Raw genomic sequence first — 461373 nt, 5'->3', positions numbered from 1 at the left:
ACAGGCTCTGATAACTTCAGAGCGTCAGCGATACAAGGCATCATGAAGCGCATTAAGGCCAAAGGCATAGAAGTGGTTGTTTATGAACCTGTGCTTGAAGAAGATACTTTTTACAACTCAAGAGTCATAAAAGACTTTGAAACGTTTAAAAGCGAAAGTGACGTGATTGTTGCCAATAGAATGGTTGCAGATTTAATGGATGTCAGTGAAAAAGTGTACACCAGAGATTTATTTGGTAGTGACTAATTAACGCTAAGAATTCGGATTAAAAGAATGACAAAAGTATTTATAACAGGCGGTGCTGGTTATATTGGCTCTCATACAATTTTAGACTTATTAGAGTCAAACCATGCGGTTGTTGTTTTAGACAACCTTTCTAATTCATCTATCGAAAGCTTAACGCGAGTAGAAAAATTAACAGGTAAATCTGTCACTTTTTATGAAGGTGACATAAGAGACAGGTCTGCACTACAGAAGATATTTAAAGAACAGCCTGATATTGAGGCCGTGATCCATTTTGCGGCCTTAAAGGCAGTGGGTGAGTCTAATGAAATCCCGCTAGCCTATTATCAAAACAATGTTGCAGGTACTGTAACCTTGTTAGAAGAGCTAGCAACGGCAAATATTAAGAAGTTTGTATTCAGCTCATCAGCAACCGTATATGGCGACCCAGCTTCGGTACCAATTACTGAGTCTTTTCCAACTTCAGCAACAAATCCTTATGGTCAGACTAAACTGATGGTCGAGCATATTTTAACTGACCTTGTTGCGTCTGATCCTGAATGGTCTGTTTCAATACTAAGATACTTCAACCCAGTTGGTGCGCACGAAAGTGGATTAATTGGTGAAGATCCAAATGGTATTCCAAACAACTTAATGCCATTCATTCAGCAAGTGGCGATTGGAAAAAGAGACCAACTATCGGTATTTGGCAATGACTACGATACTCATGACGGTACTGGAATTCGAGACTACATACACGTTGTAGATTTAGCCAATGGTCACCTTAAAGCGTTAAATAAAATTATGACTAATAAAGGTCTGCATATCCATAATTTAGGAACAGGCCAAGGTTATAGCGTATTAGAGATGGTTACAGCGTTTGAAAAAGTAACGGGTAAATCTATCCCTTACCAAGTTGTTGCTCGCCGCCAGGGGGATATAGCAGAGTGCTGGGCCCAAACAAACAAGTCTGAGAAAGAGCTTGGTTGGAAGGCTAATTTAGGTCTAACGGACATGGTTGAATCAGCTTGGAATTGGCAAGAGAATAATCCAAACGGGTTAAAAAGTAATATTGGAGTTAATCTCGCCTGCAAGCTATTAAAAGCAAGGGAAATTAGTTAAAATTACGTTGTTTATATAATTGGAAATCTAAAACTAAATATGTCGGTGTTTTTGTACGCGCCTTTGTTAACGGCGCTTTCTATTATTTTACTAAGACCAATTGCAAATGCTCTTGATTTAATAGATGTCCCTAATCAACGGAAGCAGCACTATGGCGATGTACCTTTGACCGGTGGCATATCTGTCTTTATTGCTTTTACATTCGTATTAATTAGTCAAGGCTTTTTTGAGCCCGCAACGACTCAAAACCAAGTGTTTTACATGTGTTTCATGTTTATCATTTTCATTGGTGTATTGGATGACATGTATGAGTTGAGTGTTATAACTAGGTTAATCGGGCAGTTGCTTGTTTCAACCTTATTCGTCTTTGGAACAGACAGTTATATTTTAAATCTAGGTGTTTTGTGGGGGACTGATGTAATAAATATATCTTCAACGCTAGGTTTAATTTTAACGGTTTTAGCAATAATGGCCGCGATGAATATTTTTAATATGATAGATGGCATGGACAGTGTTTTAGGTACTGTGTCTATTGTTTCTTTGACTGTGCTAGCATCACTATTTTATGTTGCTGGCAATGATTTTCATTTTACGGTTAGTGCTAGTTTGGTACTAATTCTTTTATCTTTCTTAGCGTTTAATATCTTCCCTATTGCCAGGTTCCAGTATAAAACATTTATGGGCGATGCAGGCTCAATGTTGATTGGCTTGCTAATGATTTGGCTACTTATTGAAGGCTCTCAGGGACAGGAAAGTAGCGTGGCATTTTCACCAATAATGGCTCTCTACATAATAGGTTTACCACTTATGGATATGGTCGCAATCATAATTAGAAGGATATTTAGAAATGCATCTCCTTTTAAAGCCGATCATGAACATATTCACCATCTGTTGGTCAGAAGTGGAAAATCAACAAAGTCAGCGAAAGTAATAATACCCATTTTATCTGCACTAATCATAGGCTGTGGATTGGCTATTAATTCATTAGCACCTGTTTATATGTTTACTGGATTCTTAATTTTATTCACTTCATATATGGTTTTTACTAATACACTAATTAAAAAGATTAAATCAAAATAATGATAAGTTCTAAACTAAAATCCTTCGCTTTATTGTTCGGTGCGATCATCTTGGCAGGTTGTGCTAATAACCAGCCTAACGTTTCAGCCAATATAGATCTTGTCCAAAAGTCGGAGCTAGTAAGTAGTGTTGTTACCGCTGGAGATCAAGATACGTTGCAAACCATTAAACTAAATAGTGTGGTAGAGCTAGCTATTGGTGAAGTTGAGTTAAAGTCAATGTATCGCTCAGCTTTAGGCCATAAATGTTTTATTTTTAGAAAATTAGATGATGATACAAACCCCGTTTTTTGTAAAAGCGAGTCGGAAAGTTGGTTTAAAGTAAATCGAATCACTAATGCAACTGGTTTTAATAAGGGGTTATAGATGAGAGTTGTATCGTTTTTATTATTTATTAGCGTAATTGCCTTTTCTGCCCAGAGTGCTGTTGATACCACGACTCTGCTTAATCAAGCACAAGCTCAAACAAAACAAAAAGACATATTTGGACAACAGAAAAATACCAATAACCAGCAACAAAATAAGCAACAAGCGGGACAACTAAACGAAAGTTTCGCAAAGCTTCGCGATGGTTTGCTATTGCCTGGTGAAGCGGATATCAGAGATTTACTGCCATCTATAGAATTAGATTCACCACCACCATATGGCGCAAACCTATTTGCTGGCGGTTATGAAAGTGAACGTGTAGAAGGCGTTAACAAAAACTATTTGATCGGTAGCGGTGACAAAGTATCAATTTGGCTTTGGGGCGCGGTTAATATGAATCAAGTATTAACAGTGGATAACCAAGGTAATGTATTTTTACCAAATATTGGCCCAATAAAATTATCAAACGTACCTGCCGGAAATGTTAGCCAAGTGGTTAATGCAAAAGTAAAAAGTACTTATAAAAATAACGTTGAAGTATATGTAAACTTACTTTCTGCAACGCCTATTACTGTATTTATTGCAGGCTCCGTAGTTCGTCCTGGCCAATATGCTGGCATGGCATCAGACACTATTCTTTATTATTTAAAAAGAGCAGGTGGTATAGACTCAGAGCGCGGTAGCTACCGTAAAGTTAGCGTAATACGAGACGGCGAAATCGTGAAAGATATCGATCTTTACTCTTTTATACAGTCAGGTACTTTGCCGCTATTCACTTTCAAAAATAACGACACCATACTTGTGAGTGACCAAGGTCCAACGATTGATGTAGTGGGCGCCGTAAAAAAACCATTTAGGTTTGAATTAGAAGAAAATTTAATTAGTGGTGCTGATGTTATGAAATTGGCAACACCCTTATCCAATGCTAGCCACGTACTGGTTCAGGGTACAAGAAAAAGTGGACCTTTTTCTGTATATTTAACATTAGAAAGCGCTATGGATTACAAACTACAAAGTGGCGACAAGCTGCAAGTTAAAAATGATCTTCGAGCGCAAGTATATGATATTGAAATACAAGGCAGTTATTTAGGACCATCTTTTATACAGTTGGTGCGGCCACAAAGCTTCATGACCTTCTAAGCTATGTGCCTATCGATGAAAGGTTAGCTGATAATAACTCTATTTACATTTTAAGAAAAAGTGTTGCCGAGCAACAAAAAGAAATATTAGATCAATCTCTTGAACGTCTGGAGCGCACAGTCTTCTTTTCGCCGTCGTCATCAACGGGCGAAGCAAGCATAAAGTCTTCGGAAGCAAAGTTGATCACTGACTTCATCGAACGAGCTCGAACTATTGAACCTCTCGGTAAAGTTATTGTTTCAGACAACGGCAATGTTGCAAATATCGCTTTGGAGCAAGGCGATACAATTGTAATACCAAATAAATCTGACCTCATTCAAATTGGTGGCGAGGTAATGATACCGCAAGCTGTGGTATACAATGAAAATGCTCAAATTGAAGATTACATTGCTTGGGCTGGTGGTTTCAGTAACAGAGCCGATACCAGTAATTTTGTAATCGTACATGCAAACGGGCTTACTGAAATCCTAGAGTCAGATGAACGTGCTGATTTAGTCGCTGGTGATAAAATAATCATTATGCCAAAAGTTGAAACTAAAGTAATGCAAGCAGTAAAAGACATTACCCAGATCATGTTCCAACTAGCGGTTACTGCTAATGCAGTTACCTCAAATTAGTAAACAAAATGGCAAAAGTTCAAAAGCGCGGCCTTCTAACCGTATGGTCAAATGTAATATTTGCATTACTGTTACGACAGCTACAAAGTAAATTTAGTGATAAATTTGGTGTAGCTTGGTTAGTTGCACAGCCGGTGTTATTTATAGTTGTTCTTGGTACGTTAAGAGGAAGAATAGACGGCGGGGATGTTCATGGTCTGCCACCATTTGTATTTATGTTACTTGGTTTTGTTACCGTGCTTCAATTCATTCAAGGTTGGAGTGGCGTTTCAAGTAGCATGAAGAAAGACAAGCCACTATATGCGTTCAGGCAAGTACAGCCTTTTGCTAGTGTCTTATCCGCTGCGTTATTAGAATTTGTTACCTTTGTAATAATAATGTTAACCCTGAGCTATATTGCTATTTTAATGGGCGATGAAACATCAATTCACGACCCGCTTAGTCTTATATTATTCATGGTTGAATTACAGGTACTAAGTTATGCCTTAGGGTTAATTTTTGGCATTGGTAAATTCTTTATTATTGAGCTTTCAAAAGTAGAAAGTATGCTCAATAGGCCTATTATTTTTGTATCTGGAACATTTTTCTCTCTAAACGATATGCCAGTAGAAAGTTGGCCTTATTTATCATGGAACCCAATACTTCACGCAATTGAATTAAGCCGACATGCGGTAAATGACAAGTTCCCATTAGCGGATCCGATTAGTGCAACTTATTTGCATATGTGTGTCATTGTTACATTGTTTTTTGCGTTAGCGCTTTATTTTAATTTCTGGAAAAAAGCGATTAGCCGATGATTAAACTTAACAACCTAACTAAGTTTTATCGTTCAGACTTAGGCAATCAATATATTTTTAAAGACATTAACTTTGAGTTTCCTGCTGAGCATAATATTGCAATTTTAGGTGTTAATGGTGCGGGTAAATCTACACTGTTCAGACTATTAGCAGGAAGTGAGTACCCTAATACTGGAAAGGTATTAACAGATATGTCCATATCATGGCCTGTTGCTTTGAGGACGGGCGTTCATCCAATGATGACGGGCGCTGAAAATACTCGCTTTATAGGGCGAGTCAATGGCGTAAAAGACTTAGCGTTATACGAAAAAAAAGTGAAAGCATTTTCGGGTTTAGGCCAAAAGTTTTATTTACCGGTGCGTTCCTATTCAAGTGGTATGCGTTCCAAGTTATCATTCTCATTATGTATAATGATAGATTTTGATATTTACCTAATTGATGAAGCAACATCTGTTGCAGATCCAAAGTTCAGGAAAAAAGCCAAAGAAGCTCTCCACAAAAAAGTAAAACAGCCAACGTAATTATGGTTTCCCATGAATTGGAAGAGATTCGTCACTTTTGTGATAGCGCCGTAGTCATAGATGACGGCGAGCTAACTTTTTATTCTGACTTAGAAGAAGGCATAAAAGCCTACGAAGGACTTTAAGCGTGAAAACAGATATTGAAAAATTAGAACAAGAATATCAAGCTTTGCAAAAAGATCACAGCGAAGCAGAGTGGTCATCAATTAAATTTTTGATGTCAAAAAGCGCGGAGCTAGAGAGTGAAAACCTCTTTTTGTCTTTTAGATTGCTTCAGCGTGCAAAAAATTTAGAACCTGAAAATAAGAAGTTAAAAGAGGCGTATGAGCGGGTAAGGGCAGCGGTTAAAACTAAAACCCAGGCGTACTACAAATGCGTTCTATCAAAGAAAAAGCTCAAGAAAAACTGGTTACCGCAGAGAAAAAAATTACACCAATTTATAAATTTTTAAAAAGGAAACCGGCGGTAGCATTTGTTTTGATCCCTTGGTTTTTGTTTGCTTTTTATCAACTTTTTATTGCCTCAGAGCGTTACGAAAGTATTTCTAGGATCATTGTTAAACAACCTTCAACTATTGCAGCTCCACTGCCAGAAATGGCACTATTAGGTAGTTTGGGTATGTCCAGTGGCGGTAATGACAGTTCATTAGTGCACGCCTATATTTACTCTACCGATTTGTTAAAGTACCTCAATGCAGAACTGGACGTATATGGCCATTATACAAGTAGAAATATTGATATATTTAGTCGCCTAGCCAGTGACGCAGAACAGGAAGACTTTTATGCTTTTTATAAAGAGCATGTGACTGTTTTGTTAGATCCTGCTTCTCAAATTATTGATATTTCGGTTCAAGGCTTTGAGCCTGTATTCGCACAAAAGTTAAACTTACTAATCGTTGAGCGCACAGAATGGTATATCAATACTATTAGCCAACGCTTAGCGCAGAACCAATTAGAGTTTATAAACTCAGAACATGAAAGAGTTGAAACAAAATTTGCTAAAGCTCGAACCGAGTTATTGGAGTTTCAAGAAAAGCATGAACTGCTAAATCCAGAAGCGGAAGGTGCGGCAATGCAAAACATTACTTATGGATTAGAGAGCCAAATAGTTAACAAACAAGCTGAGCTTATTGCCTTGTCCCAATATATGAGTAATGAGTCAAGTGAAGTAAAAACTGCAAAAAATCAATTAACAGCATTAACAAAACAACTGGAATCTGAAAGGCAACGTTTATCAGCGGTAACAGGCAAAAATATATCAGTTAGTCAGTTGTTAGGGAAATTTCAAGAGCTAAAGGTTAATGTAGAGTTAGCCATGCAATCATTTGCGTCTTCTTTGGTTTCAATGGAGAAATCTAGAGTAGAAGCGTACCAACAAGTTAAATATTTGGTTACCGTGCAAAACCCGCCATTGCCACAAAGCGCGGCTTATCCAACGGTTTGGTATAACATTATACTATTTGGCGTCATTGCATTTTTGTTATTCGGTATCGTCAGAATTGTTGTTGCCACCATCTTAGAATTATCATAAGGACTTAAAATGAAAAAAGGTATTATATTAGCCGGTGGAAGCGGCACACGACTTTACCCTTTAACCAAAGTGGTTAGTAAACAGCTCATGCCTGTTTACGACAAACCTATGATCTTTTATCCAATTTCCACATTAATGATGGCTGGAATAACAGAAATTTTAATAATTTCCACGGATAATGAGCTTCCTCGGTTCCAGGAACTATTAGGTGATGGCAGCGACTGGGGCATAAAGTTTGAGTATGTTGCACAACCAAGCCCTGATGGTCTAGCACAAGCCTTTATATTGGCAGAAGACTTTTTAGATGGCGAAGGCGCCGCTTTGGTATTGGGCGATAACTTATTTTATGGCCATGACTTGCCTAAATCATTGAAAAATGCCCGTGATATGGAGACTGGTGGAACTGTTTTTGGATATCATGTTGCTAACCCAACTGCCTATGGTGTGGTTGAATTTGACCAAGATGGCAAAGCGATTTCAATTGAAGAAAAACCAACGCTGCCTAAGTCCAATTATGCTGTACCTGGTTTATACTTCTTTGATAATCGAGTGGTTCAGTTTGCTAAAGATGTGAATCCTTCAGCTCGCGGCGAATTAGAAATCACCGACGTGATTGAGCGTTATTTAGACCTTGGTGAACTAAATGTTGAAATTATGGGGCGTGGCACGGCTTGGTTAGATACAGGTACGCATGATTCATTACTGCAAGCTGCAGAGTTCATCGAAACCATTGAGAAAAGGCAGGGCCTTAAAGTGTGTTGCCCAGAAGAAGTTGCTTATCGTCAAGGCTATATCGACGCAGATAAAATTCGGGAAATTGCAAAGCCGTTAGTTAAAAGTGGCTACGGAAAGTATTTATTATCACTATTAGAACATAAAGTATTTTAAAATGAAGTTTATAGAAACAGCGATTCCAGACGTAAAAATTATAGAGCCAACTGTATTTGGTGACGAACGCGGCTTTTTTATGGAAACATTCCGTGTTGCTTTATTCAATGAACACTGTGGTCAAGACGAACGCGGTGAAAGAGTGTTTGTTCAAGATAACCATAGTAAATCAGCGCAAGGTATTTTAAGAGGCTTACATTATCAAACTGAAAATACACAAGGCAAACTTGTTCGTGTAACTCAGGGTGAAGTATTTGATGTGGCAGTTGATATGCGCAAAGACTCTGCAACGTTTGGAAAATGGGTAGGCGTATTGCTATCAGCAGAAAATAAAAAGCAACTTTGGGTTCCAGAAGGCTTTGCACACGGTTTTTATGTAACCACTGAATCTGCGGAGTTTGTGTATAAGTGTACTGACTTGTACAACCCAAATGCAGAAGTTTCTTTAAAATGGGACGACCCAAGTGTTGGTATTGAGTGGCCTCTAGTAGAAGGGAAAGCAGCATTGTTATCTGCAAAAGACGAAGTTGGCTTAAGCTTTGAAGATGCACCAAAATTTTAGAGAGAAAAAATGAGTAAAGTAATTTTAGTAACAGGTGGTGCAGGTTTTATAGGATCAGCACTTGTACGGTTTTTAATTAATGAAACCGACAATACGGTAATTAATTATGACAAGCTAACTTATGCCGGTAATTTAGAATCCTTAAAGAGCGTTGAAGACTCATCCCGGTATCACTTTGTTAAAGGTGATATCTGTGACTTTGGTGCGGTAACAGAAACACTCGAACGCTACCAACCAGATTACATCATGCACTTGGCTGCAGAAAGTCACGTAGACCGTTCAATAGATGGACCTGGTGAGTTTATCGAAACCAATATAGTAGGCACTTATGCGTTGCTTGAATGTGCAAAAGAGTATTATCAAGGCCTGGGAGAAGATAAAAAATCAACTTTCAGATTCCACCACATCTCAACAGATGAAGTATATGGCGACTTAGGTGAAACAGGCCTGTTTACGGAAGAAACGCCTTATGAGCCAAGTTCACCGTATTCAGCAAGTAAAGCCGCCTCAGACCACTTGGTTCGTGCTTGGTATCGTACATTTGGACTGCCAGTTGTAGTGACAAACTGTTCAAATAATTATGGCCCATTTCACTTCCCAGAGAAGCTTATACCTCTTGTTATTTTAAATGCACTTGAAGGCAAGAGCTTACCTATTTATGGCGATGGTAAACAAGTACGAGACTGGTTATTTGTAGAAGACCATGCGCGTGCGCTATACAAAGTGGTTTCAGAGGGTAAGCTAGGCGAAACATACAATATTGGCGGCTTTAACGAGAAGCAGAATATTGAAGTAGTAAATACCATATGTGAAATTTTAAATGACCTAGTGTCGGATAAACCAAACAGTATTGGTGATTTTAAAGAGCTAATAACCTTTGTAAAAGACAGACCAGGGCATGATGTACGTTATGCAATTGACGCCGGTAAAATAAACAAAGAATTAGGCTGGCACCCAGAAGAGACTTTTGAAAGTGGTATTAAGAAAACCGTTCAATGGTATTTAGATAATCAAGAATGGTGCAAAAACGTGCAAGACGGCTCTTATCAAAGAGAGCGCTTAGGTAGTTAGGCACAAAATTAATCTCTTATTAGAAGCGCTGTTTATCAGCGCTTTTCAAGTTTTAGTTAAAGTTAAAATAACACTCGCTCGGAAGAATCAAATGGAAAACGACGTAATAGTAGTCATTGGTAAGTCAGGTCAGCTGGCATGGGAATTACAACAACTTGATACCCAGCAAAAGCTGGTGTTTTTTGGTCGCAACGATATAGACATCACTTCTCCAGAGAGTATCAAAGAAGTGCTTAGTAGCTTGAGTGTTAAAAGTATTATCAATGCCTCAGCTTACACAGCAGTAGATAAAGCGGAGTCAGAGCCAGAGCAAGCCTATTTAATTAACCGAGATGCGGTTAGAAACCTAGCCGAGTACTGCCAATCTAAGCACATCCACCTTACCCATGTTTCAACCGACTATGTATTTGGTGGTGACAAGGGCTCTCCTTATTTACCTGATGATGAATACAACCCTCAAAGTGTTTATGGCAAAAGTAAGATGGAAGGGGAGATCGCTATTAAAGAGGTATTACTGGATAACAGCGCGATTATTAGAACCTCTTGGGTTTATTCATCTCATGGTAATAACTTTGTAAAAACAATGCTGCGTTTAATGGGTGAGCGAGATCAATTATCTGTTGTAGATGACCAAATAGGTTCGCCGACTTCAGCGGCAGGTCTAGCTAAGTTTTGCTTACAACTCTCGAGTGAAGATATACCTGGTGTTTTCCACTATACGGATAAAGGCATATGTAGCTGGTACGATTTTGCAAAATTAATTCAAGACTTTGCACTTGAATCGAATAAGTTGTCTAAAAGGATTTCAATTACCCCTATATTTTCGGAACAATTTCCGACGCCTGCAAAACGACCTAGTTATAGTGTCTTAAAAGATTCAAAGGTTGATAAACTGAACAGGACTGAGCGAGAGCATTGGTCAGATAATGTTAAAGCCATAATTAGTAATATGTAATTTCCCCTTTAATTAAAATCGGTACTGGCTTTTTATGAGTGACATAGCGAACAAAAATATTCTAACTGTACTTGGTATGCATCGTTCCGGTACATCCGCCTTCACTAGGTTTATCAATTTATTAGGTATACCTTTGTCAAATAATTTATTAGGAGCCTCAGCTAATAATAAGACAGGTCATTGGGAGTCAAAAGCCCTTTATGAATTTAATAATCAAATGCTTAGCTCTAAAGGAAGGTTTTGGTTTTCTTGGGGGGATTTAGAGAATGATTGCAAGATTCTAAAGGAAGATTCAAAGCTTAGAAGTTCTGCGATAAATTTAATAGCAGCAGAAAAAGAAGACAAAAGTTACTTTGCCGTTAAAGATCCAAGAATGTGTATTTTGTTTCCTTTTTGGCGAGATGTGTTGGAAAACGATAACTATCAGGTAAACGTGCTTTTGCCAATTAGGAGCCCTTTTGAAGTTTCAGAGTCTTTATTTAACAGAAATAAAATAACTCCAACAGATGGATTGTTCTTGTGGTTGCGTTATGTTTTGGATTCGGAGCAAGCTTCAAGAGGGCTAAAAAGAAGCTTTGTTAACTATGACTCACTATTAACAGATTGGCGCAATGTTTACGACAAGTTATCCAAAAAGTTTGAATTATTACCTTTAGATAGCAATATTGAATCGGAAATAGATAGCTTTTTAAACCCCTCCTACCGACATCATAAAATTGAAGCTCATATCCCAGAAACATTTGTTGAATCAGTTGCTTTAAAGACATTTAAAATTTTATCTTCTTGGGCAGAGTATGGTGAAGTTGAAAGTGATTTTAAGAAATTGGATGAAATAAAAAATCAATTTGATTTAGTGGTGAGTTATGTTGACCCTTTATCAAATGAATTAAGAGCATCTTTGAGTGAGATACAAGTCAATAAAGACTTGATGAAGCGTAAGATCAAATTAAGAGATCTTGATATCAAAGAAATGAAGGCTCGGATGCAAGAAAATATAGAGTCTAAAGAAAAGCAGATAACTGTTTTGTCAGAGTCTATGAATATACTCAATAAGGAAATGAGTGAGAAAAATAAAATTGAGTCTATTCTTATCGAACAGCTTGAAACTTTTAAAGCCCATTTTAACGAACAGAAACAAAGAAATAGGGTTTTAGATAAAGAACTCGATGGAGTATTGAAGTTAAATAAACAGTTTCAAAAAAACAATTGCCTTCTAAGTAAAGAAAACGCTCGGTTTACGACAGAAATAAAAAAAGTAAAGAAAGCGAACGGGTTATTAAAGTCGGAAGTTTCTATATTAATTGATAAGTTTGAAGATGAAGCTAAGCAGCTAGAAAAATTTAAGCATGTAAACAATTATTTATCAATGAGTAATCAAACTTTAAAAAATAGTATTGAGTGGAAGCTATATAAGTCGATTTTCAAAAAAACATTTTCCTTGCTGAGAGTCTTAGTGGGTAAAAAGGCCAAACAAAGAAATCTAAATAGGCTGTTAGAAGTTTACGGTGTGATTGCAGAAAGCGGCTTGTTTGCAGCCAACTGGTATTTGACTAAGAACCCAGACGTACAAGAGCAAGGGTGTGACCCACTAACTCACTTTATCGAAACAGGAGCAAGGGAAAATAGAGACCCTAACCCAGACTTCTCGATAAAAAAATATAACAGTCACAGGCCAGATGTCTACAAAAGCGGAATTAATCCACTTTATCATTATATTGTATGCGGACAAAAAGAAGAATTCGAGTCGAAATATAAAGACTTTAAACAAGTAGTAGAACGTTCAAATTTATTTGATTCGAACTGGTACCTAGCTGAATACCCTGATGTTAAAGCTGAAGGCTTAGATCCACTGAGGCACTATTTGGAGTTTGGTTGGAAGGAAAATAGACTGCCCTTTAAAGGCTTTAAAGGCTTTAAAGGCAACGGTTATCATAGAAAAAATAACATCAGCAAAAATCAAATTCCTCTGATTCATTTTATAAAGAACCTAGATGTACCTAAAAGTAGAACGGATAACTTTGATAAACAAATTGAGTTGGTCAAAGGCTCTGCTCTATTTAATGCTACTTGGTATGAAAAACAATACCCAGATGTAAAAACAGTAGACATGTCTGCTGCAGAACATTATGTAAAACATGGCGGGTTTGAGTTTAGAGACCCAGGTCCTGGATTTTCAAGTCAAAGGTACTTAATACGATATCAAGATGTAGCGAAAGCGAAGCTAAATCCACTTTGTCATTATATTCTTACAGGTAAGAGTGAAGGAAGAAAGATAGAAGCTTCGGAATTTAAAAGTAGTTCAAATGGTACCAATACATTCTCGTTTGAAGAGCCCGCTTTTAAGATAACAAAAGACCCAGAAGTGGATTATCTATATAGGAAGAGTGTTGATAAAGAGCATAAGCTAGCTCAAGCAAAGTGCAACAAAAAACGAGGAGATGCAATAAAGGAGCTTGCTACCTTCACGAGCAACTTTTGTAAGCCTGATATCCAGACAAAGACTGATCCTGGAAACACTTTGCTAAAGTTGGTTACTCAACAGTGCCTTTCAGCAGATGAGAGATTAGCTTGTCAAAGTGAAGGGTTTTGGGAAAGTGCTGAGTACAGCGTAGCGTCATCTCGAAGATATATAGCTTTTAAAGATATTTGGTGTGCAGGTTCGAATACTATCAAATTTTCCAGTGAAGGTTTGGCGAATGATGAATTAAATGAAGTTTATATTGAGTTTTATCAGTACACGGGAGAAAACGTAACAGAGCTAGCAACCTTTAAACTAGGTATCTACCCGAAAATATTCTCAATAAATTTAATCAATAACTTATTGCCTATCTTTATTTTAATTAAAAATAGAGATGAACAAAATATTGAAAATTTGGTTGTACCATTTCCATCGCTATACCGTGGGGGTATGCATTTTTCAGAGTCCAAGGTATTCTGCAAGTCAAACTCATATTTTAAGTCAATCAGCCACTACTCATTGAGGCTTCTAAAAGAACTATTGAGTAGTAATAGTGGAACTATTTTAGTGGACGATGAGCTCTCTATAGGCCACGAGGTAATGTTGAGAGCAGATTGGCACCAGTGGTTAAAGCTAGTTTTTAATCGAAATGTTTTATTGAGTACAGTAGCAAGCAGTAGTCAAAATGAAAGTAAATCTCAAGGTGAGGACATGATCTCAGCTTCACAATTTCCGACTATTAACAGCCTTTGTAACCCAACTCAGAGCTCTTTGAATAAAATTATTAATTACAATATTTTGGATAACAAACTTAGGGTATTTAACTCATTCTTAGATTCAACTAACTTCTCTTCAGTCGTCAACTTTATCGACTCAAAAGAAGATGAAGCACGTTTGCTAATTGGTGAGCTAGGAGACAGAAACTTAGAAGAAAAGGCCTCTATAGGAATATCAGTTGTAATAAATGCCTCTAGTGGTGATGTTTCCAGAGTGCGTCAAACAATAACAATGTTAAATCGGCAGTTAAAGATCCATCTTGAGCAAATAATAATTGTTATGCCGAACACCTATTTTTCAATAGATTCGTTGTCTCATGAATTTCCAAAATCAACATTTATATGTTTACGAGAGTTCTCTAATATTGAGTCCCTAGAGTTTTCTAATGATGTTCTTTTTATCGATGAGTTTATTGAGGTTTATGAGCCAACAACACTCGCTAAAATGCTTGAGCAACTAGAAAAACCAAATGTTAGAACTATTGGTGGTGTTATTTTAGAAGAGGTACGTACTGACCTAGGCTCAACTGTTAAGGTAGATTCTATGGGTTATTGTTGCATACAAGAAGAAGCATCAAAAGCTATGTCCGTAGGGGCCGTAAAAGAAAACTCTTTATTAGCTGTTGGCGAATCTGTCGCTGTTGAGTTCATAGACCCTCGATTTTATTTTGTAAGGAGAGATACATTAGTTGAAAATCGTGATTTATTTTATTCTGGTGACCTACTCTCCTTTGTGAGTGCTTCTGTGAAACAGGCCCCTGACTCAACATATAATTTCGTTTTAACTCGAATTAGAGTAGGAAAGTATCAGTCAAATGTATCTTTAGATATCCATTCAGTGAGTGAAGAGTTAACTAACGTGATTAAACTTGAAAAAGGAAATAAAGTAATTTCACTAACAGAGGGCAAACTATGAACCTTTATATAGTCGTGCCCTCATTAGAGTATTTAAATCAAGCAGGTACAAGAATTCGTTATAGGCGAATTCAAGAGTCATTACAATCTTTAGGGGCTCGGCTCGAAATGGTAGATATTGATACAGTATCATTACAAGAAAACTATGAAGGAGATCTTTATATTTTTAGTAAATGTTATGATGCAAGAGCAATAATATTAGCCAAACACCTAAGAGCTAAAGGTAAAGTTATTGCTACTGACATTTTTGATGATTACTTCAGCCAGGTAAATGACCCAAGGTTCGTAAGATTAAGGAGTTGGTTCAACCAGTTGGTTGAAAATTGTAATTTTGTTCTATGCTCAACGATAAAAATGCAGAACGTAATTCATCATTTTTATCCAGATAAAAAGGTACATGTTTTAAATGATCCATATTTATGTTTTGAACATGATGCTCTAGCTGAAACTCTTGAAAGAAAACTCGCTGCAGCTCAAAACACAATGTGTATAAAGATTGCTTGGTTTGGAATGGGGGATAACCCAAACTTTAAAGTAGGGCTACAAGACTTAGTAGCATTCTCACATTACCTAGAGCCAATCGTTAACTCTGAATTCAAAGTGGAACTGTCTATTTTAACAAACAAGAGAGCGATGACTACTGAGAACCTAGAACTATTAAAGTCATTACCGATCAATTTTTATTTGGATGAATGGACCGAGCGAAAAGAAAGTATACTGCTAGAAGAAAGTTTAGTGTCTTTTCTACCGGTTAATTTTCAAAATTTTAGCATTGTAAAATCGATGAATCGTGCAATAACTGCACTTACTGCCGGGACTCAAGTTTTATCGGTTGGTGATGATCTATATCAGGCATTAGGAGAGTTTGTTTATCGAAGCCCTAATGATTTGTTAAATAATTTACGCTCTGGGAAACTGTTACTTTCTAGTAAAACATTAACAAAGCTAGATAAGCTTTTGGATACACTTGCCAACCCAATGATTGAAGCACAAAAACTATCTGATTTTATAAGTCAATTTCAGAATGTGGAGCAAAAGCATACACAACAAGGAAAGTTTGTGCTTTGTGTTATAAATGGCAAAGAAAGCTCAAATAGCGTTAACCAATTGACGAAAAAGTTAAATGGATTATCTGTAAAGACACCGTTCACAAAAAGTAACAATCAATTTGATGTGATTGTAGAGGTTATTAATAATAAGTTAGTTTTTTATGTCAAAGAGGAAGTGACGAAACTATTGGGTAAAAGGGTTCAAGGCTATATAAGTCAGAGGCTATCTATTAATAAAAGTCTATATTTTAAGGTGAACTTAGCTCTTATTGAAGAGTTAAACTGCCCTATAGAGTTTATTAACTTTGGTTCTAGTATCTTTTCTGACACATCGGATTACCCTGTTATTGTAAAGTCTATATTTTCAATTTTAGAAGCCGTATTTCCAAATTCAGAGTTAGTTTTTTCTGAACAGTCAAAATCAGGCTGGTGGTTAAGTTAAGCCAAACAAATTAGAGTGATCATGAACAATAATTATGCAATATTTATTATAAACCTTTTACAGGATATTAATATTCTAAGGCCCCTTATTTTTATGGCTAATAGCCATAAGCTTTATACTGAAATACTTGTGACTAGGCAGTTTTCAGCAAGAGATAAAGGTGGAAGCTGGCTCAAAGAGATTGAGGAAATAGCTTCCAAAAACAATTCTATTATTTACCCTGTTAAAGATGACTCCGATGCACTAAGAGTATTAAACAGAAAAGGGGGAGTGATTTATGCAGCGAGTGAATCGAACTTGGGCGCACATTCACCAACTCACAATATTCTAAAAATAGCTCCATCAAGTTTTACTACTACTACGTTACAACATGGTTTTGAATGTGTTGGCTTTTTACAAAGTAAGCAACATGATATAGCGCACGGAACAAACGTTGAATTTGCTGCGGATACAGTCTGTGGTTGGTTTCCGGAAGAAAAGATGAAATCTATGCTTGACTCTCAGAAAGACAAGCTCATCGTTACAGGACCTACATTGGCGTTACAAAATACGGCGACAGAAATTGACAATGAGATTCCTAAAGACATTGGTTTAATATGTGAAAACTTGCACTCCGTTAGGCTTTCATCGTCTGGAGATTTAAAAGCAGACTTTATGGATATGTTTGAAGGCTTCTGTAATCGAATTTCTGAACAAAAAGTTGTTTTAAGGCCACATCCTGGTGGGCAATATGTATTAAAAAATAAAGTGAAGCTGCCTAGCAATGTAACATTAGTGAATTCACCGACTTATAAAGTTGGTATGTCTCGCTTTGCATACGGAGTTTCAGCGCCGTCGTCAGTAATAATTGATATGCTGTTAGCCAAAATCCCCGTCGCAGTTTGGAGAGATAGTGAAGCGGTAATGGATGCTGATAATTTTGCGGGTTTGACTGAGGTAAGAAGTATTGATGACTGGGTTAAGTTTCTCTGAAGATGCGGTTAAAAACCCAGCCAAATATTTAGCCATTCAAGACACCTTCTTAAACAAAATTGGAATGCCAACGGACCCAGAAGATGTTTATAAAAGGTACACGAATCATATGCTTTCATGTTGTGAGGCTGGCGACTATGAAAATGAGATAAGTAACAATACACCTGAAAGAATAATGTTTGTTTCAAATGACTTTGTTCCTACATTGCAACTGAGCTTTATTAAACCATTGGCTAACCAAGTAGATGAAGGCAAGGTGACATTTGAATTTATCAGTGAACGTTATTTAAAAGCTAAATATAAGAATCAAATGTCTGCAATAACCGTTAGAGCGGATTTGGAAAAACAGCTGAATGAATTTAAGCCAACTCTAATTGTTTTTTGCCGATATAGCGGACATCACTCGGAGTATATGAGGGTCTGGGCTAAGCAAAGATCAATTCCAACTATTTATCACATAGACGATGATTTATTAACTATTCCAGAAAATATAGGTAAGGAAAAGCATAAAATTCATAATTCTCCTTATCGTTTGGAGTCTGTTCAGTACTTATTAAATAATGTCGATTTGGTTTACTGTTCTACAGAAAAGTTGAGAAACCGACTAGAAGAGCTGAAAGTAAACAACAAAATTTACGTTGGAAAAATTTATTGTTCAGGGCAAATATTAGAGCGCGCAGAGAATAGAGACGTGATAAAGATAGGCTACATGGCAAGTGCAGATCATGCCCATAATTTAACGATGGTTATCCCTGCAATTGAACATATTCTAGCTAAATATACTAACGTTCAATTCGAGTTATTTGGTTCTATTCCCGTACCCGAGCGACTAGAAAAGTTTGGTGAGCAAATATCAAGAGCCGAACCAATCAGCAATTATAATGAATTTTTACAAGAGTTTTCAAAATATAAATGGGATATTGGTATTTGTCCATTAGTGCCAATACCATTTAATTTAATGAAAGCTAACACCAAATGGGTTGAATATACAAGCGTGGGAGCAGCAGTAGTTGCAAACAAAGGGACAGTTTACGATGAAGTAATAGATGGAGATTGTGGCTTGCTAGCGGAATCAACCGCGGATTGGATAGAAGCGTTCGAAAAACTTATTGAATCTCCGAGGAATCGTTTTGAACTTGTAAAAAATGCTCAACACAAGATTGAAAGCGAGTACTCCTTGGAGAACCTAAGAGCTCAAGTCTTTGAAGTAATTAATCAAGCAAAACAAATTACATTTAAGTCTGAGTTAAAAGAAAAGATACTTTTTATTTCTAATGGGCTGATTCCTACCTTACAACTTAGTTTTATTAAACCCTTGAAGTCTATGAGTGACAAAGGTGAAATAGACTACATGACAATCACTGAGCAGGACATGGTTGCAGAGTTTGGCGAAATGCATACTGCAAATGTTGTTGAGGACTGGTTACACTATCAACTGTCAAGTTACTTACCAACGGTTATTATTTTGTGTCGTTATAGCGGACCCCACAGCCCGTATATTAGACACTGGGCTAAGGTCAATAATACTCCTGTCATTTATCATATTGATGATGATTTATTAAATATACCTAAGGAACTCGGCTTAAATAAGCACAAATCTCATAGTACTCCAATGAGGCTTGGGTCCGTTAGATATTTACTTGATCATTCTGATTTAATTTACTGCTCGACTGCGAAACTCAAACAAAGATTAAAAGAGTTAGAAGCAGACAGTCCGATATACGCTGGTGATATATATTGCTCAGGTCAAGTTATGGTGGAAGCGGAAGAGCGACCAATAAAAACGATAGGTTATATGGGGTTTGATCATGCTCATGACTTTGAGTTAGTCATAGAGCCATTAGTAAAGTTTATGAGATTGAACACTGAGGTTAATTTTGAGTTGTTTGGATCTATACCTAAACCTGTGGAATTAGAGGAGTTTGGGGACAGGGTTATTTTGGTTCCACCCGTGCGGAACTATCGGGAGTTTCTGAAAGAGTTTGCCAAAAGAAAGTGGGATATTGGTCTCTGTCCATTACAAGATACTGAGTTTAATCAAGTTAAAGCGAATACAAAGTGGGTTGAATATAGTTCAGTTGGGATTGCCGTTATTGCAAGCTTTAATACTGTTTATGACGATTGTTGTGAAGATAATTGTGGCATATTAGCCCGCGACAAAAATGGTTGGTTTGATGCTTTGGATTTATTAAGTGGAAACCCTAATCATCGCTATAACATGGTCAAGAAAGCTCAACAAAAATTAATCGACACCTATTCTGAAATAGCTCTAAAAGAGCAAGTTTTAAATGTGATTAATCAAGCAAAAAAATAGCAAATTAGAAGGTAAGACTTCATACACTAAAATGGTTGGTAAAGTTATTACCAACATACAAAAATAAAAAACCTCAAAGGTTAGTGCAGTAGAAAAGGAAAAAATATGAAGAATTTACTAATTACTGGTGGCGCTGGTTTTATCGGTAGTCACCTATGCCGAGTTTTACAAGGTTTGAATCTAAACATTACGGTATTAGACAACCTTTCTCCTCAAATACATGGGCACAGCGCAACTGAACCTAAATGGTTGAAAGAATATGGAATAAACTTTATAAAAGGTTCGGTAACCTCTAGAGATGAATTGGAAAATGCATTAAAAGGTACTGATGCGATTGTTCACTTAGCCGCAGAGACTGGCACAGGCCAATCGATGTACGAAATTGAAAAGTATAACAACGTAAATAGCCAGGCAACTGCACTGATGTTGGACATAATAGCCAACAAAAAGCACCATAATGTTAAACGTATTTTATTGGCGTCTAGCCGCTCTGTATATGGGGAGGGCGCATATAGTTGCAACAATTGTGATGATGTACAACGTATAACGCCAGCACCTAGAACACCTCAACAACTAGAGGCCAATGCCTGGACAGCCTCATGCCCAAGTTGTGGCTCTATACTAGAGTCACAACCGACCAAAGAAACAGATCTAATTAGACCAGCTTCAATATATGCTTCAACAAAGTATGCTCAAGAAGATTTGATTGCAATAGCTTGTGAGTCCTTGGGCATTGGCTATGGCATTTTACGTCTTCAAAATGTTTACGGAGAGGGCCAGTCGTTAAATAATCCGTATACTGGAATTTTATCTATTTTTTCGACTAGAATTCGAAGAGGATTAGAGTTACCAATATTTGAAGACGGTTTAGAGACTAGAGACTTTGTTCATGTGGAGGATGTTGTTCATTCGTTCAAAGCTGCGTTATTAAAAGAACAATCACCCAATTCAATTGTTAATGTTGGTACCGGTGAGCTGACTACCGTGATCGATATAGCAACAAAATTATCGTTAGCATTTGGCAAAGAGCCAAAGATTAAGGTTACAGGTCAATACCGTTTGGGTGATATTCGTCACAACCGAGCTGATATTAATAAATTGAAGGAAGTTCTAGATTATACACCGTCTATAAGTTTAGAAAACGGGTTGAGTAGATTTGTAAACTGGGTTCTTGAACAGCCACTACCTGAAGATCAGTTAGAAAAGGCAAACAAAGAGCTTAAAGACAGAAATTTAATGGGTTAGGTTATGAGTATTAAAATTTATATTTTTGGTGACAGTCATACTCATTGTCTTAAACGAGCATGGAAGCACAATGAAAATAAATCGTTAAAGGAAGACGTTAAAATAGTTACGTTTTCCAAAATAAAAAATGGCACAACAATTGGTGATATTACAGTTGAAGAGTTAATATCTGAGTTACATACTTTAGATGAAAGTACATATGTAGTGTCTTGCACTGGTGGTAATCAGCATAATGTTCTTTCATTAATTCAGCACCCAATAAAGTTTACTCAAGCTTCATTAATTGACAATTTAGGCTCAGAAGTTGTAATTCCCGAGCAAGCTTTTAGGGAACTTTTTCTTAAAGGTATGGCAAACGATATGAAAAGGCTGTCAACAATTAAAGATGCAGTGAAACAGCGAATAAATCATGTTGTAGCTCCTCCACCTAAAAAAGACGAGGCACACATATTAAAAAGACATGAAACAGACTTTACTAAAAAAAATATTATAGGTAATGGTGTAACAGAGCCCTATTTAAGACTGGAGATATATAAACATCAAGTGTTTGCCACAAAGACTTTATGTGAGCATGAAGAGATAAACATAATAGACTTTCCCGCTGAGGCGAAAGATAAAGATGGTTTTTTGAAAGAGTCTTATTATGCACCAGATGCAACTCATGCAAATGAACTTTTCGGTAAGTTGCTACTTGATAAAATATATGCACAGATAACAGCAGGAGCTTAAGTTATGACTCATCCCTATAAAAATTTACCGACAAAAGCGTTTTGGAGAAAGGCAGTACAAAAAACCGAAATGCTTAACGTTGACCCGGTTGGTGAGTTTAATTTAAAAATATCGAAAGATACAAAAGTCGCCACCGCTGGTAGTTGTTTTGCTCAGCACATAGCAAGGCACTTGAAAAACTCAGGTTTTAATTATTATGTAGAAGAGAAAGGACATCCAATTTTGCCTTCGCATGTTTTAAAAGAGTTTAACTATGGTACATTTTCTGCGCGGTATGGCAATTTATATACAGCTCGTCAATTATTGCAATTAGCAAAAGAGCCATAGGTGAATTCCAGCCCCTTGAGTCTGTTTGGGAGCACGAAGATGGCAGTTTTAGAGACCCATTCAGGCCTAATATACAAGCAAATGGCTTTGTATCTGAACATGAAGTTAATTTAGATAGACAGCAACACCTCAATTCAGTAAAGAAAATGTTTGAAAGTCTTGATGTTTTTGTTTTTACTCTTGGGCTGACAGAGTGTTGGAGAGCAAAAGCCGATGGAGCTGTTTTTCCACTGTGTCCAGGTGTTGAAGGTGGTGATTTTGATGAGAATAAATACGAGTTCTATAATCAAACTGTAAGTGATGTAATCGCAGATATGACAGAGTTTAACTCTATCTTACAAAGATTAAATCCGACTTCACAGGTTATTTTAACGGTTTCACCGGTGCCTCTAATGGCAACCGCTAGTGAGAATCAACATGTTTTGTCTGCGACTACTTATTCTAAATCTGTTTTAAGGGTAGCTGCTGAGGAGCTCAGTAAAATGGATAATATCCATTACTTCCCATCCTATGAAGTTATAACAGGTAATTACAATAGGGGGAGTTATTATGCTGATGATCTGCGTAATGTTCTAGAGGATGGAGTTAGTCATGTAATGGGGCTATTCTTCAAGCATGCTACAGAAGGCGGATTTAGCGGGGTTCCACTAGAAGAAAAAGTTGAAGAAGTTGCTGAGGATAAGTCGATAAAAGCTGCTCGTGAACTTGTAGAAGTTGAATGTGATGAAGAGTTACTGGGGCGTTAAATGGCAGATACATTAAAACCTCTTGAAAATACTGATCAAGATAATGAAATAAATATACATTCGAAAATAAAATTAAAGGTTGGATTTCAGGAAAGAATAATAAAGTTATTATTGAAGAGCCCAGTCGAGAGACAGACTTATATATCCACATTCATGGAAATAATAATATTATTACCATCGGGAAACAGTCGTTACTAAATGGATTAAGGATAGAGGTAGGCAGTAAAAAGTACAGCTCATCTAAAGTCTCCCTGAATATAGGCGCTGGTTTTTCTATTGCGAGTAAAGGACGTTTTTTGCTACCGAATGATGGGAATCAGTTATTAATTGGCGAAAACTGCATGTTTTCAAATAATGTAATAATCCGAGGTGGTGAATATCCTCACTTAATTTTCGACCTGGAGTCTGGAGAGTACCTTGATAAATCAGATGGAATTGAAATCGGCAACCGTGTCTGGGTTGGAGAGGGTGCTTACATAAACAAATCTGTAAGACTTGAGAATGGATCTATTGTAGGAGCAAGAAGCGTCGTAACTAAAAGGTTCAATGAGGAAAACTGTGTAGTTGCTGGTAATCCAGCCAAAATAGTAAAAAGTGGTGTTCAGTGGGTTAACAATAAAAAGTCTCTTAGCAAAGACTCGGTCATGTACCAGTCATTAATGAATGAAAAAGCAAAGCGATTGAATTAAAACTGAGCCGTTTAATACAGACTTAAGCGGCTTTAATTAACTACTAATAGAGAGTTCCTAAATTTTGACTTACTCTCGCTAAACTAGGATATCACCTAATTTTGTCACGCTATGTTTTAAAAGCTGAATGTGTATTGAAAAGGCTCTTGATAACTATTACCCTTACAGCCTTTAATGACTAAGGGACAATAATGAGAAAAGTATTTATTGGCTATACATCCTATCAAGATGTTGTTTATCAGGTTGCAAAACACTCTATCGAGCGCCAATCAGAAGACGTAAAGTGTTACCCAATTATCCAACAAGCGTTACGCGATTTAGGGATTTATTATCGGCCCGTAGATACAAATGGCAGTACCGAATTTTCAATCACTCGCTTTTTGACTCCTTGGCTAGCTGGCTATAAAGGCTGGGTGATGTTTTGCGACAATGATGTCCTAGCATTAGGTGACATAAATGAGCTTTTTGACTTAGCTGATGATAAGTATGCGATTATGTGCGTCAAGCATTCACACAAACCTACTGAAACAGTTAAGCTTGATGGTCAAAAACAAACTCAATATCCACGGAAAAACTGGTCTTCTGTTGTACTGTGGAACTTAGAACATCCAAAAAACAAACAAATTACGCCGGAACTGGTGAATGAAGTATCCCCTCTCTATCTGCATCGCTTTATGTGGCTAGAAGACCATGAAATTGGTGAAATAACTCGAGATTGGAACTTCTTAGTAGATTGGTATGACTCTAAAACGAACTCAAAGCCAAAGCTTTTACATTATACGGATGGTGGACCTTACTTCAAAAATTACCAAAACTGCGACTTTTCAGAGAATTGGAAAGCTGAGTTTAAATTAATGACAGGAAAAGAGTTTACTGACTCGGATTTAATAGATTAATTATCTAAGTGACTCTCTTAAGAATAGTTAGGATAGAATTTCAATGGAAAGATATAAGCAAATTGGTGAACAGGTTCTAAAAACGGAAGCTGAAGCGCTATTAAATTTAGCGAACTCAATAGATTGAGCAGTTTACACAATCAATAATTGAAATTCTAAACTGCGAAGGTCGGGTAATCGTTTGTGGAATGGGTAAGTCTGGTCTAATAGGCAATAAAATTGCTGCAACGTTAGCTAGTACAGGTACTCCTAGTTTTTCAATGCACCCAGGTGAAGCCTTCCATGGTGATTTAGGAATGGTAACTCCGGATGGCGTCTTTCTAGCCATTTCTAATACAGGTGAAACAGAAGAGATAGTTAAATTACTAGGTTTTTTGAAGAGTAATGGCAACACTTTAATTTCAATGACTGGGAACCCTGAATCTACATTAGCTCAAAATAGTTCGTGCCATATTTATGTCGGAGTAGAGAAAGAGGCGTGTCCATTACAGCTAGCTCCCACAGCGTCCACAACAGCAGCATTGGCAATGGGAGATGCGCTAGCCGTTGCTTTAATGGAGGCAACGGATTTTAAGCCAGAAAGCTTTGCTCGCTTCCACCCAGGAGGAAGTCTAGGGAAGAAATTACTAGAGCGAGTATCTGATGTCATGATTACTGAAGAGTTACCATTTGCATCTCAAGACTGCAATTTAGCAGAGCTAATTAGCACAATTACTAGAGGAAGTTTAGGTATCGCTATTATCCTGAAAAACGAGCAGCTAATCGGTATTATAACAGATGGCGATCTTCGTAGGGCTTTGGATAATTACCAAGAAAGATCCTTTTCGTTAAAAGCGATGGACATAATGTCAGTCAACCCCAAAACTGTTTTAAAGGGTGGCCTGGTTTATGATGCATATGAATATATGGATAGACTTGAAGTAGACAAACTTCTGGTTGTTGAAAATGAAAAAGTGGTGGGGGTTTTACGGAAATAGCGAGAGTTATTTACTCACTTATATTGGAAAAAGGCGCAAACAGATTCTTTGCGCCTTCTTCTTTAGCCAAACTTATTAGCCAAACTTATTAGCCAAAATATCTAGTCTGAACTTTCAAATTGCTCTAACTCAAAGTTTAAAATCCAAGCCTCAATATCACCTTCTTCACTATCTAGTTTAAAAGTGATTTGTTGCTGTCCTGCTTTAGTTCTTATTTTAAATTCTTTCGCTTCTGTATTCCCAATGCTTAGCACTTTTTCACCGTCAATATATACGTTTAGCATATCGCTAGATTCAGTCACTACTCTAGCTTCTAAAGTTAAAAAGCCATATCCTAGCTCGCGAGTAAAAGTGATTTCTGAACACCAATCTTTGCGTATAAACGAGTTAATCGAGCCATTTGCAGGTTCACCTTCGTTAGCTGCTGCTACTTCTTCGAAGTTCCAAGCTCCACATTCTCTATATATACTATGACCTGAGTACACACCGTCATCAGGATCATACGCAGGCCATTGACCATCAAGTTCTTCACTGTCAAAGTTTTGAGAATATACTAGCGACATTGCAGGGACCGACTCGGCATTATTTGGATCCGTATTAAATACAGAAACTTCTTCAAAGTCGGTAAACTGGTCAGTGTCTGAATCAGAACTTATTAAGCTGGTTTTATGCGTTGTTGCCTCGTCAATGTCGCTTAAATTGTCGCTGTCAGAGTCTGTTTTAAATGGGCTTGATTGATATAAGTCATGCTCGTCGGTATCGGATAAACCGTCATTATCACTGTCAGCACTATTAGGGTTTGATAAAAAGACAAACTCTTGAGCTTGACTTAATCCGTCATTATCAAGGTCTGTATCGGCGTCTGACGCATCGTTTGAGTCAAGGCTATAAAAGTCTTCCCACCAATTAGGAATACCATCTTCGTCGTTATCAGCTAGTGAAGCTTCTGTTATGTCCAAAACGTTTAAACCAGTGTCATTTAAGGCAATGCTCCAAGCACCCGATTCAGATGAAGACACCCCAAGGATATTTCCATAGTATACGCGGTTGTCACTGGTTGTGACGTCAACAGCCTTAAAATCAGAAATGTTTACGGTGTGTATATTAAAAAAGTCTTTAGCGTTGTTGTTGTTGTTGTTGTTGTTGTTGTCATTGTTATGCAATGTCACCAAGCCAAATTCAGGGTGGTAACTAACCGACTTAACTTCCGCAATGGTTGATTCGATTTTATAAATCGATTCACTAGAGAGACTACCTTTCACTTCACCAGAAGTTTTACTAATAGAAACTGAATAACTGGGTAAAAGTAAGAAACTATCACCATTATTGCCTTCACCAGATTGAGCACTTAAATTTGCATCAGAAAAATCGTCATTAATATTGATCGAAATTGAAGTTGCCGTCTCATTATCAAACTCAACCAAAGAGTAGCGAAGCTGTTTATTAACCTTGTCCCATCCTAATATTTCGGGTGCAAATTCAACATCAAATTCATCTAAGGACACTGTAAAAGCAGACTCTAGATTTGGGTCAAAAAACTCTATATCATTTTCACCAGCAATAGAGACAAAACTATCAGTCAGAAAAACGTCGACAATGGATTTACCAAAACTCTTAGTTTTTATTACTTCACCTGTTTCTAAACTAAGTGAAGTAACCGTTGATTTGCTAACCCCTTGTTCCGGATCAGCTCGTGTGTAGGCAAGAGCAATCTGAGCGACATCGTTTATTTGCAACTGCGTATTATAGGCTACAAATTCATAATCAAGTGGAAGGTTAAACTGACCTGAAGCAGCATTTAATGCAAGAATTCCATTATGCTCTTTAGCTTTTAAATAAAACACGCCATTAGACTCTGCGGCAATTAAAACAGACTTTCCAGCAAAACTAGTTAGTTCGGGACCTACATACTCGGCCTCTTCCTCTACTTCTTTCTCTTCCTCTATTTGCACTTCTTCCTTTTCAACAGGAAGCGTCTCTGACTCACTACTACAGCCAGCTAAAAAAAGGCTTAAAATTAAAAAAGAGGGGACTTTGGGAATGATACTCATTATTCAACTCCATTTGATAGATTAATTTTTAATATGTACAACAAATAAAATTATCATATATGAGTATATGAGTATATGAGTAACTAAATGTTAACAAGGTGTTACAAATGGTTTTAAGGACGCATTGAAAGGGAGATGACTCTTGGTGGTTTTGCCTTGTATTACTAAATTGTTACTCGTAAAAAAGTGAATAATTTGTTATAAATGCACCCAGAATTCTCAATATCTTATGCGCAAAAGACTCAATGTTAAATACAAAAATAAAAAAGCTTGTTAAAAAGCTTATCCGTTACGACTCAGTGAAAAACCAGATACTAACCTTAGATTTTAGTTACGCTGCAGATAATAAAGTGGTTGTTGTTGGTTGGTGCGCAAATAAAGAAAGCGCAATTACAACAGGGCTTGCCGCAGATTTAGGTAAATCTTCTTGTGATATTCAAGTTATGGAATTTCCGCGTCCAGATGTTAAAAAGTCTCTTGCGTTAGCATCAAACGACCATTGTTTTGGCTTTTTAGCGATTGTGGATTGCCCAAAAAGTCAATTTGATAAAGTGATATTTAGCCATTCAGGTATTAACTTCCCAACTAAGAATATGCGACTAACGAATGTTGAGTCGGTTAAGTCGCTGGTCGCTCATGCAGGACCAAACCCAGAAAATGCCTCAGACTTTTTAGCGCAAAACGGCATTAAAATATCGAAAAAAGATAAAGCAGGCCCAGCTGTAATTAATAGGCCTAAAGATCCAGATATTGAAAGAATTAAAAAAGAGCTCGAAGATTTAAAAGTAAACAGTGATGACTTTAGTACGAAGTTAGTTAGTTCAACATTACCAGCCATACACAAAATTTGGAAAACACGTCAAGCGCAAAAAAACGATGTTAAATTACTTAGTTTTGGTGACGTAAATGAAAACGCAAAGCTATCAATTGTTGTGCCTCTTTATGGGCGTTATGACTTTATGCAGCTGCAAATCTCACAATTCTCTAAATATCCTGATTTTGATTCAGTAGAGCTAGTTTACGTGCTTGACGATCCAATGCTTGCCCATGAAGTGAGGATCACTGCAAAAGGGATTTATGAAACCTTTGGTATGCCATTTAAAGTGGTTTTTTCTGAACGTAACCTTGGCTTTGCCGGCGCAAACAATTTAGGTGTTGAGTACGCTACCTCTGAAAACCTATTGCTATTGAACTCAGACATTATGCCTAAGCACAAAGGTTGGGTCACTGAGTATTTGAAACAATTTGAAAACACTGAAAACTGCGGCATCTTAGGCGCTACTTTAGTATACGAAGATGAAACCATTCAGCATGCAGGCATGGAGTTTAGAAAAGATGAACATTTTCCAGGTATTTGGATGAATCATCACCCATTCAAGGGTTTTCCTGTTGAACTAGTAAACTTGCCTGATGTATTTGAATCACCGCTAACTACTGGTGCTTGTATGTTAATGAAAACAAGTCTTTATCGAGAGCTTGGCGGGTTTGAACCTTTGTTTGTGCTAGGTGATTTTGAAGACTCAGACTTATGTTTAAAAGTGCATAATAAAGGGCTGAAAGTAGCAGTATCATCAACAGTTGTTCTTTATCATTTAGAAAGGCTTTCTCAAGACTTAGTAGACTCAGGCGACTGGAAGTTTAAATTAACTCTGTTAAATGGAGTGTATCAAGTGTCTCGTTGGGAAAAGTTAATTAAGGAGTTGGCAAAGTGATAAGCAGTGAAGACAGAGTTTTAATTATTTCTCATGGGCACCCAGATTTAAATAAAGGTGGTGCAGAGATCGCAGCTTATAACATGTTTCAAGAATACCGCCGACGTGACATCGATGCATTCTTTTTGGCTCGAACAGGACAAACGCCTCATGGTGGTGCTTCATTTTCTACTAGAAATAACAGCCATCGCGAAATTATGTTCCATACCACCATGGACGACGGATTTTTATATTCAAACATTAAAACTCGTCAGTTGTGGCAAGAGTTTAGAGAAATGTTGTTAGCGATAAAGCCAACTATCGTGCATGTTCATCATTATGTATTAATGGGTGTTGAGATCCTTGAGGAAATCAAAAATACGTTACCAGACTGTAAGTTGGTGTTCACCATACATGAGTTTTTAGCAATCTGTCATAGAAACGGTTTGATGTTAAAAACAGATGGTAAGCTTTGTTACAAATCATCTCCAAGAGACTGCCACTCTTGTTTTCCGGATAAGCAACCGGGCGACTTCTTCTTAAGAGAAAAGTACTTTAAATCAATATTTGAAAATGTAGATGATTTTGTTTCACCATCTCACTTTTTAAAACAAAGGTACGTAGATTGGGGATTAAACGAAGAAAAAATTAAAGTTGTTGAAAACGGCCAGCCAGTGCCGGTAGAAATAACAAAAATTGAAGCTAATAATAAAAAGGTTAGCTTTGCATTTTTTGGCCAAGTAAATCCGTTTAAAGGAATTAGAGTTCTTTTAGATGCGATAAAGTATTTAGACAAAAAAACTCAAAACCTTATTTCGCTGGACATTCACGGTGCGAATATTGAGAACCAGTCAGCCAAATTCAAAAAGTATGTGTCAGAGGCAATTAAAAACTCAAAAGTAGCTATTAATTTCCACGGGAGTTACGAGCCACATGAAATGCCAACGTTACTTGCAGAAGCTGATTGGGCAATAGTGCCATCAATCTGGTGGGAAAACTCACCTATGGTTATTCAAGAAGCGTTTAATTACGATGTGCCTTTAATTGTTAGTGACATAGGTGGTATGGCAGAAAAGGTTAAACATGGCGTAACGGGTATTCACTTCCGCGCAGGTAAGCCGTTAGCACTAGCGAATGCCATAGAGCAAGTGGTTTCAAATCCTGAGCTCAGAACAAACTGTATTAAAAATATTGAAAAACCACTATCAATCTCTAAATGTGCAGATGTTCATTTAGAGCTGTATAAAGGTTAATTGAATTTGAGTAAAAGTTTAGCTGCATTAAGCTTTTACTCAAAAACTGAAAGCAATAGTCCACATCTTCATTAATATGTAATAAAATAGACACAAATATTTAATGTTATCTGTTTTATGGGTGGAAATTTGGTTTGTTAAAACGACTATACAAGGGCGTAAAGTCTCAGAGTGAAATTAAGTTAAGGAGCTTGCTGGGCAAGTCGCCTAATCAAGCTTTTGTAGAAATGTACCTAAAGCTTCTCACTCCCCAAAAAGCCACTACTATTGCAAGCCAATTCCCTGGTTTTGTATTCGGTCCTATTCGCAATTTGAGCTCATGGTTTTTTGAAATCAATAAATCAGTTTCAACCATTAAAGTAGAGCTTGGGATAAGTAAGCCCATTAGCTTGAACTTCAACCATATAATTATTTGGGTACGAGACTCCAACGGTAATCTAGTAAAATACAATGGCGAATACCAGGTAGAGGCTAGTTCTTTTGCAAAAGGTTTTGAAGACATAGACCGCCCGCTTAAAGGCAACACTGGAAACACTGTTTCTTTTCACTCTAAAAGGCAACTCAATCCTTGGTGGCAGGTTAAATTAGATGGTGAATATCAAGTTGAGTATGTTGAATACTTTAACCGTAAAGATAACTTCGGTTTTCGTGGCACCTCTTTAGTCTGTACTGCATTCAGAAAAGACGGTAAAAAAGTCATAAGAGCATCTCGCTTTGATGAAAATAAAAATCACAAAGTGTTTTTAAAAGAGTTGAACTTTAAATTAGCTGCGATAAATGCTCACTTTGTCAGTAGCTCTAATTGGCAAGCGCTAGACAATTTTTACGGCACTTTATTAAAATTATTAAAGTTGGCTTCTAAAAGTGATTTAACTCCAGCCAATAAAAACCACATGAAAAGTCACCTTATAACCTTACTGGAGCTTTTTAACTGGGATAGCCCTGATATTGGGTTAAAGTCTTCTGAGGGTGAAGCAATAAATGTAGGGAACGCTAAGTTTCTGAGAGTAGTTGCATTTAAACGCCCATTAGCAAGGCCTATGCAGTTAACCTATCAAACAGGAGAATCAAAAGAAAATACTTTGATGCCGACAGAAAGTCATAACTTTGATAGAGAGCTATTAGAGTTAAGAAAGAATTGTTTTTTACTACCTCAACCCCATGTTTTTGATATTGACCTTGCAGATAATAAAAACACTGAAACGGTAAACATTTGGGCACCAGATTTACACTCAGCCATGGGATTGGTACTAAGGGAAGCGTACACAAGTAATGATGGTATTTCTTGGACTAAGGTTTCCTCTACACTAGCTAACTTCAATTCAGCAGTGAGTCTAATAGGTTTATACGAATGGGTTGCTGGAAAACAACAGTCCTTAGCCTTTACTGAGCGAATGGGCTTCTTTTTTGGCGTTTACAGGCTGCACCGAGCAAGAGCGTATAAAAAGTTTTTTGTTGGCAATAAGGAAAATCTTTCGGTTTACATGGAAGCAATTGAAAAGGGTGGGGAAGTAGCAAATTACTTACCTAAAGTTATCTTTACTCGACATGGCCTTAACATTCCTTTCAGCGAGATTGACCCTGCATTTTTAGCAAAAAGAATGCACGAGTTTTGCCAGTTAATTAAAACTGAGTTGGGTCAAGAGCCGTTTCCTTGTTTTGGCACATTATTAGGTATTTACAGAGACAATAGTTTCCTGCCACATGACGATGATATTGACGTTGCTATTCTTGTTGACCCTATCGATGGTTTAACAAATAGACAAATTGCCGAGCTTTGGCGCGATAAAATTGAAAAACTAGGCATAGCAACTCGCTTTCCTACCCCATATTCATTAAACTTCCACTGCTATTTTAGTGACTGTGATATGGACATCTTTATAAAAATTAGAGATAGAAAGACTGATTATGTCCACACTCATATGGAAAGGTATCAAGTAAGAAAAGTCGAAAGAAACTTATTTGAACCACTAGGTGCAATCGAATTTTTGGGATTGCCTTTTAAAGCACCTCACAATATAGAAGGCTTTTTACAGTCTCGTTATGGACCAGGTTGGATAAAACCTGATCCAACTTTTGAATTATAAATTGGTTTAATATGTTAAGAAGAATAATAAGGAAATTTGCGACTAAAAAAGTTGCAGAGCCTAAGGACAGCTTTGATGAAAAGGCATTTATAGACGAATTGCCGCTAGCTATTGCTAAAGTAAAACAGCACATAGAACACAATCCTATTACAAATATAGGTGGCAAAGCGAATAACGATCCCTTGACAGTAAACACCAACAGGAAAGGTCGCTTTGTTAGGTTAAGCCTGCAAACGCAAAAGTCTTTTCATTTAGATACCATTGAAATTTACAACAAAGATGGCCGCAACATCGCCAAAAATAAGAAAACCATTATTAGCTCATGTTACAACGACGAGACTAAATATAATGGAGAGGGCGCATTAACCGGCAAGAAGAATGGCGGTGCTAATTTCCACACTAAGCGTGATAATGCCCCTTGGTTGATTATAGATTTAACAACGATTAGAAAGTTGGATAAAGTTGTTATTTATAATCGTGGTGGCGAATGTGCGTCAAGGGCCTTTAGTTTAATGATCGAAGTATCAACAGACTTAAAAAAATGGCATACAATTTTTGATAACTGGCAGGCCATAAAAACCTATAATAAAGGCGATATTAATCCCACTGAAAAAGCTCTGTTGTACGGTGCTATTTTGGAAGGGGCGCCAGCCAACAAGTTATTAAAAGAGCTGAAAGGTGGCCAACACATGAATGCTGCAACAAAGTTGCATGGAGCCATTAATGAGCTTGTTGCGCCTCGTGGTGTTGCTTTAGGGCCTCATGGGTTTATGAAAACATTTGCGCTCAGTTCGGATGCCCGAATTAACAATATATTAAAATCACTATCAAAAGTGCTTATGTTATTGACCAACGAATTTGGTGTTAAGGCATTTATATCCTCTGGCACACTACTTGGTGTAGTAAGAGATGGAAAGTTAATTCCACACGATGATGATGTTGATATTTGTTATATTAGTCAATTTTCTACAGAGGCTGAAATACTCAAAGAACGCGAAGACATGGTGCAGTTTTTAGTTAGCAAAGGTTATCACTTAAAACCATCAGGAATTGCACATTATTGGTGTACCACCCCAGAAGGTGTCAATTTAGATATATTCTCTGGCTTCATTGAAAATGAACGTGCATGCATGAACCCTCTTGCTAGAGGTGGTGTTGGTAAAGACGACGTATTACCGCTACAAACCAAACAAGTAAATGGTTATGACTTGCTTCTCCCAGCAAACCCTGAGTCGTTGCTACAATTGAATTATGGTGACTCATGGAAAGTGCCTGATCCACTTTGGACGTTTAACTGGTCTAAGTCTAAAGCCGAATACAAATTTTTATATTTTTAGGAAGAAAATGAAAACAGTAATTACTTTTGGAACATTCGACGTGTTTCATGTAGGACACGTAAATGTGCTGCAGAGAGCGGCTACTTATGGCGATGCTCTAATAGTTGGTATATCAACTGATGCGTTAAACTATAGCAAAAAACAACGCTATCCGGTTTACAATGAGAATGATCGCATGAAAATTGTAAACGGCTTACGTTATGTGAATTTATGTTTTTTTGAAGAGTCACTAGAGAAAAAGCGTGAATATATTGAGTACTATAAAGCCGATGTACTAGTGATGGGTGATGATTGGGCCGGTAAATTTGATGACTTAAGTGACATCTGTGAAGTTGTTTACTTACCAAGAACACCGTCGGTTTCTACTACGCAACTCATTGAGGTTATTAGTGGCGACTAGTCGTAACCGGAAAACCGTTTACATACATATTGGACATTTAAAAACAGGCAGTACCGCTATCCAAACAAGCCTCTATGAAAACCGTGGATTTTTAAAAGAGCATGGTATTGTCTATCCCAATAGTGGTTTAGTCAAAGATTCAGTGATAGGCAACCGCCACTATGCGCTCTCCAAAATATAAGCCAAACGTCCGAAGAGTGGCTTAAGCTAATTAAAGAAATTGAGCACTCTGGTCAAAATAAAATCGTAATAAGCTACGAAGGTTTTATTCGACTGTCTCGTGCTGAGGTAGAAGTAATTGGTGAACTTTTTAAAGGTTATAACGTAAAAATAATCTGTTATCTGCGAGGTCAGGTAGACTTTATTCAATCACTTTATGCAGAGTACGTTCAGAACCATTCGACCAAACAGTCTTTTAGGCAATTTGAGGGTGTTTTTAATTATCAGTGTTACTACCATGCTTTATTAAATAATTGGGCCTCAGTATTTGGTAAAGATAATATTGTTGTTAAGAACTTTCCTGCTTTAGTCGCGGAGAAAAAAGATCTTATTGCCGATTTTATGTCTGTAATAGGACTAGATACAAAACTTCCAGTTCCACCTCAACGAAAAAACGCAACGCTAAACCCCTACGCAGTAACAATATTGCAGGAATGGAATAAGTGTTCCGGGCCGCTTTCATTTAAGCGAGCGTTTGCGCTTAAACTAAATGAAGTTTTAGAAAATAATAAACTACTTAGATTCTTCCATAATGACAAAAAGCCCAGTTTTATATCTAACAATATGAAGATCGTCATAGCTGCACAGTATCACGCAGAAAACAGGATGTTAGCTAGGGATTATGGTGTGGCATTATTTGAAAATGAGAATAAACCGTCGCAAGCGATTATAACTCAAAGTTCAAAGTTTAGAACTCGGTTGGTTAACTGGTTAATAGGTAGTGACTTAGGGGCGAATGTAAATAGCAATACAAGTAGAATCGCAGGCAAAGCACCTACTAACAAAAAGCTAATACTGGTTTCACTTCTGTTAGCTGTTAAAGAGCGCCTACAAAGCTACTTTTTTAATAGTATTAGAAAGCAGACTTTGCTTGATGGTGTGTTTGTTCCTAACTCTCAATTCGTTTATGCAAAAAAGGTTTTGTCAAACACCTCTGAGTTGGCTCAAGTGCATGAACATAATTTAGACTGTCATTACTTTATCGTTTTGGATACGACACAAGTACCTAAAAAGTTTGTAAAACGATCATTGGCAAATATTGAATCTGTATTCGGTAGTGGCGTAACTATTGTGCAAATTGATGAGTCAGTTGAAACTTCGAATAACACAATTGATGTATCTTGCTATCAAGGTGTTATTTATCATTCAGCTTGGGATTTATTCTTACCAGAAATGCTAATGTCGCTTAACCAATTCCTTAAATCAAAACATGATGTTTTTGCTGTGCAAACGGAAAACATTGACTGGCACCACGCCATTTACAGTCAAAACGAAGAGCACTTAACCAATATTGCTTGTAAGTTTACGGAACATCAGAAAAAGACCGGCTTAAAGTCCCTCTCCGAGATAGTAAAGACTTTCAAATTATTAGATAATAATCGGTCTTGCTTACAAATGCGTGAACCTCTACTCCAAGTTAGGTTAAATAAACCGAACGCTTTGTAACTTTGCATACTCATTGGATGGTTTAAGTTTACATATATGTTAAAAATCTATATTCATGTTGGACCAGGAAAATCTGGTTCATCAGCGATTCAAAATTGGTTATCAGAAAACTATAAGCAGTTATTAGCCCAAGGCATATTTTATCCTGTCCATAGCTGCGATGAAAATGGCGTTAGCTCAGGCAACGTCCGCGCTCTGTGTACAAGAGATGCAAATAATAAATACCAGGTTGATGAACGAAAGCTCGAAAAGCTTATCAAACAAGCCAATAAATCTAATTGTTCAAAGTTAGTATTGTCCTCAGAGGCTTTTTTTGCGCAAATTGAAGAGTTAGCGCAACGTTTCCCACAAGCTGAGTTCTTATTTTACATACGTAATCCGTTAGAAATAATTGAGTCTTTGTATAACCAAGGCATAAAAAGGCATTATGCGACCTGCGAATTTTGGTTAAATAAAAAAATTACATTTGGCTACACATCGGCCATGCGCCATTTAATGGAAGCACACCCGAGCTTAAACATAAACTATCGGTTTTATGGCCGCGAATTTTTTGAAGCTGGTGACATAGTAGTGGACTTTTTGTCACAAATTGGTGCCAATTTAGATGTTACATCAGTGTCTAAATCCATTAACCTTTCTTACTCTTTTGAGGCACTTGAGTTTAAACGTCAGTTAAATAGGCTACCAAATGATTCCTTACATCATAGATTAGATCAATTTTTACAATCCTTTGATGGTGAAACCAAACGGTTCTCTTTGATGACTTCTGGCGAGTTTAATCGATATAAAAAAGCCACAAAAATAGAAATGAAAAGCTTTTTAGAATTTGCCGGTATTGAAGGCACAGCGTTCCTAGAATATATCGAAAACTACCAACAGAAAACTCCAGTGCAACAAGGATATTACCAAGAATCAGTGAAAAAAGTGATAGAAGAGCTCATCGAAAAGCAACCAGGCTTATTTTCACAGTTAGTATCAGTCATTGAGAACGATGTTTATTTAGGTGTAGCTGAGAGCCCATTTGGTCAACAAATACTGAGTTATAAACGTCCTTTAGATAAATTTAAATCCAAGCTTAAGCAAGTCATATTTGGCAAAAAGCGTTCGTCAATCACAGCTTCTGCACTAACAAAAGAAGAAGCTCGACCAATTCGAGCATCGCTAGGTACACCTAAAAATGTAGGTCATGCAGGCTTTTTAGTGAAGCTGGCTGAATTGGAGCTATCAAAAGGTAATTACAAACAAGCTTATTCATATTTATTGGCCGCGCAGAAGATGAGTAAACACCGACAAAAAGTAGACAAGCTACTGTTGGTTACAAGTAAAAAACTGATGGTTGAAAATTAGTAATGAAGTTTTTCTATTATATAGGCATTGGGTTTGTAAAGTTGATAAAAGCCATACTGCCAAAACAGTTATTTTTGATTTTCAAAAATAATAGCCGTTTTTTAACGCTATATAAAATGATGACTAGAACCGTGGGCCTATCTGGCAGCCTAATACCGTGGCGCAAGCAAAAAAGTACTTATGCATCACAGTTGAAAAAGCAATCTAAAGAGCTGACGTCATTAGATCAAACCTCTTCGGAGCTGGGCATATTGGTGTTCCCAGGCATTAATAGCAAATTAACGAAAACGCTTGTTTCTTTAAGTAAGCAAAGTGTGAAGCCGACAAAGGTTATTCTTGTAGATATTGAGTTACCTAAAAAACTGGCAGAGCTTAACCTTAGTTATGCATTATTAAAAACTTCAAGTAGGACTGAACTAAAACAAGCGCTTGAAAATATGCCGTATTTACTAATCAATGCTGGCGATACGCTAACGCAGGGCCACGAACTCAACAAGTTCATGATGGCGGTTAAAAGTGATGCTCAGTTTGTGTATTCAGATACCGATTACTACAACAACAGTGGTGAAAGGTTAGAGCCGCAATATAAACCTAACTGGAGTCCAGATTATCAATTGTCAGCAGGGTACATAAACACAGGTGTTATGGTTTCTTCGGGCAAGCAAGCAAAAATGCTAATCAACCTAAACAAAGAAAGTTATAACATTACGTCAATGATCAGAGCCTTTTATTTAAGTAAGCTCAATCAAACAAATTTAGATTATAAAGTTGATCATGTTCCGTCTGTATTAATATCGCAGCCACAAAAGCAAAGAGGCGTGCTGCATAATATTAAGAATGAATCCAAGCTCTTTGATGTTAAACAAAGCAGTAATGGTGCACATTTGTTATGGGATAGCAGTTCGTTGCCACTAGTTTCATTAATAATACCGACAAAAAACGGCAAAGATTTAGTAAGAATGTGCGTGGAGAGTATTGTTGAAAAGACGACTTACACTAATTACGAGATATTATTAGTTGATAACAACTCTGATGACGTAGAAGCAATTGAATACTTTAAAGATCTAGACAAAAATGGCGTCGTTAAACTACTGTCCTACCCTCATGAATTTAACTACTCTGCAATCAATAACTTCGCGGCTAAACAGGCTAAGGGAGAAATTATTGGTCTAGTAAACAACGATATAGAAGTTATTCAAGGAATGTGGCTAGAATACATGGTGGGCCATGCGTTACGTACGGATGTTGGTGTAGTGGGAGCCAAATTATTATATCCAAATAATACGTTGCAACATGCAGGAGTAGTAATGGGTTATGGGGGGGGGCAGGTCATGCCCACAAATACTTTGATAAATCCGACCCTGGTTATATGAAACGCATTGCGTTAACTAATAATTACTCGGCAGTAACGGCAGCTTGTATTTTAGTAAAAGCAGACGACTTTTGGGCAGTAAATGGACTAAATGAACAAGATTTGACAGTTGCTTTTAATGATGTAGATTTTTGTTTAAAAATAAAAGAGCTAGGTCGAAATAACGTTTACTGTGCCGAGGCAGAGCTGTATCATCACGAGTCGATTTCGCGAGGTGAAGATACAACGCCAGAAAAACAAGCGCGATTTGCAAAAGAATTAAATTATCTTCAAACAACGTGGGCAACCTTTATTCATGATGACCCATGTTACAACAAGAATTTAACACTTAAACATGAGAACTTCTCGTTGCGACCGTAAATCGCATATGAGGTTCATTTTAAGGTAAAAAAATTGAGTGAAAAAGTAAACTCTGTCGAATCTGTTGTTGCCATGTCTGTATTTCAAGGTGACCGACTAGAGTGGGTAAAAGAAGCTGTAGAGAGTATTCTTAGCCAATCATATACAAACTACCTATTGATGATCCATCAAGACGGCCCCGTACCTGAAGCAATGGAAACTTACCTTAAAAGCTTATGTGAAAATAACAAGCAAGTTAAACTCATCGTCTCAGTTCAAAATATTGGACTAGGTGCGGCTTTAAATAAAATCATTTCGTTAGCTGAGCAATTTAATCCTAAGTATATTATCCGCATGGACAGTGATGACGTTTGTTTTCCTGACCGCTTTATAAAACAAGTTCATTTTTTAGATAACAATGCAGATATTGATATTTTAGGGTCCAGTTTGTTAGAAATTGATGAGAAACGGAAAAAATGTTGGGCGTCGTGTTATGCCAGAACATCACAGCTTATTAATGAAAGTGCTAGCAAGGCGTTGTCCGTTAAACCATCCTACCGTTGTTATTAGATATTCGGCGTTACAAAAGTATGGTAGTTACGATCCGGCGCATAAGAATACACAAGACTATTATTTATGGATAAAAATGGTATCTCAAGGCGCAAAATTGGCCAACTTACGAGAGCCGTTATTAAAGTTTCGCAGGGTTGGTGGTTTTTATAAACGCCGAGGTATTGAAAAGTCCGTAAGCGAATTAAAAGCTCGCGTATTAGCGATGAAAGAACTGAACTTATGGACACCTTTTAATATCTTTTATACCTTAATGGTATTTACGCTAAGAATGATGCCTCCGCAAATGGTTAAATTGGCGTACTTAATTGACCGAAAATTGATTCACGGAAAAGGGCACAAGTGAAAGGCGCGCTAATAGTAACTTACAATCCAAGTCAAACGCAGACTTTGCTTCTTCTTGAACAGCTAGCAAACCAAACTGACGTGCTTGTTGTAATAGATAACTCAAAACGTTCACCTCAATGGTTGCAAGAGGCCTGCTTTAACAGTGATATTGAGCTTAAGCATTACTCTACAAATGTCGGCTTGGCGAACGCACATAATACTGGTCTTCAATATCTCAATGAACGCGGCTGCGAAGTTGGTTTTATCTTTGATCAAGACAGTGAAATAGACGATAGCTTTGTTACGCAAATGGTAAGTGAATATAAAAAAGCCAAACAAAGTGAGAATATTGCTGCAGTAGGACCTCAGGTTGTTTGCAAGTTTATAAACGAAGACGTGAAACCCCGAGTGCAAAAACGTGCACCTATTACCAGTGGTGTAGACCGTGCTAGTCAGATCATCTCGTCGGGCATGATGGTAAATTTGAAACTATTTTCTCGAATAGGAAGTAAAGACGAGCGACTTTTCATTGATGGCGTTGACCATGAGTGGTGTTGGCGAGCAAACTCGTTAGGGTACTCTGTTGGTATTGTTAATAGCGTCAAAATGATCCATGAACTTGGTGACTCACGCAGTCGTTTTCTTGGCTTTACTTATAAGGTTGGGAGTCCAATAAGGCTGTACTACCAGTTTAGAAACAACTTACTGCTGAGTCGAAGGGGATATGTGCCTCTTTATTGGAAATGTCGCAATCTATCTCTTATGATGATAAAGCTCGTTTCTATGGTAATAAACCACACAGATAGAAAACAAAGATTAAAGTACATGTTACTTGGGATCAGGGATGGTGTAACAGGCCGTTCTGGAAAGTTAAAATTAAAGTCAAAATAAAGCCAAAGGTATTCTTCATACATGGACAAATATAACCTCACCCACTTAAAAGCGCTCGAAGCTGAAAGTATACAGATCATTCGTGAAGTCGCTGCTGAGTTTGATAACCCAGTTATGCTTTACTCTGTGGGTAAAGACTCTGCAGTTATGCTTCATTTAGCACGCAAAGCTTTTTTCCCAGCAAAAATACCTTTTCCTTTACTGCACGTTGACACAACATGGAAATTCAAAGAGATGATTGCGTTCCGCGATAAAATGGCGGAAAAGTATGGGTTTGAGCTAAAAGTGCACACTAATCCTGAAGGTGTAGAGCAGGGCATTGGTCCATTTACACACGGTAGTTCAAAACATACCGACGTAATGAAAACTCAAGGTTTAAAACAAGCCTTAAATGAAGGTGGTTATGACGCCGCATTTGGTGGCGCACGTCGAGATGAAGAAAAGTCGCGCGCTAAAGAACGTGTTTATTCCTTCAGAGACAAAAACCATGCCTGGGATCCAAAAAAGCAACGCCCTGAGTTGTGGAATATTTATAACAGTAAAGTAGACAAAGGCGAAAGCATTCGTGTGTTCCCTCTATCTAATTGGACCGAGCTGGATATTTGGCAATACATCTATTTAGAGAATATTGAGATTGTTCCACTTTACCTAGCTAAAGAACGCCCAGTGCTGGAACGTGATGGCACACTCATTATGGTTGATGATGAAAGAATGCCAATTAATGAAGGTGAAAAGCCGGAAATGAAAATGGTTAGATTCCGCACATTAGGCTGTTATCCATTAACAGGGGCGGTTGAATCTGAGGCTGCCACGTTACCGGAAATTATTCAAGAGATGTTGTTGACGAAAACGTCAGAGCGCCAAGGGCGCATGATCGATCATGACCAAGCTGGGTCAATGGAAAAGAAAAAGATGGAAGGGTACTTCTAATGGCGCATCAATCAGATTTAATTGAACAAAATATAGAAGAATACCTAAAGCAGCATGAAAACAAAGAGTTACTTAGGTTCATTACCTGCGGTTCAGTAGATGACGGAAAAAGTACCTTAATCGGACGTCTTTTGCACGACTCTAAAATGATCTTTGAAGACCAAATGGCGGCCATCAAAAATGATTCTAAACGCTTTAATACCACCGACGAAGAGTTTGACTTAGCGTTATTAGTAGATGGCCTTCAGTCGGAGCGAGAACAAGGCATTACGATTGATGTAGCCTACCGTTATTTCTCTACAGACAAACGAAAGTTTATCATTGCCGATACACCAGGACACGAGCAATACACTCGTAACATGGCAACGGGGGCATCTACCGCTGACTTAGCCATTATTCTTATTGATGCTCGATATGGTGTGCAAACTCAAACAAGGCGTCATAGCTTTATTGCTTCCTTGTTAGGGCTAAAAAATGTCATCGTAGCGATTAACAAAATGGACTTATTAGAGTTTTCTGAAAAAGTCTTTGAAGATATTAAAGCTGAGTACGCTCAATTAGCGAGCAAGCTTGAGTTAAATAACGTTCAGTTTGTGCCTATCTCAGCCTTAAAAGGTGACAATGTCGTTAGCCGTTCATTAAGTTCCCCTTGGTATAAGGGCGAAACACTAATGGAAATGTTAGAAAGTACGCCAGTTACCAATTCATATAACTTTGATGTGTTCCGTTTACCTATTCAATATGTAAATCGACCAAACCTAGATTTCCGTGGTTTTGCAGGCACAATAGCCTCCGGTGTTGTAAAGGTTGGCGATGAAGTTATGGTTCAACCGTCGGGCAAAGTAAGTAAAATTAAAGAAATTGTTACCTTTGATGGAAACTTAGAACAAGCTTATGCACCAATGGCTATTACTGTTACTTTAGAAGATGAAATTGATATTTCTCGTGGTGACATATTAGTTCACCCAGAAAATGCAGCCGCCGTTACCAATGATATTGAAGCCAACCTTATCTGGATGGCAGAGCAGCCTTTAGTCGCTAATAAGCAATATGACTTTAAGTTTGCTTCAAAACAAACGGCAGGTTCAGTTCGTGACATCGACTTCAAAGTTGACGTAAACACAATGCAGCAACATGATGCCGTTAGATTAGAACTAAATGAAATTGCACAATGTCAGATTTCCTTAAATCATCAAGTGGCCTTTGATGAGTACAATGAGGTCAAAGGGACTGGCGCATTTATCATAATCGACAGATTGACTAACGTAACCGTTGGTGCTGGAATGATTAAAGGTAAAGGGCGAAGTTCCAATACACAATCAAAAACGGATATATCGGCGTTTGAAGTAGAACTGAACGCGCTTATTCGTAAGCACTTCCCTCATTGGGGCGCGCAAGATATATCAGAGCTATTTAACAAATAGGTGAATCCTAAGTGCAAATGGATGTGGTGATATGGATGTAATAATAATGGTACTCGTTTTTGTGAGTACCATTTTAGCTTTAGTAAAGTTTAATCAACACGCCGCCGCTGTATTCAGTGCGGCCTTTTCTGTTACTTTCCTATTTGGCTTTATTTCAGAGCAAGACGTAGTCGCCAGCTTTACCAATAGCGGTTTACTGGTTCTGATTATGCTGCTGCTCGCATCCGTTGCAATTGAAAAAACCTCATTAATTATTTGGCTTACTGGTAAAATATCAAGTAAAACCTACCCATTGAGCTGGCTTAAGCTTATGGTAACCACTATTTTAGGCTCTGCATTTTTAAATAACACGGCAGTAGTTTCTACATTAATTAGACCCATCAGAAATAACCCTAAAATTGCCGCCAGTCGACTTTTAATACCGCTTTCTTATGCTGCTATTCTTGGCGGAACACTCACTTTAATAGGGACGTCAACTAACCTTATTGTTAATAGTATGTTGATTGATGAAACGGGCGAGGGTTTTCGTTTTTTTGAATTTACAAAAGTAGGTCTTGTAGTTATCGCAATAACGTCAGTAGTGATTTTTATTGTGTCTTATAAACTGCCCGATATAAAAAATGCCAGTCACAAAATACAAGATTATATGATCGATACTAAACTTTTAGCGGAATCATCGTTAATTGGGAAAACAGTAGAAGAGGCTGGTCTTAGACACTTACAATCGCTGTTTTTAGTAGAGATCATACGTAACAATCGAACAATCTCTCCTGTTACCCCAAAAGAAGTGCTTGAACCCACAGACCGACTGCTATTTAGCGGCGACATTAATCAAGTCTCTCAACTTGACCACTTTGATGGTTTGAGTATTGTTGTGGATGCCACAGAGGTAGAGTTTGAAAATTTAACGGAAGTTGTTATCAGGCCTGGTAGCCACATAGTAGGACAAACGCTAAAAAAAGTAGAGTTTCGATCTAAATTTGATGCAGCTGCAATAGCTATTAAACGCGACGGTGAGTCTTTACGAGGGAAGTTAGGGGAGTTGACCTTAAAAGCGGGCGACTTTTTAGTTTTAGTGACAGGTAAAGACTTTAACAAACGGCACAATGTTAAGAAAAACTTTATTACTTTAAGTGGGCTTCAGCCGGAACAAAAGCTAAGTGGTTGGCGCGAATTCCTTGCTATTGGAGGGTTTGTTGGGACTATTTTAGGCGCCGCAATTGGTGCTTTTAGCCTGTTTAAAGGGTTAGCCATTTTACTTGTGTTGTTAATGGCTACTGGCTGTTTAACAAGCAATGATATAAAACAGCGATTGGCATATAACATTTGGTTGATTGTTGGTTCAGCAATTGCGTTATCCCATGGTTTACAAAACACGGGTACGCTGGATATTTTAATAGGTTGGTTGAACTTAAGCTTAAATTCAGAAAACGGTTTATACGTGCTCATTTCAATTTATATATTAACGGTGTTACTTACCGAGTTAGTGACCAATAATGCAGCCGCAGCTCTTATGTTCCCTTTAGCGTATTCTATTGCTACTGCTGGCGGATATGAGCCAATGACCTTTATTTTAGCAGTTACATTTGCCGCGAATACTAGTTTTATTAGCCCTTATAGTTATCAAACCAACCTGATGGTCTTTAACGCTGGGCAATATCGGCTGTTAAACTTTATAAAAGCAGGGCTTCCAGTTTCATTAACATTTTCAATATCGGCATTGGCGGCTATTATTTACTTTTACCCGCTAACTGTACTTTAAAATCAAGGATCTTTAATGAGTGAACAATCAACGACATCAGATAATGTAGTTTGGCAAAACCACACGGTAACCCGAGAACAAAGACAAGTAGCCAACGGGCATAAGCCAGTTGTGTTGTGGTATACGGGCCTAAGTGGGTCAGGAAAGTCAACCATTGCTAATGCGGTAGATATCATGTTGTTTGAGCGTAACTGCCACACTTATTTACTTGATGGCGACAATGTTCGTCATGGCCTAAATGGCGATCTTACCTTTACCGACAAAGACAGAGTAGAAAATATTCGTCGTATTGGCGAAGTGAGCAAGTTGTTTGTTGATGCCGGATTGATTGTATCAACGGCTTTTATCTCACCTTTCTCATCAGATAGAAAGATGGTGCGCACTCAACTAACCGAAGAACAGTTTGTTGAAATATTTGTTGATACTCCTTTAGATATTTGCGAAAAAAGAGACCCAAAAGGGCTATATAAAAAAGCGCGCAATGGTGAAATTAAAAACTTTACCGGCATTGACTCAGCTTACGACGTTCCTGTTAATCCAGAGTTACATTTAAAAACGGACGGTTTGAGTGTTGAAGAGTGTGCGCAAGTAGTAATCAACAAGCTTCTAGAGCTTGGCATAATCGATTAGTCGATCATGGTTATCGATAACGTTTATCGGTAACAAAAGTTAAAACAGGAACAACCGTAAATGAATTTTGACGTGTTTAATGGTGATGCAGACGGCATCATTAGTCTTTTGCAGTTAAGGTTCCATGAGCCTAAAGAAACACAATTAGTAACGGGCATAAAACGCGACATCTCTTTGGTAAAGCAGATCCCGTTAGATTTATTGAACGACAAAAGTGAAATCACCGTGCTGGATGTTTCTATGGAAAAAAACATAGACGCATTGAATAAAGTGTTAGAAACAAAAGCTAGCGTTTTATACGCTGATCACCATCGCGCTGGAATTATACCAACGTCCAACAACCTATCAGCCCATATCGATTTATCAGCAGATACCTGCACCGGACTCATCGTTGATACTATACTCAACAAGCAATATCACAACTGGGCTATTACCGCAGCTTATGGCGATAATCTAATATCAACCGCCGATAATTTAGCAAATCAAGCGGGCATAAATAGTGAAGAAGCTCAGCAACTTCGTGAGCTTGGTACATTAATCAATTACAACGGTTATGGCGCCCATACCGACGATTTGGCATACCATCCAGCTGAATTGTTTAAGTCTTTATTAAAATACCCATGTCCTTTTGACTGTATTGCAGATACAAGTTCTGCATTTTATAAGTTAAAAGAGGCGTTTGACTCAGACTTTTCATTGGCTGAACAAGCAAATGTTGTTTTTGAATCTGACCAGCTTATGGCTTGTATTATGCCTGATGAAGCCTGGAGTAGACGCATCAGCGGAACCTACGGTAACCATTTAGCGAACCAATTTCCAAACCGTGCTCACCTCGTTTTCACAATAATCGATAATGAACATTATTTAGTGAGTTTACGAGCCCCATTAAATAACAAAAAAGCCGCTGGAGAATTGTGTGCAAAATATCCAACTGGTGGTGGCAGAGAAGGCGCCGCTGGGATAAACTGCTTACCAAAAGCAGAGATAAATACCTTAATTCAGCAGGTTTGTTTGTTTTATACCCCAAAAGGGGAGTAATGCAAAAAATTAATACATATACATGGGTGCAACTTTTAGCCTAATAATGTATTATTCCGCCTCGATTTTGGTTAGGGATGCCGCAATTAAATCCCTGCCTGCGTTACTTCAGTTTTTAAGGATTTAATTATGAATGGGGCCCTTTCCAAAGGACTAGCTTGTTTTTTAGCCATAGTGGTATTTAGCAGCATCACACCTGCTAAGGCACAAGTTTCTACGACGCCATCTCAAGCGCAAATCGAACAATTTAAAAAACTCCCAAAGTCCCAGCAAGAAGCCCTAGCTAAGCAGTTTGGAATCGATATTAGCGAGCTAAGTACTTCCCCTTCAGGTACAGGAACTAAAAAAGAAGCTCCTGAGCTTCAATATCTTAACAATGCTCGTTCTGAAAAGTCTGCCGAAGCAGAAAAAAAAGAAACCGAAGCAAAACAAGATAACGTTAATAAATTGCAACCATTTGGTTATGACATATTTGAGGGCATGCAAACGGCCTTTATGCCTAGTGATAGCTTGTCTGTACCAGCGAATTATATTGTAGGACCTGGTGATAGCTTTAATATTGTTATGTTTGGTAAAGCATCATCTTCAGAAAGTGTAACGGTAGATAACGAAGGCAAAATCAGCTTTGCGGATTTAGCACCTATATCAGTGGCTGGTTTGACCTATCAAGAGGTAAAAACAAGAATTGCCGATGTAGCAAGTGTTAGCATGATTGGTATCAAAACGTCCGTATCTATTTCAGGTTTACGCTCTATTCAAGTGTATGTGGTTGGTGATGTTAAAAAGCCAGGTGCTTACCAATTATCAAGCTTATCAACCATGACCAATGCCATCTTCATAAGTGGTGGACCTACTAATGTTGGCTCATTAAGAAATATTAAGCTAAACAGAGCCAATAAAACCATTACGCAGCTTGACCTTTATAAAATGTTTACGCAAGGTGACGCATCAGCAGATCGTCGCTTGCAAAACGGTGATGTGGTTTTCATTAGTTCTATTGAGTCACAAGTAAAGGTGTACGGTGAAGTGCGTCGCCCAGCCATTTATGAGGTAAAAGCAGGTGAAACGCTTGATGAAATTATAAAGCTAGCAGGTGGTTTAACGTCTTTGGCTTATCCTAAAAATATATTAATTACTACGCTAGACAATAACTATCAGCGTTTGGTTAAAAAGGTAGACTTAACAAACAAAACTGAAGCAACTCAACTAAAGATAAAAGCTGGTGATGTGGTGCGTATTTTACCAATATCACAACAGTTTAGCCAAGTGGTTCATGTTGCGGGCGCAGTATCAAGACCAAGTGGATATGCTTACTTTGATGGCATGACATTAACTGATTTAATTTCAAGTTCTGATGACTTAAGTTTGTCTACAGACATGAATTACGCATTAATCGTGTCGGAAATAGCTGACGGCTCCATTCAAATACGTCACTTTGCACCTAAAAAGGTATTGGCCGGTTCGGACATCGCGCTTAACTCTAAAGATCTAGTGCTTTTCTTTAATCGTTATGACGACAGTGATTTTCATTCTGAAAATACCACTATAGAAACGAATATTGACGGTTATAACTATCTATATGCATTAAGAAACCGGTGATATTCAAACCCAACAAGTTGCCTTAGTTAAAACTCAAAAACTTACTCGCCAGGAATTGATTTTACCTCTAATAAAAATGTTAGAAGCTAACGTAACGCCGGGCAGTTTAGTGGCTACAGCGGAAATTACCGGCAAAGTTCACTTCCCCGGAATATATCCAATATCTAATGAGGCTAGCATACTAGAGCTTGTCTCTGCTGCGGGGGGCTTGCAAGAGTCTGCAAATTTGGAGATCGGTGAGGTGTCTCGAATCAACCAACGCGCGTCAGGCTCAGAGAGAGAACATATCCGTTTTTCTTTACAAAAAGCGTTATCGGGTAGTGAAAGTCAAAATGTAGCTATTCAACCAAAAGACGTGGTTAATGTATTCCAGCAGTCAAATTGGCAAAAAGAGTCACGTATTACCCTTGGCGGTGAAGTGGTTTATCCTGGCACCTATACAATAAAAGACGGCGAAGGTTTAGCAGCAGTAATAGCGAGAGCCGGCGGTTTAACAAAATTTGCAGCTCCAGAAGGTGCATTTTTCGCCCGAGAGTCCTTAAGAGAACTAGAGCAAAAGCAAGCTCGAGATTTAGCACAGAATCTAAGTAAAGAATTGGCCTTCAAATCTATTTCAAATTCATTTGGTAGTGTAGCTGTTACAGAAGTACAAGATCTTGTTAGCAAGCTGACGGTAGTAGAAGGGGTAGGGCGTTTAATTATTGACTTAGATAGAATCTTAAGTGACGAGAACTACGATGTTCAAGTTGAAGATGGCGACCAACTTTTAGTCCCAACCTTACGAGGTGAAGTAAGCGTTGTTGGTGAAGTGCAAGTGGCTACATCACATATTTATAATGAAGGTTGGCTATTAGAGGATTACTTAAAGTCAAGTGGTGGGCTGCGAGCTCAGGCAGACTCTGATCGTGTTTACGTTATACGTGCAAACGGCTTAGTGGATATTCCAGACAGTTCATGGTTAGGTGGTGAGGATACGTTAATTGCGCCAGGCGATACTATTGTGGTTCCAATTGATGCCAGCTACACAGACCGTTTAACCTTATGGGAAAAATCAACATCAATATTTTATCAGCTAACAGTAGGTTTAGCTGCGTTGGCGAGTTTTTAATATGACTGAAGAAAATAAAGTTAACGCATTAGAAAAAAAAATAGCGCTTTTAGAAGCGAATCAAGAAGCGCAAATTAACGTAACCAGACAAATGTTCCATGGCGTAAACCAAAACAGCGACGAAGATGAAATAGACTTAAGGCAACTTTTTTCAGTTATTTGGAAAGGTAAGTTTAAAATTATGGGTATTGCTCTAATCTTTGTAGTTGTTAGCGTGTTTTATGCATTGTCGCTCCCAAATATCTATACTTCGACATTAAAGCTAGTACCTGCTCAACAGGAAAGTGAAGGAGGCTTGTCTTCGCTTGCCTCTAAGTATGGTGGACTGGCATCGATGGCGGGTATAAACCTAGGTGGAGGTTCAGGTAATAACATTGAGCACGCAATAGAGTTGATGAATAGTTGGCCTTATATTGAAGGGTTTGTTGAAAAACATGGTTTAAAAACCACCTTCATGGCTGCTAACGGTTGGGATGCATCTACTAATCAATTGAAGTTTGATATTGATAAGTTTGATAAAGGTAAAAATCAATGGAAGCAGGTCTCAGGATTGTTCTCTTCTAACTTAAAGTCGTTGGAACCAACGAGTTTTGAAACTTACAAAGCGATAAAAAAAGACTTTTTTCTATTAGTTTTGATGATGAACTTGGTATTTTTAATATATCAGTAAATCACTTTTCTCCATATGTTGCATATGAAATGGCAAATAAACTAAAAAACGATATTAATGAATACTTTAGAGCGCAAGATAAAAAACAAGCGCTGGATAGTATTAATTTTATTGAACGTAAGATTGAGTCAACGGCAAACTCTCAAATGCGTGAAGTGTTTTACAACATGATTGAGTCGCACACGCAAAAAATCATGATGACTGAAATAAACGATGAATATTTGCTCAAAACACTAATACCGGCAAAAGTCTCAGAACCTACGGAAAAGTCCAAACCAAAGAGATCGATTATCGTAATAATTAGTTTTATTCTTGGCGGTATTCTAGGAACGGTTTTAGTTTTAATCTCTGCATTTAGAAATCCAAAAGAAGTATAAAATGAAAAAAGTACTAACGGTTTTTGGCACTCGACCTGAAGCGATAAAAATGGCGCCCTTAGTAAAAGCATTAGAGTCGGATACTCGAATAGAAGCGAAGGTTTGTGTTACTGCACAACATAGAGAAATGTTAGACCAGGTATTAGCGTTGTTTGATATTGTGCCTGATTACGACTTGAATTTAATGAAAGCGGGTCAAACGTTACCGGAAGTAACAAGTAGAATCTTACTAGAATTAACTCCGGTGCTTCAAGAGTTTAAGCCTGATGTTGTATTGGTGCATGGAGATACGGCTACTACGTTTGCATCGAGTTTAGCGTCTTATTATGAGCAAATACCAGTGGGGCACGTTGAGGCTGGCTTGCGCACTGGAAACATTTACTCTCCTTGGCCTGAAGAAGCGAATAGAAAGCTAACTGGCGCGATTACAAAATATCACTTTGCTCCAACAGAAACATCCAGGCAAAATCTACTTTCAGAAAATACAACAGAATCAAATGTTTTTGTAACGGGCAATACCGTCATTGATGCTTTGTTAATGGTTAAAAATAAAGTTGAAAATGATGAACAGTTAAAATCTGATATGAATAGCCGTTTTTCATTTTTAAACAATGATAAAAAGTTGGTATTAATTACTGGGCATAGACGTGAAAGCTTTGGTGGAGGCTTTGAGCGTATTTGCGAAGCCATCAATAAGCTAGCCACTCAAAACCCTGGCGTATTATTTTGTTATCCGGTTCATTTAAATCCAAATGTACAGGAACCTGTAAACCGTCTACTTGCAAAGTTAGAAAATGTTTTCCTAATAGAGCCGCAACAATACTTACCGTTTGTGTATTTGATGAATCGCTCAAGCATAATCCTGACCGATTCAGGTGGTATTCAAGAAGAGGCGCCAAGCTTAGGTAAGCCTGTACTCGTTATGCGAGATACTACAGAGCGACCAGAAGCGGTTGATGCTGGTACAGTTAAGCTAGTGGGTACAGACGTAGAAAAAATCGTAGATCAAGTGACTAAGTTACTTAAAGAGCCTCAATATTATCAAGAAATGAGTTTTGCCCACAACCCTTATGGTGACGGCCAAGCTTGTCAAAGAATTTGTGACATATTAGCTAAATAATTTCATCACAAAGTTAATAAATAGATTTATAAAGGAAATGCCAGTGTCTTTTGAAACGGTATCAGTTATCGGTTTAGGTTATATCGGTTTGCCAACCGCAGCCATGTTTGCATCACGTAAGAAAAAAGTGGTAGGCGTTGATGTTAATTCACACGCGGTAGATACCATTAACCGTGGTGAGATTCATATTGTTGAACCTGAATTAGACATGATTGTTCATGCTGCCGTTACGGAAGGGTATTTAAAGGCAACATTAACACCAGAGCCTGCGGATGCGTTTTTAATCGCTGTCCCTACACCTTTTAAAGCAAATAACAGTGAAATCCCAGAGCCAGACCTTTGTTATATTGAGTCTGCAGCTAAATCTATTGCGCCTGTTCTTAAAAAGGGCAATTTGGTAATTTTAGAGTCGACTTCTCCGGTAGGCGCAACGGAAAAAATGGCTGCTTGGTTAAAAGAAGCAAGACCAGAGTTATCATTCCCTCAAGACGATAATATAAACCCAGACGTAAATGTTGCTCATTGTCCAGAACGAGTATTGCCTGGGCATGTTGTTCGTGAATTGGTAGAGAATGATCGTGTTATTGGTGGAATGACACCTAAGTGCTCAGAGCGTTCTATAGAGTTGTACAAAACCTTTGTAGAGGGTGAGTGTGTTGCCACTAATGCAAGAACCGCTGAAATGGCTAAGCTGACAGAGAACTCATGCAGAGATGTACAAATTGCCTTTGCCAATGAGTTGTCCATTATTTGCGACAAGTTAAACATCGACGTATGGGAATTGATATCACTTGCGAATCGTCATCCACGTATAAATATCCTACAGCCTGGCCCAGGTGTAGGTGGGCATTGTATTGCTGTTGATCCTTGGTTTATTGTTAGTGAAACTCCTGAGGAAGCTCAGTTGATCCATACGGCTCGTAAAGTTAATGATATGAAGCCTGAATGGGTAATTAGTAAAGTTAAACTAGCTATTGCAAATTTCTTGTTGTCAAACCCTGAAAAATCGGTTCAGCAAGTAACAGTTGCATGTTATGGACTGGCTTTTAAACCAAATATAGATGATTTGAGGGAGAGTCCAGCATTAAAAATTATGCAGTCACTCGAAAAACAAATTGCTTGTAGGCTGATAGCCGTTGAGCCAAACATAAAAAAGATAGGGAAATACTTGGATCGTACTTTATTATTAGACATGGGCGAGGCAGACGCACAGGCAGACATAAAGGTTTTATTAGTAAGTCACAAAGAGTTTCAGACTATGAGTATTACGGATAAACACATACTAGCGTTTTCTGGGATATAAAATGAATAAACTAAAAAACAATTTTTCTAAAGACGGTTTTAAAATAGTCAAAGGCGTTTTATCCAGTTCTGAAATAGATGAAATTAGGGAAGTAGTGGGGGCTCAAGAGCCTGGAACTAGATTAATGCAGCCTCCAAAGTTGAATAAACTTCCACATGTTTTAAACGTTTTTGTGAATAAAAGAGTAGATAGCCATCTGCAGGAAATTTTGGGAGACTTTTATCGTTTTTCGTCTCACCAATTACAAATAAACTCGTTTACACAGGCTACGCTTCAAAAGGCTAGCTCTGGTGCACACATTGATGGAATAAAAGAACTAGAATTGAACCTTTCTTATATGAGTGAATCTATACCAGCCTGGGTTAATATAGGAATCTATTTACAGGATTATGATAATGATGGGTTTGGTGGCGGTATCGCTGTTTTAGAAAATAGCCACAAAGTTGTTCGATTATTAGCTCGTTTACCTTGCTCAAGCGTTTTTATTAAATCTTTTATAAAAGTTACCAAGTTCTTACCGTTTAAATATTTTAAAGAAGTAAAAACTGAACCTGGCGACGCTATTATATTTGATAATAGGTTAATTCACACATCTATTCCAACAAAGTCAACATTAAAAAATGAAAATGCGTCGCATCAACAGTTTGTGTCGTCAATACCGAACAAAAATAGAAAGTTAGCCTTTTATTGGTTTGCAGGTAAAACTGAACTCAATGCTGAAATATTATCTAATAATTTTTATAGTAGGGTAAATCGAGCAGCAGATAAAACTAAGACAGGGGGGTTTGATTACAAATTGGCCTGTGAACTTGACAATGAATTTAAAGGCGATATTAGAAAGATGTTGGGCGCAAAATGAAAATCTTGTTCATAATAAATCAGCTATCTCCCGCTGGAGCGGAAAAGCTAGTAGCATTGCTATCCAAAAGTATAAGTGCTGAGCGCATCGTTATTTATGCTATTAGAAAAAATAAAAACATAGAGCAAAAGAATGCTTTTCGAAACTTAGTATTATCAGGTGTAACTATTGTTGAAAGTAGTTACGAATCTTGCAGGGGGTTCAAAGCACTTAACAACAATTTTATTAACTTAAAAAAAATAGTAGAGGTAAATGAGATTGACATTATTCATTCTCATTGCGAATTGCCAGATATATTCGCGTTACTATTGAAGAATAGGGTTAAAAAAATTGTTAGAACTGCACACAATGAAAAATTCAGCTTAGATCATAAGTTTGGTGTTAGGCTCCCAATTCAAAGTTTTCTGTCTCAATTTTTTGATCAAAACATCTGTATATCAAAAAAAATATATGAGCAGCACCCGCCTAAAAAAAGAACGTTTATCACTAATGCAATTGACCTGTCCTTTATAAATAATGTGAGAACTATCAGTCAAAATAATAGAATGAATATTTCTATTGTCGGTAGATTTACAACGCAAAAAAACCAAGTTGATTGGGCTAACCAATTAGTTGAAAGTGGCTACTTAGCTTCATTTAAGGATATTAAATTCAACTTTTACGGGGATGGTGAATCTAGAGTTAATTTAGAAGAGATTGCAGGTAAACACCCTCAAATATTTGAAGTTAAGGGTTTTTGTTCAAATATAGAAGAGATATATCAGAATTCTGATGTTGTTTTAATTACAAGTCTCTGGGAAGGAATTTCAACCGTTATGTTAGAGTCGTTGTGTAGAGGAATTCCTACACTAACTTCAAATGTCTCAGGTGCAGAAGATGTCAATTCAATTTTATCTAATAATATTATTATTGATGTTAATAACTTTAAAGAGCTGGCGCTAAAAATAAAAACTGCGCCTTCTATTTCAAAAAAAGAACAAGAATCTTTAATAACAACGTTTAGTTTAAATAAATTTATCAAATTACATAAAACGTTATATAGGTGTTTATTGAATGAATAAGTATTTGAAATATTTTGATAATATCATTCATCATGATATTGGTATAGATGTTAGTAAGCCTACTTTTATAAATCTATCGTTAAGTAATAAATGTAATTCACGTTGTGTAATGTGCGATATTTGGAAGCACCCAAGCAATGATCTTTATGGAACTGAGTTATTTCAAGCATTAGATAGTGAATACTTAGATCAAATCCGAACATTAGGAATTACAGGTGGTGAACCGTTCCTTAGGGCTGATTTACCGGAAATTATTGAATATGCTTTAGGTCGCTTTACTCACTTAAAGCACATAGGTATTACTACTAATGGTTTCAACACCAGTAGGATTTTGAAGCTTTTAGAGAGGTTTTTCGCGAATAACCCTAACGTGAAGTTAAGTATTTGTATTTCTATCGACGGGTATGGCTCAACTCATAATTTAATGCGTAAGGTCAAAAGAGCATGGGATAACGTCAACAACACTATCATAGCTTTGAGTCCACATAGTCAAAATATTATATTGTCGATTGCTTGCACTGTGACACGATTGAATTCTAATTATGAAAATCTTTTAAAATTACAAAAATTTGCTCTCAATCAAAACATTCCGATAATATTTAGGATGGCAGTAAAAGTTGATCGTATCTTTAACGAAGAATTGATCGACAATGTCGGGTTGATTCCTGGTTCTAGGGAGTCATTAGAAGTTTCACGATTTTTAAAAGACAACGTTTTACTTAACCTGAATGCTAGGACGATGTATTATCATATGATGGTCGACTTTCTTGAAGGGCATACGTCCAAACGGACAATAAAGTGTAAAGAGATGAGAGATGGCGCAATGTTAGATAGCAATGGAGATATCTATGTTTGTTCCGTTTCAGGAAAAAAGTTTGGTAATTTATTGCATGATGACGAAGTAAAATTAAAAGAGCAGGCAAAACTAAGTCGTGCAATAGTTAGAGAGAATAACTGCAGCTCCTGCTTCCACGATCATTTGAGCCATAAATCGCCATTAAAATTATTAGAATCATTTTATAGACTTCATGTATAAAATATTTTATTTACTATCCATATTTGTTGCTCTAGGTAGAGATTACATCTTTGTTTCAGACTCTCTTGCAACATTTATATTTACCATTATGTTGGTTGACGCGATTGTTGAAATAATACTCAAACCTTTTTCACTTCGAAGCTTGAACTTTAACTTGAGACTCAATTATTTTTATTCTCCAAACGGATTAATTGAATTAGGTTGTATTATCACTTTAGCCACTATATTAATAATGGTCTTTGGAGTTCTAGTAGGCTTTGAAAATACAGTATTATTTGGGTTTCTATTGCTTGCCAAATCAGGATATAAAGTGGTTAGTAACAAAGCTCTTTATTCAAAAAACTTCAATAGTTTTTATCTTTTTGAATTCGTAAGGAATGTAAGTATTGCACTGTCATTTTACTTGGAGTCTTTGTCATTTTACCTAGTTTGTTTAATATTAATTACACTAGTATGTTTCTTAAAGTATAGTTTAATAAAGATTAAAACACGATGCCAAACTAAATTGATATATAAAGTGTATAGATCAGATTGGCTAATGGTTTTACAAGCTTTCTTAAGTGCGTCTTATGTAGTTTTTGATAAAACGCTAGAGTCTATTAAATCGGATTCGACGTTTTTAGAATACCTACTTGTGACTAAGTTCATAATGTTTTCTTTAAACTTATTTTCTGGTTTTTCTTTGCAAATATTTCAAATACAAAACAGAAATCATAGAAAAAGTATAACTTCTTTTTTGCTAATAAAACGCAACCTTCCATTTATCTCAATAATTGTTTTAGGATTTATTTTTTTCTTTACATGTCTAATTGGATATTTGCCGGTAGGTGAACGTTTAACTTTTGAGCCAGTATTCTTGGCATTGGCAGTAGGCTGGTTGCTTTCGATGTTAATTAGAGAGGCATGTATTAAAGCTAATCAAATGAGAGGTGATTTTAAAATAGTTTCTGCTCTAGTCTTAGTTATCTTACCAATACATATTATTACAGTTACGGCGCTGTCATTGAGTGTTAATTCATTGTTGTTGTTAAATACAATAACCTCTCTTTTAATTATAAAAGGTCTGTTAATAAGTGAATATTATAAAAAAGCTCGTTCGTAAAGCTCCACAAATAAGAATCGCTTTAAAATCTATGGAGTTTTATTTTAAATCTCTTAGCCGTGGTTTAAAGTTCGTTGCAAAGATGAATTCAAAAGTTTGTGACACTAGGGATTTAATGATATTCGGTTGGTACGGCACGGAAACTGTTGGCGATAAGTTTATTTTACTGGGTGTAATTTATTCAATTTTTAAATCACATGAAAATGATTTTGATACTTTAAATATAATTTCTTTGGATGTAAATGTAACGAGAAAAACTCTCATAGAACTAGATGACTTTGTCAAAACATACAGTTCGAACAGTGAATTTAAATCTTTTCTTTCAAAATTTAATGTTGTTGATTATGAGTCAATTTATTCTCTAAGAACGAATACTACCTATGTGTTGGGTGGTGGTCCGATAATGGATGATCCTATACTTGTTGATTGGTGGTTACTTTCTGAAAAAGTTGCGAAAATAGAAAGTAGCAAGTTTTATATTTTAGGGTCAGGTGTCGGCCCTTTATCTCGAAAAATATGCTGTCTTTTATCAAAAAGCTTAATAAAAAATTCAAATGCAAAGTTAATACGAAACAAAAGCTCGTTATTGGATTTTGACTATAAAGAGGTTATTGATCCTGCTTTCTTAGTTTATTTCATCGCTGATAAACTCCATGAAGGAAAATTCCGACCTGATGGGAGGTTGAGTATAAATATTAGAAGTATCCCATTCCAATACTTAAAATCAAGTGCAGCTCAAGATAGCAATGTTGTGACAGAATTCGGTAAGTATGTCAGAGCATTTCTGGTTGATACTCCATGTGTGGATTCGATTAGTTATTTTACGACTCATCAATTAGATTCAACACCCGACTCAGTCTTATGCAATAGTGTAATTATTAAAACATTAGAGTCGAATAATAGTAATTTGGCTAGTGTAGTGGAATCTGCACAGCAAGAGGATACTGTTTCTTCTGTGGTCGAAGAGCTATTGCAATCTGAATATGTTATTGCCTCTAGGTTTCATGGTGTTGTGTTAGCGTTAATTTGTGGGTGCAAGGTTTCAGGTTTAGACTACGGGGTAAAAAGTAAAGTTTGTGGTCTTTACGAATCTCTTGGTAGAAACTATCCAGACTCTAGAACTTTTGAATTTAATGGCTACTCAAATAAGGACTTTTTATCACTTTCTGACTCAGACATACTATCGATGGTTAAGCAAAAAACAGGGCCTTTTTTAGATTTGGTTAACAGTAAATGACAATAAAATTTTTGTTTTTTTGTTTATTGTTCATTTGCTAATAGGATTGGAGAGAGTTGCTCTCTTTAATGAAGTACTAGCCTTGATTGGAGTATTGGTATTTACGCATTTACTAGTAATAAAGCAAAGAATTGAAAAAGCTCATTTGCCAATTATTGGTTTTGCTGTTTGGGGTATTTTTAGTTTTTCCATTGGGTATATTGAAAATTCGGAAGGAACAATTTACCAGAAACTGAGGACTACTCCGTTCTTGTACAGCATATTTTGCTATTTTGTTGGCTATTACTATCTTTACCGTTATTCGTTTCATGGCTTAAAAAACATGAGCTGGTTATTGGTGATAGGCTGTTTATTTGGAGGTAAGTTAGCTCCTGCTTTGGGGGTTTTGTTAACGTCAGATTCAAACAGTACATATAAAAAAAACATTAATATTCTTCTAATTTTTATTTTTATGTTAGAGATGGTAAATCTGATGTTAGGAAATCATCATGGTTCATCAACTCTTATTTTGATATTTTTCTTGGTTTTGATATTTAGGGTTAGCGGAGACTTACCCTACAAGGTTATAGCTAGTAACTTCTTTACTTTTGGTATTTTAACTATATTTATTGTTTTCTTTGTTTCCTTGCATCTAGTTTTTGAAGAGTTTCAGCAGTTTTACAATGTAGGCTTTTCGTTTTTTAGCGGAGGTGATTCCAACCTTTTATGGCGCTTAATGTTTTGGGCTAAACTTGTAGGAGAAATGTCTTTTTATGAAACCCTTACTGGAATTAAACTTGCAACACCTTTGTTTAATCCGCTTGAATCTAGTAGTGCATTTATTGTCGCGTCGGAGCCTAATGCACTTGATCGACCCTATACTTTAGGGCCGCACAATTCTTTTGTATATTTGTTTGTTAGAATGGGGGGGATTTTCTTTTTCTGTTTTTTATATTTTCTTCTTTCACTGATGAAATCTCTAAGCGTTTTAGGGGACTTAAAATCAAAGTTATTAATTATAACTTTGTGTGTAGCGACAATATCGCTTTCGTTTAATGTCTTTTTAGAGACACCTCTTTATGCAGGAATATTTTGGTCGTTAATAGGTCTTTGTCAAAGACACTTGAAATTTGAGAGATATAAATGAAAATACTTGCTCTGTTACAACTGCCCCCTCCCGTTCATGGCGCCTCAAGAATGAATAGACTTTCACTTGATGTTTTAAAAGAGGAATACCCGCATACTAAAGCAATAAATATTGGGCTTGCCAATGACGCATCTGACGTGAACTCACTATCTATTAGTAAACTGCTAAAGTTTATTAAACTTTTAGGTTCAGTATGGCTATATTCTTTTAAAGTTAGACCAGATCAAATTTATGCATCGATCTCCCCAACTGGCGGTGCCTTTATAAAAGACTTTATGTTTTTATTTGTCGCTAAGTTAATGAAAATACCAATTAAATTTCATATACACGGGAATGGTATTTCCAACTTTTATAATAAAAAAGTTTATAGAAAACTATATAATTTCCTTTTAGAAGGAGAGACTTTGATTGTTTTATCGCCAGAACTAAAAAAGAATATTCTTGTTTAAACATAACGTGTAAATATCACATTTTACCAAACTTCAATTTTTTTGAATTTGATACTTCAGTCTTAAATCGTAATTTGGACGCAGATCGGTCCGATATAGTTAAACCTCTGAATGTATTGTTTTTTTCAAACCTCCGAAAAGGCAAAGGTATATTTGATTTTTATATTGCAATCAGAAATATAATAAAAAACCGAGAGGACGTTTCCGTAACTATAGCAGGTCCTTGGTCATCTGAACGCGATGAAAAAGAGCTCATGACTCAAATTAAGAACGATAGTATCGAGCTTGGTCTAGATCTAATGCAAAAAATCAACTTTTTAGGTCCGATTAAAGGTGATGTATCAAAGCTTAATTTGTATAAAAATTCGGATGTTTTTGTATTTCCTTCCTACATAGATACATTTCCTTTGGTTGTTCTAGAGGCAATGGAACTGGGAGTACCTGTAATTGCTTATGAACAGGGCGCTATTGTAGATATGTTGTCTCAGGGAAGTGGCGTTGTAGTAGAAAAAGGAAATATCAATATGCTCGAAGCTTCTATTGAATCGCTGTTGGAAAGTGATTCTACTCGAGTAGCTACAGCTAAAAGCGCAGCTGGCAGAGTCAAAAACTTATATTCAAGAGATAATTACAAATTGAACTTTTTAAAAATGTTTAAGGGATGTAAATGAAACAAATAACACAAACACTTAGAACTGGAACAATTGAAGTTAATGAAGTGCCTATTCCGGCTCTTACTGACAAGTTTGTGCTAGTAAAAAACAGTAGCTCTGTAATTAGTGCGGGTACTGAAAAAACAAAAATAGATATGGGTAAAAAGAACTTGCTACAAAAGGCAAAGGCGAGACCTGATCTAGTAAAACAAGTTTTAAAAAAGGTTCAAACTGAAGGTCTAAAAAAGACACTACAAACGGTTAATACAAGATTAGATGCACCATCACCACTCGGCTACAGCTGCGCCGGTGAGGTAGTGGCAGCAGGTGGATTGGTTGAAGGAATTCAACCTGGTGACAGAGTTGCATGTGGTGGGGCTGATTATGCTAATCATGCTGAGTTTGTTGCTATCCCTAAAAATCTTGTTGTTAAAATACCTGATAATGTATCGAATGCGGAAGGTGCCTTTACAACAGTTGGAAGTATTGCACTGCAAGGTGTGCGCTTAGCACAGCCACAGATGGGTGAAACATTCGTTGTTTTGGGTTTAGGCTTGTTAGGTCAGATTGCCGTTCAACTTTTACGAGCAAACGGCTGTAAGGTCATTGCAACGGACTTGGATCCTGCGTTAGTCGAGAGGGCGACTAAGTATGGAGCAATCGATGCAGGACCGGGTGTTAATATCCAAAACTTAGTAGAAAGTGAAACGAATGGACATGGTGTTGATGGTGTTCTGGTATGCGCCGGCACATCGAGTAACCAGCCGATTGAATTATGCGGAGAAATTACAAGAGAAAAGGGGCGTGTAGTTGTTGTTGGTGCAGTAAGAATGGATATACCTCGAGAAGATTATTTCAAAAAGGAAATTAGTGTTGTTATCTCTCGATCTTATGGTCCAGGTCGTTATGATCCCTTTTATGAAGAAAACGGCAACGATTACCCATTAGGGTATGTTCGTTTTACAGAGCAGCGCAATATGGAAACATTTTTGCAATTAATATCTGACGGCAAAGTTGAAGTTAAGTCTTTAATAACACATGAGTTTGGAGTTGATGAGGCGGAAGCCGCGTATCAGTTAATTGAAGGTGATAAAACAGAGCCTTATTTAGGCATTTTGATGAACTACTCACCAGCAGTCCAGAACTCTTCAAGTACAAAAATTGCAATAAATTCCTCCCCACTGAACAAAGATAAAGTTGTTCTTTCATTATATGGTGCAGGTAATTATGCGACTTCTAACTTGCTTCCTCAATTATCTAAATCAAAAGACATAGAGTTAAATGGACTAGTAACCGCCAGTGGCAGGACTGCCCAAGGCGTAGCCAAACAATTTAATATGCGTTTTTGCGCAGGTGATCTTGATGAAGTTCTTGACGAGTCAACAGATGCGTTAATGGTAACTACGCGCCACGATACCCATGCGTCGGCAGTGCTTAAAGGTTTAGGTGCTAATAAACACGTATACGTTGAAAAGCCATTAGCATTAAATGTTGAAGAGTTGTCATCGATAAACAATGCATTAAACGGCTCTAAAAGTCAGGTGATGGTAGGTTTTAACAGACGGTTTCTCACCTTGTACGGCTATGGTTTTACAACACTTCTCTAAAGTGAATACCCCTAAAGTCGTAAATATAAGAGTCAATGCTGGCATGATCCCATCTGATCATTGGATACAAGACCCAGAAGTAGGCGGCGGCAGAATGATAGGTGAAGGTTGTCACTTTGTTGATTTGGCATCAGCATTAGTTGCTAGCAATCCAACAAAAGTGATGGCGATGGGTACTCGTAAGGGTAATGGTTCAGCACTTTTGAATGATAACTTAACGATAATATTGTCTTTTGCTGATGGTAGTATCGCTAATATAACTTATACGGCTGATGGTTCTAAAGCTCAAGAGAAAGAGTTTGTAGAGATGTTCGGTGGTGGTTTATCAGCTTCAATTAACGACTTTAAAGATGTTACTTTATTTTCAGGTGACTTTGATAAGAAAGTTAAAAAGCTGCCAGCACAGAATAAAGGCCAAAAAGAGATGTTGGATGCTTGGATTGAAGGATTAAAAACTGGTAAACCAGCAATTTCAATAGATACGATTTTGTTAAATAGCCTAGCAACTATTCAAACTATAGAGTCATTGACGTTGGGCGCAGCGTTAGATGTCAATCTCGCTATATTAAAGTAAAAATAATTAAAGTGGAGAAGGGGCTCTGCCCCTTTTTTTAATGGAATTAATAAAATTTAACAAAAACCTTTTAGATGAGGTTAAGAAAGATAAGTATGCCGGCAATGACCCTTTTGATGGGTTAAACTCGAAATTTATTGATTGGAGTCCGACATTAAAAAAATCTATTTTAGGTTTGGCTTGGACTCAATTTTTTAAGCGTTCACCAATCAACTTTAGACCTCTTTTTTTAGTACCAAAAAAAAGAAACCCTAAAGGGGTTGGCTTGTTTATTTTAGGCTTATTACAAGACTTTAGCCGAACCAAAGATACTAACTATTTAGATGAAGCAGAGTCTTTAGGTCGTTGGTTGTTAACGCAACAATGTGATAAGTCGGTATGGGACCATAGTTGTTGGGGCTATCATTTTGATTGGAAGGCAAAGGCGTTTTATGTCCCTAAAGGGAAACCTAACGTTATTACTACCATATATGTCGCGCAGGCATTATATGAGCTTTCAAAGGCTATACCGAATGGAAAAGAATTTGAGTCGGTTGCTTTTGACTCGGCACTATTTATTCAAAAATATCTGTATAGCAATTCAACTAGCGAAGGTGAGTATATTGCTTATATTCCGGGTGAAAATGCGTTTGTTCACAATGCTAGTTTGTGGGGAGCCGCATGGTTAGCGGTTGTTGGAAAAGCGACGAATAATACAACCCTTAAAGACATAGCGAAGAGGGTAGCGAAGAAGTCGGTAAACCAGCAAGCAGACGATGGCTCCTGGGTTTATGGCGCTATGCCACATCATCAATTTATAGATGGTTTTCATACTGGTTACAATTTGGAAGCTTTGGATATTATCCGAAAGTCATTAGAAATAGATGACTTTAATAATAGTATTGAAAAAGGTTTAGACTATTATGAAAGCGCGTTTTTCACAGAGGACGGCATAGCCAAGTATTATCATAACAACACCTACCCATTAGATATGCACTCCGTTAGCCAAGCTATAATTACGCTGATAAAAATAGAACCAACTGCTACGAGAGTTGAGTTAGCCAAACGAGTAATAGATAAGTCTTTTTCGACTTTGTATTTGCAGAAAGAGAATCGATTTGCTTATCAAAAAACTAAACAGCAATTAAATAAGGTAAACTACACGCGGTGGACTCAAGCTTGGGTTTATTACTCTTTTGCCTATTATTTAAACTTTAAAACGGACAGTAACAGTTAAATGAAAGAAATATCGTTTCTAAACAGTAGAATGAATGCAGTATCGATGAAAGAAACGGTGGCATTAATAAAGGCAAGTATTGAAAAGGGTGTTTTTTTTCAACATGTTGTGGTTAATGTAGCTAAATTAGTTAATATGCAATCAGATAAAGTTTTGCATGAGTCTGTGCAAGCTTGTGATTTAATTAACATAGATGGTCAAGGCGTTGTTCTAGGCGCTAAATTTTGCGGTCATGATATTCCAGAAAGAGTTGCTGGCGTTGATTTATTCCATGAGTTGATTGCTATGAGTGAAAAAGAAGGTTTTCCTATTTTTCTGCTCGGTGCAACTCAGGAAGTGGTAGAAAAAACACAAGAAAAGGTTAGGCAACTTTATCCCACTGTAATAATTGCCGGCTATAATGATGGTTACTTTTGGAATGATGAAGAAGCGGTTGTTGATAAAATTAGAAAATCTGGTGCTAAGCTTCTATTTGTTGCCATTACTTCTCCTAAAAAAGAAAACTTTATAAACAAGTGGCAAGACAAATTAGGTGTAAACTTTGTGATGGGCGTAGGTGGTACTTTTGATGTTGTTGCAGGTAAGGTAAAGCGTGCGCCGGTATGGATGCAAAAATATGGACTTGAGTGGCTATATAGAGTGTTACAGGAACCAAGCCGAATGTTTATGCGTTATTTAGTGACAAACTCTAAATTTGCCGTTCTTTTATTAAAAGAAAAGTTAGTAAAAAAGGCTAAGCCAAAGCCAAAGGATTAATAATGAAGTTTAGTCAAAGCGGTATTCTACACAATAATCAAACCTTTGTTTCTTTGATGCAAAGAGTTATCGATATTATTGTTATTGTTGGTTCATTACTAGCCGCTGTTCTTTATTTGGGACTTACCTGGAAATTACAGCATACAACTGCGGCGGTTGTTGCTGTATTTTTGTTCCACTTTACAAGCGAGTTAGATAACCTTTATATATCGTGGCGCGGTTTGTCGGTATTTAAAGAACTCAAAAAAGCGTTTGTGCACTGGTTTATAGCTAGTAGCGCAATATTTTTATCTGTAGGTTTTGTATTTACGGATTATTTGAAATCTCAGCAAATGCAGCTAATTTGGTTCTTTTTAGCAGGGGTATTATTGGTCTCCTACCGACTTGTATTGAGGTTGTTATTGCGGAAGCTCAGACAGAGTGGGCATAATACACGTACCGTTGTCATAGCTGGAGCTGGTGATTTGGGTCATAAATTAGCCTTTAAGATGCAAGAATCACCATCATTAGGTCTTATTTTTAAGGGCTTTTATGATGACTCTTCAAAACCTAAACACCCAGAACAAGTCAAGGGAAACTTAATTCAGCTGGTTGCAGATTGTAAAGCAGGAGGGATAGATAGAGTATACCTCGCGCTGCCCATGAGAGCAGAAGAACGCTTAAAATGGCTCATGAAAGAGTTAGCAGACACAACAGCGTCGGTTTACTTGGTGCCAGATATTTTTACTTTTAATCTTTTACATAGTAGAAGTGATGTTATTAGTGGTATTCCTACTATTAGTATCTATGACTCTCCGATAGATGGTAGCAATGGGATTATTAAGCGTATTGAGGATATTGTATTTGCATCAATTATTCTTGTAATGATATCCCCATTTTTGTTGGCAATAGGCCTCGCCGTTAAGTTTACTTCTAAAGGACCTATACTATTTAAGCAAAATAGGTACGGTATTGATGGTAAACCGATTAAAGTTTGGAAATTCCGCTCAATGAAGGTGATGGAAGACGGTGCTAAAGTTACTCAAGCCACAAAAAATGACTCGCGACTTACACCAATAGGAAGCTTTATTAGACGAACATCTTTGGATGAGCTACCACAGTTTTTTAATGTTATTACCGGCCAAATGTCGATAGTAGGCCCAAGGCCCCATGCTGTAGCGCACAATGAGGAGTATCGTAAGCTTATAGAAGGCTATATGTTACGTCATAAAGTAAAACCGGGTATAACTGGTTGGGCACAAATAAATGGTTGGCGTGGAGAAACTGATACTTTAGAGAAAATGGAAAAACGTATTGAGTATGACCTAGAGTATATTCGCAATTGGTCCCTTTGGTTCGATGTGAAAATTATAATTGGAACCGTGTTTAAAGGTTTCATCAATAAAAATGCCTATTAAACAGATAGAATAAAAAACAAAAGCTAAACTTCGGTTTAGCTTTTTTGTGTCTAGCCCTGTATATTAAACATCGCTAACAATAATTATAATAATAAGCACGGCAAACAAGCCCAAATGACCCGACGTAACTTTCTTGTTTTACTACTAATCGCAAAAGTCATCTTTTGCTTTATATCTTGGTATATCATTGGCGGCATCACTAAACTAGGTGATACTCAAGACTACCTCAGAGGTTATTTCTTATTTAGAGAAAGTTGGACCTCCACTGCTTTTATAATGTCTATAACCGGTAAACTGTTTTCCAGTCTGGTAGGTTATAACGTTATTGCAAATTTTCCGTTAATGTTACTGGGCTTTTACGGTATCTATTTGGGTACCAAACAGCTAGTTCTTACTAACTCGCAGTGGTTTGGTTTATTGGTCTGTTTGTGCTTTCCTTCCACGTTAATGTGGACCTCTATTCATTCTAAAGAAGCGGTATTAAACTTATTTTTTGGCGTGTTGGCGTTTTTACTTATCAAACGTTTAAATGGAGAGACTTGGAACGTTAAAGAAAAGGTAATGTTGTTGATTACATTCGCGCTCATTAGCTTTTTTAAACCTCTGTATGCCCCTGCTGTGTTTTGGTTTGCCTTTTATTCATCAACTTATAATCTTCGCGTAAAAAAATTACTTATAACCTTAACTATTAGTTTATTGGGTATAGCGTCCTTTATTGCGCTGTTGTATATATTTGAACAAGAGTTAGCTAGCTACCTTCAAACCTTCCACCGAAACTTTTCTGCAACAGGAGAGTTAACTCGAGTAGGCCGAGTATGGCAAACAGTGGACGACTTTTTACTCGATGCTTTAAATGGAATGCTCATCGCCTTTGTTGGCCCCACTTTTAACGAGGCTGCTGATAAAATAACCTTGTTGCCGTTTTTCTTTGAGGGTATAGCAACGTTATTTATATTTGCGGTATTGTTGCTCAAGTCTGTTGCTGCACCTCAAGGTATGTACGTACACACCTTTTTCATGTTGTTTGGCGGCGTTGTGTTGTTTTTCTTTGCGCAATATCCACTAGGCTTTTTTAATCCAGGTAGTGCCCTGCGTTATAAACAGGCCTTCCAACCCTTCTTGTTTATCATGTTTTTTTATTTTGCATTTAGCAGTCGCAACGGGCAAGTGAATGCCCAAAAGAGTGGTCAGAAGTATGTTTCCTAAAATTTTTATTCAATCTATTTCTTTGGTATTGATTCAGTGGTTAGTCATCAAGTTTGTTTTGAACAATGAAGGCGTGGAGGGAATAGGGCTTTATTTTCTTTATATAAGTATTTTGTCGCCTGTTTTTATGTTTTTTACAGGGCACTTTAAAAACTACGGGACGCAAAACTTATACGGTGATTGGTCAACGCTGGTTAACATTAGACTAATGCAGGTTGTCGCCACCTCTATTTTTGTTGCTATTGCGTTTGTCTATTTCCCCTCTGCTATTTTTCTACTTGTTGTGGCACTCAAGTTGTTTGAAGTTGGGGTAGATACCAAACTTGCCCAAGAAACACGAAGAGGCCGTATTCACGTTACTTTTTTATGTATAGTTTTAAGCCTTGTATTAATGGCTTTTGCTACGTTTTATATAAGTGACGTAGAAATTTTAGTTATATGGTTTTTAATCATTTTCACTGTATTTATTCTAAGTGTAGCAGTGCCACAAAAAAACGAGTTGAGCCTCAAGTCTGTGCCAGCACGACAATCATTTTTAACCATATTAAAAAGCGTAGGTTTGCAGTCTGCCGTTGTTGCGTTAGTGGGTACTGTGCCAAGGTTATCTTTAGAACACTTTGTAGGGCTAGAAGCGCTCGCAGTGTTTGGCACCATGAGTTATTTTGTATTACTGGCTCATGTCATCACTATGTCTGTATTTCAAAGTAGTATTAGTAATGAGAATGAAACGCTCAGTTTATTAAAAGTTAAAAAGAAACTGTCATTGTTGTTGTTAGTAGGACTGTTGGGTTTAGTAATCTCTTATTTTATTCACCAGCCTCTTATAGAGATTATTTTTGATGAGTCTATATCTCAGCATTCTCATTGGTTACCTTGGTTTGTGGGTTATATTGCAATTTGGGCCTTGGTTTCATTTTTAGAACAAACGGCTATACAACAGGGCGGTTCTAACTATTTGGTAAAACTTAATTTATCGATATTGGGCGTTGCAACCGTGATTTGTCCAGCGCTCATTTACTTTTTCGATTTTAATGGCGTTGTAGTATATATGTATGCATTGAATACTGGTAAGTTAGTGTTGTTGTGGTTGTTCTTGAAAAAGGTAAACAAACGTGGTCAGTTGGCAGTATAGATTTTTCTCAAAGTGGTTATCAGTTTTACCACTTAAGTTAAAGCTACGAATTTTGTATTTTAGGCGCTTTTATCGTCTACCAAACTTAGTAAAACCGGAAAGTTTTAATGAAAAACTGAACTGGCGAAAATTGCATGATTTCGATCCTTTATTAACGATAGCTGCAGACAAAATTGAGTCGAAGAAGTTTGTTGAATTAGTTTGCCCGGAAATTGAAATACCTAAAACATTGTGGGTAAGCGATAGGTTTGATGATTTGCCCATTGATAGCTTACCGAGTAAATACGTTCTAAAAGCCAATCATGGCAGCCGTATGAATTTGTTTATTGATGACTCAAACCGCCTTCAAATAGAACAATTAAAAGCATTGCTCCCTAGGTGGATGAATCACGACCAATTCATTACGTTAGGCGAGCGCGCCTATAAAAATATTGTAAAGCGTGTGTTTGCAGAGGAATTTCTTGAGTTTGCCGGTACGGTTCCAGATGACTATAAATTTTTTGTGTACCATGGTGAAGTTAAGTTTATTCAATTAGACACGGGTCGATTTGGGCAACATCATCGTAATATGTATAACGTGAATTGGGATGATTTAAATATAAATTTTTCTCACCAACAAAAACTCCCGTCACCAGAAAAACCATTACTATTTAGTAAGATGAAAGCAGCCGCAGAGAAGCTCGGCCAGTACTTTACGTTTATTCGAGTGGATTTTTATCAGCATAATAATAAGGTGTATTTTGGCGAGTTAACGGTTTACCCCGGCGCGGGTTATGAAGTGTTTCCAAGTTCTGACATTGACAAAATGTTTGGAGAACCTTGGGATATTAGTCGAAAGCCACAGAAGCAATATCAAATATGAAAACATTATTACTCGTAGTTAATGTAGATTGGTTTTTCAAATCTCACCGTCTTCCTATCGCTGTAGAGGCAATAAAGCAGGGTTATGATGTGCATCTTGCCTGTTTAGATACTGGCTTATTTGCAGAGCTTACCAAGCTGGGTATTACCTGCCATAACGTTCCATTTTCGCGTTCAGGTGTGAATCCTTTAAATGAATTTAAGTGTATGTGGGTGTTGGCACGTTTGATTAAACGACTGAAACCAAGCTTGGTTCACACCGTCACCATCAAGCCAGGTTTGTATACTGGTTTAGTCTCAAAATTTGTAAAGATACCGGCTATCGTATTTGCTATTTCAGGTTTAGGTTTGGTTTTTTCTTCTAAATCGCAACAAGTTAAACGTCGTTTAGTTGAGTTGTTATATCGTGCTGCTTTTAGCCATAAGAATAAAAAAATAATTTTCCAAAATCCAGTAGATAGAGAAACCTTATTGAGGGTATTAAAGACGCCATTGGATGTAGCAGAAATGATTAAAGGCTCCGGCGTTGATTTAAACGAGTTTAACTATGTTGAGCCACCAACTGGTGCTGTAAAAGTAGTTATGGCCGCTCGTTTACTTAAAGATAAGGGCGTTTATGACTTTGTGGACGCCGCACGTTCATACTCCGATTCGCACGCCAAAATGGAAGTGGGATTTGAGACTAAAGTAGAGTTTGTACTAGTAGGTGGTCCTGATTTAGAAAATCCGACCAGCGTCACACTGGCAGAATTTGAAAGCTGGCAACAGTCCAATTTTATTACCGTATTGGGTTCGCGTTCAGATGTGTCTGAAATTTTTCAAAATAGCCATGTGGTGGTATTGCCTTCTTATTATGGTGAAGGTTTACCTAAGGTTCTAATTGAAGCCGCTGCTTGCGGAAGAGCAGTGATCACGACGAATAACCCTGGTTGCATTGAAGCTGTGATCCCTAATGAAACGGCGTTGATTATTGAGCCTAAAGATTCATCGGCACTGCTTGGTGCTATTTGTGACTTAGCTTTGGATGAAAGTAAACGTCAACAAATGGGTATTAAGGGCAGAGAGTTTGCCTTGAATACTTTTGATGTTAAAGCGGTTGTACAACGTCATTTGACGATTTATAAGATGTTGGAAGTAGAACAGTGAAACGAATATTAATTACCGGAGCGAGCGGCTTTGTGGGTAGCCACGTTGTCAATTATTTTGCTGATCTTGTTGACGATTATGAGGTAAGCGCGGCGGTAAGAACCTTACCCTTGAATACTGAATCTCCCTTGTTATCACCTAAGTTAACGCTCATTGCCGTGGGGAATTTAACCGATCAAACTCAGTGGCAACAAGCCCTGCAAGATGTTGACGTAGTTATTCATTGTGCGGCTATTGCTACGGCACTGAACTCTGATTCATTGGCAGAGCAAAACAATGATTTTACTATGGTGAATACCTTGGCCACATTACATTTGGCTCGCCAAGCTGCCGAAGCTAAGGTAAGTCAGTTTGTGTTTATGAGTAGTATAAAAGCTGAAACTGCCGATGATGCTTATGGAAAATCAAAACAGGCTGCTGAAAAAGGGTTGCAAGCTCTTAATACTGATATGGTGGTGGGTATTTTAAGGCCGTCTATTGTTTATGGTAGCGGAGTAAAAGGGAATATTGCCAGTTTAACTAAAGTCTTAAAAAAGCACATACCTCTACCATTTGGCTTAATTAAGAATAAACGCAGCTTTTTATCGGTACAAAACTTAGTTGGGCTTATTCAATACCTTATTGAGCAGAATAGAGCCGGCGTTTACAACGTATCTGATGGTCAAACAATTTCCACTACTGATTTGCTCAAGGCGATGAGGGCGGGAACGAACAGTAAAAGTATTTTATTACCGGTGCCTACCAGCGTATTTAACCTTGCCGGCAGATTGCTGAACAAACAAGATGTTATCAGCCGACTGGTAGGTGACGCTGAAGTGGATATTTCACATACCTTACAAAACACAGATTGGAAGCCAACTGGAAACACGGCCGAATTAATCACGCAGTATTTAAAAAGTGAGCGATAACATGTTACGAATTCTTGATATTTTGTTTTCTTTAATGGGTCTGGTTGTAGGTTTTCCTATATTGCTGATTATTTATTTGGTGGGGTTGTTTGATACTGGCTCACCGTTGTTTTTTCAACAGCGAGTTGGCCGAAATAAAAAGCCGTTTACGTTAGTTAAATTCAGAACTATGTCGGTGAATACTAAGTCTGTTGCCAGTCATTTAGCCAGTGCGTCAGCAATTACGCCGTTAGGCGGTTTCCTTCGTAAAACCAAATTAGATGAACTTCCTCAACTTTGGAACGTACTAAAAGGTGAAATGAGTTTAGTTGGGCCGCGTCCAGGTTTGGACAACCAACTTGAGCTTACCAATGCCCGGGATAAACATGACGTTTACAGTGTAAGACCTGGCATTACAGGAAAAGGCCAAGTTAATGATATTGATATGTCGACGCCAGAACGTTTGGCCAAAGTTGATGCTGAGATGATAAATGAGTTATCCCTCAAGTCGTATTTTGTGTATATCATTCAAACAGTAACGGGAAGTGGTCAGGGCGACCGAGTCGGCTAGCAATAATGTTTGTCTAATGAGATAGCGCAAAAGACTTTAATAGCTCAAAGAATTATTAAAAATAATAATAACAATAAGAAAAACAATGAATAAAAACTTTAGTTTATTTGATATACCGCGTGCATCTAAAACCATTATTGCGGTTGTTGTTGATAGTATGTTAATCGGTATTGCTTTTTTTGCCGCGCTTGCCGCTCGTTGGGACGACGTTTCAGTTATTTATGATCCCGCACATTGGTATATTTTTTCACTCGTGTTATCGGTTTCATTACTTGTTTTGATTCGTCTAGGGCTTTATCGCTCCATGCTTCGTTACCTCAACAATCAAGTGTTTTGGTCTATAACCTTAGCGGCGATGGTTGCCTTGTTTGCAACAATTAGCTTTTCTTTCTATTTAAAAATAATGATCCCTAGAACGGTGCCGTTTATTTTTGCTGGCTTTTTTATCTTGCTAGTGGGCGGCATAAGAATGATTGCACGTGCTTTCTTGGCAGAAAAATCACTACGTGAAAAACAAACAGTAATTATATACGGCGCTGGCGCTGCCGGGCGACAACTGGCAACAGCATTAACTCACGGATTAGAAAACTCCGTAGCTGGCTTTATAGATGATGATGAAAATAAACGAGATACCATCATTCAAGGCATTAAGGTATACAGTAGAGAAGAGTTACCTCAACTCATTGAAAAAAGAGATGTTCATCATGTTTTACTCGCCTTGCCTAGCATCTCTAATGATGAGAGAAGAAACGTGCTTAATTTTCTTGAGCCTTTGCCAATAAAGGTACTGACAATCCCTGCTATATCTGACCTAGTAAATGGCAATGCGGCATTAGAGCAGTTTAAGGAAGTTGAAATTGATGATCTGTTAGGGCGAAATCCTGTTTTACCGAAACCAGAATTAATGGCCAAGAATATTAAAGATAAGGTTGTTTTGGTATCTGGTGCTGGTGGCTCTATTGGCTCAGAGTTGTGTCGTCAAATTATTAAACAACAACCAGCCCAATTATTACTTTTTGAACTAAACGAGTTTTCCTTATACGCCATTGATACTGAGTTAAAAAGCTTAGGTTTAGACAATGTAGAAGTAATTTCCTTAATTGGCAGTGTGCAGGATAAAAGGCGTGTTGAGTCTATTCTATCCACTTTTAGTATTGATACTATTTACCACGCGGCGGCTTATAAACACGTGCCTATTGTTGAGCATAATGTTACTCAGGGTGTGCGTAATAATGTGTTTGGTACTCTCGCAATGGCGACATCGGCGGTTAAGCATAAGGTTGCTACTTTTGTGCTGATTTCTACCGATAAAGCAGTGCGCCCAACTAATGTGATGGGAGCAACAAAGAGAATGGCTGAGTTGACACTACAAGCGCTCGCTAAGCAAAAAAGCGATACTACCTTCTGCATGGTTCGTTTTGGCAATGTACTTGGCTCATCAGGCTCTGTAGTTCCCTTATTTAGAAAGCAAATTCGAAGTGGTGGACCTGTGACCATTACTCATATGGATATCACTCGGTACTTTATGACGATCCCGGAGGCATCTCAGTTGGTTATTCAAGCTGGCGCAATGGCAAAGGGCGGTGATGTTTTTGTTTTAGATATGGGTGAATCCGTTAAGATTGTGGACTTAGCTAAAAAGATGATCCGTTTTAGTGGTTTAGAAGTGAAAGACCATAACAATATAAATGGTGACATTGAAATTAAGTGCACAGGCTTGCGACCTGGCGAGAAACTGTATGAAGAGTTATTGATAGGGGACAATGTAGCGGGAACGTCTCACGAGCGCATTATGACCGCGCAGGAAGTCATGTTGCCTTGGCCTGTATTAGAAGAGTTGCTTGATAGGTTAAATGAAGCATGTCGTGATAGCGACCAAATTATGATACGCCACTTGTTATTAGAAGCGCCAACAGCCTTTAAACCTACAGACGAAATATGCGACCTAGTTTGGGGACAAAAGAACCGAGAATTGGAAAGAGAATTGGCCTTGTCATTGGAAGCATCTAAGGCCTTTGATGAAAAACCCAAGGGCTTTCACTCAGAGCAAGCAGGTTAATTATTAGCCTCTTATGTATAGCAAGAGGCTAATTAACATAACCAATTTAAATGGACTAAATATTAGTCTTTTAAGTATTCGTTAAATGCATCACCAAGTAGCGGATGACGCTTACTATACTCAACAAATGCTTTCATATAACCAAGTTTGTCACCGCAGTCGTGGTAGCTACCTTTCATGACATAGGCATTTACTTTTTCCCAGTCCATTAAGGTGGCTATGGCATCGGTTAATTGAATTTCATCACCTGCGCCTACTGGCGTTTTCTCTAAGATATCCCAAATTTCCGCAGACAGGACATAACGGCCTACTACCGCTAAGTTTGATGGTGCATCGTCTACGTCTGGTTTTTCTACCATACCAACCATTGATTTTGAATCACCAGCTTTTACTTTAACGCCATCAATATCGGCAATGCCATACTTATTAACGTCTTCGTTAGGTACAGCATCAACCATAATTTGACTGGCACGAGACTCATCAAATAAGTTGATCATTTCAGCAAGGTTATCTTTCTTCAGGTTTGAGTCGTAGTCGTTAATCATCACATCAGGCAGTACAACGGCAAATGGATTATTGCCTACTAGCGGTCTTGCACAGGCAACAGCATGCCCTAATCCTTTGGCTTCACCTTGACGAACATGCATAATAGTTACGTCTCGCGGGCAAATAGCTTGAACTTCATCGAGTAACTGACGCTTAACGCGTTTTTCTAGGATTGACTCTAATTCAAAACTCTTATCAAAGTGGTTTTCGATGCTATTTTTTGAAGAGTGGGTAACAAGAATAATTTCTTTTATTCCAGCTGCAATAATTTCGTTTACAACGTACTGAATTATTGGTTTGTCAGCAATAGGTAGCATTTCTTTTGGAATGGCTTTAGAAGCCGGTAACATGCGTGTACCTAAACCCGCTACAGGTATGATGGCTTTTTTGACTCTTGAAGTTGAGCTCATTGAAGTCTCCTTTATGTCCTAGTTTCAATGATTATAAGAAGCCGCTGAGGGCATTTCCTCACTACGGCAAGCTGGATAATAGCAAAAAGGAGAGTTAAGGCCTACTAAATACAAGATTTAATAAGCCCTACTATATAACTAAATCCAGAAGCAGAACTAAAACTAAAAGTGGTATGACATTGTGACTGCTAAACCCACCATGTGAGTAAAAGTGTCAGGCCCTGTAGACTGTGTATATGGAGCATCATCTGGGTGGATTTTGTCTCTCGCCAGTTTGTCCATTAACTGTAGCTCAGCACCAAAAGACCAGCGCTTCCACGACTGAGGTTTATAGAAGGTGCCAAAGCCTAAGTTATATCCATAGGCTGGAGTACGAAAGTCATACCTTGAGGCGCCAATAAACGCTCCAACTTGCCAACTTTCATCAATAATGTATCGATAATCTAACGCTCTAAATGAGGTCAGCAAATTACCATCAATCTTCTGTATTTCTATTTTGGCACCAACCAGAGAATGATCACTAACTCGTTTGTTTAAAGCAAACCCGATAAGTGGAGACACTTCTGCGTCATCAAAATCCACAGAAGGACCACTATGGTCTACAAGAACTTTTTTTTGGAAAAGCCCTAGTCCAATGTCAAATCGGCCATTTAAACGGTCATATTCCACCGCTAGCGTCGGAGCAGTTGTAACTATTAAGCAACAGGTGATTAACTTTATTTTTGAAGAGGTTTTATTTTTCATTTTGTTCTTACCAACCTAACGTTACTGAAATGCCAGTGTTCTTTTCCGACAATGTATTTTTGCTACTGTATAAAGTCAATTGAGCGTCATAGTGTTTCATCGACTTAAACCAGTTGATTTCTAATTGTCTACCAGTAACGTAATTTACGGTAGATACGCTGTCATTTTAGTTTGGTTGTAATTAACTTCAACTCTATTTCTGGGATTTAACTGCCAGCCTAACGTGGCATTATGATGTGTAGCTCCAATACCATGACCAGCAATATTGCTCGTGCGTTTGCGCAGCTCTGCAGCAAAATGGCCAAGTAGGCTTCCATCGTTTTGAATTCCGTCGGTATATACGTGGTGCACATACCAACCATTTTGCCATTGGCTATATTCATAATTAAACGATAACTTTTTTAAAATGACTGGTAAATCAATGCCCGCTGAAAGGGAACTGTTTCCAAGTCGATAGTTGGTACCTCGACTGGTATCTTCACCTGCGTATTCCATATAGACAGAAAAAGGCACGTTGCCAATAAAGTCGAAACGAGAAACGATGGACGCTGCTTGATTGCCGAAACTCTTGGTCTGCTGTTAATCCTTCTTTTGTATTGTCAGCACCACTTGGGTCAAAAAACGCTTTAATTAAGTCGCCCAAGTCATTATTACGCTCGCCACCGCCAGATTGTAATATTCTGTTTACCGCTAGCGTAAAGCCATTAAACGGAGACATTGAAACATGTAAACCGGTTAACATTGGTTTTCCGGCAATAAATTCACCTTGGTAACGAATTCTATTGCTTGTTGATAGCTCTCCGGAAAATATTTCATAGTTGATGTTCCAACTTGTCATTGGTGTGTTATTTGACACTGATATGTTGGCAAAGGTTGGAGCTTGAGTACTTAATAGCATGGCGGATTGTTTAAATGGGGACAACCAATGAGGTTTATAACCAATGTCTACCTGGGCTTGGGGAATACCAAAGGAAACGTAGGTGTCTTCAAGATTTGATTCGCCTTGCCATGCTTTACCGCCAACACTTAAGAGAGCAAAGTTATTGATATTATAAATACCTTGGCCTTGTACTGACCAGCTCGTGTCTGTATGTTCACCGCGTTGGTTATTTAAAGTAGTAGGGGCTTGATTTACAACTTGTACTTTTTCGTTGTTATACCTAAGAGTTGCTGAGGCATGATTAATATAAAATGTGTTGGCAGTCTTGTTGAGATACTTGTTAACCTCTATACATCCCTTTCTAACGGCTGGGTTTTTAACTTGTGAGCTAACACAGATTTTACGGTAAGCCTTTTTTAACTGGTTTTTAGAAATTGGGCGCTTAACAACGCCTAGCTCTGCTGCAATCATTACTCTATTAATATGGGATTCTAATATTGGCGACTGTTTTAGAGGGACGTACCCAGATACGCTGGAATCTGTCGATGCCTCTGTACTCACGGCCACTATGCTAGCGAATGCCGCTATGGAGGGTAATAATCTGATATTCTGTAATTGTTTTGTAACCAATTCAAACTTCATGTTTGCAATCGTCCTCTAAAAGGATATAACAACATAGGATGCGAACATAATTGTATACAAGCATCACTATTGGGAGTTTTCCTATTCTAACTGAGCTAGGTAACTGAAAAAAGGCCTATTTCCAACTATCTGGAAACTCCCCCCTTAGTACATAACTAAATGCAATAAGCTCTGCTATTACAACGTATAAATTAGGAGGAATTGATTGACCTTGTTCAAGGTGCTCTAAGCGCTTAAATAGCTCTGGATCTTGATGCACCAGAAGATCGTTTTGTTTAGCATGGTCTAATATTTCTTGCGCAAGTACATGATAACCTTTAATAGCAACATTTGGTGCGTTTTTACCATCGTACAGCAACGATAAAGCACCAAACTCAAAGTTTGTATCGGTTGATTTGTTATCGCTATTGTTCACGAGGTATGCCTTTTTATTTTGCTAGGTTCAAGGTTCAAGGTTCAAGGTTCAAGGTTCAAAGTTCAAAGTTCAAGGTTCAAGGTTCAAAGTTCAAGGTTCAAAGTTCAAGGTTCAAAGTTCAAAGTTCAAGGTTCAAAGTTCAAGGTTCAAAGTTCAAGGTTCAAAATTAATAGTTGAGACTTCAGATTTTAAACTTTAATGTCGATCAAGCGTGTTCCTTTGTGCTCAGGCGCTAACGCTAAATTTTCATCCACCATACTTTCGTTCTTTACGCTAAATCCAAACTTGGAAAGCCGTTCTTGTAACATGGGCCAATACCTCTCTACTTTTTGAAGCAAAGGCGTATTGCTGCAAGTGCATTTTGATTGTAAGTTTAGCGCGTTAAGATTGATGTCGATAAAAAGCAACCCAGTACCATCCAAATCAAAAGTCAGGCTGAAAGACAGTGCTTGGTTATTACCTGGAGTATCGGACTGCCCTGTACTTGATGAGCTTCGTTGGTTAACTCTATTTTGTTGGTTTTGTTCTTGTGCTGCGTTCAACTGAGCTTGCTCATTGGTTTGTTTAGCCTGAACTGCTTGCTGCGATTGTTGCAGCGCTTGCGATTGTTCGCGAATAATTAAGCTGGCTTTGTCTTGCATTGATATTGGTATAAGCAATTTGAGCAACCCGCCGACCATAGCTTGGTTTGCTTGACTAACAGAGCCGCTTTTACTGGCCAAGCTTGATGAACCAATTAACCATGATATCCGTAAAAGGGTAGAGCTATTTGCAAGCGCTGCTGTTTGTGCAAGCGATGCGGCTGTTTGTGCATTAGGCGCTGAATTCAGCAGCTGCATTTTGGTAATAAGTGGCAACCATTGCGACAGCGTTAAAGAACTAAGACCTTGCTGACTTTGCAGTTGATTTAACGCAGGGACTAGCCAATTCTTTATAGCAGCTGGCATGCTTTCAATCGTGGGCGCTGGTTTACTCGTTAACCAAAGTGATAACTCGGCTTTTAATTTGTCAGGCACAACGAGTGATTGTTGCTGGAGTTGGTGACTTACGTGACCTGGTTTATCTGCAAGGTGTTGCGAAAGCTGTTTAAAAAGCACAGACGCCTGCTGACTCGTACTTGTGTCAGATTTTGTGTTCGCTTGTGTTGACGTAATAGGGAAAGTTTTTGATTCCATAATAAAATCCATGCTAGAGCCGCGATAGCAAATAGGCAAGCTGTTTTCGCTATGATACAATTTTGCCGCTGATATTTAGGCAAACTCATTTAATGTTTAGTATAAGAAAAGACGAAGTATGATCCCAGAACTTGGTAATTTTGCGCTATTTATAGCGTTCGCTTTCAGCCTATTGTTGTCTATTTTTCCGTTAATTGGTTTACGAACTAATAACCTTAAACTTATGCAACTTGCTCCAAACCTCACGGTAGGTTTGTTTAGCTTCACCTTATTTTCCTTTGCTTGTTTAGTTTATTCGTTTTTAACGGATGACTTTACGGTTTTAAACGTAGCGGAAAACTCGAACTCACTATTGCCTATTCAGTATAAATTCGCTGCTAGTTTTGGTAGCCACGAAGGCTCATTCTTGCTTTGGCTTGTGATGCAGTCTGGTTGGGCTTTTGCCGTTGTTTTAAAGTCTAAGTCTTTACCACCAGAAATGCGCACTCGTGTGCTTATGGTTATTGGTTGGATTTGTGTTGGTTTTTACGCGTACATCATTACTGCGTCTAATCCGTTCGACCGAACTTTACCTTATTTTCCAGTAGATGGGCGCGATTTAAACCCATTGCTGCAAGACGTGGGGATGATCATTCACCCGCCACTTTTATATATGGGTTATGTTGGTTTATCTATTAGCTTTGCCTTTGCGATTGCCGCGCTTTTAAGTGGCAAGTTAGATTCAACTTGGGCTAAATGGTCAAGACCTTGGACCGCAGCGGCGTGGGCCTTTTTAACATTAGGCATCACAATTGGTAGCTGGTGGGCATATTCCGAGCTCGGCTGGGGAGGCTGGTGGTTCTGGGATCCCGTTGAAAATGCGTCGTTTATGCCTTGGTTAGTGGCCACTGCATTGCTGCACAGTTTAGCCGTATCGGAAAAGCGAAATGCCTTTAAAAGCTGGACGGTATTTTTAGCAATCGCTGGTTTTTCTCTGAGCTTATTGGGCACGTTTTTAGTACGTTCGGGCGTTATTGTATCGGTTCACGCTTTTGCTACCGACCCTTCGCGCGGTGTGTTTATTCTTATTCTGTTGGCCTTGGTGATTGGCGGAAGCCTGACTTTGTACGCTTTGCGTTCAGGCGCCATTAAAAGTGTTGGTAAGTTCTCTACTTTTTCAAGAGAAACCATGCTTTGGGCCAATAACGTATTGTTGGTAGCCGCAACTATCATTGTATTGTTAGGCACCTTGTTACCGCTGGTTCATAAAGAAATTGGCTTAGGTTCTATCTCTATTGGCGCGCCATTTTTTAATCAAATGTTTACTTATTTAACGGTACCTTTTGCCTTGCTATTAGGTATTGCTCCATTTGTAAGATGGAAACAAGACAAGCTGAATAAATTTTTAACCATGCCTGCCGTGGTTGGCGTAATTTCTATCTTGTTGTCAGTAGTTTGGCTTAAATTAGAATTTGGCGAAGTTAAGTTTTACGCTGCACTTGGCGCAACACTTGGACTATGGGTGACATTGTTTACGGCTTTAGAATATCGCAAAACAGCGAGTAAGCTAGGCGTTTCAAAGGTTCCTTTAAGTCATTATGCGATGGCGCTAGGGCATATTGGTATTGCGTTTGTGATTGCTGGTGCGGGCTTAACCTCGCAATATACGCAAGAAAAAGACGTAAAGCTGTGGCCAGGTGATTCAGCGGAGTTAATGGGATATACCTACCAGTTTAATGCAATTAAAGATGTAAACGGCTCAAATTATAATGGTTGGGCTGCCGACATTTCAGTATACAAAGGTAACTATTTAGAAGCAGAGTTACTGGCGGAAAAACGTTATTACCCAGTGCAGCGCAATACCATGACAGAAGCCGCTATTGATGACGGATTTACTCGAGATTTATATGTGTCGTTAGGAGAGCTATTGCCAGATGATTCATGGGCTATTCGTATTTACGTTAAGCCTTACGTTCGTTGGTTATGGTTAGGCGGTATATTAGTGGCACTTGGCGGTTTCTTAACACTGTTCGATAGACGTTATCGCGGCGTTAAATTAGCTAAACAAGCTGGAGCAAATGTATGAGCGCAAATAAGTCTTCAAAAAGATTAGCTTTTTTGCCTCTGGCGATATTTGCTGTGCTGTGTGTCTTTTTGTTAAAAGGGTTATTCAGTAACCCAAATGAACGCGAGTCAGCTTTAATCAACAAACCTGTGCCAGAGTTTTCCCTACCTGATTTATACAATGAATCTCAAATTCATAACAAACAAACATTAATAGGAAAGCCCGTCATTCTTAATGTTTGGGGAACTTGGTGTACAACCTGTAAGTATGAACTCCCTTATCTTACAAAGCTTCGTAACGAATACGGTGTAAAAATTGTTGGCGTTTACTACGACCAAAATCATGCGCCTGCATTTGGTGAGTTCGCAGATGTTAAAGAAATAAGAGTAGATGTTCGTAACATGTTGGGACAATTAGGCAACCCTTACGAGTACAATATTCTGGACTTAGACCGAACTTTGTCACTTAATTTGGGCATTAGTGGCGCGCCGGAATCCTTTGTTGTTGATGCAAGCGGCGTTATTCGTTTTCATCACATGGGAGATATTAACGAGCGTATTTGGCGAGATAAAATTGCGCCAATATGGAATGAGGTATCACAATGATTGCTAAGTTTAAGACCTCAAAAAAGTTGTCAACATCAACTAACGATTCAAACTCACTTTCAAGTTCAGATTCACTTTTTAGTTCAGCAAAGTGGCTAATGTTATTAGCTGCAAGCTTTGTTTTAGTAATTGCTTTAACCACACTAACTTCGACTCAGGCATGGGCATTTTCCACCTCAGGTGAAATCATCAAGTTTAAAGATGACGCACAAAAATCTGCTTACCAAGAATTGGTTATGGAATTGCGTTGTCCTAAATGTCAAAACCAAAACATTGCCGATAGCAATGCGGTGATTGCACGGGACATGCGAGTTAAAACCAAAGCCTTATTAGATGAAGGTTACTCTAGACAGCAAGTTATTGATTATATGGTGGACCGTTATGGTCAGTTTGCTCATTATCAACCGCCAATGACTATTGCGACCAGTATGTTGTGGATTTTACCTGGCGCATTTGTTTTGTTTGGCATTATTGTGCTTATAAGACGTTCGCAAAATGTTAACCGAGTTCAGGAAGATGCTGATCAAGAATATGCAGTTCATGCTGAACAAGAGCAAAACAAAATTAGTGACGATGAAATGGAAAAGCTCGATGCCGAGCTTAATGCACTATTAGAATCTGGTGAAGAGAAGAAATAAAACATGACTTTAAGTATTTCTACATTTTGGGCTTTATCTGTATTAATGATCGCAATTGCTTGCGTATTTGTGGTGGTGCCATTCTTTAAGTTTTCACAAGCCAATACTTATAAAGGGCTAAAATCTAACTGGTACCGAACTCGCTTGCAGGAATTAAATGCAGAGTTAGAAAAAGGCCAATTTAGCCAGCAGCAATACAATGATGCGCTAAAAGAGCTAAAACTAACGGCCACCGATGAACTTCGAGAAGAACAGAATCAAGAACAGAATCAAGAACAGAATCAAGAACAGAATCAAGAACAGAATCAACAGCAAAGCCAAGAGCTAGGCCAGCAGTCAAGTCAACAACTGAGTCTTCAAAACGCTGAGAATCAAGAACCAGCAAGGCTGTCAGAAGACTCTACTAAAGCGACCAACATTCAGCGTTATACGTTTACGGCACTTGTTTTATTAGTAATAACGACATTCACAGGCTATTGGTTTTACGGACAACAAGAAAAGCTTGTGCACTGGGAAGACGCATTAGAACGCTTTCCAGCTTTATCAAAAAAGGTAGTAGAGGACAGAACTAGCACACCTACAAGCGAAGAACTGCGCGATCTATCATTAGGATTGCGTACCAAACTGCAAACGGATCCAAAAGCAATAGGCTGGATGTTACTTGGCCGAAATTTGCATATTTTAGGTGATGTTAAAGGCGCAATTGATGCATTTGAAAAGTCATATAACTTAGATCCTAAGTCAATCGGCAATATGATTAGTTATGCAGGTGCCTTACAGCAAAATGGTCAGCCGGGAGACTATTCGCGCTCTATTAGAATATTAAAAAACGCGTTAACTCTGCAGCCTCAAAACTTGACTGCGCTAATTTTAACGGCAGAAGGGTACATGTTAGACGAGCAGTTTGAACGAGCGTACACTGGCTTTGAATTGGTTTCCCGCGTAATAGACCCTCAAGACCCTCGCGCGTTACCTATACAGGACAGGTTACAGTTTTTGAGCAAGGAACTTGAAGTTGCAGACAGCCAACAAGCCTCTAATGCAAGTCAAAGCACTGATCATAACACTAGCCAAGATAGAATTGATAACAATAGCGAAAACGCCAGTCAGGAAAAGGGTTCGCCGGCTGACTCAGCTGAATTGTCAGGGCCGGAGTTAGAAATTGTTTTAAACGTGAAGGTTGGCGATAATGTTGATTTAAGCCAGTTTAAAACACTGTTTTTATTCGCGAAAAAGCCGGGAATGGCGATGCCACTAGCTGTTAAGAAGCTAGACGTAGAGAAATTAAACTTTAGCAGAGCTAGAGCACCAGAAACTGATGCCACTGACGGAAATTATTCTGAAGGTAGTTCTTCTGAGAGCATTGCCACTGACAGCAATACCGCTGAAGTGAGAACTTTTGTTGTCTCGCTAACAGATAAAAACGTAATGGTGCCAGGAATGTCATTGTTAGGTGAGCCTCAAGTAGATATATTTGCAAGGTTGTCGAAAGATACATCAGCACCAAAAGAGCTTGGAGATTTAGAAGCGTCAGTGACAAACTTATCATTGCCTGCAACTAAACCGGTTGAGCTATTAATTAAGAAATAAAACAAGGTAATTTAATGAACGCATTTTTGAAGGCGTCGCTAATAACGGCGATATTAGTATTGACGGCAGCTTGTGCTCAGCAGCCAGATACAACGTCAGTTGCTGCTACGACTAACACAAGCCAACAGCAACAGGACGCTGACTCAACAGTCAATGAATCACCAAAAATAGCGTCAGTGCCTGTTGATGAACAAGTTGAAGATGCGCCATTAACGGCTCAAATTCCTGTTTATGTAGATGAACGAGACCCATTTGAAGATTTTAACCGTTCAATGTGGGACTTTAACTGGGAAGTACTCGATGAGTATCTTTTACGTCCATTAGCGGTAGGCTACACGTCATTACCGCAAGGTGCGCAAACCAGCGTAAGAAGTTTTGTTACTAACCTAGAAGAGCCGGGTTACGCTTTAAATAGCTTGTTACAAGGCAAGTTTAAAAAGACAGGTGTGGCAACTGGGCGCTTTTTAATTAACTCAACCATTGGCTTGTTAGGTTTATTTGATGTAGCCAATCACATGGGTTTAGTGCGTCATAAAGAAGATTTTGGTCAAACCCTCGCAGTTACAGCAAACGTTGGCAATGGCCCATTTTTAATGTTACCGGGATACGGACCGACTACCGTTCGTGATGGCGTAGGTGACTTTGTTGATGGTCAAATTTTTCCATTATATTTAATAGACTGGCCGTGGAATTTAGTTAAAACAGGCATCAAAGCCGTTTATAGCCGTGCAGACTTATTGCAACAAGAACAGCTAATTAACGACTCTACGGACCCATATATATTTGTTAAAGAAGCCTATTATCAAAATCAAAACTACCAAATTTATGACGGTAATCCACCAATTAAAGAAGAGTTTGAACTAGACGAAGCTTTACTTGATGAAATTGACTAATAGCTTTTGAAATATGGCTTTTAAGCAGAAATGTTTAAAAGCCTTTTTTGTAGAAAAGGCTCATCAGGTTTTCATGGAAGTGTCAGTAGGGGAGTCAATTTTATCCTTTGGGCCGTTTTAGTATAAGGACTCAAAGTAGCTTTCTAAGATAACAACAGCGGATTGTGCGTCGATATTACCTTTCTTTAAATTACGGTATCCACCACTTTCAAACAAGCTCGCCTTAGCATCTGTTGTACTAAGGCGTTCATCATGCATGTGAACTTGCACACCAAAACGGCCATGAACTCGATTAGCAAACTTCTTCGCTTTTTGCGTTACAAGCTGCTCAGTGCCATCCATATTAAGCGGCAAACCCACTACCACTAAGTCAGGTTGCCACTCGGTTAATAACCTACCCACGTCGTCCCAGTTAGGAATGCCTTCCTTTGCCTTAAGCGCTTTGATAGGCGATGCAGTGCCAGTAAGAGATTGGCCGATAGCAAACCCGATGCTACCAGTTCCAAAGTCTATGCCCATGACGGTTTTTGGTGATGTAGATTCTGTCATTATGAATGGCCCGCAATATGTGAAAGTTGAGAACTAGAAATACCTAACTTTTTAAGTGCCAACTCCCAACGTTCTTTTGGTGGTGCGCCAAAAATAATCTCTGGGTCTGCATCAACCGTTAACCAAGCATTGTTGGCAATCTCATCTTCCAACTGCCCTGCGCCCCAGCCTGCATAACCTAGCGTAACAACAAAGTCTTCTGGACCATCTGTTGTGCCTAAGTTTTCTAGAATATCTTTGGAGGTAGTGACCATGAAGTTTTGCTCTAGTTGTAAACTCGATGACCAAACTCGACTGCCAGTATGTAAAACAAAACCGCGATCTTCCTGCACTGGGCCACCTGACATTACCTTTTTATCGTCAAGTGGAGAGTACTCAGGCACGGCGATGTCGATTTCTGAGAGTAAGTTTTTCACTGACATATCTGTTGTTTTGTTAACAACTAGGCCCATTGCGCCATGTTCGTCATGTTCACAAATGTAAGTTAGCGAGCGACCAAAATAACTTTCGTCCATCGACGGCATAGCAATTAGAAATTGGTTCGCCAGACTTAAGTGGCTTGATATTTTTAAAGTCATCGTTTTGTTGTTCGCTTCTATTTTGCTTCTAAACGCTTTTCAATGGCATCAAATAAGTGGCCGGTAATGCTGATGTCGTAAGCCGCTTCTATTTCTTTAATACACGTTGGGCTGGTTACGTTAATTTCCGTAACACAATCGCCAATCACATCTAAACCAACAAAATTAAGCCTTTTTCTTTTAACGTTGGACCAATCGCCTTGGCAATTTTCCAGTCAGTATCGCTTAATGGTCTTGCTTCTCCGCGACCGCCTGCTGCTAGGTTTCCGCGTGTTTCACCTTTTGCTGGAATTCTTGCTAACGTGTATGGCATTGGTTCGCCATCAACAATAAGGATGCGCTTGTCACCATTTGTGATATCAGGAATAAAGGCCTGGATCATTGCATAATGCTGGGCATGAGCCGTTAACGTTTCAATGATCACCGATAAGTTTGGATCGCCTTCTTTTACTCTAAAGATAGACGCGCCGCCCATACCATCAAGCGGTTTTAAGATGATGTCGCCATGCTCATTGTAAAAGTCTTTTATAAGACCAGCATCACGAGTCACAAGTGTCGGCGGTGTAAATTCTGAAAACCAACTGGTATAAAGTTTTTCATTAGCATCACGCAAGCTCTGCGGTTTGTTAACTATTAGTGTGCCTTCATCTTCAGCGCGCTCAAGCATGTAAGTTGCGTATACAAACTCGGTATCAAAAGGAGGATCTTTGCGCATCAAAATAACGTCTAAATCGCCCAGTGGCATAGTTTGAACATCACCAAGTGAATAAAAATCGTTAGCGTCATTTTTAACACTTAACGGTTTACAACGACCAAAAGCTCGACCATCACGCAAGTATAAGTCATTCATTTCTAAATAAAATAACTCATAGCCTCGAGACTGAGCTTCTAATAACATCGCAAAACTAGAGTCTTTTTGATGTTGATGTCTTTGATGGGATCCATCACGATGCCGAGTTTAATAGTCATAGTTGTTCCGTTCTTAATAGGTTTTCGTCGTTTCTAAACAGGTTTTCTAACGCCCAACTTAGCAGGCTAATTCGCAAAACGTAGCAGGCCAATTAACCAAGTCTAACAAGCTAAATCGCCAAACTTCACTTGAAGAGCTGTTAATAAAGTTAACGCAGCGGTTTCTGTTCGCAGTACTCGAGGCCCCAAAAGTATGTCTTGGTAACCCGCATTGTTCGCCGCTTCAATTTCTTGATCGTTCAAACCGCCCTCAGGACCGATTACAAATCTTACACCCGTTTCAGGCATTTTTAGCGACGAAACAGATATGGAGGCACGTGGGTGTAAATTCAACTTTAGCTGTTCAGTTTGCTGTTCGATAAAGGCTTTAAACTCAATAGGGCGATGGATAGTTGGTACAATTGCGCGGCCTGACTGTTCACAAGCAGCAATGGCTATTTTTTGCCACTGTTGATGTTTTTTGTCGAGGCGTTCGCCTTTAAGTTTTACGCCACAGCGCTCAGTAAAAATTGGGGTGATGTCCGTTATGCCCAACTCAACCGACTTTTGTATGGTGAAGTCCATTTTATCGCCACGAGAAATACCTTGTGCCAAATGAATTGCTAGAGGACTTTCGTTTTCTACTTTGACACTACTGTTAGCAACAACTTGAACTGTCTTTTTAGACACGCCAACAATACTTGCTTGATAGTCAAAGCCATCACCGCAAAAAAGGGCTAATTCATTACCTTCGCTCATTCGTAATACGCGGCCAACATGGTTCGCAGCGTCAGCGTCTAGGTCAAATGGTGTGTCTAATTCAATCTGAGTTGAGTGATATATTCTTGGGATCCGCATACTTTGGCAAATAGTTGAGTTTTAATGGCTTTATTCTAGCAATCAAACCCCTAGATAGAAATGAAGAATTGGTGTCTAATTGTGTTAATGATGTTAATGATGTTAATGATGTTAATGATGTTAATGATGTTAATGATGTTAATGATGTTAATGATGTTAATGATGTTAATGATGTTAATTGCGCGATTTCGAGGAAACAAAAATGTCAGCTGTAGTTGAAGTCAAAAATCTTCGCAAAATATATGACGATGTAGAGGCCGTAAAAGGTGTGTCATTTAGAGTTGAGCAAGGCCGTTGCTTTGGCTTACTAGGACCAAATGGAGCCGGAAAAACAACAACCATTGAAATGATGGAAGGTCTAATTGAGCCATCAGGAGGCGAGATTTCGTTTTTTGGTTCGCCTTTAAACAAAGAGTCGCTAAAGGAAATTGGCATTCAGTTTCAACACACGGCATTGCAAGACTTTTTAACCGTTGGTGAAACCTTAGATTTATTTGGTGCGTTTTATCCCAATTCCGCCAGCAAACAGTCTGTGATGGAAATGTGTAACCTAATTGAGATTGAAAATCGTCGACATCAAAAACTATCGGGCGGTCAGAAACAACGACTTTTGTTAGCACTCGCGTTAATTAATGATCCTAAAATCCTCTTCCTTGACGAACCAACAACAGGCTTAGATCCTCATGCAAGACGAAACTTTTGGGACCTAATTACAAAAATAAAACAGCAAGGTAAAACCGTTATCTTAACCACGCATTATATGGATGAAGCAGAGTATTTATGCGATGACATTGTGATCATGGATCAAGGTGCCATTATTGCTCAAGACACGCCATCTCGTTTACTCAATCAACACTTCTCCGGTGCTATTATTCGCCTGCCAATAGAAAATTTAGGTAGCTTGGATATTAGTGAGTTTGGGCGTCCATTTGGTCATCATCATGTAGATATTGATGCTAAAGATGTGGAAGTTTCTATCTCTAATTTGCTCGAAAAAGGCGTTAAATTAGACGGACTGCAGGTAAAATCAGCAAACCTTGATGATTTATTCATTAAGTTGACCGGACACCAATTAACGGAGGCTAAAAAGTCATGAAGGTATTTTTTACGCGATTTTATGCCATCTTAAAGGCTCGCAACTTAGAGTTTTTTAGAGACCGTTCCTCTTTGGCTTGGAGCGTTATATTTCCAGTATTGTTGCTCGTTGGTTTTGCAGTGGTTTTTTCTGGCGATGGCAAAGATGTATATAAAGTAGGAGTGTTAACCTCAGAGTCTTCAGCACCTTCTGTTCAGCCTCATCCATTTTTGCAGACTAAATATATTGAGTTTGTTGATTATAAGGATCCTAAAAAGGCGTTATCAAAGCTACACCAGCACAGACTTGATCTTTTGGTCGATTTTGAAAAGCAGCAATACTGGCTAAATGAATCATCGCCGAATGGTTATTTTGTTGAAAAGTTACTTTTGGCATCGTCGCTAAGCGTTGAAAAAGGTGACTCGAATACTTCTGTTGATGGCGAACTAGATTCAAACGACAAGACTTCTAATGGTCTTACAACCGGAAACTGGCAGCAACAAACGGTGGATGGCCGTCAAATTAGATATCTAGATTGGGTCTTACCTGGAATTTTAGGTATGAATATGATGTTCAGTTGTCTATTTGGTGTAGGTTATGTGATTGTTCGATATAGAAAGAATATGGTATTAAAACGACTTAATGCCACACCGGTTACAGCGTTAGAGTTTTTAACCGCGCAAATTGTATCTCGACTTATGATTGTGATGTTTTTGTCATCAATGGTTTTTATTGGTTGCGATTTATTATTTGATTTTTATATGTTGGGAAGTTATTTAGATCTACTCGTTATTGCGATATTAGGTGCGTTTGCGCTTATCTCATTAGGCTTAATGATTGCTTCTCGTTCGAGAAGTGAAGAGCTAACGGGTGGTTTATTAAATTTAGCAACGTGGCCAATGATGATTTTATCTGGCGTTTGGTTTTCTTTAGAGGGCAGCCCGGAATTTATTCAAACTATTTCTATGGCGTTACCTCTTACACACTTGGTTGAAGGCGCGCGCGCTATTATGACGGAAGGCGCGAGCTTGATGGATATCAAACATCATGTGTTTACTCTTTTGGGCATGATAGTTGTGTTTTTAACGGCGGGAACGCTTTTGTTTAGATGGGAAGGGGATGGTCGATAACTACCACTTGTCATGACTGCGAGGCTAGCTTTGATAGCGAGCTTAGCTGTGATTGTTATGCAACGAGGGCGGCATAAATACGTCCTTGTAGCCTCAACGATTCATCCCTGAATCGAACGCCTCGTTGATAAGCAATCATCAGCGCGCCTTGCTTGCGCTTATCTCAAAGCACACACAGCTCACACCCAAAACCCAGCTCAATTACTTTCCTAATGAGGTTTCCAAGGCATGGATGCCTTGGCGAAGCGCTTCATGGATGAACTTGAGCATCCGAAGTGGAAAGTAATTGAGCTGGCTTCACCACAATAATATTGTTACAAATTAACGACTAAAAACTCTACAAAGATAGTTTTTTTATTAGCCATATCATGCCATTCTAGGAAAAGCCCAAATAACTAAACGGAATTCAAATGTTATCTATTTCAAACTTATCAAAAACTTATAACAACGGTGTGAAAGCACTGAACAACGTGAACCTAACTGTTCCAAAGGGAATGTACGGATTGCTTGGACCAAATGGTGCAGGTAAATCATCGTTAATGAGAACCATTTCAACATTGCAAATGCCAGATTCAGGCAGCATTACTTTTGATGGTATCGATGTATTAAACAACCCAAACGAACTTCGCAATCGTTTAGGTTATTTACCGCAAGATTTTGGTGTTTATCCTCGCGTGAGTGCTTATGACTTACTAGATCATTTAGCGATTTTGAAAGGTCTTGAAAATAAAGCTGAACGTAAAGAGGCGGTAGAAGGCTTATTAGCTCACACCAACTTATTCCAGCATAAAGATAACGCTGTAAGTGGTTTTTCGGGCGGCATGCGCCAACGTTTTGGTATCGCGCAAGCTTTATTAGGCGACCCAGATTTGTTAATTGTTGATGAGCCAACTGCTGGATTAGATCCAGAAGAACGTAACCGTTTTCATAACTTATTGGTAAGTTTAGGTGAAGAGAAAGCCATCATTCTTTCTACACATATTGTAGATGACGTCACTGAATTGTGTCCAAACATGGCGGTATTAGGTGCGGGTCAAATTCTGTTAGAAGGAAATCCTATTGAGCTGACTAACCAGCTAGGCCAACAAATCTGGAGAAAAACGGTTTCACAGCAAGAGTTTGCTGAGATTGAAGCTAATCTGCCAGTGATTTCGCAGCGTTTGTTTGCCGGTAAAACAATTGTGCATGTATATGCCGATACTCAACCTGAAGGTTTTGAAGCGGCACCAGCTAATTTAGAAGATGTCTATTTCTCGACACTTTATAATTCTCGTCAATCAGCTCCATCTAACAACACAGCAGCTTAGGGGCGTCGTATGTTTTTAAATATGCTTAAATTTGAGTGGCGATACTACGTTCGTCAACCGTCGTTTTATGTAACGTGTTTAACGTTCTTTTTACTGCCTTTTTTAGCCATGGTCAGCGACTCCGTCATAATTGGTGGGGCAAACACTACCTTTAATGGTTCTTTTGCTGTTTCACAAACTATATTAGTGCTTGGTGTTTTCTCCATGTTTTTAGTTGTGAACTTTATGGCCACAACAGCGACTAAAAATGATTCATCTCACATGACAGAGCTACTATATACCAAGCCGATGAACCCGCTAAAATATCAATTGGGTCGCTTCTTTGGTACATACCTAGTGATATTAGTTGTGTTTGCCATGGTGCCATTGGGCATTTTAATAGGCTCCTGGATGCCTTGGTTAGACACTGACAGACTGGGGCCAACTAACCTTAGTTTCTACTTGTCTACGTACTTCTATTTTTCTGTACCTACGTTATTTGTTTTCTCGGCTATATTTTATTCGGTAGGGCAAAAGTTCAAATCGATGATGTCTGTTTATCTAGCCGCGGTAGCGCTTTTTATCTTGTACGTAGTCAGCGGAAACTTTATTAGCGAACCTGAGTATCGTTATATAGCTGCGTTGACGGATCCATTTGGTCTGAGAACGTTCTCGGATATTACTCGTTACTGGACGCCGGTAGAGCGTGACAATCAAGTCATTAATTTAGAGGGAGTGCTGTTATATAACCGCTTAATTTGGTTGGGTATCAGTGTTGTTATATTAGCTCTGTTTGGCAAGTTAGCGTCACCGTTAACATTAGCGCCAAAGCCAGCACCTAAAAAGAAAAAGTCTAAACAAGCAGAAGTAGCACCGGTAAACGCAAAAATTAATTACAAAAGCGTAACCTCTGGTACTTGGACTAAGTTCAAAACCAGAACTTTGTTTGAAATCAAACAAATTATGTTCAGCCCACCGTTTTATATCTTATTGATATTTTCAGGGTTTACTATTATCTCTTCGTTTTTCGGAAACGGCCCTTTTTATGGTACATCCGAGTGGGCATTAACTAAATCCATGGTCACTCAAATATTTGGTAGTTTTAGTTTGATGATGATTGTCATCATAACCTATTACAGTGGTGAAGTTGTTTGGCGTGAACGCAGCTCAGGAATGGGTGATATTGTCGATAGTATGCCGGTGTTTAATATGACGTTCTGGTTATCTAAACTCATCGCAGTTTGCTTAACGTTATTGTCATTATTTGTCATTGGTATGTGTGTCACTATTACTTATCAGCTAATTGTTGGAGTAAATGACCTTGAATTAGGCCAGTACTTTATTAGTCTATTCTTTTTCCATGCGCCAAGCATGTTGATGATGGTGGTATTAGCGTTTTTCCTTCAAGTTTTAAGCCCAAACAAGTTTGTCGGTATGCTTTTGTTCTTAGGCTATTTCTTAGCAAGCTTGAGCTTTTATCAATTAGGCTTAGAACACAACTTACTTAATTTTGCCGCAAGTCCAATGATGCAATACTCAGACTTAAATGGGTACGGTTGGTACTTGGAAACACAAGCTTGGTATCTAATTTATTGGGGCGCAATGTGTGTCATTTTAAGTACAATTAGTTACGCGCTGTGGCAACGAGGCCCTCAGGTAGCATTAAAGCATCGCTTTAAACAAATGGGTTACCAGATGCAAACCGGTGGTAAAATTACACTTGCTTCAGCTGCTATCGTCTTTTTACTTTCTGGCAGTTATATTTACTACAACACAACGGTCGTTAATGAGTATTACTCTAGTGACGAGATGATGGAGTTCCGCACTGATTATGAAAAGCAGTTTGATCAGTATGTAAACGATCCGGTTCCCGTTATTACCCGCGTTAATGCAAAAGTAGATATCACGCCAAGTGAAAGAACTATAGTTGCGGCCGCTGAAATAACGGTTAAAAATAAGTTTGATAAGCCAATTACTCGTTTCTTGGTGAACGCACCTCGTTTCGCAGAGACTTGGGATGTGCAGCTCCCTAATGGTTCAATGCAGGAAGTTAATTCACGTTTGGGTTCAGCTTGGTTTATATTTGAAAAGCCTTTACAGCCTGGCGAGACTTTGGAAGGTGAAATTACCGTAACCCGAACTGTTAAAGGCTTTAAAGATAAAGGCTTTGATGTACAGCTAGTTAAAAACGGTACCTTCATTAATAACTTTGAGTTATTCCCAATTTTTGGTGTAAACACACAAGGTTATTTATCCGATAGACATGAGCGAAGAAAGCGAGATTTATCACCGCCTAAAAGAGCGAATAAGTTAGAAGATGAAGAGTTTCATAATCAAAGTTTCTTTGGAAAAGGAAACGACTTCATAGACTTTGAAACGACAATATCTACTGAGTTAGACCAAGTGGCGATAGCGCCTGGTTATTTGCAGAAAGAGTGGGTGGAAGGTGATAAACGTTATTTCCATTATAAAATGGACTCGCCGATGATTAACTTCTACTCCATCTTGTCGGCTCGACTGGATGTGAAAAAAGAGGTTCACAAAGGCATTAATATTGAGGTTTATTATCACCCTCAACACTTTATGAATGTGGATGTCATGATTGAGTCTACCAAAGACTCTATCGATTACTTCACTGAAGCATTTGGCCCTTATCAGCACAAACAAATGCGCATCATTGAGTTTCCAGGATATCGAAGCTTTGCTCAAAGTTTTGCTAATACGGTGCCTTATTCTGAAAACATAGGTTTCACTACAGATTTACGCGACCCTGAAAATATTGACCCTGTTTACTATGTTACTGCACACGAACTGGCACACCAATGGTGGGCTCATCAGGTTGGCAGTGCAGACGTACAGGGTAGCGCAATCTTATCTGAGTCGTTGTCACAGTACAGTGCGATTATGGTGATGGCGAATAAGTATGGTGACAGCAAATTACGTAAGTTCTTAAAGTATGAACTCGACAGTTATTTGCGTGGACGAACTCAAGAGTCGCTTGAAGAGATGCCATTAATGCGAGCTGAAAACCAGTCGTATATTCATTATCGCAAAGGGTCAGTGGTAATGATGGCGATTAAAGATAGGTTAGGCGAAGAACGTTTAAATCAAGCGTTAAGAAGTTTATTGCAAGAGTTTAAGTTCAAGAGTGAGCCGTATCCAACGACTTTGGACCTTCTTGCTAGCTTAAATGCAGTCAGTAATAGCGAAGAGCAGTCGTTTATAAAAGACTTGTTTGAAGAAATTACGCTTTATGACTTACAAGCTAAAACAGCAGACATTGTTGAACTAGATAACGGTAAGTATGAAGTAGTATTTACCGTAGAAGGTAAGCGTTATAATGCTGATGGAAAGGGTGCTGAAACACCGGCTGATCTTAAAGAGTACGTTGATATTGTGCTATTTAGTGAAGATCCAGAAGACTTAAATGCGGGTGATATTGTTTTGTATGAAAAGAAACACTTAGTCATAGAAGGTGAAAATACCTTTAAGCTTATCGTGGATTCAAAACCTAAATTTGCCGGTATTGACCCATTCGTTAAGTTGATTGACCGAGACAGCTCTGACAATGTCATTAAGCTTTAATACCTAAACTTGACGATTCAAGTTTTAAGTATTAAACCAGACTAGCTTGAACATCGCCTAGAGGCGACATTATTAAAAGGACCTTCGGGTCCTTTTTTGTTTTATATACGCTATTGCTTCTAATCAATCGCAGCACGCTAGCTCGACACTGGAAGCGCTTAGCTGTGATTGTTATGCAACGAGGACGGCATAAATACTTCCCTGTAGCCTCGACGATTCACCCCTGAATCGAAACGCCTGCGTTGATAATCAATCATCAGCACACTCGCGGTGGAGAGGCAACACGTAGCTTTGATTGTTATACAACGAGGACGGCATAAATACTTCCCTGTAGCCTCGACGATTCATCCCTGAATCGAAACGCCTGCGTTGATAATCAATCGCAGCACGCTCGCGGTGGAGAGGCAGCGCTTAGCTGTGATTGTTATGCAACGAGGACGGCATAAATACTTCCCTGTAGCCTCGACGATTCATCCCTGAGTCGCAACGCCTGCGTTGATAATCAATCATCAGCACACTCGCGGTGGAGAGGCAACACGTAGCTTTGATTGTTATACAACGAGGACGGCATAAATACTTCCCTGTAGCCTCGACGATTCATCCCTGAATCGCAACGCCTGCGTTGATAACCAATCATCAGCACGCCGTTGCCCCTTACACTCAAACTGGCAACTACATGCCGAACACACAGCGCACTCCAAATCAAAACCCAGCCCAATTACTTTCCAAATGAGGTTTCCAAGGCAAGGATGCCTTGGCGAAGCGCTTCATGGATGAACTTGAGCGTCCGAAGTGGAAAGTAGTTGGGCTGGGTTAACCAGCGCTTCATGGATGAACTTGAGCGTCCGAAGTGGAAACTAGTTGGACTGGGTTAACCAGCACTTCATGGATGAACTTGAGCGTCCGAAGTGGAAAGTAGTTGGACTGGGTTAACTAGCGCTTCATGGATGAACTTGAGCGTCCGAAGTGGAAAGTAGTTGGACTGGGTTAACCAGCGCTTCATGGATGAACTTGAGCGTCCGAAGTGGAAAGTAATTGAGCTGGGTTAAAGCTCAGTATGGAAAGTAATTAAGCTGTAGTAGTTAAATTGAAGGCACAAAAAAGGACCCGAAGGTCCTTTTTTAAAGCAGCACCTGTCTCAACTCATTTGCTGCAAAAACTTTATTATAAGCCAGCGTCAGCGCGCAAGGCTTCAACTTTGTCAGTGCGTTCCCACGGGAACTCTTCACGACCAAAGTGGCCGTACGCAGCTGTTCCTTTATAAATAGGACGCTCTAGGTCTAGCATTTGTGTAAGGCCATATGGACGTAGGTCGAAGTGACGACGCACTAATTCGATTAGTTTGTCTTCTTCAAGCTTGCCTGTACCAAATGTTTCAACACTGATAGACGTTGGTTCAGCAACACCAATTGCATAAGAAACTTGAAGCTCTGCTTTGTCAGCAAGACCAGCTGCAACCAGGTTTTTAGCAACGTATCGAGCTGCATATGCGCCTGAACGGTCAACTTTTGATGGATCTTTACCAGAGAATGCTCCGCCACCGTGACGTGCCATGCCGCCGTATGTATCAACGATAATCTTACGACCTGTTAATCCACAGTCACCCATTGGCCCACCAATTACAAAGCGGCCTGTTGGATTGATGAAGTATTTAGTATTAGCCGTTAACCATTCTGCAGGAAGGGTAGGCTTTACGATTGTTTCCATTACCGCTTCAACTAGATCTTTTTGGCTGATGTCTTCGCTGTGCTGAGTAGAAAGTACTACCGCATCGATGCCAACTGGTTTGCCATCTTCATAAACAAACGTAACCTGTGATTTTGCGTCTGGACGTAACCACGGAAGCGTACCGTCTTTACGTACTTGCGCTTGACGTTTAACTAAACGGTGAGAGTACTCAATTGGAGCAGGCATTAACACTTCAGTTTCGTTACATGCATAGCCAAACATTAAACCTTGGTCGCCAGCACCTTGTTCGCTAGGGTCTTTGCGGTCAACACCTTGGTTGATGTCTGGAGACTGTTTACCAATTGTGTTTAAAATTGCACAAGAATCAGCATCAAAGCCCATGTCTGAGTGTGTGTAACCAATTTCACGTACTGTGCTACGAGTTAACTCTTCAATATCAACCCATGCAGACGTTGTTACTTCACCGCCAACCATAACCATGCCGGTCTTAACGTATGTTTCACACGCAACACGTGCCTTAGGGTCTTGCTCTAAAATAGCGTCTAATACCGCGTCAGAAATTTGGTCTGCGATTTTATCCGGATGACCTTCAGATACGGATTCCGATGTGAACAAATGTTTTGCCATTTAAACTGTCTCTTGTATTACCTAAATTCGGCGTAATTTTAGCTAACTTTTGTAGATTTGCCTAATACTTTTTTACGCCTAGACGTCTAAACATTCAAATGGTTGGTAAATCGTAACAAACTGTTACAAGTTTGAAGTTAGAAACCGTGCCTAATTTTGGTATAAAACAGGTATTACAATAAGTGATATAACAATAACTCCAGGGAGCTTCATTTAATGAAGATTTTCACTAGTAAAAACAAATCAAAATTTACTAAAACTTTATTGGCATCAGCTGTATTTGTAGCATTAGCGGGTTGTTCGGCAACTCAACAAAGCGCGGCTCCAGAAGTAGTGGTAAAAAATGCAACAATGGATTTTGTTCGTAATGTTGAAGGCATCAATGAGTACACTTTGTCTAACGGCATGAAAGTATTAATGTACCCAGATGAAGCTCAACCAAAAACGCTGGTTAACATAACTTATAAAGTAGGTTCTGTTCATGAGAAATATGGCGAAACCGGCATGGCTCATTTATTAGAGCATATGTTGTTTAAAGGCTCTGACAGCTATAAAGCTATTGATACAGAATTTAACAAACGTGGTATGCGCGTAAATGCAACAACCTGGTTAGACCGCACAAACTATTTTGAATTGTTTGAATATGATGAAGCAAACCTAGAGTGGGCTTTAGGAATGGAAGCAGACCGTATGGTTAATGCAACATTCACAAAAGAGCAATTAGACTCAGAAATGACAGTGGTTCGCAACGAAATGGAACGTGGTGAAAATAGCCCATTCCGTATGTTGTCATCTCGGTTAGCGTCAACGGCGTTCTTATGGCACAACTACGCAAACTCTACAATTGGTGCGCGTTCTGATGTTGAAAACTTCCCATTCCAAGTATTAAGAGATTTCTACAAACGTCATTACCGTCCAGATAATGCCGTACTTACTGTTGCGGGTCGTTTTGATAAAGAAAAGACTATCGCAATGATCGAAAAAACGTTTGGTAAGCTTCAGCAACCTGAAACGCCAATCGAAAAGCTATACACAGTAGAGCCAACTCAAGACGGTGAGCGCGAAATTAACTTACGTCGTACTGGTGATGTGCCAATGATTGCTGCGGTTTATCATGTACCTTCAGCGTTACATGAAGATACGCCTGCTATTCAAGTTCTATCTCAAATCTTATCTGATAGCGCTCGTGGACGTATGCAGAAGAAGATGGTTGAGCCTGGATTAGCAACAGGAGCTTATGCCTATTCTTATCTATTAAAAGACCCTTCAACGTTCACTATTATGGCGCAAGGCTCTAAAGGCAAAGAAACGTCTGCTATGGAGAAAACGTTAATCTCTATGGTTGAAGGCATTAAAGAGAACACAATTTCAGAAGCAGAAGTAGCAGTGGCTAAAGCTGCACTACTGAAAGAAACAGAAGAAGCGTTACGTAACGTAACTTCTGTAGGCATGGAGCTATCTGAGTACATTGCGATGGGTGACTATCGTTATATTTTCTACTTCCGTGACTTAGTAGAGAAAGTAACAGCAGCAGATGTACAACGTGTAGCAGAGCAATACTTTGTAGAAAGTAACCGTACGCTAGGGCGCTTTATCCCAACCAAAGAGCCAGTGCGTGCGGAAATTTCTGAAGCAAAAGATATTTCTGAATTATTAGCTGACTATAAAGGTCGTAAAGCAGTAGCAAACGGCGAAGTTTATGACAACAACGTTGAAAATGTATTGGCTCGATTAAAAGAGTTTACATGGGCAACGGGCACGCAAGTGAGTGTTTATCCTAAAAAGCTTCGTGCAGGCGAAGTTAACATGGCAATGACATTCCCAGTTGGCTCAGCTAAATCTTTAAAAGGTTATGAGTCAGACTTTAAAATGTTAGGTGGATTGATAATGAGCGGTACTGAAAAGTACAGCAAAGAACAAATCGCCTCTAAAATGGATGAGCTTAAAGCGAGCATCAGTATTTCTACTCGTACTTTAGGAGAAATTAACGTTTCTGTTAAAGCGGTAAAAGAAAACTTAGATGCAACGTTAGACTTTGTTCAAGAGTTATTAGCTAACCCAACGTTTAAAGCATCTGAAGTTGAAATTGACCGTAAAGCCATGATCACAGGTTTAGAAATGAATCGCAGTGAGCCAAGCTCTGTAGCGGTATCAATTTTAAGTAAAACGTTTAATGGTCACGAAGCGGGCCACCCATCAGCGTTTAAAACGATTGATGAGCAAATTGATGGCTTGAAAAAAGTAACAAGCAAACGCCTTCAAAATTTACATTCTTCACACTTTAATGTAAGCAATGGTTTTGTGGCGATTGTAGGTGACGTTGATCCTAAAATTATTTCTACCCAGTTAGAAATGCGTTTAAGTGAATTAAATGGCAAAGCAACCTTTGCGAAGCTAGAAGATGAAGTTAATGAAGTAACTGGCCAAGAAAACTGGGTTGAAACACCAGACAAAGCTAATGCTCAGTTATACATTGCTCATGTTGTTGACTTAAACCCTCAAGAAGATGATTACTATGCGGCGTACATCGCGAACCAAATTTTTGGTGGCAGTGGTTTTGCTTCTCGTTTAATGCAACGTATACGTGTTAAAGAAGGTTACAGTTACGGTACTGGTTCTTGGTTACAAATGGAGTTTGATGAAGAGAAGGGTATGTACATCATGTCTGCTATCGCCGCTCCAGAGAATATGAAAAAAGTAGTTGAAGCATACAAAGAAGAAGTTCAAAAAGTATTAGACGAAGGTTTCTCTGACAAAGAAGTAACCGACGCTATTAACGGTGCTTTAAAGTCACTTCGTGTAACTTGGTCTAGTGAAGCTTACATTGCTCGTATGCTTAACGGCAACAAGCAAATGGATCGTGATATGAAGTGGTTCTCTGATTATCAAGAAACGCTTCCAACGGTAACAGTTGAGCAAGTAAACGCAGCGTTTGCAAAATACATTGCACAGCAAGAACTAAACATCTTTGCTGCAGGTGATTGGGCAAAGTTAGAAAAATAAGGCTCAGCCTTTTTCTAATGCTATTCGTTAGATATGATTCATTAAAAACGTGATTTGTTAATACGACTAGCAAAAAATGTGAAAGCGCGGCAGTTAAGATTGTCGCGTTTTTTTGTGCCTGATGTTTATTAAAATGTGAATGTTGGCATTCTATCGTAGGTTGTTTGTTTTTTATTCATAAATAAGAGTACAATCTTTATCAACTCATTAAGAAATAAAGGATTTGAGATGAAACGCTATACTTGGTTATTACCTCTAGTTCTGCTCTCTATGCAGAGTGTCGCTAACGAACAATTGGAACCAGAAAACTCTTCAAAATTGTTCCAAGCTGAAGATATTTTTGAGCTGGAATACGCGTCGTCACCACAAGTCTCACCAGATGGAAAGTGGGTGATCTATACACGCAGAAGTCACGATGTTATGACGGATGGCACGCGTTCTAACTTATGGATGGCCCGCACTGATGGTTCTTTACATCGCCCATTATTGTCAGGCAAAAAAGCTTTTTATGGCGCTAAATGGTCTCCAAGTGGTGACCGCGTCGCTTATTTATCAAATGAAGAAGGCCGAAGCCAGCTTTACGTACGATGGGTGGATACTGGCCAAACAGGTGTTATCACTAATGTACAATCAGGTATTGGTAATGTGACTTGGTCGCCTGATGGCACTCAAATAGCCTTTACAATGTCGGTTGCAGATACAGACCGACCGCTTTCAGTAAAAATGCCAAAACGCCCGAAGGGCGCGAAATGGTCAGAGCCAGTTCAATACGTCACAAAAGCTCGTTATCAGGCTGATGGTGCTGGTATTTTAGAGCCAAAATTTAGCCACATTTTTGTTGTGCCAGCAGAAGGCGGTACACCTAGGCAATTGAGTCATGGTAATTATAATCATGGTGGTACGCTGGCTTGGTCGGCTAATGCTGAACATATTTATTTTTCGGCATATCGCAACGATGATTGGGAATACCAAACACGTGAATCCGATATTTATAGCGTTAAGGTCAAAGGTGACAATGCGGGACAAATGACGCAAGTCACAAACAAGCCAGGTGGAGAATACGGTCCGGTAATTTCACCTGATGGTAAAAAACTAGCGTACGTTAGTATTGATAATAAAAAACTCGCTTATCGAAATCGAATATTAGAAGTGTTGGATTTAGGCACGAAGAAAAACAAACAAATTACTGCCGACATAGACAACTCCGTGAGTGGTCTAAAGTGGAGTGAAAACAACTCGAGTTTGTATTATCAAATGACGGAAAGAGGGCTGATCACTGTTGGTTACTCAACGTTGTCAGGTCGTCATATGAAAATTGTTGAAGGGTTAGGCGGCACTACCATAGGAAGACCATACGCGTTTGCCAACTTTGACGTAGACGCTGATGTAGTGGCTTATACAAAAGGCAGCGCTCAACGCCCAGCAGATATATTTGTTCGAAGAAAGGGCAAAGACTTTCAAATCTCTTCTTTAAATGAAGATCTGCTAGGTCATAAAACGTTAGCCCAAGTGGATGAAGTAATTTATCAATCGTCAATTGATGGTGAAGAGATACAAGGTTGGTATTTGTTACCACCAAATTTTGATAAAACAAAAAAGTACCCTTTAATTCTAGAGATTCATGGTGGACCACACCTAGCTTACGGCCCTCATTTTTCTGCAGAAATGCAACGTTTTGCTGCTGAAGGATACGTTGTCTTTTATGACAATCACAGAGGCTCTACAGGATACGGTGAGCGTTTTGCACTGCTATTACAGAACAAATACTCCAGTAAGTGGGATTTTGCCGACCATATGTCGGGTGTTGACGCCATGATAGCTAAAGGCTTTGTAGATCCTGACAAGCTTTATATTACAGGCGGCTCAGCTGGTGGCATAGCCTCCGCTTACGCTATTGGTTTAACCGACCGATTCAAAGCCGCTGTGGTAGCGAAACCAGTTATAAACTGGATTTCAAAAGTATTAACGGCAGACAGCTATTTAGGACAAATACCATTTCAATTCCCTGGGATGCCATGGGACAACTTTGAACATTACTGGGAACGTTCGCCTTTATCACTGGTTGGCAATGTTACAACGCCTACTATGTTGATTACCGGTGAAAATGACCGTCGCACACCTATCTCAGAAACAGAGCAATTTTATCAAGCTTTGAAACTTCGCAAAGTGGATACAATCATGGTTAGAGTACCAGGTTCTCCGCACGGAATTGCAGGTAAGCCTTCAAGAATGGTCGCAAAAATCGAAAATATTCTAGCCTGGTTTAAGAAGTACCAGTAAAACGAGTTAATAATGGACAAAAAATTGTTGGCTAAAGTGTTGAGTCAAACACCTGTGAAACCCAGCTATTTTTTGTCCAGCTTTAATGACTTGTTATACTTTTTAGACTAAACTGTACGACATTACCGTACATAAGGTTTTTGTTATGAATAGCATAAGTGTGAACCAATTTCGAGACAACTTAAAAACATACGTTGAACAAACAGTTAGTGAACATGAGCCGATAAAAGTGACAAGACGAGCCGGTGAGGCTTTTATTGTAATGAGCGCAGACGACTGGGAAAGAGAGCAGGAAACATTACACGTTTTACAAAGTAGTAGCTTAATGCAACAAATTGCTGAGTCTATGAAAACGCATACGAATAAGAAAGGTTATAAACCAACAAAAGAGCAGTTAGATGAGATCACTAATCTTTGAAGGTGAGACTTGGCTCGCATATGAAAAATTAAGAGAAAAAGATAAAAAGTTACACAAAGCGTTGTGCAAAATATTAAAGGAAATGCTTCGCTCAGATCCTAGTTCAGGCTTGGGTAAGCCTGAAGCGCTAAAGCACAACTTGTCGGGTTTATGGTCAAAAAGAATATCCCAGAAAGATCGACTGATTTACAAATTCGATGAAAATTACGTCTATATATTCGCCATTGGTGGGCACTACGCCGATCATATAAAAATATAGTACCTTAAAAAAGAACGGTTAAATGCACTTCGCCGGTTTAGGCAATCCAGCAATTCTAGTGGCTTGTTTAGCAGGCCCTTTTGGAAATAACTTGTATAGATAAATACTATTTCCTTTGTCGGCGCCTAATTGTTTAGCCATCGCTTTTACCAACATTCTAATTGCAGGTGAAGTTTTATATTCTTTGTAAAAGTCACGCACAAAATTAACCACTTCCCAGTGATTATCTGTCATGGTAATTTTCTCTAATCCTGCGATATGCTCTGCTAGTTCCACACTCCAATCATCCAAGTGCAGCAAGTACTCGTGCTTATCTGTTTCATATTCTTTATTATTAAATTCAATCATTTATTGTTTTTACCAACTAATTATATTCTGTGCTTGTGCTGTTAATTTAACCCAAAGCTCATCGTCAATAGCCTCAACTAATACAGTGCCAGTCACAGCAGAGCCACTTGCACTATTTTCAGTTAGGCTACTTCCTAGCAGTTTTATTTTTCTAGCTGAAACGTCTAACGCTCTTGCATATAGCAACTCACTTGGGCTTTGCAGGTCGCTTTGTAGCAGGTACACAGCGTCTTGCAGAAATAGAATACGATCGTTTGATTCAATGGTATCTTTTGCTAATGCCCAGCTATCAGGGCTAAAGATTAAATGGAGAGTATAACGATGAGAAGAAAAAGGCATGTTTGACTCCGATTAAATTACAAAAACGTGATCAACGTTATTTTTAAAGCGAGAAAGTCTGTATGTTCTATAGGTAATACATTACTTAAACGCTCATTGTTTTCTAGCCCATATTTAACAAGGCTGTTTGTATGCACATACACTTTTTCAATGTCATAAATGTCTAACGCTTTGATTGTGCTTGTATAATCTTTCTGGGAAAAAGACTCAGGATCTTGATGGGCTAAGGTTTGAAAAACACCTTGTTTATAAAAAACGACAGACACGTCCTGTTCGTATGACCCCAATATCAAGCTTAAATCTAACGCCTCTTTACCCTGTAAGTCATTAAATGCAGGTTGCGTATGAATGATTAGAATGGATTTTATATTCATTACTTTCCTACTTAAATTGGATTACTTTATCAACGATGGAGCAACGCTCCGCAAATTCGGCTAAACCTGCGATTTTAAAACCATGCTCAACATGAGTTTCGTGAATGCCGCGTTTTACACCAGCCGTCACGCAAAGCCATAACGGTACACCAAAAGCTTTATGTAGTTTGAGCAACTCTGACTGGCCGTTTAATTCATCGCTACTTATTTCAAGATTAGGAAGGGCATTTGTTACGCCGTCTTGATATAAAAAGATAGCATCAATAATGTGGCCTTGTGCAATGGCCGCTTCGCTAAACTGACAAGCTGATAGTACGGATTGTTCCGACCAAGCTTTACCATGAAGCATTATTAAATAGCGCATGAAAGTCTCTTTGGTAAATGTGAATAGGTATAGTTTAAATCATATTGAAGGGTTAACCCATCTCTGCCTTGAAAAACAGGCAAAAAAAAGCGCCACACGAAGCAGCGCTTTTAATGGTTTTGGCGATTAGTCGTCGTTGCCGCCGAATGCCATTAAGATATTAATTAAGCTGATGAAGATATTGTATATAGATACAAATAACGTCACCGTTGCAAGAATATAGTTAGTCTCGCCGCCTTTAACAATCGCTTGCGTTTGCATTAGGATTGCGCCAGAAGAGAATAAGATAAACATTGCACTAATAGCTAAAGATAACGCTGGAAGTTGTAAGAAGATGTTTGCTACAACTGCTGCGATTAGTACCCAAAAACCAGCAACCATCATTCCGCCTAGGAAAGACAAGTCACGCTTTGTAGTTAATGCATAAGCAGAAACACCAAAGAAGGTAAGGGCTGTGCCACCTAGTGCCATCATTACGATTTCACCGCCGCCAGCACCAATAACCATATTAAGGATTGGGCCTAACGTGTAACCAAGGAAACCAGTGAATGCGAATACAGCGACTAAACCCATTGAAGAGTTAGCTGCTTTATGGACAAAGAATAATAAGCCATAAAAACCAACCAACGTCACAATTAACCCCGGGTGAGGTAAGTTTAATGCCATTGCACCGCCAGCAACCATAGCAGCGAACGCTAAAGTCATAGCCAATAATGAATAAGTGTTTCTTAGTACCTTGTTCTGCTCTAATACAGAGGTTTTAGTACCTTGATACGCCATTCTGCTGTCCATTTTGAACTCCTGTTGTTTCATAATATAAAACGTTGTTTAAAAACTAATGGTAGTTTTCATTAAATTGCATTCCTGGTCAATATATATAGGTAAACAATTTAGTTTCAAGATATTTATACGAAATAAAGTCACGATTGAATCACTATTTCACACTAATTTCGACTACATATCGTTTAATAGGTTCCCCAAATATAAAAATTGTTGATTTTCTGAAGTGTATGTATGTAGTTTTGCCTTGGTAATGAAGTAATGAAGTAATGAAGTAATGAAGTAATGAAGTAATGAAGTAATGAAGTAATGAAGTAATGAAGTAATGAAGTAATGAAGTAATGAAGTAACTGGCTGATTTCGATCGAGAACCAACAAACTCAGCTAAAAAAGCCTCACTTTGATTTAAAATTAGCCGAACAAACCAGAAAACCTAACTTTTTTTAAACTTTGACTTTACAAGAGTTAGTTAGGTCTCTAATATGCGCTTCATCAAGTGGAGAGGTGGCAGAGTTCGGTCGAATGCACCTGACTTGAAATCAGGCGAAGGGTTAAACCTTCCGGGGGTTCGAATCCCTCCCTCTCCGCCACTTATACAAACTATGAGTTTTTAATTAAACTTGTGGCAAACGACTTAGGAAAGCTGGCAGAGCTCGGTCGAATGCACCTGACTTGAAATCAGGCGAAGGGTCAAACCTTCCGGGGGTTCGAATCCCTCGCTTTCCGCCAAATCAACCAAGCCCGATCATTTGATCGGGCTTTTTTGTATCTAAAATTCACTTTTCATTTAGTGCATCAGTCGCTTCGTGACTAGTAACGCTTAGCTGTGATTGTTATCCAACAAGGACGGCATGAATACTTCCATGTAGCCTCGACGATTCATCCCTGAATCGAACGCCTCGTTAATAATCAATCAGCAGCACGTTAGTTCGATACTGGCAATGCTCAGCTGTGATTGTTATACAGCGAGGACGGCATAAATACATCCATGTAGCCTCGACGATTCATCCTTGAATCGAACGCCTCGTTGATAATCAATCATCAGCACGTTAGGCACTCTCGCCTAAACTGGCCATGAATTCACTGCACACGTTAAACCAAAACTCTGCTCAATTACTTCGATACTGGTAATGCTCAGTTGTGATTGTTATCCAACAAGGACGGCATGAATACTTCCATGTAGCCTCGACGATTCATCCCTGAATCGAACGCCTCGTTGATAATCAATCATCAGCACGCTAGGCACTCTCGCCTAAACTGGCCATGAATTCTCTGCACACGCTAAACCCAAACACTGCTCAATTACTTTCCAAACGAGGTTTCCAAGGCAGGGATGCCTTGGCGAAGCGCTTCATGGATGAACTTGAGCGCCCGAAGTGGGAAGTAATTGAGTTGGGTTCAAGCTTAAGAGTGGATAAACTTGAGCGCCCGAAGTGGAAAGTAACTGAGTTGGGTTCAAGCTTAAGAGTAGATAAACTTGAGCGTCCGAAGTGGGAAGTAATTGAGTTGGGTTCAAGCTCAAGAGTAGACGAACTTGAGCGTCCGAAGTGGAAAGTAACTGAGTTGGGTTCAAGCTCAAGAGTGGATGAATTTGAGCAGGGCTCAATCTAAGTTGTGCATCTTCTCGGCGCACTCAATGGCACTCAAATATGCACCTTCAACACGACCACCTTTTGCCCAATCACCAATGATCGCAAATTGCTCTTTATCATTAAAAATCACATTGCTGTTATCTGCTTTATACTTTTCAAGATAACTTTCCGTTGGTCGAGCGTATCGCCAATAGTGCACATAACTATCAATCAATGTAACGGGCTCACCTAGATTGTTATTTGCGATAAGTTCGTTCAACCAATTTAATGCTTCCTGCGTTATTACATTGGCATTTTCTCCAATGTGTTGCTTTGTAAATTCGGCAGAAAAATGGATGTTCCAAATGTCTTCGATTTGCTGTGACTTCTGATTCGCTGTTATTTCACGAGCTGGTTTGTGGCTTTGTTTTGCTAACCAAGACACTTTTTCTTTACTAAACACGCCTTGTAATACGGGGTCAACGCTGCCTTTTGTTGCTAAAGTTACGGCCCAGCAAGGATCATGCACGTCAGTTGGGATTTGTTTACTAATATCAGGAAGGTCATTAAATAGCTCTCGCGCTTGTTCAGCTGGAATAGTTGAGATGAGCCAGTCAAAAACACCAACTAATTCCATATTATCTCGCCATAAGAGCCACTTTCCGTCATCAAATGTAATGTGGTTAATCTTGGTGTTTAGTTCGACTTTTTTGTCCTTTAAAAGCTGTTTGGCAATGCTGTTCATTTCAGGTGTTGCAACATAACGTAATTCTGCATCGGGCGAAGTAGCGAGCGTCTTTTCTCTTAAAAGCTGAGGCTCAAGGGTCCAAGGCGAAACTAAGCCTTTCATTTCCCACTTTTCAACAGCACTGACGAAGCGAGGATCCCGGGCGGTAAAGTATTGAGCACCCATATCACAGTTGCCCCAAGACAAACGCTTAGTGTTCATTCGTCCGCCTCGACCTCGAGACTTTTCAATCACGGTAATGTCGTATCCTTTCGAAGACAATTCGTCAGCTATGACTGCGCCAGTTAATCCAGCTCCAACAATTGCTAGTTTCATTTAAACCTCATTGTTTTCATTATTAAAATGTCATTACCCAAAATAAATGGAACACTTCTACAAATTACAAATTACAAATTACAAATTACAAATTACAAATTACAAATTACAAATTACAAATTACAAATTACAAATTACAAATTACAAATTACAAATTACCAACTGATGGTTTTACCTTGCCAATCAACATAACTTAACTCTTGGTCAAACCTTTGGTTTTCAACCACAGTTAAAAAATACTTTGCTGATTGCTCTGAGGAAAAAAGTTGTTCCGACGGCACATTGGCTTGGAATGGCTTTGATAGTGGGCTGTCGGTTGTGCCTGGGTGGTAACTTATAAATTTAAGACCTTTATAACTTCGCGCGCATTCAATGGTGATGTTTTTGAGCAACATGTTAAGTGCAGCTTTACTAGCGCGGTAACTATGCCATCCACCAAGTCCGTTATCAGTGAGACTACCTATGCGAGCAGACAAAGCCGCTACTTTAAAAGACTGATCTTTAGTAATAGCTTTTAAAATAGATTGAATGATTAGTATTGGAGTCGTGGTATTTGCTTTGATTACCTTTTCGAATATGAGCGGGTCAAGTTGGCTCAAGGCTTTTTCAGGGCGAAATTGTTGGCTGTGTAAAATCCCATTAAAAATATACAAGCCCGTTAAGTTTATTTGGTTAATGTCTAGAGATTGAATAACTGAATCAAGTGTCGCCTGCTCATAATTACTTACTGAGTTATGTGTGATATTCGGCTTATTCCAGTCTAATTGAGTACGACTAAAGGTAATAACCTGATGATTTGGATTAACGCTTAGTTGTTCAACAACGGCCTTGGCGATAGCGCTAGAGGCGCCAAAGATTAAAAATGTTTTGGTATTGTCTGACATGTAAACTAGTCCTTGAGGCGACCTACTTGGCATGACTCACACCGAGCCTTTCCGGTAAAGAATGCAGAAATTGAGTATCTATTTTTTGCAAACCACAAGTAAACAGGGTCAGCGAAAAATCGAACCCAAGACCAAGTTAAAGGTTTAAACAACCAGCCTTTGCCAACTGTGTCCCAAGCTTTGTAGGTAACATCAAGGCCAAGAAGTAATGTCCCGTTGTTATCGATAGCGTGTAGGATTCGGTTTGCATAGTCAGGATCAACATTAGGGTATTCACTCATATCAACGCTGTTCTGAATATTAATAAATTCAATAGCATCGTTAGTATCGGCGTTGGCCAACTTTTTCATTTCAGCAACACATAATGGGCAACAGCCATCGTAAAACAAAATAAGATCATGAGATGTTTGAGTCATAACAAACTGCCTTTATATTTTCCAAAAACTAAAAACTAAAAACTAAAAACTAAAAACTAAAAACTAAAAACTAAAAACTAAAAACTAAAAACTAAAAACTAAAAACTAAAAACTAAAAACTAAAAACTAAAAACTAAAAACTAAAAACTAAAAACTAAAAACTAAAAACTAAAAACTAAAAACTAAAAAACTAAAAAACTAAAAACTAAAAAACTAAAAACTAAAAACTAAAAACTAAAAACTAAAAACTAAAAAACTAAAAAACTAAAAAACTAGCGCGTTAACCTTTTATAACGTCATGTAACGCAGGCGACAATGTCTCAAATTTGAAGGTATAGCCGGAGTCTAATAATTCTTGTGGTACTGCTTTTTGACCATATAAAACCAAATCAGCCATTTCACCCATAGCGAGTCTTAAAACAAACTCAGGAACTGGAAACAGGCAAGGGCGACCAAGCTCAGAAGCCAATGTTTTACTAAACTCTGCGTTTGTTACGGGGTTAGGTGCCGTAAAGTTAAAAGGTCCAGTAAGTACAGGATGTTCAACTAAATATTCTATAGCACTCACCATATCGTCAATATGAATCCAAGGCATAAATTGACGTCCAGTGGCAATTCGTCCACCAAGCCCTAATTTAAATGGCAATAGCATTTTATCTAATGCGCCACCTTTATTACTCAATACTATGCCAGTTCTGATCACGGCAACATTTGCATGTTTGGCGTGAAGTGCAATATCTTCCCATTGATGGCAAAGTTTATGGCTAAATTCTGGGAAATGGTTTGTGAATTGCTCAATTATTACCGTTGAACCTTGTCGTCCGTAAATGCCAACAGCACTGCCACTAATTAATCGGATAGGGCGATCGTCAGAGCATTCTTTGCTAATTTTGTTAACGACTTGATCCGTCAACGTCCACCTACTTTTGCATAAACGCTCTTTTTGTTTGTCAGACCAGCGTTTTGATACAATAGGCTCACCAGCCAAATTCAATACAACGTCAAAGTCTTTAAAATTAACTTCTGATAAATCACTAACAATTAGTACATAAGACGGGAGCTTTTTTTGAGCTTGGGCTTTATCTCGAGTTAGTACCGTAAACTGAGCATTCGCATTAGTTATGTGATGTTGCTCAATAAATGCTCGACCAATCAAGCCGGTACCGCCTGTTATAAAATAATTCATAATAAAAAGCCGTTTAAGTGGGATTTAACTTGTTAATTAATCATAGTTCTTTTACGGTATTTAGCTGAAAAACGGTCACAAATTACGAAAAAGAATTTAAGGATGAGTGATGCCCAAGCTAGAAGTCAATTTTGCTACCAAGTTTTTGTTTATTATGGCGTGTCTTGTCATTTTATTAGCGGGTATAAAAGCCTCTAGCACAATTTTGGTACCTTTTTTACTGTCCATTTTTATCGCAATTATTACAAATCCACTGGTCGCCAAATTAGTCTCTCTAAGAGTCCCTAGAGTTGTGGCTGTGCTCATCGTACTGTCGTTATTACTCATCGTTGGTATGAGCTTAGCGGGTGTTGTAGGACAATCATTTAATGACTTTTCAAAGTCCTTACCAGAATACCAAGAAAAACTAGCTGGCGAATTACATTGGTTAGTAAGCCAGTTGGCTTTGTTTAATATTGAAGTAGATAAGTCTCAGTTAACGGAATACTTTAACCCTGGCGTTGCCATGCAAATGGTTGGAAATTTGTTAAGTGGTTTTGGTGGCGTAATGGCCAACTTATTCTTAATTGTTTTAACGGTTGTGTTTATGTTGTTTGAAGCGCCAGACGTGAACAAAAAAATCCATATTGCTTTGCACGATCCAAAAATGAAGCTTCACCATATTGATAGATTTTTAGAGTCTGTAAACAGCTACTTAGCGATTAAATCCTTAGTGAGTTTAGGCACCGCTGCACTGGTTGCAATTTTGTTGTGGGTACTCGATGTAGACTACGTTTCTACTTTGGGCTGTGTTGGCTTTTCTATTTAACTTTATTCCTAACATTGGTTCTATCATCGCTGCTGTGCCAGCCGTATTATTGGCGATAGTAGTACAAAGCCCAGCAGTTGCAGGTTTGGTAGCGCTTGGGTATGTAGGCATAAATACGATAATGGGAAATATTGTAGAGCCTAAGTTTATGGGCAGAGGATTAGGCTTATCAACGTTAGTTGTATTCTTGTCGTTAATATTTTGGGGATGGTTATTAGGCACGGTTGGGATGTTATTGTCGGTACCTTTAACTATGATTGTTAAAATAGCCTTAGAAGCGAATGAAGATAGTAAGTGGCTTGGCTTGTTGCTTGGCAATGTTGATGAGCAAAAATTAAAATCTGAATTTGAAGAGTTGTCAGAATAAACAAGGAGTTGATGTGATTAGTCTATTAGCAAAATTATTAAGTGTTCTTAATTCCGATACGAAACCGAGTCAAATAGCGCTGGCAATTGCGTTAGCATTGCTTGTTGGTTTTAACGGCGTTGTAAGTAGCATTGGTTTATTAGTGATTTTATTATTGTTTGTGGTGCGTTGTAATTTAACAATATTCTTAGCTTTTACTGCGGTATTTGCCGTTTTTGGGAAATTGTTTTCTTTCCTAACTCATTTAATAGGTGAGGCTGTTCTAACCACGGAAGGTTTACAAAGCTTGTTAACAGATTTGTACCAGACATACTGGTTTAGGCTAGATGAATTAAACAACACGGTTGAAATGGGAGATTTGATATTTTCTGTTGCTGCCTTTGTGCCTGTTTATTTTATAAGCATAATTATTGTGAATAAATACCGCATCTCATTAATGGGATTTGCGAACAAGTTTAAAGTAGTACAAACGCTTAAAGCATCTAAGTTTTATCGTATTTACGCTGCAACACAAAGCTAAGAAGGACTACTGAATATGGAAACTGAAAACAAGAAACAGCCAGGGCCAATTCGTGTTGGTGGTATAGCAACATTAGCAATCTCAGTCGGAGTGATTACCGCAGCTGGATATTTTTTAGCAGCACCATTTGCTAAGAGCCTTATTTCTACTGGCATGGAGCAAGCTTTTGGAGCAGAAACGAATATTGATTCCGTTGATATTAATTGGCAGCCATTTGGCCTTGCGATTAACGGCTTAAAGCAAACAAACCCTGATAAGTTAAGCGAAAATTTATTTGAATTTAATCAAGCCGCGGCGAGTGTTAACTTGTGGGAATTGCTAATAGGCAACGTGCTCATTGAACAGTTGACCGTTGATAACTTAATGTTCAATACACAGCGCGCGGAAAAAGGCGAAGCAATAGAGTCAGACGACGAAAATGAAGTAGGACTGGAAACGGGTGACTCTGAGTTAGGTGGCGGGATCGAAGTTCCTAGTGCCGAAGAGTTGCTAGCTAAAGCAGATTTAATCACTGAGAAAAAAGCAAAAGCGCTAAAACAAACATGGAATACTGAAAACGAGCAGTTAAAAGCAAAAGTTGATGCATTGCCTAGTAAAGATGCGCTTAAAAAATATGAGGCGCAGTGGAAAGAGATAGAGAATACAAAAGTAAAATCGCTTGAAGACTTAGAAACATTAAAGAAAAAAATCAACGTTTTAAAAGCGGATCTTAAAAAAGACAAAGCCGCGATTTCAGAGTTAAAGTCTCAATACAAAGAGAGTAAAGAAAAGGTTGATACTGCTTATAAAGAATTAAAGGCCGCGCCAGATCAAGATTGGCAAAATATTAAGTCTAAATTGCCTATTGATGATCCGAATGCTGTTGCCATTTCAAAACTAATATTTGGCGATGAAGTAACAGGTTATATCGTCAAGGCGGAAGAGTTATATCAAACAGTAAAACCATTCATTGATGCCAACAAAGAAGTTAAAGCACAAGACAAGCTGTCAGCCGATAAGCTTGAAACTGGCAGAGACATTGAGTTTGAACTGGAAGATAAATGGCCAACGTGGGTTATTAAACAGTTGCTGATAAATGTTGTTGCACCTAACCAACAAAAATTTAAAGTTACTGGCGAAGAAATAAATGTAGAAAACTATGTTCGCAACAAACCAAGTCAATACAGTGTAAATTTAGACTCTGAAATTAAAGGTGAGAGCTTAACGTTATCAGGTAAGTACTTTGTTGATACGGTTGGTGATATCTCCACTGACGGCGACTGGTCTGCAAGTGGAATTAATGTTGATAGCAAATCTCTAACGGATAGCAGTGATCTAATAGTAACAATGCAAAACGCCATTCTGTCGGGTAATGGTCGTTATCAAGTTAACCAGCAGCTAGAAAGTCAGAACACCGTTTCATTTAAAAACGTTAACTTAGTGGGCGAAGCATCAACAAAGCTTGCTCAACTGACTTTAGATACTTTAACCAAAGTATCTGAGTTTAATCTTAATGTGAATCTAGACGGTGAAGTTACATCGCCAAATATATCAATTAAATCAGATTTAGATAACCAATTGAATACAGCATTTAAAGAGCAAGTTTCAGATCGATGGAGTGACTTACAAGATGAAACAAAAGGCAAACTAAAGGATAAGTTACAGGCAGAGTTGAACTTAAACGCAAAAGATCTCCAAAAGTTTAACGAAGTCAAAGCACAGTACGAAGCTGCTGAGTCTGATTTACAGAAGTATGGACAAGAGCAACTGGATAAGTTTTTAGACGAGAAAAAGTCTGAGTTGAAAAACAAAGCTAAAGATAAACTAAAAGACAAGCTGAAGGATAAGTTGAAAGGTTTTGGGTTTTAAATAACCTTTGACGCAGGCTGGCAGTCACTTGGGTAGGCAGGTAGCTACTTGGATAGGCAGGTAGCTACTTGCATAGCTTAATAATTATTTAGAACTGGTCATTCAACAGAAACAAAAAAAGCGCTCATTGAGCGCTTTTTATTTGAATAAAATTAGTCTAATAAGTTACTAGACGAATTCTAACTACTATTTTGACTTATAACGTCTTGCAGTAAATGCCAAACCAGCAGCCATTAACAACCAAGTAGAAGGCTCAGGTACATTATTAGAACCGCCTGATGGTGGTATTGGTTGACCTAAATTGCCGTTTCTCATCGCCATTGAATACTCTCTATCCATACCTTCAATCAAAATTAGATTATCTAGGTCGGTAAGCAAAAAGCGACCACCACCGTCTAGATCAAGAGTTGGTTCGTGAAATATGTTTGTATCAAACGAAACGCCAAGCGCTGGCATAGCTGGAGCATTTAGATTAGTGCTTTCTATAGCGAACGAGCTCTCACCAGAGCCACCATTACCCCAAAATACGGTATTGAGATCGTTGGCAATAAACAAACTAAAGTTGTACATACTTGGAGTGAAAACGTTTGTCACTATAGATATTAAGTCTATTTTGTCATCACCTGGATTAGTTTGATTTATGAAGTTAAAACTTGCCTGGTAAGACAAATTTGAAAAATCTGTAGATGTTATCGCATTTACACCGAAATCTAGCTCACCGAATAAGCTAAATAAACCAGTGCCTTGCACTTCATATTCATCAGCTCCGATAACGGTCGTACCTGAATAATCAATATCGAATTCATATGTAATTGGAGATGCGACAGCAACACTTGATAAAAGCATCGACGCGGCAATCACGCCATTTTTGATAAGTTGTTTCACTATTAACCCCTTAGACTTCTAACAGTGTTTTGTTCATTCTGGCCGAATATTAATCAAATAGCAATAAACTTTTGTTTTCAAGATATAAATAATTGGCTAGACTGGATAAATACTTTGTTGAAGTCCGACCAGTCGCTGTTTTGTCTTGAGCAATTAACAAAAGGATAAGTAACATGGATATCGAATCGATATTTGAAAATTTTAGTGAGAAGCAAGAAAGTTATAAACTGACTATCCCAGATAACTGGTCTCAAGGGCGCACAGTATTCGGTGGCCTTTCTGCAGCATTAGCCTATCAAGCCGCTGAAAATTTAATCTCAGATGGACGAGAGCTAAGAGCGTTCCATTGTAATTTTGTTGGCCCATTAAACGTTGATGAAGAAGTTGAAGTTAGCGCTGAAGTGTTGAGAACCGGAAGGAACGTAACTCAAATATTGGCTAAAGTGATTCAAAACGGTCAAGTGGGTGTAATGGCACAAGTATGTTTTGGTGTTTCTCGAGAATCAAAACTTAATCACATAGACCATCCTAAACATGACATGCCAATCCCTAAAAAAGCTAAGTTCATCCCACAGATACCTAAAATCGTGCCTAAGTTTATTCGACATTTTGATCTTGCGTTAGAAAAAGGAAGCTTTTCAGTTGGCACTAAAAAAGATCCTGAAATGCACGGTTGGTGCCGACTATCTAAAGCCCCAAGTCAAATGAAAATGGCTTACCTAATTGCATTAATGGACGCGTGGCCGCCGACTATGTTCCAAATGATGAAGTTACCCGCTCCAGCAAGCACAATGAGTTGGGACATAGAGTTTATTCACCCAATAAGTGAAATATCACCAACAGACTGGTTAGCTTGTGTAGTAAAAGCATCGCATGTAAACCAAGGGTATGGTCATGAAGAGGCAGACTTTTGGGATCAGAACGGTAGACTTGTCGCTTTATCAAGGCAGGTCGTAGCGGTATTTGGTTAAAAGTAAAAAATTGCTGACGCATATCAGTTAAATACTCGTATACTATTGCTAAGTCATTGTTTAAGAGGACATGCTGGTGGAATTATCTAATCTCCGTCGCGAGTATTGCCAAGGCAATTTAAGTGAATCGGATGTAAATCCGAATCCGTTTTTACAGTTTGAGTCTTGGTTGCAACAAGTTATTGAGGCAAAACTTCCCGATCCAACGGCGATGGTTGTTGCTACAGTTGATGCAACCGGCCAGCCATCTCAACGAATAGTGTTGTTGAAAAACTGTGATGAAAACGGGTTTGTCTTTTTTACTAATTTAGGCAGCCGAAAAGCTCAAGAGTTAAAAAATAATCCAAAAATATCGCTACATTTCCCATGGCATATTTTAGAGCGACAAGTCATTGTTTATGGTGAAGTCGAGCCTCTAAGTACCAAAGAAAATATGGCCTACTTTTTATCTCGGCCTAAAGAGAGCCAGTTGGCTGCTTACGCTTCTCACCAGTCTCAGCCAATTAAATCAAGAGAGCTTTTAATGCAAGGTTTTGCGCGCATGAAAGATAAGTTCTTAAAAGGTGAAATACCAGCACCTGATTTTTGGGGTGGCTTTAGAGTTAAACCAATTAAAATTGAGTTTTGGCAAGGTGGTGAGCATAGACTTCATGATCGCATGCTTTACACAAAAACACCGCAGGGTTGGTCAATTGAGCGTTTGGCTCCTTAAGCCTTAATGCTAAGTCATGAGCTTTATTAAATATAATGTTAGTTGATAGCCATTGCCATTTAGATTTTGAGGTGTTTGCCAAAGATCTTGATCAAGTTTTGTCAGATGCCCATCAAAACCATGTGGAGAGGTTTTTTGTACCCGGTATTAAATCTCAACAATGGCCATCTTTAAAACAGCTTTCTCAAGTAAATACGTCGATTAAGTCGGGCATTGGTTTACACCCATATTTTTTAAACGAATTTAATACCAGCGACTTAGACCTGCTTGCTCGTTGCTCAACAGAGAGTTGGGTTAGTGCGATAGGTGAATGTGGTATTGATGGTTTTCTTGCAGAAAATAGGCAAGAAGAGTGCTTCAGTGCAGCGCATCAGCAAGCTGTTTTTGAGACGCACATAGACATCGCTAATCAATGTAACAAACCGCTCGTTATTCATCATCGCAAATCACATCATTTGATTCATCAAAGCTTTAAACGAATACAGCCTCTTAGCGGTGGTGTAATTCATGCTTTTACTGGCAGTTTGGAAGACGCGCAACGATATATTAATTTAGGCTTTAAGTTAGGCTGTGGCGGCACCATTACTTACGAGAGAAGTAAAAAAACTCAGAGCACTTTTAAAAACCTAGATTTGTCACATATCGTGTTAGAAACTGATTCACCAGACATGCCATTAAATGGCAAACAAGGGCATAGAAATGAACCTGCTAACATTTTAGAAATTGCATTATGTTTGGCAAGCTTGAAGGAATTAACACTTGAAGAAGTGGCTTTAAAGACTAGCGAAAATTGCAAAGAGTTATTTGGATTTAGTCTTTAACCATATAAGCATTAGCTGAAAATGGTTTGAGTCCATTCGTAAACAAATAGCCAATTAACCCGGACAATAACATGATCAATATCACCTGTTTTGTCATCGTATAGACGTAATTAATGCCAGATGTTTGTAGATTTCTAATTAATACGGTTACACGAATAAAACCGAGCAAACGTCCGTCTTCACTATAAATGTCGGTAACATAGGGTGTTGGCAGGAAACCATTTAGTTCTTTGTCTATATTCACAAAGCGTTCCTTCGCAGGAACTGCGTTACTACTTTTACTCAGTAATTCCCCATATTTATTATAAATTAGCATTTCGTAAATGTTTTCTGAAACTAAAGCCGACGATGTTAATATTTCTAAAGATTCAATGTCATTTTCTGAAATATAATAGGCAGCGCTGTGACTGCTTTGTTGTAATAAATTATCGGCAAGTACGATGGCATTTTCTTCTAACAACTGATTACCTTTTGTTTTTATATCCACCCATAAACTCAAGGTAAAAATAACTAAAACTACACCTGCCAATAACTGCAGTAGCTTTTTATTTACCGATGAAGTTTTAATATAGGTAACTTTGGTGGCCATATTGGTCCATTTAGCTTGTTAGAAACAAAAAGTAGATTAATAAATAGTGCGCATTTATTCCAAAAAAAGCAATGTAGTTTGGTATATTCTAAGAAATTGTATTTTAGAGTCTTAAATAGAATGACATCAACCGCTCCATTTTCTTATAGCCATGTTTTTAATCTTAGTGACTGCTCACTAGTTGAAGTAATGGCCGAGTTGCAAACAACTCAGTATTTTACACTTAAGTTTTTAACGGATAATGCAGAGGATGCAAATAAGGCTGAAAGTGCGGTGTACGTTAAACTTGAGAAATTCAGTACAAAAGAAGACTCGCAAGTTAGGAAGTTAGTCGTTTTTAAAAACAACATATCAGCTATTACAGGTAATAACGCAGGGGATTCATTTTCTAGTTCTGACTTTGAATGGCAAGCCTTGTTTCATATTCATTCGGTTATTAAAGGTCTTGGCGTTGAAGCAGTTACGCGTATCGTTAAACCGTTAGCGTCGCTGCCTGGTGCGGTTGAGTTTTTGATCCCAAATCATTCTAATGTTGAAAGCTTTAATAATGAAAGCTTTAATACTGAAAACACTGATAATGAAAATCCTAATATTAAAAGCGCTAATATTAAAAGCTCAAATATGGAAAACTCAATTAATTCTATCGCTGATGAGCATGGTCTTGAGGTTGCATTCATTAATAGTGAATCCAAAGTACCGGGCCTAAAAATTCCAGCACTTAATAAACCTGGGTTATTGGTCATGGACATGGATAGTACCGCTATTCAAATTGAATGCATTGATGAAATTGCCAAATTAGCAGGCGTTGGAGAACAAGTGGCGGCGGTTACTGCCTCGGCAATGCGCGGTGAGTTAGACTTCGCAGAAAGCTTACATGCAAGAGTAGCAACGTTAAAAGGGGCACCTCAATCGGTAATAACAGATGTTGCGAGTAAATTGCCCTTAATGCCAGGCTTAGAATTGTTAGTATCGTGTTTAAAACAACACCATTGGAAAATTGCCATCGTGTCAGGTGGTTTTACAGCAATGACAGAAGCGTTAAAAGAACAACTCGGGCTCGATATAACGTTAGCTAATAACTTAGACATTAAAGACGCTAAGCTCTCGGGCACCGTTAGTGGTAAAGTAATAGATGCACAAGCTAAAGCTGACGCCGTTTTAAACTTATCAAAACAATTTAACATTCCAATGTCGCAAACTATTGCCATGGGCGATGGTGCAAACGACTTAAAAATGATGGCAGTTGCCAGTTTAGGCGTCGCGTTTCATGCTAAACCTCTAGTGTGTGAGCAGGCCGATGTATCAGTTAGGCAAGGTGGGCTTGATCAGCTATTGTACTTAATTGGTTAAAATTAAAGTGTAAAACGTGGTTGGTTTGTTAAAATGCCGCCATTAAGGAATTAGTGTGTCAGCAAGGCTACACTAATTAAGCAACTCAACAAAAACTAAACAGAATCAGGAAAACACATGTTACGCATTTACAATACTTTGTCCCGTCAAAAAGAGACGTTTAAACCTTTAGTAGCAGGCAAGGTAGGCATGTATGTGTGCGGTATCACTGTATATGATTTATTGCATATGGGTCATGGTCGTACTTATGTCGCGTTTGACGTAATGCAGCGCTATTTTAGACATACAGGATATGACGTAACGTTTGTTCGAAATATTACAGACGTTGACGATAAAATCATCAAACGTGCAATTGAAAATAACGAAACCTGTGATGAGTTGACGAATCGTACAATTGCGATGATGCATGAAGACTTTGATGCATTAAAAATGTTACCAGCGGATATTGAACCAAGAGTAACAACGCATATGCCTGAAATTATAGACGTTATTGAACGTTTAATTAAAAAAGGGCATGCGTATGTAGCCGGAAACGGAGATGTATTATTTGAAGTGTCTACTTTTAAAAAATACGGCGCGCTAGGTCGTCAAGATTTAACGCAATTGGTTGCAGGTGCAAGGGTTGATGTTGAAGAGACAAAACGTGATCCACTGGATTTTGTTTTGTGGAAGTTAGCAAAAGCTAATGAACCAAGCTGGGAATCACCGTGGGGCAATGGCCGTCCAGGTTGGCACATTGAGTGTTCTGCGATGAACTCAAAACATTTGGGTACACACTTTGACATTCATGGCGGCGGTTCAGATTTACAGTTCCCTCACCATGAAAATGAAATTGCTCAGTCATGCTGTGCATTTGACACGCCTTATGTAAATTACTGGATGCATACAGGCATGGTGCAAGTTGATAATGAAAAGATGTCAAAATCTTTGGGCAACTTCTTTACTGTCCGTGAAGTATTAAAGACTTATGACGCGGAAACCGTTCGCTACTTTTTATTGTCAGGTCATTACCGCAGCCAGTTAAACTATTCTGACGACAACTTGAAACAAGCAAAGTCTGCATTAGAGCGCCTATATTCTGGTTTAAGAGATGTTGAGCCTAATATGGATGTTGATGTATCAACTTACCCTCAAGCTGCAGACTTCTATGAAGCGATGGATGATGACTTTAATACACCAATCGCCTTGTCAGTTTTGTTTGATTTGGTTAAGCAATTAAACAAAGAAAAAGCGGAAGGTTTAGCGTCGGCCAACAATACGGCAGGTGTACTGGTTAAATTTGGTGAAGTGTTAGGGTTATTGCAAAGCAACCCAGAAAGCTTTTTCAAAGGCGAACAAGATGACGATGAAGTCGCTAAGATTGAGCAATTGATAGTTCAGCGTAATGAAGCTAGAGCGAGTAAAGATTGGGCAATGGCCGATGAAGCACGTGATGCGTTAAATGCGTTAGGTGTTGTGCTAGAAGATGGTGCTAACGGTACTACTTGGCGTAAAAGCTAGAGATTAGTTTTAGTAAATAAAAGAACATTAATTTACGAAAGAAAGTTAATGTTTAAATAAAAAAGCCGACTGTGATGTCGGCTTTTTTGATGGTTGATATTCTATTTGAGTTGTTGGCTAGGTCTAAATAGCTTACTCAACAACTTATTATCAAATGTTAGTCTAGTGGCTAAACGCTGGTGCGTAACCTGAGCTCCAGAACATTGCAAACGAGGTCATAATACACACGAGTAATATAAGACCACAAGTTACCACTGAACTAGCATAAATAAAGCCACGCTCTTCTGGTATATGCATTAAAATTGGCACGCCTGCATAAAGTAAATATACAGAATAAGACAATGCAATTAAGCCGATAATCATTACAAACCAAACTTCAGGGTATAGTGCTGCAAAGCCAGCCATAAATAACGGTGTTGCTGTGTATGCTGCTAATTCTAGTGTTTGTGTGTAAGTTGGTTCTGAACCAAAGGTGTGAGCCATCCAATGCGCTAAGTAGCCAAGTAAAAATACGCCCGCAATTAACGCGAAGTACATTCCTGAGCAAAGTAATAGTGCAGTGTCAGGGGTCATTTTAAGAGGTTCACCAACGCCTACACTCCAACCCATTTGAGTTACTGAGAAATAGCCACAAATTGCTGGTATTAATGCGATGATCATTATGTGAGACATCGAATATTTAAAACTTTCATGACGATTGTCAATGGTGTGCCATTCTTCAACCGGATGCGCGTACAGACCCCATAGGTGGTTTAGTATCATAATTATGTTCCTTACTGTCTAGTGATCGCTTAATTGCGCAAATGTTACACAATATGAGTATGTTATGGTCAAATTTTGCCTCAGAGTCAAGACTAGAATCGATTAATAAACCATCTAATTAGACGATGTAGTTATAAAGAGGCAACAAACTCTCACCGAGTAAATATTCTAAAAAGAGACTCAAATAGCTGTGTTTGTTGATGATTTTAGTGCTTTTAAAAAAATAAAACTAAAGCGGTATTACAAGATAAAAAATATCTAAATATTAAGCGTTTTATTAGATCCTGATTATACTCTGTGTAAGAAGTCCATATTTCTACCATTCCTGCATGGAAAATATGTAGGTCAATTTTTATGTCAATCAGTATTCCTGTTTACTAATTAGAGAGTAACTATGATATTCGGATCTAAACAAAAGAAGAAATTAAAACCCTCAAGGAACAGTTAGAAAACATTGTTTCAAAAATGAACAGCTCGAAAGTGAATTAAAAGACGTCAAAATTGAAAACAGTAGGCTGAGACATCAAGAACAAGATACGAAGGGAGATGATAGTTCGACGTTAAGTGACTACGGAAAACTTTGGATTCAATCCTCTAGTTTAGTAAATCAAATTCGTGAAAGTTTAGCCGAGTCATCGTCCCAGTTGATAAGGCATCGTGGTGACTTTGATGAGTCCAAACAATTATTTGATACCGTAACTAAAATGTTATCAAGTACATCAGGCTCTACTATTGAGATTACCGAAAATACAAAAAAGCGTCTGAATCAGCGGATGAGCTTAAAAATGTCATGTCTGGAATAAATGACTTCGTCAATATTATCAAAAGTATCTCAGACCAAACAAACCTATTAGCACTAAACGCAGCTATTGAAGCCGCCAGGGCTGGTGAGCAAGGACGAGGTTTTGCCGTAGTTGCCGACGAGGTGAGAACATTAGCACAGCGTTCATCAGAGGCCTCAAATGAGATATCGAGTTTGATTGAACAAGTGAACCAACAGATGACCGGAGTTATAGCTGGTATTAATAGTGTTGGTGAGAAAAGCAGCGAAATTAGTGATAGCACAACAACAATAGAGAAAAAGGCCAATGAAATCGTCACTATGTCTAAAAGCATGTATTCGGTTATATCTTACTCGTCGGCAAACTCGTTTATTGAAACTGCAAAAATGGATCACGTTGTGTGGAAAGGAGAGGTATATCAGCTTTTACTAGGTATGTCTGACAAAACGGTTAACGACTTTACTGACCATACCGAATGTCGATTAGGGAATTGGTATTACAATGGCGATGGCGCGGACCAATTCTCTCACTACTCTGCGTTTTCGAAAATAGAGAAGCCTCATGCAGATGTTCATAACTATGGTAGACAAGCTTTGGAGGCTCATGCTGAGGGCAACAAAAAGAGATCAATAGAGTTATTGGCGCAAATGGAAAAGGCGAGCTTAGCGGTCTTTTATCAACTGGAAGAGCTTTCTGAACAGATAGAGTCCGATTCGATGAAAAAAAATAAATAAGGCATATGAAATAGGATTGTGAGATTTGGGCCTGAACACGTTAGAATAACGGCAATAGAGAAACTAATGTTTTGGCCCAATGAATTTAAATAACCTGATACAACCAATAGCGTCCTTTTTAAATTGTTCTACTCCTAATGAGTGGATTGCAGCCGCAATTCAACCTGAAAACCTAGATGTACTTCTTATCGATCATATGATTTGTGAGTTAAAGGCAGCGCAAACTGCAATGTGGTTAATGCGAAAATACGCTGTTGATAAAGCAAGTGGTGATCAGTTGTTGGCGTGGCTTAGTCCATATGAAAATTTTATTTATAAACGAGAAGGGCGTTTAGAAGATCTCAGGGACTTAAAAGGTATAAGTAAAAAATTAGTGATTAGGCCAGATAGTAAGTATGGCCAAGACTTAGTTGATAAGATGGTGATGCTTATTAGAGAAGAGTTACATCATTTCTATCAAGTATTAGAGATCATGGAAGAAAAAGGCGTAGATTATAAAAGTATTACGCCAGGACGTTATGCTAAAGGCATGATGCGACATGTTAAAACTCATGAGCCAGACACTCTTATTGATAAACTTATTTGCGGTGCCTATATCGAGGCCCGTTCATGTGAGCGTTTTGCAAAACTAGCACCGCATGTAGACAAACGCCTCGGTGACTTTTATGTTTCATTATTGCGATCTGAAGCTAGACATTTCCAAGACTACTTAGTGCTCGCTGAAGAAATTGCAGGGCACGACATTTCCGAGCGCATTGCTTATTTTGGTCATGTAGAAGCCGAACTAATCTCAACTCCAGATAGCGATTTCAAATTTCATAGTGGTCTACCTGTTTTTAAGGTGTAATTAACTCTTTTATATAACTTTATTTTTACTTCTGGTAGTCTAAATTACCAAAAGAAACAGTTATATAAATATTAAAGGGTTAAAATGAAAACATTTTTTTACGCCTTGCTTTGTATAGGCATTGCTGGATGCGGTGGAGGCGGTGGTTCTGATGAAAAGCCTTCACAATCCTCTAGTACAGTACCAACATACACGTTATCAACGAGTGCAGATGACGGCGGTTCAATATCCCCGAGTTCTAAAACTGTAAATAGCGGCGAGTCAACTACCTTTAATATAACTTCTGATGATGGTTATGCTATTAGTACTGTTGAAGGGTGCAATGGGAGCTTAGCTGGCAATACATATACAACAGGTGCAATTAGCTCTAACTGCACTATTACAGCCACTTTCTCAGTTTCGACTCCAACATATACAATTGCAACCAGCGCCGATGACGGCGGTTCAATATCCCCAAGCTCTCAAACTGTAAATAGTGGTGAATCAACTACGTTTAACGTAACTCCCAATGATGGTTACGCTATTGGTTCTGTTGAGGGTTGTGATGGAAGCTTAACCGATAACATATATACAACGGGCCCTGTCAGCTCTAACTGCACGGTAACCGCCACTTTTTCAATGGTAAACAATTCAGATTCTTTAGGGGCTCAAAAAACACTTTTTGCATTAGTAGGTTTCTCAGACCAAAAGAAAAAAGTGACAGAAGAAGAGTTAAAAAAATTAGTATTAGACAATACAGACTCTTTAAATAAATTTATTTTAGAAAACTCTAGTGGGAAGGCATGGGTAGATGCCGAATTTACAAACTGGATCGATTTGGAAAAAGCCTCAACATTTTACTTCAATAATAATGATAGAAAAAATGATGAGTTTCACGCAGATGCTGTGACAGCGATTAGCAAAGTAAAAGATTTAAGCTTATTTGATCGCTTGGTATTGATAGGTACTAGAGCTGAGCAAGGTAATCCTGGCTGTTATGCCTATCAGCAGAAAATAACTTTAGGCAATGATAACGAATACGAGGGTTACTTTGCTGTTCTCGGCGGTGGTGGAAACACCGAGGATGACATCGGTTGTATTAGTCCTGGACGAATTGCACATGAGTATGGGCATACCTTTGGTTTTGGTCATACTTTTGAAACGACTTGTCCTTTAGACTATTTACCAATTAGTTTACTTGATCGACACTACGAAAACTCTTGTGTTAATAATGGGTATTGGGAAATGTACGATACCATGAGCTATGACATTAACTACCCTTTGTATTCATCAATATGGCGAAATAGTGTTAACTGGTTGGATGAAGCTCAAGTGTTAACAATAACCGAGTCTGGTGTATATAAACTAGAGCAATCATCGGCTGATTCGAACGGCGTTAAACTGTTTAAAATTCCTTTAGGCAAAGGATTGGAAGAGAAAGAGCTATTTTACTATATAGAATATAGAAAAAAATTAGGCTTGTTTGATATTAAAGAGTTTGAAAGCACTGGGGATGAGTATGAAGTCCTTGTTAGGCATACTGATTTTAAGTTTGGTAAGTTTAATAAAGATAATATTGGTTACAGTTATAGTTCATCAGAAATCAATGCACTCGATGTAGGAACAGACTTTGTAGATCAACATCGCGATATTAGTTTTTCTGTCGTGTCTATGTATGATAATCAAGAAGCATCAACTGTTGATATAAAAATTCAAGTACCTAGAGTCCAAATAACACCTTCTTATGTGCTTTCCTTTAATGATAAAGACCAGTTAAAAAAAACCTTTACGATAAAAAACATATCAAACTCTACGTTTAAAGTTTCATCAATAACAATGGGTGGGAGAACGGCAGAAGGGCTAACAGTTGCATCAGAGGACTGTATAGATGTTGATATTGCAGCTAACGGCGAATGTAACGTTGAAGTGGAGAGAGTTAGTCAAATGGCAGTATTGGCTTTTGCAGAGGTGCAAATCAATAATGGTGAAATAAAGCAAATTGTTGAATTAACAGGTACAAACATAGCTGAAACAGAGCCTTATGATCCGAACAAAGAGCTCGAGTGGCAAAATTTAGATAATGATTATGGAAAAGATCTAAATTGGAAAGCTTCTGTAAGTTATTGCCAAAACTTGTCATTTAATGGTTCTAATGACTGGAGACTACCAACTCTTGACGAACTAAGAGCTGAGTTTCAATTAAGTAATGAGCCACTATATGATGTATCTATTGATTTATGGTCAATTAGCGAAGATCTCGATGATATTCTTAGTGCTTATTTTATTCGTGGTAACTCTGAATGGTATAAAAATGACAAGAGCCAATCATATAATGCTCTTTGTGTCAGGGATAAATAAAACGTAGCGTCCTGTAAAACATTATACTTAACCAAATAATCGCCGGTAAAACTTATTATCGGCGATTTTTATTTTGGAAATACCCTATTTAGCTCCAAAGGCAAGAACTGGTTGAAAAATAACTCAGAAGAGAGAATACTACTGCGCATAAATTTATTACAGATCAATAGTTAACATAAGGGCCGGATGGACTTTGAGCAAAAGATGACTCACTTTAGAGAAGAGATGGAGTATCTTGGTATTTGTCAGTTTGCAGCTGCGCCTTTGCTTTATCGTTTTTTGTGGTTTCTAGGGATAGCAGAGCCGCCGCCATTTTTTGCAAGTAGGTGGAGAAGTTTGAGTATCCATGTAACTTGTTATTCGTTACTGCTGGCCTTTGTTTTGTTGACGTTGCACATATTTGTGGCACTAAATCTATCAACAAGTGTTAACTTATTTGTTATCGTGCTGATGTTTAGTCTGGTGTATAGCTTTTACATGGCTTCCAATTACCAATATCAAAGTCGAATGTTAGAGCTCCCAAGTTGGGAACTCTATTTGTCTGAAAAACATAAAATTGACTCTGCAAATATTTCTTAACAGGTTTAAAAAATATCATTAACAGCAATGCCAATGCCTACTTTTTGCTGCTTATGATTGTAGTCAATCAAGCTTTCCCCATATCCACTAAAGTATTGTGCAAATCCAACCAGTCTCGACGAGCCTGGAAATGGAAACGAATAGTTTAGTTCTATAGAACCGTTACCTGTTTTCCAGTTTCTTACGCACATTAAAGGACATTTTATGATCATCGTTAAAGGCGTATGCGCCAAAGACTTCATAATGTCCTAGGTATTTATGAATATCAGGATTGTCGTCACCTTTAGGATCTAAAGGGTCAGACTTTTCGTTTTCTTTGAATCGGTACCAAGGCTTTACACCAATGGCGAAGTCATCTTTCTCATACACAACAGACGCTAACAAACGGTTCCAGCTCCTGGAAAGTAATTGTGTTTGGCCATTGGATTGATGTTCAAAGTGAACCGTAAACGCCATATTTCCATCATTAGGTTTCCATGGTAATGGTGCGATATAGAAAATCTCTGGAGTGTAGTTAGTCTCCCTAAATGGTTTAGATATTTCGTCTGAATATACTTGCCACCATGCTTGAATCGTCATTCCAAAGTACAGTCCATCACCTGGAATAAATAAAGTACTGGTTCTTAGTGGAACTTTAAAACTAACCTGGTACTTTGACTCATAATCTTCTAATTGCCCTGAAACGAGTTCATTGCTTTCATAAGGCTTACGGTTGAAGTTATCGGATTTAACGAAAGGTAATATGTAACTTTGCCTGTGTGGAGTAATAACAAAGGGATTAAGCTCCGTGGACCGCTCGTTAATAATACGTTGGGCTAATCGACCTTTTTTAATGCCCCTAGATAATATCCTTGTTTCACAATATCTATAAATCAGTTTTTCATCACCCGTAACAAATCCAGTTTCTTTTAAACTTGATGCACAGGTTTTTATTTTTTGTTCCAACGCTATTTCTTCAGGTGTTTTTACAATGTCATCAATCCCACCCAGAGCCTGTAAAGGGATAGCCGCCGCTAATAAAATTCCCGCGTATTTGATTCTACTGCTTATAACTGACATGAATTTCCCTAAATTAGAACAATTGGAGTACAACAAGACACTCATAATAAAAGACTTTTATGTACTAATGCTAGTTAGGATTGAAAAACTTGCAGGGTCAGTGTGAAAATATTTTAAGATCTGAATTGGTTTCGTTTTTATTAATGTTCGTTTTATTTATGCTGAATAAATTTAAGTTGTTGTAATTTATAGATAATTTAATTTATTTTAGGTATTTCCACACCTTGGCATGTAAGTGGCAACATATCTACTGAACAAATGAATTGCAGTATTTAATTTAAACGTCGACTTAAGGAGCTATCATGTTATCTTGGATTATTACATTTTTTGTGATTGCAATTATTGCCGGTATTTTTGGATTTGGTGGTATAGCGGGCGCTGCAACAGGTATTGCAAAGATTTTATTTTTCATCTTTTTAGTGGGATTTGTAGTTACTATAATTTTGAGTGCAATCCACGGACGTAAAACAAACCTTTAAGGTAAACAGGAGATATATTATGAAGTTATTAAAACTATTACTTATCGCAACACCATTAGTACTTTCAGCATTCGTTTTGCAGGGGTGTGAAAAAGGACCTGGCGAGAAGGCTGGTGAAAAGGTTGATGAAGTAGTTACAGACGCAGGTAACGCATTAGAAGACGCTTGTGAAGATGTAAAAGAAAAAGCGGATGCTAAAGACAAAGACTGTTAATTAGCTACCACGCTATTTTAAACTAGCAAAAACGTGATTTTCACCCCTAACGGGATGCGAATAAAAAAGCCCACTTAAAGTGGGCTTTTTGTATCTAAGATGAAATAAGTGTCAACCTATTTCAGGACCGTTCAGTGTTTAATAAATGATGTTCAATCAAAAACGCGACATCAAAGTTCAAACAAGTAGTTAAATTTAACACCTACCGATCTTGGTTGAATCACATAATGACCATAAGTACGGCTCAGTTCTGATAAGTCTTTATTTTCACTATCAAATACTGAATTGCCAGACCAAGATGGGTCCCTACGGTTGGCACTATAGGCATACTTATCAAACAAGTTGTTAACGTAGGCTGTCACTGACCAGTTGTCGTCAGAAATAGTGGCTGAAAGATTACTTACAGCGTAACCAGGTAATGACTCACCATCTGCTTTTAAACCCACCTTGGTATAAACATCACTTTGTGCGGTTAAACCATAATTTACTGACAAGAGTTTATTATCAAATACCTCATTTTGATAATTAACACCAAAGGTTGCTTGTTTCTCAGGCGCACCAGGCAATCTGTCTCCTTTTTCGCCATCGTAAAAATTTTGCAATTCAGAACCGGTTTCACTTGCTACTTTAAAGAGGAAAGGGGCATCTTCCGTTAGTTCAGCTTTTGCATAAGAAAAGCTTGCAAAAATTGCCCAATTTTTAATTAAAGTGGTACGTGTAGACAGCTCGATACCTTGAGATTTAGCCTGACCAGCATTTAATGTAATTGGCTCAGCACCATAAACCGTTGCCGCACTAATTTGAGCGTCATTCCAGTCCACATTAAAGATAGCCGCGTTAAAATGAAGCTTGTTGTTAAACCAAGTGCTTTTTAAGCCGATTTCAGTGTTTTGTGTTGTGTCCGATTCAAACTCAACTTCGTTTGGTAAAGCGCAAACCTGAGCCGTTACCGGTGTAGTACAAGCAATAATGCCGTTACCACCACCTAATCTAAATCCTTCACTTACCGTAAAGTAGCCTAGAATATTATCATCCAATTGGTAGCTTAAATTTAACTTAAACAAACTACCTGAATCATCGGCATTTACCGTTTCGTATTGCAGATCGTCCTTAGTGATTATGTTATCTACATCAAGCGGAGCAGCTGCGGCGGAAACCGTATTAACTTCATACTTATATAAACGAGTACCTACGGTTACTTCAAGCTTATCTGTGGCGCTATAGGTAAATTCGCCAAATACGGCAGACTCTTTACTTTTGTTGTAACCAGTGGCGATGTATTCAAGGTCGTAATCTAAGCTTTCGTAGTCATCATTATACCAAGCTAATGTGGCGCCTGGCATGTACTCACGATCGTCAAAATCGTATTGTGAATCACTATAAAACACACCTGCAATCCAGCTAAAGTCAGAGTCTGTATCCGATACTAATCTAAACTCCTGAGATAAAGAGTCACCTTCGCCATAATCTCTTGTGTAAGCAGGGAATTCGCCATAACCAGACCAAATATCTTGCATTAGCAAGTCGGTTTGATCACGTTGTCCCGTTTGTTCAAATTTAGAATAACCCGTTGCAGAAACTAAGTTAACGGAGCCTAAATCAACCATTAGCTCAAGGCTTAGTAATTCATCGGTTTGTTCACCTGGCTCTTCGTATCGCATTGAGTTTTGATATAGCTGAATAATAGAAGAAAGCGGATTGTCAGCGGATAGGGTATTAAACTGATCAATTGAATTACCACCTACTTTTTTGTTTTGGTATATGTAGTTTAACATTGCCTCAACATTGTCAGATAAAACCCACTTTATGGCTGTACGAGCGGTAAATGTTTCTTCCGTATTGGCATCTTTAACGGTTTTTAAATTAGCGTTAACATCAGACTCGTTTTGCCAGTCGGGATCAGCAGAGGATACACCAGGCTCTTTCAAAACTTGGGTATAATCTATAAAACCAGGACTTGAAAAGTGGTTTAAATTAAATCTAACGGCTAACTCATCTTCAATAAGTGGCAGGTTAAAAACAACGCCTGCTTCAGTGCCTAAGTCATCACTTTCTGCCAAAGCAAACGTATCAAACGCTAAATTTACAGTGGTTTCGTCAAGAGCAGGTTCATTTAAAATATAACGAATAGCCCCACCTAAAGAGCCAGTGCCGTATAAAGTGCCTTGTGGGCCTATTAAAACTTCAACACGTTGAATGTCCGTTAGGCGTAAATCTGAATCAAACGCTATGTCGCCTAAGTAGGTAGCAACTGTGCCACCGTCAGCAGATCTATCTGAGCTATTGGTGTTCAGGCCTCGAACGATAATAGATGCGCCTTCACGGCCGCCTTGATCCGCAATGGTTAAACCTGGAACCCATCTAGCAACATCTTCAGGTGTATAGATATTCTGTTGTTTCATGATGTCGCCATCTAATGCAGAAATGTTCATGGGCACTTCTTGCACTGTTCCGCTTCGTCGGCTGGCGGTAACCTCAATTTTTTCTATCTCATTTAAGCCTTTTTTCTCTTCTGATATTGCACTGCTAGATAAAAAGCTAGCGGCAATGGCCAAAGAAATGACTGACGATTTAAAAATTGGAGCTGAGGTGGCGTACATTAATGTTTTCCTATTTATTTTACGTATTTAAATTAAGTTGATTTATGTTCTTTTAAATTTACCCAAACAAGTCTTGTGGTGAATTCTTATTCGGTATTTGTGCATAATTATATTATTCGTGTTTTTCGTCAACAGGTTTTTCGGGATTTAATCTAATAATTATTCATGTTGGCTATTAATTTTTCTAATACCCTTGAATTTGAGATTTATAACGTCAGATATGAAGGACAAATAAAGTCGATATTTAGCTGAACAAAAACAGCGCGTTTTAAATAATATCTATTTACAACGACATGAATTGAAGGAATAAAAATGAGTACTAACAAATCAATACATTTAGTAGCACGCCCAACAGGCGGTCCAATTGACAACAGCCTATTTGAAATCAAAGAAAGTGAAGTGCGTTCAATTACCGAAGGCGAAGTACTTGTTAAACAAAATATGATGTCGTTAGACCCGGCCATGTTTGGTTGGATGAGCCCAGATACAGAAAGTTATATTCCACCAGTAGAGCTTGGCGATGTAATGCGCAGCTCAGGCATTGGTGAAGTAGTAGAAAGTAAAAGCGATAAATTTAAAGTGGGCGACCGTGTTATGGGCATGATGGGTTGGCAGCAATATTTTGCTGGCAGCGCAGAAGGTCTAAATAAAATTGAAGCGCCAGTTTCAGACGAAGCGGTATTGTCGGTGTTTGCTTTACCAGGACTTACGGCTACGCAAGGGTTATTAAAAGTAGGTAAACCTAAGTCAGGCGAAACTTTAATTGTTACAGGTGCGGCAGGTTTCAGTTGGTTCTATTGTAGGTCAGTTGGCAAAAGCGGAAGGGCTTAACGTTATTGGTGTAGTAGGTAGCGATGAAAAAGCCGAATGGATCACTAAAGAGTTAGGCTTTGACGGTGCTATTAATTATAAAACCGACGATTTAGCCGCTAAATTAGATGAGTTGGCGCCGAAGGGAATTGATGTGTTTTTTGAAAACACAGGTGGACCAATCCAACACCATATTTTTGAGCGAATGAATGCACATGGCCGAGTTGTTGTTTGTGGCCTGATTGCCGACTATCCGAAAGCGGAACCTGCGCCAGGACCAAGTTGGTTAAATGTTATTAAAAAGCGTGTTCGTATTGAAGGCTTCACTATGCCAGATCACTTTGGTGAAATTCCTCAATTATTACAAACGTTAACGCCGTATGTAATGAGCGGCCAAGTTAAGTACCGAGCGCACACACTAGAAGGTTTAGAGTCAGCAATAACAGGCTTGAACTTATTCTTTACTGGCGATAACAAAGGTAAGCTTGTCGTTAAGCTATAAGCTTTTTGCGAGTATTAACGGTACTTTTGGGCTATTCGGTTAGCCCAATTGCCGTTATGTTCAAGCTTACAGCGCTCTTCCGAGTCAAACCGAATTTGTTTAGTTGCGTTTTTAAGGTTTATATTTATTGATTGCAGTGACTTTTGTACATATTCGACGGCCATCTCTTTTGCGCTGGATGACTCAAACATAGCTTGATTTTCATTGTTATCAAAAACGCAGATAACCCTCAAACTTACATTAATATTATTAAAGTTTACTTCATGACTTAGCCATACAAATCCATCAATAGATTCAAAATGGTCTTCACAAACGTTTGTTAAACATTGTCGTAATTGCTTATCTATTTTTTTATCGGTTTTTTTCATAATTCACTTAAATCAAGTTGAAGCTAAAATGGTGGTTATAAAAAGCTTTGTCTTTGTCGTAATGATAGTTACATTAGCGCATTGTCCAATTTAATACTTTAACCCTTGAGATACTTACTATTGTCTGAGTTTGAACAACCCCGCGAGACTTTGTTTACTGTACCTGACAAGCACAGAAGCCGTACGTCTGATGTAATGCAATATTTAATTGACCGCACCGAAGATAAAGAAGTCACGTTAAGCTCTTTAACTCAACGTTTAGGGGATCGTACATTCGGTATTTTACTGCTTTTAATGGCGGTATTTAACTTAATTCCCATTATATCTATTTTGTCTGGAATGCTGGTGGCTATTTTAGGGCTGCAACTTGTTATCGGCTTTCAGGAGGCTAAATTACCAAACTTTGTTTTAACCAAAAGTTTGCCAGCAAAACAAGTACGAGCTGCATTGCATGTATTTTTACCAAAGATAAAATCGCTCGAACGTTATATTAAACCAAGGTGGCAATTCACTGAAGCTGCTATTTTTGATCGGATCAATGGCGTCATATTAATTGTCGTAGGGCTTATGATTTTATTACCTATTCCATTGGCAAATGTAATTCCAGCTTTTGTGGTATTTATGATGGGACTAGGATTATTAGAACGCGATGGATTACTGCAGATGTTAGCGTTAGGTTTAAGCTTTATAACAGGTTTATTGATTTACCTATTTGTGTTTTAAGTGGTGGTCCCAAGGTGCCGATGAAAACCAAACCCTTGAACAACCGACGTGTTCAAGGCGGACACCATATTCTCACCGTAGGCTTCTCGATTCACGCTCGAAAGCGAGCCGAGCTTGCGCAATAGCAAGAAAGATGACGTCCTTTAAAAAAAGTATCGGCTCAGGGATATGTGTTCTCTGTCAAACACCCCAGGTACCATAATAAGTCACACTTATAACCATAGAAGAGACACAAAATTTATCCAGAACAGTTCTGATTAGAAGTTTGTCTATCTATGACAAAGCGGAATATAACATCTCAAACTAACAGTACAATGAAAATAGGGATTTGGATGACTCAACTGGGTGATTTTTTTACAAAGTGAATAAATTTCCCACGGTTACCGCGGCTTAGGTCTTCAAAATGTGTACAATACTTCTGATTTTCCTCGGATTCTATTACACTTAAACAAATTTAATAAAAGTAGCGAATTCAAATGACGCATCAAGATCTAGTACAAGTTTTAAATGAGCAAGACTTTACGGCAACGGCCAGTGAGTTTCACGGTTTGTTAGCGGGCTTAATATCTGGTGGCATGTTCAAAGGTAACAAAGACTTTTTAGAGCATTTATCAGAGTTGTTTAACAACGGCATGTCCATCAAAGGCAAAGTGAAAATTGCAGCTCAAGATCTCGTTAATGACATTTATGACAAGCTAGAGTCTGGTGAAATGGCATTTGAAATTTTATTAATGGACGATGAAGAAACCTTAACAGATCAAGCGGAAGAGCTTATCAATTGGGTCCAATACTTTTTAGTTGGTTTTGGTTTGAACAAACGCGACTTAAAATTAGCCAGTAACGACGTTCGTGAAGTGATTGAAGACTTAACTAACATCACTCGTATGGATTCTGAAATGGAAGACAACAACGAAAACCAGGCAGACTTTTATGAAGTGGTTGAGTTTGTTCGTGTTTCAGCCATATTATGTCATCAAGAGTTTGGTACAGAAACCACTGTTCCAGATGATGAAAACAAAACTTTGCATTAAATTCTGGTTTAAATGCTTACACATAAACACTTAACCTAGACTCTATGCACAAACACTAAAATCAATGAATATAAAGCTGCCGGAACTTAAGTACCGGTACCATTTTTTAGAGGTATAAATGATAAACTCAATTCCTGTTAACGAATTTGTAAACCGCAGAATCGCACTTGCTGAAAAAATGAAAGACAATAGCGTCGCGATCATTCCTGCAGCCCAAGAGTTAACAAGAAGTAGAGATACTGAGTTTGCCTTTAGACAAAATAGTGACTTTCATTATTTAACGGGTTTCCCAGAGCCGGATGCCTATTTAATTATTGAAAAAATGGACGGCGTTCACGCGTCAACCTTAGTGTGCAGAGTAAAAGATAAGTCAGCTGAAATTTGGCATGGCCGAAGAATTGGTAAAGAACAAGCGGTTAAAAGTTTTGAAGTGCATCGTGCGTTTGATACTACGGAATTAAATGAAACGATTAAAGACGCTATCAATAACAAGTCAACCTTGTACTTTGCGCAGGGCGAGTATGATTATGCTGATGACTTGGTTTTTAATACTATGCATGAACTGCGCATGGGACCTAAAAAAGGCTGGTCTGCACCTACAGAAATGCTAGACGTTCGTCCGCTTGTGCACAATATGAGACTGTTTAAATCGGAAGCTGAAATTAGCGTTATGCGTGAAGCAGGTAAAATTTCTGCTGCGGCACATAAACGAGCAATGCAGTTTTCAGCAGCGCAAACAAAACAAAACTTACCGGTTTTTGAATATCAGCTTGAAGCAGAAATTCATCATCATTATGCCATGAATAAAGCCCGTCACCCTGCATACGGTACCATTGTAGGTGGTGGCGAAAACGCTTGTATATTGCACTACACAGAAAACCAAGATGAAGTGAAGTCGGGCGATTTAGTATTAATAGACTCTGGTTGTGAGCTCGAAGGTTATGCGGCGGATATCACTCGTACATGGCCAGTAAATGGTAAGTTTAGTGAAGAGCAAAAAGCCATTTATAACGTGGTACTGAATGCTCAACAAGCGGTATTAGATGCTATTTCACCAACGGCTTCATTAAAGTCGATCACCAATGCCTCAATTAAAGCGGTGACAGAAGGGCTCGTTGCACTGGGTATTTTATCTGGTGATGTTGATGAGTTAATTAAAGACAATGCACATCGCGCATTTTACATGCACGGTTGTTCGCATTGGATTGGATTAGACGTTCATGACGTTGGTGACTATAACCAAGCTGGCGCTGAGCGCTCACTAGAGCCTGGTATGGTATTCACCGTTGAACCTGGAATTTACATTGATAGTGAAGCCAACTGTGACGCTAAATGGCATGGTATTGGCGTTCGTATTGAAGATGATATTTTAATTACCAAAAATGGTTACGAAAACTTAACCGAAAGTGTGCCTAAAACCGTAGAAGAAATAGAAGCTATTTTTTCTTAGTAACGCAAACGCATAAAACGTTAAGGGGCTGTTTTGAGTTTAAGCGCGGATACAAATGTAAAATTTGATGTGGTTGTGTCTGGAGGCGGTTTGTCGGGCCTACTTACGGCAATTGGCTTAAAGCAAGAAACACCAAGTTTACGTGTAGCTATTGTTGAGCCCGTTGAACAAACGTCTGAACAAACCGTGCAATCAAATTTTGACCAGCGCTGTTTAGCGTTATCGCATGGCTCTTTGCAGCTTTTAAATCATTGGAAGGTGTGGCCAGAACTTAAAAAGAACGGCTGGCCAATCCAAACAATCATCACATCGGATCGCGGTCATGTTGGTAAAACCATGATGCAAGCGAAAGACTATGGTTTAAATGCCATGGGACACGTGGCATCAATGCATAATTTAGGTTGTGCACTCAAAGCAACGGCTAAACACTTTGATTTACATTGGTTTTGTCCGGACCATATTGTTGCGTTAACGACACCATCTGCGTTATCCGAGCCAGTAGAAATCACATTAAGTTCTGGCAATAATATTCAAAGTCAGTTGCTGGTGGTAGCCGAAGGGGCAAACTCTCCAACACGTGATTTGTTAAAAATTAACAATCAAACCAGCCAATACCAACAAGCCGCTATTATTGCCAATGTTCGAACTGAAACAGCACCTAAAAACCTCAAAGCCTATGGCGCTAATGTCGCCTTTGAACGTTTTACGACGAACGGCCCCATTGCATTTTTACCTATTGGCAAAAACGAGTTTAATGTGGTTTGGACTCAATCACCTGAGCAAGCACTTATTAATAAAGAGTTAGACGATGACGCTTTTTGTGAAGCGTTGCAACTCGCCTTTGGTTATGCCGCCGGGCGAATAGTGAAGTGCTCAAAACGAGCGTATTACCCACTGAGCCTGACTAAAGTTGAACGTTTGATTGCAGCCAGAACCGTATTATTGGGCAATACCGCCCATACGGTTCATCCTATTGCAGGGCAAGGTTTTAATTTAGGTGTTCGAGATATTGGTGTATTGGTTTTTGAAATAAAACAAGCACTTGAAAATAGCGCTGACATTGGCTCATTCTCGGTTTTAAACAGTTATCAAAAAAATAGATTGGATGATATTGAGCGCATTACCGAATTTACTGACATGTTAGTCCGACTATTTGCCTTGCCTGGCAGGTTGCCTGCATTCACCAGAACCGCAGGGCTAATGTCTTTACAGAAATGCGACGGACTTCAGCAGTGGTTAGCACTGCATTTTATGGGCAGTCATAAACAGTTTAACTTACCGCAAGCAAAACAAGCAGAGTGTTAAAATGATCTCAACAGATATAGTAGTAATTGGCGGTGGTTGTGTTGGTTTAACGGCAGCCTTGGGGCTTGCGGAACAAGGTTATAGTGTTGTTGTGGTAGATCGCGCACCAGAGCTTGTAGAATTATCTAAGCCTCAGCCTAGAGTCAGTGCATTATCGTTAGCGAGTCAGCAAATTTTAACCAATCTTAATGCTTGGCAACATATGGAGTCAGACCGATTATCCGCTTACGACTCAATGAAGGTATGGGATAAAGAAAGCTTTGGCGACATTAGTTTTAATGCAGATCAGGTAAATCAATCTCACTTAGGCCACATAGTTGAAAACAGCAATATACGAAATGGTCTTATTAAAGCGGCCAAAGCTCAATCGCTTATAACGCTTAAATTTGAAACTGAAATAACCGCGATCCATAACAATGATGAGCAGGTAGTGCTGACATTGGTTGATGGAGGCGCTGATGCAAACAGCCTAGTAATGGCTAAGTTAGCCATTGCCGCTGATGGAGCGCAGTCTTGGGTTAAAAAACAACTCAAATCGGCCACTACATTTTCTGATTATGATCATCACGCTATTGTGGCTAATATCAAAACCGCAGAGCCACATAATCAATGTGCTCGACAAGTATTCTTGCCACAAGGCCCGCTCGCGTTATTACCTATGTTTGGTGAGCAGCAAATATTTGCAGCATTGTTTGGTCTACTTCGCCTGAACAAGCTGAACATTTAATAAATATGGACGAGGTTGATTTTAACAAGCATTTAACCGCCGCAACTGACAGCGCTTTAGGTCCTTGCGAAGTAACTACCGTGCGAGCTAGTTTTCCTTTAACCATGCGCTATACGCAACAATGGTTAGACAAACGAGTGATCTTTATTGGTGACGCAGCTCATACCATTCATCCATTGGCGGGTTTAGGCATGAACTTAGGTTTATTAGATGCGGCAAGTTTAGTGGAATGTTTATCGTCTAATTCGTCTAACGCATTATTAAACGACCAAGTTAAGTTAACAAGACAGCTCAGAGAGTTTGAACGCTGGCGTAAAGCAGAAGCACAGGTACTCATTGTGGCAATGGCCTCATTAAAGGAATTGTTTGAAGGCTCAAACCCAATAAAAAAACTAATACGAGGTGTGGGGCTGAAGATAACCAATAATACTCCGCTCGTAAAAAACAAAATTATTGAACAGGCAATGGGTATCAGCGGCAAGTTGCCAGTATTAGCCCAACAGGTTGATGAAATATAACCACATAAAACAAAGTTAAATTAAAGCCACTCCCTAAAAAGAGTGGCTTTTTAGTAATAAAACAACAAAGGTTTGCATCAATATTACTAATCAGTAACGCATAGAGTTATGGTTTTGTATGGGGTATACTCTGACGCAAATTTTTACTGCAGTCTTTTACAGCACTCTTTTATAGAAAGGTAATGTTCATGAGCAACAGAACGGTTTTATTTGATAAACACGTCGAAGCAGGCGCGAAGATGGTAGATTTCCATGGTTGGGAAATGCCAATTAACTACGGCTCTCAAATCGAAGAGCATCACGCTGTTCGTCAAGATGCTGGAATGTTCGATGTGTCACATATGACCATTGTTGACATTAAAGGTGCAGACGCAAAAGTATTCCTACAGAAGCTAGTAACAAATGACGTTGCTAAACTTCAAGTTGCCGGTAAGGCTCTTTACACTGGTATGCTAAATGAAGAAGGCGGCGTTATTGACGACCTTATCATTTATCACTTTGACGAGACGTTCTACCGTATGGTGGTTAACTCGGCAACACGTGTTAAAGACTTAGAGTGGATTAACAAACAAGCCGCGACGTTTAACGTTACCGTGACTGAACAGCCTGACTACGCAATGATTGCCGTTCAGGGCCCAAATTCAAAAGAAAAAGTAGCCACAATTATTTCAGCCGAGCAACAAGCTTTGGTTGAAGGTATGAAGCCATTCTTTGGTGTTCAAGCTGGCGACTTATTTATCGCAACAACAGGTTACACTGGCGAAACAGGTTACGAAATTATTCTTCCACCGGAACAAGCTGCTGATTTTTGGCAACAACTAATTGATGCGGGCGTTCAACCTGCTGGATTAGGTGCTCGCGATACATTAAGACTTGAAGCCGGTATGAACCTTTATGGTTTAGACATGGACGAGTCAGTTTCTCCGTTAGCAGCAAACATGGCTTGGACTATCTCTTGGGAACCTGCAGAGCGCAACTTCATTGGTCGTGACGCACTTGTTAAATTGAAAGAGCAAGGTTCAGACAAGCTAGTTGGATTAGTGATGGAACAGAAGGGCGTATTAAGAAGCGGCCTTAAAGTGATCACAGATGCTGGCGAAGGCGTAATAACGTCGGGAACTTTCTCTCCAACACTTGGTTTCTCAGTGGCTATGGCTCGTGTACCAAAAGGTGCAGAGCTAGGCAGCACAGTACAGGTAGAGATGCGTAAAAAGTTGGTTGACGTAAAAGTAGTTAAAGCTGGGTTTGTTCGTAACGGCAAGTCAGTTCTTTAATTAACTAAAGTAACGTTAGCAACAAGACAAATATTTGAATGATGAGGTTGAACATTTTGTAAAGTGCCATTATCTTTTCACATGGCTAACAAAATAGACAACCTGGTTATCTAAACAACTTATAAAATTAATAAAGAAAGATCCCTAAGGAACTTAAAATGAGCACTATTCCATCGGACTTAAAATACGCGTCTTCACACGAGTGGGTTCGCAATGAAGGTAACGGCGTTGTTACTGTTGGTATCACTGAACACGCACAAGGCCTTCTTGGCGACATGGTATTTGTAGATTTACCTGACGTTGGTGATGAATTTGCAGCGGGTGACGATTGTGCAGTAGCAGAATCTGTAAAAGCCGCTTCTGACATCTACGCACCTGTAGCTGGTGAAGTAGTTGCCGTGAACGAAGAGTTAGAAGACTCTCCGGAAAACGTTAACTCTGACCCATACGGAGACGGTTGGTTATTCAAGTTAAAACTTGAAGATGCGTCTGAGTTAGACGACTTATTAGACGACGGTGGTTACGCCGACTCTATCGACGAAGATTAAGTCTTAGTCAAAAAATTGAAAGCCTCGCTCGGATAATCCTGCGAGGTTTTGTCTATTTTAATTGTAGGAAATCTGTTAGCCATGTCAGAAAAATTTAGCCTAACTCAACTTGAGCAAAATGAAATTTTTATTCGCCGCCATATTGGTCCTAGCGAAGACGAACAGCTTGAGATGTGTAAAACATTGGGCGTAAGCTCTGTTAAAGAATTGATTGACCAAACGGTACCTGGTTCTATCCGTTTACCGGAAACCTTAAATATTGGCGACGCTCAAACAGAAGAGCAAACGTTAGCGTATTTAAAGTCGGTTGCGAGTGAAAACCAAATAGCTAAATCATATATTGGTTTAGGTTATCACCCGGTTTCAGTGCCAAACGTAATTCAACGTAACGTATTGGAAAATCCAGGTTGGTATACGGCTTATACGCCTTATCAGCCAGAGATTGCACAAGGTCGTTTAGAGTCACTGCTTAACTTCCAACAATTAACAATAGACTTAACAGGCTTAGAGCTAGCAAGCGCCTCTTTATTAGATGAAGCAACGGCAGCTGCTGAAGCAATGGCGTTAGCTAAACGTGTTGCTAAAGCCAAAAAAGCGAATACATTTTTTATAGCAAACGACGTATTCCCACAAACTATTGACGTTGTTAAAACACGTGCTGAATTGTTTGGTTTTGAGATTGTTGTTGATGCTGCTGAAAAAGTATCAGAATACGACATTTTTGGTGCATTGTTCCATTACACTGGCCAAGAAGGTCAGGTTAATGATATCAAACCGCTAATCGAAGCGACTCAAGAGAAAAAAGCCATTGCTATTGTTGCAGCGGACATCATGAGCTTAATCATGTTAGAAGGCCCAGCACAATTTGGTGCAGACGTGGTACTTGGTTCTGCACAACGTTTTGGTGTGCCAATGGGTTACGGTGGTCCACACGCTGCATTCTTCGCAACAACAGATAAGTTCAAGCGTTCATTACCAGGTCGTATCATCGGTGTTTCTAAAGACCGCCGTGGTAACAAAGCATTACGTATGGCTATGCAGACTCGTGAGCAGCATATCCGACGTGAAAAAGCGAACTCAAACATTTGTACTGCACAGGTTTTACTGGCGAACATGGCATCATTTTATGCTGTTTACCACGGACCAAAAGGCTTAAAAGCCATTGCGCAACGCATTAACCGTTTAGCTGATATTTTTGCTTTAGGCCTAAAAGAAAAGGGCATCAAACTGGTTAATGATTCTTGGTTTGATACGGTAACGTTTGAAGCTGTAAACAAAGACGAAATTCTTGCACGCGCGGCGAACAAGCTTGTTAACTTCCGTTCAGATTTAGACGGTAAGTTATCTGTGTCTATGCACGAAACGGTTGGTCGTGAAGACATCATTGAATTATTTGATGTTGTTTTAGGCGAAGGTCATGGTCTTACAGTAGAAGCATTAGATAATGCAGCTCAAGGTTTTGATTCAGTACCTGCAGAATATACTCGTAAAACAGACATTCTTACTCACCCAGTATTTAATGCCTATCAGTCTGAAACTGAAATGTTGCGTTATATTCGTAAACTAGAAAGCAAAGACTTGTCATTGAACCACTCTATGATTTCTCTTGGTTCTTGTACGATGAAGCTAAATGCGACAGCGGAAATGATCCCTGTTACTTGGCCTGAGTTTGGCAACATGCACCCGTTTGCGCCAATGTCTCAAGCACAAGGCTATCGCAAAATGATTGGCGAACTGTCTGACTGGTTAATTGAAATTACTGGTTACGACAACATTTCAATGCAGCCTAACTCTGGCGCGCAAGGTGAATACGCTGGTCTTATCGCTATTCGTAAATACCACGAAAGCCGTGGTGACCATCACAGAAACATCTGCTTGATCCCAAGCTCAGCGCACGGAACTAACCCTGCTTCTGCTCAAATGGCAAGCATGAAAGTTGTACTTGTTGAGTGTGACAAGCAAGGCAACATCGACATGGCCGACCTAAAAGCCAAAGCGGAAGAGCACAAAGACGCACTTTCTTGCATCATGGTAACGTACCCGTCTACACACGGTGTATATGAAGAAAGCATCCGTGAAGTCTGTGACATTGTTCATGACAATGGCGGTCAGGTTTATATGGATGGTGCCAACATGAACGCACAGGTTGGCCTTACAGCACCTGGTTTCATCGGTTCTGACGTATCGCACTTAAACTTGCATAAAACATTCTGTATTCCACATGGTGGCGGTGGTCCAGGCATGGGCCCAATTGGTGTTAAAGCGCATTTAGCGCCGTTCCTACCAAATCACCAAGTGACTAAAGTTGAATTCTTCGGTGACAATGACATCGACGGTATGACAATTAATGGTGGTGCTGATAACGGTGCGGTTTCAGCTGCTCCATACGGCTCTGCTGGCATTTTACCAATATCTTGGGCATACATTGCCATGATGGGTAAACATGGTCTTCAACAAGCAACAGAAGTTGCAATCTTAAACGCCAACTACATTACTGAGCGTTTGAGCAAGCACTTCCCAATTTTATATCGTGGCCGTAACAACCGTGTTGCTCACGAATGTATTGTTGATATTCGCCCATTAAAAGAAAGCTCAGGCATTTCAGAAATGGATATTGCTAAGCGACTAAATGACTACGGTTTCCACGCTCCAACCATGTCATTCCCAGTAGCTGGCACATTAATGATTGAGCCAACAGAATCAGAAGCTAAAGTTGAAATCGATCGTTTCATTGACGCGTTAATCTCTATTCGTGAAGAAATTGCGAAAGTAGAAAGCGGCCAATGGACGTTAGACAACAACCCACTTGTTTTTGCACCACACACTTCGGAAGACGTGTTAGACCCCAACTGGGATCGCGCTTATGCACGTGATTACGCTGCATTCCCATGTGAAGCGGTTAAGCAAAACAAATTCTGGCCAACGGTAACTCGTATAGATGACGTATACGGCGACCGTAACCTGATCTGTTCTTGTCCGGATATTGACTCGTATCGCGACGAGTAATTTTTGATCTTTAAAGAAACCGCCGAAAGGCGGTTTTTTTGTTCAAAAATGAAGTTCAAAAATGAAGTTGTAAAACCAGAAAATGAATTGTAACTTTTGTTAGAAATCGTATTGTGAGTCAAAAGTTGAATATAATGTCGACTCGACCATGGACTTAAACAATTTACGTATTGAAAATTAGCGTGTAGTAGTTCATTTCTGGTCACACACTTTTGAGTATGAAGTTTAGGTTTAATTTAACAGGCCGCTTTGAGCGATAAGCGGACATTGAAAAAGTAAAAACTATTGTTTATGTCAGCTTGTAGAGAAAGCTGACATAAACATATATAGAAGTATGACCAGTAATAGCACACTAATTTAAGCAGGGTTAACATAAAATATGGTCATTCTGCTTCCCCTTTAAAAGATTGCTATTTCTCATCCAAATTAACAATATTGTGAGCACCAAACCACTCACTGGCTTTAGCAATCACATTTGCACTAGGTTGATGGAAAAAAACAGCAAGGTTTTCTTTAGCCCGTGTGCAACACACATAAAATATTTTTCTGTCCTCTGCCGTACACTTTCTTTTCCTCCTCCTTCAAATAAATTTTTAAAGTTATAACTATTCCATTGGCCATTATCTAGAACGACAAGTACATTAGTATACTCTGCACCCTTAGTCTTATGCTGTGTTGAAAGAGGAGTATAGCCTTCTAAGTATTGATATAGCCCTCTAAATTGTTGATAAGGTATTTGACATACTTGCTGATAAACATAATTTCTAGATACTTTAAACCTTTCTAATTTATCATCTTCAACAACAAGGTTAAGTTGATTCGCAAGAGCTATAACTTCGTCAATAGATCTATTTTCAACTTTAATCAATTCTTCCATTGATTTTTTTAAGTTTTTCTTATCAGCAACTGATGTTATTGAGAAATCAGTAATTCTTGAAAACTCATTAAATCTTTTTTCTTTATACAAATAAATACAGTGCTCAATTTTAAATAAGTGCTTGATCAGATCATCTCGATTAGAACTAGGCTTACTTAAATCATCAGCTGTATTTTTTTTATCGTCAACCAACATGTCTTTATCAATGTAGAGTTTTGATATCTCATCATAAGGCTGCGCTAATGCTAATTCATAAACATCGGGATTAGCATCTATATATTCTTTTTGGCCTTTGGTAGGTGCGAGTGGTTTAGGAGTACCATCTTGTAAACCACCTAACTCCTCATATACATGCTTAAATGTTCTGCTTTCAGTATCTATCTTAATATCATTCTTTTTTATATACCCCTTAACACGCTTAATAGATTCTAAAATTTTATCTTTATCGTAAATGCGCATTAAATCACCAAAACCTGCTTTTCCTGCAATTAGATTGTGAGTTAGGTTAAGTTCTTTGGTCTCAATTGAACTATCAAAGTCCCAAGCTAAGTGATGACGGACTGCGCCTAAATCATCGTTATTGGAATATAGGAAAAGTGCACTTCCTTGTTTTGCTGTCCCATCTGCATTCATATTAGGCGCGTTAATATCTTCTGATGGCTCCTGCATTAAGCCATCAGTTCTTATTTTGTTAGCGAGATCTATAACAAGTTGAGGATTCCGTCGGTTTTGGACTTTTTTGACCTCTATAACTGTTGGTGTCAGTAGAGTATATTCTTTTAAATTATTAATGACTGAGAAGTAAGTTCCCTGCTTGTTCTGTTCCTTTTTTAATGCGGCAATACGTTTAGGTTGAGTATTTCCATTTAAATTCCCGACGCTTCCTTCGTAAATTGACTGCATCGCATCACCAAAAAAACCAACAATGTTTCTTTTAGGTGATTGATTTAAGTTCTCTAGCAACAACTTTACTACGTTAGGATCTGTATCTTGATACTCATCAACAAGAATAAATGGGTATGAATCTTTAGTTATAGTGCAGAGTTTTTCATATTTTTCATACATTTTGCAGGCAAGAATGATCACCTCATCATGAGAAATACAACCATCTTTAATCCTAACAAACTCTTTGTATTTAATATCACCATCAAGATCATCAAAATAATTATTTGTGACTTTCTCTCCATCTGGAGATTTTATTTTGGGCTGTTCGTCATCATTTATTAATTCAATTAGCGTACTCTTCAGTTCACACTGAAAGTGCTTAATATTACTCCATAAAAAATCATGAATAGTCGAAACATGAAGATGTTCATGCTGAACACGCTCTTCAATCTCATCGACTGCTGCATTCGTATAGGTAATACAGGCAATAGATGTTGTTGGATTTTCAACTAAAACGGCTTTTAATATTTCAACTAGAGAGTAGGTTTTACCGCTACCAGCACCACCGCTTAATAAAAAACTATAGCCTTGTCTTATTAACCCAATAACTTTTTGGGATTCAGTAGTAAGATGCGATATATCTAATTCTTGCGTAGCCATAATAATCCTTCCTTGATATAGCTAGGGACTTGCCAATTACTAAATTCATTATCACCAGTTTTTTTGCTATTCAGTAATATTTCAATAGCTAATGTTGGCTTGCTATTAACTGCTTTTTCAGCAAAGTCGAATGGGCAAGCATCGTCTCTGGCTACATAAATATCAAAATGTCTCTTTGTTAATGAAGGAAAAGCTTCTGCACTCTTACCTAATAGATCTTTATTTAAACTAAAAAAGGCGTCTTCAAAGCTACGTCCATGATAGCCGTCCTCGTTTGTTTGGTAAGCCATTAGGAAGTATCCATCAGGATCTTGAATCCATTGGGTACCATCTTTTCTTAATGACTTTTGATTAATGGATAAATTTTTGTAAAAAGCTAAATCGTCATTACCGAAGAAAAATTTTAATGATGCATTTGAAGTTTGGTCAGCGAGTGGATCTGAAGGCTTACATTTAATTGTCTCTTTCTTTGTATTACCATCCTTAATACTATCTCGTACATATTGACTATCAATATCAGTAATAACTAATGATTTAACCCCGATAAAATCGATGAATTTCTCAAATGTTTGCGAATAAGCACCAACCTCAACCATTGAGATATTTTGAGATAATAATGGTGTTTCATCAGGAGCACTAAACTCTTGATCAATTTTTTTCATCATGGCAGGGACTAATATTTTTTCAGTCTCTCCTTCAATAAAAATAGCTTTGTCCGCAAAAAATAGCTCTGCTCGATTTAAAGTCAAATACTGCTTCAAAAACTTATAAGCTTTTTTCAGTTTAATATCTTCAGCATCATCTTCTGATTTGTACTCATCTTGAAGTGATTTCAGGTTTTTTGCTTTAACATCACAGGTTGAGTTGTTTTTTCGCAAATACTTAATATCATCAAAATCACATTCAGAAACAATATGAGATGAGTGTGTTGTAATAGCCGTTTGAAGTTGAATCGTTATTCCATCATCGCGTTCTCGATTACCTTTCAATAATGTTTTAATGTTTTTGATAAAGATATATTGCATTTGAGGGTGAGTGTGCGCTTCTGGTTCTTCAATAAAAAACAAATTAATCGCAGCAGGTTTTTCCTTTAGTGAACGTCGAAACTTGCCCATGACCATTTCAATATCAAAGATCATGCTTATCAAGTTCATATACCCTAAACCATTATAATGCTCTGGCAGGTCATGAGTATCGTGCGAGTACATCACTGTTGTATTACCATCGAGTAAATCACGGTGTTGTAGTGTTGATGATACTTTTAGTTTGGTATCTGTAGGATTTACACCGCCAAACTGGTTAATCTTCTGAATTAGCCCATCAAACATATCTGCATAAATTGCACTTAACTCATCATCAGTCTTTCGAAGGGTTTCTTTAAACTTTTCGGAGGCATCTATTTGTTCATTTGACTCGTCTGAGATCTTATATATCTTAGCCGTTTGATGAGATAAGGTTTTATCATTATCTTTATTAGTCACACTTCTTTTGGCACTAATAAAGTTGAATGATAAGATGTCATTGAGGGGAATATTCTCTTTTACAAGGTCAATAAAAACAGCTTCATCGGTGAATAAAAGGCTTTTCTTTTTTACTGACCCAAAATAGTCACCGAGGTGTTCTTTAAGAAATAATTCAGGATTATTATCAAATTTTTCAGATTGTTCGGTATAGTCATCTTTAAGCTTGATAAGCTGCTCATGGTCAATATTGTATTCAAACTTCAAAACAATATTATTATCATCGGGGTCTAGGCTCATTATCAGTGAACTAACTTGTGACAAGTCATCTTGCTCTGTGTACTCAATATATACTTTAAGTTCTATTCCTAAGGGTTGATAACAGTTCTCAATAGGAAGTTCTTTGGCACCAGAAAGGTATTGAAGCAACACTTTTTTCAATCCAACATTGAAGTCATCAAGCGTAATGCTCCTACGGCTTGATTGATTAAGAAACTTATCAAGCGCGGTCAATATAGAAGTTTTTCCTGTGTTATTCTTACCGAGAATAAGCGAAAGTTCATCTTCAAGATCTAAAGAAAATTCCTTTAACAACCTGAAATTTCTGATTTGAATTTTTGATATTTTCAATTTTAGTCCTTTATGAATACCTAGCTTTTCTTTCGAATTAAGCTTGGCTTTCCTTGTATATATTGTCTGATTGATTACCCACTAAATTTGACCATAGCACAATAATATTATTTAAATAAAACAAATAGCTAATGGTTAAGCATGAGCTTGATCTCACACAATAAAAAACTCCTTAGCAGGGCTTTTTAATCAAAGTAGGAATAATGTCGTTACCATTGATTTTATGTATTACTCCCACCATCATCTAACGTCCGCTTATGGCACAAAACTGACTTTCAGAGTGAGTGAGAATCTAGTAAATCAAGTAACGCTTTAGTCAAAAGCTTCGCTACATACGCTCAAAGTTTTTGTCGAACACATTGAAAAATACAACCGAGACTAAGTTTAGATATAATCCCCCCGAAAGGCAGTTTTTCTATTTCTTCAAAAGATAAAAAAAAAATGTAAAAAGTGTTCTTTTCAGAAGTATTCACTTATTCCCAAAAAGCACCTACAATGGCGATGAATTTTTCAGGTGTATTTATGCTCAAGTCATTGTCTAAGTTACTATTTATGATCACTCTTTTGGTTGCCTTTGTTGGGCAAGCAATGGCGGTTCATTTTGTGGTTCCTTTAGAAGAGACTTTAGACAAGCACACAAAAGTACTTCAGGTAAACGTTAGTAGCGATACAAATAACGATGCCAGTAACAGTAACAATAGCTATACCAATATCGATGCCAATAACGTTATCAATACGAACACGACTAAAGTGTTGGAACACAAAGCTGAAGAAAATGAAGATGATTGTTGCGAAGTAGAGTGCTGTGAGAATGAATGTATTTGTCCTGCAAACTCTTGTGCTTCCTTTATGTATTTGGAAAGCAGTTTTTATCTATCTGAGTCCATATTACTAACACAACCGTCACTACCGTCAGTTATAAAAGCCACTCAATTTATTTCTGCATTGCTTTATCGGCCTCCCATTTTTACCTCCTAGTCACACGCTAGATCTAAAACAACATTAAAATTTATTTAACAATTGTGAAAACGTCATAGTTGTTTGTATTCGTTGAGGTAAATAATGCTAACTAAGTACAATAAAGTTGCGCTCGCCGCGCTATTAATCCCTACTATATCTTACGCTAGTGAAGGCGAACATGACGACGTTCATCCTGAGAAACGTCATGAACAGGCTCATGAACAGGATCATGAGCACAAAGAAAAGAAAATTGAAAAAATCCAAGTAACCGCATCACGATTAGGCCGTATTGTAACTGAATCGGCAACCCGAACAGAAATCATCAACGGTGAAGAAATTCAAGAAAAGGCGTTAATGAGGCCGGGCAATATTTCTATGCTTGTTGCTGAAACCGGTGGTGTGCGAGTGCAAAATACATCACCAGCGCTTGGTAGCGCGAATATTCGCCTGCAAAGTTTATATGGCCGTTATACGCAATTACTCAGTGATGGGTTACCTCTTTATGGCGGCCAAGCATCATCAATTGGTTTATTGCAAATCCCTCCAACAGACCTTGCCAATGTTGAAATTATAAAGGGTTTCGGCTTCATCATTATATGGCGGCTCAGCACTTGGTGGGGTGATAAACTTAATTTCCCGAACGCCGTCTGATGAATTTGAAGGCGAGGTGTTATTTAATGCTACCTCAAAAAAGGGTCAAGATATTACGACCTATTTATCTTCTCCAATTAATGAGTCTACAAGTGCGTCTGTTACAGCAGGTATACACAATCAAGCGCAGCAAGACTTAGATAATGATGGTTGGCTTGATATGGCTGAATATCAGCGAGCAACGGTTCGCCCTCGCATATATTGGGAAGGTGAAAGTGGTGCCAATTTGTATTTAACGTTTGGTGTAATGGAAGAAGAACGGCAAGGCGGCACTGCAGACGGCGCTACCGTACCTGATGGCAACCCATTTGAACAAAATCAAGACTCTCTTAGACTCGACAGCGGTTTCATTTTTGACCAGCCATTAGGAGAAACGCTAAACCTTAATGTACGAGGTTCAGCTATGCAGCAAGAGCACGAGCATGTGTATGGCTTGATAGAAGATAATGACACACATGAAAGTTCTTTACTCGAAACGAGCTTGTCAGGGTATAACGAGGATATTGCGTGGCTGGTTGGTGTCGCGTATCAAACAGACAGTTTTGATTCAGAAGAGTTTTCCGAATTTAACTATAGCTATAAAGTACCAGGATTATTTTCGCAAGTTGACTATGAAGCGAGCGACGATGTGTCATTGTCGGTCAGTGCACGTACGGATTGGCACAACGAATATGGGACACAATTTAGTCCTCGTATTTCTATGTTGTATAACCCTGACAGTTGGGTAATTCGAGGTTCTTATGGTCAAGGGTTTTATGCACCAACGCCTTTTATTGAAGACATAGAAGATGCTGGGCTATCTAGGTTAGCAGCCTTTGATAACATTGAAGAAGAGCAAGCAACCACGGCTTCACTTGATATTAGTTATATATTTGACAGTGTCGAAACGAGTGTCACGTTATTTGCTTCTAACGTTAAAAATGTGACTGAGCTTGAAGTAATTAATCCAGTTGATATTCAATCGAATAAACAAGTTCGTATCGTGAACGCGATGGGTGAAAGTGAAATTCGCGGTGCTGAGTTACTTCTTCGTTACCGCTGGAGAGACATTAAGCTAACAGGCAGTTATTTATACACAGACGCCTCAAAATTGAATGAAACAGGAACCGGTCGAACTCCTTTAACTTTGACTCCCAAGCATTCAGCCGGTGCAGTAATTATGTGGGAAGAGCACGGTAGTCATTTGGTTGGCTTTGAGGCTTATTACACTGGAACACAGCACCTTGAAGGTAACCCCAATCGTGTTAAAAGTGAGGCGTACTGGCATTTAGGATTACTAGGCCAAATTACTATTGGTAAAATAAGTTATTTTTTAAATGCCGAAAACCTGCTTGATGTACGTCAAACTGATAATGAGTCGTTGTTATTGCCGGAGCAAGATCCAAGTGGCCGTTGGACAACAAATATCTGGTCACGCAATGACGGCTTTACTGTCAATGCAGGCATACGTTTTCAATTTGGACACTAACAATATCTAGAGTAGGGCGAACTCTAACTGTAAAACGACTCAGTCTACCTACCTCTACTAAAGAGCTGGCAGACTGAGTAGACGTTTACTCAGTCTTTATTTACTTGTCAGTATTTTATAAAGACGGTCTTTTAGTTGAGCCCGTTCCTGTTTCATTTGATGAAACGTTTCATCATCGATAGGTGCATTCTTCAACTCTAAATTTCTAATTTCAGAATCGAGTGAATGATAACGTTTAGCGCCCGCAGCAAAGTCTGCATCTGCATTATTTAACTCTATAATTTTATCTTTGTGATCTGGAAATTCGTTCACTAAAGAATGGTCTTCGCCTAACATAATAACTCCTTTATATAACGGTTTAATAAATTGATTTATAACTCTGGGTTCTTCGCTGTCCACGCTTTATCTAGCGCGGTAATACAGTCGTAATTATCTAATTTCATTAACTCTTCTAAGTGTTCATGGTGCTTTTGATATAGTGAAATATAACTCTCTTCTTCACTGCGCTGCTTGTATAGTTCAGGCATCATTTCGCCATCTTTCTTTTGAAAAATTTGTTTCAAGCGGTGCGCCTCATAAGGGTCGATACCTAATTGTTTCATCGCAGCTTGGCCCATATTTAACGCGGTGCCGAATGTTTCACGATAAATTTCTGTCAGGTTTAGATCCATAAACTCAAATGATGCTCTTCGGTTATTGGCATTAATTACGACTTTTAACTGCGGATAATGCTTTTGAGTAAGTTCCACTAGTTGCTTGGCTGTATTGGTATCACTTATTGTAATTATCAATAGCTCAGCATGTGACGCCCCCGCAGACTCTAATAAATCTAAACGAGTGGCGTCGCCATAATAAACTTCGAACCCTAGTTTTCTTAACACGCTCACATTGCCCGCGTTATGGTCAAGGATAACCGGCTTGATGCCAGCTGATAAAAGGAAGCGACCAATATCCGTACCTAAGCGACCAAAACCAGCAATAATTACTTTATGATCACCTTTGTTTATTGTGTCCTCTTGTTTATCGTGGCTTTCTGTGGATGAGTTTTGTGTTAGCTTTTCATGGAGAACGAACATGACAGGCGCTAAAAACATAGAAATTGCTACTGCTGAAATAAGCGGCTCAATAAGTTCTACAGACAAAACACCACTGCTTTTGGCTACTTGGAATAAAACAAAAGCAAACTCACCACCTTGTGCAAGTGCAATAGCAAATAACGGACGCTCTTTGGCGCTGATTTTAAATACCGTGCCAACTAAAACTAATATAAGCCATTTAATAGCGATTAATCCTGCGGTCAGTCCTAAGATTAATGAGATATTGTTACCGATGAGTGAGAAATTTAGACTTGCGCCTATTGATATGAAAAATATTCCTAGCAATAAGCCTTTGAACGGCTCTATATCACTTTCTAATTCGTGTCTGAATTCACTGTCGGCTAATACAACACCGGCTAAAAACGCACCTAAAGCTGGTGACAATCCAACGGTCATCATGAGTAATGAGGTACCAATAACAAGGGCCAGGGCGGCAGCGACAAATATTTCACGAACGCCAGTTTTAGCGATAATCTGGAAAATAGGGCGACAAGCAAACTTTCCAAAAATGAGCACAGTCGCAATAGCGGCAACTGTAATTATGACTTGTTGATAGCTAGGCAATACACTTATATCAAATAGAACGGAATCATGATGGCCACCGCCTGCAATAGTTAGCGTAGCTAATAGAGGTAGTACGGCTAACATTGGTATTACTGCTAAGTCTTGGAATAGTAAAACCGAAAAAACCGACTGACCGGCTTCAGTTTTCATTTTTCCTTTTTCCTGCAATGTTTGTAGTACGATTGCTGTTGATGACAGAGATAATATTAAACCAACGGCGACAGCTTGTTGCCAAGGTAGAAAAAAGTAGGCAACCAATGAAATAGCAATACTTGTTAATAAAACTTGTGAGCCACCAAAGCCTAATATCGGCGTTTTTAGCTTCCACAGTAATGATGGCTTTAACTCTAGCCCCACCAGAAACAGCATCATGACTACACCGAATTCCGTAAAGTGCATTATTTCTTCAATATCATGTATTAAAGACGCACCAAAAGGACCTATTACAATACCCGCAATGAGGTAACCAAGAACTGAACCTAGACCTAACTTTTTAGCGATCGGCACTGATACTGCAGCAGCAGTCAAAAATATAAAGAACTGAAGTAAAAAAGTTTCCATGTCACGGTGTCCTTATCATGCGATTAATATCGCTATTTAGAAACGGTTGCTGTTTAGCTTGTTCAATATTAAACAACGAATCACGCAAAGCGATAATGGTTCGCCTGTAGTCTTCTGATTGGCTTTGCACCTTTTCCTGCTCTAAGCCTCGATGGACACCAGATACGGTAAAAGGCGGCAGCCAAGTCATATTGCACAATTTAGCGGTGGCTTGATAAGGCGACGTTAATTCATTGATAGTAAATTGGTTATAGCCATCCTTTTGATAAGTAGAAGCATCACCGCCTGTGGTAATTACTTGAAAAAATAGTTTATTTTCCAAAGCTTTTCCTTCTGAACCATAAGCCCAACCATGTTCAAGCACTAAGTCTAGCCACTCTTTCATAATTGCGGGAGTTGAATACCAATAAAACGGGTGTTGAAAAATGATAATGTCGTGAGCTTCGCACAGGGCTTGCTCACGTTGAATATCAATCATAAAGTCGGGGTAATTTGCGTAAAGGTCATTCACGGTCACCCCTTCTAATGTTTCAACAGCTTTTCTTAATGCTTTATTAATATTTGAATGTGATTTCGCCGGGTGGGCAAAATTAATCAGTATTTTTTTCATACATTTAGATACCTGTTAATAAACGTTAAGACTAGTTAATATCCTGTACTTTCATAACAAGTTCATTCCAGTTGCGCTGGTTCTCAATGTCATGCTCTAGGCCTTGTTCATCTGCAGCGGTAAAGCGTTTTATTGCTGGTGTTTTGCTTGTTGCTTGATAAAGCCAATACGCTTCAGCTTTGAGCGCTTCGTCAATTGGTTTGTCAATTGACTCATAAACTGCTTGTTTACAGGCATTAATAGATTCTGCTGGAAATTTAGAAATACGGTGTGCGAGCTTGTCTACGTATTCGCCAATTTCTTCTGGATCCAGTGCTTTGTTAATTGTGCCGTAGGCTTCCGCTTCATCTGCATCAAAATCACGAGCGCTTAAGATGATCTCTAAAGCACGGCCAAGTCCCGTTTGACGGGCCATTCTTGAAGCTCCACCGCCACAAGGAAGAATTCCCATTCCAACTTCCATTTGCATAAACTTAAATTTACCGCGAGCAGCAAAGCGCATGTCCAAAGCGAGTGCCAATTCATGACCGCCGCCACGAGCAAAGCCTTCTAATTTAGCAATGGTGGCTTGAGGTACTTTGCTGATTCGTTCACAGACTTCTTGTAGGTCAAGAAGTTGAACATCATTGCGCGCTACGGCAACGGTAGACATGTCTTTAAGTAGTTCAGTATCGTAGTGACATACCCATATTTCCGGATTTGCCGATTGGAAAACAACAACTTTAGTATTGCGATCACGTTCAAGTCTCATTGCTAGACTATTTAAGTCGGCTAGCATCTCTTGACCTTGTACATTGACCGCCCCGAAATCAAAAGTGATTGTTAAAATGCCTTCATTTTTTTCTGCTGTAAATGTTTGGAAATTTTCATATTTCATTGTGTTTTCCTATTATTTTATTTGAGTTTTAGAGCTAAATTTTTTTACTGAATTCAAGCCCTATCTCTTTGTGTAAAACAGTAACGTGCTGTGATGAATTCATAATAGGTGAATTTAAAATATTGATAATAGGTGATTATAAGTAATCAGTTTCAACGTTATTTTTATAATTGAAATTGAAATTGAAATTGAAATTGGAATTGGAGTTGGAATTGAAATGAAGTTGAAAATGGAATCAGGTTCTGAACCTGAACCTGAACTGAAAGTGAAACCGAAATTGTTATGTAACAGGAGTGTTGTTAGAAATAGTTTGCTCTATTGATTAGGGCTAACGCTTTTTATAAATACTCTTAGGTTTTATTCAAAAATGTATAGAAAGCACCTAAAATTGAGAAATCTTAATTCGTAAGTCTGTAAGAATTGGCTCTGCTTTTCTCAACCCTTGCTTATTAATTAGAGCTTCTGCTATTTTAAAGCTCACAACGGCTTTGTTCTTTTGTTGTTGAGCTAAATAAAGCTCTGACATATCTAAGTGACTCTGGGCAATTCCCATAGGGCATTCCAACATTTCTTGATATTGAAGCGCAGTAATAAAAAGTGATTCTGCTTTATTATAATTGCCGTTAAATTGGTTTACTTTTCCCAGCATTGATTGAGAATAAGAGTAGTACAACCAATCTTTTTGTACTGCTGATGCGTCTTTGGCTTTTAAAAGAGTTTGATTTGCTAACTCAATGTTACCTTTACCTAGTTGTAACGTACCATATATATATAAAAGCCTATTTTCATAATGTGGATCTGCTCCTCCTTTTATTAGGTTTAGAGCAACTTCTGTGGATTTTAGCGCCAGTTCCAAGTCGCCTAATGTACCTGCAACTTTAGCTAATAAGTATTGAGCATAAATATTTGTTTTGTCGGTTGTTATGACACTTTTAAGAAAAGTAGATGCGGAAGGGTAATCATCAATTGCCATAAACTGTATTGCTTTTGCTAGTAAGTCATTTTGGAGTTTATTATTCATAAACTCCTCGCTGATATTAAGGTCGGATAGAAGTGTTTTGTTAAATATTAAAGCTAGTGTATCGATAGCAGTGTTTATAGATTTAGCATGAAGTGTCTTTGTTTCGACGGTGGATGAGGTAAACAACGAATAAATAACATTATAGTCTCCTGGTACACCACTTATGGATGTTTTCAAAACAATTGATGCCCCTGATTTTTTGAATATATTTGAAACATCTTTTTTTTCTTCAATGCTGAGTCTATTTAGTATTTCAATAGAGTCTTCGAGTTTAAAAACAGTAAGGTTGTCTGTAGGAATGAGCTTATTAATTAGTCCTTGCATAGCACCAAATTTAACCCATTTTTCGGAATCATGGAGATTCTCAACTTCTAATGGCAAAATTAAAATAGCATCATGAGTTGCTACCACGGTCTCAGTATATTTATGCTTTTCACTTGTTGAAGTTGAAGCTTGAAGATAAATTGAAACAGCTAGTATTGTTAATAATATCAAGCTTGAAAAGATAACCTTATAAAATAGGTCACCTGAAGAAAATAAACTGAAGGGCTTGGCTTTTTTTTCAACTTCATTTGAATCTAAAATAGACGTATTTGGACAACTCCAAGCGTAGCCTCGGCGAGGGTAAGTTGTAATTATGTCATTGGAGCCAAATTCTTTTCTAATTTCATTAATTGATTGGAATACAGCTTGATCTTCCACAACTTTGTCAGACCATATGTTGTCTAAAATTTGAGCTTTAGAAAAAACTTCACCGGGCTTCTCTGATAACAGTAGCAGTAACTTAAACGTTTTAGGTCTAAGAACAATTAAAGAATCATCTAATTCCACTTGTCCTTTTTCAGGGTAAATAACACAACGGTTTATAGATTTGCTCAACGTATCTCCATTTACTCTAAATATTAAGTTTAAGCACTATTAATACTATCTCATTCATTACTAATGATGAAATTAATTAATTGTGATTTTTGTTATTAATTTCTTTTTAAAACAATGGCTTGTTGGTTTTTTAGAAAAGTTATAGATTAATTATAGAACTAAAGTAAGACTTTCAAAACAATAAAGCACCACTATGGGTTAGACATTTACATTTACTCACGAAATTCTCGTGATTTAGAAAGCATAAGGAAGTTTCATGACTTTAATAAACAAAAATATAATGGTTTGGGTAATGGTAATCTTACCTTTTATTCTTTTTTCGAGTTTAGCATCAGCATCGCAACCTGAAGTTATGCCAGTGAACGACAAAGAAATGGTGGCGTTCACGAATGCAAATATATTAGACCCTAGTTTAGAATTACCTATTACTGATTCAACGATTCTTGTTTCTAAAGGAAAGGTGCTTAAAATCCAACCTAACTCAACTCCGATACCATATGGTGTAAAAAAGGTAGATTTGAAAGGGAAGTGGGTTTTACCAGGCTTGATTGACGGTCATGTGCATTTAGCTCAGTCTGGTGGAGCATTCACTAGGCCTGACATTGTAGATGCAAGAAAAATATTATCTTATGAGGATGAACAAGACTTTCTCTTCAAAAATCGAGAAAAGATATTAAGCACATACATACGTTTAGGAATAACGTCTATTTTGATTTAGGTGGGCCAAGTGAATATATCTCCGAGTATAAAAGGCTTTCAAAAATAGAAGCATTACCGGAAATTTACTACTCTGGGGCATTGTTATCGCCGATGGACATGCCTTCTTTAGATGTAAATGGGCCTATGTTTTCTAAAGTGACCACTAAAGCACAAGCGAAGGAGTTAACAAAACAGCAAATAAGCCAAGGCACTCATATACTTAAAGTTGTTTGGACACAAGAAACGGGGCTTTCACATGAACAGCTTCTTGAGATATTTAAACCGGCAATCTCAACTGCTAAACGTAATGGTTTAATTGTAGCTATTCATGTAGAAAAACTGTTGGGCGCTAAATGGGCCATTAAAGCCGGGGCTGATATTCTGGTGCATGGCGTATTAAGAGAGTCCATAGACCAAGATTTAATTACTATGATGTTGTCAAATAATGTCACTTACATGCCGACTCTAACCGTATACCACCATTATTTTGATTTTTTGAAAAACGAATTATCATTTAGTGACATTGAAACGAAAAATGCATTAACTAGTACCATCAAGAGCTTTGATTTACTGAACAAAGAGAAAGCTAAAGCGGACAATATTTTGCAGTTATTTAATAAATATTTACCTTTGGTTGACAATAGTGAAGCGGAAATTGCAATGCTCTCGGAGCAAGAACAGTCAATTATCAAACAATTAAAAGCCGTTTTCTCTGAGCGTTACCATTTAATGCAAGAGCTTAATTTAAATCAGGTTGTTTCAGCTGGTGTTAATGTTTCTTTAGGAACCGATGCTGGAAATATAGGAACTTTGCATGGGTCTTCGTTGTATGGCGAAATCCAAGCATGGAAAGCAGCGGGCATTTCAAATAAAAATATTATTAAAGCAGTAACACTTGGTAATGCTCTCGCGTTTAACGTTGCAGAGTCCATCGGTTCATTAACGTCAGGTAAAAATGCAAACTTCGTTGTATTAGATGAAAATCCATATAAAGTCTTATCTACGCTGCGCCAGCCTATTCAGGTTTATAAACATGGTGCATTAGTGTTTGGTGGCGATTTAAAGTAGGGCAGTTTGTTTATTAAATTAAAATATATCAAATAGTAGTTACATTGAAATTTAAACGTCTACACTATTCAGTAGGCGTTTTTCTTTTTAAGCTTTTAATTACTGTTAATGAAACATCATCCAATTTTTAATGTTCCCGAAATATAGTATTTAAATCAATGATACAAAATTAATATTATTTTGTATCATTTTTAAACAATTTGTGAAAAGCTAAAACCATCAGAATCTAACGTTTATTGAACCGCATGGAGCGATGAATATCACCTTAAATGAGACCTTGAATAAATTGAGAAAAATTTATCAGTCAGTTATAACAATATGGCTAGTTTTATTTGTCATATTTTCTAGTGTTTCAGTAGCCAAATCAATTCCACTCAATACGCAAATAGAGCTTGTTAACTCAGAGTTGTTTATCCTAAAAGATCCAAAACTCTTGTTGGATGTGGATGACGCATTCGCTAGATTTAGGCTCGGTGATTTTGTCAAAAATCATAACAATGAAGTAAGCTTCGGGTTTACTAATAGTGCCGTTTGGGCGGTATTACCCATTAAAAACACATCAGATAGCTCAGTGCCGTTAATCTTGAAAGTGGATAACGCATGGTTAGATGAAATAGATGTTTTCTTTTACGAGCAAAGTATTTTAGCTAAGACTGTAATGCTTGGTGATACTAGTGCTTTTTCTAATCGAGAACGTCAAAAGCGTATGCCCTCAGTTGCTTACCAGTTTAAGCCTGGTACTACTTATATTGTAATGCGCTTAAAGTCAGACGATCCCATGACATTTCCGGTTTATATTGGTGACGTAGAAAGCGTTGAAGAATTTGATCAACACAACGGATATTTTTATGGTGCATTGTACGGTGCTTTAATTATTCTACTCATTTACAACTTGGCGCTTTACGCATACTCCAAAGAGCTAAGATACTTTTTGTACTCGTTTTATTTGTTTTCATTTACTGCATTCAACTTTATGTATACAGGGCATGGGTTTTGGTTGCTATGGCCAACAGAGCCTGCATTACAACAATGGTTAATGCCACTGCTTATGTTTGTGTATTTATGCTCCGGGGTTATGTTTACCATTGAGTATTTACAAGTAAAGAAGTATTTACCTAAGTTATATTCCTACCGACCTTTTATCTATGGGTTCTTGGCCATAGTTGGCTGCCTTATTGTTATAGTCGGTAGCAAATCATTTGCGGTTATGGCGCAGCTCATCATTCTCAGCACAGTCACTGTCTGGATGTTAATCATTGGGTATTATTCGTTAAAAAGTGGTAACCCATTAGCTAAGTTTTTTGTTCCTGCAGTATTTCTGGGCACTACCGGTTCCTTCATATCTAGCATGACAACGTGGGGGCTATTTCCTTATACGCAATGGGCGTTTAGAGGCATAGAAATAGGTATGCTTTTAGAAATGTCATTATTGTCAGTATCCTTCGCTTTTAATTTTAAAGTGGCTTACGACGCAAAACTAACGGCTGAACATTATGCTCGAATTGATCCATTAACAAGTTTGTACAATCGCCGGGCTCTTAAAGAACTCGTTTATCCCGTTTGGAACCTAGGCAGTCGTCAACAAACTTCAATGTCGATATTGCTGATAGATTTAGATTGGTTTAAGCGTATCAATGATGAATTTGGCCATATTGTGGGAGATGATGTGCTCAAACACGTTGCACACGCTCTTAAAAGTCGCTTACGCGCATCTGACATTATTCTTCGGTGGGGCGGAGAAGAGTTTCTTGTATTCTTGCCCGATACGGATGTTTTACAAGCCAGAGCGTTAGCAGAAAAAATGCGATGTTATTTTGATGAAAATAACGTTAATGATTTTGCCAAAGTCACTATTAGTGTTGGTGTAGCGAGCGGAGTTGCTAGTAAAGTTAGTTTTGATGACTTGCTTAAGTTGGCCGATGCATCGTTATATAAAGCAAAGAAAAGCGGACGAAACCAAGTAGTTATAGTAGATGAACTGTCACAAGAGCTAGTTTAATAGTGAGACTCTAATAACGTACTTTTACCAAAATTCTCTTTTGGATAAGAAAAAATCTATAAAGGCTCTTACCTTTGGCTGTTCTATTTTTACATTATGATAATAAAGGTAAATCTCTGCGTTTTGATACCAGTACTCAGCTAATACCGGAACAAGTTGTTTATTTTTAACCGCCTGTTTTATGTCATTATTGTCATGAAGCGCATTAATCAATCCTAATCCATCAATAGCAAGTTTAGAATGACAAGCCACCGTTTTAATAGGCACGTTTAATATTTCAAATTCCATTTCTATTTGTGCGCTGTTGGGCGTTTGATTAACGGCTAGAGCATTGTCTGGTTGCGAATGAGTATGACTGATCATGGAATGCTCTCGCAGTTCTGCAGGTGTTTGAGGCGTACCATATTTCGCTAAATATTTAGGTGAGGCAAAGATCCCCAGTTTGGTTTTCCATAAAGAGCGCCTTTTTAATCCTGGATGTTTTTGACCTAGGTAATCAGCAACGCCCCAGTATATGTCGTTGGGTTTTTGTTCAATATCTATGGCATTTTCTTGCACATCAAACGACAACTGAATATTAGGGTACAACTGATTGAACTCCGCTAACCATGGAAAGATAGTTTCCTCATAAGTTTGAATATCCTGACTCAATATTTTTAATGAGCCCGTGAATTCTCCACTTTGTGTTTCTAGCCAGTCTTGAAGTGCTTCATGCTGCTCAAGTATGTTGTTTGCTTTGATCAAAAATGATTGGCCAAATTGCGTTAAGTTGACCTTACGAGTTGTACGTTCAAATAAGGGAGAGCCTAAGCGCTGCTCAAGCTGGGAAACTTGCTTGCTAATCGCCATGGGTGTTTGCTGGTGCTCTTCAGCCGCTAATGTGAAACTGCGGTGTTTTGCTACAAGTACAAAGGCAATAAGGGTTTCTGTTTTAAACATATTTTATAAACTTTTAGTATAACTATCTAAAACTATAATAGTATTTGTTTATTGTTTTTGAAAGGTACTATGAGATTCATTCTTAACCCTTACTTTAAAACAAAGAGAAACCTATGGAATATTTATTGTGGGCCTATTTTTTATTGTACCCAGTTTACATTTATTTTACTTCGCAAGCGGATAAACGCTTAGTTCTGTCTAATCCAAAAAAACGCATAGGTTTATATGTCAGCACTATTGTAATGCTCTGGTTACCTGTTCTGTTGCTGATGCTTGTTATATTTCAGAGTGGTGCTGGCAGCAGACTTGATTTAAATGATATTGGATTTGTTTTTAAGTGGGATTGGGTAAACCAACTGGGGTTTTTGCTTGTTTTATTGTTGGCAGGGTACTTTTATTACTCACTACAACAGCTTAAAAAGAAGGACGAAGAGCAACAGACTTTAAAAACGCAAATGGCATACATTCAGTGGTTTTTACCAGCTAACCTTAAAGAGTATCGTTGGTTTATGTATGGCGTTTCTATTAGTGCTGGAATTTGTGAGGAAATTCTATTTCGAGGTTATTTAATGCATGCCTTAGGTGACGATTTACCCACCTATGGAGCGGTCATTATTTCTAGTATTTTATTTGGTTTGCCTCATATTTACCAAGGCCCTATTCATGTGATCCGCACTGCGGTACTTGGTTTAATCATAGCATTGATTTATTTAGCGACGGGATCATTATTAGTTCCAGTTCTCTTGCATATAGTGGTTGATATGTATGGCGGTGCCATGGCTTATTTGGTGTTTGGTGCACACCTAAAACCTAGTTGCTCGGAAAATTCAAACTAACCGTTAATGTTGTAATTAAAAATATTATCCCACTTTTCATCAAGTTGTTGCTTAGCTTCTTTTAGAGGCTTAGCAACATAAATGGTTTGAGGCCCAGAATTTGTTTGTGGTTCAAGCCCTCTAGTGACATTAATCTTTTTATTTACTAGGTCCATACGCTCCAATTTATCAAGCGCATCTTCAACTTCAAAATCGAGTTTACATTTGTGAGTTTGCTCAAACCAGGTTTCAATGGTTGTATCCAATTCCGTAGCGTTCATCCCGTCAGGGTTTTTAAGTAAAAACGTATAGGCGAGCAGGGCTTCTTTTACGTCCTCTTCTTCCGCTGAATCAATAAGTGTATGGAAAACACCTGCGTTATTATCTAAATTTTTAAAATACAGGCTGTCAGATAAGGCTTTCATAAACTTTATTTTGCGGTTTTTAAACTTACTCCATTCTTTAAAAACAAAGCCGCCTAAAACTCCAAAACCCATGCCTAAAGTAAACAGGTGTTGTTTCGTGATTTCAACGGGGTTGTCTTTAAGTCCTAACCAAAAACCAAACAATGCAGCAAGAAGAATAATAGAAGGGCCTAGTTTTGTTGCTAAAACAACGGAACCACCAACCGCGGCGGATGCGCCAATAAGGATTTTGTCGATGCGACGCATTTTAACTTCACTGTTAGGAAATAACATTTCCAAGTCTGCCTTAGGCACGTTTTGAAACAGTTTGATTATGGTTGAGCCTGGTTCAAAACCGATAGGTGCTTTGTTTTTCTTACTAAAATGCGCAGCGCTTTTTAAGGTAATGAAAACGGCAACGCGATCGTAATTAGTGAAGTCTATAACCTGCTTGCGTAAGCCAAAAAACGAACGAAGTGTTTCACTTTTTTGAGATTCTCCGCGTCGGTAAAAGACTACTTGCTCAAAATCTTCAAATTCGACTTCCAATCGAACTTTAAATAACGATTCTTCCGTTAATGCGTCTTGAAGGTCTTGTTCTGTAATCTTTTCGTAATTGGCGGCATTTAAAACGTTGGCAAAGTTACTGGCAAAAGACTGCTGGCATTGACGTTTTTGTGCATCGCTTAACGCATTTAAAAGTCTGGTATCGGCATTGGGATCAAAAGGTGCATAGTCATTTTTGAGTGACTCTAAAATACCGTGATAGTTAAAATGTATATAACTTGAAAGCAATTCGCTAAATTGATGAAAAGACTCTAAATCAAATTTATTTGCAAGTTCACTACTGCACATTTCAATAATGTCTTGTTTTCTAAACGGAATAAATCGGTCAGCTTGCATTTTAAGTCTCACTATCAGCGGTTGGTTACATTGTAATCAAGTTTATAATGAACTCAATGGTTTAGTTTAATTTCAATGGTAAAACTCAGGTGTTCAATATGAACGTTGACCTAAAGGTTATGTTGTACCAAAATACCCCAATAAAGCAGATAACCTGTAGTTTTGCTGATATTTACGTTATTCATATTCAATGTTATTACCAAAGGAAATAAAGATGAAAATAGGAAAGAAAATAGCTCTTTCAAATTTAACAGTAGCGTTATTAGCAGGCATGTCTCACTCTGCTTTTGCTGAAGATAATAATCAAACTGAGAAAGAGTGGCCATACGCATTAGGCTTTTATATTGGTGGGCAAGTAGGCCAAGCTAAAACAGACGTTTCATCACAAAGCTTAGATAGATTTTATGCAAACTCTGGAATAACTCCGAATACAACCTCTATTGACCGAATTGATTCTAGCTATAGTCTTTTTGTTGGTTACCGCTTTAACCAGTACTTTAGTGTTGAAGGTGGTTATCAGGATTTAGGTGATCGTTCAGCAAGCTTTTCAGGCACTGCAAACAACTTACAGTCTTATTATGATTTAGCCGAGCGTGTTTATCCAGAAACGGCGGATGGCATGTCATTTAGCGTTCTTGGTACTTTACCATTAGAAGACGGTTTCACTATAACGGGTAAACTTGGTTATTACGATTGGGAAATGGACACTATTTCTACAAAGTTAGATGGTGTTGCTATAAAAAATATGGGAACGGGTAAACGTTCAGATTCAGGCTTTTGGTTAGGTGGCGAAGTTGGATATCACATTAATTACAATACACAAGCTTACCTAAGCTACCAGCATATTCCGTTACAGGACGATGACGTGAGTGTTGTTGCTTTAGGTGTGCGTTATTTCTTTGATGACAATGGACCTACTTACACGCCTGCAGTTCAAAAGCCTGCGCCAATCGTCAAGTCTGAGCCGGAAAAAGTAATTCAACCAGCACCAGTTCAGTCGGTTGCAGCAGCAGAGCCTAAACCATTAGATACTGATGGTGACGGCGTTTATGATGACAAAGACAAGTGTGCAGATACGCCAATTAACCATGTTGTAGATAAAGACGGTTGTTCTCAATTTGTTGTTCAGCCTGTTGATAAAAGAGTTGTGGTTTTATATGACAATAACAGCTCTGAAATCAATGAGCGTTACTATGGTGACTTAGCAGACTTAGCTGCGTTTATTAAAGAGTATAAAGTGGATACGCTTAATGTAGTTGGCCACACATCTGCATCTGGCCCTGCGGCTTATAACCAAACGTTGTCGTTAAAACGAGCACAGTCAGTAGCTTCATTTTTAACTGAACGTTTCGGTATAGACTCTTCAGTTATCAACGCTGAAGGTAAGGGCGAAACTGAATTAGTGAGCGACGATGCGAACAAAAACCGTCGTATGGAAGTGTATATTAAGTCTGATGTACGTTTACCACTGCTGAAAAATTAAGTTATCTAGCCAGTAAGTTAGCTAGTCAGCCTGTAAGTAAGAATAGGCAACTTAAATCACTTATAAAGAACGAGGCAAATGGCCTCGTTTTTTTATGCAAAAAATTTAACAATGAATGACGCTACAAAGCGTATTGATCCACGGGGGTTAGTCCCCATATTTACACTTTGACGAATTCGAAGGCAATGTAATGAACAATAAAATTAAATTAGACATTATTTCAGACGTTGTGTGCCCTTGGTGCATTATTGGCTACAAACACTTAGAGGCAGCCATTGAAGAGCTGAACTTATGGGACAAAGTAGAAATTGAATGGCAACCCTTTGAGTTAAACCCTGATATGCCAGTAGAAGGCGAAGAGCTTAAAGCTCACGTAGCCAGAAAGTATGGTTCAAGCAGTGAAGACAGTGATAATGCTCGTAAAAATTTAACTAAGTTAGGTGCGGACTACGGCTTTGAATTTGATTATTTTGATGGCATGAAGATAGTAAATACCTTTGATGCCCATTTGTTATTGGACTTTGCACATCAAATTGGCAAACAAACAGAGCTTAAAATGCGTTTGTTCTCTGCTTTTTTCACAGAGCGTCAAGATGTATCTCAACGAAGTGTATTGATTGAAGAGGCGGGTAAAGTTGGCATTACTGCTGAGCAATGTGAAGCTGTTTTTGCCGATGTTCAAACTCAGAACAAAGTAAGAGCATTAGAAGCTCAGTGGCGTCAAATGGGCGTAACAGGCGTACCAACCGTTTTATTTAACCGTACCAGCGGACTAACAGGTGCTCAGCCTCAAGCTACATTTAAACAAGCATTACAAGACCTTATTGCCGAGCAAGAAAATAATAAATAAGGGTTTTGTTAATTTAGGGTTTTCTAATATAGTGGTTGTTTGTATCGTTTACGCCTAAAATTTTATTTTGGTATTGAGGACACACTTTATGAGCAACAACAAATATACAATTCAAGAATTTTTGGATCATGATAGTGAGACCTTTAGTTACGTTGTTTTTGACCGTGTATCAAAACAAGCTGTAGTGATTGACCCTGTGCTTGATTTTGATTATCAGTCAGGCCGCACATCTGAAGTTGGCGTTAATAAAATCGCTGAGTATATAGATTCCAATAGTCTCTCGTTGGAGTGGGCACTAGAAACTCATGCTCATGCCGACCATATTTCTGGAGCCCCGTATTTTAAACGAAAATATGGGGCAAAAATTGGTATTGGTAGACACATTACTAAAGTTCAAGATACTTTTAAGAGCTTGTTTAATCTAGAAAAAGAGTTCTTACCTAATGGCTGCCAATTTGATCAACTGTTTGATTATGGTGATGTTATTAAGCTGGGGCAGCTGCAATTTACTGTCATGCACACCCCTGGGCACACGCCTGCAGACCTTGTTTACTTCCTAGAAAACGAAGTCATGTTTGTCGGGGATACTATTTTTATGCCGGACGTGGGTACAGCACGTTGTGACTTCCCAGGTGGCAGCGCTTCTCAACTATTCGAATCTATTCAGTTACTCTTATCAAAACCTGAAGATACCTTTATTTACGTTTGTCATGATTATCCAACTGAAGGCCGAAGTCACAGAAGTCACGTATCTGTGAAGGAGCAAAAAGAGTCTAATAAACATGTTCACGACGGCATATCGAAGGCAGAATTTATCGAAATGCGTGTAACACGGGATAAAGGGCTAGCGATGCCAAGGCTTATTTTACCCGCCATCCAATTAAACATACGTGCAGGTGAAGAGCCGCCAAAAGAAGAGAATGGAACAAGGTACTTAAAAATTCCACTCAATCAGCTTTAACTAAAACCCATTAACTAACATTGCTCAGCCAGTTAATTAACTTTTAACAGAGTTGGGTAGGAGAAATACTATGATTGTGCTCGGTTATTTCATGGCGGTAATCATGGGTATTATTTTAGGAGTCATTGGTGGCGGTGGCTCTATTCTTACAGTGCCTATCTTGGTTTACTTAATGGGCGTATCACCAGATATTGCGACGGGTTACTCACTATTATTGGTAGGTGCAACAGCCGCTTTTGGTGCGTATCGTTACTTTAAAGATGGGCTTGTTGACATTAAAGCGTCACTCTTATTCGCAGCACCTTCAATCGTTGCTGTGTATGTTACTCGCGCATTTGTAATGCCAAATATACCCGATACTTTAATTAGCTCACCTTTTGAGTTGTCGAAAAACACGGCTATCATGTTGTTTTTTGCTGCGTTGATGTTGGCTTCTGCTGTGATGATGTTAGTAAAGGCCTATAAGAGAACTCCGCCCACAAACGACGGTGTAAATTTGCAGCCAAAACAAGTTAATGTTGCGTTAATTATGTTTGAAGGTGCGGTAGTTGGATTTGTCACTGGCATATTAGGCGCAGGTGGCGGCTTCTTAATTATTCCAGCGTTGGTATTGTTTTTAGGGATGCCAATAAAGAATGCCGTAGGAGCGTCGCTATTTATTATTGCTTTAAAATCTCTTATTGGCTTTATAGGTGATTTACAAGCCGGGATCCCTTTAGAAGTTCCACTGTTACCCTTTATGTTAGTTGCAACCTTGTTAGGTATGGCGTTTTCTACCAAATTATCGAAAAAGCTAGAAGGACCGACGTTACAAAAGTTCTTTGGGCTTTTTACACTTGTTATTGCCGTTTTCATCATATCGAAAGAGCTTGTTTGAACAATCTAGAAATATTAGTTTGCACTAAAGGTCACGACTAATCCTTGAGCCATTGTTGAGTATTGACTACAATGGCGCACTTTTTTTATGTCATGCCTGTAATTGATGTGGCAAGTAGCGGAATTTTAACATGAACGACAAAACTGATTTACCAGAATTACCAAATCACTTATCTATTAATCCTCGCAGCCCACATTACAACGAGGAAGTTATTGAGCACCACATTGGTATTTTACTAAATGGCAAAGAGCGCAACGACGTTGAAGAATACTGCATTAGCGAAGGTTGGGTTAAAGTAGCGTCTGCTAAAGCTCTTGACCGTCGTGGCCAGCCTTTGTTAATTAAAATGAAAGGCACTGTAGAAGCGTTTTACAAGTAATTGTAATGGGAAGTCTTAGCGTTTGCGGACTTCTGCGTATTCTCAGTAAAAAAATAAAGTATGAATAAAAAATATAGCCAATGTCGAGATGAGTATAGCGAGGTTGGCTATTTTGTTTTACGAGACTTTTTTACACAAACCGAAATATCCTCACTAAAAACTGTGATCCTAGAGTTCCATGAACGTTGGAAAGCCGATAATCAAACCTTCTATAATGAAGAAGCCTTTAACTCTTCATTATAACGGGAAGCCAATATTTAGACGACGCAGGCAGATTGTCGTTGTTTAACTTTATTAGTTGCTCGAAACTATTAGAAGTGGTTCACACCGTTATTAAACAAAACCCTGCCTTTATGAACACTCAGTTGTTTTTTAATCCTGTAAGGCCTGAACAAAAAGACTTCTGGCATAGAGATTGTCAGTATGATCATGATTTAGAAGGTCAGAAAAAAGCAATACAAGAGACCCAAGTTGTACATTTTAGGATCCCGTTATTTGATGAGTTAGGCATGGAGTTAGTGCCTGGCAGTCATGCGCGCTGGGATAATGACCAAGAGCTTAATGTTAGAGAAGAGCTTAATGGCTATCAAAGCCATGATGACTTACCTTTAGGCAAAAAAATCCCCTTAGCAGCGGGAGACTTGTTAGTATTTTCTGCTGATATGATCCATCGCGGTATATATGGTTTAGACAGACTTGCCTTAGATGTTCTGGTATTTGACTCATCCGCGGACTTTATTGATTACGTAGACGATGACTGTTTGCCAGAACCGAAACTCCTTAAACATATTAATAATCCTGCTTATTCAAAAATACACTAAGATTAAAGTCACTTAGTCGTATTAAGAGCTTTAATCGCTTTAAGTTCGGGTATTGAATTTGCTGTTTAGTTTATCAAGTATAATTTGAAAATTCGGACGCCTTGTCTTATGTTTCATTATTAGAGACGCATATGATAGTGTGCTTGAGAGTCATTTTTTTATATAAGTCACCATTAAGGTGTTAGTCAATCTTCATGATAATAAAGTTAAGGATTACATTCACAGCGGTGTCCGCCCGCAATATAAAGATGAGACAAATCGTCGAATAATGGTAGTGAACCTGTTTTGCTGCCGTTGGCGTGTCTGTTACGTTCTTATTGGGTATCAGAGCTTTACTGGATGACAACTTTGGTTTGACTGCAATACTCGCAATGGCCAGCGCTATCTTTTTTATATCTCAGCGTATTCAAATCAAATTCGAATCGTCGACGGGACGGTTTATATCTGTCAGTCTGCTCATTGCGTGTTTAATGATATTGGTTTTAGCATTGTTAGTCACTGGTGGGGCAGATAATACTGGGCCGTTATGGATTTATTTAGTCGCGCCGGTCACCATGTTTTTCGCTGGGTTTGTAAGAGGGGTTTTGGCTTTAATTGCATTTGTTGTTGTTTGTGTAATGTTGTTTTTTGTCTATGACGACTCTCTTTTGTTAACCTCATATTCATACACCTTTAAAACGAGATTATTGTATTCATTTATAACCGTTGGCTTTCTGTCAGCATTTTACGAATACAGTCGAGAGCGAAGCTACCGCACTACATTAAAATTATCAGAACAGTTTGAGCGAATGGCTCATCATGATCACCTGACTCAATTGATGAACAGACGTGGTATTCAAACGGTACTTGAGAGTGAATATTCTAGGACACAAAGAAGTAACCGTTGCTTTTGTATTGCTATAGCCGATATCGATCACTTTAAACATATTAATGACTCGTTAGGCCATGAAAAAGGAGATGACGTGCTGGTGGCTATTTCTTCTATTTTTAAGCATCGTTTACGTAAACAAGACTTTTTGGCGCGGTGGGGTGGTGAGGAGTTCATGTTTGTATTACCTGATACGAATATAGATCAAGCTAATAAGGTATTAACCTCATTGAGACAAACGTTGAGTGCCAATCCACTTAAGATAGGTGGCAAGGAGCTGTTAGTTACCAGTAGTTTTGGCGTGTGTGAAGTAACCCAAGCGAACAACGTTTCTGATGCAATTCGAGATGCCGACAAAGCTTTATATATAGCGAAAGAACGAGGTCGAGATAGGGTAGTACAAATTGTGGAAGGCTCAGTAGTTTAATTGGTATAGCTGATAGTTTAGCTAAAAGTTTAGCTAATAAAAAAGGAGACAGCTGTCTCCCTTTTTTATACTAATTTAATATTGACTCGTATTAAAAGCGACCAGTAAGGCCAATTAAAACACCATTATCACTGCCGTCTAATAAAACATATTCAACGCGAGCAGAAATTGAAGGGGTAAAGAAGTGTTGAGCTCTGATTGTGCCGTTCACGCTTTCTTCTGAAGACAAGCTAACACCGATACTAGATTGAGGTGACCAAAAGTAGTCAGCGGCGGCAACAATGTCGCTGTCAAAGTTTTTGTAAGACACTTCAAAATTTACAAACTGGCCGTCGCCTAATGTTGCAATGTATTTTGAGCTTAATACTAACGTATCAGAAAAATCTTCTTCAGAAGCGGCAACCGACACCATCCAGTTTGGTTTTAGAAAATAACCTACTTCACCTACTAAACTTGTATCGCTATCGAAGCCATCAACGTCTACATAGACAACGTCTAAGCCAAAAAATAAGTCGTTATTATAGTAATCCCCGCCTAGCACTAAGTTAGATATGTCGCCGTCGAAGTCTGTGTAACTAACGTTTACACTAGTATTTCGACCCATGAACGCCGCTTGTGCCCACGCGGTATTATTAGTAGAAACGCTTTGAAGGTAATGCGTACCTTCTAGCTTAATTATGTTAGAGCTCTCTACGCTGAAATAGTCAACGTCTACTTGATTGTTGTAGGTGTTTGCAATTGCGCTAGAGGAAAGAAGAGATAGGCTCAGTATTAATGCACGTGTTTTCATTTTTAAATCCTTTAATTATAGATGGACCTATTGGCACCAATGAACCGTATAGATCTACGTATTGTCATTGGTGAAAGTCCATTTCGGCGCGAAGTTTACTTGTTAAGGTGATGATTTACAAGTGGTTTACTTTACACCAACTAGGTTGCTAGCCTGATAGGCGACTAGGCTACTGAATTTAGGTGTGCTTAGTTAATTTAGGCTTGATGTTGCTATTTGTATTTAGCGTAACGGTTCAAAAGTAAGACGTATCAGTTTATAGTTAGCTTCCTACCATAAAAAGTAAGACTATTTTAGTGAAAACGAGCAAAGAAAAAACGGTCAAATCAAACACACCCATTAGTATCGTAATTGCAAGATTAAGCTTATTTGTGGGGACAGTTATCTCTTTATTTTTTGTGCCTTGGGTATTAGTTTATGCTTGGCTGTTGCCTCTACCAAATACAGTTCAAGCACAGGTTGATGAAGCTATTGGGCATGGCTTTGATGGCATGATTGTTTATGTTCAAAAGGGCAGTGAACCCGCTAATTTTTATACAGGTGGCTGGAATGATCGAGCTAATAAAATACCAGCTGATCCGACATCACTTTTTAAGATTGCCAGTATCAGCAAGCTCTACGTTTCCGTTTCTATAGCTAAGCTCGCTAATGAAGGACGTCTGTCTATTGATACACCTATTTTCGAATACTTCCCTGAGCTAGTAGGTCGAATTGAAAACTTTGAGCAAATAACCATACAAATGATGACAAAACATCGCAGCGGTATTCCTAATTTTTCAAACAATCCTGAATTTTGGCTTGATCACCCTCACACCACAGATGAAAGTTTGCAATTTGCGCTAGATTTACCAGCCAGTTTTGCACCAAACGAAGGTTATGAGTACTCGAATACTAACTACTTATTATTACGTAAAATAATCGAGCAAACGGTAGGGTACAATCATTATCAATTTATAGATGAGCGCATTATTAAGCCTCTTGGGCTTCAAAATACCTACGGCTCTATTAATGATGTTAATTTAGATGACGTCATGAGTGGTTATTATGTTGGTTATGAAGAAGATCAAAAGCCACAAGATTACGGCATGATGGCCACCGCTGAAGACGTTGGGATTTTTCTTCGAGCATTAAACGACGGCTCTGTGTTTGAGGAAGGCGAAAAAGAAATTTACGACCAGTTATATGTATACGAACATGGTGGGCTGGTTGTTGGCTATCAAAGTTATGCTGAGTACCATCATGATATAGACACCGTTGTAGTGCAGTTTATTAACACAACTGATTTTGAAGGTTATGAATGGAATTTATCTGAAATTATGATCAATCGAATTGTGAAAATACTAAAAAACCAGGCAAAGTCTGAAAACTGAAAACTGAAAACTGAAAACTGAAAACTGAAAACTGAAAACTGAAAACTGCAGCTTAGACGAAAACCAACGTTTAGAGTTAAGTTTAAACCTAGGCAAAGCCAAAACTAAAGCCAAAATTTAAAAAGGAACAAAATGTCGCTCCCTCCTTGTCCAAGCTGTAAGTCTGAATTTGTATATCAAGACCAGCAACACCTTGTATGTCCTGAATGTAGTTACGAGTGGAACCCGGTTGAGATAGAAGCCGAAGAAAAGATAATAGTTAAAGACGCTAATGGCACGTTACTAAATGAAGGTGACAAAGTAACGGTGGCGAAAGACTTAAAAATAAAAGGCAGTTCCCAAGTGATAAAAGTAGGCACTAAAGCAATGATTCGCCGAATTGTGGAAGGTAAAGACCACCAACTTGATTGTAAAGTTGATGGCATTGGGGAAGTGATGGTGACAGCAAAGTTTGTTAAACGGGCTTAGCTACGTCGTTTGGTAATTTCATTGATATAAGTGTTGTAAGCGTAATAAAAACGAATGAAATGATTAGGCAATACTCAAGGCCATATTGCTGGTAAATATAACCAGATAAAATTGTGCCTATTAGTCGCCCTAATGCGTTTGCCATGTAATAAAACCCAACGTCTAAAGAGACGCCATCAGCATCGGCCATGCTCACAATAAGATAGCTATGTAACGACGAGTTGATGGCAAATAGAACCCCAAATACCATCAAACCAACAATGACAAATACTTCAACGTACCAGTTAAAGTGCAGCGAGAGCGCAATAACCAAAGGTGTAATAGCCAAAAGTGATGCCCACTTTACCGTTTGTTGCGAAGGTGATATTGGCATGTTTGTTTTTATCAATTTAGGCGCAAACGATTGCACTATGCCATATCCAATAACCCACAACGCAAGAAAGCCACCAACCTGCCAGTGATCCCAGTCGAATATTTGCGATAGGAAAACAGGCAGGGCAACAACAAACCAAACGTCTCGCGCACCAAATAAAAACAGGCGTGCAGCAGAGAGAATATTGATAGATTGGCTTTTAGAAAAAATGTCGGTGAATTTAGGTTTTGTTTTGGCTTTACCCAAATCCTTTTTAAGCACTATCATGCTGAATACCCAAACCAATGCCAATATTGACGCCATAAATATCATAGCGCCTTTAAAGCCAAGCAAGGTCAGCAGTACACCACCTAAGAAAAAGCCAATTCCTTTTAACGCATTTTTGGAGCCGGTTAAAATAGCAACCCATTTAAATAGGGTATCTTCTTGGCCCTCTGCAACGAGGGTTTTTATAGAGCTTTTGGCGCTCATTTTATTAAGATCTTTAGCTATACCCGAAAGTGCTTGAGCAACCATTACATAGACAACCGTTAGCCAACCACTAGGAACCGCGAGCATCAACAATGCAACAACTTGCAGCGCTAAACCAATATTCATGGTTTTGTTTAAGCCTAGCCTTGCACCAATCCAGCCACCGACTAAATTAGTCACAACGCCAAACACTTCATAAAACAGAAACAGCATGGCAATACTCAGTGGTGTATAACCTAACTGATGAAAGTACAAAACCACGAGCATTCTTAATGCGCCGTCGGTTAGTGTAAATGCCCAGTAGTTACCTGTTACTACTAGGTACTGTTTTATTTCTGAAGGTAGATTAGCTAGTCGTTGCATTAACTTCTATCTCTGCGTTAGGGTTTATGACTATCGTTTATTTGTTGATAGAACGTGCGACTTTTAACGCGAGTTCTGCCGTTCGGTTTGCGTAACCCCATTCGTTGTCATACCAAGTATAAATTTTAACTTGTGTACCGTTCACAACCATAGTAGACAGTGCATCAACAATGCTTGAACGAGGGTCAGTTTTGTAATCAATCGACACTAGCGGCTTTTCTTCATAACCTAAGATACCTTTTAAATCGCCTTCAGCAGCCTCTTTCATCCAACCATTTATTTCTTCGCTGGTGGTTTCACGCTCCACTTCAAATACACAGTCAGTAAGTGAAGCATTTGCTAAAGGAACTCGTACGGCATGACCATTTAATTTACCTTTTAATTCAGGGAAAATATGAGTAATAGCGGTTGCCGAGCCAGTGGTTGTTGGGATTAAACTCATGCCACATGCTCTTGCTCTACGTAGGTCTTTGTGTGGCGCGTCTAAAATAGTTTGGGTATTTGTGATGTCATGAATTGTCGTCATAGAGCCATGTTTGATACCAATCTTGTCTTGCAATACTTTCACTACAGGCGCTAGACAGTTTGTGGTGCAGGAAGCTGCTGTAACGATATCAAACTCTTCACTTGAATATAGGTGGTCGTTAACACCAAGCACAACATTTAACACACCGTCTTCTTTTACCGGAGCCGTCACAACAACTTTTTTAACACCTTGGTCAAAATAGCTTTGTAGTAGGGCTTTAGTCTTCATTTTGCCAGAAGCTTCAATAACTAAATCACATTTAGACCAATCTGTATCTGAGATGGCTTTATTTTGAGTGACGTTAATAACGTGACCATCAATTTTGATAACGCCGTCACTAGCGTTTACTTCGTTTGGCCAAATACCATGAACCGAGTCATATTTTAATAAGTGAGCGAGCGTTTCCGCATTACCTGCAGGATCATTTATGTGAATAACTTCAATGTCTTGCCAACCAAAAGCGGCGCGAAGTGTTAAGCGGCCCATACGACCAAAGCCATTAATACCTACTTTTATAGCCATATTTATCTCCAATATTTGTTCACTGATAGTTTATATAATTGTGTTTATAGCCATTTCTTAAAACGGCTAATCAAAAAATAATTTAAGATTAAGTACTTAATTTTATTTACTTTATGTACTTAGCTTTAAGTACCCAGCTTTAGGCACAGCACGTTTCAACCCGTGTTGGTCTGTCACCCATTGCATTAAGCTGAGCAAGTTCTTCATCAATAAAATGAGGCTCATTAACAATGGTTATTTTAATGACATTTTGCATCCAGTGGGGCAGGTCAGGATTAACAGAGTAGTAAACCCACTGTTGGTGCTTTCGACTGGACAATATTCCTGCTTTTTTTAGCTGCGCTAAGTGACGCGAAACTTTTGGTTGACTCTCTTCTTTTAACGCAGCCATTAACTCACATACGCATAACTCTTTTTCAACGGCAATGAGGACCAAGGTTTTTAATCGAATGTCATCTGCTAAAGATTTATAAAAGAGAGTAGGGGTAATTGGCGCTGGTTTTTGTTTTTCTTGGATCAGTAAAAACATTTTTAGTCGCGAATTGAGTTCTTGTAGCGTTTTTTCGTAAGGATTATTATCTTTTCTTGTTCGAGGTTCAGGGAAGTCCCAAGCTAAATTGTGATCGCCCGTCACTTCTGTATTGCATTCTTTTCCCGCTTTTTCACAAAGTGTAATGACATAGTCAAAATGTTCGCCAGCAAACTCACTGACGTTTTTAGAAAATAACCCGTTAATACTTAAACCAAAATGTTCGATGGCTTGGCGTGCCTGAGTGTTTATTCCCGCAGGACTAGTGCCCGCACTGTACACATCGTATTCGCCTTTGCCATGATGCTTAAGCAACGCTTCAGCCATAATTGAACGTGCTGAATTTTCTGTACATAGGAATAAAACTTTCATAACAACCTTAATATAGATAAAAAACGGTACATAATGATTTTGTTATATACTAATTTTGTTATATTGAGTTGGCAAGGCTATTTTTGTTATTTAGGCTAAAAATTGTCTGTTATTAAATTGCCGTTAAGCCATTATCAATAATCTGTTGATACTAATTGTTTAATATTGAGTATTATCAAATTTACACTAGGTGCATATACTCATTTCACTAACTCCAAACGAGGAACTTGAAATGAAAACAATGATAATAAAAGAATTTGGCGGAACAGAATTATTCGAAGCGGCTGAATTAGCAAAACCAGAAGTTAAAGCCGGACACGTTGTTGTTAAAGTGGCAGCAACAAGCGTAAATACGGTTGATATGATGATACGCCAGATGGGAACAGAATTAGGTCCTTTGGCTCCGCAACTTCCTGCGGTATTAGGTATGGACTTTGCTGGTGTTGTTGAATCAGTTGGTGAAGGTGTAACTAACTTTAACGTTGGTGAAGAAGTGTATGGTTGTGCTGGCGGACTAGCAGATTTACAAGGTGCGTTAGCTGAATTTATGTTGGCAGATGCTAAATTGATCGCGCACAAACCTAAGTCTTTAACTATGCGTGAAGCTGCGGCTATTCCATTAGTGGGCATTACTGCTTATGAAGGATTAGTACGAGCGGGTGTTACGGAAGGTCAAAAAGTATTAGTTCATGGCGGTGCTGGCGGCGTAGGACATTTAGCTGTTCAACTGGCTAAGTATTTTGGCAGTGAAGTATATGCCACTGGTGGCGACGATACTCAAGCTGCGTTGATAACTAAACTTGGTGGTACGCCAATTAATTACATTAACGAGTCAGTTGAAGATTATGTTGCAAAGCATACAGCTGGTGCTGGTTTTGATGTGGTATACGACACTATTGGTGGGCCAAACCTACAGAACTCTTTTGATGCCGCAGCCTTAAATGCGCAAGTATCTACTACAGTTTCATTAGTGGAGCTTGATTTAACTACGGCTCACTTTAAAGGCTTGTCTTTAAACGTTGTATTTATGTTGATTCCTATGTTGCATAATCACAAGCGTGAAGTGCACGGTGAAGTTTTAGCGAAACTAGCTGAAATTGTAGATGCAGGTAAATTAACACCTGTGCTAGATGAGCAGCACTTTGAGCTGGCTGATGCTGGTAAAGCACACGATCGTTTAGCAAGTGGTAAAGCGATTGGTAAAGTTGTCGTTTCGATATAATTTTTATCGCTTCTATACTGTAAGAGCCTTTCGGGGCTCTTTTTCTTTAGAATTTAGAATTTAGAATTTAGAATTTAGAATTTAGAATTTAGTGGGGGTTATTCATGTATTTCTATAAAACTCCACAATTTCTCACCTTGTACCGACAAACAATGCCCTTGCTGGTAGGACTATTGGCCATAATGGGCAGCCAGCTTATTGATAGTGCCTTTGTTGGACAATTAGGGGCGCAGCCTTTAGCCGTTTTAGGTTACTCAATTCCTATTTATCAAGTGGTGATTGGTATTCAAGTTGGTTTAGGCATTGCGGCAACAGCATCAATCTCTAACGCCTTAGGTTCAAGTAATCGAGCTTATGCAAAAAGTCTAGGCAGCATTATTCTATTAATTGGCACTATTGTCATAACATTGCTTTGTATTGGTTTATGGCTTTTTCAAGAGCCTATCGCTATTGGTTTAGGCGCGGAAACCAGAACTATTTCCTCTCTTGAACGAATATTGGTTTCCATGGTTGTTGAGCTGTTGGTTAGGCGCGATCCTTTATTTTGGTTATAGCATTTGTCGATCTCATGGCGAAACCAGAGTGCCAGGAAAAGTAATGGTGATCACGAGCGTGTTAAATGTGGTCCTAGATCCTTTGTTTATTTTTACCTTTGAAATGGGGGTGGCTGGCGCGGCGTGGGCGACATGCGTGGCATTTTTAGTGGGCTGTTTTATTATTTTCCAAGCAATTCTAAATGAACGTTTATTAACATTAATAAAAGATACAAAACAGTTTCTTCAAGGCACAAAGGCCATTATTCGGTTTACCCTTCCTGCTATGGTTGGTCAGTTTATTCCTCCTGTCGCAGCTATTGTAGTGACAATTATTATCGCATCGTTTGGAGATATTGCCGTTGGTGCGTGGGGTCTTGCAAACCGAATTGAATATTTGGCAATTATTGTGATTTTGGCATTAACTATGGCGCTACCGCCAATGATAGGAGTGATGCGAGGTCAACGCGACTATAATAAAATCCGCCAACTAGTAGAAATCTCCATCAAGGCAGTGATTCTATTGCAGTTGCTTATTGCTCTTTTGTTAGCGGTTATTTCTATGCCATTAGCAGCACTCTTAACGTCAGATGGCGCAGTAGCAAACACGTTATCTCAATACTTGTGGCTTGTGCCGCTAAGTTATGGAGCCTTAGGTGTATGTATGATTTGTGTCTCTGCCAGCAATGCGATGGGTGCTCCGACTTCAGCCTTAATAACGTCAATTGTGCGTCTATTTGTTTGTTATCTTCCGGTTGTATGGTTTGGCGCTGAATTGTTTGGTTTAACTGGGTTATTTATAGGCTCAGCGATTGGTAACCTTTTGTCTGGCTTTGCCGGTTGGGTTATTTTTATGAAGCAATTCAAAAAGCAATCGAGTCACTTTGCTGGATCTAATGCCTAGGTTAGTCTTAATCTTGGTTTAATGTAATCAATGAACGCATTAATACGCTTCGCAATAGAGGAGGATGGATAATAAACCGCATTAATAAGTTCTCTATCTAAGCTAATGGATTGAACGTAAGGTTGTAGCAATTTAACCAAACGGCCCTGTTTTATATCGTCTTCAATCATAAACGAAGACAAACAAGCAATACCATTTCCTGATAAAACCAATTGCCTAATCGTTTCTCCGCTACTTGCCGCCGTAGACGGAATGTAAGTCGGTAAGCCTTTTAATGGCCATTTGTTCAACTGCTTTATATTCGAAAACCCAATTGTCTGATGAACGTTAAGATCGCTAGGTTTTGATATCGCCTTGTTTTGAGATAAATACTGCGGACTTGCGACTATACATAAAGGACTTTTTCCTAGTATTCTGGCCTTTAATGATGAGTCTTCTAATTTCCCTATTCGAATCGCAATGTCTGTTCGTTTTTCAATGAGATCAACAAACTCCTCGCTTGAGGTTAGTTCAAGTTCAATATCTGGAAAGGCGTTTTTGAAGCCGTTAATCAAAGGGACAATTTGGTGAAGTAAAAACGGACTAGCAGCATCAACTCTTAATTTTCCCTTAGGTAATTCGCCAACTTGAGTAATAGAGCTTTCAGCCACTTGGATTTGCTCTAAGCCTTTTTTAACAGATTCAACAAACGCTTTACCGTCATCCGTTAATCGAACTTGTCGAGTCGTTCTTATAAAGATAGCAGCGCCCAATTGAGCCTCTACTTTACTAACGGAACGAGATACTCGTGCCACTTGCATATCAAGGGCATCAGCTGCAGCGGAGAACCCACCAAATTCAGCAACGGCAAGTAAGACTTCTAAATCATCGGATCTAGTTTTTAATTTCATTGTTATCATTTTTTACAAAAGTAATTTGCCAATTGTGCCGTTTATTACAAATAAATAGCAAGCAATAATGTGCGCCTTAATAAATTATGCATTTTGCATAATAACTAACTTATGTATCTGGAGAGAATAATGCCACTAGCTTTGCTCGCGTTGGCGCTAAGCGCCTTTGCAATTGGAACCACTGAATTTGTTATTGTTGGCCTATTACCAATAATGGCGGAAGATCTTAATATTACTATCCCGTCGGCAGGGTTGTTGGTCAGCCTATACGCGCTAGGAGTTGCAATTGGAGCTCCAGTATTAACTGCGTTAACAGGGCGATGGAATAGAAAAACCGTATTGTTGTCAGTAATGGCATTGTTTGTACTAGGGAATTTAGTTGCTTGGCAAGCGCCGACCTTTGAAGCGTTAATAATCGCTAGGGTCTTAACTGGACTTGCACACGGTGTATTTTTCTCAATTGGCTCCACCATCGCAACAGGGCTCGTGCCAAAAGATAAAGGCGCAAGTGCAATTGCCATTATGTTTACTGGTTTAACTGTGGCCCTAGTCACTGGTGTCCCTTTAGGCACTTACATAGGTCAATACTGGGGATGGGAAGCTACATTTTTGACCGTATCTGTACTGGGCCTTATCGCTTTAGTTGGAAGTGCTCTGCTAGTTCCTAAGGATTTGCCGCAATCGAAGCCGGTTAGTGTTATGAAACAATTTAAAGTGTTGGCTCACCCAAGGTTATTATTGGTTTATGCCATTACTGCTATTGGTTATGGCGGAACGTTTGTTGCCTTTACTTACCTCGCACCAATTCTTAAATCAGTCTCGGGCTTTGGTGACAACGCAATAGGCGTTATTCTTTTGGTTTACGGTGTATCGGTTGCCATTGGTAATATTTGGGGCGGAAAACTGGCAGATAGGCTAGGGCCAATAAAGGCATTAACTATAATTTTTGCTGGTTTAGCAGCAGTATTAATCACCTTTAGTGTTACCGCTGTGCACCCGGTTGCTGCTGTCATCACTATTTTAATCTGGGGCGGCTTTGCGTTTGGCAACGTACCAGGACTACAAATTTATGTTGTAAACCTAGCAGAAAAGTACACGCCTGATTCAGTAGATGTGGCTTCAGGTTTGAACATAGCAGCATTTAACGTAGGCATTGCATTAGGCGCATTTGGCGGTGGTATCATCGTTGAAGAATACACAATGATGGACACGCCTTGGGTTGGCGGACTAATTGTTATTGTCGCAATCGCGCTAACTCGTTTGAGTGGCTCGTTGGATAATAAGCAAAAACAGTTAAACATTAATGAATCTGCGTAGGCCTATGTGTTAAATGTTTTTAAAGCTGCGTTTATGAATAAAACCATTATTTAGATACAAAAAAGGAGCTTTCAATTAAGCTCCTTTTTTTCAACATTCAACATTCAACATTCAACATTCAAAGTGTCGTTTTATGCGGCGTTGCTTTTCATTCTTTGGCTAGCTTTATATTCTCGGTAAGAGCCGTGGAAGATGTCCATGCCTTGGTTTTTGATTTCAATAACGTGACTCGCCAATGAAGATACAAATTGTGTGTCGTGGCTAACAAAAATAAGCGTACCGTCAAAGTCTTTTAGGGCGCTATTTAATGCTTCAATGGATTCCATGTCTAAGTGGTTGGTTGGCTCATCCATAATTAATACGTTTAAGTCAGCCATCATTAGTTTACCAAACAAAAGACGATTCTTTTCACCACCAGAACAGACCTTAACTTTCTTTTCAAAGTCATCAGCGGTGAATAGTAAGCGACCCAACATAGCACGAACCTGTAGGTCATCATGCTTTTTAGTACGCCATTGGCTTAACCAATCAAATAAGCTTAAGTCACAGTCAAAGTCAGTAGTGCTGTCTTGTGGGCAATAACCAATAGTGGCATTTTCAGACCACTTTACGGTACCTTCATTCGATTTTAATTCTTCCATTAAACATCTTAGGAACGTTGTTTTACCGGCACCATTTTCACCAATAACCGCCAGTTTAGCACCGGCTTCTAATATTAGGTTGCCGTTTTGGAATAAAGGACCTTCGTCAAACCCATGACCTAACTCTTCTAAAATAAGCACTTGGCGATGAAGCTTTTTGTCTTGTTTTAACATAATAGAAGGGGTGCGTCGGCTCGACGATTTAACTTCAGATAATTCAATTTTATCTAGTTTTTTAGCACGAGAGCTTGCTTGTTTAGCCTTTGATGCATTCGCCCCAAATCGAGCAACAAACGCTGTTAGCTCTGCAATTTCAGCGCTCTTTTTATCATTTTCAGAAAGAAGCTGTTCGCGAATTAAGCTTGAAGCCGCAATAAAGTCTTCGTAATTGCCCGGGTAAATGCGCAATTCACCATAGTCAATGTCGGCCATATGTGTACAAACAGAGTTTAAAAAGTGACGGTCATGCGAAATGATGATCATGGTACATTTACGTACGTTTAATACTTCAGCAAGCCAGTTGATTGAGTGAATGTCCAAGTTGTTGGTAGGTTCATCAAGCAATAAAATATCAGGGTTTGAGAATAGCGCCTGTGCCAATAACACACGAACTTTCCAACCAGGAGCAACCTGACTCATTAAACCAAAGTGAAACTCTTCGGCAATACCAGCTTCTAATAGGATCTCACCAGCGCGTGACTCTGCAGTGTAGCCATCCATTTCGGCAAATTCAGTTTCCAAGTCGGCTACTTTCATACCGTCTTCTTCTGACATTTCAGGCAATGAATAAATACGATCGCGTTCTTTTTTAACTTCCCAAAGCTTTGTATCGCCCATAATAACGGCGTCAACTACGCTGTACTCTTCAAATGCAAACTGGTCCTGACTAAGCACACCGAGTTTATTTCCAGGCGTGATAGAAACGTTGCCTGACGTTGGTGAAAGGGCACCACTAAGGATTTTCATGAAAGTAGACTTGCCGCAACCATTTGCGCCAATTAAGCCATATCGGTTGCCATGACCAAATTGTGCTGAAATGTTTTCGAATAGTGGCGTAGCGCCAAACTGCATGGTGATATTTGCGGTAGTAATCACTAGAAATGTCCTGATGTTATGGGCGTTCAGAACACAAAACTGGTCTGTTTGCCAGTTATGCTAACTAGAGGGCGCGCACTATACAGAGTAATCACTCTAAAGTCGATGTTTAAGGCTAAATAATGCTCAATTTGTAAGCGTATTGTTTTAAGTGTGATTTATTTTGTAAAAAGCGTAATGATTAGCAATTATAAATAAAAATTGATAGTGTTTCTGTTATTAGCCTCATTGTTTTTGACTTTTCTATCCCTATTATTACGGTAAATTCTAAAGGAGAATGTGATGACACACCCAATTATTAGTGATTTAGAAAAAAGATATACGGCTAAACGATATAACAGTGATATGAAAGTATCGGCGGAAGATTTGGCTGTACTTTATGAGGCAATGCGCTTGTCACCATCGTCAATTAATTCACAGCCTTGGAAGTTTATCGTGATAGAAAGCGATGCTGCCAAACAACGCTTACATGACTCTTACGAAAATATGTTCCAGTTTAACCAGCCGCATGCGAAAGCGGCGTCTCATACAATTCTTTTTGCCTATAATCCAAAATATACTCGCGATGATTACGCCGCAGTAGTTGATAAAGGTATTGAAGATGCAAGAACGCCTAAGGAAGAGCGTGAGCAAGCATTTGGTGCGTTTGCATTTGTAGATTTAAATACAGACGAGAATGGTAATAATGCAGAATGGACAAAGGCCCAGCTTTATTTAGCGTTGGGTAATACAATGCATACGCTAGCACGCCTAGGAATAGATTCTACGCCAATGGAAGGAGTAGATAAGGATAAGTTGGGAGAGATATTTGCTGATGAGCTTGACGGTTACATTTGTGAAGTTGCGTTGGCATTTGGTTATCACCATAAAGACGAAGACTATAACGCTGCATTGCCTAAGTCTCGATTAAACATGGATAAAGTGCTAACTGTGCTGTAAATAGCACTGGTTACGAAATAGTACTGGTTACGTTAAAACAAACTTTTTAATCGTTATGTTAATAAAGTGTGTGGTTCGCTCAATGTTTGGCTTTTTTGTTGAGTCCAACCACATACTTTGTTTTTGCCAGTGTGCTTTGCTGTATAAAGGGCAATGTCGGCATAGTTGATTAGCTTTTCTGTTGTTAATGCAACTAAATTTAGGTTACCTATTTCAGGTGACTCTTGATTGCCTTCTGATCCCGCAACACCTACGCTGACAGTCAAGTGCGAGTGCATTTGTTTTATTTCCAGCTTCACATTTTGTAATGCTTTTCTAAGGCGTTCGGCTTGCACTAACGCTTGATGTTGTGTGGTTTCCGGCAAAAACAAAATAAACTCTTCACCACCCCATCTAGCAACAACATCACCTTTTCGAGCGGCTTCTTTTAGACATTTTGCTATAGAAACTAAAACCTCATCACCATAGGCGTGACCAAAGCTATCGTTGATGTTTTTGAAATCGTCTACATCAATGAGAACAATTGATGCATCTCGACTTTCTCGCACAATATTGGTCCAAATTGGCAATGTCACCTGATTAAACCCAAGGCGATTATTAACTTGCGTTAACGAGTCAGTGCGGGCAAAGCGTTCTGCAATTATTTTATCAAGTTGAGCCATTCTAAATTGGCGAGCAAGAATGACGGCCAGTAATATTGCTTCAAGTGCCACGCCTACTTCAATTACTTTAAAGGTTACATCATTGTAGGGTACTAAAAATCCACCAACCGCAAGGGTGGAAATCGTGATACAAATAGCTGCTAGTACCGATGAAAAAAGAAAGATAACAGCAAATGGTTTATCTGCCTTTAAAGCTGAAAGACCCATAGCAACAAAAAGCACCACAAATCCGCTATTTAAGATAAAAGCTAAAATGACGGAAAATGCCAATTGGTTAAAGATAAAACCAAGTAACATGCCCGCCGGGATTACTATTGTTGTTCGAGTTACAATTTTATCTAAAAGTGGAGCGTATTGTTTTGTATCTAAAAGCTGTCTAGCAAAGTGCAAACCAGCAACGCTGTAGGTAAGCATTAATGTTATATCCACCCAGTCTTGCCAATAAGGCCCAAAGTCAGGCGTGTAAACTGCGTGAATGTGTCCAGTATAAGATAAACTATTTAGTACAAATCCAATGAGGTAAAGTGCGTACAAGCCGTAAATTTTTTGCTTAACAAAGAAGAATAAAACTAGGTTATATAAACCAAGTGCGGCCATAATTCCCCATAAAATACCATATTGGTAACCCGTTGAGATATCCCGAGAAATTGCGGCGTGGCTTTCGCTAAACCTTACTGGCAATGCCATTGGACCAATAGATTCAACTCGAATTAAAATCTCTGTTATACCAGGACTATAATCATGTTCAAAACCATAAAAGCGATATTGCATAGGTCTTTCATCAAAGGGAAAACCGCGTCGCCACCGGGTATATGTCGTTGTAGTTGACCATCTTGTAGTAAATATGTGTCCACATAATCTAACCACGGTGTTTCTATCGCAAGACGATAATTAATAGAGTTGATTTGCGTATTGTTAACTTTAAACTTCAGCCAAACAGGGTCTACGCCTATTCCCAGTGCGATTGAGTCACTACTGCCTGTTTTCACTTGTGCTGAAGAAAAGTGTTGTTGCGCTTGCTGGAAAGTTAAGCGGGTGTTTTGTTCCTGAAAATATTGAATAAGCTTACCTGGAGTACCACTTTGGTAAGCTGGAATTTTGATAATAGACGATGCAGTTTCCCCTGAAGCGAAAGCATTGGCGTAACTACTTGTTAGCACTATAGATAGGAATAAAATGAGCAATTTAATACTCTGGGGAAAATACTGCATGTTTACCTTTATGACAACTTTCGCAACGTCCTGTTAAGTCAGGCTACAAAAATAATGAATAATAAAAAAGGCGGTAATTTAAACGATTTGTTATGTTTACTCAACGCATTTATGAGGCAGGGCCTACTTCTTTAGCTATTGATAGATAGGCTTCCTCAAGCTTTTTCATCACATTTCTAGCGTCTTTAACATTACTATTGAGTATAAAAAACAAGTCAAGTTCATCAATAACAATATGATTAAATTGGTTTTTGTCTGAGGTGGTTGTTATATGGTCACTGGCTACCTTGTAGGTTAACGCATATTCACCTCTTCCTTTTTCTAAAGCGGTGATAGCTCTTTGGTGATTTGATACATTAATTACTTTCTTTGACAACGAAGAGAAGGTTTCTTTTAAACCGCCATAGGTGTAGCCAGTTAGTAAGATTAGATCTTTGTTTTTTAGTTCCGCTATTGATTTGATTGGAGAGCTTGTATTTTTCCATTCAACTTGAAGTTGCAATGTAGCAACGGGCATAGCGCTAATAACAAATTGGTTTTTGTCTGTAACTAACTCTTTCACCGCGATAGAGAAGTTATTTCTGTCTTGGTTTAAATTGAAAATGGCTCGTAGATTAGGGAACTCATGAGCTTGATATTTTATGCCACTCACTATTGAGACTTTATTCATTAACGTTACTAGATCGCCAGTCGCCTGACCGTCTTCATTTAAAGAAACCAGTGGAGGAAAATCCATAAAAGCCCAATGCAACACAAATGGTGCGCTTGGTTTGCGCATAGGTTCTAACAACTTCGTATTTTCAGCTGCTATTAAAGGATTGGCTAAAAAACTAGATAATAGCATTAGCGGAAGAAACAAGAATAAACGAAGCATATGTAGTCCCTTAGTTTCATGCGTATGTTTTAGAAACGTTTTAACACATTTTAAAAATAGGTTTTTAGTGCATTTTATTACTAATTTGGCTATTTTAGAGCTCTAAAATATTGTCGATGTGACTTTAGTATAATCGCCAATTTAAAATTTAAACAGGGACGTTGATGTTAAAAGTAAACCTTCTAGAAAAACACTATCAAAACGTTACAGCCGTTAATGGCTTGTCATTTGAAGTGAGTCCAGGTGAAATATTTGCGCTGTTAGGCCCCAATGGAGCAGGAAAGTCATCACTAGTAAAAATGTTAGTGGGGTTTACGCAACCTGACAGTGGTTCCATTTTGTTATCTGACAGCTCAGAAAGCTACACATCAATCCCTTCTCATTTATTAGGCTATTTACCCGAAGATAGAGGTTTATATCCAGAAAAAACCGTAAAACAAAATTTAGAGTTTTTTGCAACATTACAAGGTGTTAGTAAAAGCGACTTTGAAGAGCGTTGCGCTTATTGGTTAGATAAATTCAGTTTAACCAGCCGAGTAGATGAACAACTTAAAGCGTTATCAAAAGGTAACCAGCAAAAGGTTCAGCTCATTAGTGCAGTTTTGCATCAACCAAAATGGGTTATTCTTGATGAGCCATTTTCAGGTTTAGACCCAATTAATCAAGAGCTAGTTGTACAGTTTTTAGCAGAGCTGAAACAACAAGGCATGACCGTAATTCTTAGTGCACACCAAATGGCAATGGTAGAGAAATTAGCTGACAGGGTTTTATTATTAAACCAAGGTTCAGCGGTTATCTACGGTGATTTGGAAGATATATTACTAGCAAAACAAGCTGCTGTGATTCATGTTCGCTACACGCCCGACCAACCTTTAGGGCCGCTGGATAATTTAAACGGTCAATATACAGTGGAACTAATCAAAGCTAATCAGTTACTTATCACACTACAGAAAGATCAGACCTTAAATGAGTTGCTGCCGCTGCTTAGTGAAATTGGCAACGTAGTTGAACTAAAAAACCAGTCGCAAACATTACATACAATTTATTTAAATGCCGTTGCGAGTCATAACTCTGAATCGAGTAATAGTGCCGTTCTTGATGAAGGAAAATCGTAATGAAAAACAATAATTCACTTAACGTCAACCTTAGGCAAAGCTGGACAGTGGCAAAATGGGAATTTTTGCACTTTTTTAAGCTTAAGCAAGAAGTTATCGGAAAGCTCATTATGTTGGCCGCCGGTTTAGTCATTTATTTTGTAGCCAATAAAAGTCAACAATTAGACGACGTATATAAAGTAGCAACGAGCCAACACTTTGAAGTGAACAAAGCTTTGCCCAATGCTGGCGCTTTTCAATTTATAAAGGTGGACAACCTGCAAGAGGTTTTAGATGCCTTATCAGAAGAAGGTGAGTTTGATGCAACGCTTGAATTGAATAAACCAAGCATTGAGTCAAAAGACTTCCAGAGTGTTGACGCTTCTATTACTACGGCTGAAAAGTCGAATTGGCAAAATCAGCTGGTCGCACTTATTAATGCAGAATTGCAGGCTGTAAAATTTGACCAACTCAACTTAACCACCGAACAGCAAGTTGCTCTGAGCATGCCAATCAATATCGATCATAAAGTTCTTGATGACTTATTAAAAAATGAAGCGGACAAAACACAAACCATCACGGCGTATGGTGTTTTATTTTTATTAGTTGTTGCAGTGTTTGGCGTATTTGGTCAGCTTTTTGTAAGTATTACCGGAGAAAAGCAAAACAGAGTTACCGAGCAATTAATGGCAACAATGACGCCACAAACATGGATAGATGGGAAACTTTTGGGGCAAATTCTATTTGCTGTAAAAACAATGGTTGGCACGCTACTTTCAATTGTCATATCGTTTTTGTTTTTCTCTGTTGTGATTAAACAACAATCATTTAACCTGAATATTATTAATTGGTCACTTTTACCTTGGTTATTTGCGTTTGCAATTGCTGGACTTTCAATATGTGCGGCGTTTATGGCGGCAATCGCTTCGGCAATAGACGATCCTAATCACAGTGGTAAAAGTGGCTTGATGATGTTGCCACTAGTTCCAGTCGCACTAACGTTCTTTTTAATAGACGCTCCAAATAGCGTTATTACTGTATTTTTAAGTTACCTGCCCATTACATCATTTGCGGTTATGCCGGTAAGAATGTCTCTGGTAGAACTAGCGGTTTGGGAACCTATTTTGTCGCTCATATTTAGCCTTGTATGTTTTTATTATTTTAGAATATTGGCGGCAAGAGTTTTCAAAATGGGCATGAATATGTATGGCAAAGAGCCGACGTTAAAAGATATGTTAAAAGTAACCTACAAAGGTTAATTAGTTAAAAAAGGAAGTAACAATGGACATGACTAACCCAACAAAAAAAGCACAAGCGGTAAGAGTTTTTTAAATCTCTTTCATTTAAGAAAATTGTACCTGGTGTATTAGCATTAATAGCGATATTTAATTCTTATTTTATTGTTATTGAAGGACATGTAGGCGTTGTAAAACGCTTTGGTGAAGCTAAGCATCAAGAAAACCCAGGGCTACACTTTAAAATCCCATTTATTGAAACCGTTGAGTTAATTGAAGTTAGAACGCGTAAAAACGCTGAAAAGATGGCTTCAAGTACTAAAGAGCAAATGCCAGTGACCATTGAAGTGTCAGTTAACTGGACGGTAAACAAAGAAGCGGCGCTTGATTTGTTTAAGCGCTATGGCGGTTTAACTCAGTTTGAGCAACGTATTTTGGATCCTCGTTTTCGTTCAGCAACAAAAGATACCATTCCACAGTTTGAAGCAGAGCAGTTAATCCAAGATCGAGCGACGGCCATTCAAGGTATTGAGCGTCGACTAACGGCTGAAATGGAAGGCTTTCCAGTTATTGTTGATAATATTCAAATTGAAAACATTGTATTGCCAACTAAGTACATTAATTCGATAGAAATTAAACAAACAGAAAAGAACTTAGCCGCAGCGGAAGAGCATAAACTTGAACGCCAACGCTTAGAAGCCTTACGAGCAGTTAACACGGCCGATGCCCGCGCAAAAGGCATATTAAAAGTAGCAGAAGCGGAAGCACAATCGATTTTACTTAAAGGTAAAGCCGAAGCACAAGCCATTGAAGCGAAAGCAAAAGCACTTAAAAACAACCCATTAATTGTTAAGCTGACCGAAGCCCAAGCATGGGACGGAAAGTTACCTTCAACTATGATGGGCGAGGGCGCGATGCCAATTATGGATTTAAGAAACAAAGACGGACAATAATGCTTTTTCTATTAAAAAGGCGATTAAAACAAGGGGCTGCATTAGCGGCCTTTGTTTTTATTTTTATAAACTCCAACATGTTGCTGGCTTTTAACCAAGATGTAAAACTTGATAAAGATCTATCAACCCTATCTCCAACCTTATTGGCACAGATTTCATTTGCGCCTGAGGCTATCCGCACACAACCAAACAGCAGCGCAAAAGTGCTTCTCAAGTACGAGCTATTCGGTTATGGCAATGACATACCCAAAGCGGTTCAGGCTGCTATTATTGATAATGAAAAAGTGATTTGGCAAGGTTCTGGTCTTTATACAGATATTGTTTTCTCGAACAATGGAAACGCTATATTGGTTGCTAAAGTATCACCAACTCAACGCACTTTTTATACTTACAAACGAGGTGATAATAAGGTCTCTGAAAAACAGGTTTTGTTTCCAGAGCCTATCGACATGACATTCCACTACCATGGCCATACTCAGTTTTTAATTAGTAATGATGCTCAGTATTTATTGTCTTTTAGAGTAAAAGTAGATGATGGATTGCGTGATATAAAATTATGCACCTTAGGTGACTCTCCGTCGATGTATTTAGATGAAACGCTATGTTGGTCTTACGGCGATGCGTTATCAAAATCTTTACATGGTTATGCGGTTAGCAATCTATGGCTAGGCGATAACAATGAGCTCTATACTGTTTCCTATAAAAACCAATATCAAAAAGCGATTTTGGACGGAAAAACGACATATCAGACTAACTCCTTTGGCGTATTATCTAAAATCAAAAATGGCAGCGTAATTTGGCAGTCAAAACTTTCACCAGAAGTTAACTGGGAGTCAGTTGGGGTTGAAGGTTTTAGTGATTTAATCATTTTAAAAGCAAGCGACTCTATAAGCATTTTCAGTCAGCTTAATGGCGAGCAATTATGGTCAGCAGGCGTCAACGACTTTAAGCGACCAATAGCGCCGTTATACAAGGCATTTATTGAGGATGGGGTATTGATTATGCCAAGTAAAAATGGCGTCGATCGTTCTATAAAACTCGCATTAGGTACAGTGCGTTCCAGCCTACAAAAATCGCAATAGAATAGCTAAGTAGCGTACCTAACATCATGTATTCGGTTAGCTTCATGTCATTGTTTTTTGTTAAATCACCAAAACGAAATATGGTTTTAGCCGCCACTAAAAAAGCGGTCCCAGCAAACTGACCCATAAAAATAAATGAAATGGTTAAACACCGTTCTAGATAACCTATCCATGCGCCTGCCGCTTGTAAGCCTTTATCGCCAGCTTCTTCAGCCAAATGCTGAGTATGTTTGCGTAATGCCAGACTAATGAGCACAGAAGCCGGCTTACAAACCAATAGATAAGCTGTGACGAAAATGGCATTGCTAAGTGTATTTAGGTTACTAAATGAAGTGCTTATTTGCGCAAAAGTGATGTCAGAAACAATAAAAGCAATGCCTAAAATAACTATGATGTGAACAAGCTGATCGATTAGGAATGACCTTAATGTTGTTGCTTGGTGTGACTTCCAAAGGTCGGCTAAAAAGTGTGTAACGGCAATAGAGAGACTCACTAATAATATGGTGAATACAGGCAAGTCGCTGAGCAAGGCTGCAAATATACTTAAAACAAAGTGTGTCGCAATGTGCTTATACAAGCCCTTTGAACGCGCATGATTGGTATTACGGCAATCAACCCATTGTTTTGGTTGTAAATAAAAGTCGCCAATGAAGTGTGCGACGACCAATAATATGATTAATTCCATTTTAAATCCGTTTAACTAGGCCAATAATTGGTTTATGTAATTTACATAGTCTCTCACTAAATGTGCGCCCATGCTACTCAACCGGTTACTGATATTTTGACGACTTGTTCCTGTTAGCTCGGCAAGGACCTTGTGTTCTGGAAATTCATTTTTAATATATGTTAATAATAATTCTGATTGAGACTTGGTTAAGCTGTTTAGTGTGTGTGTTAAAAAGTTATTTAATAGTAATAAGCTATTAGGAAGGGGCGCTGTAGGGTTGCTGCCATTCTGAAATACGCTGGTATCTGATGAGAGGTTTACTATTAAATCACCGCGAGTAGCCCTGTCTAAACGTTTTCCAGACTCTACGTAAACTGGACCAGAAGAGGTACTTGGTGAGTCATTAAGAAGGTCATAGTTTCCATATGCTAACGAAAGAGTGCAGGGCAGACTAAGTTTAAAAATTAATGCGCTTTGCAATGCATATTCAGGTTTGGAGTATTGTAGTTGAAACTCATCACCTCTGTATATGTCGCCACTAGCTTCACTTTTTTGTTTTTCAGCTAAAATCAGCTGCTTTAACGTTTCAATAGTTTGAGAGTACTGTTTGCTAGACATTTTACTAGAATGAATAACATCACCGGTTAACACTGCAATCATATTTTAATCACCTCTGGAGCAATCATATATGCTTGAAAACAAAAAGGCAATCAAATATGGTTGCCTTGATGTAAGCAACTTAATTTAGTTGCATTTGGGTATCATTTTCTAATTTTCTTCGTCATCAAATATCTCTTCAATTGGCAATTTAAACAGTCGAGAAAACTTAAATGCCAAAGGTAAACTCGGATCAAACTTGCCTTTTTCAATGGCATTAATGGTTTGCCTCGATACTTCTAATGTGGTTGCCAAATCCGCTTGAGTCATTTTCAATGCTGTACGTAGCTCTTTTAACTTATTGTTCATCTGACCAACCTGCGACCGACAATAATACCCACCATATACGCAATACTGAGTATGACGAGCATAATGCTAGGACTCAGCTCAGGCACTTCGAAGGACTTTTCTAAAATTGAATAACTCGAAAATGACACAATGACAACGCCAACAGAAAAGGCCAATGCATCTAGTTGTATTTTTCGCTCAAGCTCATCAGCTTGTTTGATGAAGTTTCTAAACACAAAGATAAGCTTTATGCCAATGGCAAGATGGATTGCAAATGCCGCGAGAATAATGGCGATGGAGTCGTACCAACTTTGGTCAGCAGCGTATGAAATTCCAGCCAAACTTAGCGCCCAAGCTAATGCCCAGGCGTTAGCAATATTGGCATTCTTAATATCTTTTGGAACGAGTCCTTTGTCTATACATGCTTGTTCAAATTTATTCATGATATATATCCTTTAGGTTTATTAAAATGTAAAGTTTACTTAACTTTTAGTAAAGTTATACGACACACATTGTTGTGTCAAGTAAACTTGTCTTTTAAATTAAAGATACAATCGTTTTTTGTTTTACTAATGCACGTTGTTTAGGTTTTAGAAGGCTTTAAAAGCCTTCTAGTACTATCTTCCCGATAGATTTCCCAGACTCTAAATCTGCATGGGCTTGTCTAAGGTTTTCCGCATTAATAATGCCTAAGTTTTTTCCTAGCGTGGTTTTTATCATGCCTTGATCAATAAGACTGGCTACTTTGTTTAGTAACTTATGCTGAACGTTCATGTCTAGTGTTTTAAACATTGAGCGAGTGAACATAAACTCCCAGTGCAATGAAATAGATTTAAGCTTTAGCTTACTAACATCTAAGCTTTCAGGATCGTCTATCAAGGCAAGCTTACCCATAGGTGCTAGAATCTCAACGTAACTGTCTAGGTACGAATCAGTATGCGTTAAACTAGCAACGTGCGTTACAGCCTCAATACCTAACGCTTTTATTTGTTCAGGCATAGGTTTACTGTGATCAATTACATGGTCTGCGCCAAGAGATTTGACCCAAGACGCTGAGCTTTCTCTAGATGCTGTGCCAATTACCGTTGCACCCGTTAACTTTTTAGCAAGCTGAACTAAAATTGAACCAACACCACCAGACGCCCCAACTATCAATAAAACTTCATCTGAGGCTTTAGCACTTTGAGATTGTTTTATCTCTAGTCTCTCAAATAGTAATTCCCAAGCGGTAATCGTTGTTAATGGCAAGGCCGCAGCTTCAGCATTCGATATGGTAGAAGGCTTTTTACCCACAATACGTTCATCAACAAGTTGATATTCGGCATTACTACCAGAACGTGTTAAGTCGCCTGCATAGTAGACTGCATCGCCAACTTTAAAGTTTTCTGTTTGTTCACCTACCGCCACAACTTCACCAACTGCATCCCAACCAATAACTTTGGTTTCACCATTTTCAGGCGCCATACCTTGGCGTATTTTAAAATCGACAGGATTGACCGCAATGGCCTTTATTTTTACCAAAAGATCATGACCTGTTGCTTCAGGGGTTGGTAACTCAATGTCAATTAAAGAGTTAATGTTAGTTACCGGTAACGATTCTTTATAACCAATTGCTTTCATGCCAAATTCCAATTTAAGTAAGTGCTGTATTAAGTGAGTTAAGCATAGCGGTAAGTGAAGATATTAAATATGCATATAACGTTGAATCATTGTTTAGAAAATATTGATAATCAAGGGTAAGAAAGGTGATTGATAACAAATGGAAGATAGTTTAATAGCGTTGTTTGTTAGTTTGTTTATTTATGGAAGTGGAAATGGAAATGGAAATGCACAAAAGGCGAGGATTACCCCGCCTTTTAAGTATTTATACTTTGATACTGACCAAGTGATTACTTAGCTTTCTTTTCCCAAGCAAATTGTTGGAAAGGAGCATCAACTGGTGTGTTCGCAATATGGTTTGTGTAGTTACTAATTACTTTTTGTGAAACACCTAAAATAATTTCTAGCACTTGGCGCTCACCATAACCAGCATCATAAAACGCTTTTAGTGATTCTTCAGAAACACGGCCACGCTCTCTAACGATTTCTAGTGTCATGTCTAATAAAGCTTGAAGTTTAGCAGACGGCAGCGGTTGTTCATTTCGTAAAGCGTCAATTAATTCTTGGCTTACTTTCATAGAGTGAGCAATACCAGTATGAGCCGGCACACAGTATGTACAGCCGTGCTCTACGTTAATACCTTGCCAAACAACCGTTAGTTCTTCAGCGTCAAATGAGGTATTTACAAATAATTCATGCATTTGTTGATAAGCATCAAGCGCGCTTGGCGCACTTGCTAAAACGCCATGTAAATTAGGTAACATGCCATAAGCGTCAATTGACTTTTGTAACAGAGGCTTGCTTTCTGAAGGGGCTGACTCTAAAGATTGTATAGTTAACTTTGTCATGTACGTGTCCTTTAATTTATTTGTACCGGTTGGTATGTAATTAATTGTACCGATCGGTATACCAATGTCAAGACTTAATATTAAAATCGATTTATAAACGAAATAAAAACAACTAGAGCGAATTTATACGACTCTACGTGGAGCTAGTTATGAACTGATACTAATAGTTATAGCTTATGAGGATAAGAGTGACGTGAGTTTAATTTGAGAAGGGAAAGAAAACGTCATTTCCCTACATTTTTAAGCGGACCAATAAACAGGAAAAATATTAGTGACGAGTGGCTAAACCAGCAATAACATTGTCCACTACTGGCAGCATTTGCTCTTGAGCAATACCAGACCTAGCCATTGATGCAGAACCTTTTAAAACGGTATAAAGAGTAAGTGCAATCTCATTAGAACGTGTGTCTAAGCCAAGTTGTTTAGCTTCCGAGTCAGAATTTAACAAGTCGGCAATAACCACCTTAGGTAAATCGTCTAACTCTTGTAAAAGTTCGCTAGCAGCTTCTGGTACTTCGCCCCCAGCTAACTCCGATTGACACAAAACTAAGTAGCAGCCTTTTGGGCTTTCTTCGTTAAATTGCATAGAAACAATCGACAACATGTAGTTTTTGATACGCGTAAGCAATGGCACATTAGCTTGATATAAATGTTGAAGGTGTGGTTTCATTTGTGATTCTACATAATGGCTCGTAGACTTTATAAATAAAGCCTCTTTATTGCCAAATGTACTGTACATGCTTGGTTTGTTTATTCCCATACTGTCAGTCAATGCAGAAAGAGAAGCGCCAACATAACCTTTGCTCCAAAAAACATGCATTGCTGCTTCAAGTGCTTGAGACTCATTAAATGCTTTTTTTCTACCGCTGGCCATTATCTTCTCACAAATAGATTAATTAAGCGCTTATTGTACCTATCAGTACGTAATCTTCAAGTGCTTTAAATCGGTAATAAGTTATGCCGAATGGTTGATATAGATCGCTATTCCAACAACCTAAAATATGTATAATACGAAAATTACAAAATAGAATGAAATTTAGAACCAAGGAAAAATTATGTCGAACTGTTTACATTTAGCCATACCAGCAGGTGACTTATCTGTTGCTAAGAAGTTTTATTGTGACGTTTTAGGCTGTAAAACGGGCAACTTTGAGGAAGGTCGCTGGGTAGATATCGACTTTTGGGGAAATGAATTAACCTTGCATGAAAGCAAAGAAAGATTGCCAACGGTTCGTCACGATGTAGATATGGGCGCCGTTGCTGTTCCTCATTTTGGTATTCATTTGAAAGAAGATGAATTTCAAGCACTAAAGGGACGAATAGAAGCTGCAGGCTTAGAGTATTTAGACAAACCATATCGTCGTTTTGTAGGCAATGAGTTTGAACAAGAAACGTTTTTTATTGAAGATCCAAACGGCAATGTGCTTGAAATGAAAACGATGGTTAACCCAGAAGTTTTATTTAAAGTAGAAAAATAAGCGAGTAGTTCAAACGCACGCAATACTAGCTATAAATTGATAAGCATATAAGCGGGTTAACTTCCCGCTTTTTTATGCCTTCTAATCTTGCATTGCGATTTAAATCAGTTGGTTAGCTAACCTTATGTTGCTCGGTTGTATATAAACCTGACACGTCTTCATTCATCTCAGCTTCAACATTACTTTGATTCACTAACCCTTCAGATTGACCAACAACAAGAGCCGTTACAGCATCGCCCGTAATGTTGGTTGCAGTGCGCATCATGTCAATAATACGATCTATCGCCGCTACAAAAGCAATGCCTTCTAGTGGTAAACCAACGGCATTAAGTGTAACCGTAAGCATAACAAGGGCTGCGCCAGGCACACCCGCTGTACCAATACTACTAATAACCGCAGTAAATGAAATCATCGCATAGTCGGTATAATCTAATGAAATGCCATAAATGTGCGCAATAAAAATAGCTGCAATGGCTGGGTATATGCCGCCACATCCATCCATGTTTGCACTTGAACCAATATTAGCAACAAACGAAGCGTAACCTTTTTCTACTTTCAAGTTCTCTGAAATTACTTTGGTTGTTACTGGCAATGTTGCATAACTGCTACAAGTTGAATACGCGGTAACCTGTGCTTCAAAAATATGCTTATAAAAAGTAACCGGATTCATTTTTCCAAATGCTGCTACTAATGAAGAGTAAGTCACCGCCATATGAATAAGGCAGCCAACATAAACCGCTAAAATGAATTGACCAAGAGGTAATAGAGTATCTAAACCAAATTGACTTACGGTAGCGGCCATAATTGCGAATACACCAATAGGAGTCACCGCTAAAATCATTTTCATTAACGAAGCCATTACCTGATTACCAGATATAATAAACTGTTTAAATGGATTTGCTTCCTTGCCGGTTTTTAATACGGCTAAACCAAGCAAAACTGAAAATACGACAACAGGGATTACCTTACCATTAGCCATAGAGTCAATAATGTTTGATGGAATAAAACCAGTGAGCACTTCGGCAATACTAGGTATCACTTTCTCTTTTGTTTCAGTCGGTATTAAGTTTATTCCAGCGCTCCAGTCAATCATGCTACCTATTGTTAAGCCAATTAGACTAGCGATAAATGCGGTTGCTAAAAACACACCTAAGGTTTTTAGTCCCAGTCTTTTTAACTTTGTCGGATCACTAAAGCTAAAGATAGATGAAACAATAGAAAAGAAGAGCAGGGGAATAACCACCATTTTGATGGCGTTAATATAGGCTGTGCCGATTGGCTTGATAGCAAGTGCTGCATTTTCAAAAAGCAGACCAAATGCGATAGAAGCTACAAAAGCAAAAAAGATTTGTTTAGACAGAGTCAAAGAAAAAAATCGAGCAAGCATTTTACGCCCCTACTAATACTTGAAGTAATAATTGAAGGGGCGATGTTACTCGTATTAAACGTTATAGATAACTAGTTTTATATATCAAAAACAGCTATGAAATAACGAATTTTACTGATGAGTAATACTTGAAAGCTTTATTGTATGTTCAGTAAACACATCGCCTTTCACGTCTTTTAGACCAAATGCGATTTCAGGATCAGACTTTGACCAATCAAAGTTCATGAATCCATAATTTACATTGTTGGTAAACTCTCCAACACGATGTTTATTAGGGCTTACGTCTTTCCACTTTTCACTTAGACCTGAACTGGTTATTTCCCACAACGGGTACCCAACATGTTCTACTTGTTTTGATACTTCGCCCCAATGGGTATCACCTGAAATCATTAATACGCCATCGACTTTTTGTTTAGTAATAAAACTGAGTAGTCTTGAGCGATCTAATGGAAAGTTGGCCCACGATTCCCAGCCGGTAAACTCTGGGATCAGTTGCAAACTTGACGCAATGATGCGTATTTTTGCGGGTTTTAGTAACTCAGCCTCAAGCCACTTCCATTGTTCTTCACCAAGCATTGAGGCATTTTTATCGGGAGACGGTTTGTAAGGTCCCATATTTTTACCACGACGACTGGTTAGATAATTCAATTTTCCTACATCGTGCAACGTGTCTCGGTTCCACCTCAAGTCAGGCATAATGACTCTAACAATATTGTCACCTGTGCCATATGTGTAAGAGGTATAGATGCCAGCATTGGTATAGCGAAGTGAATTTTTATCTTCGCCCCAAAAGTCTAGCATTAGCTTTCTTGACGCTTCTTTTTGAGGGTAGTCTTTACCCGCATCGTTTTCGCCAAAATCATGATCATCCCAAATGGCGATAAGCTCAGCAGTGGCTTTTAACTTCTTAAAGCCAGAGTGGCGACCAAGGGTTTCGTATTTCTCTTTGAGTACGGACATATCTTCAGTATCGCCGTAGATATTGTCACCAAGGAAAACAAATACTTCAGGATCATCTTTTACAATGGCGTCAAAAATGGGCATAGGTTTACTTTGTTTTGCACAAGAACCAAAATAAATACTATTAATAGCCTTTGGCTTTTCTGTAAGTGACGCCTCCTGTGCAAATACTGGAGCACTTAATGTGAATATGTTTAGTGCAAACAAAGAAATGTACATTATTGTTTTGTTTAACATTCTTTTACTCATCTATTGTTGAATACTTATAATCTAAAATAAAAAACGGGCTTAGATACACTAAACCCGTTGAATCAAAGCTATATAAAAAGCCTATTCTAGAAGTCCACTTGGAACGTCATTGTTGCAGTGCGTGGCGCGCCTATGTAGAAAGTGGTGCCAGAGCCAGTACCTGAAGATAAATATTGTTTATCAAATACATTGCCAACAACTAGCGCAACGTTAAACGACTGGAATGGTCCGTCAGCTAAATCAACGTGATAAGCCATGTTGATATCAGTCACTACGTAGCTATCTGCTACTCCGCGTTCGCCCGTATATTTTGTCGATGCGCCAAAGGTTAAGTTACCAGTAAAATAGTTAGCTGAAAGCACAAACATGTCTTCAACAGCATCTCTTACGTTGTCACCTTTTGTAATGCCTTCTGATTCTACTGTGTCAGTATATTCCGACTGATTGTTAGTAAATGAAGAGTACAACTCCCAACTATCAGAAATTTTATACTTGGCACTGACTTCAATGCCTTGAGACTCTATGCCACCTACGTTGATGTAACTGCCGTTAGTACCTATGCCGTAATCGATACCTGAGTTTCCACTATTAGGCGCTAAAAACGTGATTCGGTTATCAAACTCGATGCTATAAACAGTGGCTGAGATATCTAACTTTTCACCAAAATAACGAACACCAAAATCAATATTGTCAGCCGTTTCTGGGTCAATACTTGTTAATGTAGAAGCATCTCGCTCTAATACGTTGTCACTAATTGCTGAGAAGTTTTCACTATAGCTTGCAAAAAGCTCAGTGCTTTCATTAAGTTGATATAACCCACCAAGGCTAAATAACACATCAGAGTCACTGTTTACTTTTGCATTTGCTGCTGTATCAAAGTGAGCGGTTTTTTCTATATCTACTAGATATTGTTGAACGCCAACATTAATGGTTAAGTCGTTAAAGTTTATAGAATCTTGAAGATACCATTTGAACGTATCTGTATCGAAGGTGTTTTTATATTGCACCCAATAAGGAGTTTGATCAAAGTGGTGATAAACAGAAGCATTGATGACTTCATGCCAATCTCTACTTTCATCGCGTTTGGCTGTTTCAAGCCAAATACCCGCTGATATGTCATGGTTGTCAAAAGTCGCCATATAATTAGAAGTAAAGCCAAAACGTTCTTTTTCATAATGGGTATGACGATAAGACATAACTGGTAAAGCATCGGCAGGGTAACATGCTGGGTTTAAACCAGGGCCTGATGCCCAAGGCCACGAGAGGCTTACTGTACAGTCTGCATTTGGTGTTAAAGGTGTGCCATTTGCGTCGGTAAATCCATAGCTATAGGCGCTTGAACCACCTTCAGTTGTTGGGTTGCCATTGGCATCAACTGGCGCTTGAAGATAAGGTGGGATCCAGTCACCGCGACCTTTGTTTTTATGAAAGTAAGGAGTGACATCAAAGCTAGACGTGTTTGAAATTGTGTAATCAAACTTTAAATAAGCTAACGTATTCTCACGAAGAGTAGACCAACCTTCGGCAAACATTTGGTCGTAATGAGGAACACCAGTCCAATTCCATGTTAACTGATCCCAGTCAGGGCTTTGCTTAAACTGCTCTATGCTAACGCTGTTGTAGTTATCTTCTTCAACATCATCGTAGGAAATACGACCGGTAAGATTGATATTGCCAATTTCAGAAATAAACTTCATTTCAATATGTTGGTTAGCCATGCCGCCATTGTTACCGTCTCCAACCCAACGGTTTGTTGAGGTGTCTGAGTAGCTGATGTAAGCAAAGGTATTATCAAAAATTTCACCTGTTTCGTGTCTTGCAAAGTAGCGACGAGCATTGTGATCACCATTGGTATAAGCAATAGTTGTTTTCTCTTCTAGCTCCGGCATTTTACTTACAAAATTAAAAGTACCACCAAGTGCATCTAAAGAGGCTGAAGCTAAGTTTGCAGTGCCTTGTGAAACTTCTACCGTTAACGTATTTTCACTGTCTAGGTATCGGTTCGCTTTTGCGCCACCGCCATAATTTGAACCACCGTTTGGAATACCATCAACGGTCATTCCCAGTTGTTGCTGGCTGCCGTCAATGGCAAAACCACGCATATTAATAGTTGTTGACCAGTCATCACCACCAAAGGCGTCACCTTCATTAATGCTAATTCCTGGTAATGTATCCATAAGCCCAATGACGCTAGTTAAAGGAGCTTGTTGTTCCATCATGCTTGCCTCAACTGTATTATTGGCGTAACTGATTTTTTGACCTACAACAGCAACTTCTTCCATCTGTTTCGAGTCTTTTTTGTCTTTATCAGTATCGTTGGCAGCCGCTTGTGTTGAAAGGGCTAATAAAATTGCGCTAGCGAGTAACTTCTTCTGAGTTATTGCATTAAGTGAGACCATTTTAATTTCCATTATTTTATAAAGTTAAGTTTAGGTTTGGTTAAAATTTAATTTCAAATTAATTAATGGAACGAGAGTCTATGTCCTTAATGTGACAGTTTTTTTTAAATAATTACGTGTCATAAAAACTTAATTTTGAGGAGTTGGAATAATAAAATTGTAAGACTTAGGAAGGACTGTCACGCTACTTTCATAAAGAGGTATAGCGTGACAAGTTGACGATGATTTGTAGGTAACGTTTCGTTTAAATCTGGCTGTAGTTATAAGTCAACTTTAAGTCTGCTTTAAATAAGTCGCCATGACTAGAACGCTAATGTTCAGTCAAGGGACCAATAACATCCCAATTAATAAAAGCGAGATCAGCACTCAGTAACACATTGTTTATTAACTCATGTTTGTTAATGGGGCTGTGTTGTTTTAAAAGGGCAACAAAGTCCACTGCCAAAGCCGGTTTGTTAGGATAACTGTGATCTTTCCAAAGCTGCTTAAGCGCATTGATAATAACTTTATCGCCTAACTCAGCTCTAAGAACCGCAAACGCGAGCGTAGCTCTAGAGTATGAATGGTGACTTTCAGTGGCATCTATTAAACTTTTTGGTGTATTGATATTGCTTCGCTCTGCTTGCATAAAGCGTTCGTATTCATACTCAACTAACCCTTGCATTTCAGCCTTGCCGCGATGCTTTTCAATTAAGACTAACTCCATATATTTAGCCATAGACTCAATTAAAAAAGCACTGTCAGAATGATGACTGTTATCTAAAGAGCTATTGCCAATGGAATGTCCAAACCATTGGTGGGCTGTTTCGTGAACCGCGCGTCGGTAACGCTGGTCAAAAGGAGCATCTTGTTTTGGTTGAGCACGAAAGCCCACTCGATCTGCGATAAACATAATATGCGGCAGTGCATAACCAGTAGCGCCTAATTCCGGAATTGAAATTAAGGACAAAGTGCTGCCGTTGTAAGGTGCGATATTCGCCTCAAACCACGAAAGCGTGTCGTTGATCGCCTTTACGTTCACGTTGGTGCTTTGTTTCCTATGTTCGCCAGGTGTCACGTTTTCATCGTTTGGCGCGACTAAATTAATAGCGACGCCACTGCCTGATTGAAAGGTTTGCAAATGGTTTTCAGGAAAAGAAAGCCAGGCCGATATTGCTCGAATTGGTGCTAGGGTTTTGTAAACAAAGGTTGGGCGAACTGTATTAACGTTATCAGAGTTAAAAGTCGTATGGCCCTTTTCGGAAGGTTCGAAATGTTCAGTCAATTCGCCTTGTGCAAGTGCATATTGACCTTGCTCAGTGCTTATAACGGTTTCCATTGAAGCCCATTCATACGCTAGCTCTTGTTGATACTTAGCGTCATTAAGTAATGATGGCAAAATAGGCTTAAGTGCAGGTAACTCGTGTGCTTTTCTAAGCTCAGGGTCCGAGAGCTCAAAATACGTTTGGTAACCCACAACTGGCAGCATCGGTATCGATCGTAAATAAGTAAGTTCAGGTGTTATAAACTGACTAAAACCAACGGGCCAGAGTTTTGATTGTTGGTATTCCATTTCAAACGTGATCATAAAGCTCTCGTTAGGTGCTAACGGCTCTAACAGTGACAGAGTGGTTTGTCCCAGCTTTTTGCTAATTTCAAATTCAACTTTCTGCGGCTGCAGTTGTTGTTGTTGTTGTTGTTGTTGTTGTTGTTGTTGTTGTTGTTGTTGTGATTTTTCAGCTGTTTCTCGGCTAGACAAAACATGAATTGAGTTAGCACTTGGGTAGTGAGAAACAAGGACTTGCTCGATAGGGCTGTCTGTTTTGTTAGTCAGTGTATAGGTTACATTAAATGACGCTTTATTTTTTGATGGATAAAGGTCTATCAAGGATTTAACGTGAGTAATAACTGGCTGAGGTTGAGTCTTAAAATACCCAAACGTTTGCTCATATTTGGCTTTCCATGCTTCTCGTTTGTGAGAATTAGTTAAAGGCTTTTCTGATACCAAATCATTATGTAAATTCACTCCTTGAGCTAGGCTCAATACAGCAAAACAAATTAACAGCAATAGCGGTATAAATTTTGGCTTGCCTTGTTTAGTCATGACTTGTTTGGCATCGAACCTAGTTGAATTTGCTGAGTGAGGTGAATTTGCAACGTTTGTTAAGTTTACAACGTTTTTGAACTTAAACTGAGACAACCCCGTTCCTCTGTGGGAAACATATGAAGCTGCCACTAGTGCCGTGCAAGTGAATAAAAACCAAAACAACATATACGGTGCATAAAGACTAATACTATTGGCAAATCCCCAATAGTTACTTGGTGCTTGTAAAGGTGAATCGGCAATATTCCATAATGTATGAGTGAGGCCAAAAGCCGTTGTAATAGGCGTGAATTTTATGATGATTGTAAAAAACAATAAGCCTGCAGCGACCGCTTTAGATTTAACAAAATGATGTATGCAGACAAATAAACCACCAATTAAAATGACGGGTAAAGTTTTTAAGGATATTAAAACCATGTAGTGACTTAATAGTATGTTGCTACCGTGAATTATCTCCGCCAGTAAGCTACTCAGTCCCGCAATAAAACCAATTAAAATAGCCAGAATCGCAATAACGCTAGAGTGCGCCGCAATAATTTTGTTATTTGATACAGGCGCAGAAGCAACGATTTCCGCAAACCTCAAAGTATGTTCGCGCCAACAAAGTTGCCAGCTCCAAAATGCAATGATAATGGTGCTAAATGCCGGAAATATATCAAAGGCAATCCGATTTAACGCATCTATCGAATTTGGCATCAATATCGATTGAGGCTCAGCATATTCCAACCCAGATAGAGTTTCGTTAAAGCAAAGTGCTAACCAAAGAAATAAAATCACGATGGATGTGGGCGACAAAAGTAGTGTTTTTAACGATGTAGATATCATTGATAAAAATGGTGATGCTACCTTTGATGCCTTAAAGCTAACTAGCTCAGTGCCAGAACCCAGAATGGTTGATTTTACTTTTACGTCATTGGAGCGGGGTTTAAACGCTGATTCGCGTAGGGTTTGATAAAGAATGAAAGCGCTAATTATCAAGACCGACATTCTATTTATAAAGTAGTAGAAAGCCGTGTTGTACGTGGACTCTAAATTAGTATTTAAACCATCAAATACCGCAGTTATGCCATAGGGATCTGCCCATAACATGATGCTATAAAAAGTTTCACTCAGTACGCTGCTACCCGCTAGGATAGGCGAACCTAGCAAGCTGCTTAATACAATATAGGTTAACCAAAAGATGATAAAGGTAAGCGTAACAATAAGTCCTGCGTTTAGCTTATTTGCCTTTTGAATAACTAAATTACATAACCAAAGGCTAATGCTCAGCAGTAATATTGAAGATACAATCACAGAACATATTAATTGCGTTATTAGGGTATTACTGACGGTCAATAGTGACAATTTACTCAATAACGGCAGAGAGATAATAACAAAGACCGCAGCATAAGTGACTAACAGTAACAACAAAGCTGCAAACCAACGGAACAGCCAACGTTGAGCATTTTTAACGGGCGTAACAAACACGAGCTCAGACATACCTGAATTGTGATCACGCAAAAATAAGCTTTGGGAAACAACGAGGATGGCAATAGGCAGCGTTAACATGACAAAACCATTGAGTTTAATGGTCAACTGACTTGTTAAATTAAGGTTATCAACGGAGACACCAATAGAAAACAGGTAAGCAAAACCCACTAGAAAAAATAGGCCTATTAATACTATAGGTTGTCTAAATAAGTATTTATATTCATTAATTAGCATGTGAACCTACCTTTAAAGCAAGTTCAAAAAAGTAACGATCTTGTAATGTCGTCCTTGTTAAAGAAGCGTCTTCGGTTGGTTGCTTTTCACTGTAAATACGGTAATGAGGCTTGCCATAGGTAAAACTTTTACTAAGAATATGAGCTGAACCATTTTCGCCATTGGGTGTTTGTGTGTCGAGTGAAGTAGACGATTCCCACACACATCCTTCTAACGGCGCTAGTAACTCTGGAATTTCACCATTTACTAAAATTTCACCGTTAAACTGCAAGGCAACGTGATTACAAAGGTTTTCAACGTCCTCAACAATATGTGTTGAAAGTAAAATAAGCTTATCTTTGCTTATGTTAACCAAAACGTTGTTAAGTCTTTCTCGCTCCATTGGATCCAACCCGGCCGTTGGTTCGTCCATAATAATTAACTTAGGATCACCTAACAGCGCTTGTGCGATTCCAAAACGTTGTTTCATTCCGCCAGAAAAGTTGGCCACCGATTTTTTTGCGGATTTTGCCAGGTTTGTTAACTCGAGCAGTTCCGGTATCTGCTGCTGACGCTGAGTCGGTGTTAACCCTTTTAGAATCGCCATGTGCTCTAACAGTGCTATACATGACATGTTTGGATACACGCCAAATTCCTGCGGTAAATAACCCAGTGTTTTTCGCAATTCGTCAGGATTGTTTAACACATCAATATCATTAAATGTGATTGTTCCATTGTCGGCGCTTTGAAGGCCTGCAATGGTTCTCATTAACGTAGATTTACCAGCGCCGTTAGGCCCGAGTAGGCCCACCATGCCAGTGGGAAAATCAATAGTAATGTTTTTTAATGCTTGAGTGCCATCGCGATAAGTTTTATTTACATTAGATAAAGTTAGCATACAAATCCTTGTTAGATTTCACAGTAAATTAACTTTATCGTGTAAAACAATGTTGTAAATTCGTACATGACAAAGTGCTTTTTATAAATGACAAACGGTTTAACGATAATGACTTAGATGACAAATACATAGTTTTAAAGGCCTAACTTTTGTAACAATTTACTTTCGTCATAAAACTCGGTAAGTTCGTCACTTATATTTTGAAGTTTTCGTACTAATCTACAAAACTGGACTTTTTTTAGTAGGGACTCTTATGCAAACTCTGTTTTGTCTTTTGCCAATTTTGGCCGCCGTGCTGATTGAATCTCATATTCGTTTTATGACTTTTCATTCTCAAAGTGCGAGCGACATCATTGGTATTTTCCTACAATTATCAATTGAAACTCTCCCTCTCTATTTATCCCACGTTCTAATATGTCAAAAAAACGATTTAAAGTCGGGTTACCTAATAAAACTTAAACGTCATTCCATGCTGTTTTGGTTAGTGGGCTTCATTATTTATCCTGCTTTTTTATTAAGCTTTGGAAGTCAGCTGTTTTCAAATTTTACGATATTTCAAACCCCATTATTTAGTGTGCAAGGTTGGCTGATAACCATGGCGTTTAGTGTAATTTGGATACTAACGGTCCAAAGGCAAAAGGCTACAAGTAGCAAGTTTCTCAAAGTGGCTATCATGGTGCTTTTCATTAAATGCCTTGGTCAGCTTTGGGATTATAGTGTGGGCGGTAATAATGGCCGGTGTTTTAAATAGCAACGAAAACCCTATGGAAAATCAACCATTAACGCCCCTAATTGATGTAGGCGCTAATTTAAATTCGCCCGTGCAATTTTTATCTTATCTCTGGCAGTTCTTGTTTTTAGGAGGACTTGTTGGGGCTATATATTTAATGAATCGATATTGGTTTATTCGCCGTTTTTTAGCAGAACATGGTGTATTGGCTTTTCTGATGGTGAGCATATGTTGTTTGGTTATCGTTACTCCATTATTTTCATATTTGGGCTTGTTGATTCCATTAAACCAGCATGAATTCACACTAATACCGTCTGCGGATCATAACCCTTTTGAGATAACGAATTATCACTTTATGGCTATTGTTCTCGCTATTTCAACTCCGGTTATTCTGGCATTTGAGCGCCAACAGCAACAACTTAACCTGAGCAAAATTGAATCCTCTAAACGACTAACTGAATTAAAGTTATTACAGCAGCAAATTAACCCTCACTTTTTGTTTAATACTTTAAATAACTTGTATGCACTAACCTTAGCTAAGTCTGAAAAATCGCCAGATATGGTAATGCAGTTATCTAATTTGCTCAGATATACAGTATACGAAGGGCAAAACGATACGGTGAAAGTTGAACAAGAAGTTGAATACTTAAAGGACTTTATTGCTCTGCAAAAGATCAGGCTGTCGGATGAAACGCTATTGTCGGTGCAATGGCCGTTTGAAAATCAAGACTCAAAGAGCGACTCTCAATCTGTTATTCCACCACTGTTGCTTATAAATATTGTTGAAAATGCCTTTAAATACGCAGGAAAAGGGGCGAGCAACAAATCCATCATTAATATAAAGTTAAGTTGTGATAATAAAAAGCTTGTTCTTTTTTGCGAAAACACCTTTGATCTAACAAACACAAACACAAACACAAACACAAACACAAACACAAACACAAACACAAACACAAACACAAACACAAACACAAACACAAACACAAACACGTCTATCAATGCAAACGTGGCTTGTGAGAATATTGCTAAGAGCAACGGCGCTGAAAATACTGGGGTTGGTCTCGAAAATTTAGAACGTCGTTTAAGCTTGCTATACCCAAAAGGACACACGTTAAAGTCTGAGCAAAAGTACAACCTTTGGCAAACAACACTGACCATAGAGTTAGATAAGTTAAACGCAACTATAGAATCTAACCTCGATAGGGATGTTGTTTAATATGACTATTAAAGCCATTTTGATTGATGATGAGCCACTCGCGCATGATGTTGTTTTACATCACTTAAAGCAGCATGGAGATGTAGAAGTATTAGCTCAGTTTTATCATCCAGCGGATGCGCTTGCTTGGTTAGCCAATAACAGTGCTGATTTGTTATTTTTAGACATAAATATGCCTGCGCTAAATGGTATTGAATTACTAAAAGTATTAGCCAATCGCCCGCAGGTAGTCATTATAAGTGCCTATCAAGAATACGCTGTTGATGGTTTTGAATTAGACGTCACTGATTACTTAGTTAAGCCTGTATCGGCGGAGAGACTTGCCAATGGACTTAAAAAGGTGAGAGATAGAATTACACTATCAAACCTAACTTATGGTGATAACAGTAGCCAAGAAAACACCCAGGAAATTCACGATGGTACAAACGAAGTAATATCGAACATTGTTTTGAAGGTAGACCGTGAGTTGAGGCGTTTTGAGCTGTCTGACATTACCTACTTTGAAGCTTACGGCAATTACGTAAAAGTCTGGCAACGTAACCAAGCTACACTCGTTAACTCAACACTTAAAGGCATTTTAGAAATGCTACCTCCGACACAGTTTAGTAAAATCCATAAGTCATATATTGTCGCAAATGACTGTGTTGTGGGGCTAGATTCTGAACACGTTACGCTTTTAAATGAAGTTAAACTAAAAATTGGTAAAAGTTACAAGGCGGAATCAAAACGTATCTTTGCTTAAATACGAGTATTTAAAATACAAACAATCCTGAAAAACCGCATGATGAACTAAAACTAAGGCTTATATTGTTGGCGTGTTTAAGGCTTTGCGTTAAAGTAAACAAAACTATAAAAATATCAATCTGTGGCAGGTTTTTCTGCTGCGTTTGAAAAGGGAACATAATGAAAAATAAAAAACTAATGTTAAGTGGGGCGATTTTGTCTAGCGTTCTTTTAAGTGGTTGTAATGTGACTGATGAATCTTCAGACGCTAAATCGGCAGTTAAAAAAGTGGCCGTATCTGAAAACTACACACCTGTTGTATATCCACCTACTGTAAAAGGTGATGTTGTAGATAATTATTTTGGAACAGACGTCGCTGATCCATATCGTTGGTTAGAAGACGACATGAGTGCAGAAACCGCGTTATGGGTTAAAGCACAAAACAAAACGACTTATAGTTATTTAGATTCAATTCCTTACCGCGCTAAAATTGAAAAGCAATTAGGCGAGTTATTAGATTATGAAAAAGTGGGCATGCCATTTGTAGAAGGTGACTACACTTATTTTTATAAAAATGACGGGCTTCAAAACCAAAGCGTTTTATACCGTAAGAAAGGTGATGGCGAAGCTGAAGTATTCTTAGACCCTAACTCGTTTAGCGAAGACGGCACTGTTTCTATGTCGAGCATCGTATTCTCTGAAGATGGCTCTTACGCTGTTTATCTTATTTCAGAAGGCGGTAGTGACTGGCGCAAAGCGAAAATCATTAATACAAAAACTAAAAAGTTAGTTGGTAATGATCTTGTCGATCTTAAATTTAGTGGTATTTCTTGGGTAGGAAATTCAGGTTTTTATTACTCTAGTTACGACAAGCCAAAAGGCAGTGAGCTTTCAGCAAAAACAGACCAGCACAAACTTTATTTCCATACTTTAGGCACATCACAAGCCGCTGATAAGTTAGTTTATGGCGGTACAGAAGCTGAAAAACACAGATATGTTGGCGCGAGTGTAACGAGCGACGGTCGTTACTTATTAGTATCAGCATCAGTTTCTACTTATGGCAACAAGTTGTTAATTAAAGATTTAAGTCGTCCTAACTCAAAACTAAAATCGGTAGTTGATGATACAAATTCTGACATTGGTTTATTAGCAAACAAAGGTAAATCAATTTTACTTTTAACAGACCGAGATGCACCTAATAAACGAGTGGTTAAAGTAGATGCTAACAACCCATCACCAGAAAACTGGGTTGATGTGATCCCTGAAACGGAAAACGTATTGTCAGTTTCTAAAGGCGGCGGTTACATATTTGCTCGATACATGAAAGATGCGACGTCTTTAATCCAGCAATTTGACCTTAAAGGCAACAAAGTAAGAGACATCGCGCTTCCTGAAGTAGGCAGTGCAGGAGGTTTTTATGGTAAAGACAACCAATCTAAAGTTTATTATTCGTTTAGTAACTACAAAACCCCGCGTACTATTTTCTCTCTAGATGGTAAGTCTGGTAAGTCTGAAGTTTATAACAAGTCTGCTGTGAAATTTAATAGCGATAATTACGAGTCTAAACAGGTATTTTATACGTCAAAAGACGGCACTAAAGTTCCTATGATTATTACCCATAAAAAGGGTCTTAAGCTAGACGGTTCTAATCCAACTATTTTATATGGTTACGGTGGTTTTAATGTAAGTTTGCAACCTGGCTTTAGTTCAACACGCGCAGCTTGGCTTCAACTTGGCGGTGTTTACGCCGTTGCGAACCTTCGTGGTGGTGGTGAATACGGTAAAAAATGGCATGATGCTGGTACTCAAATGCAAAAACAAAATGTATTTGATGACTTTATTGGCGCTGCTGAATACTTAATCGAAAGCAAAATTACGTCGTCAGAAAAGTTAGCAGCTATGGGGGGCTCAAATGGTGGTCTTCTTGTTGGTGCAGTAATGACGCAACGCCCAGAGTTATTTAAAGTTGCATTACCGGCAGTTGGTGTTTTAGACATGCTTAGATACCACACATTTACAGCCGGTGCTGGTTGGGCATACGACTATGGCCGTTCAGATGACAATGCAGAAATGTTTAATTATTTGCTAGGTTACTCGCCAGTTCATAACGTGAAAAAAGGCGTAGAATACCCAGCAACAATGGTAACAACAGGTGATCACGATGACCGCGTTGTTCCAGCTCACTCGTTTAAATTTGCTGCTGAGCTTCAAGCTAAACAAGCAGGTAAAAACCCTGTTTTAATTCGTATTGAAACTGATGCCGGTCATGGCGCAGGTACACCAGTTAGCAAAACAATTAAACAGTACGCCGACATCTTTGGCTTTACCCTTTATAATATGGGCGTCAAAGAAATCTAGACTGTCGTAAGTAAGGTCTGAATAAACTTGGCTGGTTCAATACGGCCAAGTGCAAATATGACGGACTAATATGGCAAAATAGTAGGACAAAATAATATGGCAAAATAATAGGGTGCGTTCACTTTGTTATTTTGCCTTTATTTTTTGTAGCTGTAGCTGTAGCTGTAGCTGTAGTTCCGGTTTAAACTCTAAAGTAAGTTTAAGTTCTTTGAACATAAGGTAAAAGCAATTTAATGTTGTACCATATTTTAGGAGCCTTAAGCTCAGCCTTGTTCTTGTTAACTTGGTACGGATTATATAAACAGTTAGCGGCCATCGACGCTAAAAAACAAACCAATCAAGTCTCTACCCAAAACCTGTCTATCAATCAGTTTGCCTCTAGCTTTTTCGCCTTTTATGCCAATTTTATATTTGGAATCGCAATTGACCCTTTTAATCATTATTTAGTCTGGACGCGTTTTGGCGCATTACTTTTATTGGTGGTGATTTTATTTAGAGTATTTCAGGAACGAAGAGGGGTATTAAGCTCAGTAGTCTTTATGTCTACTTTGCTAGCGTTTATTGGTGGAATAATTTCAATAGCTTTTAGACCATTCCCGGATATCGCAAAACTCGCGACGGATGCTCTAATGCTCATTGTAACTGTGGTGCTTGTGCAGGGAACCTTGCATCAATATTGGTTACTTCATAAGTCTAAGTCCATAGGTAACCTGTCTTTTACGCTTATCCAAAGTATCCTCATCAAAGACATTAGTACACTTATGTTTGCCTTAACTATGCCGTTTGCTATTGCGTGGCCACTTTTAGTATTAAATGGCAGCAGTGTGATTGCGAGAGGTACTTTGCTACTTAAAATGAGACTCATCCAAAACGCCTAAGGTTTTTCCCTATATTTGGGATTATTTTTGACAATGCCATTGGTTAGTTCTATTCGTTACATTATTCATAAAAAGAACTGTATTCAGAAAAGGAACCTGCTTTGGATAAACCTCCCTCATTATATTTAGAAAAACTCGAGCTACCGATGGATCAAAAGGCGTTTTATTTACAAACGCTTATCGAGTTAAATGGGGTGTTAGAAGGTCTTATCGGCGAATCTGAAAGTGGTGCTTTTTTAAACCATGTAGCACAAAAAATTGCTAACCTTTTTTTATCCCTATACCAGGATGGTACAGAAAAAAGACAGTTCACTCCTCATCAATTAGCAGAAGTGTTGGTTGACTTAAAAAGGCGCGTAGGTGGGCAGTTTTCAATAGTTGATGTCTCAAAAAGTCGTATATTACTGTGCAATACACGTTGTCCATTTGGTGACTTGGTTATAGGTAGGCCGTCAATGTGTCAAATGACGTCAACCGTATTTGGGAAAATCGTTGCTGACAGTAATGGCTATGCGGGCGTAAGTATAGATAAGTCTATAGCCGCTGGCGATAACCATTGCGTAATAGAAATACTATTAGAGCCTGAAAGCGGTGGAACTTCATCATATAGGGAATACTTCAGTGATTCACACTAGCTCATTCGATTTAGAAGAACATTTGAATTCCGAGAGCATTTTAGCGGATATTACCGAAGGCGCGGCCATTGTGTCGTTAGACGGATGGGTAGAGCGTTACAACACAAATGCGAAAACAGCCTTAAAACAACTTGGCGAAAAATACCATCTTAGTGAAATAGTGACTGAAATTTCACGATTTAAAAGTTTTGCTGGAATAAAAAAGCAAGCCCTTTCGATGACTGGACTTCAGGTTTGTAGACTGAAAAATATTGATGACGAAAATGAATATTTGACCTATTTTTCTTCCCTCAGATCAAGGGTTAATAATAAAGTTGTTGCTATATTGCTACAGTTTGACTTTAAAGTATCTAGATATAACCAAGTTGTACAAAAACACGCTATTGAACTAAAAGAGCATGCAAGATTAATAAGGAAGTATCAATCCGATGGCATTCATGATCCACTAACAGGTCTGAAAAACAGACGTTATATGGATGAGTATTTAGTAAGCCAATGTGAGTTAAACAATCGACACCAAGTACCAGCTACCTTAGCTATCGTAGATATTGATTTTTTTAAGAAGGTCAATGATACCTACGGACATCATGTAGGAGATCAAGTAATACGCGCTGTCTCAGATGAGTTATTAGGAAGAGCCAGGGAGTCCGACGTGGTTTGCCGCTGGGGCGGGGAGGAGTTTTGCTTATTCTTGAATCATGTGGATGGCAAACCAGCAGAAAAAGTACTAAACCAAATTAGGGAAAATATTAAAGGTATAAAGGTTGATGTAGGCGGGCAGCACCTCTCTATTACAGCCAGTATAGGGGCCGCTGCGCTCATTAAAGATGAAAAGGTTACTGTATTATTTGAACGCGCAGATCATGCTTTATATAAAGCCAAAGACAATGGCAGAAATAAGGTTGTCTATTACTAATAACTGAAAAGCGGTACATAACACAGCCATTGTTTTTATTTCTTCCTATGGTCTACGTTGATTGATATAATTCAAACGAACAGCGAGCTTTCTTGGCTCGTTTTTTATTGGGAGAATTAAAAGTTAAGTCTCCTTCATAAGATGTGCTGTTTCACGGAGCGAGAATGATCCTTCCCAAGGATAGGGCCAGTCTATTGGATCATTAGTTATCTCGGAGTTTCATATGATAGATGTCATTTTTGACGTTATCGGTATGTCTGGTACTTTTTTAGTAGTAGGCGCTTTTTTTCTTTTACAGTTAGACAAAGTTAACCCGTCAGGTTTGGGCTACAATATGATGAACCTAACAGGTGCAATATTACTGCTTATTAGCCTTTGCTATAACTTTAATTTAGCCAGTTTTGTGATTGAGTTATTTTGGATTGCAGCGTCTATAATTGGTTTGTATAAGTACTACAAGAAAAAGCCAGAAAAGGCAGGTGTTTAGTAAGTTTTTCTAAGCGCTGTAAAATTTGAATTTAAAATGAAGGTGAGTATGTGACTCACCTTTTTTATACGAGTAGGAAAATAAAATTGAAAACATTGTTTATAGCACTAATAACGTTAACATCGCATTTTACAGCGGCTGCACCGTTAACAGAAAGCCAACAAGCCTCAATAAATCCAGCGGTACAGGTTCAATCCATACAAAGCCAAACTGAAGTTAACCACGTTACCCCTAACCATTCTAAGCATCATTCGTATATGGGTAGTCATGGAATGGCGGTTGTTTTTGGTGAAAATAAAACATTGATAGCGCATCATATGCCACTTTTTTATTTTCCACATGATTATCAGGTGGTTTATAAAATTAAAGTTAACTCAAATTCGGACTTTGAAAAGCTACTTGCTTTGAGTTCAAAACCGCTTGTTACTATTCTTCCAGAAAATTTTGATTTGTTAAAACTCATTAATAAAACTCGCTTTTCAGTAAAGGCCAAAGTTTATGATGGTCATTTTGAACGAGGTGGAAAGCCGTTGTTTGATACTAACGTTTTGTTTGAAAAAGCCTTATACGTTGAACCAATTGTTACCAAAGACCAGCTAACAAATTCAATTATGACTTTTGATTTAGTATCGATAGAAAATAACCAAAATCTTTTAGCGATTAAAAAAATAAGTGAAAAACCTTATTTTGACGCACTAACCTGGGTCGCTAAAACTCGTGCGGAAAAAGCAAAGTCGATCACATGTTCACCGGTTAAAACAGGACCTGTATTAGACACGGTTCAAATTTCAAATGAAATATCGACTTGTTTAGGTACTACACCGGTTTATTTAGAAACGGCCGACTTTAAGTGATCAAATTAGTCCAACGCTCAGTATCAACACCATTAATTTTATGAGGTTCTATTATGCTTAATATGGATTTTTCAGAACGACTTGTTATTGAAACTGAAAAAGTAGATTGGATAAAAAGTCCCGCAGCTGGCGTTTGGCGAAAACCACTAGAACGAGAGGCTAAAGAGTCTGGGCATACCACAAGTATTGTGAAGTATGATGCAGGTGCCTCTTTTTCAACACACACTCATCCATTTGGCGAAGAGATATTTGTGCTTGAAGGCGTTTTCTCAGATGAAAATGGCGATTACCCCGCGGGCACGTATATTCGAAACCCACCTAATAGTCATCACGCACCATTTAGCAAAGAAGGTTGTGTAATTCTTGTAAAGCTTAATCAATTTGATAAGCGCGATTTAACCGATGTAATACTAAATACAAATGCGACACCTTGGTTACAAGGACACGGCGGATTGCAGGTAATGCCTCTGCATGACTTTGAACATGAGCACGCTGCTTTAGTAAAATGGCCGTCCAATGAAGTATTTAACCCGCACCGTCATTTTGGCGGAGAAGAGATTTTAGTGCTATCTGGTTGCTTCTGCGACGAAAACGGCCAGTACCCAACCGGCACTTGGATCAGAAACCCGCACATGAGTGAGCACACTCCATTTGTTCGTAACGAAACCGTCATACTAGTAAAAACCGGACATCTCCCACTGGCGTTTTAAGCCCACTCATAACGTAGCGCTAAGCCCAGACCAAAGAAGGATTTAAGCAGGGCTGGGTGTCAGGTCATCATTTTTTAATAGTGCGGTCATATAGCGGTAACGGTTTTCTTTCAAGTTATACCCAAATCTAAAATTCACTTGAAAGGAAATAATAAAATGAAACAGGCTAAATCTTTAATTATGGTAGCGCTGTTCACAGCGTTAACTGGCTGTGATCTTGATGGTAGCGATGGTGAAAACGGCGTAAGTGGAACAAACGGTACTAATGGCATTGATGGCGTAAACGGCGTAAATGGTGAAGCTGGGAAAGACGCTCCAACATCGTTAACTTCAACCTTAGTCGCTAGAGCTGTTTTAAATGCAAATTCGCCAGAGGGCGCAGCAGAAATTGTCGCCTTTCAAAAATCCACTAAATGGATTTATGCCATTAACAGCTCTGTATCACCGGCAGTGGTGGAAGTTTTAGACACTAATGACCTCGATCCAAACGCACTAACCAAAGATGCCGAAGGTGTGGTTACTAATACCAACCTTACTTCAGCGATAACAGTTAATCTCAGCGACACAGCGACCCTTGATGGCGATGCAAACAGTATTGCTGTAGATGACGTTAATGAATTGTTAGCGGTTGCTGTCGCTTCAGGAACGCCTGGTGTTAATGGCCATATTGCGTTTTATGATATTTCTGGAGCAGCGCCTGCGTTCATTAAAAATGTAGAGGTTGGTGACTTACCAGATAATGTTGCCTTCACTCACGATGGCGCAAAAGTTATTGTTGCCAATGAAGGTGAACCTTCCAGTGACTACACCATTGATCCAGAAGGCACTATTTCTATCATAAACATCCTTGATGGCGTCCCTGCCGATGTTGCAACAATGATTTCACTTACAGGTTATAATGATCAACAAGAAGCGTTAGAGGCGCAGGGCGCTAAGTTTTCGAATCCAACGGGTCAGACTATAAAAGGTGAGGTGAGAGCTTACACTGTGGCGCAAGATCTAGAGCCAGAATATGTTGCAGTATCGGAAGATAATTCAACAGCTTTTGTTTCGTTGCAAGAGAATAATGCTTTAGCCATCGTTGATTTGTCGGACAATAGCGTTCAAGTTATTGGCTTAGGATTTAAAGATTGGAGCCAATATAAACTGGATGTTTCTGATAAAGACGAAGGCATAAACTTAAAGTCCTACGATAATTTATACGGCATGTACCAGCCAGACACCATTGCTTCATTTAATTGGCAAGGTGCAAACTTTATAGTATCGGCGAATGAAGGCGATGGCAGAGAATATATTGCATTTGAGCGAGACGCAGCTGAAGATGAAGGTAAAAATGAGTGTGAAACAGACTTCCCTGATGGCATTTACGATTGGGATGATGGTGAGGAAGTGTGTATTGCTTTTACGGACGAGTCACGTGTTAAAGACTTAGAGGATTTTGCGCCTGTTACCGCAGAATTAGATGCTTATGTTTCGGAGCAGGGTGGTAAAGACGGTTTAGGACGATTGCTTATTACCAACGCTTTAGGCAAAAATGCCGACGGGGAATATGAAAAGCTATACGCCTATGGCGCTCGTTCATTTACTATTTGGGACCAAAATGGTTTAGTGGTATTTGACTCGGGTGACGAAATAGCTCGAATTACTGCCTCTATTCACGGAGCGTCATTTAATAATGATGAAGATGAGAATACAGGTGATACTCGCTCAGATGCTAAAGGAGCTGAACCAGAAGCGTTAACCTTAGGTAAAATTGGTGAGCAAACTTATGCGTTTGTTGGTTTAGAAAGAATGGGTGGCATATTAGCGTACGATATTAGCAATCCATATAACGTTAAGTTTGTTGATTACTTTTATAACAGAGGTCTGACAGAAGGCGCTGATATTACTGGTGATTTAGCGCCAGAAGGCATGAAGTTTGTTGCAGCTGGTGACAGCCCAACAGGTGAAGCCTTGCTAATTGTTGGTAATGAAATATCTGGCTCAGTAGCCGTGTGGCAAATAGAGCAAAAGTAAGTTTTTAATTGAGGTAAACGCGACGACATTGTTACGTTTACCTCAAAACCTCAAAACCTCAAAACCTCAAAACCTCAAAACCTCAAAACCTCAAAACCAAGCTAAGTTAATATTCGACTTAATTAAAAATTAGCGCACGATGCAAGCCTCAACATCATGTTACTTAGGTTGATACTGCTCAATAAAGTCTTCGCAATTGCCTTGATACGCCGAATCCATCAGGTGAGCAATTTTCCAGTCATTGTCTTGCTGAATAACATGAATAGAATTAACGCCGCAGTGGCTGATATTGCCGTTAAAATAGAAAACAAAATAAGTCCAGATATTGGCCATGTTGCCAAAGGTCTCTATGCGGTAATCAATAATTTGCTCGTCCATATAGTCTTTTTTTCGCTTAGCGATGCTACTGGCAAACATTGATATATTGGTATCTTTAAGTTGCCCAGTTTGCTTCGCTCTAACTAACGTTGCTCCTTTTACAAATGCGTTGGCGATTTTTTCTGCATTGTGTTCTCGCATACCATCAAATAACTGCTGAACAGGTTGATATTGAGGTTCAGCATTTGTTTGGGCTTCAACCGCCACGTTTTTTGAAGCTAATTCAGCTGAAGTAAATAGAGCTAGCGCGAGCAAAAGTGACATAATATTCCTTTTAGACCTTTCATTTTTTTAGAAAGGTTTTGACGAATTTAAGCAGTATTCTTTTTTAAATCCAGAAGTAAAATGAGCCTTAGCAATTAGCAATTAGCAATTAGCAATTAGCAATTAGCAATTAATTAGCGATGACTAGGTTTTAGCTTTAGGAGCGTCAAATGAATAAGATACTTGTAATAAATTCTTCAATTAATGGTGAAAACGGTAACTCTACTATGCTTGTGAGAGAGTTTGTAGAAAAACTTAATAAAGCACAAACTAACCTTAAATTTACTAACCGAGATTTAATCCAACCAGAAATCCCTCACCTAACTTCTAATGAGCTCAGTTCTTGGATGGTGGCTTCTGATGAAAGAGATGAAGCACAGCAAAAGCTTGCTGGTTTATCAGAGGGCTTAATTGAAGAGCTTAAAACCCATGATACTTTGATTATTGGAATGCCAATGTATAACTTTGGTATTCCATCAACCTTCAAGTCTTGGATAGACAGAGTAGCTAGAGCGGGCATAACATTTAAATATACTGACCAAGGGCCTAAAGGTTTATTGACCAATAAAAAGGTATATATAGTTGCAGCCAGAGGTGGTGTATATCAAGGCACACCTGCGGATACGCAAACACAATATTTAAAAGATGTGTTGGCGTTTATTGGTTTAACAGACGTCACATTCATTTACGCAGAAGGCTTAAACATGCCTAATAAAGAACAAGGGTTAGCTTCTGCTAGAAAGGAAATCGACTCTATAGTTCACGAGTTTTAAATTTAATTGCAATTAAAGTAAGCATTGAATATGGTTGCATCCATCAAAGTAGGGAAGTAACCATATGTATCAACATTTATATCAAGCCTTTTTAAATGCAAGACCAAACGTTCAACACTTTGCTTGTCACAGCCATCATTATTGGCCTGATGTAACCCGCACTGCGATGTTGGAGTATTGGGACGATACAGCGAAAATGGCGGATGATAAATGGGACTACATTTTTTCGACAAAAATGCCTCAGACTCAAGCATTGATAGCCAATGCATTAAACGTATCAAAACCCGAGCGTATTGTATTTGCACCAAACACACATGAGTTATTAGTGCGCATACACTCAACGTTTGCAGCTCAAAAGAAAGTAAAAATACTGACAACGGATAGCGAGTTTTATTCATTTCAGCGACAGTCTGAGCGCTGGCTGCAAAGTGACATGGTTGAGTTAGTAAAAGTGCCAACGTTACCATTTGAGTCATTTGAACAACGTTTTGCAGAGGCTGCACAAGCACAGCAGTTTGATTGGATTTTTGTAAGTCAGGTGTTTTTCAACTCTGGGCTTGCCATTCAGGATCTCAGCGCTTTTATCCAAACGTTACCTAAAGAGCCACTTATCACAATTGATGGTTATCATGGCTTTTTTGCTATTCCAACAGATTTAAGTGAGCTGGAACATCAAGTTTTTTATCTTTCTGGTAGTTACAAATATGCACAAGGTGGCGAAGGCGCATGTTTTGCTGTTATCCCAGACGGTAACTATGAACCAATTTATACAGGCTGGTTTGCTGAGTTTGGTGACTTGCATCAAAGGCAAGTAGGGCAGGTTGGTTATGCACAAAATGGTCAGCAATTTGCTGGGGCTACAATGGATATGTCGGCAATGTATCGATTGCACGCCAGTTTAGACTTATTTGAGAAGGAAGGTTTATCGGTAGACGTTATTCATGACTATGTGAAACGTTGTCAGTTAGCCTTTTTAAATCACCTAGAAAATTTGAATCACCCACTTTTAAACACAAGTAACTTGATGGAGCAGCATTTACTCGACCCTTCTAATGCAACTTTGTCTTTATCGGATACCGGTTTACATGGTCACTTTTTAACATTTAAATTAGCAGAAAAGAATGTTGCGACATTAGCTAAACAATTGAGTGAACATGGCGTAAAAACAGACTTCAGAGGCGATAGATTAAGATTTGGTTTCGCTATTTATCATAATCCGCTAGACTATGACCTGTCATGTCTGTCGGCAAACAAATAACAGCAAAAGAGTGTAAGTAACTAAAATATCATGGTATTGACGCAAAAAGTTGTACTCGCATTAACATTACTGGTTGTCCTATTAGGTCAATCTTTTAGTGTTGCGTCAATGCCAATGAGTAATTGCACTCACATGAGTAACAACTCTCATAGTGCCCACTCTCTCGCTAGCGCAGAACATAATACTCCAACTCGTATCGAGTCACTTGGCAGCCAACAACATCCCAACATGTCTCACGCTATGATGGATAGCGACAGTAATGAAATGATGGACTGTTGTGACGCAAAGTGCGAATGCCCACAAAATAGTTGTCACAACGCCAGCTACCTGCTGAATTCTTTACGAGTTATAAAACGTCTACACAGCTCTTATCGCGTAGACAGTTTATTGGATAATACCGCTATCGCCCACATCAAAGGTCTATACCGCCCACCGATGACTGCCTAACCTAGGGTAGATCTGTCTTTTACCGCCAGTTTATGCGCGGCATTTTAATATTTTGGCCTTTAGGCCGTTAAAATTTCAGTGGAGAACACTGTGAATATTCAATTTAGCTTTGCTAAAAATAAGCACAAAATAATTGTATTTTGCCTATTCCTATTGGTATCCCATAGGGGCTATACAAATGATAACGTTAAAACGAAAGCTGATGAACAACGTTGGACACCTGCGCTCACGTTGCAACAAGTAATGACGATGGCCGTAGACAATGATTATTTATTAAAACAGCATCAATATCATCAACAAGCTGAACTGCACTTGGCTAAAGCTGCCTTGAGTTATGACAATCCCAAAGTGTCGTTAAGTATTTTAAATTTGCCAACCGATTCTTGGTCGTTGAATCAAGAGGCCATGACGCAGTTAAAAGTGGGAGTATCGCAATCAATTCCGCGAGGCGACTCGTTAGAGCTGAAGGAAGTTGTGCATGGGTTAAATGCGCAACAGCACGAAATGCTGGAATTCAATCAGGTGGCGCTGTTAAATCTCAGGGTACTTAATCTTTGGTTTGACTACCACTTAGTAGTTAAAAAGATTGCGGTTGTTAACACAAATAAAACGACCTTAGATCAACTGTTAAATACAATAACCAGTCGATACCAAACGACCGTTAAAGGTTCGCGTCAACAAGATTACCTTGCGATGAAACTTAAACGGTTGGCGTTGATAGATCAAAATTTGAAATTGAATGCAGATCTTTCTTCCTTGACTAGCCAACTAAATGGCTTAATTGGTCGCAGTGGTGAATCAACAATAAAGTTATCACCCTTTAGGGCTCAAGGTTATCCTGAGCTTGAAAGCTTAGTTGAAGAACACGGATTATATAAGCTGGTTTGGAATGAACAAATATTATCCAAAAAGGTCGATCGTCACCCACTTGTCTTAAATCAAGAGTTCCAAGTACAACGCGCAGCATCCAATGTTGAATTAGCGAAGCAACAATACAAACCACAATGGAACGTTAACGCCAGTTATGCATTCAGGGATAGCAATGAAAGCCACCTAACGCGATCTGACTTTTTTTCTGTTGGATTGACATTTGACGTCCCTCTTTTTTCTACCAATAAACAAGACCGTATGGTTCACGCTGAAAAGTCTGTTGTAGAAGCAAATAGAACCAAGTATTTGCTGAGCATACAAAATCTAACAAATGAACTTACCGTTCAGTGGCAAAAGTTACAGCGGTTAAACGAAAGACATACTCTTTATCAGCAGTCACTGATGCTTGTTTCTTCTCAACAACACGAAGCGTTAATGCTGGATTACAGTAATGATACGGGAGAGTTGCTATCAGTATTAGATGCTCGAATAGCGGAAAATAATATTAAGCTTTCTGCCTTTGAAGTTGAAATTGAAAGGCTAAAAACATTAGCAAAAATACAGTATTTATTAGCTGGAGAAAAATCATGAGCCGTTTAAACCAAGGTAAGCTAGTATCTGCCAGCTCACTTGTCTTTATAAGTTTAGTGAGCGCTCTGGTAGGTGCTTTTATGTATGCATACTTCTTTAGCGCAGAGCACAAAACAATGCCAACTGAAGAGGCCGCTAATACAGAGGAAAAAGTAGGCACTAATGAACCACTATATTGGGTGGCGCCAATGGATGATAATTATCGACGTAGTAAACCAGGTAAGTCGCCAATGGGCATGGATTTAGTACCGGTTTATGCAAAACCTGACTCGTCTAAAGGCTTGGTCAGAATATCGTCTTCAGTAATAAACAATTTAGGTATAAAAAAAGCTCAAGTAATAAAAGGACCGCTAGTTAAAGAAATTAAAGCATTAGGACTAGTCAAATTTAATGAAGATACAATGACTCATATTCATCCTCGAGTAGAAGGGTGGATTGAATCACTTTATGTAACCACTAATGGGCAAACCGTAAAAAAAGGGCAACCGCTATATCAACTTTATTCGCCTCAATTAGTGAATGCGCAGCAAGAATTTTTATTGGCACAACAACAAAACAACACAAGATTAGTAGAGGCTGCTCGAACAAGGCTATTGGCTTTAAACTTTAATGAACGTGCAATAGAAAAGTTAACGCAAGAACAAAAAGCACAGCAATATGTCACGTTTTATGCGCCTATGGACGGAGTAGTTGATGGGCTTCAGGTTCAGAGTGGTTTTTATGTTAGGCCCGGGACAACGTTAATGCGTCTAGCGCAATTGGATGAAGTCTGGGTTGAAGCAGAAATATACGCAGTGGATACAGAACGGGTCAAAGTGGGACAATATGTTGCAGTGTCTGTGGATTATGAGCCTGGACGAATTTGGCGCGGACAAATAGATTTTATATACCCGACATTAAACAAAAAAACAAAAAGTTTGACGGTTAGAGTAAAGCTGAGCAATAAGATGGGCTTTTTAAAACCTAACATGTACGCAACGGTAAACGTAGATCTTGAAGACAAGGAACAAAGGGTTTTGGTACCAAAATCTGCCGTAATCAGAACCGGATCGCAAAATCGCGTTGTATTGGCCGTGGCTGATGAACAGTTTAAATCGGTCGAAGTTTTGCTCGGCCAACAAAATCAACAATACATAGAGGTTTTATTTGGACTAGAACCGCACGATATTGTGGTTGTATCAGGTCAATTTTTGATTGATTCAGAGTCAAGCAAGTCGTCAGACTTTGAACGAATGGTACCTGTATCGAAGGGTAAACCAGAAAGCGTTATGGAAATGGAGTTGGGTGATGATTAAACAGATTATTCATTGGTCAATCAACAACCGACCACTTGTTTTATTAATGGCCTTATTTATTGTAGCGTCAGGGCTATATTCAATTAAACATACAGCAGTAGACGCCATTCCAGACCTGTCTGACGTACAAGTCATTGTAAAAACAAGCTATCCGGGACAATCCCCGCAAGTGGTTCAAAATCAAGTTACTTTCCCAATTACAAGTGCCATGCTGGCAGTACCGGGTGCGAAAACAGTAAGAGGTTTTTCGTTTTTTGGCGACTCCTTCGTTTACATTATTTTTGATGATAAAACCGATTTGTATTGGGCTCGTTCTCGTGTGTTGGAGTATTTATCACAAGTTGCTGCTGAATTGCCTGCTACCGCAACTTCTCAATTGGGGCCGGACGCCACTGGTGTCGGTTGGGTTTATCAATACGCTTTAGTGGATAAAACAGGTACGCGTGATCTTGCAGAGTTGACGTCAATACAAAACTGGTTTTTAAAGTACGAATTGCAGAGTGTTGCGGGTGTATCTGAAGTAGCAACTGTTGGTGGCATGGTAAAACAATACCAAGTTGAGATAACACCGGAAAAGTTAGATGCTTACAATATTCCTTTGAGCCACATCATTAGGGCGTTAAAACAAGGAAACCAAGAAGTAGGTGCGTCGGTCATAGAAATGGCGGAAGCAGAATATATGATCACCGCTTCTGGGTATATAAAACAGCGCTCTGACATAGAAAAAATGCCACTTGGAGTTCAAGTTCAAGGCGTACCTATTTTAATAAGAGATGTGGCTGAGGTTATCGAAGTGCCACTGATGAGACGCGGAGTTGCGGAGTTAAATGGCAATGGCGAGGTGGTTGGTGGCATTATTGTAATGCGATCAGGTGAAAACGCACAGCAAACTATAAGTGCGGTAAAAGAGCGTATTTCAACGCTATCCAAAGGTTTACCCCCTGGCGTAGAGATTGTTACCGTTTATGACCGCTCTAAATTAATAGGCTCTGCAGTAGACAATCTTTCATCTAAATTGCTCGAAGAATTTTTTGTTGTTGCACTAGTATGTGTCGTATTTTTATTCCATGTTAAATCGTCATTGGTGGCAATTATTAGTTTGCCTATCGGAATATTAGTTGCGTTTTCAATTATGCATTGGCAGGGAATTAACGCCAATATTATGTCTCTAGGGGGAATTGCTATTGCAATAGGGGCCATGATCGATGGCGCAATTGTTATGGTTGAGAACCTACATAAACACATGGAAAAAACACCAATTACGTCAGAAAACCGATGGCAAGTAGTTGCAGAGTCCGCTTCAGAGGTGGGCCCCGCATTATTTTTTAGCTTACTCATCATTACGGTTTCTTTTATTCCCGTTTTCACGTTAGAGGCTCAAGAGGGGCGCTTATTTTCACCATTAGCTTATACAAAAACTTATGCTATGGCTGCCTCAGCGGCCTTGGCGATTACTTTAGTACCAGTATTAATGGGCTACTTTGTACGAGGTAAGATCAAACCTGAGAATAAGAATCCAATAAATAGCCTTTTGAGTACGTTGTACAAACCTATATTGGGTCGTGTATTAAGCTACCCCAAAACTACTATTCTAGTTGCTTGTATTGCGATGGCTTTTGGGCTTTGGCCGATGGCTAAAATTGGTTCAGAGTTTATGCCAGAGCTCAACGAGGGAGATTTGATGTACATGCCAACCATGCATTCTGGTCTATCGATTGGCAAAGCAAGAGAAGTTCTACAGCAAACTGATAGGCTTATCAAGACAGTGCCAGAAGTTGAAACCGTTTTTGGAAAAGTAGGTAGGGCCGAAACTGCAACTGATCCTGCCCCATTAACAATGATCGAAACCATTATTCAGTTTAAGCCTAAGGATCAATGGCGAGAGGGTATATCAATGGACGACATTAAAAAAGAGCTGGCTGATAAGCTAAACCTACCAGGCATAACCAATGCTTGGGTAATGCCAATAAAAACAAGAATCGACATGCTGGCTACCGGAATTAAAACCCCAGTAGGGATAAAAATTGCAGGAAATAGCTTTGATGAAATAGAGTCTGTTGGTAAACAGCTTGAACAAACGTTACTAGAAGTCGATGGCACAACGTCGGTATATGCAGAACGGGTTTCTGGTGGAAGATATATAGATATATCAATAGATAGGGTTAAGGCTGCTAGATATAATTTAAACATCGCTCAGGTCCATGAAACTCTGGCTTTTGCAGTGGGTGGGAAGGTTGTTACTTATAGTGTTGAAGGGCAAGAAAGATATCCGGTTAATGTTCGTTTACAACAAGCGTATAGAGACTCACCAGAAGCGTTAATGTCATTACCAATTTTGTCAGAACAGAACGTTTTGTTGGGGGATATTGCAACCATAACGCTAACTGACGGTCCAGCTGGAATAAAAAGTGAGAATGCCCGCATTAACGGTTGGGTCTATGTTGATATTGATGGCGTGGATTTAGGGCAGTACGTTGAAAATGCTAAAGTACATGTTTCCGAAAAAGTGGAGTTGCAAGCTGGCGTTTCAATGACTTGGGCAGGACAATATGAATATATGTTAAGAGCACAGCAAAAATTAATGTATGTTGCGCCAATGACCCTTGCCATTATCTTACTGTTACTTTATTTGAATTTTAAGTCTTGGTTTGAGGTCAGCGTAATAATGTTAACTATTCCATTTGCCCTCACTGGTGGCGTTTGGTTTATGTACTTTAATAATTATGAGTTCTCCGTCGCATCGGCGGTGGGTTTTATAGCCTTGGCCGGGGTTGCAGTTGAGATTGGCGTTATTATGTTGATGTATTTAAATAAAAATATGAACCAGAGTAATAAACTAACGAATAGCCAAATTAAGTGGAATATTATTCAAAGTGCTTCGGCGAGACTCAGACCTGTCATAATGACTGCAACTGCAATTATACTGGGGTTATTGCCAATTTATTTAGGTGAAGGAACTGGTTCTGAAATTATGACCCGAATAGCAGCGCCAATGATTGGTGGGATGACATCTACCGTAATTCTGACATTATTGGTTTTACCTTGTATTTATATGATTAAATTTTCTTCGTCTGTAGAAGGAGAGAAGTATGACAAATAGACAGACTTTATAAGGTTTTGTTTCTCTAACGGAAAATATTACAATGTGTTTGGCAGGGGGCTATATGTTGTTTCTAATGTAAAAACGAAACATTTTTGCAAAAAACAGCATAGACAGTTAAAGTCCCTGCCAAATAAAAAGTATAAATGCGTTATCAGGAGCGAGACATGCCTAAGGCAAGTGATGTAAAAAAGAATGCTGCAATTGAACATAATGGCCGAGTAGTATTAATAAAAGATATTGAACGTTCAGTACCACAAGGTCGAGCCGGTGGCAGTCTATATAGAATGCGTATGTACGATGTAGTTACGGGAGCCAAAATTGATGAAACGTTTAAAGATTCAGATATGTTAAATGCAGCTGACTTTTCGCGTCGCAATGTTATGTTTTCGTATACAGATGGTAATGAATATGTGTTTATGGATAATGAAGACTATACGCCTTATCACTTAAACAAAGAGACCATTGAAGAGCAATTACAGTTTATCAATGAAGAGACTCAAGGCCTACAAGTACTAATTATTGCTGACGTTGCAGCGACGGTTGAAGTACCGATGACGGTAGAGCTAGAAATAACCGAAACAGCGCCAGCGCTAAAAGGTGGTTCAGCTACAGCGCGTACTAAACCAGCTACGTTAACTACAGGTGTTGTAGTGCAAGTCCCAGAGCATATCTCAACGGGTGATCGCATTAAGATTAATACTGAAGAGCTAAAGTTTGTCAGCCGAGCATAACGCTTACAGGTTTGTTTAATAACAAACCTTACTTACACAATTAGCACAAAGCGTTAATCAAAAGTAATAAAGTCACTACCAGCCTGTTTGATATAGAGAATATTTAGCGTTGCTAATCACTCTTTATTGGACGGGTTTTTTTATGTCTGAAATTTACAATTTGTGCAAATTGCATTGTCCAAAATTTACATTCTAGTCTAATGTGAATATTGATAGAGCAAAAATGTTGTGTTGGTAAAGTATGGAGTTGGAATGTCACTTGAATCTTCTGAACTAATTAATTTATATAGCGAAACCGTATTTTGTTTTACTGGAGAAGCGAGCGAAATACCAAACCCTTGTGCCATCATTACTGCTTACAATCCAAAAAGTAAGTTGTTCAGTGATAAACATAATAAAACCGCTAATGATGCATTAGAACAAGACATATCAGAAGTTTATTATTTACCTGTAGATGGAGCATCAATAGATAAAACCCATCAAGAGCCTAGTTTTATGGTGCAAATTTCAAAACCGGCTGCAGTGGGGTTAGCCGAAAAATATAATCAAAATGCAATTTATTGGCTAGAAGGAGATGATTTGCATATTGTTCCGGTTTTGATGGAAGGCGATGAAATTTCTATCGGTTCATTTCAGCGTCGAGTTCAGTCTAATGATTACTGACAAATTGGATCAATCATTATCTAGTTACTAATTAAAAAGAAAGCTAATTAAAAGTAATATAATAGAAAAGTAAGTTAATTATTCAGTTTTGGCACTTGATGCGCCTTTCAAAATAAACTTAACCATCAAAACGGTTTCTTCAGTGGTTTTCTTTAAATCTGATTCTGGAGAGTTTAACGCAATACCACCCATGGCGAATACTAATTGAGTGACGGCTTTAGCAACAACTAGAGTTTCATCCGTTTGATAACGCTTCGATATTGCATTAGCTTTTTCTAAATCCGTTTGTAACTCATGAGCAAAAAAGTCTAATTGCTTTTTTATAGCATCTTGAAAATCACCAGAACCAACGGTGCCCTCACGTAACAAAATAGGTAAGGTTGAACCAGGTTTTGACATTTCACTAAAAAAACATTCAACAGAAACCCGAACTACAGAACGTTCATTAATGATAAGCGTTCTGGCATCACGAATGATTGTTCTTAAGTGTTTACCGGCTAATTCTATAATTGCGATATTTAACGCTTCAACGTCTTTAAAGTGACGATAGAAGCTATTTGGAGCAATACCCGCTTCTCTTGTTACTTCACGCAAACTTAAAGAAGAAATACTACGATGCGGACCTACTAAATTGAGGGCAGCACTAATTATTTCTTGGCTATTTATTGAGGCTTTTCTTCCAACTGTTTTCACATTCAAACTATCTTAATTGGATAATATTAGTATTTTTCCACACTAGCGCCAAAGATACTAGTCGCGGCCTTAAACTTATTAAAAGACATTCATAAATACATATTTATATACACATTGGTATACACTTGTATATTAATGTGTATAATCTGAACTTCAATTTAAGAATACTGTGTATTTAAGGTGTATTTTGTGAAACAAACAGTAACTAAAATGTTTAAAAGCGTGTGCTTGCCACAAGCCCTCGATTTTTGGTTTAAACAGTTGAATATCAATTATCAAACCAATACTCCAACGGTTAAAGTCGTAGGTAAAACCATTCTTAATGATGTTGTAAAACTAGTTTTGAAACCAAGCAAAGCGTTTGGAGAGTTTGTAGCTGGGCAGCATATAAGGCTAAAAGTTGAAATAGACGGTATTGGCGAGGAACGTTGCTATTCAATTGCAAACCTACCTAATAGCAAAGGCTTAGTCGAATTATTTATAAAAACACAGGGCAAAGTTAGTAATGCTATCAAGCAAACTCTTAAAGTAGGTACCGTTTTAGATGTTTCTAGACCCTTTGGTCAAAACCATAAAGAAAAATTTGATGCTTATATTGCCGGTGGTATTGGTATTACCGCAATGTGGCCTCTGTTCAAGGCTAGAAATAGTGATACTGCTACGTTACTTTACCTAACAAGAAATGGCGAAGAAGAATCATCAGCACCATTATTAAATGAAATATTAACATCTAAGTTTTATAAAAATGGTCAAGTTAAGATACACGATGGACGAACATTCTTATCTACGCTTAACAATGTAAAACTGTTTTTTACAGATAAAAACAATGCAATTTCATGTGGTTCGGATCGTTTTAACAAAGCCATGTCTGCACATATTAGTGACTTAGAAACTAATGTTGATTTGACCTTAGAAAGCTTTAAAACAACGAAAACCGCATTAGTAAGCACTGAAATTAAAACGGATATCAATGTAAAGCTAATTAACTCTGATCAAGTCATTGTTGTGGATAATAAAACAACATTGTTAGACAGTTTGTTAAATGCCGGAATTAAAGCTAAACACGGCTGTAAACAAGGTATTTGCCATGAATGTACGTGTCGCGTTTCGGCCGCATCATTGTTAAACGACGTAAATAAAACGATTCAACTTTGTACTACGTTCCCAAGCCAGGATTTGGAGCTAGAGCTATGAATTTTGAATTATTAGAAAAAGAAATTAATCAGGTTAAAGAAGAAACAATGGCGAAAGTAGGAGCAGAAGACGCTCGTTATATTCGTCGTATTGAAAAAGTAGTCAGGTACAGTGGCGCAGCTGGACGAGTTTGCTTAATGCTTTCGTGGTTTCCTCCATTTTGGATTATCGGTACGGTATTATTGTCGATAAGTAAAATAATGGAGAATATGGAATTAGGTCATAATGTGATCCACGGTCAATACAACTTTATGAATGATGAGCGTTTTAATGGCTCTACATATGAGTGGGATATTGCTGGTACATCTGATAACTGGAGAAAGACGCACAACTATAGCCACCACACCTATACTAATGTTAAGGGCATGGACCATGACATTGGCTATTCGATTTTACGAATATTTAAGGAACAGAAGTGGAATCCGGTGTATTTATTTCAACCTATTTACGCTGTTATTTTTGCTGTTCTTTTCCAATGGGGCGTTGCATTACAAAACCTTAGATTAGGACGATTGTTCATTAAAAAGGTACCTCTAAAAGAGTTTATTAATGAAGACAAACAAGCTTATACAAAAATGGGTAAGCAATTGTTTAAAGATTATATCTTCTTCCCAATTATAGCTGGACCTATGTTTATTCCTGTAATTCTAGGTAATTTCACCGCTAATATTGTACGAAGCTTGTGGACTTATTTAATCATTTTTTGTGGCCACTTCACTAAAGATGTTCATATTTTTGACAGGTCAGTTATAAAGAATGAATCAAAAGGGCATTGGTATTATCGCCAAATCATGGGCTCATCTAATATTAAGGGCGGTAAAGTATTTCATATATTAAGTGGAAACTTGAGTCATCAAATAGAGCACCATTTATTCCCAACGATGCCATCTTATCGATATGCCGAAGTTGCCCCTAAAATAAAAGAAATTTGTAAACGACACGGAATTCAATATAACAACGGTAATATCTTTAAACAGTTTGGCCAAGTTGTTGGTCGGATTGTCAGATATAGTCTTCCGTAAGATAGTTAAATAGACCTAAGAGAAAGCCACAGTTTGTGGCTTTTTATTTTTAATGCCAAGTTTTAACACCCAGTTTTAATACTATATTTTTGGGTCCTTATCGCCTATAAATGGATAAATACCTATTCATTTCCTATAGTTTAGTCTCAATGTTTTTGTGAGGCTCAACGCTTGAAAAAAATCCTAATACACTTCCAACGCTCTGTACTATTTGCGATTTTTTTGTTTCTAGCTTCACTTAATAGTGCTTACGCAAAAGAAATATCACTTGCTTATAGTTTGGAAAACTATGACTTCACATTAATTTTTGATGAGTTTACTGCTCAAACGGGTATTAAAATCAAAGTCGCGTCATTTAAAAACAATGACCTTAAGTCTGAACTAATCCAACGAGCCAATATTAAAGAGTTACCCGATGCCGTTATTGTGCCATCGGACTTTACTGGTTTAGGTTCTATTAATGTCAGCACTATTTCTAAGGATTTAATTAACGCAGACATTCGCAAGGCCGCGATTAACTCAACACTTGTTGACAATAAAAGTAGAGGTATTCCCATTGTGTACGGTAATCACTTATTGTTGTATTACAATAAAAATATCATTGCTAATGCGGGCCAAACTTGGTCGGAAATACTACAGCAAGGTGGAAGTATTAACGAAGACCAAAACCTTATAGCGTGGAGTTATTTGGAGATGTATTGGTTTATCCCATTTTTGGGTACATTTGGCGAGTTTCCTTTTGTTGATAACCAGGTTTTGTTGAATACGAAAGGTATGGTTCAAGCGTTAAAATGGTATAAAAATCTGAGCGTTAGTAACATTGTTGATCTTGAGTGTGACTATGTTTGTTCTCAAAATCAATTTATGGCAGGCACCTTAGCTTATTCGATCAATGGCTCTTGGGCTTATGGTCAATACAAAAAAAGCCTAGGCGATTTTCTTGGGTTAGCTCTATTACCTAGGCTAGGTGATAAAGAAATGCAACCGTATTTTTCATCACATGTTCTTGCATTTCCCGGTAACGGATTACACGGACCCAAACAAAAAGAGCTAAGATTGTTAGCGACTTATTTTCAGTCGGAAAAGGTGCAAGAAATGATATGGGATACACTCAAGAGTATTCCTACCAATAGCAAAACCTTGGCCAAAATCATGTCGAAGGGCAATGCCGATTTTGATGTATTAATGACCCAGCTAGAACAATCTGAGCCTATGCCCAATGAAAAAAGTATGGCGATAGTTTGGGAGGCAATGCTAAAAGGAACTAATCGCTATTTAGCGGACGTGTTAGATGCAGAAGCCGCGGCTCGGTATATGCAGCATGTGGCGGAAAAATCTATTGGGCATGGTTCTGCTAGGAATGATAATGACTGATAGAATCAAAAGCCAAAATAAAAAAAGCGTACTTAAAGAAATTCAATTTAAGCTTTCATTCGCTACTTTAATTTTGATTTCGGTATGTGTTGTCATTTTCGGTTTGGAGTCTTATAAACAGAGTATTTCTTTAGCCAAAGAAGACGTAAAACAGCATAGTAGTTCTGTTGCTTTAGACTTGCAAAATGAACTAGCCAAACAAATATATGGCTTAAGCTCTTTAGCGGATAACAAAGTTTTAGCTGAGTTACCTACTAACCTTTTATATACACAATATGCCTTTAGAGAATTAAAACGAATCGTAAATGTGAATCCTCTAATTGACGCCGCATTTATTAGTGACGGCTCAGAGTTTGTAGTTGAAGGCTTTCCGTTAGAGGCGTTAAAGTTTGATAGAAGTACATTGTTACCTTATACAAAATCATTAATGCAAAGGAACAATACTGACTTTCAATTAGCACTATTTTATACGCCAGAAATTATTGATGTGGAAAGTGCTAGCACTGAGGGCAGTTTGTTTCTTTCTATTGCGCTTAGAAAGTCAAATGAGTCATTGATAGACCCCTACCAAACAACCGCTATTTTATATTTACTACTTAATCCTAATTACCTATTAATTAACGATAAAAGTACAAACTACAGCAACACTAAAGTTGTAGTAAATGGTGTTAACTGGTTTACAAAAAGTAATACTCACTTTGACAGTGATCTAACTTATACCTATTCAACATTTACCACTAAAAAAGACGGAGTGAACCTTGATATTCAAGTGGTTCATGATAAAAATTACTATACAACGTCAGTATTCAACTCCATCGCGTCATCGCTTTTCATTATTTTATTAACCTTTGTTTTACTGATTTTTTACATGATAAAGTTCTCAAAAAGACTAAGAAAGCCATTAAAAAACTTAGAAAAGGTAGCGAACTCGATTCAGAGTGGTCGATATATTGTTTGCGATATAGAGTCGGAGTTTTTAGAGTTTGATAGTGTTTTTAAGGCAATGGACCATATGTCTACAACAGTAAATCAACAGTTTCTGGATTTACAAAAGCAAAAATTAAAGGCAGAGGTTTCAGAACAAGCTAAAGGAAATTTCTTAGCAAACATGAGTCATGAAATACGAACCCCAATGAATGGAATTTTAGGTACTCTTCAAATTTTACAACGACAGTCTCTACCTTACGAATCTGAAGAGTTAGTTGAAAAAGGCATACTGTCTTCAAAAATGTTGCTGACTATTGTTAATGACATACTGGATTTTTCGAAAATTGAAGCGGGTAGATTAGCAATAGAAGTCATACCAATTAATGTTAGTAAGCTTGTGGAGTCAACAATCGCCGAGTTACAACCAGAAGCTGAATCTAAAGGTATATCTATAGAGTTAACGTTGGACAGTAGCTATCGAGAAGGGTGGTTGGGTGATCCTGTTAGGATTAAACAAATAGCGTTAAACCTACTTTCAAATGCGATTAAATTTACCGACAAAGGCGGTGTTTTTATAGATTTAAAAGTTGAGAATGAGCAGCTATTCTTAAAATGTCGAGATACAGGTATTGGTATGTCTAAAACAATCATCGGCAGTTTATTTTCTCGATTTGAACAAGCGGATAAGAGTACAACTAGAAAGTACGGTGGTACTGGTTTGGGAATGGCTATTACGAGCCAGCTGGTTTCGTTGATGGGCGGACAAATTAAAGTGGACAGTGTATTGACTAAAGGCACCACATTTAAACTACTGTTACCTTTAGCGCAAACTGACATGGAAAAACTAACGGTTGAACGGAAAACTAAAATTGGAACTCCTAGATTAAAAGGGAAGACGATTTTGTTAGCCGAAGATAATAAAATTAATCAAACTGTGTTCTTAGCGATGATGAAGCCTACACTTGCCAATATCGTTGTTGCTTTTGATGGTAAGGAAGCTGTGGAAAAGTTTAATGAGGTTAAACCGGACATTGTATTTATGGATATTCAAATGCCAATTATGGATGGCATTGAAGCTTGTGTAGAGATAAGGAAAATGGATAACCGCGTGCCGATTGTCGCGTTAACTGCCAATGTAATGAGCGAGGATGTCGCAAAATATATGGCTACTGGTTTTGTTGCTCATATTGGTAAACCGGTAGAGATCAATAAACTCTACCGGGAGTTGGATCATTATTTAATTGAAACTCTTAATTAAGCAGTTGAATGTGGAGGTGTTATGTCACTTGAACTAACAAACAGTTTGTTCACCATTACGTAGATAAGAACAAAGTAGAGACTTTGGATGACCAACGCATAGTCCCTAAGTTCAGCCCCTGCTAAAAGCAATGCGATAACTAAGTAGTAAATTGCTACGATCCAAATAGTGACGTTAATCTTAATTGCTCGAGCCTGGAAAATTCTCTTTTTATCTTCTCCTTTCACTTGTGATAAATTTTTTCCTTTAATGATGAGTGAAATAGCCACCACGTTAACTGTATCGAGAAAAATCACTCCAAGGTAGTTTACATAGCCCGCAAATCCATCAAAGGGGTGTAGTTGAAAGTACTGATTTACAGCAACAAATAGGATGTGACCTAAAATTAGAAGGGCAATGGAAAACTTAGGGATAAAGTCTTGCCAACGTCTTATAGTTAATGACGCCGTACGCTTTTTTGAGGCGTGGTCTTTGAGAAGTTTAAAGTAACGCTTATTAACAAAGATTAAGAAAAACAACGGTAATAGAGACATCAGGAATAACACCATAATACCGGATTGGTTATCCCAATTAAAAAGCTCTTGTTTATTAGTAAATGACGAATAAAGAAAATAGAAACTCGCACCAGCCATGCTAATAGACATCAATAAATAAAACCGCAATGCGTAGTCAATAACTTTAGAAGAGGAGGTGTAAAGTGCTGGGTGGTCCTCTTCAGTGTAGAAAGATAAATATTTGCCAAATTGGCTCTTTATTTTTAATGGAATAATTACTGTCGTCACGGAAATTTGCAGTGCAACGGCAATGTAAAACCAAACTATTGCTGGGTCGGATAGGTTCATCATTATTTCCCTTTTATCTGTTGAGACATTACTTTATTAAAAGCGATACGAATTTCAGAATCAGTCGCTCCACTGGTTTTAAGTATTGCTAGTAACGATGCCAACTGCTCATCAAGCCAATCCTCTAAGTCGAACTGACTATTAGAATAAGCATTAGGGTGGACAAACGTTCCCCTGTAGCCTTTCTTTTCGATAACATTATCTCGCTCTAGCAGGTCGTAAGCTTTCGCTACCGTCTTGGCATTAATATCTAGGTCGTTCGCTAATTGCCTAATTGAAGGCAACGCATCTCCTGGACCTATCGTTTTATCTAAAATTGCCTTTTTAATTTGGGCAACTAATTGACTAAACATAGGTTCGCGGCTGTCCATATCAATTGTAATCATGTAAACACCTTGGGTTACGTGTACCACTACCACAAGTGGTACATTAAGGTTACTACTTGTTCATTTAATGGTCAAGCTTAGGTGGAGGGTTTTTATCTAGTTTATTTGGTTGTGGTTGCTAAGCGGTTGAAAAACTTCTCATTTATTCTTTTTATTTAAAAGGCTAAACGTTTAATGACATTAGAGTATTGGCTATGGATTAGCGGTCGCAAGTTCATATTGAATAAACTTGCGACTATTTTTTAGAATGGAGCCGGGAATTGTTGAAAAGCTGAATCAATTTTCACCAATGCTTCTTCAGGAAGCTCAACGTTAAAAGCGTCAATGTTTTCATCTAATTGTTGCAACGTTGTTGCGCCAATAATTGTGGAGGTAACACCGTCTATTTGTTTACACCAAGCAAGTGCCAGTTGACTGGGTGTTAAATTAAACTGCTGCGCAATTAATTTATATTCGGCAATAGCAAGTTGACTATTTGGTGTGTCTCTAAAAAGGCCATTACGTTGTGTTAATGTCCATCGACTTCCCTCAGGCCTCATATTGTTTAAGTACTTACCGGATAATGCTCCGCCTGCAAGTGGCGACCACGGTAAATAAGCAATATCTTCATGAATACAGTTTTCAATTAAATAAGGCCAATCTTTGGCGTGTAACAAACTAAACTCATTTTGAATGGAAACCATTTTAGGTAAAGCGTACTTTTCACTTAGTTTTATATACTGGTTGATTCCCCAAGTAGTATCGTCAGATAGCCCGCAGTGTCTTATTTTACCGGCTTTAACACAGTCATTGAGTGCTTGTAATATAGTTAACATATTACTAACTTGTTTATCTTTATCAACGTCAGAAAACTTAACGGCATTAGGGCGGTGTTTAGAAAAGTGAGGTGACGTTCTATTTGGCCAATGAAGTTGGTATAAGTCGATGTAATCTGTTTGTAATCTCTTCAGTGAAGCATCTACCGACTTAATAATAGCGTCACCATCAATATCTGCAGATTTGCGGATCCAAGGTAAACCATTTCCCGCTATTTTCGTGGCTAATACAATGTCATTGCGCTTCTTTTTATTGGCACTTACGTAGTTGCCGATGATTTGCTCTGTATCACCGTACTTTTCGCCCGTAGGCGGTACAGGGTATAACTCTGCCGTATCAATGAAGTTAACGCCTCTAGACATGGCTTGTTCAATTTGTTGATTTGCGTCGGACTGGTTGTTTTGAACTCCCCATGTCATTGAGCCTAAACAAACTTCAGACACTTTTATGTCGCTGCTACCCAATTTATTATATTTCATTGTTAATCCTGACTATAAAAATGTTGCTATGCTTTCTAGTGACTTTTTAACGGTAGCATGATGCGGAATCGTTGCGTCTTCAGCTGGATAACCAACAACAAGTAACATAAATGGCCTCTCATTGTCTGGACGCTGACATATCTTAGTGAGGAATTGCATTGGTTTCGGGGTATGAGTGAGAGTTGCTAGGCCGCTATGGTGCAAGGCATTAATTAAGAAACCAGTGGCGAGACCAACGGATTCATGCACATAGTAATTTGTGTTCTGATCACCGGGCTTAATACCGCCTTTTTTTTGCGAAAAGACAGCGATTAACCAAGGGGCATGTTCTAAAAATGGCTTGTTAGCATCAGTACCTAAAGGTTTTAATGCTTCTAACCATTCGTCACCAGCTCTGCCTTCATAAAAGCCTTGTTCATGTATTTCTGCTTGTTCTCTTACTTGCCTTTTAATGTCAGCGTTATTAAGTGCAACAAAGTGCCAAGGCTGATGGTTTGCGCCACTTGGTGCGGTACCTGCCGCTTTAATACAGTTCTCTATGATTTCTTTTGGTACCGCTTTATCACTGAACTTTCTAATACTATGACGTCGTTTTATCTCGTCTAAATACTCTTCTGATCTTGCCAGCATTTGTTGTTCTGGAAAGGTAATAAAGTCAGTGAGTGGGTAATGCGCTTCTTCGCTCATGAGGGCTCCAAGCCAATAAAATATAAGCTTATTTAACTTTTATTTAGAGGCTTGTGCAAGCTTTTAATTAGCCCTGTAATTACTTAAGGCGCTACAATTTTTAGTCGGATGTCATGAGCAATATCTACAAAACCATCAGTCGCGATTACAGAGAGCAGAACCGTAGAGCCACCGGTGCCTGCTGCCGTTGCAATATGTATCCTGTTATTGGAAACAAATTGTTCAATTTGTGTAACGGAAACGCCAACCCCTATTTGTGTATTAACTGTAATGCCATCCACTACAGTTGTACTTACTGGGTTTGCACCTGATACGTTGCCAATGTTGATTTCCTTGATTGAAGCAACATCACCATCTGTCGGTGTGTCTTCATCGGTTATTTGTATATCAAATTGGTCGGTATAGTCCTCTAGCACTTGAGCTGAGTCTACTGAGTCGCCAAATATGGGGGCATTGTTTTGTAATAAAGCGGTGACAAGTAAGGTTTCTTCGGCATATGTCTGGCCATCAAATACGCGAAGCTTTAAAGGTTGATTGACCATGCTGATGCCTTTGTATGCTGCTTTTAATTGCAGAGAGTTTACATCTAGTCCTGCAATTTCAAGAGTATTTGGAATAGCGTTTCCATTATTAGCTAGCAACTCTACCGTGAAGTCTGCAGCATCATTATCTACATCACTAATATTCAGATTAATCCGAGTTATGTAGTCGTTCGTCAGTTCAATGCTGTTAGAAACCAGGCCTAAGGTAGGAGGATCATTTACAGGCATGACATTAAACTGAATCGTTTCGCTCACGCTCAGATTACTCGTGCTATCGTCGGTGGCAATGACTTCAATTGCATAGTTGGTAATAGAAGTGACATTATCTGGCACCACAATTTGCAAATAATTATCAAAAACGGTGACATTTAGGCTTAAAAAGTTTGATGTTCCACCATCTTGAACGCTGACCATTACGTTATCGCCATTCTGATCGTCAGTTATAAAATTAATGATGAGAGTTTCATCCTCGTCAACTTCGGGAACGAAGGCGTTAATGGTTAGTTCAGGTGGAGAGGGCGCAACAGGAACAATTACGGTAATGGTTTCTGATACCGTTATGAAGCCATCTGACGCTGTGGTAACTAAGGTCATCGTTTGTTGGAAAGTTGCACTAGCATCCAGACTCAGAGTTAATATACCTGTGTTTTGGTCGTAACTTTCCGTTAATAAACTATTGTTTGTGTAGCGAGTGATTTCCAACTCCGTTCCGTCGGGATCAAAATAATTCACCAACAGTGACTCTGACTGGCCAGGTGCAATTTCAATTGTAGATTGACTTAGGGTGATTTGTGGAGCTGAGTTATCTATCCTAATGATCAATGGCAGCTCTAATTCCGAAACCGCACCAAACTCATCTACTGCACGAATGATGAAACTGTCAGTAAACGGTTCGTCTAGATCAAAGGCTTCTATTGTTAATAAACCATCGGAATACTCTGCTGTCATTTTGCTAGAGTCATAAATCAATTGAGGCTCTAAACTACCTTCATCAATATCTTCAACCGACACTGCAACTTGCACTTGGCCCGTTTCAACAATATCTAGTGCTGTTGCATCAGCGGTAATGGCCGGCGGCGTATTTTTGTAGATAGTAAGTGAAACGGTTTCAACTCTTTCACTGCCAAATACGTCAGTAACAACAATATCAAATTCAGTATTTAAATCATCTGGTTGGGCAAGTAGGGCTGCAGTAATAGAGACTTGGTCGCCACTAATCTCTGATGTTAATATGCTCTCATCCGCCACAACAGCGATTGAGTATGGGTGGTCTTCAAAGTCTTCAATGACCACATCAAAAGACATTGTTTTACTTTCTAGCAATGGCGACAATAATGGTACTTCAATTAGAGGCGCCAAGTTTGGGTTGCCACCTAAAAAGCTGGTGAAATTATCTTTTATATATAAATGAAAAGTTAATTTAGATTCATAACCTGCATCATTGGCCGAAATTGTAACTTGTTCATACTGCAGTTCTGATACGTCATCTGAAAATACTGAAAAATAAGGTGGGTTATTGGTGATAGTGAAGTCGTCAGTGGTGCTTGAGAATGTTAAATCAACAAACTCCTTGTTGTTATCTGTTAAAACATAGGCAAATTGCGCAATTTTATCCGACTCTAATCCCGTCAGCTTTTTAATTAAGCTCAATGTTACATTTTCTTCAATTGACAGCACGGGGGCATCATTTTCATCAGCAGGTGTGTTACTTTGAGTCAACAGAATATCAATTTGATCAGTCAAATGGCCGTCACTCACTTCAAGAGTAACGGTTTCGGAATCACCCTCAAGGTTTTGATTCAGCGAGACAGTAAGTTCATATCCATATAGAGCTTTATTTACATGAGTTGTTACTGCTGAAGGAGCCGATATCACTCGATAAGAAATTCTATCGGAGTCAGGATCGTAAATATCGAAGTTGATTGTACTTGACTGGTAAAGGTTTAATTCTATAACTGGTTCAATGAGCGCGATTACAGGTGGCTCTACCGTTTCTAAGTCTCTATTCTTATTATAATAAATGATCTGAATTGGCTGCTCATTAATAACTCCATCTATTTCACTTACGGCTAATAGCTCTCCATATGTATCTTCCTCTGCTGGATCAGCAGATATGAGGTATTGGCTGCTGTCTTGTGACAGTTGGCCATTTAAATTTGCGGCGTTTAAATAGAAATTCTCTAAGACGTCACCATTTAACTCGTAGTTTCTGTTGAGATTAATAGTTACAACTTCATCTTCAAAAAGAGTGATGTAATCCGTCGGCCAAGTTACTTTGTAGTCGGTTGTATCCTCTTCGCCATCGCTATCACCATCATTGCCGCCGTCATTATCGTCTTCAGAAGAGTCAGACGCGGTAATTTGATATGAAACTGCAATGGACTCCGAAATACTATTGCTTGAAAATACGATTTCAAATTGCCCAGAGCCGATTTCATCGCCGGCAGAAAATAGAATAGCTTGGGCGTCTTCATCAATCGTAACTTCACCTAAATCTGGCTGAGTGTTGATAGAGGCAACAACTGCAATACCATCCGAATTTGTTACAACATAAGTAAGTTCAATCTCTTGTCCAGCAACAAGTGTTATTGATGCAGGGCTCACTTGCACGGCAAAGGTGTCGTTAGATACCTCGCCATCAGTTGACGTGCTATCACTTGAACCGCAACCACTGACAATAAGCAGTAAAATGATGCAAATTATTGGATAAACTAGACTGTACTTATTTCGAACCGAATACAACATGTTAACTACGCCCTCAATGAAAAGAGCATAAAAAATGCTCCTTATAGGTTATCGGTCATATTTCTAATTTTATTATAGTAATTTAATCGAAAAGCGGATAATAACTCCTGAATATCAGAGTCATCAACGTGATTCGCTTTTAAAGCGAGCTCTGTTAATTCCAAACTAGCCTCTACATTCTCAGATACCACATCGTTTGCTCCATGTTGCAGCAGTTCCAAACAATTATCACTGTTGTGGGCTCGCGCTATGATGTTTAGATCTGGAAAACGATGTCTTAAAGATTCAACCAACTCTAAAGCCGCATGGGTATCGTTTAAGGTAATTATAGCCAATTTAGCGTGATGTATGCCGGCGGAGTTGAGTAAATGAGATTGCGTGACATCACCATAAAACACTGGGTAATTATCTTGATATTTTTTTACTATCTCACTTGAACGGTCAAACGCGACATAACTGACGCCAGCTGTTTCAAGGATTGCTCCTATACTGCGACCAACGCGGCCAAAGCCAGCTAACACTACTGCGCATTCTGGAATCTCAGCTTCTGAAGGGCTTAGCTCTTGTTGTTGGTTATTAAATTTATTGGCAATAATAGCCAGTAGTGGCGTAATTAACATGCTGACTAAAACCACCAGCATAGCAATATTAAACTGATAAGCAGTCAACAAGTCAGCAGCAAATGCTAAGGAAAGTAAGACAAGGGCAAATTCACCACTTTGACCGAGTAGAAAACCAACGGCCGCTGATTTTTGCCAACTATGTCCAAATGATTTTGCTAATAGTGTAAGAACCGATGTTTTAATAGCCACGGTTAAAAGCATCAATGAAATAACAAGTACCGGCGACTCTAGTAAAACAGGTATATTTAAAGACATCCCCATAGAAATGAAAAACGCACCTAACAATAAACCTCTAAAGGGTTGTACTTCAGCTTTAATTTGATGACGATAAGCAGAATCAGAAATAAGCAGACCCGCTAAAAATGCGCCCATTGCCATTGAAAGCCCAGCAATCTCAGTTAAATAAGCGGTACCTAACACTATAAGCACAGCCGTAGCCGTAAATACTTCAGCATTAGCTGACTTAGCAACTCGATATAAAAGAGGGTTTAACAGGTATTTGCCCACCATGATGACGGCTACAATAATGCCAACTGACTGAAGCACCGCATAACCTATGCTGTGGCTTACCCCAGTAGATTCAGACAATAAAGGAATTAGGGCTAGTAACGGCACCACGGCTAAATCTTGCATGAGTAATACCGCGACGGAAGAGCGACCAAATTCAGTGTTGAGTGACTTTTGTTGAGTCAGTATTTGTAGCACAAAAGCTGTAGAAGAAAGCGATAGAGCGCAGCCAATTATTATCGCCGCTGGCCAATCTAAACCTAGTAAGAAGTGACTTATTAGAATGATAATTAAGCTTGTTAGTAACACTTGCAGTGAGCCCAAGCCAAAGACAAGACGCTTAATTTTCCATAAAAACGAGGGTTTCATTTCCATGCCAATAACAAATAGCAACAAAACCACACCAAATTCTGAAATATGGGCAATATGCGCAACGTCTGATATTAAACCTAAAACGGAGGGACCAATTAGTATGCCGGCCAATAAAAAGCCAGGTACGGCACCAAGACCTATGGCCTGACATAGCGGCACCATAAATACGGCCGCGAGGAGAAGGTAAATCATTTCTAAAATTAAAGGGTTATGCACTTAAACAGCTCCATTAAAGCATTTATTTAAGTGTAACCCTTAACTATTCATCAGACAAAAATATAGATAAAAATTTACTGATCTATATCAATGCAAATACAAACTTAACGTTTAACTTATAAACTTTAGCTTACAGCTTAACCGTTATTATTAGTATTTCGATTTGCTGGCTTTCGAGCCGGCTTGTTGCCAGGACGACTATTAGGCTTACCGGTTGGTTTAGCACCAGAACGTGAACCAGGCTTACCATTTGGCTTTGCGCCTGAACGGTTATGTGAGTTACCTTTTGAACCGCTGTTTCTGTTGTCGTTATTACCTGAGCTGTTGCTTCGACGTTGCGGCTTTTTATCTTGCGCATCATCGTCTCGTAATGACTTATTCTTTTTCGGCTTTTTCTTTTTAGGAGCTCGAATCTCTTTGGCCGGCGGTAAGGTCATTTGAGGAACAAAATCTTCATCGATAGAGCGTTCAATGTGCTTTTGGATAAGTTGTTCAATGTCCGTTAAGCTCTTGAACTCATCAGCAGAAACTAATGAAACAGCTTTACCTTCAGCGCCTGCACGACCTGTACGACCAATACGGTGTACATAGTCTTCAGCAACTTGTGGTAGGTCGTAGTTTACAACCTGTGGTAATTGCTCAATGTCTAAGCCACGTGCAGCAATATCAGTTGCCACTAAAACTCGGATAGATTTGTCTTTAAAATTTGCTAGCGCTTTAGTACGAGCTGCTTGACTCTTATTGCCATGAATAGCCGCTGCAGTAATACCTTTTGAGTCTAGATTTTTAGCAAGCCTATTAGCACCATGTTTAGTGCGAGAGAAAACCAGAACTTGTTGCCAGTCATTCTTTTTAATTAACTTAATCAACAGTCTTGCTTTAAAGCTTTGATCTACGCTATACAGAGTTTGTTCAACACTTGTTGTTGTTGAATTAGCAGGGGAAACAGAGATATGAACTGGGTTGTTCATTAGCCCTTGTGCTAAGTCTTTAATGTCATCAGAAAACGTTGCTGAAAACATTAAGTTTTGACGTTTAATTGGTAATAATCGCAAGATCTTTTTGATATCGTGAATAAAGCCCATATCTAACATACGGTCAGCTTCATCTAGTACAAGCACTTCTAATTGATCAAACTTAACCGCGTTTTGGCTGTATAAGTCCATTAAGCGTCCTGGTGTTGCGATAAGAATATCGACACCTTTACGTAACGCAATCATTTGAGGATTGATTTTTACGCCACCAAAAACAACGGCAGAACGAAGCGGTAGGTTCTTACCATAGGTTTCTACACTAGCGGCTACTTGGGCAGCGAGTTCACGCGTTGGTGTTAGAACAAGCGCACGAACTTGATTTGATTTTGCACGTGGACCTTTGGATAATCGCTCTAATAAAGGGAGTGTAAAGCCTGCAGTCTTGCCGGTACCCGTTTGTGCAGCGGCCATTACATCTTGGCCTTCTAAAACTGCAGGAATTGCTTGGGCTTGAATAGGAGAAGGGCTAGTATAGCCCTGATCGTTGATCGCACTCAACAATGCGTCGGAAAGACCTAGGTCGGTAAATTGCATTAACACTCACTTTAAGAAAATTAGGATTTGCTCACGGCAAAAGGCGCTGAAGACTACCTGAAAACCGTGATTTTAGCAATCAAGATGTATAAGAATAAGGCAGTAAAAGCATAATGAGTTGGTTTGTTTATATATTAAGGTGCGCTGACGACACCCTTTACACAGGAATTACCACGGACTGTGCTAGGCGGGTAGTTCAGCACAATACTGGAAAAGGGGCTAAATATACGCGCAATCGAACCCCAGTAGCGCTTATTTACAATGAAACGTCAGACTCTCGAAGCAGTGCTTCTGTTCGTGAATATCAAATTAAGCGTCTAACTCGTAAACAAAAATTGGCTTTAATTGCAGAACAAAAAAAGACTTAGCTTAATAAGTCTCGCGCTTCTTTATATACATCCACATAAAGGCCATCAATGTCAAAAGACTGATCAGGGAATTTATTTTTTAATAATAACGTTACTTCTTTCCACTCGGCTTTTTCAACATGTTTTACAAGTTCTAGTGCACAGCCATATTGACCTTCATAGTGTAACATGCTGTTTGCCATCTTTTCTTGAAGTTGTAATTTCTCTATTACATCTTCGATGGTGCAATCTAAGATGGCATCTAACACTGATAGCAAACCCACAAGAAAGCCGGTAGGTGTTGGTTTTTGACCAATGAGCGTGGGTAGGTTTTGTATAAACAAGGCTCTTCGAAGACCTAATAAGACGATTTCGTCCGGCTTATCACTGGCTAGTTTGGTTACCGCAACTACGGAAATAAACTTTCGCATTGTATCTTCGCCTAAATATACAACGGCTTTATTAATACTTGATATATTTAGATTTCTGAATGCAAGTGAAACGTTAGCAAGCTTTATTACACGGGCGGTAAGACTTATATCACGACTCAGTATTTTTGACACCTTGTCAAAGTCCAATAACCCTTGAGTTAAGCAACTCACCAACTCCATTGCTACAGTTTTTGATGGGTCGATGTTATTAAATTTCATAATAACGGGACGGGCAAAGTAATAGCCTTGCAGGTAATCAACGCCGCATTCAAACGCAAAATCTGCTTGTATCTTAGTTTCTATTCGTTCAGCAACAAGCTTTACATTTGGGAATGTCGCTTTGATTCTTGCTACAGTGGGTGCAATTAATGCATTGTCTTCAGGTATATCAAACTTCACATAGGATACATAAGAAGCTAAGCCAGCCCATTTTTCATCAAAATCATAGTCATCAAGAGCAAAAACGTAACCTTGTTGGTGGAGGTCTGCAATGGCTTCTATTGTTTCATTATCTATTAAGCTTCTTTCGACAATTTCCACGATCAAATTTTCTCGCGGAATTAAATTAGGTAATTGTTTTAAAACACTTTTATCACATAGGTTTACAAAGGCTTTACGTTGCTCAGTGACATTGTTGATGCCGTGGAACAAGGCGGTTTCATAAAACATTCTGGCGGAGGCTTGTTCATCTGTTAAGCCGGGAGGAAATGCATTCTCCTCCGAGTCTCGGTATAACAACTCATAACCTATTACTTCAGAGGCTTTATCTAGAATAGGTTGTTTGGCCAAAAACTGAATGCTCAAAATGTTACCTTAAATTGTATTTTTATTATTCGTTGTATTCTGGCATTAATATTACAATTTGTGAATTATCAATTCCAACATAGGTACGTAGTACTAAAGTAGCATTGCAGATAGGCTGGTGATCAAGTGAACTCAGTGCATCATTATTATGAAGGAATAAACATGAAATTTAGGAATATAGCTTATCTAGTCATGACTTTTGGTTGCTTAACTACTGCAGCTTTAGCAACTGAGATGAGTATTGAAAACAACCCTGGCGAACTGGCAGCGTCAATAACAGGTCAGTTAAATGCACCCAAAGGTATTGTTGTTTTGTTGCACGGCTGTGGCCAAGATTCAAAGAGCTTTGCTCAGAATAGCGGGTTCTTAGATGAATCAAAAAAGCGTTCTGTGGCTATTTTGAATATTGAGCAAAATAAAAACAATAACGTACAAGCTTGTTTTAACTGGTTTTCCGAACAGGACAACAAATCCGATAGTGGTGAGCTAGCGTCAATTGAACACTTTATAACTAAGGCACAAAATAAGTACCCTGACGTACCCACTTATTTAGTAGGGCTATCGGCCGGTGGTGCTATGGCGAGTGCCGTATTGTTGCAAAAACCTGATTTATTTGACGGCGCAGCAATAGTTGCGGGCATCCCTTATCCCTGTGCGAACAACCTTATCCAAGCAATTGCATGTATGAAAAGCGGTTCTTCGATGTCGGTATCGGAGCTCGCCAAACCATTTACTAAAAAGTCGAATGAGCAGTGGCCGTCGTTACTAATCTTTACTGGCGATAATGACGTTATTGTAAACGCAAAAAATTCACAACAAATGGCAGAGCAATACGCGGCCATTGTCGGGGCAAGTCCTGTTAAATCTCAAGCAAGCAAACCGACTTCCGGCATAACTCAAACAACCTGGCAAACAGGTAAAAACAAAAACGCCATTTCATTGTACTCCTATTCACAGTTAGGCCACGGCATTCCAGTAACGCTTGAAGAAAGCGAACCGTCATTACCAGCGTTTTACTTACCAACTAAACGAGGTGTTGCATCCATTGTTATGGATACATGGTTCTAGAAGAAGAGGGAATAACGGACTTCGTATACTACTAAGGTACAAATTAAATTTCCTTTTAAGTGCGTTATTGTGATTGAGTCAAATTATAAAAATAAGAATTACAGGGTAACTATATGAAAACTAAAGCAATGAATATTACAGTTATTGCGCTTGCTGTGGCATCGGCATTATCAGCAGCGCCATCTTTTGCAGAAGAGCAAGAAAGCAAAGCTAAGAAAAAAGGTCTCGAAGTTATTCAAGTGACGGCACGTAAAACCGTAGAGAATCTGCAGGAAGTACCGGTTTCAGTTACGTCTGTTAGTGAGCAAGACTTAGTCGAGAGCGGCATCACCGTAATGACTGAAATCCAACAGTTCTCGCCAAATACGACTCTTCAAGCAAGTCGCGGTACTAACTCAACATTAACGGCGTTTATTCGCGGTGTTGGCCAACAAGATCCGCTTTGGGGATATGAGCCTGGGGTTGGTATTTATGTTGATGATGTTTATATCGCTCGTCCTCAGGGTGCGGTTTTAGACTTGATGGATGTTGAACGCATAGAAGTTCTTCGTGGTCCACAAGGAACGCTTTATGGCAAAAATACCATTGGCGGCGCGGTTAAATATGTTTCTAAGCCAATGAGTGGTGATACTGAATTTAATATTGAAGGCGCATTTGGCTCTTACAGCCAGACCGATCTAAAAGTGACGGGTCAAATCCCTCTTATCGATGACAAATTATATCTAGGTTTTGGTCATGGTATGTTTAAACGTGATGGGTTTGGTGAATTCCTTAAAATTGCAGATAACCTTGGCGAACAAGATACAGAGAATTACAACAAAGACATATCAGCAACTCGTTTAACGCTCGAGTATCGTCCAACGACGGATTTGTTTGTGCGTTTAGGGTGGGATAAAACAAAAGACACATCAAATGCCAAAGGTGGCTACCGCTTGTTGCCTAGTATTGTTACTGATGCACCAGTGCCAGATAGCGTATTTGATTCTTATTCAAGTTTACCGACTGATAACCTAGTTGAAACCGATGGCATTAGCCTTACGGTAGACTGGAATGTAAATGAAGAATTAGCCCTTAAGTTTATTTCTGCTAAACGCGAGAGTTACTCTTCTACAAATATCGACTTTGATAATACCGCAGTAGATATTTTTGATGTTCCGGCTATTTATGATGATGAAAATACCAGCCATGAGTTGCAAGCGACTTATTCAGGCGATGGTTATTCAGTTGTAGGTGGTTTGTATTTATATGATGCTGAGTCATGTGGTGTGTTTGACGCAGTATTGGGCCATTTAGGCAGAAGTTTGTTTCCTGGTATTGCAACCGGTTTTACACGTGAAGTAGCCGGTTGCAATAACTCTGAAAGTCAAGCAGCGTATGTTCAATCAAGCTTTGATGTAACTGAACAACTGTCAATGACCTTAGGTGCACGTTATACCAATGAAGAAAAAGAAGCGTACGTAAATAACGGAGTACAGATATTTAATGTCTACCCAGAGTCAGATTGGGTTCCAGGTTATCAACGAGATCCTAATTTAGCTTTCCCACAAGTATTAGGTACAGATTCGAACAATGACGGTACATTAGATGCGCCTGCGTCTGATGATTGGTCTCAATTCACACCAAGAGTGGGCGTAGAGTATCAGCTAGATAATAAAACCATGTTGTTTGCTAGTTATTCACAAGGCTTTAAGTCAGGCACATACAATCCAAGAGCGAGCGGTCAAGAAGGTGCGGCAAACCCTGAGATTGTTGATTCAATTGAGTTTGGTATGAAGCGTGATTGGAATGAGCAGTTACGAACGAATATTACCTTGTTCAATATTGAGCATAAAGACCGTCAGTATATTACAGTGACACCAGATCCAACGGACTCAACTGTATTAAATCAGAGTCTAGGTAATATTAAAGGCTCGTCAGTGAAGGGTTTAGAGGCTGAGATAACGTATGCAGCAACAGACTTGTTAACCATTGATTTAGCGGTTGGTCTATTAGATGGTGAAATTGAAGATGATCCAACGGTAGCAACGCCATTATTGGGCCTTTCTAATACACCTGATTATACATTTGCTTTGTCAGCAAATTACTTAATTGAATCAGAAGTAGGCTACTTTGTGGTAAATGGTGGTTATTACTATCGTGATGATTATCGTTTATTTGAAGACAGTGATGCCTTATTCCAAGAAGGTTACGGCTCTTTTAATTTAGGCGTAACGTGGGAAAGTGAAGAAGGAAATTGGTACGGTGGTATCTATGGTAAAAACCTTACCGATGAAGAATTCATGATAGGCGGTTACAACTTTGCTGCGCAAGACGAAGCGGGCAACTGGATACCTGGGCTTGGTGGTGATACTACACTAGCGAGTTACTATGGCGATCCTAGAACTATCCATGTAAAAGTGGGCTACCGTTTCTAAAAAAGGCCTTAATGAACCTACTGGGTTTTATTGATATTTAATCCTAAGTCTGTGATATTGGCCGCGCTAGGAACAAATAAAGCACATTGTTTTGGCAATGTGCTTTTTGCTATTTAAGAAAAGGATATGTGAATGAAAGATGCGACAGTTTTAATTGCTGATGACCATCCGCTTTTTAGAGCTGCATTAAAACAAGCAGTAGGGCACAGTTTTGCTCAACAGTTAATTTTAGAAGCAGAAGATGTTACGCAATTAAAAAATCTTGTTGAGAGTAACCCACAATTAGAATTGTTGTTTTTGGATTTGCATATGCCTGGCAATGACGGGTTCACAACACTAATGATGCTACAAAATCACTATCCAGATCTTATTGTGGTGATGGTTTCTTCGGATGACGATCCTGAAATGATTTATCAAGCCATTGATTTTGGTGCAGCGGGTTTTATTCCTAAATCAGCAGACTTAAACACCATTCAGCAGGCCATTGATGTTGTTCTTGAGGGCGAAACTTGGTTACCCGCAGATTTACCGCCAAGAGTGAATAAAGACGAACAAACGCCACAGCAAAAATTAGCAAAACAATTGTCAGAGTTAACCCCACAGCAATACAAGGTTTTAAGCATGATTGCCGATGGTCAGCTTAATAAACAAATTGCTTACGATCTTGATATAAAAGAAACCACAGTCAAAAAACATGTGTCCGCAATATTATTAAAACTAGGTGTGAACAATAGAACGCTAGCTGGCTTAGCGTTCCAACAACTGACTTTTAAGTAACCTTTTTAAAGCGTGTGCTTTGACTGGCTTTCGAATGTAGCCAAACTCGTTATCAATGCAAGTTTGGCGTAACGTATCGGAAGGATCTGCAGAGCAAATAATGGCCAGTCCCTGCCATCCAATTCTTGATTTAAGCTCGTTAATTGTATCTGTGCCTGTTTCTCCGTTATCTAAATGGTAGTCAGCAATAATTACCGAAACTGCGCTATCTTTATGCTCACTTATTTTGTTAACAAAGTTATCTTTATCGCCTGAGGCAATCACATCAAAACCCCAAAGTGTCAATTGTTGTGAAAGAGCGGTGACGATAAGTGGATCATTATCGATGATAGCTGCCGTTAGCCCGTTAAAGGACTGTTTTGCTAACTCAGGTAACTTAACTTCATTTGTTTCATGCAAGGTATTAGGCTCGGCGATAGGAAGGGTAATAGAAAAGTTTGCTCCTTGCTGCAATTTAGATTTAACTTCGATAGGCAAGTCTAATATTGCAGAAATTCTTTCGCATATCGCAAGGCCTAAGCCTAATCCTGGTCTTTCCTGATTGATATCTAAACGCTCAAATTCTTTAAATATGGTCAGTAATTTACCCTTTGGAATACCAGGGCCATTATCTACAATCATTATACGTGCACTGTTGGCCACTCGCTTTACGCCAAATACAATTTTCACCTGACGGTTTGGAAACTGCTCTTTGATAGCCGGCGCATAACGTATGGCGTTCGCTAAAAAGTTTTGTAATATCCGTCGTAATAGTTGTTTGTCTGTAGTGACAGTAATGCTGCTTTTTACAAATTTAAACTCAATACCAGCTTGTTTTGATAAAGCTGAAAACTCGTTATTTAGTGGAATTAAAATATCGTTGAGCTTAAAGGTTTGTAAATCCACTCTTTGAACGCCACTGTCTAGCTTAGATATTTCAACTAAGTCGTTTAATAGACCTTCCGCGGATTGTAATGCACCGTCTATGTTAGTAGCGAGTTCTTCTAAGTCAGTATGCTGAGTTTTATGTTGAAGCATAGAGTTAAACAAAGAAAGGGCATTAAATGGCTGCATTAAATCATGGCTCGCTGCTGCCAAAAATCGCGTTTTACTGGAGTTTGCGGCTTCTGCTTCGGCAATAGCTATTTCAAGCTCTTGAGTTCGCTCTGTAACTCTTTGTTCCAGTGTTTCGTTGGCTTTTTGAAGCGCCTTTTCAGACTCTATATGGCGGGTAATGTCACTGAACGTACTAACAAAACCGCCGCCCGGCATCGCCTGACCTCTAATTTCCAACACAATGCCCGATGGTAAGGTGCGTTGATAATAATGGTCGTTGCCTTGACGCATGTATTCAAGACGCTTTTCTATTAGCGCCTTAGTATCTTCGCCTAAAATCATGTTTCGTTGAACATTAAACTCAATTAGCTCCCCAATGTGCATTCCAGATTTTAGATAACCATCTGGAAAGGCCAACAAGTCTTTGTAACGGGAATTCCAAGCAACAAGCTTCATGTCAGCATCCACAACACTAATACCTTGTTCAATATTTTCCACCCCGGCTTGTAGTAGCTCCCGGTTAAACTCAAAAATTTGGTTGGCTTCATCTACTATGTTAGCTACCTGCTCAAGGGTTTCACCACGAGTGTCGTCAGCTTCACTAACGGCCGACATAACCAGTTTTGTTGAGGCACTACCTAAAACGGAGGCTAAGGTCATTTGCGTAAAATCAACCAGATACGCTGGCGCTTTGCCCTGCAAGTTTGTATTGTTAGGGATAAGTTGTTTTAGACGGTTTACTGCGTCTTCATCTATAAAACGATTTAGCAGATCTATTAAGTCTGCGAAGGTGATTTGATATTCATGGTGGTGTTTGTTTTTGTCTTTTGAGTACCCACGGACAAACTGATTTGCTTGGAGGTTTTCACCTAAACTTCGTTTTGTATAAATAGAATGAAGGTACAAGACCGCACTATTGCCCAATAGACTTAAAAACAGGCCATGACTGATGAAGTCAAAAGAAGTGATCCCAAACAAAGCGGTAGGGTTAAGCCATTCAATATTGAATAGGCCATTGTTAACCCAATTTGCGTTTGGCCACAAAGTAGGAAGCAGCAGACAATATGTCCATAACGTACTGCCTACAATAAGCCCCCACATCGCGCCTTTAGAGCTGGCGTTTTTCCAATACAAGGCACTTAAAACGGCAGGTGCAGTTTGCGCCAGTAAAACAAAGCTCAATAACCCAATGCTCGCTAATTCGCTGCTTTGGTTAAAGATATAATCAAACAAAAGTGATAACACTAAAATTGCAGCAATGCTTAAGCGCCGAACAAATAAAAGAACACCTGATAACTGCTGTGTAGGGTTGGAGTAACGACTGGTGAGAAAGCGAAGTTTAAGTATTATCGGGCTAACAATTTCCGTGGTGATCAAAGTACTTAATACAATAGCGGCAACAATAACCATACTTGTTGCGGCCGCAAGCCCACCAATATAAACAAAAATACTAATCCAGGCTTGCTGGTGGAAAAGGGGGATAGTGAGCATGAAGGTATCAGCACTAATGCCACCACCAGGAAAGGTTACGAGTCCAGCAATAGCGATTGGAAGAACAAAGATATTAATAAGAATAAGATAAAGCGGGTATCCCCAGCGAGCCGAATTTAACTGCTTTTCGCTGTCGTTTTCAATGACAATCATGTGGTAAAGCTGCGGTGTAACAAAGATGGTTAAAAACCCAATCATTAACTGAGACACCACTAAATAACTATTGTCTGAAGTTGAAGGTTCAATAACATTTGGCGCTTGACTTAAAATAGACTCAAAACCATCAAACAAACCAAAAGTAACAAAAAGGCCAACACACAAAATAGCGGCAAGCTTTACGATAGAACTAAACGCGATAGCCACCAGTAGGCCTGTATTCTGCTTATTTGCCTCTGCGTGGCGAGCGCCAAATAGAATACTAAAAATAATAAGCACAACGGTCACCATCAAGGTGGTGGTTGAGCCAGATTGGAAACTGCCAGTGACCAAATCAAAGGAATGACTGACGGCTCTCAATTGCAAGGCGATATAAGGAAGAGTGCCGAGTAAAGCGATGATAGAGACGACGGCAGCAATTTGTGGGGCTTTATCAAAACGACAGGCGATAAAGTCGGCTACAGAAGTTAGGTTGAGTTTTTTACTGACTCTTAGTAGTTTTAATAATATGGGCCAGCCAAGTATGAAACAGGTGATGGTGCCAATATAAATAGGTGCTATCCACTGACCAGTACTTGCTGCCTGACTTATGGTTCCGTAAAACGCCCAACTAGAGCAACTCACACCAAGTGATAGGCTATAAATCCACGATTTATTTTTCCAGCTTTTGTGTTTCTTTTGTGCCCAAAAGGCAATAAAAAAGAGTAAAACCAAATAGCCGATGGATAACGACAAAATTAACCATGTATCTAGAGATAGCCAAACTAACAAGGTGTTCCCTCACAAAATTGTAGTGTACTAAGGTGGTAGTTATTTTTAACTGAGCCTAGGTTAATCTGCTTGTTAATTAATAACTCACATCGAAATTATCATATATGAAAATTAGTAACAAATACTTGGTTGAAGCAATTGTTTTTGTCAGTTATGTGCTCTTTGCAATGGCTTGGGTAGGCGGTACGGCAAGCATGACACAAATAATGTCGTCGATGGACGTTGACAGCCTTGCATCCGCTAGCTTTATAAGTGGCGCGGTAACCATAGCTAAAATAGCCGGTACCTTTATTGCCGCTTGGATTGCTCTGAAAATGGGTATCAAATATGCCTTTTTCTTAAGTGGTTTGCTTGTCTTTATTGGTGTTTTCACGCCAATGTCTGCAACTTACGATGTACTTTTAGTTTCACGATTCTTAATGGGCCTGGGCGGTGCATTGATGATTGTCTATTTTAATCCAATAGTGATGAAGTTTTTTGCAGTTGAAGAGCGCTCAACGATTAATGGTTTAAATGCGGTGGCGTTTAATGTGGGCACCGCCATTATTCTTTCTTCAATGGCCGAAATTAATACGCTGACGGGAGGTTGGCAACAAAGTTTAGTGATATTTAGTGTTGCTAGTATTGTGTTAGCAGTCGTTTGGTTGTTCGTTGATTTTAATGAGCCCGTTGCAACACAGGTTGCTAAACCTGTGACAGAAAGCCCAAGCGTTGATGAAGAAGCTTCTGTTTATGGTTATTCTGATGGTTTAAAAGACAAATTTACATGGGCTTATTCGCTTTGTTATTCAGGGTTATTGGCATTTTATATCTGTTTATTTACCTTTTATCCTAAAGCGGGCATCACGCAAAGCTCAGTGGTTATTGGTTTTGGCATTATTGGTACCATTGCCGGTATGATTTTTAGTAAAAAGGTAAAACAACGAGTACCTGTCATAACATGGTCTGGCGCAATGGTAACCTTGATGGTATTTGTACTGTCTTTTTATCAACATGCAGAAGTTCAATTAGTTGCAGCTATGTTACTTGGCTTTTTCGTGTTTTTCCCAATTACCGCATTGGTTTCCATCCCACATGAATTAAAGGATATGACGGGCGATAAAATTACCGTGGTATTTAGCTTGTTTTGGTCAATCAGTTATTTAATTGCAACCGTAGTACTGTGGTTGTTTGGTAAGCTTGTAGATATTAATGATGGCGACTTTACTATGTCTTTCTTGCTGATTGGCGTTGTAAGTAGTAGCTTCTTTATAGGCAGCTTCTTTTTGCCTGAAACTAATCCAAAAAAGGAATCGTAAATGCGTGGTGAATTAGCACAACACTTAAATGAATTTATAGATGGTGTTAACCAAGCGATTGCAAAAGCTAAAGAAGATGGCGTTACGGCGACGCCAGAATTAGCTAGAGAAAACTTAGCAAAGCTAGGGGCGTTTGTTAGCCAAGTACCCAAAATTGCTTATGCAGAAGAAAACTACGTATTTGCGGATCAGGTAGAAGTTCCGGTACGTGTTTATAGTCCGAGTCCAAAAGAAGAACTGCCTGTGGTTATTTATTTCCATGGCGGCGGCCACATGTGTGGCAGTACTGAACTGTATGATCCTATGTGTCGAAAAATAGCCATTGCAGCTAAATGTGTAGTTGTTAGTGTTGATTACCGTTTATCGCCAGAGTTTCCTTATCCTGCGGGCATTAATGACTGTGAAGACGTAGTTCGTGGTTATCATCAAGTTTTAAAGGACGTGAGTTACGGCAATGAAGTTATTATTGCCGGAGATAGTGCTGGTGGCGCTATTTGTAGCACGCTTGCCATTAGAGCACAAAAAGATAAAAGCCTTAAAATAGACAAACAAGTTCTCATTTACCCAAGTGTTGACTACACCATGAGTGAACCCTCAGTCGAAGAAAATGGCACCGGTTTTCTATTAGAGAAAACGAGAATTCAGTGGTATTTCGATAACTACTTTGATGATTATGAAGATCGTAAAGAAATGTCACCTCTTTACGGTGAATTTGATGCGTCAATGCCAGAAAGCTTAGTTATTATTGCAGGCTGCGATCCGTTAAGAGACGAAGGTTTAGAGTACGCTAAAAAGCTTAAAGCTGCAGGCGTTAACGTGGATGTTCGAGAGTTTAAGAATATGATCCACGCGTTTATGAATATTGAAGATCTTGTGCCCGACGAGTGCAGAGAGTTATACCAACTCATCGGGGACTTTGTTAATCAAACAGATGAGAGTGTTACTGAGACGTCCACGCCCCATCAATAGGTAAAGATGCGCCCGTAATTGAGCGGGCCGTATCGGTACACAAAAACAGTATCAAATTACCAATTTGCTCAGGTGTTGCCATTGCTGGTAGCGGTTGCTTATTAGTAATAAGTTGATGTTTAGCTTCCGTAATATTCGTTCCTTGTTGTTTTGCTAGCTCTGCAATTTGGTTGTTAATCAATGGAGTTTCAACCCAGCCAGGGCAAATCGCATTAATAGTTACCCCATTTGCCGCTTCTTCAATTGCCGCTACTTTTGTTAAACCAACCAAGCCGTGTTTAGCGGCAACATACGCTGATTTTTTAGCAGAGCCCACTAAACCATGAACCGACGCAACATTAATAACACGACCCCATTTTCTCTCTTTCATGAGAGGTAGTGCTTGTTGCATGATATGAAATGCCGCTGATAGATTGATGGCAATAATGGCATTCCACTTTTCCCTAGGAAAGTTTTCAATGGTTTCGGTATATTGAATACCGGCATTATTGACCACGATATCTAACTGCTTGAAGGTATTTTTAATATTTAACATCATTAAATCAATTTGTTCAGACTCAGCGATGTTGGCATCACTAAACATAACTTTGACACCATACTTGTCTTCAAACTGCTGTTTTAATTCTAAACCTTCACTAATGGGCACTAAACCGTGAATGATAATATTAGCGCCTTGTTCAGCTAATAAATGTGCCGTAGCCAAGCCAATGCCACTTGTAGAGCCAGTAATTAGTGCGACCTTTTCTTTTAAAGCTAAGTTGTCTGTAAACTGGTTAGCCAGTGATAAGTTCATGTCTATTTAATCCTATATAAAAACCAAGAACCGACTGTAACAAACCTACCTTCGTAAAAAAGTACTACCTTAGTGCAATATGCCCATGTATTGCGCACAGAGTAATGAAAATCAATAGCAAAATTAACGGTATGTCGGGACTAAAGTACCAGTTGACCTAGATGGAAAGTTACAGTTAAATCTAGCCCAAGTGTCAAATAGAGTTTACTGCCAAGCGCGTTATTTTTACTCAGTTAAAACTTAAGAATAGGGTGTTTAATTGTGGTTTGTGACAAGATGGCAGAATAATAATACGAATATAATCGCACGCTGCGAAGGGGAACAATATGTCAGGTTTTGACAAGGTAGTGAATAGCTACGCTGAAGCTATGGCTGGAATCGAAGACAATATGACGGTGATAGCCGGTGGTTTTGGTCTTTGTGGAATTCCAGAAGGGTTAATCGCTGAAATTAAGAATAAAGGAACCAAAGGGCTTACGGTTGTTTCAAATAACTGTGGCGTTGACGGCTTTGGTTTAGGCATTTTGCTTGAAGATAAGCAGATAAAAAAAATGGTTTCGTCTTATGTTGGTGAAAATGCATTATTCGAAAAACAGCTATTAAATGGCGAGTTAGAAGTTGAGCTTACGCCTCAAGGTACATTAGCTGAAAAAATGAGAGCGGGTGGCGCAGGTATCCCAGCATTTTACACAGCAACGGGTTATGGAACATTGGTTGGCGAAGGTAAAGAAGAACGCGAGTTTAATGGTCGTAACTATATTCTAGAAGAAAGCATCACTGGAGACTTCGCTATCGTTAAAGCATGGAAAGCAGACCGCTATGGCAACTGTATTTATCGCCATACTGCTCAAAACTTTAATCCAATGGCGGCAACGGCTGGTAAAATTACGGTTGTTGAAGTTGAAGAGATTGTTGAGCCAGGTGAATTAGAGCCTTCACAAATTCAAACTCCAGGAATATACGTAGACCGTGTCATTCTTGGCACTTTTGAAAAACGTATTGAAAAAACAACCACACGAGATTAAGGAATAGACCATGGCTTTATCAAGAGAACAAATTGCCCAACGTGTGGCTAAAGAATTTAATGATGGTGATTACGTTAACTTAGGTATTGGTATTCCTACGTTAGCGGCTAACTATGTACCTAGTGATATTGATGTAATGTTGCAATCTGAAAATGGTTTATTAGGTATGGGTCCATATCCTACGGCCGATGAAGTTGACGCAGATATGATCAACGCGGGTAAAGAGACGGTAACAACTGCCACTGGTGCTGCAATATTCAGCTCAGCCGAAAGTTTTGCAATGATCCGCGGTGGTCATGTTGATGTGACTGTTTTAGGTGCATTTGAAGTGGATCAAGAGGGCAACATTGCCAGCTATATGATCCCTGGTAAATTAGTGAAAGGCATGGGCGGAGCGATGGACTTAGTCGCTGGCGCAGAAAACATTATTGTTACTATGACGCACGCAAACAAACATGGAGAGTCTAAGTTATTGTCTAAGTGCACGCTACCACTTACCGGTGTTAATTGTATTACTAAGATTATTACAGACCTGGCTGTACTTGAAATTAGTGAAGGTGCTTTTGTTCTTAAAGAAACGGCACCGGGCGTTAGTATTGAAGAAATTCAAGAAAAAACCGCAGGTAAGCTGATTGTGCCAGCTGATGTAAAAGAAATGACGTTTAGCTAGTCTACTGCAAAGTATAAAAGTAAGGTCGCAAATTGCGGCCTTTTTTATTGGCTTTTTGATTTATTAAAATCGCACCTCTTATCCATTCTTTAACTACACTTTGTAGACAAGCATCAAAAAAGGAACCATTATGCGCGTGCTAATTACCTTATTATTACTTTTCTCATCGATTGTTTTTGCCAATGGTAATTCAGGTATGAGTAAAACACAGATATTGAATCTGATATCTGAGTACAAACAAGCGCCTATTTCAGAAACAGGTTATGCTGCCGTAAAAAAGATCATTAATTTTGCCGAGAATAGTAAAGATGTGTTGGTGGAGGTTACACCAGAAACCACACCGTGGTTAACGCATGATAAAGTGAGCGATCCAATTAAGGGTTTGTTGTTAGGAGCATACGTAGTTGGCAATATTGAACCTCAACTTATGTTTAACGAGAAAAAACCGCAACACTGCAGTGGAGCTACTGAAGTAGCCAGAGTTGTCAAATTAATTATACGTCCAAATGCAACCGCTGAGATTAGGCTAATAGAACAGTTAAATAAAGCCAGTCTGAAGCGGTATGATTGCAGTAAGGAAAAACAAAATCAGGCATTAAATAGTGCTGAATAAGGAATATTAAAATGGGTTATATTGACGGTGTAATAGTGGCTGTGGAAACAGCAAAAAAACAAGAATATATTGATTTCGCAAAAGGCACAGCGGCAGCTTTCAAAAAACATGGCGCGTTGTCGGCAATAGAGTGCTGGGGAGACGATATCCCTGACGGTAAGGTCACTTCATTTGGCATGGCCGTTAAGTGCAAAGAGAGTGAAAGCGTCGTATTCTCTTGGATCATGTGGCCAGATAAAGAAACACGTATTAAAGCATGGCCGGCTATCGAAGAAGATGAAGCATTGGCTGGCTTGTTTAGTGATATGCCCTTTGATGGTGCTCGGCTTATATACGGCGGTTTTGAAGTCGTAGTTAACGAGTAAACCACCGTATTCAAGCGAATCTTTAAATAAACGTTTTAGTTATTAGCTCACTTTGTTCAGACAGTGATTGCTGGATATTGATTGACTGTGTTTGTGTTTGATCAATGTTGTCGCCAATATGCTCCATCGTGTTAGCAAAAGTCTCAAAATGCTTTTGTTGTTGCTTAGCGCAAGCTAGTGTTTTATTGGATACTTCACATGAGGTTAACGCTTTTACTTCCACTGCTTCAGTGGTTTTTATTAGCGAACTAATAATTTGAGTCTGTTGATCTCCTGATAAAGCAATTTGATCAATATTCTTTTGCAATAGGGCATTGTAGTTAGAAAGTTTCTCTAGGATACCGCTCGTATCCACAAGCGAGTCCTGCGTTTTCATCGCGAGCTTTCTAACTTCATCGGCAACTACAGCAAAACCTCGGCCATGTTCACCCGCTCTTGCTGACTCGATGGCGGCATTTAATGCTAGTAAATTCGTTTGGTCTGCAATCGTTCGGATAACATCCATTACCTGTTGAACCTCAAGTACACTGTTACTTAACTTTTCAACGGTTTGTGAACTGAGTGAAATCTGTTGATTCGTTTCGGTATTAGCGTCTAATACTTTTCCAGCACCTTCTCTACTTTGAATCATTGCACTTTCTGTTTCCGATGCATAAGTTTGCACTTCCTCTGCTAATTTAGAAAGTTCTTGGTTAGTATCAGTTAGCTTTTGAAGAACACTGTAGGCGTTGGTGACGCTGTCTTTAGAGGTGGTAGTAGAATGACTGATTTCTTCTATATTACCAGACAGTTGATTTAATGCGCTAGATACGACATTCATTTGCGACGTTTTTTGTTCGTTTTCAATCGCCTGATTATCAAGCATCTTATTAAATGAAACTGCAATTTCTCCAAACTCATTGTTACTGCTTGCGTCTATTTTTTGAATACTATTACTAGAAATAAGGGAATGGAACGCATCACGTAAGTGGTTTAGAGGTTTTAATACTTGTCTTATTAAGATTGCATAATTTAGGGCACCAACAGCCAACATAAAGGTCATTGCAATGGCTGCAAGTAAAAAAGAGAAATCGTAGGTTTGCTGTCTTTTTTGAGCAATAGAGTTAACAACATCTTTTGTTAACCGCTCCAAGCTAGAAAAGTCTTGGTTGATTTGTTTTATTGTTGAGACTCGAGCATTGACGGTGTTTACCGTATTGGAAAGCTCCTTGGAGTATCGATTACTTAATGAATTTAGATTACTGACTATTTCCTCCCCTAGATCTTCCGCTTCGCTTTCATCTTCAAACATAGCTTCAAATTCATCAAGCTCCTCTTGCTCACCATACACTTTTAATAGTGGTGTATTGGCAACCTTTTTAGCTACTGATTGAATCTCTGCTATTTTATTTAAAACAGAGTCCTTCAGTTGCGGACTTGGGTTTGCAATAAGTTTTGCTCTAGCGTCTGATAATTGCCATGTTTGCGAAAGAATTGACGCTGAGTAAGTAATAAACTTTTTAGCACTCTGTGGATCATTGTTATACCCCTCATTTGCGTAATTTATTAAACTCTCTGCGTAACCAGTTATTTCCCTTTCCGCATTTATCAATAAAGCTTGCTCATTGCCAGCTAGTTTTCCAAGCGCACGATATTCATTGTCAATTTTTGAATCAAATTCATTTAACTGAATGATAAGAGCACTTACACTTTTATCTTTTGCAACGTCTGTTTCGCGAATACGTTTTAATTGGGCTAATGTGATATCTTTAGTTTTTACCAGTTCTAGAGCATTGCCGGTAGACAGATATTTCTGAATGTTTCTGTATAAGTCGACCGTAATTGATGTGTAAACGGTTTGAAATAATTTTGAATTTTGCTCTGAGTGATCAAGTTTCAATTTTACAAAATAAAACAGAACCGATAATGATAAAACGGAAATAACAATAGTCGTTGATGTAGCTCGTATTAACTGGGATATGCGCATAAGGAACCATCAGGTATAAATTTTCAGGTAGTCTAAAACCTAACTGTTACAACTATGTGACGATAAATACCAGCTTTGAGTTTTCAATGCGTTGAATTGTGATTATAGGGTAAATAAAACAATGAGATGTATTCAATGATAAAGATAGCGAAAGACCGTTTGAGCACATTTAGTCTTAAACACAAGAAATATGAAGGTAAGGATATTTTACCTTTATGGGTAGCAGACTCTGAATTTGAGTGCGCACCAGCAATAAAAACAGCTTTAGCAAAAAGGGTTGAACACGGTGTTTTTGGTTATCATAACCCTTATCAATTTGAACCAGGTGTACCTGCAATACAGCGCTGGCTGCTAAAGCAATATAACTGGCAGTTAAAGCCAGAGTGGATTGTTTGGACCCCTGGTGTAGTTCCTGCTTTTAATATGATGTGTCAGGCGTTTTGTAAACCAGGTGATGGTATATTAGTCCAATCCCCTAATTACCCACCATTGTTAAATGCTCCGGTAAACAATGGTTTTATGCAAGAAACGGTGTCTACTCATTTAGTAAATGGGCGCTGGCAGCTGGACTTTGACGAGCTTGAAGCAAAAGCAAGTAAACCAACCACAACGTTGTTTTTATTATGTAATCCAATGAACCCATGCGGTTCTGTTTTAACGGAGCAAGAGCTGCAAAAAATCAGTGATATTTGTAACAAACATAACGTACTTGTTTGTTCTGATGAAATTCATGCTGATTTAGTGTTGGATAAAACCCAGAGTCATATTCCTGTTGGTCGTTTATCTAACCTGAAAAATAGTTCTGTTACCTTAATGGCGGCAAGTAAAACCTTTAACGTTGCTGGGTTTGGGGTTTCTTTTGCGATTATTCCAGACGCCAAATTACGAAAACAATTTAAGCGCGGCGGGCAGGGCATTGCCCCATCAGCAAATAACTTTGGCGTGATAGCAACAACCGAAGCGTTTACAATGTGTGATGATTGGTATGAGTCTCAGTTAGATTACTTAAGAGATAATCGGGCTCTAATGATATCAGCCGTAAATCAAATTGATGGCATTGAGTATACACCGGCGCCAGCAACGTATTTAGCTTGGATAGATTGTAGGGAATTACAAAGGGATGACTTACAAAGTTATATGGAGTCTTTAGGTCTAGGGCCCTCACCGGGCGCAGATTTTGGTTGCCCCGGTTTTATTCGTATTAACTTTGCTTGTTCCAGGGAAATGTTAACTGACGCGATGACAAAGCTACAGAAAGCAACGAAACAAGAATAACCATGAGCCAAGCGGGCAAGTTACCAAACTGTTGATAAAACGTTTGGCTTTGATAAACCTTTAACTCATGACTTAATACTGACGCTTCAAATTGCGGTAATAACTGGTCCACATTACCATTGGCATTTATTACTGCGGTGACGCCATTGTTGGTCACTCGTACAACAGGTTTCGCAAATTCCAAAGCGCGCATTTGAGCAATTTGTAAATGTTGCCAAGGACCATGTGAAGAGCCAAACCAGGCGTCGTTACTTAATGTTAGAATAATGTCGCTGTTGTCATTGAGATTACTGTTTACTTGATGTGCAAAGGCAATTTCAAAACAAATAGCCGGTGAAATATTTAAGCCTTGAGCGACTAAATTATCTTGTTGATAATAACCTCTTGAAAATGAGGACATTGGTAAATCAAATATAGGCCCTAACTTCCTTAATATACTTTCAAACGGCACAAACTCACCAATAGGTAACAGGTGATGTTTGTTGTATCGGTTATTATTAAGGTATTTATAGTGACCAAATTGGTCGTCGGCGTGCTTTTTCCCCAATACGATAATGTTGTTATAGGCTCTATCTGTTTCAGGTTGGTAATCAACGATACCAGTTATCAAGGCTGTATTGGTTTCAGCGGCTAATTTGTCAACTTCTCGAAGGTAGTCATTGGCCAAGATCTCTAACCTAGGAAACCGCAGCTTCAGGCCAAATTATCAAGTCATGCTTTTCAAAAAAGCCGGTAGACATGGTTAAGTACTTTTCCATGGTTGGCAATTCATTCTCTGGTTGCCATTTAATACTTTGCTCTATATTTCCCTGTACAAGTGCTATACGAGCTGTTCGTTTTAAATCACTTGTCCAACTCATGTTATGACTAAATGTAGTTAAGCCAATAATAAATAACAAGATTGATGTAGTCAGTGCCAGTTGAGATTTGGATAAGGAATTTTTAAAGACTAAAACAAGTTGAACTAAACATACCGCCAGCAACGCGGTAACTGCTTGTAAGCCAAATTCCCCAACAATAGGAGCCATTGAGTGAAGAGGTCCTTCTATTTGGCTATAGCCTAATGAGAGCCAAGGGAATCCAGTTAAAAACTTAGCACGAGCCGTTTCTGCTAAAAGCCAAAACAGTGCAAAACCCCATAAACCGAGTTTTTGTATACTTTTAAATGTAAGTGCGGCGGCGAGTGCTGGAAACAGAGCTAAATAAGTGACTAACAATGCCATCAAAAATAACGAGGCTATTAAAGGCAATCCGCCAAAATCAGCAATGGCCACATGTACCCAGCTAACTCCAGCACCAAACCACCCTAAACCATAGGATAAGCCATAAACAGCAGCCTTTTTGGCGGAAGGTGCTTTTGTAACGGCAAATAGAAGTAATGCAAGAGTGAAAAAAGGTATCCACCAGTTTTTAAATGGAGCAAACGCCAAGGTATTGAGCATACCGATGGCGATTAATCCAATGGGGTAAAATCTTTTGTCCATTATGGCTTAGGCGATTTTTTCTTAGGTAAGGTAACCATCAGTTGCTGAATGCGACGAGTATCGGAAGATTGAACCTTAAACTTTATTTGGTTTATGATTACTTCTTCACCTTTTTCTGGCATGTGACCAAACTCATGTAAAACAGTACCACCTATGGTATCTGCTTCTTCTTCGTTAAATTCTGTATTAAAGAATTCATTAAAGTCATCAAGTTCTGTTAAGGCTTGTACCATGTACACATGTTTAGAAACTTTACGAATATTGTCGGTTTGATTATCTTCAGAGTCGAACTCGTCTTCAATTTCACCAACAATTAATTCTAGAATGTCTTCGATTGTGACTAAGCCAGAAACACCACCGTACTCATCAACGACAATAGCCATATGATAACGATTAAGGCGGAACTCTCTTAATAATGTATCAACACGCTTACTTTCAGGAACAATAACAATCGGGCGAAGCATCGCCTTTAAATCGATTTCCTGTTCACGGTCAACAAGTAGGTTTAATAAGTCTTTAGCCAGTAAAATACCTTCTACGTGATCCTTGTCTTCTGTAACAACAGGGAAACGAGAGTGGCCAGACTCAATCATGAGCGGGATAAACTTGTCAGGTGTATCAGACAAATCTAAGGTTATCATTTGTGACCTCGGTATCATTATGTCTCTGATCCGTAAATCAGCGATTTCCATAACACCATCAATCATATTTTTAGTATTTAGATCGATTAAGTCATTTTGCGCAGCAACATCTATGATATTTGCTACATCTTCTTTGCTCTTCGGTTCGTCAGTAAAAAGCTGACCAATTTTCTCTATCCAGCCTTTATTAGAAGAACCGTTGCTACTATGTGGGTTGTCGTCACTCATTCTAGTCAGAATGTTCCTATATTTATTAAACACAACAATTGCCATTCTGTTGGAAAAACCTCCAACATGTCAATTAGATTATTATTAAGTTTTACTCAGATATTAAATAAGGGTTGTTAAAACCCATTTCGTTCAATATTTCTATTTCTAAACTTTCCATTTCTTCTGCATCGGCATCTTCAATGTGATCGTAGCCGAGAAGGTGAAGGCTACCATGAAGCAACATATGTGCCCAATGTGCTTCTGCCGTTTTATTTTGTTCTTGTGCTTCTTTATTTACTACTTGAGCACAAACTACCAAATCACCCAATAAAGGTAACTCAATATGAGCTGGTGCTTCAAAAGGAAAAGACAAAACGTTTGTTGGCTTTTCCTTGCCTCGATAATCGCCATTAAGTTGCTGGCTCTCTTCTTCATCAACAATACGTACTGTTAATTCGGAAACGTCTTTAAACTGAGGTAAGAAGGCGGTTAACCAAGCTAGGCATTGCTCTTCAGATGGAATATTAGTGTCAGTACTGGCATTTTGATAGTCCAGATCAACGCTCATTGTTAATGTCCTTAATGGCTGCTTCTCGAATCGCTTTCTCTTGCTGAGCTTTCTCTTTTGCTAATTGCTCACGCTCTGCTTTATCACGGCGCTCTTGCTCTTCTAGCTTTTCATAAGCCATTACAATCTTAGCAACAACTGGGTGTCTAACTACGTCATTAGCTTGGAAAAAGTTAAAGCTGATGTCTTCAACTTCCGACAAAACTTCAATGGCGTGTCGTAAACCTGAGCGAGCGCCTCTTGGTAAGTCTATTTGAGTAATGTCGCCAGTTATCACTGCTTTTGAATTAAAGCCGATACGCGTTAGAAACATTTTCATTTGCTCAACGGTGGTATTTTGACTCTCATCTAAAATAATAAAGGCGTCATTAAGTGTTCTACCACGCATGTAAGCAAGAGGGGCAACTTCAATAACGTTGCGTTCGATAAGACGTTCAACTTTCTCGAAACCTAGCATTTCAAAAAGGGCATCATAAAGCGGGCGCAAGTATGGATCAATTTTCTGACTCAAGTCACCTGGTAAAAAGCCAAGCTTTTCGCCAGCTTCAACCGCAGGTCGAGTTAATAAAATACGCCTTACTTCTTGGCGCTCCAAAGCATCTACTGCACAAGCTACTGCTAAATACGTTTTACCCGTACCAGCCGGGCCAATACCAAACGTAATGTCGTGATTTAATACATTCTTAACATATTCAACTTGGTTATGGTTACGCGGCTTTATATTGCCTTTACGGGTTCTGATAACCACTTCATTGTCATAACCTTCAATTTCTTGCTCAAGAATTTTAGATTGTTGAAGTGCGAGGTGAATATGATCAGGCAACAACTCTTTTGCCTTCACTTTATTTTTTTCTTTAGGATCTGGCTGCGTTTCTATATATAAATCTTTTAAGATTTCATTAACTGCAACCACATTCGCAGGGTTGCCAACAATTTTGAATTTATTGCCTTGATAAGTAATTTCAACACCCATGCGACGTTCAATATGTTTCAAATTATCGTCGTATGGACCAATCAAAGAAGCTAAACGGTCTTTATTGGCAGGTTCTAAAAATAGCTCTAGAGAATTAATTTTTTTTGGCAATTTATCTATTTCCTTGGTTTTAAAAAACTAAAAGGCCATGACGGATCATGGCTCTTTTTAACTTATCCAATACCTAGAATATACGGCTAAGGTGCAAAAGTCGCAACACCTAGCTCATCAGTATTTGTTTGACGTTTTGCTAAAATTTCTGACGGTGATACTTCTTGACGTAAACCCATTTCATTTTCGCCACGAATAAACTCGCCACGTAATGAGTTGGTATAAACATCAACAATCTTAACGTCGGCAAATCCACCAATTAGTGTGTGTGGACCCACAAAGTTAACAACACGATTGTTTTCAGTACGGCCACGAAGCTCCATTGGATTCTTTATTGATGGACCTTCTACCAGAATTCTTTGCTCTGTATCTACCATAGAGCGTGAAATTTGCATTGCTTGATGAGTGATTAAGCTTTGCAATTGGTATAAACGCTCTTTCTTTTCAGACTCTTCTACATCATCTGGTAAGTCGGCTGCAGGTGTACCCGGACGTGCACTATAGATAAAGCTAAAGCTGTGGTCGTAACCAACATCTTCAATAAGCTTTATTGTTTTTGCGTGATCATCAGCAGTTTCACCAGGGAAACCAATAATAAAGTCAGAGCTCATGCTTATGTTAGGACGAACTTTACGTAGTTTTCTGATTTGTGATTTATATTCAATCGCCGTATGGCCACGTTTCATTTGAGTTAATATTCTGTCAGAGCCAGATTGCACTGGAAGGTGTAAGTGATCAACTAACTCAGGCACGTCTTCGTAGGCTGCAATAATATCGTCAGTAAATTCAACCGGGTGAGAAGTGGTATACCTAATGCGGTCGATACCGTCTATCGATGCCACTAAACGCAATAGCTCACTAAAGTGACAAATGTCGCCGTCATGAGTTGCACCACGGAACGCATTTACGTTTTGACCTAAAAGGTTTACTTCACGAACTCCTTGGTCTGCTAATTGTGCAATTTCAAATATTACATCGTCAACTGGCCTTGATACTTCTTCGCCGCGTGTATAAGGCACAACACAGAATGTACAGTATTTACTGCAACCTTCCATGATTGATACAAATGAGCTAGGTCCATCTGTAGTAGGCTGAGGAAGTCGGTCAAACTTTTCAATTTCAGGGAATGAAATGTCGATTACTGAACCGCCATCACCCGATTTAATCTGTTCAAGCATTTCTGGTAAGCGATGCAATGTCTGAGGACCAAAAACCATATCAACGTATGGCGCACGCTCACGAATATGTTGACCTTCTTGAGAGGCAACACAACCACCAACACCAATAATTAGGTCAGGGTTTTTAGCTTTCAAATTTTTCCAACGACCAAGTTGATGGAATACTTTTTCTTGCGCTTTTTCACGGATAGAACAGGTATTCAATAGAATAACATCGGCATCTTCTGCCTGTTCAGTAAACTCATATCCATGACTGTCATCCAAAAGATCTGCCATTTTTTGCGAGTCGTACTCGTTCATTTGGCAGCCCCAGGTTTTAATATGTAGTTTTTTTGTCATTCTTCTCTCGTAAATCGTATGGAAAAGTTGTTCATAAAAAGGCCGCGTATTTTACAGTGAAAATGATATAACTGAAAGTGAATTCAATACAGTATTGTGGCTAATATTTAATTGAAGTTGTAAAAAGTGCTCAAAGCCCTTGGTGTTGTTGAGGTTTCTGGCATAATAAAAGGCATAAAAACAAATGAGATTCCCATGACTTTTTCTGAATTGCCTCTATCCAGCATTGCTAATAAACAATATGACGCCGTAATTATAGGTGGCGGTATGGTGGGTGCGTCCCTTGCCTTAGGCTTAGGTCAACAAGGCAAATCAGTTTTGCTTATAGAAAAAGGTGCGCCTCAACCAAACTGGTTAAGTGAACCTCCATTAAGAGTGTCAGCTGTAAACAGGTATAGTGAAACGTGGCTTCGTGAAATTAATAGTTGGCAAGAAATTGATGAGGCTTCATCGTGTGCATTTAAACGTTTAGCAACTTGGGAAAAGGGAACTCCAGTGGTTGAGTTTTCGGCGGATGACATAAATGAAACGCATTTAGGCTCGCTAATTAGAAACGAAGCAATTCAAATAGCCGCTTATAAAGCATTAGAACAGTCTGCTTTGAAAGTGGATGTAGTTTTTGGTGCAGTAATTACTGCCTATTCACAGAAAACTGATTCAAAGCTATTAGTGACACTGACAGATGGAGAAACCGAAACTAACGTTGAGTCACACTTATTAATTGGAGCTGATGGCGCAAATAGTAAAGTTAGACAATTGAGTAATATTGGAACGTCTGGTTGGGACTATCAACAGCAGTGTTTTAGCATCACTATTAACACCCAATTTGAGCAACAAGACATTACCTGGCAGGAGTTTCAGCCTAGTGGGCCTAAAGCGTTTTTACCGTTAAACAACAATTATGCTTGTTTAATTTGGTATGACAGCAAAGAAAAAGTGGGGCACCTTAAAAGTCTTAGTCTTGATAACCTAAAGGAACAAGTGTTAACCACGTTCCCTGAATTACCTGGCGATTTTGAAATCGTTAAAACCGCTTCTTTCCCGTTAACTCGTCGGCAAGCAAATAGCTACGTTAAAAATAGAGTGGTATTGGTTGGCGATGCTGCGCATACGATTAACCCGTTAGCAGGACAAGGTGTAAATCTTGGCTTTAAAGACTCAGCAGAGTTAATTGAGTTATTAGGTGACACGGATTTAAGTGATATCAATAAACTGAATCAACGCTTGTCGGTATATCAACGAAATAGAAAAGGAGACAGCTTAGTTATGTCGACGGCGATGGACGGCTTTTATCATCTCTTTTCAAATGACAAAGGCTTGCTTAAATCTTTTCGTCACTTGTTGTTATCAGCCGCTAATGCGTTGCCTAGTGCAAAATTAAAAGTGATGAAAAAAGCGCTTGGTTTTTAATACAGATTTTTACATAGCTGTCATTTAACCCTGACAAATAACAAGGCTTATTAAATAATTGATTAAGCAGTTGAAGTTCATAAATTATAAGGCTAAAGGCAAGGTTAAAAGTTAGCGCTGAGGTACAAAACAAAAGACTCACGCTTCATGTCACTTACGTCATTAATATTGCTTTCAGGATAAAGTGGGAGTCCAACAATACGTTCTACAACCCTTATATCTGAAAGCCTAACTTGTCCGGTACCATGTTTATAATATCCTCCAATAGAAAGCGGAAAGCCAAATAACTCGGTATTAACCGCCACGCTATAACCTACCATGTCTACCACCTCTGAGCGCTGGAATGGCTGTTCCGGATCTATAATTCCGTTTGAGTTGTCGGTGAATACACCAAAGCGAATTGTATTGGTATCTGATAATGGATAACTGAAGCCCAATGAATAGTTTGTCACTGAAGCTAAGTCTCGGTTAATAGGAGGTTGTGTAGGGGCGACAGTAAACTCTTCAACGTCTACAGCTGAATAATAATCAAGGTCAAAGCTTACTAATAAGTTGGAAAGCTTTGTGGAAATGCCCGTTGATAAGTTGGTGCCGTACTCCTGTTTTTCTGAACCTGTGACCTCTCCAACACTTGATGCTTTTGCTGTAGGTGGCAGAGGTGTTGGTGACGCAACTACAATTTGATGGCTGCCTGTGAAACTCCGGTTAATCGCTACATCTTTTGCAAGCTTTAAACCCCAGCTAAAGCCTTCACCTTTGTATAGCAGTCCGAACTGAGGGGTTAATATAATATTCTCATCACTGAGGCGTCTGGTCGCTGTAAAGCCACTTTTTAGTATACCAAGAGGCGTATCCACTGCAGCATCAATGCCAGAGCCTTGTACCGTCTCAAATTGCTTATATTTTGCTATTAACGACGCACCAACTGACCAGTTAGGGGCGATGTTAATGGCGGTGCCAAATCCTAAGTCATATGAAGCGTTGTCGAGGTCTATATTGCCATATTCAGTTTGTGTACCAGCAATATTTCCATCTGGCCCAACAAAAGGAAGTTCTACCTTAGAAAAGTTTCGCTCGGTAGATAAGTCTGAAACAGCAAAAACTACGCTCCAATGCCATTTTTCTGAATTTTTACCCGTACCTAAAAAGCTTGGCACGATGGAAAAAGAGGAACGTGAAAAGTCACCTTGATTTGAAAAAACATCATTTAATTGTGAACGTTCCCAAGAGAAGGTGCTCAAAGAAGCAGAATTGTTTAGTTTTGATTTGGCAAGGCCAGCAGGGTTGTAAAATACGGCGGACATATCATCGGCGATACTAGCGAATGCGCCACCTAAACCAATTGCCTTAGTACCTACTAGTATATTTTTATAGTGATATTCGTCGCTGAGCAGAGGACTGCAAAATAGACCAAAAAGTGTAAAAATTATTAATGGTTTATTCAAAACTATTGCCGTTCATTGTTTTACATAAACATAAGTCTATGACAAAAATGAGGTAAGGGTAAAATTAAATTTAATGAAGTTTTTAGAAAGAAAAAAGCCTCGCAAGTGCGAGGCTTTAAAAGTGGCTGGAGTACCAGGATTTGAACCTGGGAATGGCGAGATCAAAACCCGCTGCCTTACCGCTTGGCGATACTCCAACAATAAGTGGCTGGGATACCAGGATTTGAACCTGGGAATGGCGAGATCAAAACCCGCTGCCTTACCGCTTGGCGATATCCCAACTAAACTTTGCATGAACTTTAAGATTTAAGACCATGACTTTAAGTGGTGCGGAAGGAGAGACTTGAACTCTCACACCCTAAGATACTGGAACCTAAATCCAGCGCGTCTACCAATTCCGCCACTCCCGCAAATCTTGATGCTATGAGGTTGGTAGTGTAATCGAATGGTGGCTACGCCCTGATTTGAACAGGGGACCCCATCATTATGAGTGATGTGCTCTAACCAGCTGAGCTACGTAGCCATTCCTTTGTTTCGATTACCGCCTCAAGCGATGTGGCGTATTATGCTGATGCGACCCTTTCTCGTCAACTGCTTTTTTAAAGAAAATGTCACTTAACGTATCGTTTGGTTTTAATTTGTGCAACTCGGTGGTTTTTTGTATTAATTAAGGCCGTTTTGGGTAAAAAATTATGTTTCTGTAACAAACGAATATTTACTATTTTTAATAAAGCTCAGAATTAAAGTATATAAATCCCAAATCATTCATGCTTAAAGACTAGTTTTAATACATAAAAAAACCTTCCGAATGGAAGGTTCTTTCAAAACACTTTAATTGTTTGGTTATAAATTAAACGTTAAAGCGGAAGTGGATCACATCACCATCTTTAACAATATAATCTTTACCTTCAAGACGCCATTTACCAGCATCTTTAGCGCCAGCTTCACCGTTATTATCAACAAAGTCATTGTAACCAACAATTTCTGCGCGAATAAAGCCTTTTTCAAAGTCAGTATGAATTTTACCCGCTGCCTGTGGCGCAGTGCTACCTTCAGGGAAAGTCCAAGCTCTAACTTCTTTAACACCAGCAGTGAAATACGTTTGTAACGTTAGCAATTCGTAACCAGCACGAATAACTCGGTTAAGACCAGGCTCTTCCCAACCTAAATCTTCCATGAACTCTGATAAATCTTCAGGTTCAAGCTCAGATAGTTCAGATTCAATTGATGCACAAACGGCAACAACGACTGCGTTTTCAGTAGAAGCAATTTCACGAACCTTATCTAGGAAAGGGTTGTTCTCAAAACCGTCTTCTGCAACGTTAGCAACATACATTGTTGGTTTCATGGTCAACAAGTTTAGGTAGCTAATTGCTGCTAGTTCTTCCTTTGTTAAATCAACAGAACGAGCCATGCCGCCTTCATCAACAATAGGTTTTAATTTTTCTAGAACCTTAGTTTCAAATTTTGCATCGGCATCACCGCCTTTGGCTTTTTTGGCATTTCTAAAAATTGCTTTATCAATAGAATCCATATCAGCTAAGGCAAGTTCGGTATTGATAACATCAATATCTTCTTGTGGGTTGATTTCGCCAGCAACGTGAACAATGTTTGGATCGTCAAAACAACGAACTACATGGCCAATAGCATCAGTTTCACGAATGTTCGCTAAAAACTGATTACCTAAACCTTCGCCTTTTGACGCGCCTTTTACCAGACCGGCAATATCAACAAATTCCATTGTTGTAGGGATGACACGCTCAGGTTTAACTATTTCGGCTAGTTTGTCTAAACGTAAGTCAGGAACAGGTACTACACCAGTATTTGGTTCAATAGTACAAAAAGGGAAGTTAGCAGCTTCAATACCTGCTTTTGTTAACGCATTAAATAGTGTTGATTTACCAACATTTGGTAAACCTACTATGCCACATTTAAAACCCATGATGGTTCCTTAAGTTCAAATTTTATAATTTAATAAATCAGATAACGACGTAATACTAAGTCTTAATAATGTACTTTGCTTAGACTACTCTGCGCTAAATGAATGCAATCGGCTCTGTGCCTTTTTTAAGTCTTGTTTAAACCAAATATCCATACAGCGTGTTGCTTCATCAACGGCAGCATCAATTTTTTCTTGGTCAACTTGTGGGGCTTTACCTAATACCCAGCCCGTGACTTTTTCACGACTGCCAGGGTGACCGATTCCAATACGGAGTCGATAGAATTCTTTGTTATTAGCCATTTTGGCGATAATGTCTTTTAAACCATTATGTCCGCCGTGACCACCGCCTTGTTTGATCTTTACTTTTCCTGGTGGCATATCTAATTCGTCATGCGCTACTAGGATTTGCTCTGGTTTAATTTTGAAGAAGTTAGCTAATGCACTTACAGATTTACCACTTAAATTCATAAAGGTGGTTGGGATTAATACACGAACTTCATTACCGTCAATAAATATTTTTGCGGTATAACCAAAGTATTTAGGATCGTTTTTAAGAGAGATGTTTTGTGCTCGGCAAAGTTCTTCAATGAACCAAGCACCGGCATTATGGCGGGTATGTTTGTATTCGGGGCCCGGATTAGCCAGGCCCACGATTAGTTGAATATCAGTACTCATTTTGTACGTCTATTCAACACAGATTATTCTGAATCTGCTTCTTCTGAAGCGTCTTCTGAATCTTCTGCTTTAGTCTTTGGTGCGTGTAAAGTAACAACAGCTAAATCATGAGATTCACCTTTTGCTAATTCAACAGACGCTACGCCTTTAGGTAGTACTAGGTCACTGATGTGTAGAGTTTGACCAATTTCTAGGCCAGCTACGTCTACTTCAATGAACTCAGGAAGATCTTTAGGCAAACAAGTTACTTCAAGTTCAGTCATTGTATGAGCAACAACGCCACCAGTCTTAGTTGCAGCTTCTTCACCGATGAAGTGAACTGGAACGTTAGTGTGAAGTTTTTGTTTAGCATCAACACGTTGGAAGTCCAAGTGCATGATTACAGGCTTGTACGGGTGACGTTGAACGTCTTTAAGGATAACTTCTTGTTTCTTACCATCGATAACTAGAGTAAGAATGTGAGAGTAGAAACCTTCGTTGCCTTGTGCTTGCCACACTTTGTTGTGTGAAAGAGCAAGGTTTTGAGTTTCTTTATCAGCACCGTATAAGATTGCAGGAACTTGGTTAGCATGACGTAAGCGGCGGCTCGCACCAGTACCTTTGTCAGTACGAACTGTAGCTTCTAATGTATAAATAGCTTCAGACATGGAATTCTCCAAAAATAATAAGTTTATGTTTTCCCCCGCGACCAAGAGAAAACGCATTGCCCCGCAAATATGAGGGGCGGCGTATTCTAATTGAAAGCAGGCGCTTACTCAACTATTTTTAATTGGATAAAAATAATGTAAAGAAGTTACTTATGTATAGATAGTAGGGAATAGTATTTATGGCTTACTCTTGTTTACATTAGAGGTAATACAAGAATAGTTTCAATTTTAGGCTTGTTCACGTTTTATTTTATTACTAGTATGCGTAATTACTAATAAAAAGATCAAAGCACACTTTGACAAATGGAGAGGTAACCGAAATGAGAAGGTTGTTACGCTTTATTGCTTTATTACCAATGATTACATTGATAATTCTTGGTATATACGAATTGATGAAAGAGAACCCACAAGGTATACCAGATGCGGTATGGTTTGTTGTTGCTCTAATATGTTTACCTGCCGGTATTATAAATTTGAATGCTATTAGAGATGGTATTATCGGCTTGATGTATTCAGCTGTTATTTCAAATTTTTTGTTTTTAATTGCATTTTTAGCTACAAAAAATTATGACCCAACAACTATGATTATATTTACAGGTTATTTAATAGTCATCAGTATCATTGTATTAATAGATGTAATTTATGACCGTTTTTTAAGGTTGAATAAAAGTACAGATGTGTTTTCTTCTTTTAATAATAAAGATGAATATAGGATAAATAATGAAAAATAGCGTTTTAATAGCCTTAGTATGTGGTCTTGCTGCTTGTAGTGCAACCAGTAATACAACAAACGATGTAGTTTCAGAACAAACGGTATCGTTTGTAAATGTTTATAAAGATGCAAACAAGAAACAATGCTTTTCGCAAGGAATGGCGTTAAACGTTATGGTTAAGGAATTAACAGAAAATGGCATTGTTGTTAATTGTTCCGCAAGAAAAAATGATGGGCTAATGTATCCCCAGGCATGTGGCCAAAATGAGGGAACGATCAATGTTTATCAAATTAGTTCTTCAGACTTTGAGAAAGCCCAGTTACTAGGCTTTAAAGATGTTAAAGAAATAAAATCGGCTGATATTAAACTGAAATGCCCATAAACGAAATTTGATATTAGTGTTGATCACAGTGACAAAAAAAGCGGCCATGGCCGCTTTTTTAATGCAACCATTTGGCGGTGTTAGTGATCAAACATCGCCGATATTGATTCTTCATTACTGAGTCGACGAATTGCTTCAGCAAGCATATTACCTAGTGTTAGTTGCCTAACGTTTGGTAATGCCGCGATGTCGGCGGGTAATGGGATTGAATCCGTTACAATAACTTCATCAATAACTGTGTTTTTAAGGTTTTCAATGGCATTGCCAGAAAAAACAGGGTGAGTCGCATAAGCAAATACGCGCTTAGCGCCTTGTGCCTTTAACGCTTCAGCGGCTTTACATAATGTTCCACCGGTATCGATCATGTCATCAACCATAATACAATCACGGCCTTTAACATCTCCAATTATATGCATCACTTGAGCAACGTTTGCTTGAGGACGACGCTTATCGATGATGGCTAGGTCTTTGTCATTAAGAAGTTTAGCAATAGCTCGGGCTCTTACTACACCACCAATGTCAGGTGACACAACCACTACATCATCGGCTAGGTCGAATCCTTTTTTACGTAAGTCGTCCACTAAGATCGGACTACCAAATACGTTATCAACAGGAACGTCAAAAAAGCCTTGAATCTGTTCAGCATGAAGATCAACCGTTAATACTCGGTCAACACCTACACTAGACAGGAAATCTGCAACAACTTTTGCAGTAATTGGAACACGTGCTGAACGAACACGTCGGTCTTGTCTTGCATAACCAAAGTAAGGAATAACAGCAGTGATACGGCCTGCAGACGCACGTCTGAGAGCATCAACCATCACAATTAATTCCATTAGGTTGTCATTACAAGGAGCACACGTAGATTGAATGATGAAAACATCCGATCCACGAACGTTGTCATTAACTTGAACACTAATCTCACCGTCACTGAAGCGGCCTACAGTGGCGTTTCCTAGGTCGATGTCAAGACGGTTACTGATGATTTCGGCAAGTTCTGGGGTAGCGTTTCCAGCGAAGAGCTTTATATCAGGCACAGAGATATCCTATAGCAATTATGCTTTTAGTTTTATAGTGAGGTTAGCTCAAAATAGCCAAACCTCTAATGTTTATTAGCCAAACAACGTTTGGTGCGTTGGGGAAATGTTACATCCTTTCGCAACAAATCCAGTCAGGTCGACAGGCAGCTGTTGATATATCTCTTTTGCTTCGTCCTGTGTAGCAAACTCAGCATAAACACAAGCTCCAGTGCCAGTCATCCTAGCCGGGCCATATTCTAACAACCAGTCCATTGCTTTGGCAACGGTTGGATACTGATTATAAACTAACTTTTCAAAATCATTTTTGAATTGAGGGGCAATACCTCGGTATTTAATTTCATCTAACGGTAATTTAGGCGAATTTCGAGGCAAATGAGGTGACGAAAATAATTCTGCTGTATTTACATGTTGGTTAGGCGTTAATACTAAATACCACTTTTCTTTTATAGGATAGCTAGTTAGCTTTTCACCTACGCCATCTGCAATCGCGGTTTGGCCAAAAACAAAAATAGGCACATCAGCGCCAACTTTCAACCCAATCTCTCTTAGTTCATCCAATGAAAGACCCAGTTTCCATAGTGAATTCAAAGCCAAAAGTGTGGTTGCAGCGTTTGATGAACCGCCACCCACACCACCGCCCATCGGTAAGCGTTTTGTTAAAGATATTTTTATAAAGTCTAAGCTTAAAAGTTTTTTATTGAAATTATCTTCGCCAAACTTGGCTTTTAAAAACCGTGATAAAGCCTGCATCGCTTTAAAAACCAAATTACTGTTTGTTTCGAGCTCTGGTAAGTCGCAATTAAAAGCTGTTTTACTCGCCAACTCCCAATCATCCAACTCTTCCAATTTAGTTTGTTTTAACGCTTCTTTACTGGTGCGAAAGTGTGACTCGTCACTATAGGCTTCAAATGTCATATCATCACCAAAATCTATAAAGTGAAAAAGGCTTTGAAGTTCATGGTAACCATTGTCTAAACGACGGTTTATATTTAAAAACAAATTTAATTTAGCGGGTGAAAGTAACTTTAATTTAGATCGACGCATGTTTAACCTTGTAACTGCCAATGTGAAATGGCTAACTTAATTCTTGAATCGCTTGATTTTATGGTCAACGCGCTAGGTAAGTTTAATTGTTGTAGTGGTTTTCTAGGACCATATTTTACATTCCATGACGTTTGATTAAAGCCCTCTGGCATATAGTCAAATGACTGGATTTCGTTTTTGCTGTTGTAAGTAGGGCTGGAAATATCTTGTTTGTTTGCGTGCCCTAAAAGCCAAAGGTGAAGTTTGTCAAAGGGGATTTGTTTATTGGTAAAACGAGCCACCAGAGTTTGAGGGTCTGGGCTTGTATGTTGTTCGCCATCTACTTTGAGTGTAGCCATGCCATGTTCATATTTTAGAGTCATCACATCTATGCCCAATACAGTAGAAAGAACGAAATGGAACTCGTTTTTGTTTTGCTGCCAATAAAAATACGCGCTTTCTTTCTCTTTACCAGATACAAATAGCATTTTACCGCGAGCTGTCCATGATGATAATTCGGAGACATGAGATACATTTACTATTTCAGACTTTTTAGGTAATGAGGTACATGCAGTGATCAAAAACAGTAGGGTGATCGTTAAAATGGTACTTTTGAATTGATTCATATTTGTCTCAAATAGCAATAAATTGGGCTTTTACTACGATATCTCATAATAAAGATGGTTACAGGCTTTTAAAAAGTCCGCGATTTTCGTAGAATTGCCTGTTCTTTAAATCTAGGTCTTTTAAGCACTGTATGTCCGTTATAGCATTAGGAATAAATCACAAATCTGCATCTGTTGCTCTAAGAGAGCGCTTGGCTTTTACGCCTGAGCGTTTGCCTGAGGCGCTGAAAACAATCCAAAATGATGCTGGTTGTGATGAAGCTGTAATACTATCAACGTGTAATCGTACAGAAATTTATTGCTTTGGTGAACAGGCAAAAGCCCAGCAAGTGGTAAATTGGTTAGCTAAATTTCACCAGGTTCCATCAGAAGAATTAGAGCAGCACGTTTATATTCACCAAAATATAGAAGCGACACGTCATTTAATGAGAGTTGCAAGTGGCTTAGATTCCATGGTTATAGGTGAACCTCAAATACTAGGGCAGGTTAAGCAGGCTTATCAACAAGCTCGTGGAGTCGGTACTGTCCAAACCTATTTTGAACGTATGTTCCAACAGTCTTTTTCAGTAGCTAAACAAGTTAGAACGGAAACCGACATTGCCACCAATGCTGTTTCAGTAGCGTATGCTGCGGTTACATTAGCAAAACAGGTTTTTGGTGATTTTAAAGGTAAAAAAGTATTATTAGTTGGTGCTGGTGAAACAATAGAGTTGGTTGCAAAACATATTTATGAGCAAGGCGCTAAAGATATTGTTGTAGCAAATAGAACATTAAGTAGAGCTGAGGGAATCGCAGAGCAATTTGGCGCAAAAGTATGTGCGCTTAGCCAGATAGCAGAAGAGATATTGACCGCTGACGTTGTGATTAGCTCAACGGCCAGTACATTGCCGATTATAGGCAAAGGTTTAATTGAAAAAGTATTTAAAAACCGCAAGCACAAACCTATGTTTTTGGTTGATTTAGCGGTGCCTCGTGACATTGAGCCTGAAGTGGCAGAATTAGACGATGCTTATTTATATACTGTCGATGATTTACAAGAGATAGTAGCGAGCAACATGCAGGCACGAACTGAAGCCGCTGTTGAAGCAGATCAAATTATCGATGGAAAAGCGAGCATGTTTTCCGACTGGTTAAGCTCGCTAGATTCCGTTGATTTAATAAAAGAATACCGTACCCAGAGCTTAGCAATTAAAGATGAGCTTTTGGTTAGAGCACTAAATCAAATTCAAGCCGGCAATGATGCAGAAACTGTATTAACTGAGATGGCAAACAAATTAACAAACCGACTGATTCATGCACCAACGTCTGCCTTAAAAGAAGCAGCTGAAAGCAAGAACACCGAACAGTTGGCGACTATGAAAACCGTATTGGGGATCCAATGAAACAATCAATAATTACCAAGCTTGAAGGCTTAGTAGAACGTTACGAAGAAGTTCAAGCACTGTTAAGCGATCCTGGGGTTATATCTGACCAAGACCGTTTTAGAGCGTTATCAAAAGAGTATTCAGACTTAGAAGACGTTACAAAAGCATTCACGGAGTTTCAAACTGCATCAAGTAATTTAGAAGAAGCTAAATTGATGATGGAAGAAGAAGACGCAGAAATGCGTGAAATGGCAGTAGAAGAAATGAAAGCCGCTAAAAAAGATATTGAGCGTCTTGAAGATGAACTACAAGTATTAATGTTGCCTAAAGATCCGAATGACTCAAACAACTGCTTTGTTGAAATTAGAGCCGGTGCAGGTGGTGATGAAGCCGCTATTTTTGCCGGTGATTTATACCGTATGTATAGCCGTTATGCAGATGCAAAACGCTGGAAAGTAGAAATTATGAGCGTTAACGAAGGTGAACATGGCGGTTTTAAAGAAATCGTCGCTCACTTTACTGGTGATGATGTATACGGGACTATGAAGTTTGAATCTGGAGGTCATCGCGTTCAACGTGTTCCAGAGACTGAGTCTCAAGGGCGTGTGCATACTTCAGCATGTACTGTTGTAGTAATGCCAGAGATCCCAGAAGCAGAAGCAATTGAAATAAATACAGCTGATTTAAAAATTGATACTTACCGAGCATCAGGTGCCGGTGGTCAGCATGTGAACAAGACGGACTCAGCGGTTCGTATTACGCATTTACCTACTGGTATCGTTGTTGAGTGCCAAGATGAACGTTCGCAGCACAAAAACAAAGCTAAAGCGATGTCGGTATTGAGTGCTCGTATTCAGGCAGCAGAAGATGAAAAACGTAATGCAGAAGAGACTAGTATGCGACGTAATCTTGTTGCAAGTGGTGATCGTTCAGAGCGCGTTCGTACATACAACTTCCCTCAAGGTCGATTGTCAGAACACCGTATTAACCTGACACTTTACAAACTGAATGAAATTATTGAAGGCGATTTAGATTGTGTTCTTCAGCCTCTAATGACTGAATACCAAGCTGATTTATTAGCTTCAATGTCAGAAGAGTAAGTGAGACAAATTGTCAGTGAAATCTGAGTTAAGCATTTCTGAACCAAGCATTAAAGCGGCTATCGATGATGCCGCTTTAGCTTTTAAAAAAATGTCTGATACGGCTAAACTAGATGCAGAAATACTGTTACTGCATGTAATTGAAAAGCCAAAAGCTTATTTATTTACGTGGCCAGATGCTGTTTTAACAACCGAGCAATTAGAATATTTCACATCACTTGTCGAACAAAGGCTACTCGGACACCCGATTGCACATTTAATTGGAAAGCGAGACTTTTGGACTTTAACACTAGAAGTTAATAATAGCACTTTGATCCCTAGACCGGATACGGAACTGTTAGTAGAAACGGTTTTAAGTTCAATATCAGACTTTGATTTCCCAATGAACGGCAAAGGTTTAGATTTAGGAACCGGTACAGGTGCTATCGCACTTTCATTAGCCAGTGAGTTACCAGAAATGGCTTGGCTAGGTGCAGACTTCAACAAAGATGCGGTAGAATTAGCGACTCGAAATAAATCATTAAACAATATTAATAACTGTACATTTATACAAAGTGATTGGTACTCAGCTGTACATGAACAACGCTTTGATATTATTGTCAGCAACCCGCCTTATATTGACCCACAAGATCCTCACTTAGACTTAGGCGATGTTAGATTTGAACCCAAAAGTGCATTAACTGCCGGGGATCAAGGAAAGTCCGATCTAATCCATATTATTGAACAAGCTCCTAATTATTTAAACAAACAAGGATTGATTGCGTTAGAACATGGTTATGATCAAGCTGAGTTTGTTCGCCAGTGTCTTTTTGATAATGGCTTTAAAAACATCAATACATTTATTGATTTAGGTCAAAATGATCGTATAACGATTGGCTATTTTTAAACTTTGCGTTTAGTCTAAATACTAATGATTTACACTCGTTGTACAGTGGTAGTATTAAACAGCATAGGAAATAGTTGTTCATGGTTGATGATTTTTTATTTTCAGGCGATAACCCAGAGCCTGAGGAAGTAAAAACAATTGGTAAATGGAAAGTCCTTGTCGTTGATGATGAGCCAGAGGTTCATGCTGTAACGAAGTTAGCGTTGAGTGACTTTTTGTATCAAGAAAAAACAATAGAGTTTATGAGCGCCTATAGTGGTGCTGAAGCTAAAGATATTATTAGAGAGAATAATGATATCGCGATTGTATTACTTGATGTAGTGATGGAAACCGATGATGCTGGCCTAAACGTAGCCAATTATATTCGCAACGAGCTTAAAAATAAAAATGTGAGAATTATCTTAAGAACAGGGCAGCCTGGGCAAGCTCCTGAAAAGCAGGTAATTTTGAATTACGACATTAATGACTATAAATCTAAAACCGAATTAACAGCTCAAAAATTATTTACTGTGGTGCTATCAGGTTTGCGCTCCTATAGAGACTTGCGTTCTTTAGAACAGAGCCATGAAGGACTTAAAAAATAATTTCTGCATCGGCCGATATATTTAATGTTCATTCCATGGAACAGTTCATTGACGGTGTAATGCAACAACTGACGTCGGTACTAGGCTGTGGTGAAGAGCAGGCTATGTATGCAACCGATAGTTTTATGATTAATTGCCCCGCTAGAAGTACGTCAAAAGACCTTACTGTTGTAGCCGCACAAGGACAATTTGCTGATTACATCGGACATCAAGTATCTGATGTTGACGTTATCAAGTCGAGTCAATTACAAGACGCATTTAGTCAGGCTATCTCATCACGATCAATCGTTTATCAAGACAATTACTTAATTGCCTATTGCCATAGTAAGTTCTCTACAAATTCGTTGCTTTTTGTTTCAGGGTTACCTTCTGACTTAAGTGATACACACAGAGACTTAGTAGAATTGTTTGCTAAAAACGTACAAATTGCCTTCGAGAGTATCCAGTTAAAAGTAGAATTAGAATCGTCGCAAACTGAATTATTAGAGCGTTTAGGCGGTGCCATTGAAAAAAGGTTGAACGATGCAGGCGGTCATATAAGAAATGTGGTTGCGTTAACTGGTTTGCTAGCGAGTTGGTACGGCTTAGAAGAGTCAGAAATCGAAATGTTAAAAAAGGCTGCGCCTTTGCATGACATTGGTAAAGTTTCACTGCCAGACACGTTATTGAAAAAGCAGTCTGAGCTAACAGATGATGAATGGAAACAGGTAAAAGAGTCTCCTCTTTTAGGGCATGAAATACTAAAAGGCTCAAAAAGCGAAATTATACAATTCGGATCTAAAATAGCCTACCAACACTATGAGAATTGGGATGGTTCCGGTTATCCAAAAGGATTGAAAGGAAAAGACATTCATATATTTGCCCGTATAGTTAAAGTCGCTAATGTTTATGATTCACTCAGAACCGCACTCATATACAAAGTTGACTGGTCTCATGATCAAGCTATGCAATATCTAAAAGAAAAAGCAGGTATCGAGTTTGACCCTAGTCTTATAGACCTAGTTGAAACGAATCATCAAAAATTTGAAGCGGTTTTTAAAAGCTAGCAGATAATTTGTAATTAATTTGTTAACATAGCCAACTGGATTTTGGCGGCAATGAAATGTAAGTAAATGCCATAACAAGGGTTTTAAAATGTATATTGGTTTAAAGCATGCTCATTTAACATTTGTATTATTGAGCGTTATTCTATTCTATTTCAGGTTTTACCAAGTTCAAATGGCTGGTAAAAGCCTACCGAAGTTACTAAAAATATTGCCACACATTATCGACACCTGTCTAATTGCCTCTGCTATTGGTTTGTGCATTGTCCTTCAACAATACCCACTTGTTATTACTTGGTTAACCTTCAAAGTTGCCTTTGTGATTGCCTATATTGTGTTTGCAGCCTTAGCAATAAAAAGCGCGAATAAGCAAAAAGCCATTTTAATGTTAACAGGTGCATCAATCAGCTTAATTTTAGCTGCATTTATGGCAGTAACAAAACTAGCGTAAGTCGCTAAAGTATTAAATCTGATTTTTAAGAGAAGTAATGTCAGCAAACTGGTTTATATCATCAAATAGCGCGAACGATTTATTAATTGAGCTACTCGATCTTGAACAAAATTGGCAATCAAAGATATCCAAACCTAATATTTTGGCTACGTTAGAAGAGCTTGTTAATCACCTTGAACAATACTGCGTAGAGAAAGTGCCTAATCAAGAAGAGCTTTATAAAGTCATTGATAGTATTTTTGATGAGTTAGCATTTTCCGGTCCTGGCCTGCAAAGCGTGCCAGAGTCTGCGTTAGGATCAGTGAGTTATTGTATCGAGTCTCGAACTGGTAATAGTTTAACGTTAGCTATTGTTATGGCCTACCTATTAAAAGAATTGGGTTTTAATGCTTTTATTGCTGAATTGCAAGATGACATTGGTTTAGTGGTTAAGTTGAGTAACTCTGAGTTAATTGTGATTGACTCTATTTCTGGTGCAACAGAATATATTATCACTAGTGATGATTTAAATGAGAGTATGTTAAGTGGCATTGCGGCATACGCACAGCCAATTGACCACGAAGAGTTGATAAAAGAGTTGTTGAGCGAACAAAAGATCTGTCTATTGGCCGAAGGGTTTTATGAAGAAGCGCTATTGTGTGTCGAAACATTGATGGCGCTTTTACCTGAAGACCCTTATGAAAGACGTGACCGTGGAATAGTGCTTCAGCAATTAGACTGTGACCATGTGGCTACAGATGATTTAAAGTACTTTATAAAGGCTTGTCCAAACGATCCTATGGCGGCATTTTTTAAATCTCAGCTAGAAGAGCAGGTTGCTCCTACCCACACATTGCATTAAATTATAGATATTGGTTGTTTTTTTACAAAACAAAACAAAACAAAACAAAACAAAACAAAACAAAACAAAACAAAACAAAACAAAACACATAAAAAGAATAAGAATTGAAAATTCAATCGTGAGTTTAAAGGAATCAGCTTAAATGCCAGTTATTACAAATGAAGCAACACTCCTAGGGTTATTAGCACTTATTTTAGGTTTTGTCTTTTACACTAGTAAAAGCAGCAATGCTAAGTTTCAAGCGTTTTATAAGTATGTTCCTGCGCTATTACTTTGCTATTTTATCCCTTCTATTTTCAACTCAGCAGGCTTAGTAAGCGTGGAGGCGTCGGACAACATTTACTATGTCGCGTCACGATTTTTGTTACCTGCATGTATAGTGCTTTTAACTATAAGTGTTGATTTACCTGGTATTTTAAAACTGGGTCCTAAAGCAATTATTCTCTTCTTTACCGGTACTTTTGGTATTGTTATTGGCGGACCAATAGCACTTTTAATTGTTTCGTATTTTTACCCAGAACTACTTGGTAACAATGGCCCTCAAGACGTTTGGCGAGGAATGACTACGGTTGCCGGCAGTTGGATAGGTGGTGGCGCTAACCAAACGGCAATGAAAGAGATTTATGAAGTTGGCGATACTATTTTTTCTTCTATGATTGCTGTTGATATTATAATGGCAAATATTTGGATGGCTGTTCTATTATTGTTAGCCGGCAACGCCAAGAGTATCGACGCAAAAACAGGCGCAGATACCACAGCATTAGAAGAGCTTAAAACAAATGTTATTGAATTTCAGAAAAAGCATGCTCGTATTCCTCACCTTGAAGACTTAATGATTATCTGTGCCATAGGCTTTGGTGTTACTGGTGTCGCACACATCTTTTCAGATATTGTCACTCCGTTTATGATAGAAAACTTCCCTAACTCCAAAGAGCTAAGTTTCCACAGTAAGTTTTTCTGGATGATAGTCAGTGCTAGTGCAATGGGTATTGCATTGTCATTTACTCGATTAAGAAAGATAGAAGCAGCAGGGGCATCAAAAGTAGGCTCTGCCTTCCTTTATTTCTTGATAGCGGCTATCGGTCTTCATATGGATATTATGGCAATATTTGATAGTCCACTATACTTTGCATTAGGCGCAATTTGGATGATTATTCACGCCTGCTTAATGCTAGGTGTAGCAAAATTAATAAAAGCACCACTGTTTTATATGGCGGTTGGCAGCCAAGCCAATGTAGGTGGTGCTGCATCAGCACCCATCGTGGCATCTGCTTTCCATCCAGCTCTAGCGCCTGTGGGCGTTCTACTGGCTGTTTTGGGTTATGCCATCGGCACATATGCAGCTTGGTTCTGTGGTCAAGTATTACAGTATGTAGCCAGTTGATAAATCATTTAAAAGTTATTCGGTTAGTTTAAAAATAGAGAGTTTAAAATGACATCTGCGATCAATACGCAAATTATAAAAATTGGAAAAGATATCGAACTTGCAAACGACAAACCGTTTGTCTTATTTGGTGGTATGAATGTTTTAGAGTCTAGAGACTTAGCATTAAAAATTGCCGAGACATATAAAGAAGTTACGACAAAGCTTGGTATTCCGTATGTATTCAAAGCTAGTTTCGATAAAGCGAACCGTTCTTCAGTCAATTCATATCGTGGCCCAGGTTTAGAAGAAGGTTTAAAAATATTTGAAGAAATCAGAACTCAATTTGATTTGCCGATAATTACCGATGTACACGCTCCTGAACAAGCACAGCCTGTAGCAGAAGTAGTAGATATTATTCAGTTACCAGCGTTTTTAGCACGTCAAACAGACTTGGTTGTTGCTATGGGTAAAACAAACGCAATTATTAACGTTAAAAAGCCACAGTTTTTAGCACCACATGAAATGAAACATATCATTAAGAAGTTTCATGAATCAGGTAACGAAAAGGTTATTTTATGTGAGCGTGGCAGTCAGTTTGGTTATAATAACCTTGTGGTTGACATGTTAGGTATGGATGACATGAAACGTATGGCTCCAGTTATGTTTGATGCAACACATGCCTTACAACGTCCTGGCGGCAGAACAGATTCTGCTGATGGACGCCGAGCTCAAGCAGCAGAACTTGCAAGAAGTGGTATGGCATTAGGGTTAGCTGGACTTTTCATTGAAGCGCACCCAAATCCAAATGAAGCGCTGTGTGACGGCCCATGTGCGTTACCACTATCTAAATTGGAAGGGTTTTTAACTCAAATGAAACAAGTGGATGACCTCATAAAATCCTTCGCCCCGCTGGATACGTCAGCAAACAACTTGTAATCTAACTATACAGAGCTTAATCAAACGAGGTTAAGCTCTTTTTCAACTCTTAATTAAATTTGCCTTATTGATTTACCACTAAGATAATAATGGCAGACCAGTTTTAATATAAAGGCTCAATATGTCATCAATAGTAATTTCGGGTACAGGCCTATTTACCCCTCCACATAAAATCTCGAACCAAGAGTTAGTTGATGTTCTTAATGAATACGCTGATCAATTTAATGAAACACATAAAACAGAGATTGAAACTGGGCATATTGAAGAAAAAAAACGTTCTAGTGTTGAGTTCATAGAAAAAGCGTCAGGTATAAAGTCACGATATGCCATGGTAAAAGAGGGTATTACTGACGTAAATGTACTTCATCCTAAGATGAAAAAGTATAATGCGGAAGAGCCACCGGAAATGGTGCTGATGGCCGTTGAAGCCGCGAAAGAAGCATTAGAAAAATCTGGTAAAAAAGCAGAAGACATAGATTTGGTTATTTTAGGCTCTTCAAACATGCAGCGCTCATATCCAGCAATGTCTGTAGAAGTGCAACAAATACTAGGCGCATCAGGTTTTGCTTTTGATATGAATGTAGCGTGTTCAACAGCTACTTTTGCAATTATCAACGCTTACAATTCAATTAAAGCAGGATCAGCAACGTGCGTGTTAGTGGTAAACCCTGAGTTTACAACGCCACAACTAGATTATACGAATCGCGACAGTCACTTCATATTTGGTGACGTAGCAACAGCCATGGTTATCGAGAGTATGGAAACCGCTACATCGAAGCAGCAGTTTAAAATAGTAGCTACGGATCAAATAACTAAATTTTCAAATAACATTAGATGTTCGCATAGTTATGTAGACCATTGTTATGACGAGTTACCTGCTGATAACTCATACTTTTTCCAAGAAGGTAGAAAAGTGTTTAAAGAGTTATTACCAATAGTTACTAATACCATCACGGATCACCTAAACAAAAATGGTTGGTCTGTAACCGACGTCAAACGTATGTGGTTGCATCAGGCTAATATTAATATGAACCTCTTTGCGGCTAAAAAGCTTCTAGGTCGTGAGCCGGAATTTTTAGACGCACCATTAATTTTAGATGAATACGCTAACACAGCCTCTGCGGGTTCCATTGTTGCTTTTCATAAATACAGCGATGATTTTTCTGTTGGGGACAAGGGTATTTTATGTAGCTTTGGTGCCGGATATTCAGTTGGTTGTATAAGTTTAGAGCGCATATAAGTCCTTAGAGTAAAAAGTAAGCTTGATTAGTACGAATAAAATTCTGCTGACCGGGCGCATAATTAATTTTTAACCAATAAAGAGTCGATAAACTTTATTTGACTTTTTACTCTAATTTTTATTAAAGTACGCCCGTCGGTAAATGCCGATGTGTTGCTAAATGCAACGTCAGAAGAGGTGCGGCTATTAGGTAGCAAATTGGAGAAGTCTCAACTTCATTGATAATTTGTCAGGGAATAGTCGCCGAGGGTAATACTTGTTGAGATAAGTATTGTTCGGCTATATAGGTTGAGTCCTATTGGTTGTCACCTATATGGTGGAGCGCTTCTGGCCGGTAAGTTCAGTTGCGTAATCATCGATCTTACCTGTGCCTGATCCCTCCCCAAAACTTAATTTAGATTTGGGAAAAACATGTCAAAAGTATCATCTGTAACCGTTGCAAAATTTGGCGGTACAAGCTTAAAAAATTATCAATCAATGGTACGTTGTGCCAACATTGTCATAGAAGAACCGTCAATAAAAGTTGTTGTGTTATCAGCTTCTGCAGGAGTGACTAATTTATTAGTAGAGCTAACCGCAAAAGATGTATCAGATGCAATTGCCTCTACACTAATTGATAACATCAAAAACATACAACTAGATATATCAGCTGGCCTTTTTGAACAAAAACAAATTGAACAAAACCGAGTTAACGGTTACGTATTAAACCTTGTCCATGAGCTTGAATACGCATCGCAAATGTTACGAGAGCAGTTTAGTTTGAAATTAGTGGATGAAATACTATCGTTTGGTGAACGTTTTTCTAGTTATTTATTTACTGAAATAATGACTGAGTTGCTTTCTAATGTTGACGATAAACCCCAACTCGTTAGATTTGATGCTCGACGCATAATAAAGACCGATAGTCGATTTGGTCATGCGAGGCCAGATTTAACTGCAATAAAACAACAAAGCCAACTGTCATTAAACCTGCCGGAATGTCTGTATATCACACAAGGTTTTGTTGGCGAAGACAGCTTCGGAAATACAACGACTTTGGGTCGCGGAGGTTCAGACTTTTCTGCTGCGCTAATAGCTGAAGCAATCAATGCAGATAAACTCCAGATTTGGACAGATGTGGCAGGCATATACTCTTCTGATCCTAGATTTGTCACTACAGCGAAACCAATTAAAGCGCTTAGTTTTAATGAGGCTGCTGAACTTGCTACTTTTGGTGCAAAAGTATTGCATCCTGCAACATTACTACCGGCAATAAGATCTCAAATTGATGTCTTTGTGGGCTCAAGTTTAGAACCTTCTGCAGGCGGCACTCATTTAACAACAAAACCTTCAACGAGTGGCGTAAGAGCAATTGCACTTAGAGAAAACCAGACCCTTGTTACTCTAAGTAGTCCAAATATGCTATTGGCTAGTGGTTTTTTAGCAAGAGTATTTGCTATTTTAGCTAAGTATGAACTTTCCGTCGATCTCATCACGACATCTGAAATCTCCGTTGCGCTCACGTTTGACAACATAAATGGAGTTAGTGAAGGAATATTGCCACAGGAGTGCATAACTGAATTGGAAGACTTTTGCGCGGTATCTATAGAAGGGGAGTTATCATTGGTGGCGGTTATCGGTAATCACAATCCAGATCATGAAACGATATCAAGCACCGAATTACTATTTAAGTCTTTAGGTGATTACCAAATAAGAATGATTTGCCACGGTGCAAGCAGGCACAATGTATGTTTTTTAGTTAAACAAAGCATCGCGAAAAACGTTGTTACTAATATTCACGATCAGATTTTTGGTTAAGCCTTTTAGAGAGCGTTAAATATGAAGATTACAAAAGAGCTACTAACCTTAAATCAGGATATCGCTGGCCAAGAGATTGGGATCCCTGTTTATTATGTAAACTGTGGAAAAGACGATGCTCCTAGCGTATATATCCAAAGCGCAGTTCATGCAGCCGAAATGCAGGGTAGTGCTGTTATTTTTCAGCTATTAACCTTTTTACCTAAACTAGGTTTAAACACAAACTTTATATTGGTTCCCAATTGTAATCCCTTTGGCAGAACACAAAGAGCAGGAGAGTATTTACAGGGACGCTTTGACGCAACTACGGGTAATAATTGGAATCGTTTTTATCATTATGATGAATCTTTAGTAACGAAGTTTTTAAACTCGTTAGAAGGTAGTGAATCCTTAAATGATAAAGCGAATGAGAAAAGAATAGTATCCGACTTTAGGTTCGCGTTAAGCAAATCCATTGAAGACTTAACAAAAGGCGAGTGGGGTATAAATACAGCGCAATATTTAAACCATAAGTTACAGTCGCTGGCCGTTAAGGCTGATTTAGTCATTGATTTACATACGGGACCATCTTCTACACGACACATATATAGTCCTGACTTTTTAGTAGAGCATGCTAGGCGTTTTAATATTGAAAATATAATTTCCATACCATGCAAGTTTGCTGGTGCTTTAGACGAAGCGAGCTTTATTCCATGGAGGCTATTACAACAAGGCCTCTGCGAAAAAGGGGTAGAATTCCAATATGGCGTGAAAGCATTTACCGTTGAGCTTGGTTCTCAAGAGAACATATGTTTAACGCAAGCCTATGAAGATATGAAAGGCATATTAAACTTCCTAAACACAGAAGGGCTAGTAACTGGTAATCCTAAAATAGACGCAAACGATATAACGGTTACAGCTTTAAAGAATTATAAAACACTATTTTCAAAGCACGCAGGTATGGTTGAATACCTAGCAAAAGCGGGTGATAAAGTTGAGAAAGGGCAAACTATAGCTCGAGTACTAAACTCCTTAGAGTTTGATAATGACAGAGGACTGCTAGAGATTAAATCTCCAAGCTCTGGTATTGTTATACTTCACTACCCCTCAGCTGCAGTTCAGGTTGGCACTCAGCTTTATAAAATAGCAACCGATGCATAATTAAAGGTTTTAAAGAATGAAAGTTAGTTTTATTGGTTTAGGCGTTATGGGCTTCCCAATGGCTGGTCATTTAGCTCAAGCTGGGCTTGATGTGACAGTGTTTAACCGTACAGAATCAAAATCTATAACATGGACCGAGGCCTATAAAGGCTGTTACAAAAAAACACCAAAATTAGCGGTAGAACATTCTGACATCGTATTTATTTGTGTTGGTAATGATGATGATTTAAAACAAGTGATGTTAGGGAAAGACGGTATTCTTGCTGGAGCTAAAACTAACGCTGTCATTGTTGACCATACGACTACCTCAGCCGATATAGCACGAGCGCTAAGCGCTATTTGTGCGGAGCAACAAATATCGTTTTTGGATGCTCCTGTATCTGGTGGTCAAGCTGGAGCTGAGAATGGACAACTTACGGTGATGATGGGTGGTAAAGAGTCTGATTTCAACAGGGTTGAGCCAGTTATTAAACACTTTTCCAAGTTTGTAAAGCTAATGGGAGAAGTGGGTTCAGGACAGTTAACAAAAATGGTTAACCAAATTTGCATAGCTGGTGTTGTACAAGGCGTTGCTGAAGGGTTACATTTTGCTCGGTCGGCAGGCTTAAATGGTGTTGATGTTGTAGAGGTGATTTCTAAAGGAGCCGCTGGTAGTTGGCAAATGGACAATCGTCATAATACCATGTGGCAAGGGCAGTATGACTTCGGTTTTGCAGTAGATTGGATGCGTAAAGATTTAGGCATCGCATTAGATGAAGCTAAGAAAAATAAGTCTACTTTACCCCTAACTTCACTTGTTGATCAGTTTTATGCTGATGTTCAAAATATGGGCGGTAATCGCTGGGACACCTCTAGCCTAATGGCAAGACTAGAGGTGCATAGAAAGTAAAAGTTACTTGTAACAACCAAATATTGTTTTTGAGTTTGTATTATGGTGGTGTAGTTAGATCTGTTTGTTTAACTACACTTTATATTTATCAATAAACGAATGTAATATAACTGCTTGTTTGGATATGTTCTCACTGCTTGCTGCATTTTCTTTTGCTCGTTGGAAAGAGTCATCTGCAACATCTCTAATAGCGACTACGTTCTGGTTTACTTCTTCGGCTACTTTACTTTGTTGCTCAATGGCAGTGGCAATCTGAGTGTTCATATCCATTATTGATTTAACGTCTTGAGTAATGGAAACAAGCTTCTCACCAGCTTCACCTGCTCTTTGGGTAGATGTACTACCTTGTTCTTGGCACTGGTCGATAACACTAACTATCCCACCAATTCTTGATTGCAGAGACGTCACTATATTTTCAATTTCTTTGGTGGATTCTTGGGTTCTCATGGCCAACGTTCTGACTTCATCGGCAACAACCGCGAAACCTCGACCATGCTCACCAGCTCGAGCTGCTTCAATAGCAGCGTTTAATGCTAGTAAGTTAGTTTGTTCAGCAATACCACGAATAACATCAAGAACAGAGCCAACATTCTTACTTTCCTCGGCCAGTGCATTTACATCACTTACTGCGGTATCTAGCTTGTCAGAAAGGAATCGAATACTTTCAATTGTCATGTTAACTTGAGTAGAGCCTTGCTCGGCATTTTCATTACTACTGAGTGCTTTGCTAGCTGCATCTTCAGTATTTGAAACAATTTCTTTTATCGTTGCGCCCATTTCTGTGACGGCCGCAGCTACAGACTCAGTTTCTCGCAATTGGATGTCTAATGATGTCTGATTGTTTGTTGAATTTGAAACTAGTGATTTTGTAGCTTCGTCTAAAGTTTTGACAGCATTGTTAACTCTTAAAATAAGCTCCCTGAAGTCAGAAATTAAAGAGTTAAACTGTCGACCCATAGCTGATAGTTCGTCTTCGCCTTCGAACTCATGACTTTGAGTCAAGTCGTTTGTGTTCCTTACTGCGTCAATAGTAGACGAAATTTGTTGGATGGGTCCCAGTACTTTTCTGCTAGTTACAAAGGTTGAAGACATAATAATACCAACGAGTACCACAAACATTGCAAAACCGAATACTTGTGTTTGGAGCTGCTTTGCTTCAATACCTTCAGAAATATTTGACTCCATAACGTCCTGGGTCTTTCTAAGTATGGTTTTTGCTTCTGCCAGTTGACCTCGGACCCCACTTTCGCTGTTAAGACCAATTTGTTTTTGAGCCTTCACTAAGTTTACAAATTTTACTTGATAGTCGCTTAATAGGCCCTTGATTTTATTTTGTGTCGAACCGTCGATATCTGTTCTTGAAAGGTTGTTCCTGAGGGTGTCAATGCCATCGATAAATTTATCCAAGTACTTTTCATCAAACCGCAACATAAAGTCTTTCTCAGCACGCCTTAGTTGCAACATGTCTACCAATAACATGTAACTGTTTTGTTCTTTTAAGATTGTCTCTATATTGTGCACAGCTCCTCTTAGTTCGCCATAAAGTGCATCTTTTGGATGCAAGCCAATGGTTTTTTGTAGTACAACGAGTTTGTCAAATGTAGCTTTATAGCTATTTAAAGCTTTTGTAAATCGCTCTACTTGGTCGGTTTCAAACCCTTCTTCTTTCAATATTTGACTAAATTCTGTTTTTTGAGCAGATACTTCTTTATGAATTTTATTAAAGTTATCGACATGTTCAGTATTTTTATTTTCTAGGAAAAACTTTTCCTCAATATCAAGTTGCATAATATCTCTATTAATTTTGTCGATATATTGGACAGTTTGTGTGAATTGCGAATTTTTATAATTTGAATAAATGAGTAAAACGAGTAACAACACCATGCCCGATGCGACTAAAACGGCATTGATAAGGAGTTTTTGTTTAATACTAGTGCCCATACTAACCTTCATAAACCGTCCAAAATTAAAATAGAGTTATCTCTAAATAAAGTTAGACGATTATTGGTATTTGGCAAAAAATATTAATTATTTGAAAGGATTCGACGTGCGTTATCTAAAATAATGCCAGTCGCCATTGCTACGTTTAAAGATTCGGAATGTCCGTAGGAAGGAATTGTTACTTTTTTGGTGATCAACGAAGAAATATCGTCACTAATACCATGTGATTCATTACCCATAACAATCACGCCACTTTGTTCAAAGTTGTTGTTGTGTACATTATCTCCGCCGAGAAACGCACCATAGATAGGGAGGTTTATTGTTTGAAGGCTCTGCTTTAGATCAACTCTATGTGTTTTGACCCGGGTAAATGCACCCATAGTGGCACTAATTGTTTTTGGATTGTACACGTCAGCGGTTTGCTCACTAATTAGAATATCACTAACGCCATACCAATCGGCAAGTCGAATAATAGTACCTAGGTTTCCCGGATCATTTACATCATCTAAGGCAAGTATCAAACCTTTAGGTTGAAACGCCTCGTGTACCGGTTGTTTTACAATAGCAATAGCATCACTGTTAGCTGTTAGTGTGCTAACTTGGCTTAGTTGCTGTGCTGTAGTTTCAATTACACTGTGGTGACTTAAAAGGTCGTTATGCAGCTCTTTAAACGAATCAGTACAGTAAATTTCCACAACTTCTAGTGTTGATCCCAACAGCTCTAAGATGTTTTTTTCGCCCTGTACTAAAAACTCACCGGATAAGCGGCGCTGTTTTTTTGAAGACAAGGCTTTAAGGTATTTTGCTTGGTTTTTCGAAATCATAATTCGTTAGCTTACGGTATTTCTTATTAGGTTAATCAAAATTCGAAAGTTGAAGTTCAAACTCAGACTCAGTGATCAAAGCTTAGTGCGCAGTGACAGCAACTCTGGAAAAAAGCTTATTTCCAGCGCCTTTTTCAAAAATGCGACGCCAGATGAACCACCAGTTCCGGCTTTATTGCCAATAATACGCTGAACTGTATACATATGCTTAAATCGCCAATTTTGGAATGAGTCTTCTATATCCATTAGCTTTTCAGCTAGTTCGTATAACTCAAAGTGCTTTTCTGCGTTCTGGTATACATTGACCCAAGCGTTTAATACAGAGTCATTTTCAGAATAAGGTTGGTTAAAATCTCTTTCTAGAAGTTCTTTATCAACTTCGAAGCCGCGCTTGTCCATTATTTTAATGACAACGTCATAGAGACTAGGGGACTCAGAAAGTGACATTAGCTCATCGTGAACACTTGGGTTGGCTTTATGGACTTTAATCAAATCTTGATTTTTATTACCCAACATAAACTCTATTTTACGATAACCATATGATTGAAATCCTGAGGACTGACCCAGATCATCACGGAATTTTAAGTAATCAACAGGGGTTAACGTTGATAGAATATTCCACGACTGAGTTAGCTGTATGAATATTTGTTTTACTCTTGAGATTACTTTAAACGCGGGACCAAACTGCTCATCCTCTAAAAAGCGAATAGCCGCTGCCAATTCATGGCCAGCTAACTTAATCCAAAGCTCACTTGCTTGATGTATTACAATAAAAAGCATTTCATCGTGTTCTTTACTTTGCGGATGTTGCGCCGACAAAATTTGCTCTAAATTTAAATAGTCACCATATGACATATTGTCTTTAAAGTCAGTGTGAATGGAATCTTCTAGTGGGCGATAATTATTTTGGTGAGGACAGCTCATGCTTCAAAGCTCTTATAAATTTCATTGCAGAAAGGATATCACAAAGGTCTTAAAAGTGGTTAGCGAGAAGCACCAACCACTGGATAATTATATGAACTTAAGTGTCTGAAAATTTTTACTGTTTAACCACCAATGCTTTAGGCAACCTAAACGAAAAGACGCTTCCTTCATCAATTTTACTGGTGATTTCTAACTTTGAGTTGTGATTCGCTAGGGCGTGTTTAGCAATAGAAAGCCCTAAACCTGCACCACCAGTTTGCCTAGTGCGAGCTTCATCAACCCGATAAAATCGTTCGGTTAACCTTGGAATGTGTGCGGCTTCAATGCCTACGCCATCGTCCTTCACAGAAAACTTAGCTTTACCAGATTTTGTTAGTTTCCAAACAATGCTTATATTGCCGCCAAAAGGCGTATAACGAACGGCATTAAACACTAAGTTCGAAAATGCACTGCGTAATTCCGACTCATTGCCTTTAACCGTTAATGTTTCATCAATATCAAAGGTAATGTTGTGTTTGTTATTCGATAAACTGACCGCTTCATTAACGAGTATGTTTAACATTCTTGGAATATTTAACGTCACAATATCGGCAGGCGTGTCCTGTCTTTCCATTTTAGAAAGGGATAACAATTGTGATACTAAATCATCCATGCGAGTGGTTTGTTCAACCATCATGGTATGTGCTTTATCCCACATTGCTGAGTCAATGCCTTCTAGATCTTCGGTAATTTCTAGGTAGCCGCGCATTACAGTAAGTGGCGTTTTAAGCTCGTGAGAAACGTTGGCGATAAAATCCTTTCTCATTTGTTCTAATTGATGCAGTTCGGTGATGTCTCTGACTATGAGTGTCCACTTGTCAGACTCGAAGGGTACAACACGTATCTCATAAACATGAGTATCATTAGTAGGTGACGGTATTTCAAGGGGTTCTTGATATGCTTGATCGTCAAGATAGTCAATAAACTCAGGCATACGAATCAAATTATCAATCCGTATCCCTTTGTCTGCTGGCCATTTCAGATGCAGCATATTTTGAGAAATTTTATTACACCAAAATATACGGCGTTCGTTATCATAAATAACGACACCGTCGGGCAATGATTCTGCACCTAATCTGAAGCGTCTAACTAAACCAGTTAACTCATTACGTTTTTTAGCATTTCGGCGTTGCTGTGTATAAATACCTTCAAATACATTAGACCAAATACCTAATGCTTTTGGAGGGTATATGCCACGCTGTTGCCAAAGCCACTTTGAAAGCTTTAATAACTGATAATAATGAGTGGTAATTATTATTATACAAAAGAGGATTGTGGCGCTAAAAAAGTACCCAAATGCCTGGCCCAAAATAGCAAACGGAGCATAAATCCAAAGCAATCGAAAAATAATTTGCCAAACAGAAGGCTTTTTATACATAAAGTTAAATTAATCCGTGCGAGTAGAAAAACGGTAACCTGAACCACGTACAGTTTGAATTAACTTGTCATGGGTTTCTAGTGCTTTTCTTAATCGGCGAATATGCACGTCAACAGTTCGGTCTTCTACGTAAGTATTAGTTCCCCAAACATTATCTAGCAATTGATCCCTGCTGTATACACGCTCTTGGTGCGTCATGAAAAAGTGCAAAAGCTTAAATTCCATTGGACCTAAGTGCAGTTTCTTTTCCATCTACGGTCACTCGATGACTGATTGGGTCTAAACGTAAACCAACTATTTCAATTGGATCGTCGGTGGCGGTAGGCTGGGTGCGTCTTAATACGGCTTTAATACGAGCAATTAGTTCCTTTGGAGAAAATGGCTTGGTAATGTAATCATCAGCGCCAACCTCAAGGCCTTGAATTTTATCATCTTCTTCGCTTTTTGCGGTCAGCATGATAATAGGCGTAGATTTATGGGAATCTGACTGTTTAAGCTTTTTTGCAATCTGTATGCCGCTCATATTTGGCAACATCCAGTCTAGAATTATCAATGCAGGCGACTCATGAAGCAGGGCTTGCTGTGCATCGTTGTAACTTTCTTTTGCGATAACAGAGTAGCCATTTTGTTCTAAAACAAATGTTAGCATCTCTCTAATTGCGAACTCATCTTCAATGATTAAAATTTTACTCGACATAAAGGTATCTACCAATTTGGGTTCTTGTCTATAGTTCGAATGCTATTATTCACTTTAAATATGACGAAATTATGACAGCTTCAATTATTGTTTTCACTTTTTAATGGCCATGCCTAGATTTTCTATAATTACTTGGTGATATGCCAATGGTCTTTTTAAATAATCTCGAAAAGTAATAGGGATCATCCAGACCTACGCTTTTTGCTACATGATTAATAGAAATATCAGTAGAATCTAAAAGTTTGCATGCTTGCTGAATCTTCAATTCTATCAGGTGTTTAATAGGACTGTTACCTATAATTTGTTGAAACTTTTTGGCGAAATAAAACTTAGACAAGCCAAAGTACTTTGCCATATCATCTAGCGTTAATGGTTGGTCTATGTTGTCATTAAAGTAGGTTTGTATAGACCGTTCTGACAAGTTTCGGTTGTTTGCTAAAGAGATAATTGGTCTTTGTAATGTAATTAAACTGAAAATTTTCTTTAACATATTTGACGCAACAAAAAAGCGATTTAATTGGTAACCCAAATGTCTAGACTCAATAAGTTGTTTAAACTCATCGATAACTATTTTAGGCTCTGTGAGGGTAATTTTAAGGCTTAATTTATCTACGCCAATAATATCCATGAACTCCTCAAACATATGCCCATCAACATGCGCCCAATAGATAGACCAAGGTTCTTTTTTACTCGCTTTATAGTGGTGTGCTACACCTTTAGGCAGGAAAATGATGTCATTCTTTGACATGTTGTAGACTTTGTTTCCCACAATCACTTTGCCGTGACCATCAACGCAACACAGGACTAAGTGGTCATCATGATTTGTTCTCTTGATTTCATGTCCAATGGCTCGCTCGTAAAAACCAAAGGCTAGTGGGCAAAGGCCACGGGATATTGCGCTGACTTGCAGTTCTTTGATCATAGGTCTTGGTACTAAAAACCGCACGCTTGATTTAGGAAGTGGCCAATTTGAGGTAATGCTCATGGAAGTACAAAAGTGATTATTAATACCAAGATAGTCCATCAAAAAAGCAATTTAATCAATTTCTTTAGCTATTTTTCTCTGATTTAATGAGCTCAATCTTTATAAAGGTCATGTCAAAATTCCTATGGCCAACAAATACTAATAAGAGGCAATGTCATGAAACAGGTTCCTTTATTCATTAATGGTGAGTGGGTTGAATCAACATCAACTCGTAAAATCGACGTTACTAACCCAGCGACTCAAGAAGTTATCGCGCAAGTACCATGTGCATCACCGTCTGAAATGGACGCAGCTATTGAAAGTGCTAAAGCGACTTTTAAAACGTGGAAAGAGGTGGCTATCTCTGAAAGAGCGCGGGTGATGATGCGTTACGCACACTTGTTAAAAGAGCACCAAGAAGAGTTAGCCAATATAATCTGTGAAGAGTTAGGTAAAACTCATGAAGATGCAATGGGCGATGTTTGGAGAGGCATTGAAGTTGTAGAACATGCGGCAAACATTCCATCAATGATGATGGGCGAAACGGTTGAAAACGTTGCTCGAAATATTGATACATATAGTTACACGCAACCTCTAGGTGTTTGTGTTGGTATAACCCCATTTAACTTCCCAGCGATGATCCCTTTATGGATGTTCCCGTTAGCAGTAGCCTGTGGTAATACATTTATTCTTAAGCCGTCAGAGCAAGATCCTCTATGTCCTACTCGTTTAGTTGAGTTATTTGAAGAAGCTGGCGCGCCAAAAGGTGTACTACAAGTTGTTCATGGTGACAAAGAGCAAGTTGACCGTTTATTACATGAACCAGAAGTTAAAGCGATTTCTTTTGTTGGTTCAGTAGGCGTTGGCCAATACATTTATAAAACGGGTACTGACAACATGAAGCGCGTGCAAGCGTTCCTTGGTGCTAAAAACCACATGGTCGTTATGCCAGATGCCAATAAAAATGCAGTGATCAACAACATTGTTGGTGCATCGGTAGGCGCTGCAGGTCAACGTTGTATGGCAATCTCAGTGGCTGTTTTTGTTGGTGAAGCGAAGGAGTGGATCCCCGAAATTCGTGAGAAACTGGCTGCGGTTAGACCAGGTCACTACTCAGATCCTGAAGCGGCTTATGGCCCTCAGATTACGCCTCAAGCTAAACAAAGAATTGAAGGTTTAATTGAGCAAGGTAAAAAAGAAGGCGCAAATTGCGTATTAGACGGGTCAAACTTCAGCGTTGAAGGTTATCCAAACGGTAATTGGGTAGGCCCAACTATGTTTACAGATGTTTCTGCAGACATGGAAATATACAAACAAGAAATATTTGGCCCTGTATTTTTAACCATGAATGTAGATACGTTAGATGATGCCATTGAGTTAATTAATAACAATCCTTATGGCAATGGTACTTCTATCTTTACTTCATCTGGTGGTGCTGCAAGAAAGTATCAACATAATATAGAAGTTGGCCAAGTGGGAATTAACATTCCAATTCCAGTACCACTACCGTTCTTCTCATTTACGGGTTGGAAAGGCTCATTTGCTGGTGATCAACATGCCTATGGTAAGCAAGCTGTAAAATTCTATACAGAAACTAAAACCATTACTGCTCGTTGGTTTGAAGATGACGTTGCCGCATCAGCTGGTCCAAATATGTCGATCACACTTAAGTAAGTCGTCAATACGAAACAAAAGTGGTGCTTAAAAATAATAAACGCAGAATAAATAATAAGCGTATATAAGTGCCACTTGTCATTAAATGACAAATATCAATTATAGGGGATAAGCATGAACTTTGATTTAAACGATGATCAACGAGCGTTTATAGACTTAGCAAAACAGTTTTCTGATGCTGAGCTTGCTCCAAATGCGGCTAAATGGGACGCAGAACATATTTTTCCTAAAGACGTTATGAAAAAAGCCGGAGAGCTTGGTTTCTGCGGTTTATATTCGCCTGAAGATGAAGGCGGTATGGGATTGTCGCGTTTAGATTCGTCGTTAATTTTTGAAGAGTTGTCAAAGGGCTGTACCGCAACCACCGCTATGTTAACAATTCATAATATGGCAACGTGGATGATTGCAACTTGGGGGACGGATTCGATAAAAGAAAAGTGGTGCCCAACCTTAGTTATGGGCGAACAACTTGCATCGTATTGCCTTACAGAACCAGGAGCTGGATCCGACGCTGCTTCATTAAGAACTTCAGCTAAAAAAGTTGGTGACGAGTATGTTATCAACGGTTCTAAAATGTTTATATCTGGCGCCGGTGAAACAGACGTTTTAGTTGTAATGGTGCGCACTGGTGGAGAAGGTCCAAAAGGAATTTCAGCTATTGTTGTGCCTGCAGACGCAGAAGGCGTTATTTACGGCAAGGCGGAAGAAAAGTTAGGTTGGAATGCTCAACCAACAAAATTGATTACTTTTGACAATGTAAAAGTTCCGGTTTCAAACTTATTAGCAAATGAGGGAGAGGGCTTTTCATTGGCAATGAAAGGACTAGATGGTGGTCGTATTAATATCGCTACTTGTTCTGTAGGTACAGCGCAACAAGCTTTAGATACGTCATTAGCCTACATGAAAGAGAGAGTTCAGTTTGGTAAGCCACTAGCTGCTTTTCAAGCGCTCCAGTTTAAGTTGGCCGACATGGCCACAGAATTAGTCGCGGCAAGACAAATGGTACGTTTAGCGGCGTTTAAGTTAGATAATAACGATCCTGAAGCAACAGCATACTGTGCAATGGCGAAACGTTTCGCTACTGATATTGGTTTCCAAGTTTGTAATGAAGCGCTACAAATCCATGGTGGTTATGGTTATATCAAAGAATATCCGTTAGAGCGTCACTTCCGAGATGTTAGGGTTCATCAAATCCTTGAAGGTACTAACGAAATTATGAGATTAATCATCGCTCGTCGACTTTTGGACGATGCGGCCGCTGATATCCTATAAATAGAGGAATTTCTATGTCATCTTTATTAAATGTATCCATAGAGGGCCATATTGCCCAAGTTACTATTAACAATCCTCCGGCAAACACGTGGACATTAGATAGCCTTAAAGAGCTTAAGAACATTATTACTGAGCTTAATAGTAATAAAGCGGTTTATGCGTTGGTATTAACCGGTCAAGGTGAGAAGTTCTTTTCCGCTGGGGCAGACTTAAATATTTTTGCCAGTGGCGATAAAGGCGTTGCCTTTGATATGGCCTCTGTTTTTGGCGAAGCGTTTGAAACGTTGAGAGATTTTAACGGCGTAACAATCGCTGCGATAAATGGTTATGCCATGGGCGGCGGTTTAGAAGTTGCGTTGGCTTGTGATATTAGAATTTGCGAAGACCAAGCTCAAATGGCATTGCCGGAAGCTAAAGTCGGTTTATTGCCTTGCGCTGGCGGTACCCAAAACCTAAGTTGGTTAGTAGGGGAAGGTTGGGCAAAACGAATGATTTTATGTGGTGAGCGAGTTGACTCTAAAACGGCATTAAAAATTGGTTTAGTAGAAGAGGTTGTTGCCAAAGGCGGATCATTAGAAGCTGCGATGAAGTTAGCTCAACAAACTTCGCAACAAAGCCCAACGTCAATTACGGCTTGTAAACAGCTTATTCAAGCAGGCCGAGCGTCTTCTATTAATAGTGCATTGCCACTGGAACGAGAGTTATTTGTTAATTTGTTTAACTCAAAAGACCAAAAAGAGGGTGTTAATGCATTTTTAGAAAAACGCGCTCCTGTTTGGTTAAACGAATAAGGAGCGGTTATGACCAGCCCAGTTTTATTTAGAACATTAGAATCAATTAATGACAAAAAGATTGCCATTGCCACGTTAAATAGCGAAAAGTCCTTAAACGCGCTGAGTTTAGAAATGGTGGACTTGTTATATAGCCAACTTGTTGCTTGGAAAGACGACAGTGATATCGCGCTGGTTATATTGGAAGGTGCGGGTGAAAAAGCGTTTTGTGCCGGTGGTGATGTGGTGCAGCTATATAAAGCAGCAAAACAAGCAGGACCAGGAAACATTGCAAAAGATGTAGAAACGTTTTTCGCTAGAGAGTACAGACTAGATCATTTAATTCATACATTCCAAAAGCCATTTTTATTATGGGGTCACGGAATTGTTATGGGCGGTGGGCTCGGTTTATTAGCGGGAGCTAGCCATCGTGTTGTGACCGAAAAGTCTAGAATCGCGATGCCGGAAATAACCATTGGTCTATATCCTGACGTGGGTGGAAGTCACTTTCTAAATAATATGCCTAACGGTTGTGGGCTATTTCTAGGATTAACGGGAGCCTCTATAAATGCAGCCGATGCTAAGTTTGTAAAGCTGGCCGACCATTTTGTGTCATCGAACTCTAAGGTTGCTGTAGTAGAAGAGCTTTTATTAGTGAAGTGGGGTGATACCAATATACTTAATCACCAGAAATTAACGGATGTTTTGAAAGGCTTCGAAGATAAAGATAAGTCAATAATGCCAGAAGGCAATATCGCAAAGTTTGAAGATTTCATGATGGACTTAGACAAATGCGAATCGGCAAACACTGCCATCGTAAATATTTTAGATCACAAATCAGAAGACCGTTGGTTCAACAAAGCGCAGGCTTCTTTGGCTCATGGCAGTCCGCTAAGTGCAAAGTTAATTCATAAGCAAATAAAAGAAGGCAAAGGCTTATCATTAGCTGCTGCTTTTAAGATGGAATTAGGTTTATCCGTAAAGTGTGCAGCAGAAGGTGACTTCCCTGAAGGCGTTTCGCGCGCTATTAATAGATAAAGACAACAGCCCACAGTGGAAGTTCGCAACCATTCACGAAGTTCCAGATACACTTGTAAATTCATTTTTTGATGAAATTTGGGCATCTGAATCTCACCCTTTAAAAATGTTATAGGACATAGGTGAATAATATGGAAAAGATCAGTTTTTTTGGTTTGGGTAATATGGGCGGCCCTATGGCTGCAAATTTAGTTCGTGCTGGGTATGAAGTTTGTGTTTTTGATTTAGTACCAGCTGCAGTAGAAGAGTTGGTTAACCTTGGAGCGACAAAAGCTGAAACACCGGAAGAGGTAGTTAAAGGAGCTAATGTCATAATTTCAATGTTGCCAGCGGGTAAACATGTTGCCAGTTTGTATGAAGGGTTAATTGGAAGCTCAGAACTTTCTAATGCAAATCTTAAAAAGGGTGCGTTAGTAATTGACTGTTCAACAATTGATGCAGGAACTATTCAGTCACTTTCTGTTAAGTTGGAGCAAATTGGTGTGAACTGTATCGACGCACCTGTATCTGGTGGTGTGGCCGGAGCGACTAATGGAACGCTTAGCTTTATGGTTGGTGGTAACGAAAAGTCATTCAATCAAGCAAAGCCGTTATTAGAAGTAATGGGTAAGAATGTATTTCACGCTGGTGATGTAGGTGCAGGGCAAATCGCAAAGGTTTGTAATAATATGCTTCTTAGTATTCTGATGGTGGGAACGTCGGAAGCGTTACAACTTGGAATAGATAATGGTTTAGATCCAAAAGTCCTATCAGAGATTATGTCGAATAGCTCAGGTAGTAACTGGACTTTAGATGTTTATAACCCTTGCCCGGGTGTTCAAGAAACTGCACCTGCTAGCAATGATTACAAACCAGGGTTCATGACTAACTTGATGTTAAAAGATTTAGGTTTAGCGATGGATACTGCGGTCAATTCTGGTTCGGCAACGCCAATGGGCTCATTGACTCGAAATATGTACGCTTTACATCAAAAACTGGGGAATGGTGACTTAGACTTTTCTAGTATTTTTAACCAGTTCAGTCAAAAATAAGGCTTTAACTAATATAAATTAGCCTAACTACTCAAGTTATTAGCTATATAGATAATATTAAGTAGGGGAATCCCTTAGGCCTCTACTTAATAAAATTTCCCTCATTTCTGCTTGTCATATCCAGAGGGAATAACAAAGGAAACCTATGCAACCTTATGTTCGGCTCGCTCTATAGAGCCAATACGTATGTGTTTTAGGCAAAAACCTCTATTTTAATCTTGCTTTATTGATGTTTTGTACAATACTTAATCGTTCAGTCACATTTTAGAGGATTAATGTGAAAAAGTGCTTGCGCAATTTCTAAAACTCCCTAAAATGCGTCCTCGTTGTCAGGGAGACATCAAACGGCTTGAAACGTTAAGTGAAGGTGGTTTAGATTGACTCAAAACGGTTTAGAAAACTTTCTCAAAACATTGAAAAAGATTTACTAAAAACGTTGACAACGAATTAGGGAAGTGTAGAATGCGCATCCCGGTTGAGACAGAGTCGAGACCAAGAGCAGAAAGGCTCTAAACGTTCTTTAACAATTTGTAATTAATTATTTGTGTGGGCACTCCGATGAGTAGTAACAAAACACACTAAGGTTCTTCTTCGGAAGGCAGCTTAGTACTTGTAACTATCAATTGAGTGTCTGAACGAAATTTATTTGAACAGAATTCAATGGGTAGCGATTAAACTTTTAAGTGAAGAGTTTGATCATGGCTCAGATTGAACGCTGGCGGCAGGCCTAACACATGCAAGTCGAACGGTAACAGAACTAGCTTGCTAGTTGCTGACGAGTGGCGGACGGGTGAGTAATGCTTGGGAATTTGCCTTTAGGTGGGGGACAACAGTTGGAAACGACTGCTAATACCGCATGATAGCTACGGCTCAAAGGGGGCTTCGGCTCCCGCCTTTAGAGAAGCCCAAGTGGGATTAGGTAGTTGGTGAGGTAAAGGCTCACCAAGCCCACGATCCCTAGCTGGTCTGAGAGGATGATCAGCCACACTGGAACTGAGACACGGTCCAGACTCCTACGGGAGGCAGCAGTGGGGAATATTGCACAATGGGCGAAAGCCTGATGCAGCCATGCCGCGTGTGTGAAGAAGGCCTTCGGGTTGTAAAGCACTTTCAGCGAGGAGGAAAGCTTAGTCGTTAATACCGGCTAGGTGTGACGTTACTCGCAGAAGAAGCACCGGCTAACTCCGTGCCAGCAGCCGCGGTAATACGGAGGGTGCGAGCGTTAATCGGAATTACTGGGCGTAAAGCGTACGCAGGCGGCCATTTAAGTCAGATGTGAAAGCCCGGGCTCAACCTGGGAACTGCATTTGAAACTGGATGGCTAGAGTGCGACAGAGGGTGGTAGAATTTCAGGTGTAGCGGTGAAATGCGTAGAGATCTGAAGGAATACCAATGGCGAAGGCAGCCACCTGGGTCGACACTGACGCTCATGTACGAAAGCGTGGGTAGCAAACAGGATTAGATACCCTGGTAGTCCACGCCGTAAACGATGTCTACTAGCAGTTTGGAGCTTAAGCTCTGTCTTGCGCAGCTAACGCATTAAGTAGACCGCCTGGGGAGTACGGCCGCAAGGTTAAAACTCAAATGAATTGACGGGGGCCCGCACAAGCGGTGGAGCATGTGGTTTAATTCGATGCAACGCGAAGAACCTTACCATCTCTTGACATCCAGAGAATTTAGCAGAGACGCTTTAGTGCCTTCGGGAACTCTGAGACAGGTGCTGCATGGCTGTCGTCAGCTCGTGTTGTGAAATGTTGGGTTAAGTCCCGCAACGAGCGCAACCCTTATCCTTAGTTGCCAGCACGTAATGGTGGGAACTCTAAGGAGACTGCCGGTGACAAACCGGAGGAAGGTGGGGACGACGTCAAGTCATCATGGCCCTTACGAGATGGGCTACACACGTGCTACAATGGCAAGTACAAAGGGTTGCAAACTCGCGAGAGTAAGCGGATCCCATAAAGCTTGTCGTAGTCCGGATTGGAGTCTGCAACTCGACTCCATGAAGTCGGAATCGCTAGTAATCGTGGATCAGAATGCCACGGTGAATACGTTCCCGGGCCTTGTACACACCGCCCGTCACACCATGGGAGTGGGCTGCAAAAGAAGTGGATAGCTTAACCTTCGGGAGGGCGTTCACCACTTTGTGGTTCATGACTGGGGTGAAGTCGTAACAAGGTAGCCGTAGGGGAACCTGCGGCTGGATCACCTCCTTATATACGAAGTTACACCTTCGAAGTGTTCACACAAATAATTAATTACGAATAATGAGCGAGAAAGCTGCAAGCTGTTAGCTGCATTCGAGAGTTTGTAGCATAAACGATAGGCCTGTAGCTCAGCTGGTTAGAGCGCACCCCTGATAAGGGTGAGGTCGGCAGTTCAAGTCTGCCCAGGCCTACCAAAATCTCACCTGACTGCGTTATTTCGTTACTTGTTTAGATAGTCTAAACCGCGTAACAAAATGCCTTGTCAAATGTGATTTGGACAATCGTTTTAATGACGTGACTTCAGTATGGGGCTATAGCTCAGCTGGGAGAGCGCTTGATTTGCATTCAAGAGGTCCGCGGTTCGATCCCGCGTAGCTCCACCATACTGACACTCAGTTTCTCGATTCAAAACCCTAAACCATACACATTAGTTAGTGTGCATCGTTTAGAGTTTTTTATAAACTCATGCTCTTTAACAATTTGGAAAGCTGATAAAAAATAAGGTAAACATTATTGTTTATTTATTTGTTATTCAACAACTAAAAAATAATTTTGATTATCACTGTAAGAGAAAACTCAAGCGTTATTTATGTCAGGTTCTTGGCCTTATACAAGTCAAGTAACCAATAAATATGACACATAATATACGACTGAATCTGCGAGAGCATTTAAGGTTGTATGGTTAAGTGAATAAGCGTATACGGTGGATGCCTTGGCAATTGGAGGCGATGAAGGACGTGTTAATCTGCGATAAGTCTGGTTAAGGTGATAAAAACCGTTATAAACCAGAATTTCCGAATGGGGAAACCCACCCTTTTTAGGGTATCGTATAGTGAATACATAGCTATACGAAGCGAACCCGGAGAACTGAAACATCTAAGTACCCGGAGGAAAAGAAATCAACCGAGATTTCCTAAGTAGCGGCGAGCGAACGGGAAACAGCCGAATCAGCATGGTTTAGTGGAATGCTCTGGAAAGTGCAACGATAGTGGGTGATAGTCCCGTACACGACAAGCCATGTTGGACATATTAAGTAGGTCGGAGCACGAGAAACTTTGACTGAAGATAGGGGGACCATCCTCTAAGGCTAAATACTCCCAATTGACCGATAGTGAACCAGTACCGTGAGGGAAAGGCGAAAAGAACCCCTGTGAGGGGAGTGAAATAGAACCTGAAACCGTATACGTACAAGCAGTAGGAGCAGACTTGTTCTGTGACTGCGTACCTTTTGTATAATGGGTCAACGACTTATATTTTGTAGCAAGGTTAACCGAATAGGGGAGCCGTAGGGAAACCGAGTCTTAACTGGGCGAATAAGTTGCAAGGTATAGACCCGAAACCCGGTGATCTAGCCATGGGCAGGTTGAAGGTTGAGTAACATCAACTGGAGGACCGAACCCACTAACGTTGAAAAGTTAGGGGATGACCTGTGGCTAGGAGTGAAAGGCTAATCAAACCGGGAGATAGCTGGTTCTCCCCGAAATCTATTTAGGTAGAGCCTCGGACGAATACTTACGGGGGTAGAGCACTGTTTGGGCTAGGGGGCCATCCCGGCTTACCAACCCCATGCAAACTCCGAATACCGTAAAGTAATATCCGGGAGACACACGGCGGGTGCTAACGTTCGTCGTGGAGAGGGAAACAACCCAGACCGCCAGCTAAGGTCCCAAAGTTTATGCTAAGTGGGAAACGATGTGGGAAGGCTTAGACAGCTAGGAGGTTGGCTTAGAAGCAGCCACCCTTTAAAGAAAGCGTAATAGCTCACTAGTCGAGTCGGCCTGCGCGGAAGATGTAACGGGGCTAAGCATAACACCGAAGCTGCGGTAGCGAATTTATTCGCTAGGTAGGGGAGCGTTCTGTAAGTGGTTGAAGGTGGATTGAGAAGTCTGCTGGACATATCAGAAGTGCGAATGTTGACATGAGTAACGATAATGGGGGTGAAAAACCCCCACGCCGAAAGACCAAGGGTTCCTATCCCATGCTAATCAGGGTAGGGTAAGTCGGCCCCTAAGGCGAGGCAGAAATGCGTAGTCGATGGGAAACAGATTAATATTTCTGTACTTTTAATCATTGCGATGGGGGGACGGAGAAGGCTAGGTGAGCACGGCGATGGTTGTCCGTGTGAAAGTGTGTAGGTAGGCTGCTTAGGTAAATCCGGGCGGCTAATACTGAGACACGAGACGAGTCACTAAGGTGATGAAGTCATTGATGCCATACTTCCAGGAAAAGCCTCTAAGCTTCAGATGATTAAGAACCGTACCCCAAACCGACACAGGTGGTCAGGTAGAGAATACTAAGGCGCTTGAGAGAACTCGGGTGAAGGAACTAGGCAAAATGGTACCGTAACTTCGGGAGAAGGTACGCCCACGTTAGGTGAAGGCACTTGCTGCCGGAGCTGAAGTGGGTCGCAGTGACCTGGTGGCTGCAACTGTTTATTAAAAACACAGCACTGTGCTAAATCGAAAGATGACGTATACGGTGTGACACCTGCCCGGTGCCGGAAGGTTAATTGATTGGGTTATCTTCGGAGAAGCTCATGATCGAAGCCCCGGTAAACGGCGGCCGTAACTATAACGGTCCTAAGGTAGCGAAATTCCTTGTCGGGTAAGTTCCGACCTGCACGAATGGTGTAATGATGGCCACGCTGTCTCCACCCGAGACTCAGTGAAATTGAAATCGCAGTGAAGATGCTGTGTACCCGCGGCTAGACGGAAAGACCCCGTGAACCTTTACTACAGCTTGACACTGAACATTGAACCTACATGTGTAGGATAGGTGGGAGGCTATGAAACTTGGACGCCAGTTCAGGTGGAGCCATCCTTGAAATACCACCCTTGTATGTTTGATGTTCTAACATTGGCCCCTTATCGGGGTTGTGGACAGTGTCTGGTGGGTAGTTTGACTGGGGCGGTCTCCTCCCAAAGAGTAACGGAGGAGCACGAAGGTTTGCTAAGTACGGTCGGACATCGTACGGTTAGTGTAATGGTAGAAGCAAGCTTAACTGCGAGACGGACATGTCGAGCAGGTACGAAAGTAGGTCATAGTGATCCGGTGGCTCTGTATGGAAGGGCCATCGCTCAACGGATAAAAGGTACTCCGGGGATAACAGGCTGATACCGCCCAAGAGTTCATATCGACGGCGGTGTTTGGCACCTCGATGTCGGCTCATCACATCCTGGGGCTGAAGTCGGTCCCAAGGGTATGGCTGTTCGCCATTTAAAGTGGTACGCGAGCTGGGTTTAGAACGTCGTGAGACAGTTCGGTCCCTATCTGCCGTGGGCGTTGGATGATTGAGAGGGGCTGCTCCTAGTACGAGAGGACCGGAGTGGACGAACCGCTGGTGTTCGGGTTGTCATGCCAATGGCATTGCCCGGTAGCTACGTTCGGAATCGATAACCGCTGAAAGCATCTAAGCGGGAAGCGAGCCTCGAGATGAGTCATCCCTGACAGTTTAACTGTCCTAAAGGGTCGTTGAAGACTACAACGTTGATAGGTAAGGTGTGGAAGTGCTGTGAGGCATTAAGCTAACTTATACTAATTGCCCGTGAGGCTTAACCATACAACGCTTAAGTGTTCTTGAGCACTGATGGTCAGAATTATTACAAACAATATTACCTTATTTCAGTTTTCTAATTGTTAAGACAATTTAAGTAAGCGGTGTTTATAAAACATCGATTACAAACAGCTTTGCCTGGTGGCAATAGCGCTGTGGACCCACCTGACTCCATTTCGAACTCAGAAGTGAAACGCAGCTGCGGCGATGGTAGTGTAGCATTTGCTATGCGAGAGTAGCTCACCGCCAGGCTCCCATACTAACCCCTTGCACATGGTGCGAGGGGTTTTATTTTGCTCGAATTCAGCTTTCAGCCCGAGCAAACAAGTTTATACTTGATGGCAATAGCGTTGTGGACCCACCTGATTCCATTTCGAACTCAGAAGTGAAACGCAACTGCGGCGATGGTAGTGTAGCATTTGCTATGCGAGAGTAGCTCACCGTCAAGTTTGACCCGTCCTGAAATAGGTTGACACTTATTTCTTTTAAAACGCTCGATGAACTTCATCGGGCGTTTTGTATTTTAAGGCCGAGTGTGGCCTCTTTTGATTATAGATCGCTACTGACTCGGCGACCATTTTCTTTGCTTCATCTAAATCCTTTGGTTTGTGTAACAGATATTCAGATTTGAGTATTCCATTAATCCGTTCAGCTAAGGCGTTTTGATAACAGTCATATCCATCTGTCATCGAACACTTCACTCCGTACTTTTCGTGCAGACCTTGATACTCCGCAGAGCAGTATTGAACTCCGCGGTCTGAGTGATGAATCAAGTCTCCTTGTTTTGTTCGCTGTTTCAGGGCGCTAGTAAAAGCTTTTTTGACTGAGTTTGTTTTCATATGACTATCAACCTGGTATCCCACGATCTTTCGTGAGAATGCGTCAGTGATTAAGCTTACATATGACTCACCATCTCGTGTTGGCAGATAAGTGATATCGGCCACCCACAATTGCTCGGGCTGCACAGCCGAATAACCATTTTTTATTACATTGGGGTGACAATGAAACCTATGGTGACTATTGGTTGTTCGATGGTAGGCTCTTTTAGGGCTGACAAGCAGCCGTTTATCTCTTAATAAGTTGAAGAGATGGTCTCGACCAATAAAAATATTTTTACGGTTAAGTAGGTACTTGAGTTTGCGTGCTCCAATGCGAGGGTGAACAAGCCGTTCATTTCTAACCTGTTCAAGCACGGACGCTTCGTGTTTATTTTGAGCAGCCTGTCTTTTACCACGTTGGTATAAAGCTTGGCGTGAAATCCCCAGATAAAGGCACGCTTGAGTGACTGTTAGGCCCGGTATCACTTTATTCCGGATTACTTGCCCTTGGGCTTTTTTACAACACGTACTCCATAGTCTGTCTCCAATACATTAACAACGGCCTCAAAGAAGTCGGCTTTTTGTTTGGATTCAACCAGTTGCTGCTCGAGTTGCTTTATTCTCTGCTCTGGGGTTAATGTCGATTCAGGTTTTTCCATAATAGGCCCTTGTGTTAGGAACTTAGGTGTTCCCTTAGACCAATTTAGACGACCATGCTTCCTAAGCCAAACTAAAACAGTTGAACAACCTTGAATTCCATATAAGTCTTGGGCAACTTTATAGGTCATTTCACCTTTTTCTACCTGCTCGACAACAGATAATTTAAAAGCGAGGGTATAATCTTTTTGAGTACGTTTAGTGGTTGTTTTCATAACACTCTCCAATTTATTGATTGAAAAGTGTCAACGTTATTTAGGACGGGTCAGTTCCCATAAAAAAAGCCCGCACTTGTGCGGGCTTTTTGCTTTTCAGGTCCTTTGTATTTCCATCATCTCTATAGTTACTTTTAGTATTAAGAGTATTTTAAGTATTAATAAACACACCTTAAATAAGGTGTGTTGAACCGTAATATGTAACTATATCGACTGTACATATAAATATAACTCTTTCAAAATAGCCATGTTCCTCTCATTGCCATCTTGCTTCATTGCACAGGATTCTAAAGCCAATTGAAATTCATCTATAGTAAGGTTTGGTTTATCTACACCATGCATAAGTTTGTCAGTTCGATATTGCTGCCACCAAGCTGAATCAGCTTGGGACAACATAGACGTAAAGTAACGAGCTTTATACAAACGCCATAATTGATTTAATTTTTGGTCTTCAAAATTAACATTTATTTTCCACTGTTCTGATATAGCGTGCTGATGGATTGTTTTTTTCTGGTGTTGGTCTGCTGTAGAGGTAAAACCTTCATATAAACGATATTCAGGATTACTCTCTGCCTCATACTCTTTTTCAAAGGTAAATACCTCATTGAGTGAAATTAACAGCTCTGGGTTAGCTTTTAATGTTGCTAAGTTTTTCAAACACGCTTCTCTATCTATCCCGAGCCTCTCAGCATTTTCAGGGAGAAGTGTTTTAGCAGGTGCTAAAACAGGGCACTTATTTAATTGAACCGTTTTTAAGCCAATACGTTCTTCGCCATTAAGATCAACGGTTTTAGTGTACATTTTAGTTGCTAACTCTTCTGAGCTTAAACCAATTAACGGAGACGGATCTTTGGTTAAATCATAAACAATGATCGAGTTCTTATTTTTGGGATGAAAACCTATAGGCGCTATCCATGTTGTACAGCCTTGCCAAGCTGAATACATACCAGACGTATGTACTAATGGAGTTAAGCTATACACATCTATAAGTTCACTAAGCTTATTTTTATCTCTGTGCTCAAATAAAAAGTTATAAAGCTTCGGCTGTTTGTTCTTTATTAATTTCGCTAGCTCTATCGTTGCTATTACGTCAGAAAGAGCATCATGTGCTGAGCCATGTTCAATATCGTTGGCTTTAGTTAAAAGCTCAAGGCGAAAACTAGGTTTACCTTCAGCGTCTACAGGCCAATTAATTCCCTCTGGTCTTAATGCGTAACATGCTCTAACCATATCAAGAATGTCCCAACGCGAATTATTATTTTGCCAACCGTAGGCGTATGGGTCATAGAAGTTTCGGTAAAGGCCATACCTGATCATCTCATCGTCAAAACGTATATTGTTATAACCAATACAAGTGGTATTTGGCTTTGCGATTTCGTTGTGAATCAGTTTAAAAAATTCAGGTTCAATTAAACCTTTTTGAAGTGTTTGTTGTGGAGTGATACCTGTAATTAAAGCAGCCTCTGGATGAGGTAAGTAATCATTCGGGATTTGGCAATACTCAACAAGTGGCTCGCCAATAATATTCAAGTCTAAGTCGGTGCGAATACCAGCAAATTGACTCGGTTTGTCTTTTTTAGGGCTTGTGCCCCAAGACTCAAAATCATACCAGTAAATAGTGGGCTCTATAGTAGACATATTAATCCGTAAACTAACGCCAAATTACGCTATTGGCAGCAATTAAAATAAAGATCAAAGCCTGGGTTCGTAATAACCAAACTTTAATTGTAGGGCTTGCAGTTAAACGACGCTTAGCTTGAATCGCTATCGAGACTACAAATAAATACCAAAATAAATCTATAAAAAATACTGTACTCAATAAAATAGATGCCAATGCAATAGTCATATTTTCGCTTGGTATGAATTGAGAAAAAAGAGCAAGAAAGAAAAATGCGAGCTTCGGGTTTAAGAAACCTATTAGAAAGGCTTCCGCTATAGCACTCTTATATGAGTCTGCCTTGTTATTTGTCGCATTCAGTTCAGCATTAGATATATGATCTAATACTTCTACGTTATCTATATTTAGCTTCTGGGCCGAAATAAGTATATTGACCGCAATGTACAACAAATAAAGTGCGCCTAAAATAATTAGAGTATTTGCTACAACCGGAAAGGCAACAAATAATTTAGACAGGCCTAAAATAGTACCTAACGCGTATAAAAAAATAGCGGAGGCATGAGCAACGCTAGCCAGTCTTCCTGCTACTGCATTCGTTTTGTATGTATGGCCTAAAATTACGGCTAAACTTGGTCCTGGTGTCGCTGCTCCTAAAAAACAGACTAATGCCAAGGACAACCACTCATATAAATTCATACTGACTCCTTTGAAGTGAGATTTTCCCACAGAATCCAGCGCATATATAGTAAATAGAGACAAAAAATCTTCTAAAAGTATCAGAAAAACAACGCAAAATTCGAAAAAAGTTCTAGCATTATAAGTGTAATGCAATTTGAGGATCACAAATGGAATCAGTCAAAGTTAAAGACCATATGAATCACCGACCTGTTTGGTTTAAAGGTACTGAAACGGTAGTTGAAGCCGTTGAAAAACTACTTCAGTCAAAAAGTTCTGGAGGTGCTGTAGTAAATGAAAATAAACAAGTGGTTGGATTTCTATCTGAGCAAGACTGTCTCAAAGCCATGTTGTCTTCTACTTATCATAGTGGCGAAGCTTCTAAATGTGTTGCAGAAGTGATGTCAACAGAAACACAGCTAGTTAAGCCTTATGATAGTATTTTGGCGGTAGCGGAAGACATGCTTATAAACAAACCTAGGGTTTATCCAGTAGTGGATGACGATGGTCATCTTGTCGGAAGTTTAACCCGTACGTTAATTCTCAGCGCTTTAGATAAACATTTACATTCTATTTATGAAAAAGGTTCTCACTTTGTTTAGTGAGTCTATAAATAAGAAAATAGAGAGACGTAAACAAATCAGTAGACGCTCTGTCTATCCCACTGAAAGCCTAAATTAGTTGGTACTGAATATGCTTTTTGGATTTGATTATCAATGTTAGAATTGAATTAATTTCCAGTAGTTAGATATTTTAGGCTTTTTGTGCAATCAAATCATTCACCAATTCTAAATGGCGTATTGCGCCAAGATTTCTTCAAATTAAAGTCTCGACTACGTTCGTTAACAAAAGTTACAGACGAAAATAAAAAGAAGAATATTCAAGAGTCTATAACAGCAGCAATAGCAAAATCTCAGCAACTGCGCGATAAAAAAGAATCAAATATTCCAGCAATAAACTACCCTGAACAATTGCCCGTTAGTCAGAAAAAAGATGACATCAAAGAGGCAATTCTAAATAACCAAGTCGTTATTATTGCGGGTGAAACAGGGTCAGGTAAAACGACACAAATTCCCAAAATGTGTCTAGAACTAGGCCGGGGAATAGAAGGCAAGATTGGCCATACACAACCAAGACGATTAGCGGCTAGAAGTGTTGCTAATCGACTTTCTGATGAACTTGAAAGTGAACTAGGTCAAGCGGTAGGTTACAAAGTTAGGTTTAATGACCAAGTGTCTGAGCACAGTTATATTAAGCTGATGACCGACGGCGTATTATTAGCAGAATTGCAGCACGACAGGTATTTAAACCAATACGACACCTTAATTATTGATGAAGCTCATGAACGTAGTTTAAATATCGATTTCATTTTAGGTTTATTAAAAGAGCTTTTACCCAAGCGTCCAGATTTAAAAGTTATAATTACTTCAGCAACCATCGATCCTGAAAGATTTAGTAAGCATTTCTTTGACGCACCTATTATTTCGGTAAGCGGCAGAACCTTTCCAGTAGAAGTTAGATACCGGCCGTCAGAAGACGTAAGCATAGCGAGTGAATTAGCCGAAAAGTATCAAGATAGTGAACAAATCAACGCAATATTTTCAGCTGTTGAAGAGCTTGATAACGAAGCTCCAGGCGACATTCTATTGTTTATGAATGGTGAGCGAGAGATAAGAGACACTGCAGATGCACTCGTTAAACGTAACTTCAGACAAACTGAAGTTTTACCCTTATTTGCAAGACTTTCTGCAGCTGAACAAAATCGTATATTTGCACCACATTCCAAAAGAAGGATTGTTTTAGCAACCAACGTAGCAGAAACCTCATTAACAGTTTCCTGGTATTAAGTATGTTATTGATACTGGTACCGCTAGAATATCTAGGTACAGCTATAAAACAAAAGTACAGCGTTTACCTATAGAGGCTATTTCACAAGCCAGTGCCAATCAGCGTAAAGGACGATGTGGGCGAACAGAGCCAGGTATTTGTATCAGGCTATATAGCGAAGAAGATTTTGAGTCTAGGCCTGAATTTACAGCACCTGAAATACTCAGAACAAACCTAGCGTCTGTTATTTTACAAATGTTGTCTTTGGACTTAGGCGATATTGAGTCTTTTCCATTTATACAGCAGCCTGATAGTCGGTTTATCTCCGATGGTATGCGACTATTAGAAGAGCTTGGCGCGGTAAAAAAAGGCAGTGGTCAGTCAAAGTCACCTAGAAGTAAAAAACGTAAACCAATGACCATTCAGTTAACTCGTCTAGGTCAACAACTGAGCCGAGTACCTCTAGATCCTAGGCTTGCGGCTATGGTACTAAACGCTCAAAGTACTAACGCATTGCATGAAATTGTTATTATAGCCACCGGCTTGAGTATACAAGATCCTAGAGAGCGTCCGTCTGAATTTAAACAAAAATCTGATGAAAGCCATGCTCGCTTCAAAGACAAAGAGTCGGATTTTGTGTCATTTTTGAATTTATGGGATTACCTCATAGCCTTGCAGGATTTAGATTCTAAGTCTCAATTTAGAAAAAGGTGTAAACAAGAGTTTATAAGCTACCTAAGAGTTAGAGAGTGGCAGGATCTTGTATTTCAAATTGAGTCCACCTTGTCAGATTTAGGTATAAAGCTACCAACAAAAATGTCTAAATCTAATACTCAAGAACTAGAAGAAGAATTCATAGATAATCCTACTATGGAGAGAAATTATCGTGCCATTCACGTTCCAATTCTCACAGGGCTGTTAGGTCACATAGGCCAAAAACTAATTCGAGAAGAGAAAAAGCCTACCGATAAGAAGCCAAAAGCGCTTGGTTATCAAGGCGCAAGAAATACTAACTTTCATGTCTTTCCTGGCTCAAATTTATTTAAAAACACGCCTAAATGGATTATGGCCGCTGAACTCGTAGAGACATCTAAGCTCTATGCACGCTATGCCGCCAAGATTGAACCTGACTGGATATCACCTTTAGCTCAACATTTGGTCTCAAGGACTCATGCAGAGCCATACTGGGATAAGAAGCAAGGCTGTGTCATGGCTTATGAAACACAAACCTTGTTCGGTTTAACCATTGTGGCTAGGAAGCGTGTTAATTTTAGCAAAATCGATGCTGAACAAAGTCAGCATTTATTTATTCAGCAAGCACTCGTTTATGGCGACCTTGGTAAACAACTGCCATTTTTGACTAAGAATTTAGCGTTAATTGAAAGTATTAAAGAAATTGAAAACAAAACACGTCGGCGTGATGTGCTTCAAGACGAGCCTGAACTCGTTGAGTTTTATAAACAGCGTTTACCAGTCGCGGTTAACAACAGAGCCGAATTAGAAAAATGGCTTAAAGTTAATAATACTGAATTACTAGAAGCAAAATTCAGTGACTTTTCTGTGACCGAAGACGGTAGCAAACTAGTTAAAAAATTCCCAGACTTTTGGCGTCAAGATGCATTAACTCTTCCAATTGAGTATGACTTTGAACCTGGTCAAGAATATGCAGATGGCGTTTCAGTTAGAATACCTCTTGCGTTACTTAATCAAGTACAAGTAAAAGGTTTTGATTGGGGAATTGTGCCCTATAGACATGAGTTGTTGGTCTCTTTGATCAAGTCGTTACCAAAAACACTGAGAAGGAATTTTGTTCCAGCCCCTAATTTTGCCGATGCGATTTTACAACGATTTGAAGAAAAAGCGGTGGATACCAATGAGCCACTAATAGATTCAGTATCGCTTGGCTTGTTTCGAATGACAGGGGTAAAAATAGATAAAGATGCGTGGCAGTTAAACTCGATAGCGCCCCATTTAAAAATCAATTTTAGAGTCGTAGGGGAGTCCGGCCAAGTATTAGCTCAAGGCTTTGATTTATTAGAGTTACAAAGTCAACTGCAGGGTAAAATAAAAGAAAGCCTGAAAAAAGCGGTGGATGACGATATTGAGCAAAAAAATGTAGATGATTGGACCTTTGGTGAACTGCCGATTAATTATGTTAAGAAACAAGCTGGATTTGAAGTGAAAGCATATCCCGCGCTAGTAGTTCAAGACAATAAGATAAATGTTGAATTACTTGATAATGCAGAAAAAGCAGAGCACGAACACTTAAAAGGGGTGGTTGCGCTACTAATTAAAACACTGCCTTCGCCGATTAAACATTTACAGAAAAAACTGCCTAACAAATCTAAGTTAGTTTTATATTTTAATCCTTTTGGCCAAATAGAAGCATTGATAAAAGACTGTGTTAAAACGGCTATTGAACAACAAGTTAAAAGCAAGCCGCCTAGAAATGAAGCTGAGTTCTTTCATTTACAAGAATCAATTGGCGTACAACTAAACGATTTGGTGTTTGATATAACTCAGAAAGTGGAAAAAGTTTTATTTATTGGACACCAAATTGCGAAAAAGCTGAAAGGGAAAGTTTCACTAGATATGATTCAAGCTAATGCTTATATCAAAGCCCATTTGGAGTCGTTGATATACAAAAACTTTGTAAGTGAAGTTGGTTACGAAAAATTAGATGACTTACTTCGATATGTAAAAGCCTTAGAAATAAGGCATGAAAAACTAAAGTCGGACGCAGGAAAAGATAGACAAATTCAGATTGAATTAGACAAGGTTTATGAGAGTTATGATGGGCTGCTTAAGCGGTTACCAAAAGGTTTCCCAACTCCAGCAGATGTAGAAGAAATATATTGGATGATAGAGGAGCTTAGAGTTTCTCTATTTGCCCAGCAGTTGGGAACAAAGTATCCAATATCGGCTAAAAGAGTTAAACAAGCTATAAATGAAGTGTTAAAAGCACTGTAGGTTTATAAGCCATATTTAGCTCAGGTCAGTCATCGTGATAAAAAAGGAAGCTTATGCTTCCTTTTTTTCTTGTTATTTGTTTTAGAAGTGCAAAGACACACCAACAAATGCACCAGACATATCAATGTCGGCCATTAAATCATCTTCATCACCGTCAAAGTCCGTAGGATCTATATCAAGTTGAAATGAGCGGTAACCCGCTTCTAAATTAACATCTAAAAGTGGAATCATTGGTAAGGTGTAACGTAAAACAATTTGATAGTCAGTGTGGTTTGTATCACCGTAACCAACATAATTTGCTTCACCCATTAAGGCTAAACCTGTAAATGGTAATTCTGCACCTACTCTTGCAAACAGCATTGGTACTGGAGCATCAAGTTCCGCGATTGCATCACCAATTTGTACAAAACCGTCAAATTTACGGACGTTAAGGCCAAAATCCACAGTCGCAATTGGTAAAGGTAGACCCCAGTATAGTGTGTAATCAGTATGAGTTAAGTCAGCTGCTGTATCTTGGCGGCCATTGCCTGTAGTATCACCACCAAAGTTGTAGTTGTTGTCTAGCTGAGCAAAGCCCGTAGTGTCTAGTGAAGTCTGTTTGATTTGAATATTCGGAATTAATGGAATTGGATGCTCAAACGCAGCCCATATTACATTATTCGTATTGTCATCAAAATTTAGGTCATCTTGTAGGTCTAAGCTGCTAGGGTTTGCAGACACAACACCTTCATATGTTGTATTCCAAGCATAAGCACCAGCCCATACATCTACAAGTGGAGCAGCTGAAACATTAGCTGAAGCCAATGCAAGTCCTAAAGCTGTAATTATTTTTTTCATTTTCCATTCCTAGGTTCAGACGATTGTCATGTCTCTATTTTCAATGGTTAGATAGTATAAAGTCAATTGTTAGATTAATTAATATTAACTAATACTAGATTTTTTTTTGATACTTGGTATTTTGGACATTGAGTTTATATAACACTGGTCTGCTAGTCAGATTGAACTTTTGTTATTCTGGGTGCTGAATGCATAAAATAAATGTTTTGCTGGTTGACGATGAATATTTCAATTTTGAAATGTTAGACATTACTTTGGGTGATTCATTTAATATCTCTTACGCAAAATCAGGTCAATCCGCATTATCAAAAGTAGTATCTGACAAACCAGATGTATTGTTACTTGATGTTTGTATGCCTGGGTTAGACGGGTATGACACATGCCGGTTGATAAAGAACACACCAGAGACATCAAAAATACCAATTATAATGCTGTCTGGTTTAGAGAATACGGAAGATAAATCAGAGGCGTTTAAAAGTGGCTGTGATGATTATGTTACCAAGCCATTTGAGATAGAAGAGTTAAAAGAAAAGCTAATAACGTTTGCAAATCTAAATAAAGGATAGGAGGCTGCATGATTCGATATGATGATAATCGTAATTTTTCCGAATGATGGTTAATACGAGTATAGAAGTAGAAATCACAGATGCAGATGCAGGGAGAAAGGTTGACGCAGTTTGTAGAGACTTAAGTGCAACTGGAATGGCTATTGAAACTGACGAGCATATTGAACCTGGGACAAACATTGTTTGTCGGGTTGATGGTACAAGCAATAATTTGCCTGCGCTCCACGCAAAAGCAACCGTGGTAAGATGTAACCAAGAAGATTCGGGCGCCTTTATGGTAGGCGTAGAAATTAACGAACAACTTTGAATAAATGAAGTCCCGAAAAGCTAGACTCTTAGGGACTTTACAAATTCATTATTTTTCATCAAGTTTTATGTTGGTTGCATGCAGACCCTTAGGTCCTTCACTCAAATCAAACTCGACCTCTTGGCCTGCTTTCAGAGTTTTATAACCGTCCATAGTTATTGTTGAAAAGTGCGCAAAGATATCTTCTTCTTTGCCATCTTCACGAATAAATCCAAAACCTTTAGCGTTGTTGAACCATTTGACTTTGCCGACTGCCATACTTCTACTTCCTTATTTAGAATTAAACCAGTGATTAATCATTCCGTGAGCAACTGACTCACGTTTAATCAATGACTGTAGATAAATTAGTCAATTAAACTGGTTTTTACAAGTACGAATTGTTAAATGTTATAAAAGTTTTTATATATACTAAATAAATAAGCAAATTTAATGGAGCAAAAGGGGCGTATGCCAAAATTAAGTAACAATGATCACAATTCTGATTTAGTAAAGGAAGCATCTAAGTCTAAACTTAAAAGACCACCAATGTACAAGGTGATCTTGAATAATGATGATTACACCCCCATGGACTTTGTAGTGGAAGTTTTACTGAAGTTTTTTGCGATGGATCTAGAAAAAGCCAATCATATAATGTTTCGTGTCCACAAAGAGGGTAAGGCTGTTGTTGGTACTTATTCGTCAGAAATTGCTGAAACAAAAGTTGCACAAGTGAACCAGTATTCCAGAGCGAGTCAGCATCCGTTGTTATGTACAATGGAGCAAGAATAATCGTTAACATAAATAAGTAGGTGAATATGTTAAATAAAGCATTAGAAGTAACATTGAACGAAGCGTTCAGGTACGCCAAAATAAATCGCCACGAGTTTATGACAGTTGAGCACCTGCTAATGGCGCTGCTTGATAATCAAGATGCCAAAGTCGCATTAGAAGCCTGTTCAGCAGATCTAGATAAAATTAGATTAGAACTTACAGAGTTTATTGCACAAACCACGCCGTATTTAGCCGAAGATGTTGATGCAGAAGAGCAGGATACGCAACCTACGTTGGGCTTCCAACGTGTATTACAACGGGCCGTATTCCACGTACAATCTTCAGGTCAGCAGGAAGTGTCAGGTGCAAATGTACTTGTCGCTATCTTTAGTGAACAAGAATCTCATGCTGTATACGTATTAAAAAGTTTTGATATCAGTCGACTAGATATTGTGAACTACATATCTCATGGCGTTGATAATGAAGGTAGTGAAGAAGACTCTGACAGTGCCGAAGGAAACGAAGAGTCCAGTGCAGATAGTGAGAGCAGTTTAGATAGCTTATGTACAAATTTAAATGAAACGGCAAAAGCAGGTGGCATAGATCCTCTAATTGGTAGAGAACAAGAACTTGAGCGTTGTGTTCAAATATTATGTCGACGCAAAAAGAACAACCCACTATTAATTGGTGAGGCTGGCGTTGGAAAAACGGCCATCGCTGAGGGTTTAGCTTATCAAATTGTTAATGGCCAAGTGCCAGACGTAATAGCAGATGCCACCGTTTATTCGTTAGACATGGGCGCATTGTTAGCAGGTACAAAGTACCGTGGCGATTTTGAAAAGCGTTTGAAAGGGCTCTTAAAGCAGCTACAAGCAAAAGAGCACGCAATACTATTCATTGATGAGATACATACAATAATCGGCGCTGGTGCAGCCTCTGGCGGCGTTATGGATGCATCCAACTTACTAAAACCATTATTGTCAGCTGGCAAATTGCGCTGCATGGGTTCCACCACATATGGCGAATACCGAAATATATTTGAGAAAGATAAAGCTTTAGTAAGGCGTTTCCAAAAAATAGACGTGTTAGAGCCTAGTATTGAAGACACCACTAAGATTTTAATAGGCTTAAAAGATAAATACGAAAAGCATCATGGCGTTAAATACACAAATGCGGCACTTCGTTCGGCGGCAGAGCTATCAGCAAGGTATATTAATGAACGTCATTTACCTGACAAGGCGATTGACGTAATAGATGAAGCTGGGGCAAATCAGAAGGTACTGCCTAAGTCTAAACGTAAAAAACAAATCAACGTTTCGGTCATAGAGCAAATTATTGCCAAAATTGCGCGTATTCCTGAAAAGTCTGTATCGCAATCAGATAAAGATGTACTAAAAAATGTAGATAGGGACCTTAAACTAGCCGTATTTGGTCAGGACAAGGCGGTTGACTCGCTTACATCAGCTATTAGGCTTGCAAGAGCTGGGCTTGGTAATGAAAATAAACCAGTAGGTAGTTTCTTATTCGCTGGCCCAACGGGTGTAGGTAAAACAGAGGTTACAAAACAGCTCAGTAAAGTATTGGGTATTGAGTTAGTTCGTTTTGACATGTCTGAATACATGGAGCCGCATGCCGTGAGCCGATTAATAGGCGCGCCTCCTGGTTATGTTGGTTTTGATCAAGGCGGCTTATTAACGGATGCTGTTTTAAAACATCCTCATTGTGTTGTTTTACTAGATGAAATTGAAAAAGCTCATTCAGATGTCTTTAATGTACTACTGCAAGTTATGGATCATGGTACGTTGACGGATAACAATGGTCGTAAAGCTGATTTCCGAAACGTTATTTTGGTTATGACGACTAACGCAGGTGTCCAAGAGACCACGAGAAAGTCTATCGGTTTTGCGCAGCAAGATAATAGTACTGATGCCATGGTTGAGATTAATAGAGTATTCTCACCTGAATTTAGAAACAGGCTTGATGACATAGTTTGGTTTAACCATTTAGATAAAAAAGTCATCGAAAGAGTGGTTGATAAGTTTATTGTTGAGTTGCAATCGCAGTTAGATGCAAAACAAGTGGAGTTAAATGTAACAGATGAAGCTCGTCATTGGTTTGCTGAAAATGGCTATGACAAGGATATGGGCGCAAGACCTATGTCTCGTTTGATACAAGACAAGCTTAGAAAGCCGTTAGCGAATGAAGTTTTATTTGGTGATTTAGCTGAAGGCGGGAAAGTCGCTATAAGCGTAAAAGACAAAGAACTTTCTTTTGAATTTACAAGCAAAGCGAAATTAGTAAAAGAGCCGAGTTAAAACCAACTAGGCATAAAAAAACCGAGCAATGCTCGGTTTTTTAATATCCAACTCTAAATAAACTTAATTATTAACGAGCTCGGAATGTAATACGACCTTTTGATAAGTCATATGGTGTCATTTCAACAGTAACTTTGTCACCTGTTAAAATTCTAATGTAGTGCTTACGCATCTTTCCGGAAATGTGTGCTGTCACAACGTGACCATTTTCTAATTCAACACGGAACATAGTATTAGGCAGGGTATCTAAGATAGTACCTTGCATTTCAATAACGTCTTCTTTCGCCATTAAGCGTATAACCTCTGGGATTTCGTTAAGCGTATAAAAATAAGCGCAGATTTTGCCCAAAAAGCTCCATAAAGTAAAGGTAATATCACAATTAATTATAAGCTTTTTACTTCAACCCAATTTGTGTCGTGTAACACTTGGAAAGGTTTGAAGTTTGTTTTGTAGTTCATCTTAGCGCAAGCTTGAATATAATAGCCTAAGTAAAGCCATTGTTTATGTAACACTGATGCATAATCAATTTGTTTTAATACAATCAATGTTCCAAGAGAGTACTTGTCGTAGTCTGGGTCAAAAAAAGTATAAACCGCAGATAGCGCATCATTCGTCTCATCACCTATGCCTACCGCAATGATTTTGTCTCCATCATAAACTTCAACAAAATAAGGGGTTAGCCAATCACAATTAGTAAAACTATCTAATTGAGACGGTTCAGCGGGGTACATTGTACCATCTTCGTGCCTTTTATTAATGTATTTTTCAAAAAGTGGGTAATAGTTTTCAGATACCACATGGGAAATCCTTACATCAAAGTTTTTACACTTGTTTATTAACCGCTTTTGACTTTTTGAAGGTTGAAAAGAGTGTGTTGCTACTCTAATAGATTTACATTCGTTACAGTCATCGCAATGTGGCTTATAAGCCATACTTTCAGACCGGCGAAAGCCATTAGATTGTAAAATGCTATAAATCTCTGGGGATAATGGCAACTCGTCGGCATAAAAAAGCAATCTTTCTTGATGATCAGGAAGATAACTACAAGGAAATGTTTCTGAGAGAGCGAACTTTAATGAAGGCATTATTAATCTTTAAAATTTAAAAACGAGGCATTAGATGCCTGTTCTTCTAATAAGTTTGAAGACAGATTATGCGCGCTAGCTGCGTTAAGCCTATCGATAAACCAACGTCTGGACACTGTTTTAGCGCCCATACTCATTAAATATGGATTAGCTATTTGACAATCTATAATCGCGTGTTTAATTGGAGCTAACATTTCCGCTAATCTAATTAGTGCCACTTTAGAAGCGTTTGGTTCTCTAGAGAACATAGACTCGCCACAGAAACAACTACCGATTAAAACACCGTATAAGCCACCAACTAAAACCTTTTTGTTATCTTTGTTTTGCCAAATTTCAATAGAATGTGCAACACCCGCTTTGTGCAATTCGGAATATGCGCGGATCATTTCTGGGAAAATCCAGGTGCCATCATCCGCCCTCGGCGCAGAACACTGGCGAATAACCTCTTCAAAAGATTGGTTCATGGTGATTTGATAGTCACAGCGCTTTAAGAACTTTTTTAACGACTTATTCACTCTTATTTGCGCAGGTTCAATTACAGCTCGAGGATCAGGAGACCACCACAATAGAGGCTCGCCCTCACTATACCAAGGAAAAATACCACTTTTGTATGCACTATGAAGCCGGTCAACTGATAAATCTCCACCGACCGCTAAAAGGCCGCCTGGCTCATCAAGAGCTTGTTGCACCGGCGGAAACCAGTGTTTGTCATCGGTTAAATAAGAAAGTGATTTAGTCATATACTAACAATAGTAAAAAGGGAGCAATATGCTCCCTAATTTTATTTACTTAGCGTCTAAGTATCGTTCAGCGTCTAATGCTGCCATACAGCCTGTACCTGCTGATGTTATCGCTTGGCGGTATATATGGTCGCATACATCACCCGCAGCAAATACACCTTCAACACTGGTTTGTGTTGCGTTGCCATCTAAGCCACTGTTGATTTTGATATAGCCGTTATTCATGTTTAATTTGCCTTCAAACATGCCTGTATTTGGTTTATGGCCAATGGCAATGAACACACCCATTACGTCTAAATCTTCTTTGTTATCAGATTTTGTATCTTGAAGACGAACACCTGTAACACCCATGTCATCACCTAACACTTCATCTAAAGTGCGATCGGTATGAAGGATGATGTTTCCGCTTTCAACTTTATCCATTAAACGTTTAATTAAAATCTTTTCCGCTCTAAAGGTATCTCGTCTGTGAACTAAGTGAACTTCTGAAGCAATATTTGATAAATATAGCGCTTCTTCAACCGCGGTATTACCACCACCTACAACTGCTACTTTTTGATTTCTGTAAAAGAAACCATCACAAGTAGCGCATGCAGAAACACCTTTACCCATAAATGCCTGTTCTGAATCAAGGCCTAAGTACTGAGCGGATGCGCCAGTACAAATAATTAATGCATCACAAGTATATGAGCTTGAGTCGCCTTTGAGCGTGTATGGTTTTTTAGAAAAATCAACTTCATTGATATGATCAAATAAAATTTCTGTTTCAAATTTTTCCGCGTGTTCTTTCATACGGTCCATTAACGCCGGGCCCGTTAAGTCATTTGCATCGCCAGGCCAGTTTTCAACTTCAGTAGTCGTTGTCAATTGACCACCTTGTTGTAAACCAGTGATTAAAACTGGTTTCAAATTTGCTCGTGCAGCATAAACCGCTGCCGTGTATCCAGCTGGGCCAGAACCTAAAATAATCAAATTGTGATGTTGTACAGCGCTCATGAAGTAACTCCGAAAAATAATATATAAACGTAATGGGGCAAATTTTATATGACATCAAGGTTAAATGTGAATTTAAATATAAAAAATAATAAAAACCTGTAAGTGTTGGTTTAATTTTGAGCAATTATGCATTAATCTCATTTAACGATTTAAATTTTGGTTATATGGATGTTAAAAAAAACTGCCCTTGTTAGTCTCTTAATATTCAGTTGCTTGTCCACCGCACAGGTAAGTGAAGCTTTATATTCATCGTCAAAAAATAACGCGGATGCTAACAACGAGTTAGAGCTTGTTGTTGGTGTTGAAGATGTTGCCTATTTCCCTTTGTTCGATTTTTTTACTGGCTCACCAACCTTTGCCACTGAGCTTCTAGATGAGTTTGCATCACAAAACAACTATAAATTTATATATTACCCTATGCCTGTTAAACGCTTTGGCATGTGGTTATTTGAAAAAGACATCGATTTAAAATTCCCAGATAATTCCAGATGGAATGAATCTGAAGACATCAATAAGTTAGCTAAAGATAAATTAACCTATAGTGATACTGTGCTTGATTTAGTGGCGGGCACAATAACAGTAGACCCAAGTGTTGATGATACCCAAGATATTAAAGTTTTAGGAACGTTACTGGGCTTTTTTCCGACATTGTGGATTGACCATATTAGCAATAATTCAGTTAAGCTCTACGAAACCTCTTCTACGTTAATGTTGCTTCAGCAATTGGTTAGGGGACAACTTGATGCTGTGAACCTTGAGCCAAATGTAGTTAACCATTATTTAAGAAAGTTAAATAAACCTAAAGTAACCATTAATAAAAACTTCAAATATGAAATTTATTCCTATCATTTATCGACCAGACAACACCCAAGGGTGATTGCACAGTTCAATGAGTTTTTAAAAAATAACAAAAGCTTTGTTGAAGGTCTTAAGAAAAAATACCAAATCCTCGATCCTGAAGAGTATATTCGTTAACTGCTTAGTTATATTAAATGGTTAGATAACCTTTCCGATAGTGAGAGCTAGTACCAAACGAACCCAAAAGGCAATAAAAAAGCCAGCATAAGCTGGCTTCTCTAAAAACTAATTAAACTAAACGTTACATTGCAAGCGCAGCTGTCGCGTCCATGTACTCTAAATTTAGTTCTTCGCCTAATGCATCAACAACGGCTTTATAAGTCACTTTGCCTTTATGAACGTTCAAGCCAGCTAGTAGATTTTTATCATCTAACATTGCTTTAGCTGGGCCTTTATTAGCCAGAGCTAAACCAAAAGGTAAAGTAGCGTTGTTTAGAGCAATCGTAGATGTACGTGCTACACCACCAGGCATGTTTGCAACACAATAGTGAACAACATCGTCAATCACATAAGTTGGGTCTTGGTGTGTCGTCGCTTTTGAAGTTTCAAAACAGCCGCCTTGGTCAATTGCAACGTCAACCAAAACAGATCCTGGCTTCATGTTTTTAATATGAGCTTTTGTAATTAACTTAGGTGCTGCTGCACCTGGAATTAATACAGCGCCAACAACTAAGTCAGCTTTTGCTGTGTAATCGTCCAAAGCATCAACAGTAGAATATACTGTTTTAACGGTACCACGGAAAATATCGTCTAATTGACGAAGGCGAGGTAATGAACGATCAAGAATAGTTACGTCAGCTCCCATACCAACAGCCATTTTAGCTGCGTTTGTACCAACAACTCCACCACCAACAACAACTACTTTTGCTGGAGCTACACCAGGTACACCACCTAATAATGTGCCGCTACCGCCTTGTGCTTTTTCTAAATGATGCGCACCAGCTTGAATAGACATACGTCCAGCAACTTCACTCATAGGAGCTAGTAAAGGTAAACCGCCTGCATTATCAGTAACCGTTTCGTAGGCAATACACGTAGCGCCAGAAGCTACTAATAGTTCAGTTTGCGTTGGGTCTGGAGCAAGATGAAGGTAAGTATAAAGAGTTTGACCTTCACGAAGCATTTTACACTCGTTTGGTTGTGGCTCTTTTACTTTTACAATCATGTCAGCAGTCGCAAAAATCTCTTCTGCTGTATTAATGATTTCAGCACCGGCGTTAATATAGTCTTCGTTATAAAAGCCAATTGACGCGCCAGCGTTTGTTTCAATAATTACTCTATGTCCATGGGCAACAAACTCTTTTGCAGCCGCTGGAGTCAAACCTACACGGTACTCGTGATTTTTAATCTCTTTAGGAACACCAACAATCATCTTATTTACCTTTTCTATTAGTAGATAGTTTGTCTATCAAAATTTGGCGACATTATATGGATGTAATATCAAAATTAATGACTGTAATTTCACTAAATACAGGATATTATTCTGTCACACATTGTGCTGCCGAGATATTTAAATGCTGGATAGAATAGATAAGAAGATATTAGTCGAACTTCAAAAAATGGTCGAATATCCAATATAGACTTGAGCAAAAAGATTGGACTCAGTCCAACCCCTTGTTTAGAAAGAGTAAGAAGATTAGAGAAGAAGGGCGTCATTGAAGGTTATCAAGCGGTTGTTAATGCTGAGGCTGTTGGTGCCAACATGCTTGTGTTTGTGGAAATTACTTTAGAAAAAACCGCACAAGACGTGTTTAGCGACTTTTCTAAAGCGGTAGAAACCTTCGACGAAATATTAGAATGTCACTTAGTGTCAGGCAGTTTTGATTACCTGTTAAAGACCAGAGTAAAAAATATGTCTTCGTATCGTAAATTACTCGGTGATACGTTATTAAAATTGCCAAGCGTAAGCGCTTCTAGAACCTATGTGGTAATGGAAGAAGTAAAGGCAAACAGGCCAATGCCTATATATATTTAACAATGAAAAATAACACTTTTTAGAATAAAAACGCGATGAAAAAGTGTGAATAATTTGATAGATTAGACAGGCTCTTATCAATAACACTTTTCAATAATAACAAAGAGCCTGGAGAAGTAAGTTTTGACTGACCAACAACCGTCTTTTTTGAATGGATTTCAACGCCTTTTAGAAGTTGGCCTTATCGTGATGGGTGCAATTTCCATCTATATTTTAATTACCTTGTTTTCCTATGATCCGGCTGACCCAAGTTGGACAAAAACCGGTAATTACGAATTTATTAAAAACGCTGGTGGCGCATTTGGTGCGTGGCTTTCAGACATTTTGCTGTTTACCTTTGGTTGGTTAGCGTTTTTTGTGCCGGTAATTTTGTCGGTGATAGGCTGGTTATTTTTCCGTAAGTTTCACGACTTAGTGGAAGTTGACTATTTAGCGTTAGGTTTAAGGCTAATTGGCTTTGTACTGTTTATTGTTGGTTTTTCAGCCATCTGTAGCATGAATTTTGACGATGTGTATTACTACTCATCAGGCGGTATTATTGGCGATGTAATTTCATTCTTACTTTCTCCATTACTTGGCTTCACTGGGGCAACATTACTGTTTTTAGTTGCCGTAATGGTCGGCTTTACGCTAATGACTGGCATTTCGTGGCTTCAAGTTATCGACGGAATTGGCAAATATAGTTGGTTAGGCGGTGAAAAAGCGCTGGCACTTGCTAAGTCCATGTTGGGTTTAACAGACCAAGCAGCAAACACAAGAACAAACAATGACTCTGCAGAGCCGCACTCTAAAGTGTCTACAAATTCAGATAATAATCAGATTGATGGTGCTACCACTGCCACTAAAGCAGATCCGTTAGACAAAAAACGTGATGACTCTTTATTAGCTAATTTCTTCTCAGCAGCAGACTCTGCCAATGAGCACTTAGAAGAGCACCAAACCGCAGTGCAAAAGAGTTCGAAACAAGACTCTCAGCCAAATTTATCGACAGCATCAAATTCGAGAGCGGAGTCTACATCTCAACAAAGTGAGGCAGTGCCTGAATCAACACTATCATCCACCTCCAAATCAATACCTAACATGTTAAAGAAGGTGTTTGATAAATCACCTAAGCCTGCACAAGAATCAACAGATAACACCGACGATAAGCGAAAGGACGTTTCATTTGATGATGATATGCCTTTTGAATTTGGTGATGAGCCTATGTCAGCAAGCAAAGCAGATGATGATATTGAAAGCTCTGATATTGAAGGTATCGACACACCAATGAGCTATAGCTCTATTGATGATGACTTGTCTGATGACGATATATTGGGCGCACTAGAAGGTATGCAGACACATAATGATACGCCAGTACGTGATACGAATGCATCACAACAAACTGCTGGTGTTATAGTTCCACCGCCTCAAGAAGAGAAACCACCAATTACTTTGCCTTCGCTGGAATTATTAGACCGCCCAGACAAAGTGGAAAACCCAGTTTCACAAGAAGAGCTTGAAGCTGTGTCGAGGCTTGTTGAAGCAAAATTATTGGACTTCAACATACAAGCAGAAGTTGTAGGTGTTTATCCTGGCCCTGTTATTACAAGATTTGAACTTGATTTAGCGCCAGGCATTAAGGTGAGCAAAATTTCAGGTCTTTCAAAAGATTTAGCTCGTTCTTTATCGGCAATGAGCGTGCGAGTAGTTGAAGTTATTCCTGGTAAGTCATATATCGGTTTAGAGATACCAAATAAGCATCGTCAGATAGTTAGGCTGTCTGAGGTAATGAGCAGTGATGTATTTGATAAGGCGTCTTCACCATTAACTATGGTTCTTGGAAAAGACATTGGTGGCAAGGCAGTTGTTGTTGATTTAGCAAAAATGCCTCACTTGTTAGTAGCAGGTACAACCGGCTCAGGTAAGTCTGTTGGTGTGAACACTATGATTTTAAGTTTGCTTTATAAATCAACGCCGGAAGAAGTTCGTTTAATCATGATAGATCCAAAAATGCTGGAACTTTCTGTCTACGAAGGAATCCCACACTTATTATCAGAAGTTGTTACTGATATGAAAGAAGCCGCTAATGCATTGAGATGGTGTGTAGGCGAAATGGAACGTCGATACAAACTAATGTCGTCGTTAGGGGTAAGAAACCTTAAAGGCTATAACGCAAAAATAGATCAAGCTAGACAAGATGGTAAGCCAATTAGAGATCCATTGTGGCGCAGCACGGACAACATGCTTGAGATGCCTCCGGAACTAGATAGATTACCAGCCATCGTTGTAGTGATTGATGAGTTTGCTGACATGATGATGATTGTTGGCAAAAAAGTAGAAGAGTTAATTGCGAGAATCGCGCAAAAGGCGAGGGCGGCTGGAATTCATTTAGTATTGGCGACACAAAGACCATCAGTAGATGTTATTACGGGTCTTATAAAGGCGAATATACCAACAAGAATGGCGTTCCAAGTATCTTCGAAAATTGACTCTCGTACTATTCTGGATCAGCAAGGCGCCGAGAATCTTTTAGGTATGGGTGACATGTTGTACTTACCGCCAGGTTCAGGAGTTCCAACAAGGGTACACGGAGCATTTGTGGATGATCATGAGGTTCACGCCGTTGTTAATGACTGGAAATCAAAAGCAAAACCAAACTATATAAAAGAAATACTAGAAGGCGAGATGACAGACGAGAACATGTTGCCAGGCGAAGCGGCTGAAATGGCTGAAGGTGAAGAAGCGGATCCTGTATTTGATGAAGCCGTTGCTTTTGTTACCGAAACTCGCAAGGTATCTATTTCTAGTATTCAAAGAAAGTTAAGAATTGGCTATAACCGCTCTGCACGAATTGTAGAGCAAATGGAATCAATGGGCATTGTCAGTCGAGCAGCCAATAATGGTACTCGTGAAGTATTAGCGCCACCGCCAGTGAAAGGCGAAGACCAACAGGAATTACTATAAATGATTAGACTAATCGGGGCGGCAACAATGATTGTGGCCATGAGTTTTGGTAATGCGGTATACGCAAATACCAACGATACGACCCAAGCTGTAAATAAAGTTTCAGCTGCATCATTAGAGCTACAAAATAAATTAAACGTGTTTGATGGTTATCAAGCAAACTTTAAGCAAGTCGTTACGGACATTGAGGCAAATATTATCCATCAAGCCGATGGTAAATTAGTCTTTAAACAGCCAGGAAAGTTCATTTGGGAAGTAACCGCACCAGAAGAAGAACTGCTTATATCTAACGGACAATATGTGTGGTGGTATAACCCTTTTGTTGAGCAAGTTAGTATATTTGACGTTCAACAAGCCGTAACACAAACACCTTTTGCATTATTAGTTTCTAAAGACCCTTCAATTTGGAAGCAGTTCAGCATTAGCAAAGAAAACAATATTTACGTGATAACGCCGGTAGATTTATCACAGGCACAAGTTATCAAGCTTACGCTTACAATTATCGATAATGATTTAGAGAAAATAGTCATTACAAGCCGAAGTCAGCAAGTGAGTGAATATACTTTGAGTGAACAATCAAAATTTAATCCGCAGGCAGACATGTTTGAATTTGAGATGCCAGCGGGCATTGATGTTGATGATCAACGTTCAAAAGCTGAGGTTATTGACGGTAATGTTTCATATTAAACTTAGGTTAGTCACTTTACTTAAAATCAGTACCCTTATTAGAAGGTAACGTTGTGAGCGGACAAAATTCACTAGGCTTTGACATGGACACCGACAACGGCGTTGAAATGAACCAAAATCATGGTCCTTTAGCGTCGCGGTTACGTCCAACCAATTTGACAGAATATGTAGGGCAACGCCATTTAGTCTCTGAGGGTAAAGCCATTTGGAAAATGGTTGAAGCAGGTCATTGCCACTCAATGATTTTGTGGGGACCTCCAGGTACTGGCAAAACGACACTAGCAGAGATAATTGCTAAAGCGGCCAACGCCGATGTAGAAAAACTGTCTGCAATCAGTGCTGGTGTTAAAGATATCCGGATGACCATTGAGCGCGCTGAGCACAGGCGCCAGCAAAGTGGTAAAAAAACTGTCCTGTTTGTTGATGAAGTTCATCGCTTTAATAAAAGTCAGCAAGATGCGTTTTTACCTTATATTGAAGATGGTACCGTTACTTTTATTGGTGCCACAACTGAAAACCCTTCGTTTGAACTTAACAACGCCATTTTGTCTAGAGCGAGAGTCTATGTATTAAAGCATATCGAAGAAGACGACTTACAGTTGTTAATTGATAGAGCTTTAAAAGATAAGGATAAGGGTTTAGGAAAGCTAAACCTTCACGTCACTCCAGAAAATAGAAAGTTGCTTATTAACTTGTGCAGCGGTGATGGCCGAAGACTGTTAAATTTCTTGGAAATATCAGCGGACCTTGTTGAAAATGATGGTGTCATTACAGCAGAAATTATTGAGCAAGCTACTGGTAACCAAATGGCGACGTTTGATAAGGGCGGCGATCATTTTTACGATTTAATAAGTGCCTTTCATAAGTCGGTTTCGCGGTTCTAACCCAGATGGTGCTTTGTATTGGTATGCTAGAATATTAGCTGGTGGAGGAGATCCACTATATGTTGCCAGACGTTTACTTGCCATCGCGTCAGAAGATATTGGTAATGCAGACCCTAGAGCATTGCAAATAGGACTTAATGCCTGGGATGTATATCATCGTGTTGGCCCTGCAGAAGGTGAACGCGCCATCGCGCAGGCAGCCATATTTATGGCGACAGCCGCTAAAAGCAATGCAACCTACGTCGCGTTTAAAGCGGCCAAAGCACTAGCCAAAGAGTCAGGTAATGTTGCCGTGCCAAATCATTTGGTGAATGCGCCTACTGATTTAATGAAGAATATGGGCAAAGGGGATAGCTACCGATATGCACATGATGAAGACAATGCATATGCTGCGGGTGAGACGTATTTACCGGAGGAATTAGCCGGCGTAGAACTATATCAACCGACTAATCGTGGTTTAGAACAAAAAATATCTGAGAAACTAGATTATTTGAAGTCTCTAGATGCTGCATCTAACAATAAGAGGGAGTTTGATTAGTGTATGCATAATATTGTTTTTGTTGCCATTGGTGGAGCAATTGGCGCGTCAATGCGCTTCGGTATAAACGGACTTGTAATGGGTTGGCTAGGGAAAGGTTTTCCGTACGGCACATTAGTTGTGAATGTGATTGGATCATTTTTTATGGGGCTCTTATTTAGCCTTTTAGAACATGGTATAGTTTCGGATATTGCTTGGCGCTCATTTTTGAGTATCGGCTTATTTGGTGCTTTTACAACGTTCTCAACGTTTTCACTAGATACATTATTATTGTTGCAACAAGGCTTTTGGCAAAAGGCTGTGCTCAATATAATGCTTAATGTTTTTGTATGTATTGCAGCCGCGTGGATAGGTATGCAGATAGTCGCGTCAAAATAAACGAATTTGAATATTAGAATTTATAAATAGGTAAAATAAAGACATGTTAGATCCAAAGTTTCTCAGAAATGAAATTCAAGAAACAGCAGCCCGTTTGGCTACTCGTGGTTTTAAGTTAGATGTAGCGCGTTTAGAGGAATTAGAAACTCGACGTAAAGACCTACAGACAGCAACGCAAGAGTTGCAAAATGAGCGTAATGCAAAGTCCAAAAATATTGGCCAAGCAAAAGCACGTGGTGAAGATATTAAACCACTTTTAGACAGTGTTGCTGATTTAGGCGATAAACTAGACGCTGCTAAGTCTGAGTTACAAGTGTTACTTAATGAAATTGATAGCATTGCGTTAGCAATTCCAAATTTACCAGCTGATGACGTACCAAGTGGCGCATCGGAAGATGATAATGTTGAAGTACTAAAATGGGGCGAGCCAAAGTCGTTTGATTTTGAACCTAAAGATCATGTTGATTTAGGCGAGTCGTTGGCAAACGGTTTAGACTTTGCAATGGGCACAAAACTCAGCGGCGCAAGATTTACCGTAATGCGTGGCAAAATAGCACGCATGAACCGTGCATTATCTCAGTTTATGTTAGACCAACATACAGAAGAGCATGGTTATACAGAAACTTATGTGCCTTATCTAGTAAATAACGAAAGCTTGCAGGGCACAGGTCAATTACCAAAGTTTGCAGAAGACTTGTTCCATACTCAGCCATTAACTGGTCAATCTGATAATTTAGACGAGCAAGATGCACGTAAATTATCATTAATACCGACAGCCGAAGTACCGTTAACAAACTTCGCTAGAGATGTTATTTATGATGAGTCTGAGTTGCCAGTTAAATTAACTGCCCATACACCTTGCTTCCGTTCTGAAGCTGGCTCTTATGGCCGCGATACACGTGGTCTAATTCGTCAGCACCAGTTTGACAAGGTAGAGTTAGTTCAAATTGTAAAACCTGAAAATTCAGCGCAAGCACTAGAAGAGTTGACGGGTCATGCAGAAACTATTCTCCAAAAATTAGAGTTACCATACCGAAAAGTAGTACTTTGTACTGGAGACATGGGGTTTGGTGCCACTAAGACTTATGATTTAGAAGTATGGTTGCCGGCACAAAATACTTATCGCGAAATATCGTCGTGTAGCAGCATGGGGGATTTCCAGTCTCGTCGTATGCAAGCTCGTTACCGAGCAAAAGGCGCTAAAAAACCTGACTTAGTTCATACATTAAACGGCTCAGGCTTAGCGGTTGGTAGAACATTAGTAGCAGTTCTTGAAAACTACCAAAATGAAGATGGTAGTATTACGGTTCCAGCGGCTCTAGTTCCATATATGGGTGGTATAACAAAGATAGGCTAGTAAGCCTGCTTTAGTTTATTAATATGTTTAGAAGAAGCGTGGTTACTGTAATCACGCTTTTTTATTGGAGATTAAGGTGTTTGATTTACAAACTGTTTGGTTGTTAATGCTGGTGGCTGGTGTTTTTGCTTTGTTTTGGCAGAGCAGAAAAATTGCTGAACGAGCAAGAGTTGTTGGAACGCAATATTGTAAAACGCATCATTTGCAATTGTTGTCTATCGCCATGTCAGATTGGAGTGTTTCAGTTAAAACAGGCTTAAAATTTACAGTTATGTTTGACTTAAATTACAGTGCTGATGGCTTAAGCGCTAAAAAAGGGGAGATACAGATTGTGAATGGTAAAGTTGAACAAATTAGTCACTGGTCATAGCTCGTATCCAAAATCATTAAACGAATAAACAATAACTGAAAGCCCCAAGACCAATTAATAATTTAACTAACTAATCGATCTGCCTAAGATTTTGATCTTGTTAGTCATTGTTCTTTTTGTAAGCTTTGTGAAGTATAAGAGGCAACGTTTTGGACTATTCAGAGCACTCTAAAACATAGCGTTTTGTAGACTCAGGCAAAAACGCTTCAATAGTTTCAATAGGTGCTTTTCCATTAATCACTTCTCTAATCATAGTTGATGACACTGGTACATCTTCACAACTGATAGTAAATACTCGACGACCTATTTGCTCGGTAATTTCTGGTGCCAAGTTTGAATCGTTCAAATTGAATCCAGGCCTAGTCATGACAACTAAGTAACAATTTTCTAATATTTCCTGCCACTTATACCATTGAGTAAAGCTCAATAACGAGTCAAGCCCCATTAAAAAACCAAGGTCATTATCGGGATATACAGTTTTAAAGTGTAGGATTGTTTTTAATGAATAAGATGGCTCTGAGCTTCCCAACTCAAAGTCACTCACTTTTACTGGGAAAGGGAAGTTCGTCTCTCTGATAGCATCTACAGTCATATTCAATCTTTGTTTAGCACTTAGCTTAGGCGCCTTTTTATGAGGCGGAATATGGCAAGGAATGTAAAGGAGTTCTGTTACAGGTATGCTTTTTTAAGGCTGATTACAGGCTTAATATGACCAAAGTGAATGGGGTTGAACGTTCCTCCGTATAAAAGAACTAAGGGTTTATCTAAAAGTACCATTGTTATGCAATTTCATTATTAAACGGCATTTCAAACGAGCTTAGTGTTTCATAGCCATTTAACAGCAAGCAGATATGCGCAAACAACGTATAAGGGCAGTTAATAGCGTAAAACTTTAACGCTTTATCGATATCAGATAACTGGCTTAGCGCCTGCTTAACTAAAGTAGGGTTTAGTCTTTGAGCAACATTTAAGTAAGTGTTTTGTTTGTTTTTCCAAACTCTTGCGGAGTCAAAAATCTCTTGAGTGCTTTCTGAAAATATTTTCGCATTTTGTAATTTAGCTATTAAATTCAAATCCTTGGCCAAAGACCATAAGATAATATTAGGCTCAAAGTCTTCTAGCTTGAGTCGACCTAAAATGGATAAACACTGCTCTGGTTTATTACCCCAAAGTGCATCGGTAAGCTGAAATACCGTAAATCTCGATTGATCGGATACCTGTTGCTCTAATATTTCATGCGTTAACGTTGGTGAGTTAGGATGAGATAACTTTAGTTTATCTAACTCCTGGGAGCAGGCTAACAGGTTTCCTGCAGTAAAGGCCAACAAAAAAGACTGAGCATCAGGTGTTAAGTTTAAACCTTTAACCGTCAATTGTTGTTGTAACCAACGCTGCAAATGCGGGCCTTCTATTTCATAAATTGGAATATAACAACCAACACTAGAAAGTGACTTAAACCAGGCTGATTTTGTTTGTGCAGCCTCTAACTTTGAGCCAAAAATAACTAATACGGTATCGTCACCTAGACTTTCAGATACTCGCTTTAAAGTATCCGATCCAATTTTTCCGATTTTGTTTGATGTAAGTTCAAGCTCAATTAATTTAGTACTTGAGAATAGTGACATTGATTGAGTGTGTTCAATTAGATCATCCCATTCAAATTGGTCATCATCAGCGAGGCGAATAAACTCTTCAAAACCGAGGTGTTTGGCTTTTGACTTGATTAAATCTCTAGCCTCATTTGTTTGGAAAGGTTCGTCTCCAAAAATTAGATAGCAACTAGCTAGACCTTTTTTTAACTCTTGAGGTAATTGATTTGCATATATCTTCAAGGCGCAACCCTTACTTAATCATTATAAGCTGAGACAATATACGATCACTGGCAATAACTCTTAGTTCTGAAAGTATCAGAGCTCGTTCTCTATCTTTAGCCAATGCATTATTTGGATCATCTTGAAACTCTCTACTTAACTCAACTGTATAGCGTTGAGGCTTTTTGTTTGGTAATAATACTTGGTAACTAGCAATGTAAATTAATTCGTATTCTGCAATCTGTCCATTTGGAAACAAAGATAAGGTGCGTCGTTGAAATGACTCTGGTAGCACATTTAATTGCGCTTTATTGTCACTCAATGAATCTAAAATAATGACTTGGTTTTGTCTTAATCGCTTTTCAAGTTGGGTGCGAAGCGGACTAAAACGCTTGTCGGAAGTTACATATATCGATTTAAGAGAGTCGGGCAGGTAATATTGACCTTTAAGCTTAAATCCACAAGCTGTAATCAAAGACGACACTAAAAGTAGAGAAAATAGCTTAAATTTCATAACAGTCCATTACATATTTTGTTTAATTAGCTTACACAAACACTCACTAAGTAAGAGGAGAAGGCGACAGTAATCTGAACGCCTTCTTTCTAACTAATGATTAATTGGCAACAATGTTAAGTAATTTACCTTTTACAAAAATTACTTTACGAATTGTCTTGCCGTCTGTGAATTTCTTAACATTCTCTTCTTCTTGACCTGCGGTTTTGATGAAGTCTTCTGTTGCATCAGCAGCCACAGTAATTTTTGAACGAACCTTACCGTTAACTTGAATAACAATTAACTTTTCATCTTCAACCATTGCAGATTCATCGGCTACTGGCCACTGAGCTTGTTCAACGTTATCACCATTACCAAGCGATGCCCAAAGCTCGTGACAAACGTGAGGCGTTATTGGAGTTAGCATAATAACAACAGCTTTGACGGCTTCATACATTACCGCTTTGTCTAAATCTGAATCCAACGGGGCTTTGTTAAGCTTATTCGTTAATTCCATAATAGCGGCAATGGCAGTATTAAATGTGTTTCTACGATCCAAGTCATCGGTGACTTTTGCAATTGTTTTGTGTAACTCTCTACGTAATGATTTTTGGTCGCTATTCAATTCACTGACAGAAAACTCTTTAACTATACCGCCATCAATCACGTCTTGCGTTAGTTTCCATACACGTTTAATGAAACGATGTGCACCATCAACGCCAGAGTCAGACCATTCTAATGTTTGCTCAGGAGGGGCAGTAAACATCATAAATAAACGAACAGTATCAGCTCCCAATGTTTGGATTACAGATTCTGGGTCAATACCGTTGTTCTTAGACTTAGACATTTTTGACATGCCAGAAGAGATAACAGGCTGGCCGTCTTCTCTATGCCATGCTTTTGTTACGCGGCCTTTGTCGTCACGCTCAACGTCAATATCGGTAGGCGAGAACCAAACTTTACCGCCATTGCTGTCTTCACGATAATATGTTTCTGCTAGTACCATTCCCTGACATAATAACTTCTTAAACGGCTCATCAGACTCAACTAGGCCCACATCACGCATTAATTTATGGAAAAAACGTGCGTATAAAAGGTGAAGAATAGCGTGTTCAATACCACCAATATATTGATCTACTGGTAACCAGTAATTAGCCTGAGTAGGGTCTAACATTTGATCATCAGACTGAGGTGAGCAGTAACGTGCGTAGTACCAAGACGATTCCATAAAGGTATCAAATGTATCGGTTTCACGTGTAGCAGGCATGCCATTTATGACTGTTTTAGCCCATTCAGGATCTGATTTAATAGGTGAAGCAGCGCCATCCATAACAACATCTTCAGGCAATACAACTGGAAGATCTTGCTCTGGAACAGGAACTGATGTGCCGTCTTCCAATGTCGCCATAGGAATTGGAGCTCCCCAATAACGTTGACGAGAAACGCCCCAGTCACGTAAGCGATAATTAATCGTTTTCTTGCCTGCGCCATTTTCTTCTAACAAGGCAACAATTTTTTCAAAAGCTGCATCAAACTCTAATCCGTCAAATTCGCCAGAATTTATTAGTGAACCGCGCTCTGTAAATGCAGATTCGTTTAAGTTTGCTACATGGTCTTGATCAATTGGTGCAATAACTTGTTGAATTGGTAAGTTATACTTAGTAGCAAATTCCCAGTCACGTTGGTCATGACCAGGAAACTGACATAACCGCACCTGTACCGTAGTTCATTAATACAAAGTTAGCTGCCCATACAGGCACGATTTCACCTGTTAATGGATGTACCGCGCGAATACCCGTATCAACGCCAAGTTTATCCATCGTTGCCATGTCGGCTTCAGCCACTGACTGGCTCTTACACTCTTCTACAAATTCAGCTAGCTTGCTATTTGTTTTAGCGGCTTCTAAAGCCATAGGATGTTGAGCTGCAACAGCTAGGTAAGTGACACCGTACAACGTGTCTGGACGAGTAGTATAAACTTCAATTTTGCTATCTGAACCGTCAACTTTAAAAGATACTTCTGCACCTTCCGAGCGACCGATCCAGTTTTTTTGCATCGCTTTTACTTGTTCTGGCCAACCTTCTAGCGCATCTAAGTCACTAATTAACTCTTCAGCGTAGTCAGTGATCTTGATGAACCATTGTGGAATTTCTTTTTGTTCTACTAGGGCACCTGAACGCCAACCACGACCATCAATAACTTGCTCATTTGCAAGTACCGTTTGGTCAACTGGATCCCAGTTAACGGTTGCCGTTTTTTTATACACTAGGCCTTTTTCGTACAATTTAGTGAAAAACCATTGTTCCCAGCGGTAATACTCTGGAGTACAGGTTGCGAACTCTCTATCCCAGTCATAACCAAAACCAAGACTAGTTAATTGGTTTTTCATGTAATCAATGTTTTCGTAGGTCCACTTTGCTGGTGCCGTTTTATTATTAATGGCAGCATTCTCAGCAGGTAAACCAAATGCATCCCAACCCATTGGCTGCATTACATTTTTGCCTTGTAGGCGCTGGAAACGAGAAATCACATCACCAATGGTGTAGTTTCTTACGTGTCCCATATGCAGACGACCACTTGGATATGGCAACATTGATAAACAATAAAACTTCTCTTTATCGCTGTCTTCAGTAACTTTAAATGTTTGATTCTCTTGCCAAAGTTTTTGAACTTTTTGCTCAATGTCGCGGTGGTTATATTCAGCTTGCATGGACTGCTCTCAGTAAAAGGTAAACGCAATGGCCTTAATAAAAGGCTATGTTACGAAAGTAACTTTGAAGCTTTTTTAAACGCTTCAAAACACTATGAAATTATTTTAAAAATTAGTCGCTAAGGATAACTAATTCAACAACAAGCAACAAGCAACTTAGTGGAAATTATAGACGCTTCGGCAATTATTTTTGATGTTAATTAAGCAATGCGTTTTTTGGGATTTCCATATAGACTTAAGGTATTAAAAGTATTTATAAAATAATTGGATTTATGATCAAAAATAAAACGTTTCGTTTGTCAGCTGATTCGCTTTCTCCTAGTTTTGAAAGCGATAAAATAAATAAGATATTAGCGTCCGATATAAACGCTGAAGTTAACTTTATCGGCCAAGAACGAGCTAAGCAAGCGTTAGAATTTGGTTTAGATATGTCCATGAAAGGCTACAATTTATTTGTGATGGGCGAACCTGCAACCGGTCGACACACGCTTATAAATGATCACATTAAAACCGTAGCAAAAGACAAACAAACGCCAAGTGAGTGGTGTTACGTAAATAACTTCGAGGATAATCGCTCACCTAGTGTTATTCGTTTATCTCCCGGTGATGGCAAAAAGCTCAAAACAGAAATTGAAACACTGATTGATGTTATTTTAGACACGTTCCCGGCAGCCTTTGATAACCCATCTTTTCAACGTAAATGGCGTAACATCGACAAGCATTTTAATAAAAAGTATCAAGACGCTATAGATTTTGTTGAGCAAAAAGCGCAGGCACAAAACGTACTGCTTTTTGAGGAAAAGGGCACAGTCAGTTTTGCTCCGGTAGTCAATGAAAAACCACTGAATGATACTGAGTTTAGCCAGTTAGAAGAGTCTATTAAGCTTCAATTTTACAAAGTAATTGATGATTTAGAAAACGTCTTATCTGAGACATTACTAGAGCTACCGCAATGGAAGCGAGAAATGTTTGAAGCTAGGCGTACATTAACAAAACAAACGATAGAAAATGCGCTTAAACCGATTTTAAAAGACGTGGAGCATAAGTACGCCGCTGAGATTGGTGTTGTAAAGTTTGTGCGAGACATGCGTGAAACGTTGGTGGAAATAATTGAAGAGTATTTGTCGTCAGAAGCTGAAACTGAGCAAGACAAAGATCGTGATGAAATTGATGTTAAAAAAGTATTAGAAGAGCAGCTTTTACCAAACAGTATTACTAAACAAGAGCCACATAATGGCGCCCCTATTATTTACGAAGCTAACCCTACGTTTCAAAATGTATTTGGAAAAATTGAATACAGCTCAGTGCAAGGTTCGGTTTATACAAGTTACCAAATGGTTAGGGCAGGGGCATTACACAAAGCAAACGGCGGATACTTGCTCATTGAAGCGGACAAGTTAATTCACCAACCTGCTGTTTGGGAAGCGTTAAAGCTCGCCCTTAAAAGCCATGAAATTAAAATGGAATCACCTGCAGGTGAAGCTAATATTGTTAACGCTTCGAGTTTAAACCCGCAACCTATTCCATTAGATATAAAGATAATATTAATGGGAAGTAGAGAGCTTTATTATTTAATGCAAGAATATGATAACGAGTTTAATGAACTTTTTAGAGTATTGGCGGACTTTGAACACTATATCGCGCTAAACGACAAAGCTTTGTATAGCTTTATTCAAAAAATAAAAATGTTTGCTCATGATCACGAAATGGTTTTAACCGCCAGCGCTGTTGAGCAGTTATTGCATTTCAGCTTCCGTCAGGCGGAGCACCAACATAAACTATCGGCTAGATTTGCAGATGTACTTGAGTTAATAGGTGAAGCTCAGTTTTTTGCTCGTAAAGCGATAAACAAAAGCGAATTTGAGTCAAATGTATCGTCGACTTTAGTTATAGATAAAGAACATGTTACGCAAGCATTAGACGCTAAAGTCATTCGTTCTGGCCAAATCAGTGAATCATTTTTAGAAGATATTCAAGAAGGGCAGATTTTAATAGACACCGATGGTTTTCAAGTGGGTAAGTTAAATGGACTTACGGTTTTAGAAATTGGTGATACTGTTTTTGGCACGCCGGCTCGTATATCGGCCACTGTGTACGCAGGCTCTACGGGTGTTGTTGATATTGAGAGAGAAGTAGAGCTTGGCAAAGCAATACACTCAAAAGGCGTGATGCTACTAAGCGGATACCTTGGTAATAAATACGCGCAGGGTTTTGCTCTCTCATTTTCAGCAAATATAGCCTTAGAACAGAGTTACGGCCATATTGACGGAGACAGTGCCAGCTTAGGTGAAGTGTGCACCTTGTTATCTGCGATAACTCAAATTCCATTAAATCAGGGGATTGCTATTACTGGTTCGATAAACCAGCACGGGCAAGTTCAGTCCATAGGTGGCGTAAACGAAAAGATTGAGGGCTTTTTTAAGCTGTGTGAAGCCCGAGGTTTAACGGGAGACCAAGGCGTTATTATCCCCAAGACGAATTGTATTAATTTAGTGTTATCGGAGTCGGTTCAGTCAGCGGTTAAAGCGGGAACCTTTGCTATTTATGCCGTTGAAAACGTTGATGATGCTATTACTATATTAACGGGTAAACAAGCTGGGGTAATGTCATCTCGTGGTCGTTATCCTAGGGATACAGTAAACGGATTGGCTGCTCAACGCTTGAGGCATATTGCTGATATTGTGAATCATGAGTTTGGTGAGTAAATAAAAGAGTTATTCACTCACCAACATTTGGTCGGTAAAAATTTATATCTATATGATTTCTAGATTAATGCGGATACTGTCAGTGCATTAAGACTCAGGAGGTTTACATTTAGTCTCTTCAGAGTCTTTTTCTTCTTCATCGCTAGTATCCGATTCGCTGCCATCAGAAGGTTGTTCACACTTATCTTTAGCTCTATTAAGTCCTAAACTTGCGACCATTCCGCTAACATCAAAACTTTCTATGCCTTCATCGTTAAATATGAAGGTTATTTGGGCCAAGCGGTTGTTAAAAAAGTAGTCTTTGTCATCAATCGACAGGATGTAGTCACCCTTTACTGGTTTTCTTAATATTTCTTTATAAAGTGAAATTTTATGTTCACCAAGTTGCCATGTAAACGACTTTAGTGGTTTGCTGTGGAACTCTTGAACCCATACAAAGTTATTGTCTTGCAGTAAAATTGCAATGCTGTACTTCTCTGGTTTGCCTGGTACTTTGTATTGATTCTCTCCAATAATGAACTTCTGCAAATTACCATCATCAGAAAACCCCATTGGCATATTCTTTTCGTGTGTTTTCTTGTAGGGGTCGGTAACAACCAACTTACCTTCTAGAAGAAAGCCATTAGAACTTTTATCTTCAGCCAATGCTGCTATTGAGTTTAAAAGAACAATAAAAATAAAAAAATATTTCAATACTAACTCCTCAGGGAACAGACCTTACAATGTGCAAAGTCTGTTTTAAACTTAGTTTAACTTCTTGTAACGTCAACAAATAATTTGAGGGCCTGACCAGGCTGCAAGTACTTTTTAGTATCCAACTTGTTCCATTTTGCAATGTCTGTCACATTAACTTTAAATTTTTGAGCAATTCGAGCTAACGAGTCGCCATTGCGGACTTTATAAGTTACTTTTCGAACTACGCCGTTTTGTTTTTCTGAGGTAGGCGTTTTAGTCCATATCGCTAATTTTTTACCTGGCTTAAGCGGGTCTGTAGGTGCCATGCCGTTCCATTTAGCAAGGCTTCTTAAGTTAACCTTATAGGCTTTACTTATGTCCCATAGCGTATCGCCGCTTTTTACAATATAAGTTTCTTTGGTGCTAGAACCACGCTTTTTATTCTGGGTTTTAACTAATCTATTGTCAGCTGTTAACTCATAATTATCAATAGCTTGTGACGAGGTTGGTACCATTAGAGCTTGCTTAACTCTAATCATATTACCTTTTATTTTATTTATATCTCTTAACGCGGCTATAGATACTTTATGTTTTGCAGCAATGCCGCCTAACGTGTCACCAGATCTGACAACATACCGAGTCCAAGCCATACGCTCAGAGTCGCTTAAAGCATTTAAATTCGCTTTAAAGCTTTCGGCTTTATCGATTGGTACGATGAATTTGTGCGGACCATTTGGATCGGTAGCCCATTGATTGTAGCCCGGATTCATTTTATGAAGCTCGTTAAGCTCCATATCTGCTAGCTCTGCAGCTTTAGCAATGTCGATTTGTTTTTTAGCATCTATTACTGAAATAGCAGGCTCATTAGCAATTGGATACCAACTCACTTTAAATTCTTCAGAACGTTTTAATAGATCAGAGAGTGCCAATAGCTTAGGGACATATGCAGACGTTTCTCTTGGTAAATCAAGTGACCAGAAGTCAGTCGGTAAATGCCTTTTTCGGTTTCGTTTAATTGCTCTTAAAACTCGACCTTCACCGGAGTTGTAAGCTGCAATAGCATTTAGCCAATCACCATCTAGTGTCTTATGTAAAAAGGACAAATAGTCTAAAGCGGCTCTTGTTGAAGCTGCAACGTCACGGCGTCCGTCGTACCACCAAGTTTGTTTTAACTTAAAGCGATTACCAGTGCCAGGGATGAATTGCCATAAACCTGATGCTCTACCATGAGAGTATGCAAAAGGGTCAAAAGCACTTTCAACAATTGGAAGTAACGCAAGCTCTATTGGCATTTCTCTTTTTTCTATTTCTTCGACAATAAAATGAAGAAATGGTTCTGCTCGTTTAGCAACGCGAGTTATATAGCTCGGGTGTTTTGCATACCAGTTGCGTTCGGTGACTACTTGTCTATTTTGCGGGATTTCAATGGAAAGTTGGTAGCTAATTCGGTTCCAAACATCATCAAACTCCATAGGCTCTTCGTCTAAATCAATAGAACCTACTTCTGGTTGTAGTGCGGCCAGCGTTAATGCGTCTACAACTTCACTAGGGCTTGCTATTTTGCTCGGGCTGTTTGCGTTATTAAGGTTAGGGGCACTAACTACCATTTCCGTATCATTTGAAGCGATTGGTGTAGAGCTACAACCCGCAAGAGCAATTAACGCAGAGACTAAGATGACAATGTTATTTTTCTTTATATACATACAATTAAGGCACTTTTTAAATGGGGCGGCAAGGGTCGCACGCCGAAAATTACTGTTAATAATAACCTAAACCACTATGGGTAGCTAATGCATTGCTTATATTTCTAAAAATCGTCTTTCCATTTTCTCAAGTATGTGAAGGTTTCAAGTTCACTCGGTTGAAGTTGTAATTTATATTTATCTTTTATAGCGATTTGCAACTCATTGGTATGGCATAACAAAAATGGATTAATCGATTTCTCAACGGCAATAGTGGTTGGTACTGTTGGTTGGTTTTTCTCTCGCTTTAATTGAACACTGGTTTTAAATGTCTCTATGGCGCTGTTATTTGGCAAAACATGAGATGCAAACGTTGAATTAGCAAGTGTATATTCATGCGCGCAATAAACCTGCGAATTGTTTGGTAACTCACTAAGTTGTTTTAAAGAAGTTAACATTTGTTTGTGCGTACCTTCAAATAGCCTTCCACAGCCACTTGAAAAGAGCGTATCGCCGACAAAGATATTGGGTTTTGAATAATAGGCAATGTGGTCAATCGTATGCCCGGGCACTGAAATAACAGTAAAAGACATATCGCTAATAGATAGTTTTATTTCATCACCCTGTGTGCAAGGGTGGGTAACCATAGAAAATCTTTTAGTGTCTGGTCCAAATACCTTTGCGTCTGGGAAGTGTTCTAGAAGTTCCTGCACACCACCAATGTGGTCAGGGTGATGATGCGTCAGTAAAATTTCTTTAAGCTCTAGGTTTTGTTCTTGAAGCAGCTTTAAGACAGGTTTTGCATCACCGGGATCAACAATGGCCGCTAAATTCAATTCGTTTTTTAACAACCATAAATAGTTATCATTAAATGCAGGTATACGAACAACTGAATACATATTGGTTTCCTAGGCTTTTTTCGTTATAACTATATTAACTAATTGGAGTTCACAGTAGAAGAGGTACTTTTGAGACCAGCATTAGGCTATAAAACGTCGATTCTATTAGATGATTGGAGTTTAATCCCCAAGGGGCAAGCATTACTGCATTCAGAACAAGCGATTATTGATGAGCGGTTAAACTACTGTTTTGGACAATACCTTTTAAAGATAGGGCCATTAAGTAGTGCAATAAAAACAAACTCATGTGCAATCAATACTCAAATCAATATGTCATCAAAGCTTTCTACAAATCACAACACGGGAATTATAGGCGAATTAGAAGAGCTGCCTTTTTTAGAAAGCTCTATAGATGCTGTTGTAATGAATCATGTTATTGAGTTTACTTCCGATCCGCATCAAGTTTTACGTGAAATACATCGAGTTCTATTGCCAAATGGAAACTTAATCATAAGTGCGTTCAATCCAATTTCATTTTTAAGTGCTCACAAGCTGAATCCAAATAAACGATTTTTAGAATTTAAGCGTGGCCGTTTTTTCACAATTGGCCGGATAATAGATTGGTTACAGTTATTAGGCTTTGAAATAACGTTTGAAAAACGAACTTATTTTCCTTTTGAGTTTGCCTCAGACGATCAGTACGACCAAAGCTATTTAGCTGATTGGGCTCAACGGTTATTTCCCTGGTCTGGTGGTTCTTGTGTGCTCGTTGCGAAAAAACGAGAATGGCCACTTACACCAATAAGACCAAGAGTAAAGTATAAAACTGTCTTTAACCCAGCGGTTAGGACGGGTTCGTTTAACAACCGAAACTCCTGAAGCGCAGAGCCAATAGCTGAAAATTAGGTTCTGTATTGGGTTTGGGCTTTACACTTATAAAACAGTTAACTGTTATTTAATTTAGCTTCCGCTTCAATTGATAAGTCGCGCATATTAATTGCGTATTGTTGTAAACGTTTATCGAGTTTTGTTTTTGGCTCCCAAGCCTCTACCAAAACCTTATCGCCATCCGCGTCAACGGCAATAAAGGTAATGATGCAATGATTTGTTTCTAACGGGTTGCTTAGCTTAGGATCAGTTGCCTTAACACTTACATAAATATGCATGCTGGAATTTCCAGTATGGACTACTTTAGCTTCTACGGTTACTAAGTTACCCACTAAAACGGGTCGAACAAACCTTATAGCGCCAACGGAAACGGTAATACAGTATTTACCGCTCCAGCCAGCTGCACAGGCATACGCCGCTTGGTCAATCCACTTCATTACAACCCCACCATGAACTTTACCGCCAAAATTGACGTCAGTAGGCTCAGCTAGAAAACGAAACTCAACCGCTCGACTTGGTTTATGCATATTTTTTCCCCTTAATTACCTTTAATTGTGGTCGCAAATTTAAAAATTGCTATATTTTTAAACAAATTAACGAGAGGGTTGTCGGATATACAATATTCTTTACAGAAAACCGCGTAATACTGTTTGGTTAAAGTTGACGTTTACGTTAACTGATATTAAATTGTCTGCCATAAAATAGATAATCAAACCTATACTATGAAAGCGACCACGCTACGGTATAAATTTTGGGAGAAGATATGAAGATCCTAGTGCCTATTAAAAGGGTAATCGATTACAACGTTAAAGCTCGTGTAAAAGCCGATAATTCGGACGTTGATCTAGCAAACGTAAAAATGGCAATGAATCCGTTTTGTGAAATTGCTGTTGAAGAAGCGGTTCGCTTAAAAGAGCAGGGCAAAGCTGAAGAAGTGATTGTTGTATCGATTGGTGACAAATCTTGCCAAGAGCAGTTGCGTACAGCATTAGCCCTAGGTGCTGATAGAGCCATTCAAATTGATTCTGATGCGAAACTTGGTTCTCTTCAGGTAGCGAAATTACTTAAAGAGCTAGTTGATAAAGAACAACCTAATTTAGTTATCTTAGGTAAACAATCAATAGATTCTGATAATAACCAAACAGGCCAAATGCTAGCTGCATTAACAAACTTACCTCAAGGTACGTTTGCTTCAAAGGTTGATTTAGAAGCTGATAAAGTGCAAGTAACAAGAGAAGTGGATGGCGGTTTACAAACGGTTTCTTTGAGCCTTCCTGCTATCGTAACTACTGATCTTCGCTTAAATGAACCTCGTTATGCATCATTACCTAACATCATGAAAGCAAAGCGTAAACCATTAGAAGTTATACCTGCGGCTGATTTAGGCGTAGAACTAACGAGCAAAGTAAAAGTATTAAAAGTTGAAGAGCCTTCTCAACGTGGTGGCGGTGTTATTGTTGAATCAGTAGCTGAGCTTGTTGAAAAGTTAAAGAATGAAGCAAAGGTGATCGCATGAGCATTTTATTAGTTGCAGAACATGACAACAGTGAACTGAAAGTAGATACGCTAAAGGCTGTTAACGCAGCATCAAAAATTGGCGGTGATATTACTGTTTTAGTAGCAGGTCTAAACTGTTCAGGCGTAGCTGATGAAGCAAGCAAGATAGATGGCGTAAGCAAAGTATTGCTAGCTGACAATGCCGCTTATGAGCATAGCTTAGCAGAAAACTTAGGTGCCCTTGTTGTTGACTTAGCAAGTGACTATTCTCACATCCTAGCGCCTGCAACTACTACAGGTAAGAACTTTATGCCTCGCGTTGCGGCGTTGCTAGATGTTGAACAAATTTCTGACATTATTTCAGTTGAAGGTTCTGATACATTCACACGACCTATTTACGCAGGCAACGCAATTGCGACGGTTCAATCTGAATACGCTAAAAAAGTAATTACCATTCGTACTTCTGCTTTTGATAAAGCTGCATTAACGGGAAGTGCTGAAGTGGTTTCAATTGGTTCTGAGCAAAACGCCGGTTTATCATCTTTTGTATCTCAAGAGTTAACAGAGTCTGAACGACCTGAGCTTACTGCGGCGAGTGTTGTTATCTCTGGTGGTCGAGGCATGCAAAACGGCGAAAACTTTAAGCTACTAGATGGTATTGCTGATAAGTTAGGTGCCGCTGTTGGTGCTTCTCGTGCTGCAGTAGATGCAGGCTTTGTACCTAATGATATGCAAGTTGGTCAAACGGGTAAAATTGTTGCACCAGACTTATACATCGCCGTTGGTATCTCAGGTGCTATTCAGCACTTGGCCGGTATGAAAGATTCAAAAGTAATTGTTGCTATTAATAAAGACGCAGAAGCGCCAATTTTTCAGGTTGCCGACTACGGTTTAGTGGCAGACTTATTTGAAGCGTTACCAGAGCTAGAAACGTCAATCTAACGTTTAGGCATATAAAAATAATTAAAACCTAACCATAAGCGTTAGGTTTTTTTTTGCACTTAATTTGGCGAGCTCAGTCGGAATTTGATGGCAAATTTTGAAGTTTAAGGAACGATAGAATTCAATTAAGTTATCTTCACATAAAGTATAAAGAGGGAAGGTCGTTATAAGCTTTTCGGTATAAGACGTTATTAACCAACCCAACTTCTTTTGTCGGTATGCAGGGGCTACAAATAAACTACGGAATAAATAAAGGGGAGCTTGCTGAGCTCTTAAATTTCTAATAAGTGCGGCACCAGCTATATGATGTAACGCCAAGGTATTATCACTCTTGGCGTTTTCAGTTGACCTCGCAATAACGATTAAGTCACTGGAGCAAGCGTTTACATTCTGTTTGTGCTTTTTATAAAACTGATTGATTGGCTTTTGAGACGCTTGATTATAAACCTCAACAACCGTACCGGAAGTTACCACTTTTTCTTAGGCGCAAATAAAGCATCTAAATCGTCATTTTCTTCTGACTGTTTTTTCTTAACATCATCAAGGTTTGCAGATTTTAAATCTTTAGCAATTTGAGAGAGCAGCTCTTCAATTTCACCCAATCGGGTAATTATATATTCGTCTGCGTAGTTTTGTTTTTCTAAGGTTAATTTAGCTTTTTCAAAATATTGACGAGCTGAGCCGCTCATATTTTTACTCATTGCGACCTTGCCGCGACGCATTTGAGTTTCAATATTAATTCTTAGTTGTAGTTTTTCGAATTTTTTATCTTCTTTAACAAAAATTTCACTGGATATACGGCCCTTGCCATGTTCCGACCGCAGAATAATACGGAATTTCTTAATTCCTTGAATAATACCTATTAGCTGTTTTTCGTTTTCAGGAAGAGTCATTGACTCTGCGTCACCCGCAGCAAAGTCACCAGAGTTGATTTTAGTTTGTACTTGTTGAATTCGGTTGCCAACTTCTTTATTGCCAGGCGTTAACTCTTGCATTCCTTTCAGGGCGCTAAGCTCACGATTGAGAAGAATGGCATAGCCTTCTTTCGACAATGGGATACCCGCCGCATTTTGCACAGCTTCTTCTGTTTCGTCGATAATTGCTCGAAACTTTATTATTTCTCTACGACGTTCTTCTTCTTGTTTTTTTTTCTGCTGTTGCATTGTGTTTGTAACTACAACGATAACAACTAAACCAAGAATCAAGCCAACGATGATGGCAAAAAGCATAAATAATCCTTAAATTGGCTGGCCACACTAAAAATTCATAACACTAACAAGTATCTATCTTAGACCAAATGTCACTATGTTTGCATAGTAAACAATTTTTTACGTTAGGGTAGTGATATAACTTTGAACATGTATAAAAATTTATGGAATAAATGATACATTATGTATATATTTTTAGAATAAGTAACCTTGGAACTATTAAATGAAACTCCAGCAACTGAGATACATTGTAGAAGTGGAAAACCACAACTTAAACGTTTCTGCGACTGCCGAAAGTTTGTTCACATCGCAACCTGGTATAAGTAAGCAGGTCCGCATGCTAGAAGATGAACTTGGTGTGCAAGTATTTGGTAGAAGTGGCAAACATTTAACACATGTTACACCTTCTGGGCGAGAAATCATTGAATTATCAAGAGATATTCTGAGTAAAGTAGAAAGTATAAAACAAGTAGCAAAAGAACATACATTACCAGATCAAGGTAAGTTAAATGTTGCCACAACTCATACTCAAGCAAGGTACGCTCTACCAAATGTGATACAGGGTTTTATGGACAAATACCCCAAAGTATCCTTACATATGCATCAAGGTACTCCGTCTCAAATTAGCGAAGCCGCAGCGAAAGGAGATGCTGACTTTGCAATAGCTACCGAAGCTTTACATTTATACAATGATTTAGTCATGTTGCCTTGTTATCACTGGAACCGGTCCATTGTGGTGAAAAAAGATCATCCTTTAGCTAAATTAAAAACAAAACTACAACTCGAAGATATTGCTCAATATTCGTTAGTAACCTATGTGTTTGGTTTTACTGGGCGCTCGGAGTTAGACAAAGCTTTTGCAGAAGAGGGCTTGCAGCCTAAAATTGTATTTACAGCTACTGATGCCGACGTAATAAAAACTTACGTTAGGCTAGGTGTTGGAATAGGTGTAATTGCTACAATGGCGATGGACGATACCGATACAGACTTAGTGACCATAGATGCTTCGCATATATTTGAAGCTTCAACAACAAAGATTGGGTTTAGAAAAGGAAGTTTCTTGCGGGGTTATATGTATGACTTTATAGAGAGATTCGCGCCGCATTTAACAAAAGACAGGGTTGAAAAGGCGTGTTTGTTAAAAAACCAAGATGAAGTAGATGAAATGTTTAAAACAGTACCTCTACCAATAAAGTGATTTTTGAATACAAAAAAAGGAGCCGAGGCTCCTTTTTTATTTATGAATATTTGTTACGCGAGAGACACAAATAAACCTGCAATGGCTGCACTCATTAGGTTTGCTAACGTCGCAGCTAATACAGCTTTTAAACCAAGTTCAGCTAAGTCATGACGTCTAGATGGCGCCATACTGCCAACGCCGCCTATTAGTATCGCAATTGATGACAAGTTTGCAAAACCACACAAACCAAATGTCACAATAACTTGCGTCATTTCACTTAATTCACTTTTGTAATTAAGGAAGTCTAGATAAGCAACAAATTCATTTAGGATAAGTTTTTGACCTAGGAATGAACCAGCTACTTGTGCTTCAGACCATGGTACACCAACAATAAATGCGATTGGGCTAAATAGGTAACCTAAGATCATTTGAAGTGTTAGCTCTGGGTAGCCTATCCAACCACCAATACCACCAAGAATACCATTTACTAAACCAATCAAAGCAATAAATGCAATTAACATTGCTGCAATTGAAATTGCGAATTTAACACCTTCGCCTGCGCCATCGGCAGCGGCATCTATTACGTTTACGTGACCAGAGCTTTCAAGTTTTAATTCAGCCAGTTCGTTTTTAGGCTCTTCTGTTTCAGGCAAAATCATTTTTGCCATTAACAATCCGCCAGGAGCGGCCATAAAACTTGCTGCAATAAGGTACTTAAGTTCAATACCAATACTAGCTAATCCAGCGATGATTGCGCCAGCAACGGTTGCCATACCACCTACCATAACTGCAAACAGTTCTGAGCGGGTCATAGTTTTTAAGAACGGCTTTACAACAAGTGGGGCTTCAGCTTGTCCAACAACAATATTGGCTGCAGCACACATAGATTCTGGCTTACTGGTGCCAGTGATTTTTCGTAACGCACCACCAAATACACTTACTAATTTACCCATAACACCCAGGTAATATAGAACTGCAATTAAAGAAGAAAAGAATACAATTACAGGTAGAATATGTACCGCAAAAATAAACCCTAATTCCTTTCCACCAATTTTGTCACCAAACATAAAGACGATGCCATCTGTTGCATAGTCAAAAACGGTAGAAAGTGTCTGAGAGACGTTGAGTAATATATCTTTACCTGGCTCCCAATATAAAACCATGGCACCTAATAAAAACTGCAATAAAAACGCACTTATAACGGTTCGTTTATTTATTGCTCGACGGTTAGTGGATAAAGCAAATGCTAATACCAACAGAACAGTGATCCCTAATAAACTTCTTATCCAATCAATATCCACAAACACTTGCTCCTAACAATTTAGATATTATTTTTCACGGTGCGTGATCATAGGGAGATTATGAAATGATTCAAGCGTTTTATTGGATTTTAGTGAAATTTATCACTATATGTGTACCAGATATGAAAATTTTATGACAAACAAGATAAATAAATGCTAAACAAGTATTACGAAATCACATACAATGCGCATGCTTATATCTTGTATTAGTCACCTCATCCAATGAGTTGTTTGAGTAATTGATTGGTATAAAAGACATCTAACTAAATCTTCAGGATAAATTTATGAAAAAGGCTGCATTAGCACTTAGCATCCAAGCTGCATTATTAGCGTCGTTATCTTTTAACGCGAACGCTCAAGAAAATGCCCAAGAGCAAGACGATGCAAAACTTGAAAAGATCACTGTAACGGCTCTTAAGCGAACTCAGTCTATTCAAGATGTTCCAGTTTCAATAGCGACTATGTCGGGTGAACGTTTTGAAAATACGTTTTCATCAGGCGATGATATTTTATCATTAGCAGCGCGCGTTCCGGGTTTATATGCAGAGTCATCTAATGGACGAGTTGCTCCACGATTTTATATGCGTGGTTTGGGTAACTCAGATTTTGATTTAGCAGCTTCACAACCAGTATCTATCATTATGGATGATGTGGTTATGGAAAATGTTGTATTAAAAAGCTTCCCACTATTTGATATTGACCAAGTTGAAGTTATTCGTGGTCCACAAGGTTCTCTATTTGGACGTAATACTACAGCTGGTATCATCAAGTTTACAAGCCGTAAACCAACTTCAGACTTTGACGCATATGTTAAAGCAGGGATGGGAAGTTTTGGGCTTGTTAATTTAGAAGGTGCAGTGGGCGGTCAAATCGCTGAAGACCTTAATGCCCGACTTTCTGTGTTAGATCAGTCTAAAGATGATTGGATTGATAATGCATTCACAGGTGAAAAAGACGCATTGGGCGGTCACGATGAATCTGCTTTCAGAATTCAGTTAGCTTACAACCCAACTGAAGATTTAGACATTCTTTTTAATTACCATGATCGCTCTTTAGAAGGTACATCTTCTGTAATGAGAGCAAACATTTTAACGACTGGAAGTAATGAGCTAAATGCTAATTACGATCGCGACAAAGTGTTTTATGATGACGGTGATAACAACCCTCAAGAGTACGATCAAGACGGTTGGAGCTTAAACGTAAACTATGACCTTGGCGCATACATGCTAACTTCCATTACCGCTATGGAAAATGCAGATGGACGTAGTAAGGGTGACATAGACGGTGGTTATATTTGTGCAGAAGGGCAAATGAATAGTTTCTGTACAGCTGATAACCGCAACGGGCCAGGTTTCATTCCATTTGGTGCTATTACTGAAGACAGGCTGAACGACTTAGAGCAATTCACGCAAGAAATTCGTATTGCAAGTAACGGCAATGACCAACTTACTTGGCAAACGGGTTTGTTTTATTTTGATTCTTCCTTTGGTGTAGAAAGTGTAGATGGATTCTACGGCGCTACGGAAGTATTTCATGAAAATACGACATGGGCAGTATTTGGTCAGTCTACTTACGCAGTTAATGATGATTTAACAATTATTGGTGGCCTTCGTTATACCTACGACGAAAAGTCAATTAGCGTTGGTAAGCAAAATGAAGACGGCTTTGCAGTTGTTATTGGTGCTGCGTCAATCCAAGAATATGCGCCGATAGATGTTGATGACGGTCAGTGGTCGTGGGAAGCAATGGCTAACTACACTATTGATAATAACATGAGTGTTTATGCTCGTTTATCAAATGGTTTCCGTGCGCAATCTATTCAAGGCCGTGATGTGGCGTTTGAAGGCTACCCTTCAGTAGCTGAAGCTGAAACTATTATGTCTTATGAAGCTGGTTTTAAAACTGACTTACTTGATAACACTCTTCGTTTAAACGGTGCTGTGTTCCATTATGTTATTGATGATATTCAGTTAACAGCTGTTGGTGGCAATGGTAACAATGTTGGTTTAACTAACGCTGGTAAAGGCGTAGGTACTGGTTTTGAAATTGACTCAGAGTACCGCGTTAATGAAAACCTTACTGTTACTGCTGGTTTCTCATTCAATGACACAGAACTACAAGATAAAAACTTACTTATTTCTACTTGTGGCTCTGGCGCATGTACACCAACCGATCCGTTAAATGATGATGGCGCTGCATATGTGGATGGTAACCCGTTCCCTAACGCACCAAAAACGATATTCACGGCAACTGCGCGTTATTCAATGCCAATTGCTGATGAAGGAGAGTTATTTATTTACTCTGATTACTCACATCAAGGCGACACAAATCTATTTATTTATGAAACAGAAGAATACAAAACTGACGGTCAATTTGAGCTAGGTTTACGTATTGGTTATGTTCATTATGATTTAGATTTAGAAGTTGCTATTTTTGGTCGCAACATTACAGACGAAGATAACCTAAAAGCTGGAATCGATTTCAATAACAATACTGGTATTGTTAATGAGCCGATGAGCTGGGGTATCGAAGTTAAGAAGAACTTTTTCTAAGTTCTTTTAAACGAATAAAAAAGCCCAAACATTTGTTTGGGCTTTTTTATATATATTAGAAAAGCAACAACAAAGAGGTTGTTGCTCCTTGTCTTTTTAAACGGTCATAATTTTCATGGTGTTTGTTGCGCCAATCGTTTCCATTTTGTCGCCTTGAGTTAACATCACTAAATCACCTTTTTTAAGTCTACCTTCGGCAAGTAACTCTTTGAGGGCTTCTCTTGCATCGTCTTCAAATTGTGTAGAGTCAAAGTTACAAGGGTAAACACCTCTGAACAATGCACAGCGATTTAATGTTTTTTCATGGCGTGACATTGCATAAATAGGTAAGCCTGAGCTGATACGAGATAGCAATCTAGCCATACCGCCAGATTCAGTCAAAGCCACTATGGCCTTAATGCCTTTCATATGATTGGCCGCATACATAGTTGCCATGGCAATAGTTTCTGAGACATTATCAAACTGAACGTCCATACGATGCTTGGAACTTAAAACACTCGGGTGCTTTTCTGCGCCTAAACATACGTTTGCCATCGCTTTAACGGTTTCTACAGGAAAGTCTCCCGCCGCTGTTTCAGCCGATAACATGACTGCGTCAGTGCCATCTAAAACAGCATTTGATACATCCATAACTTCAGCTCGTGTTGGCATTGGACTCGATATCATTGACTCCATCATCTGAGTCGCCGTGATAACTGCTTTGTTTAGCTGTCTAGAACGGGCAATTAGTTTTTTCTGAACGCCTACTAATTCAGCGTCACCTATTTCAACACCAAGATCACCTCGGGCAACCATAATTACATCAGATGCCGAAATAATATCGTCAATAGCTTCATCAGTAGCGACGGTTTCAGCTCGCTCAACTTTTGCTACTATCTTAGGCGCAAAGCCCGCTTCTTTAGCTAGTTTTCGTGCGTATTCTAAGTCTGCACCGTTACGTGGAAAAGACACCGCTAAGTATTCAACTCCAATTTCAGCTGCAGTTAATATGTCAGCTTTATCTTTGTCTGTTAGTGCAGGGGCGGTAAGGCCTCCACCTTTGCGGTTAATTCCTTTGTTATTTGACAAAGGCCCAGCAACGGTAACTTCAGTAAAAACTTTCTCGCCTTCTACAGACTCAACTTTTAATTGAACTCGACCATCATCAAGAAGCAATAAGTCACCTGGGATTACATCTTTAGGTAAGTCTTTGTAGTCTATAGAAACTTGGTTTTGTCTCCATCATCTTTGCCCATTGAAGCATCAAGAACAAACTTATCGCCTACAGAAAGGTAAATTTTCCTTCTTTAAAACGAGATACTCGTATTTTTGGACCTTGTAAGTCCCCTAAGATAGCAACATAAGTGTTTAATTTTTTTGCGACTTCACGAACACGCAAAGCACGATCTATATGATCTTGTGCAATGCCATGGGAAAAGTTAAGACGAACTGTATTTACGCCACTTGCGATGATTTGTTCTAACACGTCATCTTTATCAGTAGCGGGACCTAAAGTTGAAACGATCTTTGTTCTTCTCAATGCGTTGGTCATGTAATGGAAACTCCAAGGGTTGATATACAAGTTTTATGTAATTTTATTACATTTTGAAAGAATAAAATAAAATTACAAGGGTTTATTCGCATCTTATTGAATAAATATTACAAAATTACTAATAGTGAATTATAGAACATATAAAGACTTTAACGGCGAAGTTTTAAAGTAGGGCGACAAGAGTATGGTTTTGGCCCTAGGAGATGCTAGAAAGTGGTAGCATTTTGATTTATATGTATTTAGAGAACAAACAAAGGGGTAATTGCAGGCACTAATATATTTAGCCCTGCATTGCACTGAGTAAAGTTGATCAGTCTCTCTTATCAAATCGTGATGGACGAAGTGAGTCTTTCACTTTTTTCAGGTTATCTCTAAATTTTGGACCACGTCGCAACGTGAAGCCAGTCGCTAAAACGTCAATAATAACGAGTTGCGCAATTCTAGAAGCCATTGGCATATATAAGTCTGTGTCTTCAGGTACATCAGGACTTAGACAGATATTACATTCTTTTGCCAAAGGAGAGTCTTTTGACGTTACGCCAATAACCGTTGCGTCATTTTGACGAGCTATCTCTGCAATCTCAACGAGTTGTTTTGTTCTGCCGGTATGTGAGAACAACATAACCACATCACCCTCACTACTATTCATGCAGTTCATACGCTGCATTACAATATCTTCAAAGCAGTTTACTGGTACATTAAAGCGGAAAAACTTGTTTAATGCATCTTGAGCTACAGAGGCTGACGCACCTAACCCGAAAAACGAAATTTTCTTAGCTTGCGTTAGTATATCCACTGCTCGATTAACCTGTGAAATATCAATACTTTTGCGAGCGCTGTTTAAAGAGGCCATAGTAGATTCGAATATTTTAGCGGTATATTCTTCAGGACCATCGCTTTCATCAACGTGTCGGTTAACATAAGGTGTACCGTTGGCCAAGCCTTGAGCCAAGTGCAACTTAAAGTCAGGAAATCCCTTTGTATCTAATCGACGACAGAAACGGTTGACTGTAGGTTCACTAACATCAGCTATTTTTGCAAGTGTTGCAATACTAGAATGTATCGCTTGCTCAGGGTTATCAATGATAACTTCGGCTACTTTACGTTCAGACTTACTAAAAGTAGTAATCTGTAAGTTTATCTTTTCAAGAATATTCATTCTTATTCCTTAAATCTTTACAAGCCTTTAATACACTATTGTTAGAAGTTAATAAAATCCTGCCACATTATGCAAAATACAGGTTAAAATTAGGTAGCAGTTTTAATAACTCGACTTTATGTAATGTATTAGAAATTAATTACCAATTAAAAACAACAAAATTAGTTAAAATTTCACTTTTATGTAAAAAAATTACAACTTTCGGGTTTACATTGCCCGCATTAGTTCGATAGCATTAGACCTATGTAGTTTAATTACAATAAACTGACCATCTTATTGGAGTTTCAAATGGCAAAAAAGCTAAGCCATAAGCCTTGTGATTTAGTTCTGTTCGGTACCAAAGGCGATCTTGCTCGCCGTAAATTAATTCCATCTCTATATAAGTTAGAGCGCTCAAATCTTCTCGCGGATGAAACCAAAATCGTTGGTATTGCGAGGGATGAGCTGGATTTAGATGGTTACAAAAAAGTCGTATCAGACAGTTTAGAACAGTTTTTAAAAGAACCTGTAGACGAAGAGATCAAAGAGAAGTTTCTTGAAAGGCTTCAATATTGTCAGGTTGACATGACCGTAGCAGAAGACTTCAAAGGTATTAAAGACGTTGTAGACCAAGAAAATAGGACTATGGTGAATTACTTCTCTACACCACCGTCTGTGTTTGGGGCTATTTGTGAAGGGTTGGATACAGCCGGATTGATTAATAAAGAAACTCGAGTAGTGGTAGAAAAACCAATTGGCCACTGCTTAGAATCATCAAAAGTAATCAACGATAAAATTGCAGAACACTTTAACGAAGATCAAATATACCGAATTGACCACTATTTAGGAAAAGAGACGGTTTTAAACCTTCTTGTACTTCGTTTTGCTAATGCCATATTTACAAATAACTGGGACCATGAGTGTATTGATCATGTTCAAATATCGGTTGCCGAGTCAGTTGGCGTAGAAGGCCGTTGGGGCTATTACGATGACGCAGGTCAGATGCGTGACATGGTACAAAACCATCTATTACAAATTTTGTCTCTGTTGGCCATGGAGCCGCCGGTAGATGTGAGTGCAGACAGCATTCGAAATGAGAAGTTGAAAGTCCTTAAAGCTCTAAGACCAATTACGCCTGATAACGCGGGTGATAAAACGGTTCGTGGCCAATACACTTCTGGTTTTGTTAATGGTCAAGCGGTACCTGGTTATTTGGAAGAAGAGGGTGCTAATACGGACAGCTCAACGGAAACCTTTGTATCCTTGCGAGTTGATATTGACAACTGGCGCTGGGCTGGCGTTCCATTTTACCTGCGTACAGGTAAACGTTTGCCGGTTAAAGGCACCGAAATTGTAATTCACTTTAAAGAGCTACCTCATAATATCTTTAAAGAAACGTATAAAACACTTCCTGCTAATAAATTAACAATTCGCTTACAACCAGACGAAGGCGTGGAAATCCACTTAATGAATAAAGTGCCTGGTTTAGGTGAGAAAATGGAGCTTCAGCAAACTAAGCTTGATTTAAGTTTCTCAGATACGTTCAAAGATGATCGCATTGCGGATGCATATGAACGCTTAATGCTAGAAGCGATGTTAGGAAATCAGTCGTTATTTGTAAGACGAGATGAAGTTGAAGCAGCTTGGTCTTGGGTAGACGGAATACTAGACGCTTGGGATAAATCTAATGAATCACCTAAATCCTATTCAGCTGGTTCTTGGGGCCCTGTGGCATCAATAGCAATGCTGGCCAAAGATGATAGAGAGTGGGACGAGTAAATGAACGCTACGATAAAGAAATTTGAAAACTCAGTTCAACTTAACGAACAGTTTGTCGCTGAAATAATAGAAAAACTAGTCAGCGGTATTAAAAATGACGGACGTGCTAGTTTATTAGTTTCTGGTGGCAATACACCAAAACCATTGTTTACGGCGCTAACCAGTACCGATTTAGATTGGTCTAAAGTTGATATAGCCTTAGTTGACGATCGCTGGGTACCACTTACCGATTCAGCTTCAAATGAAACGATGGTTAAAGAGTTTTTATTAAAGGGCAATGTTGCTAATGCAAACTTTGTTGGTATGAAAACAACGCACACTGAAGCGTTTGATGCTGTGGAAGAAGTGACTAGAAACCTAGCAAATATAAAAACACCGTTTGATGTTGTGATTTTAGGTATGGGCGAAGATGGTCATACCGCTTCTATTTTTCCATGTTGTGAACAGCTCGATGATGGTCTTACAACGTTAAAACCGATTCTTGCAACTCAACCTACAACCGCGCCTCATCAGCGTATGACATTTAGTAAATCGGCGTTGTTAAATTCAAAACAACTATATTTACATTTGGTTGGGGCCAATAAAGAGCAGGTTCTAAATGCAGTTGCAGCAGAAACTGACGTTCGCAAGGCACCAATAAGTGCATTTTAAATCAAACTGACGTCCCTATGACGGTCATGTTAGCTAGCGCCAAATAGGTAGTTAGGAGATATAATGAATAAAACAATTCAACAAGTGACAGATAGAATTATTGAGCGTAGCAAGGCAACACGAAAAGCTTATTTAGCAAAAATTGAGCGCGCTCGTGAGCATGGTCCACATCGAGGTGTGTTGTCATGTGGTAACTTAGCCCACGGTTTTGCAGCCTGTAATACATCACAAAACAAGATCTTACTGCACTAACAAAAGCAAACGTTGGTATGGTTTCAGCATATAACGATATGTTATCAGCGCATCAACCATATGAAGTTTATCCTGATAAAATCCGTAAAGCTGTTGAAAAAGTAGGTTCTGTAGCTCAGTTTGCCGGTGGTGTACCTGCAATGTGTGATGGAGTCACACAAGGGCAGCCAGGTATGGACTTAAGCCTAATGAGCCGCGATGTTATCGCAATGAGTGCAGCAGTAGGCTTATCGCACAATATGTTCGATAGCGCCGTTATGATGGGTATCTGCGATAAAATTGTACCAGCCTCGTAATGTCTGCTTTATCTTTTGGTCATTTACCATTTGTATTTATTCCAGCCGGTCCGATGGAGTCGGGTATTCCAAACAAAGAAAAAGCCCGTGTTCGTCAGTTATTTGCTCAAGGCAAAGTTGGAAGGGATGAATTACTAGAGTCTGAATCAAAGTCTTATCACTCTGCTGGCACTTGCACGTTCTACGGAACGGCAAACTCTAACCAGTTAGTTGTTGAAGTAATGGGTCTTCATTTACCAGGTTCTTCTTTTGTTAACCCTGGTACAGAGTTAAGAGAGGCATTAACTGAAGCTGCCGCAATTCAAGCGACTCGAATTACTGACCTTGGCACTGAATATATGCCAATTGGTCACATCGTTGACGAAAAGTCAGTGGTGAACGGCATTGTTGCTTTACTTGCAACAGGCGGCTCAACAAATCATACAATGCATTTGGTTGCTATGGCTAAAGCGGCCGGCATCGTCGTTAATTGGGACGACTTTGATGCATTATCATCAGTAACTCCTTTGTTAACTAAAATATATCCAAATGGCCAGGCTGATATTAACCACTTCCAAGCAGCTGGCGGTATGGCACTATTAATCAAAGAGTTATTACGAGGTGGTTTCATCCACAATGACGTAAACACAATATGTGGACACGGTTAGATAAGTACACGAAAGAACCAGCCATTCGTGATGGAAAACTAGTGTGGATAGACGCGCCTGAAAAGTCGTTAGATCCGGACGTATTGTCAACTGTTGAAGCGCCATTTAAAGCAGATGGCGGATTAAGTGTACTTGATGGTAATTTAGGTAGAGCCGTTATCAAAACTTCAGCACTTCGCGAAGGCCGAACAGTAGTAAAGGCACCAGCCGTTGTATTCGAAAGTCAGCATGACTTAGATGGTGCGTTTCAGGCAGGTGACTTAGATAAGGATTGCGTTGTTGTTGTTAGATATCAGGGGCCAAGAGCGATAGGTATGCCTGAGCTACATAAATTAACACCTCCACTAGGTGTACTGCAGGACAAAGGCTTTAAAGTTGCACTAGTGACAGATGGTCGAATGTCTGGCGCATCTGGTAAAGTACCAGCGGCTATTCATTTGTACCCTGAAGCGCTTGACGGTGGTTTGATTGCTAAGGTTAACAATGGCGATTTAATAGAAATTGATGCGGAAAACAATGTAATAAAATTGCATGTTTCAGAAGAAGAGTTAGCTAAACGAGTTGTAGTACCAAAGGATTTAAGTGCAGAGCGCGAAGGAATGGGTCGTGAAATGTTTAATGGCTTGAGGCAGATGTTAACTACATCTGAGGAAGGTGCTAGCTGTGTTTTTCACGAGGCTTAGAAATCAAATGTCATTTTATGCTTTAGTCGCAGATGTAGGCGGCACAAACATTCGCCTCGCGATTGCGAATTTAACAGATTTATCAATGGATCATGTGCAAACTTATCGTTGCGCAGATTTTGCGAAAATAGATGATGCTATTGAACAGTATCTATCGTTTATAGAAACAGAAATCCATTTTGCTTGTATCGACGTTGCCTGTCCGGTGACCGGTGATAAAGTTGACCTAACAAACAATCACTGGTGTTTTTCTCAAAAAAAGCTAGCTGAAAAGTTTGGTTTTGAAAAGCTTTACGTGATTAATGACTTTACGGCTATTGCTATGGCGATTCCGTCTTTAAGTGAAGAGCAGAAAACTAAAATTGGCGGTAAAGAGCCAGCAGAGCATAAGCCTATTGCTATTTATGGCGCTGGTACTGGCCTTGGCGTAGCCCATCTAGTCTACAGCGGTCAAAAGTGGATTGCGTTAGGTGGAGAAGGTGGACACGCTGATTTTGCCCCTACTGATGCCGAGCAAGTTGCTATTTTAGAGCACCTTCAACACAAGTATACAACGGTATCTGCGGAGCAATTGTTATCTGGTTTAGGCTTAGTGCAAATTTACCAAGCATTGTGTTCTATCAATAATCAACCAGAACAAAACTTCCAACCAGCTGACATAACAACGCACGGTATTAACAATACTGATGAAATGGCGGCGAGCGCAATGCGAGTGTTTTGTCGCATTTTAGGGAGTTTTGGTGGGAATTTGGCACTTACTATGGCGACATTTGGTGGCGTTTATATTGCCGGCGGTATTGTTCCTCGTTTTATTGAATATTTAAAAGTTAGCGAATTTAGAGCCAGTTTTGAAGCAAAAGGGCGTTTCCAACCTTACGTATCTGGAATTCCAGTATATGTAGTGACGGAACCGCAACCTGGCTTATTAGGCTGTGCTGCATATCTAAAGCAAGAGCTTTAAGCACAGTACTTTACTAAGATTTATTTTAAGGATTTATAATGACACAACGTAATTGGTTAATAGATTCGGCTGAGGTATTTGCCGCTGGGCCAGTAGTGCCGGTTTTAGTAATTGACCGAGTAGAAGATGCGGTTCCTATTGCCAACGCTTTAGTCGCTGGCGGAATTAAGGTGTTAGAAGTTACCTTAAGAACGCCTGTTGCAATGGATGTTATTAGAGAAATAGCCACACATTGCCCTGAAGCCATTATAGGTGCTGGCACAGTGACTAATGCTGAACAATTAAAGCAAGTAACTGAAGCAGGTGCTAAATTTGCGATTAGTCCTGGTTTAACACCCGACTTACTTGATGCTGGCAACAATGGTTCAATTGCATTGATACCAGGAGTATCGTCAATATCGGAACTAATGGTGGGATTAGATAAAGGTTATAGCCACTTTAAGTTTTTCCCTGCAGAAGCATCAGGTGGTGTTCAATCGTTAAAATCTATTGGTGGGCCTTTCCCAGATGTTAAGTTCTGTCCTACGGGTGGAATCAATCCTTCAAACTACCAGGACTATTTAGCTTTAGACAATGTTCTTTGTTGCGGTGGTTCTTGGTTATGCCCAGATTCAGTTGTTAAAGAGCAGAATTGGGACGAAATTACTCGCTTGGCGAAAACTGCAGTACTAGGGCAGTAATCACTATAGCATTAAGTAGAAGGTAACATTTGCCTTCTACTTATACCTTTCTTGTACATCTTTAAGTTTTAGTTTCGATCGATGACCTGAGTCAGGGTGTGAGATTCTCGGGGTTTTAACTTAACTTTTTTGTATTCGCCATTTCGACGCAGATCATTTCGATGAAACCATCGTCATCAAAGTCGTTCATCTTTTTTGCTCCCTCTTTCCATGGATTCCAAATGACAACAGAGTCATGTCCAGAGCCGACTATTTTTAAGTTGTTTTTAGATGTTTTGTTATTCATAACCGTAATCACATCATTATGACTGTTGTATATTTTATCTGTCCATGTGTGATTTTAGTTCGTTGTCTTGCACCAAAGTTTGAGCATTTAGCTGATCTAAATATTGACGGTTAGACAAGCCAGTAATGGTGCTTTGTCTTATATCTTCTACCTTAAAATAACTGTGTATTGCCTGAGTAAAAGTAACGGTAGAGTCTGAAGTATTTTCGGTATGTAGATGAATTTTTAAAGATTTACCTAGATCAAGCTCTAAAAATAGCGATAACCCTTTATGCTATTTGGGAACTGTTCGTTTTTAAATGATCTTAAACTATCAGTGTTAAAGTTGGGCTGCATAGTGATCCGGACACCAGAGTCGTCTCTTCAATGGAAACTATGTTCCATTTTACTAAGCGCGCATAACCATGTTGCGGTTGTTCTTGTGATAAAGCTGGACCAAACCAAGGCCAGCAAATTGGAATGCCACCTCTGATAGGCTTGCTGCCATCTAGTACAGCTTGTTTAGACAGCCACAACCAGTCATTACCAGTTTGATCTTGATAGGATAATAACTGCCCACCAAACTCACTTAGCGTAGCCTTAAAAAGAGGGTGGCTAATCTTGTAGAGTTTTTGATTATCAACAAGTTGGGTGGATACATACGTCGTTCTCATGAAAATCCATAATATAAGTTTAAGTGGGTTGATCGTCCTAACAATTTGAAAATGACAAACATAAAAAAAGCGATGAAATCATCGCTCTTTAATTATAGTAAACAAAAATTATTTTATAAGTTTATTTCGCATTCATGAAGTGAACGGCGGTATCTAACATTCTGTTTGAAAACCCCCACTCATTATCATACCAACTCATCACCTTAATAAGGCGGCCGGTTACGCGAGTTTCAGTAGCATCAAAATTGGAAGAATACGGGATATGGTTAAAGTCGATAGATACTAAAGGTTCCTCATTAACGCTTAATACTTCTGCTAGTGATCCACCGTTTGCTACAGCATCTTTGATAGCTTTATTTATTTCTTCGACACTTGTGTCACGTTTAGCTATAAAAGTAAGGTCAACTAACGATACGTTGATAGTTGGAACACGCACAGCCAGACCATCTACCTTGCCAGCTAATTCAGGCACTACCAAGCCAACCGCAGCGGCTGCACCCGTTTTAGTTGGGATCATAGACATTGCAGCAGCACGAGCTCTGCGTAAGTCTGTGTGGTAAACGTCGCTTAAACGTTGGTCATTTGTATAGGCATGAATGGTATTCATTAAACCGGACTCTATACCAACAGTATCGTTTAATACTTTAGCCATAGGTGCTAAACAGTTAGTTGTGCAAGACGCGTTTGAAATAACCGTCATATCAGATGTTAATACATCTTCATTCACACCATATACAACGGTTGCATCTACATTTTTACCAGGCGCTGAAATAATTACTTTTTTAGCGCCAGCGTCAACGTGCGCATTTGCTTGTTCTTTAGATGCAAATAAACCAGTACACTCAAACACAACATCTACATTAAGTGCTTTCCAAGGTAGCTCAGCTGGGTTACGAATACTTGTTACTGCTATCTCATCACCATTAACGGTAATGCTTGTATCGGTATTTTCGACTTTTGCACCAAAACGGCCGTGTGCCGTATCGTATTTAAAAGGTGGGCATTAATACTGGCATCACCCAAATCATTAATGGCAACAATTTTCAAATCATATGCTTTTTCTGATTCATACAAAGCTCTAAGAATATTACGGCCGATGCGACCAAAACCATTAATTGCTACACGAATTGTCATAATTTTACCTGATTGGAATGAATTGTAATTTCAGAAGTGTAATAAAATTACATAAAAACGTGCCAAATGTAAAGCTCTCAAAGCTAGTATTTATAGGCTTCTGGCATTAAAATGCGGGTTTGCAAACGTATGTAGTAGTCAAAGAGAGTTAAACGACATTATAGTAAGCGCCCGTAATTCTGATTACTTATCGAATCATAGCCCTTTTTTCCAAGCAAGGAATTATCATGAACCAATCTCTAATCGAACAACTGGCAGAAGCCCGTGGTATCGAATCCAAGTATATTGATGCTTGGGGAAATCAAGCGACAATAGAGCCTTCGTCAAAAGCAAAGATCCTTGCGGCTATGGGATATTCAGTTGAAGACGAAGCTAAAATGCTGAACCAAATTGAAGAAGAATCAAAGCAGCAATGGTTAACAGTACTAGAGCCAGCAACGGTTATTAGAACAAATACTCCGTCTACTTTCTTTTTAAAGTTACCAATTGACTTTGTTAACGATGAACTAACGCTAAATGTTTACCAGAAAAATAAACAAGTTAAGCAAATAAGTATTACACCAGTAGATCACCAACTAGTGGCAACGGTTGAACTTGAAGAGTTTGAAATTCAGCAATACGCGATTGAAATTAACTTCGAATTACCAATGGGTTACTACGAACTTGCATTATTAGAAGGTGGTAATGATGAGCCTTTAGGAAGCGGGCGCTTAATTGTTGCTCCTCAAAAGTGCTTTAAACAACCTGAAATTGAACAAGGTAAAAAACTATGGGGCCCAAGCGTTCAGCTTTATTGTGTAAAAAGTAAGAACAACTGGGGCATAGGCGATTTCTCTGATTTAGCATATTTAATAGAGAAAGTTGCAGAGCGCGGTGCTGACTTTGTTGGCTTAAACCCAATCCATGCGTTATATCCAAATAACGGCAATGCATGTAGTCCGTATAGTCCTTCGTCGCGTCGCTGGTTGAACGTAATTTACATTGATGTTCAAAAGGTAATTGGCTTTACTGAAGATAAGGCAACGCAAGCCATCGTTCAGAATTCGAAGTTTGTTGAACAACTTGCAAAAGCAAGAGCGTCAGAACAGGTTGATTACGACTCAGTGATGGACTTAAAAGTTCGTGCATTAAAGCCTCTTTATGATTACTTCTTAAAACATCATATCGAGTCTAATACCAGCGAAGCAAAAGCATTTGAAGCATTTAAGAATGAAGGCGGCGAAAGTTTAGCTCAACTAGCTACGTTTGATGCAATTCAAGATAGTTTTAAATCCGAAGGTCGTTATATCGGCGACAACTGGGGATGGCCAGTGTGGCCAGACGAATACAAAGATTATGACTCAAGTGCTGTAAATGCGTTTGCTAAACAACACGCAAAATTAGTCGATTTTTATGCTTATATTCAGTTTGTTGCGTTAAAGCAACTTGAACAAGCAAATGCTGTTAGTGCCGAAAAAGGCATGGCCATGGGTACATACCGTGACCTTGCGGTTGGTGTAAGTGAAGGCAGTACAGAAATTTGGGCTAACAAAGACTTATACTGTACCGATGCCTCTGTTGGTGCTCCACCCGACGTACTAGGCCCTTTAGGTCAAAGCTGGGGCCTTCCTCCTATGGACCCAGTAAAATTATACGAGCAGGGTTACCAACCAATTATAGATTTATTCCGCTCTAATATGCACGCTTGTGGTGCTTTGCGTATTGACCACGTAATGGCTTTATTGAGATTGTGGTGGGTACCAAAAGGCGAATCAGCAAAAGCGGGTACCTACGTTTATTATCCGGTTGACGATTTATTAGCTATTTTAGCGCTTGAAAGCCACTTGAATGAGTGTTCAATCATAGGCGAAGACTTAGGTACTGTTCCTGATGATATTGGCGGTAAATTACAAGCTAATGGTATTCATTCATATAAAGTATTTTTCTTTGAGCAAGCAGAAGACGGTGGCTTTTATTCACCAGAGCATTATGTAGAACAATCTATGGCGACATTGACGACTCATGATATGCCAACACTTATTGGGTACTGGCATTGTAAAGATCTTGAGTTAGGGCAGGAAATTGGTTTGTATACTGGTGATGAGTTAATGAAGTCACTTTATGCAGATAGAGTAAAAGCGAAACAATCGATTTTAGATAGTTTACATGGTCATAATAGTATCCCAAGCGATATTGGCAGGGATGCAAACTACGTAGGCATGACTCAAGAACTTAACTACGGTATGCAAATACATATGGCTAAAGGATCCTCTGCGTTGTTAAGCCTACAGCTAGAAGACTGGTTGCAGATGGATATGCCAGTGAATATTCCCGGAACAAGTGAAGAGTATCCAAATTGGCGCCGTAAACTAAGCGTTGATCTAGAAGATATTTTTGATAAACCAGAAGTTAACCAGTTAACACAGGCATTAACAAAAGCCAGACAATAAGTCCAAATTAAACAGCACCTTGAGGTGCTGTTTTTTGTTGCTGAGCTTAATGTAATCCAATCGCAGGACAATAACCTTGACTACTACACCTACTAATTTTGCTTCTATCGTAAATCGCTTAAACTCGGCAAATGTGACATTTCCATTTGAACATTTGGGGCTTTTTAAAAAGATCTACAACCTGGTTACGTTATTAGAGCGTGGTTTCCAGGAGCAAGTGCTGTTCAGCTAGTAGAAGCAAAGCGAAATCGTGTATTAGCATCCTTTGAAATGGAGAGTGACCTAGGTTTTTTCATATGTGACCTGCCAAAAAGAAAAAAAGCTTTTCAATACCGGTTAAAAGTAACTATTAATGGCGTTGAGTCACTAGTGTTAGACCCATACCAATTTAAAGAAGAAGCGTTTCACGCCGTTCATTTTGTTGATCAACAAGCTTCAAATGTATACAAACAATTAGGTGCTCAAGTACTAACGTTAACTAATGGCATTAAAGCAACTCGGTTTGCTGTTTATGCGCCGAATGCCTCAAGTTGCAGTTTGATTGGTGATTTTAATAATTGGGATGGACGCAGCCTACCAATGGAAAAAACCGCCTGCGGTCACTTTGTATTGTTGGTTCCTGACGCTAGTGTTGGTAGTCGATATAAATATGAAATTAAAGATAGCTTAGGTCAATTGCTACCGCACAAAGCGGATCCGGTTGGTTTCTACCACGAGCAATATCCGTCATTCGCCAGTATTGTTTATGATAATAACCACTTTGATTGGACAGATAACGAGTGGGTTACAAAAGATAAGTCAGATCATTACCAGTCAGCTATGTCTATTTATGAAGTTCACTTAGCCTCTTGGCGAACAAAACTTGATGAGCAAGGCACTGAAACACCATTAAATTACGACGAGTTAATTCGCGACTTAATTCCCTATGTTAAAGAGTTAGGGTATACGCATGTTGAAGTGCTACCTATATCTGAACATCCATTTACGGGTTCCTGGGGTTATCAACCAACAGGAATGTTTGCAGCAACTTCTCGCTTTGGCGATCCTGATGGTTTTAAATCGTTTGTTAATGAATGCCACGAGGCTGGTATTGGTGTGATAGTTGATTGGGTTCCCGCTCACTTCCCTGAGGACGCACATGGTTTAGCTCAGTTTGATGGTACACATTTATACGACTACAGTGATCCTAAAAAAGGTTGGCACCCAGACTGGAACTCTTGCATTTATGACTATGGGCGAGACTCCGTTCGTCAGTTTTTAGTGGCGAGCGCCTTGTACTGGTGTGAACATTTCCACATTGACGGTTTAAGAGTAGACGCAGTAGCGTCGATGTTATACCTCGATTACTCACGTAACGAAGGGGAATGGATCCCTAATGTTGACGGCGGAAATCATAATTATGAGGCTATTAGTTTATTAAAATGGGTGAATGAGGAAGTTAAAACTCACTTCCCTAATACCTTGACCATTGCAGAAGAATCCACTTCGTTTGCTAAGGTTTCGCACCCAGTACACGAGGGCGGGTTAGGGTTTGATTATAAGTGGAATATGGGCTGGATGCATGACAGTTTAGTTTATATTAACAAAGACCCTATGTATCGCCGTTACCACCATAAAGACATTACGTTTTCCATGGTATACAACAATACCGAATACTTTGTGCTGCCAATTTCTCACGACGAGGTTGTACACGGTAAAGGCTCAATGATCAGAAAAATGCCCGGTGACGAATGGCAGCAAGCTGGCAATTTAAGAGTTTTTAATGGCTTTATGTTTGCACATCCCGGCAAAAAGCTGAACTTTATGGGTAATGAATTTGGTCAGTTTGAAGAGTGGAATCACAATACACAATTAACGTGGGGCGCTCTAAATTACGCTAAAAACAACGGTTTAAAAACGTTAACAAAAGATCTCAATCGACTTTATAAAACGTACCCAGCGTTACATGAGCTAGACTATCAAGAACAAGGCTTTGAGTGGTTAGATAGCCACGATGAAGAACGAAGTATTGTTTCGTTTGCAAGACGCGACAGTCAAGGTAACGAAGTTATCGTTATTTGTAATTTTACGCCTATACCACGCGACGATTATAAAGTGGGTGTAAATCATGCCGGTGAATATGAACTGTTATTAAATACCGATAGTGAGTTTTACTGGGGCAGTAATTACAACGCTGGCTTTAAGTTTGAGGCAGATAAACAGACTTGGCAGAATCAACCTTGTAGCTTAGTTTTAAATTTGCCGCCATTAAGTGCGCTGTATCTAATTAATAAAACGGCGACATTAAAATGACCATTATTAAAGCCGAAATATGTGGTGCGGGTTCTCCAAATCCATTGGGTGTTACGTCAAATAATGAAAATTATAACGTAGCCGTATATGCACCGGATGCGAGCAAGGTTTTTATTCACTTTTTTACACCAGATACTGAAGAGTTTATTTGTAAAATTGAATTGAAAAACCGTACAGGTAAAGTCTTTCACAGCCTCATTAGTCATGTTTCTGAAAATTATGTTTATGCGCTTCAGGCCATTCAGAAAGATAAAAGAAAAGGGCACTGCGTTGACGAACGACTCTTCATTGATCCCTATGCTAAGTCTCTCAATAAGTCCTTGGTTTGGAATGAAACACAATACCACCAACAAAGCGCATTTATGCTACCTAAAGCAAAACTATGCAAACAAGAGTTTGACTGGCAAGGCGTAACAAAACCTAATATAGCAAGACATGAAAGCGTTATTTACGAGCTACATGTTAAAGGCTTTAGCGAACAAAATTCTAATGTAACGGAAGCGGTTCGTGGCAAATACCTTGGACTTGCAGATACTCCAAGCATTGAACACTTGAAAGGGCTAGGAATAACCGCTGTTCAAATCTTACCAATATTTAGCTTTATGTCTGAACCGAGATTAGAGCAAATAGGTCTTACAAATTATTGGGGTTATAACCCCATCAACTTTTTTGCACCAGACCAACGTTATGCCAATAACGATGCGGTAACCGAAGTGAAAACCATGGTTAGAGAGCTTCACCGTAATGGCATAGAAGTCATATTAGATGTGGTTTATAACCACACTGCGGAGTCAGGAGCGCAAGGGCCATCACTAAGCTTTAAAGGTTTAGTGGAAGGAGAGTTTTACTTGCGGACAGATGATGACTACAGCTTTGATTATGCGAATTACTCTGGTTGTGGAAACACCGTAAATGCGGATAGCAATTTTGGTATAAAAATCATCATGGACTCAATGCGATACTGGTTAACAGAAATGCAAGTTGATGGTTTTAGGTTTGACTTAGCGGCAACGTTGGGACGCAATGGTGATCGCTTTAATCGCAAAGCTGCATTATTTAGAGCTATGTCTCAAGACCCTATTATTAGCCAAGCCAAGCTTATTGCGGAGCCTTGGGATATAGGTCCAGAAGGTTACCAGTTGGGTAACTTTCCTTCAGAATGGCTTGAGTGTAATGACAGATTTAGAGATACCGTTCGTCGCTTTTGGCGAGGAGAGTTAGGACTAGTACCCGAACTCGCCAGTCGGATTTTAGGCTCCAGGGATATTTTTAAAAAAGGGCGTAGGAGCCACACCTCAAGCGTTAACTATGTTGCCTACCATGATGGTTATACTCTAAACGATCTTGTTAGTTATGAACAAAAGCATAATGAGGCGAACCTCGAAAATAACCGAGACGGACACGGCAGTAATTTCTCAAAGAATTACGGAGTAGAGGGCGAAACAACAAAACCCGAGGTGTTAGCGTTAAGGGCAAAACAAATAAGGAATATGCTTTCTACGGTGCTTTTCTCTCAAGGTGTTCCGCATTTGTTAGCGGGTGATGAAATAGGGCGAACACAAAAAGGAAACAACAATGCTTATTGTCAAGATAATGAGATTAGCTGGCTCAATTGGAATCTAGATAAGTCCAATACTGAACTTCTAGAGTTTACTAAACTGGTTATTAGTATTCGAAAGTCTTATCCACTGCTACAAAGGTGCTTTTTGGAAGATGATGACTATGAATATAGTGATTTTCACCACCATGTAAATTGGATAAAGCCCAGTGGCGAAAGCAAACAAATAGACGATTGGCAAAATAATGAGAATCAATGTTTAGGTTTAGTAGTGGCTGATGACGATAATGGCTATCAACTGGTTTTAATTTTGAATGCGTCAGAGCAATCGGTTACGTACAAAATAGTAGATAATCAACCGTTATCCGCCGTTCGAATATTAGATACGAGCTTGATTAGCCAACAACTTGGCACTCAGACTGACTGTCAATTTGATAGAAATCTAGACCACGAACAAGCGCCACAATCCTTGAGTTTATGGAAGCTTTTACCGTTACAACAATAAGTTATTACAAAAGAATGTCAGTTTGTTGTCATTTAATTATACCGGCTTATATAAAGTTAAGCGCTAGTTCTGTATAATCCGGCAAATTTTGAAAATAACGCTCACTCTAAAGAGAAGTTTATATGACAGATAAATCATCGTTATGTGATATTGGGTTTATTGGATTAGGTGTAATGGGCAAAAATTTAGCCTTAAACCTAGCCGATAATGGTTATAAGATTGCCGCTTTTGACTTAGATACGGAAAAAGTAGAGGCCGCCATTAAACAAGATGAGCTGGAGCGCAAAGACCAGCCACAACGAATCTTCCCTTGTACTTCTTACACCGAACTTCTCTCAAAACTTTCCTCTCCTCATTTAGTTATAATTTCTGTTCCTGCTGGTGGTCCTGTTGATGACGTATGTCATAAGTTAATTGACGCTGGCATTCAGGCCGATGACATTATTGTTGATACAGGTAATAGCCTTTGGACAGACACTGTAGAGCGTGAAAAGCGTTATGAAGGTAAGTTCCTATTCTTTACCACCGCTGTCTCTGGTGGCGAAGTTGGCGCTAGGTTTGGTGCTTCTTTGATGCCAAGTGGTGATCGTTATGCTTGGACACGAATTGCGCCAATGTTCAAAGCTATTGCTGCCAAGGTAGATCCTGAAACAGGTAAGCCAATTGAACGTCATGAGCCAGGCAATCCTGTGTTAGAAGGTGAACCTTGTGCCACGTACATTGGTGAAGCGGGCTCTGGCCATTATGTAAAAATGGTTCATAACGGTATTGAATATGCCGACATGCAGTTAATTTGTGAAGCGTACAACATCATGCGAACTGGTTTATCCATGACACCAGTTGAAATTGCGAAGGTATTTAGAGACTGGAATGAAGGCGAATTAAATAGTTACCTTATTGAAATTAGCGCTGAAGTTTTAGAGCAAGTAGATACCGAAACAAACCAGCCTCTTGTCGATATTATTCTTGATAAAGCGGGTCAAAAAGGCACAGGCCTTTGGACAGCAGTGAGCAGTCTACAAGTTGGCGCGCCATCACCAACTATCACCTCTGCAGTCTATGCTCGTGCACTATCGACATTAAAAGATGATAGGGTTGCGGCATCTAAAATTTTGAAAGGTCCTGATGTTTCAGAGCTTGGTTTATCTAAAGATGAAGTGATTAGTCAATTACATGATGCACTTTACTGCTCTAAAATCTGTGCCTATGCGCAGGGCTTTCAGCTAATGAGTATGGCCGCTAAAGAGCACGGTTGGAATTTAGATTTCGCTGGAATCGCCAAGATATGGCGAGCGGGTTGTATTATCAGAGCTGTGTTCTTACAGTCAATAACAGAAGCTTACGAAAAAGACGAAGAGCTTTCTAATTTATTAATTGACCCATTTTTTGCGGATCAAATCGCTAAATTTCAAAGTAACTGGCGTCGCACGGTTGCGAACTCATCGATGATGGGAATACCTATTGGCGCGTTTTCATCTGCGTTAGCTTATTACGACTCTTACAGAAGTGCCGTTTTACCAGCAAATTTACTGCAGGGCCAAAGAGATTATTTTGGTGCACATACATTTGCAAGAGTTGATAAGGCTAGCGGTAAGATGTATCACGTCGAGTGGTCGTCAAAAGAGCGCAACATAACAAAGATAAAATAGAAGCTGAAACTAACAAAACTTGATATCTAGCGTTTTTCTTAACTATTGAATGTATCAAAAAGCCGCAATCATTGCGGTTTTTTTGTCAGTTTTTTTTACAACGTACAGTTTTTTGTAAGCGAAGATCATGAGCCTGACCTGTACTAACTTGATTTTATTTAAGTTTTAATGTTTGCATGGTTTTTGCTTAAAAGTACAGTGGTCTCAAAATAAAAATAAATAGGTATTACTTATGATAAAAAAAATTACAAAAAAAGTATCGTTAATAAGTATCGCAATATTGTCAATGTCGAATGCGATGGCAACTGACATTCAATTGAGTTACGACCCTACTGAATTTGCTAGTGCACAAGGGCAACAAGCTTTGCAAGGCTTTCAAGAAGCAGCAAACTTTTGGTCTGAATTATTTAGCGATAATGTGACCGTTAACTTAGGTATAGGCTTTGACGCTTTAGACGCAGGAATTATTGGTTCAACAGGCTCTTCATCAGATATTTATTATTATCAAGATGTTGCAAATGCAATGTTTCAAGATAGTTCATCTGTGTTCGATAATGCCGCGGTAAGTAGCTTACCGTGTGAAGACCAAGGTAATGGCCTTTGTAACTTTAGCTTTTTAGATCAAGAAAACCCGTCTTCTCCAGTAAGCCCGGAGCTAGATAATGATGGTTCTGGCGATAACGTGGCAATAGAATTGAATCAAGCAAATGCTAAGGCGTTAGGTTTAGGAGAGGGGTTAATCGGTTGGCAAGCTCTAGACGGTGAAGTTACTTTTAGTAGCAACTTCGACTTTGATTTTGATCGAACAGATGGCATCAACGCTAACCAAATGGACTTCGTTGGTGTTGCTATTCATGAGATTGGACATGCGTTGGGCTTTGTAAGTGGCGTTGATACATATGACTTTGTGTATAATTCTGGTTTGATAGATCCTGAAATTGATTTGGATGGTTATGCTATGGCTAGCGCATTGGATCTGTTCCGTTTTTCTGAAGAAAGTATTCTTTATGGAGTGGGTACTAGAGATTTAGTGCCGGGTTCAGATTCTTATTTCTCACTTGATGGTGGTGTTACCAATTTAGCTCCATTCTCAACCGGTGTATATGGTGGTGATGACCGTCAAGCTAGTCACTTTAAGGATGACTTAGGCATTGGCATAATGGATCCGACGTTTGCATTTGGTGAGTTTGGCGATATCACAGCATTTGATGCAATTGCTTTTGACGTTATTGGTTGGGACTTGAGAATGAATAATGTTTCAGAGCCAGCAACAATCAGTATGTTTGCGTTGCTACTATTAGGCGCGTTGAGACGCAAACAAAACAAACTATAAAATACCTAAAGCTTAGGTATAGAGTAATCTATTAAATCGATGTTCAAGCTTAATAGATAATAAAAAGGGCGATGTTTTCACATGGCCCTTTTTTATTGATTAAACATCAAGGTTTCATTATTTTAAACTTACGACCTGCTTGCCTTTAATCAAACCAGCCATCTGCTGCTTAAGACCGTTTTCTATTTCACTGGGATCAAACTTAACGGGTACTACCGTTGGGGTTTTTAACTTCCCGCTAGCAACACAGTTAAAGAGTTTTTGTCCAATGAACGCCATTTTTAATTGGCCGCACATATCATCAGCCAACCAAGCTCCGTTAAGAGATATGGCAATAATCGTTGGCGCTTTGGTAAACATTCTCGCATTATCTATTGCATCAAAAGGTGCTAAACAGGCGATGGAACCAGCAAAACGCAGCGAGTCTAAGTCTTTAGCAGTAGACTTGCCACCAATGGTATCGACAATTGCATCGACCCCACGTTCACAGGTAATCTCAAGTATCGATTTTTGGGTTTCAGTCTCGTTGTAATCAATGACGTGCTCTGCGCCCAACTGCCTTAACCAAGCGCTGTTCTCGCTTTTAGCCGTTGTGATTACTCGATAGCCAATATTATTTGCTAGCTGAATGGCAAATTGACCAACGGTACTCGCGCCACCCTTTATTAGGATAGTTTGATCTTCATGCAGGTTTAATCGTTCCAAGGTCAGGTAGGCTGTCATGCCAGCGCAGGGAACCGTTGCTGCTACCTCAGGTGTAACGGACTTGGGTACCTCTATCAGCGCGTGACTTGGAACACATACATATTCCGACAGAACACCTTGTTCTTTAAGGTTATGATGCCAAGCCACTCTCGTACCAATGGCTGGTGCTGAGCCTAATGAATTTTCTACAACTATACCAACGGCATCTAAGCCCAAAACGTGCGGGAAGGTCCAAGCGTCTATTCCACACTGTGCTAGTTTGCCATCAATTTGATTTAAACCAACACATTCGATCTTAACCAAGTGATACCCTTCGTTAACCTCAGGAATATCAACAGATACCTCAACTAACTTAAAGTCATTGCATACGTTGTTAACGGCAATTGCTTTCATTGTTTTGTTTTTAGATGTCGTTTTAGTCATATCAGTTACTGCTCTGATTCATTTTTTGCTTTTTTACTCACCAGCATATAAAAAACTGGAGTAAACAACAAACCAAATACAGTAACACCTATCATGCCAGAGAACACTGCAATACCCATAGTCTCACGCATTTCTGCGCCGGCACCGGAAGCAAGAACTAGAGGTATTACACCTGCTGTGAAAGCAATCGACGTCATTAATATAGGACGCAAACGCAATCTACAAGCATCTATGATGGCATCAAAAGTAGTAGCCCCTGCATCGGCTTTCTCTTTTGCAAATTCAACCATTAATATGGCATTTTTGCAGGCGAGGGCGACTAAAACAATGAGTGCTATCTGAGTAAAGATGTTGTTATCGCCAGAGACAAGCCAAACGCCAATTAATGCAGATAAAATGGTCATAGGAACTATCAAAATAATCGCAAGTGGTAGACGAAGGCTTTCGTATTGTGATGCAAGTACCATGAATACCAGCAAAACGACTAATGGGAATACATATACCATCGTATTACCAGCTAAAATTTGCTGATAAGTTACTTCCGTCCACTCATATGCCATACCATCCGGTAAGTTTGCAGCCAGTACTCTTTCAATCGCAGCTTGAGCTTGAGCAGAAGAGTAGCCAGGAGCAGGCGAACCATTTACTTCAGCAGAAGGGTAGCCATTGTAATGCATTACTCGGTCTGGGCCCGTCGTTGGTGTAACGGTTAAGATACTTCCCAGCGGGATCATATTACCTTTTGCATTGCGTACTTTGTACTGCAGAATTTGTTCAGGATCGGCTCTAAACTCAGCGTCAGCTTGTGCATTAACTTGGTACGTTCGTCCAAATAAATTGAAATCATTTACATAAACAGAGCCTAAGTAAATCTGTAGCGCATCAAATACATCACTTAACGGAATGCCTTGCAACAGTGCTTGCTCTCTGTCTATTTCAATATCCATCTGTGGAACTTGAATTCTAAACGTTGAGTAAATTCCCGTTAATGCAGGCTCTTTGTAAGCAGCTTGAATTACTGTTTGAAGGTTATTAAATAGAGCCTCGTAACCTAAGTTTGCTCTGTCTTCTATTTGAAGTTTAAAACCACCAGTGGTACCTAAACCTAATATTGGCGGTGGCGGGAATATAGCGACAAAAGCCTCGTCAATTCCATAGAACGCGCCATTTAGCTGTCCAGCAATTGCCATAGCAGAAAGGTCAGGTGTTGTTCTATTTTCAAAGTGATCTAAAGTAACAAAGACAATGGCACTATTTGAACTATTGGAGAAACCATTAACCGATAGACCTGGAAACGAAACCGTGTGAGCAACACCCGGAGTAGCTAAAGCGATAGTTTCCATTTCTTTAACCACTTCTTCCGTGCGGTCTAGACTTGCGGCATCAGGTAACTGTGCCATTGCCACTAGGTATTGCTTATCTTGAGCTGGAATAAATCCACCTGGAATAGAGGTAAATACTTTTCCAGTTAAACCCAATAAACCAATGTATAAAACAATGACAATTGTTGCATATCGTATTAATTTTTTAACTAACGTTACATAGCCATCAGACGCTTTATCAAACATACGGTTGAAAGGCGCAAATAACCATTTACCAAACGTTTTGTCTAGAACGCGAGTTAACCAGTCTGGTTTTGCGCCATGTGGCTTTAATAATAATGCCGATAGTGCAGGGGACAAGGTTAACGAGTTAAACGCTGAGATTAATGTAGAAATAGTAATTGTTAACGCAAACTGCTTATAAAACTGACCTGTTAAGCCTGTAATAAAAGCAGTTGGAATAAATACCGCACATAAAACCAAAGCAATCGCGATTATAGGGCCGGTAACTTCCGTCATGGCTTTTTTCGTTGCTTCAAATGGGGTTAAGCCGTCACCAATGTTTCGCTCTACATTTTCTACAACAACTATCGCATCATCTACAACAATACCTATGGCTAAAACTAAACCAAATAGCGACAAAGTGTTGATTGAAACGCCTAACCATTGCATGGCTGCAAAAGTACCAACTAATGAAACAGGTACCGCGATAAGCGGAATAATAGACGCGCGCCAAGTTTGTAAGAACAGAATAACGACAATAACAACTAGTAATATTGCTTCAAACAAAGTAGCAATAACGGCGTCAATTGAGCCACGAACGAATACAGTAGGGTCGTAAACAATGTCATATTCAACGCCTTGAGGGAATCGAGTAGACAAGTCTTTCATTACTGAACGTACGCTATCGGATAGATCGATTGCATTAGAGCCTGGACGTTGGAAAATAGGTAATGCAACAGCTGGTTGGCTGTCTAGCATTGCTCGCAATGAGTAAGTGTTTTGGCCTAACTCAATACGACCAACGTCTTTTAAGCGCGTAACAGCACCGTTATCACCCACGCGAATGACAATGTCATTAAACTCTTCAACACTGCCCATGCGTCCTTTTACGTTAAGTAAAATTTGGAACTGTGTATCAGATGACGTCGGTTGAGCACCTAATGTACCAGCTGCGACTTGTCTATTTTGAGATCGCACTGCATTAACAACGTCAGTAGCCGTTAGCTTTTGTTCAGCTAATTGTTCTGGGTTTAACCAAATTCTAAGTGCATATTGGCCGCCACCAAATACACGTACATCGCCTACAGAGTCTAAGCGAGTAATTTGGTCTTTTACAAAAATGTCAGCATAGTTTGATAAATAACTAATGTCGTGAGTACGTTCCGGAGAATATAAGTGAACAACCATAGCCAAGTCTGGCGAAGATTTTTCTGCAATAACACCAAGTCTTTGGACTTCTTCTGGCAATCTAGGTACAGCGCTATTTACTCTGCTTTGAACCTGTTGTTGTGCTTTGTCTAAATCAGTCCCTAAAGCAAAAGTTACTGTTAATGAAAGACGCCCATCACTCGTTGCTTGTGAGAACATATAAAGCATATTCTCAACACCGTTAATTTGTTGTTCTAACGGCGTTGCAACTGTTTCAGCGATTACTTTAGGGTTTGCACCTGGGTAACTCGCATTAACAACCACGGTTGGCGGTACGACTTCTGGGTACTCACTGACTGGCAACTGCATTAACGAAATTGCACCAGCAATAAATATTATAAGAGAAAGCATGACCGCAAAGATTGGCCGGCTTATAAAAAAGTGTGAAAATTTCATATTATTTCGCGCCCATTACACTAGACGTGTTGTTTAAGTGAGATAAGAAGTCACTAACTAAAAGGTTTTTAGGTAATTCGATAGAGACGTCACGAGGAGTGATTGGCATACCAGGACCTACTTTAGCAGGGCCATTTGCTGCAATCTTTTCACCAACTTCTAGGCCTTCTGTGACAATTCTAAAACTACCAATTCGTTTACCTACTTTAATAGGGCGATAAGTTAATTGATTGTCTTTGTTTACCACTAAAATAAACTTGTTTTTTAAGTCTGTACCAATTGCTCGTTCTGGAACAATGATTTGCTGTGAGAAGTCCGAAGGTGCGATGCTTACACGAGCGAATGAACCTGGAAGTAATTTCCCATCTTTATTATCGAACATTGCACGAACTTTAATGGTACCTGTGTTTGGATTAATCGCATTATCTATAAAGTCGACTTTACCAAAAATAGCGTTTGCTGCGCCAGTTAGCTCAAGCCTTACAGGTAGGCCAATTAACGAATCAATAGATGCAAATTTTGTATTCCACGTACGCTCATCAATTTCAAAGTAGGTTTCAATGGTATCTGTTGCAACTATAGTTGTTAATACTGTTTCCGTTGCTCTAACTGTATTACCAGCCGTGTGGAAAGCGAGAGATACTTTACCCGCGATAGGTGCTTTTATATCGCTGAAATCAACGTTTAATTTTGCAATATTAATAGATGAAGCAATTGAATCTACGTCAGCGGTTCTTTGATCAAAAATGGCGCGTCTTGCTTCTAGCTGTTCAACCGATATTGCTTTTGAATCTGATAAAGAAACACCACGGTCATATTCACTTTTGGCTTGGCGTAAAGCAGCTTTACTTCTACTAAGTTGTGCTTCTAAATTTTTAACTTCAGCATCGTATGCTCTTTTGTCCAAAGAAAACAAAACGTCTCCTTTGTTTACATAAGAGCCTTCAGTAAATTTGACGGTTTCTATAATGCCGGTAACTCGAGGGGTCAATTGAACCTGTTCAGGTGCAACGGTGCGAGTTGTGAAAGTATGCCAGTCAGTAAATTCCATAGAAGAAATTGTTGCTACGTCAATGGCTGGTGGCGGTGGCGCTGAATTTGCTTGTGCAGGACCAGCTTCTGAGCAACCAATTACTGTTGTAAGTGCTAGACTAATAATTCCGAGTTTAAACGATGTGTTCATAATATTCTCCTAAGTTATGGCCAATTATAGTCTTGTATTTACATTGTAAAAATGCTCGAATTAGCACTTTATTAATGCCTTTAACGCACCAATGGTGAGAAAATGGACTTAGCTAGCAAATTATTACTTTTATTGGATGTTGCCGAATTGGGCACTTTTGCCAAAGCGTCGGAACATCGACATGTTGATAGGTCTGTGATTTCTAAGCAAATTGCTAAGCTTGAGCAAGAGCTTGGAGTAAGAGTATTGAACCGAACCACTCGGTCATTATCGTTAACAGCGGCAGGAACAGAGATTGTTCAGCAAGCAAAGTTGCTTCGTGAATTGTTAAATGAGACTAAACGAAGGGCACAAAATTATCACTCGGAACCACAAGGTCGCTTAAAAATTACTAGCTCTACACATTTTGGACGACGTTATGTACAAAAAGCGGTTATAGAGTTTCAACGACGTTTTCCGCAAATAGATGTAGAGCTAAGACTAGAAGATCGGCTGGTTGATATTGTAGGTGAAGGATACGATATAGGTTTCCGATTTGGTGAGCCTAAAGACTCCAGTTTGATCGCTAGGAAGTTAGCCCGAAACCGATTAGCAATTGTAGCGTCGGAAAGCTTTTTTAAGCGCTATAAAAAACCTGAAACAATACAAGATTTGAAGACACTACCCTGTGCGATATATTCATCATCCGGTTTTGAAGTGGATAGAGTGAATGTATTAAATGAGCTAGGCTTAGAAGAATCGATAAAACTAAACGCTGCGTATAGAGTCAATGACGTAGAAATGTTGGTACGAACCGCCGAGTCTGGAAACATGTTTGCGGTGGTTGCTGCGCAAATGTTAGAGAATGAGGTGATAAGTGGTGCGCTTATACCCGTTATGACGGACTTAACGCTATTGGACTTTGGTGCGCTGTATGCGGTTTATCCACACCGTGATTCACCAGTTAAAACACGTTTGTTTATAGATACAATCAAAGAGCTAATTGGTAGCAACATCCCAGATTGGGAGTCCTGTATTCCAGGTTTTGACGCAATGTACGGGCATAAAAAAGAAGCAACTGGATTTGAGATTTAACTTAAAGAGAGGTTCATCAAAAATGAGCAAAGTAACGAAAACTGACGCGCAATGGCAAGCGGAGCTAACACCAGAGCAATATCAAGTTACCAGGTTAAAAGGTACAGAACGTCCATTTACGGGGGAACTCATAGAGGAAAATCGTGCCGGGGTATACAGTTGTGTGTGCTGTGACCAGAAACTTTTTTATTCATCTCAAAAGTTCGAGTCTCATTGTGGTTGGCCATCGTTTGATGAGTGTGAAGAGGGCACAATTGCCTATATAAAAGATAATAGTCATGGCATGACACGCACGGAAATTGTTTGTGCTAATTGTGATGGGCATATCGGTCACGTTTTTGATGATGGTCCAACGCAAACTGGTAAGCGTTACTGTGTTAATTCTGTTGCGCTTTCATTTTCACCAAGTTAATTCCACAAGCATTTCAATTTCATTACCTTTTAAGCCGTTTTTCATGTGTTTTTTGCCTTTGAAACGAGTCTTCGTAAATTAAAATTAACAATCCATTTTATAAAAATGAAAGTCTTTTTGTAATATTACATTTAAACTTTCATTTCTTTCATTTACAATGCCGCCAGTTTTGATTGAACAGGATTCAATCGCGTTTTAATTCTATTAAGCTAAAGGTAGACGTAATGACACTAACTCCAGAACAGCAGTACCAACAAAGTTGGTTAGAAAGACAAGACTATGCAGACCGCATGCAACCTATTATTGGTAGCCTTTACCGCAACCACGGTATAGAAATCTGTATCTATGGTCGTCCTTTAGTTTCTGCGTCTACTATCGAAATTATCAAAGCACATAAAACTGTAACTAAATACGAAGGTCAGAAATTGCGCCTTCGTGAGAGTTTTGAGTTCTTAGAAATCATTTCAAAAATGAACCTTAAACCAGCAAAAATAGATTTAGGTAAGCTTGCTTTCCGTAATATTTACAAATCGTCTGGTGAAGGTTTATCAAAAGAAGATTACCTTAAACAAGAACTAGCTAGCATTATTGATGGCGAAGGTATTGAGCCTCAAGATGTTGTTTTATACGGCTTTGGTCGTATTGGTCGTTTATTAGCAAGATTGCTTATTGAGAGAAACGGTCCAAATGCCAACTTGAGACTTCGCGCAATTGTTGTGCGTGGCGGTAAAGATGGTGACTTAGAAAAGCGTGCAAGCTTATTACGTCGCGACTCTGTTCATGGTCCATTTAATGGTAGCATTACCGTTGACAATGAAAGTAACGTAATTAAAGCAAATGGTACTTATATTCAAGTTATCTATGCAAACTCTCCAGATAGCATTGATTACACAGATTACGGTATTAAAGATGCGTTAATCGTCGATAATACAGGCATCTGGAAAGATGAAGATGGTCTTGGTTTACACCTTAAATCTAAAGGCACTTCAAAAGTTCTTCTTACAGCGCCAGCTGGTGGTCAGATTAAAAATATCGTTTATGGTGTTAATGAAAAAGACATTAAACCTGAAGATAATATTGTATGTGCAGCTAGCTGTACAACTAACGCAATAACACCAGTTCTTAAGGCGATGAACGATAAGTTTGGTATCAAGAATGGTCACGTTGAAACGGTTCACTCTTATACAAACGATCAAAACTTAATTGATAACTTCCATAAAGCGGAGCGTCGCGGTCGTTCAGCTGCCTTAAACATGGTATTAACATCTACCGGTGCTGCTAAAGCAGTATCTAAAGCACTGCCTGAATTACACGGTAAGTTAACAGGTAACGCGATTCGTGTACCAACACCAAACGTTTCAATGGCGATTATGAATTTAAACTTAGACAAGAGCACGTCTCGTGAAGAGTTAAATGATTACTTGCTAGATGTTGCACTTCACTCTGACTTAAAAGACCAAGTCGACTTCACAAGTTCAACTGAGATTGTATCTACTGACTTAGTTGGCAGTCGTTACGCGGGTGTTGTTGACTCGCAAGCAACGATCGTAGACGGCGATAGAGCAGTTCTATACGTTTGGTATGATAACGAGTTTGGCTATAGCTGTCAGGTTGTGCGTGTAATGCAAGAAATGGCAGGAATTGAATACCCAACGCTGCCTAAATAAATATCATTTAGAGCGATTCAATTTAGTTATAAAAAGCCGAGCTTAGAGCTCGGCTTTTTTGTATCAAAATTTAGAATATTTACAGTAAGCTATTAAACCGCCCATCGTTGATTAATCCCAAAACTAGACCTAAGCCGCCACCAAAAAGGCCACCAAATAACCCCAAATAACAACCAATGAGACTTAAGTTAATTGTGTAACCAGCTAGGTTGATTATTCTTGGTTGAACAAATTCTGTTGTTACAACAAGAACCGCTTTAGTTGAACGATATAATCCCAACCAGAATAAAACAAAGCCGATAGTAACGATAAGCCAACCTGAAGTATAAATATAACCTACCGCCATTACTGAGGCCGCACCTATCATCCAAAAGGTTGTTTGCTTACGAAGCTGCCTTAGAGCGTTTTTAGCATTTGTGTTATGGACGTTTTTAATGACCATGGCCATTGATAGGTGGTTCGCGGTCAAAGCTAGCAATAGCGGTAATAAAACACCGATTATACTCATAAGAACTGGAGATTTTACTCCTAACTTCAAACCGGTAGCACTCGCGCCAGATAAGCCACCCATGGCCGTTGGAGCGACAACGGCTAACACAATAGCCACTAAACTAGCAGGTGTAGAGCTATAAATAACGTTGCCATAAGTGTTTAATATCTCAGGTTTGAGTTGCTCTCTTGCCCGTTGTAGTTTTTTTCGAACTAAAGCGGGGCTTATATCTAACAATTGAGCGACAGCGTTGCTGTTTTGTTGTTCTCTGTAATATAGGAGGACTATTTCACGAGTTTCCGCCTCAAGTTGATCTAACAAATGACTTATCAGTTCAGATTGCTGCTGTTTGATCAAACTAACATCTGCTGGCACGTCATTATTTGATAGCGTGGCTAAAAGGCTGTCGTAATCAGCGCAAGGGGAGGTTACACCGGCACTTTGTGTTTTTATATAATTTAATGCTGTGTACCTGGTAATCTGTCGTATCCAAGGTAAAAAGCTCTGACCATTTTTAAGCTGATTAATGTCCTTCCATGCTTTGATATAAGTTTGCTGAGCGACATCTTCGCTTGCGTCTAAGTCTTTCGTTATTGATAAAGCAATACTGGTAATGGCATTTTGTGAAGCATCGATCAGCCGTTCAAACGCCTTTATTTCGCCTTGCTGGGCTAATGTTACGTTTTCGCTTATATCTAAGTGAGATATTGTTGTAGACATTATTCAGCCCCTAATGTGTTTAGTAACTGGTCTGTAAGCCATTCACCGTCGTCGAACATAATAAAGTGCTTAGCGTTTGTATTCATAATAAGCGAAGCGTCCTTTTTATCACTTAATTGCTCTTTGTATAAGTTTCTAATAAATGTATGTTCCGGTTCGCTGTTAAAGCCACCAGATGCCCCTATTAATAATAACGATGCTGATATTTTATGCAATTGCTTGCGTAGGTCGGTTGTCATTACATCGTAAATTGCGTCACCAAGCACGATACTATTTGATTGTTTTGCCATCTCTAATATCTGCTGTTTAGCCGCACTGTCGTTAGTTTGAAACTGCATCCCTTGCTGCGTCATAAACGTTATTTGTTCAGGCGTCGCATTTTTATACATTGTTCGCATTTGATTTGCCTGATAAGAAATATCAGAAACGGTTGTTGCATTTGAACGAGTATAAACTGGGCCTATAAAAGGTAGGCCATCAATGGCAATGATGTGCTTAAAATTAGTAGGTTGTTGAATTGCTACATTCATCGCAATCAAACCTCCCATACTATGGCCAATAACACTAACCGCATTTAACTGGTTATTATCAATGTAAGTTAATATCTGTTCTGTAACTTCATTTAGATATTTTCCGTTATAGTTGCAAGTGACTGTTCCAGCAAAACCACTCAGTGATAATGAGTGCACTTGGTATTCTTTTTTTAGTGCTTTTTCTTGTTCCAGCCATACTCTATTGTCGTTGGAAAAACCGGGAATTAAAATAACGGGCTTTCCAGTGCCTTTTACTGAGGCTTTAAAACATTTATTTGAGCTAACCAAAGCTCGTGAGTCATTGTTGTTGATGTATGAGCTGTTGTTTCCTTCGGTTCCTGTGATCTTTGTATTGTGGGAGGCACTTGTATTAATAGCTGTATTAGCATTTACGGCCGCACTAAAAACTAAACTTGTAAGTAATGATTTTATTAACATGATGTTGTCCTTTATTATCCATTCATATACCAAGGCAACGCCAATCAAAAAAGTGTGACAAGTTTTGTAATTTAAATTTATTCCTACGGGTCTTTTATTCCGTAGTTAAAAACACAAATAATAGATGGGGATTTATGTTAAAAAATATTGCGGGTCAGGCACTGGCTTTTTTCTTATTGTTTCAGCTGATTAGTTGGATAAGAGAGATCCCTTTGTTAGACACAGACAGCCAAGTGCCTGCTTTTCAACTCTCAACTATTAACGGCGACTCTATTAATGTCGATGCTTTAGAAGGTAAACCAACCATTCTATTTTTTTGGGCGCCTTGGTGTTCAGTTTGCAAAGTCAGCATGCCAAATCTTCAGAGCTTTTATGAAGACAATCATGACAAAGTCAACGTGGTGAGCATCGCTTTAAGTTATGGGAGTAAAGATGAAGTTGAACAAATTATTGCCGATAAAGCACTTACGTTTACTACGGCACTTGGTAATGATACAACTGCAAAAGACTTCAGAATCCAAGGTTTTCCCACTTATTATGTATTAGATGGTGAGGGCAAAGTACATGCGAAATCTATGGGTTATTCCTCTGAACTCGGTATGGCTGTAAGAACGCTTACTTTATGAGCATAGATCATTGATCCAAACTATAAATAGTGGCTAGAGCCGCTTTTTATATGTTAACCTTGGTTAGATTTTACAGTTCACGGATCAAATAAGAATGAGAATAACCAGTAACTTCGATAGCGGGAATATTAATGTTGTTGATATTTCAGATGCAAAAAATATCCAACTTTCTATTGATAAAGATCATCAATCAGATTTTTATCAGTGGTTTCACTTTAAATTAGAAACGACAGCCGGCGAAGAGCACATCCTTCGTATTACTAACGCAAAAGATGCAGCGTACCCAGAGGGCTGGGAAAACTATCAAGCAATGGCTTCTTATGACCGTGAAACTTGGTTCAGAGTGAACTCTGAGTACAAAGATGGTGAATTGGTTATTAATCACATCCCTGACTTTGACAATGTCTTTTATGCCTACTTTGTTCCTTACTCTTATGAAAGACACCTAGACCTTATTCATCAATCTCAATTGAACCCTGATACTCAGCTTATTACCTTAGGCGAGACATTAGACGGTAGAGACATGTCTTTACTGCAAATAGGTGTTCCGCAGCCTGGTAAGAAATCAATTTGGATTACGGCGCGTCAACATCCAGGCGAATCTATGGCTGAATGGTATGTTGAAGGGCTATTAGATAGATTGTTTGATGCTGATGACGCGACTTCTAGACTATTGTTAGATAAAGCTGTGTTTTATGTTGTTCCAAACATGAACCCAGATGGCTCTGCTCGTGGTCATTTGCGAACTAACGCAGTTGGAACCAATTTAAACCGTGAGTGGCTAGAGCCAAGCATGGATAAAAGCCCTGAAGTGTATTTAGTGACTGAAAAGATGAAAGAAGTAGGTGTTGACCTATTTTTAGATATTCACGGCGATGAGGCTATTCCATATAACTTTGTTGCGGGTTGTGAAGGCATCAAGAGCTATGATGCTCGTCACCAAACGTTAGAAGAAACCTTTAAAGCAGCGTATGCAGCTGCAACACCAGAGTTCCAAGATGTACATGGTTACTCAAAAGATAAGCCTGGTGAAGCTAACCCTACAGTAGGGGCGGCATGGGTAGGAGAGCAGTTCAAATGTTTGTCTTACACAGTGGAAATGCCATTTAAAGATCACAACGATGCTCCTGATGCTATGTATGGCTGGAATGATGTACGATCGGCGAAGTTTGGCGCGGACGCATTAACGGCCGTTTACGCAGTTATTGATCAGTTAAGATAAAAAAGAAGGGCTATTTAGCCCTTTTTTGCTATAAAAGTATTCAAGATAAGATTTAACCATTAAAACAATAAATAAAAATAATAATTTTATATAACTTTAAAAAGGAATAACCAGTGAACGCATTTAACGATTTACTCTTGTTTCTTGATGGCATATTAGGAAGCTCACCGTGGTTTCCATATGTGCTGTTAGGCGTGGGTATATTTTTCACCATCTATCTTAAATTTCCACAAATTCGCTACTTCAAACATGCTTGGAAAGTAGTGACCGGAAAATACGACAAAAAAGGTGCGGAAGGTGATACTAACCATTTCCAAGCTTTGTCTACAGCTTTATCTGGTACGGTAGGTACAGGTAACATCGGTGGTGTTGCACTAGCATTATCAATCGGTGGCCCAGCAGCTTTATTCTGGATGTGGATGACGGCTTTTTTCGGTATGACAACAAAGTTTGTTGAAGTTACCTTATCGCATAAATACCGCGTAAAAACTGAAGATGGCACGATGGCCGGTGGCCCAATGTACTACATGGATCGTCGCTTAAACATGAAGTGGTTAGCGGTTTTATTCGCTATTGCTACAGTTGTAAGTTCATTTGGTACAGGTAGTTTGCCTCAAATCAATAACATTGCTCAGTCAATGAATGATTCATTTGGTTTTGACCATATGTTAACTGGTGGTGTGTTAGCTATTTTGTTAGCGCTGGTTATTTTAGGTGGTATTAAACGTATTGCTTATATCACCTCTCGTGTTGTTCCTGTAATGGCTACTTTATATGTAATTGGTGCATTAAGCGTAATCTTATACAACTTAGAAAACCTTGGACCATCATTTATCTCTGTATTCCAAGATGCCTTTACCGGCTCTGCCGCTACCGGTGGTTTTGTTGGTGCTGCATTTGCTTACGCATTCACTAAAGGCGTTAACCGTGGACTGTTTTCTAACGAAGCTGGTCAAGGTTCTGCGCCTATCGCGCATGCTGCAGCTAAAGCTGACGAGCCAGTATCTGAAGGTATGGTTTCAATATTAGAACCATTTATCGATACGATTATCATTTGTACATTAACGGGTATGGTAATCCTGTCGTCGGGAGCTTGGCATGAGAAGCATGAAAATGACTTCCAACGTTCAGATATGCTTATTTTGGCTGGCGAATACAGTCAAAAAAATGAAACAGACTTAACGTCAGTATCAGCTTACCTAAATGAGATTGGTTCGGATGTAAAACCGTACCAAGGTGAAATTATGGTAAAAGAAGGTAAGGCCGTTAGTGGTGGTTTTACAATTCTTAACTCTCGTTCGTTTGCTGAAGATGTTGTGTTCCTTTTACCTGGTGAACACGTATACAACGGTAAATTAAATGTTATTGATGGTTTGTTGAAAAACAAAGAGATTATCGTTCGCGGTAATTCACTTATCCATTCAGCATCATTAACCACAGAGGCATTTACCCGTGGTTTCTTTGGTGAATCTGGTAAATACATAGTAACCATTGGTCTATTACTATTTGCGTTCTCAACGGCAATTGCTTGGTCTTACTACGGTGACCGTGCAATGACCTACTTGTTAGGTGCCCGTTCAGTTATGCCATACCGTGTTATTTATGTTGCTGGTTTCTTCTGGGCTTCATTTGCAGATACTTCATTGATCTGGAACTTGGCTGCAGTGGCTATCGTGGTAATGACGCTTCCTAACTTGTTAGGTATTTTCTTACTGCGTAAAGAAATGAAAGAAACAGTAGATGACTATTGGGTTAAATTTAACGACGAGCATAAGAAAGATAGTTAATGCCAACCGTTATATTTGAACAATAATCAAATAGACCATAAAAGCATCTTAGGGAACTAAGGTGCTTTTGTTTGTTTAAAAGCTTAAAGTTTTATGTAAGATAACGTTAATAAAGATGTTTTTAATTAGACGTTTAGTTAGAAGGAATGTTAAATGGCTATTATGAAATGCCCACAGTGTGGCAAGTCAATTTCTGATAAACAACAAGTTTGTCCTCATTGCGAATTAGACATGACAAACCTGACGGAAGAAAAAATTCACAGTTTGAGTAAAATTAAATCGCTTAAATACAATCAATCTCTTCAAACTCATCAGTTTATAGCTACCTTATTGTTTTTAGCGGGTTGTTTTTCGTATTACAACATTGAAGATAAAGCCTCACCACAGTTTGTTGCTGCGCAAGCCAGTATTTTGGTTGGTTTTATTTGGTATGTTGTTAATAGATTTAGAATTATTTGGGCAAAACGAAGCCTTAAAAAGTAGTAGAGAACGGTATGAACCTTGATCAAATGTTAGCGGCGGTAACGCCAGAAGTTTATGAAAACTTAAAATATGCTGTGGAAACAGGAAAATGGCAAAATGGCCAAAAGTTAACAGAAAAACAAAGAGAAGATTCTTTGCAGTTGGTAATGGCTTATCAAAGTAAAGTCGCTAAATCTGACGAGCATTTTACTGTTGGACCAAATGGTGAAATGGTTATGAAATCAAAACGAGAGCTTAAAAAAGATTTTCTTTCCGATATGGACATTGCAAGGTTTGATCAAGATGATATTTAAAAAACTATTTAGCAAGAAGAAATGGCAAAGCAACAAAATCAGTGACCGAATTAGCTCAATTAGCGAGTTGGAAACGTCAAACTCAGAGCAAAAGAGTATTCTTCATGAGTTAGCCTTTAATGACGCAGATAAAACCGTTCGCAGAGCAGCGCTGGAAAAGTTAAACGACTTTTCATTGTTTTGGCAAGCTGCAAAAAAAGAAGCAGATGAAGACGTTAATCGCTTTGCATTAAATCAACTTAAGAAAGCGTTAACGTCAAATTCGAATGACTTAGCTAGTGACTCTGAAAAATTAAACTTCATTAAAGAGTGCAGCAATAGCCAACTAATAAACGACATAAAATACCAGCTACCTACCACTGAATTAATAGAAGCTGCACTACAAAGAATAAACAAACAAGAGTCGTTTATCGAAGCGCTTATTCTTGGGCATTTATCAGATCAAACATCGCTTAAAACAATTCAAATGTTAGATGATGCAAATGCACTTAAAAAGCTACAGAAAAAACTAAAGGGCACTAACCTTGCTGAAGTCGAATCTAAATTAGCGATTATTCAACAGCATACTGAAGCGCTTTCACAAGCTGACAAAAAAGCACGGTTAACCTTAGCTCAGCTAAATGCCTTAAAAGACAAAAGTGATTTTGTAGAAATATCTAGCCAATATAGCCAATTAACAAGAACTTGGAATGAATTAAGTCCTTTAGTTTTAGAGTTAGACTCACATATAAGTACGGAATTAATTGGTAAGTATCAGAAGCTAGATGAAGCATTAAAAATAAAGCTATCGACGTTAGAGTCAGCTTATTTAGATATTAAAGAGCGTAGTGAAAAAGAGGCATCAAAAAAACGAGTGACCGAAGAGCTCACGAGTGATTTAGAGAACTTTGAACGCAACTTGAACAATCTCGTTGAGAACGATGGTGAAATTGAACTTGGTATGACTCAAACGTTAGAAGAAATTTCTAACCGCGTAGAGCAAGCCGAAATTAATGAAGCGAGTAAATCTCAAATAACATCTAGAGTTGAAAAGCTACAAAGAAACTTAATCGACTTGCCAAAAATTAAAGCCGCTCAAAATCAAGCTCAAGAGTTGATTAAACAACTCCAAGAAATGACACCACCAGAATCTGTAATAGCGCTGAATGATTTTAATCCGCAGCTTAAATCTGTTAAGTCTCAGTGGGCAGAGTTAGAATCAAAAGCGTTATTAAACAGCGAAAAGCGTAGAGAGTTTAAAGAGTTAGTTTCAAATTTAACGAGTGCCGTGAAAAAGTTAGAAACAGAACAAAACAAAAAGTTTTCATCTTTTAAACGCAAGCAAAGTGAATTGAGTCAATTAATAACAGACGGCAAGTATAGAGAGGCGTTTGGTTTATTTTATAAACTTGAGTCTTGGTACGCTGAATTAAATGACTACCAGCAGTCAAAGATAGAAAAGTCGTGGCAAGATAGCGCTGCTGAAGTAGCTAAATTAAAAGATCTTGAACAGTCAATTGCAGCACCTAAACGTCAAGAGTTGCTAACTCAAATAGAGCAACTAGCAAGCAAACCATTGGTTGACCCATCTGAGCAGGCACACAGAGTTAAGGTGTTAAGAAGTGACTGGTTGTCATTAGGTCGTCTAGAAAAAGACGATCCTCTTAATGAGCAATTTAACCTTGCATCTGAAAAAGCATTTGAGGTCTGTAGAGCGTTTTACTCGGAGCTTGAAGCAGAACGAGATAAGGCTTATCAAGCTAAAATTTTGATTATTGAGCAATTAGAAATGTTAGCTCAGAAATTACAAAGTGAAGCCGTTTCAAGTTGGAAAGATGTTGAGCAACTGAACAACAAGCTGACTAAGTTATGGTTTGATACAGGCTTAATAGATAAGTCTAAAGTAGCTGAGACTAATAAGCGTTTTAGTGAAAGTAGTAAATTGATTAAGGCTAAAATTGCTGAACAGCATAAAAATAACCGCGCTTTAAAGTCTGCTCTTTTAGAAAAGGCAACTGAAATCGCAAAGTCAGAACAAACGTTAGCAGACAAAGCGAATCATTTGAAAAAGCTTCAAGCCGACTGGAAACTTATAGGTTTTTCAGGACGTAAAGTGGATGATCAACTTTGGACAGACTTTAGAAAAGTAAATAATGCGGTGTTTGATGATTTAGGCGCGTCGAGAAACGAGTCTCGAGATAAGTCTGCTGAGCTGCGTAAAGGATTGTTGGAAGCGATTCAAGGTTATCAAGATAAATTGACAGCGATTGATAACAATAAAGATCTTCGAGAGCTAGAAGCAGAAGCTAAGTCGCTAAAAATCGAACGCTCAGAGTTAGAACGTTCTGATTTTGATAAGGTTTCTAAAGCTCACAAAGCGTTACTGGATAAATTATCTAACAGTGAACTTGAGATTAGAGATGCGAATCGAGTTAATCAATACAAGCAACTCTTTGATGGCTTAGAAGATTTAGCAAATGGAAATACTATTGATAACTCTGTATTAAAAACGTCATGGGCAAATGCCCTTAATGCTAATACAAAGGTCGATAGGTTGGAGACGACAATTAAGCTAGAAATCATGTCGGATTTAGAAAGTCCAGAGCAGGATAATAATACTCGTAAAGCGGTACAAATGTCGATGATGACGGATAAGTTAGAATCAGGTGTAACTTATAATCAAGAAGAGTTATTAGAAGACTGGTTATCGGCCGGGGCTGTCTCTAAAGAGGATGTTGATTTAGTAAACAGGATCAGAAAAGTATTCTTAAAGTGAGTAAAATAATCTGATTGGTGACCCGTCCTAAATAAGTGTCAACGTTATTTAGGAACGGTCATGTTTATACAAAAAAGCCGATTTTAAATCGGCTTTTTTGATCATTATAAATAAAGTCTTATGTACAAAAATTTATCAACTACGTTCGCCCTTTAAGTTGTCAATAAATAACGAGCGTCTTTGTTCATAAGATAAATCTTGGCTTAATAGATAGTGCAACTTAGTCAAGCAAGCCTCTAACGTCATGTCTGCCGCTGAAAGGGCACCTGCATCTTTTAAGACATGCCCAGTCGCATAACCGTCCATGTTTACTTGACCTCGGAAGCATTGAGTACGGTTGACGATCAATATTTCTCGTTCATGAGCATTCCTAAGCTCAGCAATAAGCGCACTATCCTGAGGCGCATTACCCACGCCATAACTTTGCACAATAAGTGCGTTTACCGGTTGTGCAAGCACATTGGCAATTACAGTATGACTAATGCCTGGGTAAAGCGTCACTACGCCGATAGGCTGACCACTAATCGTCACTACTTTTAGAGGCTCAGTACTCGAAGGCGAAACAACTTCGCCTGCCTCAATTTTTATTTGAATACCGGCCGTAGCGAGAGGTTCAAAGTTAGGACTATCAAATGCATTAAAACCAGTTGAGTCTGCTTTAGTTGAGCGGTTACCTCTAAGCAGTTTATTGTTAAAGAACAAACTGACTTCAGGAATAGGGTAGTTCGCAGCCAGATAGAGGGCATTTAATAAGTTTGTTTGGCCATCTGACCGAATTTCTGACAAGGGTATTTGGCTACCAGTTACTATGACTGGTTTGCTGAGGTTCTCTAACATAAACGACAGCGCCGAGGCGGTATAAGCCATTGTATCGGTGCCATGCAATACAACAAAACCGTCAAACTCGTCATAGTTTTTTGCAATGTCATTAGCAATAACCTGCCAGTCATTTGGAGACATATTGCTTGAGTCGATTACAGGGCTGTACTCGTTAATAACAAACTCAGGCATTTCGTCGCGAAATAATTCAGGTAGGCTATTAACAACGTCGGTAATATAGCCCTCCACAGGAATATAACCCTGCGGAGACTTTTTCATACCTATGGTTCCACCTGTATAGGCGATGTATATCTTCTTTTTCTGCATCATTGGGTTAATGCTTCACACTCTAAACAATAAATGTACATGTGCTTAGGATCGTTGAACTTCATCCAGCCCGTAGCATCATCCCACATTTTATTTACTAACGATGTGAATGGATTTGAACGTTGGCTTGTTGTTTCTATCGCCAATGGTGGAGCATACACTTTAGCCATACCTAAAAATTGTTGAATTATCTTGTCAAAGCCTAGCACAGGCTCTTGAATCGTGATCACTGAATAGTCTTCTAAACTAGCTAGTTCAGCAGCGCCTTTAATTGCATCGTCAAAAAAGCCCAGTTCATCAACTAAGCCGAGGGCCTTAGCCGTTTGGCCTGACCAAACACGACCTTGGGCAATATTATCAACTTCTTTAATACTCATGTCCCTTTCTGTAGCAACTAGGTTAAGGAATTGACGATAACCATTCTCTACAGACAGCTGTAAAATATCTTCCATGGCTTTTGGTAGCTTACGAGCTGCTGATAAACCAGCTAATTCTGTTGTTCCGACGCCGTCTGTATACACCCCAAGTTTAGCAAGGGTTTCTTCATAGGTTAGGAACATACCAAAAATGCCTATAGAGCCAGTAATCGTACTTGGAGAAGCCCAAATTTTATCCGTTGAAGCAGCAATCCAATATCCGCCTGACGCGGCCAGTGAGCTCATAGAGGTTACGATAGGTTTACCAGACTCTTTTATCGCTTCAATTTCATTTCTGATAATTTCAGAAGCAAATGCACTGCCGCCTGGGGAATCAACACGGAGTACAATCGCTTTAACAGTGTCATCAAGTCTAGCGTCTCGTAAAAGCTTCGCTGTTGAATGTCCGCCTATTTCACCAGGCTTTGCATTACCATCATAAATGGTGCCGCTAGCAACAACTACAGCCACTTTATTGGCAGCTAATATAGGATACGATTGGTCAACAAAGTCTAGGTATTTGTTCAGAGTGATGTAGTTAACGTCTTCTGAATTCATTTCTTGTTGTAAATACGCATTAAACTCTTGATGCGTCATTACCATGTCAATCCAGTTATTTGTTAACGCTAGGTCTGAAAAGTCACCGTCAACGGATTTAAACTTTTCATAAAATGCAGATAGTTTTTCGTCAAATTGGGTGTTTTCTAGTTTTCGTTGTGAAGCAACATCCGTTTTATACATGTTCCATAGTTCATTCAACCACTGATTATTTGCTTCTTTAGCCTCTGCAGACATGTCATCTCTAATATAAGGTTCAATAGCTGACTTGAATGTGCCAACACGAAAGATGTGAGAGTTAACCTCAAGTTTGTCTAGCGCACTTTTATAATAAGTATTGTAACGGCCAAAACCATCCAGAATGATAGAGCCCATTGGGTGTAAAATTACAGTGTCGGCATGTGCTGCTAAATAGTATTGACCTTGTGTGTAAAAGTCACCGTATGCAACTATGGGTTTTCCGCTCGTTTCTTTAAAACGTTGTAGCGCATTACCTACTTCCTGCAATTTACTCAAGCCTGCATTTTGTAGACCATGTACATCCAGTTTCAGCATAGATATTTTGTTATCTTTCGCAGCAAAATCGATAGCATTTAAAATATCTGTTAGTAACAACTCTTTGCGAGAGTCGGCACCGCCTAATGCATCATTCATGACTTCAGCGTAAGGGTCAACTACCGCTTTTTCTTCAACGATGTCGCCAACGAGTTTTAACTCAAGGATAGAATTTTCAGCAAAGATTATGGGCTTTTCGGTGTTACTAGAAGAGAGGCCTGCAAATATCGCGATCGCGATGAAAATAAAAATAATATTTAGTACAGCCTTACGGGTAAAGTTTAAAACTCCCCAACAAGCTCGTATTAAATCGAAAAACCAATTCTTATTGGTAGAAATTTCATTAGACATAAAGTGTCCCAAAATGAGTTAAAATTCTTCTGATATTGTTGATTAATTAGCAAACCTTTACCAGAATTGATATGTAACAAAATTAAACTATTGATGTCCGACCAGTAGTCAGTTAAAGTTTTGCCTAGTTTAAACAGCTTACGTTGGTTTGCAACATGTCATATCCTCATTTATTTCAACCACTAGACCTTGGTTTTACTACGTTAAAGAACCGAGTTCTAATGGGATCGATGCACATTGGGTTAGAAGAAGAGCGAAACGGCTTTGACCGATTAGCCCAATTTTATAAAGAACGCGCCGAAGGAGGTGTGGGCTTAATCGTGACTGGCGGTATCGCGCCTAACTTTGCGGGGCGAGTAGAACCTCGTGGTGCGCAGTTGAGCCATTTTTGGCATGTTGGTAAGCACCGAAAGATCACCAAAGCTGTGCATGATGCCGATGGCAAAATATGTTTACAAATATTACATACTGGTCGGTATGCTTATCACCCATTTAGTGTATCAGCGTCGGCTATTAAAGCACCAATATCACCATTTAAGCCAAAAGCCTTGTCTGCTCGTGGAATTAGAAAGACGATTAATGACTTTGCTAACTGCGCAAAACTTGCTAGAAAAGCAGGTTATGACGGTGTTGAAGTGATGGGTTCAGAAGGTTATTTGATTAACCAGTTTATTGCGCCTAAAACCAATAAACGAACTGACCAATATGGTGGAAGCTTCGAAAATAGAACTCGAATTGCTATTGATATTGTTAAAGCAATTAGAGAACAAGTTGGCAGTGACTTTATCATTATCTTCAGATTATCTATGCTCGACTTAGTTGACAACGGAAGTACATTTGAAGAAGTAGTAGCGCTAGCAAAAATGTTAGAAGAAGCGGGTGTAACGTTACTTAATACAGGTATTGGTTGGCACGAAGCTAGGATCCCAACAATAGTGACATCAGTGCCTCGTAAAGCATTTACGTGGATTAGTGAAAAAATTAAAAGTGAAGTGTCAATTCCAGTTATTACGACTAACCGAATTAACACGCCAGAAATAGCAGAGTCTATATTATCTGATGGCCAAGCAGATGTGGTGTCCATGGCACGGCCACTACTCGCAGATGAAAATTTTGTTAACAAAGCACAAGCAGGTCAAGCCGACAGGATCAATACTTGTATTGCTTGTAACCAAGCTTGTTTAGACCACGTGTTTAAACGCCAACAAGCAAGTTGTTTAGTTAACCCAAGAGCGGGTTATGAAACTGAGTTGGTCTTTAAAACTGTGGTTAATAAGAAAAAACTCGCGGTTATTGGTGCAGGTCCAGCCGGAATGGCTTTCTCTAGTTATGCAGCAGAGCGCGGCCATGAAGTTCATTTGTTTGATCAGGCGACAGAAATTGGTGGTCAATTTAACATTGCTAAAACAATTCCTGGTAAAGAAGAGTTTTACGAGACAATTCGTTACTTTAACAACCGTTTAAAAGACGCTGGAGTCCACTTACACTTGGGTGAGCGACAAACAGCTGAAGGGTTAAAGTCTCAAGGTTTTGATCAAGTAATTGTTGCTACCGGTATATCCCCAAGAGAATTAAAATTACCAGGTTTTGATGATGATCGCGTTCTAAGTTATTTAGACGTATTAAGAGATAAAAAAGAAGTTGGTAAAAAAGTAGCGGTAATTGGCGCTGGTGGCATCGGATTTGATGTGTCTGCTGCGTTAACGCAACCAAAATCGCACTCTTTAGATTTGGAAGCTTGGTTAGCGTATTGGGGTGTTGATACTGACTATAAAAATCGCGGCGCGATTAAACCAATGAAGGACGATCCTCCTGTTCGTGAAGTGACTCTAATGCAGCGAAAAAATACTAAAGTAGGTGCTGGTCTAGGTAAAACGTCGGGTTGGGTTCACCGCGCAGAATTAAAGCGTGCTGGTGTAACTATGCTAAATGGCGTTGAATATCGTTCTTTTTCTGACAAAGGATTAGAAATTGCGATAGATGGTCAGGTACAATATCTAGATGTAGATAACGTGGTTGTTTGCGCAGGACAATTATCCAATAATGTTTTAGCTGAAGAGTTAACGGCGTTAGGCCAGTCAGTGGAAATTATTGGTGGGGCATCTGTTGCCGCTGAATTGGATGCCAAAAGAGCCATTCGCCAAGGGGCTGAGTTAGCCGCCAAAATTTAAAATGAAAAATAATGAAGTAACGATTTGTTTAACAAATCCAAAAAGCCCCAGCAATGTTGGGGCTATTTTACGAGCAGCGGGTTGCTATCAAATTCCAGAACTGCTTTATACAGGTAATCGCTACAACAAAGCCAAAAAGCACGCCACCGATACTCAAAATGTGGGTAGTGACATAGCTGTACGCCATGTTGAGTCTTTTTTAGACGAAAAGCCTAAAGACGTAAAGCTTGTTTGTATTGATTTTGTTGAAGGGGCGACGCCGTTGCCTACTTTTGAACACCCGGAAAAGGCGTATTATGTGTTTGGGCCAGAAGATGGTTCATTAAAACAAGACATAATTAATGAAGCTGACTATGTCGTTTACATGCCAACGATAGGAAGTTTGAATTTAGCCGCAGCCGCAAATGTAGTTTTATACGACCGCGCGGCAAAATCTTTTACAGAACACAGCGATGAGCTGATTCGTGAAAGCCGAGATGTGAATAATAGATTAAAAGTGCCTGCTTAATTAAAGCAGGCGTTTTAAAATTCTATCTATTTGAGTCATTCGTATTCTGTTTAACAACTTTTGAGGTTTAGCAGGGTAGTCTTTTATTCCATCAAGCTGTTTGTAACTTTCAACAATGGTTGTGTGTTTATAAATAGCATCAATCTCTGGCTGTACTTTAGGCATCAATGACTTAGCAGCATCATCAATTAACAATCCATTTTCTAAATCTAAAGTCCAGGCTCTTGGGTTAATATTACTGCCCGTTACCAAATGATATCTAGAATCTACAATGATCCCTTTTAAGTGATAACTATTTTGTTCATGTTTCCACAAGCGAATAACCAATTGACCACTGTCGATGTACTTTTTCCATCGTTTAGCAAAACGAACTAAAAGAATTTCATAAACGTAAGGCACTATACCTATAGTGCTAAACTTTTCGTCGTCGTGAATGAAAAAGTCATTTGCGGTTTTATCACCAACAGTAATCTCAATTTTCACACCGCGTTTTAACGCCTTAGCAACATCTCTAGTTAATACCTTTGGCATGTTGAAGTAGGGCGTAAAAATAACAACAGAAACGCTCGCTTTTTTGAATGAGTTTTCTTATTTTATTGTTCAGGCTATTACGTCGTTTACCAAAACCCACTAAAGGTTCAACTTTTAATTCAGCTGCACTTGGCGATTCATCAGGCACTTTATATTCAACATTAGACAAATAATGTTTTAATTGCAGAATGAGTTTTTTCAGCTCAGGTAAAGTTGGAAACTCACCTTTGTTTAAGCGTGGGGCTAATTCAGAATGGACAAAAACTTGATTAAGATACTTTACAAAACTATCCGCTAGGTCAGCATTGTTAAACTGATAATACCTATCTAGTCGATACTTTTGTTGTTGATGTAAATAGATGTCATTAATACTGGCACCAGTAAAAAAGAGAATGTTATCAAACACCATGCCTTTAAGGTGTAATACCCCAAAGAGCTCTTTGTTTTTAACCGCTACACCATAAACTTCTATTTCTACGCCAAACTCTTTTGCTTTTTGCAGATAAAAAGCGCGATTGCCTTCTTGTTCTTTTGCGCCAATCAGACCACGTCTTGCTCGGTGAGCATCAACAAAAATTTTAATATCTAAATCTGGATGATTTTGTTTTGCTTTATAGAGCGCATCCATAATTTCACGGCCTGCATCATCATCTTGTAAGTACAAAGCCGTAATATAAATTCGTGAAGTCGCGTTTGTAATAAGCTCAAGCAATCTAGACTTATACTCTTTGGCAGAATATAAAATGTCTAAATCTTTACTGTCCATTTCAATAGAATTGTTAAGATCCATTAAGCCAAAATCTATCATAGGTTGTTGCCTAATAAGTAGTTAAAGCTGTGATGAGGTTTAACTTCGGTTTTCTTTCCTGCTTTAAATTCGAACGCCACTTTTTTGCCTAACAAACACAAGCCATTTGAGGATAACCTTAATGCACTGCCTTCTTGAATTCCAACAATGGTTGTATCTGGATTTACAACCATAAACTCTTGAAGACGCATTTCTCTAGTTTCGCCATTATGCCCAGGGGCTTGATATTCCGTATAGTGTGGATTCAACTGAAAAGGAACAATGTTTAACGCATCAAAACTTTGAGGCTCTACAATTGGCATGTCGTTTGTTGTCTTAATGCTTGCGCCGGCAATATTAGAAACCTGCACTCCAACCGATATAAGCTTTACCAGATTGAACGTTTGTAGAGATATATTCCACTAAGTCTGCTTTATAAAGTCGGTCTAATAATGCAAATGTATTTCCGCCGCCAACAAAGACTACATCTGCTTTGTCGATAGCTTGCTTTTCGTCATCATGCTGATGAATTGAGCTAAAGTTGATGTTTAAATCTGTTAAGGCGATTTGCACCATGTCATGGTACTGATCAAACGTAACGCTCACGCCAGCATAGGGAACAAAAAGGACATTTGGTGTAGTGGCCAAATTTAATGACTCTAAAAATTCTTTAATTAACGGGATTGCATGTTCAAGATAACCCGTTTCGCCTTCACGAGAGGCACTTAAGAGTAGGGCATTAGGCATTATAAAATTCCAATTCGCTGCAGTAAGTTTTGTAATTTAACTTGGTCAATAGGCTTAGATAAGAATCCCTTAGCGCCCATTTCCCAGGTGAGTTGTACATTGTCTACTGAGTTATAAGATGAGCACATTACAACTGGTACGTTGATGTTTTCAACATTAATTCGATCTAATACTTTTTTACCGTTTATATCCGGTAACTCGATATCCAAAATAACCAGATCAAAAGGTTGTGCTTTTAGTAAGTCGATAGCTGCGCCACCGGTACTTATGCAAGTTACAGAGCTTAAGCCGAGGTCGGACAAAAGCTCTTTAAATAAAGCTAAAATATCATCAGCGTCGTCAATGACTAGAATATTCTTAGACATAAAACGGGATTAGTCGTTTCTTAACGCAAAGCTATAAGCTGTATTAAACGCACTTTCTTGGAACTGACGAAGCTCTAAGTCTTTCATCGTGTATTCAAGAGGGTTTTGCTTTAGCGTTTCTTTAATCTCTTTATTATTTACCATTTCAACTTTTACATTTTCAATAAGTTGAATAGCAGCTTCCATTTTAAAGCTATTTGCGCTGCCAGAAAACTTGCCACGCATCGGGCGTTGTTTAATAGCAATAGTATCGACCTTGTAGTCTTCTACCATTTTCTTAAATATAGAAAAGAACGCTTGAATGCCCGGTGCATTTTCTGCATCACGAAGCTCAATACCTCGAGTACGAGTTTCTTTAACATTAAACATTCCGCCTTCACTGTTCATTAAAACAAAAACGGCTTCTTTGTTATTAAGTTCTACGCCTAATAAATTCATTTGTACCCTTTAAAAATCGAAAAAATTGCACTTAATTAAAAGTGCAATTTGGGTTAATAGTTTGCTGTACCTGGTGCACGAGGGAACGCAATAACATCACGTACATTCTGCATACCTGTTACATAAGCAACTAAGCGCTCAAAACCTAAGCCAAAACCTGAATGAGGCACTGAACCATAACGACGTAAGTCTCTGTACCAGCTATAGTCGTCTTTGCTTAAGCCCATTTCCTCTAAACGAGCATCAAATACTTCTAAACGCTCTTCACGTTGCGAACCACCAATGATTTCACCAATACCTGGTGCTAATACATCCATTGCGGCAACGGTTTTACCATCGTCGTTTTGGCGCATATAAAACGCCTTAATATCACGAGGGTAATTTTGCATAATAATTGGTGCGCCAACGTGTTCTTCAGCTAAGTAACGCTCATGTTCAGAAGATAAATCGATTCCCCATTCTACTGGGAATTCAAATTTCTTACCTGACTTAAGTAGAATATCAATTGCGTCAGTGTAATCCATTCTTACAAAGCTAGAATCTATTACTTGTTGTAAGCGTGAGATGGCTGTTTTTTCAACACGTTGTTCAAAGAACTTCATGTCATCTGGTAATTCAGCCAGTACAGCTTTAAATACGTATTTTAGTAAATCTTCAGAAAGTTGCGCAATATCGCTTAGGTCTGCAAACGCTACTTCTGGCTCAATCATCCAAAACTCAGCCAAGTGGCGACTCGTATTTGAATTTTCTGCACGGAAAGTAGGACCAAATGTATAGATTTTGCTTAGCGCGCATGCGTAAGTTTCACCGTTTAACTGGCCTGATACTGTAAGAAACGCTTCTTTACCAAAAAAGTCTTGGCTGTAATCAACGTCGCCTTTTTCCGTCATTGGCGTATTTACCATGTCTAAAGTAGACACACGGAAAAGCTCACCAGCACCTTCTGCATCAGAAGCGGTAATAATAGGAGTACTTACCCAATAATAACCTTGCTCATGGAAAAAGCGGTGAATAGCTTGTGATAAACAGTTACGTACACGGGCAACCGCACCAATAATATTAGTACGAGGGCGCAAGTGTGCATGTTCGCGCAAATATTCAATAGAATGACGTTTTGCTGCCATTGGATAAGTGTCTGGATTTTCAACCCAACCAACTACCTCTACAGATTCTGCTTGAATCTCTAAAGACTGACCTTGACCTTCAGACTGAACTAGAACACCAGTAACTGAAACTGAACAGCTTGTTGTTAGTTTGGTTACGTCTTCATAATTGTCTAAATTACTAGGCACAACCGCTTGAATTGGGTCGAAGCATGAGCCGTCATGAACAGCTAAAAAAGAAATGCCAGCTTTAGAGTCACGTTTAGTGCGTATCCAGCCTTTTACTGTTACGATTTCGCCAGCTTTAATATCGCCAGCTAATAAAGATTTTACTGAGTTATGTGCCATGTTTATTCGGTCTTTTCTTTAAATCGGGTTAAAAATAAATAGAGTGTAATCTTACTTAGTTGTCATTTAGATACAAGTGATATTAGGGTATGGTTAGCAGTTAATTAGCTAATTGTTTTATAATGGTTGTTATTTCGTCAATTTGGAGTGGTACGAAGTGTGGGATGGGTTAGAAAGACGAAAAGGACCAGACCTTTTAAGTCAAATTATAAATGTACTTAATGTTCTTTCTTGGTTTGTATTTGTCATCGCGTTAGCGTTGTTTCATTACGCTCGGCCGGAATTAAATAATATTATTTTGCAGTATCATAATATTCCAATAAGGGAGTATTGGTTAGGCACGCTTAAAGGGTACTTATATATTAGTTTATACATGAGCGTTATTTTCAGTGCGATTTCACTTATTGCAAATCAAGTTAGAAACAAAAGAAAAACAGACTATCAAAAGTATAACTTAGTATTCCTTATTATTGTGTTACTTGCATTTATTGGGGTTATTAGTGTTTAAAAAGCAGTTAAATGATCTTAAAAGCGAAAGTGTGAGCATAAGCAGCAGTGTCAGCATTGGTAACAGTTTGAGTTAAGTGGCAAGAGAACATAATTAGCAATGAGTAAAGCAACACTAAATAAACAAGTGGTCACAAATAAACAAGTCATACTGCTTCGTGGATTACCTGGTGCAGGTAAGTCCACATTTATCAATTCAATCCTCAAAAACAGCAATCAACTGAGCGATAATATTGTCATTCATAGTACCGATCATTTTTTTATGACAGCAGAGGGTTATCAATTTGATCCTCAAAAGCTGCCTTTAAATCACGAAAAGAACCAGCAAGCATTTAGCGGCTCTTTAAAAAAGGGCATTCCGCTTGTTATTTGTGACAATACAAACATTGAGTATTGGCAAATGAAACCTTACCTAGAAGCCGCACATTATTACGGCTACTCGGTAGAAGTTATTTCAGTAGGGCTGTTTAAAAATAGCGATAAACGGCAACAGTATGTATTAAGAAATAGTCATAATATTGAGCAAGAAGTCGTTGAGTCAATGGCTAAAAAATCACAACGATTTAACTACCTTAAGCATGCCGTGAATTAGTTGTTTTAGCTCGTTGGTTGTAATAACAAATGGCGGCATGACATATATCAATTTACCAAACGGGCGAACCCAAACACCATTAGCAACAAACTGCTTTTGAATACTAGGAACATCTACATTTTCTGACATTTCTATCACGCCAATAGCACCAAACACTCGCACATTGGTAACGCGTTGCCAATTACTTGCAGGCTTAAGTTCTTGTTTTAAAATGAGTTCAATGTTTTTTACTTGATCTTCCCATTGTCCGGTTTTTAAAAGCTCCATACTGGCATTAGCGGCTGCGCAAGCGAGCGGATTTCCCATAAAAGTAGGGCCGTGCATTAATACACCAGCTCGACTTTCACTGATTGTAGTTGCTACATTACTCGTACAAATTGTTGCAGCCAAAGTCATATAACCACCGGTAATCGCTTTACCAACACATAAAATGTCGGGGGTGATTTCCGCATGTTCACAGGCAAACATTTTACCTGTTCTACCAAAACCGGTTGCTATCTCATCGGCAATTAGTAAAACGTCATACTTTTCGCAAATTAACTTAGCCCCTTGCAAAAACTCAGGGTGATAAAAGCGCATTCCACCAGCACCTTGCACTATGGGTTCTAGTATAAACGCCGCAATGGTATCGCTACGGCACGCCAAAGTGTCTTCCAACTCCTCAAGTTCTTTTGGATTAAACTCATCATTCGGTGTTGAAACGGGGGCTTCAATAAAGAAGTTTTCAGGCAGCATACCCGCATATAAACTGTGCATTGAGTTCACTGGATCACATACAGCCATGGCCCCAAAAGTATCACCATGATATCCGTTTTTAATAGTTACAAACTTGTTTTTACCAAGGTGACCTTTGCCAAGTTGGTATTGAATTGCCATTTTTAAGGCAACCTCAACAGAGACTGAGCCGCTATCCGCTAGAAAAACTCTATCCAAACCTTCAGGTGTTAAGTCAACGAGGTGTTTGGCCAAATTTATGGCTGGCTCATGTGTTAACCCGCCAAACATGACATGACTCATTTTTTAAGCTGTAACTCAATTGCGTTATTAATTTTAGCATTGTTATAACCGTGTATAACGGACCACCAAGAGGACATTCCATCAATGAGTTCAGAACCATCTTCTAGTTTTATATACACACCATTTGCTGATTGCACTGGATAACAAGGCAAAGGTTCTTTTAAAGAAGTGTATGGATGCCAAAGGTGATTTTATCAAATTCAGTATCGATAGTGGTATGAGGAGTGTTATTTTTGTTCATATTATGACCGTTAGTAAACTTTACAGCTAAAGCTAAATTGACAAGGCAAGGGCGGAGGATAGACTAACGGGCATATTAAAAACAATAAAAATATTAAAGAGAATACTCTTAATCAAGGCACTTTATGAAAGCAGAAATCAGGCACAATTGGACCCACAGCGAAGTTAAAGCATTATTTGATATGCCTTTTAACGACTTAATGTTTAAAGCTCAAACGATTCATCGTGAGCATTTCGATCCTAATTATGTTCAAGTCAGCACATTATTATCTATTAAAACGGGTGCATGCCCAGAAGACTGCAAGTATTGCCCGCAAAGTGCTCGGTACTCTACCGGACTTGAAAAAGAACGTTTAATGGAAGTAGAAAAAGTATTGTTACGAGCTAAGGAAGCGAAAGAAATTGGTTCTTCTCGTTTCTGCATGGGCGCAGCGTGGAGAAATCCAAAAGATAGAGACATGCCTTATGTAATTGAAATGATCAAAGGTGTAAAAAAGCTAGGGTTAGAAACCTGTATGACGCTTGGCATGTTAAGCAAAGAACAAGCATTGGCGTTAAAGGAAGCTGGGTTAGATTATTATAATCACAACTTAGATACTTCTCCTGAGTACTATGGTGACATTATTACCACGCGTACTTATGAAGACAGGTTGTCCACACTTGATAATGTTCGTTCTGCGGGCATGAATGTATGCTCTGGTGGCATTGTGGGTTTAGGCGAAAGTGAGAAAGACAGACATGGCTTGCTGATGGCCTTGGCAAATTTACCGCATCATCCAGAAAGTGTTCCTATTAATATGCTGGTTAAAGTAAAAGGCACACCGCTTGATAATGTTGAAGACTTAGACTCTTTTGAATTTATAAGAACTATAGCCGTTGCACGTATTTTAATGCCGAAGTCCTTTGTTCGTTTGTCAGCGGGCAGAGAAGGGATGAATGAACAGATGCAAGCTATGTGCTTTATGGCTGGCGCCAATTCAATTTTTTATGGCTGTAAACTATTAACCACTTCTAACCCAGATGAACATTTTGATAAAAAGCTATTTGCTAAACTTGGTTTAAATTCAGAGCAGACAAAAGACTATTCGGATGAAACAAAAGAAGCGGCGTTGTTTGAGCAATTAAAAGATCAGCAACAGCCAGAAAAAGAACTGTTTTTTGAAGCTAAGTAGCAAGCATGACAGGCTTTGAATCGTTTGTCTCTGAGGCATTAGCAAAGCAGGGCAACTCAAACTTGTTGCGTGTTAGCAATGAGTTTGAACAAGTATCTGCCACAAAACTTGTGTTCGATGGTAAGTCTTATATCAATTTCTCTAGTAATGACTATTTAGGCCTTGCTACTGACTTTGATATTACTGAATTTACTAAATGGATTAGTGATGGGCAAAGTCTCGCTAAGCCTGCTGTTAGTAGTGGCGCAATGGCGAGTCCTTTAGTAACAGGCAACAGTCAACATCACAAACAGTTGATTAATGATCTACTAAAAGCAATTGATGCACCTAGTTCATTTAGCGGCATACTGTTTGGCTCTGGGTTTAGCGCAAATCAAGGCGTTCTTAACGCTTTGTTTAAAGATAAATCGAAGGAGCAGTTTGTTTATCAGGACAAACTAAATCATGCTTCATTATTAGATGCAGGCACAAAACTTCAAGCTGCCGGCCATTTAGTCCAAAAGCGTTTTAAACATAATGATGTCAAACATCTTAGCCAACTGATTAAACCAGATCCAAGTTTAAACCAACTTGTAGTAACAGAAAGTGTTTTCAGTATGGATGGTGATAAGTCGCCGATTAAAGACTTGTCTGCGCTAGCAAGGCAGGTAGGTTCCTTGTTCATGGTTGATGATGCGCATGGATTTGGTTTATCAGCGTTAGCAAAGGGCGTAACTGATATTGATTTAAATGACGTTGATATATACCTAGTGACCTTTGGGAAAGCGTTGGGCGCCCAAGGAGCTGCGTTATTTGCTCGCCGTTCGATAATTGATTTCCTTACAAACTTCAGCAAAGAGTACATATACTCTACTCATCTTTCACCCATTCAATGTGAAACCGTGAGATTCAATTTATCTAAGCTGGTTGCTGCAAAATCAGAACAATTTTCTGAGCAAGGTTTAGAAGGTAATGAGCAGATTAAGCCAAAAAGTTGTTGTCTTCAGTTAGCTAACAATATTGCTTATTTTAGAAAAATAGCAACGGAAAATGACCTTCCTTTATTACCAAGTGACACTGCAATTCAGCCAATTATGATAGGTGATGCACAAACTACAATTGAAGTAGCGAATGATTTAAAAGCTCGTGGGTTTTGGGTGTCTGCCATCAGGCCTCCAACGGTTAAAAAAGGTCAATCGAGGTTACGTGTTACCATTGCTTCTAAACATACACTCAGTGAAATCAATGAGTTGGTGGTGGTTTTAAATTCGGCGTTGCAAAAAAGATTATTAAACTTAGGTTTGGAAAATAGCATAAAAAGAACGAGCGAAACGGTGAGTTTAAATCATGAATAAACTAAAGTTGGACTTAACTAACTCTAGTTTGAATGCTGAGAGTGTTAAGCAAACAAACCAAAGCGCAGTGAAACGTTTTGAACAGTCGGCATCAACGTACAAGCAAAAAGCAAGACTACAGAAAGACACAGGACGATTACTATTAAAGCTAATTGATGAAGCACTAGTTAAATCTCAAGACTCAAAACCCTTTCCTTTGTTAATGCCAGATTTTGGTTTAGATTTAGGGTGCGGACCTGGTTTGTTTACCAATGAACTAGCAAAAAGGTGTCATTACCTTACGAGCTCTGATTTGAGTATGGCCATGCTTCATAGCAATGATAACGACGCTGGAAAAGTGTGCGCAGACAGTCACTCTTTGCCGTTCCGAACTAGTTCAATCGATTGGTGTTATTCGAGTTTAATGGTTCAGTGGTGTGATTTTGAATCTGTAGCTAGGGAAGCGCTAAGAGTAGTTAAACCAGGTGGCGTTGTTGCTATTGCCACATTATTACCAGGTAGTCTTTTTGAGTTAGAGTCTGCATGGAAAGAAGTAGATAGTGGCCAACATATTCACCAGTATCAAACTGAATTTGAGTTAAAACAGGCGTTAAGTAGCCTAGATTTTAATAAGCTCTCAACCTCAAAAAAAGACTTTGTATATTGGTATAAAGATGCAATGGCATTAGCTAAAGAACTAAAGTCATTGGGCGCAAATTTTGTGAAGCAACGCTCTAACAAAGGGTTGGTTAGTTTAAATAAATGGCGAGATATGGAAAGTAATTATAAGCGTCTTTTCTTTAATTTAGAAAATCAGGCACTGCCCGCAACATATTGTGTGCAAACCATCGTCATCACTAAATAACTATTTTGTTAAATCGCAGTAAATTCGGAAGTTGAATGAGTAAATTAGTAAAAAATATACAGAACCTAACCGAATACGAATCTCTATTTATCACGGGCACCGACACGGAAATAGGGAAAACGTATTGCACCTCTTTGTTATTGAGGTTCATGATGAAAATGGACATAGATGTAAATCCATTTAAACCTATTGCTGCAGGTACGGAAGCTCATCTGCTCGATGATGAGGGTAACTCGGTAAATGAAGACGCTTTTCGCCTTTGGCAGGCAAGTAATAAGCGGTTTACCATGAACCAAATTAATCCAATTTTATATGATCAACCTATAGCACCGCATATTGCTGCAGACTTAGAATGCGAAGAGTTAAATCAAAAAAGGCTAGATGCACTTTTACCTGAAGCTTTAAATCTAGCTGAACTGACCTTAATTGAAGGTGCAGGAGGGTGGCATTTACCGCTTAATAATGAAGAGTTGTTGTCGCAGTGGGTCGCCAAACATAAAATTCCAGTGATAATGGTGGTTGGTGTTAGGTTAGGTTGTTTAAATCATGCCCTATTAACTGCTCAAGCGATTACATCAACGGGTTGTGAAATTGTTGGATGGGTAGCAAATTACATTGAAGGTAAAAATGACATCCATATAAAAAATGTAGACTACTTAAAACAAAAGTTACTAGTTAACTATCGCGCTGAATGCCTGTTTGAAGTAGATAAAAACCAAACATCTCTAGGCTAAAATAAAGCTTCTAAGTAACTGAATATTTCTAGGTGTCTGATTTGTCTTGGACGCCTTCACGTGTTTTGAGAGTCTCTTTTGCTTTCTCTATTGGATCTTGATTAACATTTTTAAGTGACATTTTTGCCGAGTACTTTAATAACATGATGTTGCTCACGATAACGCCAAGTACAACAACAATAATAAACAGTGCAGTCCAGTTCATTAAGATTTTCCATTTCTAGGGTTAAGTTTAAAATATACGCTTTGCTAGAGGCTTTACAAAGAGTTAAATACGTATTTGGATAGTATCGAATCTAAGTTGTGCGCAACCTCTTCAGCGCCTAACACTTGCTGTTCTTTAAGAATATTAGCAAAGGCGGCTGGGACTATCGTAGTTAATCTATTTTGAAACGATACGGCTACTTTGGTATGAGAAAGATGCCAAGGTTCTCTAGCTATGCCGCCATTGTATACCGCATAAGGAGCGTCAAAACCAAACTGATTCATATTCTGTTTGAGCCATTCAGATAAGCCAGAGCAGGGACCGTTATTAATATACTCATGTTCTTCCAGCTTTAACTGATAGTTTTCTGGAAGGCCTGCTGCGTCATAAAAATCAAAGTCGGTACCCCAATGGTGTCGGCTAAGACCGGGCAAGGCAGAGAAGGTTAAAATCGATATTATTTTTTCTTCATTTGTTAAAGCATCAATATCAATGATGTTGCCAGAGAGATCTAAAACAGGGCGTTGACCACTGAACTTGTTGTTCCAGATCATTTTCTGTCTTGTGAAATCCCTAAAGCCTGAAGCGACCTGCAAATCGAATCCTGCGGCGGTCGCAGCCCTTTGCATCGCTTCAAAGTCACTAATTATATCTTTGTGTAGGCGCTGGCCTGAGGGCAAAACAGCTAAATGTCGGTCCGTCAGACCGAGTAACTCTTCCATCACGTTAAACAACCAATAAGTGTGTTGTAATACATATCCGTTAAAAGTTCTAAATCACGCATTTTTATGCATTCATTCACTTTATGGATAGTGGCATTGCACGGACCTAGTTCAATAACTTGAGCGCCAGTTGGTGCGATAAATCGGCCGTCAGACGTACCACCAGATGTAGAAAGAACGGCTGGTTTGCCAACTACCTTGGTAATCGCTTCATTAACAGACTCAAGCAAGGTGCCTTCATCGGTTAAAAACGGCTGACCATTATGGATCCATTCAATATCGTACTCAAAGTCGTGTTCACTCAGCATTTTCTCGACTTCCGCTATGAGAAACATATCCGTGACTTCCGTTGAGTAACGAAAGTTAAATTGAACCGTCATTGTTCCGGGTACAACATTACCAGCACCGGTGCCGCCATTAATATTGGAAATCTGCATAGAAGTGGGAGGGAAAAACTCGTTGCCTTCATCCCATGCTGCTTGAGCCAATTCGGCTAAAAACGGAGCGGCAGCGTGAATTGGATTATTTGCTAGGTGAGGGTAGGCAACGTGACCTTGTATGCCTTTTACCGTTAACGTTCCGGTCAAAGATCCTCTACGACCATTTTTAACAATATCACCCACTTCATTGGTGCTTGATGGCTCACCAACAATACAGTAATCAATTTTTTCGTTGCGAGCCTCTAAAGTATCGATAACTCTAGTAGTCCCATTTATGAACGGGCCTTCTTCATCGCTGGTAATCAAAAAGGCAATACTGCCTTTGTGTTCTGGATAGTCTTTTACAAAGCGATGAGTTGCCACAAGCATAGCCGCTAAGCTACCTTTCATATCTGCAGCACCTCGGCCATGAAGAAACCCATCAATTTCTGTCGGCTCAAAAGGAGGCGTTTGCCAGTGACTTACATCACCCGTTGGCACAACATCAGTATGACCGGCAAAACAAAATACTGGGCTTTGATTACCTTTACGCGCCCACATGTTCTGGGTATCAACAAAAAAGAGTGATTCAATATCAAACCCTAAAGGTGACAAATACTCAGACATAAGTGTTTGGCAACCCTCATCGTGAGGCGTAACTGACGGACGAGATATTAACTCTTTAGCCAATCGAATAGTTTCATGTTCTATTGTCATTGTTACTAAGCCTTAAAAACGTCTTGGTACTGTGCGTCTTTAAAACCCAAGTGATAATGTTGGCCGTCTATAATAACAATAGGGCGTTTAATCATTGCAGGTTGTTCTACCATTTTGTCGATGGCTAACGATTTAGTAAGGTTATTTTTAACTTCGTCTTCAAGTTGACGATATGTGGTGCCACGTTTGTTTAACACCAATTCCCAATCTAAATGTTCAACAACAGACTCTAACCATGGCTTATCAATACCATCTACTCTGTAGTCGTGAAAGGTATAGTTAATATTGTTAGCTTCTAACCATTTTTTTGCTTTTTTAATGGTGTCACAGTTTTTTATGCCGTACATAATGACATTGTTCATAATGGTATCTACTTCTTATTTTTAGGAAGTGGCACAAGACTAAAAATGATGTCTTGGTTTACTTCAACGGATTTATGTGGAACTTGTATACGCCCAAATGGGCTACTATCAAGCAACACAAACTGTAAAATGATTGGTTTTAAATGTTGTTGTATTTTATACAGATCAAGGGTTAGTAATGTATCGCCAATGTTAATATGGTCACCTACTTTTACCTGACAGCCAATACCAATGCCGAGTTGCTCTATATAACTGGTTGGCAACTGAAGCAGGAATTTTAACTTGTTTTTGGCTTGTAGAATGATTTTCCCGTGACTCGGTTGAGTGTCTAAAACTAAACCATTGATTGGACTTACTACTTGATGACTCGAAACCGATATTTCGACACCTTCACCTAATGCGGAAAGTATTGGGTCTGACAACAACTCTACTTTGCCTGATGCAGGTGTCGGTATCTTTATCCCTTTTATCTTTTCTGGGCTAGAGGTTCGTGTAATTGGATTAAATCGAGTATGTGACATTATAGATCCGTGATTCAATTAGCTTAATCAGTTAACACTTTATAACCATTTTTACGCAGTGCTTTTATAGCTTCATTTATATGCAAGGCCTTGACCATAATGTAATCGGTTTCAAACGTCGATACTGCAAATATACTTATATTGGCGTTGGCCAATACGCCAGAAATGTTGGATAAAATACCAGTTAAAGAAAATCCTAACGGGCCCAATACTTCAAGTGCTTGCCACCCCGGCTCAGCTTCTTCACTATCTACATCTATTTCAGACAAACAAACGATGGAAACTTCATCGGCTGTTTTACCAATAAAAAACAGCTCAGAATCAAGCACTTGAGAGGGTATAGACTGCTCGGGTGGTAGGCTGTGAATCGTCAACTGAGCATCAAGTAATTGTAACGTTTGTTTAGGCATAAATAGTCTATCTCTTTAACGCAATGTCAGGTCAATCTGTTGTTACAGATACTACTATGAATATTTAAAAAGATCAGTTAGTTAAGCTCATGTTACTCACAATATCTGTGGATAACTATGTTGGTTACTCGGTTTAACTTTCGTTAAGCCTTGAAATATAAGCACTTCAGCCTTTGGGTTAAAAAAGAACCAGCGCTTATATTTTAACTATTTGATCTTAAATTTGTGATGATTGGATCGCCGTTAAGGCGATTGTATAAACAATATCATCAACCAAAGCACCACGAGATAAATCGTTAACTGGCTTTCGCATTCCTTGGAGCATAGGTCCAATGCTAACCACATCCGCACTTCGCTGAACCGCTTTGTAAGTTGTATTGCCGGTATTTAAATCAGGAAATACGAATACCGTTGCTTGACCTGCTACTGGGCTGTTTGGTGCCTTTTTACGTGCTACATTTTCCATTACTGCTGCATCATATTGTAACGGACCATCTATGATTAGGTCTGGACGTTTTTGTTTCGCTATTTCAGTTGCCTGCCTTACTTTATCTACATCGGCGCCGGTACCTGAAGTACCCGTCGAGTAACTGATCATTGCAACTTTTGGCTCTATACCAAAGGCCTTTGCTGAATCCGCAGATTGAATGGCAATGTCGGCAAGTTGATCCGCGCTCGGGTCTGGGTTAATGGCACAATCGCCGTAAACCAAAACTTGATCAGGTAGTAACATGAAAAATATCGAAGAGACTAGTGACGCGCCTTCTGCAGTTTTAATTAACTGTAGTGGAGGTCGAATGGTATTTGCTGTTGTATGCACTGCACCAGATACTAACCCATCTACTTCATCTTGAGCTAACATAACCGTTGCAAGTACAACGTTATCCTCAAGCTGTTCTTCAGCTACCACTTCTGTAAGACCTTTGTGTTTTCTGAGTTCAACCATAGGGGCAATGTAACGATGACGTATTTTCTCTGGGTTTTTAATAATAACGTTGTCGTTTAACTCAACACCTTGTTGTTCAGCAACCAACATTATTTCTTCTGGGTTGCCTAGCAAAACACATTTGGCGATGCCTCGTTTACCACAAATAGCAGCGGCCTTTATAGTTCTTGGTTCATTGCCTTCCGGCAGAACTATGGTTTTGTTCGCTTTTCGGGCCTTGTCGGTCAGATTATACCTAAACGCAGCAGGGGATAACTTCCTAATCTTAGCTACGTTTTTAGTTAGGCTTTCAATCCAGCTTTCACTTATATGTGTTGCAGTGTGATCTTTAACTCGCTCAATACGTTGTTCGTCATCGATGGGAACTTCCATATTAAATCGTTGCAGTAATAAAGCGGTGTCCCAGGTATCACTTTTGGTGGATAAAACCGGTAGGCCTTTTTCAAAAGCCTGTTTACATAGTTCTAAAATAGAAGGTTCTGGTTGGAAACCTCCCGTCAGCAATATAGCGCCTAGTTTCGTGCCGTTCATTGCAGATAATGAAGCAGCGACTAACACATCTGAACGATCACCAGGCGTCACTAAAAGTACACCCGGTCGAACTCTACCTAAGATATTGCCAACGGTTCTTGCACATACTGTGATTGATCTTAATCGACGGAATTCTAGGTCACCTTCGTTAATTACTTTTGCATCTAAGTATTCCGCCAAATCTTTTACTCGTGGCGCTATGAGGTCAGAATTCCAAGGAACGCAGCCTAATAAACTGAAGCTTTTGTTAAAGATAGATAGCTTTTTGTAATTGACTGAATCATCTTTGCTCGCATTTTCTAAAAGTACTTCAGAAAAATCGTTAGCTAAGTTGCCTTTTAAATCTCTAGGGGCATTTACTTTATTAAATATGGTGCCAATAACATGTTCGCTTTTAAAACCGCCATAGTTATTTGCGGCAATTTCCAGCTGATCTTCTAATGCAGTTAATGTGGTATTTCCTGGCGCAATAACAAAAACGACATCAGCCCCTAAGGCTGTTGCGATTTGACGGTTGATTTTGTTGACGTAAGCCTGATCTTTAGTAGGGACTAGGCCTTCTATAATAACGGCTTCATCATCTTTAATATGAGATTCAAAACGTTCTACTATTTCTTCTAACAAAATATCAACATTATCATCACCGATTAACGTTTCGGCATAGTTGAGTGAGAAGGGCTCTGGCGGATCGATGTGACTTAAATTCCGTAAAATTTGCGTCGTTTTTTCAGGCCCTTTATCACCACTTATTGGTTGTGAAATAGGTTTAAAAAAGTTTACTTTTACCGCTTTGTGCTCAAGTGCTCTAAATAGACCTAAGGTCACAGAAGTAAGTCCTACTCCAGAGCCAACCGGCACTAACATAATTCTATGGGCCATTACTTAACTCCTTTGGTTAGCTTTGCAGCATCTTGGGCAATTACCCATTCTTCATTGGTAGGAATAACTAACACGGGTGTTCGTGATGTTGGGTCATTGATTGCGCCTGCTTGACCAAATCGAGCTTGTTGATTTTTACAATCGTCAATAGTTAGACCTAGTAGTCCAAGATGTTTAACCACTATATCTCTTATATAATTAGAGTTTTCACCAATTCCACCGGTAAAAACAACGGCATCAAGGTGGGTGAGTGCGCAGGTGTAACCAGCAATATATTTGGCGACTCGATAACTATAAACTTCAAGGGTTAATTGTGCGGCAAGTCTTTTCTCATTGTCCGCATCATTTAACGCGTCTTCTAATGTTCTGCAGTCGTTTGATAGTTGACTTAGGCCTAACATGCCGCTTTGTTTGTTTAAGAAGTCATCAATCTGGTTGGCGTCATATTTATAACGCTTCATTAAATACATAATAACACCAGGGTCGATATCACCACTGCGAGTGCCCATCATTAGCCCTTCAAGTGGTGTCATGCCCATTGAAGTATCTACACTTTTGCCGTCGCTGATTGCACACACTGAACAACCATTACCTAAATGAACCGTTATAACAGAGGTGGTTTCAAATGATTTGTTGAGCCACTCTGCTGCTTTTTGGGCAACAAAAAAGTGGCTTGTTCCATGAAAACCGTAACGACGTATGCCTTTTTCTTTATAATGGTCTTTGTCTATTGCGTACATGTAGGCTTTTTCTGGCATGGTCTGGTGAAATGCCGTGTCAAATACTGCCACCTGTGGAATGCCTGGGAAGGCCAGTTGTGCGGCTTTAATACCAATTAGATTAGCGGGGTTATGAAGAGGTGCTAGAGCTGAAACCGCTTCGATTGCAGTTATAACATCATCGTCTATGACAGCAGATTGAGTAAACATTTCTCCGCCGTGCACCACTCTGTGGCCAATTGCACCAATATTGTTATCTAAACCGAGTTCTTGAAGCGTTGAAACTAAGACTTTAATTGCGTCAACGTGTTGATTATTTTTACCAAGCTCTAATCTATTTTTTTCATTTTCTCGTTTAATCGTTATGGATGCATCATCGTCGCCAAGCTTTTCTGCTAGGCCATGTAATATTTGATGACCTGTTGCGCTGTCTATTAATGCAAACTTAAATGAAGAAACTGCCACAGTTTAAAACAAGAACATGGGAATTAGAGCTCATAATTTCCTTACGCTGAAAAGCTTTATATTAGTATCTACCTCACTTAAAATAATGGCATTAAATGGCGCAGAAAGTTTTCAAAATTCACGGTTTAGGTTATCTTTACAGTATAACGTTTAATTATAAATGGGGGCATGACTATTTTAAAAAATACTTTTTATAAAGGTTACTTGTTTAGTCAAACTTGGCCAAAGCACGAACCCTATCTATTGATGTTTGAACAAACTAAAGCGATTAGATTGACTGATATGTCGTTAACAGCTGCGCCTGCCATCGCGTTAATTACTATCTGGCTGCAAATCTATTATTTTGGCGTTGACTCTCTTCATAGCGCGATTGCAATGTCGATCATGCTGTTATCTATTCCAGCGCATGGGTTTTATCAACTTGGTCAACAAGCTGATACAAGGCTGCCTATTAGTCTTCAAAATTGGTACCGAGAAATTGAAAACAAAGTTCAAGCTCAGCATCAAGCTGATCTTAGCTATTACTCAAAAGACGACAAAAAACTGCCACCTGAAGGGTGGGTTACAAATAACAAAGTAAACAGTCGTTTAACGTTTATGGATTTAGCGCTACTGTTAAATAGGTTATTTGGTGGGAATAACAAAAAGAAGCATTAAAAGAAATAAAAAAGCTTCCCTTGAGAAGCTTTTATGTTCGGTTTTATCAAATATCAAATATCAAATATCAAATATCAAATATCAAAGGTTGACCAAATAGGGGCGTGATCTGATGGTTTTTCAATGCCACGTAATTCGTAGTCTATTCCAGCGTCAGTAACCTTACTGTTTAAAGACTCAGTTGCTAAAACCACGTCAATTCTTAAACCTCGGTTATCGTCAAAACCTCTAGAGCGATAGTCAAACCATGAGTACTGTTCACCTTTGGTTGGGTGAAGTGTGCGGAAAGTATCTTTGAATCCCCAGTTTAATAGTGTTGCTAACCACTCGCGTTCTTCAGGTTGGAACGAACATTTACCCGTTTTTAACCAGCGTTTTTTGTTTGGCTCGCCAATACCAATGTCTAAATCCGTTGGAGAAATATTGATATCACCCATTACAATCACAGCTTCTTTAGGGTCTTTGTGTTCTGTTAAGTAAGACATCAAATCTTGATAAAACGCACGTTTGTATGGAAATTTAATCTCATGATCAATACTTTCGCCTTGCGGGAAGTAACCATTTAACACAGAAACAGACTGGCCATTGTAATCAAACGTCACCATAACCATTCGTTTTTGGTGCTCATCATTATCAGTGGGAAAACCTTTTTGTACGTTAGTAATATTCTCAGCAACGTCATTTCTAACTAACATAGCAACGCCGTAGTGCGCTTTCTGACCATGGAAAAATACCTTGTAACCCATTGCAGTAACGGCTTCTTCTGGAAAGGCCTCATCATGCACTTTAGTTTCTTGCAGACCAATGACATCTGGATTGTGCTTGGCGATAAGGGCTTCTAACTGATGTAAACGTGCTCTTAAGCCGTTTATATTAAAAGAAATGACTTTCATAATGCTCACTTTTAATTTTGATATTTAAATAATAATATACTTGCGATCATGCCTTACCGAATTTGTTATCGCAACGGCTTAATCAAGCTATGTTTAAAAACTACTTCTTTTATAAGAACGACAAAATAGGAACGACAAAATCTTTCATTTATTTTTACACGTATTAGTGCCGGCCGTTATTGCGCTCTCATTTTTTAAATCAAAATGGCGCCTAGCGTTTATCGTAATGATGCTGACCATGGTAATAGATATCGACCATTTATTAGCGACACCAATATATGATCCCCTAAGATGCAGTATGGGTTTTCATCCTTTGCACACTTGGCCATTTGTTATTTTGTATTTTGTGTTGGCAGCAATCCCAAAAACACGAATAGTCGGTGTTGGACTATTAATACACATGGCACTGGACAGTATCGATTGTAAAGTAAACTTAGGCATTTGGATGATGTAGTTGAACGAAAATTGACTACAATCTATGTAAGCGAATTTAGAATTGCCATTTAAGCAGCAACTCAGTAGTATTTTGAGATAAGAAGCTAAGTGGTTTAAAAATAATAATTTCTTCTTTTATTTAATGTTAATGCTCCAACCAAACATAAGGTGGCCATATGCCAGGCGATACTAAGTTGTCAGTGCTAGTGAGAGTTGAACCCGGTTCATTGGGCCCTGATGGTTTAGATCATGTTGAAGGGTACTGTGTAGTCGCAAATAAGTATTTCCAAAAACTCTACCCACAACTTATTGAATGGCAAATTGTGCCTCGTTATGACAAATCATTACCTGAAATAGATTTCTGTTTAAATAAAAAGCGATTAACACTCGAGCAAACAAACAAGATGTTAGAACTCATCGACCAAAATGAAGAAGATTTTGAGTCAGAGACAATGGAACATATTTCTAATTTAATTGATAAATATTTAGGACATCAATATTAACAATCAATCCAATTCATCAAACATTACGGTTTATCAATCAAACCGATTAGAAGCCTTAGTTACAGTACTTAGCCAGCAACTTAAAAGTAATTCCGGTCAAAATCCATTTACCGCTGAAACGATATTAGTGCATAGTCCAGGTATGTCAGAGTGGTTAAAAATACAAATTGCTCAACAACTTGGTATTGCTGCCAATCTAAAATTCCCATTACCGAGTAGCTTTATATGGTCGTTGTACCAGCAACTAATACCAAATGTCCCAAGTACTAGTGCATACAATAAAGACCGTTTGCGTTGGAAGATTTATCATTTACTACCCGATTTTTTAGACGATGCTAATTTTGCAGCGATAAAAGAGTATCTATCAACAGACGAACGACATTCATCAAGTGAGTATACCGACTTACGACGTTTCCAATTAAGTGAAAAGATTGCAGATGCCTATGATAACTATTTAGTTTACCGACCTGAATGGTTATTACATTGGCTAAACGGCAACAATGATTTACCAGATAACGACGATATTGGGCGACAAGAGTGGCAAGCTATTTTATGGCGCGGTATCTATCAAAACGTAGAGCAGCTAGAGCAAAGCCAGTTCCACCGTGCGTCTTTGCATCAAGTTTTATTGGAAAAAATAAGTACCATTGAACCAGAAGCATTATTGAAACTTATTCCTAATCGCTTATTTGTGTTCGGGATTTCTAGTTTACCTTCTCATCAAATAGACGTATTGATGGCGTTGAGTCAGCACATTGAAGTTAACATACTTTGGTTTAATCCATGCAGTATGTACTGGGGCGATATCTTAAGTGAAAAAACACTAGCTAGGCTCAATCAGCAACAAAGTAAAATTGCGCTGACAAATAATGAGCAAAAACAAAACTACTTCATTACAGGTAACCCGCTATTAGCCAGTTGGGGCAAAGTAGGGCGAGACTATTTAGATAGTTTGTCTCAGCGTGACATTGAGTTCCAAGATATATTTCTGGCGGATCCCAGAGGTGAGCACAACAAAACGTTACTGGGAAAAGTACAACAGGATATTTTAGAACTGGAGTATAGGGGCAGTGCCGAGCCTTTATCTATAGAAGCGCTTAATGATGAGACTGGTAAAGTTCCACTAATGATTAACAAAGGTAAAGTTGACGATACTATTCAAATACATAGTTGTCATAGTCGCTTTCGTGAACTTGAAGTTTTAAAAGACAAGCTATTAGGCTGGTTAGAATCAAATACTATTTTACCTAAAGATATTCTTGTTATGGTGCCAGATATTAATGACTATGCGCCGTTTATTGATGCGGTTTTTGCAAGAGACCCTCAGCAACCAGAACAGTCTATTCCATACAGTATTTCAGATAGAAGCTCTTTGTCGGAAAATCCTATATTAAACACATTCGTATCCTTATTAGGCTTACCTACGTCTAGGTTTACCGTAAGTGAAGTATTAGATTGGTTAGAAGTGCCGCTAATAATGACGGCATTTAATATTGATTCTGCAGAGCTTGAGTTATTAAAAGAATGGATTGTGGAGTGCGAAATTAAATGGGCACTCAATGGCGAACACAAAGCCAATTGGAATATGCCAAAAGAAGACATTAACACTTGGTTATACGGCTTGAAACGCATGGTACTTGGTTTTAGTTTAGGGCAAGAGTCTGTTTGGCATGGCACTGCAAGTTACACAAGTATTGAAGGCCTCAATGTAAATGTGATGGCTAAGCTGGTAACTTTTATTAGCTATCTAGCCGACTTAAAAGCTCGCTTTACCGACGCTACAAGCCCAGAAATGTGGTATTTGCGCGTAGACCAGTTAATTACAAACCTCTTCAATCCAGAAGAAATTATCGACGCCGACTTCATCTCAGTGAATAAATTGCGAGAAGCAAATAAAACGTTATTAGAATATCAGCAAAATAACGACGCAATGGTAGATGTGAACAACTTAATCGTTCAGCACTTTTTTAGACAAAATTTAAACGAAACTGGAGTATCGCAGCGCTTCCTAGCTGGCAGAGTAAACTTTTGTACGCTGATGCCAATGCGTTCAGTCCCGTTTGATATTGTATGTGTATTGGGCTTAAACGATGGGGAGTTTCCAAGGCACGTTGAGCCATTAAGTTTTGACTTAGTTGGATTGAATAAACCAAGGAAAGGGGATAGGGCGAGAAAGCTCGATGAACGTTATTTGTTTTTAGAAGCAGTGTGTTCGGCTCGTAAAAAATTACACCTCAGTTATTTAGGACAGTCGAGTAAAAATAATCAAGAACTTATGCCATCGGTATTACTTAGTGAATTGGTAGATTATTTACAAGAAAGTTTCATTGTCGACAATCCTGAAGGGCGAATGCAAACAAGTAAAGTGAAGGATCAAATCATGATCAAGCACGCTTTACAACCTTTTAATGAACGCTATTTTGTCGACAATCAATCTTTGGTAGGTCTTAAATCATATAATAAACAATGGTTTAGTTCTTTTGTGTCTGGCTTGAAAATGCAGTCTGAGAGTACTAAGAACAATGAGGTGTTAGATGTTGAAAGCACTTTTGATCCTTTTTCATGTCACGATATACAGGCTAAATTACAGGCGGTCGACAATCAGGTTATTGTTGAATTAGATGATTTAATTACCTTTGCCAAGAACCCACTCAAACATTTTTATAAACAACAATTGGGCGTTAATTTAGCGCTGAACGATCACAATTTATCAGACGTAGAGGCATTTGAGCACGACGGTTTACAGCGTTATAAGCATGTACAGTCATTGGTAAACTTTCAGCAAGAGATAGAGCCAAAAATCAAACAGTCATGGTTAGCATCGGGTTCGTTTCCACCAAAAGCATGGGGCGAAGACTTGTTGTTTGATTACCAACAAACGGTACACAAACTAGATGCGACTTTAGAGGCGTTAAAGGTCGGTTATTCAGATGCGGCCAAGTCGGTATCGAGTCGAAGCGTCAAAACGTCTATCGAATTTCAAATAGCTAATATTGAGGTTTCACTTAGAGGTAGTTTTAATATTGAAAGTGGCTTGTCACTGGTAAAACGTTTGTCCAAAAACGTGAGAGCAGACGATAGAATTGAAGCATGGCTGATTCATTTAATGCGTAGCTTGTCAGACAAACCTGGTCCCACATTCTTATTGTCTCACAACACCAATGACTTCATTACATTCAGTTCAATAGAACAAGAATTTGCGCTGGCCGAACTACAAAAATGGTTACAGCTTTATTTAATGAGTACGCAATGCTCAGAGCCTATAATGTGGTACGGACGTTTTGCTTATAATGCGGCGGTTGATATGACCAAAGATAAACCAAGCAGTGCATTGTTAAAAAGTATTCAAGGCATTATCGAAAGTGCGATTGAAGATGAGCGATCGCCTATTGATGATCACATAGTCCGTCATTTTGGGCCTGACAAACCATTACCAAAAGACTTTTTAGTATTAACTCGAACTTTACTTTTGCCTCTGGTGCAGTGTCAGGTGGAAGGTAAAATGAAAAAAATAATGGAATTTATGGAAGAGTATGTTGCTGCTGTTGGAGTAAGTCGATGAAAGAACTTAATCCGTTAACATTACCATTGAATCAGAATGCGTTAATTGAAGCCAGTGCAGGCACCGGCAAAACGTATACGATCACAACATTGTATTTAAGGGCTGTGTTGGGTCTACGTAACACCGATATGAGCTTAACACCGCTTTCGATAGATCAAATTTTAGTGGTAACGTTTACAGAAGCTGCTACTCAAGAGTTAAGAGACAGAATACGTAATAAACTTAAAGAAGCTCAGAAGGCATTACTAGCCACTTTATCGGAACAGGCTAACCTAGTTATAGATAAGACATTAAAGTCGGTCATAAGCGATTACAGTGAGGCATATAAAGCTCATAATCTACAAGCAACGAATCAAGATACTATTTTGGCGGCTTATCATCGTATACAAGATGCAATTACCCTGATAGACGAAGCGGCAATTTTTACTATTCATGGCTTTTGCCAACGTTGTTTAAACCAATTTGCGTTCGAAACTAAAATGGCTTTTGAGCAAAGTTTTGAAATGGATAATCAGCCTTATATCAAACAAGCGCTTTATGATTTCTGGCGACAGTACGTACTTGACCTTACTGGCGTTGAATACAAGCTTTTTAGGAAAGCATGGGCTAACCCCAATCAATTATTGGCGAGCTTAAATGATATTCTCAACAAGCAAGTGGTTATAGAGCCGAGTATAGAACAAGCAGAGTATACGTCATTAATTAAGCGCTACGGCGATGCCTTAGAGTCATTAAAAGTAAAATTAAGAACTTCAGATTTTATTTCAACTATTAGAGAGTCGGGCGTTAATGGTAAAAAACCACTGTTGACAAAATTATCGCTAATAGAAGGTTTTATTGAGCCAACAAATAACAGTGAAATGTTATCGCTAGATGAAATTGCTATTTTCACGACAAGTAATGTTAGCGACGCAAGTAATTACAAAAAAAATTATGCTCCTGTTAGTCACCCAGTAACCCATGCTTTTGATGATTTGCATGCCATTGCCGCTCAACTTTTAGACAGTCAGTTTGAAGGGTATTGGTTAACAACGGCCAAGGAAAAAATTGAAGAAGGGGCGTTAGGCATAAAAGCTGATCAGCAACTTTTAACGCCTGATGACCTACTTTTGCAACTTCGTAGCGCATTGTTTAATCAAGAAGGCGCAGAAGGCCTGATAGAGTCTATTCAAACTCGCTATCCGTTGGCTTTTATTGATGAATTCCAAGATACAGACCCTGTTCAGTACGAGATATTCAGCTGCATTTACAATGCAACGATTGATGATGAAACTGACTCTGTGAATATGATCATGATTGGCGATCCGAAACAGGCTATTTACCGTTTTAGGGGCGCCGATATATTTACGTATATAACGGCTAAAGGCCACCTTGACCACGAGCAACATTACACGCTTTCGACCAATTGGCGCTCTCATCAAGATCTTATAACCGGTATAAACCACATTTTTGAGACAAGCCCGCTTAAATTTGAACACGAACAAATACCGTTTATTTCTGTTGGTTCTGGGAAATTAGATAGTCCTGAGTTAATACAACATGAAAAAACACTTCCTAAGTTGGAAGTTTTACACTTTTCGGCACTTGACCAAGACCCACCATTAAATGGCTTTTCGCTACCGGAAATTCAAAAAGTGATTGCTAGGCAATGTGCCATGGAAATAGCGAACTTATTAAGGGACTCAGAGAACGGCGCTGCCTTTTTAGAGAGCCCATCAGTAACGCCAAAGTCTGTATCAGCAAATGATATTGCCATATTAGTTAGAAATAGAAACCAAGCTAAGTTACTAAAGCGAACTCTAATAGAGTTAGGTGTGCGATCCGTTTATATCAACCGAGACAGTGTATTTAGGAGCGCATTAGCAAAGGATATGTTGCGTTTGATAGAAGCCATTCATTCACCAATTAATGAGCGTAAAGTAAAGGCTGCCGTCGCGACCGACTTCTTTGCCTATTCTTTGTTAGAGCTGTCTGCGCTGCAACAAAACCCAAAAGCATGGCACCAACATCTCGTTTGTTTTCACCAAGCCCACCAATATTGGTCCCAAGGCAAAATTTCGTCAGCCATCGATCAGGTGTTAGCTTTTGCGAACACTTTTGAAGCTTGGCAAAATCAAGGTATCGATTTTGAACGACAAGTTACTGATTATCGGCATTTATTGGAGTTGATTCAGCAAGAGTCTGTCATTCAAAATGGCGCAGAAAAGCTAATGGCTTGGTTGCGACAAGCCGTTATCGAGAATACTGTTGATAGCAGCGACGATGTCTCAATGCGTTTAGAGTCTGACAGTAATTTAGTACAAATAGTAACTATGCATGGCTCTAAGGGACTTGAATATCCTATTGTTTATATTCCGTTTGCTACGGAATTTAAGGCTCAGAAAATAGCATTGCATCAATCAAAGCGTTTAAACGCTCTTAGTTTGCGAGTAGATAAACGCAAAATAGAAATGCAAATCGCGGAAGGAGAACGTTTAGCTGAAGATATTCGACTGCTTTATGTGGCGATGACGCGAGCAAAACAACGTTTGGTACTAGGGTGTTTTAATTTAAAAGAGCGTTCAAATAGTAAAGACAGCAGTGTTGATAAATCGGCATTTGGTCGTTTGATTTTAGGGAAAGACAAACCCAAAATATCAGAAACTGATTGGCAGTCCGCTTTAACTTCTAAAATTGAAAGTTTAGCTGAACCTATCGCGAAGCTTTCTATTATTGCGCCACAAACTGTAAACGCTAATTTTAACGGGGTAAAAGACGAGTTTGTGGAATATCAATCTAAGCATGCAAGCTCGGATAAAAAAGAGACTTATTCATGTGCAGAGTTTGAAGGTCAGATCCCTCAAAACTGGCGAGTGTTGAGTTACTCTGCATTGGTTGGTGCAGGCGAACACTTTATACCAGGGGCATCAGATGAAATGACGCACTTAGGGATATTTGATGCAGCACAGACTAATAGCTTTGAAACTCTGACGCCAGATAATGATGAGGGTGATAGCTTTCCTGATAATAATCCGCTTGATGTGCGTTTCACTTTTCCAAAAGGCGCAAACCCAGGCTCTTGTTTGCATCATATGTTTGAGCATTTAGATTTTACTCAACCAGTTACTGATCAAACTGAAATAGTATTGGACGCTTTGCAACGCTTTGGCTTAGATGAGCACCTACTTGATGATGCGATTTTATGGTTGAATGATGTTATGCGGGCCGATTTAGGACAATGGTCACTGTCTGATATAAAACACGAACAACGTTTGGATGAAATGGAGTTTTATTTTAATGTTCAATCACTTAATTCTGAAATTATTGGTAACGCGTTATCAATGTGCGGTTTTGATAAAACGAAGATAAATACATCTGTGTTAAATCTGAAAGGGCTCACGGGATTATTAAAAGGTTTTATAGATTTAACAGCCTGCGTAAACGGGCAATATTACATTATCGACTATAAATCCAACTACCTTGGTAATCGTTTTGAGGACTATCAGTCAGATAACATTTTTGATGCCATGACAGATCACAATTATCACCTGCAATTAATCATTTATAGTTATGCTTTGCACAAATGGCTCTCGCTAAAATTAGCGGATTATCGTTATGATGAACATGTGGCTGGCGGAATGTACTTGTTCCTTCGAGGAATGTCTCAAACACATAGAGGCAAAGGCGTTTACAGTTATAAAGTACCTTATGAGGTGATTCAATATTTTGATAACGCGTTACTTGAAGGCGGCGAATAATGAGTAATATGTTAGAAAATAACACACTATTACCCTCGAATGAGTTAATGACGGTGGACTCCATATTTATAAGTAAGGAGTTAAAGGGGAATTCTACTTTACAGTTTATAAATGAGCTTCGAACAAATGGTTCAATTAGCGACGCGGATTATCATTTGGCTTGTTATTACGCGAACGAAGTGAGAAACGCTAGATGCTGCAACCTTTAACTTGATTGTTTTGTTGGCTCTAAGGTGCAGTTATGAGCTAAATCAGCAAAACACGTGCTTTTTGCTAACCCAACTCACATGGGTAGATTGGTTAATGCATCATAATGTTTTGTTACCGGAACATTATGAATGGGCAGAACGGCTTCAGGCTACAGATTTATTTGGTGAAGATGCGCCTTTTGTTCTAGACAACGGTTTGGTTTATTTTTCTCGTTATCACAACATGGAGTTAGCTGTAGCGGAGTTTGTGATTGCCGGACAGACCCGAAAACCAGCTCACCATTGGTTACCAGCAGAGTTACTCGATGGCCAAAGCGAGATTGTTGATGGGTTGTTCCAAAGCACTTCATCTGAAGCTGATAAATTGGACGAACAACTAAATACTGAAATTGATTGGCAATATCGAGCAGTACTGAATAGTTTAAGCCATCAGTTTTCGGTTATTACTGGCGGTCCGGGAACCGGTAAAACAACGACCGTAATAAAGTTGTTGTCATCGTTAGTTCAATATTACCTGGAGCAACCTACTTTAATTCAAAAACAAATAGGTCAGTTCACCATCAAGCTCGCTGCACCAACAGGTAAGGCTGCTTTAAGGTTAACTGAATCGATGTTGTCAGGAATTGATAAGTTAAATATTAGTGACGATATAAGAGCGTACATACCTACAGAAGCATCAACAATTCATCGGTTATTAAAATCCCGTGGTCGAAATGACTTCTATTACAATTCAAACAATAAGTTGCCGATCGATGTTTTAGTATTAGATGAAGCGTCGATGGTTGATTTAAGTTTAATGTCTAAATTAATGTCTGCTTTACCGAGTCGTTGTCAGTTAGTGTTAATTGGTGATAAGGAACAACTAGCTTCTGTTGAAGCTGGTAACTTACTAGCTGAAATTTGTGCACCATTGCAATCATTAGGTATTGAACGGCAAAATGCTCTTCAACCCGTTACTGAGCTAAAAAAGTCTTATCGATTTGACTCTAATGGTGAGATAGGTCTTTTGGCAAAAGCAGTAAATAAGGGTGTTGGGAAAGCGGTAGAGCATTTGCTGATAGAAAATTGTTTAGGTACAGATGATGCTAACCGACAAAGGTATTTAGAATCTGGGAGTGTGTTAACTTGGTTGGATCCAAATTCTCATTCTATAAAGCTAATAGTTGAACGTGTTGTAAGGCACCAGGTCGCTATTTTAGACAGCATCAGTGAAATAACGGAAAGTAATGAGCTCAACGTGGTTAAGGCGTTGTTTAAAAAACTCTATGAGCTACAGGTATTAAGCTGTGTGCGTCAAAGTATATATGGTGTTGAAGAGTTTAATAAATTAGTGAAAGAACGCCTATCACAATTGGGTAGAGTGGCTTGGCAAGATGAACACTACGCTGGCCGACCAATTCTAGTGACAGAAAATGCATATCACTTAGGGCTGTATAACGGTGATATTGGCATTCAAATACCAGATCCGGTTTCGGACCAATTAGTAACGTATTTTATAGATGGTAAAGGTGACATGATTAAATTGTTTAATCAGAGGTTGCCAACGCACGAAAGTGTATATGCGATGACAGTGCACAAAAGCCAAGGCTCGGAGTTTGACCATACAATATTGATCATGCCTGGTGACGATGTTGGCGTTAAGTTACTAGGCCGTGAGCTTATCTATACCGCTATAACTAGAGCAAAAACCCGCTTTACTATTTTTGGAGATAAAGATAGAACACTACGAGCCGTTAATAACCACACGGTACGTCAGTCTGGTTTGAGCAAGCTGCTGTACGGGCTGTAATAGTTACAAGTATATTAAGGTTTTATGCAATAAAAAAAGGCCAGCGGGGAGCTGGCCTTGTCCAAATTAAGTTGGAACTTAACAATGAAGAAATAACATTAACACGGTCTCAAGATGTCAATGCTATCCAAACAATAAGACCGAGGTTTTCCATAAAAGTTTCACTAAAATAGGAAAATTTTTATATTAATTTTTAACGACTGGTTTTTTTAACGAAAACCACCACATAAAGTGCCAACGCAAAACTACCAATAAATGCTTCAAAAGTAGCTACCGCTCTAGCTATACCAATAGGATGGATGTCTCCGTAACCAAGTGTAGTAAAGGTAACAACACTAAAATAAATAGACGATCCAAAGTGGCTTAAATTTTCATAAAAAGTGTGGTTTGAGTCAAAACCAATAGGCCCATAATTAGATTCAACGCCCATGGTAAAGTAAAAACAGGCACAAAAAAGAATAAACCACACGGAAAACGCGATAACGTTACGAGGCTTTTCACCATAGCCGCAAAATAAGTCTACGAGTTTTGAACTGATGCGCTCGGCAGAATAGCGAGGCTTCTGTTTGCGTATCATCGTCGACTCTTTATAGGCAAATTGCCCTGATAAGTTCATTAAACCATTGTCACTAGCTGCTTTTCTAAAAGCACGATAAATTTCTTCTGACTGCTCATAAAAGTCAGCTGCTTTAGTATGGTTTCCTTCACGTTCAGCTTGTCTTGCGATTGACTCTTGGTGAACATATGAGCCTAAACTTACATTGTCTAACCTGGCGCCACTTAACTTTACGCCAAGTAAGTTACAATTAAATAATTCTGCACAGTGCAAATCAGCGTCTTTTAATTGGGCTTTCATAAAAGAGGCGCCGGCGCAGTTTGCGTTAAACAAATGAGCATTGCGAAGGTTTGCACGATAAAAGTCTGCATTTCGAAAGTCATAACCTGTGGAGTGCCCGTAACGGACGAGCCTAACATTCTCCAAATCGGCTTTTTTTAAACAAACCCCTTGAGTAACGCCACCAGCAGCGACAAACTCTTCAAGCTTTAGCGCTAATTTCATGCCTGTTTTATCTATGGTTTTGTCGTGCCAAAAACAAAAGCCACTTCCTATATCTAGCTCATTGCAAGCCTCACCTTCGGTAGAGGTAAAGGAGCAGCGCTTAGGGTTTGATTTATTTTCTAACATAAACCTACATATAGTTTGTTTCTCTATGTATATAAAGGTAGACAAGTTTTTTTAAAATAGACAAACAAAATAACCTTTCGATATTTTAGAATACTCACAATCACATTTAGCAATTTACTTAAATTTGTAGAAACCTAATACTATTGACATCGTAAATGCAGCTAACCTGCATGTTTATTTTTAAAGTATGAGAACAATATGAACAAACAAGTGTCGAAAATATTGAACGGGATGCCTACTCAGGACGGTGCTGGGGTAAACCTAACTAGAGTTATAGGGCAACCTGCGCTTAGGAAACCTGGACCCTTTTTTAATGCTTGATGAAATACGCTCGGATAACCCAGATGATTACATTGCTGGTTTTCCACCACATCCTCATAAAGGTTTTGAGACATTGTCATATATGGTTCAAGGTAGCATGGAACACAATGACTCAACAGGTGGACATGGTTTAATTACCTCTGGTGGCGTTCAGTATATGACAGCAGGCAAGGGCATTGTTCATTCTGAAACCCCAAAACAAGATTCTGGCATGTTATTCGGTTTTCAACTTTGGTTAAATTTACCAAGTAAAGACAAGCTTCAAGCTCCGCGCTATATCGATATTCCGAAAGAAAATATTCCGGTCATTAGTGAATCGCCAGCTATAAAGGGCAAAGGACAAGTAAAAGTCATAGCCGGTCAATTTAACGGCGAAGGTGAAGTAGGCCCGGTTGTGCGAGATGATATTCAAGCTGAGATATATGACATAACATTGGCCTCGGGTTTTTTAGAGACAAGTATCCTAGATGAAAAGTGCGGTTTCATTTATGTTTATCAAGGTGAGATAACAGTCAATGGTAGTAAGGTTGTTGCTAAACAAGTTGCGGTATTGTCAGAAGGTGAAGTTATTAATATCAAAAATGACCACACTGACACTAACTTTAGCACTCAAACTCACTCTGGCATTGACATTGGCTCTCACGTTTCCAGTCACGAGGAGAGTGAAGCCGGCTTTTTATTGTTGGCAGCTAAACCAATAGGTGAGCCAATAGTGCAATATGGGCCTTTTGTGATGAATAAAATGTCTGAAATAGATACGGCGCTTAAAGATTATCAATCCGGACACTTTGTGTAACATTATAACCATCGACAAAAGCTTGTAATCGGTTGAATAAATTACCAATCCTAGCCATAGTATGGGGTTATAGTAATTTATTTGATCGAAGTTGAGACATTTGTGGCTATACACCCACCAACCATTTTATGTGGTCCATTTCTAAGACTCGTAGACAAACATCAAGCTAATATTTGGTTTGTTGCCGATGGATTGCATGATTACCAATTAGAAGTTATGGCCTTATCCAACAAGGTCGATATTCAGCAAGCCCTAGACTTTGTTCAGTTGGGGGAAAAGTGCTTTGCCTACCTTATTAATATCAGACCGATGGCAGAACATTGGGCGCTCTCTACTGAGCACTCATATACTATCCTTAACAATATACCAACTGCAAAGCCTAGTAGCGATGTCTTAGGACATTTTAAGGTTAACGAAACCATCTCTTCTGTAATACAAGGTTTCCTGTCGTAAACCCGATCATCCATCGGTAGATGCTTTTAATGGTATTGCGGATAAAATTAAAGAAGATTTTGATGCGCGTCCAGATTACTTATTGATGACGGGCGATCAGGTATATGCCGATGACGTGTCTGCACCTATGTTAGTAGCCGCGCAAGCGTTATCTAAAAAGCTTGGATTATTTTCAGCGGAGCATGAGCTAGGGAATGTATCAAAGCAGCAACTTGACTGGCGATATTCATTGAATAATCGAAGCCAATTGTTTCCCAAAAAAGAAGATCAAAGTCGCTGGTCTGAATTTTGGCATGGCACTGACATCATTTCTTCTCGATTTCATGATAATCACTTAATAGGACTTGATGAGTTTTTTGCCGTTTATTTATTAACTTGGTCTTCAAGCGTCTGGAGTTTTGTTACGGACGACGTGGAAAAAGCAGAAGAGAAAGTGCATGGTCAGCTTAAAGTCGCTTATCAAAATGACTGGCAAGCATTAAAAGGCTTTATAGAAACACTGCCTGACTTTGAATATGCATTGGCAAATACCCCAACCATGATGATATTTGATGATCATGACGTTACCGATGATTGGAATTTAAGTGTTGATTGGGAAGAGCATGTCTATGGGCATTTAATAACTCGTCAAATGATCCGAGATGCTTTGTTGTCATACACGGTATTTCAAGGCTGGGGCAACAACCCAGATAATCATCAACCGCTTATAAACACCATTAAACAGTTATCCATGACAGGTGATTTTGCCGACAATAAGTTTACTGAAAGCCTGTATGATTTTAATGACTGGCACTACGAAGTACAAAGCCAACCTAAAATAGTGGTTTTGGACACACGGACGCACCGTTGGCGCTCAGAAACATCCGCTAAAAATCCAAGTGGTCTTATGGACTTTAAATACTTAGAAGAGTTGGAGAGACAACTATTTGAGCCGCAAACCTCCATGTTATTAGTTTCACCGGCTCCAGTTTTTGGCGTAAAAGCCATTGAAGTGGTTCAAAAAGCTTGTGCTCTAGTGGGCAAGGAGTTGCTGGTGGACGTTGAGAATTGGATGGCCCATCAAGGCTCCGCTAAAAAGTTAATGAATATGTTACGTCATGACAACGCGCCAGACGAAGTTATTATTATGTCTGGTGATGTTCATTACTCTTTTTGTTTTTCAGCCGAGAGGCGATTTAGCTCCGACACGGATAAAATTTGGCAGTTGACCTGCAGTGGTTTCAAAAATCAATTTCCACCAGGCTTACTTAAGTTCTTTGATTATATAGACAGGTTTCTTTATTCACCGCACAGTCTGTTGAACCTTTTTACCAAGCGAAGAAAGTTGGAAATTGAACATCACCCATTAAAAGCGCAGGCAAGCCGTTTTAAACAAAGAAATTTGCATACGCAATCAGCGGCAGGTTTAGTGGAATTAAATGAGGATGGAACATTAAAAGGGTATAGCTTAATTACTTCTGATAATCATCAGCTTTTCTTTGATCTAGAAGAGAGTTGATTTAGAAGAGAGTTGAGAAAACGAACACAGAGATCTAAGTGGGACTTTATAAATCGAGTTAGAGTTTATAATAAAGTGAAAAGAAAGACGCGCCATATCAGATAACAATATGGCGCCAATAACTTAGAATACTTGGCAAACAAAACCTTTCAAGTAAAAACCTTCAGGGTATGTACTTGCAATAATGTGGTCGTGGGCTTGGTTTAACTTCTCTTTAAAGAAAACGTCGCGATTTGCATCGAGAGCCGCATCAGCAACAACCTTTTGGAAAAGATTTGTTTCCATAAGACCAGAACATGAGAACGTTAATAAGTGACCGCCTGGGTTTAATAGTTCCATAGCAATACGGTTAATGTCTTTATAGCCACGACATGCACCGTTTAACTGCGCTTTAGACTCAGCAAACTTTGGTGGGTCCATTACAATCACATCAAACCTTTTACCATCTTCTTTATACTTACGAAGCAACTTAAATACGTCGTGACGAACATATTCAACGTTAGAGTTATCAAAGCCATTAAGCTCTACATTACGCTCAGCTATTGCTAATGCTTCAGCAGAAAGATCAACCTGAGTAACACTTGTTGCACCACCACGAAGTGCATACAAACCGAAAGTACCTGTATAACTGAAGCAGTTTAAAACAGACTTGTCTTTAACATAGGTTTCTAACAATGCTCTGTTGTCACGTTGGTCAAGGTAAAAGCCCGTTTTATGGCCTTGTTCAACATCAACGTACGCTTTAATGCCGTTCTCTGAAATTATTACATCTTCAGGTAATTCACCATGAATTAAACCACGTGTTTTTTTGATGCCTTCTTTACCACGTACATCTGCATCAGAACGTTCGTAAATAGTGAAATCAGGGAACACTTGTTTTAATGCTGAAATAATATTGTCTCGTTGGAACTCTGCGCCTGCACTTACCAATTGAATCACAATCGTTGTATCAAAAACGTCGACGGTTACACCAGGTAAACCATCATTTTCAGCTGCTAAAAGGCGATAACCTGTTAACTGACCTTTTTCAATGATGTCAGCGCGAATAGCTTTTGCACGCTCGATACGCGCTACAAAAAAGTCGTGATCAATCGTATCACCTTCATTAAAACTCCATATACGAGCTCTAATTTGTGAATGAGGAGAATAAGAGCCTGTTGCTAGCCAGTTGCCGTCTTCGTCTTTTATATCAATAGTTTCGCCTAGTTTAGGGTTATCTACTACTTTTTTAACCCCTTTAGAGAATATCCAAGGGTGTTTACGAGTTACGGCTTTGACACGTTCATTTCTAATAATAATTGCAGGCATACAGGGCTCTATTTTGTAAAGGCGATAAATGGGTCGCGGATTTTAGTCTAAATGGTAATTATAGCAATGAATAATAAGCTGGATTCAAAAAAGTTTTAATATATTAGTCATATCTTAGTCACTAAAGCTTAAAGAAATTCGCGTACATTTTAGAGCAGAAAATATACCAATCTGTTTTATTTTGTAACTTAATTAACTTGGGTAGCTTAGTCATGCCAATATTAAATAGAAGACATTCATCACGATATAAAAAGAGCCAGTCGCAAAAACTATACCTACCATCAAACAGCCGTGAAAATCAGTATTTTTTGTTAGAAATACCCACTAGCGCAATATCAATTGATATAAACAATGTTGGTTTGATTGAGCTGAAAAATCGCTTTTTTCAATGTTGTAAAGAATATGGCATTAGAAATGGTCTGTTTGTTGCGAACGACAAGCTTGTTAAAGTTAGGTACGGGGAAGAAAATAACGTGCTTATGACAGACATGCAGTGTTTAGTTTCATATTCGCCAACTCAATACTTTGGTTTCCATAGCTATATAGAGCCTGATGCTAAAGTTAGTAAAATTGTGTTTGTTGTATTGGCGTCGGGAAATGACATTCGTAGTCAAGCGGTAAACCTCCATAGTAAAGTAACCGCGTTATTAGCAGACTTTGCTAGTGACATTGATGTAGCCGTTGAGTTATTTAAATTAAGAGACTTTCAACACATTACCTATGATTTATTTGCCCCAGAAAAAGGCCATAAGCAAACGGTGACTCATGGTTTTAGGTCTGTTGTTACTCGTTATAATCAACAGGGGCTTATAATCCCTAAAGTTCACAAATCTAATCATTTTGTGGTTGTTAAAATGCCAATTAACATTGAACTTGCCAATAAGTTTGAAAATAGCCAATTGGGTTTTGAGTATTCGAGTTTATATAACCAGTTATCTAATTCTATTAAAAATGCATTAGAAGCGCAGTCACTTAACCACGCTGCAATAGTTGCCAATGGCAAACAGCCATTTATCAGTATCAACGATGAAGAATTTGAACTTGAGTCAGATGAAATTGTAAAACTCGGTTTTGACAGTAACGTTAAAGATCACCGTTATCTGTGTTTGTTCGACTCTAAAAAGCTGGTGGACTACATTCAGATAGTGATTTCGGCGAAGTCAGATGATGATTTCCAGTCAAGTTATGCACCTTTTGTTAAAAGAGTGCACAACGCTATTTCTAGTTTAACAGAGGCTTTACATATTGAACCAAGCAGGGACGTTATAACTTGTCGGTTTCTTTCAGCATCTGAGATACAGTTTACCTACTGATCTAACCAACGTTTAATAACAGCTACGCTAACGTCTTGTCGTTGAGACACATAAACTCGAACTAAATTCTTAAGTTTTAGTTGCTTTTGTTTGGCGTCGTCTATTTGGCGACGCATTAAGCGCATTTTATTTCGAGCTCTCTTTAAACGCTCTTCTTTCGAAAGTTCAGTCATTACTGTGTAAGTTTATTCCTTGTTTGCCTGTCTATAAATATAATTCAAAGAACTATAAAGGGATACTCTCAATGTCTGTAGTTTCAGTATATGACCAAGCAACAAAAAATTTAACTATTTGGATGGTATAGCGCCACTTTTATTGCGTTTATATTTAGCGCCTATTTTCATTCAAGCTGGCTGGACAAAATTCCAAAATTTTGAAGGAACATCAGCTTGGTTTGGTAATCCAGATTGGGGCTTAGGACTGCCTTTTCCGGAAGTATTAGCCTTGTTAGCCGCAAGTACCGAGTTAGTAGGCGGTTTCCTTTTATTAATTGGACTTTTTACTCGCTTAATATCAATTCCATTGGCTTTTACCATGGTTGTTGCTGCGATAACAGCACATGCTGAAAATGGTTGGTTAGCGTTATCCGATGCCACTAGTTGGTTGGCGGACGGTACTATTTTGCTGAATGAACGAGTTTTAGACGCCGTTGAAAAGAAGCAAGCGGCAATCTCAATTCTAAAAGAGTATGGTAATTATGAATGGCTCACCAGTTCTGGCTCCATCACTATTTTAAATAACGGCATAGAATTCGCAGCGACCTATTTTATTATGGTTTTTGTTTTGATTTTTACCGGTGGCGGTCGCTATACCAGTGCTGATCACTTTTTGCGCAAAAAAATCTTTAAACAAGGCCACTAGACTATTGATATAAAAGGGTATGGGATAGTTTGAGTAAACACGGTAAACTAACGCCATTGCTTATCACAGGAATCGAACATGCAGGCGTTAGATCTTTTATTGACCCGATCATCATTTTCAAAGCTTTCGGCACCCGCACCGTCGGGACAACAACTTGATCAAATCATTCAGGCTGGACTAAGAGCGCCAGATCATGCTCATTTATCACCTTTTGATTTCATTGTTTGTGAAGGGGAAGGTTTAAATAAGTTAACAACTATTTTTACTGATGCTGCAATAAAAGCAGATTCTAGTATCGAAAAAATTGAAAAATCAAAAAAAATGACGTCTAGAGCGCCTATGATCATTGTCACAATCATGCGTTATCAAGAACATGAAAAAGTGCCACGTGTTGAGCAGGTCTCTACAGTAGGATGTGCAACTCAAAATATGCAAATGGCGGCACAGGCTATGGGCTTTAACGGCATTTGGCGTACTGGTAGTTTTGCTACCGACATTAACGTTCGTAATGCTTTTGACTTAACTCAAGAAGATGAAATTATTGGCTTTCTATATTTAGGCACACCTGAGTGTGAGCCGCCAATTAAAAGAGATCGAGATGCCAGCAAATACGTTCGCTATTGGCGTTAATCTACCGAATTAAAGAACACATTAGGGATCAAATGAAAATTACAAGTGCGCTACAAAAATTAGGTGTTACTAATCCACTTATATACGGTTGTATGGGACTAGGTGGCGGCTGGAATCAGAATCCAGTTTCAAAAGACGACATCCGCCAGGCTAATGAAGTTATAGATACGGCATTAGAGTCTGGGTTCCAGTTATTTGATCACGCAGATATTTATACTTTTGGTAAAGCAGAGCAAGTATTTGGTGAAGTATTAAAGTCACGTCCAGAACTCAAAAAGCAAATGGTTCTGCAATCCAAGTGTGGCATTCGTTTTGATGCTGGCACTACACCTAAGCGTTATGACTTTTCAAAAGAGTGGATAAGCTCTAGTGTAGAAGGCATTTTAGAGCGTTTGAATATTGAGCATTTACCTATTTTGTTGTTACATAGACCAGACGTGTTGATGGATGTTGAAGAAATCGCTGAGGTTTTTTCTGAATTGCAAAAACAAGGCAAAGTAGGTCAGTTTGGCGTTTCTAATATGTCAGCAAATCAAATGCAGCAATTACAAAGCAAAATGAAGTCGCCGTTAGTTGCAAACCAACTTGAGATGAGCTTAAGCAAATTAGATTGGTTAGAACAGAGTATTCTAAATAACGTAGGCAATGCACCTGGTCATTCCTTTACTGCTGGGACTATTGAGTATTGTCAATCTCAGGATGTGCAAATTCAAGCCTGGGGCAGCATGAGCCAAGGTTTGTTTAGTGGCCGTAATGTGAATGATGAAAGCCAAGCTGTACAGCAAACCGCGGAAAAAGTACGCCGCATTGCTGCTGAAAAAGAAACATCGACAGAAGCCGTTATTTTAGCGTGGCTAATGAAACATCCTGCAAACGTTATGCCTGTGGTTGGTACAACAAACACAGACCGAATTAAAGCCGCAGCACAGGCAACTAAAATAGAGTTGTCTCGTGACCAATGGTACGAACTTTATGTATCAGCTAGGGGCGAAGAGCTTCCTTAATAGGAAACTCTGTTGGCTGTTTGTCGCTTGCGATGAACGGCCAGCTAACAACCTTCCATCAATAGTTTATTTATTTCTATCTAAACCAAATAATTGTTTGTAACGTTTAGCAAAAGTTTGTTTTTTTTGTGTTCAACGTTGTCACCTTAAATTCAAGCGACTAAGGTTGCAGTTATCGCTCATTTAATGCACTGTGATCACTTATTAAATAGATAAGTAAAACTAAGTGTAGAGACACAATATATTTTATTAGTCAGTTAGTTATTATTTCAATTAGAATGCGCGCCATTCGAAGTTACCACTTAGGTAGCTCATAATTTGTTTAAGAGGATTTTGCCTATGTTGTTTAACGACAACCTAATTACAGATTGCCCAATTCGTCAAAAAATTCGAGACTTTTATCGTATTGATGAAGAAGAGGCAATGAAGTATATCCTACCTGAGGCTGAGATCAGCCTTGCTGCTCGAAGTAGAGCATGGGAAAGGGCACGTAAAATGGTTGTGCGTATTCGTAAAGAGAATACGGAAAACAGCGGCATAGATGCACTCTTAAATGAATATTCATTGTCTTCAGAAGAAGGCGTTGTGCTTATGTGCCTGGCCGAAGCTTTACTGCGAGTGCCAGACAAAGGAACGCAAGATAAGTTAATACAAGATAAGATTGGCCAAGGCTCTTGGAGTCGCCATATTGGTGGCAGCGAGTCTTTGTTTGTTAATGCTTCTAGTTGGGGGCTGTTACTTACCGGTAGTATGGTTAAATACTCTAGCGACAGCACTAAAGCGCAATATGGTGTATTAAAAAGAACCGTAGGTAAGTTTGGTGAGCCTGTGATTAGAAAAGCAATGAAAGTTGCAATGAAAATCATGGGTCAACAGTTCGTGATGGGCGAAGACATTGAAGACGCCACTGAACGCGCCATGAAAAAAGAAACAAAAGGTTACGTATATTCCTACGACATGCTGGGCGAAGGTGCTCGTAACATGGAAGATGCGGATAAGTATTACCAAGCGTATGTAGATGCAATAAAAGTTATTGGTAAAAAAGCGAAAGGTCGTGGACCGAGAACCAGCCCAGGCATTTCAGTAAAGTTATCGGCAATTCACCCGCGTTACGAATTTGGTAACCGCCAACGAGTGTTAGACGAAATTGTACCAAAGCTAAAAGCGTTAACATTGATGGCAAAAGAGTGGGATATTGGCCTTACAGTTGATGCTGAAGAATCCGAGCGATTAGACATTTCATTAGACATCATTGAAGCTGTTTTTCTTGATGATGATCTTGGTAATTGGAATGGTTTTGGTCTTGCGGTTCAAGCCTATCAAAAGCGTGCAATTTTTGTAATTGAATGGCTTCGCAGCATAACGCTAAAAACAAATCGCAAATTAATGGTGCGTTTAGTTAAAGGTGCTTACTGGGATTCTGAAATAAAAAATGCACAGCGCGATGGCGAACCTCATTTCCCTGTGTTTACTCGTAAATCGTCTACAGACGTTTCATACCACGCATGTGCAAATAAACTATTAGAGTATCGCGATACCATTTACCCACAATTTGCCACTCATAATGGTTATACCGCTTCTACTATTTTGGAACTGGCGGGTGATGATAAAGAAGGTTTTGAATTTCAATGTTTACACGGTATGGGCGACAGCCTTTACGACCAAATTGTAAGCGAACAGCAAATTCAATGTCGTATTTACGCACCAGTAGGTGTGCACGAAGACTTACTTGCTTACCTAGTAAGACGTCTTTTAGAAAATGGCGCAAACTCGTCATTTGTTAATGCGATAGTTGATGTTGATAAGCCAGTAGAAGACTTGCTCTTTGACCCAATGGAAAGAACGCAACGTTTGTCTTCTATTTACAACGAACAAATTAATTTGCCACATCAAATATTTGGCAAAGAAAGAAACAATTCGAAAGGTCTAGATCTAACAGACATTAATGAGCTTGTGACACTTAAAAAGTCATTGGTCAATTGGTTTGAAAATAATCAAGCAGACGTGAAAGCATCTACAACAGCCGATGCTTCAAATAAAACGCTACATCCGGTGTTAAACCCAGCAAATCATGATGAAGTTGTTGGTTACCATCAGTTTGCAGAGCCTGCTGACATGTTAAGTATGCTAGAAAAAGCTGACTCGACGTTTAACTCATGGTCTCAAACTCCAATTGCGGAGCGTGCTGAATTATTACGCCGAACTGCAGACATTCTTGAAGAACATATGGAAGAGCTTATTGGTCTTTGTATTAAAGAGGCCGGTAAAATTGCGAAGGATGGCGTGGATGAAGTTCGAGAAGCAGTAGATTTTTGTCGTTATTATGCAGCCCGCGCTGAAGAACTAGCAGAAGATAATCGCTTAGAACCTCGTGGTGTTATCGTTTGTATTAGCCCTTGGAACTTCCCGTTAGCAATATTCTTAGGCCAAGTGGTTGCTGCTATTGTGACCGGTAATACGGTACTAGCAAAACCAGCTGAGCAAACGAGTTTAATTGCTATTAGAGCAATTGAATTAATGAAGCAAGTTGGCCTTAAAGAAGGTGTAGTGCAACTTGTTATCGCAAAAGGCCCAGAAGTTGGCAGTACATTATTGCCTGATGAACGTGTTAAAGCAGTAATGTTTACTGGTTCAACACAGACAGGCACTCTAATTTCACAAATATTGGCTGAACGTGGCGGAGAGCAAGTTCCTTTGATTGCTGAAACGGGCGGTCAAAACTGTATGATTGTTGACTCTACAGCGTTACCTGAACAGGTTGTTGATGACGTGATTGCGTCTGGTTTCCAAAGTGCAGGCCAGCGTTGTTCGGCGTTACGTGTACTGTTTGTTCAAGAAGATATTGCTGATAACGTAATCCGAATGATTAAAGGCGCATTAGAAGAATTGTCCATTGGCGATCCCGCTTTGTTATCAACGGATGTTGGCCCGGTTATCGATGAAAAAGCGCTTTCAACATTAACCAGTCATGCTGAGTCAATGAAATCAAAGGGTAAGTTAGTTTTTGAAGGTGTACTTGGTGAAGACTGCCAAAACGGAACTTACTTTGCCCCTCGTTTATACGAAATCGATAATATTAATCAGCTAGAGAAAGAAGTCTTTGGTCCATGTGTGCATGTTATTCGTTTTAAAGCGGATCAAATCAATGAAGTAATTGAGCAAATAAACTCAACTGGATTTGGTTTAACCATGGGCATACATTCTAGAATTGAAGAGCGAACACTTGAGCTGGCAAGATTATCACGAGCGGGTAACGTATACGTAAACCGTAACATGATTGGCGCAGTAGTTGGTGTTCAACCGTTTGGTGGACGAGGCTTATCAGGTACTGGACCTAAAGCGGGCGGACCAAACTACTTACCTCGTTTAATGATAGAAAAAGCAACGCCAGATGACTTTGAATATCCTGATGAAGATCCAGCGCTAGAGACGGACGACCTGTCTATTGATGCCGCTGGTGAGTTAATGGATACAGCAAAAGTAACAAGAGAAACGTGGCGATTAACTGATTTGGTTCAACGTTTGTCTTATGTTCGTCAGTTGTTAGCAAGTATCGCAACAGTAGATATTGTTGAAGACTTAGCGGATGACTTAGAAGAGACGTTAAGAGCTTCTCGTAATCAGTTAATTAACATTGAACGTAAGATGAAGCGTCCAGTTCAATTACCTGGACCAACGGGTGAATCAAATACTCTGTACTATGAACCTCGTGGTACGTTAGTTTGTTTCGCCGATAAAAACGTATCTTTCCACTATTGGACGCTTTCTGTAGTTACTGCACTGGCAACGGGTAATGTAGTTGTTGCTGTGGTATCAGACTTATTCTATGAGGAAGCTCAAGCGTTCAGAGAAAAGTTACTAGCGACAGGTGTTGAAAAGGGAGTGTTACAGGTTGCTCGTCTTCGCCACTTAGAACCTCTATTGGCACATGAAGATTTAGCCGGTGTTGTAATCGAATCTAGATCAAAGCGTACTGCTTATGTAGCAGAGCAACTTGCTCGACGTTTTGGTGCGATATTACCTGTAATCGAAGCAGAGTATGACGATAACCTAATCTCGCGTATGTTGACGGAGAAAACAGTGAGTATTGATACAACGGCTTCTGGCGGTAATACATCATTGATGACGCTTACTGAAGAAGACTGATTTATAGTTAGTAAAAAGCCCGCTTTAAGCGGGCTTTTTTATTGGTAAATGACGTTAGCTTTTAACCATTCCAAATGGAAACGGCCTAATCAGGTAAAAACGTATCTGGGTGTTTAAGTGTTTTTCTGAGCCAGTAGAAGAACATTACTGACGCGGCGGTTAAACCTAAAACAATTCCCCACCAAAATCCGGCCGGTCCCATTGCTGGCACAAGTATATCGGTTCTGCCAAGCATATAACCAAGTCCAAAACCTAACGGCCAGTAGGCAATAAAGGTAATATAAAGCAGAGGCTTAGTGATTTTTAATCCTTTAAAAATACCCGCACACATTACCTGAACGGCGTCTGGTAATTGGTATATAGCGGTAATGATTAAAATACTAGAGGCGAGGGCAACTACTTCAGGTTGCTCGGTATACATAGAAATGATTGAGTCTCTGAACAGATAAGTTATTAGCATTACAAATGAACCAAATGCTGCGGCTAAAACAAAGCATGTTTTAATTGCCTGTTTAAGCATATTTATATCGCCAAAACCTTTTAAGTAACCAATGCGAATAGTGGCCGCCATAGATAAACTTAGCGGAGCCATAAATACAACGCTACTGTAACTAAATGCAACTTGGTGACCAGCAATAGCAATTGCGCCTAGTGGTGCAATCGCTAACGCTGAAAATGCGAATAAGGTAGTTTCAAATAAAAGTGATACAAAAATAGGTAAGCCGATTCGAGACAGGCTTTTAATTTTTTCTAAATTTGGTTTTTCAAAACGGCTAAATACTTTCATTGGTTTAAGCTTTTTGCCTTTGTGTAAATAAATTAAAAGCACAATAAAGCTTATCCACTGAATGATGGCGGTAGCTAATCCGCTGCCCGCTCCACCAAGTTGTGGCATGCCAAACTCACCAAAAACAAAAATATAATTGAGAGGAATGTTAAGAATTAAACCAATTACGCCGGTAATCAAAGCTGGAGTAGTTAAGCCTATGCCTTCAAAAAAGCTTCTGAAAACAAAAAATAAACAGGTTGGTAATATGCCCCAAATAGCAAACTGCAAATAACCTAAAGATTTTTCATGGAGTTCAGGTTCTAAATCTAGGTTATCAAGCGGTACGTTTACAAACTGATAAATTAGTACCACAAAAAAGCAAACAATTAACGCGAGGTACATTCCCTGATAAAGCGTTGAAACAAGTGGTTTTGTATCATTATTAGAGCCTGAAGCCCCTAGGAGTTGTGCTACTACGGGAGTGACGGCAATTAGCAGTCCTTGGATAGAAAAAACAACAGGTCCCCACAAACTAGTTGCAACGGAAACCGAGGCCATATCAACGTGGCTTAACTGACTCGCAATAACAGTATCTGTAAATAGCATTAATGCCGTAATTACTTGGGTAATTAAAAGCGGAATGGCCAGCTTTAAAAGGTGTCGAGTTTCATTTAAATCAAACAGTTTTGATTTCACTTGGGTCATTGAAGCACTTCTGTATCGCATAGGGTGCTTTATTATCTATTTAATCACTAATGATGGCTAGAAATAATCTGTTGATTTGAGTTATTTGGCGACTAATAACTAAAAATAATAAATTATTAGTATATACACTCTATTTTCCTGTCAGAAATAGTTTAAATATTCCTTACAGTATGGCTTAATGGGGACATAGGTTTGGCAAGTAAGATGTCTTTTGACCCTTTTCTTTTTGTCCTACATTTTTTTGTTAAACCACTTAGTTTAAATTTCAAACAAGGTTATCTGTTAAGTGACATTAGCTTCTATTAATTCTGTACTTTTCGTGTGTTTAGGCAATATTTGTCGTTCACCATCAGCTCATGCTGTTTTTAGACATAAATCTAAAAACGCTGGGTTTGATATAACTGTGGATAGCGCAGGCACAGCGGCATATCATCAAGGTGCACGCCCTGATAGTCGTTCTCAAAAAGTAGGTGAAAATAGAGGATATGACTTCACAGAAATTTCCGCGAGAAAAGTAGAGCAACATGACTTTGAAAAGTTTGACCTTATCCTAGCAATGGATAACGCAAATTTTTCAGATTTAATAGAGCGCTGCCCAGAAGAGTACCAACCTAAAGTAAGGTTAATGACTGAGTTTTGTCAGACGTACGCTGACGAAAGTGAAGTACCTGATCCATACTATGGTGGTGCCGCCGGATTTGAATTTGTTTTGGACCTCATTGAAGACGCAAGCGATGGTCTTCTTCATCAAATTAAAAACGAACCTAATTAAACTAAGGGTATTAAGTGACCAATTGGACTCCCGAAAGTTGGAGAACGTTGCCAATACAGCAACAGCCAACGTATAAAGATAAAGAATTATTAGCGAATGTAGAAGCTCAAATTCATTCGTTTCCTCCTCTAGTTTTTGCAGAAGAGACTAGAGAATTACATCGTCAATTAGGCGAAGTAGCTAATGGCCGTGGATTTTTACTACAAGGTGGTGATTGCGCGGAATCCTTTAGTGATTTTAGTGCGACAAATATTCGCGATACATTTAAAGTTATGTTGCAAATGGCCGTAGTACTTACCTTCGGTGGTAAAGTACCGGTAACTAAGATTGCTCGTGTTGCAGGTCAATATGCTAAACCTCGTTCGTCGGACTTAGAAGAAGTTAACGGTGTTAAACTGCCAAGTTACCGTGGCGACATAGTGAATAGTTTTGAGTTTAATGAGTTAGCTCGTGAACCTGATCCTCAACGTTTAGTGACAGCTTACCATCACTCTGCATCAACACTGAATTTGTTAAGAGCCTTTGCACAAGGTGGACTAGCAGACTTGCATCAAGTAAACCGTTGGAACATGAGCTTTGTTGAGTCAAATCCAAACAGAGACCGTTACCAGCATTTAGCTGATCAGTTAAAAGAAACGCTAGATTTCATGCAAGTTATAGGACTTACGTCTGAAACGACGCCAATGATTAAAGAAACGCAACTGTTTACGTCGCATGAGGCATTGCTTCTTAACTACGAACAAGCGTTAACGCGTAAAGATCATTTAACGGATAAATGGTACGACTGCTCTGCGCACATGGTTTGGATTGGTGAGCGTACGCGTCAATTAGATCATGCACACATTGAGTTTTTCAAAGGCATTAATAACCCGATTGGCGTTAAAGTAGGTCCAGGTATGCAACCTGATGAACTTATTAAACTAATTGATGCATTAAACCCAAATAATGTACCTGGTCGTTTAACCTTGATTACTCGTATGGGCGCTGATGTTATTGGTAAGAAGTTACCAGCACTTGTGCAACGTGTGAAGCAAGAAGGTCGTCATGTTGTATGGAGTTCAGATCCAATGCATGGCAATACAATTAAAGCCAGCAACGGTTATAAAACACGTAACTTTGATGCGGTACTAACTGAAATTCAAGACTTCTTTAGCGTTCATAAAGCGGAAGGCACTTGGGCTGGCGGTGTTCACTTTGAAATGACAGGTCAACACGTTACAGAATGTACCGGTGGTGCTTACGGTTTAAGTGAAGCTGATTTAAGCAAGCGTTATGAAACACAATGTGATCCTCGTTTGAATGCCGATCAAGTATTGGAACTCGCGTTTCTAATTACAGATGCACTTAAAGACGCAAGATAAAGTTATGAACAATGTGCGTTATCCCGTTATTGATTGGTTTCGGGGTTTCGCAATTTTGTTAATGGTGATTTATCACCTATGTTACGACCTAGATGTTTTTGGTTATATTGATACGGTATTTGGTACTGGTTATTGGGTACCGTTTCGTTACGTTATTGTTATAAGTTTTTTACTGTTAGTTGGCCTCAGTTTACAGTTTGTTCATTACAAAAAAATAAACGTTAAAAACGTGAAGGTTAGAACCCTGCAACTAGGTTTAGCCAGTGCAGTTGTGACAATTTCCTCTTATTTTATTGCTCCGCAAAAAGCCACTTTGTTTGGTATTTTACATCTTATTTTACTAGCCAGTTGGTTAGGCCTGCTATTCATAAATCGACCTAAGCTAAGTGCTATCGCTGGCACCACTATTTTTGCACTAGGCCACTTTGTTGAAACAAAGCTGTTTGATTCTAACTGGTTACATTGGATAGGAATGGTTGAATACGTGCGCCCAGCGCTAGATTACGCACCATTATTTCCTTGGTTTGGTGTTGTGTTGTGGGGGATTGCGCTCGGTTATGTAATACAGTGCAATGTTTTTATTAGCCGCAGTTTGCTAAATATTAATGTCACTCAGTCTAAATTTAATTCGTTTTTAAATTGGGCTGGCAAACATAGTCTTATCATTTACCTTATTCACCAGCCTTTAATGTATGGCGTATTAATGGTTGTGTCGGGCTAACTTCATTGCTGAAATTATTTTTGCCGATATCTCTTCAACCGAAAAGTGCGTGGTATTGATAAAAGGTATTTTATTGCCTTTATACATGCGCTCAACTTCACGCAATTCCATTCTGCACTGCCTTAGAGAAGCGTATTTACTGTTTGCATAACGCTCATTTCTTATTGCAGCAAGTCTATTTGGTTCAATGGTAAGTCCAAAGATCTTACGTTTGTTTTCTTTCAGAACCGCAGACAGTTTAAAGTCTTCCATGTCATCTTCAGTAAAAGGGTAGTTTGCTGCTTTAATTCCGTACTGGAGCGCTAAATAAATACTGGTAGGTGTTTTACCACTTCGAGACACTCCAACTAATATTACATCGGCATCTTTATAATTATCAGTTGTTTGGCCGTCATCGTTAGTAAGAGCAAAGTTCATCGCTTCTATTCGAGCGTCATATTTATGCTCTTTAATAGAGTGCGTTCTATGCTTAACGGGATTTGCTGGAACGTTTAGCTTATCGCTAATTACTTTTGAAAATGGTTCCAATACGTCAAAACATATTGAATGAGAGTCTGCAATTTTTTCAGCTAATGACTTATCTACGAAGGTATGAAATACAAAAGGGCGATGACCTGTAGTTTTAAAACGTCTATTTATCTGCTCTTTTAATAGATTAGCTTTTTCATCACTTTCAATAAATGGCACTGTTATATGCTCTATCGTAAAGTCATATTGAGACAAGGTAGCATGGCCAATGGTTTCAGCAGTAATGGCGGTGCCATCTGAAACATAAAATGCAGTGCGAGTCATAGTTGTCCTTTGTAGTAATAAATTTTCAAGTGCATTTAAATTTTACCAATTGAGGTTGGTTGTGTAGAATGCGCTCGCGTTTGTAAGTCTTTTTGTAATAATACAAATCATATAACAAAATAGGCTTCGAACTCTATTTTATCTCAAAACTTATTAAAATTAGTGGAGAATGTCACGTGCAGGAATATGTACTCTGGTATCAAGAATTAGGAATGAACGACGTCAACCAAGTTGGCGGTAAAAATGCGTCATTAGGCGAAATGATCAGTAACCTCGCCAATGCTGGAGTGAAAGTGCCGGGTGGATTTGCCACAACGTCTTTCGCGTTTAATGAATTTTTAGAACAAAGTGGTTTAGAAGCAAGGATTCATAATATCCTTGATACGTTAGATGTAGATGATATTGCTGCACTAACAAAAGCAGGTGAGCAAATTAGAAACTGGATCATTGAGACTCCGTTTACACCTGCATTAGAATCAGCGTTAGCAGAGTCTTATGAAAAATTAGCAGGTGAATTAGGCGAGCAAGCGTCATTTGCGGTTCGTTCTTCTGCCACTGCCGAAGACATGCCAGATGCATCATTTGCCGGTCAACAAGAAACTTTCCTTAATGTAAAAGGTTTAGACGCAGTAAAAGTTGCCGTTAAGCACGTTTTTGCATCTTTGTTTAATGACCGAGCTATTTCTTATCGCGTACACCAAGGTTATGACCACAAAGGCGTGGCATTATCAGCGGGCATTCAGCGCATGGTGCGCTCTGACCGTTCTTCTTCAGGTGTTATGTTCTCTATCGACACTGAATCAGGCTTTGAAGACGTTGTATTTGTAACGTCAGCGTTTGGCTTAGGCGAAATGGTTGTTCAAGGCGCAGTAAACCCTGATGAGTTTTACGTACATAAACCAACACTAAAAGCGGGTCGCCCAGCTGTAGTGAGAAAAACTATGGGTAGCAAAGCTATTCAAATGGTTTATGCCGATACTCAAGAGCACGGTAAGCAAGTAAAAATTGAAGATGTTGATGTAAACAAAGCAAATGAGTTTTCATTAACAGAAGAAGAAGTAATGGAGCTTGCAAAACAAGCCGTTATTATTGAACAACATTACGGCCGTCCAATGGATATTGAATGGGCCAAAGACGGTTTAGATAACCAACTTTATATTGTTCAAGCTAGACCGGAAACCGTTCGTAGTAACGAAGAAGCGAATGTAATCGAGACTTTCCAATTAGAGCGCCGAGGTACTGTTAAGTGTACAGGTCGTGCTATTGGTCATAAAGTCGGTTCGGGTGAAGCTAAAGTTCTTAAGTCTATTGCTGAGATGGATCAAATCAAGCCTGGCGATGTCCTAGTTACAGACATGACTGACCCAGATTGGGAACCTATCATGAAGCGAGCTTCTGCGATTGTAACTAACCGTGGTGGGCGTACTTGTCACGCAGCAATCATTGCTCGTGAACTAGGAATTCCAGCTGTAGTAGGTTGTGGCGATGCAACGTCTTTAATTACCACAGGTGATGAAGTAACAGTATCGTGTGCAGAAGGCGACACAGGTTACATTTACGGAGAAGTTTTACCATTTGAAGTGGTAACCTCAAAAGTAGATGAAATGCCTGACTTACCAGTGAAAGTAATGATGAACGTAGGTAACCCTGACCGTGCATTTGACTTTGCTAGGTTACCGCACGCAGGTATTGGTTTAGCTCGTTTAGAATTCATTATTAACCGTATGATTGGTGTGCACCCTAAAGCACTATTAAACTATGATGTGCAACCAACTGACGTTAAAGATGAAATCGACGAATTGATTGCGGGTTATGAGTCACCAGTTGAGTTTTACATCAACAAATTAAAAGAAGGCATTGCCACTTTAGCAGCTGCTTTTTATCCTCAAAAAGTTATCGTTCGTATGTCTGATTTTAAATCAAACGAATACGCTAACTTAGTTGGCGGTGAGCAGTACGAACCAGACGAAGAAAACCCAATGATTGGCTATCGAGGAGCTTCTCGATATATCTCTGACAGCTTCCGTGATTGTTTTGCGCTTGAGTGTGAAGCATTAAAACGTGTTCGTAATGAAATGGGCCTAACAAATGTAGAAGTAATGATCCCATTTGTAAGAACCGTTGGTGAAGCAAAACAAGTTGCTGAGTTACTAGACGAACATGGCTTAAAGCGCGGTGAAAATGGCCTTAGAGTTATTATGATGTGCGAGTTGCCATCTAATGCATTGTTGGCTGACCAATTCCTAGAGTACTTTGATGGGTTCTCAATTGGTTCAAACGATTTAACACAGCTGACGTTAGGTTTAGACCGTGATTCAGGTTTAATTGCACACTTATTTGATGAGCGTAATGAAGCCGTTAAAGCTTTATTATCTATGGCGATTAGAGCAGCGAAAAAAGCCGGTAAATACGTAGGTATTTGTGGTCAAGGGCCTTCAGATCATGAAGACTTTGCAAACTGGTTAGTAGAAGAGGGTATTGACTCTGTTTCTTTAAACCCAGATACAGTATTAGAAACATGGTTGTATTTAGCGGAACAAGAACAAAAACGTTCTTAACCCAATAGTACAAGACGCACCTTAGTAAAAGTCAGCCATGTGCTGGCTTTTATTTTGCGTGACACTTTTTAAATTTTTTACCTGAACCGCATGGGCATTGTTCATTGCGTTCAATTTTGATGATTGGTGTATCAAACAGTTCTCCACTATCGTATTTCCACGCGTCATCCTCTATTACAAAATATGACTGTTCATGTATTTGTTGTAAATAACCGTCTGCAATAAAATCCGCTTTAAACTCTACAGTAGTGTCTGTAGCTTCAACAATTGTAAGACCTATAAAGTGACAACTCATACACGCTGCTTTTAGATCTTGTTCAGTTAACTCTAACTTTAGTTTGTTAGAACTTGTTTGGTATAAATAATCACTAGTGCCAGTAGCAAATGCAACATAACGAGAGCGCATTAATTGCAATGGGTTATCCGCGTTACGCTTAGCAGAGATAATATCCTGACAAGGGCACGAGACTTCTTTAGATTTACACAAACAGGGTGACAATATTTAACGCCTTATAAATGAGTAGTAACAGCCCCAAATTAATGAGCTTGCAGTGCGCCCTCAATGTTATCAGATTTTATAGCGTGAATCGCTACTTCCGAATCGGCCCCTTTTAAATAGATTGATTTTTGCTGTTCTGAAGATAGTGCGTCTTCCCAAAAGATTATAGCTGAGCAATTGTGATGTTTAATTGCTTCACTCGCAGTAAAAAATACGTCTTGGCAATGTTTCTTTTGAAAAACAATTACCTTATTAACATCTATACTATTGCGAGTTAAAAACTCTTTTGTTGGGCGACCATCAGGGGCAATAAGTAAAATCCAACCGGCTTGGGTACTATATAACTTTAGTAAAGGTATTAGTCCAATGTCACTTTTAGTAATATTATTCAAAGGGTTAAACTGATATTCTGTTTTTTCGTTTATAAGATTATTAAGCATTTTTGAAACCACTGGATAAATGAACAGTGGTTGTAATTTAGTTGGTTTTTTATACCACTGCAAGTTTTTTATTCATTTAATGTAATAAAATTTTTATAGGACTTAGTTTTGAAGAGTTTCAACAAATATTTATTAACGATTATCTTTTTATCACCTATCGTCGCGTTTTAATAACGACGACTCAATCGTTTAATAAACTTGATAGTCTGCAAATAGGAGACAGCGAGTTAACAACTTCTATTACTAAGTCTTATTATGTAGATGAAGGACAAGGGGCGTTTTTAGATCAACAACTTAAAGAGTTAAGCTTATTCGATTTACCTTACAAGGACTTTACTGGCACCTTAAATTGGGGATTTGACAATAGAACGTTTTATTACAAATACGAAATAGAAAACCTATCAAAAGAGGCAAGAAGCTATGTTGTCCATTTTGACAATCCTACAATAGATAGGTTAAGCGTTTTTGAGGTGACCAACGCACAAAATGTATTATTGGCAGAGTTTGGTGATACCGCTAAAAATGTAAGTCAGAGTAATAAAGCCATGCCATCCGTTATAGTTGGAGTTCCTTCTGGGCAAACTAGAACACTGGTTTTTGTATCCAAAACAACAGGCGCTGCTTTTTTACCTGTACTTATTTTCCTATCCGACAGCTTCTCAGAGTATCAACAGTTCATATATTTAATTTGGGGAGCGTTTATCGGTATTTCCGTACTTATGTCGCTTTACAATTTAATCCTTTTTGCTGGTGCCAATGAACGAATATATTTGTATTACATTGGGTACGTGTGTTTTTTCCTTGTACAGCTCGGTGCATTGCATGGTTTTAACGCTTATATAATTGGTGGTGAGTTAAATCAATGGTTATCAAAAAACATAAATGTTCTCAGTTGTTTTGTCAGTTTTTTCTCGGTTAAATTGGCATTACGATTTTTAAAGCTCGATCACCTAAAGGATTATATATGGGTGAAAGTTGCGAATATTTATAGTTATAGTCTGGCGTTTTTTGCTTTTGTATTCATTTTTTTAGAAGAGTCTACGGCAGCTTCTATATTTTTCTTCTTGTTAATTGCCGCTTATACAATCGCAATTGCGTTGATGCTCTATAAATTTAAAGAGCGTATTAAGTGGACTAAGTACTATATTATTTCGTGGGTGCCGCTATTTGTTGGTGCTGGTTTAGGCTCCTTAATGTTTGCGGGCGTGTCAGAGTATAGTTTTTGGAATCGTCACGCTTCACTAATGGGCGTGCTAACCGAAATGGTTTTAATATCTATGGCTTTGGCGGAGCGATTAAGGAACAGTGAAGCAGAGCGTCTATATCAAGCATCCCATGAACCTTACTACAAGTTACCAAATGTAAACTTATTGGAGCAGAAAGGGCTCGAGCTAAGCACTAATAATACAAACTTTGATTTTTCTATCGTTTCTGTGTCTATCAACAACTATGAATCATTAGAATCGTACATTCCAAAAGATAGACTAAAGGAAGTTGTTTATAAATTCTTAACTGACATCGAACAAAGGTTAAGTTTAGATTTACAGCTAGTAGATTTTGATTCGGACTCTTATTTACCAAATGTGGCCATGCTAAATGACGGCGTGTTTAGCTTTTTAGTCTCAAGTAGTGACCAAATGCTCTTGAGTAGTGCCTTAAAAAAGTGTCAGAACGTCAGCCTATAAAAATGGAAATACCAGAGCTGCCCCTGCAGTTAAACTTCGTTGTGGGTGCCTCATCATTTATTGATAGTCCCTACGGAGTAACGGACGTTATTTATAAGGCGCAGTTAGCTCTTGAACAGGCTAAGGAATTAAACAAAAACGTATGGATATTTAGTCAATCGGAACCAGAAGCTAATAATAGAAAATTTAGAATGGCCAGCGACATCAAGTTGGCAATGCGAAGTGGCGAAATGTTTGTTAAGTATCAACCTCAGTTTGATATTGATAGTGGTGAGATAGTTACTTTTGAAGCGTTACTAAGATGGAGACATCCCGAATTAGGAAATTTAAACCCTTTAGAAGTAATAACTGTTGCAGAAGACACTGGGCTCATTGAAGAAGTTACTATTTGGCTAATAGAAGCGTCATGCCGTAACTTCTCACGTTTTTACAGCGCTGACAAAAGCAATGAGCTTTGTATTGCTATCAATATGTCGACGCAGGTTATTCTATCGCCTTCTTTCTCGCAACGGGTCATGGATATTATTGAAAACCATAAACTTAAAGCGAGTCAATTTTTACTGGAAATTACGGAAAGGTCATTCAAGTCTGATTCACAACAATTAGAACATAAAATTCGAAAGCTTAGGGCTTTGGGTTTCAAAATTGCTATTGACGACTTTGGTACAGGCTCAGCATCATTAACATATCTTAATAAAGGGATATTTAACGCCTTAAAAATTCCAAAAAATTCATTCAATCTATGCCAGGCAATGAGCGTAGCCAAAGCATTGTAAGATCTTGTATATCTTTGGCAAACCAACTAGAGATGGATGTCGTTGCTGAAGGTGTAGAACGAGAGATTGAACTGGATTTATTAAAAACAATGGATTGTAAAAGTGCACAGGGCTTTTTGTTGTCCTATCCACTCACCGTGGAGGAAATAGAAGAGCAAATTGAAAAAGGCTGGAAGCTAAACGGAGTTGATTAATTTTCGGCAATAGCTGTTCAGTCAATTGGTAATTTTAGATTAGTGAACTCTTCTTTAAGTTGCTTAATTATAGAGGGGTCTGTTCCTAAACTGGCAGCTAAATAAAACTCTTCAGATAGCTCCTTGAAGGTATAAATCGTTTTGAAATCGGATGATTCACATCCGGTTTTTTTACAATAATACTGAACGATATGACGATTAGCAGGAATAGCATCAATCCTGTGTCTTTCTAACATTTTCATAGTAGAAACGGAACTAACGATCTCTACTAACTCTCGTTCAAATTCAAATCCATTCTTGCTTAAAAAGTTAGCTACGGCGTCCTGACGCTTAACCCCAATTTGAATATTCGACAAGTATTCTAAATCGTCTACTGGTTTAATATCGGCATCTCTAAGTGAAATGAGCCGAGTAGTAACGTGTGCAACTTTACCAATCCAGATAAATTTATCTTCTCTTTCAGGTGTTCTAATTAGAGAGAAAATTAACGTATTGGGCTGATTTAATGCAATTTCATAAGCTCTAGCCCATGGCATTACGTCAACTTTACTAGTGGGTAATACTATATCAATAAGCTCAGAGACTTCTTTTCCTACTGAGCCTCCAATTAAATCATTATTGCGACTAATTTGATAAGGCGGAAAATGATCGGTCACTATTCGAATGATACCGTCGTTGGATTTTGCCGGAACCTGAAGGCTGAAAACAATTAGTAGTGATGACAATACTCTTGAGGCATTAGACAAAATAGTGGAATCCATAAAAATAACTATCTTTAATTAATAGCGCGTGATCGTTATTCTTGCAAAAATAGGTAGTACATAAGCTATTAACGTAACCAGGAAAACTATTGAAAAATCAATTTCGAGCTGTTCAATTTGCCATAGTGGCCGTTTTGCTTTGGTCAACGGTGGCCACCGCATTTAAAATGTCATTGGCTGGCATGACGCCAATACAGCTTTTATCAGTAGCCAGTATTTCTTCGTTTATTGTTTTATTCTCTGTAGTAATGTTTACTGGGCGTATAGTTACTTTTAAAATAACACTAAGGAAAAAGTGGAAGTCCTTTGTCTTCTTTTCCTTATTAAATCCAGTTGCATACTACTTAGTATTGTTCTCCGCTTATGATCGATTACCTGCTTCTCAAGCTCAATCGTTAAATTACACTTGGGCCATTGCACTTACTGTTTTGAGTGCCGTTTTTTTGGGTCAGACGATTAGAAAGCGAGATTGGGTTGCTTGTTTCCTAGGCTATTTTGGGGTTTTCATTATAGCGACGCGTGGCAACATATTTAACTTAGAGTTTGAAGACTCACTTGGCGTAGGTCTCGCGCTACTTTCTACTTTTTTATGGGCGACGTACTGGATTTTGAATACAAAAATGAAAACGGATCCTATCGTATCAGTGTGTTTGTGTTTCTTTTTTGGTTCGTTGTGGTTGTTACCCGGTGCAATTTACTTTGGTGGCTTTAGCGGAATCACGCAATCTGCTCTGTTTGGCGCAATTTATGTTGGCTTGTTTGAAATGGGGATAACGTTTGTGTTTTGGCTAATGGCAATGCGTTACGCAACCAATACGTCGTTAATTAGTAACCTAATCTTTGTTTCGCCATTCATATCATTACTACTTTTGCATTTTGTTATTGGCGAAGAGATATTCGCATCAACAATAATTGGTTTAGCAATCATAATTTTAGGCTTGTTGGTACAGAATCTGAACTATAGAAAGTGATTGGTACAACCGAGTGGATTCGAACCACCGACCCCCACCATGTCAAGGTGGTGCTCTAACCAGCTGAGCTACGGTTGTATAACACGAGTATCGCGAAGAGGTTGTATGCTAAACAACGGGCTTTTAAAGTGCAAGCCGTTTTAACATAATTTTGATTCAACTGATTAATTTCCCAACAAAACCTGAACTTAACGCCTCTATTGTAAGTATTCTAGAGAAAGGTGTTGGGCTCATTGGCCAATTTTTTATATAGTAGCGGTTCTAAAGTTGAGGGCTAATTAATGTTTACAGGTATTGTGCAAACAAAAGCAACGGTTATCGGTATTACCGGTCACAACGCATTTAAGACGATATGCTTGTCGGTAGGAAATGAATATCTAGAAAGACTTACGATAGGGGCAAGTATCGCAATTAACGGTGTTTGCCTAACAGTGACTAAGTTTGAAAGCCGGTTGTCTGACGTGGTTGGGCAAGTGTTTTTTGATGTAATTGATGAAACGCTCGATGTAACTAACTTGAAGTTTATAAAGCAGGGCGACCACGTTAACTTTGAACGAAGTGTTACTTTTGGCACTGAAATTGGTGGTCATATTGTATCTGGCCATATTCACGCTACGGCGATTTTAGAAAAGGTTGAGCGAAGCCCTGATAATGTAAAAATGACGTTAACTATTGACCCACAATGGATGAAGTACATTCTTCACAAAGGGTTTGTTGGTATTAACGGCTGTAGCCTAACAGTTGGCGATGTTAGCTCAGATAGTTTTGCACTGCACCTCATTCCAGAGACGTTGCAAATTACCAACTTGGGTAATTACGAAGAGGGCGATCAGTTAAATATTGAAGTTGATCAACAAACATATACAACGGTTCAAACCGTTGAGCGTTACTTAAAATCACAAAGTCGTTTTAACTAGTCACTTTACCTAGTCGATTTAATTAGTGAAGCTGTAACCGTTTCTGGCTAGTAGATTTGTTCGTCATCGGCATCTACTTTCAATTCTACCTTTTGCCTGAGTTCGTCAATGTGGGTATTTAAGTGAATAGCGTTGCAGCAAGCTGAACAGTCTTCGTAGTAGTCTTGATCACCATTTGACATATCAAATTGAAAACTAACGTGTTGCCCACAGTGTGGGCATTCTATGGTTTTAGAAAATGTATCCATAAGCCTTCCTCAATATTAGGCTTTACTTCCCCCATTTATGCTTCTGCCACCATCCACTGCCAAAATCTGTCCTGTTACATACGTAGCTTTGCTCATATACAAAATAGCTTCCGCTATATCTTCGGGAGAACCTAACCTAGCTAAGCCTATCTCACTGAGTACTTGTTTCTTGTCTTGTTCCGATAGGTCGTTTTCGTGCCAAAGTATCGCACCTGGTGCAATACCATTCACTCTAATATTAGGCGCTAATTCACGAGAAAGCGATTTTGTTAGCATCACTAATCCTGCTTTAGCCATACAGTAAACTGGATAATCTTTTAACGGACGATCAGCATGTATATCTACCATATTGACAACATTACCTTTATTTTTGGTTAACTCAGGTAACAGGTTTTTAATTAAGAAAAAGGGCGCTTTAAGATTAGTTCCCATTAAGTCGTCCCAAACGTCTTCATTTACATCGTTGACGGGGGTTGGATAAAATGAAGATGCATTATTTACTAGCATATCAATACGACCAAATGCGGCCGTTGCGTTGTCAGCTAAAGACTGAAGCTCGTCTAATTTCGTAATATCTGCTTTGACACGTTTTGCAGAGTTTGAGCGCATCGCATTTAGTTCTGAAACAAATGCATCAGCTTCGTCGGTAGAGTGGTTACAATGGACAACAATGTTATAGCCATTTTGGTGTAAAAGAGTTGCGGTTTGTTTACCGATTCTTTTTGCTGCTCCAGTTACTAAAACCGTAGGAGAGGTGGTTTTCATTTGTCTTTCCAACTATAAAATTTAAAAATAATGAGGCTAGTACGTAATAAACCTAAAATAAGCCTAAATATATTCGTTAATGCGCTTACGTCGCTTGAGATCTAGCTTAAGATAAAATAACATTCGCTTCAGACAAATGTCGAATTCTCGGCCCAGTTTAAATGGATTGTAACCGTTTAACACGCCAAAACTTTAAAATTTATACTGTATATGCGACGCATTGTAGGCGCCGCCACTGTACTAAGGAAATAAAATGCCTGTTATTACTCTTCCTGACGGTAGTCAACGCTCGTTTGATAATGCTGTTTCTGTTCTTGATGTTGCTGGTGACATTGGCCCTGGTTTAGCAAAAGCGACCATAGCTGGTGTTGTTGATGGCAACCGCGTTGATGCAAAAGACCTAATTACCGAAGATGCTAAATTGCAAATCATCACTGCCAAAGACGATGATGGATTAGAAATTATTCGTCACTCTTGTGCGCACCTATTAGGACATGCGATTAAGCAATTGTTCCCAGATGTAAAAATGGCAATTGGTCCTACTATTGATAACGGCTTTTATTATGATGTAGACCTAGATCACTCTTTGTCTCAAGACGATATTGCTGCTATTGAAAAGCGTATGCTTGAATTAGCAAAAACGAATTATGAAGTTGTTAAGAAACCGTTTCTTGGCAAGAAGCTCGTGACGCTTTTGAAGCGCGTGGCGAGACTTACAAATTACAAATCTTAGATGAGAATATTGATAAGTCTGACAAACCAGGTTTATATCATCACGAAGAATACATCGACATGTGTCGTGGTCCTCACGTTCCAAACATGAAGTTTTGCCAACACTTTAAACTGATGAAAGTTGCTGGTGCGTACTGGCGCGGTAACTCTGATAACAAAATGTTACAGCGCGTTTACGGCACAGCATGGGCAGACAAAAAACAACTTAAAGGTTACTTAAAGCGTTTGGAAGAAGCTGAGAAGCGTGATCACCGTAAAATTGGTAAAGCGTTAGATTTATTCCACTGGCAAGAAGAGGCGCCAGGCATGGTATTTTGGCATAACGATGGTTACGCTATTTATACTGAACTAGAGCGCTTTATTCGTCGCAAGTTAACTGAATATAACTACGACGAAGTTAAAGGTCCATTAATGATGGATAGAAGCTTGTGGGAAAATCAGGTCACTGGGACAAGTACGCAGACAACATGTTTACGACAAGTTCTGAAAACCGTGAATATGCTATCAAACCAATGAACTGCCCGGCCACGTTCAAATCTTTAACCAAGGCTTAAAGTCTTACCGAGACTTGCCATTGCGTATGGCTGAGTTTGGTTGTTGTCACCGTAATGAGCCATCAGGTGCATTACACGGTTTAATGCGTGTTTCGTGGCTTTACTCAAGACGACGCTCATATTTTCTGTACTGAAGAGCAAATTCAAGAAGAAGTTATTGGCTGTATTCAAATGGTTTTTGATACTTATAAAACGTTTGGTTTTGAAAATGTGTCAATTAAACTTTCTACGCGTCCAGAGCAGCGCGTAGGTAGCGATGAAATTTGGGACAAAGCAGAAAAAGCATTGGCTGATGCGTTAGATGCAAATGATTAGAGTATGACTTGCAGCCTGGTGAAGGTGCATTCTATGGTCCTAAAATTGAATTCACATTACATGACTGTTTAGGTCGTGCTTGGCAATGTGGTACGGTTCAAGTTGATTTCTCGATGCCAGGTCGTTTAGGTGCAACTTACGTTGGTGAAGACAACGAACGTAAACACCCGTTATGATCCACAGAGCAATCTTAGGTTCGTTAGAACGATTTATTGGAATTTTGATTGAAGAGTACGCAGGTCTTCTTCCAACATGGTTGGCCCCAAAACAGGTAGTAATTATGAATATTACCGATTCACAAGCCGAATATGTGAAAAAAGTGGAAGAAAAGTTGAAGCAAAGTGGAATTAGAGTCATTTCGGACTTGAGAAATGAGAAGATAGGCTTTAAAATCCGTGAGCACACTCTTAAGCGTATTCCGTTTATGTTGGTTGTTGGCGAAAAAGAGAAGGAATCAGCACAAGTTGCAGTTCGAACTCGAAAGGTGACGATATGGGCTCAATGCCAATCGATGACTTTATCGCACAATTTAATGAAGTAGTGAGCAAATACGAATAATATTCGTAACTAATATCGAGCATCGCAATGAGTATAAAATTATAGAAAACGACTCGCGTGCTTTATTTATAATTTTTTTGGAGGATTTTGCCATTAGAGCGCAAAACAAACGTGGCCAAAAGGCTGCTCAAAACAGGTTAAATGAAGAAATTACCGTTCAAGAAGTTCGATTAGTCGGCGTTGAAGGTGAACCTTAGGTGTGTTTCTATTAAAGAAGCATTAGCAGCGTCAGTTGAAGCAGGATGGATCTTGTAGAGATCAGTCCAAATGCTGAGCCACCTGTTTGTAAAGTTATGGACTACGGCACATTCCTATACGAAAAGAGTAAAGCTCAAAAGAGCAAAAGAAGAAGCAAAAACAGATTCAGGTTAGGAAATTAAATTCCGTCCTGGAACTGATGAAGGCGATTACCAGGTAAACTACGCAACCTGCGTCGCTTCATTGAAGCTGGAGACAAGGCGAAAGTCACTATCCGCTTCCGTGGTCGAGAGATGGCTCAGCAAGATATCGGACTAGATCTACTAAGACGTTTAAAGCGGATTTAGAAGAAATTTCTACGTGCGAATCTTTCCCTTCACGTGCTGAAGGTAGACAGATGATCATGGTACTCGCACCACTAAGAGCAACTAAGCTCTTAAACTAGTCGGTAGGTAAGGCCTTTACAAGTAATTGGTGAGTTTCGACAAACCAGTTTCGCCTTAATACCATTTTAATTAACACTCTAACAATGCGGAGTCTAGGCAATGCCTAAAATGAAAACTCATAGCGGCGCGGCAAAGCGCTTTAAAAAGACTGCTCTGGTGTTACAAACGTAAACAGTCTCACTTACGTCACATTTTGACTAAGAAGAGCTCTAAGCGTAAACGTCACTTACGTAGCAAGTTAATGGTTTCTTCATAGATAAGCCGTTGATTCGATCGTATGTTAGCTGGCGCTTAAGAGAGGAGACTGAATAATGGCAAGAGTAAACGGGTGTACAAGCTCGCAAGAGTCACAAAAAGTACTAAAGGCAGCTAAAGGTTATTACGGAGCACGTTCACGTGTTTACCGCGTCGCATTCCAAGCTGTACAAAAGCAGGTCAATATGCATACCGTGACGTCGTCAAAAGAAACGTGTTTTCCGTCAATTATGGATTGCTCGTATCAATGCAGCGCTCGTCAAAACGGTTTGTCATACGGCAAATTCATGAACGGCTTGAAAAGGCGTCTATTGAAGTAAATCGTAAGATCCTTGCTGACATCGCTGTTCACGACCAAGCAACATTCGCTGTTTTAGTTACTAAAGCAAACGAAGCGTTAGCTGCTTAATCAAGCCAAAATTTGATTTGATGAAAGGAAGCTAGGCTTCCTTTTTTAATACCTAAAATTTACGATGTTCTTCAAGCCGGTTAAATTACTAACTAACGGTT

General features: G+C 38.9%; 387 protein-coding genes, 9 tRNA genes, 4 rRNA genes, 1 other RNA gene, 25 pseudogenes and 1 riboswitch (1 of these 427 only partly in view). Of the genes and pseudogenes, 270 read left to right on the top strand and 156 right to left on the bottom strand.

Features of this window, described 5'->3' with window-relative positions:
- The 25 genes and pseudogenes from GNP35_RS02095 to GNP35_RS01985 form a co-directional block, all read left to right on the top strand.
- On the top strand, positions 1 to 246 hold the 3' portion of the coding sequence (locus GNP35_RS02095; RefSeq protein ID WP_155694077.1) for a nucleotide sugar dehydrogenase. 933 nt of this gene lie to the left of the window's left edge; the window shows 246 of its 1179 coding nt (coding positions 934–1179); its start codon lies beyond the left edge, outside the window; it ends in the stop codon at positions 244 to 246.
- A 27-nt stretch (positions 247 to 273) separates the two neighbouring features.
- Positions 274 to 1344 carry a UDP-glucose 4-epimerase GalE gene (galE, locus tag GNP35_RS02090; protein ID WP_155694075.1) on the top strand — a complete coding sequence of 357 codons (1071 nt, stop codon included), beginning with the start codon at positions 274 to 276 and terminating at the stop codon, positions 1342 to 1344.
- Between the two features lie 39 nt (positions 1345 to 1383).
- Positions 1384 to 2424: an undecaprenyl-phosphate alpha-N-acetylglucosaminyl 1-phosphate transferase gene (locus tag GNP35_RS02085; RefSeq protein ID WP_155694073.1), complete on the top strand. Its 1041-nt coding sequence runs from the start codon at positions 1384 to 1386 to the stop codon at positions 2422 to 2424.
- Between the two features lie 50 nt (positions 2425 to 2474).
- On the top strand, positions 2475 to 2789 hold the full coding sequence (locus GNP35_RS02080; RefSeq protein WP_230961258.1) for a hypothetical protein: 315 nt from the start codon (positions 2475 to 2477) through the stop codon (positions 2787 to 2789).
- On the top strand, positions 2790 to 3929 hold the full coding sequence (locus GNP35_RS15405) for a polysaccharide biosynthesis/export family protein (RefSeq protein ID WP_230961257.1): 1140 nt from the start codon (positions 2790 to 2792) through the stop codon (positions 3927 to 3929). It abuts the gene before it with no gap.
- 5 nt (positions 3930 to 3934) lie between these two features.
- Positions 3935 to 4546 carry a polysaccharide biosynthesis/export family protein gene (locus GNP35_RS15400; RefSeq protein WP_230961256.1) on the top strand — a complete coding sequence of 204 codons (612 nt, stop codon included), beginning with the start codon at positions 3935 to 3937 and terminating at the stop codon, positions 4544 to 4546.
- Between the two features lie 8 nt (positions 4547 to 4554).
- Positions 4555 to 5343: an ABC transporter permease gene (locus GNP35_RS02070; protein WP_155694069.1), complete on the top strand. Its 789-nt coding sequence runs from the start codon at positions 4555 to 4557 to the stop codon at positions 5341 to 5343.
- Positions 5340 to 5989, top strand: a pseudogene (locus tag GNP35_RS02065) (ABC transporter ATP-binding protein). Before GNP35_RS02070 ends, GNP35_RS02065 begins: the two are co-directional and overlap by 4 nt.
- 2 nt (positions 5990 to 5991) lie before the next feature.
- On the top strand, positions 5992 to 6315 hold the full coding sequence (locus GNP35_RS02060; protein ID WP_155694067.1) for a hypothetical protein: 324 nt from the start codon (positions 5992 to 5994) through the stop codon (positions 6313 to 6315).
- Positions 6237 to 7394 (top strand): lipopolysaccharide biosynthesis protein, encoded by a 1158-nt coding sequence (locus GNP35_RS02055; RefSeq protein WP_196492383.1) that lies wholly within the window; start codon positions 6237 to 6239, stop codon positions 7392 to 7394. The genes GNP35_RS02060 and GNP35_RS02055 overlap by 79 nt, the downstream gene beginning before the upstream one ends.
- Positions 7395 to 7403: 9 nt before the next feature.
- A complete protein-coding gene (gene rfbA / locus GNP35_RS02050) occupies positions 7404 to 8282 on the top strand; it encodes a glucose-1-phosphate thymidylyltransferase RfbA (protein WP_155694063.1) in 879 nt (292 codons plus the stop codon).
- 1 nt (position 8283) lies between these two features.
- On the top strand, positions 8284 to 8844 hold the full coding sequence (gene rfbC / locus GNP35_RS02045) for a dTDP-4-dehydrorhamnose 3,5-epimerase (protein ID WP_155694061.1): 561 nt from the start codon (positions 8284 to 8286) through the stop codon (positions 8842 to 8844).
- Positions 8845 to 8853: 9 nt separating this feature from the next.
- Positions 8854 to 9915, top strand: a complete 1062-nt coding sequence (gene rfbB, locus GNP35_RS02040) for a dTDP-glucose 4,6-dehydratase (protein WP_155694059.1) — start codon at positions 8854 to 8856, stop codon at positions 9913 to 9915.
- Positions 9916 to 10006: 91 nt separating this feature from the next.
- On the top strand, positions 10007 to 10870 hold the full coding sequence (gene rfbD / locus GNP35_RS02035) for a dTDP-4-dehydrorhamnose reductase (protein ID WP_155694057.1): 864 nt from the start codon (positions 10007 to 10009) through the stop codon (positions 10868 to 10870).
- Between the two features lie 133 nt (positions 10871 to 11003).
- Entirely contained in the window at positions 11004 to 15020 is a 4017-nt protein-coding gene (locus GNP35_RS02030) for a hypothetical protein (protein WP_155694055.1), read from the top strand.
- A 107-nt stretch (positions 15021 to 15127) separates the two neighbouring features.
- Positions 15128 to 16510, top strand: coding sequence for a hypothetical protein (locus GNP35_RS02025; protein ID WP_155694053.1), 1383 nt, complete (start codon positions 15128 to 15130; stop codon positions 16508 to 16510).
- Between the two features lie 93 nt (positions 16511 to 16603).
- On the top strand, positions 16604 to 17482 hold the full coding sequence (locus GNP35_RS02020) for a hypothetical protein (RefSeq protein ID WP_155694051.1): 879 nt from the start codon (positions 16604 to 16606) through the stop codon (positions 17480 to 17482).
- Positions 17460 to 19796 carry a glycosyltransferase family protein gene (locus GNP35_RS02015; RefSeq protein ID WP_155694049.1) on the top strand — a complete coding sequence of 779 codons (2337 nt, stop codon included), beginning with the start codon at positions 17460 to 17462 and terminating at the stop codon, positions 19794 to 19796. The genes GNP35_RS02020 and GNP35_RS02015 overlap by 23 nt, the downstream gene beginning before the upstream one ends.
- Before the next feature lie 105 nt (positions 19797 to 19901).
- Positions 19902 to 21041: an NAD-dependent epimerase/dehydratase family protein gene (locus tag GNP35_RS02010; protein ID WP_155694048.1), complete on the top strand. Its 1140-nt coding sequence runs from the start codon at positions 19902 to 19904 to the stop codon at positions 21039 to 21041.
- 3 nt (positions 21042 to 21044) lie between these two features.
- A complete protein-coding gene (locus tag GNP35_RS02005) occupies positions 21045 to 21770 on the top strand; it encodes a hypothetical protein (RefSeq protein WP_155694046.1) in 726 nt (241 codons plus the stop codon).
- 3 nt (positions 21771 to 21773) lie between these two features.
- The gene (locus tag GNP35_RS15965) at positions 21774 to 22097 is read left to right on the top strand and encodes a GSCFA domain-containing protein (RefSeq protein WP_196492382.1); all 324 of its coding nucleotides are present in this window, start codon (positions 21774 to 21776) and stop codon (positions 22095 to 22097) included.
- Complete coding sequence (locus tag GNP35_RS02000) at positions 22031 to 22843, top strand: GSCFA domain-containing protein (protein ID WP_330997694.1); 813 nt, start codon at positions 22031 to 22033, stop codon at positions 22841 to 22843. The genes GNP35_RS15965 and GNP35_RS02000 overlap by 67 nt, the downstream gene beginning before the upstream one ends.
- A 296-nt stretch (positions 22844 to 23139) precedes the next feature.
- Positions 23140 to 23532, top strand: a complete 393-nt coding sequence (locus tag GNP35_RS01995; protein ID WP_155694044.1) for an acyltransferase — start codon at positions 23140 to 23142, stop codon at positions 23530 to 23532.
- Positions 23533 to 23723: 191 nt separating this feature from the next.
- Positions 23724 to 24428, top strand: coding sequence for a glycosyltransferase family protein (locus tag GNP35_RS01990; RefSeq protein WP_155694042.1), 705 nt, complete (start codon positions 23724 to 23726; stop codon positions 24426 to 24428).
- 188 nt (positions 24429 to 24616) lie between these two features.
- A complete protein-coding gene (locus tag GNP35_RS01985) occupies positions 24617 to 25405 on the top strand; it encodes a KpsF/GutQ family sugar-phosphate isomerase (protein ID WP_230961255.1) in 789 nt (262 codons plus the stop codon).
- Between the two features lie 101 nt (positions 25406 to 25506).
- Here the strand turns inward: GNP35_RS01985 and GNP35_RS01980 are convergent, their stop codons facing one another.
- Positions 25507 to 27456 (bottom strand): hypothetical protein, encoded by a 1950-nt coding sequence (locus GNP35_RS01980; protein ID WP_155694040.1) that lies wholly within the window; start codon positions 27454 to 27456, stop codon positions 25507 to 25509.
- 245 nt (positions 27457 to 27701) lie between these two features.
- Here GNP35_RS01980 and GNP35_RS01975 point away from each other — a divergent pair, with 245 nt between their 5' ends.
- The 43 genes from GNP35_RS01975 to GNP35_RS01770 all read left to right on the top strand — a co-directional run bounded on the left by GNP35_RS01975 (position 27702) and on the right by GNP35_RS01770 (position 73631).
- On the top strand, positions 27702 to 29168 hold the full coding sequence (locus GNP35_RS01975; protein ID WP_155694038.1) for a glycosyltransferase family 2 protein: 1467 nt from the start codon (positions 27702 to 27704) through the stop codon (positions 29166 to 29168).
- Entirely contained in the window at positions 29165 to 30400 is a 1236-nt protein-coding gene (locus tag GNP35_RS01970; RefSeq protein WP_330997667.1) for a glycosyltransferase family 4 protein, read from the top strand. The genes GNP35_RS01975 and GNP35_RS01970 overlap by 4 nt, the downstream gene beginning before the upstream one ends.
- Positions 30401 to 30534: 134 nt before the next feature.
- The gene (locus GNP35_RS01965; protein ID WP_155694036.1) at positions 30535 to 32487 is read left to right on the top strand and encodes a LicD family protein; all 1953 of its coding nucleotides are present in this window, start codon (positions 30535 to 30537) and stop codon (positions 32485 to 32487) included.
- An 11-nt stretch (positions 32488 to 32498) separates the two neighbouring features.
- A complete protein-coding gene (locus GNP35_RS01960; protein ID WP_155694034.1) occupies positions 32499 to 33824 on the top strand; it encodes a discoidin domain-containing protein in 1326 nt (441 codons plus the stop codon).
- 7 nt (positions 33825 to 33831) lie between these two features.
- The gene (locus GNP35_RS01955) at positions 33832 to 34224 is read left to right on the top strand and encodes an adenylyltransferase/cytidyltransferase family protein (RefSeq protein ID WP_155694033.1); all 393 of its coding nucleotides are present in this window, start codon (positions 33832 to 33834) and stop codon (positions 34222 to 34224) included.
- Positions 34225 to 34785: 561 nt separating this feature from the next.
- Positions 34786 to 35889 carry a hypothetical protein gene (locus GNP35_RS01950; protein ID WP_155694031.1) on the top strand — a complete coding sequence of 368 codons (1104 nt, stop codon included), beginning with the start codon at positions 34786 to 34788 and terminating at the stop codon, positions 35887 to 35889.
- A gap of 36 nt (positions 35890 to 35925) precedes the next feature.
- Entirely contained in the window at positions 35926 to 37236 is a 1311-nt protein-coding gene (locus tag GNP35_RS01945) for a hypothetical protein (protein ID WP_155694029.1), read from the top strand.
- Between the two features lie 116 nt (positions 37237 to 37352).
- Entirely contained in the window at positions 37353 to 38609 is a 1257-nt protein-coding gene (locus GNP35_RS01940) for a glycosyltransferase (protein WP_196492381.1), read from the top strand.
- The gene (locus GNP35_RS01935; RefSeq protein WP_155694026.1) at positions 38606 to 38968 is read left to right on the top strand and encodes a glycosyltransferase family 2 protein; all 363 of its coding nucleotides are present in this window, start codon (positions 38606 to 38608) and stop codon (positions 38966 to 38968) included. The genes GNP35_RS01940 and GNP35_RS01935 overlap by 4 nt, the downstream gene beginning before the upstream one ends.
- Before the next feature lie 33 nt (positions 38969 to 39001).
- Positions 39002 to 39517, top strand: coding sequence for a glycosyltransferase (locus tag GNP35_RS01930; RefSeq protein WP_155694025.1), 516 nt, complete (start codon positions 39002 to 39004; stop codon positions 39515 to 39517).
- Complete coding sequence (locus GNP35_RS01925) at positions 39465 to 39863, top strand: glycosyltransferase family protein (protein ID WP_196492380.1); 399 nt, start codon at positions 39465 to 39467, stop codon at positions 39861 to 39863. The genes GNP35_RS01930 and GNP35_RS01925 overlap by 53 nt, the downstream gene beginning before the upstream one ends.
- A complete protein-coding gene (locus GNP35_RS01920; protein WP_330997666.1) occupies positions 39860 to 40735 on the top strand; it encodes a glycosyltransferase family 2 protein in 876 nt (291 codons plus the stop codon). Before GNP35_RS01925 ends, GNP35_RS01920 begins: the two co-directional genes overlap by 4 nt.
- 21 nt (positions 40736 to 40756) lie before the next feature.
- Positions 40757 to 41665, top strand: coding sequence for a sulfate adenylyltransferase subunit CysD (gene cysD, locus GNP35_RS01915; RefSeq protein ID WP_155694021.1), 909 nt, complete (start codon positions 40757 to 40759; stop codon positions 41663 to 41665).
- A complete protein-coding gene (gene cysN / locus GNP35_RS01910; RefSeq protein ID WP_155694019.1) occupies positions 41665 to 43089 on the top strand; it encodes a sulfate adenylyltransferase subunit CysN in 1425 nt (474 codons plus the stop codon). Before cysD ends, cysN begins: the two co-directional genes overlap by 1 nt.
- Before the next feature lie 31 nt (positions 43090 to 43120).
- On the top strand, positions 43121 to 44851 hold the full coding sequence (locus tag GNP35_RS01905) for an SLC13 family permease (protein ID WP_155694017.1): 1731 nt from the start codon (positions 43121 to 43123) through the stop codon (positions 44849 to 44851).
- Between the two features lie 15 nt (positions 44852 to 44866).
- Positions 44867 to 45481, top strand: a complete 615-nt coding sequence (gene cysC, locus GNP35_RS01900) for an adenylyl-sulfate kinase (protein WP_155694015.1) — start codon at positions 44867 to 44869, stop codon at positions 45479 to 45481.
- A gap of 60 nt (positions 45482 to 45541) precedes the next feature.
- Positions 45542 to 46519 carry a DHH family phosphoesterase gene (locus GNP35_RS01895; RefSeq protein ID WP_155694013.1) on the top strand — a complete coding sequence of 326 codons (978 nt, stop codon included), beginning with the start codon at positions 45542 to 45544 and terminating at the stop codon, positions 46517 to 46519.
- Between the two features lie 129 nt (positions 46520 to 46648).
- Complete coding sequence (locus GNP35_RS01890) at positions 46649 to 48118, top strand: SLBB domain-containing protein (protein ID WP_155694011.1); 1470 nt, start codon at positions 46649 to 46651, stop codon at positions 48116 to 48118.
- 55 nt (positions 48119 to 48173) lie between these two features.
- Entirely contained in the window at positions 48174 to 49226 is a 1053-nt protein-coding gene (locus tag GNP35_RS01885; protein WP_155694009.1) for an SLBB domain-containing protein, read from the top strand.
- 1 nt (position 49227) lies between these two features.
- The gene (locus GNP35_RS01880) at positions 49228 to 49896 is read left to right on the top strand and encodes a Wzz/FepE/Etk N-terminal domain-containing protein (RefSeq protein WP_155694007.1); all 669 of its coding nucleotides are present in this window, start codon (positions 49228 to 49230) and stop codon (positions 49894 to 49896) included.
- A gap of 29 nt (positions 49897 to 49925) precedes the next feature.
- Positions 49926 to 50273 carry a hypothetical protein gene (locus tag GNP35_RS01875; protein ID WP_155694005.1) on the top strand — a complete coding sequence of 116 codons (348 nt, stop codon included), beginning with the start codon at positions 49926 to 49928 and terminating at the stop codon, positions 50271 to 50273.
- Between the two features lies 1 nt (position 50274).
- Complete coding sequence (gene wecB, locus GNP35_RS01870) at positions 50275 to 51393, top strand: non-hydrolyzing UDP-N-acetylglucosamine 2-epimerase (protein ID WP_155694003.1); 1119 nt, start codon at positions 50275 to 50277, stop codon at positions 51391 to 51393.
- 43 nt (positions 51394 to 51436) lie between these two features.
- Entirely contained in the window at positions 51437 to 52696 is a 1260-nt protein-coding gene (wecC, locus tag GNP35_RS01865) for a UDP-N-acetyl-D-mannosamine dehydrogenase (protein WP_330997665.1), read from the top strand.
- A gap of 1 nt (position 52697) precedes the next feature.
- Positions 52698 to 53555 (top strand): phytanoyl-CoA dioxygenase family protein, encoded by an 858-nt coding sequence (locus GNP35_RS01860; protein ID WP_155693999.1) that lies wholly within the window; start codon positions 52698 to 52700, stop codon positions 53553 to 53555.
- On the top strand, positions 53552 to 54616 hold the full coding sequence (locus GNP35_RS01855) for a glycosyltransferase (RefSeq protein ID WP_155693997.1): 1065 nt from the start codon (positions 53552 to 53554) through the stop codon (positions 54614 to 54616). The genes GNP35_RS01860 and GNP35_RS01855 overlap by 4 nt, the downstream gene beginning before the upstream one ends.
- Positions 54609 to 55652, top strand: coding sequence for a radical SAM protein (locus GNP35_RS01850; RefSeq protein ID WP_155693995.1), 1044 nt, complete (start codon positions 54609 to 54611; stop codon positions 55650 to 55652). Before GNP35_RS01855 ends, GNP35_RS01850 begins: the two co-directional genes overlap by 8 nt.
- Positions 55645 to 56754 carry a hypothetical protein gene (locus GNP35_RS01845; protein WP_155693993.1) on the top strand — a complete coding sequence of 370 codons (1110 nt, stop codon included), beginning with the start codon at positions 55645 to 55647 and terminating at the stop codon, positions 56752 to 56754. The genes GNP35_RS01850 and GNP35_RS01845 overlap by 8 nt, the downstream gene beginning before the upstream one ends.
- Positions 56726 to 57991 carry a polysaccharide pyruvyl transferase family protein gene (locus GNP35_RS01840; protein WP_155693991.1) on the top strand — a complete coding sequence of 422 codons (1266 nt, stop codon included), beginning with the start codon at positions 56726 to 56728 and terminating at the stop codon, positions 57989 to 57991. Before GNP35_RS01845 ends, GNP35_RS01840 begins: the two co-directional genes overlap by 29 nt.
- A 46-nt stretch (positions 57992 to 58037) precedes the next feature.
- Entirely contained in the window at positions 58038 to 59117 is a 1080-nt protein-coding gene (locus GNP35_RS01835) for a hypothetical protein (protein WP_155693989.1), read from the top strand.
- Positions 59114 to 59566 carry a hypothetical protein gene (locus GNP35_RS01830; RefSeq protein WP_155693987.1) on the top strand — a complete coding sequence of 151 codons (453 nt, stop codon included), beginning with the start codon at positions 59114 to 59116 and terminating at the stop codon, positions 59564 to 59566. Before GNP35_RS01835 ends, GNP35_RS01830 begins: the two co-directional genes overlap by 4 nt.
- 74 nt (positions 59567 to 59640) lie before the next feature.
- Positions 59641 to 60237, top strand: coding sequence for a glycosyltransferase family 4 protein (locus tag GNP35_RS01825; RefSeq protein WP_155693985.1), 597 nt, complete (start codon positions 59641 to 59643; stop codon positions 60235 to 60237).
- Positions 60234 to 61826 (top strand): bi-domain-containing oxidoreductase, encoded by a 1593-nt coding sequence (locus tag GNP35_RS01820; protein WP_196492378.1) that lies wholly within the window; start codon positions 60234 to 60236, stop codon positions 61824 to 61826. Before GNP35_RS01825 ends, GNP35_RS01820 begins: the two co-directional genes overlap by 4 nt.
- Entirely contained in the window at positions 61804 to 62400 is a 597-nt protein-coding gene (locus GNP35_RS15220; RefSeq protein WP_196492377.1) for a Gfo/Idh/MocA family protein, read from the top strand. Before GNP35_RS01820 ends, GNP35_RS15220 begins: the two co-directional genes overlap by 23 nt.
- Before the next feature lie 40 nt (positions 62401 to 62440).
- Entirely contained in the window at positions 62441 to 63616 is a 1176-nt protein-coding gene (locus tag GNP35_RS01815; RefSeq protein WP_155693983.1) for a prenyltransferase/squalene oxidase repeat-containing protein, read from the top strand.
- Positions 63617 to 64372, top strand: coding sequence for a WecB/TagA/CpsF family glycosyltransferase (locus GNP35_RS01810; protein WP_155693981.1), 756 nt, complete (start codon positions 63617 to 63619; stop codon positions 64370 to 64372). It abuts the gene before it with no gap.
- Positions 64373 to 64374: 2 nt separating this feature from the next.
- On the top strand, positions 64375 to 65769 hold the full coding sequence (locus GNP35_RS01805) for an undecaprenyl-phosphate glucose phosphotransferase (protein ID WP_155693979.1): 1395 nt from the start codon (positions 64375 to 64377) through the stop codon (positions 65767 to 65769).
- Positions 65770 to 65883: 114 nt separating this feature from the next.
- Positions 65884 to 66975, top strand: a complete 1092-nt coding sequence (locus GNP35_RS01800) for a hypothetical protein (protein WP_155693977.1) — start codon at positions 65884 to 65886, stop codon at positions 66973 to 66975.
- Positions 66965 to 68107, top strand: a complete 1143-nt coding sequence (locus GNP35_RS01795; RefSeq protein WP_155693975.1) for a polysaccharide biosynthesis protein — start codon at positions 66965 to 66967, stop codon at positions 68105 to 68107. The genes GNP35_RS01800 and GNP35_RS01795 overlap by 11 nt, the downstream gene beginning before the upstream one ends.
- Positions 68088 to 68969 (top strand): ATP-grasp fold amidoligase family protein, encoded by an 882-nt coding sequence (locus GNP35_RS01790; RefSeq protein ID WP_196492376.1) that lies wholly within the window; start codon positions 68088 to 68090, stop codon positions 68967 to 68969. The genes GNP35_RS01795 and GNP35_RS01790 overlap by 20 nt, the downstream gene beginning before the upstream one ends.
- The gene (locus GNP35_RS01785) at positions 68966 to 70114 is read left to right on the top strand and encodes a glycosyltransferase family 4 protein (protein ID WP_155693973.1); all 1149 of its coding nucleotides are present in this window, start codon (positions 68966 to 68968) and stop codon (positions 70112 to 70114) included. The genes GNP35_RS01790 and GNP35_RS01785 overlap by 4 nt, the downstream gene beginning before the upstream one ends.
- Entirely contained in the window at positions 70111 to 71022 is a 912-nt protein-coding gene (locus GNP35_RS01780) for an NAD-dependent epimerase/dehydratase family protein (RefSeq protein ID WP_155693971.1), read from the top strand. The genes GNP35_RS01785 and GNP35_RS01780 overlap by 4 nt, the downstream gene beginning before the upstream one ends.
- Before the next feature lies 1 nt (position 71023).
- A complete protein-coding gene (locus GNP35_RS01775) occupies positions 71024 to 71572 on the top strand; it encodes a sugar transferase (protein WP_155693969.1) in 549 nt (182 codons plus the stop codon).
- Positions 71573 to 71657: 85 nt separating this feature from the next.
- Positions 71658 to 73631, top strand: coding sequence for a polysaccharide biosynthesis protein (locus tag GNP35_RS01770; RefSeq protein ID WP_155693967.1), 1974 nt, complete (start codon positions 71658 to 71660; stop codon positions 73629 to 73631).
- 62 nt (positions 73632 to 73693) lie between these two features.
- Here the strand turns inward: GNP35_RS01770 and galU are convergent, their stop codons facing one another.
- The 6 genes from galU to GNP35_RS01740 form a co-directional block, all read right to left on the bottom strand.
- A complete protein-coding gene (gene galU / locus GNP35_RS01765; RefSeq protein ID WP_155693965.1) occupies positions 73694 to 74587 on the bottom strand; it encodes a UTP--glucose-1-phosphate uridylyltransferase GalU in 894 nt (297 codons plus the stop codon).
- Positions 74588 to 74749: 162 nt separating this feature from the next.
- Positions 74750 to 75331, bottom strand: coding sequence for a hypothetical protein (locus tag GNP35_RS01760; RefSeq protein ID WP_155693963.1), 582 nt, complete (start codon positions 75329 to 75331; stop codon positions 74750 to 74752).
- Positions 75332 to 75475: 144 nt separating this feature from the next.
- Complete coding sequence (locus tag GNP35_RS16205) at positions 75476 to 75844, bottom strand: capsule assembly Wzi family protein (RefSeq protein WP_155693961.1); 369 nt, start codon at positions 75842 to 75844, stop codon at positions 75476 to 75478.
- Entirely contained in the window at positions 75810 to 76853 is a 1044-nt protein-coding gene (locus tag GNP35_RS16200; protein ID WP_155693960.1) for a capsule assembly Wzi family protein, read from the bottom strand. Before GNP35_RS16200 ends, GNP35_RS16205 begins: the two co-directional genes overlap by 35 nt.
- A gap of 115 nt (positions 76854 to 76968) precedes the next feature.
- Positions 76969 to 77268: an EscU/YscU/HrcU family type III secretion system export apparatus switch protein gene (locus tag GNP35_RS01745; RefSeq protein WP_330997664.1), complete on the bottom strand. Its 300-nt coding sequence runs from the start codon at positions 77266 to 77268 to the stop codon at positions 76969 to 76971.
- 188 nt (positions 77269 to 77456) lie between these two features.
- Positions 77457 to 78443, bottom strand: coding sequence for a hypothetical protein (locus GNP35_RS01740; protein WP_155693958.1), 987 nt, complete (start codon positions 78441 to 78443; stop codon positions 77457 to 77459).
- 118 nt (positions 78444 to 78561) lie between these two features.
- Here GNP35_RS01740 and GNP35_RS01735 point away from each other — a divergent pair, with 118 nt between their 5' ends.
- From GNP35_RS01735 to GNP35_RS01715, 5 genes are read left to right on the top strand one after another with little or no spacing between them, the layout of a single operon-like run.
- Positions 78562 to 80508, top strand: a complete 1947-nt coding sequence (locus GNP35_RS01735) for a heme lyase CcmF/NrfE family subunit (RefSeq protein WP_155693956.1) — start codon at positions 78562 to 78564, stop codon at positions 80506 to 80508.
- Positions 80505 to 81092 (top strand): DsbE family thiol:disulfide interchange protein, encoded by a 588-nt coding sequence (locus tag GNP35_RS01730; RefSeq protein WP_155693954.1) that lies wholly within the window; start codon positions 80505 to 80507, stop codon positions 81090 to 81092. The genes GNP35_RS01735 and GNP35_RS01730 overlap by 4 nt, the downstream gene beginning before the upstream one ends.
- A complete protein-coding gene (locus GNP35_RS01725) occupies positions 81089 to 81730 on the top strand; it encodes a cytochrome c-type biogenesis protein (protein WP_230961254.1) in 642 nt (213 codons plus the stop codon). The genes GNP35_RS01730 and GNP35_RS01725 overlap by 4 nt, the downstream gene beginning before the upstream one ends.
- 3 nt (positions 81731 to 81733) lie before the next feature.
- Positions 81734 to 83320: a c-type cytochrome biogenesis protein CcmI gene (ccmI, locus tag GNP35_RS01720; RefSeq protein ID WP_155693951.1), complete on the top strand. Its 1587-nt coding sequence runs from the start codon at positions 81734 to 81736 to the stop codon at positions 83318 to 83320.
- 14 nt (positions 83321 to 83334) lie between these two features.
- A complete protein-coding gene (locus GNP35_RS01715; RefSeq protein WP_155693949.1) occupies positions 83335 to 84213 on the top strand; it encodes an MlaA family lipoprotein in 879 nt (292 codons plus the stop codon).
- 117 nt (positions 84214 to 84330) lie between these two features.
- On the opposite strand, the gene ruvX is transcribed toward GNP35_RS01715, so the two are convergent.
- The 4 genes and pseudogenes from ruvX to rsmE all read right to left on the bottom strand — a co-directional run bounded on the left by ruvX (position 84331) and on the right by rsmE (position 87146).
- Positions 84331 to 84762 (bottom strand): Holliday junction resolvase RuvX, encoded by a 432-nt coding sequence (ruvX, locus tag GNP35_RS01710; RefSeq protein ID WP_155693947.1) that lies wholly within the window; start codon positions 84760 to 84762, stop codon positions 84331 to 84333.
- A complete protein-coding gene (locus GNP35_RS01705) occupies positions 84762 to 85340 on the bottom strand; it encodes a YqgE/AlgH family protein (protein ID WP_155693945.1) in 579 nt (192 codons plus the stop codon). Before GNP35_RS01705 ends, ruvX begins: the two co-directional genes overlap by 1 nt.
- A gap of 17 nt (positions 85341 to 85357) precedes the next feature.
- Positions 85358 to 86238, bottom strand: a pseudogene (gshB, locus tag GNP35_RS01700) (glutathione synthase).
- A gap of 173 nt (positions 86239 to 86411) precedes the next feature.
- Positions 86412 to 87146 (bottom strand): 16S rRNA (uracil(1498)-N(3))-methyltransferase, encoded by a 735-nt coding sequence (gene rsmE / locus GNP35_RS01695; RefSeq protein WP_155693943.1) that lies wholly within the window; start codon positions 87144 to 87146, stop codon positions 86412 to 86414.
- Positions 87147 to 87217: 71 nt separating this feature from the next.
- On the opposite strand from rsmE, the gene GNP35_RS01690 reads away from it, so the two are divergent.
- The 5 genes from GNP35_RS01690 to GNP35_RS01670 all read left to right on the top strand — a co-directional run bounded on the left by GNP35_RS01690 (position 87218) and on the right by GNP35_RS01670 (position 94222).
- Positions 87218 to 87361, top strand: a complete 144-nt coding sequence (locus GNP35_RS01690) for a hypothetical protein (protein WP_155693941.1) — start codon at positions 87218 to 87220, stop codon at positions 87359 to 87361.
- Complete coding sequence (locus tag GNP35_RS01685; protein ID WP_155693939.1) at positions 87349 to 88242, top strand: ABC transporter ATP-binding protein; 894 nt, start codon at positions 87349 to 87351, stop codon at positions 88240 to 88242. Before GNP35_RS01690 ends, GNP35_RS01685 begins: the two co-directional genes overlap by 13 nt.
- Positions 88239 to 89351 carry an ABC transporter permease gene (locus GNP35_RS01680; RefSeq protein WP_155693937.1) on the top strand — a complete coding sequence of 371 codons (1113 nt, stop codon included), beginning with the start codon at positions 88239 to 88241 and terminating at the stop codon, positions 89349 to 89351. Before GNP35_RS01685 ends, GNP35_RS01680 begins: the two co-directional genes overlap by 4 nt.
- A gap of 410 nt (positions 89352 to 89761) precedes the next feature.
- Entirely contained in the window at positions 89762 to 90658 is an 897-nt protein-coding gene (locus GNP35_RS01675; RefSeq protein ID WP_155693936.1) for an ABC transporter ATP-binding protein, read from the top strand.
- Positions 90659 to 90667: 9 nt separating this feature from the next.
- Positions 90668 to 94222: an ABC transporter permease/M1 family aminopeptidase gene (locus GNP35_RS01670; protein ID WP_155693934.1), complete on the top strand. Its 3555-nt coding sequence runs from the start codon at positions 90668 to 90670 to the stop codon at positions 94220 to 94222.
- 1164 nt (positions 94223 to 95386) lie between these two features.
- Here the strand turns inward: GNP35_RS01670 and metK are convergent.
- Positions 95387 to 96538 carry a methionine adenosyltransferase gene (gene metK, locus GNP35_RS01665; RefSeq protein ID WP_155693932.1) on the bottom strand — a complete coding sequence of 384 codons (1152 nt, stop codon included), beginning with the start codon at positions 96536 to 96538 and terminating at the stop codon, positions 95387 to 95389.
- A gap of 216 nt (positions 96539 to 96754) precedes the next feature.
- Between metK and GNP35_RS01660 the strand changes: the two genes are divergently transcribed.
- The 4 genes from GNP35_RS01660 (at position 96755) to GNP35_RS01645 (ending at position 102498) form a co-directional block, all read left to right on the top strand.
- Positions 96755 to 99541: a M16 family metallopeptidase gene (locus tag GNP35_RS01660; RefSeq protein WP_155693930.1), complete on the top strand. Its 2787-nt coding sequence runs from the start codon at positions 96755 to 96757 to the stop codon at positions 99539 to 99541.
- A 228-nt stretch (positions 99542 to 99769) separates the two neighbouring features.
- Positions 99770 to 101821, top strand: a complete 2052-nt coding sequence (locus tag GNP35_RS01655; protein WP_155693928.1) for a S9 family peptidase — start codon at positions 99770 to 99772, stop codon at positions 101819 to 101821.
- A 145-nt stretch (positions 101822 to 101966) separates the two neighbouring features.
- Positions 101967 to 102239: a type II toxin-antitoxin system Phd/YefM family antitoxin gene (locus tag GNP35_RS01650; protein WP_155693926.1), complete on the top strand. Its 273-nt coding sequence runs from the start codon at positions 101967 to 101969 to the stop codon at positions 102237 to 102239.
- Positions 102220 to 102498 carry a Txe/YoeB family addiction module toxin gene (locus tag GNP35_RS01645; protein ID WP_155693924.1) on the top strand — a complete coding sequence of 93 codons (279 nt, stop codon included), beginning with the start codon at positions 102220 to 102222 and terminating at the stop codon, positions 102496 to 102498. The genes GNP35_RS01650 and GNP35_RS01645 overlap by 20 nt, the downstream gene beginning before the upstream one ends.
- Positions 102499 to 102516: 18 nt before the next feature.
- Here GNP35_RS01645 and GNP35_RS01640 read toward each other — a convergent pair whose 3' ends face one another.
- The 5 genes from GNP35_RS01640 to GNP35_RS01620 form a co-directional block, all read right to left on the bottom strand.
- Positions 102517 to 102846 carry a TusE/DsrC/DsvC family sulfur relay protein gene (locus tag GNP35_RS01640; protein ID WP_155693922.1) on the bottom strand — a complete coding sequence of 110 codons (330 nt, stop codon included), beginning with the start codon at positions 102844 to 102846 and terminating at the stop codon, positions 102517 to 102519.
- A 9-nt stretch (positions 102847 to 102855) separates the two neighbouring features.
- The gene (locus GNP35_RS01635) at positions 102856 to 103185 is read right to left on the bottom strand and encodes a hypothetical protein (RefSeq protein ID WP_155693920.1); all 330 of its coding nucleotides are present in this window, start codon (positions 103183 to 103185) and stop codon (positions 102856 to 102858) included.
- A 17-nt stretch (positions 103186 to 103202) separates the two neighbouring features.
- Complete coding sequence (gene tusC, locus GNP35_RS01630) at positions 103203 to 103559, bottom strand: sulfurtransferase complex subunit TusC (RefSeq protein WP_155693918.1); 357 nt, start codon at positions 103557 to 103559, stop codon at positions 103203 to 103205.
- A gap of 7 nt (positions 103560 to 103566) precedes the next feature.
- Complete coding sequence (gene tusD, locus GNP35_RS01625) at positions 103567 to 103923, bottom strand: sulfurtransferase complex subunit TusD (protein WP_155693916.1); 357 nt, start codon at positions 103921 to 103923, stop codon at positions 103567 to 103569.
- A gap of 126 nt (positions 103924 to 104049) precedes the next feature.
- Entirely contained in the window at positions 104050 to 104715 is a 666-nt protein-coding gene (locus tag GNP35_RS01620; RefSeq protein ID WP_155693914.1) for a Bax inhibitor-1/YccA family protein, read from the bottom strand.
- Between the two features lie 486 nt (positions 104716 to 105201).
- On the opposite strand from GNP35_RS01620, the gene GNP35_RS01615 reads away from it, so the two are divergent.
- The 3 genes from GNP35_RS01615 to GNP35_RS01605 all read left to right on the top strand — a co-directional run bounded on the left by GNP35_RS01615 (position 105202) and on the right by GNP35_RS01605 (position 106314).
- A tRNA-Ser gene (locus GNP35_RS01615) sits at positions 105202 to 105293 on the top strand.
- 47 nt (positions 105294 to 105340) lie between these two features.
- Positions 105341 to 105432, top strand: a tRNA-Ser gene (locus GNP35_RS01610).
- A 534-nt stretch (positions 105433 to 105966) separates the two neighbouring features.
- Positions 105967 to 106314 carry a hypothetical protein gene (locus tag GNP35_RS01605; RefSeq protein WP_155693912.1) on the top strand — a complete coding sequence of 116 codons (348 nt, stop codon included), beginning with the start codon at positions 105967 to 105969 and terminating at the stop codon, positions 106312 to 106314.
- On the opposite strand, the gene GNP35_RS01600 is transcribed toward GNP35_RS01605, so the two are convergent.
- The 4 genes from GNP35_RS01600 to GNP35_RS01585 form a co-directional block, all read right to left on the bottom strand.
- Positions 106306 to 107337, bottom strand: a complete 1032-nt coding sequence (locus tag GNP35_RS01600) for an NAD(P)/FAD-dependent oxidoreductase (RefSeq protein WP_155693910.1) — start codon at positions 107335 to 107337, stop codon at positions 106306 to 106308. The genes GNP35_RS01605 and GNP35_RS01600 overlap by 9 nt on opposite strands.
- A 155-nt stretch (positions 107338 to 107492) precedes the next feature.
- A complete protein-coding gene (locus tag GNP35_RS01595; protein WP_196492375.1) occupies positions 107493 to 108221 on the bottom strand; it encodes an SDR family NAD(P)-dependent oxidoreductase in 729 nt (242 codons plus the stop codon).
- A gap of 5 nt (positions 108222 to 108226) precedes the next feature.
- Positions 108227 to 108637, bottom strand: a complete 411-nt coding sequence (locus tag GNP35_RS01590; protein ID WP_155693906.1) for a thiol-disulfide oxidoreductase DCC family protein — start codon at positions 108635 to 108637, stop codon at positions 108227 to 108229.
- A 280-nt stretch (positions 108638 to 108917) separates the two neighbouring features.
- Positions 108918 to 109823: a TIGR01777 family oxidoreductase gene (locus tag GNP35_RS01585; protein ID WP_155693904.1), complete on the bottom strand. Its 906-nt coding sequence runs from the start codon at positions 109821 to 109823 to the stop codon at positions 108918 to 108920.
- A 109-nt stretch (positions 109824 to 109932) separates the two neighbouring features.
- Between GNP35_RS01585 and GNP35_RS01580 the strand changes: the two are divergent.
- The 3 genes and pseudogenes from GNP35_RS01580 (at position 109933) to GNP35_RS01570 (ending at position 113366) form a co-directional block, all read left to right on the top strand.
- Positions 109933 to 110998: pseudogene (locus GNP35_RS01580) on the top strand (AI-2E family transporter).
- A 13-nt stretch (positions 110999 to 111011) separates the two neighbouring features.
- Positions 111012 to 111518 carry a TIGR03546 family protein gene (locus tag GNP35_RS01575; protein WP_196492374.1) on the top strand — a complete coding sequence of 169 codons (507 nt, stop codon included), beginning with the start codon at positions 111012 to 111014 and terminating at the stop codon, positions 111516 to 111518.
- A 15-nt stretch (positions 111519 to 111533) separates the two neighbouring features.
- Positions 111534 to 113366, top strand: coding sequence for a TIGR03545 family protein (locus GNP35_RS01570; protein WP_155693901.1), 1833 nt, complete (start codon positions 111534 to 111536; stop codon positions 113364 to 113366).
- A 186-nt stretch (positions 113367 to 113552) separates the two neighbouring features.
- Here the strand turns inward: GNP35_RS01570 and GNP35_RS16195 are convergent, their stop codons facing one another.
- A complete protein-coding gene (locus GNP35_RS16195) occupies positions 113553 to 114251 on the bottom strand; it encodes a PEP-CTERM sorting domain-containing protein (protein WP_155693899.1) in 699 nt (232 codons plus the stop codon).
- Between the two features lie 173 nt (positions 114252 to 114424).
- On the opposite strand from GNP35_RS16195, the gene GNP35_RS01560 reads away from it, so the two are divergent.
- The 3 genes from GNP35_RS01560 to GNP35_RS01550 all read left to right on the top strand — a co-directional run bounded on the left by GNP35_RS01560 (position 114425) and on the right by GNP35_RS01550 (position 116755).
- Positions 114425 to 115222 (top strand): acyl-CoA thioesterase, encoded by a 798-nt coding sequence (locus GNP35_RS01560; protein ID WP_155693897.1) that lies wholly within the window; start codon positions 114425 to 114427, stop codon positions 115220 to 115222.
- 76 nt (positions 115223 to 115298) lie between these two features.
- Positions 115299 to 115934 carry a pyridoxamine 5'-phosphate oxidase gene (pdxH, locus tag GNP35_RS01555; protein ID WP_330997663.1) on the top strand — a complete coding sequence of 212 codons (636 nt, stop codon included), beginning with the start codon at positions 115299 to 115301 and terminating at the stop codon, positions 115932 to 115934.
- Positions 115935 to 115969: 35 nt separating this feature from the next.
- Positions 115970 to 116755, top strand: coding sequence for a TatD family hydrolase (locus GNP35_RS01550; protein WP_155693893.1), 786 nt, complete (start codon positions 115970 to 115972; stop codon positions 116753 to 116755).
- Here GNP35_RS01550 and GNP35_RS01545 read toward each other — a convergent pair.
- Positions 116745 to 117344, bottom strand: coding sequence for an AhpA/YtjB family protein (locus tag GNP35_RS01545; RefSeq protein ID WP_155693891.1), 600 nt, complete (start codon positions 117342 to 117344; stop codon positions 116745 to 116747). The genes GNP35_RS01550 and GNP35_RS01545 overlap by 11 nt on opposite strands.
- A 120-nt stretch (positions 117345 to 117464) precedes the next feature.
- Here GNP35_RS01545 and serB point away from each other — a divergent pair, with 120 nt between their 5' ends.
- Positions 117465 to 118694 (top strand): phosphoserine phosphatase SerB, encoded by a 1230-nt coding sequence (gene serB / locus GNP35_RS15385; RefSeq protein WP_230961252.1) that lies wholly within the window; start codon positions 117465 to 117467, stop codon positions 118692 to 118694.
- A 117-nt stretch (positions 118695 to 118811) separates the two neighbouring features.
- Positions 118812 to 120194: a cysteine--tRNA ligase gene (gene cysS / locus GNP35_RS01535; protein WP_155693889.1), complete on the top strand. Its 1383-nt coding sequence runs from the start codon at positions 118812 to 118814 to the stop codon at positions 120192 to 120194.
- 162 nt (positions 120195 to 120356) lie between these two features.
- Here the strand turns inward: cysS and GNP35_RS01530 are convergent, their stop codons facing one another.
- A complete protein-coding gene (locus GNP35_RS01530; protein WP_155693887.1) occupies positions 120357 to 120956 on the bottom strand; it encodes a Yip1 family protein in 600 nt (199 codons plus the stop codon).
- Positions 120957 to 121755: 799 nt separating this feature from the next.
- Here GNP35_RS01530 and GNP35_RS15380 point away from each other — a divergent pair.
- The 5 genes and pseudogenes from GNP35_RS15380 to GNP35_RS01510 form a co-directional block, all read left to right on the top strand.
- Positions 121756 to 122028 (top strand): annotated as a pseudogene (locus tag GNP35_RS15380) (methyl-accepting chemotaxis protein); the annotation flags it as partial.
- Positions 122029 to 122058: 30 nt separating this feature from the next.
- Complete coding sequence (locus GNP35_RS15375) at positions 122059 to 122472, top strand: CZB domain-containing protein (protein ID WP_330997693.1); 414 nt, start codon at positions 122059 to 122061, stop codon at positions 122470 to 122472.
- Positions 122473 to 122551: 79 nt separating this feature from the next.
- A complete protein-coding gene (miaE, locus tag GNP35_RS01520; protein WP_155693884.1) occupies positions 122552 to 123319 on the top strand; it encodes a tRNA isopentenyl-2-thiomethyl-A-37 hydroxylase MiaE in 768 nt (255 codons plus the stop codon).
- A gap of 84 nt (positions 123320 to 123403) precedes the next feature.
- Positions 123404 to 125656 carry an InlB B-repeat-containing protein gene (locus GNP35_RS01515; RefSeq protein WP_155693883.1) on the top strand — a complete coding sequence of 751 codons (2253 nt, stop codon included), beginning with the start codon at positions 123404 to 123406 and terminating at the stop codon, positions 125654 to 125656.
- Between the two features lie 186 nt (positions 125657 to 125842).
- Positions 125843 to 126235 (top strand): DUF6404 family protein, encoded by a 393-nt coding sequence (locus GNP35_RS01510; protein WP_155693881.1) that lies wholly within the window; start codon positions 125843 to 125845, stop codon positions 126233 to 126235.
- Between the two features lie 5 nt (positions 126236 to 126240).
- Here GNP35_RS01510 and GNP35_RS16445 read toward each other — a convergent pair whose 3' ends face one another.
- Positions 126241 to 126426: a phospholipase A gene (locus tag GNP35_RS16445; RefSeq protein ID WP_196492373.1), complete on the bottom strand. Its 186-nt coding sequence runs from the start codon at positions 126424 to 126426 to the stop codon at positions 126241 to 126243.
- Positions 126398 to 127294 (bottom strand): phospholipase A, encoded by an 897-nt coding sequence (locus tag GNP35_RS01500; RefSeq protein ID WP_196492372.1) that lies wholly within the window; start codon positions 127292 to 127294, stop codon positions 126398 to 126400. Before GNP35_RS01500 ends, GNP35_RS16445 begins: the two co-directional genes overlap by 29 nt.
- Before the next feature lie 302 nt (positions 127295 to 127596).
- On the opposite strand from GNP35_RS01500, the gene GNP35_RS01495 reads away from it, so the two are divergent.
- Both GNP35_RS01495 and GNP35_RS01490 read left to right on the top strand, forming a co-directional pair.
- A complete protein-coding gene (locus tag GNP35_RS01495; protein WP_155693875.1) occupies positions 127597 to 127773 on the top strand; it encodes a DUF1328 family protein in 177 nt (58 codons plus the stop codon).
- 19 nt (positions 127774 to 127792) lie between these two features.
- Complete coding sequence (locus tag GNP35_RS01490) at positions 127793 to 127987, top strand: hypothetical protein (RefSeq protein WP_155693873.1); 195 nt, start codon at positions 127793 to 127795, stop codon at positions 127985 to 127987.
- Between the two features lie 170 nt (positions 127988 to 128157).
- Here GNP35_RS01490 and GNP35_RS01485 read toward each other — a convergent pair whose 3' ends face one another.
- Positions 128158 to 130587: a TonB-dependent receptor gene (locus tag GNP35_RS01485; RefSeq protein WP_155693870.1), complete on the bottom strand. Its 2430-nt coding sequence runs from the start codon at positions 130585 to 130587 to the stop codon at positions 128158 to 128160.
- A gap of 312 nt (positions 130588 to 130899) precedes the next feature.
- Between GNP35_RS01485 and GNP35_RS01480 the strand changes: the two are divergent.
- Positions 130900 to 131899: pseudogene (locus tag GNP35_RS01480) on the top strand (NADP-dependent oxidoreductase).
- A 14-nt stretch (positions 131900 to 131913) separates the two neighbouring features.
- Here the strand turns inward: GNP35_RS01480 and GNP35_RS01475 are convergent.
- A complete protein-coding gene (locus GNP35_RS01475; RefSeq protein WP_155693868.1) occupies positions 131914 to 132267 on the bottom strand; it encodes a Fis family transcriptional regulator in 354 nt (117 codons plus the stop codon).
- Positions 132268 to 132387: 120 nt separating this feature from the next.
- Here GNP35_RS01475 and GNP35_RS01470 point away from each other — a divergent pair, with 120 nt between their 5' ends.
- A complete protein-coding gene (locus GNP35_RS01470; RefSeq protein ID WP_230961251.1) occupies positions 132388 to 132990 on the top strand; it encodes an exopolysaccharide biosynthesis protein in 603 nt (200 codons plus the stop codon).
- Positions 132991 to 132992: 2 nt separating this feature from the next.
- On the opposite strand, the gene ssrS is transcribed toward GNP35_RS01470, so the two are convergent.
- Positions 132993 to 133189, bottom strand: a non-coding RNA gene (ssrS, locus tag GNP35_RS01465) — 6S RNA.
- A gap of 277 nt (positions 133190 to 133466) precedes the next feature.
- Between ssrS and GNP35_RS01460 the strand changes: the two genes are divergently transcribed.
- From GNP35_RS01460 to gcvP, 7 genes and pseudogenes are all read left to right on the top strand, one after another.
- A complete protein-coding gene (locus tag GNP35_RS01460) occupies positions 133467 to 134021 on the top strand; it encodes a UPF0149 family protein (protein ID WP_155693858.1) in 555 nt (184 codons plus the stop codon).
- A gap of 121 nt (positions 134022 to 134142) precedes the next feature.
- Positions 134143 to 135471, top strand: coding sequence for a Xaa-Pro aminopeptidase (gene pepP, locus GNP35_RS01455; protein WP_414153666.1), 1329 nt, complete (start codon positions 134143 to 134145; stop codon positions 135469 to 135471).
- Between the two features lie 33 nt (positions 135472 to 135504).
- Entirely contained in the window at positions 135505 to 136776 is a 1272-nt protein-coding gene (locus tag GNP35_RS01450) for an FAD-dependent monooxygenase (protein WP_155693854.1), read from the top strand.
- Between the two features lies 1 nt (position 136777).
- Positions 136778 to 138021: pseudogene (locus tag GNP35_RS01445) on the top strand (FAD-dependent oxidoreductase).
- Between the two features lie 188 nt (positions 138022 to 138209).
- The gene (gene gcvT / locus GNP35_RS01440; RefSeq protein WP_155693852.1) at positions 138210 to 139295 is read left to right on the top strand and encodes a glycine cleavage system aminomethyltransferase GcvT; all 1086 of its coding nucleotides are present in this window, start codon (positions 138210 to 138212) and stop codon (positions 139293 to 139295) included.
- 158 nt (positions 139296 to 139453) lie between these two features.
- Positions 139454 to 139843 carry a glycine cleavage system protein GcvH gene (gene gcvH, locus GNP35_RS01435; RefSeq protein ID WP_155693850.1) on the top strand — a complete coding sequence of 130 codons (390 nt, stop codon included), beginning with the start codon at positions 139454 to 139456 and terminating at the stop codon, positions 139841 to 139843.
- 81 nt (positions 139844 to 139924) lie between these two features.
- A complete protein-coding gene (gcvP, locus tag GNP35_RS01430; protein ID WP_155693848.1) occupies positions 139925 to 142849 on the top strand; it encodes an aminomethyl-transferring glycine dehydrogenase in 2925 nt (974 codons plus the stop codon).
- Positions 142850 to 143318: 469 nt separating this feature from the next.
- On the opposite strand, the gene GNP35_RS01425 is transcribed toward gcvP, so the two are convergent.
- Complete coding sequence (locus GNP35_RS01425) at positions 143319 to 145271, bottom strand: UvrD-helicase domain-containing protein (RefSeq protein WP_155693846.1); 1953 nt, start codon at positions 145269 to 145271, stop codon at positions 143319 to 143321.
- Positions 145253 to 147361: an AAA family ATPase gene (locus GNP35_RS01420; RefSeq protein ID WP_155693844.1), complete on the bottom strand. Its 2109-nt coding sequence runs from the start codon at positions 147359 to 147361 to the stop codon at positions 145253 to 145255. The genes GNP35_RS01425 and GNP35_RS01420 overlap by 19 nt, the downstream gene beginning before the upstream one ends.
- Positions 147362 to 147856: 495 nt before the next feature.
- Here GNP35_RS01420 and GNP35_RS01415 point away from each other — a divergent pair, with 495 nt between their 5' ends.
- Both GNP35_RS01415 and GNP35_RS01410 read left to right on the top strand, forming a co-directional pair.
- Positions 147857 to 148339 (top strand): hypothetical protein, encoded by a 483-nt coding sequence (locus GNP35_RS01415; protein WP_155693842.1) that lies wholly within the window; start codon positions 147857 to 147859, stop codon positions 148337 to 148339.
- Positions 148340 to 148423: 84 nt separating this feature from the next.
- Positions 148424 to 150440 (top strand): annotated as a pseudogene (locus GNP35_RS01410) (TonB-dependent receptor plug domain-containing protein).
- A 96-nt stretch (positions 150441 to 150536) separates the two neighbouring features.
- Here the strand turns inward: GNP35_RS01410 and GNP35_RS01405 are convergent.
- From GNP35_RS01405 to GNP35_RS01385, 5 genes are all read right to left on the bottom strand, one after another.
- Positions 150537 to 150776: a YdcH family protein gene (locus GNP35_RS01405; RefSeq protein ID WP_155693839.1), complete on the bottom strand. Its 240-nt coding sequence runs from the start codon at positions 150774 to 150776 to the stop codon at positions 150537 to 150539.
- Between the two features lie 35 nt (positions 150777 to 150811).
- Positions 150812 to 152662, bottom strand: a complete 1851-nt coding sequence (locus GNP35_RS01400) for a monovalent cation:proton antiporter-2 (CPA2) family protein (protein WP_155693837.1) — start codon at positions 152660 to 152662, stop codon at positions 150812 to 150814.
- A gap of 1 nt (position 152663) precedes the next feature.
- On the bottom strand, positions 152664 to 153272 hold the full coding sequence (locus GNP35_RS01395) for an NAD(P)H-dependent oxidoreductase (RefSeq protein WP_155693835.1): 609 nt from the start codon (positions 153270 to 153272) through the stop codon (positions 152664 to 152666).
- A 31-nt stretch (positions 153273 to 153303) separates the two neighbouring features.
- A complete protein-coding gene (locus GNP35_RS01390; protein WP_155693833.1) occupies positions 153304 to 154149 on the bottom strand; it encodes an enoyl-CoA hydratase/isomerase family protein in 846 nt (281 codons plus the stop codon).
- Between the two features lie 382 nt (positions 154150 to 154531).
- Complete coding sequence (locus tag GNP35_RS01385; RefSeq protein ID WP_155693831.1) at positions 154532 to 156049, bottom strand: winged helix-turn-helix domain-containing protein; 1518 nt, start codon at positions 156047 to 156049, stop codon at positions 154532 to 154534.
- A 256-nt stretch (positions 156050 to 156305) separates the two neighbouring features.
- Here GNP35_RS01385 and GNP35_RS01380 point away from each other — a divergent pair, with 256 nt between their 5' ends.
- The 3 genes from GNP35_RS01380 (at position 156306) to GNP35_RS01370 (ending at position 159815) form a co-directional block, all read left to right on the top strand.
- Positions 156306 to 156767 (top strand): amidohydrolase family protein, encoded by a 462-nt coding sequence (locus GNP35_RS01380; RefSeq protein ID WP_155693829.1) that lies wholly within the window; start codon positions 156306 to 156308, stop codon positions 156765 to 156767.
- Positions 156768 to 156859: 92 nt separating this feature from the next.
- Complete coding sequence (locus GNP35_RS01375; RefSeq protein WP_155693827.1) at positions 156860 to 157816, top strand: amidohydrolase family protein; 957 nt, start codon at positions 156860 to 156862, stop codon at positions 157814 to 157816.
- A 253-nt stretch (positions 157817 to 158069) separates the two neighbouring features.
- Positions 158070 to 159815: a sensor domain-containing diguanylate cyclase gene (locus tag GNP35_RS01370; protein WP_155693825.1), complete on the top strand. Its 1746-nt coding sequence runs from the start codon at positions 158070 to 158072 to the stop codon at positions 159813 to 159815.
- 24 nt (positions 159816 to 159839) lie between these two features.
- Here the strand turns inward: GNP35_RS01370 and GNP35_RS01365 are convergent, their stop codons facing one another.
- Entirely contained in the window at positions 159840 to 160754 is a 915-nt protein-coding gene (locus tag GNP35_RS01365) for a LysR family transcriptional regulator (protein ID WP_155693823.1), read from the bottom strand.
- Positions 160755 to 160867: 113 nt separating this feature from the next.
- On the opposite strand from GNP35_RS01365, the gene GNP35_RS01360 reads away from it, so the two are divergent.
- Positions 160868 to 161590: a CPBP family intramembrane glutamic endopeptidase gene (locus GNP35_RS01360; RefSeq protein ID WP_155693821.1), complete on the top strand. Its 723-nt coding sequence runs from the start codon at positions 160868 to 160870 to the stop codon at positions 161588 to 161590.
- Here the strand turns inward: GNP35_RS01360 and GNP35_RS01355 are convergent.
- Positions 161587 to 162876, bottom strand: a complete 1290-nt coding sequence (locus tag GNP35_RS01355) for a TMEM143 family protein (RefSeq protein WP_155693819.1) — start codon at positions 162874 to 162876, stop codon at positions 161587 to 161589. The genes GNP35_RS01360 and GNP35_RS01355 overlap by 4 nt on opposite strands.
- A 214-nt stretch (positions 162877 to 163090) precedes the next feature.
- Between GNP35_RS01355 and GNP35_RS01350 the strand changes: the two genes are divergently transcribed.
- The 8 genes from GNP35_RS01350 (at position 163091) to GNP35_RS16185 (ending at position 169542) form a co-directional block, all read left to right on the top strand.
- Positions 163091 to 164359: an OmpA family protein gene (locus GNP35_RS01350; RefSeq protein WP_196492370.1), complete on the top strand. Its 1269-nt coding sequence runs from the start codon at positions 163091 to 163093 to the stop codon at positions 164357 to 164359.
- 190 nt (positions 164360 to 164549) lie between these two features.
- Positions 164550 to 165209 carry a DsbA family oxidoreductase gene (locus GNP35_RS01345; protein ID WP_155693815.1) on the top strand — a complete coding sequence of 220 codons (660 nt, stop codon included), beginning with the start codon at positions 164550 to 164552 and terminating at the stop codon, positions 165207 to 165209.
- 88 nt (positions 165210 to 165297) lie between these two features.
- Complete coding sequence (locus tag GNP35_RS01340) at positions 165298 to 166170, top strand: MBL fold metallo-hydrolase (RefSeq protein WP_155693813.1); 873 nt, start codon at positions 165298 to 165300, stop codon at positions 166168 to 166170.
- Positions 166171 to 166240: 70 nt separating this feature from the next.
- Positions 166241 to 167047, top strand: a complete 807-nt coding sequence (locus tag GNP35_RS01335) for a sulfite exporter TauE/SafE family protein (protein ID WP_155693811.1) — start codon at positions 166241 to 166243, stop codon at positions 167045 to 167047.
- Positions 167048 to 167177: 130 nt separating this feature from the next.
- A complete protein-coding gene (locus GNP35_RS01330; protein ID WP_155693810.1) occupies positions 167178 to 167426 on the top strand; it encodes a DUF3297 family protein in 249 nt (82 codons plus the stop codon).
- Positions 167427 to 167486: 60 nt separating this feature from the next.
- Entirely contained in the window at positions 167487 to 167669 is a 183-nt protein-coding gene (locus GNP35_RS16190; RefSeq protein ID WP_330997662.1) for a hypothetical protein, read from the top strand.
- 38 nt (positions 167670 to 167707) lie between these two features.
- Positions 167708 to 168247 (top strand): phytanoyl-CoA dioxygenase family protein, encoded by a 540-nt coding sequence (locus GNP35_RS01325; RefSeq protein ID WP_330997661.1) that lies wholly within the window; start codon positions 167708 to 167710, stop codon positions 168245 to 168247.
- A gap of 299 nt (positions 168248 to 168546) precedes the next feature.
- Entirely contained in the window at positions 168547 to 169542 is a 996-nt protein-coding gene (locus GNP35_RS16185) for a GGDEF domain-containing protein (RefSeq protein WP_330997660.1), read from the top strand.
- 91 nt (positions 169543 to 169633) lie between these two features.
- Here GNP35_RS16185 and GNP35_RS01315 read toward each other — a convergent pair whose 3' ends face one another.
- Positions 169634 to 170332 carry a putative porin gene (locus tag GNP35_RS01315; protein WP_155693808.1) on the bottom strand — a complete coding sequence of 233 codons (699 nt, stop codon included), beginning with the start codon at positions 170330 to 170332 and terminating at the stop codon, positions 169634 to 169636.
- Between the two features lie 296 nt (positions 170333 to 170628).
- On the opposite strand from GNP35_RS01315, the gene GNP35_RS01310 reads away from it, so the two are divergent.
- Together GNP35_RS01310 and GNP35_RS01305 are read left to right on the top strand one after the other, a co-directional pair.
- Positions 170629 to 171702 (top strand): serine hydrolase domain-containing protein, encoded by a 1074-nt coding sequence (locus GNP35_RS01310; protein ID WP_330997659.1) that lies wholly within the window; start codon positions 170629 to 170631, stop codon positions 171700 to 171702.
- A 132-nt stretch (positions 171703 to 171834) separates the two neighbouring features.
- Positions 171835 to 172170, top strand: coding sequence for a zinc ribbon domain-containing protein YjdM (locus GNP35_RS01305; protein WP_155693806.1), 336 nt, complete (start codon positions 171835 to 171837; stop codon positions 172168 to 172170).
- Here the strand turns inward: GNP35_RS01305 and arsJ are convergent.
- The 3 genes from arsJ to GNP35_RS01290 form a co-directional block, all read right to left on the bottom strand.
- Complete coding sequence (gene arsJ, locus GNP35_RS01300) at positions 172157 to 173377, bottom strand: organoarsenical effux MFS transporter ArsJ (RefSeq protein ID WP_155693804.1); 1221 nt, start codon at positions 173375 to 173377, stop codon at positions 172157 to 172159. The genes GNP35_RS01305 and arsJ overlap by 14 nt on opposite strands.
- Positions 173378 to 173414: 37 nt before the next feature.
- A complete protein-coding gene (locus tag GNP35_RS01295) occupies positions 173415 to 174425 on the bottom strand; it encodes an ArsJ-associated glyceraldehyde-3-phosphate dehydrogenase (protein ID WP_155693802.1) in 1011 nt (336 codons plus the stop codon).
- A gap of 139 nt (positions 174426 to 174564) precedes the next feature.
- Positions 174565 to 175326, bottom strand: coding sequence for a metalloregulator ArsR/SmtB family transcription factor (locus GNP35_RS01290; RefSeq protein WP_155693800.1), 762 nt, complete (start codon positions 175324 to 175326; stop codon positions 174565 to 174567).
- A gap of 232 nt (positions 175327 to 175558) precedes the next feature.
- On the opposite strand from GNP35_RS01290, the gene GNP35_RS01285 reads away from it, so the two are divergent.
- The 3 genes from GNP35_RS01285 (at position 175559) to GNP35_RS01275 (ending at position 177985) form a co-directional block, all read left to right on the top strand.
- Positions 175559 to 176548: a zinc-dependent alcohol dehydrogenase family protein gene (locus tag GNP35_RS01285; protein ID WP_155693798.1), complete on the top strand. Its 990-nt coding sequence runs from the start codon at positions 175559 to 175561 to the stop codon at positions 176546 to 176548.
- 182 nt (positions 176549 to 176730) lie between these two features.
- Positions 176731 to 177102: an MATE family efflux transporter gene (locus tag GNP35_RS01280; RefSeq protein ID WP_196492369.1), complete on the top strand. Its 372-nt coding sequence runs from the start codon at positions 176731 to 176733 to the stop codon at positions 177100 to 177102.
- A 28-nt stretch (positions 177103 to 177130) separates the two neighbouring features.
- Positions 177131 to 177985: an MATE family efflux transporter gene (locus GNP35_RS01275; protein WP_155693794.1), complete on the top strand. Its 855-nt coding sequence runs from the start codon at positions 177131 to 177133 to the stop codon at positions 177983 to 177985.
- Here the strand turns inward: GNP35_RS01275 and GNP35_RS01270 are convergent.
- Entirely contained in the window at positions 177982 to 178875 is an 894-nt protein-coding gene (locus tag GNP35_RS01270; RefSeq protein WP_196492368.1) for a LysR substrate-binding domain-containing protein, read from the bottom strand. The two genes, GNP35_RS01275 and GNP35_RS01270, sit on opposite strands and share 4 nt — an antisense overlap.
- 129 nt (positions 178876 to 179004) lie before the next feature.
- Between GNP35_RS01270 and GNP35_RS01265 the strand changes: the two genes are divergently transcribed.
- The gene (locus GNP35_RS01265) at positions 179005 to 180192 is read left to right on the top strand and encodes an MFS transporter (RefSeq protein ID WP_155693790.1); all 1188 of its coding nucleotides are present in this window, start codon (positions 179005 to 179007) and stop codon (positions 180190 to 180192) included.
- 131 nt (positions 180193 to 180323) lie between these two features.
- Here GNP35_RS01265 and GNP35_RS01260 read toward each other — a convergent pair whose 3' ends face one another.
- Positions 180324 to 181928 (bottom strand): ABC-F family ATPase, encoded by a 1605-nt coding sequence (locus GNP35_RS01260; RefSeq protein ID WP_330997658.1) that lies wholly within the window; start codon positions 181926 to 181928, stop codon positions 180324 to 180326.
- A gap of 282 nt (positions 181929 to 182210) precedes the next feature.
- Between GNP35_RS01260 and GNP35_RS01255 the strand changes: the two genes are divergently transcribed.
- Positions 182211 to 182867 (top strand): NAD(P)H-dependent oxidoreductase, encoded by a 657-nt coding sequence (locus GNP35_RS01255; RefSeq protein ID WP_155693786.1) that lies wholly within the window; start codon positions 182211 to 182213, stop codon positions 182865 to 182867.
- Positions 182868 to 182920: 53 nt separating this feature from the next.
- On the opposite strand, the gene GNP35_RS01250 is transcribed toward GNP35_RS01255, so the two are convergent.
- From GNP35_RS01250 to GNP35_RS01240, 3 genes are all read right to left on the bottom strand, one after another.
- The gene (locus tag GNP35_RS01250; protein WP_155693784.1) at positions 182921 to 184300 is read right to left on the bottom strand and encodes a sensor domain-containing diguanylate cyclase; all 1380 of its coding nucleotides are present in this window, start codon (positions 184298 to 184300) and stop codon (positions 182921 to 182923) included.
- Positions 184252 to 184740 (bottom strand): 7TMR-DISMED2 domain-containing protein, encoded by a 489-nt coding sequence (locus GNP35_RS01245; RefSeq protein ID WP_155693782.1) that lies wholly within the window; start codon positions 184738 to 184740, stop codon positions 184252 to 184254. The genes GNP35_RS01250 and GNP35_RS01245 overlap by 49 nt, the downstream gene beginning before the upstream one ends.
- Positions 184741 to 184849: 109 nt before the next feature.
- Positions 184850 to 185614, bottom strand: coding sequence for a type 2 periplasmic-binding domain-containing protein (locus GNP35_RS01240; RefSeq protein ID WP_155693780.1), 765 nt, complete (start codon positions 185612 to 185614; stop codon positions 184850 to 184852).
- A 164-nt stretch (positions 185615 to 185778) separates the two neighbouring features.
- On the opposite strand from GNP35_RS01240, the gene GNP35_RS01235 reads away from it, so the two are divergent.
- The 4 genes from GNP35_RS01235 (at position 185779) to GNP35_RS01220 (ending at position 189978) form a co-directional block, all read left to right on the top strand.
- Complete coding sequence (locus GNP35_RS01235) at positions 185779 to 186729, top strand: ABC transporter ATP-binding protein (RefSeq protein WP_155693778.1); 951 nt, start codon at positions 185779 to 185781, stop codon at positions 186727 to 186729.
- A complete protein-coding gene (locus GNP35_RS01230; RefSeq protein WP_155693776.1) occupies positions 186729 to 187967 on the top strand; it encodes an ABC transporter permease in 1239 nt (412 codons plus the stop codon). The genes GNP35_RS01235 and GNP35_RS01230 overlap by 1 nt, the downstream gene beginning before the upstream one ends.
- Positions 187968 to 188059: 92 nt before the next feature.
- On the top strand, positions 188060 to 188896 hold the full coding sequence (locus GNP35_RS01225; protein ID WP_330997692.1) for a prohibitin family protein: 837 nt from the start codon (positions 188060 to 188062) through the stop codon (positions 188894 to 188896).
- The gene (locus GNP35_RS01220) at positions 188896 to 189978 is read left to right on the top strand and encodes a hypothetical protein (protein ID WP_155693774.1); all 1083 of its coding nucleotides are present in this window, start codon (positions 188896 to 188898) and stop codon (positions 189976 to 189978) included. Before GNP35_RS01225 ends, GNP35_RS01220 begins: the two co-directional genes overlap by 1 nt.
- Here the strand turns inward: GNP35_RS01220 and GNP35_RS01215 are convergent.
- From GNP35_RS01215 to GNP35_RS01185, 7 genes are all read right to left on the bottom strand, one after another.
- Positions 189926 to 190663, bottom strand: coding sequence for a DUF3307 domain-containing protein (locus GNP35_RS01215; RefSeq protein WP_155693772.1), 738 nt, complete (start codon positions 190661 to 190663; stop codon positions 189926 to 189928). The genes GNP35_RS01220 and GNP35_RS01215 overlap by 53 nt on opposite strands.
- 15 nt (positions 190664 to 190678) lie before the next feature.
- A complete protein-coding gene (locus GNP35_RS01210; protein ID WP_155693770.1) occupies positions 190679 to 191305 on the bottom strand; it encodes a hypothetical protein in 627 nt (208 codons plus the stop codon).
- Positions 191306 to 191413: 108 nt separating this feature from the next.
- Positions 191414 to 191611, bottom strand: coding sequence for a helix-turn-helix transcriptional regulator (locus tag GNP35_RS01205; protein ID WP_155693768.1), 198 nt, complete (start codon positions 191609 to 191611; stop codon positions 191414 to 191416).
- The gene (locus tag GNP35_RS01200; RefSeq protein WP_155693766.1) at positions 191608 to 192033 is read right to left on the bottom strand and encodes a hypothetical protein; all 426 of its coding nucleotides are present in this window, start codon (positions 192031 to 192033) and stop codon (positions 191608 to 191610) included. Before GNP35_RS01200 ends, GNP35_RS01205 begins: the two co-directional genes overlap by 4 nt.
- 157 nt (positions 192034 to 192190) lie before the next feature.
- Positions 192191 to 193210: a zinc-binding alcohol dehydrogenase family protein gene (locus tag GNP35_RS01195; RefSeq protein WP_155693765.1), complete on the bottom strand. Its 1020-nt coding sequence runs from the start codon at positions 193208 to 193210 to the stop codon at positions 192191 to 192193.
- Between the two features lie 269 nt (positions 193211 to 193479).
- Positions 193480 to 194037 carry a carboxymuconolactone decarboxylase family protein gene (locus tag GNP35_RS01190; protein ID WP_155693763.1) on the bottom strand — a complete coding sequence of 186 codons (558 nt, stop codon included), beginning with the start codon at positions 194035 to 194037 and terminating at the stop codon, positions 193480 to 193482.
- A 268-nt stretch (positions 194038 to 194305) separates the two neighbouring features.
- Positions 194306 to 194911, bottom strand: coding sequence for a TetR/AcrR family transcriptional regulator (locus GNP35_RS01185; protein WP_155693761.1), 606 nt, complete (start codon positions 194909 to 194911; stop codon positions 194306 to 194308).
- A 181-nt stretch (positions 194912 to 195092) separates the two neighbouring features.
- Between GNP35_RS01185 and GNP35_RS01180 the strand changes: the two genes are divergently transcribed.
- Complete coding sequence (locus GNP35_RS01180; protein WP_155693759.1) at positions 195093 to 195515, top strand: VOC family protein; 423 nt, start codon at positions 195093 to 195095, stop codon at positions 195513 to 195515.
- 112 nt (positions 195516 to 195627) lie between these two features.
- Here the strand turns inward: GNP35_RS01180 and GNP35_RS01175 are convergent, their stop codons facing one another.
- From GNP35_RS01175 to GNP35_RS01155, 5 genes are all read right to left on the bottom strand, one after another.
- Entirely contained in the window at positions 195628 to 196902 is a 1275-nt protein-coding gene (locus tag GNP35_RS01175; protein ID WP_155693757.1) for a dicarboxylate/amino acid:cation symporter, read from the bottom strand.
- 111 nt (positions 196903 to 197013) lie between these two features.
- Positions 197014 to 198099 (bottom strand): alkaline phosphatase D family protein, encoded by a 1086-nt coding sequence (locus tag GNP35_RS01170; RefSeq protein WP_230961249.1) that lies wholly within the window; start codon positions 198097 to 198099, stop codon positions 197014 to 197016.
- Between the two features lie 98 nt (positions 198100 to 198197).
- Entirely contained in the window at positions 198198 to 200510 is a 2313-nt protein-coding gene (locus GNP35_RS01165) for a TonB-dependent receptor domain-containing protein (RefSeq protein WP_155693753.1), read from the bottom strand.
- A gap of 310 nt (positions 200511 to 200820) precedes the next feature.
- Complete coding sequence (locus GNP35_RS01160; protein WP_155693751.1) at positions 200821 to 204297, bottom strand: M1 family aminopeptidase; 3477 nt, start codon at positions 204295 to 204297, stop codon at positions 200821 to 200823.
- Positions 204287 to 205174, bottom strand: a complete 888-nt coding sequence (locus GNP35_RS01155; RefSeq protein WP_155693749.1) for an ABC transporter ATP-binding protein — start codon at positions 205172 to 205174, stop codon at positions 204287 to 204289. The genes GNP35_RS01160 and GNP35_RS01155 overlap by 11 nt, the downstream gene beginning before the upstream one ends.
- 253 nt (positions 205175 to 205427) lie before the next feature.
- Between GNP35_RS01155 and GNP35_RS01150 the strand changes: the two genes are divergently transcribed.
- The 11 genes from GNP35_RS01150 to GNP35_RS01100 all read left to right on the top strand — a co-directional run bounded on the left by GNP35_RS01150 (position 205428) and on the right by GNP35_RS01100 (position 216697).
- Positions 205428 to 205925 (top strand): hypothetical protein, encoded by a 498-nt coding sequence (locus GNP35_RS01150; protein ID WP_155693747.1) that lies wholly within the window; start codon positions 205428 to 205430, stop codon positions 205923 to 205925.
- On the top strand, positions 205891 to 207120 hold the full coding sequence (locus GNP35_RS01145) for a sensor histidine kinase (protein ID WP_196492367.1): 1230 nt from the start codon (positions 205891 to 205893) through the stop codon (positions 207118 to 207120). The genes GNP35_RS01150 and GNP35_RS01145 overlap by 35 nt, the downstream gene beginning before the upstream one ends.
- A 1-nt stretch (position 207121) precedes the next feature.
- On the top strand, positions 207122 to 207862 hold the full coding sequence (locus GNP35_RS01140) for a LytR/AlgR family response regulator transcription factor (RefSeq protein ID WP_155693743.1): 741 nt from the start codon (positions 207122 to 207124) through the stop codon (positions 207860 to 207862).
- Between the two features lie 179 nt (positions 207863 to 208041).
- Positions 208042 to 210201 carry a prolyl oligopeptidase family serine peptidase gene (locus GNP35_RS01135; protein WP_155694579.1) on the top strand — a complete coding sequence of 720 codons (2160 nt, stop codon included), beginning with the start codon at positions 208042 to 208044 and terminating at the stop codon, positions 210199 to 210201.
- Positions 210202 to 210434: 233 nt separating this feature from the next.
- Positions 210435 to 211079: a hypothetical protein gene (locus GNP35_RS01130; RefSeq protein ID WP_155693742.1), complete on the top strand. Its 645-nt coding sequence runs from the start codon at positions 210435 to 210437 to the stop codon at positions 211077 to 211079.
- Between the two features lie 101 nt (positions 211080 to 211180).
- A complete protein-coding gene (locus tag GNP35_RS01125; RefSeq protein WP_155693740.1) occupies positions 211181 to 211714 on the top strand; it encodes a methanogen output domain 1-containing protein in 534 nt (177 codons plus the stop codon).
- The gene (locus tag GNP35_RS15955) at positions 211701 to 212630 is read left to right on the top strand and encodes a GGDEF domain-containing protein (protein WP_155693738.1); all 930 of its coding nucleotides are present in this window, start codon (positions 211701 to 211703) and stop codon (positions 212628 to 212630) included. Before GNP35_RS01125 ends, GNP35_RS15955 begins: the two co-directional genes overlap by 14 nt.
- Before the next feature lie 223 nt (positions 212631 to 212853).
- Positions 212854 to 213117, top strand: coding sequence for a CBU_0592 family membrane protein (locus GNP35_RS01115; protein WP_155693736.1), 264 nt, complete (start codon positions 212854 to 212856; stop codon positions 213115 to 213117).
- An 86-nt stretch (positions 213118 to 213203) separates the two neighbouring features.
- Positions 213204 to 213971, top strand: coding sequence for a hypothetical protein (locus GNP35_RS01110; RefSeq protein ID WP_155693734.1), 768 nt, complete (start codon positions 213204 to 213206; stop codon positions 213969 to 213971).
- 53 nt (positions 213972 to 214024) lie between these two features.
- Positions 214025 to 214681, top strand: a complete 657-nt coding sequence (locus GNP35_RS01105; protein ID WP_155693732.1) for a cupin domain-containing protein — start codon at positions 214025 to 214027, stop codon at positions 214679 to 214681.
- Between the two features lie 156 nt (positions 214682 to 214837).
- A complete protein-coding gene (locus GNP35_RS01100; RefSeq protein WP_155693730.1) occupies positions 214838 to 216697 on the top strand; it encodes a choice-of-anchor I family protein in 1860 nt (619 codons plus the stop codon).
- A gap of 159 nt (positions 216698 to 216856) precedes the next feature.
- Here GNP35_RS01100 and GNP35_RS01095 read toward each other — a convergent pair whose 3' ends face one another.
- Positions 216857 to 217339 carry a nuclear transport factor 2 family protein gene (locus GNP35_RS01095; RefSeq protein ID WP_155693728.1) on the bottom strand — a complete coding sequence of 161 codons (483 nt, stop codon included), beginning with the start codon at positions 217337 to 217339 and terminating at the stop codon, positions 216857 to 216859.
- Positions 217340 to 217509: 170 nt separating this feature from the next.
- Between GNP35_RS01095 and GNP35_RS01090 the strand changes: the two genes are divergently transcribed.
- From GNP35_RS01090 to GNP35_RS01055, 8 genes are all read left to right on the top strand, one after another.
- Positions 217510 to 218112: an FMN-dependent NADH-azoreductase gene (locus GNP35_RS01090; RefSeq protein ID WP_155693726.1), complete on the top strand. Its 603-nt coding sequence runs from the start codon at positions 217510 to 217512 to the stop codon at positions 218110 to 218112.
- Between the two features lie 64 nt (positions 218113 to 218176).
- Positions 218177 to 219370, top strand: coding sequence for an aminotransferase class V-fold PLP-dependent enzyme (locus GNP35_RS01085; protein ID WP_155693724.1), 1194 nt, complete (start codon positions 218177 to 218179; stop codon positions 219368 to 219370).
- A gap of 30 nt (positions 219371 to 219400) precedes the next feature.
- Entirely contained in the window at positions 219401 to 219817 is a 417-nt protein-coding gene (locus GNP35_RS01080) for a hypothetical protein (RefSeq protein WP_196492366.1), read from the top strand.
- 90 nt (positions 219818 to 219907) lie between these two features.
- Positions 219908 to 221278, top strand: coding sequence for a TolC family protein (locus GNP35_RS16180; RefSeq protein ID WP_155693720.1), 1371 nt, complete (start codon positions 219908 to 219910; stop codon positions 221276 to 221278).
- Positions 221275 to 222573 (top strand): efflux RND transporter periplasmic adaptor subunit, encoded by a 1299-nt coding sequence (locus GNP35_RS01070; protein WP_155693718.1) that lies wholly within the window; start codon positions 221275 to 221277, stop codon positions 222571 to 222573. Before GNP35_RS16180 ends, GNP35_RS01070 begins: the two co-directional genes overlap by 4 nt.
- Complete coding sequence (locus tag GNP35_RS01065) at positions 222566 to 225673, top strand: efflux RND transporter permease subunit (RefSeq protein WP_155693716.1); 3108 nt, start codon at positions 222566 to 222568, stop codon at positions 225671 to 225673. The genes GNP35_RS01070 and GNP35_RS01065 overlap by 8 nt, the downstream gene beginning before the upstream one ends.
- Positions 225674 to 225840: 167 nt before the next feature.
- A complete protein-coding gene (gene efpL, locus GNP35_RS01060; protein WP_155693714.1) occupies positions 225841 to 226407 on the top strand; it encodes an elongation factor P-like protein EfpL in 567 nt (188 codons plus the stop codon).
- A 252-nt stretch (positions 226408 to 226659) separates the two neighbouring features.
- The gene (locus GNP35_RS01055) at positions 226660 to 227070 is read left to right on the top strand and encodes a DUF3293 domain-containing protein (protein ID WP_155693712.1); all 411 of its coding nucleotides are present in this window, start codon (positions 226660 to 226662) and stop codon (positions 227068 to 227070) included.
- Between the two features lie 78 nt (positions 227071 to 227148).
- On the opposite strand, the gene fabR is transcribed toward GNP35_RS01055, so the two are convergent.
- Entirely contained in the window at positions 227149 to 227763 is a 615-nt protein-coding gene (gene fabR / locus GNP35_RS01050; protein WP_196492365.1) for an HTH-type transcriptional repressor FabR, read from the bottom strand.
- A gap of 189 nt (positions 227764 to 227952) precedes the next feature.
- Between fabR and GNP35_RS01045 the strand changes: the two genes are divergently transcribed.
- The 4 genes from GNP35_RS01045 (at position 227953) to GNP35_RS01030 (ending at position 233538) form a co-directional block, all read left to right on the top strand.
- On the top strand, positions 227953 to 228957 hold the full coding sequence (locus tag GNP35_RS01045; protein ID WP_155693708.1) for a flavin reductase family protein: 1005 nt from the start codon (positions 227953 to 227955) through the stop codon (positions 228955 to 228957).
- Positions 228954 to 229979 (top strand): fatty acid desaturase family protein, encoded by a 1026-nt coding sequence (locus GNP35_RS01040; protein ID WP_155693706.1) that lies wholly within the window; start codon positions 228954 to 228956, stop codon positions 229977 to 229979. Before GNP35_RS01045 ends, GNP35_RS01040 begins: the two co-directional genes overlap by 4 nt.
- A gap of 171 nt (positions 229980 to 230150) precedes the next feature.
- Complete coding sequence (locus GNP35_RS01035; RefSeq protein WP_155693704.1) at positions 230151 to 231353, top strand: sugar ABC transporter substrate-binding protein; 1203 nt, start codon at positions 230151 to 230153, stop codon at positions 231351 to 231353.
- Positions 231346 to 233538: an ATP-binding protein gene (locus GNP35_RS01030; protein ID WP_196492364.1), complete on the top strand. Its 2193-nt coding sequence runs from the start codon at positions 231346 to 231348 to the stop codon at positions 233536 to 233538. The genes GNP35_RS01035 and GNP35_RS01030 overlap by 8 nt, the downstream gene beginning before the upstream one ends.
- Here GNP35_RS01030 and GNP35_RS01025 read toward each other — a convergent pair.
- The 7 genes from GNP35_RS01025 to GNP35_RS00995 form a co-directional block, all read right to left on the bottom strand.
- On the bottom strand, positions 233535 to 234383 hold the full coding sequence (locus tag GNP35_RS01025; RefSeq protein WP_155693700.1) for a hypothetical protein: 849 nt from the start codon (positions 234381 to 234383) through the stop codon (positions 233535 to 233537). The two genes, GNP35_RS01030 and GNP35_RS01025, sit on opposite strands and share 4 nt — an antisense overlap.
- Positions 234383 to 234766, bottom strand: coding sequence for a GntR family transcriptional regulator (locus GNP35_RS01020; RefSeq protein ID WP_155693698.1), 384 nt, complete (start codon positions 234764 to 234766; stop codon positions 234383 to 234385). The genes GNP35_RS01025 and GNP35_RS01020 overlap by 1 nt, the downstream gene beginning before the upstream one ends.
- A gap of 242 nt (positions 234767 to 235008) precedes the next feature.
- The gene (locus GNP35_RS01015) at positions 235009 to 236061 is read right to left on the bottom strand and encodes an aldo/keto reductase (RefSeq protein ID WP_155693696.1); all 1053 of its coding nucleotides are present in this window, start codon (positions 236059 to 236061) and stop codon (positions 235009 to 235011) included.
- Between the two features lie 12 nt (positions 236062 to 236073).
- Positions 236074 to 236748: a nitroreductase family protein gene (locus tag GNP35_RS01010; RefSeq protein ID WP_155693694.1), complete on the bottom strand. Its 675-nt coding sequence runs from the start codon at positions 236746 to 236748 to the stop codon at positions 236074 to 236076.
- A gap of 83 nt (positions 236749 to 236831) precedes the next feature.
- Complete coding sequence (locus tag GNP35_RS01005; protein WP_155693693.1) at positions 236832 to 240035, bottom strand: hypothetical protein; 3204 nt, start codon at positions 240033 to 240035, stop codon at positions 236832 to 236834.
- 41 nt (positions 240036 to 240076) lie between these two features.
- Complete coding sequence (locus GNP35_RS01000; protein WP_155693691.1) at positions 240077 to 241753, bottom strand: monovalent cation:proton antiporter-2 (CPA2) family protein; 1677 nt, start codon at positions 241751 to 241753, stop codon at positions 240077 to 240079.
- A 137-nt stretch (positions 241754 to 241890) separates the two neighbouring features.
- Complete coding sequence (locus GNP35_RS00995) at positions 241891 to 243321, bottom strand: DEAD/DEAH box helicase (RefSeq protein WP_155693689.1); 1431 nt, start codon at positions 243319 to 243321, stop codon at positions 241891 to 241893.
- A 113-nt stretch (positions 243322 to 243434) separates the two neighbouring features.
- On the opposite strand from GNP35_RS00995, the gene GNP35_RS00990 reads away from it, so the two are divergent.
- On the top strand, positions 243435 to 243689 hold the full coding sequence (locus tag GNP35_RS00990) for a GIY-YIG nuclease family protein (RefSeq protein WP_155693687.1): 255 nt from the start codon (positions 243435 to 243437) through the stop codon (positions 243687 to 243689).
- On the opposite strand, the gene GNP35_RS00985 is transcribed toward GNP35_RS00990, so the two are convergent.
- Entirely contained in the window at positions 243686 to 244903 is a 1218-nt protein-coding gene (locus GNP35_RS00985; RefSeq protein ID WP_155693685.1) for an EAL and HDOD domain-containing protein, read from the bottom strand. The two genes, GNP35_RS00990 and GNP35_RS00985, sit on opposite strands and share 4 nt — an antisense overlap.
- A 162-nt stretch (positions 244904 to 245065) precedes the next feature.
- Between GNP35_RS00985 and GNP35_RS00980 the strand changes: the two genes are divergently transcribed.
- The 3 genes from GNP35_RS00980 (at position 245066) to GNP35_RS00970 (ending at position 249162) form a co-directional block, all read left to right on the top strand.
- A complete protein-coding gene (locus GNP35_RS00980) occupies positions 245066 to 245971 on the top strand; it encodes an extracellular catalytic domain type 1 short-chain-length polyhydroxyalkanoate depolymerase (RefSeq protein WP_155693683.1) in 906 nt (301 codons plus the stop codon).
- Positions 245972 to 246084: 113 nt separating this feature from the next.
- On the top strand, positions 246085 to 248385 hold the full coding sequence (locus GNP35_RS00975) for a TonB-dependent receptor (RefSeq protein ID WP_155693681.1): 2301 nt from the start codon (positions 246085 to 246087) through the stop codon (positions 248383 to 248385).
- Positions 248386 to 248517: 132 nt separating this feature from the next.
- The gene (locus GNP35_RS00970; RefSeq protein WP_155693679.1) at positions 248518 to 249162 is read left to right on the top strand and encodes a response regulator; all 645 of its coding nucleotides are present in this window, start codon (positions 248518 to 248520) and stop codon (positions 249160 to 249162) included.
- On the opposite strand, the gene GNP35_RS00965 is transcribed toward GNP35_RS00970, so the two are convergent.
- Positions 249133 to 252615 (bottom strand): hybrid sensor histidine kinase/response regulator, encoded by a 3483-nt coding sequence (locus tag GNP35_RS00965; RefSeq protein WP_155693677.1) that lies wholly within the window; start codon positions 252613 to 252615, stop codon positions 249133 to 249135. The two genes, GNP35_RS00970 and GNP35_RS00965, sit on opposite strands and share 30 nt — an antisense overlap.
- Before the next feature lie 104 nt (positions 252616 to 252719).
- Between GNP35_RS00965 and GNP35_RS00960 the strand changes: the two genes are divergently transcribed.
- Both GNP35_RS00960 and GNP35_RS00955 read left to right on the top strand, forming a co-directional pair.
- The gene (locus GNP35_RS00960; protein WP_155693675.1) at positions 252720 to 253913 is read left to right on the top strand and encodes an MFS transporter; all 1194 of its coding nucleotides are present in this window, start codon (positions 252720 to 252722) and stop codon (positions 253911 to 253913) included.
- Positions 253914 to 254882 (top strand): alpha/beta hydrolase, encoded by a 969-nt coding sequence (locus GNP35_RS00955; RefSeq protein WP_155693673.1) that lies wholly within the window; start codon positions 253914 to 253916, stop codon positions 254880 to 254882.
- Here the strand turns inward: GNP35_RS00955 and GNP35_RS00950 are convergent.
- On the bottom strand, positions 254854 to 255675 hold the full coding sequence (locus GNP35_RS00950; protein WP_155693671.1) for a 3-hydroxybutyrate dehydrogenase: 822 nt from the start codon (positions 255673 to 255675) through the stop codon (positions 254854 to 254856). The genes GNP35_RS00955 and GNP35_RS00950 overlap by 29 nt on opposite strands.
- A 326-nt stretch (positions 255676 to 256001) precedes the next feature.
- Between GNP35_RS00950 and GNP35_RS00945 the strand changes: the two genes are divergently transcribed.
- The 4 genes from GNP35_RS00945 (at position 256002) to GNP35_RS00930 (ending at position 258348) form a co-directional block, all read left to right on the top strand.
- Positions 256002 to 256700, top strand: a complete 699-nt coding sequence (locus GNP35_RS00945) for a CoA transferase subunit A (protein WP_155693669.1) — start codon at positions 256002 to 256004, stop codon at positions 256698 to 256700.
- 10 nt (positions 256701 to 256710) lie between these two features.
- Entirely contained in the window at positions 256711 to 257370 is a 660-nt protein-coding gene (locus tag GNP35_RS00940) for a CoA transferase subunit B (RefSeq protein WP_155693667.1), read from the top strand.
- 130 nt (positions 257371 to 257500) lie between these two features.
- A complete protein-coding gene (locus tag GNP35_RS00935) occupies positions 257501 to 257983 on the top strand; it encodes a hypothetical protein (protein ID WP_155693665.1) in 483 nt (160 codons plus the stop codon).
- A gap of 11 nt (positions 257984 to 257994) precedes the next feature.
- Positions 257995 to 258348 (top strand): DUF1428 domain-containing protein, encoded by a 354-nt coding sequence (locus GNP35_RS00930; RefSeq protein WP_155693663.1) that lies wholly within the window; start codon positions 257995 to 257997, stop codon positions 258346 to 258348.
- Between the two features lie 22 nt (positions 258349 to 258370).
- Here GNP35_RS00930 and GNP35_RS00925 read toward each other — a convergent pair whose 3' ends face one another.
- Positions 258371 to 260314 (bottom strand): methyl-accepting chemotaxis protein, encoded by a 1944-nt coding sequence (locus tag GNP35_RS00925; protein ID WP_155693661.1) that lies wholly within the window; start codon positions 260312 to 260314, stop codon positions 258371 to 258373.
- 135 nt (positions 260315 to 260449) lie between these two features.
- Between GNP35_RS00925 and GNP35_RS00920 the strand changes: the two genes are divergently transcribed.
- Positions 260450 to 261589 (top strand): MalY/PatB family protein, encoded by a 1140-nt coding sequence (locus GNP35_RS00920; RefSeq protein WP_155693659.1) that lies wholly within the window; start codon positions 260450 to 260452, stop codon positions 261587 to 261589.
- Here the strand turns inward: GNP35_RS00920 and lnt are convergent.
- From lnt to miaB, 6 genes are all read right to left on the bottom strand, one after another.
- Positions 261516 to 262256, bottom strand: a complete 741-nt coding sequence (gene lnt, locus GNP35_RS16175) for an apolipoprotein N-acyltransferase (protein WP_330997657.1) — start codon at positions 262254 to 262256, stop codon at positions 261516 to 261518. The two genes, GNP35_RS00920 and lnt, sit on opposite strands and share 74 nt — an antisense overlap.
- Positions 262257 to 262266: 10 nt before the next feature.
- Complete coding sequence (locus tag GNP35_RS16170; RefSeq protein ID WP_330997656.1) at positions 262267 to 263073, bottom strand: hypothetical protein; 807 nt, start codon at positions 263071 to 263073, stop codon at positions 262267 to 262269.
- Complete coding sequence (locus GNP35_RS00910) at positions 263073 to 263942, bottom strand: HlyC/CorC family transporter (protein WP_155693656.1); 870 nt, start codon at positions 263940 to 263942, stop codon at positions 263073 to 263075. Before GNP35_RS00910 ends, GNP35_RS16170 begins: the two co-directional genes overlap by 1 nt.
- A gap of 91 nt (positions 263943 to 264033) precedes the next feature.
- On the bottom strand, positions 264034 to 264492 hold the full coding sequence (gene ybeY / locus GNP35_RS00905; RefSeq protein WP_155693654.1) for an rRNA maturation RNase YbeY: 459 nt from the start codon (positions 264490 to 264492) through the stop codon (positions 264034 to 264036).
- A complete protein-coding gene (locus GNP35_RS00900; protein WP_155693652.1) occupies positions 264482 to 265576 on the bottom strand; it encodes a PhoH family protein in 1095 nt (364 codons plus the stop codon). Before GNP35_RS00900 ends, ybeY begins: the two co-directional genes overlap by 11 nt.
- An 86-nt stretch (positions 265577 to 265662) precedes the next feature.
- The gene (miaB, locus tag GNP35_RS00895; RefSeq protein ID WP_155693650.1) at positions 265663 to 267093 is read right to left on the bottom strand and encodes a tRNA (N6-isopentenyl adenosine(37)-C2)-methylthiotransferase MiaB; all 1431 of its coding nucleotides are present in this window, start codon (positions 267091 to 267093) and stop codon (positions 265663 to 265665) included.
- Positions 267094 to 267288: 195 nt separating this feature from the next.
- Between miaB and GNP35_RS00890 the strand changes: the two genes are divergently transcribed.
- Positions 267289 to 268503, top strand: coding sequence for an FAD-dependent oxidoreductase (locus tag GNP35_RS00890; RefSeq protein WP_155693649.1), 1215 nt, complete (start codon positions 267289 to 267291; stop codon positions 268501 to 268503).
- Between the two features lie 104 nt (positions 268504 to 268607).
- On the opposite strand, the gene GNP35_RS00885 is transcribed toward GNP35_RS00890, so the two are convergent.
- The 8 genes from GNP35_RS00885 to GNP35_RS00850 form a co-directional block, all read right to left on the bottom strand.
- Positions 268608 to 269948: an OmpP1/FadL family transporter gene (locus GNP35_RS00885; protein ID WP_155693647.1), complete on the bottom strand. Its 1341-nt coding sequence runs from the start codon at positions 269946 to 269948 to the stop codon at positions 268608 to 268610.
- A 122-nt stretch (positions 269949 to 270070) separates the two neighbouring features.
- Positions 270071 to 270145 (bottom strand) — tRNA-Gln (locus tag GNP35_RS00880).
- Between the two features lie 8 nt (positions 270146 to 270153).
- A tRNA-Gln gene (locus tag GNP35_RS00875) sits at positions 270154 to 270228 on the bottom strand.
- A 45-nt stretch (positions 270229 to 270273) separates the two neighbouring features.
- A tRNA-Leu gene (locus GNP35_RS00870) sits at positions 270274 to 270358 on the bottom strand.
- 36 nt (positions 270359 to 270394) lie between these two features.
- A tRNA-Met gene (locus tag GNP35_RS00865) sits at positions 270395 to 270471 on the bottom strand.
- Between the two features lie 327 nt (positions 270472 to 270798).
- On the bottom strand, positions 270799 to 271890 hold the full coding sequence (gene ychF, locus GNP35_RS00860) for a redox-regulated ATPase YchF (protein ID WP_155693645.1): 1092 nt from the start codon (positions 271888 to 271890) through the stop codon (positions 270799 to 270801).
- A gap of 84 nt (positions 271891 to 271974) precedes the next feature.
- Positions 271975 to 272565 (bottom strand): aminoacyl-tRNA hydrolase, encoded by a 591-nt coding sequence (gene pth / locus GNP35_RS00855; RefSeq protein WP_155693643.1) that lies wholly within the window; start codon positions 272563 to 272565, stop codon positions 271975 to 271977.
- 23 nt (positions 272566 to 272588) lie between these two features.
- On the bottom strand, positions 272589 to 273212 hold the full coding sequence (locus GNP35_RS00850; protein WP_155693641.1) for a 50S ribosomal protein L25/general stress protein Ctc: 624 nt from the start codon (positions 273210 to 273212) through the stop codon (positions 272589 to 272591).
- Between the two features lie 320 nt (positions 273213 to 273532).
- On the opposite strand from GNP35_RS00850, the gene GNP35_RS00845 reads away from it, so the two are divergent.
- Positions 273533 to 273943, top strand: coding sequence for a hypothetical protein (locus GNP35_RS00845; RefSeq protein WP_155693639.1), 411 nt, complete (start codon positions 273533 to 273535; stop codon positions 273941 to 273943).
- Complete coding sequence (locus GNP35_RS00840) at positions 273933 to 274307, top strand: hypothetical protein (RefSeq protein WP_155693637.1); 375 nt, start codon at positions 273933 to 273935, stop codon at positions 274305 to 274307. The genes GNP35_RS00845 and GNP35_RS00840 overlap by 11 nt, the downstream gene beginning before the upstream one ends.
- 80 nt (positions 274308 to 274387) lie before the next feature.
- On the opposite strand, the gene GNP35_RS00835 is transcribed toward GNP35_RS00840, so the two are convergent.
- The 3 genes from GNP35_RS00835 to lolB all read right to left on the bottom strand — a co-directional run bounded on the left by GNP35_RS00835 (position 274388) and on the right by lolB (position 276996).
- Positions 274388 to 275344: a ribose-phosphate pyrophosphokinase gene (locus GNP35_RS00835; RefSeq protein WP_210559668.1), complete on the bottom strand. Its 957-nt coding sequence runs from the start codon at positions 275342 to 275344 to the stop codon at positions 274388 to 274390.
- Between the two features lie 75 nt (positions 275345 to 275419).
- Positions 275420 to 276391: a 4-(cytidine 5'-diphospho)-2-C-methyl-D-erythritol kinase gene (ispE, locus tag GNP35_RS00830; protein WP_155693635.1), complete on the bottom strand. Its 972-nt coding sequence runs from the start codon at positions 276389 to 276391 to the stop codon at positions 275420 to 275422.
- A gap of 2 nt (positions 276392 to 276393) precedes the next feature.
- Positions 276394 to 276996: a lipoprotein insertase outer membrane protein LolB gene (lolB, locus tag GNP35_RS00825; RefSeq protein ID WP_155693633.1), complete on the bottom strand. Its 603-nt coding sequence runs from the start codon at positions 276994 to 276996 to the stop codon at positions 276394 to 276396.
- Positions 276997 to 277127: 131 nt separating this feature from the next.
- Between lolB and hemA the strand changes: the two genes are divergently transcribed.
- The 12 genes and pseudogenes from hemA (at position 277128) to GNP35_RS00765 (ending at position 290633) form a co-directional block, all read left to right on the top strand.
- Complete coding sequence (hemA, locus tag GNP35_RS00820) at positions 277128 to 278378, top strand: glutamyl-tRNA reductase (protein WP_155693631.1); 1251 nt, start codon at positions 277128 to 277130, stop codon at positions 278376 to 278378.
- Positions 278375 to 279460, top strand: coding sequence for a peptide chain release factor 1 (gene prfA, locus GNP35_RS00815; protein ID WP_155693629.1), 1086 nt, complete (start codon positions 278375 to 278377; stop codon positions 279458 to 279460). Before hemA ends, prfA begins: the two co-directional genes overlap by 4 nt.
- Positions 279461 to 279476: 16 nt before the next feature.
- A complete protein-coding gene (gene prmC, locus GNP35_RS00810) occupies positions 279477 to 280346 on the top strand; it encodes a peptide chain release factor N(5)-glutamine methyltransferase (RefSeq protein ID WP_330997691.1) in 870 nt (289 codons plus the stop codon).
- A gap of 80 nt (positions 280347 to 280426) precedes the next feature.
- Positions 280427 to 281976: pseudogene (locus tag GNP35_RS00805) on the top strand (DUF3369 domain-containing protein).
- 88 nt (positions 281977 to 282064) lie between these two features.
- On the top strand, positions 282065 to 282424 hold the full coding sequence (locus GNP35_RS00800) for a SirB2 family protein (RefSeq protein ID WP_155693627.1): 360 nt from the start codon (positions 282065 to 282067) through the stop codon (positions 282422 to 282424).
- A 37-nt stretch (positions 282425 to 282461) separates the two neighbouring features.
- Positions 282462 to 283265, top strand: coding sequence for a tetratricopeptide repeat protein (locus tag GNP35_RS00795; protein ID WP_155693625.1), 804 nt, complete (start codon positions 282462 to 282464; stop codon positions 283263 to 283265).
- Positions 283266 to 283407: 142 nt separating this feature from the next.
- Positions 283408 to 284649 carry a DUF819 family protein gene (locus GNP35_RS00790; protein ID WP_155693623.1) on the top strand — a complete coding sequence of 414 codons (1242 nt, stop codon included), beginning with the start codon at positions 283408 to 283410 and terminating at the stop codon, positions 284647 to 284649.
- Positions 284650 to 284709: 60 nt separating this feature from the next.
- Complete coding sequence (gene kdsA / locus GNP35_RS00785; RefSeq protein ID WP_330997690.1) at positions 284710 to 285567, top strand: 3-deoxy-8-phosphooctulonate synthase; 858 nt, start codon at positions 284710 to 284712, stop codon at positions 285565 to 285567.
- Positions 285568 to 285688: 121 nt separating this feature from the next.
- The gene (locus GNP35_RS00780; protein ID WP_155693620.1) at positions 285689 to 286807 is read left to right on the top strand and encodes a beta-ketoacyl-ACP synthase III; all 1119 of its coding nucleotides are present in this window, start codon (positions 285689 to 285691) and stop codon (positions 286805 to 286807) included.
- Between the two features lie 164 nt (positions 286808 to 286971).
- Positions 286972 to 287142: riboswitch (Lysine riboswitch) on the top strand.
- A gap of 76 nt (positions 287143 to 287218) precedes the next feature.
- Positions 287219 to 288604, top strand: a complete 1386-nt coding sequence (gene lysC, locus GNP35_RS00775; RefSeq protein WP_155693618.1) for a lysine-sensitive aspartokinase 3 — start codon at positions 287219 to 287221, stop codon at positions 288602 to 288604.
- A 21-nt stretch (positions 288605 to 288625) separates the two neighbouring features.
- A complete protein-coding gene (locus tag GNP35_RS00770; protein WP_155693617.1) occupies positions 288626 to 289744 on the top strand; it encodes a succinylglutamate desuccinylase/aspartoacylase domain-containing protein in 1119 nt (372 codons plus the stop codon).
- A 16-nt stretch (positions 289745 to 289760) separates the two neighbouring features.
- Entirely contained in the window at positions 289761 to 290633 is an 873-nt protein-coding gene (locus GNP35_RS00765; RefSeq protein ID WP_155693616.1) for an NAD(P)-dependent oxidoreductase, read from the top strand.
- A 72-nt stretch (positions 290634 to 290705) separates the two neighbouring features.
- On the opposite strand, the gene GNP35_RS00760 is transcribed toward GNP35_RS00765, so the two are convergent.
- The 6 genes and pseudogenes from GNP35_RS00760 to GNP35_RS00735 form a co-directional block, all read right to left on the bottom strand.
- On the bottom strand, positions 290706 to 292586 hold the full coding sequence (locus tag GNP35_RS00760) for a methyl-accepting chemotaxis protein (protein ID WP_155693614.1): 1881 nt from the start codon (positions 292584 to 292586) through the stop codon (positions 290706 to 290708).
- A gap of 71 nt (positions 292587 to 292657) precedes the next feature.
- A complete protein-coding gene (locus tag GNP35_RS00755) occupies positions 292658 to 293398 on the bottom strand; it encodes a TrmH family RNA methyltransferase (RefSeq protein ID WP_155693612.1) in 741 nt (246 codons plus the stop codon).
- Between the two features lie 75 nt (positions 293399 to 293473).
- The gene (gene kynA / locus GNP35_RS00750) at positions 293474 to 294322 is read right to left on the bottom strand and encodes a tryptophan 2,3-dioxygenase (RefSeq protein WP_155693610.1); all 849 of its coding nucleotides are present in this window, start codon (positions 294320 to 294322) and stop codon (positions 293474 to 293476) included.
- A 115-nt stretch (positions 294323 to 294437) separates the two neighbouring features.
- Positions 294438 to 295739, bottom strand: a complete 1302-nt coding sequence (phoR, locus tag GNP35_RS00745; RefSeq protein WP_155693608.1) for a phosphate regulon sensor histidine kinase PhoR — start codon at positions 295737 to 295739, stop codon at positions 294438 to 294440.
- Positions 295740 to 295748: 9 nt separating this feature from the next.
- A pseudogene (phoB, locus tag GNP35_RS00740) lies at positions 295749 to 296436 on the bottom strand (phosphate regulon transcriptional regulator PhoB).
- 100 nt (positions 296437 to 296536) lie between these two features.
- Positions 296537 to 297421: an AraC family transcriptional regulator gene (locus GNP35_RS00735; protein WP_196492363.1), complete on the bottom strand. Its 885-nt coding sequence runs from the start codon at positions 297419 to 297421 to the stop codon at positions 296537 to 296539.
- Positions 297422 to 297577: 156 nt separating this feature from the next.
- Between GNP35_RS00735 and GNP35_RS00730 the strand changes: the two genes are divergently transcribed.
- The 12 genes from GNP35_RS00730 to rrf (GNP35_RS00680) all read left to right on the top strand — a co-directional run bounded on the left by GNP35_RS00730 (position 297578) and on the right by rrf (GNP35_RS00680) (position 309391).
- The gene (locus GNP35_RS00730; RefSeq protein ID WP_155693604.1) at positions 297578 to 299074 is read left to right on the top strand and encodes a CoA-acylating methylmalonate-semialdehyde dehydrogenase; all 1497 of its coding nucleotides are present in this window, start codon (positions 297578 to 297580) and stop codon (positions 299072 to 299074) included.
- A gap of 114 nt (positions 299075 to 299188) precedes the next feature.
- The gene (locus GNP35_RS00725) at positions 299189 to 300346 is read left to right on the top strand and encodes an acyl-CoA dehydrogenase family protein (protein WP_155693602.1); all 1158 of its coding nucleotides are present in this window, start codon (positions 299189 to 299191) and stop codon (positions 300344 to 300346) included.
- 14 nt (positions 300347 to 300360) lie between these two features.
- On the top strand, positions 300361 to 301137 hold the full coding sequence (locus tag GNP35_RS00720; protein WP_155693600.1) for an enoyl-CoA hydratase: 777 nt from the start codon (positions 300361 to 300363) through the stop codon (positions 301135 to 301137).
- A 9-nt stretch (positions 301138 to 301146) separates the two neighbouring features.
- Positions 301147 to 302154 carry an enoyl-CoA hydratase/isomerase family protein gene (locus GNP35_RS00715; RefSeq protein ID WP_330997653.1) on the top strand — a complete coding sequence of 336 codons (1008 nt, stop codon included), beginning with the start codon at positions 301147 to 301149 and terminating at the stop codon, positions 302152 to 302154.
- Positions 302102 to 302269 (top strand): enoyl-CoA hydratase/isomerase family protein, encoded by a 168-nt coding sequence (locus GNP35_RS16160; protein WP_330997652.1) that lies wholly within the window; start codon positions 302102 to 302104, stop codon positions 302267 to 302269. Before GNP35_RS00715 ends, GNP35_RS16160 begins: the two co-directional genes overlap by 53 nt.
- A 16-nt stretch (positions 302270 to 302285) precedes the next feature.
- Positions 302286 to 303185: a 3-hydroxyisobutyrate dehydrogenase gene (mmsB, locus tag GNP35_RS00710; protein WP_155693598.1), complete on the top strand. Its 900-nt coding sequence runs from the start codon at positions 302286 to 302288 to the stop codon at positions 303183 to 303185.
- Between the two features lie 680 nt (positions 303186 to 303865).
- Positions 303866 to 305398, top strand: a 16S ribosomal RNA gene (locus tag GNP35_RS00705).
- Between the two features lie 108 nt (positions 305399 to 305506).
- Positions 305507 to 305583, top strand: a tRNA-Ile gene (locus GNP35_RS00700).
- 113 nt (positions 305584 to 305696) lie between these two features.
- A tRNA-Ala gene (locus tag GNP35_RS00695) sits at positions 305697 to 305772 on the top strand.
- A 297-nt stretch (positions 305773 to 306069) separates the two neighbouring features.
- Positions 306070 to 308948: ribosomal RNA gene (locus tag GNP35_RS00690) — 23S ribosomal RNA — on the top strand.
- 131 nt (positions 308949 to 309079) lie between these two features.
- Positions 309080 to 309194: ribosomal RNA gene (gene rrf / locus GNP35_RS00685) — 5S ribosomal RNA — on the top strand.
- Between the two features lie 82 nt (positions 309195 to 309276).
- Positions 309277 to 309391, top strand: a 5S ribosomal RNA gene (gene rrf, locus GNP35_RS00680).
- Together the 16S, 23S and 5S rRNA genes with 2 tRNA genes alongside form the textbook arrangement of a ribosomal RNA operon.
- Positions 309392 to 309427: 36 nt before the next feature.
- Here rrf (GNP35_RS00680) and GNP35_RS00675 read toward each other — a convergent pair.
- From GNP35_RS00675 to GNP35_RS00665, 3 genes are all read right to left on the bottom strand, one after another.
- Positions 309428 to 310632 (bottom strand): IS3 family transposase gene (locus GNP35_RS00675; RefSeq protein ID WP_155693596.1). Its coding sequence is split into 2 segments (ribosomal slippage): positions 309428 to 310281 and positions 310281 to 310632, totalling 1206 coding nucleotides; the frame shifts between segments, so codons are not numbered across the junction.
- 204 nt (positions 310633 to 310836) lie between these two features.
- Positions 310837 to 312270 (bottom strand): exodeoxyribonuclease I, encoded by a 1434-nt coding sequence (gene sbcB / locus GNP35_RS00670; protein ID WP_155693594.1) that lies wholly within the window; start codon positions 312268 to 312270, stop codon positions 310837 to 310839.
- Between the two features lie 13 nt (positions 312271 to 312283).
- On the bottom strand, positions 312284 to 312946 hold the full coding sequence (locus tag GNP35_RS00665) for a LysE family translocator (RefSeq protein ID WP_155693592.1): 663 nt from the start codon (positions 312944 to 312946) through the stop codon (positions 312284 to 312286).
- A 149-nt stretch (positions 312947 to 313095) separates the two neighbouring features.
- On the opposite strand from GNP35_RS00665, the gene GNP35_RS00660 reads away from it, so the two are divergent.
- Together GNP35_RS00660 and hrpA are read left to right on the top strand one after the other, a co-directional pair.
- Positions 313096 to 313527, top strand: a complete 432-nt coding sequence (locus GNP35_RS00660) for a CBS domain-containing protein (protein WP_155693590.1) — start codon at positions 313096 to 313098, stop codon at positions 313525 to 313527.
- A gap of 162 nt (positions 313528 to 313689) precedes the next feature.
- A pseudogene (hrpA, locus tag GNP35_RS00655) lies at positions 313690 to 317722 on the top strand (ATP-dependent RNA helicase HrpA).
- 81 nt (positions 317723 to 317803) lie between these two features.
- Here the strand turns inward: hrpA and GNP35_RS00650 are convergent.
- Complete coding sequence (locus GNP35_RS00650) at positions 317804 to 318559, bottom strand: TIGR04219 family outer membrane beta-barrel protein (RefSeq protein ID WP_155693588.1); 756 nt, start codon at positions 318557 to 318559, stop codon at positions 317804 to 317806.
- A 188-nt stretch (positions 318560 to 318747) separates the two neighbouring features.
- On the opposite strand from GNP35_RS00650, the gene GNP35_RS00645 reads away from it, so the two are divergent.
- Positions 318748 to 319125: a response regulator gene (locus GNP35_RS00645; RefSeq protein ID WP_155693586.1), complete on the top strand. Its 378-nt coding sequence runs from the start codon at positions 318748 to 318750 to the stop codon at positions 319123 to 319125.
- Between the two features lie 43 nt (positions 319126 to 319168).
- A complete protein-coding gene (locus tag GNP35_RS00640; RefSeq protein ID WP_155693584.1) occupies positions 319169 to 319432 on the top strand; it encodes a PilZ domain-containing protein in 264 nt (87 codons plus the stop codon).
- Between the two features lie 48 nt (positions 319433 to 319480).
- Here the strand turns inward: GNP35_RS00640 and cspD are convergent, their stop codons facing one another.
- Entirely contained in the window at positions 319481 to 319690 is a 210-nt protein-coding gene (gene cspD / locus GNP35_RS00635) for a cold shock domain-containing protein CspD (protein ID WP_155693582.1), read from the bottom strand.
- A 189-nt stretch (positions 319691 to 319879) separates the two neighbouring features.
- On the opposite strand from cspD, the gene clpS reads away from it, so the two are divergent.
- Positions 319880 to 320200, top strand: a complete 321-nt coding sequence (gene clpS, locus GNP35_RS00630) for an ATP-dependent Clp protease adapter ClpS (RefSeq protein ID WP_155693580.1) — start codon at positions 319880 to 319882, stop codon at positions 320198 to 320200.
- Between the two features lie 26 nt (positions 320201 to 320226).
- Entirely contained in the window at positions 320227 to 322497 is a 2271-nt protein-coding gene (clpA, locus tag GNP35_RS00625) for an ATP-dependent Clp protease ATP-binding subunit ClpA (protein WP_155693578.1), read from the top strand.
- 70 nt (positions 322498 to 322567) lie between these two features.
- Here clpA and infA read toward each other — a convergent pair whose 3' ends face one another.
- The 4 genes from infA to trxB all read right to left on the bottom strand — a co-directional run bounded on the left by infA (position 322568) and on the right by trxB (position 325319).
- On the bottom strand, positions 322568 to 322786 hold the full coding sequence (gene infA, locus GNP35_RS00620) for a translation initiation factor IF-1 (protein WP_105053115.1): 219 nt from the start codon (positions 322784 to 322786) through the stop codon (positions 322568 to 322570).
- 95 nt (positions 322787 to 322881) lie between these two features.
- Positions 322882 to 323583, bottom strand: coding sequence for an arginyltransferase (locus tag GNP35_RS00615; protein WP_155693576.1), 702 nt, complete (start codon positions 323581 to 323583; stop codon positions 322882 to 322884).
- Between the two features lie 2 nt (positions 323584 to 323585).
- Entirely contained in the window at positions 323586 to 324323 is a 738-nt protein-coding gene (gene aat, locus GNP35_RS00610) for a leucyl/phenylalanyl-tRNA--protein transferase (RefSeq protein WP_155693574.1), read from the bottom strand.
- A gap of 45 nt (positions 324324 to 324368) precedes the next feature.
- Positions 324369 to 325319, bottom strand: coding sequence for a thioredoxin-disulfide reductase (gene trxB, locus GNP35_RS00605; protein WP_155693572.1), 951 nt, complete (start codon positions 325317 to 325319; stop codon positions 324369 to 324371).
- Between the two features lie 168 nt (positions 325320 to 325487).
- Between trxB and GNP35_RS00600 the strand changes: the two genes are divergently transcribed.
- Positions 325488 to 326294, top strand: a complete 807-nt coding sequence (locus GNP35_RS00600; RefSeq protein WP_155693570.1) for a type 2 periplasmic-binding domain-containing protein — start codon at positions 325488 to 325490, stop codon at positions 326292 to 326294.
- Between the two features lie 124 nt (positions 326295 to 326418).
- On the opposite strand, the gene ald is transcribed toward GNP35_RS00600, so the two are convergent.
- Complete coding sequence (gene ald, locus GNP35_RS00595; RefSeq protein WP_155693568.1) at positions 326419 to 327549, bottom strand: alanine dehydrogenase; 1131 nt, start codon at positions 327547 to 327549, stop codon at positions 326419 to 326421.
- Positions 327550 to 327691: 142 nt separating this feature from the next.
- Here ald and lrp point away from each other — a divergent pair.
- The 7 genes and pseudogenes from lrp to GNP35_RS00560 all read left to right on the top strand — a co-directional run bounded on the left by lrp (position 327692) and on the right by GNP35_RS00560 (position 335309).
- Positions 327692 to 328152: pseudogene (gene lrp / locus GNP35_RS00590) on the top strand (leucine-responsive transcriptional regulator Lrp).
- A gap of 123 nt (positions 328153 to 328275) precedes the next feature.
- A complete protein-coding gene (locus tag GNP35_RS00585) occupies positions 328276 to 331095 on the top strand; it encodes a DNA translocase FtsK (RefSeq protein WP_269139896.1) in 2820 nt (939 codons plus the stop codon).
- The gene (gene lolA, locus GNP35_RS00580) at positions 331096 to 331782 is read left to right on the top strand and encodes an outer membrane lipoprotein periplasmic chaperone LolA (RefSeq protein ID WP_155693566.1); all 687 of its coding nucleotides are present in this window, start codon (positions 331096 to 331098) and stop codon (positions 331780 to 331782) included.
- Positions 331783 to 331865: 83 nt separating this feature from the next.
- Positions 331866 to 333204, top strand: a pseudogene (locus tag GNP35_RS00575) (replication-associated recombination protein A).
- A gap of 3 nt (positions 333205 to 333207) precedes the next feature.
- Entirely contained in the window at positions 333208 to 333582 is a 375-nt protein-coding gene (crcB, locus tag GNP35_RS00570; RefSeq protein WP_155693564.1) for a fluoride efflux transporter CrcB, read from the top strand.
- Between the two features lie 43 nt (positions 333583 to 333625).
- Positions 333626 to 334939, top strand: coding sequence for a serine--tRNA ligase (gene serS / locus GNP35_RS00565; protein ID WP_155693562.1), 1314 nt, complete (start codon positions 333626 to 333628; stop codon positions 334937 to 334939).
- 76 nt (positions 334940 to 335015) lie between these two features.
- Positions 335016 to 335309, top strand: coding sequence for a DUF3301 domain-containing protein (locus GNP35_RS00560; RefSeq protein WP_155693561.1), 294 nt, complete (start codon positions 335016 to 335018; stop codon positions 335307 to 335309).
- 154 nt (positions 335310 to 335463) lie between these two features.
- Here the strand turns inward: GNP35_RS00560 and GNP35_RS00555 are convergent, their stop codons facing one another.
- From GNP35_RS00555 to leuS, 5 genes and pseudogenes are all read right to left on the bottom strand, one after another.
- Complete coding sequence (locus tag GNP35_RS00555) at positions 335464 to 335964, bottom strand: nicotinate-nicotinamide nucleotide adenylyltransferase (RefSeq protein WP_330997689.1); 501 nt, start codon at positions 335962 to 335964, stop codon at positions 335464 to 335466.
- A 14-nt stretch (positions 335965 to 335978) separates the two neighbouring features.
- Positions 335979 to 336086: a hypothetical protein gene (locus tag GNP35_RS16440; protein WP_155693557.1), complete on the bottom strand. Its 108-nt coding sequence runs from the start codon at positions 336084 to 336086 to the stop codon at positions 335979 to 335981.
- Between the two features lie 2 nt (positions 336087 to 336088).
- Positions 336089 to 337141 carry a DNA polymerase III subunit delta gene (gene holA, locus GNP35_RS00545; RefSeq protein ID WP_155693555.1) on the bottom strand — a complete coding sequence of 351 codons (1053 nt, stop codon included), beginning with the start codon at positions 337139 to 337141 and terminating at the stop codon, positions 336089 to 336091.
- Between the two features lie 10 nt (positions 337142 to 337151).
- Complete coding sequence (locus GNP35_RS00540; RefSeq protein WP_155693553.1) at positions 337152 to 337634, bottom strand: LPS-assembly lipoprotein LptE; 483 nt, start codon at positions 337632 to 337634, stop codon at positions 337152 to 337154.
- A 100-nt stretch (positions 337635 to 337734) separates the two neighbouring features.
- Positions 337735 to 340324: pseudogene (gene leuS / locus GNP35_RS00535) on the bottom strand (leucine--tRNA ligase).
- Between the two features lie 272 nt (positions 340325 to 340596).
- Here leuS and GNP35_RS00530 point away from each other — a divergent pair.
- Complete coding sequence (locus GNP35_RS00530; RefSeq protein ID WP_155693551.1) at positions 340597 to 343029, top strand: Lon protease family protein; 2433 nt, start codon at positions 340597 to 340599, stop codon at positions 343027 to 343029.
- Positions 343030 to 343116: 87 nt separating this feature from the next.
- Here GNP35_RS00530 and GNP35_RS00525 read toward each other — a convergent pair whose 3' ends face one another.
- From GNP35_RS00525 to gloB, 3 genes are all read right to left on the bottom strand, one after another.
- A complete protein-coding gene (locus GNP35_RS00525; protein ID WP_155693549.1) occupies positions 343117 to 343722 on the bottom strand; it encodes a hypothetical protein in 606 nt (201 codons plus the stop codon).
- 56 nt (positions 343723 to 343778) lie between these two features.
- The gene (locus tag GNP35_RS00520) at positions 343779 to 345407 is read right to left on the bottom strand and encodes a LysM peptidoglycan-binding domain-containing protein (protein WP_155693547.1); all 1629 of its coding nucleotides are present in this window, start codon (positions 345405 to 345407) and stop codon (positions 343779 to 343781) included.
- 104 nt (positions 345408 to 345511) lie between these two features.
- Positions 345512 to 346285: a hydroxyacylglutathione hydrolase gene (gloB, locus tag GNP35_RS00515; RefSeq protein WP_155693545.1), complete on the bottom strand. Its 774-nt coding sequence runs from the start codon at positions 346283 to 346285 to the stop codon at positions 345512 to 345514.
- 69 nt (positions 346286 to 346354) lie between these two features.
- On the opposite strand from gloB, the gene GNP35_RS00510 reads away from it, so the two are divergent.
- Positions 346355 to 347104: a class I SAM-dependent methyltransferase gene (locus GNP35_RS00510; RefSeq protein ID WP_155693543.1), complete on the top strand. Its 750-nt coding sequence runs from the start codon at positions 346355 to 346357 to the stop codon at positions 347102 to 347104.
- Positions 347105 to 347169: 65 nt separating this feature from the next.
- Here the strand turns inward: GNP35_RS00510 and GNP35_RS00505 are convergent, their stop codons facing one another.
- A complete protein-coding gene (locus GNP35_RS00505) occupies positions 347170 to 347640 on the bottom strand; it encodes an acyl-CoA thioesterase (protein WP_155693541.1) in 471 nt (156 codons plus the stop codon).
- A gap of 236 nt (positions 347641 to 347876) precedes the next feature.
- On the opposite strand from GNP35_RS00505, the gene GNP35_RS00500 reads away from it, so the two are divergent.
- The gene (locus GNP35_RS00500) at positions 347877 to 348629 is read left to right on the top strand and encodes an electron transfer flavoprotein subunit beta/FixA family protein (protein WP_155693539.1); all 753 of its coding nucleotides are present in this window, start codon (positions 347877 to 347879) and stop codon (positions 348627 to 348629) included.
- A complete protein-coding gene (locus GNP35_RS00495; protein WP_155693536.1) occupies positions 348626 to 349552 on the top strand; it encodes an electron transfer flavoprotein subunit alpha/FixB family protein in 927 nt (308 codons plus the stop codon). The genes GNP35_RS00500 and GNP35_RS00495 overlap by 4 nt, the downstream gene beginning before the upstream one ends.
- A gap of 21 nt (positions 349553 to 349573) precedes the next feature.
- On the opposite strand, the gene GNP35_RS00490 is transcribed toward GNP35_RS00495, so the two are convergent.
- Together GNP35_RS00490 and GNP35_RS00485 are read right to left on the bottom strand one after the other, a co-directional pair.
- On the bottom strand, positions 349574 to 350026 hold the full coding sequence (locus GNP35_RS00490) for a GNAT family N-acetyltransferase (protein WP_155693528.1): 453 nt from the start codon (positions 350024 to 350026) through the stop codon (positions 349574 to 349576).
- A complete protein-coding gene (locus GNP35_RS00485; protein ID WP_155693526.1) occupies positions 350020 to 350781 on the bottom strand; it encodes a hypothetical protein in 762 nt (253 codons plus the stop codon). The genes GNP35_RS00490 and GNP35_RS00485 overlap by 7 nt, the downstream gene beginning before the upstream one ends.
- Positions 350782 to 350983: 202 nt before the next feature.
- Between GNP35_RS00485 and cysB the strand changes: the two genes are divergently transcribed.
- Complete coding sequence (gene cysB / locus GNP35_RS00480) at positions 350984 to 351958, top strand: HTH-type transcriptional regulator CysB (RefSeq protein ID WP_155693524.1); 975 nt, start codon at positions 350984 to 350986, stop codon at positions 351956 to 351958.
- A gap of 53 nt (positions 351959 to 352011) precedes the next feature.
- Here the strand turns inward: cysB and GNP35_RS00475 are convergent, their stop codons facing one another.
- Positions 352012 to 353235 (bottom strand): NupC/NupG family nucleoside CNT transporter, encoded by a 1224-nt coding sequence (locus GNP35_RS00475; protein WP_414153665.1) that lies wholly within the window; start codon positions 353233 to 353235, stop codon positions 352012 to 352014.
- 290 nt (positions 353236 to 353525) lie between these two features.
- On the opposite strand from GNP35_RS00475, the gene GNP35_RS00470 reads away from it, so the two are divergent.
- Positions 353526 to 355793: a TonB-dependent receptor gene (locus tag GNP35_RS00470; protein WP_155693522.1), complete on the top strand. Its 2268-nt coding sequence runs from the start codon at positions 353526 to 353528 to the stop codon at positions 355791 to 355793.
- Positions 355794 to 355889: 96 nt separating this feature from the next.
- Here GNP35_RS00470 and pyk read toward each other — a convergent pair.
- Both pyk and GNP35_RS00460 read right to left on the bottom strand, forming a co-directional pair.
- Positions 355890 to 357324: pseudogene (pyk, locus tag GNP35_RS00465) on the bottom strand (pyruvate kinase).
- 310 nt (positions 357325 to 357634) lie between these two features.
- Positions 357635 to 358483 (bottom strand): MurR/RpiR family transcriptional regulator, encoded by an 849-nt coding sequence (locus tag GNP35_RS00460; RefSeq protein ID WP_155693520.1) that lies wholly within the window; start codon positions 358481 to 358483, stop codon positions 357635 to 357637.
- A 288-nt stretch (positions 358484 to 358771) separates the two neighbouring features.
- Between GNP35_RS00460 and zwf the strand changes: the two genes are divergently transcribed.
- The 5 genes and pseudogenes from zwf (at position 358772) to GNP35_RS00435 (ending at position 364411) form a co-directional block, all read left to right on the top strand.
- Complete coding sequence (zwf, locus tag GNP35_RS00455) at positions 358772 to 360241, top strand: glucose-6-phosphate dehydrogenase (protein WP_155693518.1); 1470 nt, start codon at positions 358772 to 358774, stop codon at positions 360239 to 360241.
- Complete coding sequence (gene pgl / locus GNP35_RS00450; protein ID WP_155693517.1) at positions 360242 to 360892, top strand: 6-phosphogluconolactonase; 651 nt, start codon at positions 360242 to 360244, stop codon at positions 360890 to 360892.
- Positions 360893 to 360955: 63 nt separating this feature from the next.
- Positions 360956 to 362770 (top strand): annotated as a pseudogene (gene edd / locus GNP35_RS00445) (phosphogluconate dehydratase).
- A gap of 7 nt (positions 362771 to 362777) precedes the next feature.
- Positions 362778 to 363731 carry a glucokinase gene (locus GNP35_RS00440; protein ID WP_155693516.1) on the top strand — a complete coding sequence of 318 codons (954 nt, stop codon included), beginning with the start codon at positions 362778 to 362780 and terminating at the stop codon, positions 363729 to 363731.
- A 38-nt stretch (positions 363732 to 363769) separates the two neighbouring features.
- Positions 363770 to 364411, top strand: a complete 642-nt coding sequence (locus GNP35_RS00435; RefSeq protein WP_155693515.1) for a bifunctional 4-hydroxy-2-oxoglutarate aldolase/2-dehydro-3-deoxy-phosphogluconate aldolase — start codon at positions 363770 to 363772, stop codon at positions 364409 to 364411.
- Between the two features lie 115 nt (positions 364412 to 364526).
- Here the strand turns inward: GNP35_RS00435 and GNP35_RS00430 are convergent, their stop codons facing one another.
- From GNP35_RS00430 to gap, 3 genes and pseudogenes are all read right to left on the bottom strand, one after another.
- Positions 364527 to 364697 (bottom strand): hypothetical protein, encoded by a 171-nt coding sequence (locus GNP35_RS00430; RefSeq protein WP_155693514.1) that lies wholly within the window; start codon positions 364695 to 364697, stop codon positions 364527 to 364529.
- Positions 364698 to 365002: 305 nt separating this feature from the next.
- Entirely contained in the window at positions 365003 to 365350 is a 348-nt protein-coding gene (locus GNP35_RS15950; protein ID WP_155693513.1) for an aldose epimerase family protein, read from the bottom strand.
- Positions 365351 to 365471: 121 nt separating this feature from the next.
- Positions 365472 to 366484 (bottom strand): annotated as a pseudogene (gap, locus tag GNP35_RS00415) (type I glyceraldehyde-3-phosphate dehydrogenase).
- A 227-nt stretch (positions 366485 to 366711) separates the two neighbouring features.
- Between gap and malQ the strand changes: the two are divergent.
- The 5 genes and pseudogenes from malQ (at position 366712) to GNP35_RS00390 (ending at position 376250) form a co-directional block, all read left to right on the top strand.
- Positions 366712 to 368913 (top strand): 4-alpha-glucanotransferase, encoded by a 2202-nt coding sequence (gene malQ, locus GNP35_RS00410; RefSeq protein ID WP_155693512.1) that lies wholly within the window; start codon positions 366712 to 366714, stop codon positions 368911 to 368913.
- A gap of 106 nt (positions 368914 to 369019) precedes the next feature.
- Positions 369020 to 371205, top strand: a pseudogene (glgB, locus tag GNP35_RS00405) (1,4-alpha-glucan branching protein GlgB).
- Entirely contained in the window at positions 371202 to 373268 is a 2067-nt protein-coding gene (gene glgX / locus GNP35_RS00400; protein WP_155693511.1) for a glycogen debranching protein GlgX, read from the top strand. Before glgB ends, glgX begins: the two are co-directional and overlap by 4 nt.
- Before the next feature lie 122 nt (positions 373269 to 373390).
- Positions 373391 to 374917, top strand: coding sequence for an NADP-dependent phosphogluconate dehydrogenase (gene gndA / locus GNP35_RS00395; RefSeq protein ID WP_155693510.1), 1527 nt, complete (start codon positions 373391 to 373393; stop codon positions 374915 to 374917).
- Positions 374918 to 375149: 232 nt separating this feature from the next.
- Entirely contained in the window at positions 375150 to 376250 is a 1101-nt protein-coding gene (locus GNP35_RS00390; RefSeq protein WP_155693509.1) for an NF038122 family metalloprotease, read from the top strand.
- 117 nt (positions 376251 to 376367) lie between these two features.
- Here GNP35_RS00390 and GNP35_RS00385 read toward each other — a convergent pair whose 3' ends face one another.
- Genes GNP35_RS00385 through GNP35_RS00375 form a run of 3 tightly spaced genes read right to left on the bottom strand, consistent with a single transcriptional unit; the run spans position 376368 to position 381710 of the window.
- Positions 376368 to 377378 (bottom strand): zinc-binding dehydrogenase, encoded by a 1011-nt coding sequence (locus GNP35_RS00385; protein WP_155693507.1) that lies wholly within the window; start codon positions 377376 to 377378, stop codon positions 376368 to 376370.
- 5 nt (positions 377379 to 377383) lie between these two features.
- Positions 377384 to 380527 carry an efflux RND transporter permease subunit gene (locus GNP35_RS00380; protein WP_155693505.1) on the bottom strand — a complete coding sequence of 1048 codons (3144 nt, stop codon included), beginning with the start codon at positions 380525 to 380527 and terminating at the stop codon, positions 377384 to 377386.
- A gap of 1 nt (position 380528) precedes the next feature.
- Positions 380529 to 381710 (bottom strand): efflux RND transporter periplasmic adaptor subunit, encoded by a 1182-nt coding sequence (locus GNP35_RS00375; protein WP_155693503.1) that lies wholly within the window; start codon positions 381708 to 381710, stop codon positions 380529 to 380531.
- 102 nt (positions 381711 to 381812) lie between these two features.
- Here GNP35_RS00375 and GNP35_RS00370 point away from each other — a divergent pair, with 102 nt between their 5' ends.
- The 3 genes from GNP35_RS00370 to GNP35_RS00360 all read left to right on the top strand — a co-directional run bounded on the left by GNP35_RS00370 (position 381813) and on the right by GNP35_RS00360 (position 384863).
- The gene (locus GNP35_RS00370) at positions 381813 to 382784 is read left to right on the top strand and encodes a LysR family transcriptional regulator (RefSeq protein ID WP_155693501.1); all 972 of its coding nucleotides are present in this window, start codon (positions 381813 to 381815) and stop codon (positions 382782 to 382784) included.
- Positions 382785 to 382806: 22 nt separating this feature from the next.
- Positions 382807 to 383196: a peptide-methionine (R)-S-oxide reductase MsrB gene (msrB, locus tag GNP35_RS00365; RefSeq protein ID WP_155693499.1), complete on the top strand. Its 390-nt coding sequence runs from the start codon at positions 382807 to 382809 to the stop codon at positions 383194 to 383196.
- A 224-nt stretch (positions 383197 to 383420) separates the two neighbouring features.
- On the top strand, positions 383421 to 384863 hold the full coding sequence (locus GNP35_RS00360; RefSeq protein ID WP_155693497.1) for a glyceraldehyde-3-phosphate dehydrogenase: 1443 nt from the start codon (positions 383421 to 383423) through the stop codon (positions 384861 to 384863).
- Positions 384864 to 384942: 79 nt separating this feature from the next.
- On the opposite strand, the gene GNP35_RS00355 is transcribed toward GNP35_RS00360, so the two are convergent.
- A complete protein-coding gene (locus GNP35_RS00355; protein WP_155693495.1) occupies positions 384943 to 386073 on the bottom strand; it encodes an RNA polymerase sigma factor in 1131 nt (376 codons plus the stop codon).
- Entirely contained in the window at positions 386073 to 387044 is a 972-nt protein-coding gene (locus GNP35_RS00350; protein ID WP_155693493.1) for an alpha/beta fold hydrolase, read from the bottom strand. The genes GNP35_RS00355 and GNP35_RS00350 overlap by 1 nt, the downstream gene beginning before the upstream one ends.
- A 134-nt stretch (positions 387045 to 387178) precedes the next feature.
- Here GNP35_RS00350 and GNP35_RS00345 point away from each other — a divergent pair, with 134 nt between their 5' ends.
- From GNP35_RS00345 to GNP35_RS00320, 6 genes are all read left to right on the top strand, one after another.
- Complete coding sequence (locus tag GNP35_RS00345; protein ID WP_155693491.1) at positions 387179 to 387670, top strand: TlpA family protein disulfide reductase; 492 nt, start codon at positions 387179 to 387181, stop codon at positions 387668 to 387670.
- Positions 387671 to 387764: 94 nt separating this feature from the next.
- Complete coding sequence (locus GNP35_RS00340) at positions 387765 to 388892, top strand: M14 family metallopeptidase (protein WP_155693489.1); 1128 nt, start codon at positions 387765 to 387767, stop codon at positions 388890 to 388892.
- A gap of 113 nt (positions 388893 to 389005) precedes the next feature.
- Positions 389006 to 390679, top strand: a complete 1674-nt coding sequence (locus tag GNP35_RS00335) for an alanine/glycine:cation symporter family protein (RefSeq protein WP_330997651.1) — start codon at positions 389006 to 389008, stop codon at positions 390677 to 390679.
- Positions 390680 to 390832: 153 nt separating this feature from the next.
- A complete protein-coding gene (locus GNP35_RS00330; protein ID WP_155693487.1) occupies positions 390833 to 391162 on the top strand; it encodes a zinc ribbon domain-containing protein in 330 nt (109 codons plus the stop codon).
- An 11-nt stretch (positions 391163 to 391173) separates the two neighbouring features.
- Positions 391174 to 391455, top strand: coding sequence for a YeaC family protein (locus GNP35_RS00325; protein WP_155693485.1), 282 nt, complete (start codon positions 391174 to 391176; stop codon positions 391453 to 391455).
- Complete coding sequence (locus tag GNP35_RS00320; RefSeq protein WP_155693483.1) at positions 391445 to 394210, top strand: DUF349 domain-containing protein; 2766 nt, start codon at positions 391445 to 391447, stop codon at positions 394208 to 394210. Before GNP35_RS00325 ends, GNP35_RS00320 begins: the two co-directional genes overlap by 11 nt.
- 135 nt (positions 394211 to 394345) lie before the next feature.
- On the opposite strand, the gene ansA is transcribed toward GNP35_RS00320, so the two are convergent.
- On the bottom strand, positions 394346 to 395356 hold the full coding sequence (gene ansA, locus GNP35_RS00315; RefSeq protein ID WP_155694568.1) for an asparaginase: 1011 nt from the start codon (positions 395354 to 395356) through the stop codon (positions 394346 to 394348).
- The gene (gene sppA / locus GNP35_RS00310) at positions 395356 to 397236 is read right to left on the bottom strand and encodes a signal peptide peptidase SppA (protein ID WP_155693481.1); all 1881 of its coding nucleotides are present in this window, start codon (positions 397234 to 397236) and stop codon (positions 395356 to 395358) included. The genes ansA and sppA overlap by 1 nt, the downstream gene beginning before the upstream one ends.
- Positions 397237 to 397391: 155 nt before the next feature.
- On the opposite strand from sppA, the gene GNP35_RS00305 reads away from it, so the two are divergent.
- Together GNP35_RS00305 and GNP35_RS00300 are read left to right on the top strand one after the other, a co-directional pair.
- Positions 397392 to 399407, top strand: a complete 2016-nt coding sequence (locus GNP35_RS00305; protein ID WP_155693479.1) for an oxidoreductase — start codon at positions 397392 to 397394, stop codon at positions 399405 to 399407.
- Position 399408: 1 nt separating this feature from the next.
- Positions 399409 to 399915 carry an RNA methyltransferase gene (locus tag GNP35_RS00300; protein WP_155693477.1) on the top strand — a complete coding sequence of 169 codons (507 nt, stop codon included), beginning with the start codon at positions 399409 to 399411 and terminating at the stop codon, positions 399913 to 399915.
- Here the strand turns inward: GNP35_RS00300 and GNP35_RS15350 are convergent, their stop codons facing one another.
- The 6 genes and pseudogenes from GNP35_RS15350 to asnS all read right to left on the bottom strand — a co-directional run bounded on the left by GNP35_RS15350 (position 399916) and on the right by asnS (position 404234).
- Positions 399916 to 400446: a phospholipase D-like domain-containing protein gene (locus GNP35_RS15350; protein ID WP_230961248.1), complete on the bottom strand. Its 531-nt coding sequence runs from the start codon at positions 400444 to 400446 to the stop codon at positions 399916 to 399918.
- Positions 400427 to 401254 carry a phospholipase D-like domain-containing protein gene (locus GNP35_RS15345; protein ID WP_230961247.1) on the bottom strand — a complete coding sequence of 276 codons (828 nt, stop codon included), beginning with the start codon at positions 401252 to 401254 and terminating at the stop codon, positions 400427 to 400429. The genes GNP35_RS15350 and GNP35_RS15345 overlap by 20 nt, the downstream gene beginning before the upstream one ends.
- Positions 401251 to 401983 (bottom strand): annotated as a pseudogene (gene pepE, locus GNP35_RS00290) (dipeptidase PepE). The gene GNP35_RS15345 and the pseudogene pepE overlap by 4 nt, the downstream one beginning before the upstream one ends.
- Positions 401980 to 402345 carry a response regulator gene (locus tag GNP35_RS00285; protein ID WP_155693475.1) on the bottom strand — a complete coding sequence of 122 codons (366 nt, stop codon included), beginning with the start codon at positions 402343 to 402345 and terminating at the stop codon, positions 401980 to 401982. Before GNP35_RS00285 ends, pepE begins: the two are co-directional and overlap by 4 nt.
- A gap of 9 nt (positions 402346 to 402354) precedes the next feature.
- Positions 402355 to 402783 carry a DUF3010 family protein gene (locus GNP35_RS00280; protein ID WP_155693473.1) on the bottom strand — a complete coding sequence of 143 codons (429 nt, stop codon included), beginning with the start codon at positions 402781 to 402783 and terminating at the stop codon, positions 402355 to 402357.
- A gap of 53 nt (positions 402784 to 402836) precedes the next feature.
- Entirely contained in the window at positions 402837 to 404234 is a 1398-nt protein-coding gene (gene asnS, locus GNP35_RS00275; RefSeq protein WP_155693471.1) for an asparagine--tRNA ligase, read from the bottom strand.
- 157 nt (positions 404235 to 404391) lie between these two features.
- Between asnS and GNP35_RS00270 the strand changes: the two genes are divergently transcribed.
- Positions 404392 to 404742, top strand: a complete 351-nt coding sequence (locus GNP35_RS00270; protein WP_155693470.1) for a hypothetical protein — start codon at positions 404392 to 404394, stop codon at positions 404740 to 404742.
- A 99-nt stretch (positions 404743 to 404841) separates the two neighbouring features.
- Positions 404842 to 405333 (top strand): AAA family ATPase, encoded by a 492-nt coding sequence (locus GNP35_RS00265; protein ID WP_155693468.1) that lies wholly within the window; start codon positions 404842 to 404844, stop codon positions 405331 to 405333.
- Here the strand turns inward: GNP35_RS00265 and bioA are convergent.
- A pseudogene (gene bioA / locus GNP35_RS00260) lies at positions 405295 to 406591 on the bottom strand (adenosylmethionine--8-amino-7-oxononanoate transaminase). The gene GNP35_RS00265 and the pseudogene bioA overlap by 39 nt on opposite strands.
- Positions 406592 to 406715: 124 nt before the next feature.
- On the opposite strand from bioA, the gene bioB reads away from it, so the two are divergent.
- Genes bioB through bioD form a run of 4 tightly spaced genes read left to right on the top strand, consistent with a single transcriptional unit; the run spans position 406716 to position 410674 of the window.
- Entirely contained in the window at positions 406716 to 407762 is a 1047-nt protein-coding gene (gene bioB, locus GNP35_RS00255; protein WP_155693466.1) for a biotin synthase BioB, read from the top strand.
- Between the two features lie 5 nt (positions 407763 to 407767).
- Positions 407768 to 409096 carry an aminotransferase class I/II-fold pyridoxal phosphate-dependent enzyme gene (locus tag GNP35_RS00250; RefSeq protein WP_155693464.1) on the top strand — a complete coding sequence of 443 codons (1329 nt, stop codon included), beginning with the start codon at positions 407768 to 407770 and terminating at the stop codon, positions 409094 to 409096.
- Positions 409089 to 409940, top strand: a complete 852-nt coding sequence (locus GNP35_RS00245; RefSeq protein WP_155693462.1) for a methyltransferase domain-containing protein — start codon at positions 409089 to 409091, stop codon at positions 409938 to 409940. The genes GNP35_RS00250 and GNP35_RS00245 overlap by 8 nt, the downstream gene beginning before the upstream one ends.
- Positions 409941 to 409975: 35 nt before the next feature.
- Complete coding sequence (gene bioD / locus GNP35_RS00240; protein WP_155693460.1) at positions 409976 to 410674, top strand: dethiobiotin synthase; 699 nt, start codon at positions 409976 to 409978, stop codon at positions 410672 to 410674.
- A 28-nt stretch (positions 410675 to 410702) separates the two neighbouring features.
- Here bioD and GNP35_RS00235 read toward each other — a convergent pair whose 3' ends face one another.
- The 8 genes and pseudogenes from GNP35_RS00235 to GNP35_RS00200 all read right to left on the bottom strand — a co-directional run bounded on the left by GNP35_RS00235 (position 410703) and on the right by GNP35_RS00200 (position 417604).
- A complete protein-coding gene (locus GNP35_RS00235; protein ID WP_155693458.1) occupies positions 410703 to 410879 on the bottom strand; it encodes a DUF2897 family protein in 177 nt (58 codons plus the stop codon).
- Positions 410880 to 410932: 53 nt separating this feature from the next.
- On the bottom strand, positions 410933 to 411601 hold the full coding sequence (locus GNP35_RS00230) for a M15 family metallopeptidase (RefSeq protein WP_155693456.1): 669 nt from the start codon (positions 411599 to 411601) through the stop codon (positions 410933 to 410935).
- The gene (gene dapE / locus GNP35_RS00225) at positions 411601 to 412737 is read right to left on the bottom strand and encodes a succinyl-diaminopimelate desuccinylase (protein WP_155693454.1); all 1137 of its coding nucleotides are present in this window, start codon (positions 412735 to 412737) and stop codon (positions 411601 to 411603) included. Before dapE ends, GNP35_RS00230 begins: the two co-directional genes overlap by 1 nt.
- A 5-nt stretch (positions 412738 to 412742) precedes the next feature.
- On the bottom strand, positions 412743 to 413099 hold the full coding sequence (locus GNP35_RS00220) for an ArsC family reductase (protein WP_155693452.1): 357 nt from the start codon (positions 413097 to 413099) through the stop codon (positions 412743 to 412745).
- A gap of 8 nt (positions 413100 to 413107) precedes the next feature.
- Positions 413108 to 413620, bottom strand: a complete 513-nt coding sequence (locus tag GNP35_RS00215) for a PTS glucose transporter subunit IIA (RefSeq protein WP_155693450.1) — start codon at positions 413618 to 413620, stop codon at positions 413108 to 413110.
- A 23-nt stretch (positions 413621 to 413643) separates the two neighbouring features.
- Positions 413644 to 414030, bottom strand: a complete 387-nt coding sequence (locus GNP35_RS00210; RefSeq protein ID WP_155693448.1) for an ACT domain-containing protein — start codon at positions 414028 to 414030, stop codon at positions 413644 to 413646.
- A gap of 217 nt (positions 414031 to 414247) precedes the next feature.
- Positions 414248 to 416386 (bottom strand): phosphate acetyltransferase, encoded by a 2139-nt coding sequence (gene pta, locus GNP35_RS00205; RefSeq protein WP_155693447.1) that lies wholly within the window; start codon positions 416384 to 416386, stop codon positions 414248 to 414250.
- Positions 416386 to 417604, bottom strand: a pseudogene (locus tag GNP35_RS00200) (acetate kinase). The gene pta and the pseudogene GNP35_RS00200 overlap by 1 nt, the downstream one beginning before the upstream one ends.
- A gap of 134 nt (positions 417605 to 417738) precedes the next feature.
- Here GNP35_RS00200 and GNP35_RS00195 point away from each other — a divergent pair.
- The gene (locus GNP35_RS00195) at positions 417739 to 418227 is read left to right on the top strand and encodes a DUF412 family protein (protein ID WP_155693446.1); all 489 of its coding nucleotides are present in this window, start codon (positions 417739 to 417741) and stop codon (positions 418225 to 418227) included.
- A gap of 74 nt (positions 418228 to 418301) precedes the next feature.
- Here GNP35_RS00195 and xthA read toward each other — a convergent pair whose 3' ends face one another.
- Complete coding sequence (gene xthA / locus GNP35_RS00190; protein ID WP_155693444.1) at positions 418302 to 419120, bottom strand: exodeoxyribonuclease III; 819 nt, start codon at positions 419118 to 419120, stop codon at positions 418302 to 418304.
- A 139-nt stretch (positions 419121 to 419259) separates the two neighbouring features.
- Here xthA and GNP35_RS00185 point away from each other — a divergent pair, with 139 nt between their 5' ends.
- The 5 genes and pseudogenes from GNP35_RS00185 to recD form a co-directional block, all read left to right on the top strand.
- Positions 419260 to 419574, top strand: coding sequence for a DUF6122 family protein (locus tag GNP35_RS00185; protein WP_330997687.1), 315 nt, complete (start codon positions 419260 to 419262; stop codon positions 419572 to 419574).
- A 157-nt stretch (positions 419575 to 419731) separates the two neighbouring features.
- The gene (locus GNP35_RS00180; RefSeq protein WP_155693442.1) at positions 419732 to 420058 is read left to right on the top strand and encodes a hypothetical protein; all 327 of its coding nucleotides are present in this window, start codon (positions 419732 to 419734) and stop codon (positions 420056 to 420058) included.
- Positions 420048 to 423620: an exodeoxyribonuclease V subunit gamma gene (gene recC / locus GNP35_RS00175; protein WP_330997686.1), complete on the top strand. Its 3573-nt coding sequence runs from the start codon at positions 420048 to 420050 to the stop codon at positions 423618 to 423620. The genes GNP35_RS00180 and recC overlap by 11 nt, the downstream gene beginning before the upstream one ends.
- Positions 423617 to 427357 (top strand): exodeoxyribonuclease V subunit beta, encoded by a 3741-nt coding sequence (recB, locus tag GNP35_RS00170; protein ID WP_155693438.1) that lies wholly within the window; start codon positions 423617 to 423619, stop codon positions 427355 to 427357. Before recC ends, recB begins: the two co-directional genes overlap by 4 nt.
- Positions 427358 to 427555: 198 nt before the next feature.
- Positions 427556 to 429355: pseudogene (gene recD / locus GNP35_RS00165) on the top strand (exodeoxyribonuclease V subunit alpha); the annotation flags it as partial.
- Positions 429356 to 429548: 193 nt separating this feature from the next.
- Here the strand turns inward: recD and GNP35_RS00160 are convergent.
- Entirely contained in the window at positions 429549 to 430541 is a 993-nt protein-coding gene (locus GNP35_RS00160) for an ion channel (RefSeq protein WP_155693434.1), read from the bottom strand.
- Positions 430542 to 430854: 313 nt separating this feature from the next.
- On the opposite strand from GNP35_RS00160, the gene GNP35_RS00155 reads away from it, so the two are divergent.
- The 3 genes from GNP35_RS00155 (at position 430855) to GNP35_RS00145 (ending at position 433609) form a co-directional block, all read left to right on the top strand.
- Positions 430855 to 431658: a pirin family protein gene (locus GNP35_RS00155; RefSeq protein WP_230961246.1), complete on the top strand. Its 804-nt coding sequence runs from the start codon at positions 430855 to 430857 to the stop codon at positions 431656 to 431658.
- 102 nt (positions 431659 to 431760) lie between these two features.
- Complete coding sequence (locus GNP35_RS00150; RefSeq protein WP_155693433.1) at positions 431761 to 432111, top strand: hypothetical protein; 351 nt, start codon at positions 431761 to 431763, stop codon at positions 432109 to 432111.
- A gap of 85 nt (positions 432112 to 432196) precedes the next feature.
- Positions 432197 to 433609 carry a metallophosphoesterase family protein gene (locus tag GNP35_RS00145; protein ID WP_155693431.1) on the top strand — a complete coding sequence of 471 codons (1413 nt, stop codon included), beginning with the start codon at positions 432197 to 432199 and terminating at the stop codon, positions 433607 to 433609.
- A 123-nt stretch (positions 433610 to 433732) separates the two neighbouring features.
- Here GNP35_RS00145 and GNP35_RS00140 read toward each other — a convergent pair whose 3' ends face one another.
- On the bottom strand, positions 433733 to 434917 hold the full coding sequence (locus tag GNP35_RS00140; RefSeq protein ID WP_155693429.1) for a class I SAM-dependent methyltransferase: 1185 nt from the start codon (positions 434915 to 434917) through the stop codon (positions 433733 to 433735).
- 212 nt (positions 434918 to 435129) lie between these two features.
- On the opposite strand from GNP35_RS00140, the gene GNP35_RS00135 reads away from it, so the two are divergent.
- Entirely contained in the window at positions 435130 to 436230 is a 1101-nt protein-coding gene (locus tag GNP35_RS00135; RefSeq protein ID WP_155693427.1) for a DUF3083 family protein, read from the top strand.
- On the opposite strand, the gene GNP35_RS00130 is transcribed toward GNP35_RS00135, so the two are convergent.
- Positions 436224 to 436403, bottom strand: coding sequence for a hypothetical protein (locus GNP35_RS00130; protein ID WP_155693424.1), 180 nt, complete (start codon positions 436401 to 436403; stop codon positions 436224 to 436226). The two genes, GNP35_RS00135 and GNP35_RS00130, sit on opposite strands and share 7 nt — an antisense overlap.
- Positions 436404 to 436545: 142 nt before the next feature.
- On the opposite strand from GNP35_RS00130, the gene GNP35_RS00125 reads away from it, so the two are divergent.
- The 4 genes from GNP35_RS00125 (at position 436546) to putA (ending at position 442871) form a co-directional block, all read left to right on the top strand.
- The gene (locus GNP35_RS00125; protein ID WP_330997650.1) at positions 436546 to 437091 is read left to right on the top strand and encodes an HvfX family Cu-binding RiPP maturation protein; all 546 of its coding nucleotides are present in this window, start codon (positions 436546 to 436548) and stop codon (positions 437089 to 437091) included.
- 78 nt (positions 437092 to 437169) lie between these two features.
- A complete protein-coding gene (locus tag GNP35_RS00120) occupies positions 437170 to 437721 on the top strand; it encodes an NAD(P)H nitroreductase (RefSeq protein ID WP_155693420.1) in 552 nt (183 codons plus the stop codon).
- 32 nt (positions 437722 to 437753) lie between these two features.
- Positions 437754 to 438725, top strand: coding sequence for an aldo/keto reductase (locus GNP35_RS00115; RefSeq protein WP_155693418.1), 972 nt, complete (start codon positions 437754 to 437756; stop codon positions 438723 to 438725).
- A 339-nt stretch (positions 438726 to 439064) separates the two neighbouring features.
- On the top strand, positions 439065 to 442871 hold the full coding sequence (putA, locus tag GNP35_RS00110) for a bifunctional proline dehydrogenase/L-glutamate gamma-semialdehyde dehydrogenase PutA (RefSeq protein ID WP_155693416.1): 3807 nt from the start codon (positions 439065 to 439067) through the stop codon (positions 442869 to 442871).
- Positions 442872 to 442956: 85 nt separating this feature from the next.
- On the opposite strand, the gene GNP35_RS00105 is transcribed toward putA, so the two are convergent.
- Positions 442957 to 444345: an MATE family efflux transporter gene (locus GNP35_RS00105; RefSeq protein WP_196492362.1), complete on the bottom strand. Its 1389-nt coding sequence runs from the start codon at positions 444343 to 444345 to the stop codon at positions 442957 to 442959.
- A 286-nt stretch (positions 444346 to 444631) separates the two neighbouring features.
- On the opposite strand from GNP35_RS00105, the gene GNP35_RS00100 reads away from it, so the two are divergent.
- The 3 genes from GNP35_RS00100 to GNP35_RS00090 are packed head-to-tail and all read left to right on the top strand — an operon-like array spanning position 444632 to position 447199.
- Entirely contained in the window at positions 444632 to 445117 is a 486-nt protein-coding gene (locus GNP35_RS00100) for a low molecular weight protein-tyrosine-phosphatase (RefSeq protein WP_330997649.1), read from the top strand.
- 14 nt (positions 445118 to 445131) lie between these two features.
- Positions 445132 to 446478: a class II 3-deoxy-7-phosphoheptulonate synthase gene (locus GNP35_RS00095; protein WP_330997648.1), complete on the top strand. Its 1347-nt coding sequence runs from the start codon at positions 445132 to 445134 to the stop codon at positions 446476 to 446478.
- A 4-nt stretch (positions 446479 to 446482) separates the two neighbouring features.
- A complete protein-coding gene (locus tag GNP35_RS00090) occupies positions 446483 to 447199 on the top strand; it encodes a heparan-alpha-glucosaminide N-acetyltransferase (RefSeq protein WP_196492361.1) in 717 nt (238 codons plus the stop codon).
- Here the strand turns inward: GNP35_RS00090 and ppsR are convergent.
- Positions 447179 to 447991: a posphoenolpyruvate synthetase regulatory kinase/phosphorylase PpsR gene (gene ppsR / locus GNP35_RS00085; RefSeq protein WP_155693410.1), complete on the bottom strand. Its 813-nt coding sequence runs from the start codon at positions 447989 to 447991 to the stop codon at positions 447179 to 447181. The genes GNP35_RS00090 and ppsR overlap by 21 nt on opposite strands.
- Positions 447992 to 448167: 176 nt before the next feature.
- Here ppsR and ppsA point away from each other — a divergent pair, with 176 nt between their 5' ends.
- Positions 448168 to 450549, top strand: coding sequence for a phosphoenolpyruvate synthase (gene ppsA / locus GNP35_RS00080; protein ID WP_330997647.1), 2382 nt, complete (start codon positions 448168 to 448170; stop codon positions 450547 to 450549).
- Positions 450550 to 450598: 49 nt separating this feature from the next.
- Here the strand turns inward: ppsA and GNP35_RS00075 are convergent, their stop codons facing one another.
- Both GNP35_RS00075 and GNP35_RS00070 read right to left on the bottom strand, forming a co-directional pair.
- Positions 450599 to 451048, bottom strand: coding sequence for a YchJ family protein (locus GNP35_RS00075; RefSeq protein WP_155693406.1), 450 nt, complete (start codon positions 451046 to 451048; stop codon positions 450599 to 450601).
- A 38-nt stretch (positions 451049 to 451086) separates the two neighbouring features.
- Positions 451087 to 451488 carry a SulA-like leucine-rich domain-containing protein gene (locus GNP35_RS00070; RefSeq protein WP_155693404.1) on the bottom strand — a complete coding sequence of 134 codons (402 nt, stop codon included), beginning with the start codon at positions 451486 to 451488 and terminating at the stop codon, positions 451087 to 451089.
- A gap of 89 nt (positions 451489 to 451577) precedes the next feature.
- Between GNP35_RS00070 and GNP35_RS00065 the strand changes: the two genes are divergently transcribed.
- Together GNP35_RS00065 and GNP35_RS00060 are read left to right on the top strand one after the other, a co-directional pair.
- Positions 451578 to 453173: a 7TMR-DISM family protein gene (locus tag GNP35_RS00065; RefSeq protein WP_330997685.1), complete on the top strand. Its 1596-nt coding sequence runs from the start codon at positions 451578 to 451580 to the stop codon at positions 453171 to 453173.
- Between the two features lie 2 nt (positions 453174 to 453175).
- A pseudogene (locus GNP35_RS00060) lies at positions 453176 to 454143 on the top strand (EAL domain-containing protein).
- Between the two features lie 17 nt (positions 454144 to 454160).
- Here the strand turns inward: GNP35_RS00060 and GNP35_RS00050 are convergent.
- Positions 454161 to 454904: a substrate-binding periplasmic protein gene (locus GNP35_RS00050; protein ID WP_155693395.1), complete on the bottom strand. Its 744-nt coding sequence runs from the start codon at positions 454902 to 454904 to the stop codon at positions 454161 to 454163.
- 89 nt (positions 454905 to 454993) lie between these two features.
- On the opposite strand from GNP35_RS00050, the gene GNP35_RS00045 reads away from it, so the two are divergent.
- Positions 454994 to 455875 carry a DMT family transporter gene (locus tag GNP35_RS00045; protein WP_196492360.1) on the top strand — a complete coding sequence of 294 codons (882 nt, stop codon included), beginning with the start codon at positions 454994 to 454996 and terminating at the stop codon, positions 455873 to 455875.
- Between the two features lies 1 nt (position 455876).
- On the opposite strand, the gene GNP35_RS00040 is transcribed toward GNP35_RS00045, so the two are convergent.
- Positions 455877 to 455953, bottom strand: a tRNA-Val gene (locus GNP35_RS00040).
- Positions 455954 to 456156: 203 nt separating this feature from the next.
- On the opposite strand from GNP35_RS00040, the gene GNP35_RS00035 reads away from it, so the two are divergent.
- Positions 456157 to 456792 carry a riboflavin synthase subunit alpha gene (locus tag GNP35_RS00035; protein WP_155693393.1) on the top strand — a complete coding sequence of 212 codons (636 nt, stop codon included), beginning with the start codon at positions 456157 to 456159 and terminating at the stop codon, positions 456790 to 456792.
- A 47-nt stretch (positions 456793 to 456839) separates the two neighbouring features.
- On the opposite strand, the gene GNP35_RS00030 is transcribed toward GNP35_RS00035, so the two are convergent.
- Entirely contained in the window at positions 456840 to 457040 is a 201-nt protein-coding gene (locus GNP35_RS00030; RefSeq protein ID WP_155693391.1) for a CPXCG motif-containing cysteine-rich protein, read from the bottom strand.
- Positions 457041 to 457055: 15 nt separating this feature from the next.
- Positions 457056 to 457805, bottom strand: coding sequence for a pteridine reductase (locus GNP35_RS00025; RefSeq protein WP_155693389.1), 750 nt, complete (start codon positions 457803 to 457805; stop codon positions 457056 to 457058).
- A gap of 253 nt (positions 457806 to 458058) precedes the next feature.
- On the opposite strand from GNP35_RS00025, the pseudogene thrS reads away from it, so the two are divergent.
- From thrS to GNP35_RS15215, 5 genes and pseudogenes are all read left to right on the top strand, one after another.
- Positions 458059 to 459964 (top strand): annotated as a pseudogene (gene thrS, locus GNP35_RS00020) (threonine--tRNA ligase).
- A gap of 77 nt (positions 459965 to 460041) precedes the next feature.
- A pseudogene (infC, locus tag GNP35_RS00015) lies at positions 460042 to 460607 on the top strand (translation initiation factor IF-3).
- A 100-nt stretch (positions 460608 to 460707) separates the two neighbouring features.
- Positions 460708 to 460864: pseudogene (rpmI, locus tag GNP35_RS00010) on the top strand (50S ribosomal protein L35).
- A 55-nt stretch (positions 460865 to 460919) separates the two neighbouring features.
- Positions 460920 to 461183, top strand: a complete 264-nt coding sequence (locus GNP35_RS16435) for a 50S ribosomal protein L20 (protein WP_155693386.1) — start codon at positions 460920 to 460922, stop codon at positions 461181 to 461183.
- A complete protein-coding gene (locus GNP35_RS15215; protein ID WP_414153657.1) occupies positions 461111 to 461272 on the top strand; it encodes a 50S ribosomal protein L20 in 162 nt (53 codons plus the stop codon). Before GNP35_RS16435 ends, GNP35_RS15215 begins: the two co-directional genes overlap by 73 nt.
- Positions 461273 to 461373: the final 101 nt, after the last annotated feature.

This window comes from Psychrosphaera haliotis (assembly GCF_009728465.1).
In the GTDB taxonomy this organism is placed as follows: domain Bacteria; phylum Pseudomonadota; class Gammaproteobacteria; order Enterobacterales; family Alteromonadaceae; genus Psychrosphaera; species Psychrosphaera haliotis.
This window is presented reverse-complemented; position numbering and strand designations above follow the sequence as displayed.

Bases quoted from the DNA above. Each gene is read 5' to 3' on its own strand.
- galE (WP_155694075.1), top strand. From the start codon at position 274: ATGACAAAAGTATTTATAACAGGCGGTGCTGGTTATATTGGCTCTCAT.
- GNP35_RS02085 (WP_155694073.1), top strand. From the start codon at position 1,384: ATGTCGGTGTTTTTGTACGCGCCTTTGTTAACGGCGCTTTCTATTATT.
- GNP35_RS15405 (WP_230961257.1), top strand. From the start codon at position 2,790: ATGAGAGTTGTATCGTTTTTATTATTTATTAGCGTAATTGCCTTTTCT.
- GNP35_RS02070 (WP_155694069.1), top strand. From the start codon at position 4,555: ATGGCAAAAGTTCAAAAGCGCGGCCTTCTAACCGTATGGTCAAATGTA.
- GNP35_RS02055 (WP_196492383.1), top strand. From the start codon at position 6,237: ATGCGTTCTATCAAAGAAAAAGCTCAAGAAAAACTGGTTACCGCAGAG.
- rfbA (WP_155694063.1), top strand. From the start codon at position 7,404: ATGAAAAAAGGTATTATATTAGCCGGTGGAAGCGGCACACGACTTTAC.
- rfbC (WP_155694061.1), top strand. From the start codon at position 8,284: ATGAAGTTTATAGAAACAGCGATTCCAGACGTAAAAATTATAGAGCCA.
- rfbB (WP_155694059.1), top strand. From the start codon at position 8,854: ATGAGTAAAGTAATTTTAGTAACAGGTGGTGCAGGTTTTATAGGATCA.
- rfbD (WP_155694057.1), top strand. From the start codon at position 10,007: ATGGAAAACGACGTAATAGTAGTCATTGGTAAGTCAGGTCAGCTGGCA.
- GNP35_RS02025 (WP_155694053.1), top strand. From the start codon at position 15,128: ATGGTAGATATTGATACAGTATCATTACAAGAAAACTATGAAGGAGAT.
- GNP35_RS02020 (WP_155694051.1), top strand. From the start codon at position 16,604: ATGGCTAATAGCCATAAGCTTTATACTGAAATACTTGTGACTAGGCAG.
- GNP35_RS02015 (WP_155694049.1), top strand. From the start codon at position 17,460: ATGACTGGGTTAAGTTTCTCTGAAGATGCGGTTAAAAACCCAGCCAAA.
- GNP35_RS02010 (WP_155694048.1), top strand. From the start codon at position 19,902: ATGAAGAATTTACTAATTACTGGTGGCGCTGGTTTTATCGGTAGTCAC.
- GNP35_RS02005 (WP_155694046.1), top strand. From the start codon at position 21,045: ATGAGTATTAAAATTTATATTTTTGGTGACAGTCATACTCATTGTCTT.
- GNP35_RS15965 (WP_196492382.1), top strand. From the start codon at position 21,774: ATGACTCATCCCTATAAAAATTTACCGACAAAAGCGTTTTGGAGAAAG.
- GNP35_RS01990 (WP_155694042.1), top strand. From the start codon at position 23,724: ATGAGAAAAGTATTTATTGGCTATACATCCTATCAAGATGTTGTTTAT.
- GNP35_RS01985 (WP_230961255.1), top strand. From the start codon at position 24,617: ATGGGTAAGTCTGGTCTAATAGGCAATAAAATTGCTGCAACGTTAGCT.
- GNP35_RS01980 (WP_155694040.1), bottom strand. From the start codon at position 27,456: ATGAGTATCATTCCCAAAGTCCCCTCTTTTTTAATTTTAAGCCTTTTT.
- GNP35_RS01975 (WP_155694038.1), top strand. From the start codon at position 27,702: ATGTTAAATACAAAAATAAAAAAGCTTGTTAAAAAGCTTATCCGTTAC.
- GNP35_RS01960 (WP_155694034.1), top strand. From the start codon at position 32,499: ATGTTAAGAAGAATAATAAGGAAATTTGCGACTAAAAAAGTTGCAGAG.
- GNP35_RS01955 (WP_155694033.1), top strand. From the start codon at position 33,832: ATGAAAACAGTAATTACTTTTGGAACATTCGACGTGTTTCATGTAGGA.
- GNP35_RS01950 (WP_155694031.1), top strand. From the start codon at position 34,786: ATGTCTGTAATAGGACTAGATACAAAACTTCCAGTTCCACCTCAACGA.
- GNP35_RS01945 (WP_155694029.1), top strand. From the start codon at position 35,926: ATGTTAAAAATCTATATTCATGTTGGACCAGGAAAATCTGGTTCATCA.
- GNP35_RS01940 (WP_196492381.1), top strand. From the start codon at position 37,353: ATGATGACTAGAACCGTGGGCCTATCTGGCAGCCTAATACCGTGGCGC.
- GNP35_RS01935 (WP_155694026.1), top strand. From the start codon at position 38,606: ATGAAACGCATTGCGTTAACTAATAATTACTCGGCAGTAACGGCAGCT.
- GNP35_RS01925 (WP_196492380.1), top strand. From the start codon at position 39,465: ATGAAAGTGCTAGCAAGGCGTTGTCCGTTAAACCATCCTACCGTTGTT.
- cysD (WP_155694021.1), top strand. From the start codon at position 40,757: ATGGACAAATATAACCTCACCCACTTAAAAGCGCTCGAAGCTGAAAGT.
- cysN (WP_155694019.1), top strand. From the start codon at position 41,665: ATGGCGCATCAATCAGATTTAATTGAACAAAATATAGAAGAATACCTA.
- GNP35_RS01905 (WP_155694017.1), top strand. From the start codon at position 43,121: ATGGATGTAATAATAATGGTACTCGTTTTTGTGAGTACCATTTTAGCT.
- cysC (WP_155694015.1), top strand. From the start codon at position 44,867: ATGAGTGAACAATCAACGACATCAGATAATGTAGTTTGGCAAAACCAC.
- GNP35_RS01895 (WP_155694013.1), top strand. From the start codon at position 45,542: ATGAATTTTGACGTGTTTAATGGTGATGCAGACGGCATCATTAGTCTT.
- GNP35_RS01890 (WP_155694011.1), top strand. From the start codon at position 46,649: ATGAATGGGGCCCTTTCCAAAGGACTAGCTTGTTTTTTAGCCATAGTG.
- GNP35_RS01880 (WP_155694007.1), top strand. From the start codon at position 49,228: ATGACTGAAGAAAATAAAGTTAACGCATTAGAAAAAAAAATAGCGCTT.
- GNP35_RS01875 (WP_155694005.1), top strand. From the start codon at position 49,926: ATGGCAAATAAACTAAAAAACGATATTAATGAATACTTTAGAGCGCAA.
- wecB (WP_155694003.1), top strand. From the start codon at position 50,275: ATGAAAAAAGTACTAACGGTTTTTGGCACTCGACCTGAAGCGATAAAA.
- GNP35_RS01860 (WP_155693999.1), top strand. From the start codon at position 52,698: ATGAATAAACTAAAAAACAATTTTTCTAAAGACGGTTTTAAAATAGTC.
- GNP35_RS01855 (WP_155693997.1), top strand. From the start codon at position 53,552: ATGAAAATCTTGTTCATAATAAATCAGCTATCTCCCGCTGGAGCGGAA.
- GNP35_RS01850 (WP_155693995.1), top strand. From the start codon at position 54,609: ATGAATAAGTATTTGAAATATTTTGATAATATCATTCATCATGATATT.
- GNP35_RS01845 (WP_155693993.1), top strand. From the start codon at position 55,645: ATGTATAAAATATTTTATTTACTATCCATATTTGTTGCTCTAGGTAGA.
- GNP35_RS01830 (WP_155693987.1), top strand. From the start codon at position 59,114: ATGAAAATACTTGCTCTGTTACAACTGCCCCCTCCCGTTCATGGCGCC.
- GNP35_RS01820 (WP_196492378.1), top strand. From the start codon at position 60,234: ATGAAACAAATAACACAAACACTTAGAACTGGAACAATTGAAGTTAAT.
- GNP35_RS15220 (WP_196492377.1), top strand. From the start codon at position 61,804: ATGGTTTTACAACACTTCTCTAAAGTGAATACCCCTAAAGTCGTAAAT.
- GNP35_RS01815 (WP_155693983.1), top strand. From the start codon at position 62,441: ATGGAATTAATAAAATTTAACAAAAACCTTTTAGATGAGGTTAAGAAA.
- GNP35_RS01810 (WP_155693981.1), top strand. From the start codon at position 63,617: ATGAAAGAAATATCGTTTCTAAACAGTAGAATGAATGCAGTATCGATG.
- GNP35_RS01805 (WP_155693979.1), top strand. From the start codon at position 64,375: ATGAAGTTTAGTCAAAGCGGTATTCTACACAATAATCAAACCTTTGTT.
- GNP35_RS01800 (WP_155693977.1), top strand. From the start codon at position 65,884: ATGACCCGACGTAACTTTCTTGTTTTACTACTAATCGCAAAAGTCATC.
- GNP35_RS01795 (WP_155693975.1), top strand. From the start codon at position 66,965: ATGTTTCCTAAAATTTTTATTCAATCTATTTCTTTGGTATTGATTCAG.
- GNP35_RS01785 (WP_155693973.1), top strand. From the start codon at position 68,966: ATGAAAACATTATTACTCGTAGTTAATGTAGATTGGTTTTTCAAATCT.
- GNP35_RS01775 (WP_155693969.1), top strand. From the start codon at position 71,024: ATGTTACGAATTCTTGATATTTTGTTTTCTTTAATGGGTCTGGTTGTA.
- GNP35_RS01770 (WP_155693967.1), top strand. From the start codon at position 71,658: ATGAATAAAAACTTTAGTTTATTTGATATACCGCGTGCATCTAAAACC.
- galU (WP_155693965.1), bottom strand. From the start codon at position 74,587: ATGAGCTCAACTTCAAGAGTCAAAAAAGCCATCATACCTGTAGCGGGT.
- GNP35_RS01760 (WP_155693963.1), bottom strand. From the start codon at position 75,331: ATGAAAAATAAAACCTCTTCAAAAATAAAGTTAATCACCTGTTGCTTA.
- GNP35_RS16200 (WP_155693960.1), bottom strand. From the start codon at position 76,853: ATGAAGTTTGAATTGGTTACAAAACAATTACAGAATATCAGATTATTA.
- GNP35_RS01740 (WP_155693958.1), bottom strand. From the start codon at position 78,443: ATGGAATCAAAAACTTTCCCTATTACGTCAACACAAGCGAACACAAAA.
- GNP35_RS01735 (WP_155693956.1), top strand. From the start codon at position 78,562: ATGATCCCAGAACTTGGTAATTTTGCGCTATTTATAGCGTTCGCTTTC.
- GNP35_RS01730 (WP_155693954.1), top strand. From the start codon at position 80,505: ATGAGCGCAAATAAGTCTTCAAAAAGATTAGCTTTTTTGCCTCTGGCG.
- GNP35_RS01725 (WP_230961254.1), top strand. From the start codon at position 81,089: ATGATTGCTAAGTTTAAGACCTCAAAAAAGTTGTCAACATCAACTAAC.
- ccmI (WP_155693951.1), top strand. From the start codon at position 81,734: ATGACTTTAAGTATTTCTACATTTTGGGCTTTATCTGTATTAATGATC.
- GNP35_RS01715 (WP_155693949.1), top strand. From the start codon at position 83,335: ATGAACGCATTTTTGAAGGCGTCGCTAATAACGGCGATATTAGTATTG.
- ruvX (WP_155693947.1), bottom strand. From the start codon at position 84,762: ATGACAGAATCTACATCACCAAAAACCGTCATGGGCATAGACTTTGGA.
- GNP35_RS01705 (WP_155693945.1), bottom strand. From the start codon at position 85,340: ATGACTTTAAAAATATCAAGCCACTTAAGTCTGGCGAACCAATTTCTA.
- rsmE (WP_155693943.1), bottom strand. From the start codon at position 87,146: ATGCGGATCCCAAGAATATATCACTCAACTCAGATTGAATTAGACACA.
- GNP35_RS01685 (WP_155693939.1), top strand. From the start codon at position 87,349: ATGTCAGCTGTAGTTGAAGTCAAAAATCTTCGCAAAATATATGACGAT.
- GNP35_RS01680 (WP_155693937.1), top strand. From the start codon at position 88,239: ATGAAGGTATTTTTTACGCGATTTTATGCCATCTTAAAGGCTCGCAAC.
- GNP35_RS01675 (WP_155693936.1), top strand. From the start codon at position 89,762: ATGTTATCTATTTCAAACTTATCAAAAACTTATAACAACGGTGTGAAA.
- GNP35_RS01670 (WP_155693934.1), top strand. From the start codon at position 90,668: ATGTTTTTAAATATGCTTAAATTTGAGTGGCGATACTACGTTCGTCAA.
- metK (WP_155693932.1), bottom strand. From the start codon at position 96,538: ATGGCAAAACATTTGTTCACATCGGAATCCGTATCTGAAGGTCATCCG.
- GNP35_RS01660 (WP_155693930.1), top strand. From the start codon at position 96,755: ATGAAGATTTTCACTAGTAAAAACAAATCAAAATTTACTAAAACTTTA.
- GNP35_RS01655 (WP_155693928.1), top strand. From the start codon at position 99,770: ATGAAACGCTATACTTGGTTATTACCTCTAGTTCTGCTCTCTATGCAG.
- GNP35_RS01650 (WP_155693926.1), top strand. From the start codon at position 101,967: ATGAATAGCATAAGTGTGAACCAATTTCGAGACAACTTAAAAACATAC.
- GNP35_RS01645 (WP_155693924.1), top strand. From the start codon at position 102,220: ATGAGATCACTAATCTTTGAAGGTGAGACTTGGCTCGCATATGAAAAA.
- GNP35_RS01640 (WP_155693922.1), bottom strand. From the start codon at position 102,846: ATGATTGAATTTAATAATAAAGAATATGAAACAGATAAGCACGAGTAC.
- GNP35_RS01635 (WP_155693920.1), bottom strand. From the start codon at position 103,185: ATGCCTTTTTCTTCTCATCGTTATACTCTCCATTTAATCTTTAGCCCT.
- tusC (WP_155693918.1), bottom strand. From the start codon at position 103,559: ATGAATATAAAATCCATTCTAATCATTCATACGCAACCTGCATTTAAT.
- tusD (WP_155693916.1), bottom strand. From the start codon at position 103,923: ATGCGCTATTTAATAATGCTTCATGGTAAAGCTTGGTCGGAACAATCC.
- GNP35_RS01620 (WP_155693914.1), bottom strand. From the start codon at position 104,715: ATGGACAGCAGAATGGCGTATCAAGGTACTAAAACCTCTGTATTAGAG.
- GNP35_RS01605 (WP_155693912.1), top strand. From the start codon at position 105,967: ATGAATTCTCTGCACACGCTAAACCCAAACACTGCTCAATTACTTTCC.
- GNP35_RS01600 (WP_155693910.1), bottom strand. From the start codon at position 107,337: ATGAAACTAGCAATTGTTGGAGCTGGATTAACTGGCGCAGTCATAGCT.
- GNP35_RS01595 (WP_196492375.1), bottom strand. From the start codon at position 108,221: ATGTCAGACAATACCAAAACATTTTTAATCTTTGGCGCCTCTAGCGCT.
- GNP35_RS01590 (WP_155693906.1), bottom strand. From the start codon at position 108,637: ATGACTCAAACATCTCATGATCTTATTTTGTTTTACGATGGCTGTTGC.
- GNP35_RS01585 (WP_155693904.1), bottom strand. From the start codon at position 109,823: ATGAATTATTTTATAACAGGCGGTACCGGCTTGATTGGTCGAGCATTT.
- GNP35_RS01570 (WP_155693901.1), top strand. From the start codon at position 111,534: ATGGAAACTGAAAACAAGAAACAGCCAGGGCCAATTCGTGTTGGTGGT.
- GNP35_RS01560 (WP_155693897.1), top strand. From the start codon at position 114,425: ATGGATATCGAATCGATATTTGAAAATTTTAGTGAGAAGCAAGAAAGT.
- GNP35_RS01550 (WP_155693893.1), top strand. From the start codon at position 115,970: ATGTTAGTTGATAGCCATTGCCATTTAGATTTTGAGGTGTTTGCCAAA.
- GNP35_RS01545 (WP_155693891.1), bottom strand. From the start codon at position 117,344: ATGGCCACCAAAGTTACCTATATTAAAACTTCATCGGTAAATAAAAAG.
- serB (WP_230961252.1), top strand. From the start codon at position 117,465: ATGACATCAACCGCTCCATTTTCTTATAGCCATGTTTTTAATCTTAGT.
- cysS (WP_155693889.1), top strand. From the start codon at position 118,812: ATGTTACGCATTTACAATACTTTGTCCCGTCAAAAAGAGACGTTTAAA.
- GNP35_RS01530 (WP_155693887.1), bottom strand. From the start codon at position 120,956: ATGATACTAAACCACCTATGGGGTCTGTACGCGCATCCGGTTGAAGAA.
- GNP35_RS15375 (WP_330997693.1), top strand. From the start codon at position 122,059: ATGTCTAAAAGCATGTATTCGGTTATATCTTACTCGTCGGCAAACTCG.
- miaE (WP_155693884.1), top strand. From the start codon at position 122,552: ATGAATTTAAATAACCTGATACAACCAATAGCGTCCTTTTTAAATTGT.
- GNP35_RS01515 (WP_155693883.1), top strand. From the start codon at position 123,404: ATGAAAACATTTTTTTACGCCTTGCTTTGTATAGGCATTGCTGGATGC.
- GNP35_RS01510 (WP_155693881.1), top strand. From the start codon at position 125,843: ATGGACTTTGAGCAAAAGATGACTCACTTTAGAGAAGAGATGGAGTAT.
- GNP35_RS16445 (WP_196492373.1), bottom strand. From the start codon at position 126,426: ATGTGCGTAAGAAACTGGAAAACAGGTAACGGTTCTATAGAACTAAAC.
- GNP35_RS01500 (WP_196492372.1), bottom strand. From the start codon at position 127,294: ATGTCAGTTATAAGCAGTAGAATCAAATACGCGGGAATTTTATTAGCG.
- GNP35_RS01495 (WP_155693875.1), top strand. From the start codon at position 127,597: ATGTTATCTTGGATTATTACATTTTTTGTGATTGCAATTATTGCCGGT.
- GNP35_RS01490 (WP_155693873.1), top strand. From the start codon at position 127,793: ATGAAGTTATTAAAACTATTACTTATCGCAACACCATTAGTACTTTCA.
- GNP35_RS01485 (WP_155693870.1), bottom strand. From the start codon at position 130,587: ATGTACGCCACCTCAGCTCCAATTTTTAAATCGTCAGTCATTTCTTTG.
- GNP35_RS01475 (WP_155693868.1), bottom strand. From the start codon at position 132,267: ATGAAAAAAACCGATAAAAAAATAGATAAGCAATTACGACAATGTTTA.
- GNP35_RS01460 (WP_155693858.1), top strand. From the start codon at position 133,467: ATGACGCATCAAGATCTAGTACAAGTTTTAAATGAGCAAGACTTTACG.
- gcvT (WP_155693852.1), top strand. From the start codon at position 138,210: ATGAGCAACAGAACGGTTTTATTTGATAAACACGTCGAAGCAGGCGCG.
- gcvH (WP_155693850.1), top strand. From the start codon at position 139,454: ATGAGCACTATTCCATCGGACTTAAAATACGCGTCTTCACACGAGTGG.
- gcvP (WP_155693848.1), top strand. From the start codon at position 139,925: ATGTCAGAAAAATTTAGCCTAACTCAACTTGAGCAAAATGAAATTTTT.
- GNP35_RS01425 (WP_155693846.1), bottom strand. From the start codon at position 145,271: ATGGCTACGCAAGAATTAGATATATCGCATCTTACTACTGAATCCCAA.
- GNP35_RS01415 (WP_155693842.1), top strand. From the start codon at position 147,857: ATGGCGATGAATTTTTCAGGTGTATTTATGCTCAAGTCATTGTCTAAG.
- GNP35_RS01405 (WP_155693839.1), bottom strand. From the start codon at position 150,776: ATGTTAGGCGAAGACCATTCTTTAGTGAACGAATTTCCAGATCACAAA.
- GNP35_RS01400 (WP_155693837.1), bottom strand. From the start codon at position 152,662: ATGGAAACTTTTTTACTTCAGTTCTTTATATTTTTGACTGCTGCTGCA.
- GNP35_RS01395 (WP_155693835.1), bottom strand. From the start codon at position 153,272: ATGAAAAAAATACTGATTAATTTTGCCCACCCGGCGAAATCACATTCA.
- GNP35_RS01390 (WP_155693833.1), bottom strand. From the start codon at position 154,149: ATGAAATATGAAAATTTCCAAACATTTACAGCAGAAAAAAATGAAGGC.
- GNP35_RS01380 (WP_155693829.1), top strand. From the start codon at position 156,306: ATGACTTTAATAAACAAAAATATAATGGTTTGGGTAATGGTAATCTTA.
- GNP35_RS01375 (WP_155693827.1), top strand. From the start codon at position 156,860: ATGGACATGCCTTCTTTAGATGTAAATGGGCCTATGTTTTCTAAAGTG.
- GNP35_RS01370 (WP_155693825.1), top strand. From the start codon at position 158,070: ATGAATATCACCTTAAATGAGACCTTGAATAAATTGAGAAAAATTTAT.
- GNP35_RS01365 (WP_155693823.1), bottom strand. From the start codon at position 160,754: ATGTTTAAAACAGAAACCCTTATTGCCTTTGTACTTGTAGCAAAACAC.
- GNP35_RS01360 (WP_155693821.1), top strand. From the start codon at position 160,868: ATGGAATATTTATTGTGGGCCTATTTTTTATTGTACCCAGTTTACATT.
- GNP35_RS01355 (WP_155693819.1), bottom strand. From the start codon at position 162,876: ATGCAAGCTGACCGATTTATTCCGTTTAGAAAACAAGACATTATTGAA.
- GNP35_RS01350 (WP_196492370.1), top strand. From the start codon at position 163,091: ATGAAAATAGGAAAGAAAATAGCTCTTTCAAATTTAACAGTAGCGTTA.
- GNP35_RS01345 (WP_155693815.1), top strand. From the start codon at position 164,550: ATGAACAATAAAATTAAATTAGACATTATTTCAGACGTTGTGTGCCCT.
- GNP35_RS01340 (WP_155693813.1), top strand. From the start codon at position 165,298: ATGAGCAACAACAAATATACAATTCAAGAATTTTTGGATCATGATAGT.
- GNP35_RS01335 (WP_155693811.1), top strand. From the start codon at position 166,241: ATGATTGTGCTCGGTTATTTCATGGCGGTAATCATGGGTATTATTTTA.
- GNP35_RS01330 (WP_155693810.1), top strand. From the start codon at position 167,178: ATGAACGACAAAACTGATTTACCAGAATTACCAAATCACTTATCTATT.
- GNP35_RS16190 (WP_330997662.1), top strand. From the start codon at position 167,487: ATGAATAAAAAATATAGCCAATGTCGAGATGAGTATAGCGAGGTTGGC.
- GNP35_RS01315 (WP_155693808.1), bottom strand. From the start codon at position 170,332: ATGAAAACACGTGCATTAATACTGAGCCTATCTCTTCTTTCCTCTAGC.
- GNP35_RS01305 (WP_155693806.1), top strand. From the start codon at position 171,835: ATGTCGCTCCCTCCTTGTCCAAGCTGTAAGTCTGAATTTGTATATCAA.
- arsJ (WP_155693804.1), bottom strand. From the start codon at position 173,377: ATGCAACGACTAGCTAATCTACCTTCAGAAATAAAACAGTACCTAGTA.
- GNP35_RS01295 (WP_155693802.1), bottom strand. From the start codon at position 174,425: ATGGCTATAAAAGTAGGTATTAATGGCTTTGGTCGTATGGGCCGCTTA.
- GNP35_RS01290 (WP_155693800.1), bottom strand. From the start codon at position 175,326: ATGAAAGTTTTATTCCTATGTACAGAAAATTCAGCACGTTCAATTATG.
- GNP35_RS01285 (WP_155693798.1), top strand. From the start codon at position 175,559: ATGAAAACAATGATAATAAAAGAATTTGGCGGAACAGAATTATTCGAA.
- GNP35_RS01280 (WP_196492369.1), top strand. From the start codon at position 176,731: ATGGGCAGCCAGCTTATTGATAGTGCCTTTGTTGGACAATTAGGGGCG.
- GNP35_RS01270 (WP_196492368.1), bottom strand. From the start codon at position 178,875: ATGAAATTAAAAACTAGATCCGATGATTTAGAAGTCTTACTTGCCGTT.
- GNP35_RS01265 (WP_155693790.1), top strand. From the start codon at position 179,005: ATGCCACTAGCTTTGCTCGCGTTGGCGCTAAGCGCCTTTGCAATTGGA.
- GNP35_RS01255 (WP_155693786.1), top strand. From the start codon at position 182,211: ATGACACACCCAATTATTAGTGATTTAGAAAAAAGATATACGGCTAAA.
- GNP35_RS01250 (WP_155693784.1), bottom strand. From the start codon at position 184,300: ATGCAATATCGCTTTTATGGTTTTGAACATGATTATAGTCCTGGTATA.
- GNP35_RS01245 (WP_155693782.1), bottom strand. From the start codon at position 184,740: ATGCAGTATTTTCCCCAGAGTATTAAATTGCTCATTTTATTCCTATCT.
- GNP35_RS01240 (WP_155693780.1), bottom strand. From the start codon at position 185,614: ATGCTTCGTTTATTCTTGTTTCTTCCGCTAATGCTATTATCTAGTTTT.
- GNP35_RS01235 (WP_155693778.1), top strand. From the start codon at position 185,779: ATGTTAAAAGTAAACCTTCTAGAAAAACACTATCAAAACGTTACAGCC.
- GNP35_RS01230 (WP_155693776.1), top strand. From the start codon at position 186,729: ATGAAAAACAATAATTCACTTAACGTCAACCTTAGGCAAAGCTGGACA.
- GNP35_RS01220 (WP_155693774.1), top strand. From the start codon at position 188,896: ATGCTTTTTCTATTAAAAAGGCGATTAAAACAAGGGGCTGCATTAGCG.
- GNP35_RS01215 (WP_155693772.1), bottom strand. From the start codon at position 190,663: ATGGAATTAATCATATTATTGGTCGTCGCACACTTCATTGGCGACTTT.
- GNP35_RS01210 (WP_155693770.1), bottom strand. From the start codon at position 191,305: ATGATTGCAGTGTTAACCGGTGATGTTATTCATTCTAGTAAAATGTCT.
- GNP35_RS01205 (WP_155693768.1), bottom strand. From the start codon at position 191,611: ATGAACAATAAGTTAAAAGAGCTACGTACAGCATTGAAAATGACTCAA.
- GNP35_RS01200 (WP_155693766.1), bottom strand. From the start codon at position 192,033: ATGAATAAATTTGAACAAGCATGTATAGACAAAGGACTCGTTCCAAAA.
- GNP35_RS01195 (WP_155693765.1), bottom strand. From the start codon at position 193,210: ATGAAAGCAATTGGTTATAAAGAATCGTTACCGGTAACTAACATTAAC.
- GNP35_RS01190 (WP_155693763.1), bottom strand. From the start codon at position 194,037: ATGACAAAGTTAACTATACAATCTTTAGAGTCAGCCCCTTCAGAAAGC.
- GNP35_RS01185 (WP_155693761.1), bottom strand. From the start codon at position 194,911: ATGGCCAGCGGTAGAAAAAAAGCATTTAATGAGTCTCAAGCACTTGAA.
- GNP35_RS01180 (WP_155693759.1), top strand. From the start codon at position 195,093: ATGTCGAACTGTTTACATTTAGCCATACCAGCAGGTGACTTATCTGTT.
- GNP35_RS01175 (WP_155693757.1), bottom strand. From the start codon at position 196,902: ATGCTTGCTCGATTTTTTTCTTTGACTCTGTCTAAACAAATCTTTTTT.
- GNP35_RS01170 (WP_230961249.1), bottom strand. From the start codon at position 198,099: ATGTTAAACAAAACAATAATGTACATTTCTTTGTTTGCACTAAACATA.
- GNP35_RS01165 (WP_155693753.1), bottom strand. From the start codon at position 200,510: ATGGTCTCACTTAATGCAATAACTCAGAAGAAGTTACTCGCTAGCGCA.
- GNP35_RS01160 (WP_155693751.1), bottom strand. From the start codon at position 204,297: ATGCTAATTAATGAATATAAATACTTATTTAGACAACCTATAGTATTA.
- GNP35_RS01155 (WP_155693749.1), bottom strand. From the start codon at position 205,174: ATGCTAACTTTATCTAATGTAAATAAAACTTATCGCGATGGCACTCAA.
- GNP35_RS01150 (WP_155693747.1), top strand. From the start codon at position 205,428: ATGCAAACTCTGTTTTGTCTTTTGCCAATTTTGGCCGCCGTGCTGATT.
- GNP35_RS01140 (WP_155693743.1), top strand. From the start codon at position 207,122: ATGACTATTAAAGCCATTTTGATTGATGATGAGCCACTCGCGCATGAT.
- GNP35_RS01135 (WP_155694579.1), top strand. From the start codon at position 208,042: ATGTTAAGTGGGGCGATTTTGTCTAGCGTTCTTTTAAGTGGTTGTAAT.
- GNP35_RS01130 (WP_155693742.1), top strand. From the start codon at position 210,435: ATGTTGTACCATATTTTAGGAGCCTTAAGCTCAGCCTTGTTCTTGTTA.
- GNP35_RS01115 (WP_155693736.1), top strand. From the start codon at position 212,854: ATGATAGATGTCATTTTTGACGTTATCGGTATGTCTGGTACTTTTTTA.
- GNP35_RS01105 (WP_155693732.1), top strand. From the start codon at position 214,025: ATGCTTAATATGGATTTTTCAGAACGACTTGTTATTGAAACTGAAAAA.
- GNP35_RS01100 (WP_155693730.1), top strand. From the start codon at position 214,838: ATGAAACAGGCTAAATCTTTAATTATGGTAGCGCTGTTCACAGCGTTA.
- GNP35_RS01095 (WP_155693728.1), bottom strand. From the start codon at position 217,339: ATGTCACTTTTGCTCGCGCTAGCTCTATTTACTTCAGCTGAATTAGCT.
- GNP35_RS01090 (WP_155693726.1), top strand. From the start codon at position 217,510: ATGAATAAGATACTTGTAATAAATTCTTCAATTAATGGTGAAAACGGT.
- GNP35_RS01085 (WP_155693724.1), top strand. From the start codon at position 218,177: ATGTATCAACATTTATATCAAGCCTTTTTAAATGCAAGACCAAACGTT.
- GNP35_RS01080 (WP_196492366.1), top strand. From the start codon at position 219,401: ATGGTATTGACGCAAAAAGTTGTACTCGCATTAACATTACTGGTTGTC.
- GNP35_RS01070 (WP_155693718.1), top strand. From the start codon at position 221,275: ATGAGCCGTTTAAACCAAGGTAAGCTAGTATCTGCCAGCTCACTTGTC.
- GNP35_RS01065 (WP_155693716.1), top strand. From the start codon at position 222,566: ATGATTAAACAGATTATTCATTGGTCAATCAACAACCGACCACTTGTT.
- efpL (WP_155693714.1), top strand. From the start codon at position 225,841: ATGCCTAAGGCAAGTGATGTAAAAAAGAATGCTGCAATTGAACATAAT.
- GNP35_RS01055 (WP_155693712.1), top strand. From the start codon at position 226,660: ATGTCACTTGAATCTTCTGAACTAATTAATTTATATAGCGAAACCGTA.
- GNP35_RS01040 (WP_155693706.1), top strand. From the start codon at position 228,954: ATGAATTTTGAATTATTAGAAAAAGAAATTAATCAGGTTAAAGAAGAA.
- GNP35_RS01030 (WP_196492364.1), top strand. From the start codon at position 231,346: ATGACTGATAGAATCAAAAGCCAAAATAAAAAAAGCGTACTTAAAGAA.
- GNP35_RS01025 (WP_155693700.1), bottom strand. From the start codon at position 234,383: ATGATGAACCTATCCGACCCAGCAATAGTTTGGTTTTACATTGCCGTT.
- GNP35_RS01020 (WP_155693698.1), bottom strand. From the start codon at position 234,766: ATGATTACAATTGATATGGACAGCCGCGAACCTATGTTTAGTCAATTA.
- GNP35_RS01015 (WP_155693696.1), bottom strand. From the start codon at position 236,061: ATGAAATATAATAAATTGGGTAGCAGCGACATAAAAGTGTCTGAAGTT.
- GNP35_RS01010 (WP_155693694.1), bottom strand. From the start codon at position 236,748: ATGAGCGAAGAAGCGCATTACCCACTCACTGACTTTATTACCTTTCCA.
- GNP35_RS01005 (WP_155693693.1), bottom strand. From the start codon at position 240,035: ATGTTGTATTCGGTTCGAAATAAGTACAGTCTAGTTTATCCAATAATT.
- GNP35_RS00995 (WP_155693689.1), bottom strand. From the start codon at position 243,321: ATGCAATTTACCGACCTAGGTCTTTCCGACGCATTGTTGAGTGCGATC.
- GNP35_RS00990 (WP_155693687.1), top strand. From the start codon at position 243,435: ATGAGTTGGTTTGTTTATATATTAAGGTGCGCTGACGACACCCTTTAC.
- GNP35_RS00980 (WP_155693683.1), top strand. From the start codon at position 245,066: ATGAAATTTAGGAATATAGCTTATCTAGTCATGACTTTTGGTTGCTTA.
- GNP35_RS00975 (WP_155693681.1), top strand. From the start codon at position 246,085: ATGAAAACTAAAGCAATGAATATTACAGTTATTGCGCTTGCTGTGGCA.
- GNP35_RS00970 (WP_155693679.1), top strand. From the start codon at position 248,518: ATGAAAGATGCGACAGTTTTAATTGCTGATGACCATCCGCTTTTTAGA.
- GNP35_RS00960 (WP_155693675.1), top strand. From the start codon at position 252,720: ATGAAAATTAGTAACAAATACTTGGTTGAAGCAATTGTTTTTGTCAGT.
- GNP35_RS00955 (WP_155693673.1), top strand. From the start codon at position 253,914: ATGCGTGGTGAATTAGCACAACACTTAAATGAATTTATAGATGGTGTT.
- GNP35_RS00950 (WP_155693671.1), bottom strand. From the start codon at position 255,675: ATGAACTTATCACTGGCTAACCAGTTTACAGACAACTTAGCTTTAAAA.
- GNP35_RS00945 (WP_155693669.1), top strand. From the start codon at position 256,002: ATGTCAGGTTTTGACAAGGTAGTGAATAGCTACGCTGAAGCTATGGCT.
- GNP35_RS00940 (WP_155693667.1), top strand. From the start codon at position 256,711: ATGGCTTTATCAAGAGAACAAATTGCCCAACGTGTGGCTAAAGAATTT.
- GNP35_RS00935 (WP_155693665.1), top strand. From the start codon at position 257,501: ATGCGCGTGCTAATTACCTTATTATTACTTTTCTCATCGATTGTTTTT.
- GNP35_RS00930 (WP_155693663.1), top strand. From the start codon at position 257,995: ATGGGTTATATTGACGGTGTAATAGTGGCTGTGGAAACAGCAAAAAAA.
- GNP35_RS00925 (WP_155693661.1), bottom strand. From the start codon at position 260,314: ATGCGCATATCCCAGTTAATACGAGCTACATCAACGACTATTGTTATT.
- GNP35_RS00920 (WP_155693659.1), top strand. From the start codon at position 260,450: ATGATAAAGATAGCGAAAGACCGTTTGAGCACATTTAGTCTTAAACAC.
- GNP35_RS16170 (WP_330997656.1), bottom strand. From the start codon at position 263,073: ATGGACAAAAGATTTTACCCCATTGGATTAATCGCCATCGGTATGCTC.
- GNP35_RS00910 (WP_155693656.1), bottom strand. From the start codon at position 263,942: ATGAGTGACGACAACCCACATAGTAGCAACGGTTCTTCTAATAAAGGC.
- ybeY (WP_155693654.1), bottom strand. From the start codon at position 264,492: ATGAGCGTTGATCTGGACTATCAAAATGCCAGTACTGACACTAATATT.
- miaB (WP_155693650.1), bottom strand. From the start codon at position 267,093: ATGACAAAAAAACTACATATTAAAACCTGGGGCTGCCAAATGAACGAG.
- GNP35_RS00890 (WP_155693649.1), top strand. From the start codon at position 267,289: ATGACTTTTTCTGAATTGCCTCTATCCAGCATTGCTAATAAACAATAT.
- ychF (WP_155693645.1), bottom strand. From the start codon at position 271,890: ATGGGTTTTAAATGTGGCATAGTAGGTTTACCAAATGTTGGTAAATCA.
- pth (WP_155693643.1), bottom strand. From the start codon at position 272,565: ATGAGTACTGATATTCAACTAATCGTGGGCCTGGCTAATCCGGGCCCC.
- GNP35_RS00850 (WP_155693641.1), bottom strand. From the start codon at position 273,212: ATGTCTGAAGCTATTTATACATTAGAAGCTACAGTTCGTACTGACAAA.
- GNP35_RS00845 (WP_155693639.1), top strand. From the start codon at position 273,533: ATGAGAAGGTTGTTACGCTTTATTGCTTTATTACCAATGATTACATTG.
- GNP35_RS00840 (WP_155693637.1), top strand. From the start codon at position 273,933: ATGAAAAATAGCGTTTTAATAGCCTTAGTATGTGGTCTTGCTGCTTGT.
- ispE (WP_155693635.1), bottom strand. From the start codon at position 276,391: ATGCGTCGATCTAAATTAAAGTTACTTTCACCCGCTAAATTAAATTTG.
- lolB (WP_155693633.1), bottom strand. From the start codon at position 276,996: ATGAATCAATTCAAAAGTACCATTTTAACGATCACCCTACTGTTTTTG.
- hemA (WP_155693631.1), top strand. From the start codon at position 277,128: ATGTCCGTTATAGCATTAGGAATAAATCACAAATCTGCATCTGTTGCT.
- prfA (WP_155693629.1), top strand. From the start codon at position 278,375: ATGAAACAATCAATAATTACCAAGCTTGAAGGCTTAGTAGAACGTTAC.
- GNP35_RS00800 (WP_155693627.1), top strand. From the start codon at position 282,065: ATGTATATTGGTTTAAAGCATGCTCATTTAACATTTGTATTATTGAGC.
- GNP35_RS00795 (WP_155693625.1), top strand. From the start codon at position 282,462: ATGTCAGCAAACTGGTTTATATCATCAAATAGCGCGAACGATTTATTA.
- GNP35_RS00790 (WP_155693623.1), top strand. From the start codon at position 283,408: ATGCCAGTTATTACAAATGAAGCAACACTCCTAGGGTTATTAGCACTT.
- GNP35_RS00780 (WP_155693620.1), top strand. From the start codon at position 285,689: ATGTCATCAATAGTAATTTCGGGTACAGGCCTATTTACCCCTCCACAT.
- lysC (WP_155693618.1), top strand. From the start codon at position 287,219: ATGTCAAAAGTATCATCTGTAACCGTTGCAAAATTTGGCGGTACAAGC.
- GNP35_RS00770 (WP_155693617.1), top strand. From the start codon at position 288,626: ATGAAGATTACAAAAGAGCTACTAACCTTAAATCAGGATATCGCTGGC.
- GNP35_RS00765 (WP_155693616.1), top strand. From the start codon at position 289,761: ATGAAAGTTAGTTTTATTGGTTTAGGCGTTATGGGCTTCCCAATGGCT.
- GNP35_RS00760 (WP_155693614.1), bottom strand. From the start codon at position 292,586: ATGAAGGTTAGTATGGGCACTAGTATTAAACAAAAACTCCTTATCAAT.
- GNP35_RS00755 (WP_155693612.1), bottom strand. From the start codon at position 293,398: ATGATTTCGAAAAACCAAGCAAAATACCTTAAAGCCTTGTCTTCAAAA.
- kynA (WP_155693610.1), bottom strand. From the start codon at position 294,322: ATGAGCTGTCCTCACCAAAATAATTATCGCCCACTAGAAGATTCCATT.
- phoR (WP_155693608.1), bottom strand. From the start codon at position 295,739: ATGTATAAAAAGCCTTCTGTTTGGCAAATTATTTTTCGATTGCTTTGG.
- GNP35_RS00735 (WP_196492363.1), bottom strand. From the start codon at position 297,421: ATGAGCATTACCTCAAATTGGCCACTTCCTAAATCAAGCGTGCGGTTT.
- GNP35_RS00730 (WP_155693604.1), top strand. From the start codon at position 297,578: ATGAAACAGGTTCCTTTATTCATTAATGGTGAGTGGGTTGAATCAACA.
- GNP35_RS00725 (WP_155693602.1), top strand. From the start codon at position 299,189: ATGAACTTTGATTTAAACGATGATCAACGAGCGTTTATAGACTTAGCA.
- GNP35_RS00720 (WP_155693600.1), top strand. From the start codon at position 300,361: ATGTCATCTTTATTAAATGTATCCATAGAGGGCCATATTGCCCAAGTT.
- GNP35_RS00715 (WP_330997653.1), top strand. From the start codon at position 301,147: ATGACCAGCCCAGTTTTATTTAGAACATTAGAATCAATTAATGACAAA.
- mmsB (WP_155693598.1), top strand. From the start codon at position 302,286: ATGGAAAAGATCAGTTTTTTTGGTTTGGGTAATATGGGCGGCCCTATG.
- sbcB (WP_155693594.1), bottom strand. From the start codon at position 312,270: ATGTCTACTATAGAGCCCACTATTTACTGGTATGATTTTGAGTCTTGG.
- GNP35_RS00665 (WP_155693592.1), bottom strand. From the start codon at position 312,946: ATGAATTTATATGAGTGGTTGTCCTTGGCATTAGTCTGTTTTTTAGGA.
- GNP35_RS00660 (WP_155693590.1), top strand. From the start codon at position 313,096: ATGGAATCAGTCAAAGTTAAAGACCATATGAATCACCGACCTGTTTGG.
- GNP35_RS00650 (WP_155693588.1), bottom strand. From the start codon at position 318,559: ATGAAAAAAATAATTACAGCTTTAGGACTTGCATTGGCTTCAGCTAAT.
- GNP35_RS00645 (WP_155693586.1), top strand. From the start codon at position 318,748: ATGCATAAAATAAATGTTTTGCTGGTTGACGATGAATATTTCAATTTT.
- GNP35_RS00640 (WP_155693584.1), top strand. From the start codon at position 319,169: ATGATGGTTAATACGAGTATAGAAGTAGAAATCACAGATGCAGATGCA.
- cspD (WP_155693582.1), bottom strand. From the start codon at position 319,690: ATGGCAGTCGGCAAAGTCAAATGGTTCAACAACGCTAAAGGTTTTGGA.
- clpS (WP_155693580.1), top strand. From the start codon at position 319,880: ATGCCAAAATTAAGTAACAATGATCACAATTCTGATTTAGTAAAGGAA.
- clpA (WP_155693578.1), top strand. From the start codon at position 320,227: ATGTTAAATAAAGCATTAGAAGTAACATTGAACGAAGCGTTCAGGTAC.
- infA (WP_105053115.1), bottom strand. From the start codon at position 322,786: ATGGCGAAAGAAGACGTTATTGAAATGCAAGGTACTATCTTAGATACC.
- GNP35_RS00615 (WP_155693576.1), bottom strand. From the start codon at position 323,583: ATGCCTTCATTAAAGTTCGCTCTCTCAGAAACATTTCCTTGTAGTTAT.
- aat (WP_155693574.1), bottom strand. From the start codon at position 324,323: ATGACTAAATCACTTTCTTATTTAACCGATGACAAACACTGGTTTCCG.
- trxB (WP_155693572.1), bottom strand. From the start codon at position 325,319: ATGAGCGCTGTACAACATCACAATTTGATTATTTTAGGTTCTGGCCCA.
- GNP35_RS00600 (WP_155693570.1), top strand. From the start codon at position 325,488: ATGTTAAAAAAAACTGCCCTTGTTAGTCTCTTAATATTCAGTTGCTTG.
- ald (WP_155693568.1), bottom strand. From the start codon at position 327,549: ATGATTGTTGGTGTTCCTAAAGAGATTAAAAATCACGAGTACCGTGTA.
- lolA (WP_155693566.1), top strand. From the start codon at position 331,096: ATGATTAGACTAATCGGGGCGGCAACAATGATTGTGGCCATGAGTTTT.
- crcB (WP_155693564.1), top strand. From the start codon at position 333,208: ATGCATAATATTGTTTTTGTTGCCATTGGTGGAGCAATTGGCGCGTCA.
- serS (WP_155693562.1), top strand. From the start codon at position 333,626: ATGTTAGATCCAAAGTTTCTCAGAAATGAAATTCAAGAAACAGCAGCC.
- GNP35_RS16440 (WP_155693557.1), bottom strand. From the start codon at position 336,086: ATGGTACTTTTAGATAAACCCTTAGTTCTTTTATACGGAGGAACGTTC.
- GNP35_RS00540 (WP_155693553.1), bottom strand. From the start codon at position 337,634: ATGAAATTTAAGCTATTTTCTCTACTTTTAGTGTCGTCTTTGATTACA.
- GNP35_RS00530 (WP_155693551.1), top strand. From the start codon at position 340,597: ATGATCAAAAATAAAACGTTTCGTTTGTCAGCTGATTCGCTTTCTCCT.
- GNP35_RS00520 (WP_155693547.1), bottom strand. From the start codon at position 345,407: ATGTATATAAAGAAAAATAACATTGTCATCTTAGTCTCTGCGTTAATT.
- gloB (WP_155693545.1), bottom strand. From the start codon at position 346,285: ATGTATTCAGTTGTTCGTATACCTGCATTTAATGATAACTATTTATGG.
- GNP35_RS00505 (WP_155693541.1), bottom strand. From the start codon at position 347,640: ATGCATAAACCAAGTCGAGCGGTTGAGTTTCGTTTTCTAGCTGAGCCT.
- GNP35_RS00500 (WP_155693539.1), top strand. From the start codon at position 347,877: ATGAAGATCCTAGTGCCTATTAAAAGGGTAATCGATTACAACGTTAAA.
- GNP35_RS00495 (WP_155693536.1), top strand. From the start codon at position 348,626: ATGAGCATTTTATTAGTTGCAGAACATGACAACAGTGAACTGAAAGTA.
- GNP35_RS00485 (WP_155693526.1), bottom strand. From the start codon at position 350,781: ATGCTTTTTGCCATCATCGTTGGCTTGATTCTTGGTTTAGTTGTTATC.
- cysB (WP_155693524.1), top strand. From the start codon at position 350,984: ATGAAACTCCAGCAACTGAGATACATTGTAGAAGTGGAAAACCACAAC.
- GNP35_RS00470 (WP_155693522.1), top strand. From the start codon at position 353,526: ATGAAAAAGGCTGCATTAGCACTTAGCATCCAAGCTGCATTATTAGCG.
- GNP35_RS00460 (WP_155693520.1), bottom strand. From the start codon at position 358,483: ATGAATATTCTTGAAAAGATAAACTTACAGATTACTACTTTTAGTAAG.
- zwf (WP_155693518.1), top strand. From the start codon at position 358,772: ATGGCAAAAAAGCTAAGCCATAAGCCTTGTGATTTAGTTCTGTTCGGT.
- pgl (WP_155693517.1), top strand. From the start codon at position 360,242: ATGAACGCTACGATAAAGAAATTTGAAAACTCAGTTCAACTTAACGAA.
- GNP35_RS00440 (WP_155693516.1), top strand. From the start codon at position 362,778: ATGTCATTTTATGCTTTAGTCGCAGATGTAGGCGGCACAAACATTCGC.
- GNP35_RS00435 (WP_155693515.1), top strand. From the start codon at position 363,770: ATGACACAACGTAATTGGTTAATAGATTCGGCTGAGGTATTTGCCGCT.
- GNP35_RS00430 (WP_155693514.1), bottom strand. From the start codon at position 364,697: ATGAATAACAAAACATCTAAAAACAACTTAAAAATAGTCGGCTCTGGA.
- GNP35_RS15950 (WP_155693513.1), bottom strand. From the start codon at position 365,350: ATGAGAACGACGTATGTATCCACCCAACTTGTTGATAATCAAAAACTC.
- malQ (WP_155693512.1), top strand. From the start codon at position 366,712: ATGAACCAATCTCTAATCGAACAACTGGCAGAAGCCCGTGGTATCGAA.
- glgX (WP_155693511.1), top strand. From the start codon at position 371,202: ATGACCATTATTAAAGCCGAAATATGTGGTGCGGGTTCTCCAAATCCA.
- gndA (WP_155693510.1), top strand. From the start codon at position 373,391: ATGACAGATAAATCATCGTTATGTGATATTGGGTTTATTGGATTAGGT.
- GNP35_RS00390 (WP_155693509.1), top strand. From the start codon at position 375,150: ATGATAAAAAAAATTACAAAAAAAGTATCGTTAATAAGTATCGCAATA.
- GNP35_RS00385 (WP_155693507.1), bottom strand. From the start codon at position 377,378: ATGACTAAAACGACATCTAAAAACAAAACAATGAAAGCAATTGCCGTT.
- GNP35_RS00380 (WP_155693505.1), bottom strand. From the start codon at position 380,527: ATGAAATTTTCACACTTTTTTATAAGCCGGCCAATCTTTGCGGTCATG.
- GNP35_RS00375 (WP_155693503.1), bottom strand. From the start codon at position 381,710: ATGAACACATCGTTTAAACTCGGAATTATTAGTCTAGCACTTACAACA.
- GNP35_RS00370 (WP_155693501.1), top strand. From the start codon at position 381,813: ATGGACTTAGCTAGCAAATTATTACTTTTATTGGATGTTGCCGAATTG.
- msrB (WP_155693499.1), top strand. From the start codon at position 382,807: ATGAGCAAAGTAACGAAAACTGACGCGCAATGGCAAGCGGAGCTAACA.
- GNP35_RS00360 (WP_155693497.1), top strand. From the start codon at position 383,421: ATGACACTAACTCCAGAACAGCAGTACCAACAAAGTTGGTTAGAAAGA.
- GNP35_RS00355 (WP_155693495.1), bottom strand. From the start codon at position 386,073: ATGTCTACAACAATATCTCACTTAGATATAAGCGAAAACGTAACATTA.
- GNP35_RS00350 (WP_155693493.1), bottom strand. From the start codon at position 387,044: ATGTTAATAAAATCATTACTTACAAGTTTAGTTTTTAGTGCGGCCGTA.
- GNP35_RS00345 (WP_155693491.1), top strand. From the start codon at position 387,179: ATGTTAAAAAATATTGCGGGTCAGGCACTGGCTTTTTTCTTATTGTTT.
- GNP35_RS00340 (WP_155693489.1), top strand. From the start codon at position 387,765: ATGAGAATAACCAGTAACTTCGATAGCGGGAATATTAATGTTGTTGAT.
- GNP35_RS00330 (WP_155693487.1), top strand. From the start codon at position 390,833: ATGGCTATTATGAAATGCCCACAGTGTGGCAAGTCAATTTCTGATAAA.
- GNP35_RS00325 (WP_155693485.1), top strand. From the start codon at position 391,174: ATGAACCTTGATCAAATGTTAGCGGCGGTAACGCCAGAAGTTTATGAA.
- GNP35_RS00320 (WP_155693483.1), top strand. From the start codon at position 391,445: ATGATATTTAAAAAACTATTTAGCAAGAAGAAATGGCAAAGCAACAAA.
- ansA (WP_155694568.1), bottom strand. From the start codon at position 395,356: ATGCAGAAAAAGAAGATATACATCGCCTATACAGGTGGAACCATAGGT.
- sppA (WP_155693481.1), bottom strand. From the start codon at position 397,236: ATGTCTAATGAAATTTCTACCAATAAGAATTGGTTTTTCGATTTAATA.
- GNP35_RS00305 (WP_155693479.1), top strand. From the start codon at position 397,392: ATGTCATATCCTCATTTATTTCAACCACTAGACCTTGGTTTTACTACG.
- GNP35_RS00300 (WP_155693477.1), top strand. From the start codon at position 399,409: ATGAAAAATAATGAAGTAACGATTTGTTTAACAAATCCAAAAAGCCCC.
- GNP35_RS15350 (WP_230961248.1), bottom strand. From the start codon at position 400,446: ATGCCAAAGGTATTAACTAGAGATGTTGCTAAGGCGTTAAAACGCGGT.
- GNP35_RS15345 (WP_230961247.1), bottom strand. From the start codon at position 401,254: ATGATAGATTTTGGCTTAATGGATCTTAACAATTCTATTGAAATGGAC.
- GNP35_RS00285 (WP_155693475.1), bottom strand. From the start codon at position 402,345: ATGTCTAAGAATATTCTAGTCATTGACGACGCTGATGATATTTTAGCT.
- GNP35_RS00280 (WP_155693473.1), bottom strand. From the start codon at position 402,783: ATGAATTTATTAGGCGTAGAACTTAATAACAAAGAAGCCGTTTTTGTT.
- asnS (WP_155693471.1), bottom strand. From the start codon at position 404,234: ATGGCACATAACTCAGTAAAATCTTTATTAGCTGGCGATATTAAAGCT.
- GNP35_RS00265 (WP_155693468.1), top strand. From the start codon at position 404,842: ATGAGTAAAGCAACACTAAATAAACAAGTGGTCACAAATAAACAAGTC.
- bioB (WP_155693466.1), top strand. From the start codon at position 406,716: ATGAAAGCAGAAATCAGGCACAATTGGACCCACAGCGAAGTTAAAGCA.
- GNP35_RS00250 (WP_155693464.1), top strand. From the start codon at position 407,768: ATGACAGGCTTTGAATCGTTTGTCTCTGAGGCATTAGCAAAGCAGGGC.
- GNP35_RS00245 (WP_155693462.1), top strand. From the start codon at position 409,089: ATGAATAAACTAAAGTTGGACTTAACTAACTCTAGTTTGAATGCTGAG.
- bioD (WP_155693460.1), top strand. From the start codon at position 409,976: ATGAGTAAATTAGTAAAAAATATACAGAACCTAACCGAATACGAATCT.
- GNP35_RS00235 (WP_155693458.1), bottom strand. From the start codon at position 410,879: ATGAACTGGACTGCACTGTTTATTATTGTTGTTGTACTTGGCGTTATC.
- GNP35_RS00230 (WP_155693456.1), bottom strand. From the start codon at position 411,601: ATGGAAGAGTTACTCGGTCTGACGGACCGACATTTAGCTGTTTTGCCC.
- dapE (WP_155693454.1), bottom strand. From the start codon at position 412,737: ATGACAATAGAACATGAAACTATTCGATTGGCTAAAGAGTTAATATCT.
- GNP35_RS00220 (WP_155693452.1), bottom strand. From the start codon at position 413,099: ATGAACAATGTCATTATGTACGGCATAAAAAACTGTGACACCATTAAA.
- GNP35_RS00215 (WP_155693450.1), bottom strand. From the start codon at position 413,620: ATGTCACATACTCGATTTAATCCAATTACACGAACCTCTAGCCCAGAA.
- GNP35_RS00210 (WP_155693448.1), bottom strand. From the start codon at position 414,030: ATGCCTAAACAAACGTTACAATTACTTGATGCTCAGTTGACGATTCAC.
- pta (WP_155693447.1), bottom strand. From the start codon at position 416,386: ATGGCCCATAGAATTATGTTAGTGCCGGTTGGCTCTGGAGTAGGACTT.
- GNP35_RS00195 (WP_155693446.1), top strand. From the start codon at position 417,739: ATGACTATTTTAAAAAATACTTTTTATAAAGGTTACTTGTTTAGTCAA.
- xthA (WP_155693444.1), bottom strand. From the start codon at position 419,120: ATGAAAGTCATTTCTTTTAATATAAACGGCTTAAGAGCACGTTTACAT.
- GNP35_RS00180 (WP_155693442.1), top strand. From the start codon at position 419,732: ATGCCAGGCGATACTAAGTTGTCAGTGCTAGTGAGAGTTGAACCCGGT.
- recB (WP_155693438.1), top strand. From the start codon at position 423,617: ATGAAAGAACTTAATCCGTTAACATTACCATTGAATCAGAATGCGTTA.
- GNP35_RS00160 (WP_155693434.1), bottom strand. From the start codon at position 430,541: ATGTTAGAAAATAAATCAAACCCTAAGCGCTGCTCCTTTACCTCTACC.
- GNP35_RS00155 (WP_230961246.1), top strand. From the start codon at position 430,855: ATGCTTGATGAAATACGCTCGGATAACCCAGATGATTACATTGCTGGT.
- GNP35_RS00145 (WP_155693431.1), top strand. From the start codon at position 432,197: ATGACGGGCGATCAGGTATATGCCGATGACGTGTCTGCACCTATGTTA.
- GNP35_RS00140 (WP_155693429.1), bottom strand. From the start codon at position 434,917: ATGCCTGCAATTATTATTAGAAATGAACGTGTCAAAGCCGTAACTCGT.
- GNP35_RS00135 (WP_155693427.1), top strand. From the start codon at position 435,130: ATGCCAATATTAAATAGAAGACATTCATCACGATATAAAAAGAGCCAG.
- GNP35_RS00130 (WP_155693424.1), bottom strand. From the start codon at position 436,403: ATGACTGAACTTTCGAAAGAAGAGCGTTTAAAGAGAGCTCGAAATAAA.
- GNP35_RS00120 (WP_155693420.1), top strand. From the start codon at position 437,170: ATGCAGGCGTTAGATCTTTTATTGACCCGATCATCATTTTCAAAGCTT.
- GNP35_RS00115 (WP_155693418.1), top strand. From the start codon at position 437,754: ATGAAAATTACAAGTGCGCTACAAAAATTAGGTGTTACTAATCCACTT.
- putA (WP_155693416.1), top strand. From the start codon at position 439,065: ATGTTGTTTAACGACAACCTAATTACAGATTGCCCAATTCGTCAAAAA.
- GNP35_RS00105 (WP_196492362.1), bottom strand. From the start codon at position 444,345: ATGACCCAAGTGAAATCAAAACTGTTTGATTTAAATGAAACTCGACAC.
- GNP35_RS00090 (WP_196492361.1), top strand. From the start codon at position 446,483: ATGAACAATGTGCGTTATCCCGTTATTGATTGGTTTCGGGGTTTCGCA.
- ppsR (WP_155693410.1), bottom strand. From the start codon at position 447,991: ATGACTCGCACTGCATTTTATGTTTCAGATGGCACCGCCATTACTGCT.
- GNP35_RS00070 (WP_155693404.1), bottom strand. From the start codon at position 451,488: ATGCTTAATAATCTTATAAACGAAAAAACAGAATATCAGTTTAACCCT.
- GNP35_RS00050 (WP_155693395.1), bottom strand. From the start codon at position 454,904: ATGGATTCCACTATTTTGTCTAATGCCTCAAGAGTATTGTCATCACTA.
- GNP35_RS00035 (WP_155693393.1), top strand. From the start codon at position 456,157: ATGTTTACAGGTATTGTGCAAACAAAAGCAACGGTTATCGGTATTACC.
- GNP35_RS00030 (WP_155693391.1), bottom strand. From the start codon at position 457,040: ATGGATACATTTTCTAAAACCATAGAATGCCCACACTGTGGGCAACAC.
- GNP35_RS00025 (WP_155693389.1), bottom strand. From the start codon at position 457,805: ATGAAAACCACCTCTCCTACGGTTTTAGTAACTGGAGCAGCAAAAAGA.
- GNP35_RS16435 (WP_155693386.1), top strand. From the start codon at position 460,920: ATGGCAAGAGTAAACGGGTGTACAAGCTCGCAAGAGTCACAAAAAGTA.
- GNP35_RS15215 (WP_414153657.1), top strand. From the start codon at position 461,111: ATGCAGCGCTCGTCAAAACGGTTTGTCATACGGCAAATTCATGAACGG.